At 46.3% G+C, this 461373-nt stretch carries 402 protein-coding genes, 27 tRNA genes, 5 rRNA genes, 7 pseudogenes, 1 riboswitch and 3 other annotated features (1 of these 445 only partly in view); of the genes and pseudogenes, 83 read left to right on the forward strand and 358 right to left on the reverse strand.

All coding sequences use genetic code 11. The features are described 5' to 3' along the window. The 13 genes from MHI55_RS24330 to MHI55_RS24390 form a co-directional block, all read right to left on the reverse strand. Nucleotides 1-335, reverse strand: the 5' end (the start) of a protein-coding gene (locus tag MHI55_RS24330; protein WP_164783407.1) for a DUF4097 family beta strand repeat-containing protein. It extends 457 nt beyond the left edge of the window; only the first 335 of its 792 coding nucleotides appear in the window; its start codon is at nt 333-335; its stop codon lies off the left edge, out of view. Between the two features lie 36 nt (nt 336-371). Further along, the gene (locus tag MHI55_RS24335; protein WP_076252955.1) at nt 372-1037 is read right to left on the reverse strand and encodes a TetR/AcrR family transcriptional regulator; all 666 of its coding nucleotides are present in this window, start codon (nt 1035-1037) and stop codon (nt 372-374) included. 146 nt (nt 1038-1183) lie between these two features. Further along, nucleotides 1184-2983: an ABC transporter ATP-binding protein gene (locus MHI55_RS24340; protein ID WP_076252956.1), complete on the reverse strand. Its 1800-nt coding sequence runs from the start codon at nt 2981-2983 to the stop codon at nt 1184-1186. Nucleotides 2984-3056: 73 nt separating this feature from the next. Continuing rightward, nucleotides 3057-4355, reverse strand: a complete 1299-nt coding sequence (locus MHI55_RS24345) for an NCS2 family permease (RefSeq protein WP_036616916.1) — start codon at nt 4353-4355, stop codon at nt 3057-3059. A 244-nt stretch (nt 4356-4599) separates the two neighbouring features. Next, the gene (locus tag MHI55_RS24350) at nt 4600-5358 is read right to left on the reverse strand and encodes a tRNA threonylcarbamoyladenosine dehydratase (protein ID WP_076252957.1); all 759 of its coding nucleotides are present in this window, start codon (nt 5356-5358) and stop codon (nt 4600-4602) included. Nucleotides 5359-5376: 18 nt separating this feature from the next. Further along, the gene (gene aspS / locus MHI55_RS24355; RefSeq protein ID WP_036616911.1) at nt 5377-7155 is read right to left on the reverse strand and encodes an aspartate--tRNA ligase; all 1779 of its coding nucleotides are present in this window, start codon (nt 7153-7155) and stop codon (nt 5377-5379) included. 213 nt (nt 7156-7368) lie between these two features. After that, the gene (gene hisS / locus MHI55_RS24360) at nt 7369-8622 is read right to left on the reverse strand and encodes a histidine--tRNA ligase (RefSeq protein WP_076252958.1); all 1254 of its coding nucleotides are present in this window, start codon (nt 8620-8622) and stop codon (nt 7369-7371) included. Nucleotides 8623-9443: 821 nt separating this feature from the next. Beyond that, complete coding sequence (locus MHI55_RS24365; RefSeq protein ID WP_340387334.1) at nt 9444-10712, reverse strand: SEC-C metal-binding domain-containing protein; 1269 nt, start codon at nt 10710-10712, stop codon at nt 9444-9446. 632 nt (nt 10713-11344) lie between these two features. Next, nucleotides 11345-11791, reverse strand: a complete 447-nt coding sequence (locus MHI55_RS24370; RefSeq protein WP_340387336.1) for a hypothetical protein — start codon at nt 11789-11791, stop codon at nt 11345-11347. A gap of 104 nt (nt 11792-11895) precedes the next feature. Further along, the gene (locus MHI55_RS24375; RefSeq protein ID WP_036616900.1) at nt 11896-12402 is read right to left on the reverse strand and encodes a type 1 glutamine amidotransferase domain-containing protein; all 507 of its coding nucleotides are present in this window, start codon (nt 12400-12402) and stop codon (nt 11896-11898) included. Between the two features lie 266 nt (nt 12403-12668). Continuing rightward, nucleotides 12669-12836 carry a hypothetical protein gene (locus MHI55_RS24380; RefSeq protein ID WP_340387338.1) on the reverse strand — a complete coding sequence of 56 codons (168 nt, stop codon included), beginning with the start codon at nt 12834-12836 and terminating at the stop codon, nt 12669-12671. A 76-nt stretch (nt 12837-12912) separates the two neighbouring features. Next, nucleotides 12913-13374, reverse strand: a complete 462-nt coding sequence (dtd, locus tag MHI55_RS24385; protein WP_339185966.1) for a D-aminoacyl-tRNA deacylase — start codon at nt 13372-13374, stop codon at nt 12913-12915. A 12-nt stretch (nt 13375-13386) separates the two neighbouring features. Next, nucleotides 13387-15564 carry a bifunctional (p)ppGpp synthetase/guanosine-3',5'-bis(diphosphate) 3'-pyrophosphohydrolase gene (locus MHI55_RS24390; RefSeq protein WP_036616894.1) on the reverse strand — a complete coding sequence of 726 codons (2178 nt, stop codon included), beginning with the start codon at nt 15562-15564 and terminating at the stop codon, nt 13387-13389. A gap of 373 nt (nt 15565-15937) precedes the next feature. On the opposite strand from MHI55_RS24390, the gene uraA reads away from it, so the two are divergent. Beyond that, on the forward strand, nt 15938-17254 hold the full coding sequence (gene uraA / locus MHI55_RS24395) for a uracil permease (RefSeq protein WP_340387339.1): 1317 nt from the start codon (nt 15938-15940) through the stop codon (nt 17252-17254). A gap of 153 nt (nt 17255-17407) precedes the next feature. On the opposite strand, the gene MHI55_RS24400 is transcribed toward uraA, so the two are convergent. From MHI55_RS24400 to MHI55_RS24425, 6 genes are all read right to left on the reverse strand, one after another. Next, nucleotides 17408-17920, reverse strand: coding sequence for an adenine phosphoribosyltransferase (locus MHI55_RS24400; RefSeq protein WP_017686780.1), 513 nt, complete (start codon nt 17918-17920; stop codon nt 17408-17410). A gap of 37 nt (nt 17921-17957) precedes the next feature. Beyond that, the gene (recJ, locus tag MHI55_RS24405) at nt 17958-20366 is read right to left on the reverse strand and encodes a single-stranded-DNA-specific exonuclease RecJ (protein ID WP_036616889.1); all 2409 of its coding nucleotides are present in this window, start codon (nt 20364-20366) and stop codon (nt 17958-17960) included. A 40-nt stretch (nt 20367-20406) separates the two neighbouring features. Beyond that, nucleotides 20407-21366 carry a cation diffusion facilitator family transporter gene (locus tag MHI55_RS24410; protein ID WP_036674553.1) on the reverse strand — a complete coding sequence of 320 codons (960 nt, stop codon included), beginning with the start codon at nt 21364-21366 and terminating at the stop codon, nt 20407-20409. Between the two features lie 73 nt (nt 21367-21439). After that, nucleotides 21440-22348, reverse strand: a complete 909-nt coding sequence (secF, locus tag MHI55_RS24415; protein ID WP_340028536.1) for a protein translocase subunit SecF — start codon at nt 22346-22348, stop codon at nt 21440-21442. Next, nucleotides 22338-23588 (reverse strand): protein translocase subunit SecD, encoded by a 1251-nt coding sequence (gene secD / locus MHI55_RS24420; protein WP_051447453.1) that lies wholly within the window; start codon nt 23586-23588, stop codon nt 22338-22340. Before secD ends, secF begins: the two co-directional genes overlap by 11 nt. A gap of 91 nt (nt 23589-23679) precedes the next feature. After that, nucleotides 23680-23919, reverse strand: a complete 240-nt coding sequence (locus MHI55_RS24425; protein ID WP_036617497.1) for a post-transcriptional regulator — start codon at nt 23917-23919, stop codon at nt 23680-23682. Between the two features lie 227 nt (nt 23920-24146). Here MHI55_RS24425 and spoVB point away from each other — a divergent pair, with 227 nt between their 5' ends. Then, the gene (gene spoVB, locus MHI55_RS24430; RefSeq protein ID WP_340387340.1) at nt 24147-25781 is read left to right on the forward strand and encodes a stage V sporulation protein B; all 1635 of its coding nucleotides are present in this window, start codon (nt 24147-24149) and stop codon (nt 25779-25781) included. A 3-nt stretch (nt 25782-25784) separates the two neighbouring features. Here spoVB and MHI55_RS24435 read toward each other — a convergent pair whose 3' ends face one another. Continuing rightward, entirely contained in the window at nt 25785-26543 is a 759-nt protein-coding gene (locus MHI55_RS24435) for a DUF421 domain-containing protein (protein ID WP_340387342.1), read from the reverse strand. Between the two features lie 183 nt (nt 26544-26726). On the opposite strand from MHI55_RS24435, the gene MHI55_RS24440 reads away from it, so the two are divergent. Then, the gene (locus MHI55_RS24440) at nt 26727-27119 is read left to right on the forward strand and encodes a TIGR04086 family membrane protein (protein WP_036616878.1); all 393 of its coding nucleotides are present in this window, start codon (nt 26727-26729) and stop codon (nt 27117-27119) included. 125 nt (nt 27120-27244) lie between these two features. On the opposite strand, the gene yajC is transcribed toward MHI55_RS24440, so the two are convergent. The 66 genes from yajC to MHI55_RS24770 form a co-directional block, all read right to left on the reverse strand. Then, nucleotides 27245-27556, reverse strand: a complete 312-nt coding sequence (yajC, locus tag MHI55_RS24445; protein WP_036616875.1) for a preprotein translocase subunit YajC — start codon at nt 27554-27556, stop codon at nt 27245-27247. A 67-nt stretch (nt 27557-27623) separates the two neighbouring features. Further along, on the reverse strand, nt 27624-28760 hold the full coding sequence (gene tgt, locus MHI55_RS24450) for a tRNA guanosine(34) transglycosylase Tgt (protein WP_036616872.1): 1137 nt from the start codon (nt 28758-28760) through the stop codon (nt 27624-27626). 35 nt (nt 28761-28795) lie between these two features. Further along, nucleotides 28796-29824 (reverse strand): tRNA preQ1(34) S-adenosylmethionine ribosyltransferase-isomerase QueA, encoded by a 1029-nt coding sequence (queA, locus tag MHI55_RS24455; protein ID WP_036616870.1) that lies wholly within the window; start codon nt 29822-29824, stop codon nt 28796-28798. Nucleotides 29825-29830: 6 nt separating this feature from the next. After that, entirely contained in the window at nt 29831-31918 is a 2088-nt protein-coding gene (locus tag MHI55_RS24460) for a SpoIID/LytB domain-containing protein (RefSeq protein ID WP_340387344.1), read from the reverse strand. Between the two features lie 99 nt (nt 31919-32017). Continuing rightward, the gene (gene ruvB, locus MHI55_RS24465) at nt 32018-33028 is read right to left on the reverse strand and encodes a Holliday junction branch migration DNA helicase RuvB (RefSeq protein WP_036616868.1); all 1011 of its coding nucleotides are present in this window, start codon (nt 33026-33028) and stop codon (nt 32018-32020) included. Between the two features lie 55 nt (nt 33029-33083). Then, the gene (ruvA, locus tag MHI55_RS24470; RefSeq protein WP_340387345.1) at nt 33084-33698 is read right to left on the reverse strand and encodes a Holliday junction branch migration protein RuvA; all 615 of its coding nucleotides are present in this window, start codon (nt 33696-33698) and stop codon (nt 33084-33086) included. Then, nucleotides 33695-34198, reverse strand: coding sequence for a crossover junction endodeoxyribonuclease RuvC (gene ruvC / locus MHI55_RS24475; protein WP_076252971.1), 504 nt, complete (start codon nt 34196-34198; stop codon nt 33695-33697). Before ruvC ends, ruvA begins: the two co-directional genes overlap by 4 nt. Before the next feature lie 305 nt (nt 34199-34503). Continuing rightward, nucleotides 34504-35196 carry a BofC C-terminal domain-containing protein gene (locus MHI55_RS24480; RefSeq protein WP_340387347.1) on the reverse strand — a complete coding sequence of 231 codons (693 nt, stop codon included), beginning with the start codon at nt 35194-35196 and terminating at the stop codon, nt 34504-34506. A gap of 202 nt (nt 35197-35398) precedes the next feature. Further along, a tRNA-Pro gene (locus tag MHI55_RS24485) sits at nt 35399-35472 on the reverse strand. A gap of 7 nt (nt 35473-35479) precedes the next feature. Then, nucleotides 35480-35558: transfer RNA gene (locus MHI55_RS24490), tRNA-Leu, on the reverse strand. A 16-nt stretch (nt 35559-35574) separates the two neighbouring features. Next, nucleotides 35575-35651, reverse strand: a tRNA-Arg gene (locus tag MHI55_RS24495). A gap of 6 nt (nt 35652-35657) precedes the next feature. Then, nucleotides 35658-35732 (reverse strand) — tRNA-Gly (locus MHI55_RS24500). A gap of 23 nt (nt 35733-35755) precedes the next feature. Next, nucleotides 35756-35833 (reverse strand) — tRNA-Asp (locus MHI55_RS24505). Nucleotides 35834-35860: 27 nt separating this feature from the next. Continuing rightward, nucleotides 35861-35934 (reverse strand) — tRNA-Met (locus tag MHI55_RS24510). Nucleotides 35935-35952: 18 nt separating this feature from the next. After that, nucleotides 35953-36028 (reverse strand) — tRNA-Val (locus MHI55_RS24515). Between the two features lie 7 nt (nt 36029-36035). Continuing rightward, nucleotides 36036-36107: transfer RNA gene (locus MHI55_RS24520), tRNA-Glu, on the reverse strand. A gap of 4 nt (nt 36108-36111) precedes the next feature. Beyond that, nucleotides 36112-36187 (reverse strand) — tRNA-Asn (locus tag MHI55_RS24525). A gap of 83 nt (nt 36188-36270) precedes the next feature. Beyond that, a 5S ribosomal RNA gene (gene rrf / locus MHI55_RS24530) occupies nt 36271-36387 on the reverse strand. A gap of 79 nt (nt 36388-36466) precedes the next feature. Then, nucleotides 36467-39392 (reverse strand): 23S ribosomal RNA (locus MHI55_RS24535). A gap of 311 nt (nt 39393-39703) precedes the next feature. Then, nucleotides 39704-41256, reverse strand: a 16S ribosomal RNA gene (locus MHI55_RS24540). The 16S, 23S and 5S rRNA genes sit together here with 9 tRNA genes alongside, the layout of an rRNA operon. 546 nt (nt 41257-41802) lie before the next feature. Further along, on the reverse strand, nt 41803-43425 hold the full coding sequence (locus tag MHI55_RS24545; protein ID WP_101314287.1) for a LysM domain-containing protein: 1623 nt from the start codon (nt 43423-43425) through the stop codon (nt 41803-41805). Nucleotides 43426-43620: 195 nt separating this feature from the next. Next, the gene (ilvE, locus tag MHI55_RS24550; protein ID WP_017692630.1) at nt 43621-44505 is read right to left on the reverse strand and encodes a branched-chain-amino-acid transaminase; all 885 of its coding nucleotides are present in this window, start codon (nt 44503-44505) and stop codon (nt 43621-43623) included. 148 nt (nt 44506-44653) lie between these two features. Continuing rightward, nucleotides 44654-45526: a prephenate dehydratase gene (gene pheA, locus MHI55_RS24555; protein WP_074096239.1), complete on the reverse strand. Its 873-nt coding sequence runs from the start codon at nt 45524-45526 to the stop codon at nt 44654-44656. Beyond that, entirely contained in the window at nt 45523-46491 is a 969-nt protein-coding gene (thrB, locus tag MHI55_RS24560) for a homoserine kinase (RefSeq protein ID WP_074096240.1), read from the reverse strand. The genes pheA and thrB overlap by 4 nt, the downstream gene beginning before the upstream one ends. Beyond that, nucleotides 46488-47558 (reverse strand): threonine synthase, encoded by a 1071-nt coding sequence (thrC, locus tag MHI55_RS24565; RefSeq protein WP_036605915.1) that lies wholly within the window; start codon nt 47556-47558, stop codon nt 46488-46490. Before thrC ends, thrB begins: the two co-directional genes overlap by 4 nt. 116 nt (nt 47559-47674) lie before the next feature. After that, complete coding sequence (locus tag MHI55_RS24570; protein WP_036605914.1) at nt 47675-48961, reverse strand: homoserine dehydrogenase; 1287 nt, start codon at nt 48959-48961, stop codon at nt 47675-47677. Nucleotides 48962-49019: 58 nt separating this feature from the next. After that, complete coding sequence (locus MHI55_RS24575; protein WP_017692625.1) at nt 49020-49457, reverse strand: ACT domain-containing protein; 438 nt, start codon at nt 49455-49457, stop codon at nt 49020-49022. Nucleotides 49458-49686: 229 nt separating this feature from the next. Further along, a complete protein-coding gene (gene obgE, locus MHI55_RS24580) occupies nt 49687-50997 on the reverse strand; it encodes a GTPase ObgE (RefSeq protein WP_036673545.1) in 1311 nt (436 codons plus the stop codon). A 17-nt stretch (nt 50998-51014) separates the two neighbouring features. Further along, nucleotides 51015-51812, reverse strand: coding sequence for a Spo0B domain-containing protein (locus tag MHI55_RS24585; RefSeq protein WP_235193928.1), 798 nt, complete (start codon nt 51810-51812; stop codon nt 51015-51017). Between the two features lie 90 nt (nt 51813-51902). After that, a complete protein-coding gene (gene rpmA / locus MHI55_RS24590) occupies nt 51903-52214 on the reverse strand; it encodes a 50S ribosomal protein L27 (protein ID WP_017692622.1) in 312 nt (103 codons plus the stop codon). Nucleotides 52215-52237: 23 nt separating this feature from the next. Continuing rightward, nucleotides 52238-52567 (reverse strand): ribosomal-processing cysteine protease Prp, encoded by a 330-nt coding sequence (locus tag MHI55_RS24595; protein ID WP_036605912.1) that lies wholly within the window; start codon nt 52565-52567, stop codon nt 52238-52240. Between the two features lie 14 nt (nt 52568-52581). Further along, complete coding sequence (rplU, locus tag MHI55_RS24600; protein ID WP_017692620.1) at nt 52582-52893, reverse strand: 50S ribosomal protein L21; 312 nt, start codon at nt 52891-52893, stop codon at nt 52582-52584. A 14-nt stretch (nt 52894-52907) separates the two neighbouring features. Further along, nucleotides 52908-52992: a sequence feature (ribosomal protein L21 leader region), on the reverse strand. A 56-nt stretch (nt 52993-53048) separates the two neighbouring features. Further along, the gene (locus MHI55_RS24605) at nt 53049-54299 is read right to left on the reverse strand and encodes an Rne/Rng family ribonuclease (protein ID WP_127548270.1); all 1251 of its coding nucleotides are present in this window, start codon (nt 54297-54299) and stop codon (nt 53049-53051) included. A gap of 106 nt (nt 54300-54405) precedes the next feature. Then, the gene (locus MHI55_RS24610; RefSeq protein WP_340387348.1) at nt 54406-55266 is read right to left on the reverse strand and encodes a M50 family metallopeptidase; all 861 of its coding nucleotides are present in this window, start codon (nt 55264-55266) and stop codon (nt 54406-54408) included. Further along, nucleotides 55259-56107, reverse strand: coding sequence for a M23 family metallopeptidase (locus MHI55_RS24615; RefSeq protein ID WP_340387350.1), 849 nt, complete (start codon nt 56105-56107; stop codon nt 55259-55261). The genes MHI55_RS24610 and MHI55_RS24615 overlap by 8 nt, the downstream gene beginning before the upstream one ends. A gap of 149 nt (nt 56108-56256) precedes the next feature. After that, nucleotides 56257-57051, reverse strand: a complete 795-nt coding sequence (gene minD, locus MHI55_RS24620; RefSeq protein ID WP_036605908.1) for a septum site-determining protein MinD — start codon at nt 57049-57051, stop codon at nt 56257-56259. A 3-nt stretch (nt 57052-57054) separates the two neighbouring features. Next, on the reverse strand, nt 57055-57717 hold the full coding sequence (gene minC / locus MHI55_RS24625) for a septum site-determining protein MinC (RefSeq protein ID WP_017692615.1): 663 nt from the start codon (nt 57715-57717) through the stop codon (nt 57055-57057). A 74-nt stretch (nt 57718-57791) separates the two neighbouring features. Continuing rightward, complete coding sequence (gene mreD / locus MHI55_RS24630; RefSeq protein WP_036673543.1) at nt 57792-58325, reverse strand: rod shape-determining protein MreD; 534 nt, start codon at nt 58323-58325, stop codon at nt 57792-57794. Beyond that, nucleotides 58325-59197 carry a rod shape-determining protein MreC gene (mreC, locus tag MHI55_RS24635; RefSeq protein WP_047841182.1) on the reverse strand — a complete coding sequence of 291 codons (873 nt, stop codon included), beginning with the start codon at nt 59195-59197 and terminating at the stop codon, nt 58325-58327. The genes mreD and mreC overlap by 1 nt, the downstream gene beginning before the upstream one ends. A gap of 185 nt (nt 59198-59382) precedes the next feature. Further along, a complete protein-coding gene (locus MHI55_RS24640) occupies nt 59383-60417 on the reverse strand; it encodes a rod shape-determining protein (protein ID WP_017692612.1) in 1035 nt (344 codons plus the stop codon). A gap of 183 nt (nt 60418-60600) precedes the next feature. After that, nucleotides 60601-61290 (reverse strand): DNA repair protein RadC, encoded by a 690-nt coding sequence (gene radC / locus MHI55_RS24645; RefSeq protein WP_036673540.1) that lies wholly within the window; start codon nt 61288-61290, stop codon nt 60601-60603. 37 nt (nt 61291-61327) lie between these two features. Then, nucleotides 61328-61939, reverse strand: a complete 612-nt coding sequence (locus MHI55_RS24650; RefSeq protein WP_036673538.1) for a Maf family protein — start codon at nt 61937-61939, stop codon at nt 61328-61330. A 94-nt stretch (nt 61940-62033) separates the two neighbouring features. Further along, a complete protein-coding gene (locus tag MHI55_RS24655) occupies nt 62034-62276 on the reverse strand; it encodes a DUF4321 domain-containing protein (RefSeq protein ID WP_340387352.1) in 243 nt (80 codons plus the stop codon). Nucleotides 62277-62421: 145 nt separating this feature from the next. Further along, nucleotides 62422-63651 carry an SPOR domain-containing protein gene (locus MHI55_RS24660; protein WP_340387353.1) on the reverse strand — a complete coding sequence of 410 codons (1230 nt, stop codon included), beginning with the start codon at nt 63649-63651 and terminating at the stop codon, nt 62422-62424. Nucleotides 63652-63767: 116 nt separating this feature from the next. Beyond that, the gene (gene murC / locus MHI55_RS24665) at nt 63768-65087 is read right to left on the reverse strand and encodes a UDP-N-acetylmuramate--L-alanine ligase (RefSeq protein WP_047841184.1); all 1320 of its coding nucleotides are present in this window, start codon (nt 65085-65087) and stop codon (nt 63768-63770) included. Nucleotides 65088-65143: 56 nt separating this feature from the next. After that, a complete protein-coding gene (locus MHI55_RS24670; RefSeq protein ID WP_076253344.1) occupies nt 65144-66520 on the reverse strand; it encodes a folylpolyglutamate synthase/dihydrofolate synthase family protein in 1377 nt (458 codons plus the stop codon). Between the two features lie 78 nt (nt 66521-66598). Beyond that, nucleotides 66599-69265, reverse strand: a complete 2667-nt coding sequence (locus MHI55_RS24675; protein WP_340387355.1) for a valine--tRNA ligase — start codon at nt 69263-69265, stop codon at nt 66599-66601. Between the two features lie 61 nt (nt 69266-69326). Next, nucleotides 69327-69608 (reverse strand) — a binding site (T-box leader). Nucleotides 69609-69763: 155 nt separating this feature from the next. Beyond that, nucleotides 69764-71347, reverse strand: a complete 1584-nt coding sequence (locus MHI55_RS24680; RefSeq protein ID WP_340387357.1) for a LysM peptidoglycan-binding domain-containing protein — start codon at nt 71345-71347, stop codon at nt 69764-69766. Between the two features lie 366 nt (nt 71348-71713). Then, nucleotides 71714-72622 (reverse strand): RluA family pseudouridine synthase, encoded by a 909-nt coding sequence (locus MHI55_RS24685; protein WP_340387359.1) that lies wholly within the window; start codon nt 72620-72622, stop codon nt 71714-71716. Beyond that, the gene (gene hemL, locus MHI55_RS24690) at nt 72619-73923 is read right to left on the reverse strand and encodes a glutamate-1-semialdehyde 2,1-aminomutase (RefSeq protein ID WP_036605898.1); all 1305 of its coding nucleotides are present in this window, start codon (nt 73921-73923) and stop codon (nt 72619-72621) included. The genes MHI55_RS24685 and hemL overlap by 4 nt, the downstream gene beginning before the upstream one ends. Before the next feature lie 26 nt (nt 73924-73949). Continuing rightward, on the reverse strand, nt 73950-74951 hold the full coding sequence (hemB, locus tag MHI55_RS24695) for a porphobilinogen synthase (RefSeq protein WP_017692601.1): 1002 nt from the start codon (nt 74949-74951) through the stop codon (nt 73950-73952). 104 nt (nt 74952-75055) lie between these two features. After that, on the reverse strand, nt 75056-76618 hold the full coding sequence (cobA, locus tag MHI55_RS24700) for a uroporphyrinogen-III C-methyltransferase (RefSeq protein WP_047841188.1): 1563 nt from the start codon (nt 76616-76618) through the stop codon (nt 75056-75058). Between the two features lie 4 nt (nt 76619-76622). After that, nucleotides 76623-77579 (reverse strand): hydroxymethylbilane synthase, encoded by a 957-nt coding sequence (hemC, locus tag MHI55_RS24705; protein WP_036605896.1) that lies wholly within the window; start codon nt 77577-77579, stop codon nt 76623-76625. Between the two features lie 2 nt (nt 77580-77581). Continuing rightward, on the reverse strand, nt 77582-78232 hold the full coding sequence (locus MHI55_RS24710; RefSeq protein ID WP_340387361.1) for a bifunctional precorrin-2 dehydrogenase/sirohydrochlorin ferrochelatase: 651 nt from the start codon (nt 78230-78232) through the stop codon (nt 77582-77584). Nucleotides 78233-78237: 5 nt separating this feature from the next. Then, on the reverse strand, nt 78238-79026 hold the full coding sequence (ccsA, locus tag MHI55_RS24715) for a cytochrome c biogenesis protein CcsA (RefSeq protein ID WP_047841339.1): 789 nt from the start codon (nt 79024-79026) through the stop codon (nt 78238-78240). A 53-nt stretch (nt 79027-79079) separates the two neighbouring features. After that, a complete protein-coding gene (gene hemA, locus MHI55_RS24720) occupies nt 79080-80465 on the reverse strand; it encodes a glutamyl-tRNA reductase (protein ID WP_036605893.1) in 1386 nt (461 codons plus the stop codon). A gap of 342 nt (nt 80466-80807) precedes the next feature. Continuing rightward, nucleotides 80808-81209 carry an adenosylmethionine decarboxylase gene (gene speD / locus MHI55_RS24725; RefSeq protein ID WP_047841191.1) on the reverse strand — a complete coding sequence of 134 codons (402 nt, stop codon included), beginning with the start codon at nt 81207-81209 and terminating at the stop codon, nt 80808-80810. A gap of 325 nt (nt 81210-81534) precedes the next feature. After that, a complete protein-coding gene (locus tag MHI55_RS24730) occupies nt 81535-82122 on the reverse strand; it encodes a hypothetical protein (protein WP_036605891.1) in 588 nt (195 codons plus the stop codon). Between the two features lie 267 nt (nt 82123-82389). Beyond that, nucleotides 82390-83046, reverse strand: coding sequence for a ribosome biogenesis GTP-binding protein YihA/YsxC (gene yihA, locus MHI55_RS24735; RefSeq protein ID WP_036605890.1), 657 nt, complete (start codon nt 83044-83046; stop codon nt 82390-82392). Between the two features lie 156 nt (nt 83047-83202). Beyond that, entirely contained in the window at nt 83203-85542 is a 2340-nt protein-coding gene (gene lon, locus MHI55_RS24740) for an endopeptidase La (protein ID WP_036605889.1), read from the reverse strand. Between the two features lie 86 nt (nt 85543-85628). Then, nucleotides 85629-87383: an ATP-dependent protease LonB gene (gene lonB / locus MHI55_RS24745; RefSeq protein ID WP_036605888.1), complete on the reverse strand. Its 1755-nt coding sequence runs from the start codon at nt 87381-87383 to the stop codon at nt 85629-85631. A 167-nt stretch (nt 87384-87550) separates the two neighbouring features. After that, nucleotides 87551-88648 (reverse strand): flavodoxin-dependent (E)-4-hydroxy-3-methylbut-2-enyl-diphosphate synthase, encoded by a 1098-nt coding sequence (gene ispG / locus MHI55_RS24750; RefSeq protein ID WP_017692591.1) that lies wholly within the window; start codon nt 88646-88648, stop codon nt 87551-87553. A 120-nt stretch (nt 88649-88768) separates the two neighbouring features. Continuing rightward, entirely contained in the window at nt 88769-90022 is a 1254-nt protein-coding gene (gene clpX, locus MHI55_RS24755; RefSeq protein ID WP_036605887.1) for an ATP-dependent protease ATP-binding subunit ClpX, read from the reverse strand. 12 nt (nt 90023-90034) lie between these two features. Continuing rightward, nucleotides 90035-90625: an ATP-dependent Clp endopeptidase proteolytic subunit ClpP gene (gene clpP / locus MHI55_RS24760; RefSeq protein WP_036605886.1), complete on the reverse strand. Its 591-nt coding sequence runs from the start codon at nt 90623-90625 to the stop codon at nt 90035-90037. 379 nt (nt 90626-91004) lie between these two features. Continuing rightward, the gene (gene tig / locus MHI55_RS24765; RefSeq protein ID WP_076253317.1) at nt 91005-92345 is read right to left on the reverse strand and encodes a trigger factor; all 1341 of its coding nucleotides are present in this window, start codon (nt 92343-92345) and stop codon (nt 91005-91007) included. A 138-nt stretch (nt 92346-92483) separates the two neighbouring features. Next, the gene (locus tag MHI55_RS24770) at nt 92484-93326 is read right to left on the reverse strand and encodes a hypothetical protein (RefSeq protein ID WP_036605959.1); all 843 of its coding nucleotides are present in this window, start codon (nt 93324-93326) and stop codon (nt 92484-92486) included. Between the two features lie 327 nt (nt 93327-93653). Here MHI55_RS24770 and MHI55_RS24775 point away from each other — a divergent pair. Together MHI55_RS24775 and MHI55_RS24780 are read left to right on the forward strand one after the other, a co-directional pair. Beyond that, nucleotides 93654-93727, forward strand: a tRNA-Arg gene (locus tag MHI55_RS24775). 631 nt (nt 93728-94358) lie between these two features. Further along, nucleotides 94359-95588, forward strand: a complete 1230-nt coding sequence (locus MHI55_RS24780; RefSeq protein ID WP_036605884.1) for an MFS transporter — start codon at nt 94359-94361, stop codon at nt 95586-95588. Between the two features lie 127 nt (nt 95589-95715). Here the strand turns inward: MHI55_RS24780 and MHI55_RS24785 are convergent, their stop codons facing one another. From MHI55_RS24785 to MHI55_RS24795, 3 genes are all read right to left on the reverse strand, one after another. After that, the gene (locus tag MHI55_RS24785; protein ID WP_340387363.1) at nt 95716-99675 is read right to left on the reverse strand and encodes a S8 family serine peptidase; all 3960 of its coding nucleotides are present in this window, start codon (nt 99673-99675) and stop codon (nt 95716-95718) included. Between the two features lie 395 nt (nt 99676-100070). Beyond that, complete coding sequence (locus MHI55_RS24790) at nt 100071-100841, reverse strand: class I SAM-dependent methyltransferase (protein ID WP_076253315.1); 771 nt, start codon at nt 100839-100841, stop codon at nt 100071-100073. A 287-nt stretch (nt 100842-101128) separates the two neighbouring features. Continuing rightward, nucleotides 101129-101202: transfer RNA gene (locus MHI55_RS24795), tRNA-Arg, on the reverse strand. A 480-nt stretch (nt 101203-101682) separates the two neighbouring features. Here MHI55_RS24795 and MHI55_RS24800 point away from each other — a divergent pair. Beyond that, on the forward strand, nt 101683-101976 hold the full coding sequence (locus MHI55_RS24800) for a DUF4870 domain-containing protein (RefSeq protein ID WP_017692583.1): 294 nt from the start codon (nt 101683-101685) through the stop codon (nt 101974-101976). Nucleotides 101977-102154: 178 nt separating this feature from the next. Here MHI55_RS24800 and MHI55_RS24805 read toward each other — a convergent pair whose 3' ends face one another. Then, complete coding sequence (locus MHI55_RS24805) at nt 102155-102511, reverse strand: hypothetical protein (protein ID WP_036605881.1); 357 nt, start codon at nt 102509-102511, stop codon at nt 102155-102157. Between the two features lie 31 nt (nt 102512-102542). Further along, nucleotides 102543-102842 (reverse strand): hypothetical protein, encoded by a 300-nt coding sequence (locus tag MHI55_RS24810; RefSeq protein ID WP_017692581.1) that lies wholly within the window; start codon nt 102840-102842, stop codon nt 102543-102545. 192 nt (nt 102843-103034) lie between these two features. Here MHI55_RS24810 and asnB point away from each other — a divergent pair, with 192 nt between their 5' ends. Next, on the forward strand, nt 103035-104879 hold the full coding sequence (gene asnB / locus MHI55_RS24815; protein ID WP_036673522.1) for an asparagine synthase (glutamine-hydrolyzing): 1845 nt from the start codon (nt 103035-103037) through the stop codon (nt 104877-104879). A 146-nt stretch (nt 104880-105025) separates the two neighbouring features. Here the strand turns inward: asnB and MHI55_RS24820 are convergent, their stop codons facing one another. The 9 genes from MHI55_RS24820 to MHI55_RS24860 all read right to left on the reverse strand — a co-directional run bounded on the left by MHI55_RS24820 (nt 105026) and on the right by MHI55_RS24860 (nt 115410). Next, a complete protein-coding gene (locus MHI55_RS24820) occupies nt 105026-106723 on the reverse strand; it encodes a methyl-accepting chemotaxis protein (RefSeq protein ID WP_340387365.1) in 1698 nt (565 codons plus the stop codon). A 413-nt stretch (nt 106724-107136) separates the two neighbouring features. Further along, nucleotides 107137-107997 (reverse strand): STM4011 family radical SAM protein, encoded by an 861-nt coding sequence (locus tag MHI55_RS24825; RefSeq protein WP_076319732.1) that lies wholly within the window; start codon nt 107995-107997, stop codon nt 107137-107139. Next, on the reverse strand, nt 107994-109382 hold the full coding sequence (locus MHI55_RS24830; protein WP_036673517.1) for an STM4012 family radical SAM protein: 1389 nt from the start codon (nt 109380-109382) through the stop codon (nt 107994-107996). The genes MHI55_RS24825 and MHI55_RS24830 overlap by 4 nt, the downstream gene beginning before the upstream one ends. A 47-nt stretch (nt 109383-109429) precedes the next feature. Beyond that, the gene (locus MHI55_RS24835; protein ID WP_340387367.1) at nt 109430-110215 is read right to left on the reverse strand and encodes an STM4013/SEN3800 family hydrolase; all 786 of its coding nucleotides are present in this window, start codon (nt 110213-110215) and stop codon (nt 109430-109432) included. Then, nucleotides 110208-111458 (reverse strand): STM4014 family protein, encoded by a 1251-nt coding sequence (locus MHI55_RS24840; protein ID WP_340387369.1) that lies wholly within the window; start codon nt 111456-111458, stop codon nt 110208-110210. Before MHI55_RS24840 ends, MHI55_RS24835 begins: the two co-directional genes overlap by 8 nt. Before the next feature lie 21 nt (nt 111459-111479). Further along, entirely contained in the window at nt 111480-112322 is an 843-nt protein-coding gene (locus MHI55_RS24845) for an STM4015 family protein (protein WP_074096268.1), read from the reverse strand. Between the two features lie 350 nt (nt 112323-112672). Continuing rightward, nucleotides 112673-113296 (reverse strand): XTP/dITP diphosphatase, encoded by a 624-nt coding sequence (locus MHI55_RS24850; protein ID WP_340387371.1) that lies wholly within the window; start codon nt 113294-113296, stop codon nt 112673-112675. Nucleotide 113297: 1 nt separating this feature from the next. Continuing rightward, entirely contained in the window at nt 113298-114053 is a 756-nt protein-coding gene (gene rph, locus MHI55_RS24855) for a ribonuclease PH (RefSeq protein ID WP_340387373.1), read from the reverse strand. A 301-nt stretch (nt 114054-114354) separates the two neighbouring features. Beyond that, complete coding sequence (locus MHI55_RS24860; protein ID WP_282320375.1) at nt 114355-115410, reverse strand: GerMN domain-containing protein; 1056 nt, start codon at nt 115408-115410, stop codon at nt 114355-114357. Between the two features lie 272 nt (nt 115411-115682). Here MHI55_RS24860 and MHI55_RS24865 point away from each other — a divergent pair, with 272 nt between their 5' ends. Further along, nucleotides 115683-116249 (forward strand): phosphatidylglycerophosphatase A, encoded by a 567-nt coding sequence (locus tag MHI55_RS24865; protein ID WP_017692570.1) that lies wholly within the window; start codon nt 115683-115685, stop codon nt 116247-116249. Between the two features lie 160 nt (nt 116250-116409). Here MHI55_RS24865 and MHI55_RS24870 read toward each other — a convergent pair whose 3' ends face one another. The 5 genes from MHI55_RS24870 to MHI55_RS24890 form a co-directional block, all read right to left on the reverse strand. Beyond that, on the reverse strand, nt 116410-117063 hold the full coding sequence (locus MHI55_RS24870) for a ferric reductase-like transmembrane domain-containing protein (RefSeq protein WP_340387375.1): 654 nt from the start codon (nt 117061-117063) through the stop codon (nt 116410-116412). 36 nt (nt 117064-117099) lie between these two features. Next, nucleotides 117100-118143 carry an FAD:protein FMN transferase gene (locus MHI55_RS24875; RefSeq protein ID WP_340387378.1) on the reverse strand — a complete coding sequence of 348 codons (1044 nt, stop codon included), beginning with the start codon at nt 118141-118143 and terminating at the stop codon, nt 117100-117102. Further along, on the reverse strand, nt 118140-118556 hold the full coding sequence (locus MHI55_RS24880; RefSeq protein WP_340387380.1) for a hypothetical protein: 417 nt from the start codon (nt 118554-118556) through the stop codon (nt 118140-118142). The genes MHI55_RS24875 and MHI55_RS24880 overlap by 4 nt, the downstream gene beginning before the upstream one ends. A 197-nt stretch (nt 118557-118753) precedes the next feature. After that, on the reverse strand, nt 118754-119737 hold the full coding sequence (locus tag MHI55_RS24885) for an MBL fold metallo-hydrolase (protein ID WP_339185912.1): 984 nt from the start codon (nt 119735-119737) through the stop codon (nt 118754-118756). Nucleotides 119738-119764: 27 nt separating this feature from the next. After that, nucleotides 119765-120508 carry a class I SAM-dependent methyltransferase gene (locus MHI55_RS24890; RefSeq protein WP_253502930.1) on the reverse strand — a complete coding sequence of 248 codons (744 nt, stop codon included), beginning with the start codon at nt 120506-120508 and terminating at the stop codon, nt 119765-119767. Between the two features lie 735 nt (nt 120509-121243). On the opposite strand from MHI55_RS24890, the gene MHI55_RS24895 reads away from it, so the two are divergent. After that, a complete protein-coding gene (locus tag MHI55_RS24895) occupies nt 121244-122449 on the forward strand; it encodes an MFS transporter (RefSeq protein ID WP_315370739.1) in 1206 nt (401 codons plus the stop codon). On the opposite strand, the gene MHI55_RS24900 is transcribed toward MHI55_RS24895, so the two are convergent. Further along, nucleotides 122430-122897 carry an Lrp/AsnC family transcriptional regulator gene (locus tag MHI55_RS24900; protein WP_315370740.1) on the reverse strand — a complete coding sequence of 156 codons (468 nt, stop codon included), beginning with the start codon at nt 122895-122897 and terminating at the stop codon, nt 122430-122432. The genes MHI55_RS24895 and MHI55_RS24900 overlap by 20 nt on opposite strands. 215 nt (nt 122898-123112) lie before the next feature. Here MHI55_RS24900 and MHI55_RS24905 point away from each other — a divergent pair. Further along, nucleotides 123113-123989, forward strand: a pseudogene (locus MHI55_RS24905) (DUF72 domain-containing protein). 189 nt (nt 123990-124178) lie between these two features. Here the strand turns inward: MHI55_RS24905 and MHI55_RS24910 are convergent. From MHI55_RS24910 to MHI55_RS24940, 7 genes are all read right to left on the reverse strand, one after another. Next, nucleotides 124179-126323 (reverse strand): glycoside hydrolase family 88 protein, encoded by a 2145-nt coding sequence (locus MHI55_RS24910; protein WP_339185909.1) that lies wholly within the window; start codon nt 126321-126323, stop codon nt 124179-124181. A gap of 90 nt (nt 126324-126413) precedes the next feature. Continuing rightward, a complete protein-coding gene (locus MHI55_RS24915; protein ID WP_339185907.1) occupies nt 126414-127235 on the reverse strand; it encodes a polysaccharide deacetylase family protein in 822 nt (273 codons plus the stop codon). Nucleotides 127236-127252: 17 nt separating this feature from the next. Then, nucleotides 127253-130606 (reverse strand): glycosyl hydrolase, encoded by a 3354-nt coding sequence (locus tag MHI55_RS24920; RefSeq protein WP_339185906.1) that lies wholly within the window; start codon nt 130604-130606, stop codon nt 127253-127255. A 239-nt stretch (nt 130607-130845) separates the two neighbouring features. Then, the gene (locus MHI55_RS24925) at nt 130846-132351 is read right to left on the reverse strand and encodes an extracellular solute-binding protein (RefSeq protein WP_339185905.1); all 1506 of its coding nucleotides are present in this window, start codon (nt 132349-132351) and stop codon (nt 130846-130848) included. Nucleotides 132352-132369: 18 nt separating this feature from the next. Further along, the gene (locus MHI55_RS24930) at nt 132370-133257 is read right to left on the reverse strand and encodes a carbohydrate ABC transporter permease (protein WP_017692544.1); all 888 of its coding nucleotides are present in this window, start codon (nt 133255-133257) and stop codon (nt 132370-132372) included. A 12-nt stretch (nt 133258-133269) separates the two neighbouring features. Then, complete coding sequence (locus tag MHI55_RS24935) at nt 133270-134184, reverse strand: sugar ABC transporter permease (RefSeq protein WP_074097016.1); 915 nt, start codon at nt 134182-134184, stop codon at nt 133270-133272. 348 nt (nt 134185-134532) lie between these two features. Further along, nucleotides 134533-136938 (reverse strand): AraC family transcriptional regulator, encoded by a 2406-nt coding sequence (locus MHI55_RS24940; RefSeq protein ID WP_339185902.1) that lies wholly within the window; start codon nt 136936-136938, stop codon nt 134533-134535. Between the two features lie 215 nt (nt 136939-137153). On the opposite strand from MHI55_RS24940, the gene MHI55_RS24945 reads away from it, so the two are divergent. From MHI55_RS24945 to MHI55_RS24955, 3 genes are all read left to right on the forward strand, one after another. Continuing rightward, nucleotides 137154-138509 (forward strand): dipeptidase, encoded by a 1356-nt coding sequence (locus tag MHI55_RS24945; RefSeq protein WP_340387382.1) that lies wholly within the window; start codon nt 137154-137156, stop codon nt 138507-138509. A 989-nt stretch (nt 138510-139498) separates the two neighbouring features. After that, nucleotides 139499-140176, forward strand: coding sequence for a TetR-like C-terminal domain-containing protein (locus MHI55_RS24950; RefSeq protein WP_340387384.1), 678 nt, complete (start codon nt 139499-139501; stop codon nt 140174-140176). Between the two features lie 155 nt (nt 140177-140331). After that, the gene (locus MHI55_RS24955; protein ID WP_339185900.1) at nt 140332-141918 is read left to right on the forward strand and encodes an oleate hydratase; all 1587 of its coding nucleotides are present in this window, start codon (nt 140332-140334) and stop codon (nt 141916-141918) included. 826 nt (nt 141919-142744) lie between these two features. On the opposite strand, the gene MHI55_RS24960 is transcribed toward MHI55_RS24955, so the two are convergent. The 4 genes from MHI55_RS24960 to MHI55_RS24975 all read right to left on the reverse strand — a co-directional run bounded on the left by MHI55_RS24960 (nt 142745) and on the right by MHI55_RS24975 (nt 146099). Next, nucleotides 142745-143116 carry a hypothetical protein gene (locus tag MHI55_RS24960; RefSeq protein WP_339185899.1) on the reverse strand — a complete coding sequence of 124 codons (372 nt, stop codon included), beginning with the start codon at nt 143114-143116 and terminating at the stop codon, nt 142745-142747. A 164-nt stretch (nt 143117-143280) separates the two neighbouring features. Further along, nucleotides 143281-144501: an N-acetylglucosamine-6-phosphate deacetylase gene (nagA, locus tag MHI55_RS24965; protein ID WP_339185898.1), complete on the reverse strand. Its 1221-nt coding sequence runs from the start codon at nt 144499-144501 to the stop codon at nt 143281-143283. Continuing rightward, a complete protein-coding gene (gene nagB / locus MHI55_RS24970) occupies nt 144498-145226 on the reverse strand; it encodes a glucosamine-6-phosphate deaminase (RefSeq protein ID WP_076319846.1) in 729 nt (242 codons plus the stop codon). Before nagB ends, nagA begins: the two co-directional genes overlap by 4 nt. 9 nt (nt 145227-145235) lie before the next feature. After that, nucleotides 145236-146099: a MurR/RpiR family transcriptional regulator gene (locus MHI55_RS24975; protein WP_340387387.1), complete on the reverse strand. Its 864-nt coding sequence runs from the start codon at nt 146097-146099 to the stop codon at nt 145236-145238. 146 nt (nt 146100-146245) lie between these two features. Here MHI55_RS24975 and MHI55_RS24980 point away from each other — a divergent pair, with 146 nt between their 5' ends. Then, nucleotides 146246-146593 (forward strand): hypothetical protein, encoded by a 348-nt coding sequence (locus MHI55_RS24980; RefSeq protein WP_340387389.1) that lies wholly within the window; start codon nt 146246-146248, stop codon nt 146591-146593. A gap of 136 nt (nt 146594-146729) precedes the next feature. Here the strand turns inward: MHI55_RS24980 and MHI55_RS24985 are convergent, their stop codons facing one another. Beyond that, nucleotides 146730-147269, reverse strand: a complete 540-nt coding sequence (locus tag MHI55_RS24985) for a DUF4303 domain-containing protein (RefSeq protein ID WP_340387391.1) — start codon at nt 147267-147269, stop codon at nt 146730-146732. A gap of 169 nt (nt 147270-147438) precedes the next feature. On the opposite strand from MHI55_RS24985, the gene MHI55_RS24990 reads away from it, so the two are divergent. Beyond that, nucleotides 147439-147699, forward strand: a complete 261-nt coding sequence (locus tag MHI55_RS24990) for a hypothetical protein (RefSeq protein WP_340387393.1) — start codon at nt 147439-147441, stop codon at nt 147697-147699. Then, nucleotides 147696-147941 carry a hypothetical protein gene (locus MHI55_RS24995; RefSeq protein ID WP_340387395.1) on the forward strand — a complete coding sequence of 82 codons (246 nt, stop codon included), beginning with the start codon at nt 147696-147698 and terminating at the stop codon, nt 147939-147941. Before MHI55_RS24990 ends, MHI55_RS24995 begins: the two co-directional genes overlap by 4 nt. Nucleotides 147942-148145: 204 nt before the next feature. On the opposite strand, the pseudogene MHI55_RS25000 reads toward MHI55_RS24995, so the two are convergent. The 3 genes and pseudogenes from MHI55_RS25000 to MHI55_RS25010 all read right to left on the reverse strand — a co-directional run. Next, nucleotides 148146-148237, reverse strand: a pseudogene (locus tag MHI55_RS25000) (LuxR C-terminal-related transcriptional regulator); the annotation flags it as partial. 30 nt (nt 148238-148267) lie between these two features. Then, nucleotides 148268-148513 carry a hypothetical protein gene (locus MHI55_RS25005; RefSeq protein WP_340387397.1) on the reverse strand — a complete coding sequence of 82 codons (246 nt, stop codon included), beginning with the start codon at nt 148511-148513 and terminating at the stop codon, nt 148268-148270. 197 nt (nt 148514-148710) lie between these two features. Continuing rightward, nucleotides 148711-149085, reverse strand: coding sequence for a hypothetical protein (locus MHI55_RS25010; RefSeq protein ID WP_340387398.1), 375 nt, complete (start codon nt 149083-149085; stop codon nt 148711-148713). Nucleotides 149086-149814: 729 nt separating this feature from the next. Between MHI55_RS25010 and MHI55_RS25015 the strand changes: the two genes are divergently transcribed. Then, complete coding sequence (locus MHI55_RS25015) at nt 149815-150771, forward strand: hypothetical protein (RefSeq protein WP_340387399.1); 957 nt, start codon at nt 149815-149817, stop codon at nt 150769-150771. A 218-nt stretch (nt 150772-150989) separates the two neighbouring features. Here the strand turns inward: MHI55_RS25015 and MHI55_RS25020 are convergent, their stop codons facing one another. From MHI55_RS25020 to MHI55_RS25070, 11 genes and pseudogenes are all read right to left on the reverse strand, one after another. Beyond that, nucleotides 150990-151643: a hypothetical protein gene (locus MHI55_RS25020; protein ID WP_340387401.1), complete on the reverse strand. Its 654-nt coding sequence runs from the start codon at nt 151641-151643 to the stop codon at nt 150990-150992. Further along, nucleotides 151640-152062 carry a hypothetical protein gene (locus MHI55_RS25025; RefSeq protein ID WP_340387403.1) on the reverse strand — a complete coding sequence of 141 codons (423 nt, stop codon included), beginning with the start codon at nt 152060-152062 and terminating at the stop codon, nt 151640-151642. Before MHI55_RS25025 ends, MHI55_RS25020 begins: the two co-directional genes overlap by 4 nt. Nucleotides 152063-152293: 231 nt before the next feature. Next, a complete protein-coding gene (locus MHI55_RS25030; protein ID WP_340387405.1) occupies nt 152294-152719 on the reverse strand; it encodes a hypothetical protein in 426 nt (141 codons plus the stop codon). 177 nt (nt 152720-152896) lie between these two features. Then, nucleotides 152897-153277 carry an integrase core domain-containing protein gene (locus MHI55_RS25035; protein ID WP_340387407.1) on the reverse strand — a complete coding sequence of 127 codons (381 nt, stop codon included), beginning with the start codon at nt 153275-153277 and terminating at the stop codon, nt 152897-152899. Continuing rightward, nucleotides 153259-153753 (reverse strand): annotated as a pseudogene (locus tag MHI55_RS25040) (IS3 family transposase); the annotation flags it as partial. The pseudogene MHI55_RS25040 and the gene MHI55_RS25035, both read right to left, overlap by 19 nt. Before the next feature lie 20 nt (nt 153754-153773). Further along, a complete protein-coding gene (locus tag MHI55_RS25045; RefSeq protein ID WP_036673079.1) occupies nt 153774-154091 on the reverse strand; it encodes a transposase in 318 nt (105 codons plus the stop codon). A gap of 55 nt (nt 154092-154146) precedes the next feature. After that, on the reverse strand, nt 154147-154305 hold the full coding sequence (locus MHI55_RS25050; RefSeq protein WP_340387409.1) for a hypothetical protein: 159 nt from the start codon (nt 154303-154305) through the stop codon (nt 154147-154149). Between the two features lie 52 nt (nt 154306-154357). After that, nucleotides 154358-154855, reverse strand: a complete 498-nt coding sequence (locus MHI55_RS25055; protein ID WP_340387411.1) for a hypothetical protein — start codon at nt 154853-154855, stop codon at nt 154358-154360. 574 nt (nt 154856-155429) lie between these two features. Continuing rightward, on the reverse strand, nt 155430-158114 hold the full coding sequence (locus tag MHI55_RS25060) for a DEAD/DEAH box helicase family protein (RefSeq protein WP_340387413.1): 2685 nt from the start codon (nt 158112-158114) through the stop codon (nt 155430-155432). Then, a complete protein-coding gene (locus MHI55_RS25065; RefSeq protein WP_340387416.1) occupies nt 158111-159766 on the reverse strand; it encodes a site-specific DNA-methyltransferase in 1656 nt (551 codons plus the stop codon). Before MHI55_RS25065 ends, MHI55_RS25060 begins: the two co-directional genes overlap by 4 nt. 16 nt (nt 159767-159782) lie before the next feature. Next, entirely contained in the window at nt 159783-162659 is a 2877-nt protein-coding gene (locus tag MHI55_RS25070) for an SNF2-related protein (RefSeq protein ID WP_340387418.1), read from the reverse strand. 170 nt (nt 162660-162829) lie between these two features. Between MHI55_RS25070 and MHI55_RS25075 the strand changes: the two genes are divergently transcribed. From MHI55_RS25075 to MHI55_RS25085, 3 genes are all read left to right on the forward strand, one after another. Continuing rightward, nucleotides 162830-163675: a hypothetical protein gene (locus tag MHI55_RS25075; protein WP_340387420.1), complete on the forward strand. Its 846-nt coding sequence runs from the start codon at nt 162830-162832 to the stop codon at nt 163673-163675. Nucleotides 163676-163913: 238 nt separating this feature from the next. Next, nucleotides 163914-165704: a hypothetical protein gene (locus tag MHI55_RS25080; RefSeq protein WP_340387423.1), complete on the forward strand. Its 1791-nt coding sequence runs from the start codon at nt 163914-163916 to the stop codon at nt 165702-165704. A gap of 18 nt (nt 165705-165722) precedes the next feature. Beyond that, nucleotides 165723-166469, forward strand: coding sequence for a helix-turn-helix domain-containing protein (locus MHI55_RS25085; RefSeq protein ID WP_340387425.1), 747 nt, complete (start codon nt 165723-165725; stop codon nt 166467-166469). 60 nt (nt 166470-166529) lie between these two features. Here MHI55_RS25085 and rhuM (MHI55_RS25090) read toward each other — a convergent pair whose 3' ends face one another. From rhuM (MHI55_RS25090) to MHI55_RS25125, 8 genes and pseudogenes are all read right to left on the reverse strand, one after another. Next, the gene (gene rhuM, locus MHI55_RS25090) at nt 166530-166859 is read right to left on the reverse strand and encodes a RhuM family protein (protein ID WP_340387427.1); all 330 of its coding nucleotides are present in this window, start codon (nt 166857-166859) and stop codon (nt 166530-166532) included. Nucleotides 166860-166887: 28 nt separating this feature from the next. Next, nucleotides 166888-167133, reverse strand: a pseudogene (gene rhuM, locus MHI55_RS25095) (RhuM family protein); the annotation flags it as partial. A 546-nt stretch (nt 167134-167679) separates the two neighbouring features. Further along, nucleotides 167680-167904, reverse strand: coding sequence for a helix-turn-helix transcriptional regulator (locus tag MHI55_RS25100; protein WP_017692532.1), 225 nt, complete (start codon nt 167902-167904; stop codon nt 167680-167682). A 243-nt stretch (nt 167905-168147) separates the two neighbouring features. Continuing rightward, nucleotides 168148-169137 carry a YhcN/YlaJ family sporulation lipoprotein gene (locus MHI55_RS25105; RefSeq protein WP_051449926.1) on the reverse strand — a complete coding sequence of 330 codons (990 nt, stop codon included), beginning with the start codon at nt 169135-169137 and terminating at the stop codon, nt 168148-168150. Nucleotides 169138-169411: 274 nt separating this feature from the next. After that, the gene (locus tag MHI55_RS25110) at nt 169412-170428 is read right to left on the reverse strand and encodes a DUF4340 domain-containing protein (RefSeq protein ID WP_180361796.1); all 1017 of its coding nucleotides are present in this window, start codon (nt 170426-170428) and stop codon (nt 169412-169414) included. After that, a complete protein-coding gene (locus MHI55_RS25115) occupies nt 170425-171819 on the reverse strand; it encodes a GldG family protein (protein WP_101314267.1) in 1395 nt (464 codons plus the stop codon). The genes MHI55_RS25110 and MHI55_RS25115 overlap by 4 nt, the downstream gene beginning before the upstream one ends. A gap of 4 nt (nt 171820-171823) precedes the next feature. Beyond that, nucleotides 171824-172540 (reverse strand): ABC transporter permease subunit, encoded by a 717-nt coding sequence (locus tag MHI55_RS25120; protein ID WP_047841224.1) that lies wholly within the window; start codon nt 172538-172540, stop codon nt 171824-171826. Beyond that, complete coding sequence (locus tag MHI55_RS25125; RefSeq protein WP_340390643.1) at nt 172537-173670, reverse strand: ATP-binding cassette domain-containing protein; 1134 nt, start codon at nt 173668-173670, stop codon at nt 172537-172539. The genes MHI55_RS25120 and MHI55_RS25125 overlap by 4 nt, the downstream gene beginning before the upstream one ends. Before the next feature lie 436 nt (nt 173671-174106). Here MHI55_RS25125 and MHI55_RS25130 point away from each other — a divergent pair, with 436 nt between their 5' ends. Then, entirely contained in the window at nt 174107-175180 is a 1074-nt protein-coding gene (locus MHI55_RS25130) for a glycosyltransferase family 4 protein (RefSeq protein ID WP_235193923.1), read from the forward strand. Between the two features lie 65 nt (nt 175181-175245). On the opposite strand, the gene MHI55_RS25135 is transcribed toward MHI55_RS25130, so the two are convergent. Next, on the reverse strand, nt 175246-176775 hold the full coding sequence (locus tag MHI55_RS25135) for a DHA2 family efflux MFS transporter permease subunit (protein ID WP_235193922.1): 1530 nt from the start codon (nt 176773-176775) through the stop codon (nt 175246-175248). Between the two features lie 213 nt (nt 176776-176988). Beyond that, entirely contained in the window at nt 176989-177348 is a 360-nt protein-coding gene (locus tag MHI55_RS25140; RefSeq protein ID WP_339185886.1) for a hypothetical protein, read from the reverse strand. A gap of 186 nt (nt 177349-177534) precedes the next feature. Here MHI55_RS25140 and MHI55_RS25145 point away from each other — a divergent pair, with 186 nt between their 5' ends. Both MHI55_RS25145 and MHI55_RS25150 read left to right on the forward strand, forming a co-directional pair. Next, the gene (locus tag MHI55_RS25145; RefSeq protein ID WP_340387430.1) at nt 177535-178773 is read left to right on the forward strand and encodes a glycosyltransferase family 4 protein; all 1239 of its coding nucleotides are present in this window, start codon (nt 177535-177537) and stop codon (nt 178771-178773) included. Continuing rightward, nucleotides 178770-178940 (forward strand): hypothetical protein, encoded by a 171-nt coding sequence (locus MHI55_RS25150; protein WP_165980402.1) that lies wholly within the window; start codon nt 178770-178772, stop codon nt 178938-178940. Before MHI55_RS25145 ends, MHI55_RS25150 begins: the two co-directional genes overlap by 4 nt. Before the next feature lie 143 nt (nt 178941-179083). Here the strand turns inward: MHI55_RS25150 and MHI55_RS25155 are convergent, their stop codons facing one another. The 21 genes from MHI55_RS25155 to modA all read right to left on the reverse strand — a co-directional run bounded on the left by MHI55_RS25155 (nt 179084) and on the right by modA (nt 196495). Next, nucleotides 179084-179614 (reverse strand): GNAT family protein, encoded by a 531-nt coding sequence (locus tag MHI55_RS25155; protein ID WP_340031159.1) that lies wholly within the window; start codon nt 179612-179614, stop codon nt 179084-179086. Between the two features lie 249 nt (nt 179615-179863). Continuing rightward, complete coding sequence (locus tag MHI55_RS25160; RefSeq protein ID WP_340387432.1) at nt 179864-180580, reverse strand: glycosyltransferase; 717 nt, start codon at nt 180578-180580, stop codon at nt 179864-179866. Nucleotides 180581-180676: 96 nt separating this feature from the next. After that, entirely contained in the window at nt 180677-181393 is a 717-nt protein-coding gene (locus tag MHI55_RS25165) for a glycosyltransferase (protein ID WP_340387435.1), read from the reverse strand. Continuing rightward, nucleotides 181390-182331 (reverse strand): NAD-dependent epimerase/dehydratase family protein, encoded by a 942-nt coding sequence (locus MHI55_RS25170; protein ID WP_340387437.1) that lies wholly within the window; start codon nt 182329-182331, stop codon nt 181390-181392. The genes MHI55_RS25165 and MHI55_RS25170 overlap by 4 nt, the downstream gene beginning before the upstream one ends. Further along, a complete protein-coding gene (locus MHI55_RS25175) occupies nt 182313-183140 on the reverse strand; it encodes an SDR family oxidoreductase (protein WP_340387439.1) in 828 nt (275 codons plus the stop codon). The genes MHI55_RS25170 and MHI55_RS25175 overlap by 19 nt, the downstream gene beginning before the upstream one ends. Then, the gene (locus tag MHI55_RS25180) at nt 183137-184123 is read right to left on the reverse strand and encodes a polysaccharide biosynthesis protein (protein ID WP_017692517.1); all 987 of its coding nucleotides are present in this window, start codon (nt 184121-184123) and stop codon (nt 183137-183139) included. The genes MHI55_RS25175 and MHI55_RS25180 overlap by 4 nt, the downstream gene beginning before the upstream one ends. Further along, nucleotides 184116-185207 (reverse strand): UDP-N-acetylglucosamine 2-epimerase (non-hydrolyzing), encoded by a 1092-nt coding sequence (gene wecB / locus MHI55_RS25185; RefSeq protein WP_340387441.1) that lies wholly within the window; start codon nt 185205-185207, stop codon nt 184116-184118. Before wecB ends, MHI55_RS25180 begins: the two co-directional genes overlap by 8 nt. A gap of 14 nt (nt 185208-185221) precedes the next feature. Then, complete coding sequence (locus MHI55_RS25190) at nt 185222-186868, reverse strand: glycosyltransferase (RefSeq protein ID WP_340387443.1); 1647 nt, start codon at nt 186866-186868, stop codon at nt 185222-185224. A 45-nt stretch (nt 186869-186913) separates the two neighbouring features. Beyond that, complete coding sequence (locus MHI55_RS25195; RefSeq protein ID WP_036673455.1) at nt 186914-188053, reverse strand: glycosyltransferase; 1140 nt, start codon at nt 188051-188053, stop codon at nt 186914-186916. A gap of 60 nt (nt 188054-188113) precedes the next feature. Continuing rightward, nucleotides 188114-189208: a glycosyltransferase gene (locus MHI55_RS25200; protein WP_340387445.1), complete on the reverse strand. Its 1095-nt coding sequence runs from the start codon at nt 189206-189208 to the stop codon at nt 188114-188116. Nucleotides 189209-189459: 251 nt separating this feature from the next. Beyond that, nucleotides 189460-189801, reverse strand: a complete 342-nt coding sequence (locus MHI55_RS25205; RefSeq protein ID WP_051446920.1) for a hypothetical protein — start codon at nt 189799-189801, stop codon at nt 189460-189462. 1 nt (nt 189802) lies between these two features. Further along, nucleotides 189803-190102 carry a hypothetical protein gene (locus MHI55_RS25210; RefSeq protein WP_017692511.1) on the reverse strand — a complete coding sequence of 100 codons (300 nt, stop codon included), beginning with the start codon at nt 190100-190102 and terminating at the stop codon, nt 189803-189805. Then, the gene (locus MHI55_RS25215; protein ID WP_017692510.1) at nt 190099-190440 is read right to left on the reverse strand and encodes a hypothetical protein; all 342 of its coding nucleotides are present in this window, start codon (nt 190438-190440) and stop codon (nt 190099-190101) included. Before MHI55_RS25215 ends, MHI55_RS25210 begins: the two co-directional genes overlap by 4 nt. 23 nt (nt 190441-190463) lie before the next feature. Continuing rightward, a complete protein-coding gene (locus MHI55_RS25220; RefSeq protein WP_017692509.1) occupies nt 190464-190751 on the reverse strand; it encodes a hypothetical protein in 288 nt (95 codons plus the stop codon). A 121-nt stretch (nt 190752-190872) separates the two neighbouring features. Next, the gene (locus tag MHI55_RS25225) at nt 190873-191625 is read right to left on the reverse strand and encodes an amino acid ABC transporter ATP-binding protein (RefSeq protein ID WP_076319760.1); all 753 of its coding nucleotides are present in this window, start codon (nt 191623-191625) and stop codon (nt 190873-190875) included. Continuing rightward, on the reverse strand, nt 191622-192332 hold the full coding sequence (locus tag MHI55_RS25230; protein ID WP_036673453.1) for an amino acid ABC transporter permease: 711 nt from the start codon (nt 192330-192332) through the stop codon (nt 191622-191624). Before MHI55_RS25230 ends, MHI55_RS25225 begins: the two co-directional genes overlap by 4 nt. Before the next feature lie 85 nt (nt 192333-192417). After that, nucleotides 192418-193173 (reverse strand): amino acid ABC transporter permease, encoded by a 756-nt coding sequence (locus tag MHI55_RS25235; RefSeq protein ID WP_036605839.1) that lies wholly within the window; start codon nt 193171-193173, stop codon nt 192418-192420. A 23-nt stretch (nt 193174-193196) separates the two neighbouring features. Then, nucleotides 193197-194036 carry a transporter substrate-binding domain-containing protein gene (locus MHI55_RS25240; RefSeq protein ID WP_083677492.1) on the reverse strand — a complete coding sequence of 280 codons (840 nt, stop codon included), beginning with the start codon at nt 194034-194036 and terminating at the stop codon, nt 193197-193199. Between the two features lie 297 nt (nt 194037-194333). Next, complete coding sequence (locus tag MHI55_RS25245; RefSeq protein ID WP_017692504.1) at nt 194334-194666, reverse strand: hypothetical protein; 333 nt, start codon at nt 194664-194666, stop codon at nt 194334-194336. A gap of 273 nt (nt 194667-194939) precedes the next feature. After that, complete coding sequence (gene modB / locus MHI55_RS25250) at nt 194940-195626, reverse strand: molybdate ABC transporter permease subunit (RefSeq protein ID WP_083669918.1); 687 nt, start codon at nt 195624-195626, stop codon at nt 194940-194942. Then, the gene (gene modA / locus MHI55_RS25255; protein WP_340387447.1) at nt 195623-196495 is read right to left on the reverse strand and encodes a molybdate ABC transporter substrate-binding protein; all 873 of its coding nucleotides are present in this window, start codon (nt 196493-196495) and stop codon (nt 195623-195625) included. Before modA ends, modB begins: the two co-directional genes overlap by 4 nt. Before the next feature lie 237 nt (nt 196496-196732). On the opposite strand from modA, the gene MHI55_RS25260 reads away from it, so the two are divergent. Beyond that, nucleotides 196733-197776: a helix-turn-helix transcriptional regulator gene (locus tag MHI55_RS25260; protein WP_036605837.1), complete on the forward strand. Its 1044-nt coding sequence runs from the start codon at nt 196733-196735 to the stop codon at nt 197774-197776. A 149-nt stretch (nt 197777-197925) separates the two neighbouring features. Here MHI55_RS25260 and MHI55_RS25265 read toward each other — a convergent pair whose 3' ends face one another. Beyond that, nucleotides 197926-199998, reverse strand: coding sequence for a beta-galactosidase (locus MHI55_RS25265; protein ID WP_340387449.1), 2073 nt, complete (start codon nt 199996-199998; stop codon nt 197926-197928). 175 nt (nt 199999-200173) lie between these two features. Here MHI55_RS25265 and MHI55_RS25270 point away from each other — a divergent pair, with 175 nt between their 5' ends. Continuing rightward, complete coding sequence (locus tag MHI55_RS25270) at nt 200174-201031, forward strand: helix-turn-helix domain-containing protein (RefSeq protein WP_036673445.1); 858 nt, start codon at nt 200174-200176, stop codon at nt 201029-201031. An 80-nt stretch (nt 201032-201111) separates the two neighbouring features. Here MHI55_RS25270 and MHI55_RS25275 read toward each other — a convergent pair whose 3' ends face one another. From MHI55_RS25275 to MHI55_RS25435, 33 genes and pseudogenes are all read right to left on the reverse strand, one after another. Beyond that, nucleotides 201112-201345: a helix-turn-helix transcriptional regulator gene (locus MHI55_RS25275; protein ID WP_036605834.1), complete on the reverse strand. Its 234-nt coding sequence runs from the start codon at nt 201343-201345 to the stop codon at nt 201112-201114. A 9-nt stretch (nt 201346-201354) separates the two neighbouring features. Further along, a pseudogene (locus MHI55_RS25280) lies at nt 201355-201675 on the reverse strand (DUF2975 domain-containing protein); the annotation flags it as partial. 27 nt (nt 201676-201702) lie between these two features. Next, on the reverse strand, nt 201703-202566 hold the full coding sequence (locus MHI55_RS25285) for an IS3 family transposase (protein ID WP_339189383.1): 864 nt from the start codon (nt 202564-202566) through the stop codon (nt 201703-201705). Nucleotides 202567-202577: 11 nt separating this feature from the next. Further along, nucleotides 202578-202895, reverse strand: coding sequence for a transposase (locus MHI55_RS25290; protein ID WP_074094933.1), 318 nt, complete (start codon nt 202893-202895; stop codon nt 202578-202580). A 67-nt stretch (nt 202896-202962) separates the two neighbouring features. After that, nucleotides 202963-203121, reverse strand: a pseudogene (locus MHI55_RS25295) (DUF2975 domain-containing protein); the annotation flags it as partial. A gap of 278 nt (nt 203122-203399) precedes the next feature. Next, nucleotides 203400-203630: a DUF3024 domain-containing protein gene (locus MHI55_RS25300; RefSeq protein ID WP_340387451.1), complete on the reverse strand. Its 231-nt coding sequence runs from the start codon at nt 203628-203630 to the stop codon at nt 203400-203402. Nucleotides 203631-203848: 218 nt separating this feature from the next. Beyond that, nucleotides 203849-204118 (reverse strand): 30S ribosomal protein S14, encoded by a 270-nt coding sequence (gene rpsN, locus MHI55_RS25305; protein ID WP_036605831.1) that lies wholly within the window; start codon nt 204116-204118, stop codon nt 203849-203851. A 52-nt stretch (nt 204119-204170) separates the two neighbouring features. Beyond that, nucleotides 204171-205367, reverse strand: coding sequence for a GTP-binding protein (locus tag MHI55_RS25310; protein WP_340387453.1), 1197 nt, complete (start codon nt 205365-205367; stop codon nt 204171-204173). Nucleotides 205368-205808: 441 nt separating this feature from the next. Further along, the gene (locus tag MHI55_RS25315) at nt 205809-207074 is read right to left on the reverse strand and encodes an MFS transporter (protein WP_339185859.1); all 1266 of its coding nucleotides are present in this window, start codon (nt 207072-207074) and stop codon (nt 205809-205811) included. After that, nucleotides 207071-208264: an MFS transporter gene (locus MHI55_RS25320; protein ID WP_339185858.1), complete on the reverse strand. Its 1194-nt coding sequence runs from the start codon at nt 208262-208264 to the stop codon at nt 207071-207073. Before MHI55_RS25320 ends, MHI55_RS25315 begins: the two co-directional genes overlap by 4 nt. A gap of 14 nt (nt 208265-208278) precedes the next feature. Continuing rightward, nucleotides 208279-209031 (reverse strand): ABC transporter ATP-binding protein, encoded by a 753-nt coding sequence (locus MHI55_RS25325; RefSeq protein WP_339185856.1) that lies wholly within the window; start codon nt 209029-209031, stop codon nt 208279-208281. Continuing rightward, entirely contained in the window at nt 209032-209841 is an 810-nt protein-coding gene (locus MHI55_RS25330; protein ID WP_076329030.1) for an ABC transporter ATP-binding protein, read from the reverse strand. After that, nucleotides 209822-210718, reverse strand: a complete 897-nt coding sequence (gene opp1C, locus MHI55_RS25335) for a nickel/cobalt ABC transporter permease (protein WP_076329029.1) — start codon at nt 210716-210718, stop codon at nt 209822-209824. Before opp1C ends, MHI55_RS25330 begins: the two co-directional genes overlap by 20 nt. Then, nucleotides 210718-211650, reverse strand: a complete 933-nt coding sequence (gene opp1B, locus MHI55_RS25340; RefSeq protein WP_340387455.1) for a nickel/cobalt ABC transporter permease — start codon at nt 211648-211650, stop codon at nt 210718-210720. Before opp1B ends, opp1C begins: the two co-directional genes overlap by 1 nt. A 268-nt stretch (nt 211651-211918) precedes the next feature. Continuing rightward, nucleotides 211919-213433, reverse strand: a complete 1515-nt coding sequence (gene nikA, locus MHI55_RS25345; protein ID WP_340390645.1) for a nickel ABC transporter substrate-binding protein — start codon at nt 213431-213433, stop codon at nt 211919-211921. A gap of 362 nt (nt 213434-213795) precedes the next feature. Then, entirely contained in the window at nt 213796-215082 is a 1287-nt protein-coding gene (locus MHI55_RS25350; protein WP_340387457.1) for an opine metallophore biosynthesis dehydrogenase, read from the reverse strand. Nucleotides 215083-215148: 66 nt separating this feature from the next. Further along, nucleotides 215149-215943 carry a class I SAM-dependent methyltransferase gene (locus tag MHI55_RS25355; protein WP_076319773.1) on the reverse strand — a complete coding sequence of 265 codons (795 nt, stop codon included), beginning with the start codon at nt 215941-215943 and terminating at the stop codon, nt 215149-215151. 43 nt (nt 215944-215986) lie between these two features. Continuing rightward, nucleotides 215987-216847, reverse strand: a complete 861-nt coding sequence (locus MHI55_RS25360) for a diaminopimelate epimerase (RefSeq protein ID WP_076319774.1) — start codon at nt 216845-216847, stop codon at nt 215987-215989. Between the two features lie 333 nt (nt 216848-217180). Then, a complete protein-coding gene (locus MHI55_RS25365) occupies nt 217181-218407 on the reverse strand; it encodes an amidohydrolase (protein WP_256721340.1) in 1227 nt (408 codons plus the stop codon). 50 nt (nt 218408-218457) lie between these two features. Beyond that, nucleotides 218458-219516, reverse strand: coding sequence for an LLM class flavin-dependent oxidoreductase (locus MHI55_RS25370; RefSeq protein WP_076319775.1), 1059 nt, complete (start codon nt 219514-219516; stop codon nt 218458-218460). 54 nt (nt 219517-219570) lie between these two features. Beyond that, complete coding sequence (locus MHI55_RS25375) at nt 219571-220443, reverse strand: LysR family transcriptional regulator (RefSeq protein ID WP_340387459.1); 873 nt, start codon at nt 220441-220443, stop codon at nt 219571-219573. Between the two features lie 69 nt (nt 220444-220512). Further along, entirely contained in the window at nt 220513-221061 is a 549-nt protein-coding gene (gene ssuE / locus MHI55_RS25380) for an NADPH-dependent FMN reductase (protein WP_036605818.1), read from the reverse strand. A gap of 123 nt (nt 221062-221184) precedes the next feature. Next, complete coding sequence (locus MHI55_RS25385; RefSeq protein WP_082218907.1) at nt 221185-222102, reverse strand: ABC transporter permease; 918 nt, start codon at nt 222100-222102, stop codon at nt 221185-221187. Between the two features lie 60 nt (nt 222103-222162). Continuing rightward, complete coding sequence (locus MHI55_RS25390) at nt 222163-223095, reverse strand: ABC transporter permease (RefSeq protein ID WP_036605816.1); 933 nt, start codon at nt 223093-223095, stop codon at nt 222163-222165. Between the two features lie 261 nt (nt 223096-223356). Continuing rightward, nucleotides 223357-225000, reverse strand: a complete 1644-nt coding sequence (locus MHI55_RS25395; protein ID WP_076319776.1) for an ABC transporter substrate-binding protein — start codon at nt 224998-225000, stop codon at nt 223357-223359. 170 nt (nt 225001-225170) lie between these two features. Beyond that, nucleotides 225171-226514 carry an LLM class flavin-dependent oxidoreductase gene (locus tag MHI55_RS25400; RefSeq protein WP_047841256.1) on the reverse strand — a complete coding sequence of 448 codons (1344 nt, stop codon included), beginning with the start codon at nt 226512-226514 and terminating at the stop codon, nt 225171-225173. A 323-nt stretch (nt 226515-226837) separates the two neighbouring features. Next, a complete protein-coding gene (locus tag MHI55_RS25405; RefSeq protein ID WP_036605813.1) occupies nt 226838-227116 on the reverse strand; it encodes a glutaredoxin family protein in 279 nt (92 codons plus the stop codon). Nucleotides 227117-227468: 352 nt separating this feature from the next. Beyond that, nucleotides 227469-229196 (reverse strand): glycosyltransferase family 2 protein, encoded by a 1728-nt coding sequence (locus MHI55_RS25410; RefSeq protein WP_340387461.1) that lies wholly within the window; start codon nt 229194-229196, stop codon nt 227469-227471. Nucleotides 229197-229261: 65 nt separating this feature from the next. Then, nucleotides 229262-229909 carry a GT-D fold domain-containing glycosyltransferase gene (locus tag MHI55_RS25415; protein ID WP_340387463.1) on the reverse strand — a complete coding sequence of 216 codons (648 nt, stop codon included), beginning with the start codon at nt 229907-229909 and terminating at the stop codon, nt 229262-229264. An 899-nt stretch (nt 229910-230808) separates the two neighbouring features. Further along, the gene (locus tag MHI55_RS25420) at nt 230809-231540 is read right to left on the reverse strand and encodes a sugar phosphate nucleotidyltransferase (protein WP_076329021.1); all 732 of its coding nucleotides are present in this window, start codon (nt 231538-231540) and stop codon (nt 230809-230811) included. Then, nucleotides 231537-232310: a glycosyltransferase family 2 protein gene (locus tag MHI55_RS25425; RefSeq protein WP_340387465.1), complete on the reverse strand. Its 774-nt coding sequence runs from the start codon at nt 232308-232310 to the stop codon at nt 231537-231539. The genes MHI55_RS25420 and MHI55_RS25425 overlap by 4 nt, the downstream gene beginning before the upstream one ends. After that, on the reverse strand, nt 232310-233422 hold the full coding sequence (locus tag MHI55_RS25430; protein WP_340387468.1) for a glycosyltransferase family A protein: 1113 nt from the start codon (nt 233420-233422) through the stop codon (nt 232310-232312). The genes MHI55_RS25425 and MHI55_RS25430 overlap by 1 nt, the downstream gene beginning before the upstream one ends. Before the next feature lie 41 nt (nt 233423-233463). Next, a complete protein-coding gene (locus tag MHI55_RS25435) occupies nt 233464-234420 on the reverse strand; it encodes a glycosyltransferase (protein ID WP_340387470.1) in 957 nt (318 codons plus the stop codon). Nucleotides 234421-234826: 406 nt separating this feature from the next. Between MHI55_RS25435 and MHI55_RS25440 the strand changes: the two genes are divergently transcribed. Together MHI55_RS25440 and MHI55_RS25445 are read left to right on the forward strand one after the other, a co-directional pair. Further along, nucleotides 234827-235144: a hypothetical protein gene (locus tag MHI55_RS25440; protein WP_144029806.1), complete on the forward strand. Its 318-nt coding sequence runs from the start codon at nt 234827-234829 to the stop codon at nt 235142-235144. A 44-nt stretch (nt 235145-235188) separates the two neighbouring features. Continuing rightward, a complete protein-coding gene (locus tag MHI55_RS25445) occupies nt 235189-236754 on the forward strand; it encodes a M4 family metallopeptidase (RefSeq protein WP_340387472.1) in 1566 nt (521 codons plus the stop codon). 170 nt (nt 236755-236924) lie between these two features. Here MHI55_RS25445 and MHI55_RS25450 read toward each other — a convergent pair whose 3' ends face one another. Further along, nucleotides 236925-242129 (reverse strand): WIAG-tail domain, encoded by a 5205-nt coding sequence (locus MHI55_RS25450; RefSeq protein WP_340387474.1) that lies wholly within the window; start codon nt 242127-242129, stop codon nt 236925-236927. A 434-nt stretch (nt 242130-242563) separates the two neighbouring features. Between MHI55_RS25450 and MHI55_RS25455 the strand changes: the two genes are divergently transcribed. Together MHI55_RS25455 and asd are read left to right on the forward strand one after the other, a co-directional pair. Next, nucleotides 242564-243775, forward strand: coding sequence for a YheC/YheD family protein (locus MHI55_RS25455; protein WP_235193919.1), 1212 nt, complete (start codon nt 242564-242566; stop codon nt 243773-243775). Between the two features lie 85 nt (nt 243776-243860). Beyond that, on the forward strand, nt 243861-244652 hold the full coding sequence (gene asd / locus MHI55_RS25460) for an archaetidylserine decarboxylase (RefSeq protein WP_036605808.1): 792 nt from the start codon (nt 243861-243863) through the stop codon (nt 244650-244652). A gap of 347 nt (nt 244653-244999) precedes the next feature. On the opposite strand, the gene MHI55_RS25465 is transcribed toward asd, so the two are convergent. Together MHI55_RS25465 and MHI55_RS25470 are read right to left on the reverse strand one after the other, a co-directional pair. After that, a complete protein-coding gene (locus MHI55_RS25465) occupies nt 245000-245785 on the reverse strand; it encodes an AraC family transcriptional regulator (protein ID WP_036605807.1) in 786 nt (261 codons plus the stop codon). Nucleotides 245786-245963: 178 nt separating this feature from the next. Further along, nucleotides 245964-247421 carry a PLP-dependent aminotransferase family protein gene (locus MHI55_RS25470; protein WP_340390646.1) on the reverse strand — a complete coding sequence of 486 codons (1458 nt, stop codon included), beginning with the start codon at nt 247419-247421 and terminating at the stop codon, nt 245964-245966. Between the two features lie 155 nt (nt 247422-247576). Here MHI55_RS25470 and MHI55_RS25475 point away from each other — a divergent pair, with 155 nt between their 5' ends. The 3 genes from MHI55_RS25475 (at nt 247577) to MHI55_RS25485 (ending at nt 250017) form a co-directional block, all read left to right on the forward strand. Continuing rightward, a complete protein-coding gene (locus MHI55_RS25475; RefSeq protein ID WP_221820993.1) occupies nt 247577-248194 on the forward strand; it encodes a pyridoxamine 5'-phosphate oxidase family protein in 618 nt (205 codons plus the stop codon). A gap of 178 nt (nt 248195-248372) precedes the next feature. Continuing rightward, a complete protein-coding gene (locus MHI55_RS25480) occupies nt 248373-249671 on the forward strand; it encodes an aminotransferase class I/II-fold pyridoxal phosphate-dependent enzyme (RefSeq protein WP_340390647.1) in 1299 nt (432 codons plus the stop codon). Nucleotides 249672-249888: 217 nt separating this feature from the next. Next, nucleotides 249889-250017, forward strand: coding sequence for a hypothetical protein (locus tag MHI55_RS25485; RefSeq protein WP_017692471.1), 129 nt, complete (start codon nt 249889-249891; stop codon nt 250015-250017). 166 nt (nt 250018-250183) lie between these two features. Here MHI55_RS25485 and MHI55_RS25490 read toward each other — a convergent pair whose 3' ends face one another. The 5 genes from MHI55_RS25490 to MHI55_RS25510 form a co-directional block, all read right to left on the reverse strand. Continuing rightward, a complete protein-coding gene (locus tag MHI55_RS25490; RefSeq protein WP_047841267.1) occupies nt 250184-251401 on the reverse strand; it encodes an ABC transporter permease in 1218 nt (405 codons plus the stop codon). Between the two features lie 2 nt (nt 251402-251403). After that, nucleotides 251404-252156 (reverse strand): ABC transporter ATP-binding protein, encoded by a 753-nt coding sequence (locus tag MHI55_RS25495; protein WP_036605802.1) that lies wholly within the window; start codon nt 252154-252156, stop codon nt 251404-251406. A 27-nt stretch (nt 252157-252183) separates the two neighbouring features. Then, nucleotides 252184-253557 carry a DEAD/DEAH box helicase gene (locus tag MHI55_RS25500; protein ID WP_047841268.1) on the reverse strand — a complete coding sequence of 458 codons (1374 nt, stop codon included), beginning with the start codon at nt 253555-253557 and terminating at the stop codon, nt 252184-252186. A 395-nt stretch (nt 253558-253952) separates the two neighbouring features. Next, nucleotides 253953-254726 carry an SDR family oxidoreductase gene (locus MHI55_RS25505; RefSeq protein ID WP_036605800.1) on the reverse strand — a complete coding sequence of 258 codons (774 nt, stop codon included), beginning with the start codon at nt 254724-254726 and terminating at the stop codon, nt 253953-253955. 56 nt (nt 254727-254782) lie between these two features. Continuing rightward, on the reverse strand, nt 254783-255241 hold the full coding sequence (locus tag MHI55_RS25510) for a chemotaxis protein CheX (protein WP_036605799.1): 459 nt from the start codon (nt 255239-255241) through the stop codon (nt 254783-254785). A gap of 457 nt (nt 255242-255698) precedes the next feature. Here MHI55_RS25510 and MHI55_RS25515 point away from each other — a divergent pair, with 457 nt between their 5' ends. Continuing rightward, nucleotides 255699-256601: a LysR family transcriptional regulator gene (locus tag MHI55_RS25515; protein WP_036605798.1), complete on the forward strand. Its 903-nt coding sequence runs from the start codon at nt 255699-255701 to the stop codon at nt 256599-256601. A gap of 30 nt (nt 256602-256631) precedes the next feature. Beyond that, entirely contained in the window at nt 256632-257441 is an 810-nt protein-coding gene (locus MHI55_RS25520) for a histidinol-phosphatase (protein ID WP_101314228.1), read from the forward strand. Nucleotides 257442-257913: 472 nt separating this feature from the next. Here the strand turns inward: MHI55_RS25520 and MHI55_RS25525 are convergent, their stop codons facing one another. The 7 genes from MHI55_RS25525 to MHI55_RS25555 all read right to left on the reverse strand — a co-directional run bounded on the left by MHI55_RS25525 (nt 257914) and on the right by MHI55_RS25555 (nt 264549). Continuing rightward, entirely contained in the window at nt 257914-258546 is a 633-nt protein-coding gene (locus MHI55_RS25525; RefSeq protein ID WP_101314227.1) for a GNAT family N-acetyltransferase, read from the reverse strand. A 168-nt stretch (nt 258547-258714) separates the two neighbouring features. After that, nucleotides 258715-259446, reverse strand: coding sequence for a metallophosphoesterase family protein (locus MHI55_RS25530; protein WP_036605796.1), 732 nt, complete (start codon nt 259444-259446; stop codon nt 258715-258717). Between the two features lie 57 nt (nt 259447-259503). Then, nucleotides 259504-260478, reverse strand: coding sequence for a metallophosphoesterase (locus MHI55_RS25535; RefSeq protein WP_101314226.1), 975 nt, complete (start codon nt 260476-260478; stop codon nt 259504-259506). A gap of 175 nt (nt 260479-260653) precedes the next feature. Continuing rightward, entirely contained in the window at nt 260654-261418 is a 765-nt protein-coding gene (sdhB, locus tag MHI55_RS25540; protein ID WP_036605794.1) for a succinate dehydrogenase iron-sulfur subunit, read from the reverse strand. Between the two features lie 154 nt (nt 261419-261572). Further along, nucleotides 261573-261707 carry a hypothetical protein gene (locus MHI55_RS25545; RefSeq protein ID WP_340387476.1) on the reverse strand — a complete coding sequence of 45 codons (135 nt, stop codon included), beginning with the start codon at nt 261705-261707 and terminating at the stop codon, nt 261573-261575. A 387-nt stretch (nt 261708-262094) separates the two neighbouring features. Then, nucleotides 262095-263837: a succinate dehydrogenase flavoprotein subunit gene (sdhA, locus tag MHI55_RS25550; protein ID WP_036605793.1), complete on the reverse strand. Its 1743-nt coding sequence runs from the start codon at nt 263835-263837 to the stop codon at nt 262095-262097. A gap of 43 nt (nt 263838-263880) precedes the next feature. Continuing rightward, nucleotides 263881-264549, reverse strand: coding sequence for a succinate dehydrogenase cytochrome b558 subunit (locus MHI55_RS25555; RefSeq protein WP_036605792.1), 669 nt, complete (start codon nt 264547-264549; stop codon nt 263881-263883). A 295-nt stretch (nt 264550-264844) separates the two neighbouring features. On the opposite strand from MHI55_RS25555, the gene MHI55_RS25560 reads away from it, so the two are divergent. Then, on the forward strand, nt 264845-265774 hold the full coding sequence (locus tag MHI55_RS25560) for a LysR family transcriptional regulator (protein ID WP_036673385.1): 930 nt from the start codon (nt 264845-264847) through the stop codon (nt 265772-265774). A 54-nt stretch (nt 265775-265828) separates the two neighbouring features. Here the strand turns inward: MHI55_RS25560 and MHI55_RS25565 are convergent, their stop codons facing one another. After that, nucleotides 265829-266500, reverse strand: a complete 672-nt coding sequence (locus tag MHI55_RS25565; protein WP_017692455.1) for a TrkA family potassium uptake protein — start codon at nt 266498-266500, stop codon at nt 265829-265831. A 54-nt stretch (nt 266501-266554) separates the two neighbouring features. After that, nucleotides 266555-267895 carry a TrkH family potassium uptake protein gene (locus MHI55_RS25570; RefSeq protein ID WP_100529755.1) on the reverse strand — a complete coding sequence of 447 codons (1341 nt, stop codon included), beginning with the start codon at nt 267893-267895 and terminating at the stop codon, nt 266555-266557. Between the two features lie 608 nt (nt 267896-268503). Between MHI55_RS25570 and MHI55_RS25575 the strand changes: the two genes are divergently transcribed. Further along, entirely contained in the window at nt 268504-270201 is a 1698-nt protein-coding gene (locus MHI55_RS25575) for a type II CAAX endopeptidase family protein (protein ID WP_340387478.1), read from the forward strand. Here the strand turns inward: MHI55_RS25575 and uvrC are convergent. Continuing rightward, nucleotides 270170-272257: an excinuclease ABC subunit UvrC gene (uvrC, locus tag MHI55_RS25580; protein WP_340387480.1), complete on the reverse strand. Its 2088-nt coding sequence runs from the start codon at nt 272255-272257 to the stop codon at nt 270170-270172. The two genes, MHI55_RS25575 and uvrC, sit on opposite strands and share 32 nt — an antisense overlap. Before the next feature lie 444 nt (nt 272258-272701). Then, nucleotides 272702-273019, reverse strand: coding sequence for a thioredoxin (gene trxA / locus MHI55_RS25585; protein ID WP_036605788.1), 318 nt, complete (start codon nt 273017-273019; stop codon nt 272702-272704). A gap of 262 nt (nt 273020-273281) precedes the next feature. Here trxA and MHI55_RS25590 point away from each other — a divergent pair, with 262 nt between their 5' ends. Then, nucleotides 273282-273437 (forward strand): hypothetical protein, encoded by a 156-nt coding sequence (locus tag MHI55_RS25590; RefSeq protein WP_017692450.1) that lies wholly within the window; start codon nt 273282-273284, stop codon nt 273435-273437. A gap of 179 nt (nt 273438-273616) precedes the next feature. Here the strand turns inward: MHI55_RS25590 and dnaI are convergent, their stop codons facing one another. The 11 genes from dnaI to MHI55_RS25645 all read right to left on the reverse strand — a co-directional run bounded on the left by dnaI (nt 273617) and on the right by MHI55_RS25645 (nt 295008). Then, nucleotides 273617-274567: a primosomal protein DnaI gene (gene dnaI, locus MHI55_RS25595; RefSeq protein ID WP_017692448.1), complete on the reverse strand. Its 951-nt coding sequence runs from the start codon at nt 274565-274567 to the stop codon at nt 273617-273619. Between the two features lie 262 nt (nt 274568-274829). Next, the gene (locus MHI55_RS25600) at nt 274830-277613 is read right to left on the reverse strand and encodes an alpha-mannosidase (RefSeq protein ID WP_340387482.1); all 2784 of its coding nucleotides are present in this window, start codon (nt 277611-277613) and stop codon (nt 274830-274832) included. Then, a complete protein-coding gene (locus MHI55_RS25605; protein WP_340387484.1) occupies nt 277610-280789 on the reverse strand; it encodes a beta-galactosidase in 3180 nt (1059 codons plus the stop codon). The genes MHI55_RS25600 and MHI55_RS25605 overlap by 4 nt, the downstream gene beginning before the upstream one ends. Continuing rightward, nucleotides 280786-282105, reverse strand: a complete 1320-nt coding sequence (locus MHI55_RS25610) for a glycoside hydrolase family 125 protein (RefSeq protein WP_076253245.1) — start codon at nt 282103-282105, stop codon at nt 280786-280788. The genes MHI55_RS25605 and MHI55_RS25610 overlap by 4 nt, the downstream gene beginning before the upstream one ends. A gap of 292 nt (nt 282106-282397) precedes the next feature. Further along, nucleotides 282398-285604 (reverse strand): alpha-mannosidase, encoded by a 3207-nt coding sequence (locus MHI55_RS25615; RefSeq protein ID WP_076253244.1) that lies wholly within the window; start codon nt 285602-285604, stop codon nt 282398-282400. A gap of 4 nt (nt 285605-285608) precedes the next feature. Beyond that, the gene (locus MHI55_RS25620) at nt 285609-287963 is read right to left on the reverse strand and encodes a glycoside hydrolase family 3 N-terminal domain-containing protein (protein ID WP_076253243.1); all 2355 of its coding nucleotides are present in this window, start codon (nt 287961-287963) and stop codon (nt 285609-285611) included. A 36-nt stretch (nt 287964-287999) separates the two neighbouring features. Further along, complete coding sequence (locus MHI55_RS25625) at nt 288000-288920, reverse strand: carbohydrate ABC transporter permease (protein WP_036605781.1); 921 nt, start codon at nt 288918-288920, stop codon at nt 288000-288002. Nucleotides 288921-288943: 23 nt separating this feature from the next. Further along, a complete protein-coding gene (locus tag MHI55_RS25630; protein ID WP_036605780.1) occupies nt 288944-289873 on the reverse strand; it encodes an ABC transporter permease subunit in 930 nt (309 codons plus the stop codon). A 77-nt stretch (nt 289874-289950) separates the two neighbouring features. After that, entirely contained in the window at nt 289951-291423 is a 1473-nt protein-coding gene (locus tag MHI55_RS25635) for an ABC transporter substrate-binding protein (protein ID WP_036605779.1), read from the reverse strand. A gap of 281 nt (nt 291424-291704) precedes the next feature. Next, nucleotides 291705-293219: a response regulator transcription factor gene (locus tag MHI55_RS25640; RefSeq protein ID WP_047841280.1), complete on the reverse strand. Its 1515-nt coding sequence runs from the start codon at nt 293217-293219 to the stop codon at nt 291705-291707. Between the two features lies 1 nt (nt 293220). Next, nucleotides 293221-295008, reverse strand: coding sequence for a sensor histidine kinase (locus MHI55_RS25645; RefSeq protein ID WP_340390648.1), 1788 nt, complete (start codon nt 295006-295008; stop codon nt 293221-293223). 254 nt (nt 295009-295262) lie between these two features. On the opposite strand from MHI55_RS25645, the gene MHI55_RS25650 reads away from it, so the two are divergent. Beyond that, nucleotides 295263-298079, forward strand: a complete 2817-nt coding sequence (locus tag MHI55_RS25650; protein WP_340387486.1) for an endo-beta-N-acetylglucosaminidase — start codon at nt 295263-295265, stop codon at nt 298077-298079. Between the two features lie 139 nt (nt 298080-298218). Here MHI55_RS25650 and MHI55_RS25655 read toward each other — a convergent pair whose 3' ends face one another. Next, on the reverse strand, nt 298219-299796 hold the full coding sequence (locus tag MHI55_RS25655) for a class I adenylate-forming enzyme family protein (RefSeq protein WP_340387488.1): 1578 nt from the start codon (nt 299794-299796) through the stop codon (nt 298219-298221). A gap of 292 nt (nt 299797-300088) precedes the next feature. On the opposite strand from MHI55_RS25655, the gene MHI55_RS25660 reads away from it, so the two are divergent. Then, a complete protein-coding gene (locus MHI55_RS25660; protein WP_340387490.1) occupies nt 300089-300574 on the forward strand; it encodes a hypothetical protein in 486 nt (161 codons plus the stop codon). A gap of 619 nt (nt 300575-301193) precedes the next feature. Beyond that, nucleotides 301194-302840, forward strand: coding sequence for an RNA polymerase sigma factor (locus MHI55_RS25665; RefSeq protein ID WP_340387492.1), 1647 nt, complete (start codon nt 301194-301196; stop codon nt 302838-302840). A gap of 402 nt (nt 302841-303242) precedes the next feature. Here the strand turns inward: MHI55_RS25665 and MHI55_RS25670 are convergent, their stop codons facing one another. From MHI55_RS25670 to MHI55_RS25680, 3 genes are all read right to left on the reverse strand, one after another. Further along, complete coding sequence (locus tag MHI55_RS25670) at nt 303243-303782, reverse strand: nucleoside deaminase (protein WP_340387494.1); 540 nt, start codon at nt 303780-303782, stop codon at nt 303243-303245. Nucleotides 303783-304186: 404 nt separating this feature from the next. Next, complete coding sequence (locus tag MHI55_RS25675; protein WP_340387496.1) at nt 304187-304852, reverse strand: Type 1 glutamine amidotransferase-like domain-containing protein; 666 nt, start codon at nt 304850-304852, stop codon at nt 304187-304189. Nucleotides 304853-305025: 173 nt separating this feature from the next. Beyond that, the gene (locus MHI55_RS25680; protein ID WP_340387498.1) at nt 305026-306123 is read right to left on the reverse strand and encodes a sigma-70 family RNA polymerase sigma factor; all 1098 of its coding nucleotides are present in this window, start codon (nt 306121-306123) and stop codon (nt 305026-305028) included. Between the two features lie 373 nt (nt 306124-306496). On the opposite strand from MHI55_RS25680, the gene MHI55_RS25685 reads away from it, so the two are divergent. After that, complete coding sequence (locus MHI55_RS25685) at nt 306497-307315, forward strand: hypothetical protein (RefSeq protein WP_340387500.1); 819 nt, start codon at nt 306497-306499, stop codon at nt 307313-307315. A 108-nt stretch (nt 307316-307423) separates the two neighbouring features. On the opposite strand, the gene MHI55_RS25690 is transcribed toward MHI55_RS25685, so the two are convergent. Beyond that, on the reverse strand, nt 307424-308959 hold the full coding sequence (locus tag MHI55_RS25690; RefSeq protein WP_340387502.1) for a helicase DnaB: 1536 nt from the start codon (nt 308957-308959) through the stop codon (nt 307424-307426). 385 nt (nt 308960-309344) lie between these two features. Continuing rightward, complete coding sequence (locus MHI55_RS25695) at nt 309345-309638, reverse strand: YuiB family protein (protein WP_036673352.1); 294 nt, start codon at nt 309636-309638, stop codon at nt 309345-309347. A gap of 451 nt (nt 309639-310089) precedes the next feature. Between MHI55_RS25695 and hemQ the strand changes: the two genes are divergently transcribed. Next, entirely contained in the window at nt 310090-310836 is a 747-nt protein-coding gene (gene hemQ, locus MHI55_RS25700) for a hydrogen peroxide-dependent heme synthase (RefSeq protein ID WP_036605768.1), read from the forward strand. Between the two features lie 303 nt (nt 310837-311139). Here the strand turns inward: hemQ and MHI55_RS25705 are convergent, their stop codons facing one another. Further along, on the reverse strand, nt 311140-311394 hold the full coding sequence (locus MHI55_RS25705; RefSeq protein ID WP_036605767.1) for a hypothetical protein: 255 nt from the start codon (nt 311392-311394) through the stop codon (nt 311140-311142). Continuing rightward, nucleotides 311391-312584, reverse strand: coding sequence for an NAD(P)/FAD-dependent oxidoreductase (locus MHI55_RS25710; RefSeq protein WP_036605766.1), 1194 nt, complete (start codon nt 312582-312584; stop codon nt 311391-311393). Before MHI55_RS25710 ends, MHI55_RS25705 begins: the two co-directional genes overlap by 4 nt. Nucleotides 312585-313211: 627 nt before the next feature. Between MHI55_RS25710 and MHI55_RS25715 the strand changes: the two genes are divergently transcribed. Together MHI55_RS25715 and MHI55_RS25720 are read left to right on the forward strand one after the other, a co-directional pair. After that, entirely contained in the window at nt 313212-314213 is a 1002-nt protein-coding gene (locus tag MHI55_RS25715) for an NAD(P)/FAD-dependent oxidoreductase (RefSeq protein WP_017692431.1), read from the forward strand. A gap of 76 nt (nt 314214-314289) precedes the next feature. Then, nucleotides 314290-314541 (forward strand): hypothetical protein, encoded by a 252-nt coding sequence (locus MHI55_RS25720; protein ID WP_340387504.1) that lies wholly within the window; start codon nt 314290-314292, stop codon nt 314539-314541. A 21-nt stretch (nt 314542-314562) separates the two neighbouring features. On the opposite strand, the gene MHI55_RS25725 is transcribed toward MHI55_RS25720, so the two are convergent. Together MHI55_RS25725 and MHI55_RS25730 are read right to left on the reverse strand one after the other, a co-directional pair. After that, the gene (locus tag MHI55_RS25725; RefSeq protein ID WP_017692430.1) at nt 314563-314706 is read right to left on the reverse strand and encodes a sporulation histidine kinase inhibitor Sda; all 144 of its coding nucleotides are present in this window, start codon (nt 314704-314706) and stop codon (nt 314563-314565) included. 355 nt (nt 314707-315061) lie between these two features. Next, nucleotides 315062-315721, reverse strand: coding sequence for a YheC/YheD family protein (locus tag MHI55_RS25730; protein ID WP_340387506.1), 660 nt, complete (start codon nt 315719-315721; stop codon nt 315062-315064). 238 nt (nt 315722-315959) lie between these two features. Between MHI55_RS25730 and MHI55_RS25735 the strand changes: the two genes are divergently transcribed. Then, complete coding sequence (locus MHI55_RS25735) at nt 315960-316214, forward strand: hypothetical protein (RefSeq protein ID WP_017692428.1); 255 nt, start codon at nt 315960-315962, stop codon at nt 316212-316214. A 26-nt stretch (nt 316215-316240) separates the two neighbouring features. Continuing rightward, complete coding sequence (locus MHI55_RS25740; protein ID WP_340387507.1) at nt 316241-317770, forward strand: Ppx/GppA phosphatase family protein; 1530 nt, start codon at nt 316241-316243, stop codon at nt 317768-317770. Here the strand turns inward: MHI55_RS25740 and ppk1 are convergent. After that, a complete protein-coding gene (gene ppk1 / locus MHI55_RS25745) occupies nt 317730-319811 on the reverse strand; it encodes a polyphosphate kinase 1 (protein ID WP_340387509.1) in 2082 nt (693 codons plus the stop codon). The two genes, MHI55_RS25740 and ppk1, sit on opposite strands and share 41 nt — an antisense overlap. 248 nt (nt 319812-320059) lie before the next feature. On the opposite strand from ppk1, the gene MHI55_RS25750 reads away from it, so the two are divergent. The 3 genes from MHI55_RS25750 (at nt 320060) to MHI55_RS25760 (ending at nt 323160) form a co-directional block, all read left to right on the forward strand. Beyond that, nucleotides 320060-320287, forward strand: a complete 228-nt coding sequence (locus MHI55_RS25750) for a hypothetical protein (protein ID WP_017692425.1) — start codon at nt 320060-320062, stop codon at nt 320285-320287. Nucleotides 320288-320670: 383 nt separating this feature from the next. Continuing rightward, nucleotides 320671-321684: a glycosyl hydrolase 53 family protein gene (locus MHI55_RS25755; RefSeq protein ID WP_051446931.1), complete on the forward strand. Its 1014-nt coding sequence runs from the start codon at nt 320671-320673 to the stop codon at nt 321682-321684. Between the two features lie 1020 nt (nt 321685-322704). Further along, nucleotides 322705-323160 carry a hypothetical protein gene (locus MHI55_RS25760; protein ID WP_339195404.1) on the forward strand — a complete coding sequence of 152 codons (456 nt, stop codon included), beginning with the start codon at nt 322705-322707 and terminating at the stop codon, nt 323158-323160. A gap of 9 nt (nt 323161-323169) precedes the next feature. Here the strand turns inward: MHI55_RS25760 and MHI55_RS25765 are convergent, their stop codons facing one another. The 6 genes from MHI55_RS25765 to MHI55_RS25790 form a co-directional block, all read right to left on the reverse strand. After that, complete coding sequence (locus tag MHI55_RS25765) at nt 323170-323511, reverse strand: hypothetical protein (protein ID WP_340387511.1); 342 nt, start codon at nt 323509-323511, stop codon at nt 323170-323172. 194 nt (nt 323512-323705) lie between these two features. Further along, the gene (gene rarD, locus MHI55_RS25770; protein WP_036673338.1) at nt 323706-324584 is read right to left on the reverse strand and encodes an EamA family transporter RarD; all 879 of its coding nucleotides are present in this window, start codon (nt 324582-324584) and stop codon (nt 323706-323708) included. 151 nt (nt 324585-324735) lie between these two features. Continuing rightward, on the reverse strand, nt 324736-325314 hold the full coding sequence (locus MHI55_RS25775; RefSeq protein WP_036605756.1) for a hypothetical protein: 579 nt from the start codon (nt 325312-325314) through the stop codon (nt 324736-324738). 345 nt (nt 325315-325659) lie between these two features. Then, nucleotides 325660-325950, reverse strand: a complete 291-nt coding sequence (locus tag MHI55_RS25780; RefSeq protein WP_076253228.1) for a hypothetical protein — start codon at nt 325948-325950, stop codon at nt 325660-325662. A 360-nt stretch (nt 325951-326310) separates the two neighbouring features. Continuing rightward, nucleotides 326311-326952 (reverse strand): NAD(P)-dependent oxidoreductase, encoded by a 642-nt coding sequence (locus MHI55_RS25785; RefSeq protein ID WP_340390649.1) that lies wholly within the window; start codon nt 326950-326952, stop codon nt 326311-326313. A 224-nt stretch (nt 326953-327176) separates the two neighbouring features. Continuing rightward, a complete protein-coding gene (locus MHI55_RS25790; protein ID WP_036605753.1) occupies nt 327177-327533 on the reverse strand; it encodes an iron-sulfur cluster assembly accessory protein in 357 nt (118 codons plus the stop codon). A 630-nt stretch (nt 327534-328163) separates the two neighbouring features. Here MHI55_RS25790 and mqnE point away from each other — a divergent pair. Both mqnE and MHI55_RS25800 read left to right on the forward strand, forming a co-directional pair. Beyond that, on the forward strand, nt 328164-329270 hold the full coding sequence (gene mqnE, locus MHI55_RS25795) for an aminofutalosine synthase MqnE (protein ID WP_047841294.1): 1107 nt from the start codon (nt 328164-328166) through the stop codon (nt 329268-329270). Between the two features lie 236 nt (nt 329271-329506). Beyond that, complete coding sequence (locus MHI55_RS25800; protein ID WP_036605751.1) at nt 329507-330568, forward strand: NAD(P)/FAD-dependent oxidoreductase; 1062 nt, start codon at nt 329507-329509, stop codon at nt 330566-330568. Here MHI55_RS25800 and MHI55_RS25805 read toward each other — a convergent pair. Next, nucleotides 330565-330819 (reverse strand): YuzB family protein, encoded by a 255-nt coding sequence (locus tag MHI55_RS25805; RefSeq protein ID WP_036605750.1) that lies wholly within the window; start codon nt 330817-330819, stop codon nt 330565-330567. The genes MHI55_RS25800 and MHI55_RS25805 overlap by 4 nt on opposite strands. Nucleotides 330820-330897: 78 nt before the next feature. On the opposite strand from MHI55_RS25805, the gene MHI55_RS25810 reads away from it, so the two are divergent. Then, nucleotides 330898-331143: a NifU family protein gene (locus MHI55_RS25810; RefSeq protein ID WP_017692412.1), complete on the forward strand. Its 246-nt coding sequence runs from the start codon at nt 330898-330900 to the stop codon at nt 331141-331143. 138 nt (nt 331144-331281) lie between these two features. On the opposite strand, the gene MHI55_RS25815 is transcribed toward MHI55_RS25810, so the two are convergent. Further along, nucleotides 331282-332061, reverse strand: a complete 780-nt coding sequence (locus MHI55_RS25815; protein ID WP_036605749.1) for an SDR family oxidoreductase — start codon at nt 332059-332061, stop codon at nt 331282-331284. 212 nt (nt 332062-332273) lie between these two features. Between MHI55_RS25815 and MHI55_RS25820 the strand changes: the two genes are divergently transcribed. Beyond that, nucleotides 332274-333236, forward strand: a complete 963-nt coding sequence (locus MHI55_RS25820; protein ID WP_340387513.1) for a DUF2167 domain-containing protein — start codon at nt 332274-332276, stop codon at nt 333234-333236. Nucleotides 333237-333354: 118 nt separating this feature from the next. Here MHI55_RS25820 and MHI55_RS25825 read toward each other — a convergent pair whose 3' ends face one another. The 6 genes from MHI55_RS25825 to MHI55_RS25850 all read right to left on the reverse strand — a co-directional run bounded on the left by MHI55_RS25825 (nt 333355) and on the right by MHI55_RS25850 (nt 339072). After that, nucleotides 333355-334194 carry a MetQ/NlpA family ABC transporter substrate-binding protein gene (locus tag MHI55_RS25825; RefSeq protein WP_036673328.1) on the reverse strand — a complete coding sequence of 280 codons (840 nt, stop codon included), beginning with the start codon at nt 334192-334194 and terminating at the stop codon, nt 333355-333357. A 75-nt stretch (nt 334195-334269) separates the two neighbouring features. Further along, nucleotides 334270-334929 (reverse strand): methionine ABC transporter permease, encoded by a 660-nt coding sequence (locus MHI55_RS25830; RefSeq protein WP_047841298.1) that lies wholly within the window; start codon nt 334927-334929, stop codon nt 334270-334272. Next, nucleotides 334930-335964, reverse strand: coding sequence for a methionine ABC transporter ATP-binding protein (locus MHI55_RS25835; protein ID WP_036673323.1), 1035 nt, complete (start codon nt 335962-335964; stop codon nt 334930-334932). A 126-nt stretch (nt 335965-336090) separates the two neighbouring features. Next, nucleotides 336091-336232: riboswitch (SAM riboswitch) on the reverse strand. Nucleotides 336233-336361: 129 nt separating this feature from the next. Beyond that, entirely contained in the window at nt 336362-337078 is a 717-nt protein-coding gene (locus MHI55_RS25840) for a Cthe_2314 family HEPN domain-containing protein (RefSeq protein WP_340387515.1), read from the reverse strand. A 163-nt stretch (nt 337079-337241) separates the two neighbouring features. Next, nucleotides 337242-338180: a heme A synthase gene (locus tag MHI55_RS25845; RefSeq protein WP_036605745.1), complete on the reverse strand. Its 939-nt coding sequence runs from the start codon at nt 338178-338180 to the stop codon at nt 337242-337244. A gap of 547 nt (nt 338181-338727) precedes the next feature. Further along, the gene (locus MHI55_RS25850) at nt 338728-339072 is read right to left on the reverse strand and encodes a thioredoxin family protein (RefSeq protein WP_017692403.1); all 345 of its coding nucleotides are present in this window, start codon (nt 339070-339072) and stop codon (nt 338728-338730) included. 141 nt (nt 339073-339213) lie between these two features. Between MHI55_RS25850 and MHI55_RS25855 the strand changes: the two genes are divergently transcribed. Next, the gene (locus tag MHI55_RS25855; protein ID WP_340387517.1) at nt 339214-340500 is read left to right on the forward strand and encodes a DUF2515 family protein; all 1287 of its coding nucleotides are present in this window, start codon (nt 339214-339216) and stop codon (nt 340498-340500) included. Between the two features lie 197 nt (nt 340501-340697). Here MHI55_RS25855 and MHI55_RS25860 read toward each other — a convergent pair whose 3' ends face one another. The 11 genes from MHI55_RS25860 to MHI55_RS25910 form a co-directional block, all read right to left on the reverse strand. Further along, on the reverse strand, nt 340698-342326 hold the full coding sequence (locus MHI55_RS25860) for a polysaccharide biosynthesis protein (protein WP_074096383.1): 1629 nt from the start codon (nt 342324-342326) through the stop codon (nt 340698-340700). 61 nt (nt 342327-342387) lie between these two features. Then, on the reverse strand, nt 342388-342828 hold the full coding sequence (locus tag MHI55_RS25865) for a DUF456 domain-containing protein (RefSeq protein WP_047841365.1): 441 nt from the start codon (nt 342826-342828) through the stop codon (nt 342388-342390). Between the two features lie 54 nt (nt 342829-342882). Beyond that, nucleotides 342883-343632 (reverse strand): Cof-type HAD-IIB family hydrolase, encoded by a 750-nt coding sequence (locus MHI55_RS25870; RefSeq protein WP_047841303.1) that lies wholly within the window; start codon nt 343630-343632, stop codon nt 342883-342885. Nucleotides 343633-344323: 691 nt separating this feature from the next. Next, nucleotides 344324-345196, reverse strand: a complete 873-nt coding sequence (locus tag MHI55_RS25875; protein ID WP_076328977.1) for a metal ABC transporter permease — start codon at nt 345194-345196, stop codon at nt 344324-344326. Beyond that, complete coding sequence (locus tag MHI55_RS25880) at nt 345196-346155, reverse strand: metal ABC transporter permease (RefSeq protein WP_017692397.1); 960 nt, start codon at nt 346153-346155, stop codon at nt 345196-345198. Before MHI55_RS25880 ends, MHI55_RS25875 begins: the two co-directional genes overlap by 1 nt. Before the next feature lie 3 nt (nt 346156-346158). Continuing rightward, nucleotides 346159-346980, reverse strand: a complete 822-nt coding sequence (locus MHI55_RS25885) for a metal ABC transporter ATP-binding protein (protein ID WP_340387520.1) — start codon at nt 346978-346980, stop codon at nt 346159-346161. A gap of 30 nt (nt 346981-347010) precedes the next feature. Next, the gene (locus MHI55_RS25890) at nt 347011-347955 is read right to left on the reverse strand and encodes a zinc ABC transporter substrate-binding protein (RefSeq protein WP_127548191.1); all 945 of its coding nucleotides are present in this window, start codon (nt 347953-347955) and stop codon (nt 347011-347013) included. 238 nt (nt 347956-348193) lie between these two features. Further along, a complete protein-coding gene (locus tag MHI55_RS25895) occupies nt 348194-350143 on the reverse strand; it encodes a penicillin-binding protein 2 (RefSeq protein ID WP_340387522.1) in 1950 nt (649 codons plus the stop codon). A 396-nt stretch (nt 350144-350539) separates the two neighbouring features. After that, entirely contained in the window at nt 350540-352576 is a 2037-nt protein-coding gene (locus tag MHI55_RS25900; protein WP_101314214.1) for a penicillin-binding transpeptidase domain-containing protein, read from the reverse strand. A gap of 105 nt (nt 352577-352681) precedes the next feature. Then, a complete protein-coding gene (locus MHI55_RS25905) occupies nt 352682-353827 on the reverse strand; it encodes a transglutaminase domain-containing protein (protein ID WP_101314213.1) in 1146 nt (381 codons plus the stop codon). An 18-nt stretch (nt 353828-353845) separates the two neighbouring features. Then, nucleotides 353846-354328: an ATPase gene (locus MHI55_RS25910; protein ID WP_174806458.1), complete on the reverse strand. Its 483-nt coding sequence runs from the start codon at nt 354326-354328 to the stop codon at nt 353846-353848. Between the two features lie 190 nt (nt 354329-354518). Here MHI55_RS25910 and MHI55_RS25915 point away from each other — a divergent pair, with 190 nt between their 5' ends. Together MHI55_RS25915 and MHI55_RS25920 are read left to right on the forward strand one after the other, a co-directional pair. Beyond that, complete coding sequence (locus MHI55_RS25915) at nt 354519-355694, forward strand: MFS transporter (protein WP_340387524.1); 1176 nt, start codon at nt 354519-354521, stop codon at nt 355692-355694. A 531-nt stretch (nt 355695-356225) separates the two neighbouring features. Next, on the forward strand, nt 356226-356573 hold the full coding sequence (locus MHI55_RS25920; RefSeq protein WP_036605733.1) for a toprim domain-containing protein: 348 nt from the start codon (nt 356226-356228) through the stop codon (nt 356571-356573). Between the two features lie 75 nt (nt 356574-356648). Here the strand turns inward: MHI55_RS25920 and MHI55_RS25925 are convergent, their stop codons facing one another. Then, nucleotides 356649-357260 (reverse strand): SCO family protein, encoded by a 612-nt coding sequence (locus MHI55_RS25925; protein ID WP_036605732.1) that lies wholly within the window; start codon nt 357258-357260, stop codon nt 356649-356651. A 435-nt stretch (nt 357261-357695) separates the two neighbouring features. Here MHI55_RS25925 and MHI55_RS25930 point away from each other — a divergent pair, with 435 nt between their 5' ends. Then, nucleotides 357696-358676, forward strand: a complete 981-nt coding sequence (locus MHI55_RS25930) for a metal-dependent hydrolase (protein WP_036605731.1) — start codon at nt 357696-357698, stop codon at nt 358674-358676. Between the two features lie 116 nt (nt 358677-358792). Here MHI55_RS25930 and MHI55_RS25935 read toward each other — a convergent pair whose 3' ends face one another. Continuing rightward, nucleotides 358793-359011 carry an alpha/beta-type small acid-soluble spore protein gene (locus MHI55_RS25935; RefSeq protein WP_017692386.1) on the reverse strand — a complete coding sequence of 73 codons (219 nt, stop codon included), beginning with the start codon at nt 359009-359011 and terminating at the stop codon, nt 358793-358795. A gap of 120 nt (nt 359012-359131) precedes the next feature. Between MHI55_RS25935 and MHI55_RS25940 the strand changes: the two genes are divergently transcribed. Continuing rightward, nucleotides 359132-359332: a hypothetical protein gene (locus MHI55_RS25940; protein ID WP_017692385.1), complete on the forward strand. Its 201-nt coding sequence runs from the start codon at nt 359132-359134 to the stop codon at nt 359330-359332. A gap of 115 nt (nt 359333-359447) precedes the next feature. On the opposite strand, the gene trpS is transcribed toward MHI55_RS25940, so the two are convergent. After that, nucleotides 359448-360440 carry a tryptophan--tRNA ligase gene (trpS, locus tag MHI55_RS25945; RefSeq protein ID WP_340387526.1) on the reverse strand — a complete coding sequence of 331 codons (993 nt, stop codon included), beginning with the start codon at nt 360438-360440 and terminating at the stop codon, nt 359448-359450. Nucleotides 360441-360516: 76 nt separating this feature from the next. Beyond that, nucleotides 360517-360784: a binding site (T-box leader), on the reverse strand. A 245-nt stretch (nt 360785-361029) separates the two neighbouring features. Here trpS and MHI55_RS25950 point away from each other — a divergent pair. Both MHI55_RS25950 and MHI55_RS25955 read left to right on the forward strand, forming a co-directional pair. Then, entirely contained in the window at nt 361030-362004 is a 975-nt protein-coding gene (locus MHI55_RS25950; RefSeq protein ID WP_036605728.1) for an aldose 1-epimerase, read from the forward strand. A gap of 205 nt (nt 362005-362209) precedes the next feature. Further along, on the forward strand, nt 362210-362443 hold the full coding sequence (locus tag MHI55_RS25955) for an alpha/beta-type small acid-soluble spore protein (protein ID WP_047841310.1): 234 nt from the start codon (nt 362210-362212) through the stop codon (nt 362441-362443). Between the two features lie 85 nt (nt 362444-362528). On the opposite strand, the gene MHI55_RS25960 is transcribed toward MHI55_RS25955, so the two are convergent. Then, the gene (locus tag MHI55_RS25960; protein ID WP_076319832.1) at nt 362529-362939 is read right to left on the reverse strand and encodes an O-methyltransferase; all 411 of its coding nucleotides are present in this window, start codon (nt 362937-362939) and stop codon (nt 362529-362531) included. Between the two features lie 277 nt (nt 362940-363216). Then, nucleotides 363217-365013: a M3 family oligoendopeptidase gene (locus MHI55_RS25965; protein WP_340387528.1), complete on the reverse strand. Its 1797-nt coding sequence runs from the start codon at nt 365011-365013 to the stop codon at nt 363217-363219. A gap of 301 nt (nt 365014-365314) precedes the next feature. Here MHI55_RS25965 and MHI55_RS25970 point away from each other — a divergent pair, with 301 nt between their 5' ends. Together MHI55_RS25970 and MHI55_RS25975 are read left to right on the forward strand one after the other, a co-directional pair. Next, nucleotides 365315-365485, forward strand: coding sequence for a YycC family protein (locus MHI55_RS25970; RefSeq protein ID WP_017692379.1), 171 nt, complete (start codon nt 365315-365317; stop codon nt 365483-365485). Beyond that, nucleotides 365482-365715, forward strand: a complete 234-nt coding sequence (locus tag MHI55_RS25975) for a hypothetical protein (protein ID WP_017692378.1) — start codon at nt 365482-365484, stop codon at nt 365713-365715. Before MHI55_RS25970 ends, MHI55_RS25975 begins: the two co-directional genes overlap by 4 nt. A 12-nt stretch (nt 365716-365727) precedes the next feature. On the opposite strand, the gene MHI55_RS25980 is transcribed toward MHI55_RS25975, so the two are convergent. The 3 genes from MHI55_RS25980 to MHI55_RS25990 form a co-directional block, all read right to left on the reverse strand. Next, a complete protein-coding gene (locus tag MHI55_RS25980; protein WP_076254604.1) occupies nt 365728-366459 on the reverse strand; it encodes a DUF2225 domain-containing protein in 732 nt (243 codons plus the stop codon). Nucleotides 366460-366502: 43 nt separating this feature from the next. Continuing rightward, nucleotides 366503-366880 (reverse strand): globin, encoded by a 378-nt coding sequence (locus MHI55_RS25985; protein ID WP_076254602.1) that lies wholly within the window; start codon nt 366878-366880, stop codon nt 366503-366505. Nucleotides 366881-367123: 243 nt separating this feature from the next. After that, the gene (locus MHI55_RS25990) at nt 367124-367288 is read right to left on the reverse strand and encodes a hypothetical protein (protein ID WP_155984997.1); all 165 of its coding nucleotides are present in this window, start codon (nt 367286-367288) and stop codon (nt 367124-367126) included. Nucleotides 367289-367440: 152 nt separating this feature from the next. On the opposite strand from MHI55_RS25990, the gene ylbJ reads away from it, so the two are divergent. Together ylbJ and MHI55_RS26000 are read left to right on the forward strand one after the other, a co-directional pair. Further along, nucleotides 367441-368694: a sporulation integral membrane protein YlbJ gene (gene ylbJ / locus MHI55_RS25995; RefSeq protein WP_047841314.1), complete on the forward strand. Its 1254-nt coding sequence runs from the start codon at nt 367441-367443 to the stop codon at nt 368692-368694. 104 nt (nt 368695-368798) lie between these two features. After that, on the forward strand, nt 368799-369602 hold the full coding sequence (locus MHI55_RS26000) for an NAD kinase (protein ID WP_036673293.1): 804 nt from the start codon (nt 368799-368801) through the stop codon (nt 369600-369602). A gap of 28 nt (nt 369603-369630) precedes the next feature. On the opposite strand, the gene MHI55_RS26005 is transcribed toward MHI55_RS26000, so the two are convergent. Together MHI55_RS26005 and lipA are read right to left on the reverse strand one after the other, a co-directional pair. Further along, entirely contained in the window at nt 369631-370050 is a 420-nt protein-coding gene (locus MHI55_RS26005; RefSeq protein ID WP_235200693.1) for a YutD-like domain-containing protein, read from the reverse strand. A gap of 14 nt (nt 370051-370064) precedes the next feature. Then, nucleotides 370065-370964 (reverse strand): lipoyl synthase, encoded by a 900-nt coding sequence (gene lipA / locus MHI55_RS26010; protein ID WP_017692371.1) that lies wholly within the window; start codon nt 370962-370964, stop codon nt 370065-370067. A gap of 240 nt (nt 370965-371204) precedes the next feature. Between lipA and MHI55_RS26015 the strand changes: the two genes are divergently transcribed. Beyond that, complete coding sequence (locus MHI55_RS26015) at nt 371205-372275, forward strand: M23 family metallopeptidase (RefSeq protein WP_076254601.1); 1071 nt, start codon at nt 371205-371207, stop codon at nt 372273-372275. Between the two features lie 88 nt (nt 372276-372363). Here the strand turns inward: MHI55_RS26015 and yunB are convergent, their stop codons facing one another. The 4 genes from yunB to zwf (MHI55_RS26035) all read right to left on the reverse strand — a co-directional run bounded on the left by yunB (nt 372364) and on the right by zwf (MHI55_RS26035) (nt 377129). Next, nucleotides 372364-373242 (reverse strand): sporulation protein YunB, encoded by an 879-nt coding sequence (gene yunB / locus MHI55_RS26020; protein WP_076254599.1) that lies wholly within the window; start codon nt 373240-373242, stop codon nt 372364-372366. Nucleotides 373243-373505: 263 nt separating this feature from the next. Further along, entirely contained in the window at nt 373506-374150 is a 645-nt protein-coding gene (gene fsa / locus MHI55_RS26025; protein WP_036605718.1) for a fructose-6-phosphate aldolase, read from the reverse strand. A gap of 86 nt (nt 374151-374236) precedes the next feature. Then, on the reverse strand, nt 374237-375130 hold the full coding sequence (gene gnd, locus MHI55_RS26030) for a phosphogluconate dehydrogenase (NAD(+)-dependent, decarboxylating) (RefSeq protein ID WP_017692367.1): 894 nt from the start codon (nt 375128-375130) through the stop codon (nt 374237-374239). Between the two features lie 544 nt (nt 375131-375674). After that, nucleotides 375675-377129: a glucose-6-phosphate dehydrogenase gene (zwf, locus tag MHI55_RS26035; protein WP_076254597.1), complete on the reverse strand. Its 1455-nt coding sequence runs from the start codon at nt 377127-377129 to the stop codon at nt 375675-375677. A 415-nt stretch (nt 377130-377544) separates the two neighbouring features. Between zwf (MHI55_RS26035) and MHI55_RS26040 the strand changes: the two genes are divergently transcribed. Then, nucleotides 377545-377865: a helix-turn-helix domain-containing protein gene (locus MHI55_RS26040; protein WP_036605715.1), complete on the forward strand. Its 321-nt coding sequence runs from the start codon at nt 377545-377547 to the stop codon at nt 377863-377865. 117 nt (nt 377866-377982) lie between these two features. Here MHI55_RS26040 and MHI55_RS26045 read toward each other — a convergent pair whose 3' ends face one another. Further along, the gene (locus tag MHI55_RS26045; protein WP_179087971.1) at nt 377983-378447 is read right to left on the reverse strand and encodes an AraC family transcriptional regulator; all 465 of its coding nucleotides are present in this window, start codon (nt 378445-378447) and stop codon (nt 377983-377985) included. 240 nt (nt 378448-378687) lie between these two features. Next, on the reverse strand, nt 378688-379845 hold the full coding sequence (locus MHI55_RS26050; protein WP_101314211.1) for a Gfo/Idh/MocA family oxidoreductase: 1158 nt from the start codon (nt 379843-379845) through the stop codon (nt 378688-378690). Nucleotides 379846-379953: 108 nt separating this feature from the next. On the opposite strand from MHI55_RS26050, the gene MHI55_RS26055 reads away from it, so the two are divergent. Further along, nucleotides 379954-380829, forward strand: a complete 876-nt coding sequence (locus tag MHI55_RS26055; protein WP_076254591.1) for an AraC family transcriptional regulator — start codon at nt 379954-379956, stop codon at nt 380827-380829. Between the two features lie 50 nt (nt 380830-380879). On the opposite strand, the gene MHI55_RS26060 is transcribed toward MHI55_RS26055, so the two are convergent. The 3 genes from MHI55_RS26060 to MHI55_RS26070 form a co-directional block, all read right to left on the reverse strand. Further along, a complete protein-coding gene (locus MHI55_RS26060) occupies nt 380880-383348 on the reverse strand; it encodes an S-layer homology domain-containing protein (RefSeq protein WP_143781326.1) in 2469 nt (822 codons plus the stop codon). A gap of 269 nt (nt 383349-383617) precedes the next feature. After that, complete coding sequence (locus MHI55_RS26065) at nt 383618-384367, reverse strand: DUF3600 domain-containing protein (protein WP_076254587.1); 750 nt, start codon at nt 384365-384367, stop codon at nt 383618-383620. Beyond that, nucleotides 384354-384941, reverse strand: a complete 588-nt coding sequence (locus tag MHI55_RS26070; RefSeq protein ID WP_076254585.1) for a sigma-70 family RNA polymerase sigma factor — start codon at nt 384939-384941, stop codon at nt 384354-384356. The genes MHI55_RS26065 and MHI55_RS26070 overlap by 14 nt, the downstream gene beginning before the upstream one ends. A gap of 942 nt (nt 384942-385883) precedes the next feature. Here MHI55_RS26070 and MHI55_RS26075 point away from each other — a divergent pair. The 5 genes from MHI55_RS26075 to MHI55_RS26095 are packed head-to-tail and all read left to right on the forward strand — an operon-like array spanning nt 385884 to nt 389093. Further along, nucleotides 385884-386285: a VTT domain-containing protein gene (locus MHI55_RS26075; protein ID WP_256720215.1), complete on the forward strand. Its 402-nt coding sequence runs from the start codon at nt 385884-385886 to the stop codon at nt 386283-386285. A gap of 40 nt (nt 386286-386325) precedes the next feature. Next, nucleotides 386326-386892 (forward strand): methyltransferase domain-containing protein, encoded by a 567-nt coding sequence (locus MHI55_RS26080; protein WP_340387530.1) that lies wholly within the window; start codon nt 386326-386328, stop codon nt 386890-386892. 57 nt (nt 386893-386949) lie between these two features. Beyond that, entirely contained in the window at nt 386950-387630 is a 681-nt protein-coding gene (locus MHI55_RS26085) for a response regulator transcription factor (RefSeq protein ID WP_340387532.1), read from the forward strand. Nucleotides 387631-387679: 49 nt separating this feature from the next. Further along, on the forward strand, nt 387680-388723 hold the full coding sequence (locus tag MHI55_RS26090) for a HAMP domain-containing sensor histidine kinase (RefSeq protein ID WP_340390650.1): 1044 nt from the start codon (nt 387680-387682) through the stop codon (nt 388721-388723). A 34-nt stretch (nt 388724-388757) separates the two neighbouring features. Beyond that, nucleotides 388758-389093 carry a hypothetical protein gene (locus MHI55_RS26095; RefSeq protein WP_340387534.1) on the forward strand — a complete coding sequence of 112 codons (336 nt, stop codon included), beginning with the start codon at nt 388758-388760 and terminating at the stop codon, nt 389091-389093. A 280-nt stretch (nt 389094-389373) separates the two neighbouring features. On the opposite strand, the gene MHI55_RS26100 is transcribed toward MHI55_RS26095, so the two are convergent. From MHI55_RS26100 to MHI55_RS26135, 8 genes and pseudogenes are all read right to left on the reverse strand, one after another. Continuing rightward, entirely contained in the window at nt 389374-390156 is a 783-nt protein-coding gene (locus MHI55_RS26100; protein ID WP_340387536.1) for an SDR family oxidoreductase, read from the reverse strand. Between the two features lie 84 nt (nt 390157-390240). After that, on the reverse strand, nt 390241-390819 hold the full coding sequence (locus MHI55_RS26105; protein WP_047841326.1) for a TetR/AcrR family transcriptional regulator: 579 nt from the start codon (nt 390817-390819) through the stop codon (nt 390241-390243). A gap of 61 nt (nt 390820-390880) precedes the next feature. Next, nucleotides 390881-391879 (reverse strand): annotated as a pseudogene (locus MHI55_RS26110) (NADP-dependent oxidoreductase). Nucleotides 391880-392054: 175 nt separating this feature from the next. Beyond that, entirely contained in the window at nt 392055-393140 is a 1086-nt protein-coding gene (locus MHI55_RS26115) for an alkene reductase (protein ID WP_101314206.1), read from the reverse strand. 60 nt (nt 393141-393200) lie between these two features. Next, a complete protein-coding gene (locus MHI55_RS26120; RefSeq protein ID WP_101314205.1) occupies nt 393201-393959 on the reverse strand; it encodes an SDR family NAD(P)-dependent oxidoreductase in 759 nt (252 codons plus the stop codon). A gap of 332 nt (nt 393960-394291) precedes the next feature. Continuing rightward, entirely contained in the window at nt 394292-394795 is a 504-nt protein-coding gene (locus MHI55_RS26125) for an SMI1/KNR4 family protein (RefSeq protein ID WP_101314204.1), read from the reverse strand. A 217-nt stretch (nt 394796-395012) separates the two neighbouring features. Then, on the reverse strand, nt 395013-395807 hold the full coding sequence (locus tag MHI55_RS26130) for an RNA methyltransferase (protein ID WP_101314288.1): 795 nt from the start codon (nt 395805-395807) through the stop codon (nt 395013-395015). 26 nt (nt 395808-395833) lie between these two features. Then, on the reverse strand, nt 395834-396535 hold the full coding sequence (locus MHI55_RS26135; RefSeq protein ID WP_076254620.1) for a TrkA family potassium uptake protein: 702 nt from the start codon (nt 396533-396535) through the stop codon (nt 395834-395836). Between the two features lie 128 nt (nt 396536-396663). Here MHI55_RS26135 and sspI point away from each other — a divergent pair, with 128 nt between their 5' ends. Beyond that, the gene (sspI, locus tag MHI55_RS26140) at nt 396664-396897 is read left to right on the forward strand and encodes a small acid-soluble spore protein SspI (protein WP_017692323.1); all 234 of its coding nucleotides are present in this window, start codon (nt 396664-396666) and stop codon (nt 396895-396897) included. A 230-nt stretch (nt 396898-397127) separates the two neighbouring features. Here sspI and MHI55_RS26145 read toward each other — a convergent pair whose 3' ends face one another. The 12 genes from MHI55_RS26145 to MHI55_RS26200 form a co-directional block, all read right to left on the reverse strand. Next, on the reverse strand, nt 397128-398711 hold the full coding sequence (locus tag MHI55_RS26145) for a peptide chain release factor 3 (RefSeq protein WP_036605691.1): 1584 nt from the start codon (nt 398709-398711) through the stop codon (nt 397128-397130). Nucleotides 398712-399063: 352 nt separating this feature from the next. Then, entirely contained in the window at nt 399064-399462 is a 399-nt protein-coding gene (locus tag MHI55_RS26150) for a DoxX family protein (protein ID WP_024634146.1), read from the reverse strand. Between the two features lie 376 nt (nt 399463-399838). Further along, the gene (gene zwf, locus MHI55_RS26155; RefSeq protein WP_340387538.1) at nt 399839-401389 is read right to left on the reverse strand and encodes a glucose-6-phosphate dehydrogenase; all 1551 of its coding nucleotides are present in this window, start codon (nt 401387-401389) and stop codon (nt 399839-399841) included. A 215-nt stretch (nt 401390-401604) separates the two neighbouring features. Then, nucleotides 401605-402354 (reverse strand): YwmB family TATA-box binding protein, encoded by a 750-nt coding sequence (locus MHI55_RS26160; protein WP_340387540.1) that lies wholly within the window; start codon nt 402352-402354, stop codon nt 401605-401607. A 452-nt stretch (nt 402355-402806) separates the two neighbouring features. Then, nucleotides 402807-403475 (reverse strand): response regulator transcription factor, encoded by a 669-nt coding sequence (locus tag MHI55_RS26165; protein WP_091020933.1) that lies wholly within the window; start codon nt 403473-403475, stop codon nt 402807-402809. After that, nucleotides 403417-404532: a sensor histidine kinase gene (locus MHI55_RS26170; RefSeq protein WP_076254542.1), complete on the reverse strand. Its 1116-nt coding sequence runs from the start codon at nt 404530-404532 to the stop codon at nt 403417-403419. Before MHI55_RS26170 ends, MHI55_RS26165 begins: the two co-directional genes overlap by 59 nt. A 31-nt stretch (nt 404533-404563) precedes the next feature. Beyond that, nucleotides 404564-405211, reverse strand: a complete 648-nt coding sequence (gene liaF, locus MHI55_RS26175) for a cell wall-active antibiotics response protein LiaF (protein WP_036605686.1) — start codon at nt 405209-405211, stop codon at nt 404564-404566. A gap of 150 nt (nt 405212-405361) precedes the next feature. Continuing rightward, nucleotides 405362-406069, reverse strand: a complete 708-nt coding sequence (locus MHI55_RS26180; protein ID WP_017692315.1) for a PspA/IM30 family protein — start codon at nt 406067-406069, stop codon at nt 405362-405364. A 1-nt stretch (nt 406070) separates the two neighbouring features. Further along, on the reverse strand, nt 406071-406580 hold the full coding sequence (locus MHI55_RS26185; RefSeq protein ID WP_017692314.1) for a PspC domain-containing protein: 510 nt from the start codon (nt 406578-406580) through the stop codon (nt 406071-406073). A gap of 17 nt (nt 406581-406597) precedes the next feature. Continuing rightward, nucleotides 406598-406831, reverse strand: coding sequence for a PspC domain-containing protein (locus MHI55_RS26190; RefSeq protein ID WP_036673255.1), 234 nt, complete (start codon nt 406829-406831; stop codon nt 406598-406600). Nucleotides 406832-406836: 5 nt separating this feature from the next. Continuing rightward, complete coding sequence (locus tag MHI55_RS26195; protein WP_017692312.1) at nt 406837-407508, reverse strand: PspA/IM30 family protein; 672 nt, start codon at nt 407506-407508, stop codon at nt 406837-406839. Between the two features lie 35 nt (nt 407509-407543). Then, nucleotides 407544-407852, reverse strand: a complete 309-nt coding sequence (locus tag MHI55_RS26200; protein ID WP_017692311.1) for a hypothetical protein — start codon at nt 407850-407852, stop codon at nt 407544-407546. Nucleotides 407853-408409: 557 nt separating this feature from the next. On the opposite strand from MHI55_RS26200, the gene MHI55_RS26205 reads away from it, so the two are divergent. Continuing rightward, on the forward strand, nt 408410-410800 hold the full coding sequence (locus MHI55_RS26205) for a helix-turn-helix domain-containing protein (protein ID WP_340387542.1): 2391 nt from the start codon (nt 408410-408412) through the stop codon (nt 410798-410800). A gap of 56 nt (nt 410801-410856) precedes the next feature. Here MHI55_RS26205 and MHI55_RS26210 read toward each other — a convergent pair. The 20 genes from MHI55_RS26210 to MHI55_RS26305 all read right to left on the reverse strand — a co-directional run bounded on the left by MHI55_RS26210 (nt 410857) and on the right by MHI55_RS26305 (nt 420060). Next, a tRNA-Asn gene (locus MHI55_RS26210) sits at nt 410857-410929 on the reverse strand. Between the two features lie 358 nt (nt 410930-411287). Next, nucleotides 411288-412214: a methyltransferase domain-containing protein gene (locus MHI55_RS26215; RefSeq protein ID WP_340387544.1), complete on the reverse strand. Its 927-nt coding sequence runs from the start codon at nt 412212-412214 to the stop codon at nt 411288-411290. Between the two features lie 183 nt (nt 412215-412397). Further along, a tRNA-Leu gene (locus tag MHI55_RS26220) sits at nt 412398-412476 on the reverse strand. A 6-nt stretch (nt 412477-412482) separates the two neighbouring features. Beyond that, a tRNA-Cys gene (locus tag MHI55_RS26225) sits at nt 412483-412556 on the reverse strand. Nucleotides 412557-412562: 6 nt separating this feature from the next. Beyond that, nucleotides 412563-412637: transfer RNA gene (locus tag MHI55_RS26230), tRNA-Gly, on the reverse strand. A gap of 4 nt (nt 412638-412641) precedes the next feature. Next, nucleotides 412642-412716: transfer RNA gene (locus MHI55_RS26235), tRNA-Gln, on the reverse strand. A 22-nt stretch (nt 412717-412738) separates the two neighbouring features. After that, nucleotides 412739-412811, reverse strand: a tRNA-His gene (locus tag MHI55_RS26240). 29 nt (nt 412812-412840) lie between these two features. Further along, nucleotides 412841-412914, reverse strand: a tRNA-Trp gene (locus MHI55_RS26245). Between the two features lie 6 nt (nt 412915-412920). Next, a tRNA-Tyr gene (locus MHI55_RS26250) sits at nt 412921-413006 on the reverse strand. Nucleotides 413007-413015: 9 nt separating this feature from the next. Then, nucleotides 413016-413091: transfer RNA gene (locus MHI55_RS26255), tRNA-Thr, on the reverse strand. A gap of 20 nt (nt 413092-413111) precedes the next feature. Continuing rightward, nucleotides 413112-413187: transfer RNA gene (locus MHI55_RS26260), tRNA-Phe, on the reverse strand. Nucleotides 413188-413282: 95 nt separating this feature from the next. Beyond that, nucleotides 413283-413360: transfer RNA gene (locus tag MHI55_RS26265), tRNA-Asp, on the reverse strand. A 27-nt stretch (nt 413361-413387) separates the two neighbouring features. Continuing rightward, nucleotides 413388-413461: transfer RNA gene (locus MHI55_RS26270), tRNA-Met, on the reverse strand. Nucleotides 413462-413478: 17 nt separating this feature from the next. Next, nucleotides 413479-413554 (reverse strand) — tRNA-Val (locus tag MHI55_RS26275). Between the two features lie 67 nt (nt 413555-413621). Further along, nucleotides 413622-413693: transfer RNA gene (locus MHI55_RS26280), tRNA-Glu, on the reverse strand. A 9-nt stretch (nt 413694-413702) separates the two neighbouring features. Further along, nucleotides 413703-413794, reverse strand: a tRNA-Ser gene (locus MHI55_RS26285). Between the two features lie 3 nt (nt 413795-413797). Further along, nucleotides 413798-413873: transfer RNA gene (locus MHI55_RS26290), tRNA-Asn, on the reverse strand. Nucleotides 413874-413939: 66 nt separating this feature from the next. Beyond that, nucleotides 413940-416865: ribosomal RNA gene (locus MHI55_RS26295) — 23S ribosomal RNA — on the reverse strand. 306 nt (nt 416866-417171) lie between these two features. Further along, nucleotides 417172-418724: ribosomal RNA gene (locus MHI55_RS26300) — 16S ribosomal RNA — on the reverse strand. A 457-nt stretch (nt 418725-419181) separates the two neighbouring features. Then, on the reverse strand, nt 419182-420060 hold the full coding sequence (locus MHI55_RS26305; protein WP_315372280.1) for a nucleotidyltransferase-like protein: 879 nt from the start codon (nt 420058-420060) through the stop codon (nt 419182-419184). 122 nt (nt 420061-420182) lie between these two features. Here MHI55_RS26305 and MHI55_RS26310 point away from each other — a divergent pair, with 122 nt between their 5' ends. Continuing rightward, entirely contained in the window at nt 420183-420563 is a 381-nt protein-coding gene (locus MHI55_RS26310) for a DUF2614 family zinc ribbon-containing protein (RefSeq protein ID WP_076319627.1), read from the forward strand. Nucleotides 420564-420826: 263 nt separating this feature from the next. On the opposite strand, the gene MHI55_RS26315 is transcribed toward MHI55_RS26310, so the two are convergent. From MHI55_RS26315 to MHI55_RS26395, 17 genes are all read right to left on the reverse strand, one after another. After that, nucleotides 420827-422557 (reverse strand): glycosyl hydrolase family 18 protein, encoded by a 1731-nt coding sequence (locus MHI55_RS26315; protein WP_253503234.1) that lies wholly within the window; start codon nt 422555-422557, stop codon nt 420827-420829. A 139-nt stretch (nt 422558-422696) separates the two neighbouring features. Beyond that, nucleotides 422697-423119: a peroxide-responsive transcriptional repressor PerR gene (gene perR, locus MHI55_RS26320; protein WP_026081471.1), complete on the reverse strand. Its 423-nt coding sequence runs from the start codon at nt 423117-423119 to the stop codon at nt 422697-422699. A 188-nt stretch (nt 423120-423307) separates the two neighbouring features. After that, complete coding sequence (locus MHI55_RS26325) at nt 423308-424696, reverse strand: DUF4097 family beta strand repeat-containing protein (RefSeq protein ID WP_036607044.1); 1389 nt, start codon at nt 424694-424696, stop codon at nt 423308-423310. Nucleotides 424697-424722: 26 nt separating this feature from the next. Then, nucleotides 424723-425316 carry a hypothetical protein gene (locus tag MHI55_RS26330; RefSeq protein ID WP_083684937.1) on the reverse strand — a complete coding sequence of 198 codons (594 nt, stop codon included), beginning with the start codon at nt 425314-425316 and terminating at the stop codon, nt 424723-424725. A gap of 146 nt (nt 425317-425462) precedes the next feature. After that, on the reverse strand, nt 425463-426173 hold the full coding sequence (locus MHI55_RS26335; protein ID WP_017692302.1) for an MgtC/SapB family protein: 711 nt from the start codon (nt 426171-426173) through the stop codon (nt 425463-425465). A gap of 32 nt (nt 426174-426205) precedes the next feature. Continuing rightward, nucleotides 426206-426670, reverse strand: a complete 465-nt coding sequence (locus tag MHI55_RS26340) for a GNAT family N-acetyltransferase (RefSeq protein WP_340387546.1) — start codon at nt 426668-426670, stop codon at nt 426206-426208. A gap of 96 nt (nt 426671-426766) precedes the next feature. Next, the gene (gene gatB, locus MHI55_RS26345; RefSeq protein WP_036667996.1) at nt 426767-428206 is read right to left on the reverse strand and encodes an Asp-tRNA(Asn)/Glu-tRNA(Gln) amidotransferase subunit GatB; all 1440 of its coding nucleotides are present in this window, start codon (nt 428204-428206) and stop codon (nt 426767-426769) included. A gap of 26 nt (nt 428207-428232) precedes the next feature. Further along, complete coding sequence (gatA, locus tag MHI55_RS26350; RefSeq protein ID WP_340387548.1) at nt 428233-429690, reverse strand: Asp-tRNA(Asn)/Glu-tRNA(Gln) amidotransferase subunit GatA; 1458 nt, start codon at nt 429688-429690, stop codon at nt 428233-428235. 27 nt (nt 429691-429717) lie between these two features. Continuing rightward, entirely contained in the window at nt 429718-430005 is a 288-nt protein-coding gene (gatC, locus tag MHI55_RS26355) for an Asp-tRNA(Asn)/Glu-tRNA(Gln) amidotransferase subunit GatC (protein ID WP_036607033.1), read from the reverse strand. A gap of 205 nt (nt 430006-430210) precedes the next feature. Further along, nucleotides 430211-430594 (reverse strand): hypothetical protein, encoded by a 384-nt coding sequence (locus tag MHI55_RS26360; protein ID WP_024631336.1) that lies wholly within the window; start codon nt 430592-430594, stop codon nt 430211-430213. 132 nt (nt 430595-430726) lie between these two features. Then, on the reverse strand, nt 430727-430957 hold the full coding sequence (locus tag MHI55_RS26365) for a sigmaY antisigma factor component (protein ID WP_340387550.1): 231 nt from the start codon (nt 430955-430957) through the stop codon (nt 430727-430729). Continuing rightward, nucleotides 430950-431285: a YxlC family protein gene (locus MHI55_RS26370; RefSeq protein ID WP_340028373.1), complete on the reverse strand. Its 336-nt coding sequence runs from the start codon at nt 431283-431285 to the stop codon at nt 430950-430952. Before MHI55_RS26370 ends, MHI55_RS26365 begins: the two co-directional genes overlap by 8 nt. 2 nt (nt 431286-431287) lie before the next feature. Further along, the gene (gene sigY, locus MHI55_RS26375; RefSeq protein ID WP_340028372.1) at nt 431288-431818 is read right to left on the reverse strand and encodes an RNA polymerase sigma factor SigY; all 531 of its coding nucleotides are present in this window, start codon (nt 431816-431818) and stop codon (nt 431288-431290) included. 102 nt (nt 431819-431920) lie between these two features. Further along, nucleotides 431921-432187 carry a hypothetical protein gene (locus tag MHI55_RS26380; RefSeq protein ID WP_076253602.1) on the reverse strand — a complete coding sequence of 89 codons (267 nt, stop codon included), beginning with the start codon at nt 432185-432187 and terminating at the stop codon, nt 431921-431923. A gap of 319 nt (nt 432188-432506) precedes the next feature. After that, nucleotides 432507-433139: an MBL fold metallo-hydrolase gene (locus MHI55_RS26385; protein ID WP_036607016.1), complete on the reverse strand. Its 633-nt coding sequence runs from the start codon at nt 433137-433139 to the stop codon at nt 432507-432509. A gap of 6 nt (nt 433140-433145) precedes the next feature. After that, the gene (locus MHI55_RS26390; protein WP_017692292.1) at nt 433146-433715 is read right to left on the reverse strand and encodes a thioredoxin family protein; all 570 of its coding nucleotides are present in this window, start codon (nt 433713-433715) and stop codon (nt 433146-433148) included. Between the two features lie 2 nt (nt 433716-433717). Then, a complete protein-coding gene (locus MHI55_RS26395; RefSeq protein WP_036607012.1) occupies nt 433718-434332 on the reverse strand; it encodes a DedA family protein in 615 nt (204 codons plus the stop codon). Nucleotides 434333-434492: 160 nt separating this feature from the next. Between MHI55_RS26395 and MHI55_RS26400 the strand changes: the two genes are divergently transcribed. Next, nucleotides 434493-434840 carry a hypothetical protein gene (locus tag MHI55_RS26400; protein ID WP_036607010.1) on the forward strand — a complete coding sequence of 116 codons (348 nt, stop codon included), beginning with the start codon at nt 434493-434495 and terminating at the stop codon, nt 434838-434840. Nucleotides 434841-435493: 653 nt separating this feature from the next. Here MHI55_RS26400 and MHI55_RS26405 read toward each other — a convergent pair. The 5 genes from MHI55_RS26405 to yyaC form a co-directional block, all read right to left on the reverse strand. Beyond that, the gene (locus MHI55_RS26405; RefSeq protein WP_340387552.1) at nt 435494-438109 is read right to left on the reverse strand and encodes an O-antigen ligase family protein; all 2616 of its coding nucleotides are present in this window, start codon (nt 438107-438109) and stop codon (nt 435494-435496) included. 206 nt (nt 438110-438315) lie between these two features. Continuing rightward, nucleotides 438316-439563, reverse strand: a complete 1248-nt coding sequence (locus tag MHI55_RS26410; RefSeq protein ID WP_340387554.1) for an SAM-dependent methyltransferase — start codon at nt 439561-439563, stop codon at nt 438316-438318. 111 nt (nt 439564-439674) lie between these two features. Continuing rightward, nucleotides 439675-440364 (reverse strand): DUF6483 family protein, encoded by a 690-nt coding sequence (locus MHI55_RS26415; RefSeq protein ID WP_340387558.1) that lies wholly within the window; start codon nt 440362-440364, stop codon nt 439675-439677. A 433-nt stretch (nt 440365-440797) separates the two neighbouring features. Next, entirely contained in the window at nt 440798-441589 is a 792-nt protein-coding gene (locus tag MHI55_RS26420) for an alpha/beta hydrolase (protein WP_340387561.1), read from the reverse strand. Nucleotides 441590-441649: 60 nt separating this feature from the next. Further along, the gene (gene yyaC, locus MHI55_RS26425; protein WP_340387563.1) at nt 441650-442207 is read right to left on the reverse strand and encodes a spore protease YyaC; all 558 of its coding nucleotides are present in this window, start codon (nt 442205-442207) and stop codon (nt 441650-441652) included. 158 nt (nt 442208-442365) lie between these two features. On the opposite strand from yyaC, the gene MHI55_RS26430 reads away from it, so the two are divergent. Then, the gene (locus MHI55_RS26430) at nt 442366-442590 is read left to right on the forward strand and encodes a DUF1128 domain-containing protein (protein ID WP_036607002.1); all 225 of its coding nucleotides are present in this window, start codon (nt 442366-442368) and stop codon (nt 442588-442590) included. 64 nt (nt 442591-442654) lie between these two features. Here the strand turns inward: MHI55_RS26430 and MHI55_RS26435 are convergent, their stop codons facing one another. Together MHI55_RS26435 and MHI55_RS26440 are read right to left on the reverse strand one after the other, a co-directional pair. Next, nucleotides 442655-443380, reverse strand: a complete 726-nt coding sequence (locus MHI55_RS26435) for a pirin family protein (RefSeq protein ID WP_340387566.1) — start codon at nt 443378-443380, stop codon at nt 442655-442657. Nucleotides 443381-443519: 139 nt separating this feature from the next. Beyond that, the gene (locus tag MHI55_RS26440) at nt 443520-444539 is read right to left on the reverse strand and encodes an asparaginase (protein WP_340387568.1); all 1020 of its coding nucleotides are present in this window, start codon (nt 444537-444539) and stop codon (nt 443520-443522) included. Nucleotides 444540-444716: 177 nt separating this feature from the next. On the opposite strand from MHI55_RS26440, the gene MHI55_RS26445 reads away from it, so the two are divergent. The 4 genes from MHI55_RS26445 to MHI55_RS26460 all read left to right on the forward strand — a co-directional run bounded on the left by MHI55_RS26445 (nt 444717) and on the right by MHI55_RS26460 (nt 446733). Then, a complete protein-coding gene (locus MHI55_RS26445) occupies nt 444717-445418 on the forward strand; it encodes a phosphatase PAP2 family protein (RefSeq protein WP_340387570.1) in 702 nt (233 codons plus the stop codon). 135 nt (nt 445419-445553) lie between these two features. Then, nucleotides 445554-445811, forward strand: a complete 258-nt coding sequence (locus MHI55_RS26450) for a GlsB/YeaQ/YmgE family stress response membrane protein (RefSeq protein ID WP_017692278.1) — start codon at nt 445554-445556, stop codon at nt 445809-445811. 64 nt (nt 445812-445875) lie between these two features. Then, nucleotides 445876-446283 (forward strand): YtxH domain-containing protein, encoded by a 408-nt coding sequence (locus MHI55_RS26455; RefSeq protein ID WP_036606997.1) that lies wholly within the window; start codon nt 445876-445878, stop codon nt 446281-446283. Between the two features lie 84 nt (nt 446284-446367). Then, nucleotides 446368-446733, forward strand: a complete 366-nt coding sequence (locus tag MHI55_RS26460) for a DUF5665 domain-containing protein (RefSeq protein ID WP_017692276.1) — start codon at nt 446368-446370, stop codon at nt 446731-446733. 20 nt (nt 446734-446753) lie between these two features. Here MHI55_RS26460 and MHI55_RS26465 read toward each other — a convergent pair whose 3' ends face one another. From MHI55_RS26465 to MHI55_RS26515, 11 genes are all read right to left on the reverse strand, one after another. Next, nucleotides 446754-447842, reverse strand: coding sequence for a magnesium transporter CorA family protein (locus tag MHI55_RS26465; RefSeq protein WP_340387573.1), 1089 nt, complete (start codon nt 447840-447842; stop codon nt 446754-446756). A 76-nt stretch (nt 447843-447918) separates the two neighbouring features. Beyond that, nucleotides 447919-448692, reverse strand: a complete 774-nt coding sequence (locus MHI55_RS26470; protein ID WP_036606995.1) for a sigma-70 family RNA polymerase sigma factor — start codon at nt 448690-448692, stop codon at nt 447919-447921. Next, nucleotides 448689-449141 (reverse strand): anti-sigma B factor RsbW, encoded by a 453-nt coding sequence (rsbW, locus tag MHI55_RS26475; protein WP_036606993.1) that lies wholly within the window; start codon nt 449139-449141, stop codon nt 448689-448691. Before rsbW ends, MHI55_RS26470 begins: the two co-directional genes overlap by 4 nt. An 18-nt stretch (nt 449142-449159) precedes the next feature. Further along, on the reverse strand, nt 449160-449498 hold the full coding sequence (locus MHI55_RS26480; RefSeq protein WP_036606989.1) for an STAS domain-containing protein: 339 nt from the start codon (nt 449496-449498) through the stop codon (nt 449160-449162). Nucleotides 449499-449584: 86 nt separating this feature from the next. Beyond that, nucleotides 449585-451261: a response regulator gene (locus MHI55_RS26485; RefSeq protein WP_076253595.1), complete on the reverse strand. Its 1677-nt coding sequence runs from the start codon at nt 451259-451261 to the stop codon at nt 449585-449587. A 16-nt stretch (nt 451262-451277) separates the two neighbouring features. Then, nucleotides 451278-452150 carry a protein-glutamate O-methyltransferase CheR gene (locus MHI55_RS26490; RefSeq protein ID WP_036606984.1) on the reverse strand — a complete coding sequence of 291 codons (873 nt, stop codon included), beginning with the start codon at nt 452148-452150 and terminating at the stop codon, nt 451278-451280. A gap of 86 nt (nt 452151-452236) precedes the next feature. Continuing rightward, on the reverse strand, nt 452237-455962 hold the full coding sequence (locus tag MHI55_RS26495) for a response regulator (RefSeq protein WP_076253594.1): 3726 nt from the start codon (nt 455960-455962) through the stop codon (nt 452237-452239). Further along, complete coding sequence (locus MHI55_RS26500; RefSeq protein ID WP_339185727.1) at nt 455959-457128, reverse strand: fused response regulator/phosphatase; 1170 nt, start codon at nt 457126-457128, stop codon at nt 455959-455961. The genes MHI55_RS26495 and MHI55_RS26500 overlap by 4 nt, the downstream gene beginning before the upstream one ends. A 341-nt stretch (nt 457129-457469) precedes the next feature. Then, nucleotides 457470-457814, reverse strand: a complete 345-nt coding sequence (locus tag MHI55_RS26505; protein WP_017692267.1) for a general stress protein — start codon at nt 457812-457814, stop codon at nt 457470-457472. A 94-nt stretch (nt 457815-457908) separates the two neighbouring features. Continuing rightward, nucleotides 457909-458442, reverse strand: a complete 534-nt coding sequence (locus MHI55_RS26510) for a hypothetical protein (RefSeq protein WP_036606978.1) — start codon at nt 458440-458442, stop codon at nt 457909-457911. A 67-nt stretch (nt 458443-458509) separates the two neighbouring features. After that, the gene (locus MHI55_RS26515; RefSeq protein ID WP_036606976.1) at nt 458510-459019 is read right to left on the reverse strand and encodes a DUF948 domain-containing protein; all 510 of its coding nucleotides are present in this window, start codon (nt 459017-459019) and stop codon (nt 458510-458512) included. 220 nt (nt 459020-459239) lie between these two features. Here MHI55_RS26515 and MHI55_RS26520 point away from each other — a divergent pair, with 220 nt between their 5' ends. Next, nucleotides 459240-459404, forward strand: coding sequence for a DUF1328 domain-containing protein (locus MHI55_RS26520; protein WP_017692264.1), 165 nt, complete (start codon nt 459240-459242; stop codon nt 459402-459404). A gap of 373 nt (nt 459405-459777) precedes the next feature. Next, the gene (locus tag MHI55_RS26525; RefSeq protein WP_339185723.1) at nt 459778-460245 is read left to right on the forward strand and encodes a hypothetical protein; all 468 of its coding nucleotides are present in this window, start codon (nt 459778-459780) and stop codon (nt 460243-460245) included. Nucleotides 460246-460336: 91 nt separating this feature from the next. Here the strand turns inward: MHI55_RS26525 and MHI55_RS26530 are convergent, their stop codons facing one another. Continuing rightward, the gene (locus tag MHI55_RS26530; RefSeq protein WP_036606974.1) at nt 460337-461224 is read right to left on the reverse strand and encodes a cation diffusion facilitator family transporter; all 888 of its coding nucleotides are present in this window, start codon (nt 461222-461224) and stop codon (nt 460337-460339) included. Nucleotides 461225-461373: the final 149 nt, after the last annotated feature.

Below are 461373 nucleotides of genomic sequence, written 5' to 3' on the forward strand. Positions count from 1 at the left end.
CGATTCAACCGGAGTTGTCCTCCTGTGGAGTTTAGTAAAATACGATCAAAAACCCGATCAGGAAGCTGAATCTCCAATGCTGTTCTAGCAATATTTATTCCAACGAGGCCTCTCCTTTTTCTCCCGTCTACAATGCTTAAGGTATCCCCTCGTATGTTAACTTGCATCAGCCTTCGCTTGGAAAAGCACGCATCCGCATATTGCATAACGTGAATCAGTTCATCCACACTCGGAAGAACTCTGATATCTCCTGACAACCAATTTAACTGTATATCATGAATGGGTTGATCAATGTCTATGCTCTTGCATATGGCAAGCTCACTACTTTTCAACATCTTTTCCCTCTCCATTTCAAACAATCAGGTATATGTTTATTCCGCCTCCGCATAGCCTCCTGTGCTGGCATGGCGATTCGTAATTCGCTGAATGAGCTGTTCGCTAACGATATCTGCTCCCAAGAGCTTCATCATGTGTTGCAAAAACTTAAGCCTTTCCAATGTCTGCTCCTGATCTCTGCCAAATAGAAAAGGGTTGATCCAAATGTTAACAAGCAGCATGAAGATTTCAGCACACTCCAGCGGATATTCGACTGAAATGGACCCATCTTCCTTGCCTTGTTCCATAATATTGGCAATAATTCGTGCATCCTTCAGAACACCTTTTCTGATCCCTCCAAGAACAAACTGCGGATTCTTGATCTGAGTGCTAAGAACCTGATCAATTGAGTTGGACTGAATTCCAGGATCAACGATAATATTTTCCAAAATACTGATGAGCTTCTGTCTGGCATTCGGAGCATGCGTGTTCTGGATGAGTTCCATAAACATGTCTTCTGCCCGCCCGAGCTCCTTCTCCATCACTGCACTAAGGATATCCTCCTTGGATTTGAAATGATGATATATCGCACCTTTAGACATACCTAATTCATCTATAATGTCTTGAATACTGGTTTTTTCATATCCCTTTTCGGTAAACATTTGAGTTGAGACAGTCAGAATCAGGTCCAGTGTCTGCTCAGGATATTTATTTCTGGCCATAAGTTCCTCCTTATACATACCAACGGTCGGTATCTATAATATAGAGTATGTTGGTCTTACTGTCAATATGAGGAATTTTAGAAAAAGAAAAAGGATCTCCGTTGAAATACCTCATGGGTATTACGGAGACCCTGTATTAATGAGAATTACTCTTCGTTTTGTACTGTAGTTGCATTGCCTTCCTGTGCCACAAACTGTTTTTGAGCTAACTCACGGTATACCGGATGATTGCTAATTAATTCCGTATGCGTTCCTGTTCCGGTAACATGCCCATGCTCCAATACAACAATCTGATCGGAATCCACCACTGTGGACAATCGGTGCGCGATCACGATCGTAGTTCTTCCTTCCATCAGATTGGACAATGCTTGCTGTACTTCATACTCCGAGGTGCTGTCCAGACTGGATGTCGCTTCATCCAACATAAGAATATCCGGACTGCGCAGTAAGGCACGAGCAATAGCAATCCGCTGACGTTGGCCCCCGGATAACTTGATTCCCCTCTCGCCCACTTCCGTGTCATAGCCCTGTGGCAGCTTGTCGATAAAGTCGGCAGAATAGGCCATCTCAGCAGCTCGTCGGATCTCATCCATCGTGGCCTCACGACCTAATCCGTACGTGATGTTGTCTTTGATCGTACCCGCCATAAGTGGACTTTCCTGAGATACATACCCAATCTTGCTGCGCCAGGAGGCCAAAGAATAATCTGTTATGGCTTGTCCCCCATATGAAATATGGCCTGAATCGGGCATATAAAACTGCTCCATCAAAGAGAACAGTGTTGATTTGCCGCTACCGCTTGGACCGACAATGGCTGTCACTTTTTGTGTAGGTACCGTCAAATTGATTCCGTGCAACACTTCCTCACCTGTAACATAGGAAAAATGTACATCATGGAATGCAATCGTCTCATTTCCTTTTGGCGCTACCTTAGTGCTGTCATGTGGCTCTTCCTCATCGGCAAGAATAGCTTGTATGCGCTCCGTTGCACCTACGACTTTTTGCAAACGGGAGTATAACGTCGTGAATTGTCCCATTGGCATAATGACCTGGAACAACAGTAAAATGAACGCAACCAGTTCACCAGGCGACAACAGTCCAGACGCTACGCGCATTCCCCCCACACCCAGAATAACGACTAGAACGGCAGTCATGACAAATGTAAACAAAGGACCGATCAGAGCAAGAATGCGCGCTTCCTGCAAGCCAAAAGCAAACATTTTACGAATCCGGGAATCTCCTGCTTCCACTTCCTGTTTCTCCGTTCCGTAAGCTTTCACCAAGCGGATCTCGCCAATAACCTGACTGAGCACGGACGTAAGACCAGCCATCTCATCCTGCTGCTTCTTGGAGATCTTGTACATTTTCTTACCCACCGGCAACAGAATCAACAGCGTAAGCGGCACCAGACTCAGAATAATGAGCGACATCACCCAATCCAAGTAAAATAGTAATGCCACGCCACCCACAACAGCAACGATGTTGGATACAAAGGAAACCAGATAATCCGCGATCAACGTCATGATCTGGCTTGTATCATTCGTAATCCGGCTCATCGTATCGCCTGTACGATTGCGGTCGAAATACGGCATTCGTAGCGACAATACCTTGTTCCACAGCTTGGTGCGAAGTGTTGCGACGACGCGTTGTCCGGCGTAATTTAACATATAAATGCTAATACCCGAGGCAATCGCCTGAATCACAAATGCCCCAAGCAATAACAAAATAACAGATTTGTTCAATGCCGAAGTGGTTAATCCATCAATCAGACCTTTGGTCATCAATGGCACGATCAGTCCGGCTGTAGTTTGAATCAGGGTTAAGATGAGGGCCAGAATCAAGATCAGTTTTGGCGGGTTCGTGGAAGCGATAAGCTTGACGAAATCCTTAAATCCCTTTTTTCCTACCTTCGGTTCATTCTGCCCTGTTTGTTGCTGCTCTTCCATTCCCGTTCCTCCCGTTCTCCATCTGCTCACCAGAGATCATACGTATGAACTTACATGACGTTGCCTTTTGTTATTACAAAACTCCATGCAACACAAAGTTGGCTAAAAAGAGGATGGAAATGCCATACATGACCACAGGCACCTGTTTACCTTGACCTGCTGCCAGCTTCGCTAATGGATAGGCAATAAATCCAAACGCCATACCGTCCACGATGCTATATGTAAATGGAATCATGACCATGATCAGAAATGCCGGGAATGCCTCTGTGAAGTCACCAAAATCCATATCTTTCACACCTTGTACCATCAGGCCACCAATAATGATCAAAATGGGTGCAATTGCACTGTCCGGAATGTAACCGAGCAGTGGGATGAAGAAAAAAGTAGCCCCGAATAACACGGCTGTAACGAGCGGAGTCAAACCTGTGCGACCGCCTGCTGCAATTCCGGCTGTAGTCTCGGCTGCAGCAACTGGAGGGCTGCTTCCGAATACGCCTGCCAATACGGTACTAATGGATAGTGCGCGTAGACTTCCTTTGAACCGCTCTGGACGACCAATCATCTGTGTCTGAGCGGTAATTAATCCGATATTTTCGAACACCACAATTAGCAGTAGCAAAAATACCGCGATCCAGAATGCGACATCAGCCAGTTTCATCAAAGATAATTCGCCAAACAAGCCGCCGTATTGACGCAGCGCATCCATAGCTGATACGGACTCACCCGGGTTCACTGCACCAAGTACATAGGCAAGGCCTGTCCCGACCAGAATACTGATCAGAAGTCCACCCTGTACGTTACGTATAAATAAAATCAAGGCAAGCACCAGCGTAACGCAGGCTGTAATGACATTGGGATCATTGAAATGCCCAATCGCAACAAACGTGGTCTGATGTGCGATAACGATTCCACTTTTTTGCAAACCGATAAATGTCAGAAACAAACCAATCCCGACCGTAATGCCATGCTGCAGATTTTTCGGGATTGCTTCGCTGATCATTTTGTATAGTGACGTAAACGCAACAATGGCAAACAGTATACCTGTAACGGTTACAACAGCCAGCGCTTCTTGCCAGCTTAATTTCATGGAATGTACAAGTGTATACGTGAAAAATGCATTAATCCCCATTCCGGGTACCACGATAATCGGTGATTTTCCGCCAAATGCCATGAGCAAACATCCTGCAATGGACGTCAGCAGTGTTCCAACCATAGCTGCCTGCAAAGGCATCCCGGCATCGGAAAGAATTGTAGCATTGACCATAACGATATAGACCACGGCAAAATAGGAAATGGCTCCCGCCACAACTTCCTTCTTCCACTGGTCTCCTGGCTCCATGCCAAGACGTCTGGTCATCCATCCGTGTTTCATTTCGTTCTATTCCCCTCTCTGTAGCCGCAAATTCTTTATGTATGTATCATCATTTCGCGCAGCAGTGAATATCATACACGGTTTTGACTTTGAAGTACATGACGTAACTCTGACATTTATCTAGGAATACAGTTCGGCTATCATAGACGATTGACGTCCCATCCGCTCCTCTCTTGCGAAGTATGATCACACAAAAAAGCGCAGATGCCTTATCAGCATCCACGCTTCTTCAGTTGGAAACAAGTTACAGCTGCTTGTTCTCTGCAATTTCTAACAAATCCTTAATCGCAACACTGACCATAATCAGTCCGGCTACCGGAGGCACAAATGAGTTACTCGCAGGTGGCTGTTTAGCCTTGCGAATTTCCGGAGCATTCTCGGGAACGATTTTTTGTGTTACATCCTCACGCGGTTTCATCGGCTTTTCAGTCGAGAAGACCACTTTCACACCTTTTTTGATGCCGTCTTTACGAAGTGTCGTACGCACAACACGGGCAATCGGGTCCATGGTCGTTTTCGAAATATCTGCAACCTGGAATTTCGTCGGGTCCATTTTATTCGCCGCACCCATACTCGAAATCATCGGAATTTTACGTTTCAGGCACTCTTTAATGAGATGGATTTTGTAGATAATCGTGTCGGATGCATCCAGCACATAATCCAGATCATATTTGAACAATTCCTCATATGTTTCTTCCGTGTAAAACATATTCAGGGCAATTGCATCACATTCCGGATTGATCAGTTTCACACGTTCCACCATCAGATCCGCTTTTTTCTGCCCCACTGTCGTAGTCAGAGCATGAATCTGGCGGTTAATATTGGTGATGTCCACGACGTCCTTATCAATCAGGATGATACGCCCAACGCCGCTACGGGCAAGAGCTTCTACAGCAATTCCACCTACGCCGCCAATACCGAGCACAGCGACTGTACTATTCTTCAATGTGTTCAGACCTTCAGGTCCGATCGCAAGTTCTGTTCTTGAAAATTGATGGAGCATTGAGAATCGATGCCTCCTTTATTTCTTTTCCGCTACCGGTTTACGGGCTACGCGGATATGCAGTTGTTCCAATTGTGAGTCATCCACTTCGGATGGTGCATTCATGAGCAGATCCGTTGCACTTGCCGTTTTCGGGAAGGCAATCGTTTCACGCAGATTCGTGCGGCCCGCCAGCAACATCACGAGGCGGTCCAGACCAAAGGCAATACCACCATGCGGTGGAGTTCCATATTCGAAAGCTTCCAACAGATAGCCGAATTTCTCATTCGCTACTTCTGTAGAGAGTCCAAGGGCAGCAAACATTTTCTCCTGAACATCACGTTTGTAGATACGCATTGAACCGCCACCTACTTCATAACCATTGAGAACAAGGTCATAGGCTTGAGCACGGATTGCACCCGGATCAGTGTCGAACAGATGTACATCTTCGTCTTTTGGACGTGTGAAGGGATGGTGTTCTGCCACATAACGTTTCGCATCTTCATCATATCCGAGGAGTGGGAAGTCCACAACCCAAGCAAATTTGAATTTGCTGTCATCGATCAGTCCAAGTTGACGGCCGATTTTCAGACGCAATGCGCCCAGAACGTCAGCAACCACTTTTTTAGTGTCTGCGGAGAAGAGCAACAAGTCGCCATCTTCAGCACCAGTACGTTCTTTGACAGCTTCGATTTCTTCAGGCGTGAAGAACTTCACGATTGGCCCTTTGAACTCGCCGTCTTTCACTTGAATCCAAGCCAGACCTTTCGCACCGTAACGTGCAGCAAATGGTCCGAGATCATCGATCTCTTTACGACTCCATGTGCCACAGCCTTTAGCGTTCAGCACTTTCACTTCTCCACCTTTTTCGATGACAGAAGCAAATACTTTCACACCACTGTTTGCTACGATATCGTTCATTTCAACCAGTTCCATACCAAAGCGCAGATCTGGTTTGTCTGAACCGTATTTACCCATTGCATCTGCATACGTAATCCGTTGGAAAGGCAGTTCCAGCTCAATTCCTTTGGTTTCACGTAGCAATTTGGCCATCAGTTCTTCCATCATTGGCAGCAGGTCATCCTGTTGCAAGAAAGAAGTCTCGATGTCGACTTGAGTGAATTCTGGTTGACGGTCTGCACGCAGATCCTCATCCCGGAAACAACGAGCGATCTGATAATAACGCTCAACGCCACCAACCATCAGCAATTGTTTGTAGATTTGTGGGGATTGTGGCAAGGCGAAGAATTCACCTTCATGCACACGGCTCGGTACGAGATAATCACGCGCACCTTCCGGGGAGCTCTTGGTCAGGATTGGTGTTTCCACTTCAACGAACTCTTCTCCATCCAGGTAGTCACGGAACACTTTGGATGCTTTGGAACGCAGTTTCAATGTTTCAAACATTTCCGGACGACGCAGGTCCAGGTAACGATATTTCAAACGAAGGGATTCATCAACTTCGACACCATCTTCAATGAAGAATGGAGGTGTTTTAGCTGCGTTCAGCACTTCGATTTCTGTAATTTGAACTTCAATTTCGCCTGTAGGCAGGTTTTTATTAACAGTTTCTGCATCACGTTTAACAACTTTACCCGTTACAGCGATAACATACTCGCTACGTACGCGATCTGCGATTTGCAGAGCTTCACCGGAATAAGCCGGGTTAAAGACAACTTGTACAATCCCGCTGCGATCACGCAGGTCGATGAAGAGTACGCCCCCCAAGTCACGGCGGGTCTGAACCCAACCGTTCAATGTTACTGTTTCACCGATGTGTGCGGGTGTTAATGCGCCGCAATGATGACTTCTTTTCATAACCAAACTCCTCATTATGTGAATTTCCGTTCTGTGTGGGCAGTTAGTACCTGCTCTTCAACAGTCCGGTTACGTGTAGACCATGTATTCGAAAAGGCATGTTACCTCTGGCTCGCCAACTTCCGCTTAATTGGAATCGTCGGTGAACCTCAGTACTTTTGCCGGATCAATTGTTTTACTCGAAAGTTTTGATCTTAATGTAACACTTCGTGCTTATTTACCTTCGCGAATTGTCGCTACCAGGTCATCAAGTTTCACGGTTTGTTGCTCACCCGTATCCATTGATTTGAGGGCGATCTCACCACGCTCCAGCTCGTCATCACCAAGGATGGCAGTGTAGCGGGATTTGAAACGGTCAGCTGATTTCATCTGTGCTTTCATCTTGCGACCCAGATAATCACGTTCCCCAGACAGTCCAGACTGACGAAGTTTGAACAACAGACGGTTCACTTCACGATCAGCAGCCTCTCCCAGAGCAACAAAGTACACATCCAGTGGAGCCAGCGTACTAACCTCAATATTTTGGTGCTCCAGAATCAGTTGAATACGCTCCAGACCAATACCGAAGCCGATGCCCGGCTGATCAGGTCCGCCGATATCTCCAACCAGACCATTGTACCGACCACCGCCGCCAACCGTATCTATTGCTCCAATACCTTGGGCTTTTAATTCAAAAGCAGTTAGCGTGTAATAATCCAAGCCCCGTACCAGACGATTGTTCACAGCATAATCCACTCCGAAATCATCCAGGTATGCCTGCAGCTTGGCAAAGTGATTCAAAGACTCTTCATCCAGACTATCCAGTATCGACGGTGCCCCAACGAATTTGTCTTGATCGACTTTGCAGTCGAGCACACGCAGCGGATTACGCTCCATGCGGGACTGGCAGTCCTTGCACAGGCTGTCTTTCATCGGTCTGAGGAACCCAAGTAACGTCTCGCGGTATTCTGCACGGCTGGTTGAGTTACCAACGGAGTTGATCTCCACTTTTACATCCTTCAAGCCGAGCTCGACGCACAACTGGTAACCTAGTGCGATTACTTCGGCATCAATTGCCGGGTCCAGCGCACCGATGGCTTCTACACCAAACTGGTGGAACTGACGCTGACGGCCTGCCTGCGGACGCTCATACCGGAACATCGGACCGATGTAATAGAGCTTGCTCACATCCGGTTCACCGTAGATTTTATTCTCTACATACGCACGGACAACACCTGCTGTTCCCTCTGGACGAAGAGTCATGCTGCGATTGCCTTTGTCATCAAAGGTATACATTTCTTTCTCAACGATATCGGTAGTCTCTCCTACACCGCGTACAAATAAAGAAGTCTGTTCGAAGATCGGTGTGCGAATCTCACGGTAATTAAACCGTCGACACAGATCTCGTGCTTTTTCTTCTACGTACTGCCATTTCTCGACAACTCCAGGCAGTAAGTCCTGCGTTCCAGTCGGTTTTTGAAAAGCCATCTTGATCCCTCCAGCATTGATTTTTTTCTCTAAAAGTTAAAAAATTCTACACGTGATCACTGCGCGGGCAGAACAACCTTACAATCGCTGTTATCCCCAGATTTTTCGAATTAATTTTATAATGTGGAAATCCGGGGATAGCATATGCTTCCGATGCAGCTTTCTTTCAGAAAGCTTTTAGGCGAACGCTTCGCTTCTACAGCTTGGTTCTACAATCTCCGTTTTCGTGTATTTCTTTTAAATCAACTTATATAACAAAAAAATCCCTCGCCCTGTCGCTGTGTATACAGCAAACAAGGGACGAGAGATTGTGTAATATACATTCACCCGTGGTACCACCCACATTCCGGAAACCTGACACTTTAGCCGTTCAGGTGATCTCTGATGATTCAACATTGCATAAGGCACTGTGATCAGCAGATATTCCGCTCTACGTGTAACGCACGTCCTGCGCAGGCCAGCTACTGGTCAACAGATCATATCTGCTGTGTTCGCCGTCTGTTCTCGGGGAAGTCATTCGTCCGCTCATCAAGAGAATCCTTACAGCCTGGGGATTCCTCTCTGGTCATGTGGGCACGGAGTACTTGGTCCCGTCATCAAATCAGTAATATAGTTCAAAAATCGACTTGTATTGACTATAGTCAACGTATTATTTTCTGATTGTAATGAACCGCAGTGCTAAAGTCAAGGGTTAACACGAAAAGATAGCTCTAAAAAAATTTTGCTAACACGCTGCACCGGATGGGGGAGTGACAGAAATCACGGATAATAGAAGCTGGATTCATCATATGAATTCCAACTTCTATTCGCTTCTTATTTCTCTATTGTTGCAGCATCCACTTCAACAGATCCGGCGCGCTCGCCCATAAACGGGAATGCATAATGACATATTCAATCGCTTCGTCGGAGTCGCCCATGCCGACAAAGTCAGGGAGGTTATGCGGCAGCCGTTTCAAACCCAACAGGTAATCAGGCACATGTTTGTTCACACCCCGGGCCACACGGTACAGCATTTTGAGCTGGGAGGTGATTCCGTTTTTCTTATACTCCAGAATGATCTTGTCATAGGCAAAGGCCGTTGCGGCGTCACCTCTTCCATACTCCTCCAGCAATTGCTCTGCCTGTTCCAATTGGTTGCTGTACAAATACACAGCAGCGAGCAGGTAACGTGCTCCGGTATTGTCTTCCGTATTAAGCTCCAGCATATGCTCCAGAATCTGTGCTGCTTCATTCGTATCTCCGCCAAACCAGCAGGATTCGGCATAACTTTTGCATATCCGGATATAGGGACGAGTCTCATGAAGCCCCCAGAAGTCCCCTTTGTTCTCCTCAAAGAACAGTTCGCCCAGTTCACGTTTGCCAGCAGCGATTCCTTCCTTGAGGTAAGATCGTGCATCATTCTCATTGTCCGATTCCTCAGCTAGAATAAGATACGCATCAGAGCTGTCAGGAAACATCTCCAGCGCTGTTTCCGCCAGATGTACTCTCCGTTTGGAAGAGCTCGCTTCCCTCGCCTTAGACAGCAGAGCCTGTGCTTTGTCTTTCGATGTGCCTGGACCGTTCAGCATCAATAGCTCGTCCGTTTCACCGCCCATGCCGTATTCTTCGATGTAACTATTCATCTCCTTAACCTTCCGGGAGATCGTGCCTGTCGTTACCTCATATTTATCAGCCAGCTCAGCCTTTGTGACATTGAAGCCGTATTCCTCGGACAGCAAAAACTCAATTGCAGCAGAGAACGAGCCTGTCTTCTTCACAGTAGGGCGGGTCTGACGGGAGTAGCCGTTCCATAACACCAGAGCTTCCAAAATTACCTCTGGCTCATATTGGTTCCTCATGTTCTCAATAGTCTGCAGGGCCAGCTGTTCGTGAGCCGGGTGCTCCCATCTCAAATCGCTTGCCACCATCTTTTTCAGCTTGGTCAAGGTCAGTTTGCTCTCAGGCTGAATGGAGGCTTCCCGGACCGGCTGCTCCGTTGATATTATCCCCAGTATGGATTCTACTGCAGAGGACTCCTTGTTCAGACAACATTTCTTATATTTTTTCCCACTACCGCATGGGCATACATCATTTCTTCCAATCTTACTCAAAACTAATTCCCCCTTAAATCTGTCTCTAGCCATTCGCATGAGAACTCTGTTGCTTTAGCATTGTAGGTGTCATTTCTCAAACGAGGCATTCTATATTACTTTCAAATTCCATCGATCAAGCAGAAACCGCTGCCCCGTACTTATATAAAAAAGGCGGGGCCGTTTCAGCGAGTATATGTTCATCTGGAATATGACGGATCACTCTGGCGATGAATTCCTCATACTCTCTGTCATAGGATTGGATTCGCCTGAACCCAATCGCTGGAGCTAGATTTACCGTCCAATGTAGCCCAACTATGAAAACAATTCGCTGTAGAATATATAAACCCATCTCTCTATTCTAGCAAAAATTGAATAAAGGGGTAAGCTCTACCCAAAACATACACATTCTCAGCTCAAAAAAAATAGCCTGCACACGGTGTGCAGGCTCAAAGGATATATAAAAAAAGGGGGTCATGTGTGTTATTATAAGCCCACTATGTTAAAGGCTTATGTATGTAATATTACAGTAATATTACAAAAATGATAGCGCTTTATAAATTAGTTTTTTTAATATCCTCATGATCAAAAAGCCCTTGCACATCACTCGACTGTGTAGTCGAGCAGTGCAAGGGCCAAGAAGTATCTACACGTTAATTCAAATCTTCCACATAGGCATGGTTGGAACGAAGCTTATGAACAATCTCGTCATAATCCTCATCCCTTACTTTGGCAGACAGAACATAATGCAGATCATTATAATCCGCCGAAGACACATCTGCAGCATTCAGCAGGTCTCCATCCTCATTCACTCTGTCACGAGTATCCCGTTCTGCATCACGGTCCACATTGGCTACCACAGGGATCACATTTTCGCTGGCCGGAACACCAGGGGCTGCACCTACACCCATTGTTCCGTTGGTGCCTACGCCACCTGCTGTATTATAAGGCACCAGTGGCACCATAACACGCGTGTCTCTACCTATCGCACTATCCAGTTGACCTACTTCCAAATGCTCTGTACGGAACGTCTGAAGTGAAGTTCTTGCTCCCTCTGCCTCGTCCTCGGTTCGAAAATACGCCTGAATATGTTTTGTCATGTCAAACCCTCCTTTTTCGGAATGAAATGCAACGTGAAGTTTCGTAACCCCACGATGTAACGTAGTTAAGATACATCAATATATGTCAGTTGCACTAGCTGAAGTTATATAACTTTTAGCAGTTCACGTACAAACGCTGGCTCATCTTCAGGTGTTCGGGATGTAATATAGTTTCCATCCACAACGGCCTCATGATCCTTGAACTCTGCTCCTGCGTTTACCATATCATCCTTAAGTGGTGGATAGGATGTAATGGTACGGCCTTTCAACAGACCGGCACTAGCCAAAATTTGCGGACCATGACAGATCGCAGCAATTGGTTTCTTCGCACTGTTGATCTCGGTGACAAACTTCAAGATATGCGCATCACTTCGCAAATTCTCAGGGGATGATCCACCAGGAATCACGACTGCATCATAATCTGAAGCGGAAGCATCACCAATCGCCTTATCTGTGGTATAGGAGGCCTTTCCTCCTTTACCTTTAAGGGTCTCACCGGCTTTTAATCCGATAATCTCCACTTCATGTCCAGCTTTTTTTACTTCGTCATACGGGACCTGCATCTCCGAATCTTCAAAGTCATTCGCCAATAAAAAAGCAACTTTACTCATAACGTATGTTCTCCTTTCCGTGTTCGAACTTTCTTTATAAAATCGGGTCTTTCAGTACATTGGCACTTCGTTGTGCCTCGTTTTGTTATTACCCTCACCAGAGCAATTTATAACAATTCAATGTAATTTCATTTTGTAACGAAGTCTTCAAACGAATAGTTAAAAAGATCAACTCACGACAAAAAGTCCTGATTCGGGAAGGAATCAGGACTTTTTCAAAATCTGTATAATCCAAATATCGGATGTTTATATCCCTGTGTAGACATTCAAGATCGCGGAAGATGACTCTGCTTCCCTTTGTCCGAATCCTGAAGTGCCCAGATCGTTGCAACATACTCAGCAGCCGAACGGGCAAGTTGCAATGATTCATACAGGTTGCCAGGGAGTAACAAAGGTTCTGTACGGGCACGTGTTTCTTTCGCAGATTGGCGCATAATTGGATGGATACTCCTTTGATCATGAAATAGTCATCAACGAATTATCCCTTATTATGGCCTGAACTCCATGGAATTATGCACTTGGTTCCTGACGAACCGGACTTTCAAGCATCAAAGTCACGGGTCCCCAGTTGGTAAATGTTACATCCATCATCGCTCCGAAACGCCCGGTTTCAACCTGAATACCTTTATCACGTAGCAGTTGATTAAACGTTTCATATAACAGTTCTGCCGCTTCAGGTCGGGCCGCAGCCGCAAAGCTCGGGCGCTTTCCTTTGCGACAATCTCCGTACAGGGTGAATTGGGAAACAGACAATACAGCACCGCCAACATCAAGCAGACTGAGATTCATCTTCTCCTGATCATCCTCAAATATCCGCAACCCACTAACTTTGTCAGCCAGATACTGGGCATCCTTCGCGGTATCCTCATGGGTAATGCCCACGAGTAGCATTAATCCGGATTCGATCTTACCTGTCAGCTCGTCTCCCACAGTCACCTGAGCCTCTTTACAGCGTTGTACAAGCACCCTCATCTTACAGGCTCCTTACTGCATAATCCGATGCACCGAATAGACATCTTTCACACGTTTGATCCGTTCTACAACGGATTGCAGATGATCCGTATTACGAATCAGAATTGTGACGTGCACCAATGCTAATTTATTTTTATCTGTCCGTCCTGTAACGGCAGATATGTTGGTTTTACTTTCAGATACAGCCTGAAGTACCTCGTTGAGCAAGCCATTCCGATCATGGCCTGTAATCTCAATATCCACACTGTAACTTGCTTCGATATTCTCTTCCCACTCGACCTCAATAACACGTGCTGCTTCTTCACCGTCTGCACTTGTCGGGATATTCGGACAGTCACTACGGTGTACGGAAACGCCGCGTCCGCGTGTAACGTATCCGATAATGTCATCCCCAGGTACAGGATTACAGCATCGTGCGAATCGAACAAGCAGATTATCGATGCCTTTAACACGAATACCGTTGGTTGGACGATTTCTGCGCTCAGGCGCAGGTTTCAGCTCGCGCATCTCGGAATTTAATTCCAGCAAACTGGACTCTTCCTGCTCTTTACGCAGTTTTTCGGTTGCTTTGGTTACAATCTGTGCAGCAGTAATCCCACCGAATCCAACAGCCGCAAGCATGTCATCAATATCGTTAAACGCATATTTTTTGGCAGCTTCCATCAACTTGTCATCCGTCATCCACGCAGAAGGGTCAAGCCCCATACGCTTCAGTTCGCGCTCACAGCTCTCCCGACCTTTTTCAACGTTTTCTTCACGGCGTTCCTTCTTGAACCATTGCTTGATCTTCGCTCGTGCATGAGAAGATTTCGCAATTTTCATCCAGTCCTGGCTCGGTCCGTAAGAATGTTTGGACGTCAAAATTTCGATTATATCACCTGTCTTCAGATGATAATCGAGCGGAACAATCCGACCGTTTACTTTGGCACCAATGGTCCGATTACCAACCTCCGTATGGATTCGATAAGCAAAATCCAAAGGAACAGAGCCGATTGGCAATTCGATGACTTCTCCTTTTGGCGTAAATACAAATACCAGATCCGAGAAGAAATCCATTTTGAGTGACTCTACGAATTCTGATGCATCCTGTGCTTCGTTTTGAAGTTCAAGAATTTCACGGAAGAACGTAATCTTGTCTTCAAAATGATTTCCGTTCGCAGCGCCTTCTTTGTAGGCCCAGTGGGCAGCAATACCAAATTCAGCAGTCCGGTGCATATCCCATGTCCGGATCTGTACTTCTGTTGGTTCGCCATTGGGACCAACTACCGTTGTATGCAGCGATTGATACATGTTCGCCTTTGGCATCGCAATGTAGTCTTTGAAGCGTCCAGGCATCGGTTTCCATAGCGTGTGTATAATTCCCAGGGTAGCATAACAATCCTTGATATTATCCACAATAATACGAATGGCAAGCAGATCATAAATTTCGTTAAACTGCTTGTTCTTGGTGGTCATTTTCTTGAACACGCTGTAGATATGTTTCGGGCGGCCCGAAAGGTCTGCCTGAATTCCCATCTCATCGAGTTTGTTCGTAATTCCATCCATAACCGTATCAATATATTGCTCCCGTTCCGCACGTTTTTTGTGCATGAGGTTAGCAATTCGGTAATACTGCTGCGGATTCAAATAACGGAGGGCGATGTCCTCCATTTCCCATTTGATTGCAGAGATACCCAAACGGTTTGCAATCGGACAGAAAATTTCCAGCGTCTCATATGAAATCCGGCGCTGGCTTTCTTCCGACTGAAACTTGAGTGTCCGCATATTATGCAGACGGTCAGCCAATTTAATCACGATGACACGGATGTCCTGCGCCATGGCGATGAACATTTTGCGGTAGTTCTCGTTCTGCTGTTCTTCCTTGGAGCGAAACTGAATACGTTCCAGCTTCGTCAAGCCGTCAACAAGCATGGCACACGTATTGCCGAAATGATTGCGGATCTCTTCAAGTGAGACCGTAGTATCCTCTACTACATCATGAAGAAGCGCTGCTATTATGGAGATGGTGTCCATCTGCATGTTCACAACAATGTCGGCAACCGCAAGCGGATGCAGAATATACGGTTCTCCCGATTTTCGCGTCTGTCCATGGTGGGCCTGATCAGCAAATTCGTAAGCTTCTCGTATGCGCACCAGATCGGGTTCTTTGATATATGCCCCGGCCTTCTCGAGTAATTGCTCTATGCCCATTCTGATCTGTTCCGTGTCCTTTCTATACCAAATGGAACCCGTGACAGTGCTGCAACACAGGTTCCCCGTAAAAGTAATTTCCTATAATTATGACGCTTCGCCCGTTTCCCGTCAACTGCTGACGAATAAGAGCGCTTATCCAATTTTTATATTGATGATCTGAATTACTTCTATCTCGTTTCCCTATGACTCACAGGGGATTGGATGTATTTCTTATTTCTTATGTATTATTGCCGTTATTTGCTGAAATAGAAGGAAAATTCATGAAAATATTAATTCTATCGCTCTGTTACGTCAAAAATGTTATTGATTAATTAAGAGAAACTCTGTAATCTATTGAAAGTTTGTGTTTCGGAAAAGGAGATGAAATTCATTGCAACGCGAAATCCAGGTTAATCAAAAGATGCCACTTGGCTCAGGTTCACTGCTTAGCCTTCAGCATTTGTTCGCCATGTTTGGTAGCACAGTACTTGTACCAAACCTGTTCGGTGTTGATCCAAGTATGATCCTGCTGATGAACGGAATTGGAACATTGTTGTACATACTGATGTGTAAAGGAAAGATCCCTGCATATCTCGGGTCCAGTTTTGCCTTTATTGCTCCTGTCACTTCAGTATTGAAAACACATCCAGAGAACGGCTACTCCATGGCACTTGGAGCTTTTATCATAACAGGACTTGTGTTCTGCCTCGTGGCTCTTATCATTAAATATGCTGGAACAGGATGGATCAACGTTGTATTCCCACCAGCGGTTATGGGCGCCATCGTTGCTCTGATCGGTCTGGAGCTTGTACCTGTTGCAGCTGGTATGGCAGGATTGATTAACTCTGATCCTATTGCTAACCCGAACTGGGTGCCGCAGGCCAAACCCATTATTTTATCCATGGTCACATTGGGAATCACAGTAATTGGTGCCGTAACGTTCCGTGGATTCCCCAAAATTATTCATATTCTAATCGGAATTGTATCCGGATATGTATTAGGCTATTTTATGGGTCTGGTTGAAAAAAAAGCTATTGCAAACGCTGATTTCATCTCATTGCCAACCGTAACAACGCCTACATTTGACTGGTCCGTTATTTTCACCATTTTACCTGTAGCGCTTGTGGTTATCGTTGAACATATTGGACATTTGCTTGTAACGAGCAGCATTGTAGGCAAAGATCTTTCGAAAGACCCTGGGCTTCATCGTTCCCTGCTTGGTAATGGGGTCTCCACCATTCTGTCCGGGTTTGTAGGATCTACTCCCAATACAACCTATGGTGAGAACATCGGTGTAATGGCCCTGACTCGCGTATACTCCACATATGTCATTGGTGGCGCAGCAGTCATTGCAATCGTACTCTCCTTCTCAGGAACATTCTCGGCGCTTGTAGCCAATATTCCTGTGCCTGTTATGGGTGGCGTATCCCTGCTTCTGTTCGGGGTTATTGCAGCATCAGGTCTGCGTATTCTGGTTGAGCAGAAAGTCGATTTTGCCAAACCGACCAATCTGCTGCTTACTACACTTGTACTGGTCATTGGGCTAAGTGGTACAGAAGTTACCTTCTACGGTATTCATCTGAAAGGGATGGCACTGGCAACCATCGTCGGAATTCTGATGAGCTTGTTGTTCAAACTGTTTGAAGTGCTAGGTTGGTTGAATGACGATTCACGTAAACAGCCTATCACTGAAAAAACGCCCGATTAACTTCCATCGTATACACATCAAAAAGCCTGTTCTCCCTAACCTTATGGTTGGAAGAACAGGCTTTTTGATAATCATTAATGCTGTATATTATTTCCCGGGAAACGGAAAAAACAATTCATGTTTCATCACAGCGGTACATGTGGAGATTTCAGCTTAATAATTCATCAATGTGAATACATCGATTTCTGGCAATTTGGCACGACCATTCAGATCAGACAGCTCAATCAGGAAGGCAGCTCCGACAACTTTCCCACCCAATTGTTCAATCAAGTTGATGGAAGTTGCAATCGTTCCACCCGTTGCGAGCAAATCATCTGCGATCAGGACATTTTGACCTTTTTCAATCGCATCTGTGTGCATCGCGAGTGTATCCTTGCCATACTCGAGATCATAACCAACTTCAATCGTCTCTCCAGGCAGTTTTCCACTTTTGCGAATCGGAGCAAAACCGACACCAAGAGCGTATGCCAGAGGGGCGCCCACAACGAAACCACGTGCTTCAGGTCCAGCAATAACGTCAATTTTGAGATCAGAAACCATCACTTTCAGTTCATTGATCGCATTGCGGTACATTTCTCCATCCTTCAACAATGTTGTAATGTCCTTAAAGCTGATTCCCGGTTGTGGAAAGTCAGGGATGACACGAATATAATCTTTAAAATCCAAAATAATCTCCTCCTAAAATAAATACACAAACTTCCATCTAAGATACGCCCTTCATCCGGGATATCATCCATTGTGTCAGTTGCGGTGTGGCTGCATCCAGCATCACCTGTTCTATCTCGGCCATATTTTCGAGCGCCTGATAGTGACGTGAAGCGGTTAGTTCACGCTTAGGCGGGTTATCCACAAACGCAATTTTGCCGTTATCACGGGTAATGAAGGATAACTCTTCGAATACATCCAACATCATCGTAATCATGCGCGGCGAACAACCACACTGACGACTGAGCACAGGAGTAATCTCTTGTTCCTCCACGGGTTCAGCTTTCCATTTCAACACCTGCATATAAATACGCTTAAAGAGTTCTCTGGAAGGCATCTGAAGGCGATCTCGGCGGTTGCCTGATCCGTGCAGAAGGATGATATTCTCAGCTCCACTGAACAAAGCCAGCATGGCATTAAGTTGTTCCGGGGTTTCCGGCGTATCAAACACAAATAACGTCCGGACTTGTTCCTGTCCATAATGCTGTGCAGCAGCATTACACGGAAATAACCCGACCTTTCTATCATATACCCAAAGGCAAGGTTCATACAATGAATTTCCCTCGGAAACATCTGTTTCTTTCCTAACAATAGCACCAACAGAACCAGATTTATATCGCAGATGCACCTCAAGTGAGCTCAAGAAATGTTTCATCGCATTTAATGGCTCGGCATTACCGCGCAAATCAAACACTTGGACCTGAGGAACATGAATGTCCTGAAGCATCAATTGAGGTTTTCTCATCCCATTCCATTCATTGATGGACAGTTCTCCCATCACATCAATAACGGAACCTGGGAGAAGGAACTCTGCTAACGCTCCCTTGCCAAAAGCAACGGTTTCCAGTTGCTGACCATCCTGTTCCAGAACCAGTTTCAGATGGCGTTTCTCTCGTCCCATTGTTCTGGTTTCCTTCACAGTCACACTTCTCAATACAAACCGTGGCGAAGGATTGCTCATCCCAAAAGGCTGCAATCTGTCGATCTCCTGGATCACTTTCAGCGGAACATCACTGATTCTGCATTCATCATCCGCAAGACGTTGAGGTACAAAGTCCTCTTCAGTTAATACAGATGCAGCAAACTCATTCAAACCAGCCTCAAGTTCTTCCAGCTGTTCCCGATGCAAGGTCATACCTGCTGCTGCAGGGTGTCCCCCGTAATGGTCCATAGTGTGTTTATTGACTGTGAGTGCCTGATAGATATCCAAGCCCTCAATGGAGCGCGCAGAGCCCTTGCAGACACCGCTCTCTGGATCGATCCCAAGGATAAGTGTAGGTCGGTAATAACGTTCCAGTAATTTGGAAGCCACAATACCAACCACTCCGACGTTCCAGCCCTCACCAGCCAATACGATTACATCTGGAACGGATCCTGAACGAAGCTGTATCTTTTGTTCCAACTGTGCCGTTGCTTCTTGTAATATGCCCTCTACGACTTGCTGCCGCTCCCGATTCAATAGATCAAGCTGACCGGCTAGCGTATGAGCTTCATCCAGATTCTCAGTTGTGAGCAGCGACACCGCTCGTCCTGCATGATCCAAACGTCCACTGGCATTAATACGAGGTGCCATGGCAAAGGCAATATTAATCGAAGTCACCTGACTCTGATCCACACCACTGATTTCCAGCAATGCACTTACACCGGGAAGACGTGAACCACGCATCGATTCTATTCCATAACTGACGATAACCCGGTTCTCCCCTTCCAAAGGCATCAGATCGGCAACGGTGCCGATGGCGGCAATCTCCATCCATTCACCGGGCACTTCCCCGATTAATGCCTGAGCGAGCTTCAAGGCTACTCCCGCTCCTGCCAAACCTTTAAAAGGATACGGGCATCCTGGAAGTTTCGGATTAATAAGTGTAAAGGCTTCGGGCAAAATTTCAGGCGGCTCGTGGTGATCTGTCACAATGACTTCGATGCCCAGCGTGGCCGCATAGGCAATCTGTTCAACAGCACTGATTCCGGTGTCCACGGTAATAATCAATGAAACGCCTTGTTGATGGGCCCAATCCAATGCATGGTTGTGCAATCCATACCCTTCATTCGAGCGATGAGGGATATATATATCGTACGAAGCTCCAAGATGACGCATCAAATGGATCATGAGCGATGTGCTGGATACGCCATCAGCGTCATAATCCCCGTAGATCAAAATATGTTCTTCCCGCTCCAATGCCAGCTTGATACGTGGCACAGCTTCATTCATGCCAAGGAGCAGATAGGGATCATGCATCTGATTCAGGTCAGGATGCAAAAAACGTTCGGCCTCCTTCTCATTGTGCACTCCTCGACTCACAAGCAAACGTCCAACAAGGGGTGAAACGGAAAGCGCCTGCGAGAGTCCCGCAGCCGCCTCCAAATCGATATTCGGTGTATTCCACCGGTATTGCGAATAAAGCAATGATAACGCTCCTTTCCTGATCTACTGGACCCGCGCTTCACTACTGAATTAATGTCGCTTCGTGATCGGGCAGTTCATGATTGGATTTATAGGGATAACCTGGATCATAAGGTATCGCTTGAATCTGTACTTCTTTCACATGACTGAAACGGGTGAGCAGTAATGTCTTGGCACGATTTGCAATCTCCTGTGCTTCCAGTATCGAGATCCTCGGATTCACACTAATGACCAGCTCAATCGTAACGTCATGTTCCTGTTCACGTGCAACCAAATGCTCAATGGTAATGATGCCATATACCCGCTGTACGGTCTCTTTAAAATCTGAGGCTTCTTCCTGCTCCAGCTCCTGAACGAGTGAACCATAGACTGTGTCCACAATCATTCGGTAACCCTTGTGAAGCACAAAACAGGAAGCAATCAACGCAGCCGTGGGGTCTAGGTAGAGCAGCATGCTCAATCCCGTCTCTTCACCAGCCATCGATCCTATAATGCCGATTAACACGGTGAGCGAACAATAGAGTGCACGGCGATGTTGCTGTGCATAGGCCAGCGCCTGAGACTGGTTCCGTTTACGGAAATATCTGTACTGAAATTGAAAAATCGCTTCTTTCACAGCCAAAGCTGCAACAGCCACCAAAAGTACCGACTTGCCGGGTGCTTCCGGTTCACTTCCGGAGAGACTACCCAATGCGGAGATGGCAAGCTGTAATCCACCCATGAGAATCAGCACAGATAACAATACTGAGATTCCGGGTCTAGCAACACTTGAATGTTCTTTAAACCGTCCCCTGCGAGCCTTCCTCTTATCGCGTACAGACTTGGAGGGAAAGAGACCAGCCAGGGCAGAACCAGCTTCAGAAGCAGAATACAAGCCGTCAGCGAGCAATGATTTGCTGTTTGCCATATAACCGACTCCCGCTTTGATCACCGCAAGTCCCATATTACCGGCAATACCGCTCCATGTGGCAGCCTGAGCAGATGGGATATGTTCTCTGGTCATGAATATTCCCCCTTAATTCTGTACATAAAGTTGCAAAACCGCGCCTGGCAGACGCGGCTTCACAATAAGATGTTTAGTTAGATTCTTTAGCTACTGTTTTTGGCTTATCCACTTGTTTACCTTTGAGCATCAGCCATAGTGGGGCAGCGATATAGATTGAAGAATATGCGCCGAACAGTGTTCCGATAACCATCGCAAGCGAGAACATGCGAATGGATTCTCCACCAAATATGAACAAACAGATTGAAGCTGCAAACACGGTGAATGTTGTATTAAGGGAACGTGTCATCGTTTGAGCCAAACTGCGATTGACTACCTCGCGTAGGTCGGCTTTGGTTGTCTTTTTGGCAAAACGCAGATTCTCACGAATCCGGTCAAAGATAACGATCGTATCGTTAATCGAGAACCCGACAATGGTCAATACTGCGGTAATAAAGGTCAGATCGACTTCCAAACGGAAGATAGAGAACACACTTATTACAACAAATGCATCATGGAAGAGTGCGATAACCGCAGCCAAACCAAAGCGCCACTCAAACCGGATCGCAACATAGATCATGATCCCGATACTTGCAATGAGTACTGCGTAGATCGCGTTGCGCTCCAATTCTTTGGCCATCTCCGGATCAACGGTATTTACTTCATACGAAGCTGATGCATCCAGTTTGGCAAATTCTTCTTTGAACTTACTTTCTTGATTTTCATCCAATACGTTCGAGAAACGAACATTTACACGGTCAGCCCCCGATGTAATGGTAACATCACCCTCATCAACACCGATGCCCTTAACGATAGGTTTAATCTGCTCCGCTGTGATTGCTTTGGATACCGAGATATCCACATTCGATCCAGCACGGAAATCAACTGCATAATTCAAACCCAAAGCCAGAATGCTGATGATCCCCGTAATCGTCAGAATAATCGAGAAGATATAGGCAATCTTACTACCTTTAACATAATCAAAATTCCAATTAAAGCGCACGAATTTCACTCTCCTTCACTCCGAAGTACTTAGGCTTCTTCAACACGTTACCCCGTACAAGCAGGGTCAACAGGAAGCGGGAGAAGAAAATATTCGTGATAATACTGGTGACAATATCAAAAATCAGCACGAGTGCAAAACCTTTTACCGCACCTGTTCCCAAGAAGAACATAACAGCCGCAGCAATAATGGTTGTGATGTTGGAGTCAATGATTGTTCGGAAGGAATGCTTACCACCCGCTTTAACCGAAGACAAGATCGACTTACCACTGCGCATCTCTTCTTTAATCCGTTCGTACGTGATGATATTGGCATCCACCGCCATCCCTATACCCAGGATAAACGCCGCAATACCTGGAAGGGTAAGCACGAATTCTCCTAAATAGAAGATTGCAAGTACCAGCCACGTATGTGTGATCAAGGCAAAACTCGCGATTATACCAGGAATGCGATAAAGCCCAATCATGAACACTAGAATAATAACGGAACCAATCAATCCTGCTTTAATGGTCTGATCCAGAGAAAGCTTACCAAGTGTTGCACCAACACTTTGTGAATACTTCTCTGTAAGTTTCAGTGGCAATGCACCCAAGTTAATGGTGTCACGAAGCTGGTTTGCTTCGTCACGTGTGTAAGCACCCGAAATCTGAGCGGAACCATCTGTCAACTGTTGTCTAACGGTTGGAGCAGATAGAAGCTCATCGTCCAAATAAATCGCGAGAGGTTGTCCGATCAAACGTTTGGTAATCTCGGAAAATTTGGCTTTATCTTTCACTTGAATGTCAATCATCGGCTCATTCAATTGAGTGAACACAACTTTGGCTGCATTCTCAACAAATTCATTTCCGCGAAGCTCAATTTTGGTGTATTCGCCTTCCTTGTCGTTCTCAGCTTTACTACGGAAGGTCAAAACAGCCGGCTCTTTCATTTTGGCTCTAACTTCAGCCTCATCCGTAACCCCTGCCAACTTCAATCGAATCCGGTTGCTTCCTTCAGTGGTTACCTCCGGTTCGCTTGTTCCGAGCGCATTGGCGCGGCTTTCAAGACTTTTGGCCGTTTGCACCAAAGATGCTTTGGTGACTTGTTGACCTGCTTCGAGCGGCTCTGCTTCATATAAGATCTCGTAGCCTCCCTTTAAATCAAGGCCCAAGCGTATATTTTTGAGCAGTTCCGGGCTTGTTCCCACCATTACCCCTGTGGTGACAAGCACGACCAGAATGAAACTGATAATTCTTTTCATGCCGTTCCTAGATCCCCTTTCGTTCTCAATATTCCTATTATAGCGATGCCGTAAAAAGCAGTCAATTTTCAACAAAAAAGATCCCTTTCGTCTAGAAAGAGGACCCCCGGTATGCAGACACGGTCATAAAGTTCATAAAGCTTGTTGCTTTCAGTGACAAAATGTCGTTCACCAGCTGGTGAAGCGGTGGAATGCCCTGTTTTTCATATTTATGACTGACGCAATTCCAGACATCTTTGCTGGTGACATATTCGTAACCGACAAGCCTTAATTCCTCCGCTTTGCTACGGCAGAGCATCTCTATTGACTGTTCCAACTCCACATCATTCATTTCTTCCAACGGGGAGCCTCCCTTCGTACATCCAAGCCTTTATGCGGCATCAATATTACATGATTCGACTTCGCCTGATCATATTCCTTCTTGCTGAATATGGTTCTTTTTGTTAATCGTGTCCAAGTTGTCATGAGAAGATAAAGGACTGGCATAGGATGAAGAACAACGGCTTTGTCCCGTTTATGTTGATAGCCTGTACTTTCAACCGGGAAAGAGGGGTAGTCTTGAAGAAACAGACATTTATCCAGGGGGCCATGATCCTGCTCGCGGCAGGCATAATTAATCGAATACTTGGTTTCATTCCGCGCATTGCGCTGCCACGAGTCATCGGTGCAGAAGGTGTTGGCATCTACCAATTGAGCTATCCCTTTTTTATCGTACTGGTGACATTAATTACGGGTGGTATTCCGCTCGCCGTAGCCAAGCTCGTAGCCGAAGCTGATACCGGTGCCAATCGTTATTCCCCCCAGCGAATCCTGCAAGTAAGCTTAAGCTTTACGTTGACCCTGGGTGTTGTATTCATGTTTTTGTGCATCCTGTTTGCACCCTGGGTTACCAAGTACGTGCTCACAGATGAGCGGGTATACCATACGTTCGTTAGTATGAGCCCCATGATTGCCATTATCGCCGTATCTGCTGTCTACAGAGGGTATTTCCAAGGTAAGCAAAACATGATGCCTACTGCCATTTCATCCATTGTTGAAACCATCATTCGTATCGTCTGTGTCATTTGGTTTGCCTGGCTTCTCCTCCCCCACGGTATTGCCCAAGCTGCTGCTGGTGCCATGCTGGGAGCGCTCGTTGGAGAATTCGGCGGTATGCTTGTACTCTTGTGGAAGTATAACAGGCAGAAGAAAGAGTTACCGCTCGCTATGCAACAGAACATGTCCAATCTCACAACCAAACCTACAGCCAAACCTTTAAACCCAATACCTTCAGTTCTGAAAGAGGCGGGTACTCCACAGCCCGGATTAATCCGGCGTTTGCTTGCAATCTCTATTCCTGTTACAGCAGGCCGATTGGTTGGCTCCTTATCCTATTTGGCCGAAACCATCGTTACTGCCCAAAGTCTGGCTCTGGCAGGCATATCCAAAGGGCTCGCTACAGCACAATATGGTGCATTACAAGGTATGATTATTCCTCTGTTGCTGCTGCCGGGGGCACTAACCTCATCGCTCGCGACATCACTTGTGCCTTCACTGTCCGAAGCTTCTGCTCAGGGAGATCGCGCACTGATTCACAAAAGAATGCATCAGGCATTACGCTTGGCACTTGTGACAGGTGCTCCGTTTTCCGTGTTTATGTATGTGCTTGCCGAACCGATGTGTCTTGTTCTGTATAATGATGCATCGATCGGAAGCATGCTGAAGCTAATGGCTCCTTTTGCTTTGTTCATTTATATTCAAGCTCCTCTTCAAGCTGCATTACAAGCTCTTGACCGTCCGGGTAAAGCATTGCTAAATACGTTTATCGGTGCTGTTATCAAAATTACGTTGATTCTGACGCTTGCTTCCCGGCCTGAATATGGCATCTTCGGTGCAGTCATCGCCATCTGTGTGAATTCTACGGTAGTTACCCTGTTACATGCCCAAAGCGTACGCAGTCTGCTACAGTTCCGCTTCAAAATGATGGATTGGGTCAAGACGGGTGCAGGAATGTTTATTATGGGAGCAGCAACCCTACTCGTATACGAAGAGACTGCCATGATATTGCCTTTTTGGGTGAGGATGCTTCTCGCTCCTTTTGTCGGGCTTATCGTGTATTTCATCGTCATGGGCTGGACCAAAATGATTGACTTTCATGATCTGTCCCGTGCTCCTTTGATTGGTTCATGGTTCAAGCGCCGCTCAGGCAAATGATTTTCATTTTTTATCATCTTTTGGACTGACATATATCTTCCCATTGTGGTCAATGGAGCATATAAATACATCTTTGAAATCCATAATTCCGTTCTGTTGAATTTGATTTTTCAGCCAAAATCTCGTTTTCTGGATGATCTCCAGATTCTGATCCTGGACCTTTCCGTCCATAATTAAGGGGAGTGGCAGACCTTCATATTTGATATTTGGAAATCCGTCAATCTGATTTTTCTCTGTTTTGGATTTACCGGAAGAAACCCCTTCTGAATCAGAGCCGGAAGAACTGCTGCCGTTAGAAGTATTCTCATCCTTGGGAAAAACGGTCAGCTTGCCTGTGGTCTCCAAAATAGCGAAATCAACCTCACCGATACTGTCTACATTCTGTTCACGGAGTTGTTGTAATAGATCATCCAGATTATATCGTTGCTTCCGCATCTCATCCCGGTGAAGAACGCCTTTGGAGATCAAAACAGTAGGTTTCCCATCAATTATCAGGCGAAGACGCCGACTTTTAAGGCCTATAAAGGCCATTCCGATCTGTACAATGATCAAGGTAAGCATGGGGGCAATCCCGTGAGAGAGCGGTTTATCAATATCTTCAATGACAAAAGCAGCCATTTCAGCAAGCATAATGGAGACAACAAGATCAAACATGGATAGCTTACCAATCTCACGTTTACCCATAACCCTCATTGCACAGTACACCAGAAAGTACATGAGAATGGTTCGAAAGATATGTGATCCGACATCTGGGAAGTTCACAACAGGGGTCCTCCTTCGAAACTGAGTTTTTAACAGTTAGCTGGGTAGTGCAATCCCTATTTTGACCTGAACCTTACATGCTCATGCAGAAATAATCCGTTCATTTAATGGAAAACAGTTCATAAGTCCGAAGGCTTGACCATACACTGTATTAACTTATAACTTGTACAAGGGGGTTGCTTCATGCAATTGATCCGCCGCTTGGTTTCGTTTCGAGTGTCCAATCCGATTCTGTCAGGCCTCTGTCAGGCTTTTGTATGGATGTTTATCGGGGCATTTATTCTCTCCTTGTTTCTCTGGATGAGCGGAATGCGGGAACAGGACCTCTCATTGTATACCTATGTTGTTCATGGCTTGTCATTATTGGTTGGTGGTTTTGTCGCAGGCAAACGTTCTGGTGAAAAAGGATGGTACTACGGAGGGATTACCGGAATCGTATATGGACTGCTTGTGCTGTTGATCGGATTTCTCGCGCTGGATGCTTCGTTTAATTGGAAGGATAGTTTACAACTGCTTAGCGCGTTCTTCATTTCAGCTCTCGGTGGCATGTTCGGTGTTAATACGCATCGCTCCTAACTGACTGGTAAAGAACATCGACCTTCCCTCATAAATCAAAAAAGAGAACCGGGTCTCCAAGGAGATCCGGTTCTCTACTAGGGAATACGCCACAAACGCACCCTCGTTATTCTATGTTACAGTAACTATTCAACAGCCGTATCACGAGCTACAGCCGTGCTGATTGCATTACGGTCAAATGTAAGCTTAGTTACATCGTTTACACGCAATACAACCACATCGTCCGTAATCTCAGCGATCGTACCGTGAAGGCCACCAATCGTTACAATTTTATCGCCTTTTTTCAATTGGCTCAGCATGGAATTCCGTTGCTTTTGCTTTTTGTTCTGTGGACGAATCATTAAGAAGTAGAAAATCGCAACCATGAGTACTAAAGGTACAATCAAAGATACGATCCCACCGCCTTGCGCTCCTGCTAGAGGCATTCCTTGAAACATTCAAACTCCCCCTTATCGACTATACATACAGATATTGCTTGTTACGACGGTTTCCTCAAAAACTCAATCAGAAACCTTTGTCATTGTCATGAAGACCATATTGATCGAAAAATTCATCCCGGAAATCAAGCAAACGATCTTCCATAATGGCTTTACGTACATTACGCATCAGATTCTGCAAGAAATGAAGATTATGGATCGTTGTCAAACGCAGGCCAAATGTTTCATCTGCTTTGATCAAATGACGCAGATAAGCTCTGGAATAGTTGCGACAAGTGTAGCAATCACATTCAGGGTCAAGTGGCCCAAAATCAGTTGCAAACTTGGCATTGCGAACTACCAGACGTCCTTGGCTGGTCATCGTTGTTCCGTTACGGGCAATCCGAGTTGGCAGAACACAGTCGAACATGTCCACTCCACGAATTGATCCCTCAATCAACGCATCGGGCGAACCTACCCCCATCAAATAACGTGGTTTATTGGATGGCAACAAAGGTAACGTATAATCCAATACACCATACATCAAATGTTTCGGTTCTCCAACACTCAGTCCACCAATAGCATACCCCGGGAAATCCATGGAAGTCAAATCTGCGGCGCTCTGACGGCGAAGATCTTCATGCATGCCTCCCTGTACGATGGCAAACAGACCTTGGTCATGCGGACGAGCGTGACTTTCGAGACAACGTTCTGCCCAGCGGCTTGTTCTTTCGAGTGATTTTTTTACATATTCATATTCAGCCGGATACGGTGGGCATTCGTCAAACGCCATCATAATATCGGAGCCAAGTGCATTCTGGATTTCCATCGCCACTTCAGGAGAAAGGAACTTCTTGTCTCCATTCAGATGAGAACGGAAGTTAACGCCTTCTTCCGTAATCTTGCGCATCTCGCTGAGAGAAAACACTTGGAATCCGCCGCTGTCCGTCAGAATTGGACGATCCCAGTTCATGAATTTGTGCAACCCGCCAGCTTCACGGATGATTTCATGTCCTGGTCTCAGAAACAGGTGATAGGTATTACTCAAAATAATCTGAGCATCCATTTCTTTCAACTCTTCAGGGCTCATTGTTTTGACAGTCGCCTGTGTACCTACAGGCATAAAGGTTGGTGTCTCAATAATACCGTGAGGTGTATGTACACGTCCCAGACGTGCACCGGATTGTTTGCAAGTTTTGATATGTTCATACGTAATTGCTGCCATTGGTTTTAATCATCCTCTAAAAGTTAATCGTTATACTAATATATCAACATGGCATCGCCGAAGCTGAAGAACCGGTATTTCTCTTGGATGGCTTCCTCATATGCCTGCATAATATGTTCCCTGCCTGCTAGTGCACTAACCAACATAACCAACGTGGATTTCGGGAGATGAAAATTCGTAAGCATCCCATCGATCACTTTGAAGGAATAGCCCGGATAGATGAAAATGCTGGTCCATCCGCTGCTCGCTTGCAGTATTCCATTTTCAAATTTGCTGCCTACCGTTTCCAAAGTCCGACAGCTCGTTGTCCCAACCGCAAAAACACGGTGTCCATTCGTTTTAGTCTGGTTAATCAGATCTGCCGTTTCTTGTGACAAGGAGTAATACTCCTCATGCATAACATGATCTTCAACAACGTCAACCGACATTGGTCTGAATGTTCCCAGTCCTACATGAAGCGTGATGAAGGCCACATTAACACCTTTGGCACGAATCTGATCCAACAATTCATCCGTAAAGTGCAGTCCCGCTGTAGGTGCAGCCGCCGACCCTTCATGCTTGGCGTACACGGTCTGATACCGTTCGCGGTCATCCAATGTCTCCTTGATATAAGGTGGCAACGGCATCTCACCCAGACGGTCCAAAATCTCTTGGAAGATTCCATCATACGTAAAAGTAAGTGTACGTGCCCCCATCTCGCCCTCTTCTTCAATGATTGCCTTCAATTCCTCACCAAATACGATGACCGAACCGGCTTTCAGCTTTTTACCCGGCTTAACCAGTGCTTCCCACTTGTCGCCTTCCACATTTTTGAGCAATAACACTTCCGCTTTTGCTCCGGTATCTTCTTTTGTACCGAACAGACGGGCTGGTAGAACACGTGTATCATTCAGAATTAATGTATCACCGGGATTCAGAAAATCGATAATATCGGGAAACGTTTGATGATTAATCTCACCACTATCTTTGTTCAAGGTAAGCAAACGGGATGCCGTGCGATCAAGCAACGGCGTCTGTGCTATCAATTGCTCTGGTAATTCAAAATCATATAAGTTCACATTCATTTAGTTTCATTCCTTAACAATAGTCGCATTTTGATAATAGTGTTTCAATATTGCCTGGTAATCATACCCTTCATCTGCCATGCCTTTGGCTCCCCATTGGGACAAGCCCAATCCGTGGCCATTGCCCTGACCGATGAACATGAAGGTCTGACCCTGCGTCACCGCTCTCGCTTGACCATCACCACTCATAACCACAAGTGCATTACCGGATGATGTTCCTGCGCCAGAAGAAGACAATACAGAGGCACCATTTGAGCCGGTTTTACTGGCTGTTTTGCCGTCAGCGCCTAATACAGTATAACTTCCGGTCCCTGCAATATCAAATAAAGTGCTCGGTAATCCACCGAGCGCAGAGCGGTATGTATCGGCATATTTCACCGTCATAGCCTGTCCGTTGGCAGTGACTTCAAGTGCTCTTCCGGAAGGTCCACGCTTGGTCACTTCCAAGGTTGAGATTGAAGCAGGAACAGACGCTGTTGTTTTACCCTGAAGGGATTTAACCAACTGGGCAGACGTGAAAGGTCCTCTCACCCAAGCATAATCGTTGGATTGAGCTACTTTTGCCAGTACAACAGCTTCGTTGCCTGGATTCATTTTGGCTACAGGTTCAACGGTGGATTGAATTAACGGAACGGCACGCACATTGGTATTCTGAGCCGTTACCGTCACTTTTGCCAGTCCCGCATTGGTCTTGGTCGTTAATTCTTTGATGTTGTCCTCACGAATGTACCCGCTAACGCCTGTATCCAGCAGCACATGGTACCACGTATGTAATCCTGCCTGAGCTGATGTATCTCCTGAGCTAACCACATTGGTGAACACACCTGCTCCGCCGTTCCATACTTCAGAAGGATGAGCCGTCTGGCCGCCAGCATTAGAGGAGAATACAGCTTCGATGATTTTCCCACCGCTCTTGACCACTTCTCCAGCAGTTGCATCCACTGCACTGGTTACTTTATCGTTCTCCGAACCAATCCCGTTGTAGGCTTGGCTGAGCGTTGTATCCACGACATTCGCAATTTTGAAACGTTCACCCTGTTGAAGCGCGTAAGATCGAGCAGCTACGGCTTGAACTTTCAGAGCTTCAGCAGGCCAGGAGGAATACACCTCTGCCCCTACGACAGAGTACAGGTATTGCTCCAGTGGAACGACGTTGACCAACGCCAGATCACCACTTACGATGCTGATTTCCATATCTCCACGATACGTTCGCTGGGAACGTTCCACTACTTTGATACCATTGCCATTCCCTTGTACCAATGCTTTGGATTCAGTACCTGCAATGGTGTAATGCGGAGCTGTTTTGAGTGCATCCGTACTTAATCCTGCATCCTGGCGGATGATGAGCCCTGCATTAGTGTTGACAGGTGAAAGGCTTACCCCCGGAGCTTTGGCTTCCACACCGTTCTTCAATGCGGTTAATTCCGCATCCGTTGAAGCTTCACCCACCCATACCGCGTATGCTTGGCTTCCACCACTCAGTTGAAGGACTGGATAGACACTACTAACTCCTGTTGATAAAAGGATGGCTTGTGCTGCCTCTGCTTCCTGAATCGAACCATAGGTTCCAGCAGACAGGCGTTTACTTCCCGTTACAGCTGGCTTTTGACCAGCCAATTGAGCTGCTACTACCTTTTGTACTCGTGTAACAGCTTGTCCTGCCAGTGCCTCCGTTGCATAGTTGCCTGTGTAGAGCTGGTAAATGGCATTTCCATTCACAGACGTTGTGAACAGCAACGGTTTATCTGCGGTTGCCTGCAACAATTTTGTTGCTGCAGATGCTGCCTTAAAGTCCGCTGTTTCCAACACCTTTACTCGGAATCCATCTGCACTGAAACGGACTTGTCCTGCCGGAAGGTTTACATTTGCGCCGCTCTCCGATTGGATGCTCCATTGTCCTGTCGATTCAAGCGTGATGAGTGGTGTAGTTGATTTATACGTACTGCCCAGATTCGCAAACATGGCTACCCGGATCGTCTGTCCATCATTTGCTGCTGCATACGCAGGCACTTGCAAACAACCCACTGTCAAAAGAGCTGCCGCCAGTACCTTCAATCGACGACTCCACTTCTTCGTTCGTATTGCTTTTCCCACAATCAGACTCCTCTCCATGCATTTCTTTCATTTTATATCGGGTTAACACGTGATTATTTCAAGGTTTATGGTGAACGTTCACATGTTCAACAGATTCGATTATTTCCCATCTCTTGGTGGAACAGGAAGACCCAAATGATGATAGGCGAGATCTGTTACGATCCTGCCCCTTGGTGTACGCTGAATCATACCAATCTGAAGCAGATACGGTTCATAGACATCCTCGATCGTCTGACTTTCTTCACCGATTGTAGCAGCAATTGTATCCAATCCTACGGGACCTCCCCGGAAGCTGTTGATCATAGATTTGAGCATCTTATGATCAATGTCATCCAGGCCACGCGGATCAATCTGGAGACGTTGCAGCGCTTCTTCCGCCAGTGTCTGCGTTATAATCCCATCACCACGCACCTGTGCAAAGTCGCGTACTCGTTTTAACAAACGGTTCGCGATCCTCGGTGTCCCACGTGAGCGCAATGCAATCTCTTGCGCAGCATCTCCCACAATCTCCACACCCAAAATTTCGGTAGAGCGTGAGACGATATAAGCCAGCTCATCAACCGTATAGAATTCCAATCGACTGATAACACCAAATCGATCTCGAAGTGGAGCAGACAGCAAGCCAGCACGCGTTGTAGCCCCAATCAGAGTGAATGGTGGCAGATCCAGCCGAACGGAACGTGCACTTGGACCTTTACCAATCATAATATCCAATGCAGAATCTTCCATAGCAGGGTACATGACTTCTTCAACTGTACGATGCAAACGATGAATCTCATCAATAAACAGGACATCGCCTTCCTGCAGATTGGTTAACAATGCTGCAAGATCACCCGGGCGTTCAATGGCCGGGCCTGACGTAGTTCGTAAATTAACGCCCAATTCATTGGCAATAATGTTGGCAAGTGTTGTTTTACCAAGTCCAGGTGGTCCATATAACAAAACGTGATCCAATGCCTCATTACGAAATTTAGCAGCTTCAATATATATCTTTAAATTTTCCTTCACCTGATTCTGCCCGATATATTCATTCAGATACCGGGGACGAAGACTCAACTCAACATTTTGGTCCTCCATCATCAGGTTCGCAGAAATAATCCGGTCATCCATGTTCATCCCTACCTTTTTTTGCAGGCTACAGCTATATTATAATATGCAATTTGTATTATCCCGTAAACAGCATTTGCAGCGCCTTTTTCATCAACACATCAACGGAATCTGCTGTAGTAACATCCTTTTTCAATTTGAGCCATACTTTATCAAGCTCACTGTCAGTATACCCAAGTGCCTTGAGACCTTCACTTGCCTCATCCCAGGCTGAACCACTTCCCGACTCTTCCGATGGAGGAGCGAACAACCCTGTTGCATACGCTGCCGCCCCAAAACTATCCAGCTTATCCTTGAGATCCAGAATCATGCGTTGTGCAGTCTTCTTGCCGATGCCTGGCAATTTGGTCAAGAACGTAAGATTCTCCTGATAAATCGCCGTAACCACATGTTCTGGTGTACCTCCAGCGAGTATGCCCAGAGCTACTTTTGGACCAATACCGGATACTTCAATCAGTTTACGGAACAAACGCTGCTCATCCCGTGTAACAAATCCAAACAGCAACATCGCATCCTCACGCACATGATGGTGAGTGTACACGGTAATTTCGCCTTCTTGCTTCGCAAACACAAATGGATTTGGACAGAATACGCGATAACCTACACCATGAACATCCAGCACAATATAATCATTCTCTACATGAATGAACTGTCCTCTTAGAAAATCAATCATTTTCGCAATACCTCATTCAACTTGGAATTTAATGTATAAGAGTGTGCGTGGCACACGGCTACAGCCAATGCATCCGCTACGTCATCTGGTTTAGGAATGACCTGAAGACGCAAAAACATTTTGACCATCTCCTGTACTTGCTTCTTCTCTGCTTTACCGTACCCCACAACAGCCTGCTTGATCTGCATTGGCGTATACTCTGCAATAGGCAAACCCTTCTGTGCGGCAGCGAGTACCATAACGCCTCTCGCCTGACTGACAGACATTGCTGTTGTAACGTTCCGATTGAAAAAAAGTTTCTCCAGCGCTACTGCGTCCGGTTTGTATTTATCAATCAATTGCACCATACCTTCATATACATGAAGCAACCGTTCCTCTTCAGGGGTATGAGCTTCCGTCTGAATACATCCATATTGTACGGGTACCACCTTACTGCCGATTTTATCCACAAAACCAAAACCAACAATCGCAATCCCCGGGTCAATTCCCAAAAAACGCAAAACCATCTCTCCCTCACAAAAGCGAACATATGTATCGTTCATTTCATTATAACAAAAGATAGACCCTGCGGCAGGAAAAACTTTGTCTAACTGATTACTCGTCTTTATTCGTGAATTTTTTACATGTTTATACGTATTTTCATGTATTTCAGTTCAAACGACAAAAAGGACATCTCTTCGATGTCCTTCATCACATTCCACGTATTTTAGATTCAATCGCTTGGGTACGTAAACCACCAATGTTATTGCTGCCACCATCGTTTCAGTACTTCACAATTTTAATACCGTAGGTGAGGACGTTTGGATTACCCGCCATTACGGATTAAATGATGGTCTTCATCCACGGCATAGTCACTGAACGTAGAGATCACGCTATCATACTCATCCTTGTCTTGAATCCGAATACCCTGTTGCAATTGCTCCAGTACGCCTTCAGGCAAAGAACTTTCCAACGTTCCAACATCCAATTGAAAGAACGTACGAATAACCTTCTCTTCTGCAGGCTTACCCTCGTACAAATTAAGGTTCCCTACAGCATCTATACTGATATAAGCCTGTTGTTTACAAAGCGGTGAAAGGTCATCTACACGTTGCTTCAAATGCAACTCATCTGATGTTCCAACGGTAGCATCCCATTCCGGATGTTGAGCCAGCAGCATCTTCAACTGTGGTCTAGCCATCTTGCCTAACTGCTCTGTTTCCACTCCGCAGATGTACTGTGTCTCCAAAACCACACTTGTTAAATGATCCGGATCAGAATCAAGTTGCTCTACTAACGCCTGAATCTCCTGTTCAGATCTTGCTTCCTGCGTAACAGGGCCCATCACACTCGTTGCCTCACTAAAATTAGTTGTCAGCAAACGCTCTATCGCCGATGAGATAGACAACCCGCTGTAAGCCAATATCGTAACTGCAAGCAGAGCCGCCGTCATCCATACTGTTCGTTTCCACCGTCTCCAGCGTCTCTTGAATTGTTTTCTGAAGTTAAACGTGTTCACATGAACCCCTTCTATCACTTTTTAAACCTATTGTGACCTAAAGATTGAGGCTTTATGCACAATTAACTTGTTGTCTGAAGAAGGAACACGCATGTGTTAGCTTAGAGAATTTGTCATAGTTAATATCGAACCTGCATTTATAAAATCTTATATAGATAAATATAAAAAAACACTATCTAATTATAGATAGTGTTTTTAGAGATCGGGATGACACGATTTGAACATGCGACCCCCTGGTCCCAAACCAGGTGCTCTACCAAGCTGAGCTACATCCCGTTATATATACCGGCGAGAGGACTCGAACCTCCACGGTTTCCCACTCGATTTTGAGTCGAGCGCGTCTGCCATTCCGCCACGCCGGCAAATTTGAAGTTATAATGGCGCGCCCTGAGAGATTCGAACTCCCGGCCTTTTGATTCGTAGTCAAACGCTCTATCCAGCTGAGCTAAGGGCGCAAATATTGGAGCGGAAGACGGGAATCGAACCCGCGACCCTCGCCTTGGCAAGGCGATGCTCTACCGCTGAGCCACTTCCGCACACGGTATTATTAATATAAAAATGGCGGAACCGACGGGATTCGAACCCGCGATCTCCTGCGTGACAGGCAGGCATGTTAGGCCAACTACACCACGGTTCCAGATCACTTTCTCAAAGGAAAGTATAATTGCGGGGGCAGGATTTGAACCTGCGGCCTTCGGGTTATGAGCCCGACGAGCTACCGGGCTGCTCCACCCCGCGTCGTTATAAAAGTTTATATGGTGGAGGCTGAGGGGATCGAACCCCCGACCCTCTGCTTGTAAGGCAGATGCTCTCCCAGCTGAGCTAAGCCTCCATCTATATGACCCGTAGGGGATTCGAACCCCTGTTACCTCCGTGAAAGGGAGGTGTCTTAACCCCTTGACCAACGGGCCTTAATGGCTCCCCGAACAGGGCTCGAACCTGTGACAACTCGATTAACAGTCGAGTGCTCTACCAACTGAGCTATCAGGGAATATATGCATTTGCAGTGCAAATGCAATTCATCGTACAACATCAACATGCAGAGCCTGTTTTCTATGTATGATGAAAGAGTTCGCTTGGCGGCGTCCTACTCTCCCAGGACCCTGCGGTCCAAGTACCATCGGCGCTAGAGGGCTTAACGGTCGTGTTCGGGATGGGTACGTGTGGAACCCCTCCGCCATCGCCACCAAACGCATAGCTTAGCTTACATTTCAGAGATCGTTCTCTGAAAACTAGATTCGAAACGAAACATGCGAATTACAACTTGCTATTGGATAAGCCCTCGACCGATTAGTACTGGTCAGCTCCATGCATTGCTGCACTTCCACCCCCAGCCTATCTACCTCGTCGTCTTCAAGGGGTCTTACATACTGGGAAATCTCATCTTGAGGGGGGCTTCACGCTTAGATGCTTTCAGCGTTTATCCCGTCCGTACATAGCTACCCAGCGGTGCTCCTGGCGGAACAACTGGTACACCAGCGGTACGTCCATCCCGGTCCTCTCGTACTAAGGACAGCTCCTCTCAAATTTCCTACGCCCACGACAGATAGGGACCGAACTGTCTCACGACGTTCTGAACCCAGCTCGCGTACCGCTTTAATGGGCGAACAGCCCAACCCTTGGGACCTACTTCAGCCCCAGGATGCGATGAGCCGACATCGAGGTGCCAAACCTCCCCGTCGATGTGGACTCTTGGGGGAGATAAGCCTGTTATCCCCAGGGTAGCTTTTATCCGTTGAGCGATGGCCCTTCCATGCGGTACCACCGGATCACTAAGCCCGACTTTCGTCCCTGCTCGACTTGTAGGTCTCGCAGTCAAGCTCCCTTATGCCTTTGCACTCTTCGAATGATTTCCAACCATTCTGAGGGAACCTTTGGGCGCCTCCGTTACTCTTTAGGAGGCGACCGCCCCAGTCAAACTGCCCACCTGACACTGTCCCCGCACCGGATTACGGTACCAGGTTAGAACCTAGATACGATCAGGGTGGTATCCCAACGTTGCCTCCACGCAAGCTGGCGCTCACGTTTCAAAGGCTCCCACCTATCCTGTACAGATCGTACCCAAATTCAATATCAAGCTGCAGTAAAGCTCCATGGGGTCTTTCCGTCTTGTCGCGGGTAACCTGCATCTTCACAGGTATTAAAATTTCACCGGATCTCTCGTTGAGACAGCGCCCAAGTCGTTACGCCATTCGTGCGGGTCAGAATTTACCTGACAAGGAATTTCGCTACCTTAGGACCGTTATAGTTACGGCCGCCGTTTACTGGGGCTTCGGTTCACAGCTTCGGATTGCTCCTAACCACTCCCCTTAACCTTCCAGCACCGGGCAGGCGTCAGCCCGTATACTTCGCCTTACGGCTTCGCACAGACCTGTGTTTTTGCTAAACAGTCGCTTGGGCCTTTTCACTGCGGCCCCCTCGTGCTATTCACACTACCGGGGCACCCCTTCTCCCGAAGTTACGGGGTCATTTTGCCGAGTTCCTTAACGAGAGTTCTTCCGCGCGCCTTAGAATACTCTTCTCGCCTACCTGTGTCGGTTTGCGGTACGGGCACCATCACCTGGCTAGAGGCTTTTCTTGGCAGTGTGAGATCATGACCTTCGCTACTACAATTTTCGCTCCCCATCACAGCTCAGCCTTACAATGTGCGGATTTGCCTACACATCAGCCTCACTGCTTAGACGGACATCCATCAGTCCGCGTCACTACCCTACTGCGTCCCCCCATTGCTCATAACGGCTTACGGTGGTACAGGAATTTCGACCTGTTGTCCTTCGACTACGCCTTTCGGCCTCGCCTTAGGTCCCGACTTACCCTGAGCGGACGAGCCTTCCTCAGGAACCCTTAGGCTTTCGGCGGATCAGATTCTCACTGATCTTTTCGTTACTCATACCGGCATTCTCACTTGTATAATGTCCAGCGCTCCTTACGGTACACCTTCAACCCTTATACAACGCTCCCCTACCCCTGATGCAAAGCATCAAGCCATAGCTTCGGTGGTGTGTTTAGCCCCGTTACATTTTCGGCGCAGAGTCACTCGACCAGTGAGCTATTACGCACTCTTTCAATGATGGCTGCTTCTAAGCCAACATCCTGGTTGTCTGTGCAACTCCACATCCTTTCCCACTTAACACACACTTGGGGACCTTAGCTGATGGTCTGGGCTGTTTCCCTTTTGACAATGGATCTTAGCACTCACTGTCTGACTCCCGGAAGTAAGTCTATGGCATTCGGAGTTTGACTGAGCTTGGTAACCCTTGCGGGCCCCGCACCCAATCAGTGCTCTACCTCCACGACTCTGTTTTCCGAGGCTAGCCCTAAAGCTATTTCGGGGAGAACCAGCTATCTCCGAGTTCGATTGGAATTTCTCCGCTACCCCCACCTCATCCCCGCATTTTTCAACATGCGTGGGTTCGGGCCTCCAGTGCGTGTTACCGCACCTTCACCCTGGACAGGGGTAGATCACCCGGTTTCGGGTCTACGTCCACGTACTACATCGCCCTATTCAGACTCGCTTTCGCTGCGGCTCCGGCTCTTCACCTTAACCTTGCACGGGAACGTAACTCGCCGGTTCATTCTACAAAAGGCACGCCATCACCCCTAAAACGGGCTCTGACTTTTTGTAAGCACACGGTTTCAGGTTCTATTTCACTCCCCTTCCGGGGTGCTTTTCACCTTTCCCTCACGGTACTGCTTCACTATCGGTCGCTAGGAAGTATTTAGCCTTGGCAGATGGTCCTGCCGGATTCATACGGGGTTTCACGTGCCCCGCACTACTCGGGATCCGTCTCGGAGGGAACCAACTTTCAACTACAGGGCTTTTACCTTCTTTGGCGGGCCTTTCCAGACCTCTTCGCTTAACCGGTTCCTTTGTAACTCCATGTGAGACGTCCCACAACCCCAAAGAGCAAGCTCTTTGGTTTGGGCTTCTCCGCGTTCGCTCGCCGCTACTGACGGAATCACTATTGTTTTCTCTTCCTCAGGGTACTTAGATGTTTCAGTTCCCCTGGTATGCCTCACACTAACCTATGTATTCAGTTAGGTGTAACTGGAAATTACCCCAGCTGGGTTTCCCCATTCGGACACCCCCGGATCAAAGCTTGCTTACAGCTCCCCGAGGCAGTTTCGTTGTTCGCCACGTCCTTCATCGGCTCCTAGCGCCTAGGCATCCTCCGTGTGCTCTTAGTAGCTTAACCATTTTGTTCCGGTTTCGGTCGCTCGCTTCCCTTGTTTTGCTTGCGCAAAGCCAAAAGTCGCTCTCACCCGATACCATCACAAAAGCAATTTGACTACCGTTTTTATTGAAACTTGTTTAACACAAGTTCAGCTAAAAAGGAATGTTCTAATTCGCGTTTGTTTCGTTTCGATATCTAGTTTTCAAAGAACAAGCTCCATGCAAAAGCAAGCTGTTTGAGAGTTTGAGCTCTCAAAACTGAGCAACGAGTGAGTGTTTTGCAGCTAAGCTGCATATTTGAATGTTTCCGTTGCAGGAAACGATTCTCCATAGAAAGGAGGTGATCCAGCCGCACCTTCCGATACGGCTACCTTGTTACGACTTCACCCCAATCATCTATCCCACCTTCGGCGGCTGGCTCCTTGCGGTTACCCCACCGACTTCGGGTGTTATAAACTCTCGTGGTGTGACGGGCGGTGTGTACAAGACCCGGGAACGTATTCACCGCGGCATGCTGATCCGCGATTACTAGCAATTCCGACTTCATGCAGGCGAGTTGCAGCCTGCAATCCGAACTGAGACCGGCTTTGTTGGGATTGGCTCCATCTCGCGATTTCGCAGCCCGTTGTACCGGCCATTGTAGTACGTGTGTAGCCCAGGTCATAAGGGGCATGATGATTTGACGTCATCCCCACCTTCCTCCGGTTTGTCACCGGCAGTCTATCTAGAGTGCCCACCCGAAGTGCTGGCAACTAAATATAAGGGTTGCGCTCGTTGCGGGACTTAACCCAACATCTCACGACACGAGCTGACGACAACCATGCACCACCTGTCTCCTCTGTCCCGAAGGAAAGATACATCTCTGCATCGATCAGAGGGATGTCAAGACCTGGTAAGGTTCTTCGCGTTGCTTCGAATTAAACCACATACTCCACTGCTTGTGCGGGTCCCCGTCAATTCCTTTGAGTTTCAGTCTTGCGACCGTACTCCCCAGGCGGAGTGCTTAATGTGTTAACTTCGGCACCAAGGGTATCGAAACCCCTAACACCTAGCACTCATCGTTTACGGCGTGGACTACCAGGGTATCTAATCCTGTTTGCTCCCCACGCTTTCGCGCCTCAGCGTCAGTTACAGCCCAGAGAGTCGCCTTCGCCACTGGTGTTCCTCCACATATCTACGCATTTCACCGCTACACGTGGAATTCCACTCTCCTCTTCTGCACTCAAGTCACCCAGTTTCCAGTGCGATCCGGGGTTGAGCCCCGGGATTAAACACCAGACTTAAATGACCGCCTGCGCGCGCTTTACGCCCAATAATTCCGGACAACGCTTGCCCCCTACGTATTACCGCGGCTGCTGGCACGTAGTTAGCCGGGGCTTTCTTCTCAGGTACCGTCACCTTGAGAGCAGTTACTCTCCCAAGCGTTCTTCCCTGGCAACAGAGCTTTACGATCCGAAAACCTTCATCACTCACGCGGCATTGCTCCGTCAGGCTTTCGCCCATTGCGGAAGATTCCCTACTGCTGCCTCCCGTAGGAGTCTGGGCCGTGTCTCAGTCCCAGTGTGGCCGATCACCCTCTCAGGTCGGCTACGCATCGTCGCCTTGGTGAGCCGTTACCTCACCAACTAGCTAATGCGCCGCAGGCCCATCCCCAAGTGACAGATTGCTCCGTCTTTCCAGTTTCCTTCAGGCGAAGAAAACAATTATTCGGTATTAGCTACCGTTTCCGGTAGTTGTCCCAAACTTGAGGGCAGGTTGCCTACGTGTTACTCACCCGTCCGCCGCTAAGTATCAAGGAAGCAAGCTTCCTATCAACTCCGCTCGACTTGCATGTATTAGGCATGCCGCCAGCGTTCGTCCTGAGCCAGGATCAAACTCTCCAATAAAGTATTGAAAAGAGCGATAAGCTCATTTTGAATCTGACGAGATTAAAAATCTCATTTGTGCTCCAGTCGATCCAGGCCAAGGCTTGTCTCAAACTTTCGCGTTCATTCTGCAAGCAGAATGTTAACTCACTCGTTGTTCAGTTTTCAAAGATCAAACTTGTTTTGTTATCTTTTGTGTTTCCCGTGTCAGCACTGCGTTTCAGCGGCGACTTAAATAATATATCATACGGCTGAATGTAATGCAACAGTTTTTTTCATTTCTTTTCTTTAGTAGTTTTACATTAGCTAAAGCTATCATATCTGTACCCTATCTTGTCCTATCATATTAGGTCATGCTCATAGGGTACAAATATTTTAACACATTTATGAAAGGGTTTACAATAACTTCTTAATAAAATGCTTTCTATTATTTCCTGAGCAACTATATCTCCGTTATGTGCAACTCAATGTTTACTCAGGTAAGCGGGAAGCCAGCTCTCTATTACAGAGCTGGCTTCCCGCTTATATAACAGGCACCTCACTTATTCATCAATCGCAATCTCCAGGTTAGTTCTGTATCCATGGATTACGACGCTTTTTATCGGATTTCCGTTGGCTGGAAGTAGCTGCACCCTCTCTGGACGGTTTCCCGGACACGGACACCTTGGATTTATTCTTCAGAGGAGCCTTGCTTGTTCTGCGCTTTGCAGCGGCCGGCTTATTCCCCGCTTGCTTAGACTTCCCTTCCGAATCTGATCCAACCTCTTCAATTGCTACCTGACTTAAGTTAGCGTCTTCACGCCCCCCTTTTTTTCCACCCTTCCCTTGCCCCTGAGGAGGATACATTTCACCAAATGCTCCAAGCGGGGACGGGGGAACCATGTTCTGAGTAGGGTACGGATTCTGATAAGCATACTCAATAGGCTGGTTTGGCATCGTTGATGTGGACATTTCAGGCGGCATACCGTACGAAGGACCATACATATTCCAAGCCGGATCCTGATAACCAGGAGAAGGATAAGTATACTGAGGCATATGTGTATGTGAGCCACATCCGCATGGAGGGTACGGAAGCATTGAGTATGGAGATATGAAAGGCGGCTGATGATTCATATGACTAGGTGCTACATACGTTGGGAATGGACTATTCACTTCGCCAGCTGGCGCAATCGGAAATGAGTTGTTTTGCATTTCTGCGGACAGATTCGGCATAACGTTATTGTGGTTATAACCCTGCTCCGCGCCAGTCCACGGACTGTTAGGCAGATCACTGCCACCATAAGGACTAACTTCCGGAATCCCTGGAAACGACGCATTGTTACTCGCTCCAGCCGTGTACATGTCTTGCTGAGCACCATACACCTCTTGTACAGGAACCGGGATTTGAACATAAGGGTGCTCGGCTGGCGCATGATGCAACTTATTACCACAACCACAAGGCTTTTTCGTTGCTGGTGCAACCTCAGTTGGAGACTTTGTGTTAGGCATTACAGGCAAAGGCATAATTTCAGGCGAAAGATTAGGCATTGTGTATTTCTTGGATTCTGCTACCGGTTTTACATAAACTTCGGGTTTAACCTCTTCTTTTTTATGCGTTTCCTTTTCGGGTTTCACTTCAGGAAGCTCCGGTAACTGCGGCAGTACCTCCAGTTCAGGCTTCACATTCGGCTTCTCCGTATTGGCTGGTGGTGGAGCAGGGACCGGAACAGGAACCTCTGCTACCGGAGCAGGGGGAGTTGGCGCTACTGGAGTCGGTTGTTCCGGTTCTTTGACTCCCGTGTATTCCTTACCTTCAGGTGACAACTTTTCATGAGCAGCAATGTTGCCGGCACCCGAATTAGATGTGCTGTTTCCTTGTGCGTGCATAGATGGAATATAAACTGTCTCCCCCACCAGCAGAGCGTTCGGATTTTTCAACTGTGGATTGGCATTGACCATATCTTTTAAAGGAACTCCCCAGGCTTGTGCCAACTTCCATAACGAATCTCCTTGCTGTACCTTGTGACTGTGGAGCACACCCTCCGGTTTCGGTGTTACTGGCTCTGCAGGGATTTTAACCTTCATGCCAATATCCAACTTGTCGGGATTTGTGATTTGCGGATTAGCCGCGATCAATTTGTCCAGCGCTACATTGTATTTTTGGGACAGCAGATATAATGTGTCGCCTTTTTTCACCATGTGTATTTTCACAGGGAACTAACCTCCTAGACGTCATACTTGGGCAGTACATTCGCCCATACCGTTACTACATCCTATGCAGAAACCGGGCTAATGACATCAACTAAACAAAAAAAATCCTCCTGTCTCTAAAATCCCCATATACCAGGTATGCAGAATTTTATCGGACAAGGAGGATTCCTGTTCCCTATGTTATGCAATTCTAACTTAAGATTCCCACACTTTATATCCATCTTTGTCAACAATCTGACGGAATGCTTCCAGCAGTCTCAGCGTTACCGGACCTGCTACTCCCGTGCCAATTGTTCTTCCATCGACTTCATATGCAGCGATAACTTCTGCAGCTGTCCCGGTGAAAAAGACTTCGTCTGCGATATACACATCATGCAGGGTGAATGGCACTTCTTTTAATTCAAGCTCCAGTTCGCCACATAGATCGATAATCGCTTGACGTGTAATCCCTTCAAGTGCTCCGAGATAACAAGGCGGCGTGTACACTACACCATTTTTGATGATGAAGATGTTATCACTTGAACCCTCAGTTACGTAACCTTGGGAATTCAGCATAATTGCTTCACCAGCACCTGAATAGTTAGACTGGATTTTAACCAGGATGTTATTCAGATAGTTTAACGATTTAATTTTTGGATTCAACGCGTCTGGGATGTTCCGGCGTTGGGATACCGACACGGCTTTCAATCCAGTAAGATACGCTTCCTCCGGATAGATCGCCAATTGCTCCACGATGATGATTACGGATGCCTTAGGGCAACGTAACGGGTCCAACCCCAGATTACCAGGGCCACGCGATACAATAAGACGAATATAACCATTACGCATATCATTGCGGCGCACCGTTTCAGCCATGACTTCCAGCATCTCATCAATGGACAGCGGAATGTTCAAACTAATGGATTTTGCCGAATCATACAAACGATCCAAGTGGGCCTTACATCTGAAAATATTTCCGTTATAGATCCGAATACCTTCGAAAATCCCGTCTCCATACAAAAATCCATGATCATACACTGAAACGGTTGCGTTCTCCTTGGTCACATACTGACCATCCAAATAGATCCATTGTTCTGCCACTGATGACTGCACCTCCATAAAATATCCATTCCCTGTACTCCGAAACGTTATTAACCCGTCCATTGTACACCAAATGACAAGCCATTACTCGCTCATTCTACCCCGACTTATGACAACCTTCTAACATTCCCAAACACCATCAGGTCAATTATCTCGAAGGATATGTATAACAAGGATAGCTACCCAGAACGCGCACCTGACAATTCAATGCTTCAATCTCTGCCATGGCTGCGGTAAGCAATACCGAATCGACCGTTTCCACAACATCAATGTAAAAATAGTAACTGCCCAATCGTTTCTTCGTTGGACGAGATTCGAGACGGGTCAAGTTCAGCTTCCGCCATGCAAAAGCCGACAATACCTGATGCAATGCACCCGGTGCATCTTCTGGCAACGTCACCAGCAAGCTGGTTTTTACATGATCGGGTTCACGTGGAATGTTCACAGGTTCATGGCCAATGAGCACAAAACGGGTGTAGTTGTTGTCATGATCTGTAACCCGTTCAGCCATAATGTCCAAGCCATGCTTCTGAGCAGCAAGCTTTGTACCGATCGCCACCCAGCCCTTACCTGGATTTTTTTTCACAATTTCTACAGCTTCGGCTGTACTGTTCACACCTTCAAGATCCGCCCCGGGTGAATGCAGCCGAATAAAATTCTGACACTGCGGAATAGCCACAGGGTGAGACATAATCTTGGTAATTCTACCAAAGTCATACTCGCCACTCTCTGTCTTAAATTCCGAGCCATGTCCAATCACATTCTGGATGGATGGGTATACCCACTCCGCTTGCATTGGAATATCCACTTCATTTACAAGCCAGTCCATATGAAGACTAACGGAACCCTCAATGGTATTTTCAATCGGAATGACACTGTATTGTGCATTCCCGCTATCCGTTGCTCTAAACACATCCGAAATCAGCTTGGAATGAAGCAAATCTAATGGTTCCCCGTTGAAAAGGAAATCAATTGCCTCATGAGAGACTGAGCCTTCAGGTAATACTGCAATTCGTTTCATGCATTAACTTCCCCTTTGATTCTGTCCAGAAAAGGACGTTCGTCTTGATCAGGCAGCACGGTTACACCGTCCAAATCCGGATCGAGCCACAGTGCAGAAGCAGATATGCCCTCCCGCTCCATAGTGTCCAGCAAATATTGTTCCAATCCCGCTTTCCGGGTGTCATGACGATCTACCAAAGTCAATACGGTCGGGCCAGCTCCGCTCAGGGCAGCTCCCAACGCTCCATGATCAACAGCATGTTCTAATATCTCAGCCATGCCTGGCACCAATGATGCCCGATATGGTTGGTGAATTCGATCTGACATCGCCTTCTGAATCATATCCAGTCGTCCACTCGCCAAAGCGGCAACGAGCAGTGAGGATCTGCTAATGTTATGCACCACATCAGACATGCCAAATTGCTCTGGAATTACATTCCTTGCTTTTGAAGTAGACAGCTGGAATTCAGGTACAATAACCAAAGCCTGCAGATCCTGGTGTGGTTCAATACGTATATGATCTACCTGTTGACCATTCCATGCAGCCGTAATAATACCGCCATACAGAGATGCTCCCACATTATCAGGATGCTTCTCGAGGGATGTGGCCATATCCAGAAGCTTCGCATCGGATAAAGGAGCACCAATTAATGCATTCGCTGCTGCCAATGCACCAACGATGGCTGATGCACTGCTCCCGAGTCCCCGCGTAAGCGGAATATCGGAATACATGGAAATCTCCAATTCAGGGATGGATACCCCAGCTTCATTGAATACCATCTGTGCCACTTCGTAAATCAAATTCGATTTATCTGTTGGCAGACCTGTCAAATGATTGCCGTGAAGATGAAATGACGTCTGCTCGGCAGGTTTCATTTCCAACCAGGCATACAAAGACAATGCCATGCCCAGGGTATCAAACCCCGGACCGAGATTGGCTGTGCTTGCAGGTATTTTTACGGTTACCTTTTCACGCAAACTCATACAGATTGCTGCTCCAGTTGTGCAATAGCCGCCATTACTGCTTCTTCCGTATCTTCAACAACAAGTGGCTCAGTCGCTACTGTTTTGATCGCAATATTAGGATCTTTCAGGCCATTACCTGTCAGTACACAAACTACAGTCTCTCCGCCTTTAAAGTACCCTTCACTCTTCAGTTTGTATACACCGGCAAGGGAAGCCGCAGAAGCAGGTTCAGCAAAAATCCCTTCCCGAGAAGCAAGTGTACGATACGCTGTCAGGATTTGTTCATCCGTTACATAGTTGATCTGTCCACCAGATTCCTCAGCTGCAGCTACTGCCGTTTTCCAGCTCGCCGGATTACCGATTCGAATTGCTGTTGCTACCGTTTCAGGTTCAAGGATCGGCTCACCTTTGACAATGGCCATCGCACCTTCTGCTTCGAAACCAACCATACGTGGAAGCGTGTTGGACTTGCCTGCCTCTTTATATTCTTTGAAGCCTTTCCAATAAGCCGAGATATTACCCGCATTACCGACTGGAATAGCCAGAACGTCAGGCGCTTCGCCAAGTTGTTCAATTACTTCAAACGCTGCTGTCTTCTGTCCTTCAATCCGGAACGGATTCACAGAGTTTACAAGCGTGATCGGATGTTTGGCTGTGATCTCACGCACAATCTCCAGTGCACGGTCAAAGTTACCATTAATCGCGATCACCTTAGCTCCATAGATCATGGCTTGGGCCAGTTTACCCAGTGCAATGTTATTATTCGGGATCAGTACGATACAATTAAGGCCACCACGTGCGGCGTAGGCCGCTGCAGCTGCTGACGTATTACCTGTGGATGCACACATGATCGTACGGCTGCCCTCTTCCATAGCTTTGGCAACAGCCATAACCATACCGCGGTCTTTGAAAGATCCCGTAGGGTTCAAACCTTCATACTTAAAATAAACATTCAAACCGAGTTCCTCAGACAGATTCTCTGCATGAATCAACGGTGTATTTCCTTCCTGAAGCGTAAGCAGGGGTGTATTTTCATTAACTGGAAGGTGCTCTCTGTACGTTTGCAAAAGTCCTTGATATCTCATTTTGGGTAAACTCCTTTATGTTTTAATAATCTGAAATGATGACCTGTTGAAACCGGATATGATTAACTTGTACGTTATAACTGAAATAATTGAGATGCCATATGGGATAAGGACAATTATCCTTCGACCCGGTAAACACTCTTAATGCGGCGAATGACGCTGAGTGATTCAAAATGTTTTAACACTTTATCCATGCTTGCCTTACTTGCATTATGTGTAACGATAATGATCTCGGCATCCGGGTTGTGCTCATTCGGCTGTTGAACAACCGACGCCAGACTGACATCATATTCTGCGAAAATTTGTGTGATTTGTGCCAATACACCGGCTTTGTCGTCTACGTGTAGTAAAATAAAGTTTTTCGACACGATCTGCTCGTCGCTTTGCAGTCGCTTAATCTTATAAGGCACAATTGCTTTGAGACCGTTCACGCCAAGTTTAAGGTTTTTGGTAACCGCCACAATGTCAGCTACAACCGAAGTTGCCGTTGGGAGTTCTCCCGCACCCGCACCGTAGAACATCGTCTCCCCTACAGCTTCACCGTGTACATATACTGCGTTGAACACACCGTTGACTGAAGCAATTGGGTGATTCTGTCTAACCATTGTCGGCTGAACGCTGATCGTGATCTCATCGCCAATACGGTCCGCAATACCAAGTAACTTCATCTCATAGCCCAATCTTTTGGCATACATAATGTCTTCACGAGTTACGGAGGATATCCCTTTAACGGTTACATCCTTCAACTCCACATTGGTGCGGAAACCGAGTGTACTCAAGATCGCCATTTTGCGAGCTGCGTCAAGTCCCTCCACATCGGAAGTTGGATCCGATTCGGCATATCCCAGAGCCTGTGCTTCAGCCAGTACTTCTTCATAGGATGCACCTTCCTGACTCATTTTGGTCAGAATAAAGTTCGTTGTTCCGTTCACAATCCCCATAATGCGGGTAATCCGATCAGAAGAGAAACCTTCAATCAGCGTACGAATGATCGGAATCCCTCCAGCAACACTCGCCTCATAGAACACGTCACATTGTTTTTCCTGTGCCTTCGCCAAAATCTCTGTACCATGCAGTGCCATGAGATCTTTGTTTGCTGTTACGATATGTTTCCCACGTTCCAACGCTTCAAGAATATACTCCTTCGTCTGATCAATGCCGCCCATGACTTCAACGATGACATCAATATCCGGATGACGAATGACTTCCCAAGGATCTTCCGTAAGCTTGGCACGGTCTACAGCAATAACACGTTCTTTCTCTGTATTTTTCACTGCGATTTTCTCGATGATAATCGGCGACCCAACCTGACTGCTCAGATCCTCCTGATTCCCTTCCACAATGCGAACGACTCCCGTTCCGACAGTTCCCAGACCCAACAATCCGACTTTTACCGGTTTCACTAACGATCTACCCCCTAATGTCTATTCTTGTCCGTCAGTCCTGTATGTTAAAGCCTAATTACCCTTGACCTACAATACGTGTACGTCTTACTCCAGGCATATCTTGCATTCGATCCAGCATTTCACCAATTTCGCCATGAAGATGTGTCGTTTCCACCGAAATGACAACATTGGCTCTTCCTTGAAGCGGGATACTCTGATTAATCGTGAGTACGTTAGCTCCATAACCAGCTACATGTCCAAGCACACGAGACAAGATCCCCGACTGATGCTCCAGATCAATGGAGATCGTTACAATTCTCTCGCGCTCAAGCTGGTTGATCAGATGAATTCCATCTTTGTACTTGTAAAAGGCACTCCGGCTTAATCCGACCTGTTCAACCGCCTCATGCACTGTTTTAACATCACCAGAAGCCAGTAGTTCTTTTACCTGCATGGTCTTCACCACAGCCTCTGGTAAAATATCTTCCCGTACTAAGTAATAGCGTTCGTTCACAGAACGTCCTCTCCTCAAAGACTCATGTATTCATATAGTGGACATTATATAGGATCTATGACAAAAGGGCAATACATGACACGCCTATTTTTTGAAATACGTTCCTCACAGTATACAAGTTTATCCCTCTCCCATGTCAGGAAAAAACAAAAAAAACGCAGAGTTGCGGGTCAACTTCCCACTTCTCTGCGTTGCTATATCAATCTGTCTCTCCACGGAAGACGGCTACTTAGTAGTAACTGCTGCCTTCCACGAATTCGAATTCAAAGTCTCCAATACGAACGATGGTGCCTTCTACAGCTCCGCGCTTACGCAACTCAGCATCCACACCCATATAACGCAGTGTACGTGCGAGTTTCAGTATAGCCTCGTGCGAGTTCAGTTGCATCCGTTTCATCATGCGGTCAATCTTGGCACTTTCGACAACGAACATTTCATTCTCACGCACAATTTTGAAACCATCGTCTTCTTTTTTGTCCAGACTGTATACTTTACGTTCAGATACATCTGCTACCTCTTCAACCACTCGCTCGTCTGGAGCCTGATCCAGCAGATCAGCTGCACGATACAGAAGTTCTTGAATCCCTTTACGAGTCAAGGATGAAATTGGCATCACTTCAATATCAGGTTGCACTTCACGAACTTGCTGTAAAAATTGCTCCAGGTTCGCTTCAGAGTCTGGCATATCCATCTTGTTAGCTGCTACAACTTGCGTTCTCTCGGCGAGAAGCGGATTGTACAACTTCAATTCGTCATTGATTTTCTGCCAGTCTTCAAAAGGATCGCGTCCTTCCGAACCCGACATATCTACGACATGAACAATAATACGAGTACGCTCGACATGACGCAGGAACTCATGTCCCAGTCCGACTCCTTCATGCGCACCTTCAATCAGTCCAGGCAGATCAGCCATGACAAAGCTTCGGCCTTCTCCTACACCGACTACACCCAGATTCGGTGTAATGGTTGTGAAATGGTATGCCCCGATCTTTGGCTTGGCTGACGAAACGACAGAAAGCAATGTGGATTTCCCAACACTCGGGAAACCAACCAGACCAACATCTGCCATCACTTTCAGTTCGAGTACGATGTAACGCTCTTGTCCTTCTTCACCGTTCTCAGCAAGTTCAGGTGCAGGATTGTTCGGTGTAGCAAATCGGATGTTACCTCGTCCGCCCCGACCACCACGAGCAATAACAACCTGTTGACCGTGACGTGTCATATCCGCCAGTACTTCTCCACTGTCTTCATCCAAGATGATAGTTCCTGGTGGAATGCGCACAATCATGTTCTCCGCGTTTGCACCGTGCTGACTTTTGTTACGTCCCTTCTCACCACGTGGGGCCTTAAAGTGACGCTGGTAACGAAAATCCATCAACGTACGCAAACCTTCATCCACGCGGAAAATGATGTCAGCTCCTCTGCCTCCATCGCCCCCGGCAGGTCCGCCGTTTGGTACATACTTCTCACGACGGAACGAAATAATTCCGTCCCCTCCATCTCCGGCTTTTACATAAATCTTCGCTTTATCTACAAACATTGGTTAACCCCTTCTTCCTATATTCCACACGGCATTCTGAATTGTATAAACGTATCCTCAGACGGAAACTGCTCCGTTCTGACTTTTTTTCCTTTGAGTACGGCAGTAAGCTGCCGCAGTGTTTCCGGATCGGGTGTTTGATCCCCATCCAGTCGGACAACCACATCTCCATGGTCCTGTCCGAAGTTTAAGGTCAGTTTGCGAACCTCTCCCCAAGAAGACCGGCCGCCGCCATATTGATAGGCCCTGATTGCATCAGCAATCGCCCCGGTAAGTGACTCGCCATCCTCGGGAGAGACCAGAGCACTAAGCTGCAACTCATCTTCTATTTCCACATGCAAGTCCAGCGCAATTCCACTGGCACGAAAAGACTGAAGATAAAATACGAGGGAAGGAATACCTAATCTGGAGATTCGGCTTTCTTCTGTAACCCGCTCTTTTATTCTTTCCACACATTGCAAGGATTTATCAAGTTTGCCCAGTCGAAGATATCCATATAACACCTGAAGGTCGTTCATCCAGTCGTGTCGATGATGATTTAATGAAGCAATTGCTGTTTTTTCCATGGATTGTATGATGGCTCTGCGTTCCGCCTCCGCCTGTTTCTTCATCGCATTCACAGAAATGAGCAATACTGCGACGGACCACAATGCGCACACGACGCTTGAGATCATCGCCGGATACAACATAACGAAAACCAAAGGAATCAGAAGTGAACATGCCGCAATCCACGGCACTCTTTTCCAAGATTTCATGGCTTCTCCCCGTTCTACAAAACTCGGTTGGTCTACACCCACCGTAACCAAGTATAACATGTCTCTTCTGCCAGTTCATTATCGAATAACCGTTGAATACAAAAAACCTTCGGCAAAAATGCCGAAGGCTCCTTAGGCGGAATGCCGATATTACGCTTCTACTGCTGCTGCTACAGGAGCAACATTAACAGGATAGATGCTTACTTTTTTGCGATCGCGTCCCCAACGTTCGAATTTTACAACGCCGTCGATTTTCGCGAACAAAGTGTCATCTTTACCGATGCCAACGTTAGTTCCTGGGTGAATTTTCGTTCCGCGTTGGCGAACGAGAATGCTACCACCAGTTACAGTTTGACCATCAGCACGTTTAACACCCAGACGTTGAGCATTACTGTCACGTCCGTTCTTCGTGGAACCTACACCTTTTTTCGATGCGAATAACTGAAGATTTAATTTCAACATGATTGGTTGTCCTCCTTCTTTGCTTATTTGAATTGCTGTATTTTAATATACTTCCCGTATGACTCTGCAATATTAGAGAGCATAACCACCATGGATTCGAGTAACAATTGTACCTGGGACCAGGTTTCCCCTCTCTCTAACAAAGGTAAAGAACCGCTTAAAAAGCCATTCTTCATCTTGGCATCCATTTCGACACCGGTCAATGTTTCAATCGAGTTCACCGTACCCACTGTAACAGCGGATACCCCGGCACATACGATGTCTTCTCCCCGCTTGGCAAAATTAGCATGCCCTTCAATGGAAAAACGTTCGATGTTCCCGTCCTCATCACGAAAGATTTGAACGATAATCACTTATCGCACCTTCTTTACGCTTTGATTGTTTCGATAGTTACTTTAGTGTACGGTTGACGGTGACCTTGCTTCACATGGTAGTTCTTTTTAGGTTTGTATTTGTATACGATAACCTTTTGTCCTTTGCCATGTTTCTCCACTTTAGCCGTTACAGTAGCTCCGGAAATCAATGGTGTACCTGCTGTCAAACCTTGATCGTTAGATACAGCCAGGACACGGTCGAACGTTACGCTTTCGCCATCGTTCGCAGTCAATTTCTCGATGAACAGAACATCGCCCTCTTGGACTTTGTACTGTTTGCCGCCTGTTTCAATAATTGCGTACATTTGCCTTGCACCTCCTCATGTCTCAGACTCGCCCGTTCTCAGGTGACAGTGTCCTTGCGGAACTGTTCTTATACCCGGCCAGTGCGGTTACAGCATGTGCAAGACCATTAGGCTAAACACATACTTGAAGATTATATCACGCAATATATCAAAAATCAATGCAAAGGTGAAATATATCTTTTTCCCGTTCCATGGCAGGAAGAACACGGCTCCACATAGGGCAACGTACTTTCTTCCCGCACTTTCTTACGGGTAAGTTCGAGCAAACCCAGCTTGGTCCAACCCATTACAAATGCTTTGGTCCGATCCTTCTTGAGCTCACCCTCCAAGGTTGCTGCGACTTCATGCCGATTCGAAGCTTCCTCCATATCAATGAAGTCGACAATAATCATGCCACCGATATCCCGCAGGCGCATTAGACGGGCAATCTCCACTGCTGCCTGTATGTTGGTCTCTGTCACGGTCTCTTCCAGACTGTCACCGCCTGCTCCCGTATATTTACCCGTGTTCACATCCACTACAGTCAGAGCTTCGGTATGATCAATAACAATGTATCCGCCTCCGGGCAACCACACTTTCCGAGCAAAATCCTTATTCAACTGTTCCTGCACACCATAGGCAGCAAAGATGGATTCTGTTCCCCGATACACCTGTACTTTGGGTTGATGACCAGGACTAATCTCTTCGAGCAATGCTTTTACCTCACGGGCTTGTCCTTCACTATCAGTGATGACTTCGTCACTCCCTGGCGTATACACATCTCTGATGATTCGCTGTACCATGCTATGATCCCTATGCAAGAGGCTTGGTGAAGGCAAACTGTCCGCTTTTTCACGAATCAGATACCACTGCGAACGTAATGTTTCCAAGTCCGACTTAATGGCTTCATGCTGCTCTTCTCCAGATACGGTCCGAATAATAAGTCCTTCTTCATCCCGCCTCAGTTGCTCCCCAAGTGCCTTAAGACGGGAACGATCCCCTTCACGGGCAATTTTCTTGGATACCGCTACATAGTCAGCAACAGGCATGTAGACAAGCCAACGGCCCGGGAGTGAATAATGAGTCGTCACCCGGGCTCCCTTGCCTCCTACCGGTTCTTTCAGAACCTGAACAATGACTTCCTGACCCGGACGAAGCAACTCCGAGATGGAAGGCTTCACCTTGGGCTGTTTCTCCAGATGGGGATGCAACACATCATCCACATAGAGAAACGCATTCTTTTTCTGACCAATATCCACAAAAGCAGCTTGCATACCTGGTAACACATTCACGACCCGTCCCTTGAAAAAGGAACCCAGCAGTCCACGATCACGTGTACGCTCTGCCGTAAATTCCACAGCTTTGCCTTCTTCCAGAAGCGCCATTTGCATGAGGTTATGTTCATTATGTACTATCATTTGTTTCATGGCTTCACCTCTAGAAGACAATTCAAATCATCCACATCCATTTCAGTATCTTTTCAATTCTCATTGTACATATATTAACCCATTTCAGAACAGGTCCACCAGAACACTACAATTTATTACCATTTTGTTGAAAATAGGAACCGATAATCCGTTGCTCAGGCAATACGGCCATAATTCGACCCTGTCTGTTCATCACGTATACCATATGGTATCTTTCTCTCTTTAATAGACGCAAAATAGTGTCCAAAGGTTTCGCCGGGAATGAGATTATTGGCTGCGCCAAACTGCCAGTAGCCGCGTGACGAGCAAACGCACCCTCTCGATTCATCAGAAAACGAATAAAGCGATAGGGCACATTTCGGTAATCCGTTACGTTGGAATAGAACAAAAAAAGGCCGATTAACAGAATGTTGAGCGGTAGGCCGTAGTCTCCAGTAAACCATCGGCTGATAGCATATAAAATTACCCCTACGCTACACAGAATGCTAATTCTGTAAGTCCACATTAATGTTGTATAGTAAGGTGCCCACAGACTGACAAGTGCCTGAACAACTTTACCTCCGTCCAGAGGAAGTACAGGCAGCAGATTAAATAGGGCAATGAGCAGGTTCCCCTGAATGATATAGTTGAGAAATACCGGATCGCCCAGATTGCCATACTGCAACAGCATAACCACGCCAACCATCAGCATGTTTTGTAATGGACCAGCCAGAGCAATGATGATTTCCCGGTAGGCAGTGATCGTACCTCCATCTTCGATAACCGCTACTCCTCCAAAAGGGAGCATCTGGATCGACAAGACACGATAGCCCAGAAGTGCCGCCGCCGCAGCATGTCCACATTCATGAATGAATACAATGGCAAACAACGTAATAAGCTCAATAAAATGTCCAGTCAGAAGGGAGGCCATCATGATAATTACAAAAAACGGATGAAACGTAATACGGACTCCCCACACCCTAATCAAGGGCAACAACTTCCGCCGGGTCTACGTACTCCTCCCCCTCTTTCACTGCAAAATAGAGCGTGGCCGGTTGTTCACCACCCGTAGCCTTGAGACTCCCCACTGGATTCCCCGCTTCCACCCAATCATTCACGCTCACTTCACTTTCGTTCAGCCGACCGTATATTGCCGTGACATTGCCTGTATGTTGGATGACAACTGTGAACCCACTTGCTACATCGCCGATAACCTCCATGACACGCCCAGCATCCGAACTTGCGACCTGTATAAGTTCTGCACCTGCGGCATCCGGAACGATCTCAATTCCCTTCATGCTCAGCGCAAATGGCTGAACCACTGTGCCTGAGATCGGTTTGCCCAGTAACTGCCTTACTTTTAATCCGTTCACGGCATCCGTCGTATGTCCGAGGACCGGAAGAAACGAAGGCGTTCCTCCAAAATGCCGTTCATACCAAGCCGCTGCTGAGGCAAAATCCATATCCCGATGGAGTGCATCCGCAATTACTGTTTTGGGTGATGTCGTCCACGATGTATCCAACTGAAATAAACCCCATACTCCGCCAAATATCAAAGCGCTAATAACCGTCCGCTTGAGAAGCGACTTGAACAGGTTAAATCTCGAATGCCCCCCTGGAACGAAATGACCATTCTCTTTTTTCCACAACCATTCCGGATCTCTTTCCTGTGCCCCCTCACTAGGCGTAAATGGTTTTGGGTGTATGATCTCATTCTTGTCCAACAGTGAACCTAATTTCTGCTCCTGTAAGACCTCCACAGCGGCACCATCCATCAGTCGCCGGATGCGTTCTTCTCGTCTCTGCTTGATTCTGAGTTTCGTGTTCATGGAATGTCCTCCCGCCGAGGCTTGTTTACTACATCCTATGAAGAGGTGGTTGATAATATGAACAAGCCTGCCCGCAGGTAACAAAAAAAGCCGGGCTATAAGCCACGGCTGTCATGTAATCAGATAATGAATAAGTCCATTTAAATGAGTTAACCCATTCCCAAGAACTTTTTAAAACGTGTAAAAGCGCCCTTTTTCTGCTCCAGCTGCATCAATGGGACCGTATCTCCCAGAATGCGTCGTGCGATATTCCGATACGCAATTGCCGCAAGTGAATCCGGATTCATGACCGTAGGTTCTCCTGAATTGGCCGCTTTGATGACCAGTTCATCATCAGGTACGATGCCAATCAGGTCAATATTAAGTACTTGTAAAATACCATCGATATCTAACATGTCACCCGATTTAACCATATTATTGCGAATTCGATTCACCACCAGCTTTGGTGATTGAATGTGCGAACTCTCCAGCAGGCCGATGACACGATCCGCATCACGCACTGCAGCATTTTCCGGTGTAGTGACCACGATGGCCTGATCTGCTCCTGCTACCGCATTTTTGAAACCCTGCTCTATGCCGGCTGGGCAATCAATAATGACGTATTCAAAATCTTTTTTCAATTCAAGGATAATATCCCTGACCTGTTCTGGCGACACTGAGTTTTTGTCTCTCGTCTGCGCCGCAGGCAACATGTATAATTCTTCGAAACGCTTGTCTTTGACCAAAGCCTGATTCAGACGGCAGCGGCCGTCCGCAACGTCGCACAGATCGTAAATAATACGGTTTTCGAGTCCCATCACGACATCCAAATTACGAAGGCCGATATCGGTATCTACCAGACAAACCTTTTTGCCGAGCAGCGCCAGCGCTGTCCCGATGTTTGCCGAGGTGGTTGTTTTACCCACGCCGCCTTTACCCGAAGTGATCACGATCGCCTCTCCCATGAGCTACACTCCTTTAAACACATTAAAATCTCGGCGTAACCGAACGATATTGCTCATTTTGTCTATCTGCATCTGATTGTCCTGTAAGTAAGCAAATTCCATTCCGGTCTCTCGGCTCTCCCATTCATCGGGAGGACGACTGATGATATCCGCAATCCGTAGCTGCGTCGGTGCAAATACCGAAGCGGCAATGATTGCTTCCTCGTCCCCGCCAATTCCGGCATGAGCCATACCTCGGAGTGAACCCAACACATATATATCTCCGGTACACGTCACTGTGCCCCCCGGATTGATATCCCCAAGAAACAGGAGATTTCCTTCATGATGAAGCACCTGACCTGAACGCACCATACCACACATGGTTACAATCGGCGGTGGTCCTTTAACCTCCGGTTGGAGTGCAGGTGAGTCGATGGATCGAATAAGCAGATTCCCTTTTTGCTTCAATATATCGAGGATTGCTTCTTTCTGGTCCTCTGTCACTTCGCGGGCACCCAACTTGATATCCACATGAACAATCGGTCCGGTCAAAATATTTTGATGGCTGTGTTCCAGCTTATAGCGGAGCTCATAGAGCAATTCCTCGAATTCACATTGATCGTCCAACAGGAAAACCAGGCCGTCTCGGATGCCTTTAATCGTTACGTGATTCGATTTTACCGTCATAAGCCTGTCCCTCCCATCTCATTACATTTCGTGCCCGGGGCCCCAAGTTCCTGCTTTGCGCTCCATAAATGTATTTAGGAAGCTTCTTCTGTCTTGCTCCGTCTCTTGCCGATCCGCTCCAGTTGTTTCCGAAGCGGGACATAAATGATCAAGGCAAACACAAAATGAATGAACAAATTAGGAATCATGTATTCAATCAACGCCCAGTCAAACGTCACGTGGTTAAGTTGGAAGAGCTTGTACAGGAAAAATAGCATGGTGTCATTAAGCAGACTTCCCAAAATGACAACCGATACCATAACCGGCAGTGGTGCACGTGGTGCTTGAAAAATGAGTCCCATCATATATGCCGATAATCCCATCGAGAATCCATAAGGTCCAATCATCTCGCCGTAGAATACAACGTCATGCAATAGTCCAAAAAATATACCGAGTACTAGTGCCGTGTGTCGATGATGATATACAGCGATAAACAAAATTACGATATAGACCAGATTGGCAGAAATACGCATCTGCCAGCCAGAAGGGATGAGCAGTGGCAAAATTGTGCCTTCCGCAATGAACAAAAGGAATAGTAACAGGAACAAAACTTGCTTACGTGTTACCATTATTCTTTTACCTCAGGCGGGATAATGACAATCAGCTCTTTCCAATCAAGGAAACTTGCATATGGTTTGATAATCGCAGTTCGCGTTAAACCGTACTCCCCAACTTCAACCTTTTCCACTTCACCAATCCGCATATACTTGGGAAAGTTATTGATGATCCCCGAAGAGATGATCTCATCACCCTTTTTGATGTTTGAATCCTCCGAGATTTTGGTCATCTTGAGCATGCCCGTCTTCGGATCGTAGCTCTCAATCATACCAAACACTTTCTCTTTACCTACCGCCGTTGCTGCAATGGCATTGGATGTTGGATCATTGGCGTCCATGGACGTTAACAGATTAACCGTTGATGTATATGAGCTGACATGACTGATCACGCCGACCAGCCCTTCCTGGGAGGTAACGGCCATCCCCGGCTTGATTCCCGCATTTTCACCGATATCAATGTTAATGGTTCTGCTATTGGGATCCGAATTGGCACTGATAACCTGAGCAATTCGTGAACCGTAATTATAGCGATTCTTCTGTTCTTCTGTGAAATTGAGCGCTTTCTGAAGCTGCTCATTCACTTGCTCCATATCATTGTACTTCAGCCGATCCCGGGTATAGTGACCCATCGCGATGCGGAGCTCTTCATTCTCTTCATATACCGTACGCATGTTCGCTACATCTTTGAAAAAGCCCGCTACATAGGAAGCGGGCTTGTAAAATACGTATTGTACAAATCCAACTGAATCCTTCAGGAATTTCTCCGGCCAGGATAGAGTGGTTCGCGGACTGAGCGTAAAGCCCATTAACGCGATAAATGTAACAAGGCCCACCAGCAAAACAAAAAGTCTTTTGTTGCCTAGCAGTTTAAACAGTTCGAACACCCTCTAACATCCATATTCTCTTCCGAGCCATGCCCGGCGGGGAGACTGTCAGACCTGTAGTCCCTGCGAGAATATCAGCCGATCCTCCCCTGTTAAGCGGGTAATAGCTCATCCCCGGGGTTAACCGGGTCCTCTATAAAGATATCTTGCCACTTGGTCGCTATGCCAAGTTAGGCAAATACCAATTAACGTTTGGAACGAACTGCCGAACTGCTTCTGCTTTTGAACAAATGAATATTCTCTAGCGCTTTACCTGTTCCGATGGCTACACAATCCAGCGGGTTCTCAGCCACAATGACAGGCATTCCTGTCTCACCAGCGAGAAGCTTGTCCAGGTTGCGAAGCAACGCCCCACCACCTGTAAGAACGATACCCCGATCCATGATATCGGCAGCAAGTTCAGGCGGGCATTTTTCCAGTGTTACTTTTACCGCTTCAACAATCGCATTCACAGTATCAGCCAGCGCTTCACTGATCTCGTCCGAAGTAATCGTAATTGTCTTCGGCAAACCTGTTACAAGGTCACGTCCACGAATTTCCATCGTTTCTACTTGTTCCAATGGCATAGCTGATCCGATGTCCATCTTCAATTGCTCCGATGTACGCTCACCGATCATCAGATTGTATTGGCGTTTGATGTACTGGATAACGGATTCATCCATCTCGTCACCTGCTACACGAACCGAACGGCTCGTTACAATACCACCAAGAGAGATAACAGCCACTTCCGTTGTACCGCCACCGATATCGACAACCATACTACCCGTTGGTTCCCATACAGGCAGATCTGCACCGATTGCAGCAGCAAAAGGCTCTTCAATCGTATAGGCTTCACGGGCTCCAGCCTGTTTGGTTGCATCTTCAACCGCACGTTGTTCTACTGCCGTGATCCCGGATGGTACACATACCATCACGTTTGGATGACGCTGGAACATGGAGCGTTGTTTTTGCGCCTCACGGATGAAATATTTGATCATCGTTGCCGTTGTATCGAAATCGGCAATAACGCCATCTTTCATTGGACGAATGGCACGAATGTTACCTGGTGTACGTCCAATCATTTTTTTGGCGGCTTCACCTACTGCCTCGATGCTATTTGTATCTGTCCGTATAGCGACAACCGAAGGTTCTCGCACCACAATTCCTTTTCCTCGTACATAAACCAACGTATTTGCTGTCCCCAAGTCAATACCCAAATCTTTCGTAAAACCACCAAACATAACATAATCTCCTTTTCTGCCTCATATAGCCGCTCCATTCTGATCCAGAGCGTAATAATTTTATTCCCACGCAATACGTGGAGCTAATATTCGCATTTGTTTTTTTGCATTTGTAAAGTGAACCTATCTTTTACGGACAACGCCGTTAACATTCATAGGAAAACATCAACGCCAACCATTATATTATACTAAGCCCTTCTCCTTCAAACTTACGTACGTTCCATCTCCGATAATAATATGATCAAGCACGTCAATGCCAACAATAGCGCCTGCTTCAATCAGTCTCTTGGTTATTTGGATATCCTCCGGACTGGGCGTAGGATCACCACTCGGATGGTTGTGTGCGCACACAATCGATGCGCTGCTGCATTTGATGGCAGCCCGGAACACTTCACGTGGATGTACAATCGAAGCGTTAAGGCTGCCCATGGAGAGTGTTTCCTGGGCAATAATATGATTTTTGCTATTCAGAAAGAGACACACAAAATGTTCTTTTTGCAAATAACGCAATTGTTCCATCAGGATATCAGCTGCATCACGCGGTGTACGAATTGAAGTCGACTGTGTGAGTCTGCTCTTGGCAATCCGATGACCCAGCTCAATGCCAGCTTTCAATTGCACAGCCTTGGCATTGCCGATCCCTTTCATCGCGGTCAGTTCTTCCAGACTCAAATCCATCAACGAGCGAATGCCACCCGCTTCGGCCAGAATCCGCTGTGCCATATGCACCGCGGACTCCTGTCTTGTACCTGTTCGAAGTAAAATTGCCAGCAATTCAGCATGGCTTAAGGCGCCCGCCCCGTATTCCATCATGCGTTCTCTCGGGCGTTCTTCCTGGGGGATGTCGCGCATCATGTATTGAGGCGACTCCATATGTTCCCTCTTTTCATTTCACAACATTTGGCTTCATTCATGTTCGTGGCAACACATGTACGCCGAACCCGTCCAACATATCACTTAGCAAGGATAGCGGCAAGCCAACCACATTAAAATAACATCCTTCAATGCGGTCGATCAGTGAAGCACCAATGCCCTGAATGGCATATGATCCTGCCTTATCTGAAGGCTCACCTGTCTGCACATAAGCACGGATGGTCGCATCCGACAGCTCTTTCATCGTTACATCGGTCTGGCGGTAATGAACTAACGACTGTCCATTGCCCGCATCAATACAAGCGACGCCCGTAAACACCCGATGTACGCGGCCCTGCAGCCTTGATAACATACGTTCAGCATCCGCTTCGTCTAAGGGTTTGCCTAGAATCTCACCATCCAGAACAACAACGGTGTCACTACCAACAATAATGGCTTCCTGCTCGCGGCCTTCAAGCCCGCGATACACGGCAAGCGCCTTGCGCAAAGCAAGTTCCTGTACCGTCTGTTCAGGTGTCCACTCTGGTGGTGTATCTTCATTGGCATGACTTGGTATTACATCAAACGCTAGGTGGAGTGATGCGATCAGTTCTTTGCGCCGAGGCGATGTGGAGGCCAGAATAATAGGGCGCTGTTGTGTGTTATCCAAAATGAACGGCTCCTTATGCCACGGCAACATCCTGTCCGGATCACGATAATAGATGTCACTGGTTTAATTTTTTTCGTCATAACTCGTCATTCTCCTACAGTCTGCGATACAGCCACACAGCGGCAATCATACCGATCAGACTCAGAAGGCTCATTTGAAATTGAAGTGAAATATTATAACTGATAATATCCAGATCAGCCTGTGGCGACCAACGTATGGTCGTGGCTTTCGTAAGAAAGGATACTGCCTTTACAGGCTGCAGTGCCTTGGCGATCCACGCTCCGGCCATCCAGCCGAGTAGCAGAAACAGCAATAACATGCCGAAGTTTTTTTTCATCGGTAATCTTCCCTCGCCATTTTTTGACACCCACATTATTATACGGGGTTTTGTACGTCAATACAAACACAAATCCGGCAAGGGGAACTATTTCCAGTTCCTTGCCGGATGGGTATTTCCAAGCGTTGTTATGGGAAAGAGCATGTTACTGCTTTATCGCTTCGAGCCATTTTTTCTGCTGCAGTACATATTCCATCAGATCGGACTGCACGGACCACATGTGTACATCATCCGGGTTTTTGTTGTACTCCGCGATAGCCGTAATTGCACTGTTCATTGATTTCTCCATTCCACCAATAATAGGTTGTACATCTGCGGTCAGGCCAGGTGTAAGACTATTCAATCCCGTCAGCCATGACTCGTGCTTATTTTGAATCGCGGTCATCGTTTCTGTAGAAACTGCTGCCGGAGCAGACTGTCCCAGCTGCTGAATGGACAAGGTAGATAATTGTTCCACCAGTGCAGAACTGTTTGTGAAGAAAAGCTGCACATCCTCTTGTTTGCCACCGAATATAGCCGGATTGATCTCAGGGTTCACAATCTCCTTGACATACAGTTCAACTCCCTGGGCTTTTAGCCGGGAGCTAAGTAGCTTGGCCTCTTCACGATCAGCCGAAATGCCTGCATATACTCGATTGCCATCTTCAGGATCAGAACCTGCGGCTATACCTGCCTGAGCCAGTTCAAGCTTAGCCTGCTCAGCTCGTTCAGGAGAACTGAACACGCCGTATTGAAGTGCATAATACGTACTGCCAGTCGCCGCTGTCTGAAGCTGCTGCTCTGTACCTGCAGTCCCCTCCTGACCCGTCACAGTGGAAACTGCCTGATTGACGGGCAGAAGATCGCCTGGCTTCGCGGCTCCTTCTTTATTAAAAAATGAAAGAATAACCATACCAAAAAGTGCTCCGGTAACAAGTGCACCAGTGACAGAACCAATCATTTTCCAGCCTCTTGGAGGGCGATTGCGTTTATAGGAATAGTTCTCCGAATCTGCAAGCCAGTCGTGGCCCTGATCATCATGGGCATTGGACAGATCACGACGCTCTTCCTCCGGATTATCAGTGTGATTAACATAATCGTAACCGGAACGGTTCCCAAAATAATGGGCCTCATCCAAGTTCAAGTTCGAATCATGACTCACCCGCTCGTCAGGTTCAGGTACAGTAGAGCTTGTCAGCACCGTCTCTCCCCAGTCTCCGGGGATATCCTCAGGCGTCCATGATGGGGTTGTATCCATCTGCTTAGGCGTTAGAGGTTGATTATGCGGTAATTCTTCACTTAACGTCACCAATGGACTGGACGCGGATATCCTCTTGTTTTCAGGCTTGTCCGACTCATGATCCCCGAAGCGAAACGTCATTCTAGCATTGCTCACCCGTACCCTCTCCTTTGTCCCATTTATATAAGCTATATGCAGAGACTGGAGAATACATTCCATATAACGCAAAAAACGCCTGCTTCGTATCGAAGACAGGCGATTTCTCAATTGATCTATTTCAAACCTTTGGCAAGTGTATCGCCGACTTTCCAGATATCACCTGCGCCCATCGTAATCACAAGATCTCCTGGCTGCAGACGATGTTGCAGATCAGCTACCACTTCTTCTTTTGTAGGAAGGTAACGTGCAGAAGCATTACTGTTTTGAACGATCAGTTCAACCAGTCGGGCTGAGGTTACCCCTTCGATCTGTTTTTCGCCCGCAGGAGAATAGATGTCCGTAATAAGCACCTCATCCGCTTCCGCAAAAGCACGACTGAACGCATCCAGCAGGAAGAACGTCCGCGTATAACGCTGTGGCTGGAATACCGCAATAATGCGTTTGCCCGTTGCTTTGGCGGCACTAATGGTAGCTTCAATCTCAGTCGGGTGATGAGCATAATCATCGATGATCAGCATATCGCGCGCCTCGCCCAATACCTGGAATCTACGTTTTGCTCCATGGAACTGGATGATAGCTGCCACAATCTTCTCAAATGGAATGCCTGCTTCCAGACAGGTAATCACAGTAGCCATCGCATTATAAACGTTATGCTTACCCGGCACTGATAATTCCACCGTGCCCATAGCAGCACCCTGATGATTCATCGTAAAGGAGATACGGCGATCGCCCAATACAATATCCGTTGCCGTATAATCTGCAGCACGATCAATACCATAGGTTGTAATCCGCGACTTGAGTTCTGGCAAAATCGCTTGAACATTCTCGTCGTCAGAACACACAATCGCTGTTCCTTCCGGACGAATCTGGCTCAGGAACTGCACATAAGCCCTTTTGAGCTCCTCAAAATCACTGTTGTAATTCTCCAGATGATCTGCCTCAATATTGGTTACAATACCGAGCCATGGATGGTACTGCAAAAACGAACCATCGCTCTCGTCCGCTTCAGCGACTACCCAGTCGCCTTGACCGGCCTTCGCGTTGGTACCCACATTCATGATTTCTCCGCCAATAATGTATGTCGGATCTGTATCACATTTATCCATAACAAGTGCAATCATGGATGAAGTGGTTGTTTTACCATGAGCCCCAGCTACAGCCACACCTTTACGTTCGTTCAACAAACGTGCAAGCATCTGGGAACGATGCAGAATCGGAATGTTCAGCTCTGCAGCTGCTACCCGTTCCACATTATCAGCAGGCGCTGCTGTAGAGTAGACAACAAGATCTGCTCCAGTGACGTGCTCTGCCGTATGTCCGATATATATTTTCGCTCCCTTGGCTGCCAACTTCTCGGTCAACTCCTGTGAAGCGACATCCGATCCGGTAACGGTGTATCCCATTTCCAACATAACTCTTGCGATGGCACTCATGCCATATCCGCCAATCCCTATAAAATGAACGTGTTCCGATGTATTTAACAAAACTTTCACCAACCTTTTTCAGAATCGGTTTGATGCAAAAGGGCTGCCCGCACATCCGCAATCAGGTACAGTGTGCCGGAGACCACCCCCAGATCTTCCGCTTCCGTCCGTGACTTCAATAGATCAAGTGCCTTTGCCCATTCGGGCTCGACGATGATTTCCAGTTCCTGCTTCGCAATGGCGGGACGTACCCGTTCGACAATCTGCAGCAATTCGGCTGCATCCATTTTGCGTCGGAAATCTGGCTCGGTCAGGATCAGCGTATCCACTAGTGGCAGTATATGCTGCAAATACGCTTCGTGATGCTTATTTGCCAACATACCCATCATCAAAATTAACTTGTTGTGCGGATAGACATCCATAATGCTCTTGGCCAGTGACTCTGCCCCTTCCGGATTATGTGCTCCATCTAGCACAATTCGGGGTTCATCGACGACTTTTTCGAATCTTCCTGCCCAGAAAGCATTCTCCAGTCCAAGTACAATATCGTTGTCATCCAGCATAAATGCCATGTATTGTCTAAGCAATTCAAGCACCATAAGTGCGGCCGCTGCATTGTCACATTGATGTGAGCCCTGCATGCGTATGCGAACGTCCAGATCACGGAACGGGCCTGTAAAATGAAAAGATTGTCCGTTCTCATTGCTGTCCAGTCTATGATAAGAGAATTGATCTCCAGCCAAATACACGCTTGATTGAAGCTGCTGTGCTTTCTCCTGAATCACCTTCACAGCTTCGGGTTGAGTCGCGCAAGTCACAACGGGTACTCCCGGCTTGATAATACCTGCCTTTTCTCCAGCAATCTGCTCAATCGTATCTCCAAGTACATCCGTATGATCCATACCAATGTTGGTGATGACGGACACAACAGGTGCGACAATATTCGTTACGTCCATCCTTCCCCCTAGCCCCGTCTCCCATACCACAACGTCAGGGTAACACTCCTCTGCATAGTACAGAAGCGCCAGAGCCGTGGACACCTCAAACATCGTGGGTGATCCAAGCGGAGTGGAGGCCATTTCCATGACTAGTGGATGTAATCGGTTCGAGAGCTTAAGCAGGATTTCTTCAGGAATATCCTCACCGTTGTATTGAAAACGGTTTGTAAACTTGGTGATATAAGGCGACGTAAAGGTACCCACATCATATCCAGCCTGAAGAAGCACTGACGTCAAAAAAGCGCAAGTCGAACCTTTGCCGTTCGTTCCCGCGACATGAATAAATTTGAGACGTTGGTGTGGATTGCCTAACATGGACATCAGACTCTCGATTCGTTCCAATCCAGGTCGGATGCCAAAAGGAATAAGGCCATTGATCCAGTCCACGGCCTCGTTGTACGTAAGTAAAGGAGCTGCTGCATCTGTCCCGTCTAATTCCGTCATCTGATTCACCTTCGGTCCCGAGTTTGAGTGAAAAAAGCGGCCGGATGGCATAATGGCTCTCCATCCGACCCACATATATTAACCTTTAAGTTCCTTGATTCGTGCAATCACTTTATCCCGTTTATCGGAATAATCTGCTTGCTTGGCGCGCTCTTCCTCAATAACTTTGGCAGGAGCTTTGGCAACAAAGCCTTCGTTCGCCAGCTTTTTCTCTACACGGAGAACTTCGCCCTCAAGGTTCTCCAACTCTTTCTCCAAACGAGCCACTTCCTGCTCGATATCAATAAGACCTGCGAGCGGCAAGTATAGTTCTGCCCCCGTAATGATCGCAGTCATTGCCTTATCCGGTGAGTTTAAATCCAGCCCACTATCGAACTCGGACGTATTACAGAACCGTTTGATGTAATGGCTGTTACGCTCAATGATGCTGGACGTCTCAGCACTGTTTGCTTTGACCATCAATTCGATCTTTTTACTCATCGGCACGTTCACTTCTGCACGAATGTTCCGAACCGCACGAATGGTATCCATGAGCAGGTTCATCTCGGCAACAGCCTCTGGGTTCTCAAGAGCAGGATCGTATACCGGCCAAGATGCCAACGTAATCGTCTCACCTTCATGTGGCAGATGCTGCCAGATCTCTTCAGAGATGTATGGCATGAACGGATGAATCAGGCGCATCGTCTGATCCAGTACATAAGCCAGCACGGATTGTGTTTTCTTCTTGGCAATCGGATCTTCTCCGTAGAAGGACAGTTTCGCAAACTCAATGTACCAGTCACACAGGTCATCCCAGATAAAGTTATACAGCACACGGCCCGTTTCCCCAAATTCATACGCTTCGATTAGACGCGTAATATCGCGGGAAGTTTCGTTAAGACGGTGCAAAATCCAATAATCCGCTGTACCAAGCTCTCCGCTAATGTCACGTTCCTCATAGGTGAATCCTTCCAGATTCATCAATGCAAAGCGCGAAGCATTCCAGATCTTGTTGGCAAAGTTACGAGCCTGCTCCACCCGTTCCCAACGGAAACGCAGATCCTGACCTGGCGTGCTGCTGGTTGAGATCATGTAACGCATCGCATCTGCGCCGTATTTCTCAATCACATCTAACGGATCTACACCGTTGCCTAATGATTTGGACATTTTGCGTCCATCTGCGTCACGAACAAGACCATGCATCAGCACATCCTTGAACGGAATCTCATCGGTGAATTCCAATGCAGTGAAGATCATACGTGCAACCCAGAAATATATGATGTCATACCCTGTCACAAGTACACTTGTCGGATAATAACGTTGCAGATCTTCCGTATCTTCCGGCCAGCCCAATGTGGAGAACGGCCATAAGCCGGAGCTAAACCAAGTATCGAGTACGTCTTCGTCCTGTCTGAGCTTGCGTCCAGCATTCTCTGGCAGTGTCGTCGGATCTTCAGCAGATACGATGATTTCACCCGTTTCTTCATCATACCAGGCAGGAATACGATGTCCCCACCACAGTTGACGGGAAATACACCAGTCACGAACGTTCTCGATCCAGTTCAGATAGGTTTTCTCAAAACGATCTGGAACAAAATTAACCCCTTCGCCGCTCTGTTGTTTCTTGATCGCTCTCTCTGCAAGTGGCTTCATCTCAACGAACCACTGTGTAGACAGATACGGCTCAACAACAGCTCCGGTACGCTCACTGTGTCCAACCTGATGCGTGTGATCCTCAATGTTGATCAATACGCCCTGCTCTTTCAAGTCAGCAACAATCTGCTTGCGGCAGTCACTGCGGTCCAGTCCCTGATACTTGCCTGCCTCAGCATTCATTGTGCCGCTCTCATCCATTACCGTAATCTGAGGCAGATCATGACGAAGACCTACTTCAAAGTCATTTGGATCATGCGCAGGCGTGATTTTAACTGCACCACTTCCAAACTCTTTATCCACATAATCATCAGCGATAATTGGAATTTCGCGTCCAATGATAGGCAGTACAAGTACTTTACCAATCATATCTGCATAACGCTCATCTTTCGGATGAACAGCAACCGCTGTATCACCCAGCATCGTTTCAGGACGCGTTGTTGCCACTGTAACGTAGCCACTTCCGTCTTTGAGTGGGTACCGCAGATGGTACAGGTGACCCTGAACCTCTTTATATTCAACCTCAATGTCGGACAGAGCTGTCCGGTTCACCGGGTCCCAGTTAATGATGCGTTTGCCTCGGTAAATAAGGCCTTTTTCATACAGTTGAACAAATACTTTGCGAACCGCTTGGGACAGACCTTCATCCAGCGTAAAACGTTCACGTGAGTAATCAAGCGACAATCCCATTTTGCCCCATTGTTGACGAATGGTAGTGGCATATTGATCTTTCCAGTCCCATACTTTCTCCAGAAACTTGTCACGTCCCAGATCATAACGAGTCAGACCTTCTTCACGCAGCTTCTGCTCCACTTTGGTTTGAGTAGCAATACCTGCATGGTCGGAACCCGGAAGCCACAGTGCGTCATAACCTTGCATCCGTTTGGTGCGGATCAGAATATCCTGCAGTGTAAAATCGAGCGCATGCCCAATGTGCAGCATCCCGGTCACATTTGGGGGTGGAATTACAATTGTATACGGCTCGGCATCTTTACGTTGACCGGCTTTGAAATATCCACGCTCCATCCAGGTGGAGTACCATTTATCCTCTGCCGCCTTAGGATCGTAAGTGGTCGGCATTTCTGTTGCAGCTGATTTTTTTTCCTCAGACATGTGTCATTCCTCCGTTACTTCATCATCTTCGCCAAAAAAAACAAAAAAAACCTTTCATCCATCAAAGGACGAAAGGTTAGCTTTCGCGGTACCACCTTTGTTTCACGCCTACAGCAAGATAGACTTCACCCTCTGTACATGACGTGACACTTCAAGCAGATAACGGCTGCTACCGGCCCATCCTACCTCAGAAATAAATGACGATAGATCTCATTCATCCCTTGTATTCAAACAGGCAACTCCCGGGCGACTTCGATCAGTTGGTTCCTGCGGAATCTCACAGCGCTGCAATTCCACTCTCTGAAAGGTCATACTGTCTACTACTCCCGTTCCACGTTGTTCTTCAAAAAACCTACACACATCATACCTTGCTCGTGCGCGATAGTCAACCTGACAACAGCGGATAAAGAGCGCTGGAATGCAGGTTTAGGACGAATCATGCAAAAACCCGCAATCCTCAAGGGGATCACGGGTCGTAACGAAGGCTTTAACTACGGATTAAGGGATGTACAATATCTGACCTTCTTCCACAACCTGCTCAGATAATCGGTTATACAACTGAAGTTCCCTCGTGCTCAATTGATATCGATCTGCAATAGCATCCAGTGTATCTTCTCGCTGAACGATGCAAAGTTTCACCTTGCGGAACGGGGTCTGGTCCACGATCGTTCCCAGGAACAGGTTCTTCCATTCCACATCATCAGCTGGATACGTTTCTTCCTGTACCACACCCGCAGGAACCTCATCGCCTCGCTCCACTTCAGCATCGCGTGCCGCTCTACCGGAGGATAACAAAGAAGAGATACCTACGCCCTCTTCTTGCCGTGGTGCGGATTCTTTTTTGCTGCCAAAAGCAACCTTCAGCTCCGGCTTGTCTTCCGTCTCAGCCACAGGTTCAGGAACAAATGCTTCGTTCTGTACGAACTCGTCTACCCCAGTCGCTTCAAAAGACGGCCGGTCTTCCTCAGCGTTGCCTGGTTCGGACGAAGCAAATACACCTTGCCAGTTCTCCGCCTGTGATTCGCCCGGGACATCGGCAACTGCCTGATTCTCCTGCTGAGGTACAGATCTCGCGGATTCGAAGTGCCATACCTCTGGTGCGTCCGGTACATCCGGTGATGCCAACTCATTAGATGATTGAGCAGTAGGCTCTGAGACTGCTTGATCTGCACTTCTCGAGTTCGCAGGCAATGCATCCACGGAAGGCTCGGACCAACCCGAAGACTCATCTTCCAGAGGCAACAATGGTTCCGACTCAGGGTAAGAAGCTAATCGATCTGCGGTCTCAGCCATAAATGACGAGATCGGAGAAGGTTCGCTGTATTGCTCATGAGATGCCAATTCATCTCCATTCGCTGTCAGAGATGCGGGATCTTCATTTGCATCAGGTTGTCTGTTTTCGTTAGCGTACTCCGCACTTAGCTCCTCAGATTGAAGTGGCTCTGCGGATGACGCATTCGCATAATCCTGCTGCCATTCTTCGCTATTCCTTAATGTCTCTTCCCTTGTGGACAGGTCAGCGAATTCCGGAGCACCATATGCAAGTTCTGCTGCATTCGCAAGTCTCTCTTCCTCACTCCGCTGGAGCAGGTACTCTTGTGCAAATGTGTTGGGATCGCTACCTGCCTGTGCTGCTTCATCGGAACGGTTGGGTTGCTGAACATCAGGTGAATGAACAACTGTAAACTCATCTGCTGACCACACTTGTGGCTCTTCAACAGGAAAACCTTCGATACCTCGTAGCGACAACACGCCTGTAATGTTCAGACTGCGATTGGATAACAGATCCACGTCAAAATTTTCGATCTCGATGGAAATATCTTCAATCGATCTGACCCGGTTCAGCGGCACTGTGATCTCCACGGGAATGAAATGTTTGAGCTCCTCTGAAGCCTCATTTTCTCCTCTGTACGCACCTGTAAGTAAAAGATGCCCTCTTAATGTGGCATGATCATCCTGCCCTATGACTTGAATGCGTGGGTATAGTTCAATCTCCTCCAATTCCTCAATCGCAGGAACTCCCTCAGACAAATGAACGCGCTCATAAATATCGAACCGCAAACCATAAGGTTGATTCAACAAAGGTGGCGTCCTCCTTTCGGCATATGTTCACCATGATCCTTCTCATGGGACTGATCCATGGTCCAAATCCTTCGTTACCCCATCTATATGCCTTGAATGAGAGGAGCATGCCACCTTTTGAAAAACCTTGCTATATATGTTCAACTCATGGTTATTTACACTGTCACTCCAATGACAGAACAACCTTCTGATCGCTGTTATCCCCAGATTTTTTTCATTCCTTTTTATAAAGGGAAAACCCGGGGATAGCTTAGGCTTCCGAAGTAGCTTTCTTTCAGAAAGCTTTTAGGCGAACGCTTTACTTCTTCTGGTTGTTTCTGTCCTTTCCGTTTTCGTGTAAATAGTTAGTCGAACTTATATAGTGTATTAATAATTTTGACGCTCACGCTCTGCCAATTGTGTGAAATCGGACGGCCATGGGTCGTTCACTTCAATCATCGCTCCGGTTAAAGGATGACTAAACTTAAGCAACTCTCCATGAAGTGCTTGTCGCCCAATGGCATCCGCTCTACCTCCATACAACGCATCACCAATGAGCGGGTGTCCCGCGTAACTCAGGTGTACACGAATTTGGTGTGTTCGTCCTGTATCCAGCTTTAATCGTACAAGGGTTGCTCTTTCCCACACTTCGACGGTCTCCACATGAGTAACAGCTTCCTGTCCACCTTCCGAGACACGTCTGCGCTGCTTGTGATGTCTATCCTTGCCAATCGGAGCATCAATTTTGTGGAGTTCAAGGGGGATATGTCCACCTGCAATGGCTACATAATGGCGGCCAATCTCTTTGCGACGCATCGCTTCATCCAGTTTGGCGAGGGCAAAAGCATTTTTGGCATACAGGACAGGTCCGGTTGTATCCTCATCCAGTCGATGAACATGGCGAACGCTCGCCTGGATTCCGTTCATTTCGTAATAAGAGGCAACCACATGATCCAGCGTGATGGCCTGATCGGTACGGCTTCCATCTGGATGCAGTTTCATGCCTGCCGGTTTGTGCATAACCAGACAAAAATCATCCTCATACAATACATCCACATCAGCCCAGCGTGGCTCAACATCGATTGGCTGGGACGCAAAAAGGGCCAGCCGAAGCCGGTCCCCTGCAAGTTGTATTCCTTGGTTTGCTTTTAACTGACGGAGCAGTTTCTCCGGAAACTGAAGTTCAGACAATAACCATTGCTCTGCAGCCATCGGTTTGTCCGAGCTGCCTGTTACGGCTTTCCCTGGCATCAGCTCAAGCCATTCCCCGCGGCGTTTCCAACTTTTGATGGTCATAGCGATTGAAGAGCTTTACGATTCGCCTCAATCGTATCGTCAATATCCTGCTCCGTGTGCACACCAGAGACAAACATACCTTCGTATTGCGAAGGCGCAACACTCACACCTTGATCAATCATGGCCGCAAAATAACGACGGAATTGATCCAGATTGCTTTCTTTGGCAATATCATAATTGGTTACTGGAACGGCACTGAAGAATGGACAAACCATGGAACCCACACGGTTAATGGTTATCGCAATACCCGTCTCAGCTGCATTTTTCTCGAATCCGGCTTGCAGACGTGCAGACAATGTCTCCAGACGGTCATAGACCTCTGGTGTTAACAATTTGAGCGTTGTATACCCTGCTGCCATAGCCAGCGGATTCCCGCTCAATGTACCTGCCTGATAGATTGGTCCTGTTGGAGCAATCTGTTCCATCAGATCCCGACGACCACCATAAGCGCCAACCGGGAGGCCGCCACCGATAACTTTACCCAGACAAGTCAGGTCAGGTGTAACCCCATACCGTCCCTGAGCACAGTTCAACCCTACGCGGAAACCGGTCATGACTTCGTCAAAAATAAGCAGGCTGCCATATTGGGTCGTCAAACTGCGCAGCCCTTCAAGGAAACCGGAAGCCGGAGGAACAACCCCCATGTTACCTGCCACAGGCTCCACAATAACAGCGGCCAGTTCTTCACCATAACGTTCAAAAGCAAGTCTCACGGACTCCAGATCGTTATAAGGCACCGTAATGGTATTCACAGCTACGCCTTCAGGCACGCCTGGACTATCTGGAAGACCCAGCGTTGCAACACCTGAGCCAGCCTTGATCAGCAAGCTGTCTGCATGTCCATGATATGATCCTTCAAACTTCAGAATTTTACTGCGTCCGGTTACCCCGCGTGCCAGTCGAATGGCACTCATCGTTGCTTCCGTACCGGAATTAACCATCCGCACGATATCGATAGAAGGTACACGCTCACAGACCAGTTTTGCCATCTCGGTCTCCAGCAAGGTAGGCGCACCAAAGCTTGTTCCTTTGAGGGCTGTCTCACGCAAAGCTTCTACAACGTCAGGGTGTGCATGTCCCATAATGAGTGGGCCCCACGATCCCACATAGTCAATAAAAACATTGCCATCAATATCGTAGATTTTGGACCCTTCACCGCGCTCTGCATAGATCGGAGTAAGTCCCACCGATTTGAATGCGCGTACAGGGCTGTTCACACCCCCGGGTATGTACTGCTTCGCTTCCTCAAACGCGCTGCGTGAGCGCTCATCATTGCGACGATTACCTTGTTGTGCAGTCATGAATATCCTCCTCAATGTAATTTATTTTATTTCTCAGCCAACCAGCGTGAAGCGTCTTTTCCGTAGTAGGTAATGATCATATCTGCACCTGCGCGTTTCATGCTGAGCAGGATTTCCATGGCAACTTTTTTCTCATCGATCCAGCCTTGAATCGCCGCCGCCTTCACCATGGCATACTCGCCACTTACATTATAGGCAACAAGCGGAAGATCAAATTGATCCTTAATCGTACGCATGACATCAAGATAGGACAGCGAAGGTTTAACCATTAGCATATCCGCTCCTTCGAGCACATCCGTCTCTGCTTCACGCAAGGCTTCACGCGCGTTCGCCGGGTCCATCTGATATGACTTGCGGTCTCCGAATTGTGGTGTGGAATCCGCAGCTTCACGGAATGGACCATAGAATGCGGATGCATATTTAACAGAGTAAGACATGATCGGAATGTGACTGAATCCATTCTCATCCAGCCCCGCGCGGATCGCTTGTACAAATCCATCCATCATGTTGGATGGTGCAATAATGTCCGCTCCTGCTTTGGCTTGAGACACTGCCGTTTGCACGAGTAGATCCAGTGATTCGTCATTTAACACATCTCCGCAGATGTGACCGTCAATCTCCACGGTGTGTACCATACCGCAGTGACCGTGATCCGTGAATTCACACAGACAAGTATCCGCAACAACCAGCAGTTCCGGGTACCAGGATTTGATCAATCTCGTCGCTTCCTGCACAATGCCATCTTCAGCAAAGCCAGATGAACCCACACTGTCCTTCGTCTCGGGAATACCAAACAATAACACGGCTGGAATTCCCAGCTCGGCAATTTCCGTTACTTCCTCCTGAAGACGATCCAGCGAGAAGCGGAATACGCCAGGCATGGATTTAATTTCAGATTTTACATTTTCTCCATACGTAACATAGATTGGTTGAATAAAATCATCCACGGTTAGATGGGTCTCTCTGACCATATTGCGAATACCTGTGGATTGACGTAAACGGCGATGCCGTACAATTGGAAAACTCATACGAGTAAAACCTCCTTGAAAAAGTTAAATAGAGCAAAAAGGGAAGCGCGCTGGTATCCTATCGAATTCAGCACGCTTCATATGTTGACATGATTACATGTGTATTAATTTCGAAGAGCGCCTTCTTTGGTACCTGTCCGTTTCCAGTCGCATAGCACTGTGATCAAGCTATCCATCGTTGCTTCCTCTGCCATCAGTGTAACCTTTAGTCCAGCGGCTTCTGCCGTTTTCGCTGTAACAGGCCCGATACACGCAACCTCCACATCTTTCAATAAAGGCAGTGGATCTTGCAACCCCATACGTTTCAACATACTCATGAAGTTGGTAACCGTCGATGAACTTGTAAAGGTCACCGCATGAATACCACCTTCTTCAAGTAGCTTGAGTAGTTCGTCATCATCCTCACCAGCGAGGATCGTATCGTAGGTGATGGCTTCGGTGACCTGAAGCCCTCTTTCTCTCAACTGGTCACGTAACCATGTACGTGCAAGATCACCATGCGGAAGCAGTACTCTCTGGCCTTCCTTCAGCTCGCTTTCAAAAGCCTCAAGCATGCCTTCGGCCTGGAAAGGACCTTTGACAACTTCAGCTACGATGCCATGTTTGCGCAAAGCATCTGCTGTGGAAGGTCCTACGGCAGTAATTCTCGCTTGATGAATCGAGCGAATATCCTTGCCTTCCTGTTCCAGATGGCGGAAGAAAAACTCCACGCCGTTCACACTTGTGAAAAACACCCAGTCATAGGTATTTAAAGCACTGAAGGCGTCTTTGACACTTTGCTTGGCAGATTCACTGGATGGCATGACCGTCTCAATAACCGGAAACTCATACGGTTCGCCGCCGAGTTCCTCAATGCGATTCACCAGTTCACTCGCCTGACTGCGAGCACGGGTTACCAGAATTCGTTTGCCAAATAGCGGCAGCGCTTCTGCCCATTTCAATTGTTCCCGCTGATTGACAACATCTCCCACCACAATAACAGCTGGTGGTTGGAAATTGGCTGCGATCACTTTCGCTTCTATATCTTCAAGGGTACCTGTAAGGGTATCCTGTTCCGCTCGTGTTCCCCAACGAATCAGAGCTACCGGTGTTTGCGCTGGACGACCATGACGAATCAATTGTTCGCTGATATATCCAATTTTGGCAACCCCCATCATAAATACAAGTGTGCCCGTTGCATTCGTCACTTTATCCCAATGGATACTGCGATCAAGCTTGTCCGGACTCTCGTGCCCCGTAATAATAGAGATGGAAGATGCATAGTCACGGTGAGTCACAGGAATTCCGGCATACGCAGGCACACTTATTGCAGCGGTAACCCCAGGTACAATCTCAAACGGAATTCCGTTTTTGTGCAGCAAACCCGCCTCTTCGCCCACACGTCCAAAGATAGTTGGATCGCCGCCTTTAAGCCGAACCACAACCTTGCCTTCAAGAGCCAGATCAACCAACAGTTGATTGATCTCTTCCTGTTTCATCGTATGCCGATCCGGGCGCTTGCCCACGTAAATCTTGACTGCGCCGGGTTTCATTTGTTTCAACAATCTCGGACTTGCCAAACGATCATAGACTACAGCATCGGCTTTCCCGATGGATTCCCACCCTTTTACCGTAATCAGCTTTGCATCCCCAGGACCTGCCCCTACCAAAAAGACCTTTCCCACCATGTCTTCATCCCCTAACTTCTGCCAGTATCTGCTCTGCTCCCCGTTCGATCAATCTCCAAGCCACTTCTTCTCCCAGACGAACCGGGTCCTTGCCGATCATGGCTTCCTTAAGAATCAGCCCACCATCCGGCGTGCCGACCATACCTGTTAATTGTAACGTGTTTTCACCATTCAGGGAATCTGCATCTTGCTGAGGCACCCACACCGCATGAGCACCGATCGGAACCTGACAGCCCCCATTTAATACACTGAGAAAACGGCGTTCCGCCTGTACAGGAAAAGCTGTCTCGGGATCGTTATACAGCTGCAGCAAGTGCAATAGTTCCTCATCGTCTTCACGACATTCGATACCAAGCGCGCCTTGACCCACTGCCGGAAGGCAGGCTGTTTCCGTCAGGTACTCTGTGATTCGGTCTTCCCAGCCCATACGGTACAATCCTGCAGCTGCCAGAATAATCGCATCGAATCCTTCGGTCTCCAGCTTCCGCAGACGGGAATCAATATTGCCGCGAATCGATTCCAATTGCAAATCTGGACGATAGGCCTTTAATTGACTCGACCGGCGCAGACTGCTTGTTCCGACTCTAGCTCCTTCTGGCAGTTGATCCAGAGTTAGTCCACCATTAGAGATCAGCGCATCCCGTGGATCTGCACGACGGGGAATAGCACCATTGATTAATCCTTCGGGTAACTCGGAAGGCATATCCTTCATGCTATGCACAGCCATATCAATCGTACGATCAAGCATCGCCTGTTCAATCTCTTTGACAAACAAACCTTTGCCGCCCACTTTTGACAACGTTACATCCAGAATGAGATCTCCCTTGGTAACAATCTTATGTACTTCAAAGTCAAAAGCTAATCCTTCCCGCTCACAAATATCGCGTAAATCCTGAATGACATGGCCTGTCTGGGTTAGCGCAAGCGCGCTCTGTCTACTTCCAACTTTAATTGTACGCATATCTACACTTCCTCCTCATTACGGGATATCCAGTCCCCGATTTCTTCTTCGGTCCACCACTGAAAATGGCCTGTACGAATATCTTCTAATATGTGCATTTCAGTTAATTGCCGAAGCAACGTACTTCTGAGACTTGAAGAAGATACGCGTGACTTCACCTCAGTCCTCATCTGGTGCAAAAACTCAAGGTACGTCTCATACTCATCACCGAACTGTCGTTCGAGTGTGGCACGTATCTCCGCAGCTGCTGCCGGTCCCGCTCCTGCTGTGGATATGGCTATACTTAATCTCCCACGCCTTACCACGCTTGGCGTAATAAAGCTGCTGTGCTCCGAAGACATTGCGTCATTCACCAATATGCCCGCAGCCTCCGCATCCCGAACCACAGTTGAATTGACCTCTGAACGGTCAGTCGCTGCATATACGAGAAAGGCCCCCCGCAAATCTCCATTGCGGTAGGACCGGTCTATCCATTGAATTCGGGATTCATGATGCAGTTGTTTTAATACGGGAGTAAGCTCCGGACTAATGACCGTAATCTGTGCCTCAGCATGCAGCAATCCCTTAATTTTACGTTCGGCAACACGTCCACCACCAACCACGCAGCACTTTTTGCCTGAAGTATTCACAAATATCGGCGTGTAACGGTCCATCCCCTTCACTCTCCCGTCCAACGATGAAACGCTGAATACGCATTGGATAAAAAACTTATAATGACAAATCCGTACCCGATCAGTGTCCATCTTGCCATGATAATTGTAGAGAACTGTTTCCTTCTCTTGGATACGAAGTACCCCACATAGATGGCTATAGCAAGACCTGTCGCAATAACTTTGAGATCCAAGAGTAGAATCCAGCGTCTTTCAGCCACAATGGATAATACGGCAAGCATCACAGAAACGCCAAGGAGCGGTGTACCTATGAAATTAGCACCATCCATGTATTTGCCGATCACTTCCAGGCTTGGCATCCGTCGCATCGTATCATTCCACTTTTTTTTCTTCAACTTACGGTGCAGGAACAGATATAACATGGCAAATACCGTAGCAACGGTTAACGCCGCAAAACCAAGATTCGCCAAGGTAATATGCATAATGAGTAATCCATGTACCGTTTGCCAGTTATGTAGTGATATCTCTCCGGCCGTAAACCACAGTCGGTTTAATACCGTAACGGAAAAACCTACAACATTCAGCAACAAAATCACAAATTCGGAACGCTGGATGCGAGTCATGACGAGAGACATCAGCACAATACTGAATGAAAATATAAACAAAAAATCAAAGGTGGTATAGATGGGGAAATGGCCTTCAGTCCACATCCGCAATATGACATGCGTTACCTGCAGTCCCCAAACAACGACAAGAAACCCTGTGCCTGTCCGCTTCGCCCCCGCATTGCGTCGAATGCAGTCCGAGAAATAGAACAGTAGGCTCAGGGCATACATATAGATTAGAGCTTCATAAACTTGTTCAGCAAGGGTCAAGCTGCCCACCCGCCTTATACGCCTGCCGGAGCATAAGCCGGCACGGGGTCTTGCCGGTTTTCGTTAAGGTGAGCGGCTGGTTTCGCCAGAGCTGTAGCATCACTCTGACTCACTTTTTCAGCGGCCATCTCTACTGCATCTTCCAGAGCGAAAATCTGAGTAAACATGCGCAGAGCTTCATCACCTTGCTTCGTGCCTGCCATTTCCTTAATCCGATTAATCGGATCTGTCGTCATTTGGTTCACAATACTCTTGGTCAAACGACGAATGACTTTACGTTGATGTTCATCGAGCTCAGGCAGTTTATTAAACAGGCTATCCATCGTTTCTTCATGAATGGAGACACCTTTTTCCTGCAAAGCGCGAATAACGGGACGAACACCCAACGTTTTGAGCCAATGGTAATAATCCTCCATCTCAAGCTCAATCATTCTCTCAATCTTGGCAGCTTCAACCTTACGCATCTCCAGGTTGCTCTCCACGATTCCTTCCAAATCATCAATGTCATAGAGAAATACGTTGGATAATTCACCAATCGCCGGATCAATATCGCGTGGAACCGCAATATCAATCAGGAACAATGGACGAGATTGACGACGCTTCATGCTCTCACGCACCACTGCTGCATCCATGACATAACGTTCAGCTCCAGTCGAACTAATCACAATATCAACTTCATTCAGTCGATCTAATGCCTGTTCCATCGTACAAGGTGTACCCCGGAACTTGGCTGCCAATTCTTCAGCTCTTGCGAGCGTACGATTCGCCACGATGACCTCGGATGCCCCGTTGGCATAGAGATGTTTCACGGTTAGTTCACTCATCTTGCCCGCACCCAAAATGAGCACCTTCTTGTCTGTGAACATGCCAAAGATCCTCTTACCGAGTTCAACAGCAGCATAACTGACAGATACGGCGCTCTCCCCGATGGAAGTCTCCGAATGTGCCCGTTTGCCCAGCGTAACTGCCTGTTTGAACAGCATATTAAACCAGGTACCTGTTGATTTCTCTTCTTGCGCTTTAAGAAAAGCCTGTTTCACCTGTCCAAGAATCTGAGTCTCACCAATGACCATGGAATCTAGTCCGCAGATGACGCGGAACAAATGGCGCATGGCTTGATCATCTTCATATATATATAAGTGTTGCGTAAATTCTTCCCGTGGTACGTTAAACCATTGTTCCATGAATGTTCGAATAAAATAACCACACATGTGAAGACGGTCCACCACAACATACAACTCGGTACGGTTACATGTGGCTACGATTACACCTTCCAATACACTCTTGGTCAGCTTGAGCTGCTGCAGCGCTTCAGACAAATCCTTTTCTGCAAATGTGAATCGTTCCCTAACCTCTACAGGCGCCGTGCGATAATTCAAACCAACGACAACGATGTGCATTGCAAGTTCACCTGCCTAATAAATTTCCAATCAAAGTGCTTACTGCATATGTCTATCCATTTATGATTGACAAGGTTAATTATATCACACATCATAGCCGTGACCGGGTCATTTTTATGAAATGTTTATGAAATCACCATGTTCATCATCATATGCACTGTCATTTATTGTAGTGTCTCACCAAAGTTCACCGTTATGCGTTAAAAAGTGTCGATTATGAATATTCATAACGATACGCATATTAAAACAAATAGCCATGGAATTATTCCATGACTATTAGAGTTTGGGAGGTTATGTGTCCATCCCGATATGTGAACATTGTGTATGCAATATACTTTTTATTTAAACCCGTTCAATCTGGTTGTTCATGTCTGGTGTTTCAACTTGCAATTCGCCCAAACCACGTACCAACTTCTTTGCATACGTTTTTTCAGGCTTTAATACGGATACCAGGTAGTCAATAGCAAGCTGTGGATCTACAGTCTCCCCACAAGTGTAACAATCAATCGCTGCAAAACCTCTCTCAGGATACGTATGAATGGAGAGATGGCTCTCAGACAATAGTACAAGTACGGTCGCTCCCTGTGGATCAAACTGCTTGGACTGTACGGACATCACTGTCGCGCCACATGCCTCCGCTGCTTCAACCATTTGGGCTTCCAGATACTCTGCATTGTTCAGTAGATTAAAGTCGACACCCCAAGTATCAACAGCAACGTGTCTTCCGAAAGTTGAATATTCCATCCTTCGGTTCCCCCTTCCTAGGAATAAAATGTTTGAAAAATTTCATCCGCTAGGACCTACGTCATTCACTTCCCGAGGGAAAAATCTCTCGCAACATATAATGTCCTGAGTGAATCCTGGTTCCTATATTGTTTTCAACGAGATTAAAAATAACATTGAATCAGAGTGAAATCAACCCTTTTCCAGAAGATTGTAAAATAAATATTTCCAATTCGGAATATTCGATCTCACATCAAAAAATTCCCCTGAAACCTCCACATTGGCGAGTGCCACTGCCCGGAAGATACAAGGGAATTCATTACGTTTATAAACATACAATTTTAAGTTAATAAGCTTCAAGCTCAAACAACCGTTTTTGATGACGAGCAAGGGTCTCATCAATCTGATGGAGCTGATCAGCAGTCGCATCTTTTCTAGTATCCAGCAGTGAATCAATCTCGGCATACACACGGTTGATTTCGCGTTCTACATCTCTGGCCTGGAACAGATGTTGCAATTCAAGCAACGTGTTTTTGTATTCATAGATCACTCGGGTGTTCTCCCCGGTCTTCTCCACAATTTTGCGGACAGTGCCTTGAGCATAAACATACGTCATGGTGAACCCTTTATAGATCCGATGAACGACCCCGTCACCCTTAAAAGTCACAAAGAGCTTCCGGACAACGTTGGTCAGATGCAGATTCACCAGGCGGCAAGATAATTCACAGATATAAAACCCTTCTATGCGGTCAAAAGGGAAATGCACTTCTTCTCCACTTACATCCCCCAGCACAACCTCCTGACAACCATTGTCCAACACCTTAACCCGGTGATGAAGCCTGCCGTCTTCTGTCATGCGCAAAAACTGATGCATCTGGGGTTCTGACAATTTCATAGTGGCCTTAACGTACTCTGTGGCTAACCGCTGAGCCATACAAATCCCTCAATTCTTTCCCGATTGTTTTGTCTTCCTGCACATGTAGCAGTCATCTCAAAATTCTTCAGGCCGGCATGGCCGGTAATTTTGGTACTGTTGGCAATATGCACCTATGCTCATTATACACTACCCTAACGTTATTTTTCTCCAGACCCAGATAATGAATTCTCACGAAATCCCTTAAAAAACCGGATTAATCTGGATCTCATCAAAGATTCATTTAGCATGCTCGCTTTCCTGCACTAAAACGGTATACTATCTCGGTTATCCGTTAATTCCGTTGGTTTCTTCCTCATCAGAAGCACCCTCTGCATCCAGCACTGGTGCATACTTATCTATGCGGGCATGGCGGGTAATGATGTCCCATAACTCTTCTTTCCCCAATCCCTCTTCGGATGAAAACGGCACAAACAAATCTCCTGAACGAAGACCCAGTGATTCCTTAATGACTTTGATATATTTGGCTCTACGTGTTTTTGGAATCTTGTCCATCTTGGTTGCTACGACAACCAAAGGCAGTCCATTATGACGAAGCCATTCGTTCATCATCTTGTCCTCTTTGGACGGTTCATGTCTCATATCAACCATCTGCATGACCAGTTTCAATTCCTCGCGTCCCAACAAGTATTTCTCCATCATTTTACCCCAGGCAAAGCGTTGCTCTTTGGAAACTTTAGCGTAGCCATATCCCGGGAAATCGACGAAGTAGAGATCCTGATTAATTTTATAATAGTTGAGTTGCTGTGTCTTACCCGGTGTTGAGCTCGTCCGAGCCAAGTTTTTACGATTGATCAATCGGTTGATCAGGGAAGATTTCCCCACATTGGAGCGTCCCGCCAAAGCAATCTCTGGCAGACCGTCCTCGGGGTATTGTTCAGGCCGAACGGCACTGATAATAAATTCAGATTGATTTACTTTCATATTGTATCTTTCCTCTCTTGAACGCCTGTGCTATGCATCACCTGTTGAAGGTATTATGCCATGGATTGTTCTATCATACCAAAAAAACCGTTCCAGCGGACGCCGAAGCCTCCGCAGAACGGTCTAATCTTCATACGAACCTTTCGGATACGTGGATTACAGGTGAATTCCTGTCTGCTCAACAAGTGCATGCTGCAATACCTGATCCATATGGGCTACAGGGACAAACTCCACATCTTCCTTGATGCTGTCTGGAATGTCACGCAGGTCCCGTTCGTTATCCTTAGGCAATAATATTTTTTTATAGCCGGCACGATGGGCTGCCAGTGATTTCTCTTTCAGACCACCAATCGGCAGCACACGTCCACGCAGTGTTATTTCACCAGTCATCGCGATATCCTTGGACACATGTTTGTTCGTCAAGGCTGAGATTAACGCTGTTGCCATCGTAATCCCGGCAGATGGACCATCCTTCGGAATCGCTCCTTCCGGAACGTGGATATGGATATCGTTCTTCTCATGGAAGTCAGGCGAAATTCCAAGCTGTGTAGCTTTGGAACGGGTGTAACTGAATGCGGCTTGTGCCGATTCCTTCATGACATCCCCCAGTTTACCTGTGAGAGTCAATTTACCTGTTCCAGGCACAACAGTCACTTCAATGATAAGGGTATCTCCACCCACTTCAGTCCACGCCAGACCCGTTACGGTACCAATCTGATCTTCCAGTTCGGCCATACCATAACGGAACTTGCCAGGTCCAAGGTAGTCTTTGATCTCATCGGATGAGATGTTAATCTGACCTTCCACACCCGATACGATGTTCTTGGCAGCTTTCCGGCACAACGAAGCCATCTGCTGTTCCAGATTACGCACACCTGACTCCCGTGTATATTCACGAATTACACGCAACAACGCGTCATCCGGGATTTCCAATTGCTCTTCTTCCAAACCATGGTCCTGCTTCTGTTTGGGCAACAAATAGTTTTTCGCAATTTGTTGCTTCTCCAGCTCCGTATAACCAGGGATGTTGAGCATTTCCATCCGATCCAGCAATGGACGCGGAATATTGTGTACCGTGTTGGCAGTTGTTATAAACATAACGTTGGATAAGTCAAACGGCAATTCTACAAAATGATCACTAAACGTATTATTTTGTTCCGGATCAAGTACCTCAAGTAACGCTGCGGAAGGATCTCCGCGGAAGTCTGAAGCCATCTTATCAATCTCGTCCAGCAGGAATACCGGATTAAGTGACCCTGCCGTTTTCATCCCCTGGATGATACGCCCAGGCATAGCCCCTACATAGGTGCGCCGGTGACCACGAATCTCGGCTTCATCCCGCACGCCGCCAAGAGATATTCTTACAAATTCCCGACCCAGCGATCTCGCGATCGAACGAGCAAGTGATGTTTTACCGACCCCTGGAGGTCCAACCAGACAGAGAATTGGCCCTTTGAGCTTCTTGACGAGCTTCTGGACAGCCAGATATTCAAGCACACGCTCTTTGGGTTTTTCCAGTCCGTAATGATCTGCATTGAGCACATCTTCCGCTTTTTGGATATCCAGATCATCCGCTGTCATCTGACTCCAAGGAAGGCCAAGCAGCCAATCCACGTAGTTGCGAATGACTCCGCCCTCGGCTGAACTTGCAGGCATTTTCTCCAGTCGATCAATTTCTTTCTCGACCTTTTCTTTCACCTTGTCCGGCAAGCCGAGTTCTTCCATCTGAGTGCGAAGTTCCTCGACCTCACCCGCACGGCCTTCTTTTTCACCCAGTTCTTTCTGGATCGCTTTCATCTGCTCCCGCAAATAATATTCCTTCTGCGTTTTCTCCATCTGTTTCTTCACACGTTGGCTAATCTTGCGTTCAAGCTCCAGCACTTCGCGCTCATTGTTCAGGATATCCAGCAATTTCTCCAGACGTTCCCGAACGTCGATGGTCTCCAGAATTTCCTGTTTATCCTTGATCTTCAAGGACAGGTGACTCGTGATGACATCAGCCAGACGCCCTGGTTCTTCGATGTCAGACACCGCTGCGAGTGTCTCTGGTGTCACTTTTTTGGACAGATTAATATAATTCTCGAACTGGTTCAGAACGGTACGCATCAAGGCATCCGTCTCCGGATGGGTATTCTCCTCTTCAGGCAGCTCTTTAGCCAGTACTTCATAATATTCCTCGTTGTCCGTATATTCAATAATTTCAGCCCGTTCCAAGCCTTCAACGAGTACACGAATCGTACCGTTTGGAAGCTTCAGCATCTGTCTGACCTTGGCCACGGTTCCGATTCTGAAAATGTCCTCTTGTGTTGGTTCTTCAATATTTACTTCGGCTTGGGAACATAGGAGAATCAGATGTTCTTCTACCATCGCTTTTTCTAAAGCCTTGACCGATTTCTCCCGGCCCACATCGAGATGCAGTACCATACTCGGGTAGACGAGAAGTCCTCTTAAAGGCAGTAAAGGAAAACGACGACCTTTCGCTTTGCTCGGTCCCATCGCTTTCGCACCTCCAATGGCTCTCAGGTTGTAGTCATTCATTATTCTATCAAATGTTCACATAAAAAACCAATGAAGGGAAGCGCTTAGCAGCTTCCCGAATCTGTAACCTGTCCTGGACGAGGCACGTCCGCACGCAAATAGGAAGCGGATGCCGGTGGAAAAATCTCCGGTGCAGGTGCAACTGTCTCCTCTGCAAGCTTCGTTTGTTCCATCTGTTGTGATTCCGGAACCCAGGCGAACACTTCACGGAATACATCCTGTACCGTATCTACCGGGATAACGCGCAAGCCATCCAGATTCTCAAAAATGGACTGCCAGTTCTCCGCGGGAATAATAACGGTCTTCGCTCCAGCCTGAAAGGCAGCCTCCACCTTGGCCAGCACGCCACCGATAGGCTTAACCCGACCATGAATACTGATCTCGCCAGTCATCGCTGTCTCATGATCCACAGGACGCCTCTGAATGGCTGATGTAATGGCAGTCGCCATGGCGATCCCGGCGGATGGACCATCAATAGGTGTCCCACCTGGGAAATTCACGTGTAAATCGTAATCATTCGGACGAATACCCATGGCTTTTAATACGGTTAACACATTTTCAACCGAGCCTTTGGCCATACTTTTTCGCCGGAGTGTACGCGAACCGCCTCCAATCTCTTCTTCATCCACAACTCCTGTAATGTTGATTCGGCCTTGATCTTTAAGAGCCGGAACAGCAGACACTTCGATCTCCAAAATGGTTCCCATATTCGGTCCGTATACCGCCAAGCCGTTAACAAAACCCACCTGCGGCTGTGTAGGGACCTTCCGATCAGGTCGTGGCTGAATCTGGCTGCTACCCGCCACCCACTCCACATCAGACGCCTGAAGCGTCTCACGCTTCTCTGTCAGCGCAAGTCCAGCAGCCAGCTGGATGATATTGACCGCTTCACGTCCATTGGTTGCATATCGCTTGACCACATCAACGGCATCCGGACATGGACTGAACCCTATTTTCTGAACAGCATCCTCTGCAATTCGCCCAATCTCCTCAGGCAACAGAGGACGGAAATAAACTTCCATGCAGCGGGAACGCAGAGCTGGTGGCAGTTCATGAGGCGAACGTGTCGTTGCTCCAACAAGGCGGAAATCGGCCGGCAGGCCATTTTGAAAAATATCGTGGATATAAGCAGGAGTATGCGTGTCTTCCGAGTTATAGTACGCACTCTCCAAAAACACCTTGCGATCCTCCAACACTTTCAACAGCTTATTCATCTGAATCGAATGTAATTCACCAATCTCATCAATAAAAAGCATTCCCCCATGCGCTTTCGTGACAGCGCCCGGTTTAGGTTGGGGAATACCTGCAACACCCATGGCTCCTGCTCCCTGATATATCGGATCATGAACCGAACCAATTAAGGGGTCCGCAATACCACGTTCATCAAAACGGGCTGTTGTTGCATCCAGCTCCGTGAATTTGGCGTCTGGCTTGAAAGGCGATGTTGGATTCTTCTTAGCTTCTTCCAAAACGACCCTTGCGGCAGCTGTCTTCCCGACTCCGGGTGGGCCATAAATGATAACATGTTGCGGATTCGCACTGCACAAAGCAGCTTTAAGGGCACGCAGCCCGTCTTTTTGCCCAACAATATCGTTAATGGTAGCTGGACGCGTCTTCTCCGACAGCGGCTTGGTGAGTGAGATCGAACGCAGCTTGCGCAGCTTCTCCAGTTCCTTGCGAGATTCACGCTCAACGGCACTGCGGTTTGTTTTCTGGCCACGCAGCAGGTTCCAGAAATACAAACCAATCACCACTCCAAAAAATAACTGAATCAACATGATGACCATACCAAATTCCATGTCTTCACATCCTCCTATTTTGTCGCTATTCTCATATGAGATCATGCTAATACTTGGTAGTATAGCCTTTTCAACGCGACGTAAACGGGCGATACGGAATTTGTATGCGAGAAAATAAAAAGCCCGCCATCGCTGGCGAGCTTTTGTTGTAACAAGATATGAATCAATCAGTGCGAACGACCAGGAATAACACCTGTCTCTTCGTAGGCTTCGACGATTTTGTCGATCTCTTTTTTTAATTCCTCAACCATGATTTCTTCAGGCACTTTACGAATCATCTTACCATGACGGAACAAAAGACCTTCTCCACGAGCACCGGCTATGCCGATATCCGCTTCTTTGGCCTCACCTGGACCATTAACCGCACAACCCAACACCGATACTTTAATCGGCACCTTCAGTTTGGAGATATACTCTTCCACTTCGTTGGCAATGGAGAACAGGTCGATATCCAAACGTCCACACGTTGGGCAGGAGATCAATGTAGCTGCATTTGTAATCAGTCCAAATGTTTTGAGCAGATCACGAGCGACCTTGATTTCTTCTACCGGGTCCGCACTCAGTGAGATCCGCATCGTAGAACCAATACCCATGGACAATAAGGCTCCCATACCTGCGGAGCTTTTGATCGTACCGGAGAACAATGTACCCGCTTCGGTAATCCCGAGATGCAACGGATACGGAATGATTTGAGCTGCTTTGGTATACGCCTCAATTGCCATCGGCACATCCGATGCTTTGAGAGACACGATGATATCATGGAAATCAAGCTCTTCCAAAATACCAATGTGATACAATGCACTTTCTACCATAGCATCTGCCGTAGGATACCCATACTTCTCAAGGAGATGGTTTTCCAAAGACCCCGCATTTACTCCAATCCGAATCGGAATACCGCGGTCTTTACAAGCCTTAACCACTTCTTCCACTTTAGCACGTTTACCGATGTTACCTGGATTAATCCGAACTTTATCAATGCCGTTCTCAATCGCAAGTAAAGCCAGCTTATAGTTGAAATGAATGTCCGCTACGAGCGGTATATTAATGCGTTTTTTGATTTCCTTGATGGCTGCGGCAGCTTCCTCATTATTCACCGTTACACGTACCACTTGACAACCCGCTTCTTCCAGCCGCAGAATCTCTGCAACCGTTGCTTCAACGTCTGCTGTTTTGGTTGTACACATACTTTGGATAATGACTTCGTTACTGCCACCGATCGTTACGTTTCCCACTTTCACGGGACGTGTATCCTGTCTTAAATACATGAGTGATTTCTCTCCCCACAACGTCAAAGCTCCACCCTGACAGAGACATGAATTCGCCTTCTGCCAAAGTGGAGAACTGACAAGTCTATATTTCAGAGTTCAACGGGATTGAGGCCTATATCAGGCGCTCTCTTCCTGCTTATCGTCCTTCGATTGGCTTAGTTCAGGCACGACTCTTTTCTCAACAACTTCCTCGGTAATGACACAGTTCGTAACATCTTCACGTGAAGGCACTTCATACATGATTTCCAGCATGATACCTTCAATGATGGCACGCAATCCACGTGCACCTGTGTTACGTTTAATTGCTTCTTTTGCAATCGCAAGCAATGCAGCTGGTTCAAAGACCAGATTCACATTATCCAGTTCAAGCAGTTTTTGGTACTGTTTGGTAAGCGCGTTTTTTGGTTCGGAAAGAATCCGTACCAGCGTATCTTCATCCAACGGCTCCAAAGTGGAGATGACTGGCAGACGGCCTACAAATTCCGGAATCAGACCAAATTTCAGCAAATCTTCCGGCAATACCATACCCAGGTATTCACCTGGTTTCAGATCTTTTTGCTCAGAAACGGTATTAAAGCCAATGACTTTTTTACCGATCCGGCGTTTGATCATTTGCTCCAGACCATCAAAGGCACCGCCGCAAATGAACAGGATGTTTGTTGTATCGATCTGAATGAATTCTTGATGAGGGTGTTTACGGCCACCTTGTGGTGGTACAGAAGCCACAGTTCCTTCAAGAATTTTCAAGAGAGCCTGTTGCACACCTTCGCCCGATACATCACGAGTAATGGATGGGTTTTCGGATTTACGCGCTACTTTATCAATCTCATCGATATAAATAATGCCACGCTCTGCTTTTTCCACATCATAATCAGCAGCTTGAATAAGTTTGAGCAGGATGTTCTCTACATCCTCACCTACATAACCCGCTTCTGTTAATGACGTAGCATCCGCAATAGCAAAAGGAACATTCAAAATTTTTGCCATCGTTTGCGCAAGCAACGTTTTACCAGAACCTGTTGGTCCTAACAGCAAAATGTTACTCTTTGACAATTCAACGTCTTCGATCTTGCTTTGCGTGTTGATCCGTTTGTAGTGATTATACACCGCAACAGACAATGATTTTTTCGCTTGTTCCTGTCCAATAACATATTGATCCAGAATATTACGAATTTCTTTTGGTTTCGGAATATCTTTCAGGTCTACTTCTTCATCATGACCAAGTTCTTCCTCAACGATTTCGGTGCAAAGTTCGATACATTCATCACAGATGTACACGCCTGGTCCAGCGACCAACTTGCGTACCTGCTCCTGAGATTTACCGCAAAAAGAGCATTTCAACTGCCCTTTCTCATCGTTAAATTTAAACATGAAACCACCCCTTTAGGAATTGATCGGTCTACTGAGCACCTGGTCAATAATGCCGTACGTCTTAGCTTCTTCAGCGCTCATGAAGAAGTCACGGTCGGTATCCCGCTCAATTTTCTCAAGAGGCTGACCCGTACGATCGACGTATATTTGATTCAGTTTCTGACGTGTTTTAATAATCCATTCTGCGTGTATCTTAATATCCGCAGCCTGTCCTTGAATGCCGCCAAGCGGCTGATGAATCATTACTTCGCTATTTGTCAGCGCATATCTCTTGCCAGGTGCACCGGCTGTCAGCAATAACGAGCCCATGCTTGCTGCCATCCCTACGCAAATGGTAGATACATCCGGCTTGATAAATTGCATCGTATCGTATATACCCATCCCTGCGGTGACAGAACCACCAGGTGAGTTAATGTACAAGCTGATATCCTTCTCAGGATCGTCGGCTGCCAAAAACAAAAGCTGTGCTATGACAAGATTGGCTACATCGTCATCAATCGCACTGGTTAGAAAGATGATGCGATCTTTCAGCAAACGTGAATATATATCGTAAGACCGCTCGCCTCGATTGGTTTGTTCTATAACCATTGGCACCAGACTCATGAGACCAACCTCTTTTCTACATGTAATTAGACATAGGCCACCTGTAAAGCAAACCCAAATTCATTCTAACACTTTCCTGTGACAATGTCATTTTTCACAAGAGGGGTGAGACATCAATTTGTTTACTTTTTTAGCCTGATCATATTTAACCATGTTTTCTATGTATGTGCAAATTGAAGCCATCCTATGCCGTCTTGCCGTTTTTTATTTGCATGAAGTACATAGGTATGTAAAAAGTGTACGCGGATCAATAAAATTAGTGTTCATCCATATAATTACTTCATTTTCTATAAAATGGATGTCATAATTTAAAAATAAGGCACGCAATAATTCACGTGCCTTATCGTTTATTCAACTGACAAGTTGATAACAGCTTGTCTTATTTTTCGTCAGCTTCTGCAACAACTTCTTCAGCTGGAGCTTCAACCGGTTCAACAACTGTGCTGTTCTCAAGGAGAACGTCAATCGTTTTACGCAGTTTAACTTCATCGCGAAGGCTGTCCAAGGAACCATTACCTTCGAGGATGCCACGGATCTCATCAGCAGGACGCTTGTAAGATTCAGCCATTTTCTCGAGTTCTTGATTCACTTCTTCATCAGATACTTCAATGTTTTCCGCTTTACCTACAGCTTCAAGCACCAGGTTGTTGCGAACACGTTTGGAAGCATCTTCTTGCATTTGCCCTCTCAGGTCAGCTTGAGTCTGGCCAGAGAAGCTCAGGAACATTTCAAGGTTCATACCTTGGTTACGCAGACGGTTGTCGAAATCACGCATCATGTTTTGTACTTCGCTCTCTACCATTGCAGAAGGAATGTCCACTTCAGCGTTCTCAGCCACTTTTTCTACAACTGCATTTTCTTGAGCAGCTTTGGCTTCGTCAGCTTTACGGGATTCCAATTGTGTTTTCAGATCAGCTTTGTACTCTTCAAGTGTGTCGAATTCGCTAACATCTTTAGCAAACTCATCATCCAATGCAGGAAGTTGTTTGCGTTTGATTTCGTGAATTTTCACTTTGAATATCGCTTGTTTGCCAGCAAGTTCTGCTGCATGGTAGCTCTCCGGGAAAGTCACTTCTACGTCTTTGAAGTCACCTGTGGACAGACCCACAACTTGTTCTTCAAATCCAGGAATGAATGTGTTGGAACCCAGTTCCAGGGAATAACGCTCAGCTTGTCCACCTTCGAAAGGTACACCATCAACGGAACCGTCGAAGTCGATTACTGCAACGTCGCCGTTAGCAGCGGAACCTTCGTCAATTACAACGAGTTCAGCGTGACGTTGTTGAAGACGCTCAAGTTCTTCAGTCACTTCTGCGTCAGTTACTTCGCCTTTTGCTACAGCAACTTCGATTCCTTTGTACTCACCAAGAGTAACTTCTGGTTTCACAGTTACTTTTGCTTTGAACTTGAATGTTTGTCCTTTAGCAAATTGTTCAACATCTACGTCAGGACGATCAACCGGGAAGATATCCGTTTGGTCGATTGCTTCTGTATAAGCTTCAGGAAGCAAAATATCGATTGCTTCTTGATAAAGGCTCTCTACACCAAAACGTGCTTCGAAAATGGAACGTGGTACTTTACCTTTACGGAATCCAGGTACGTTTGCTTGTTTAACCACTTTATTAAAAGCTTTGTCGAGTGCTGCAGTTACACGATCTGCATCCACTTCAACCTCAAGAACCCCAAGGTTCTTCTCTATCTTTTCCCAAGTTGCTTTCATTGTATACTTTCCCCTCCAAAATTCACATGTTCACGTAGGCAATCACGTACAAAATAACCATTTTAGTATAAACAAGATTAGATTCTTTTTCAAGGGGAATCCCTTGATACAGTTTAAGGAAAACGTTTCCGGCCTCGATTAACCATCCAAACCGGCAGATACAAACTGTTTCATGGAACGATAAGCCTGCTCCAGTCGAAAGCGCATCGCGCCTGTCACAGCATACATTGAGCGGGTATTTTCCTCATCATGCGAACCACCCAGACTGTCTGCAACGGTCATATGTAGAGCTGCTGCCCATATATCTGTCATGGAATCATTTTCTTCCAGCATCGATACATAATCACGGGTTCCATACACCGCCATGACATATTGTATCCACAGTTCCTGGGCAAAATAAAAGAGCGTAGGTTCATGAACCTCCGTCTGATCTGCCACTCGTTCCAGAATCTGAACGATTTGGAGCGGGAATTCCTCTGGTCTAAGAGGCACGGTGTCGATCTCGACTTCAACCTGCTCTTCGCCTCTCGTAAACAGGATCATACCTTGAACACCTCGTCGGCGCAAGGTTTGCAACACCCGAAATTGAAGCAGAGGGTGAAGCGACTTATCTTTTAACCAACTCGTAAGTGCCTCGTCAATCTTCGGTAGATCAAGATAGGCCAGCTGCTCCAAAGCCAGCATCGTCTGTTCAGACAGCGGCTCCTCCATTACTGTGCGAAGCATCTTATCTGCATAACCATCATCCTGTTCAAGCTTCATTCGGGCATGTTGCCGTGCCATGTCTTCCTCACTAATCTCTTCTTCCTCTTCTCGTTCTTCAAGAACGGCAGGCGAGGTTTCTTCATATTGAGGAAACGCAGCCTGAAGCCATTCGAGCAGAGCCCGCCATTCATCATAATGGCGCTCTTCCTGTCCCTGACATTGCAGCAAAAAGTGAAGCAATTTCATCGCTTCACCATACCGTTCATTTTCAAGCATAACTGTCAATTGAATCTGGTAATAGTCCAGCGTCTTAGGAAACAGCACAATATTGTTGTTATGCTCGGTTTCCGGGGTCGTGGATTCCTTAATGGGAGCACCTCCTCTATATCCTGAATCTCCAGTCGGAATCAACATAAATAGATGTATATATTAAAACGATTGTTGATCTATTTTCTGAGTTCTCCTGATATTCTAACATAACCTTAAATATAATGAAAAAAACGTTACTGCCGCTAAATATCATATACGAAAAATAATTCAAAATAAAACGCTTGATATTCCTGTATGCATATGATAAAATCAATTTTGCTTGAAAAAATTCATGTCTCAGTAGCTCAGCTGGATAGAGCAACGCCCTTCTAAGGCGTCGGTCGGGGGTTCGAATCCCTCCTGGGACGTATTAAAAGAAGCTTCCTTCGGGAAGCTTTTTTTGCGTCTAGGGATGAGAAACCCAATGGTTCGTCGGAGCATTCGCTTCGTTAGCACCACTTCGCAGTCTCGACTGCAAGGAGAGTATCCCTCCTGGGACGTATAAAAAGAAGCTTCCTTCGGGAAGCTTTTTTTGCGTTCTAGGGATGAGAACCCCAACAGTTCGTCGGAGCATTCGCTTCGTTACATGCTCTATGTCGCTGCATTGGAGCGTCCGCGTTTGCTCACTCTATAAGCAACGCGTTGAAAGTACCGACGTTCTAACGAACATAGGACACTTTATTTGCTCCCAATTCAGCATTGTGGAATTCTAACGAATCTTAGAGAGCTTATTTCACCATTCCGGGGTATTAACTCACTTATTTGCGCTTCATAGCCTGATTAACGTCGCTGAGGTTCGTTAGAATCTGAAAATAGCGATTTTACCCATTATAAGACCTCGTGGATTCGTTAGAGTTCACAGGCTAGTCAAGGCACCCATTGTCCATTAGGTGTTTTTTCATTTCATTGCTCAATATTGACATAGAATGTTATGCTTACGGAGTGGATTATGTAACAATCCATACATATTAACTTCTTAGAAAACAGGAGATTTTATCAATGTCATCTTCAATACAGCAACACTCATCGATCCATACCGAGGAAGAACATTCTTCGACATCCAAAAGATTCGGCCTGTTATTAGCAGGCATTATCGTCATCGCCGCTACCATGAGGTCACCGATTACAGCAACCGGACCTGTAGTGGAGATGATCCGCTCAGATACAGGTATCGGCCATACGATGGTCGGGCTTCTGACCTCACTTCCTTTGCTCGCCTTTGCAGCAGTCTCTCCTTTTGCACCACGTCTTGCCAAACGTTTAGGACTCGAATCTGCTCTGCTATTGGCTGTTATGATCGTAACCATTGGGGTGGCCTTACGCTTGTTGCCTTCCGTTCTCTCCTTATATGCAGGAACCGCAATTTTGGGGTGCGGCATTGCATTAAGCAACGTGCTTTTGCCAAGTTTGATCAAACGTGATTTTCCATTACGGGTAGGTATCGTCACCGGATTATACTCTGTATCCATGAACATATTTGGCGCCATCGCCTCAGGTGTGAGTGTGCCCGTAGCAGGAGCCACATCTATGGGTTGGCGTGCTTCGTTAGGCATGTGGGCCTTGTTGTCCATATTGGCGCTTCTCTTGTGGCTCCCCCAGATCGCCGCAGGACGTCAGCGAATGTTATTCATAGCCACACAGAGTGAAGGGACACCTGTACGTCTACGGACCTCTTCCCTGGCCTGGTTCATTACTTTATTTATGGGTCTGCAATCTCTAATATTCTATACAACGATTACCTGGCTTCCCGAAATTCTTGCTGAGCAAGGATTCAGCCCCACCTCAGCAGGGTGGATGCTCTCCCTGATGCAGATGGTTAGTGTACCAGCTACCTTTATCGTTCCAATCCTCGCCGGCCGAACGCGAGATCAGCGTGTTCTAACCGCGATAACGTGCTCTTCTTTAATTGTCGGGTATGCTTTATTGTTAAGTGGCATCGCTTCGCTCGTTACCATTGGTGTCACGTTGGCAGGAATAGGTGCTGGAGCTTCATTTGGCATGGTAACAATGTTCTTCGTCCTTCGCACAAAAGATGCCAGACAAGCTGCCAGCCTGTCCGGTATGGCCCAGTCCTTCGGATATATGCTAGCGGCAGTTGGACCTTTACTGTTCGGTATGCTTCATGACTGGACAAAAGGATGGACCCTGCCGTTGCTAATACAGGTCATTCTGGCCATCGCTTTGTTAATCGCAGGGATTCAGGCCAGCAAAAATAGAATGATCGGTTAGTCATACAATTCATTTATAAAAAAACAAAACGGCCTCCATCCTGCAAATCAGGATGGAGGCCGTTTATGCATAGAACAATTCCTTCATTAATTGAATCCATTTTAATCAATTTCAATGAGGAATGAACTTACTTCACTTTTACCTTAATCGTGTCTGTGCTGGTAACACCGCCTGCGTTAATTAACTCTGCCCGATACGTATACGTGCCCGATGTTTTCCCGGACAGTGTAGTCACAGCACTTTGTGCATAAGGTGTAGCCGAACGGAGTTCTTGCGTATCGATCAACTTATCATTTTCATAGAGACGATACTCTGTAGCGTTGGTCCCCCACCATAGGTTCATGGTCACCTTATAATGGCCGTCGCCATCCCAGTTATCGTGAGAAATAACCGCTTTGCCTGGCGTTGCGTTGGTAACCCGAACAGTCAACGTCTGACTACGCGTTGTTCCCTTGTCGTTGGTCAGCTCAGCCACGTACGTATACGTGCCATTGGCTTTGCCCGTGATCTTCGTCTGAGCAAACTGCGCCCAAGGCGCGTTGTAAGTCAACTTCTGCGTATCTACCAAAACCCCGTCCTCATATAACTTGTAGCTAGTTGCGTTCTCGCCCCACCACAGGTTCATTGTAACGATATACGCGCCCTCTGGTAAGCCGTTGCCTACCCAGTTATTGTGAGACAATACAGGCGTACCTGGGGCCTTGGTTGCCGGAGTTTCAGGTTCGGTCTCCACTGCTTCCAATTTCAGTGCCGTATTGGCTGTACCCGAAAGCCCCTGTTGGTCTTTTACTGTAAGTTCAACAGCATACTCGCCTGCTTCAATTCCCTCCAAAGGAAGGTTGAAGGTACCATCAGCTTGTACTTCAAAGACTCCTTCTTTATAAACCGATCCATCCTCTTTTTTCACAACATACGTTGCTTCCAGAGAAGCGGCCGGATCAAACGTGATGTCCCATCCGCTGGCAAGCGCAGGAGCTACACGGAAGTACAAGTCTTCCACGCTACCGTTAAGGACAGCAGACTCATCCTCTTTGAACTCCAACGCTTCTGGTGCAGTTACAGCCGGAGCTGTCTTTTTCACCAAAAATGGCGAAGTGTCTTCCTTATAGGTTTTGCCGTCCGTACCAATAGTAGTGATGTCTACGGTATATAAACCATCCGGAATCTCAGTCACTTCATCGGTTGTGTAATCTGCATATGAGCCGTCCCAAGCAAGGTTGTATCTTGCATTGGCATTGAAGTTGAAATAGTTACCAAAGATGGAGCCGATATAACCATCTTGATAATATCCACCTTCCGGATTAAGACCATCATAGATCTCAATCAGGGCAAATGTCATCGGATTATAGAATTCCATCGCAACATTCAGCGTATCCAACGTACCATCAGCCTTCAATGGATAGTGGAATGGATTTTTCTCAGTGCCTTTTACGGTTTCGATATACTTAACTCCACTCAACGTAACGTTGAAATGAGCAACATATGGCACAGTAAAAGTATTGGTTCCGTTTGAGAACTCAATGTATCCTTGTGCTTCTGTAGTTGCAGTAACCCCTCGTGGAACGGTGATTGTTACTGCAAGTTCTTCCTCACCATTCAATGTGAAGGAACTCTTGTCCACGGCAACGGATACACCAGCGACATTACGAGTTGGATTCACATTTACGGTGTAATCCCCGCCACTCCCATTCAGCGCTTCAACTTTAATTGTTTTGGTAATCGTCTTTTCATCTGTGCTCAGGAAATTACCGTAGTTGATACTTCCGGTGATATTCTCCTTTTCAACAACAGAGCCACTTTCTGTGTATTGAGTTACATCAAGCACTTTGACAAAAGCAGCAGGATCAATGGTATTTACAGCCTGAATACGGCCAGCGCCTTGATCAAATACATCAAACTTGGTTGTATCCAGCACCTTACTATTGTTCATCAGTGCAACTTTGATATCAAATGGAGTCCATTCGGGATGCTTCTCGATCAGCAACGCAATCAAACCAGCTACATGAGGTGTAGCCATACTTGTACCTGATTTACGATCATAAGCTTGTGCGTAATCTGCGTCTGGCTCATCCTTGCCGTAGGCAGGAATCGTAGACAAAATGCTTGTACCTGGTGCAACAATATCCGGTTTGATGTCCAGTGTTACCTTTGCAGGTCCACGTGAACTGGATGAACTCATTTCATCGCCCGGAGTTTGGGAACGTTCAAAATCACTAAAGCTCACTTCAACGGCTTGGCCTGCGTCCAGCTCAGCCTTGATCACATCTCCATCTTCCTTGGACATGCTCAGTGTTGGAATGAGTTCAAAGTTATCGCCCAGACTTACACCAATTGGGCCAGGAATGTTGTTATATACAATAACAGCCACGGCTCCGGCCGCTTTAGCATTGGCGATTTTCTCTACAAATGCGATTTCACCACGCTGTATTAATGCCACTTTACCTGTAAAATCTTTACCTTCAAAATCAGTTGGCTTACCCAGTGCTGCAAATTCCAGCTCATATTTCCCTGTCAAAACAGTTTCAGGGTCTGCCGACAGGCTCCATCCCATCAGATCCAGACGGTAAACCGACTCTGTAATAGCCAGTGGAGCTTCAGTCGGAGCAATTACAGACTCTTCTTCCACAGGAGCAGCTTCAGGAGAAGCTTCAACGGGTGCAGAAGGTGATGCAGATGGAGTATTTTCTTCCGTTGTAGCTTCTTCTACATTCAGATCTTCAGCTTTGTTAGAAACTGTGTCCTCCACAGCTGCTGCACTTTCCTCATCAGCAATTGCGGGTACAACTTGCTCTGAAACTTCTGGTGCTTCTGTTCCAGGTGCCGTCCCCAGTTCAGGAGATTGTTCAACCTCTGGCACCGGTTGTTGTTCAGGTTGTGCCTCTTCGCCTTCCTCACCAATCCAGAAGTGAGTATCGGCTGTAATCAGCTGGCTAGGTCCTGTAGAGTTACCTACCGTAATGGCCATTGCAGACGCACCCGGAGAACCGAGTGTATAACGGTTAGGTCCACTGTTACCACTTGCTACAACCGCTGTCACACCAGACAACATCGCATTGTTCAGGGCAACCGAAGTGATATAACTCGGGTCGTTGGCGGCGTTACCTAACGAGAGATTAATTACGTCCATGCCATCTTGAACAGAACGATCAATTCCGCCGAGTACCCATGAGGTTTGACCACTACCATACGGTCCAAGTACACGGTAAGCATAGATATCTGCTTCAGGAGCAACACCAACAATACCGTAGTCCCCCGCTTCGCGAGCAGCAACGGTACCCGCTACGTGTGTACCGTGAGATGTGTAATAGGGGCTTCCAAGCTCGTTAAGCTCAGGCTCGCCCGATCCTTTCCATTCTTGATATGTTGTTTCATACGGATCATTGTCGTTTCCAACAAAATCCCATCCACCTTTGTAGGCTTCTTGCAAATTAGGATGTTCATAGTCAATCCCTGTATCAATGACGCCGACTTTAATGCCATTTCCTTTGTAACCCAGATCCCATACTTCAGGTGCACCAATAAAAGGCGCTGTGTCTTTCATGTACGGGTTCACTTCATCTGTCTCGGGCGCTATTGTAACTTCAAGGTCTGGATATACGCTGACCACGCCAGGTATTTGAAGCAATTGTCCCACCTGGTTTCCTTTAAGCTCAATCGCTACACCATTCAGGGCATATGCATATTCTTCCAATACTTCATGTTTGATTTTCTTCTGAGTGAGGCTATGTACAAATGACTGTTGTTGTTGCTCAACTTGAGTCACAGCCTTTGTTTCCATAGAGGAGGTAAAAGATTTTCCGGAGAGGGTTGATTCACCTTGCGCTACTGCAACAGGTTTATTGGAAAGCTCAACGATCACTCGGGTGTTCTCGCCACCCAGACCTTCCAAGCTTTTATCCAAAAATGGATCTGCGGCAAGTTTTGCTTCCCGTCCTGCAAGAATCTCTCTCCATTGTTTGGCTTCGGCTGTACTGGGTAAGTTGTCAAGCTGAATAACTGAATCTGCGGGAGCGGCTCCAGCCGCGGGGAGAATAATGGAAAAGACCATCAGAACACTTAATAACGTGGATATCAATCGTTTACTCAAGGCTTTGCCCCTCCTTTTAAATGTGAATACGTCACCAAATGATGGGTTCCTGCTGTGTTTGTGCGTACTGCAATACGCACTCCAATTTCACCGCCTATCTGCAAGAAGATTGACCCTTGGTAAATTATTCTATCAAAATACCACATTTTCCTTCTAAATACTTACAAATATGATATAGAAATTACTTATATGGGTCTTGAGTATGATAAAAATATCCATTTGTAATTATTTGTCGTTTGAATATTTCATTTTTGAAATAATGCATCAAAAAAAGACCAAGAGCCTCTTTATCCGAAAGAGATTCCTGGTATATAGGGGAAGCGTGATTAGTATACAAAGGATCGTGATAGTTCGTCTAACATCGATAAAATTGCTAATTATCGCGAAATTTCACTTTATTCTGGCTTCACGGCTTCAATACGCAGGCGCTTGTAATCGGCATACATCGCATCATCTTTCCAAAGGTGAGACATCACGATCTGACTGGTTTCATGGCATATTTGTTGTATCTCTTCATGACTGAGACCTGCAAAATAGTCGCCTCCAAAATGAGCCAACCAGCCTACTATACCCTGCTCACCATCTGCCAGTCTGGTAGGACGGTCGTAGTGATAGACATGACGCACCATAAATCCACTTTGCTCTAAAATATGGCTATATTCTCCGATCGAAGGAAAGTACCAAGGATTGCGTTCCGATGCACGAATGCCCGTGTTTCGCTCCATAACCTGCTCTAATGCATTCACAATGGTCTGCACGTTCCCTTTACCACCAAATTCTGCGACAAAACGTCCTCCAGGCTTCAAAGATTTCCATATACTATCCACCACTAATCGCGGGCTTCGCATCCAGTGCAGGGCTGCATTGGAGAAGATGGCATCATATAGTCTATTCGTCTCAAACTGATGACCGTCTCCTTCCACGAACTCAAGTTCAGGGAATTTCTCCCTCGCACGGCGAATCATGTCCGTCGATGCATCCATGCCAATAACTTCAGCTCCGGCCAGAGAAATTTCATGCGTCAAATCCCCCGTCCCGCAACCCAGATCAAGGATGTATTCCCCTTTTTGGGGTTGAAGCCACGAAATCAAGTTTTTGCCGTATCCGGACACAAAAGCCAGTTTGTTGTCATACTCATCTGCTTGCCATTGATTTAATGATTTCATAGATACCACCGTCGCTTTCGTTATTGATGTCCTCATTGTGGCATAGAATTGTTTATTCTTTAAATATATAAATTCTATATTATTTATAGGTATAACCAATAGAACACTTCCTCTGAACGCAAAAAACTTCCCGAAGGAAGTTTCTTTTTAATACGTCCCAGGAGGGATGCTCTCCTTCCAGTCGAGACTGCGAAGTAGCGCTAACGAAGCGAATGCTCCGACGAACCATTGGGGTTCTCTTCCCCTGAACGCAAAAAAAACTTCCCGAAGGAAGTTTTCTTTTAATACGTCCCAGGAGGGATTCGAACCCCCGACCGACGCCTTAGAAGGGCGTTGCTCTATCCAGCTGAGCTACTGAGACAAATATGTATAATAAATTTTCGGCGCGGTTCTTATTATACTCTGATTTCTATATTTTTCAATAGTTTTATAAAAAAATTAATAATTATACTTAAATGCGGGTTCAAAAACTCCGGTTTTCAGTACCGAGAAGATGGAATAAAGCTAGAAATGGAGTAGCGGAGCGTAGGCAAACTACGTGAGCAACTACATTGTTTCCAAAGGAAACAACCTTCGTAAGCATCCTCTTATTTCGGCTGAATTCCATATTCGATGTTGATGATGCCACTAGGCATCATTCGTAATCAAAGGCGATAAATGTACTTTTCGGTGTTATTCTCATACTCCAGCCCCTTTGAGAATATGATAGCTTGAACCAGGTTATATTGAGGAGATTGGGACATTTAGAGTAAGATTAACATCAGACATTTTCAATGTCAGAATTGCTGGGTAATCTTTTGCATACATACATTTCAATGATCCATTGAAGGAGAGAATCGTCATGAGACAGCTTTTATCAGCCCTATCCTATTTCAGTATTTTCTTTGCCCCGTTCCTGTTTCCGATCATTATATGGATTGTTGCCAAGGATGATTACATTGAGGGACATGCAAAACGCGCCTTATTCTCACATGTATTCCCCTTTCTCGCTGCCATTCCGTTATTTTATTTCTTCGTGACTGCGCATAGTCTGGGTTCCGCCGTTGGGTTTGTCATTCTATTCTTTGTGATTTACGGATTAAGCTTTGTGTACAATGTGGTTAAAGGGATTCAAGTGCTGCGCGAGTATGCTTGATCACATCTCCACCTGATCTGACCATCGCATAACAAAACCCGCCGTTCAACAACGGCGGGTTTTTCCAGTTACAGATACAGTCAGAGCAACCAGCAACAGCAACAGGTCACATCTACATGTAGCTCAACATCGAACTCTATCCCACTATCCGCCACATGTGTTGCTGGAGCGTTACCTGTTAAGCCTGCCCGATCAGATAACGCTGAAGTGTTGGACCAAGCAAACCAAAGGAAAACAACTCACTTTGAAACCGAGCTTTATCTTCTTCTACTGTCATACCTTCGCTGTTCTCAAATGCGGTATCTGTCGCCTCTTCAAACGCAGTATGCATATTATTGTTATACCAGTCGATCGCCGAATCGGAGTGATTGCGTACAATTCGAACAACTTCCAGCGAATTTCCGGGCTGTGTTGAAGCCACGTATACAAGTAACGACGGATCTCCGGCATTTCCAGGCTGCACTTCAACCTCTGCACAAGACAATCCATCCACCTCGGTTAATCTGCGTATTTTGGCATCTTGAATGGCATACATTCGTCATCGCGCTCCTTTTCCTTTGTGCTTATCATGTACTTTGTTCAATCTGGTATCGTGTCTCTGGTGTGCCTAATCGGTAAATCTCTCGATACACCTGTTGTAATACCGTTTCATAAGCTCGGTTTACGGACTCCTCCGGTGTATCTGGCCATGGGAATACCATGCCAGGAAAGGCCTCTTCCTCCTTTTCCTGCATGAGGCTCAGCAGTCCCAGTAATTGCTCCGCTTCCTGCGGCGTTGCCTGAATGATCCATTCATATGATGTTACCGACGGATCCGGAATAACGGAGCGGCCCATGACAGACACATAATACTTCATACTGTCCATTGCATGTTCTCTCCTTCACAGGCATGTTGAGGCCGTTGTCCCTAGAACTAGTTTCCGAAGAGGACAGACATTTTATGCCTGCTTTCGGCATATATTTGTTACGACCTCTGACGAAAAGACAACATTTGCTGGTTGCCAGTAACTAAGCAGCCATACGGATGAATGACTCGACCAAGAAAGGATGAACAAACCATGTGCGGTATTACCGGCTTCATACAGTGGAATCGGGATTTGACCCAGGAATCAGAGCTGCTGGTCCGTATGACGGATAGCTTGTCGAACCGGGGGCCCGACGCTTCAGGTACATGGATCTCCAATCCTTGTGCCTTTGGACATCGGCGTCTTAGTGTAATGGACCCCGAGAACGGCGCACAGCCCATGCATGCGTTACAGGGAGATACCTCCTATACCGTCGTGTATAACGGAGAACTATACAATGCACCCGAGTTGAAAAAGGAATTGCTCCAGCGGGGGCATCAGTTCCGCACGCAATGTGATACGGAAGTGTTGCTCGCCTCTTATATTGAGTGGGGACCGGCATGTGTTGACCGGTTTAACGGTATTTTTGCTTTTGCCATATGGGATGGGGGACGCGAACAGGTTTTTATCGCAAGAGATCGCCTTGGCGTGAAACCTCTGTTCTACAGTAATAACAAAGACACTCTCGTATTTGGTTCAGAGCCCAAAGCTCTGCTTATTCACCCTGATGTGGAAGCCGCTGTTGGCCCGGAAGGATTGGCCGAAGTGTTTATCGTAGGGCCTGCACGGACACCAGGACACGGCGTATACTCTTCACTAAGCGAACTCAAGCCTGCGCACGCGCTGATCTATAACCGAAACGGTATCCGAACCTATGCCTACTGGAAACTGGAAAGCCAGAACCACGAACATAACCTGGAAGAGACGGCAGCAGAGGTACGCTCTCTCTTGCAAGATACACTGGAGCGCCAGTTGGCTTCGGATGTTCCAGTATGCTCTCTTTTATCAGGAGGACTGGACTCCAGCGCCTTGTCTGCATTAGCCGTTGATTATTACAAGCGAACCGGGCAAGGCCAAATCAGTACGTATTCTGTCGATTATGTGGATAACGCCAAGCATTTCCAGGCGCATTCCTTTCAGCCGGGTGCAGATGGACCCTGGATTAAGCGAATGGTGGATGAACTCAAGACCGACCATCACTGGATTGAGATTGAGAACGGAGAACTGATTCATGCACTGACACAGGCCATGTTAGTCAGGGATCTGCCAGGTATGGCAGATGTAGACTCCTCGCTCTATTTGTTCTGTAAAGAAATCAAAAAAGGGGCCACCGTTGCCATTTCAGGCGAAGCAGCGGATGAAGTGTTTGGCGGTTACCCCTGGTTCCATCGCGAAGATATGCTGAACTCCGGTACGTTTCCGTGGTCTGTAGCACCTGATATGCGAGCAGCGTTGTTATCCCCGGATATTCGGGAATGGATTCGGCCACTCGATTATTTGGCAGACCGCTATTCGGATGCAGTGGCTGAAGTGCCTCTGTTGGATGGGGAAACAGGTAAAGCTGCACAAATGCGGGTGATGTCCTACCTGAATATTACACGTTTCATGCCTACACTTCTGGATCGCAAAGACCGGATGAGCATGGGGGCAGGACTGGAAGTGCGGGTACCTTACTGTGACCATCGTCTGATCCAGTATGTGTTTAACATCCCTTGGGAAATGAAAATAACGGGCGGACGGGAAAAAGGTATTCTGCGTAAAGCACTCGAAGGTGTCCTGCCTGACGATGTGTTATATCGCAAAAAGAGTCCGTATCCGAAAACACATAATCCGCAATATCTGGCCGCGGTCAAACAGCAGGTACTTGATATCCTGGATGATCCCACTTCGCCGATTTTGCCTTTGATCGACAAAACTCAGATCCGCAATCTTGCGTCTTCACCAGATGCAGCTTCCAATCTTCCCTGGTTCGGACAGTTAATGTCTGGGCCACAGTTATTTGCATATCTGACTCAGATCAATACCTGGTTGCGGACATATAAAGTCGCTATTCGTTAAGATCAAGTTATGCATTGATTCAGCATGATGAATTATTTAAGGGTGCCCAAACAGTAACTACTGTGTTTGGACACCCTTTTATTACTTTTTTATAAGAATCTCTGTCGTATGCGCTCGTTCTTCATCCACATTCCACTCAGTTCGATTTATTGCACTTTGAAACGACTGACGGTCTGTTGCAACTGTTCTGCCATCAAGGAGAGATCATTGGCTGCGGAAGCAATCTCCTGCATCGCAGACAACTGCTCCTCTGAAGATGCACTCACTTCTTCTGTTCCAGCGGCCCCCGTTTCGGTCACTTCCATGATTGTTTTCATAGACCTATTAATCTGTTCTACCCCTGTTGACATTTGCTCAATTGAAGCAGAGACTTCCTGTGTTTGCCCCGCTACGCCCCCAACCGCCTCACGAATTTCATCAAATGTGGCTCCCGCCTGGTGAACAAGTGTAATCCCCTCTTGAACCTCTGCGGATACAACCACCATAGATTCAGCAGCATTTCGCATTCCCTTCTCAATCGATGCCACCAATGGAACAATTTGATTAGCAGAAAGCGCAGACTGCTCAGACAGCTTCCGAACCTCTGTAGCAACAACCTGAAACCCTCTTCCCTGTTCGCCAGCTCGTGCAGCCTCAATAGCAGCATTAAGGGATAGGAGATTCGTCTGTGCTGATATTTCCGAGATGCTGTCCACCATTTTCACAATATCCTGAGAGTGTCTGCTCAGTTCCTGGATCACGACCGACAGATTCGACACCGTCCCTTGTATAGAATTCATTTGACCTATCGCAGACTGAACTGACTCGCTACCCGATATTGTTTTTACGGAGACTTTGGTAGCTTCTTCAGACATATGGAGTGTGTTCTCCGTAACTTGTTGAAAGCCTGTCGTTAACTCATTCATCGTTTGGAATCCATCACTCGCCATTCGAACCTGTGTATCCATACCTGTTGCAATCTCACCCATTGTGATGGCCACTTGCTCTGTGGCGGTTGCTGTCTGTTCGGTGCTTGCCGTCAACTCCTCTGAAGAGGCAGCTACCCGTTCTGCACTGTCTCCTACCTGATGAATGAGTGTACGCAAATTTGCAGACATGATGTTAAAGGCTTGGGCGAGATCACCAATCTCATCCTTGTTACGGACCACAATAGGCTCACCAGTCAGATCTCCGTCTGCAATCCGGCTCGCGGATTGGGCAATAGCAGCAACAGGCAAGGATATCATTCTGCCAATGACATACGCCACAAGTGCCCCGATTAGAAGAGAAGCCACTCCAATAATTGCAATCCACCTAAGGACCTGCACAATCTGAAGATTAGCCTCCACAACGCCTGAGTTCATGGCATCTTGTTGATGCGTTTCCATACCTTCCACAATTGCTTCAAATTCAGAGATCAGACTTGGGGCTGTGTCCTTCAGTAATCTTGAGATTTCACTGTTATTCCCCTGTCTTGTCAATGTCATAATCTGCTGCGCAAGTTCATAATATTGGCTCATCGCTTCATCCGATCGTGAAAGGTAATCTTTCATCTTTGAACTTGTAACTGTTGATTTTAATTCTTCATTTAACGCTATGTAATCTTCATAAGCTTTATTAAATGCCTGTTCGTTCTCTGCACTGTCTTCCAGAATATAATTTCTCAAAGCAATCTGCTGTGATTTAAGATCAATCGACATATTTTTAATGAGTAATAGTTTGCTTGTTCTATCATTAATTAATTCTGTATACGTTTTCTCAACGGCTATAAACTGCGTATATGTTATAACCGTTATAGCCACCAATAATAACAGCACAGATGAGAAACCCATAAGTAATTTACGGCTAATTGAAATTTTTTTCATGTGTACTCCCCCGAAAGTTCAGATAACGTGCATGATACTTCCTACATCCACCCTCCTTTCAATTAAATTGAGACTTTAGACCCAATTAAAAATATAATTCGCGATTATATGTACAAATACTATTCATAACAGGGTCTTTTTTCCTATTCATACTAACCCATAAAATATAAAATTTGAATCATAAACTTAAAAATATTATTTTTCAAAATTGTCAAGGCCCTTTTAATAAAGAACACAAACACTAACTCTTAGTCCGGTAAAACAAAAAAAACACCTTCCAGAAGGCAAGTCCAAACCAAAGGTCTGATCCTGCCTATACTAAAAGATGCGTTTGAAGTTACGCTGATATGTGGTTTAGAAACGGATAAACATATTCCAGCTCCCCAGTGGAATAGCTAAATATGAAATGCCGGTCAACGAATCAATACCGGATTACGTTCAAGCAGCCCGCTGCCAAACGTTTCCCTGAACGGGGAATCCTCCATATGGATATAACCGATGTAACAGCCACATTTTTTCATGCGACAGGGCCGATCCTCAGACAAAGCCTGCAAACCATCGCGATATAGATGTCCAATGATTCGTCGATCCTTGTAACATCTCTTCACATGCCCGGACCCCTGTATATAAAATACTTCCGAACCGGCAGCACATCGTTTGCCCAAGCTCTCATAATCCTGCAGATTACCTTCAAAAAGCGGATCAAGCCCACGTAAAAACTGAATCTCTTCCGGCGTGTAATACTTGGGCCGATCTTTGAAGGCATTAACCCACATATACACATCATCCGGCAAAGCCTGTCTCATGGACTCAATTGCGGGGAAAGCACTACGGAGTCCGACAGTACCGACACTAAAAGCAAGTCCCATCTGACGCAAGGTCAGACATTGTTTAACAAAAGAAGCCTCTTTTGTCTCACGAGGATGATACGTCGCCCAAAAGGCCGCTTTATTCGCATCCAACTCCCTCGCCCAATCCAGTTTGACGGACAGGTTGGTTTGAATTGCAACCTTATCCACATGTGGCATATGTGACAGCTCAACCATCGCTTCCCGGTACCACCGACGCACCAAAGCTTCACCATAGGGATTGAAGAAAATCGAAAATTGATGCCCAGCACTCTCTTGCTCCCTGACCCAATTCACAAATTGACGCAATTGTTGTTCATCCACTTCCAACGTCTCTTTGGAATCCACGGTTTTGCTAAAAGGGCAGTATGGACAGTCGTAATTACAGGAAGACAACTTCCCCCGATAATACAAAGTCGCTCTCATGAGAAAACAAACCCTTCCATCTGTTCACGAATTTCGGCAGATATAAGCCAATCTCCAATCGCATCGGAGTAACCCAGTCCTTCTTCTGTCAGACGCAGCACCTGCTTGTCCTCATCACTCTCCAACTCCGCCATGCCCTCTGTCAACAGTTCAGCCAACCAGACATAGTCGGACATCACATCGGTACCAAAGCGTTGTTGGTAGTCAGACAACGTCAATCCCTCCCGATGCAGCAAGGCTTTCAGAATAAAGCGACGTCTCTGTTCCTCACGGCTTAACACGATGCCATAATCCGCCACATCGTAGCGCTCGGTTGCCACATAATCGGCAATGATGCTCTGTGTGGCCTTGTAACTCACGCCATACTTGGAAGCATAATGTACTTCACTCGTATAAGAGCGTGCGCCACACCCCAGACCAACCATGCCTTCCTCCTGACAGCTGTATGGCAGAAGTGCTTTCGAGGACGACTGTTCTTTGGCAAATCTGCGCATGGAATATTGCACATAACCTTTACTTTTTAAAGTCTCACGTGCAGCTTTATACAGTTCCATCCGAATATCAGGTCCCTGACGTCGAATATCATCAGGTTTCACGATTGTATTTTCCCGTGTATACAAGGGATAGATGAAGATTTCGCCCGGTTCGTAGGCCAGAACTCTTTCCAGTGAATATATCCACGATTCCACCGTTTGACCCGGCAAACCATAGATCAGATCCAGATTTAACAATGGGAAATCATACCGAGTAAGCTTCTCAAGCGCTCGTTCAACTTCCTGCGGTTTTTGTGGACGATAGATGGCAGATGCTTCAGCTTCAATAAAACTCTGGATGCCCATACTGACACGATCCACACTTCGTTCCTTCATGATGGCCAGCTTGGCTTCCGTAACGGTATCCGGCGACGTTTCCACCGAAATCGATGCTTGCGCAGGGTCCAGCCCCATCACATGTTCAGCAATATCAAACAGACGATTCAACTGAACCTCATTTAATAATGTAGGCGTTCCCCCACCAATCGCGAACCGCGAATACGGTCTTCGAGATGTAATGGGTGCCCACTGCTTCGCCTGACGTTCCAGCGCATCTACATAGCGTTCATGCGTATCATCCCGTCGATCCGGCAGTGTGAACAGATTACAGAATCCGCAACGAGCAGCACAAAAGGGAATATGCATATATAAAAAATACGTATCGGTATTCTCTCGTTCCCACAGTGGCCCTAGTGGCAGTGGTGGATCAAGCTCCCGATAGGCGGTCTTGTGTGGGTACGAGTATAAGTAAGAACGATAAGGGAATGCCAGTACTTCACTGAGACTTGTAGCTATATTGGATCCGGACTGTGTGGAATGGCCTGTTGTTGTATGTTGTATATGTTTCTCCATCGGTTTCCTCCTGTCTCCGGTTGTTGTCCTCATAAGATCAATACATTCTATACTAAAAATTCACGGTAAGGCACCGTCCAGACGACATCATGTGCAAGCCGGTGTCCTTGATACCCGTCTTCACCGTAAGCTGTACCATGATCGGAAAAAGCCAGGCAATACGCAGGCCGGGCGCGTTTCCTCATCGCCTCAAACAATGGTCCAAGAGCCTCATCTACATATCGAAGTGCAGCACGTTGAGTCTCCACCGAGTCCTCCTTCGCTCCTTCTACAAAGTAACGATTGGGTCCATGAATGGCAGACACGTTCAAAAACATAAATATCTTTTCATCCGACGCTGTCTGTTCAAGCAACTTTAATGCATGCTGTACCTGATGCTCTGTTGATTTGGGGTTGGTTACCCCAAAGTTCATTCTCCAGTAGCTCTGTTGGAAATAACCGGGCAATACTTTTGCAAGCGGATTTTTTTTCGTAAAAAAGATGACGCCGCCAATACAGATGGTACGGTAACCTTCAGCTGCGAACCCGGATACGATATCCGGTGTATCAAACAGCCAGGTGTGCGGATGTGTTTTGAGTCCGGTATTCCGGGAATGAAATAGCCTTACATGAGATGCCTTATCTGTATTGGCAGGAGTCGGCATAAAACCACCAAAAAAAGCATGGTGTGCCGCATATGTAAAACTGCCTGGGGTATGACGCTTCTCCCACGGACCCGAACCACACAGATTAGGACAATTCTCCTCTTCCAGCTTGGCTACGTCATAGCGTAACGTATCCAGCGTAATCATTAACAGATCATGGGAGCCCACAATGGTGTTCATATCAGGCATGTTGAATAGGCTCCTCCTTTCGTAAAAGTTCCATTTCCCACTCATAGGTTCCGAGGCCATGATGCTCAACCCTGTATAACAGATCTCCAAATGGATTCACATCCAGCACATAGGCACGCGGATTCGAACCACTAGTAAGCATCACATCAATCCCGGCTGACCACGAGTTGGGAAATGCAGACATGGCTGCTTGCGCTGCCAACCGTACCAGCGACATCCGCTGTTCATCCAGGCCTGCTTCAGCAGGCAGCATACGCTCATTGCGCAGATGCAGATTGGTAATCGGGGTACGGCTCAGCCGCATAATCGCGTGACCTGCCTGTCCACCTGCAACCAGTTGGCGAATATCATAGGCCCGCTGATCAAGCGTGGCTTTTGGCATCCATCGTTCAATCTGTGCACCTTCTGCACATAACCAGTTCATCAGCGTAGCAATCTCTTCACTGCGGGTATACTTGCGTAGACGTCCTTCATTGAAGAAAATCGTCTTGCCCTGTCTCTGTTCCATCCCCATCGTTGTTACAGCGATTTCATCACCCGTTCGAGGATTGACTTGATAGGCAACAACTCCTGAAGCCCCGGAGCCGCACGCAAGCTTCACAAACACACGATGCATCTCGGCAGCCTTCATTGAGCTACGCAAGTCCATATAATTACGGATTGGCTGCGAAAATTGCAGCGCCGGAGGTACATCAACTCCATGTGAAGATAGATGCTGCTGACATGTTCTCTTGTCAAACATCAATTGGATATCGGCGGGATCATTCAAGAATCGGACTTCAGGCCATATTTCCCGAGACTCACGGCCGATTCGATCCAAACATGCTTTCCAGCCACGAAACCACTGGGCGGGAGCGTATATTCTTCCCCACTCCTGTTCCAGCGCAAGTGCCTGTTCTGCGGGAAATGCTTCTGTACCCATTCCACCCGTTAATGTTGACGTATCGTCCATATCCCCAAGGAACAGTAAGTCACGTTCCACTTCCCAATCCTCTCCAGGAGCATCTATTCGAATCAGGGGTACAGGCAGATTGAAATCTACTGTATCAGCGATGGTTCGTCCGTGTCTCCAATTCTGCAGCAATTGAGCATATGGCAGTACAACCGCAGGTTTCAAACCCAATCTATGCCTAGCCTCTTGCAGCCCTTGTGTTCGTCGGTTATCAGGGTTTCCGATCAATAAAAAAGGCTGATCTTGCGTTAGATCAGGTACATCTATTGGTTGATGCAAACTCTCATTCATTTCCTTTACACCTGACATCGACTATTCCGTTAACGATGGATAGCGCCAGTCATCCTCATCACTCTGTTGCTGGTCGCTAACATCTACAGATATACCCGATCGGTTCCAGCGACTGATCATTTCATTGGTCATGTAATGGTAACTCAGATCAAGATGTTTCAGTTTCTTGATCTTGTCACTGGCAAGCAACGCCTCAGCCCCTTCATCGGACAACGTTCCTTGCGATAGATCCAGTACTTCAAGTTGATCCAGAATAGGTGCTTCAGCTGCTGCTTTGGCAATCTCATCCTGAATTTCACTGTCTTTCAGACCCAAGTAAACCAGCTTTGGAAATAATCCTTTTTCTAACAAAGGGAGTACATCTTCAAGTGATCCATTGAAACCATAATTATCCACACCCAGGTACAGTTCCAGTTTACGCAATTCAGGCAACTTGGCATGGGTGATTGAAGATAACACTTCTCTCGGGAGACCACCACAAATAATAATTAATTCTTCAAGCTTGGCATGCTGGAGTGGTTCCAGACTGAGGCCGCTACTGCCCATTACAGAGAATGATTTTAATTCTGGAAAAGCACCTAACAGTGGTGTGAGATTTGTCTGGATAATCCACGATACTTCACATTCTTCGAATCCCATATCTCCGATGAACAGTTTCTTCAATGACGGAAAGCTTGGAGCAGACTCGACGAGCGTACCTATGAACTCATCAGGCGAATTTTCATAAGCCTGTCCCCAATCTCCGATGACCAGACTTTCCAATGAGCTAGCCTCCGGTTTAGCTGCCAGTTCCTTAATTAACTTTTCCATACGAATGCCGTCCTCATAATCATCGTAAGATACAACAAGCTTCACTTCTTGCATGAGTAGATCCCTCCGTTTAAGGTTCATATGTGATTCGTTAGTTTGAATGTTAACCCATACCACACAAGGCTTGCAACTTCTTCCAACTCCAGTCCCAATGAGATTCCCAATCGTGCAATGTAAACCATTTCTCATGTAGGTACAAGAACATATGTTCTGATGTATAGTCGCAGAAATAGCTATCTTCAATTAGGTATATGGATGGACCCTCACCAAACCCGATCAAACACTTCAATTCATAGAAAAAGCGTTAATGGCGGATGAAGCATCCCATCGGAATGCTTCTGTCCTTCCATTAACGCTTTGATGTTCACATATCATGAAGTTAAATCAAGATGTTTCATTTAGTCTTAGCCTTCAAGTCTGGATACAAGCGCTCTCAGCGCATGACCACGGTGACTAATCGCTTGCTTTTGCTCAAGCGTCAGCTCTGCCATCGTCATCTCGTATTCAGGTACATAGAAGAGTGGGTCATATCCAAAACCGCCAGCACCTGCAGCTTGAGCCGTAATCCAGCCTTCCGCAGTGCCTTCTGATTCATACTTATCACCTGTTGTTGGATCGTACAGGACCAGCGCACAAACGAAACGAGCCGGACTTAGTAGCGGCTGCTCGGTGTCCTCACCGGATTTCAACGATTCCAGCGTCTCCAGCAACTTCGCATTATTCTGTGCATCCGTTGCTCCTTCACCTGCATATCTCGCTGAATATACCCCTGGCTCACCATCCAACAGGTCTACACATAAACCTGAATCATCTGCCAGAACGGGCAAACCAAGCGCATCACCAACCGCTTTGGCTTTCTTCCAGGCATTCTCCGCAAACGTTACGCCATCTTCTACCACATCCGGTAGCTCCGGATAGTCAAACATGCTCTTAACCTCTTTGTCAAGCGGTGCGAAAGCATGAGCGAATTCACGGACTTTACCCGCATTGCGGGTTGCAACAATGAGGATTGGGCTGTCCAAACTCATCTTAGGCTTCCCCTAATCCACGCGCGCCGATCTTGAGCGCAATCGGTCCAAGCACTTCTTTTTGACGCTCGATCATTTCCAGAATTCCCTGTTCGCCCAGTTCCAACATGGCGTTCAGCTCACGGCGATCAAATGGTGCTTCCTCACCTGTTCCCTGAAGCTCGACGTATTTACCGCCACCTGTCATCACCAGGTTCATGTCTACCTTGGCTTTGGAATCTTCATCATAGTTCAGATCCAGTACAGGCTGTTCACCCACAACACCCACACTTACTGCGGCAATGAAATCCGTAATCGGGAACACTTGCAGTTTGTGCTGTTGGGAGATCTTGTTCACGGCAAGCGCCAGCGCTACAAACGCACCGGTAATGGACGTTGTGCGTGTGCCTCCGTCAGCTTGAATAACATCACAGTCCAAGGTAATCGTACGCTCACCAAGAGCCTGCAGATTAACTACCGAGCGCAGTGCCCGACCAATCAGACGCTGGATTTCCATGGTGCGTCCAGTTAATTTGCCACGATTGGCTTCACGTTGGTTCCGGGTATGTGTTGCACGTGGCAACATGGAATATTCAGCTGTTACCCAGCCTTTACCCTGCCCTTTCATAAAGGGTGGTACACGTTCCTCTACTGTAGCTGTACAGATCACCTTTGTATCTCCAACTTCAATCAGTACAGAGCCCTCGGCGTATTTATTCGTGTTCACTGTTAAATTCAGCGCGCGCAGCTGTTCGCTGGTTCGTCCGTTTGATCTCATATTTTCTGCCTCCTACGACTTAAGCATCCTGTAATGTTGAACTTATTCACACTTTTAGAGATTGTTCAAAAAGCTCGCTTTTGATTACGAAAAATGCCTTAAGGCATCATCAGCATCGAATATGGAATTCAGCCGAAATGTCCGTTGCTCACGTAGTTTGCCTACGCTCCGCTACTCCATTTCTAGCTTCATCCCATCTTCTCGGTACTGAAAACCGATCTTTTTGAACACGTATTTTTACTAATCCCTTATATTTTACCAAAGAGTTCGGTTAAAAGCATCCTTAAGCATTCCTTGGTCATTAAATCGGAATTTCGTTGATATATTCAGGCTTGGAAACCGGCGCACTGTAATCCCTGTTGTCGTCACCCATGACCGTTTTTTGGCCGTTCCACTCGATCTGTACTTTGGCATCCTTGCTGGCTGTATTCTCCGCAGTGGTTAATACGACAGACTGTAACAGCTCGCTTGGCACGATATCCCCTTCGGCAAACATATCATCTTTCAAGGCAACCGTTACCGTGCCATCCTCTGCCGTTTTGACCGATTGCAGCTCCGTTCCGCCTGTCATGACCTCTTCCAGTTCTCCACCTTTGTCAGGTCCTTTGATGAGTTCGTTCAATGCTGCCTGCACCCGATCTTCACCAGGTGTAACCAGACGTGTCACCGGAACATAATATTGGATGCCTGCTGGTGAAGCAGCGGAGAAATAGACCGTGACCGGGCTGCTATTCGTCACAAACGTATCACCCAGATCCAGATTGATTCCCACAGCCCGATTCAGCGGTTCAGGCAACGGCGTGCTGTTCACCGGCATTTGCGTTAACTTTTTGCCATCCACCCAGATCTGCACATTCTCCACATCAGGCGTTCCCGTCAATGTCCACGTGACAGCTTCTAGCATTTTCCGTTCTTCCTTTGCATCATACTTGGCAAAATTACCCGAGAACTCAACAACCGCCAGCTTGTCATCCGTGTGAATCGTTACATTCTGCACAACCGTTCCCTGCGGGAGAACGCCCTGGAATCCTTCAGGCAGCATACCCGCATAGGCCCCGCCTGTGACAAGTGTATCCAGAGCTGTCTTTGGACTGCTTGCGTCTGTTCCAGAAGGAAGTGTCAGGGATACCGGAGCGAGCAGCCCCTGCTGGTCTTGCAGATATACCGTCGTTAACGGGAGCATTGCGAGTGCTCCATTCCCTTCGGCCGCTTGAATCATAGCTGCTTCCTGGATGGGCGGTGGTGGATCAACAGCTTCGGAAGACTGTGCTCCAAACATGCCGCAGCCTGACAATACCATAGGAATACTCAGCAGCGCTGCTGCCGATACCGTACGCAAAGAATGGATCTTTCTCATGATCACGTTCCCCCTCATCATTTTTACAGTTTGTACTACCATGTATACGAGCCTTTGTCCAAAAAATAACTAAAAGATAATAAGAAAAATGTCTATCAACGCACTTTCACGGAAGACAGACCGTGTTTAACTGAAATTTTCCATGTGGTAATCGAATTGTTCCACTTCACTGAAACTTATAATTTTATTATCTTAAAGAAACGTAAACCAGGTTAATAACGTATTAGGAAGCAAGAGTAGGGACATTGCTAACTTCAGAGGAGGAATCGCCCATGGAACATCCTGAGCAAGAAAAAATCCCTTACAGCCTGAATAGCCGCAAGGTGGCGGAGGCCACAAGGGAATGGCTGCATAAGCGGGGCGTCACGATCCCTGAGATCGCAGAGCTGGTCATGTTATTGCAGCAAAAATATTATCCAGGTCTTACGATGGAAGAATGTATCGAAAATGTGGAGATGGTTCTCCGTAAACGTGAGGTACAGAATGCTGTTCTGACCGGAATTCAGCTTGATATTCTGGCAGAACAGGGGCAACTCATATCTCCTTTGCAGGAGATGATTGAGAACGATGAAGGATTGTATGGCGTGGATGAGATTTTGGCATTCTCCATCGTCAATGTATATGGCAGTATTGGATTTACGAATTATGGTTATGTGGACAAGCTGAAACCAGGGGTGCTTGAACGACTGAATGACAAGAGCCTGGGCCCTGTCCACACGTTCTTCGATGATATTGTCGGTGCGATTGCATCAGCAGCGAGCAGTCGGATCGCCCATCGCAAACAATCCGAGCTTGAAGAAGCACTGGGAGAAAAACCTGTTAGTGATGACGCTGTATAATGCGTAACTCGTTTTATATCTGAAGCCATGTGGAACATTGGACATGTGTATGGATGCTTCGTGAAATGACTGTTCAATAAAATAACTGTTCATGGAAAAAGCGGCCTGATGGCCGCTTTTTTGCATGTGTAACGATACATATTGGATAATCCACATTTTATTATTTCAGATGTTTAGGTCGTACCGTTCCCACCAAACCAAAACCTTCAACCCAATTCTGCTCGGAAGGTGAACCAGATGTTGCACGTTTCGGTCCAATCGTGATTTCCGGGCCTTTACGCTCTCGTAACATGCCACGTAGCACGGTTATACCGAGAATGCTGAGTCCGGTAAATACATATATCATCCGCATGATGATGTTGCCAGAATCCGTTCCGGTAACCATGCCGTGAACCAGCAGACCAATGAACACTGGATAGGACAACATGTGGAACATGAACCACCATTTACGGCCCAGCTTGTTCCGCAGATCACTGGATAACAGGACAATCACTAATCCGTAGAAGGCTAACGTTCCCAGACCACTGCCGATCGGATGCACGGAGGCGGTAAAAGGAATCAGAAGTTCTCCCCAGCTAAATGGGCTGTAATGATCAATATATAACGTTAATGCGTGCACGAGTCCAAGTCCGAAGGCGAGCCAGGTCGTTCGGGTATGCCATTTGAACATGTCTGCTTTTGGTTTGCCTTTGGCCAGAGGCATCCCTTGCGCAATGCCCAGAAATACTCCGGCAAAGAGCAGCACATAAGCAGCAATTCCACTAATTCGAATGATATTCCACGTTGGCAGGTAATCTACAATCCATTGTGCCATAACCGGCTCCCCCATATCTGTTAGACTTGTCCTCGTTTATAATAGACTGAAGCGATGATCCGGATCAAAACCGGGCCAGTGCTCAGCGAGCGTATCCGTATTCCCTCTAAAATAATTACTCCCATCCCGTGTCATCCACAGGACGTCATGCCGATCGTAATGTCGGTTTAACCAGCCCACCGCCTCGGCACTCCCCAGAATGCATACCGTCTTGGCAATGATCTCGCATTGCGAAGCATGCTGTCCCAGAACGGTACACTGCAATACGTCCGTATCTGCCGGCTCCATCGTCCGGGGGTCAATGAGGTGGTGTGCAAAGCTTCCATCCGTATTCTTCCATTGTCTGCGGGAAATACCCGAAGTGGCAACAGCTCCTCGCTGTAAACGGATCGCTCCCGACATAGCACCCTGATTCTGCAAAGGATCTGCTACTTGCAAGGTCCATTGGGAATGGTCTGGTGAACCCCATACTTGAATATCTCCACCCGCGTTAATCAAACCCGCTGGAATATGCAATGTTCGCTGCAACCAGTCTGCGATACGCTCTACTGCCCAGCCCTTAACAATGCCTCCTAAGTCCAACTCAGCTCCGGGGTCCAGATGAACCATCCGGCTACCTTCCCGCTGAATCCAGCTCGGACGGCTGTGGTCATATCGATCTTCCATCCAGCCTGATGATTCAGGTGTTCTCGTTCGCAATACACGTTCAATTAATGGACGTTTCAATTGTCGTTGCTGCACCTTCTCGAAGCTTAGATCATATCCCGAAGCCTGAAGAGCCTGCGAGATACCCGGTTGAAAAATCCCTTCGGTCAGGCCAATATATCCATAGGCCAAACTCAAAACTTCATCCATCGCAGCGGAGATGGGCATCCATCCGGTTGAAGCATTCAAACGATTCAGTTCACTGTCTGCAACAAATCGGCTGAAGCGCTGCTCCTGCGTCTCAAACCAATTCTTCACCACGGTTGCTGCATGTTCAGCTTCTTCCCGCCCAGCTGACAGTTGCACTTCAACATCCGTGTTCATCGCACGGAATTGAAATCGGAGCGGACGAGCAACTTGCTCCGTGCGGCTCATGATGCACCTGTACGTGACTGATAGTTGCCACTGCTGTATCCGGAGTCTGTACCCTGGTTATTTTGCCCGATACGCTGAGAATCTGAATAATTCCCCTCGTTACTCGAGCTCTGATCTGGCCGAGCTGCTTGTGTGCTATCGGATGTTCCATTATATTGACTATCATTATTGTCATTGTCCTGCGTGTTCCAGTTGTTGCTGTCCGTTGTAGTGTTGATCCATTCATCCATCACATCATCATGCGTATCCACTTGGCTTGAAGCAGTAACGCTTGTATCTGTGCCATTTGCTGCTGTATAGGCCACATCAAAGGCATCCGAAGTTCTTACATATTGAAAAAGTGCAGCCACAGTCAACGTTGCTGCCGCTGAAGCTTGCCATTTTCTCCATTGATTCCGTTTTCTTCTGGTCATCGCTCTTCCCTGCTTTCTTTAGGGTGTGTCTTAAGACACGCCCTAGCGAAGTTCATAGATGTATCATAGGCGCGCTGGCTTAAAAATAGATGAATGAACCGTTAAGAGAGGCTAAAAAGGCCCAGAACAGGTGAATTTCCTGTCCCGAGCCTCTATATAGAATCGTATTATCATTTCACATCGATATCATCATTCCGTTAAAATCGAAAATAGAACGTGCCATCCGGTTGCTGCTCTTGCTTCACTAGTTCGCGTCGAATTAACTCCTGCAAATGGGCTAACGTCTCACTCATGGCAAACCGCAGTTGATGGGTACCTAGCCGATTGCCAAACATGTGCACACAGATGTCATACGCATTCGCCGATGACTCCTGAATTCGCTCCGTCATCTTCTGAAGGCGTTCCTCGTGATGAGCCAGCAATTGAACTGTCCGTTCGTTGAACTGGGCAAAAGGATTCCGATGCCCTGGATACGCCTGTTTGACATTTAGCCCCCCGAGACGTTGCAATCCTTCCATATAAGACAATAATGGCTGAGGGTCACTGCCGGGTTGCAGACTAATATTCGGTGAAATCTGTGGCAAAACTGCATCTCCGCACAGAATCTCCATGGACTCCGGCGCATAAAAGGATAAATGGCCTGGGGCATGTCCCCCCGTCTCCACAGCAACCCAACGTTTCCCGCCCATATTAAGCCACTCGCCATCTTCAATGGGTGTCACCTTCGGAAGTGGTGTGATCTGCGAAGTAAATGCCTTCATATGTTCATGTATCTGCTCAGTCTTGTCATCCGGCATTCCGTGGCTTCCATAATAATCAGGTAATAATGTATTAATACGTGAATCAGGTCCCCACATATAGTCGGCCTCTTGGCGGGAGCGTGTGGACATTCGAACGGGTGCCCCCGTCATCTTTTGCATCCAACCCGACAACCCAAGATGATCGGGGTGATGGTGGGTGAGTACAATTTGACGAATATCGCTAAAGGTCAGGCCGAGATCTGATAGCGCTTCACTCCACTCCTGTTCTGTTTCCGAATTACGCGGTCCCGGATCTATAATAGTTATCTTCCCATCCGGTTCTGAAAACACATAACTGTTCACCCATCGTAAGGGAAACGACATGCTGATCTTGACCCGGTGCATGCCCTCTGTCATGGGCATCTCTTCTGTGCGCTTCATGTTATCCCCCTTCCAGACTGTCTCTGTTCACTCCACAGGACGACGACCAACAAAAATCATGCGCGGAGAAGTCTGCTCGTCATATTTCTCTTCGTCATAGCCGCCATGTACCTGATCTACCCGGAGTCCGGCGGCACTTAACATCTGACTCAGTTGTTCCCGTGTGTACAACTTCACACGTTCCTGATATACCCGCGGTTCATGTCCGGATGTGGTATCCGTAATGCGAATTTCCTTTTGCACAAACCCTTCCTCAATCTTGCGATACTCCTCAATACGCTGTCCTTCATCCTCTCGAACGGAGTGTTGCACCAGATGACGAGTTACATAAGCCGTATTCATAAAATCAATAATATAGCTGCCACCCGGGCGAAGCATGCGATGAATGGCACGTAATACTTTCAGTTGTTCTCCGTCCTCCAGGAAGTAACCAAACGATGTGAACAGATTAACTACAGCGTCAAAACCACCTTTCAGCGGGAGTTCACGCATGTCCGCATGACACCAAGATACTCGGTGTTCAGTGTCCATTAGGCGCGCTTCACGTAGAAGCACATCGGACAGATCAACTCCGGTCACTCGCAATCCTGCGTCAGCAAGTGCCATGGAGTGCCGTCCCATACCGCAGCATAGATCCAATACTTCAGAATTGGGCTCAAGCTTCAACCAATTAATCATTTTATGTACTTCCTGATGGGCACCCTGCACATCCCGGTGCTTGTATACGAGCAGATAATCTTCTCCAAAACTCTTTTCATACCATTCCGTCATCCATTCTCGCCCTCCACTTGGTCACTGGCTCTCTATCTATAGTCACTGTTGTACAAGCCTGATCATTTCCCCTAGCTTTAATGTATTGTAACGTCTTTATTCTGCAAACTCAAAAAATCCCAGTAAGTTTCCAACATTGAAGAGCCAAAATGCACACGAGGGAATACTCTGTTTATTGAATGTACAACATTATTAAAATGTACATAATTAACCTTGAGCACTTAAAACATGTACATAAATGAATAATATTTACACAAATCAACGTTAATAAAAACCCAGATTTAATAGAAAGAACCGTTTGAATAAAGAAGGTAGCCAGAATTTTATTCTGGACTACCTTCTTTTCCTATCTTTATTTCAATTAACTTATAGCTTATTTCGAATCGTATTCTGTTCATTAATTTTAAATACATAATCAAAAAAATTCGAGGAATAGAAGTTTTCCCTTCTTAGAGAGGTTGTTTAACATAATCTGTAGAGGTATCTATTTATAAGTCTCAAATATTGTCTGTAACAGTTAATCTGTTATGGATCTGATTCATGAATTTTTAAGTGGCAACAACGCTTACATTAAAATCAAAGGAAATATCCTCATTATAAATATAATATATAGGTTTAAAAATACATTTACTTTAATTCGATTATGTAAGGTTGCTATTTGATTTGATAAGCTTATATATGCCAATTGAGCAATATTTTTGTAAGTACAAGATTTTCAAAAGGAGAGGGCATAAATTGAAAAAACTTAAAACCACACATAGTAACACTGCGGATGCTGCATCTTCTGTCCGCCTCCCATGGGTAGGGCTAATTCCGCTTGCCTTAGCTGGATTTATAAGTCTCTTAACTGAAATTATTCCGGCTGGTTTATTGCCACAGATAAGCGAAGGACTTGGAATCTCAGAGGCATTAGCTGGGCAATTCATAACGTTGTATGCCCTTGGCTCTGTCTTGGCAGCAATTCCACTAACTACAGCTACACGCGGTTGGCGGAGGCGGCCACTGTTGTTGCTAAGCTTGATTTGTTTTTTCTTGTTTAACAGTGTTACAGCTCTATCTTCCAGTTACACAATAACTCTTGTTGCCCGATTCTTGGCAGGTGCAGCCGGAGGTGTTTTGTGGGGAATGTTAGCAGGTTATGCTAGCCGCATGGTGCCTGATTCGCTCAAAGGTCGAGCTATGGCGGTAGCAGGAATAGGTACACCTTTGGCTATGGCGCTTGGTGTTCCCGCGGGAACAATACTCGGCACTCTTGTAGGCTGGCGTACAGTTTTTGGAATCATGTCAGTGTTTACTGTCTTGTTAATCGTTTGGATACTCTTAAAAGTTCCAGACTTTGCTGGTCAATCAACGAATAAGAGACTTCCCCTTCATAAAGTTTTCGTTAAACCGGGGATTCGCCCTATCTTGTTTGTCGTACTAATATGGGTACTAGCTCACAATATTCTATACACATATATTACGCCTTACCTCGCTCAAGTTGGGCTTGTTCAACGTGTTGACATTATACTATTTGTTTTTGGTATTGCATCGGTTGTGGGGCTCTGGATTACAGGAATATGGATTGACCGCATGCTTCGTCCATTGATTCTATGCAGCCTTGCGGGTTTCGCTCTAGCATCTATGATGTTTGGGATAAGTAGCAGTCAGCCAGTAGGGATCTTTTTGGCTGCTGCATTGTGGGGGCTGACTTTTGGCGGAGCCGCTTCACTGCTTCAAACGGCTGTAGCTGAAGCTTCTGGTGATAATGTGGACGTGGCTCAGTCTATGCTGGTAACAGCATGGAATTTGGCTGTAAGCGCTGGCGGGTTAATTGGTGCGGCCCTTCTTGTAACAGTTGATGTCCTCTCATTTCCATGGGTTATGCTTATTCTCGTACTCATTGCGCTACTCGTAGTATGGAAAGCGAAAGAACATGGATTCACAACAAAGAGTGGATAGATTCATTTTTCAACTCTTCGAGAGATGGAATGATGGGTTTATAATCAATGGGTGAAGACATAACAATTAGAATCGTATACGTTCCATACTTATCACAGTCATTGCCGAACTCTTCAAGTGCGTATGTAGAGTCGGCAATGACTTTCATTAAAAAATTGTGTTCTCCGCTCATACGATGACACTCGACAACAAAGGGTGACGACCGAACAAAATCGAGAAAAACATTACAGTTTCTAGTACTAAACAGGAAATAGGCGGCAACATTTTTTCCGGTTTTTTGCGGAGATATGATTGTGCGATATTCCTGAATAATTCCCTTTTCCTCCATCCGTTTGACTCTTTCCGTTACAGCAGGTTGGGATAGCCCCACCAATCTACCGAGTTCAGTCATGGAAATCCTAGCTTGATTTTGAAGGTGTAAAAGGATTTGGTTATCAACATGATCCACTCTAAGTATCCTCCTTATAATTGAAAGGTATTATTATATTATCGTTTATACAAATTAATTTATCAATTCATGGACATCAATGCCGTATTCATAAAATCAATTATAAAGCTGCTCCAACATTGAAGAGCCAAAATGCACACGATATAATGTTAGACATATGCCTGCAAATCGGTTAATTATAAGAGGTTGTTCAAAAAGCAACAGGAGGTGTTCTGATGATTCGCATCGGACTTACCGGATGGAGGGAATCAGGAAGATCTCTATCCAAACCGTACCAAAGCCAAAGACAAGCTCAGTCTATACGGACAGTACTTCTCCACCGTGGAGGTGGATAGTTCTTTCTACGCCGTTCAGCCGCGGGATCGAATGGCACGGTGGGCTGCAGAGACGCCCGAATCCTTTGCTTTTATCATCAAAGCCTATCAGGGAATGACCGGACATCTGCGAGGCAAACCATACTTCACCAGCACGTCGGAGATGTATAAGGCTTTTCGGGAATCACTGGAACCGGTCATTGAAGCCGGCAAGATGCAGGCAGCCTTGTTTCAATATCCGCCTTGGTTTGAGTGCAATAAAGACAACGTGAAAGAGCTTCGTGAAGTGAAACTGAGAATGGAGGGTATTACGTGTGCCCTGGAATTCCGTCATCGTAGCTGGTATGAAGGTGACATGCGCGAGCGGACGCTTTCGTTCCTGAAAGAGCAAGGCTGGATTCACAGCGTCTGTGACGAACCTCAGGCAGGTCTAGGTTCTATCCCCATCGTGCCACAGGCGACGGATTCCGAGATGACACTGGTTCGCATGCACGGACGTAATGTGTCCGGGTGGCATCAGAATGGTGCGCCTAATTGGCGCGAGACCCGTTATTTATACCGTTACAACAAGGAAGAATTGTTGGAATGGAAAGGGTATCTGGAGCAATTGCAGGAGCAGAGCAAGGATGTCTATGTTATTTTTAATAACAACTCCGGTGGCGATGCAGCGGCGAATGCCCAGATGATGATGGACCTGCTGGATCTGCCAGTGAAGCCTTTTCCTGACCGTACTGAACCGGAGAAGGAAGAAGGACCGGAACAGCTGGAATTATTTTGATCCGAACTAATGATGGAGTTATTCATATTATTGGGTGAAGGTAAGTGTATTTATCATTGCTATTATGCAGATCAGTTTCGAAATTGGAAACAAACTAAAAGCGACAAGCCCGGGGGCTTTGCCGCTTTCTTTAACTGCTTATCAACCTATAGAAGCTATCCACATACATTCGTTTCGTTGTGTCAAACATCAGCGCTGCAAGGCTGTAACCGAAGAATCGATAGACGCCTTACGGAGCTGCTGGTTCATTTTATACACTTCAATGCCTGCCAAGAGCACAATGCCGATCCCATGGGTATCGTTCAGATTCCATCCCAGATCATCGCGATAATACAAGGCGGTAAACGAGTATCCGGAACCTCGGCATACCCCGTATATATTACCTTTATAGTCAATCGACAAACGTGTCATGCCTTCCCATCCTTTGCACACTGCCTCCAGATAGGGCTCTGGCTGTTCCAGCCAGCCTTCCCGAATACCACGGGCATAAGCGTAGATGAACATCGATGTGCAGGAGGTTTCTTCATATGAATCCGGGCGGTTCAGCACCTGATGCCAAAGCCCATTTTCCCCTTGCAACGCCAAATAACCTTCACTTAAATCACGATAGAAAGTTAGCAGTTCCGACCGTTTCACATGATCATGCGGCAGGATGGATAACAATTCGGTTAAGGAGAAGAGCACCCAGCCGTTACCCCTTCCCCACGGAATACCTGTCGCCCGACCACGTACAAAATCATACACATGGGACATGATCTGTTGATCGGGAAGGTAGAGGTATTTACGGAACATCAGGAACTGATTGACCGCATCATCCCAGTACGTCGCATCTCCTGTCAATTGACCATAACGCATCAGAAAAGGTGTACTCATGTACAAGTCATCACACCACATCGTCTCCTGACGCATCTCCCCACTGCCGCGAACCCGGTAAAAGGCACCATCCTCCAAACGTTCCTGCTCATCCGTAATGTAACCCGCAATCCGATCCGCAGTATCTCTTCCCCCACGAATATCGCCCAACTCCATCGCAACGAGCAGTGTAGATCCAAACGAACCGCAATCATCCAAACTGTCGATGGCAGACAGCTGATTATTAATCCCTGCCGCACCGTACCCTTCCCGATCCCACAGACCATAGCGATCAAATGAAGTACTCAGTTCAATATGTTGCCGCACATACTGAATGTAATCATCCCGTCCCAATTCCTGTCCCGTCTGTAGCAGTCCAAGCAGGGTAACGCCAAGCGGATAATTCCACTTTCCGTAATGTGTATTTTCCAGGTAAGGACGAACATGGGTGTCGGGAAGATCTACCCGCCAATACACACCTTGTGCGCCATCATCAAATACGGTATCTGTTCGCACGATGTCGGCATGCGATGGTTCAGCACCGGGAGCAAACACACCCGTGTACAGCCAGGGGTCAGAGCATCCCGCAACCGGATGAGGCGATTTCAGTCTCCAGCCTTTGGAATCCGAACGCTCGACATATTCCAACGTGAATCCCCATGAACCGCCGACTGCCTGAATTTCACCTTTCGCCACCAGATCGGATGTACCGTAACGGCGAGGAAGTTCAACGCGGAAATTACCGCTGCTTCCAGCAGAGTATACTTCCGTGCCATCCACATACAGAGTCAAGGCTCCATCATGACATCCTTGTAAAATAACTGGCTTTGGTTCTGGCAAGGTTACATCCAATCTGGACCATGCGTAGGCAACAGCGGGCTTTTCTGTACCAAAGATGCGGGCAAAAGAACCTGCGCTCTGCTCCTCATCTGTCCAGCCCCTGCGCGGATACCAGGTAAGACCCGTTTCTTCTTCCGTCATGCCGTCACGAGGAAGAGATACTACAGGTTCATCGACGGGTTCCGAATATAACCAGCCCTCCTGACCCTGACGATCTGCCCCAGGAGTGAGGAAGTGCAGCGGGAAATTTTTAAACGAGGCTGTTCCGTAGATACCGCCGAATCCCACTTCTGTTTTGACAAAACACAGCAATACATCATTCCAGCCATAGTTCACGGAAATCGGAATCTGGGTTCTTCGCTCGGGAAATAACTCCTGTAACAACTCAGACTTGAATACCTCTTCACCGTTCACGTAAATCGTCACCGGACTATAACAGTTCAGGCCCGTATTTAACGTTGCATTCTGCTCGCTCCATAACTTGCCCCATACATACACGTATTGCCCTGCATGCGCCTCTACGCATTTCTCATTCAGATTCAGGTCGTAGCGGTAGTCCCCACGTCTACGAAAACCTCCCTGATGATAGGCTCTGAACAAAAATGAATGTTTCGGATGATCGCCAATATAACGCTGAGCCACCGTTGTCAATATATCCGGAATTGAATCGTACACCTTGCCTGCAATTGCCTCGTTCTCATGAAAATAACGAATGATCGTCAGCTCCCTTCCTTATACCTTGATTCGTTCGCTTAGCCGCAATGTCTCTCCGCCCTGCACTTCAACAACCTGTTGATCTGCGGTGAACCAAACCGGGATGGCAGACGGATTATGGATGATGGAGCGATCTGCTGAACACTCCAATCGTTGTACCGCTTTCCAATAGGCAATCACTTCGATGTTCGTGGCATACCAGATATCGTCCCTGCCGCCAATCTGCTCACCAAACTGTTCGATGATCTCCCAGTTGTCGTTGTCATTGAACTCATAACTATGACCCCAGACGTAGAGTAATAGTGGCGTACCTGTTTTGGAATGTTGGATAAAACGTTTGGCATGCCCCGCCAGATCATGGTTATGATGACAGGTCGGGTGCCATTCAAGGGGACGGTCTGGCAACGTGTATCTGCCATGTGATTCAACGGTACGAGCATAATCGATGCCAAGCCACTCCAGCTTGGTACTTAACGCACGGTCATACCCTCCGTTGGGATAAGCCATGCCTCGTACCGGATAACCGACGAGCTGCTCCAATGCTTTTCGGTCTTCGATAATCTCTTCGGTCAATAGTTCATTCGGAACATAAGGCAGCGTAGGGTGAGTAACCGTGTGAACAGCTACTTCATGCCCCGTATAAAGTTCAGCGACTTCCCCAGCCTCAATGCGGCCTGGGTTACCCAGGGTACCGGAGTTCAGATTAAAGGTTCCCCGTAGACCATACCGATTACAGATTTCCACCAGTCTGCGATCATGCACCACTCCATCGTCATAACTGAGTGTTAACGCTCTCATCACACCACCTGGATAGCGGTCAAACTGAATACGATGTCCCATTCCTTACTTCCACTCCTTTATCCCAATTCTTCAACAGGTACATGACCTGCATCCTGTAATCGATGATGTTCCGAATCAAAATACGTACCTTCCAGCAGGCCGATCAATGTGTTGGTAATCCGCACTTCAATGTCGTTGTCTCCCGGACGCAACCAGGAGGTCTCTCCCTTCCAACGATACGGAGACCAGCATCTTACACCCGGGCTATGTCCGTTTACCCGCACTTCCACCACATCCTGCACACGCCAATCGCTAAATTCCAGTTCAAACGAGGTAATATCTTCACCTGGCTCATCCAGCCAGAACGTGCGTTTATAACTCATTTCCCCGGCAAAATGGGGATACAGCGGCTGCGGTTCAGGTCCGATGCAAAGGGCCGTGTCCGGTTCCCGCACAAGCGAAACCATGCCTTCATGATGGAACTCCACGCCGAATCTTCCCTGTAGATACAAGGGATCCACGATGCCATCCTCATCTTTCGTTACCTGCACAATCACCGCCATTTCGTTGAGACCGCTGTGCAACAACTCCGTGATATCACAAGCGATATTATTGTGATCGGTGATTTCAATTGGATCGAACTGTTCTTTTCCAAGTGGTTGCCCATTAATCTCCATGGACCAAGTGCCCGAGATCGCCGCTCTGTCCATGAATAAAAGGCATGCAGGCAATGCCGTTCTTAGCTCAAATGTAGTCGTATATCGACATTCGATGGGATAGGCTAAGGATGCTTTTTTCGGTGTGCCAAATACCTGATTAAACTGGACTGGCAGATGCTGCTGCTCCGATAATTCTGCCGCCTGATCAATAAACGGTTTTACAGCTACATGCTGGCTTTCCAGAATCACACCATTAACATTGGAAGCCTGAAGATGGAATTGTCCCATTCGCAAAATGTTAGGTTGCACCGTTTCCAGTCGCCATGGCCCTTCCGAAGGGACCATGATCTTACAGGCTTGATTAGCTCCTGCCAATACATCCGTTACGAACGCCGAACCCGTTTTGTCTGTTACATCCACCTTCGTTGTTAATGCCTCTTCCTTCGCAGGTTGTAAAGTAAGACGAACAGCATGCGCTTCATAAGGTGCCAGTGTTAGTGAAATGCACCATTCCCCACCACTGCTCGTATACGGCAATATCTGAAGCCGCCCTGTCTCCAGATCAAGTCGTTCTGCCACAATACAAGCACCCTCTGTCAACTCCGTTCCATCCCACAGCTGTCTGGCGACCAGCTTCAATTGACCAATCAGGTCCTGACCCTCCTGATTGGTCAAAAAAACCATATGCTCCCCAGACGACAATTGACGGGTATGCATCAGCAGGGAGGCGCTTTCCTCCTCCATGATCCAACAGATGGGTTCCGGCAATACCTGATCGAGCAGGAGAGAGATTAGCTCCAGCGAAAAGTCATCTCCCTGCCCCGTTCCTGCGGGTAGAAAATAGGCATTCCCCTCACCCTGATGCCACATGGTTTCACGGTTATCGTGATCTGTTGTCACGTTACGGCCCCAGTACACCTCTTCCGGCTGCTCGCCCGCATCAAAGAACTGGGCAGCTTCATCTCCCTCTGGACTTCCCTGCTGAATCGCAATATGTGGAGGCATCCCAACAGAGATGACAGTTCCTCCCTGTTGAACAAATCGCTTCACCTGTTCCCAGGCCACGACCTCCAGATTCAGCATCGGTGGCAGAATTAATACGTCATAACGGGCAACGCCGAGCTGAATGATGCCATCCGTTAAGTCAGCTTCAGCCAACAATTCGGGATCAAGGTGATCATAGTCACGTCTGTTTTCGAGCAGATGTGTCGTGATCCTCATCCAGTCCTTCGTCAGGCGCTCCAGTTGCACCCGTTCTGCTTCGTCCTCGCCGCTATACTCAAATCCATGCAGCGGATTACCCATCAGACTCCAGAATGTCGTCGTTGGGTCAAGTACAGCAATTCGAATGTCTGCTGCTCCAGTGCTCATGAGATAGCTCAAACGTCCGGTGTAATCCCCTAACTGCCGGAAATGCTTCCAGTAGGGATTCTGTAAAAATTGAGATGGCGGTGCGTCATGCTTCACAAGCCCACCAATCGTATAGAAAAAGGCGTGAAAGTTATAAAAATTGGTGCCCATGGCGGCCATTCGATCAATCATCCACTTGGCATCCTGTAGCGTCATGGACCAGCCTACACTGTGAAAACATTCAATCAGATTGCGGCTTCGGCCCAATTGCCGGGCAAGCGAACTGACCATCTTGGGATTGTCACGCATCTTTTTACCATATCGTTCCAGAATCCACGATAAGGATCGTCCAATTTTCTCATGTGCTGAATCACCACCTGGCATATGGCTAAACAACTGGGTCGTCATCCGTACACCAGGCACTTCAGCCGCATACTGGATTCCTGCTTCCTCACACCAATCATGCACCTGTTTGTGATAGGACTCCCTGAGAAGCAGGTGCAGTGACTGGTAATAGTCATACCGAATACGATGCGCGTCCGGAACATCACCATATAACAGCGCCGGTAGCGAATCGATCAGACTATAACCACAACGCACGCTGAAATAACGGGGAAGCTGTTGCGACCAGGGGATACGACCCAGCGGTGCAATCTCATCCGAGAACATGCCTTTGATTACGCTTTCAAATTGATCTCCAACCGCTGACTTATAACGCTCATGTGTCAGTTCAATAAAACGACTCATCGCTTCCTTGTGGCAAGGATCAACAAAGTTGCCGTAATATTTGAAATCATCGATCTCCATTTCTTGAAATATAATCAACTCCCAATCACCCGGGGGAACATCCCACAACAAGCGGAACGCTGTTCGGTAGGTGAAGAACCGCTTGCGGTTATACGTTGTGAGTCCTGTCTCCTGATAGACCTGATCGGTCTGGATATTGCCGATTTTGCTGCGCAGATCGATGGACCCATGCCACAGACGCTTGCCCTGTTCATCCTTGGGAATCGCCTTGGCAACCAAGACTCGTCCCCATGGCAACTCCATATCCACAGCTTCTCCGCCCTGAACCACCAGTTGGTGATGCACGAGCTGTCGTTGCTTCGCTTCAGGGAAATCAAGGGTCACTTCCCCACCAGCCATCCCGCTTGGATATGGATATTCGTCATATAACCATACCTGCATGCCGTGAGCAGCCGCCGCTTCCACTGCAATCCGCACCTTATCAAACCACGCTTCCGACAGATAGGGAATTTGCAGTCCCTGACGTGGACAGATGAAGAATCCACCTACACCTTGCGCCGCCATCTCAGCCACTTGCCGCTTTATCTGTTCTTCTTCCATATCCCCGTTCCAGAACCAAAAGGGATGGACCCTGTACTGCGCCTCGGGATTTTCAAAAGCATCCCCGTTCCACATGTTGCCTTCCTCCCTGCGTGTCCAAGAGTGTGTGGTGTCCAGCTTTACCAATAACGTTCATTTCAGTTCAAATAGGTTTTTTTCGATTTGATTATACATCAAAAACCATATTCAGGAAGTCATAATTCCCAGAAAGTTGGATGAAACTTTGTTCACGGATCAAGCCATCACAGCGATAAGCAAAGCCCGGCTGTTTCCGCTACACTGAAAGTACGGCTACCGGGCTTTGGCTTATAAGACTACTTCAGTGCAGCGTACAATTCATTGACTTCTTTGACATAATCGTCTCCGCCGTTATTCTTCCACAGGGCAACAGCATCTTCGAATCCTTTCTCATCAATCTGACCTACGATATATTTGATTCGTGCATCGTTAATGATATTGTCCAGCTGTGGTCCTTTCTGAGCGTAAACATCAGAGATCAGCGGTTCGCCAGGATTGGCGATGACAATCTCTTCGTTGGCTTTCTGCACCTGTGCAACCTTTTCACGGACAGGTGTCTGTTGTACACGAAGCGTTCTGTCTTCCGGCACAAACATCAAAATCTGATTTAATCCTTGCAGGTCGCGGAGCGCAAGCTTGTCAGTGCTCGGTATGATGTAGTCTTCTTTTTTCTCATACTGCTTGCCTTCCAGTCCGTTGTACAACAATGCCTGCAATTCCGGTTCATTCAGCTGATCCAGAAAACTCAGTACCTTCTTCAGGTCTTCTTCCGTTTTGACACTGCTTTTGGAGATCGCAATCAGGCCGGAGTAGCCAGACGTTGGCATATCACGCAATCCCTTTGGACCTTCCATCGCTTGCAGCACATCCACGCGTCCTGTCGCATTGGGGTCTTTATCGAGTATTTTCTGATCCATGCGCTGTGCATTATCTGCTACATCCACCATGACACCTGCTTGACCATTCACAAATGGATCAGGCAGTTTCGTTGCATCCATCACGGCAAAATCCTTGTTGACCAGACCTTCGCTATAGATTTGCCGGAAAAATTTCAGGGCTTCCATGTATTCTGGTGTCTCATGCGCCGGAATCAGACCTCCGCTGCCATCATCTCCCCATTTGTTGGGTGCACCGAACCATACCTGCATGTTATCCCACGGGCCCGTGAATTTGCTGGCAACCAGACCGTACGTATCATCCTTGCCGTTACCGTCCGGATCATCCTTCGTGAACGCTTTCAATACATTGTAAAATTCGTCAATCGTCTTTGGCTCTTCCAGCCCCAACTTCTCAAGCCAATCCTTTCGGATTGTGACCCCATTACGTCCGAGGGCCCTTGCCCGGTAGATCCCATAGGTTTTGCCATCAATTGACGCATTGTTGGTAATGATTTCATTCATTTTACTCAGATTCGGATAATCTTTCAGATAAGGACCCAGCTCCCAGAAAGCCCCGGTTCGGGCCGCATTGATAAAACTTGGGGACTTCCCTAAGACCACCATAATCTGAGGCAGCTTTCCCGAGGCCAGTGTAATGTTAAATTTGTCTTCGTACGAGCTGCTTGGCACCCACTGCAGGTTCACATCCACCTTGGTCAGTTCTTCAAGCTTCTGGATGACCGGGCTGTTCTCCGGCGGATTCTCCGCTTCAAAGTTCGGCAGCATAATGGTAATTTCGTCTGTGCCACCGGCAGCGCTCCCTGAACCTGTTTTATCCGTGGAGCATGCTCCCAGAATTGTACTCAATACCAGTGACGCCGAGAGTAACAGTGCACCTTTTTTGAATCCCGTTTTTTGTCCCATACGTTCTCCCCCTTGGCTTTAACCTTTGATTGAACCTAACATGACACCTTTGGCAAAATGCTTCTGCAAAAACGGATACACCAGCAAAATCGGAATGGTACCTACAACGATCACCGCCATTTTGATTGACTGCTCTGGTGGCTGTACAAAATTGGGGTCCATGTTCGCCATATCGCCGACACTGGCTTGCGAAAGTAACACGATCTGTCTCAGCATGACTTGTAGCGGCCATTTGTCACTGTCGGAAATGTACAGCAGTGCCGAGAAAAAATTGTTCCAGTGCCCTACGGCGTAGAACAAGGCAAACGTGGCAATGACCGGTTTGGATAAAGGCAGAACAATTCGCCACAGCACCCCAAGATCCGAACAGCCGTCGATGCGGGCCGCTTCCTCCAGCCCGGGCGGCATTTGCTGAAAAAAGTTTTTGACAACTATTAAGTTAAAAGCGCTGATCGCGCCAGGAAGCATAAGGGCCCAGTAAGAATCGAGCAGTCCCAGTCCACGAATGACGAGATACGTTGGAATCATGCCACCGCCAAATAACATCGAGAAAATCACCATGTTCATCATGACGTTACGGCCCCAGAAGTCACTTCTGGATAGTGGATAGGCCATCGTTAGTGTGAAGAACAGATTAACCAATGTACCTGCCACCGTGATGAAAATGGAAACACCAATGCTGCGAAAGATCGTGGACGAGGAGAAAATATACTCATACGCGCTGAAGGAAAACACCTTCGGAATGAGGAAAAAACTGCGTTCGGTGATCTCGGCTTCCGTTGCGAAAGAATTCCCTATAATATACAGGAACGGAAGGACGGTTAATATGCCCAGAATCCCCAGCATGACGTAATTGAAGATATCAAATACCTTGCCGGCAGGGCTGTTGTATAGACGGCTGTTCATGGGCGCTCCTCCTTAATAAATTCCGGGATGGCCGAATTTTTTCGCAAGTTTATTGCTGCCAAGCACCAGAATAATCCCCACCACAGACTTGAATAGTCCCACAGCGGTACTGTAACTGAATGCACCTTGCGTAATCCCCACCGTGTACACATACGTATCAAATACGTCCGCCACATCCCGGTTGAGGGAGTTGGTCATCAGATAGATCTGCTCAAATCCGGTATCGAGGAAGTTCCCCAGTCTGAGAATAAGCAAAATGACTATGGTCGTACGAATGGCTGGAAGTGTGATATGCCACATCCGCCGTAATCGTCCTGCGCCATCCACAATGGAAGCTTCATATTGTTCCGTATCTACACCTGCGAGGGCTGCAAGGAAAATGATCGTGCCCCATCCCATCTCCTTCCACATCATCTGAACAATAATGAGCGGGCGGAAAGAACCCGGGCTGGAGAGTACATCAATGGGCTTGCCTGTAATCCAGGCGATCAGGTCGTATAACACCCCGCCCTGTGGGGTCAGGAACACGTACGTGATACTCGCGATAATAACCATCGATACAAAATGGGGTACATAGACCAGCGTTTGAATCGTTCTTTTGAAGAAAGCGACCCGAATTTCATTTAATAACAAAGCGATAATGATTGGTGCCGGGAAAAAGAAGATGAGATCATACAGGGCAAGGACCAGCGTATTACGTAATAGTCGGAAGAAGTCCGGATTGGAGAAAAAGTTCGTAAAGTTCTCTAGCCCCACCCAGTTACTCTCCCGGATGCCCAGGAAAGGCTGGTAGTCCTGAAAGGCAATGATGATCCCCCACATGGGCAAGTATTTAAAGATGACAAAGTACAAAAAGCCGGGAAGCACAAGCACATATAACCATTTGTTTCGTTTGATCTGCCTCTTCCAGTTAGACTCTCGTCTCATGGGCCTTGTGGCCCTATCCGCTTGGGTGGTTGCAGTGCCGTTGGTATTCCAGTCCGTCTTCCCGTTCATCATGTCTCCCCTCTCTCAACGATGTAAGCGTTATCAATTCATCTGTTATTCAGACTATACAGACGCCTAGTTTCCGGCAACCTTCATTTTTTGCATTGCTGCGACATGATGGCCGAAAAGCCCGCTATAACGCCATTTTCACAAGAAATTGCACATAACGTAGCAGGTAGAATTGCACATTTTTGCGGGTTTATCCTTCTTTGTATCACGGTAAAAAAAAGAAAAAACCGGCATCCGCTAAAGCCGAATGCCGGTTTGAAATGACAAATATATAAACGGTTATTGTCCGAACCATTGATCTCGATACTGACTCGGGGTAACTCCCTCCTGTTTCTTGAAAATCCGATTAAAATAACTATGCTGATATCCCACAGCCGCCGCAACATCATTAATTTTCATCGTTGTCTCACGTAACAATTGCTTCGCCGCATCCATTCTCACACGTGTCAGATAATCAATAAAATTGATGCCCGATACCTGTTTGAATGCCTTGCTCAGTGCATAAGGTGTCATCTGCTCCTCGTCAGCACAGTTTTCCAGCGAGATGTCGTTGCGGTAATGTGTATCGATGTACAACATCGTTCGTTCCACCACCAGTTTCAGCGGTTCCTGCGATCGTACCTCAACCTCTTGTATATAAGGTATGAGTACCTCATTCATCATCCATTGCTTCATCTGTACAGGTTCACGAATACCGGATAGTTGCTCATACATGTTGTAACCACCAAACAGCTTATAAGGTGTGACACCCGTTTGCAGCATCATGTGCTGAATACTGCCGAGCAATTGAAGCATCATTTGCTGAACTTGGAATTCGGTACTGCCCGTCCGCGTAATTTCACTCATGAATTGTTCCAGCACACGTTCCGCTTCGGTTTGTTTGCCCAGCCTGACCGCCTGTAACAACTCCCGTTCCAGCCCAAGCGGATAGGAAGCTGCTTCATTTTTGTGGAAACACGCCTCATCCTCCAAATCGAGAATCTGACTTCCTTCCTCCACACTGCGATAAGCCACGGCCTGTTCCATCTCGACGAATCGTCCGGGCAGTTCCTGAAGTGAAGCTGCTGGGCGACTGACCATCAAGGTCACCTTCATTTTGAGCGTACGTCCAATGACCTCCACCAGTTCCTGTCCCCATAACAGCGCTTGTGATTTCACAGGTTCGTCCTGGGGAGCAATCACAAGCATGGCGGAAGACAAGTCATGAAAGTTCATGACACTGATCTGCCTGAAATAATTTTTCGCAACTTCCTGTGTAATATTCACTGCTGCAAAGGTGACTAATCCCGTGTCCTGGCTTCCAAATCTGCCTTGCAGCTGCTCGTACCCCGTAAAATACATCTGCACCAGCAAAAACTGCTGGCCCTCCAGTTCAAAGCCGAGATTACGCATGCGCTGCTGGAGATCCTTCTCGTTATAAGCATATAGATGCCCCTGTACAAGTTGTAAGACAAAACTGTCGCGCAGATGGGGAAGCTGCTCCTGCAATTGGCGATGTGCCGTGACATTGCGGGAGGTCAGTTCGTTCCACTGTTGCTCCAGCAGCTTAAACTCGTCCAGCTTGGCATCCGTTGGTGTTGTTTCGTTTCTGCCAGGCGTAAGCAGATGCAGCATCCGTGCTACAGGCGAATAGATGCGGCGGGAAGCAAACCAAGATAACAATAATCCCAGGATGAGGCTGCCTGCACTCGCAATGACGATGATTTTGGATACCAGTTTGACTGGCGAAGTGACTGAGGTCAAAGGTGCTGCGGAGACATAAGTCCAGTCTGAATCGATCCGACTCAATGAACCGTATGAGACAGAATAGGTCTGATCCTCATATCGGAACAGGAATGAGCGGCTGCCCGCATGCAGGGCTACTTCTTCTTTTAGCTGCTGCTCAAAAGCAGAAGTCTCTCCCGCCGTTCCCGGATCCCCGGTAACCAGTGTGTTTCCTTCCTGATCCATGAGGAACGTCAAACCTTCGTCATAGGGAGTAAGCGTTTTCAATAAGCTAGCTACTTTCTCGTTATCCAGCGTGATGATCAGTGCACCAAACGGATTAATGCTCTCCCCCGGTATCTTATGTACTAGAACAAGTGCATTGCCTGCATCCGTATGCAGTGGACTATCGTTGGTCGAAGGTTCGGTATCTCTGTTGATGCTGGAAACCCAGTCTGTCCAGTACACGTGGTTACCCATGGAAAGGTATCGATCATATGCTTGTACTTTGGCTTCATCGTTCAATTCGGTATAATCCCGATTAAACAAGATTGGCTTCGGTTCCTGCAAATACAGCTGTGCTGACTTGATCAGTGGATGAGAACCTTGTAATACGTATAAGGTAGTCACAATCTCCTGCGTTTCATTAAAATAATATACAAAATCCAGTGTACGCAATGCATTGCCAAACCTCGGTTCAAAAGCCCAATGGGATAAGTTCATCTCCAGATAAGCCAGCTGGTCATCCACATTGCGTGCCCGGTTCTCTATCTGGTTCTGATGCATCTGATTGAACTCGGTTTCCATCCGGCCAACAACCTGTTGATACATGACGATACCTGTGATTAGTCCGGGAATGCTGGCAATGAGTAAAATAAGCATCAGGCTGTTACGATAAAATCGTCCTTTATGCCTTCCAGCCTTCAAATCGGATAACCGCTTGAATCTGCCAAATATTCGATCGCTCCTAGTCGGTTCCATCGCTGCTCACCTGCCTGCTTGCATCGGGTCTGACTGTCATGGAAACTTCCTCAACTCCCCTGAGAATATATGGATGAAATCCTTTTCTTGTATTATACGCACAATCTTCAGGTGAATGAAACGATCTGTAACCGATCATTTTTTTAACCAATGTTTTATTAACATGACAAAATGGATTACAATGAGATATAGCAAACATGAAGGAGGCCTTTTTAATGAAAGAACAGACTTATTTTGAACAAAATAGAGAAAAACACCTGGCAGAACTGAATGAATGGTTGTCCATTCCAAGTATCTCTGCCATTTCAGAGCATAAAGAGGATATTAATCGTGCAGCACAATGGGCAGCAGATGCGCTCACACGTGCAGGTATGGAAAACGTAGAGGTCATTCAAACGGCTGGACATCCGATTGTCTATGCAGATCACCTGCATGCACCCGGCAAACCGACGGCTCTGATCTATGGACACTATGATGTACAACCTGTTGATCCGCTTAACCTGTGGGAGACACCTCCTTTTGAACCTACCGTTCGTGATGGCAAGCTGTATGCCCGTGGTGCAACGGATGACAAAGGACAGATTTTCCTACATATCAAGGCAGTTGAAGCCATTCTCGCCGAAAACAAAGAACTGCCAGTTAATATCAAGTTCTGTATCGAAGGCGAAGAGGAAATCTCCAGCCCGAACTTGCCCATCTATCTGAATGAACATACAGACAAGCTGCGTGCAGACATGGTACTGATCTCGGATACATCTCTGCTTGAAAAAGGTAAACCGGCGATCTCCACTGGCCTGCGCGGCCTTTGCTCGCTTCACGTAGATCTGAACACAGCCAATACCGACTTGCACTCCGGTTCATTTGGTGGTGGTGTACCTAACGCACTGCACGCACTCGTATCCCTGCTCGCTTCGTTGCATGATGAGCAAGGTCGTGTGAGTGTAGACGGTTTCTACGACGGCGTTCTGCCACTGTCTCCTGAGATGAGAGAAGAATTTGTAAAACAAGGCTTCAATGAAGAACAGCTTCGTCAAGACCTTGGGCTGGAGCAATTGTACGGCGAAGAAGGTTACTCGTTCGTGGAACGTGTAGGCGCTCGTCCAACATTGGAACTCAACGGCGTATGGGGTGGTTTCCAGGGCGAAGGCAGCAAAACGGTTATTCCGAAGGAAGCTCATGCCAAAATTACGTGCCGTCTCGTGGCGGATCAAGATCCACAACATGTATTGGATCGTATCGAAGCACATCTGCGTGCTCACGTTCAACCAGGTGCAACGCTGCATGTGAAACAGATCGAGAAAGCTTTTGCTTTCAATACCGATCCTTCGAATCCAATTCTGCAAAAAGCAGCAGACGCGTATGAGCACGTGTATGGCGTTCGTGCCCTCTTTACCAAAGATGGCGGCTCCATTCCGATTGTTGAGAAGCTCTCACGTGTACTCGAAATCCCTGCTGTTATGATGGGCTTTGGTTTGCCGGATGAGAACCTTCATGCACCGAACGAGCACTTCAACCTGGAGAACTTTGATAAAGGGTTGTTGACGATTGTTCAATTTCTGAAGAGTTTGTAATCATCGTGTTTAAAACCAGATCATGAGAGCGTGCTGAGTGGACGTTCCGGGGCCGAATCGTTCTTTAGATCGCTGTTATCGTCGGATTTTTTGGATTCCCCTTCTCAAAGGGTAAAATCCGACGATAAAGGCGAACGCTCCGCTTCTTCAGAATCGATTTCGTCCCCTCCACTACGTTGTAGCTTCTCGCATGACTGATTTTAAGATTGAGCTAACTATTGAATGGTTAGTGTAATTAGGAGAACAAAAGGACGGCCTTCGGGTCGTTTTTTTGATTTATTTTGTTTTTTTGTTTTTTTGTTTTTTTGTTTTTTTGTTTTTTTGTTTTTTTGTTTTTTTGTTTTTTTGTTTTTTTGATTTTGTTTCTTGTTTCTTGTTTCTTGTTTCTTTGGTGAAATTGTAGTTTTTTTGATGGTTGCTTTTTATGATGGAGACGATGGAGGCTTACTTTTAAAAAGGTTAGTGTATTAGTGATAACAACATGGTAGCCCTATAGGCCGTTTCTTTGATTTTGTCTCGATCGTTACGTTGTAGCTTTATCATGGTGCTTTAGAGGGTTGGGTCTCACTTTGATGGGTTAGTGTGATAGATTACCTTAACGATGGGCTACTGAACACTTTTTCGATTTTTTTCTCGATAACTTCGTTATTGTTCTTCCTATGACTGATTTTATAGACGAGGTCTCGGTTTTAATGGTTTAGTGTATGGGAGATAACACACGCGACCTTATAGTCTTTTTTGATTCGGTCTCCTTCACTAGGTTTCAGCTTTTACAGCGGTTGCTTTATTGTGACTGGTTTTAGACGACGGCTAACTTTTAAGGGTTTTGATAGAGATAAGACAAGAGGTGGCCTTTGGAGGTTTGGTTGAATCGATTGATATTCAGTATTTAAAATGAACCTTATGGAGTATGATGTGGATCGGGTAACGAAGATGTTGATAGCTAAAGGGGTTTTGTGGATGGGTGGGTCTTTCGGGATTCCTGCGTTTTGACTTGCTTATGTTCAGCGACTTCGGCGCGGGACTTTGCCATGAGTGTTTACCTGCTGTTGCGCCCCGGCAAGCTAATCCAAAATGATGAGGTGAATGTTGTGTCTGCTTCTCACCTGACCAAAAATGCGCTGGCTCACTCGCTTAAATCACTGATGGAGCATACTCCATTGAACAAGATTACGGTCAAACATCTGGTGGAGAATTGCGGAGTGAACAGGCAAACCTTTTATTATCATTTTCAGGATATTTACGCGCTGCTTGGGTGGATCTATCAGACTGAAGCGGTGGAAAGTCTTACGGAGTACCGAAGCTACAGCACATGGACGGACGGATTCTATAAAATCTTTTGTTACATCGAGAACAACAAACCGTTTTGCTGCAACACACTCGACTCGCTCGGGCGTACCCATCTGGATGTATATCTCTATGAAGTAACCCATGATCTGATCATGGGTGTTATTGATGAGCTGGCCTGTGGGATTAAGGTCTGCGGTGAAGACAAAGAGTTTGTCGCCAACTTTTATACCCTGGCTTTCACCGGGCTGATCATTCAATGGATGAGGGGCAACATGCAAGAACCGCCAAAACAGATTATTGAGAAGCTCAGTGAGCTAATCGAAGGCAATTTCCTGAGAGCACTGCACAGGTATGAGAATAAGCTGCCATCCACTTAAGGATGCGCGGCTTTTTTCACATGTGATCTATGCCTAGGTTTTAGACACTTTACTACAAGTGACCAAAAATTGGACACTCCCTTTCTTTTGATCATACCTTACGGAACCTGCAAGGTTTACATTAGGGATGTGATTACAGTAACTTTTGGAGGCGAATGATCGTGAAGAAAGAACATGGTAATAAACAGGTCTATTTTGTAGGCGGCGGCATTGCATCTTTGGCGGGTGCAGCTTATCTGGTTAGAGATTGTGGCTTTCCTGGAGAACACATTCACATTATCGAAGAAATGCCAATTCTCGGCGGCAGCAATGACGGAGCTGGTAATCCCGATCAAGGTTATATCATCCGCGGCGGGCGAATGCTCAATGATGAAGCCTATGAGAATTTGTGGGAGTTGCTGGCCTCCATCCCTTCCATCGACCGTCCGGGCATATCTGTCCGACAGGAAATCACCGAATTTGACGATGCCAATCCCACACATTCCAATGCGCGGCTCATCAACCGTGACGGCAAGGTCGAAGATGTGCTCTCCATGGGTTTTGATATGGCGGACCGGTTGGCGATGGGCAAACTGATTATTACTCCTGAAGACACGCTGGGTAAATTGCGAATCAACGACTGGTTTGGCCCTCATTTTTTCAAAACAAACTTCTGGTATATGTGGGCGACCACCTTCGCTTTCCAGCCTTGGCATAGCGCCGTGGAATTCAAAAGATACATGCTTCGCTTTTTTCACGAATTCCCAAGAATTCAAACGCTGGAAGGTGTCACCCGCACACCGTTCAACCAATATGACTCGATTATCCTGCCATTGCATAACTACCTGGAACCGTTTGGCGTTGATTTCACGCTGAAATGTACGGTTACCGATCTGGATTTCAAAGACGGAGACGGCATTACGGTAAGTCGGATGCATGTGCTCAGGGGAGGTGAAGAGGAAGTCATTGACATCCTCGAAGGTGATCTCGTCATTGTCACAAACGGTTCGATGACCGAAGGGGCCGATATCGGCTCCATGACTTCCGCACCGAAACTGAACGGCAAGGGCAGCTCATGGAAGCTGTGGGAGAACATTGCCGCCAAGAAACCGCTGCTGGGCAATCCTTCTTCATTTAATGATCATGTGGATGAGTCCAAATGGGAATCGTTTACGGTCACCTTCCAGGATTCCGTCTTCTTTGATCTGATGGAGAAATTCACACGCAACCGGGCAGGTACCGGTGCTCTGGTTACTTTCAAGGATTCCAGCTGGTTCATGTCTGTCGTTCTCGCCTTCCAGCCGCACTTCCGCGGTCAGCCGGAGCATGTCAACGTATTCTGGGGATACGGATTATTCCCGGATAACGTGGGCGATTACGTGAAGAAAAGAATGTGCGACTGTACAGGGGAAGAGATTATGCAGGAGTTGATCGGCCATCTTCATTTTCAGGAACATCAAGAGGACATCATGGCTACCGCCAACTGCATTCCTTGCATGATGCCATACATTACAGCGCAATTCATGCCTAGACTAAACAGCGACAGACCGAAGGTTGTACCTGAAGGCTCCACCAACCTGGCCTTCATCAGCCAATTCTGCGAGATTCCCGATGACGTGGTATTCACGGAAGAATATTCGGTCCGGGCAGCACGGATCGCTGTCTACACTCTTCTCGGAGAGAACCGGCCAATTGAGCCGATCAATAAGTATCAGTATGATGTTCGGACGCTGTTCAGTAGTTTTGTGACTTCGTTTAGATGACCACTTCAAAGAGGATTCAGACATTAGATGAATGAAGGAATGTTGGATGGATCTGTGGATGGGGATAGATCTTTGGAGATATCTATAGAATTCGGTGAGTAACTTTGTGATCTTTAGGAAGCTTTGTTATCTTAATTCTATGGATTGTGCCAAGTTAGTAAGATATAAGTTACTACATGAGTTAGCTTCAGAAGCTTGCATCCCCGTTGAACGAGTTAATGAGTGAATATGGTTGTTGCTGAACTGATTAGTCGTTGTATAAAGAAAATAAAGAGAGTTCCGTCAGCTATGACAGGACTCTCTCTTTCGTTTACTCGTGTACTATCTAAGTCCAACCCATAGCTTTCATCGAGATTGCCAACTGTCGTCTAAAGAACCTCACAAACCTTATTACTTGAAATTTCGCAGGTTTGAAAATCTAACGAATCGTAGACATCTTATTTGCGCTTTAGACATGTTTAAGTAACAAAATATCGTTAAATTGCATTAAATAGCGTGTCTGAGATTCGTTACATTTTCTATGACTGCCAAATCATTGGAATAAGGCTTCACAGATTCGTTAGCGCTACGCGGCCTACGGAGAAAACTACTTATGAGAATGGAATGGCAGTGATATGTTATTGTCGATATCCTAGTCCATTCTTTCTTGAGACTTAACTTATAACTCTTCCTAGTTACTCATGTATACTCTTGTGGTTGTTCTTATTGTTCTTATTATTCTTGGTGTTTATTTTAATTTTTTCGTTGATACTCATCGCTTATGAGAGCCACATATTATACTCTTCCTACTCACGCCGCTTATTACAGCCTACATATCACACTTCGCTTATGTGCGGAATGTTGTGAACTTCAGCATGTGCACTAGCTTGGATAAATGTGCGATCTCCTGCTGGACTCCAGCGGTGTCCATACCTGCCATTGCCTGGTTTGCTCGCAGCGTTCTGCGCGTGTTCAGCATACCTTCGATCAGTTTCATGACCGTGTTGCGTCCACGATGATCGACAATCATATACTTTTTGCGTGCATCCAGCTCTACCCATACGATGTTGCTAAATGATGTGAACAGATGCCTGCGGTACAGCTCCATATCGGTCTCATTGTAATGCTCACCATAAAAGGCATAATATCCGTGTATGTGCAACTTCTCCGCCAACACTGTGATGAACGGATCATGTTCGAGCATAGCGTTACGTTCCATGTTTCACGCCTCCGTTATGCGTGATCCGCAGATCCCGTCTTTTTGAGATCTATTTTAACATATTGTGCAAGGTGTTGCCTCTACACAGATAAAAGCCAAGTTTTAACTCCGAAGACTAATTCATCACAAATGAGAGTTATTAGCACGATACTAATTTTCTAAATCTAATATGACTCGCCGATCTGTCTGCCCTTCACCCACACACCCTCAATATCCAACTCCGCATTCAGCAAAACGATATCTGCCTGCTTGCCTTGAGCCAGGGAACCTGTCCGGTGATCAATGCCCAGCAGGCGTGCCGGGGTCAGACTTGCTGCACGTGATGCATCGTTCAGACTCAAGCCCACTTCCTGTATCAGGTAACGGAAACCGCGAATCATTGTCAACGTACTTCCCGCCAGTGCGCCGCCGTCCTTCAGTCTGGCCTCGCCATGCTTCACAATTACGGGCAGGTCGCCGATTTTGTACTCCCCATCATCCAATCCCGTAGCAGACATGGCATCTGTAATCAACACGAGTTGATCATCATGTTGCTTCAGCTGAGCCAAGATTGAGATCGCCGCAGGATGCACGTGAATTCCGTCGGCAATCACCTCGGCACTGATACGTGGATCACTCAGCACGGCTCCGGCAGCCCCGGGTAGCCGGTGATGCAGCGGTGTCATGGCATTGAACGTATGTACTGCATGATGTAGTCCTGCCTCAACTGCCCGCTCCACCTCTTCATAGGTCGCATCCGTGTGACCAAGTGCCGCTGTAATCCGTTCTTCTCGCAGCCATGAAATGACTTCCAACGCGCCTTCACGTTCCGGTGCCAACGTAACTTGCCGGATCAGGCCAGGATATTGCTTCTCCCATGCTTCGAGCCAAGATACATCAGGCAGAATGATGTGTTCCGGATTTTGCGCTCCAGGCCATTTCGGACTAAAAAACGGACCTTCCAAGTGTATACCCTCAAGCTGTGCATAGGGCATTTCACTCGAACGATAGCGGTCGACTTCGGCAAGTACGCTGTCCAGGCGCTCTTTCGGAGCCGTCATGGAAGTCGCAAGCATCGCTGTTGTGCCCTGTGTACTATGGAAAGAAGTGATCTTGTCCAACACCTCCGGGCTTGCGTCCATAAAGTCTTCTCCATTCCCACCATGCACATGGATATCAATGAATCCAGGCACAATGAGGCCGCGTTCCGGTACAGACAGCGGCAGAGCCTCGCTCCGAATCCGTTCAGGAAGACCTTCCGGTATCCCAGCATAAAGGATTTCCCCATCCTTCCAGGCTATTACACCGTCTTCCAATAATTCATCTTCAAGGAGCAGCTTGCCCCGAAGAAGAGAAATATTTTCATCACGCTGGCCCCAGCTAACATGGCTATTCTCCTCGGTCATCTCACCAGCCTCCCAGCTGCACGGTCCAGCAATACCACCACATTTGGATGACATTGCAAAAGCGATGCAGGACAGGCAGTTGTGATTGGCCCCATGAAAGCTTCGCGAATAATCTCGGCTTTTTCCTCGCCACGGGCAATGAGCAGAATCTGTTTGGCTTTCAAAATGGTACCGACACCCATTGTAATCGCCTGAGCCGGAACTTCATCAATGCTGTCAAAGAAGCGTGCGTTTGCCTTTCTCGTCTCTTCTTTCAAATCCACGACATGCGTTCGTCCTGTAAGTTCAGTTCCCGGTTCATTGAAGCCAATATGACCATTATGTCCAATACCCAACAGTTGAAGGTCTACCGGTCCACGATCGTCCAGCCGTTGTTCATAGGAATTACATTCCTGTTCCAGATCTGCAGCCTGACCATCAGGCACTTGCGTTCTAGCAATATCTACATCGATATGATTGAATAATTGTTCATTCATAAAACTGCGGTAACTTTCACGATGTTCTGTTGGAAGTCCGACATACTCATCGAGATTAAAAGAAGAAGCCTGTGAGAAGCTGACAAGCCCCTTTTGATATAACGTGATAAGCTGTTTATATATGCCTACAGGAGAACTTCCTGTCGCAAGCCCCAATACAGCCCGTGGTTTGGTCTGCAACAAGCTGGCAATGAGGCCAGCACCTGTGGCGTTCAAATCTTCTTCATTTTCAAAAATGCGTATATTCATCTTCATCTGTCAGGCACCTCCGTTGTGTTGGACTCGATAAGATTGCACATTGTGATAGGATTGTTCCAGTCTGGGGATAAAACGGTCGAAGTCGGCACTTACCATGCCTGTGAACAAAATATCGACCACATGCAGGAGTGCAATACGGGAAGCCATATCTCCACGCCTCATGCCTTCTTCCAGAGAAGAGGTGAACAGCGGGATATCGGATACAGTTGCGAGCGCGTTACTGCCATAGGAAGTCAGTGAAATCGTAGAAGCTCCGGCCTGTTTGGCACAATGCAGGGCATCGATGGTCTCTGGTGTTTCGCCTGAATAGGATACGGCCATCGCCACATCTCCCTCGGCGAGCGAAGATGCGGATGTAATCTGCATGTGTGAGTCGGAGAAAGCCGTACAGCTCTTGCCGATCCGCACCAGTTTCTGATAGAAATCCTGTGTAACAATCGAAGAGGTGGCCACACCGTACAGGTCGATGCGGCGAGCCTGGCACAACAATTGAACGGCTTGCTCCAATCTGCCCAAATCCAGCAAACGGGTGGTATCTGCAATAGACGCGAGGTGGTTGGCTTCGATAGCTTCAACAATTTTGGATAGGGGATTGCCCGCTACAATATCCTGATACGCCGTTTCATCAGATGCGTGGGACAATTCTGCGGCGAGTTTCATTTTGAAATCGGGAAAACCTTTGAAATGAAACGACTTGCAAAAGCGGGTTACCGTCGCCGCACTTGTGCCACTCTGCTCTGCCAGATGACTAATCGTCCAGCCTGGAATGTCCGATGGAGATTGCATAATGACTTCGGCAATACGTCGCTCCTGAGACGGAAGGTTATTCAGTTCTTGCTGCAACGCACGTAATATGGCTGCCATGAGGACCTCGCTTTATGAAAATTATTTTTATTTATTTTTAATAAATTAAGAAAATTATTTTTATAACTTTATTCTAATCAAGACGATCCTGCAAATCAAGAGGAATTTCCCATGGCTTTTGCAATATCAAAAAAAGGAGCAATTCAATGAATCGAAGACAACGGAGAAAGTTCATTCCTTCCACCTGGATTATTGCCACCAAACAAACAGAAGGACGCGCCTATTATACCCTCTATGCTATTGACTGGAAACGCGGAGGTCGGCTGAGTTGGGAAGGCTGGAATCAACTTGAAGACTTGCTGCAATTTCATATTCCGATCAAACGAAAAGCCGGAGGCCGGAAATCTTCTTCCCAGCCTGCCGCCAAAATTGCGAAAAGAGCGCTCCATCTTCATCTGAACGAAGCGCAATTTGAGGAATTGGAGCAGCTCTTTTATCAGCCATTTTCGAAGAAAAGATGGAGGAAGTTCATTCAAATGAATAGGAATCTATAGGTGATAAATTATTATGGAGCGGTTGTTTCATTTTTTCACGTAAAACAAAAAAGCCTCTTCCCTTCTTTGAATGAAAGAATAGGAAAGACTTTCGGGGTACAACGATTCAATTCATTTTGATTCAAGTTAGCTCGTTCTAATTGATGCCATCATATCGTTTTAAGAACTTGCTAGCTAAGCTGGGGACAGTCATGTGATAAACCGATTGATTCTCAATCTCCTCTGCCAGATCGTCATCTGTTAGAGAAACAAAGAACGTAATGTCTGCTTTGGTTTGTCCATATCGGGCAAAAACGTCATCTGCTGTCTCATTCACAACTTTCGCAATGATTCGAATGATCTCATCCTTATACTTCTGGACATCTTCTGTTGCATACAACAATCGGCTGATATGGTTAAAGTGCGTCTCCTCGCCATATTGATATTCGGAGCAGCCCCATCTGTAATAGATCTCGTCCTCCTCACTATCACATAGCCCTTGCTCTTTCATACTCACAATATGCCCAGCAAGGGATTCCTCTGTATTTACCGCCATGAACAGCGTTACCCAATCACTGTCCGTTCCAAATGCACAAGCATATACTTTTTCATGCTGCACTTTAGCCAGCGTTTGTTCCAGATCAGGGAGAAACCCCGCTCTAAATTGTTTTTTTAATTCACTTAAGAAACGATCCATTCAGCTCATCCTTTCATTATTAATGCAAGTTAAGATTTATCTCATTGTTACTATAAAGTCTCTCAATAACTACAAGGTACCACATAATTACAATTAACGCGCTTACTTCCTATATCCTTAAACAACTATGCTATAATAAAAATACGACTATCCAAGCGAGGTGACGCAGATGAAATGGGGAGAGATTACTGAATTACACCCAGATCGATTCGTACTTGTGGAAGCAATCAAGGCAAGCTCCAGCAACCGTGTACGTCAACTAGAAGATATAGCTGTGATTCAAAACTATGATAATCCTCAAGAAGCCTGGAGCGGTTATAAAGAACTGCACAAGCTCCATCCGACACGCGAGTTATACGTATTTCATACGAGCAGAAACGATGTTGAATATGTAGAAGAATTTTTCTCAGGAGTGCGGCAACAAACATGAAACTACAACTACACCAAGGCTTACCTATCGTATCCTTGACCGTAGGTGGAACGAGCGAAATTTGCTATGAACAGTACATTCCCAATCTTCATATTGAGCATATTGGTTTGACTGATTTTCCAATTCAACTTGGTTCAATTCAGGAGCCTTACGGCTTTGACGGAATTATTGGCATTGATTTTATGATGAGAGCCTCATGCAAAGTCGACTTTGAATTAATGAATGTTCAATTCTTAAAATAGCCATGTAATGATAACCTTTCGGATGATTATCATTACATGGCTTATTTTTCGTATAAGATGATTGGGTACTTCATGCCGTAACTACGAATGATCTGATATTAATAAACTGTAAGATCGGCAGCAAAAAAGCCTTGCCCCATTCTTCATCACAAAGAATAGAGAAAGGCTTTCATGCTGCTACTTAATCCTAACTGTAATCCGCAACTAAATCTTCAGCTCTCCAAGCTTAATCACTCGACAACTGCCTGCGAACGACCCTTAACATTGAGTTTCTGCATCACATTCGAGATGTGGTTTGAAGTACACTTCAATTAGCAAATGGACTGTTATTCCTTTATTGTCTGTAGCTCCTCTTCAAGCGACTTCATATCAGTTTGTTCTTTAAGAGCCTTTTTTTCTTCTTTACTAAGGGATTTCTTCCATTTGTCGAACAAGCGGTCATACGCAGTATACAGAGCAAAGCTATATAATATGCTGGATCTTACTTGGGCTATAGGTACATCAGGAAATATTAATTCAAGCTTTATAAAATAAATAGCCGCTGACCCCAAAGCGATTATTGCGAAATTCATGACATAAATGACTCCCATGAATTCCTTTTTTAGTTGATTATGTCGATTTTCCCAATCGTCGAAAGTTTCCGCTGTTATAACACCATGCTTAAGTTTCCGTTTACTCCTTAAAAATACCCTAGACAAATATAAATAACAAGAACCAGATAATTTCAGCAATATATAATTCATAATAAATGAAAATGTTAAACAAACAGTCATTGAATCAATATAGTTTCCATATTTAATTTATTCAAAATAAATAATGTTATAGCGATAGGAAGAAAAGCAATCATTAATAAAAGTAGTGCTACTAAAAAGTAGATTTTTCGTATAGATTTATATTTACTTGATCCTTCTTTTTTTTCAAAGAAATAATAAGATGACATTAAGACTGCCGTAGCAAAAATAACAATAGATATGTAACCAAAAGCCCATTTCCCCAGATAGCTGTTCATATCAATTGATTCTACATTAATTGAAAAAAGAAAGGTGCAGAGGGAAATAATAAGCATTATAATAAAGATCCACAGTTTCGAAATATCGGGGTTGTCATTTTTACCGTAAAAATCAGAAATATTTAAACTGCTCACTGTCCATCATCCCTCTCTTTTTCTACAATCCTTATGGTTAATTGTATCATGCGGCTATAAGTGTTACATTCACTTCTTTGCTAGTCTAGACTTTTGAGATGAAAATCATTCAAAGACAAGCAAAACGAAGCCATATGAAATTGAGAGGAATTGAAGAACTATATTCAAGTAGTCTGGCACTCGTAAAATCAATCATTAAGCTCCAACATCTGAACATTTCGAGCATGGTGGTTATTGCCAGTTGCATAAACTTTGTCGAACTCGTAAATTGCTTTTCATAAGAGCAGATTTAATGTTGTGTTTGTGTGAATATTTATTATTCAAACTGTGGTTTATGCCTGAGAAGAGAAACATATTCACACCTTAAAAATCCCTCTATTTCAAGACTCGCCTAAGCCATATTACCTATGTAGAGTTAACTATCACCACAATACATGCGATGGAGTTCATTTGAATTCATACTGATTGTTATTTAAAACCATCTTAAATAATTACGCAGAAAGCAAGCAATTTTCGACAGTTGTTATTCCTTTATAGTATAATTGTAACAAATATTCATTTGAAAGGAATAGTCACTTGTTCACAGCAATTGAATGGACACGAAGCAAGTACTCCAAACTAATCACGTTTATAGACAAGTACAGTAATATCATTCCGTTTAGTCGGTACATATTGTTCTACCTCAGGATTCCTTTTTTTGCAAGAATCTTTTTGGCTGCGATTATGTTCATGTTAGCACACGGAATTTCATATATAATAGGATTTATTATTCTGCAAAGCAAAGCAAAGAATGAGGTACTTTCGCTTATTACAGCATTTCAGAACCCCATTAATTTTTCTGACAGGTTGGTACACTATTATGCTTTTGTTTATTTCTGTGTTTTAATCCCGACTCTTATTTTATTTGCTGCTTACCTTTTCGGCGGAATGATTCTGATCCGAAAATTCAAATCTGTGGGACTGAAGCCAAAAATCGCACATTATATAATTGCCCCTATTTTTTATGTATTTAGCGGGATCGCATTATGGTTCTTAGTGAAAGTAGTGCCATTTATCCCTTACTATCTGTTCTATGCTTCGAAAAACCCATCGTTCTGGGAGCTGCTTATCAAGTACATCTTTATGGCTCAGGAATTACCATGGTCTAACCCAATTCTCGACTACGATGCTTTCCAGAGAGAAGTATTTATTTCCTTGCAGTCGGGAAATATGTTGATTATTGCTCTCATTTTCTTCTTTTTAGTGTACAGACAATATTTTCAACGCAAAGAGGACGAATTCAAAAGTCTACAGATGATTATTGAACGTGATATGAGCCTAGCCATATATAGTAATTTCATTCCTATCCTAGTTTCTGTTCGTTCATCATTAATTCACCAGAAGATAATAAAAGGACTGTCAACTTTATTATATGGAGGATTAGGCAGTTTCCTAGTTATTGTATTATCACTGTTATTTGTAATGCACACAGCATATCAATTAGGCAGTTTTGGTAAAAACCTTGCCCAGTTTGATACTGATTATGTCATCGTTAATTATCTGTTTAATGATCAAGTTGAGCAAGTGAAGGGTATTCGTGTTTATCAGGATAAAAATTATATTATTATACGAGATAGTCTAAATAGTATTCACAGCATCTTTGCAGATCAAATTCACATTCAGACCCAACAAGAAAATGCAGACTAATGAATATACTATTGGCTGGAGGATTTACCGAAAAATTGATGGACACTGATTTATAGCTTCACAATTGTCAAATTACAGCCATCAGATGGTTTTTACCCTAAAAAAGCAAACCATCTGACGGTTATAAAGCATTTACTATTGTTTCAATTAACATTCTCTTAATTGATTTATAATGCTAAAACTACTTGCCCTTATATATATTGTTCGTTCAAATATGATTACTTTAACAACGGTATGAGCCAAACCAGATTTAAATTAGGAGAAGTTGTATCCGTCGTTTTATTTTCACTAGTTTGCAATTCAATATTCTGAAGTGTTTTTTCTATATAAGCATTTCGCTTCTCCATTTGTTTTACTTCATTTTTATCTGCAATTTTATCCAAAATCCCTAAATATGAAATTAGTATCTGCACCATTTGTTTTTTATTCTCAACTAACGAAATTGGAAGGAAGTTATTCAACTTATGTGCGAACTGATTACGTTCATTTTTAAATGGATCTAGTTTTCGATATAGCTTCTTTATTTCATCAATATGCAGATTTTTAACACGTCTTCTGTTATGCTTCAGTTCATCCAGATCTACTAGCACATTGTTTATATATTTTTCACCTTTAGCATAACTATGGTTGTTCAGATAAACGTAATCATTACATTTCTTGAATGTCTCAACAATATCAATATAGTGTCCAGTCATTGTATACGAGAGTTTACGTATTCTCCTTCTAACCTCTTTTTTCTTCCAAGAATTTCTTTTTTGAATAATTTTTCTCATCTGTTTCAGGTAATCCTCGCAATTATCATCCATTTCATCAATTAAGTCTTGAACGTGTATTCGAATGTCATCCAGTAAATAAATTGTTTCTTCACTCATTCATCATCTCTCCCATCATTTGTACTTTTTATATAAGAAAAAATATCGAAATCAAAATCATCATCGTCGTCATCTTCGATTTTTTTAAATTTACATTTTCCGCGTTTTTTTCTTTCTACGACTTCGATTTGAAGTTCATCATCATCAGCTTCATCCTCAATAGATGTAACTAGATACTCCCTGTCGGATTTGGAGAGATACCTCCAATGGACAGGCAATATTTTTTTCAAAGTGAACTCTTTCCCAGGTTGAAGTTGATCAATTCTATCTTTTATTAGCTGAAAGTACATGTCTTTCAGATCGTCCCCTAGTAGACGTTTTCTTGCCAAAGAACTTAGAGATAATCCTAAATCTCTCGCAATCAAAGCAAGGTCTTCTTTCTCTTCTACAGGGATTCTAATAACAAGTCTGTCTTCCACAGTTCATCTCGCCTCCACAAAATTATACACTTTATCTTGTTTATGTTGCAACAAAAAACAAGATAAATTAACACAAATAAGTTATATTGTTAACAACATCTTAATATCAAATAGGTACTAATGTCAATTTCAGATTTCTATTTTTTTCTAAAGAAAGCTTACTGAAAAACAAGCGATGCCCGGTTTAAGCATCACTTGTTTTTCACTAAATATTAAAGACACAGATTTAACTCACAATTCAAGATCCTGCAACGACAACCCAAAGGTCGTCACCACCTGAATCTCCCCATCACGACTAACTTTAATTTCGGACAACAGCTTTTTTAAGATAAGCTGGATTTCGTCAAAGGAATCAAAATCCAGATCTAGCAGCTCATCCAGCATATCCATGACCTGTTCATACAGCTTGGTTAAATCCGACTTCTTGCGTTTTTCCTCATTAATCTCTGTCAGCCGCTTCTCCAGTTGTACAATTTCCTGCTCATAAATCGTTTTCTCCATATTGTACTGCTGTTCATCGTGGAACCCACCTGATAGCTTCTCTCTGCGCAATTCAAACAGGCATTTAAGGTTATCTGCAATTCGTTTGTGAAGCTTCTTTAACTCGCCTTCAAGGTCAGCTTGATTAATCTGAATGAGTCCTTTATGTTTCTCCAATAACTCCTCAGCTGAGGTAATGTTTCTAAGTGTGTGAGACAATGAATGAATCAGGTCATCTCGAAAGGGATAGTAGGGGAGTCAAAAATCATTATTGCAACCCACATTACCTTGTCGTCGTCGTTTGGAGCAGATTAGATAACGGTATCCTCTGGACCTATGTCAAAAAAGTAGACACTACGCTGCAGATTTGTCCGTAAATTTCATCGTAAAACGAGCAGGGGAAAGATACCCTAGCGCGCCATGCATTCGCTTGCGGTTGTAATAGAACTCAATGTACTGGTAGATGGCAGTATAAGCCTCTTCCGGCGTCTTAAAACGAGGGTTGCAGTAAATGAGTTCCTTCTTTAAAATACTGTGCCATGACTCAATACAGGCGTTATCATAACAGTTTCCTCGGCGGCTCATGCTTGATTCCATTCCGTATGATTTTAGTTGCTCCACGTATTCTTTTGACGTGTATTGAGAGCCGCGATCCGAGTGATGGAGTAATCCCGGAGCGGGGCGTTTGGCCTTGTAAGCTTCCTCCAGTGCACCCATCACCAAACTGGTTTCCATATGGTTATATATAGACGCCAGCCTACAATTTCACGTGTGCACAAATCCAGAACGCTGGCGAGATATAGACGACCTCCTCGGCAAGGAATGTAGGTGATGTCGGTAACCCATACCTTATTCGGTTTGGACGTTTTAAATTGCTGATTCAGCGTATTTGGCGCAAGGGGATGGTCGTGTTTGGAATCCGTCGTCTGAACGCGATATTTGGGCATGACCACAGAACGTAGATTCATTTGACGCATGTATATACTGACGGTACGTGAAGAGATTCGCAGCCCTTCTAAATGGAGCAGATACGTAATTTTAGGGCTTCCACACCGCATCTGGTGGTCGTAAAAATGATAGCGAATACGCTTCATGACCTCGGCTTTTCGGTTCTGCCGCTTGCTGGTTTGGTCCATTCGCCATTTGTAATATCCGCTCCGTGATACTTGAAAGGTTCTGCACATCTTCTCCAAAGAAAACTCGGAGCGATGATCTTCTACAAACTGAAATCTTAGCTCTTTGGTTTGCTGAAGATGTGCACTGCTTTTTTTACAATCGCCAGTTCTTCTTGTGTATCCGCAAGCGTGTGCTCTTTCTCTTGAAGCAACCGGCGCATCTCTTGAAGCTCTGCTTCCAGTTCCTTCACTCGATCTACGCTGGCAACAGGCTCATGTTTTAGTTCGCGGTACTTACTCATCCATTGGTGCAACGTACTTTTTGGAATGTTGAGTTCTTCTGCCAAATCTCCAAGTGTCTTCGTCTGCTCTTGAATGAATTTGACCGTTTGTTTCTTGAATTCTTCGTTATATCGTTGCCGCTGTTCTCCCATGTGGACACCTCCGTTAGTCTTATTATCCTTCCGTCCGTTAACGGGTGTCCACTTTTCATTCTAGCTCCACTCTGCCTTCACGGTCTGTCTTCTTACTTTTGGATTTCATACTGTCGATGGAGGAACCACAATGCGCACATTTGATAATACCAGCAAAGATGTTGATCTTTTGCTTTATACCACCACGTTCACCGCCACCGCGCTCCAGCCTCAAGGACTGTGCTAACTGAAAAATATCCTCTTCAATTATACCTTGATGAGTTTGCTCATCGAGCGGTTAACGATTTGCTATTGAACCCAAAGGAAGCAAATAATTTAACCGTTATCCGAATAGACTGTTCAATATTATCCCATTCCTCTTCAATTTTCTTCATATTTGCATTGTTGAAGTTATCCACTTTGAAAGAGATATCAGAAAGATCACATAGAACAAGACAAGATTTCAATACAATACCCTTATCGAAATTGAATCCATCGCCATACTCATTAATCTCATCAACAAGCTCAGCGATTCTGTCACGGGCATCCTCATTTTCCCATTGAGCAGTTGCAATAGAAAGGAGTAAGTCCGAATTAGTCAATTGAGTACCGCTACTGTTAACTCGAATAAAGATATTGAGAACTTTATCCAATTCATCGCCTTTCTCCATAAAGAAATGAATCACAGGAGACATAATGACTTGTTGGAACAACATCATTAGGAATTCTGATGCAAAAATCTCAGTGATGTTATTAGCAGTAATAAATTTGAAAATATCTGGCATCCCATTACAGTTCAATATATCCCTACACGATACCAAAAGTACTCGTCTGATGGATATGCTGTAACTTCCTTCTCGGACAAAAACTTGAAGTCGTATCGAAAATCGATTCTATCCGAAGGGGCTAAGAGATTCAAATACAGCTGCTTCTTATCGTACGCGTAAGGATCGTTCACTCATTTATAGCGAAGTCTTTCTGTATAAGAACCTTTAAGTCCTATGTATAAAGAAGTAAGTCGCTGCTGCCCGTCCAAAATCGCAGTTAATGAATGCATCCCCGATGTATTAGCCTTTGGATTTCTCTTATTATCTTTCTCATGAAAATCACGAATAAATTCATAGAACTGATAGTTATGAACATTCTCGCCTTGAACAGACCAGAATAGAAAGGAGCCTAGGTGATATTCCTTCATTAAATGAGTCAAATAATTTCTCCATTTGCTCTGGCTTCCATACGAATTCCCTTTGGATAGAAGGAAGAAGAAATTGCCATACAGCCATGTTTTCCACAGCTTCTTTGATCGTTATCGGCTTTTCAAATGCCATTTTGATTAGATTCCTCCGGTACTCCAGTGATTTATTTGAACAAGTGTCGTGACTTCAAGCCTTCCAGCGTCATATTCTCTTGAACGTCTGTATGAGGGATTAGAAGATAGCTCCATTCCTTGCCGTCATGCTCCAGTTCATGTTTTGAAGCATGTGTACACCATTCTAAAACAGCTCTCGCTTTGGCTTGTACAATGGAATCTTCCATTTCTTTTTCTTTCTTGATTTCGCAGATGTACTTTCCTGTTTGAGTTTCAACAACAAAGTCAGGCTCGTAGATTCTGCTATGATTATAGTAAATCTTGAAATGTTCAGATGATGGTTTCAACCATTTCTCTACGTTAGGGTCATTCTCGCAAATAACTGCAAACTTGCGTTCACTATCTGAATCGAATTTCTGCTCAGGGTAAAGGCACTTAAAGAACCCACCAAACACCATGCTACGAATACGAGATTTGTCTTCAACAGGCTGACGGAAGGGCTTCACGCCTTCTGCTAGCAGTGTTGTATAGCTTACTGGCTTAAATGTTGTAAAACCTTTGCTTACTTGCACTTCATAAGCAGTTGCGGTTTCGTAGTAATTGTTCTTCATTTGCGAATGAATAAGTTCAGCCAACCGTCCTCGATTATACTGTAAAACATTTCGAACCGCATTTTCATCAGATAAATAACTTTGCAGATGTTGTACCACTTGATTACTTAAGTGATATAGTAGTGAAGAATGATCATCATATGATATATCTGAATAATCAATAAGTGTAGCGACAAGGTAATCTTCCAATTGTTCTTCGACAGCTAGATTATTATTACGTTGTAGGATTTCACGATCGTGAGTCCTCAGATGCTGAATTAATATGTGTTCATCTACTGGTTGTAAACGAACACTTGATACATCTAAACTAAAATCATGGTATCCCCAAGTCAGTTCACCAACAGGTTGAACGATAATTCTTGGAATATCAATACTATGCTGTATTGTTTGTTCAACTAACACTTCTACAACTTGTTCCACTAAAGCAGTTGTCTGTTCTGGGAATAAGTCTAATTGATTGACGAGATATTCCGACCGCACTTCTTCAATCAATTGTCGCTTGATTTCACCTGTTGCCAAATGTTTTGAACTCGGTAGATGCTCGTAATTTTGAATCTTCCTTTGAGCAAGTTCGAATACACTCATGACATCATCTGTTTGTACAGGTTTGGATTCATTGTTAGTCGCTTGTACAGCGCTGACCTTTGCTTGGACTTGTTGAACAACAGCTTGCCCGATCTTTGGAGTTGAAGTTATCGGTTTTTTCTGTTCTCGTGCTACATCTTTACCGATATAGACACCTTTACGAATGATAGAATTAGGATTATTTGCCTCATCAATAATGTTTTGAAATTTATCATGCGCAATAATTGTTAGTCTGTCTACAGCTTTAACGCCAGTTCTGTTTCCATAAGGAAGTCTCAGTCCTCTACCAATTGATTGTTCGACCAAGGTTTTAGAGTTGGCAGCACGCAAAGGAATGATCGTATAGAGATTAGTAACATCCCAACCCTCTTTAAGCATGTTGACGTGAATAACTATTTCTGTTTGCGAAACCGGATTTTCCAGCCTCATCAATTCCTGAATTGTCTCGTCCTTCTCCTGACCGCTTTGATTGGAATGTACCGTTATAACCTTATTTTTATAACGTCCTTCGAAGAATTCATCTGATTGGATGATATCCATCAGTTTGCTCGCATGAGTAGTGTCCTGCGCAACAATTAGAATAAATGGTTTTACAATCGGCTTGTGATTTTGCCGCGCATATACTTCCAATTCAACTTTGGTTTCCTCGTGTACCAAAATACCATCATGCAGCTTTAATCGCTCCAACTGTTCTTCTGAATATTGTGATGCATTAAAATTCTCACGAGTAGCAACGGCTGGCTCCTTAACAAATCCATCTTCCATTGCTTTATGTAACGGATAACTGTATATCACATTTTTAAATGGATTAGCTCGATTGCCTGACTCCACTTGCGGGGTTGCCGTTAATTCTATTCCAAGTATTGGCTTCAATTCGTTCAATACTTTGACTCCAGCAGAAGCCCGATAACGATGAGATTCATCCATCAATAGCACCAAATCAGGTAAGGAAGCAAGATAGTTAAAATAACTGTCGCCAATGTATTCTTTGAGTCTCTTTATACGCGGTGCCTTACCACCGCGTACTTCTGAGTTAATTTTTGAAATGTTGAAAATATTAATGTGAACTTCATCATTGAACATGCTGTATTGATTGCGGTTACCCAGTCCATCTTCGTAATTGTCACCTGTGATAATTACAGGCAGCACAGTAATAAATTCAGCTATTCCTTTAAACACATACTTTGGTGTATTTGGAGTAAAGTCTTGTATCAGTTTGTTATAAATCGTGAGATTCGGAGCGAGGACAAAGAAATTTCGAATTCCTTTGCTTAGATATAAATAAGAGATGAACGCTCCCATTAATCGCGTTTTTCCGACACCAGTCGCTAAAGCGAAACATAATGAAGGAAACTCCCGCTCAAAATCAGATACAGATGGATACAAAGATTTCACCTTATCCAATTCCCTTAGTAAGCTTTGACTATCGTTATTGCCAAGCTCAATAGTATCAACAATATCTGAAAGTATTTCTAATGATTCTTTCTGTGGATTTCGCAAGCTAAGTCTGGCGGATATAGCGTTTATATGTTTGCTCATAATTCTTCCCCTTCACTGAACAGCTCCAGTTGTTCCAACTTTTCTGGTTGTGGAAGCTGTGCAACATTCAAGCTGTAGTCATCTCTACCGAATTCACATCTATTGAGAATGGAAGCAGGAATTTTTTTGAATGTTATATTTGGAAAATCTACTTCATTCAAATTAAATGCTTTACAACAAATTAACAACGTCTCACCTTCACCTAATGAATCGTGAATCTGTGTAGCAAGTTCTCTTGTCATTAACTGAGTTGTTGTATAGATATAATCTGTTTCAGTCGACCATCCCTGTTTCCAATAAACTGCTTCGTCTGGTTCATAAGTGAATCCGTGATGCTTACACATCGCTTCAGCCAGCATAGGAGCATTATATTCTTTGTTAATGATCCAATTTCCAAACTTATCTTTTTCCAATAAACTCGGTGCAAGACGATAATACCTAAAACCACCACCGCCTTGCCAATTCACTTCTTTGGTTATGCCACCTTGATCTGTACCGTCAATTACTCGCTTCATTCGGGGAATGATATGAGTATGACAATGCTCGCCCAATTCAACCATGATCCATCGTCGTCCCATCTTATGAGCTACCGCACCAGTCGTACCTGAACCAGCAAAAGAATCAAGAACTAAATCTTTGGAATCAGTAGATATGTTTAGAATTCTTGCTATTAAATCTTCTGGCTTAGGAGTATCAAATACTAAATTTTCTCCAAACAATAATTTATGGTGCGCTTTTGTTTGTCTGGTTGTATTAAGATCATTCCAAATTGATGGATAAGGTCTTGTTGGATTGACTGGTGCAAACTCCCGAGTATAGGGTACCCATTGTTTAATGCCATTGACTATCCTTTCTTTCCAAATCAATTTATTTTCAACGACTAGCTCATCCACTGTCTGTTTTCCCATTGCCCATCGAGCTTCTCGTCCATCATCATGTATCGGATAAACTTCGTTCCCATCTGGAGAAATTATTGAAAAAAACATCGATGGTCGGTCTGTCCTCAAGCTATTCTTACCATTTTTCTTCAAGAGCCTATCTCTGTAGGGTCGATCGGACTCAAAATCTGGAGTACGATAAGCCTCCAAAATTGAGTCATCTTTCATTGGCTTAAACCATTTTGCCCCCGGCGTTTTAGAGTAACACAGTACATATTCATGATCAGGAGTTACTGCCACTTTATTATCGTTTGGACTATCTACCTTTTTCCATATAAAAGAGGCTACAAACCTATCCCTGCCAAATAACTCATCACAAAGGACTTTCAAGTAATGAGCTTCATTATCATCAATAGTAATCCATAACGAACCTTCCGCGCATAATAAATTCCACAAAAGTACTAATCTATCACGCATCATAGATAGCCAAATCGAATGCTCAATTCCATCGTCATAATGTACAAATGCACTGCCTGTATTGTATGGGGGGTCAATGAATATACATTTAATCTTTCCAATGAAGTCACTTTGTAGCGCTTTTAAAGCAAGTAAATTATCTCCGTATATTAGCATGTTTTCATACTCATCGTTTTGTGCAACCTTCAATCTAGAGTGGTATGACAAATCGGGATTATTCATTAAAATTCTTGGCTCTAATCTCAAATTTTCATCCTTACCAATCCAAGTCAATTCCAACTTTGTCTTTTTACTCATCTCCACACCCCAATTGTTAAACTAACTGCCATTTAATCATGAATAATTGCTTCTTACTGATCTTTTGCTCAAGCTTCTGCTCAACATCTTGAAACAGTAGTTCCTTTTGACGGTCAATCTCATCCTGCGCATCAAATAAATTACGGCGTAACTCACTTCGATGCTTTTCACGCTCTCGAATCGTTTTGTTAATTTCTAGTTTTTCAGTAATTTGGCGTAGCAATCTTGCATCCCTTTGAAGCTGTGCGATTTCAGCATCAAGTTCTCTTAATTCAAATTCGAGCTTTTTCTTTAAATCTTGTGACCATTTATCTAATCTTTCCAGTTCGCGATCAAGAAATTCATTTGTTCTTTCTTGTATATCCCAAAGAATTGCTGATTCCTGATTATTATTAATGATTTTGAGTTGCTCAGCAAAATAAGTATTTACATTTTGCTCTTGCTCATTCAAATTAACCTCATCTGCAGGAAGATCAAATAATTTTTCGCATAGTTCTTCGTCAAGTTGATTCCCATTAGAATCTATCGCTGAAAAAATAGTATGTTCTTCAATCTCGGAGGTACTCACATGTAGAAAACTAAGAGTTAAGTATCCGCTACTTCCAATTCTGCTTTGAAGTAAACTCACTTTCCCCTCATAGTCAGAGTATCGAAAAACAAGCTTCTTCATTGGCAACTGGCGGCTCTTGGCTTGTTCAATCCAGGTTTCAGCCAACGGATGACCTAATCGATAATGATGTACATGTTCACTTGATGCATTTTTCTTGACTTGTGATATTAGTTGATATTTGTCCTTGTTATCGGTGAGTTGGAAGCTTAAATGGTCTTCATTAAAATGTGCTTGTGAACTCCCTTCAAATACCGATAACTCCCATAAATAACGCTCCATCTTGTTAAGTTGAAAAGTTGTTTGCTCATAGTGAGTTCTAAGCTTCTCACGGACTTCATCATCAAAATTTTCGAGCAGATTCTTTCTTGTTTCTTTCATTTTGCACTGAATCTCTTCGTCAAGTTCGAGTTGTAGTAGATTAAATGCTTCTTGAATTTCTTCGGAAGAACGACAAGTTTGGTAAATCTGCTGAATCCTCTTTTCGAAGTCTACACCTGACTCCAGAGACCCCAAAACTTCATCTGAAGACCCGAATACACCGTCAAACAAACTGAACTTTTGTGACAATAGTTCAAACACTCTTTTATCAGCCGCATTTTTACGGTTTATAAAGTTGATTACCACAACATCATACTTCTGACCATAGCGATGACATCTACCGATTCGCTGCTCAATTCGCTGTGGATTCCAAGGCAAATCATAATTGACCACTAGACTACAAAATTGAAGATTGATACCTTCGGCTGCTGATTCTGTAGCAATCATAATTGATGCTTCGTTTTGGAAGTATTCAACCAATGCAGCTCTTGTATCCGCTGATTTGGATCCAGTAATCTGGTCATCAGCTTGATGTCGAGAAAGCCAGTCATTATAAATTTCTTTAATCTCAGGAGAATTATTTGTACCGTTGAACATCACAATCTTACCATTATAACCGTTCGCTTCTAGCATTTCTTTCAAATAGGCTTGGGTTCTTCTAGATTCAGTAAATATAACTGCTTTATCATTGGCACCAAGCTCACTAAGTTTCTCCAATCCATTTGATAGAGCGACAAGCAATGCTTTACCTTTTTCGTTTTCTGTGATGGAGTTCGCTAATTCATAATAGGAAAGTAGCTCTTCACGCTCACGTAATAGTAAAGCTTTTTCCAAATTATCATTCTTGGTTGCCTCAGACTGCTCATCTTCTTCAGTCCATTCTTCTACAGTTGAATCCATTTCATCAATATCATTATAAATATATTCTAGTGCTTGTTCACTGCTACTCTCCTCTAATGAGGTTTCAAGCCTTCTAATCAACGAAAGCAACGTATCAGAAATCGCAAACGATGAGGATGCAAGAATTTTGCGAACAACCAATGTCATTAGATTACGTTGACTACTAGGCAAAGCAAGTATATCCTCACGTTGAAGATAAGCAGATACCTTTTCATACAATTCCCACTCCAATGTACTAGAAGTGAACTCCTGAACAAGAGGAATTCTCTTAGTATAAGGCACATATTCCGTCACTTGTCTCCGCAAGGTTCTATAACAGACGGGTTTTAACCTATCTTTTAAGTCGAGAAAATTAAGCCTTGTCATTTCTTTGGTGCCATGCCCGAATTGCTTACGAAAAGTTGCTTCATCACCAAAGAGGCGAGGATCAATGAAACTCACCAATCCGTAAAGCTCCATAAGCGAGTTCTGCAAGGGAGTAGCCGTCAAAAGCACTTTCGGAGAACCCTCCGTTGCCTCCCTTAATATCCTTGAAATCTTGTTTGATTTTTTATAGACATTGCGAAGACGATGAGCTTCATCTACGATGATCAAATCCCACTGTGTTCGTTTAAGGTCTGCCGCCTTATTGCGAGCAAACTGATAGGACGTAATGACAATGTTATCTTTTTGCTCGAACGGAAAGGTTTTACCCTTACGAACATAATCATTGTAGATTTTACTTTCCATAATTTCTGAAGGAATGTAGAACTTTTCGATGAGTTCACGGTTCCACTGTTTTCGTAGTGAGGGAGGAACTATGATCAGAATCTTACGTTTACGTTCTGCCCATAACTGGCTAATTATCAATCCTGCTTCAATTGTTTTACCAAGTCCAACCTCATCAGCAAGAATTGCCCCACGTTCAAGCGGAGCGCGAAATGCAAATAACGCCGCCTCCACCTGATGGGGGTTAAGATCTACTGTCGCATTTATTAAAGACTGGCTCAACCGACCGACCGTATTGGAGGCATTCTGCTTAGTCAGTTCATATGCAAAATATTGACTATGATACGCTGTACTCATTAAAACGCCACCCTGTAAGTTACTATTCTGTAATTATACAAGAATAGTAACGGTTTCGACAGAGTAGACCTTAATTTCCTGTTTCCCACCAGAATAACCAGCAAACTTGAAGGTTTTTCCATGTCTCGTGTCGAATTTAACATCATCAAAATGATCATGGAGGAATTTTCATGTCTTACAAAGGAATGAGATGGTATAAATGTGATTTTCAAATGCAAACACCTGGTGACCCTAATAACTGGCTGCAAAATGATCCTGCATACTTGAGAAGGGAGTATTCACAAGAAGAGCTAATTTCGTCCGTTGATTTATATTTAACTCGATGCCACGAAGTTGGATTGGAATTAGTATGTATTACGGATCACAATTTTATTGGACTAGAATATATTCGCATATTAAAGGGACGAAACGAATATATAGCAGATCATTTGCAAAAGAAGCCTTTAATTATATTCCCCGGATTTGAGGTAGAGTTTTCTCAAGGGTTAGGTGTTCATTTACTTTGTGTTTTTGAAGAAAATAAATCACTTAATGATATAAATGATATTGTTACACAATTAGGTCTTCCCCGCTCTGAACGTGTGATAAATGGGAATACTGCTCCATTACCGCAGGCTACTTTTGACAGTATCCAGAAAATCGTTCAGGAGGACCATAACGGTGTTATCATTGCTGCACATCCTCTATCAGAAAGCGGACTCTTAAATGATAAATTCCTTACTGATTATTTTCAAAGGGATATGTTCCTCAACCCGAAACTGTTAGCTATTGAAGTTCCAAAGCCGCTTGCTGAGTTTTCTGCCAATATGCAAATGCTGATTACAGCAGATGTTGCTTGTCACACCGAGTGGAGAAGAGAACGTAGAGTAGCTGCTGTCATGTCTTCAGATGCATACAGCTTAAATGAAGGATCTAAAGGCTACATAGGAAAAAGACATACTTGGGTTAAGATGTCTAACCCGTCTTTAGAATCTGTCATTCAAGCTTTTTTAGATTGTGAACGAATTGAATCTTAATAGTCCTGATGAAGATGTCAGACACGATAAAATCGTATCTCTTTCCATTGAGAATGTTGCCTTTCTTGATAATCAAACAATCCATTTATCTCCTAATTTAAATTGAATTATTGGAGGTAGAGGTTCAGGGAAATCATCAATCCTTGAATACATCAGGCTCGCAACATCTCATAAGCAAGATTTAAAAGAAACAGAACAAGTTCAAAGAGTACGGAGAACATTACCTCCATCCTCTTTAGTGAGGCTCACTTGGGAAGGCTCAAATGGACTGACGGACACCTTTGAATATGATACTGCCTCTCAAACTACAAGAGTAACCAGCAGAGAAGTGCAAGACCTTTCTACTATCTTGAGAAATTTGAAAGTTCAAGTATTTAGTCAGCGGGAAATATCTGAAATTGCCCAAAAACAGGAAAGTTTATCGTCACTGATTGACACTATTTCTGGTGCTGAGCTGGATAGGTTGAAAGCATCAGAAATTGAGTTGAAATCAACTATTCAAAGTTTATTCCAAACAAGAAAGACAATTGAGCGTCTCAAGAATGAGCGAAACACTCTTCTTCAAGAAATTAAGGAGATTAAAAGGCAGTGGGATGCATTCGTATCTGTACAAGCAGAAAATGAACGTAGAAATAAGGCAATCGTGGCAGAAAACTATATCCGTGAAGTCGTAGATGAAACTAATACACTCGTTACATCATGGAAGGAACTGATTAAATCATCAACAAGAGAACACGCTGATCTTGTTAAACAAGACTCGTTAGATGATTCTTATTTTGATGATTTAACTGTAGGTTTAACAGCTGCAAAACAAGAATTAGAAAAGAACATTGAGGCAGCATTAGTAAAATACTCAGAAGAGATTGGTAGTCTTACGGTTAAAAATGACAAATGGGAGACAATAGCAAACGCTATTCACAAAACAAAAACAGATTTCATTGCTGCCTGCTACGAAAAAGGAGTTCAACCCGATCAACTTGAAGTTATGAAAGGGCTAGAGCAAAGTATTCAATTAAAGGAACAAGATTTAGATGAAAGAGAAAGGAAATTAACTAATTCTTCACAGGAAATCGAGAAATTATTCGCAAGCATTGGAACTCTTCATGACACTTGGCTCGCTCAAACAAATTTAAAGATTGAGAAAATCAATTCAATTTTGGCTTCTGGATCTATTCCTTACACAAGGCAGGGTTCTCCGTTTATATCAGTCGAAATTTATAAATGTAGAGACCAGGAACATTTCAAGCAAATTTGGAGTGAAAATCATAATATTCGCGGAAATACTCGTTTGGGAAGGAATTGGGAAGCAATCGGTGAGAGGCTGTTCCAAACATTTGAAGCAAGCGAGGAATTGACTCCGTGGGCTATACTTGCACAGTGGCTTGAGAATGAAGAGCTAATGCCAGCTGAGTTAAGAGGACATTATTGCGATTTTAATGAATATCTCACGGGGGATGGCATTGGATTTTTGGAGACAATGCAAATTACCCGTATCAATGACAGAATTAATATCACATTATATCAGGATGACGGAACTCGCGCTGGATCTCTAGATGATGGTGGGCTGTCTGATGGACAAAAGAACACTGCGATTTTAGCCTTGCTGTTTGCTCATGGCACAAATCCAATCCTTATTGACCAGCCAGAGGATGAGCTGGACTCAGATTTCATATACAATCAACTGGTTCCACTACTGAGAAGAGTTAAATACAAGCGACAAATTATCCTTGCTACACACAATGCTAATATTCCAGTCAACGGTGATTGCGAATTGCTTTATGCATTAAATACCGAAATGGGCAAAGGTATTTTAAAGGCTGAAGGTGGACTGGAAAAACCGAACGTCAAAGAAGCAGTATTGAACATTATGGAAGGCTCCAGAGAACTTTTAGGCGAAGACAAGAGAAATATAACTTCTAAGCAATCTACGTGCAAACAACCTCCGAATATCACACGCCCTCGGAGGTTGTTTTGTATCGATCTTCTACTTTATAAAAATGATTTTTACAGAAAAGGAATACCGGATTGAAAAGGAGTGCAACCATTTATGAGTAACACCAAAATCGTTTTTGAAGATCTGTTGAAAACGGTGTTACACTCTGAAATTGCTGAAACGATTGGATCAGTGTCTGTTTCTCAAAATGCTGTAAACAAAAAATATCTGACTATGGGTGAAGTTTCTAAACTATCTGGGATCGGAACATATACCTTAAGACAACTTACTTTTTCCAGAGCTATGCCGCATCGAAAAGTAAGGTCACGAATCATTTTTGAACAATCCGAGATAACGGAATCAATAACTAATTACAAAAAAATAGGATGGGATGATCCTGAAAATAAGTGGAATGTTAAAGCAGTCCAATCTCAAATTGCAAATTTATATCAAGATAAGGGGAAACCACCCATGATTGAGGATATTTTTCGACAATTAGTCAAAGAAGAGCTTGAAAATTTTTCGAAAGAAATTTTGAATATTACAAAAAAAGAAAAACAAAGCTACTATGGCAGAACTGTTTTAACCATAAAGGAAGCAGCCGAACACTTTAGAATCAGTCCTGCAACAATTTATGGTCTAATAAAGGAAGACGGCATGCCACACTTGAAAATACAAAGCAGATTCTACATTGTACTTGAAGAAGCAGAAGCTTATTTATGGAGAGAAACTGCAAAGTCCTACGCAGATAAAGGAAATATATATTGGAAACGAATTTTACAAAAACTTGACTGGGAAGAGACAGAAAGAGAGTTAGCTTATAAAAAGGCACTAAAGAGGCTGGAGGAAAGGGATTTTTGATGTCCTTTCCTCTTTTTATACTCCTCCAAAATAACTATTTTTTATGCAATCGATTCTGTATCACAAAGTCATCAAAATCATCACTTTAATAGTCAGCCTCTGATGATTGAACTTTTCATACTCAGCCGCAGCCAGTTTCTCTGCAACTTCTTGCGAAATTTTTCCTGCATTGGTCAAGCTCGCGCTCTTTAATTTAAGGAACGAATGTAGCTTTTCAACCCAGTCTTTCATGTACATGGGGGACTGACGTTCAGCTTGATCCTCTGCATAGTCCAAATACATTGTTACAATACGATTCAACGCCTGCAGTTCCTTATCGGTCAGATAATTTTTAGCGACTCTTATATCACTTTTTCTTACCTTATCGCCCTTCCAACTAGTCAGCCCCATATTATCTTTATCTGCGCTCGCTCCGCAATCAGTTCTGCCGCCATATGTGCATAAATAGCAAAATGAAGCTTATTCTGTTCTTCAGCAAAAAATCTTTGGATAAGCTGTCATTAGGATCATAGTCCATTGAGGTGGCATAGATATCTGTAATCTTCCTGTAAAATCTTTTCTCTGATGCACGAATGCGCTGGAGCAAGTCACTAAAATAATCTTTTCCAAAATTACGCATGTCCTTCAATCGTTCGTCGTCCATCGTAAAACCTTTAACCAAATATTCGTTTAGTCGCTCCGTTGCCCAACGTCTAAACTGTGTACCTCTGTGCGAAGGAACATGAAGCCTACAGCAACAATTAGCTTCAGGTTGTAGTGCTTGACTTTACGTTTAATTTCTCTTGAACCTTCAGTTTGAACTTGTAAGTATTCCTGACAAGTTGATTCTGATGCTAGCTCACTTTCCTGATAAATGTTTTTGATATGAAGAGTGATGTTTTGAGGGTTGTCTGATACAACTCGGCAATAGCTTTCTGACTCATCCAGACCGTTCCATTTTCCAGCTTAACGTCAATTTTGGTATTCCCATCTTCAGTTTGGTACATTAAGATTCCTCTAAGATTGTCCATTTTTCAACCTCTCTCATTTCTTTCTCTGCAAACATTGGAATGTATGTTCCCATTTCATCATATCTCAAGCCATCTCCGTTATTCCCTCTGTGCTAATAAATGCCATGAAATCAGACACAAAAAAGCCTTGCCCCATTCTTCATGACAAAGAATAGAGAAAGGCTTTCATGCTGCTACTTAATCCTAACTGTAATTCGCAACTAAATCTTCAGTTCTCCAAGCTTAATCAGCTCGACAACTGCCTGCGAACGACCCTTAACATTGAGTTTCTGCATCACATTCGAAATATGGTTACGCACCGTTTTCTCGCTGATGAATAACTGCCCTGCGATGTCACGCGTTGTTTTGTCTTGAACCAGTAATTCGAATACTTCGCGTTCACGGTGGGTCAACAAAAATTTGCTTTTATGATCGATACCCTTCAATGTTCACCCCTCCTTGCTCGGGTTGTGTTGGTGTAACAAGGTTAAGGGGATACAGTCAACTCATCTTATGTCAGGTCAAGGGCGTTGGTTCAGTTTTATAAGAAAAATGGGCAGTAAACATGTGATTCATTGTCCAAAGAGAACGTGAGCAGTTGTCTATATATTTGAGATTATGTAAGACAAACATGCCCCTGCAGCAGATGTTACCATCTGCGCAAAGGCACACTTGTTCATGTCAAAAAACTACCGATTCATTCGATTCATGACACCACCGTTGTGATTACGGTTCATCAGGCCATCGTCAAGGATGCCATCACGGTTATTCGTATCTGTTCCGTTCGTTGGGAAAATGCGCTCCACCATCGATTGGAACGTATCAATCATGCCACTAACGGGCTTACCGTTACGAATATCTGTGGCATAGTTCTCGACATGCTCCACAAAATCCGGATTGGCTGATACATATACATTCTCGATGTTCGGTGCAAACTGTTTGATTTTGGCTGAAATCTTACCCTTAATCTCAGCTGATGTGTTATCGTCCGTGCTATCTACACGTTGTCCTTCACTTTTCATACCATAATGCCCATCGTCCGTCCCACGTGCTTTGCCGCTGTTTGTCAGACCACGCATCATACCAACGGCGCCTGTGCCCATGGTTCCATAGATGCTGCGGTCATTCCCCATATGGCTGCGATCCGTTGCCGAATTTGTGTTCAGTCCTGGAGCAATTCCACTAGTGCTGTACGGAGACATTGTGCCCGTACCACCATTCACACGCATACCACCCATATCGTGATTCATGTTGCCTCCACGCATGGTATCACTGGCATGATTACGCATCGTTCCATTCAGCATGCTCGTACGACCATTGGACTTGCTTTCCAACTTGCCTGCATGACCATCTGCCAAACGAACAGCCACATAAGCATTACGATCCGTTAACATGACACGGGCGGATTTTACTTCCTTCATCTCCGTGATGCGTTTTGCCAGCTCTTCACTGGATTTCAGGTCAGTGACATTATGCATGCGATAACTTTTCGCACGGATGCCATCCATTCCATTTGTTTCCACACCATAACGGTTAATGCCGTTGGCTTGCTGACGAACACTTTGCGTATGCATATTGTTGGTATCCCGATTCGTGCCACAACCTGTCAAACCGGCCATTACAAAGATTGCAGTAGATAATGATAACGTAATAGCTGTTGCCTTTTTGACTGCTGGCATGTACTCATCCTCCAATGTTTGTTGGTTTTGGTCACAAAGATAGGATGCGCTTCTGTACGTGCCGATATGCTGAAAGGATATGGTACCTTACCCTGTAGATTCAGGTATTCTGGTTTTGGTCTTTATTTATTGATCTTTGGGTTTTGATCTCTGGACAGTGAGGGCTTCAAGGGCTTCACCAATAAAAAAAAAAAACAGTGCTGCTAGTTCGCAGCACTGCCTGGAAATAATATTTGCATCTCAACGCAATAATATCACTTATCCTCCGCCCCGCTCATTTCCCGTCTGTTGATGAGGAAGTCGTTTCGTCCTTTGGAGAACTCGATGACTCTTCTGAAGAAGTTGTGGATGCTTTAATTGTATCCGGGAATTTCTCGGCTTCCGTTAGACTTGTCGCATCCATGCCATATGCCCATTGACCATCCGGTGTAATGACCCAGATCTGATCAGGTTCGGATGGCACCGTAAGTCCCCGATACACATCTCGAACTTGTTGCCCATTGACCGTCTGTTCAACAGACAGGGTGAATCGGGGAACCGAATTCTTCAGCTCAGACGCTTTGCGCACATCATCTGCTGTCGAAAGGTTTTTGATTTTGCCGATAAGAGATACGGCATCTGTGGCTTCAATCGTTTTTCCATTCAGTGTCCAGGTCTGTTCTGCCGCATCGTTCTCCAATGTCGTTTTTAACATCCAGGTAGCTGCCTCACCCTCCCACTCCAGAGACCCAACATTTGTCTCATCCATATTGAAAGGTGTAGTGTCCAACAAATCACGACGAGACAAAGCTATGCTGGTAATCGCCTCTGTCTGCACTGCAACCACAGGGCCCGAATCAACACGCACATAACGTGCATCATCTGCTGGAAGCTGGCCACCAATAGCCAGTTTGATCTCCCGATTATCTTTGAGTTTGATATCCATACGTCTAGCATCTGTTCCTAATCCGTACTTATTCAGATCCTTCGGCGCTTCTTCCACCACCAGTTCCTGATTTGCATCACTCAGAGCATCCAGCCAGCTGCTTACACTGTAACCGTTCAGAGGATAGGCTTTTGGCTCAACCATCTGCCATACGCCATTTTCAAGCGTTAAAGTCGAAGTTGCTGCTACATCGGATGTCTCCTCCGTTGTGTCATGTATTGTAATAGATTGAACATCCCCGGATTGAATACCAAGCAACTTGGCTTGAACCGCTTCTTCTTCCCGAAAATAATTTTGACTGGCCGCGTACACCCAGCCCACAATTAGTACGATGACCACCAGAATCGTTGGGACCCATTTTCTCATACTCGTCTGCGCCTCCACCATAAGAGTACACCAATGATAACAAAGATGAGTGGGAATGCTACAATAGCCACGAAGAAAATCGTTCTGGCTTGTTCGCCATTCAGGTATGCCATCTCATACCCGGCTTGCACCCGTGGACGAATCGTCAATCCATTTTCTTTCTCACTCAAATAGTTTACCGTATTCAAAATAAAGTCCCGATTGCCACCATTCGCAATTTCCGAATCCTGCATGAAAATGGACGAACCCAGAATAACTGCCTTCGGTTTACCATCCGTCGTATCGGCTGCATATCCTAATTCAACGGGTCCCTGAATGTCCTCTTCGGCATCATTGGTTGTTTCATTCTGCAATAAGCCGCCGATATTCGTCTCCCCATAACTGTCATTCGAAGAATGAATTAACGGTGAAAGGGTATATTTATCCTGTTCTTTGCTGGTCAACGCAATCGACAGCGACAACATCGGATACAATTGGCTCGCAGCGAGTTTGTCCGTAATTGCATGTGTACCATACTCCGGCACCACCCAGAGTGGCCCCATCGTACTGGCTTGCTGATTATCCACCATGACCGCATGCTCATCAACGACACCATAGTCAGCCATGAGGGCATCGATGTTTTTCCAACTGGATTTCATATCTTCTACAAATCCGAGGGATAATAACAGCTTGCCTCCATTACTCAGATATGTGCGAATGGCTTTCATTTCCGTATCACTGAGATCACGTTGTGGACCAATAATGGCGAGCACATCTGCATCTTCTGGAACCTTACCAGCTTGATTCAGCTGCAACTCTTCCGTCTGCAGATTATTTTGTTCCAAGGAGGACTGCAGCGTAGTCATCTGAGCGAGACTCAGCTCTTCATGCCCAGTCAAAAAGACCATTTTGTTCATCTCCGTGGATGACATATTCATGAGCGCCTGCGTAAGTTTTTCCTCACCTGTGAATTGATATGATCCGTCACTTCCGTCCCCTGTCGCGGTGAACAGACTGGCGATATCAATCACTTTGTGTTGATCTCCCTGCTCCAGCACAATGGAGCTGCCTGTTATGCCGTATTTGGATGCAAGCGCAGGTTCCTGCGTCAGATTATACTGTTTTAGCTTCAACTTGCTATTGCGTTTCGTGTATTCCTCAACCATATCCGTGACCTCACGGTTCAAGACGGTGTTGTTGGCATTTTCGACCGTTAACACCAGAATGTTGACGTCATCCTTCACATTTTTGATCGCAGTAAGAGACTGGTCAGATAACGTGTATTGTTTGTTCGAGGTCAGATCCAGCTGGAAGCCGCCAAGTGAATTCAGGAACAGTGTTAGCAAAATAAAGATGCCAATCACCGCTACGGACAGCACGGTACTGTTGGTATGACTTAACCATTTTTTCATCTTCTCACCTCCACCGCTTCCGTTCCACAATTTGAATGCTTAACAGCAGAAACACACCCGAAAGGGTGACATAATACAAGATATCCGGCCCACTAAGCACACCTTTCATGAAGCTGTCGAACCGGTTGGTCAGAGCAAACGGGTCCAGCCACTGCTGTAAAACAGAACCTGTATTGCCTGCGAATGAATCAAGCATCCACAAAACGAGCAAAATAATAAAACCCGCCACTGCAGACACCATCTGATGCTGGGATAATGTAGAAGCGAACAGTCCAATCGCCATCATGCTTCCGCCCAGGAAAAATAACCCCAGCGCAGACATCCATACCGTCGTCATATCCAATGTCCCATAGAACGACATGATGAAAGGGTACACGAGACTGCACAGGATGAGCACGACCAGAATGGCCAGAGAAGCAAGATATTTGCCAAAAATAATTTCTGTTACTCGTGCCGGAGAAGTCAGCAACAATTCATCCGTTCCTTGTCTAAATTCCTCTGCAACCAGTCGCATCGTTAACAATGGCACGACAAATAGCAGCATGGACAACGTATCGCCCAACACGAGACGATAATCAACAATACTCGGCTGGTAATATACAAAGCTTGAATAGAACAGCAGACTGGTCATCAGTACATATACGGCAAAAGCAAAATAGGACGTTGGTGACAGAAAATAAGCTTGCAGCTCTTTATTACATACCGCCATCATTCGTCTCATTTGGAGTCCTCCCCTTTGCGAGCTTGGGGCGAAGCATCGGCTGCTGTACTAACTGATGTTCCCGATATACTCGAAGAGTCGATGTCCGAAGTTACGTCCTGATCCATCTCTGCCCCAACAACCTTATCCACATCTGCCGAATTTGCGTCTGTGTCTGTTGCCTCGGTTGTGGTCAGCTTCAGGAAGATTTGCTCCAAACTCAGGTTCTCCTTTTTCATCTCCAGTATCGGTAATCCTGCACCTGACAAAAGGTAGAACAGCTCCTCCCGGAAATCTTCCGAGTTTTCTCCAGTAAGCAGCATTTTAACCGTATCCGCTGAATTTGAAGTAAGTGAAGTATCTTTGCTGGTACTCACATCCGACGCTTGAATGACTTCACTCCGCACCTTCTCCCATGGTGTCAGCACATTATGTAATTGCTCCGCAGTGGCCTTCACTTCAATCGACACCTTGAACTGATCCCCCATTGCTGATCCGAAATGCTGAGGTGAACCATCCAGCACGAGCTGTCCCTGATTGATGATCAACATTCGATTACAGAGCGTGCTCACTTCAGGCAAAATATGCGTACTGAGCAGGACCGTATGGTTCTCCCCCAGTTCTCGAATCAGATCTCTGATCTCGATAATCTGATTTGGATCAAGGCCCGATGTTGGCTCATCCAGAACCAGCAGATCCGGCTTGTGAATAATGGCTCCTGCTAGCCCGAGGCGTTGTTTGTATCCTTTGGATAACCCACGTACCATTTGCCTTTCCCGACCCTGAAGTCCAAGTCTGCTAACCATCTCACTGACCCGTAGCTTAACCTCACGTGCCGGGACATCTCGCAAATTGGCTACGAATTTAAGATAGGACTGCACGGTCATATCCGGATAGAGTGGCGGCGTTTCAGGCAGATACCCAATCTTGGAACGAACACGCTGACCCTGCTCATGCACCGATACCCCATCCACCATAATGGAACCCGCGGTTGGATGCACATAACCCGTAATCATACGCATCGTTGTTGTTTTTCCGGCACCATTGGGCCCGAGAAAGCCAACAATCTCACCACGTTCCATGGTGAAATCCAGTTGATGTACGCCGCGTTGTCCTTCGTAGACTTTGCTGACCTGTTTCACTTCGAGCACATCATTCATCCTTTCCCGTTAAAATACCCGTGCACCATCGTTCGTTATATAAATTCAACTGAAAATATTACACTTGCACTCCGATGACAGAATAACCTTCCGATCACTGTTATCCCCAGATTTTTTTGATTCCTTCATTTCAGAAGGAAAAATCCGCTGATAAAGGTGAACGCTTCGCTTCTTCAAGTTATTTCTGCCCTCTCCGTTATCGTGTAAATGTTATGTTGAACTTATGTAATAGATGATAGACACGGGAAGTTCCTTGTATATTAAGGGAGCTATCCTAGCCTCAGCTTAATGACACTTAAAAGACAGCTTAAAAATATTTGTCCAAAATGTGAACATTCTGACCAACACCCACACCCTGCGCTTAAAGCCAACGTAACATAGAGTACAGGAGAATGTGCTCCTGACCAAAAGTCAGAGGGTGAATCGTGTGAAAGTATTATTCACGTTTTATGTTCCGAGCGGTGGCGTGGATACGTTAAATCGACTGCGCACCGCTGTTCTGAAACGCCATGGCATTGAAGCGCACCTATTGTATCTCAGCACAGGCTCGGGATTGCAGAACAACAGTGATACACCCATTTTCACCGCGTCCAGTGACGAGGATATCCATCATATCATCCATACTCATCATTATGATGCCATCATTGCCACTTCAGACATCGCTATGCCCGGCCGTTTGAGAGGACTTGGTTATACCGGACGAATTATTTTTGAAGCGCAGGGACTCGGAGCACGCGATCAAGCTCTGGAAACGATACAGATGGGTGTCCCATACCTCCAAGCTCATTGTGATGCTGCCGTTATACCTCCCACAGACCACCTGCTGGATATGTTCATTCATATCTGTCCCTGGCTTCATCGGTTTGTTATTCCCAATATGCTGGATACAGACACCTTCGCACCAATCTTGGTGGATACCCCACCCTATCCGGTGCTGGCTTGGGTAGGACGACTTGAACACAACAAAAACTGGCGTGAATATCTAATCATATCGAGTGAAATCGTCAAAAAAAATCCGGAAGCCAGACTATGGTTATTCCACGATCCAACTTTGGCTAATCCAGAAGATGAAGTCATGTTCCGGCACATGCTGGCAGAATACGGGCTTGAGGATCGGATTGGCATCTTTATCAATGTTCCTCATTCTCAGATGCCTGCATATTATTCCATGATTGCCGCTTCAGGGGGCATCATGTTATCCACTTCCCTGCTTGAAGGATTCGGTTATGCCGTCGCTGAAGCCATCTCTTGTGGCTGCCCGGTGCTCAGCACGGATTCGGATGGTGTGCGTTCATTTATCACACATAATAAGACTGGTAAGTTTTATCCAATTGGAAATGTAGAGGCAGCTGTAGCCGAAGCAAGGGACCTTATGAATAACAAGAAACTGCGTGAGTATATTCGCATTCAGGGCAGACAGCATATGAGCTTGTCTTTTTCACCAGATCGATATGCCATTTCTTTCCGTGAAATGATGACAGCACTACGAATTTTCCATTGAGCATAGCAAAAAAGGCAGTTCAGCAAAATTTCTCTGAACTGCCTTAGTATGGTTTTTATAGAGTCTTAGTGTCCCATCATCATCGCGGGATCAGGCTTATCGCCATTTTGAAGTTCTTCTTCCGGCATCGGCTTAGGTTTGCGCAGAATCAGACTGAGCAAACATCCGAACAATGCAATACAAGCGGCAAGGAAAAACGTATCATTGAAACCAGCTACCAAACCATGAACGATAGCGGTCGGCTCTGTACTCGTTGTATTGTCTGCGATTCTTGAAGTCAGGAAGCCTGTAAGCCCTGCAACCGCAAAGGACACGACCACTTGCTGTGCAGCGGCCGTGAGCGGTGTCACCCGTCCAACCAACTTGCGCGGAGCAGCATTTAATACATGCGTATTGAGTGGCATCATGGACAAGCCCATACCCAGACCCATCATGACCAGAGCCGTTATAATCAGGCCAAGACCTGTCTCTGCCGTAATGGAGGACAGAATAAACAATGCTCCCGAGATAATACCCAGACCCACAAAGGCCAGAGGTCTAGCACCGATTTTATCAAACAATCGACCACCAAGCGGCATACCCACTCCGGAAGCCAATGCCTGTGGCAGCAGAATCAATCCTGTTTCCAGTGCAGTGTAACCTTTGATCTGCTGCAGATAAAGCGGGATCAGGATCATCGCACCGAACAGCGCCACTTGTGACACCCATGCGAGAATAATTCCCCGTGAGAAATCAGAAGATTTGAATACCCGGAGTTCAAGCAAAGGATTTTGATGACGAAGCTCCACAATAATGAACAAAATGAGCGCTACACCACCCACAATGACACCCGTCAAAGTTGTTGCAGACGTCCAGCTCGTTCCCCCCTCACTCACACCGTAAGCCAGCATCGAGAACGCAATTGGCGCCAGAATCATGCCGAGCAGATCCAGGGCAGGTGTGCGTCCACGATCTGTATCCGGCAAAAACTTGATACATAGAATGAAAGCTGCAATACCAATGGGCAAGTTAATCAGGAAGATCCAGTGCCAGCTCAGTGATTCAATAAACCACCCAGACAACACCGGACCTAACGCAGGGGCAAGTAGCATGGGAATTCCCAGCATCCCCATGATGGAACCTCTTCGCTCAGGCGGAGCCAGACGAAAGACCATCGCCATACCAATAGGAGCAACCATGCCTCCACCGAGACCCTGAATGATACGGTAAATGATTAATTGCTCAGGTGATTGGGCGATCGAGCATAATACAGAACCCAAGGTAAACATGGCAATCGTGAACAAAAATACTCTTTTGGCACCAAAACGGTCCGTTAACCAGCCTGCCAGTGGAATAACTGCAGACAAAGCCAAGGTGTAACCCGTAACCGTCCATTGGATCGTTTTAAGATCCGTTTCGAAATATTGAACGAGATTCGGAATGGCCACGTTCACCACCGTGCTGTCCAGTATAACCATGATCATACCGACGATAATAGCCAGGAGTGGCAGTATAATGGCTTTAAGCGAAAACTCTGCCGGCTCCTGGGGTACTGCTGTTTGTTCTTTCACGTTCTCCACACTCTTTTCCAGCCAGTAGATCGCAGGCTTATCCATGCGTCTCACTCAGCCTATATTGACGACTAATTTCAAACTATCGTTTTAAATCATCGTTTTAAACTTTCATTTAATACTGATCTAATTCTAATGAAAATACCTTTGCTGTCAAGCTATTTTTTCAGACATTTCTATTAGCATCACAAAAAAATGGAACAGGCACCTTCCCTGCTCCACACGTTGGTTAATCATGATTATGCAATGATGTCCATATCAATCTGCAAGCTTCATCATCTGATATTCTGACAGTATGCCCAATGTCTGACCGTGAATACTTCTGCAATATATTCGAATAACCAGATGCTTCGGTGAAGAACTGTTGCTGATGATCCTCAGTTCATAAGGCTCGGATGACACATCCAGATTATGAATGACCTGATTACCGCTCGCTCCCCCCGAATTTGACATTAGATGAAACAGGTGTCGGTACAGTTCTCCGTGAATGCTGGCTCCACCAACAAATACATCCGTCCCTTCCTCGCCGCCCACATAGGCCAACTCCACATCCATGTACTTGACGGGAACAAATGTCTGTAACAGATTCTCATGAATCTCAAGTAAATATACCGCCACTGTAGATCCCTCCTTCGGAGCACATGAACCTTCCTGTACATAGGATATGCTTCCTCTCGTCCATTGCCATTTGCATTCACCCATTTTCGACCAATTACACGGAAATGCCCGACCTTTCGGTCCTCTTTTTTCATAGAATAAAAGGATAGAAGCTCGGCCGGTGCAGGCCGTGACAAGGAGGTAGCTATGAAAGTTCTGCTCGTTACGTATTGGGAGCTTACACATATGGGAGGCATATGGACATATGTTAAACAACTGGCCGACAGGTTAATCGCACTTGGTGTAGAGGTTGATATCATGGGCACAAATGGTGCCAATAACGAAGTATATGTTCGTAATCTGAACCGCGCTTTCTCCAAGGATAAAGTGTGGCCCATGCTACAAGCCAAACTCAATCCGACTGATCTGCCACAATTCACTGCTGATCCTCTTCTCGCTTATTATGAACTGAATAGATATGCCTTCGAGATGGCGGCCGCTTATTTGGGGGTGGACCACTATGATGTTATTCATGCGCAAGATCCAGTAGCTGCCGTAGCCATAAAACGCATCTTGAACCGCAATATCCCACTGGTTACAAGCTATCATGGCGCTCTTGCACGCGAAGCCTTTTACGATGCTCAAAATTCCAACCCACAGCTTACTCTCCCTTCATATTTGCAATCCAAGCGTGGGCGTTATTTTCTCTCATTAGAAGAGCGAAGTGCAGCACAGTCCGAGCTCATTCTCGTGTCAAGCCACTGGATCAAGAGTACGCTTACAGAGCTTGCCGTTCCTGAATCAAAGTTCAGACAGATTCCCTATGCTGTAGATCTGCCAGCCTACCGTGCCTCAGCAGCTGTGAAGTTCCGCCAGCGACCACCTGCGGGCAAGAAAGTCATTGCCTTTACCGGACGACTTGAATACATCAAGGGCGTTCATGTGTTAATCAAGGCCTTAGCCAGTCTGAAAAATAAACGTTCCGATTGGGTCTGCTGGATCGCAGGAGAGGGCAATCTAACCGATGAATTGCGAGCACAGGCCGCGTCAACGGGTATTGGAGCGGATGTTGTGTTCTGGGGCAAGTTGGACAATATTCCTTCCTTCCTGCGCCATGCAGACATCTATGTCCAACCCAGTCTGCAGGACACCCAGCCGTTCTCCGTTACCGAAGCGCAACTGGCGGGTGTACCTGTTATCGTCAGTGGTACAGCCGGCATGCCCGAGATGGTTGAACCTGGACGTACGGGATGGGTTGTTCCTCCGCAGGATGTCGACTCGCTCCGTGAACTGTTGAATGCACTACTTGAGGATGATGTTACCCGAAGAACAGTGGGTGCGGCGGCGAAAGCTTGGGCTGAACAACACCGTTCACTGGAAGTGATGGGATTGCGTTCATTTCAAGTCTACCAAGAAGCCATCTACAGAGGAGGACATACGATATGACGTTACTTGTACCGAGTGATCTATACAACCGCTGGTTTTCGACTCCAGTTTCCACACCTCACATCGACGTGGACTACGCTGTAATGAATGAATTGATGAAGAAGCTGCCTAAAGGATATGTATTTCCCGATCCTGCATCCATGGTGATCATGAATTCAAAAGATTGAGTTGTCCAATGATATGCCGTCTTTATATAACATGCCGAAATATCAAACAAGGGGTGTCCCATCTGTCATATGAATGACTGAGGACACCCCTTGCTTGCTTTAATGTGTTCTAACGGACCGAGAACACGCTATTACAGATCGTTTTAATCTGTCGCCAACTTGGAATACATATTCAGATCACTGAACGTTTCGCCTACCCTCTCGTATGCTCTGAGGGTGCCTTCGTATGTGAAATTAAGCTTTTGCAATAGCTTGATAGAATTCACATTATCGGGGTCAACCTTTGCCTCAATACGATTCAGTTTCAAAGTCGAGAATGCATGAGCTAACAAAGAAGAGATCGCTTCCGTAGCATATCCTTTCCCCCAGTGTGATCTGGCAATGTCATACCCAATTTCTGCTTTGATATTGTCAAAATCCAGTGAATTATAACCACATGAACCTATGATTTCGTTGGACTCTTGCACAAGGATAGAGAACCGAATGGCCTTGTTTTCCTGAGCAAGATCATTCAGAAGATTAATCATGGCTATAGCTTGATTTTCATCCGTAAAATGAGTGATATTCATAAATCTAGTCACATCCGGATCAGACCAAATTTTAAACAAGCTGGCCGCATCCGATACGTTCATTTTTCGCAAATATAACCGTTCTGTGTATAACTCTGTAATCAATACTCTTACCTCCATTAGTTTATTAATAGTTGGGTTTAAGATATTGATATCTGCGCATAGTCCAGTCCCTTCCGTGTATGAATCATTTCATTATACAGAGACTTCAGCAATCGATCACCCTTTGTGTCCACGTATCTGTCCATAAAGTAAAAAAAGAGCTTCCACTTATAACACTTAAAAAGTGTTTCATAAGGGTGCTCTCCTGTCCATTTAACACCTATTCCATTCAGCCATCGTTGCCAAATCCATCTACTTCCAGTACCCGCCAACCTGAAGTAAGTTAAACAGAATAGGCCGATGCTTCTCTTGAACTTTTTCCATCTCGGCAACAAGTGCCTTGAAGTGACGTTTGGTTCCCATCGACTCATGCAATCGGTAACACATCAGAGGTTCATTGTAGTAGAACAGCTCATACATTGGAAACAGCCTCATCCACATCTCATAGTCATGGGTGTAGCGAAAATCAGTGTCGAACAGTCCGAACCGCTCAAATGCTGCCATCTCTAACATGACAGTACAGCCGTTGATCGGACAACCTTCCAGCAGTACCTGCAACATCTCCAGACGACTGCCCACTTCCGGATGCACCGTATCCAACCATTCACTCTTCTCGTTCACATAATGGTAGGCACCATGGCAGAATGAAGCCTTAACCTCGCGCATAAACTTCAGTTGCTTCTCCACCCGGTCCAGCAGCATCACATCATCTGAGCTGAGCCAAACAAAGTAATCCCCTGTTGCCTGCTTGATGCCCTCATTTAATGCTGTCGCGGTTCCACCGTTTTCTTTGCGAATATAGCGGATGGAATCCATGAATGGCTGTAGCCGCTCCACGTGCTCGGTTGACCCATCATCCACCACGATGACCTCGATATGCGGATACGTCTGGTGAATGGCACTGTGAACAGCCTGCTCGATATAAGCACAATTGTAAAAAGGAATGACGATCGATACTTTTGGCTCCATTCGGGCCTTCCCCTCCTCTTACTGTCTTAGGTAAAATGCTGCGCAAAGAGGGCGTTAATCAGCCATCTTTTGGCTTTCTTAACTGCCCTCCCTACGCTACCCGCCAAGCGTCGCTATTCGCTGCAACAGCGGTTCCCGATATCTGGACCATACCATGGATGCCTCTCTGCCGATGACATCCGCATGACGTACCGATCCCATTCCCCCATGCCACCGATAGGCAGTAAGCGGTTCATTCAGGTATGGGAACCGATGACCGTTCAGTACAATACGCATCCAGAGATCCAGATCATGGGTGTAGGGAAGAAGTTCATCGAACAGCCCCACTCCGCTAAAGAGATCCTTGCGAATCATGACCGTGCAACCATTCACTGGATTGCCGTTAACAAACCGTCGTAGTAAATCCATATCCGACATCGGTTCAGGCCCACCATGCATTCTGGTAACTGCCGAATGCTCGTTGATATAGTGAAAGTTTGTATGTGAGACGAGCACATTCTCGCGTTGCATAAACTCCAGCTGATAACGAATTTTATCCGGGTACAGATAATCATCCGAACTGAGCCAGGCTACATAATCACCAGAGGCATGGCGGATGCCATGATTAAGTGCCGAAGCCGTCCCGCCATTGCTTTTGCCAAGCACATTAATATAAGGAAGATAGGGTTGAAGCAACTCTGCATGCCGGGTTGAACCGTCATTCACAACAACGATCTCCACATGGGGATACGTCTGGTTCAGCGCACTCTGAATCGCCTGAGGCACATAAGGGCAGTTATAGAATGGAATGACAATGGATACTCTCGGATTCAACTTGTCGTCCTCCCTTGCTGGACACGAACATCACTCAGGATATCCTGAAGCGATGTGGCAAATGGAATCATCGGCTGCCAGCCAAGCTTGCGCAGCAGTGATAATTCCTCTTGTTTCCCCGAACCATCCGGACCAGAAGATGCCCCATCCCAGCGAACAGGAACTTCCGCTTCTGTCATGGACAACAGCAGTTCTGCAATTTCACCAAGACTGCGCTCGACTCCAGACACCACCGGGTATACTGTACCACTAGACCCTTGTATCAGGAGGGTTGCATACGCTCTGACGGCATCCCGCACATCCAGAAAGTCACGGGTATTGTCCCGTCCGGACAGACGGAATGCCTCGGTTTTGCCCGCCTGCTCACAGGCAACAACATGGCGTGCAAGCAGTGAACAGATGCCTGTGGAAGGACCCGCACCAATCAGATTGCCTGGCTCCGCCAGCATGATCTGTTGTCCGAAGAGCGACATCCACGACAAGGACACCATCTCTTCCAGCGCTTTACTGAGGCTGTATGGATGCGGAGGCTGGGGAATCCGGCCAGGTTCCGGCGTATATTTTAACCGCGATCCTACAATAACGGTACGTGCTGTTGGACAACTGCGAAGCGCATCCAGCAGATACAGCACGGCCATCACATTCGTCTCCAGGACCAGTAGCGGATCAGACCACGAATCAGGCACTGAATTTTTGCCAGCGAGATGCAGCACATAGTCGGGCTGCACCTCGCCGATCAGATGACGTACTTGCTGTTTATCGTTCAGATCACAGACATGGACTTGTGCACCTTTTCCGAATGAATACACATCCGGCCTCCGGACTACCGCCGCAACCACTGCACCAACTTCCCGAAAATAAGATACGGCATGTCGCCCGGTAAAACCGGAGGCGCCTGTAATCAGCACTTTCTTGCCTCTCAGCTCTGCTCCATCCATAATGCCAACTCCTTCAGCATTGTAGAATAATCCGGCAGGTCTGTCTTCACATCCTCGCGAGTGGACACCAGCGTACGGTCCTGCACTACACTGTTATCACGCACAATCGTCACATCCTGCTTATCCCAGGTCTGCTTGAACAATACAAGCAGGTCATGCTTGCTGACAGGTGCTGGATGAGCTAAGTGGATCAGACCACTAACCGATGAGGCCAGGTAATGGTCTACCCATTTGGCCAGCTCAAGTGTGGTCACACCGTTCCAGAATACGCGGGTATACCCCCCGACTTCACCTGTGCTGGACATAAACCATTGCATCAGACCAATGCCGCCCTGGCGAATCTCGGGTCCAATGATGGACGTACGGATCGTCAGATGACCTTCATCCTGAACTTCGCCAAGTGCTTTGGTGATGGCGTAAGCTGAAGTCCCATCTGTAACATCATCTTCCCGGTATGCTCCCCTGTCCCCGCTGAACACACAGTCCGTGCTGATATGAATCAGGCGTGCACCAATCGTATCTGCAACCCGCCGCAGACGATGTGGCAGGAAACCGTTAATATGATATGCAGTTATTTTGTCCTCATCTGCGAAGTTGTTCAACACACCTACAGCATTAATAATCACATCCGGGTGCACAGCTTCTACCAATCGATCAACCATGAAGCTGTCGTTCACATCCAGGAGCAGACCATTGGGGTCCGTTACATCCCGAGATGTGTAGAAGACGCTGTGTACACCTTGACGGCGGAAATAGTCGACCAAAATATGGCCGGCCATTCCGTTTCCACCAAGTATCAGCAGTTTCATGACAAGAATCCTCCGCGTTTCAGAATTTCACGAATCTCCTCTTTGGTCATGAGTTGGTGTTCAGAACTGAAACTGTTAAAGGAGACCGGAGGACAATTGGTATAATGTTCACGCAGGCCCGGTATGCCCAGTGTAGGAAGAATTACCAGGTACTGCTCATCGTAAACAACGGTGGTCATGCTCTCGAATTCACTCATCAATATTTCATGGATTTTCTCCCCTGGACGAATGCCCCGTTCCACAATGCTCACATTCTCCACACCGGAATCCTCAATCAGTACTTCCGCGAGATCAACGATTTTGCAGGTAGGCATTGTCATGACAAAGATCTCTCCACCGACACTTTCCACCGAAGCTTTGAACAGCAAGGTAATTGCGTCCTTCAGCGTAAGAAAGAATCGAGTCATACTCATATCCGTGATGGAGACCTGCCCTTTCTGGCGGATCTGATTCTTGAACAGATGTACCACACTTCCGTTTGTTCCCAGTACATTCCCGCCCCGTACCGTAACAAACTTGGTATCGCTGTGTAACAAGTTTGCATATACAATTAATTTCTCGCCGATCGCCTTTGTCATGCCATAGAAGTTGGATGGATTGGCAGCTTTGTCAGTCGAGATATAGATTACTTTTTCCACCTTGTTCTCAATAGCGGCCTCAATTACGTTCTGTGTACCAATCACATTGGTTTTGAGTGCTTCGTACGGTTGGTCTTCACACACCGGAACATGCTTGAGCGCAGCCAGATGAAATACATAGTCCACATGTTGGCAAGCCGCCGTTAATGCGTCCTTGTCACGAATATCTCCAATCCGGAAATGAAGACGTGGGTCTTCAAATTCACGACTCATAGCCACTTGGCTGGACTCGTTCCGGGAATATACAATAATTTCTTTGGGCTGCTGGGGCAGTAGTTGAGCCACAAGTTCATAACCCCATGATCCCGTACCGCCAGTCACGAGTATACGCTTATTTTCAAACATGCATTTTCCCTCCAAGCAGAAATTTAACCACTTTACTGGATACATCTGTGGCTTTGTAACCTTGCGGGCAATCCCAGTCGCTAGACATCTTTGTCATGACTTTCACGCAATCAGCGATGCGCGCGGCATCCAGACCGGAGACTACATTGCTGCCGCAATCGACCGTTTCCGGCCGCTCGGTAGTTCGACGCATCGTTACGGTCGGCACACCCATAATGCAACACTCCTCCTGCACGGTACCGCTATCCGTAAGTGCACAGCGTGCATGACGTTCAAGCATTACAAAGTCGAAGAATCCAAACGGCTCGTGAAACTCCACCAGCGGGTTCATCTCCAGATGCAGATGCTCCGCAATCCGGATTGCTGTACGCGGATGAATACTGCAGATCACACGCAACCCGTGTTCCTCTGCGACCTGGTTCAGTCCTTTCATAATCTCCAGCAAATGAGGGGCATGATCCACATTCTCAGCTCGATGGGCAGTAACCAGGAAGTATTGCCCAGACTTCAGCTTGAGCTTCTTCAGTATTTTGCTGGAACTTACTTGCGCTTCGTAGTGCTGCATGACTTCATAGATGGGATTGCCCGTTAGCACGATGCGCCTGCTTGGTACCCCTTCGCTGACCAAATGTTTCTTGCTCTGTTCCGTGTAAGGCATATTAACGGTGGAGATGGCATCAATAACCTTACGATTTTTCTCCTCAGGCACATCCAGGTCAAAGCAACGATTGCCTGCTTCCATATGAATAACAGGAACACCCATGCGCTCAGCCAATATTGCACATAATGCGCTATTGGTATCGCCGAGCAGCAGCAATTTATCGGGCTTCTCCTGCAATATCAGATCTTCCATCTGCGTAAACATCGAGGATAGCTGTCGTCCCAGAGTGGCCGCTTCATCCTGAAGAACGTAATCCGGTGCGCGCAGGCCCATTTCCTTGAAAAAGAGACCGCTGAGACTTTCCGTGAAGTTCTGTCCCGTATGCACCAGAATATGTTTGGACGCGTAATGGTCCAGCTTGGAGATGATCAGGCTGAGCCGTATGATCTCAGGTCTCGTACCCAGCACCGTCATGATCTTCATCGTAATCCCTGCCTTCATCTTGTATTGGAACCCTTGCGCCCTGCTCGGCTACGTCCCGCTTTGGCAGATTTGCGTCTGCGACTAGCCGATTTCCCCATATGTGGACGCGGTCCCTTGGTTGTACGGGTTCTCCCCTTACGTCTGCCAGTTCCGGAAGTACGTTTCAGCCCCTCACGGTCTCGGCGAGAATGAGGTGCAAGTGGCTTGCGACGACGTTTCCGCGTTTTGCCCCTCTGTTGAATCGGCTTTGCAGCCGGGACAGTACCTGAGGCAACAGGAGCATCGTGACCCAATGCGATTGGAGGTAATGACGAATGTGGCAACGCCTGTATGACGGTCAGTGGGAATAATAGTGCCCGAACCGTGGTCGGCTCCAGAACCAGTACAGTACGCAGTCCTCCCTCCCCATGGGTATACACAGGTCCATTCGGAGGTTGGATATAAGCAAACCATCCGGGAAAACGCAATAACCACTGTGTCACCATCGTATGCAGTTTCGTTCGGTAGGTTTCAACGCCGTAGAGCCTTTCCGCTTCTGTCCGATTACGCCACCCCGTATTCGAGGCCAGCTCTGCATCATTCAGCAAGGTTGTTGCCAAGGTGACAAGCGCTTCGGTATCACCCGGCGGGGCCAGAAATGCATCACTGCCTACGGATTCCATTAATTCCTTCAGTCCACCCTGAGCAAAAGCGATGACCGGTTTGGCAAAATAGAGACCCTCCAGTGCGGTCATGCCAAACCCTTCTTTGACCATGCTTGGGATGACCAGGATATCCATCGCGGTATACGCCAGAGATACGTTCTCTTCAAATGTGGTGAAGGTAAACCGGCGTGAATACCCGGATTTTCTCACCCGTGATACACACTCGTCGTAATACTTTTTATCCGATGCTGCCCCGATGATCCAGAAGCGACAGCGCGAATGTGTTTCACAGATTCTCAAGGCCATATCTACAAAAGGTTTCAACCCTTTGGCATCATATATAAATGAAGAAATATAACCGATACAGGTCTGTGATGATTTGAAACCAAGCTCCTTACGCTTGCGTTCGCGCAGATGAACCCAGCGGTCCGGTGCTGGTAGCGCGGGTTCCCAAGTTGGGGAGATAATGGTCACTTTGTCACCTATGCCGGCTTCGTGGAATGGGGCTACCGCTGTCTCGGATATACCGATAATCCAATCCGCGTAACGCCCAATCATCTGGATTGCCTCGTTTGTATGTTCATTTGTATGAATGATCTCGGTAATTTTCCAGATGACCGGAATCTGAAGGGACTTTGCCGCTACAGCCGGCATCACATTAACGCAGGTGTTCGTTAACACCATATCGGGAGCAGTCTCCCGTATGAGGGAGACTGCTTCCTGATACGCTGGTGTATGGCGAAGATGCTCCGCATCATCTGCAATGCCCAGGTAAGGTGTGTACACACCGTGAAGCATCGGCAGAGTGCATATTTTGACCTGAATGCCGAATCTTCGCGCAAGCCCCGCAAGCTTCCCCTCCTGAGGGGCTACGAGCACACATTCAAAGATCGTACCGATCTCTCTCATAAAATGAAGCAGCAGCTTCTCGGCGCCTGTAATGCTGCGAGTATTACACACATGTGAAAATAACATCATCTTTGGTTTCGTTGCCATGGCCGCACGGACCCTGTACACGATTATCCGATACAGGGTACTGTGCACACCTCCTCCCGGCCAGAATTAAGGGAATATGATGGTTAACATTTCATTAATTCTTTTGCCATACGTGTGGTCTTTCAGTGTACGTTCAAGTCCACGAAGTGCAATCTCACGACGTTCCTTTTCATGAGTAAGATAATATTCCACTTTGTCGAGTAACTCCTGCGGCGAGGAATAAGTCTCAATCTCCACACCCGGTTTGTAGAAACGCGCAATGTCATCCCGGGCGTCGGTCAGCTGTAGCGTCGTGGACGCGGCAATTTCAAACGTTCTCGGGTTCGGTGAAGCTGGCGCGATTTTGAGGTGATTATTATTGACGGAATCATCTTCGTGGGATCGATGCAGGTTGATGACAATTTTGGTGCCATTGTACACATCATTGGTCTCCGGCGGACTCATCCAGCGACCGAGTTCAATCTTCTCGCCATAGGCAGTATAGTCAGGCAGACGGTCCCACCAGATTCCGTTAAATACCGTATTGTGTGACATCAACTGAGGCATGATCGGATTGAAGAAGTATACCCGGTTCCAGTAGGCCGAGCCGATAAAGCTGACATCCCGTTTTAACGGGGAAGGAGTTGTAATCGGAAAGTAATGATTAGTAAATGCGGCAAAAGGGAGGTAGTGAACGGACGCGCAGCCGATTTGTCGATATAGATCGATACAGTTCAGTTCCAACGTGAAGACATGGTCAAAATGTGTCACAATATCCAGCGTCATATCTGTATAGTACGGGTCATCCGTGAGCCAGATCGCCGTCTGAATGCCCGCTTGGCGAATCGCATCGATATGCTCGATGGGGATATCCATTCCATCCAGCACAAGCACAAGATCAGGACGCGTCTGCAGCGCAATTTCAGAAATCGGTTGACGCGGATCAGAGAGGGTTACTTGAGCTACCATACCCTGTAGCGTGGCCATAATGGCCTCATCCAACGGGGAGTAAGGGAAGCCTTTACCCGAGGATACATACAGCACGTGAAGCTGTCGGAAAGGCAACGGTTCCTGTGCACAATTCACAATATAGTTGGCGCGACCGCGCAGATATCCTTCTTCCTTACCTGCGTCATATCCGGCATGTTGCCCATTTTTGCGTGCTTGATCAGCCAGGCTCAGTACGGGTGCATGAACCTTTTTGGTTTTACGGTGTTTGAGAGACATACCGCCACTCCTTTATTTTTTGGGATAGGATTCTTGTTGATGTTGCACTTCAGACGGGGATTACAAATGTTCCAGCAACTGACCGATCCGGCGAGTGAATGTATGCTGGTTCATCGTGGTGAGAAGTCCACGCCACGCCATCGCCTGTCGTTCTTCTTCATGCTTCAGATAATAGTGGATCTTGCGCTGAAGTTCTGCTGCGTTGGTGAACGTCTCGATGTCATATCCCGGCTTATAATAACGGGGTAAATCTGCACGTGCATCCGTAATCTGCATTGTGCCGCATGCACTGATCTCATACGTGCGTGGATTAATCGAGTGACCTTTAAGATGATGTGTATTGCGATTGTCTTCCCCATTCTCGCAAGTCCGGTGAATGTTAATGACAATCTTGGCGCCATTGTAATAATCTACTGTCTCTCCAGGAGCAATCCATCCTTCGTGGATGAAACGGCCTAGTACATCATAGCGTGCTAACCGATTCCACTGACTACCCGCAATGAATACCTTTTTGTCCGCTAGAAAAGGGGCCAGCTCATCAAACAAGGCAATCCGGTTCCAGAATCCGGTACCGATAAAACAAATGTCGTGCTGATGCTGCGGTGCCGCGCGCCGTGGTTGAAACATGCCTGGATTCACCGCGAGTGGCATATAGATGACCTGGTTCGCTCCATGTCCCAGATAGAAGGGTACGGCGGCCTCTTCATGCGTGAACACGACATCATAATGCTGACAAAGGGACGTTGTATCTTCGGTGAAATACGGATCATCCACAAACCACACGGCAGTTCGGATACCGAGTGCACGTATGCCATTCACCTGCTCTACATGATCTGCGGGAAATACATGCAGACCATTCATGACGAGCACAACATCGGGCCGATGCTGACTGGCTTCCTGCAACATCGCTGCTGGCGATCCAACAACGCATTCACGTACAGATTGCTGCAGAGCCAAGGTGACACCTTCATCGATGGCATCGAATCCTTGCGGGATATATAACACCTTCATGTCCCGCAGGGTCGGTTCAAACATCTGCACCCGCTCCATCATGGCTTGACAGCCGCCAAATCTGCGGCCTTCTGCATATCCGCCGCGGTAAGCCGTTTCCGCTTCGGTCAGCGGACGGTGCCTTCGTTTTGCCACATTATTCACCCTGTCTTCCTTCAGGAGATCTCACTTCCAGACTCTCCCCGAGATTGGTCTTCCCTCTAAAGGATATGCCTCGGGGTCAGATGCATCATGGACGGGTGTCCTGCAAGGCGCAAAATTGGCGCATGCCCTCCACATCCGCCTGTACGGGCATGTCCGCTTTTGCGGCGATGCAAATAGCCCGGAGGGATCTGTCCCCCGGGCTAACTGTTATACAGGTATCATTCCATGCAGGAATAATCCTGTCTACTCGGTTACTGTGCTTTGTAAGCCAGCTGATGTCCGTCCTCGAATCCCTTGGCGAAACCCGCGTTGAATCCCTCGTTGTACGCCTCGTTGTATCCCTGACTGTACGCACCGTCCGGGTTCGGATCGGTAGGGGTAGCCGGGACGACTGGTTGTACGGGCTTTGGACTCCGGTGCCGCCGTACCGCACGTTTCTTTTTTTTGAGCCACGCACTGCGTCCTTTAAGTGGGCGTTTGTGAAGAACACGTTTGGCTCTGAGCGCACGCAGTTTGCGAATTTTGCGCAGACGGGCTCCACGGATTAACAAAGCTCTTTTGGTTCTCAGTCGTATTTTCTTCTTCTTTAACATGTCAACATTCCTCCTGTATGTCCCGAACGATACGAATTGCACACCCGGGGTCTTTGAGCCACGGCAAGCCAGGCTCCCCATGCTGGATTCGGGCCAGCCTGATTCCCGTAACCATACGAGACATTTCTGCCTGATAGCGACTCAGCAAACGAATGTTTTCGGCCAGACTGCGGGCGGATACTTCCGAATGAGCGGTTACACTGGCTACACTGTCCAGAATGCGTGCCAGCGCCTGCTGACTGTGTGCAATGGATTCAATGAGCGCCAGTTTGGCTTCCTGCTCACGCCGCATCAGACTCATTTTCCCATGTCTCCCAGATCCATGCCGCCAAACATGCCACCGTCCATACCGCCGCCATCTTCGCTGTCGTTCTGTACCATCACCGCTTTGAGATTGTTGCACAGTCCGGTCTCCATCCGGGTTAATCCTTCCAGCAATTCCACCAGCTGATCATGCATCTTGAGCGGCTCGCCTACCTGATCCCCATGCGTCAGAAAGGTATCCCCATTCAAATGATTCAGCGTCCAGTTCCGTACCTTCTCGGCCTCAATCGCTTTTGCCTCCAAGATCAGGGCAATATTCCACTGCATTTTGGCTGCTGCGTCCAGCATCAGAATGAGGCTCTGTTCTCTACTCATGTTCCTTCACCCGCCTTCCGGGCTTATTCTTCTTCTTGAACCGCGATCTCCCGCATGACTTGGGTCAGCGTTTCGGCTACAGCCTCTTCCAGATCTGCAAGGCCCCCCAAGTAAGAGATAATGCTTTTATTGATTTGCCCAGAGCTATCCAGCAGACCGTCAACGCCATCCAACTCCGGTTCGATATCTGGCAAATGATTGATGATTTCAGACATGCGTACAGCGACTTGGCGTTTGGCATCCAGCACACGTGCGATCTGCTGGTGAGAGTGTGCAATATGTGTGATGATTTCATCGATTTTACTCTGCATGGTCCTCCTCCTTACCGTCACGGCCTGCTTCACCCATAGAAAAACCCGGCCTATCAGCATTTGCCTGTTACAGCATATGCCGGGCCGGGATCGTCAGTTACTACAGCTTGCGCCTATATCGTCAGATAACATAACTCCAGTCGGAAGAATATCGACTGAGGAATTGGCGAGTACGTTCCTGCTTGGGACGTACAAACACCTCTTCCGGGGTTCCTTCCTCCACAACGGAACCTCCATCCATGAAAACGACCCGATTTGCCACCTCACGGGCAAACCCCATTTCATGGGTGACTACAATCATGGTGATCCCCTCTTGAGCAATGGAGCGGATGACAGACAACACTTCTCCCACAAGCTCGGGGTCCAGCGCCGAGGTCGGTTCATCAAACAAAATCACTTCGGGATTCAGTGCCAATGCTCTGGCGATGCCCACCCTTTGCTGTTGTCCACCTGACAACATACTTGGATACTCATTGATTTTGGCAGACAGTCCGACTTGTTCAAGCACACGCAAGGCACGCGTGCGGGCATCGGATTTGGACATTTTCTGGGCAATAATTAATCCCTCGGTAACGTTGTCCAGCACCGTCTTGTGTTTGAACAGATTATAATGCTGGAACACCATCGCCGTTTTTCGTCTCAACTGCACAATGTCATGTTTGCGTGCATGCTTGCAATCAACGGTTAATCCACTGATCTGAACCTCGCCCTCATCGGCACGTTCCAGAAAATTGACGCAGCGCAGCAGCGTTGTTTTACCTGATCCGCTCGGTCCAAGGATCGCTACGACATCGCCCTGTTCCACGGTCAGATCAATTCCCTTCAATACTTCCTGCTTGCCAAAAGTTTTGTGTATGTTTGTTAGTGTAATCATGACACGCCTCCTTTGCTGTACACGGCAACCCGACGCTCAAGCAGAGCAGTGATCCGCTCGGCAATGATGGTCAGCCCCCAATAGATAAACGCTGCGGCGATAAAGGCCTCCAGAAACTTCAGACTGACGGATGCCACCACATCCGCTTTACCGAGGATGTCCATCTGAGACACGGTAAAAGCGAGTGTTGATCCATGCAGGAACCCAACAAACATACTGCACAAGTTAGGCAATACCGCCCCGATCGCTTGAGGGATAATGATACGCCTTAAAGCCTGGAATGTGCTCATGCCTACAGCGTGAGCCGCCTCCATCTGGCCGATATCCACAGCAAGAATGCCTGAACGGATAATCTCGGACATATAGGCGCCCGCAGTGAGCGAGAAAGCAATTAGTACAAATACGAGAATTGGAATCGACGAGGATTGGAAAGCCCAACCGTAACGTTCCGCCAGCTTATCGATAATCATCGGAATACCGTAATAGATGAGGAATAGATGCATCAGCATCGGTGTTCCACGCAGGAATGAAACGTAGAAGTCAGCAATGCGGTGAATCCACCGCACGCGATAGATACGGATCAGAGCCGTAGCCAGACCGATTCCGAACCCTGCAATCAACGGAACAATCGTAATGACAAGTGTCAGTGGCAATGCCTTCAGGATTTGAAAAAAAGATGTATAGATAAACTGGAGATCAATCGACATATGCTCACCCCGCTATTCGTTTCAGTGAGAGTTCAAAAAGTCTGGTTTTCAGTACCGAGAAGATGCCGCCAGGCATGATTCGTAATCAAAAGCGGACTTTTTGAACAACCTCTTTCAGGCGTTTGGCTCGAATTGCCGGTTTGTGTACAACTCTCTTGCGTTCATGACGCTGGAGTCTGCGTTCTGCAAAGGCAAATCCTTTTTCAAGAACAATAACAATGACATAATAGACCACAGACAGACTGATATACACTTCAAGTGCATGCGATGTAGCCGAAATTAACGTCTGCCCTCTGCCCACCATATCCATGACACCAATGGAGAAGGCCAGAGACGTATCCTTTAATGAACCGATTAACGTATTGGCCATGTTCGGAAAAGCAACAATCAGTGCCTGCGGAACAACAATCCGCCGAAAAGACTGGAATGTGGTCATACCCGCAGCATAGGCTGCTTCCGTCTGACCTTTATCCACACTGCGCACCGCTCCGCGAAAGATCTCGGCAAAGGATGCCGCGTCACTAAGCGCATAGGTCACAATGACAAATAACAACGGGTCGGTTCTCGACAGGTCGATGCCAATGGGTTTGAGCAACTCGGGAAGTCCGTAATACACCAGGAACAATTTGATCAGGATCGGTGTGCCCCGCATGAATGAGACGTACAGGGTAGCCAACTGGCTTAGTACCGGAATTCGATACAGCCGGGGAACGGCCAGAAGCACGCCGCCCACCAGTCCGAGCACGATGGAACCACCCAGTACAATCAGTGTTATATGCAAATATCGTAGCAGTTCCGGGATGAAATCCAGAACCAATGACAGATCAAATGATTTTCCCATTACCGCTGCACACCTTTCTCAGACTACTCTTCAACCGTATAGTCAGCTCCAAGCCACTCAGTGCTCAGTTTGCCTAATGTTCCATCTTCTTTGATCGCTTTGAGCGCTTCGTCCACTTTGGTTTTGAGTTCCTGCTCATCTTTGTTCAGAATGAAGTACACTTTGGAGTTGGAAAGGGCATCTCCTACCGTTTTCAACTGAGCATCAACCGCCTTATTCTGATAATCAATGGCAAACTGCGTGCTGATGGTGGCATCCACCCGGCCTGTTTTGATCTGGGTAATGGTATCCTCACCCGCTCCGGAATAAACGATATCAATCCCGTTGCCGTTCGCTGCATTCCATTTCTCAGCAAGTACAGCCGCATTACTTGTAGCACCAACAATCAGTTTTTTCCCTTTGAGATCCTCAATCGATTTTACTTCCTCATTTTTCTGACTTACGACAATTTTATTTGGAAAAATATTATAGGCTTCATCATTAAACAGGAACTTGGCCTGTCTCTCATCATTCACTTCCATCTGGTGAGCGATCAGGTCAATTTTTTTTGTTTCCAGACTCAGCAGCAGGTTTTTGAAATCCATGGTGCTGAATTCGAATTCATATTCAGGCAAACGTTTGTCGATCTCCCGGATCAGTTCCACATCATAACCTGTTAACTTGCCATTCTCATCAATGAAGCAGACATTTGGAAACTGTGTACCTGTTCCTACAATGATCTTTTTCACTTTGGTGTCGCCTGCTGCCGAAGCAGATTCTGAATCATTACTTGCAGTTCCTGTGCTACATCCAGCCAGTACCGCCAGCATTGTAATGAACAGCAGTGCTGTCCGGAATTTTTGAATCCCCCGTTTTTTAACCATTCCCAATCTCCTCCACAGGCTGTTATCACAGCAAATATGATGTGTACTCCCATTCCTCTTCCTATTAACAAACCATTCTTACTTGTATAGTCGGAATTAGGTTGAACAAAGAATATCATTACAAGTCATCTTAGGGCAATAACTAAACTAATAGGACATCCTGATATGGTTATAGGACTTCTCTATAGTATAAGAAAAAGCCATCCCCCATATTGATTGGCGGATGGCTTCTTCTTGTATGACTCTCATTGATTATACCATTTTGGCGGTGCATCACTTGGTGTGTACACTACTCATCTATCTGCGACTCGCCCATTTAATTTTACGTGCAACTTCCACTCGCTGTAATTGTAAGAGACCGATCCGTTCCTCGAACTTCTTGCGTTCGTCCATGGAATGAGCGGCATGAATCTGGTGGCAAAGACCTGTCAGTTTGCTGTTGATGTAATCAAACCGTGTCCATAGTTCCTCTTCAGGTGTGCGTTGCTGCTCCGTCGCCGTCTGAAATATTTTGAGTTGGCGGATAAGGGATTGTTGCCATTCCTGATCCTGAATTTGGATGGCAAAATGCAAAAGATCCAGATAGTCATCAATTTGCAACGAAACGCCGCAATCAGATTTAGTGTTCATCGTCGTCTCTCCTTATTTCAGTACTTGGCTGGAATCCATTACTTCTATCTTACAGGAACAAGCCCACTGAAAGCGAGTACTGAACGATTAAATTTCGGGAAAATTTTTATTTTTTTATGTTAAAACAGCTTTACATTTCCATTAAGACCAATTTGGCAGGATATTGATATTGGTACATATGAAATTGGTAATAAAAACCCGCGTTAAGGAAAAAAGTTCTTTCCTCAAAACGGATTTTTCATCATTTTATATATAATATCAACACATATCAAATCAGTCATTTTTTCCATCTCGCTGCTGTCTGGTCATCAGTAACATGAGAAATGAGATGATAATAATGGAAACAGTCCATGCCCAAGCCATGGTCTGATTGCCCGAATCTACAGCGACATAGATTGCCGTGGGTACCGTTTGCGTTTTGCCCGGAATATTGCCTGCAATCATCAGTGTCGCTCCGAATTCGCCGAGTGCCCGGGCAAAGCCCAGGATGAAGGCGGTCATCAATGCTCTGCCTGCGAGCGGCAAGGAAATGTAACGAAAGACCTGCCACTCATTCGCCCCAATCGAACGACCCGCATCCTCCAGATCACGATCCACACCACTGAATCCCGATTTCATCGTCTGATACACCAGTGGAAAAGCAACCACCACCGAAGCAATCACCGCAGCCCACCAGGTGAAAATAACCGGTGCGGAGAATATGGCTTCAATCCATTGTCCAAACAGACTTTTACGCCCCAATATGACAAGTAACAGAAATCCAACCACCGTCGGAGGAAGGACTAGCGGCAGCATAAATGCCGTTTCCAGCAGAATCTTTCCCCGAAATGAAGAACGTGACATCTTCCAGGCTATCGCAATTCCGAGCACAGTGGCCACTACGCTGGATAATAACGCTACCTGAAGAGATAGGCGCACCGGTGACCAGAATACGGACCAGTCTATGGCGTTCACATTCATTCCGGAATTGTGAATCCGTATCTAGCGAAGATATCGAGCACTTCAGGGGTTTGTAAATACGCATAAAATTGTTCGGCCTCTGTACGGTGTTTGGTTCCTTCAATAATGCCTATTGGATAGTTGGCTGGTGTGTAGCTGTTCTTGTCCACCTCAAACGCAATTTTCACCTGATCCGAAGTAAGAGCATCCGTTTTATATACAAATCCTGCATCTGCATTGCCTGTCTCTACATATTGAAGAACCTGTCTAACGTCTTTCCCCTGCACAAGTTTACTTTCCAGTTCATCCCACAGCTTGGCATTGGTCAGAGCTTCCTTGGCATAGGTTCCCGCAGGAACACTTTCCGGAATCCCAATGGCTACCGTCTTGATGGAGTCGCTGGTAAGATCCGTTTCACTGGTTACTGTGTGGGTCCCATCTGCTGGCACTATGGCCACCAGTGAATTCTGTAGCAGATTCTTCTGATCGCCCGATGCAATCAGGTTCTCGTCCACCAGTGCATTCATATTTTTCGTTGCCGCCGATACAAAGATATCAGCCGGGGCACCCTGTTCAATCTGCTGTTGCAAGGCACCCGAGGCGCCAAAGTTAAAATTAAGTTCTATATAAGGATTAGCTAGCTCATAATTGGTTTCAATCTCTTTCATTGCATCGGTCAGACTGGCCGCCGCAGAGATTGTCAGATCTACCGTTTCCTGAGGATCGTTATTTCCTGCTGATGAACTTTCACCTGATGCCGCTGGCGTTGAGGTCGTTTGTTCTGCACCTGTGGATGTATCCGTAGTGCCCGTGTTTGCGCCGCAACCAGCCAATACAAGAGCCAGTCCCAGTGACATACTTCCCAACACATATCCGATTCTCTTTCTCATTCATTTCTCCCCCAACGTTATCTTTAGATATAACTAGTTATAATTGATTATATCTAATTATACACAAGACAAAAAAAATGGGAAGGTGATTAAGATCACATTTGATTTTTGTTATCTGTCCTATGCGTGTATTGCGTGCTCTCAGGTTTATGGCATCCCTCAATTAATGATATAGTACAAGAAACATTCATAATAAAACCATCATTGCTCTATACCTTTGAAGGAGGATCTTCACTTATGACGGAGGAGCAATCCTACACAACCGAAGAAATATCCAAGCTACTCAAAATATCGAAACTGACGGTCTATGACCTGATCAAAAAAGGAGACCTCGTCGCATACCGTGTGGGTAAACAAATGCGAATTGATGCAACCGATCTGGAGGCATATAAACGTCGCTCCAAACAACTTCAGTCCTCAGCGCAGCGTATCCCGACTCCTCATCAGACCTCGGCATCAGGGACCCAGCCAGGTCAGGGTGATTTTCAGGGAACTTCCTTACAATGGACTACACCCGTTGGGTCTACGCATGCGATTACTCCAGCGAGTTCTGCTCATGCAATGACTGCTGTACCACGGCATCTGGTCATAACAGGTCAGGATGTCAGTCTGGATATTCTAATGCGCCATATGGAAAAACAAACTCGGGACATTCGTCCGCTACGTTCGTTCATGGGTAGTTTGGATGGGCTTATCTCGATGTATCGCGGTGAGTCCGATCTGGTCAGCACCCATCTGCTCGACGGAGATACCGGTGAGTATAATCTGCCGTATATTCGCAAAATTCTGACGGGGCGGTCCTATGTTGTGGTAAACCTGCTGTCACGTCCTGCCGGACTATATGTACAGCGTGGTAATCCGCAGAACTTACAGAATTGGACCGATCTGAGCAAGCCTGAACTGAGACTAGCTAATCGGGAAAAAGGTTCTGGCGCGAGAGTATTGCTGGATGAGCAACTTCGGCTGCATGGAATTCCTGCCGCAGGTCTGATCGGATATGAAACCGAGGAAACCAGTCATATGGGCGTGGCTGCCAAAGTCAGTTCAGGTGAAGCTGATGTCGGAGTTGGCATTGAAAAAGCTGCACGACTTGTGGGTCAGGTTGATTTTGTCCCGCTCACTCAGGAGCGCTATGATCTGGTCATGCTGAGGAAGCAAGGTAATGAAGCCTGGACCGAATTGGTCCTGCGGATTCTCCAATCGCCGGAGTTCAGGCAGGAACTGCAATCATTCGAGGGATATGATGTATCGCGAACAGGTGAAATTTTGTACGAAGCATAGTTATACGAGATATAGCCAAAAACACCCATGCTTAATGGATGTTGCGCATCACAATTACATCATGTATATACAAAGCACCTTGCAATGGCTGCAAGGCGCTTTTGGTGTTTCATTCTATAAATAATGCATGATATGGATGATTGAATTTTTTAATGTGGCAAATCGATCTCCAGGATGAATACACCATACGCGGGCATGTTGATCTCATTCTGAAGTGTTGTACCTGACAGTAACTCTTTTGCTTGCTTCTTAAGCTTAATGGGTACTTGTTGATCCGAGTAGTTGAGTAAAAATACATAAGCTTTATCCTTACCGGAACGGATACCAAGCTCAACTTCGGACGGTACCTCTATCAGGTCATTCACAGGTGAAGATAGCCCTATTTCATCTAGTAGAGCATCTACCACCGGCTCGTTGTAAGCTGCCCCATAATACCATACCTGCCCCTGACCTACCTCACGTTTGGTCAAAACAGGGCTACCTGCATAGTATTCGGATGTATACTCGGCTACGACTTGTACGTCGGGATGCTCCACATGAAGAACTTCGTTAAACCCGGCCGTTGGCGTTCCCTCCTGAAGCCGCTCACTCGTCCCATTCCATTGCAGCTCGGCTGCGGGAACGGTTCCTTTGATTAAGGTAAAGTCCTCTACGGTTACACCACACAACTCAGCGACAGCCCCAGGGAACGGTCTCATATAACAATGCCCCCTGAGATCCTTATATCCAGTGCGCGCACCGAAAAACAGAGTGCCTCCTTGACTGACATAGGCTTGCAGAAGTTCTGCTGTCTCGTCTGTCATGATGGCCGGGTGAGCATAGATAATCACCTTATATTCGGATAACTCTTCCAGTGTTGTCGTTGGTTGCAGTGTAACCATGTCCGTCGGAATATGACGATACTGGAGCTGTTTATACCAGGAGCGAACACTCTGTTGCTGAAGCGGACCGTGCCATTCGTCCAACTCTCCGTCCCACAGGTTATCGTAATCCTGTAGGATCGCAACATCGGCTTGATATGTAGTGCCCGCAATAACACGCCCGATCTTGGCAAACTCTTCCCCTACTTGTGCAACCTCGCGTACTCTTCTGTTAGGTTGATTATGGTAATCATTGATGCCATGCCAGTACATCTCGGTGCCAAATGTTGCTGTCCGCCAGCGGAAGTAGACGAGCAGATCTGTTCCGTGAAGAACAGATTGATATGACCATAATCGGATCTGTCCCGGTCTTGGCGTACCCATGCCTATACTGTCGACCCAGCCTCCTGGCCCAGACTGTTGTTCCATGACGCAAAAGTTCGGTGACATGTTACGTACGTTCGACAGTTTCATGCTCCAGGCCCGATCTTGTAATGAGTTATCGTCTGTCCCTGGGAAGATCGTGGCAAACTGCGGATACGAATCATAGGAGAAGAAATCCAATAGCTCCTCTGTCATTTCATGATTATCCAAGTGTCCAAACGTACCGTTTGTTGTGATCCAATGTTCCGGGTCCAGTTCCCGAATGATGTCCACCTGAAGCTTGGCAAATGAAATGGTATTGGCGGAGATGAATCTCTTTTCATCTAGTGCCAGGTGAGGATTGGGCGATGAACTGACCATATTTCGGGTAAGGTGAACTTGCTCCCAGTCAGTATAGGTCTGACTCCAGAAAACGGTTCCCCATGCTTGGTTCAGATTCTCTAACGATTCATAACGATCCTTTAACCATTCACGGAAGGCGACATGGTCCGCCTCAGCATAGAAAACATCCATATGACAATTGAATTCATTATCGATCTGCCATCCAATGAGAGCCGGATGATCTTTATAGGCAATCACCATATTGCGCACGATTTTTTCACATTGCTGTCTGAAGATTGGGCTGCTGTAGTTGGTATGACGCCGCATGCCGTGTTGATACAATACCCCGTCCTTATTTGCGTTTAATACTTCAGGATATTTGGATGTTAACCACGCTGGTGGAGTTGCAGTAGGTGTTCCCAAAATAACACTTAAACCGTATTGATGCGCCAGATCCAATGCCTTCTGGAAAAAACTAAAATCGAACTGACCTTCTTCCGGTTCAAAGATGGACCATGCAAATTCAGCCATCCGAATAACTGTGATATTCATCTCTTTCATTCTACGGAAATCGTCCTCCCACAACGCTTCCGACCAGTGCTCAGGGTAATAACAGACCCCCATTTTTAATTCATCCATTTGGATTGATTTTGCCACCTTTAATTGCCCCCTTAACCTGCCATATTGCCTCCATTCTATTGGAACCTTCACATATAATAAATGACAAGATTATGCGACTTATAATAAAATATTGTCATTGTCTAAGATTCAAATAACAGTAGGCTGAATCTATTTCAGTTCACTACATAAAAATATTGCGTTCAAATGGAGGATGCACGTGAAAGAACACATCTTTCTCCCCAAGCCGGTTTTCCCCAGACATGTATGCTTTCCCGATTTTATTGGAGGGTACAGTGACTTTCCGAAACATTATGTGAATCGGGAATATCGAACGAAAGATATCAACTTGGATCATTGCTATAATTTGCACCTTGTACTTGAAGGTAAAGGATTCCTGGACACGGGAACCACTCGTTATGAGCTAACACGAGGGCAGGGATTCCTCTACGGTCCCGGTCTCAGACAAACCTACTATTCAGATTTGGATGACCCTTGGAGTATTCGTTGGATTCACTTCTACGGTATTCGTCTCGAAGAACTGTTAAATGGAAAAGGCGTTGACGAGCCCTGGCTGTTTCAATGTTCCAACTTTCCGGTGGTTACCGCGCTCATGGATCGATTGCTGGAGCTAGGCAGAGGCTATCAGGTGGAGGACGAGCACAGTGTGGCAGCAACATTATATGAACTTCTGACCCGATTGCAATCCGCAGCGAGTCAAATCAATGTTTCTTTAAATCACACTTCAGAGCGAATTCGTGAAGCAGGGAATTATATTCGCTCTCATAGTAATGAGCACATCACACTTGACCATGCTGCCGGGATTGCCGGATACAGTACAACATACTTTAGCCGCAAGTTCAGTCAGACGTTTGGAATCTCCTTCCCTGAATTCCTGATGGAATCCAGGCTACTACATGCGAAACAGCTGCTCGCAACAACCAATCTTTCCATTAAACAAATTACACTGGAAACGGGATTTTCACAGTCAAGCTACTTCATCCGCTGTTTTAAAACCCAGGAAAACGTAACACCTATGCAATTCCGTATGATGCACAATCATTCGTTATAGGGCACGGGACGTATTCCTTGAACAAGCTGATGTAAAAAAAGACTCTGCATATAACATGCAGAGTCTTTTTCGTTCATTTTTTATATAAGTTCATTTGTATCTTCGTCCTCATCAGCCTTATATTCCAATATATCTCCAGGCTGACAATCCAGTGCTTTACAGATCGCATCCAGAGTGGATAAACGGATCGCTTTTGCTTTTCCTGTTTTTAATATGGAAATATTGGCGATTGTGATCTCAACTCTCTCTGCAAGCTCGGTAACCGTCATTTTCCGCTTTGCCAACATCACATCAATATTGATTATAATGGCCATATATTCACCTCAGACCACTAGGTCATTTTCTGATTTGATATCAATCGCTTCCTGTAACAATCTTTGGAGCACCGCTGAAAACACTGCAATGACTAATGAAGCAAAAATAGGAACCATTCCCATAAGAATGAGGCCTGGGGCATCATCTTTCTCTGCTACAACATAAACAAATGGCAACATCACAAAATAGAGACTACTGATTACAATAGCACAATATTTTATTGTTTTTAAGGATTTCACTGACATTAGAGAGAACGCTTCATTTTTGTCGATGTAGCTCAGCAGACGGAATGCCTGGTACAGTGCAACAATAAACGGAATAACGGACACATTGGACCTATGTCAAAAAAGTAGACACTACGCTGCGGATTTGTCCGTAAAATTCATCGCAAAACGAGCAGGGGAAAGATACCCTAGTGCGCCATGCATTCGCTTGCGGTTGTAATAGAACTCAATGTACTGGTAGATGGCAGTATAAGCCTCTTCCGGCGTCTTAAAACGAGGGTTGCAGTAAATGAGTTCCTTCTTTAAAATACTGTGCCATGACTCAATACAGGCGTTATCATAACAGTTTCCTCGGCGGCTCATGCTTGATTCCATTCCGTATGATTTTAGTTGCTCCACGTATTCTTTTGACGTGTATTGAGAGCCGCGATCTGAGTGATGGAGTAATCCCCGAGCGGGGCGTTTGGCCTTATAAGCTTCCTCCAGTGCACCCATCACCAAACTGGTTTCCATATGGTTATATAGACGCCAGCCTACAATTTCACGTGTGCACAAATCCAGAACGCTGGCGAGATATAGACGACCTCCTCGGCAAGGAATGTAGGTGATGTCGGTAACCCATACCTTATTCGGTTTGGACGTTTTAAATTGCTGATTCAGCGTATTTGGCGCAAGGGGATGGTCGTGTTTGGAATCCGTCGTCTGAACGCGATATTTGGGCATGACCACAGAACGTAGATTCATTTGACGCATGTATATACTGACGGTACGTGAAGAGATTCGCAGCCCTTCTAAATGGAGCAGATACGTAATTTTAGGGCTTCCACACCGCATCTGGTGGTCGTAAAAATGATAGCGAATACGCTTCATGACCTCGTCTTTACGGTTCTGCCGCATGCTGGTTCGGTCCATTCGCCATTTGTAATATCCGCTCCGTGATACTTGAAAGGTTCTGCACATCTTCTCCAAAGAAAACTCGGAGCGATGATCTTCCACAAACTGAAATCTTAGCTCTTTGGTTTGCTGAAGATGTGCACTGCTTTTTTTACAATCGCCAGTTCTTCTTGTGTATCCGCAAGCGTGTGATCTTTCTCTTGAAGCAACCGGCGCATCTCTTGAAGCTCTGCTTCCAGTTCCTTCACTCGATCTACGCTGGCAACAGGCTCATGTTTTAGTTCGCGGTACTTACTCATCCATTGGTGCAACGTACTTTTTGGAATGTTGAGTTCTTCTGCCAAATCTCCAAGTGTCTTCGTCTGCTCTTGAATGAATTTGACCGTTTGTTTTTTGAATTCTTCGTTATATCGTTGCCGCTGTTCTCCCATGTGGACACCTCCGTTAGTCTTATTATCCTTCCGTCCGTTAACGGGTGTCCACTTTTTATTCTAGCTCCACATACATAATAATCACTATGGGGTATAGTGCACCTGCATAATTCGGATTCACCGGATTGTTTGCTAACCAGGGTATGCCGAATATACATAAGGCAAGAATGGGAACACCAATAAGCAACACAGCCAATTTTAAAAAGATGGTTGTACCTCGCTTCACAAAAGCACCTCACTTGTTTTAAGTGATATGAATTTATCATAATATTTATCGTTTTACAATAAATTTTTATTGTAAAACAGATTTTATTTATTCTTTTGCCCATTAAGGAAGGCAGACCAAAAGATCGCCCCCCTCTTTGCTTCAATGATTCTTTGACACAAAAAAAAGCCCGATGCTAGCCACTGTTTCGCTAGCTTCGAACTCGGTTGCATATACGCCATATTTGTCTGAGTTAACATTAATTTTCACGAATGAAATATACTCTTAACCGATCTCGCTCACGTACGCCAGAACAGTCCCGCCTCATCCCGTTCCACCTGCTCGAGCACATTCTCAAAATCGGAACAAGGTGTAATAACATCTACCGGATTCCAGCTGCTCTGTTCATCTCTGGCATACACTTTCCACTGATTTTCTTCCCAGTAAAATCGGGCAATATGCATCTTATCCCATTGATACCGTTCCTCGGCGGGTCTTTCTTCAGTCAGGATCAATTCATTATCATTCATCACATACGTCAACTTCACCATCGTACGCAGTGGCGCAGGTACCTTCTCGTGAATTTATCCGTTCATTACGGACTGAATTCTTCGTAACGTAAACAAGTCCAACATGAGATGCACATCCTTTCAGCAAAATACCACCTCTGTTCTACGCACCACATGCAGCTCCAAGCACACAACAACCTGCTCCATGCAAAGGTGGTCAGCCACATCCCTTGATCATTTTACCAGCTTGATTTTGTTACGCCAGGAATCTGTCCTTGATGAGCCAGTTCTCTGAACTTAATCCGAGATACCTTGAACTTGCGTAGATAACCCCGCGGGCGGCCTGTCACTTCGCAACGGTTCTTTAGTCTGGTCGGAGATGCATTACGCGGCAATTTCTGCAATGCTTCGTAATCCCCTTTCTCCTTTAATTCCCGGCGCAGGTCCGCATATTTTGCCACGATCGCCTGACGTTGCTTCTCACGTACCACTTTAGATTTTTTAGCCACGAATTACAGCTCCTTTATCATTAAATTTATGTTTAGAACATCAACTTCCGAGTTATACGGCTTCCACAGGCCATGGCAGTGGATTGTCGAAATGGCCCCAGTCGCCCAGCATTTCTTCATCACTGAGCAGGCACTGGTCCAGCTCATCTTCAATGCTGGCACGCTCCATTTCGATCCCAATCATGACAAGCTCCGTCTGACGATCTCCCCACTGGGCATCCCATTTCTCCAGAACATCCGGCTCGTTACGCAAAATCTCTTCTTTGTCCGCTTCGGGCAACGCCGCGACCCAATGTCCCGCAGGACCGAACTGAATGGATGGCCCTGCCTGACTGAGGCTTGCCGCAACATCCCCTTCAGCCGCAAGCCATACTAAACCTTTGGCACGTACCACTTCTTCCGGCCAGTAACTCATGAATTCAGCCAGACGGGAAGGATGGAATGGCTTTCTCCGGCGATAAACAAAGGAACCAATACCATATTCCTCGGTTTCCGGTGTATGCGACTCCTTCTCCAGCTCCTGAATCCACCCAGCGGACATGCTCACTTTCTCAAAATCAAAGCGGCCTGTATTTAGAATCTCAGACGGAATCACCTGTCCATTCTCGGTCCGAATGATCTTGGCGTTAGGCTGTAACTTGCGGATGATACCTTCGAGCTTGTTCAGCTCGGTGTCATCGACCAGATCACATTTGTTCAGCAGCAGCACATCACAGGTTTCGATCTGATCAATCAACAAGTCTACAACGTCACGGGTGTCCTCATCTCCGGTCGCCTGATTACGATCCAGAAGACTCTGTCCTGATCCAAAATCATGCCAGAATCGATTGGCATCTACTACCGTTACCAAACAATCCAATCGGGCCAGACTAGTCAGGTCAATACCCGACTCTGCATCGGCGTATGTAAAGGTCTGTGCAACTGGAACAGGTTCACTGATGCCGGTGGATTCGATCAAAATATAGTCATACTTGCCTTCGTTCACCAGCTTCTCAATCTCCTGCATCAGATCATCCCGCAAGGTGCAGCAGATGCAGCCGTTCGACAACTCCACCAGCTTCTCTTCGGTTCGAGACAAGGTTGCCTCCCCCTTAACCAGCGCTGCATCAATATTGACCTCACTCATGTCGTTAACGATTACGGCAACCTTAAGCCCTTGTCTGTTGTTCAACACGTGATTCAAAACCGTCGTTTTCCCTGAACCGAGGTAACCACTTAGTACGGTTACCGGAACTTGCTTTTGTGTCATAGAAATCTACTCCTTATATGTGCAGTCTGTGTAATTCGGACTTTAATAGTAATTATTACGATTAACAACAATGACTATAATCCTGTTGCACGGTCGTTGTCAAACTATTTTTACGAAATAGTCCAGAAAATTGGATAAGAAAAACATCTATCGACGTATTTTCACAGAAGGCAGACCGCATGTAGTTGAAAGTTTTTCTTGCGATATTCGAGTTGTTCAGCTCCTCTGAAAACGTATAAATTCTATTATCTAAAAAAAAGACTTATGATCTGTCTCCTGCAGTTTCGTATCTTGACGATACGTCCCTGAAACTTCAGTCCATAAGCCTTTTACTTTACGCTCCCATATCGGTGCTCCAATCGCATGCACCAAAATAACTGATACCTGGCAGTAATATCCGACTGTCTATCACTGCCCAGGATCATTCCACTCCAATGCCGTTCAGCTTACTACCCCAGATCTGGCCTTATTGCCCGCTTCCATCCGTTGCCTGAACACCAACACCAGTACCATCGCTGCAACAGAGAGCAAAGTGCAGATCATAAACATGGTCGAATACGAACTCGCTTGCACAATAAGCCCCATCGCCAATCCGCCCATAGAGAATCCAAGGTCATACGAGGACATGAAAATCCCCATGAGTACATATCTGGAATCCGCAGGCAGCACAAAGGACAGATATGTGGTTAATGTCGGGTACAACAGTGCCAGGGCAAAACCGCTGAACACCGCGGAGAGATACACCAATGGCCCGATGATCTCCATCAGGCTGAGTAACTGGGTTCCCAGTGCTGCGCACAGCATTAACCCTGCCATCAGCCAGGTATTCCAGCTACCATCGGACGGAATTTTTTTGCGCAAAATAAACCTGCACAGGATTACAACTAATCCCTGAATCGTCAGAAATACGCCTGCACTCGCCAGTCCGGTGGATACCATATACAGGGGAAGAAAGGTCGCTGTCGCCCCAAAAACGCAGGACGCAAACAACATCACCACACTGCTAATCAGCAGTGGAGTACTACGCCAGATGCCGCCGAATGAACGAAACATGTCACCCAAGGTGTACGATTTGTTCTGTACGGTACTCCGTGGCAGATCCACATTATACCCAATCAGAAGTGGCAAAGCCGCCAGTACGATCATAAGCAACGTAAACGCCAGATCACTGGCATTTTCCCAGATTTGTATAGCAAGGATCGGAATGACCAGAGAAGGAACCATCGTAAAAAGGGTGTACATGGACAGCCCTTGTGCCCGGTCTTTGTCCTCCAGCTTTTCCACAATGCCTGCCTGCATCGTCATGGAGAAAAAGGCCGTAGCCACCCCTTGCAGGGCTCGCAACCATAGATACGTCTCCACACCAAAAACAACAAACAGCAGTAGCGTTCCGGCATGTAAAAGCAATAGCCATTGCATCACTCGAAGCGGCCCATGCTTGCCCAGCAGCTGTGCTGCAAAAGGTCTCAAGAGCATACAAGTGAACATGTATGCCCCCATCATCAGACCAATCTCAGCCTGGTTCAATCCGGCAGCCTCGCTTCTCAGGGGCAGAATAATCGTCAAAGCTGAATTTGCCGCAAAAAATAAAAAGGCCAGCATATAAAACCGGATAAACGAAAAGGATACCGGATTTAATTTTCCATTGGATGTTGCCGTCATTGAAGCCTTCAAACGTTCGTCACCACTTTCTCTTCTGGCAGTCAATTCATAGATGTACCTGTCACGGGTCTCCGCCGTTCATAGGCAAAAACGATCATTACCGCTCCTAGGATAGCACAGATCATGTACATAAATGAATAGGAAGAGAAGTCAGCGACGGGTCCCATAATCACACCACCCAGAGAAATACCCAGATCCGCCATCGCGATAAATAACCCGATCAGGACGTTTCGATTCAGCTTAGGCAAGACAAAAGATAAATAGGTCGTGAGTGTCGGATACAGGATCGCCTGACCGATTCCCATGAATACAGCGCCCACATAGAAAAAGACTACCCCACCTGTCACGGCAAAACTGACACATTGCGCAGCTACGGCGAGCAGACACATCGTACCCATGATGAAAGGAGAATGCCAACTGCCATCGGACGGAATCCTTTTTCGAAGCATAATTCGAGCCAACACCACTGTTCCTGCCTGAATCATCAGATATACACCCGCATTCCCGTCTGGTACTTGACTCGCATACAGCGGAATAAAGGTGGTAATCGCGCCAAATACAACCGAAGCGGCGAGCATTAACACACTGCAACGAAATAAATGTGGATTCTTCACCAACTGACCAAAGGATTCCCACATGCTCACGTTCTGCTCCGAAAGATTCTCAGCAGGTTGCTCCTTGTTTGGTTCCATTTTGGCGGTATATCCGAAGACGCCCGTACAGACGGCAATGCCGATCAGAACCACTGTAAAATAATCCATACCACCCGTCTGCCAGATTCCTAACGCGATAACAGGCCCCACGATCCCCGGTATATAACTGAATAGCGAATAATACGAAATCCCCTGTGACCGATCTTTCTCCGGAAGTGCATCAATAATGCCAATCTGCAAGGCCATGGAGAAAAACGCTGTCGATACACCTTGTAAAATACGAGCAACCAAATAACCTCCGAGTCCCGTAAAGGTATATAAAATCAGCGCAAATCCATTGATGATCAGAATCAAACGCAATATTTTGATCGGACCGTGCTTTTGAATAATCCGACCTGCCCAGGGTCTGAAAAACATCGTTGTGAACATATAAGCGCCCATGATCAGTCCGATTGTTGTACCGCTCGCACCCAAGGACTCCCCTTGCAATGGGATGATCACGTTAAGAATGGCATTGGCACTGAAATATAGAAGAACCAGTATGTACAAGCGCAGAAAAGGCCAAGACATCGCTCCACTCACAATGGGTATTCCCCCTAAAATGGTATTAAATGCTTCAATAATTTCTTCGCATAGTCTGACTGAACATCCTTTAGCTGCTCAATAGGAACAATCTCTTCAATCTGACCCTCTCTGAAAATGATAACCCTGTCACAGATATAAGCTGCCGCTTGTATATCATGTGTGATAAAGACATAGCTCAGCTTGTAAATTTCCTTCAGCTCTTTCAACAATTGCAGTACCTGGATCTGAACAGACACGTCCAGTGAACTGATCGCTTCATCAAACACAATGCATTTAGGGGCGGTGGAGATGGCCCTGGCTATGCACACTCTCTGAGCCTCCCCGCCGGATAGTTCATGCGGATATTTGGATCTATAAGAAGGGTCCAGACCAACTTGGTTCAGCAACAGATCTACCTTCTCTGAGTTTCCCTGATGCTTTCGCAGTTTTTGCTGTGCTTGCATCGGTTCCGTAATGGCAGCTTCCACGGTAAGAAATGGATTGATGGATGACGTATAATTTTGAAAAACGGCGCTGAGGTTACCCATCCGTACACGTCGATCCTGTACGTCTTTACCATCCAGCGAGATCGTTCCACGATCCGGCCGTTCAATGCCCAGAATCAGACGGCCCAACGTCGATTTACCGCTTCCGCTTTCACCGATGATACCGAGACACTCGCCCTGCTGGCATTCAAAGGTAACTTGTTTCAAAACTTGATGTCTATGCTTGGAGAACAGTCCGCCTTGGTTATATGATTTTTCGATACCTTCGACCTTTAGCATCTATAAGTCCCCCTGCATCAACGCCTTAAAATGATTGCTCAACTCCAATCGGGTAGAGACCAGATACTGCGTGTAGGCATGCTCCGGTTCCGTCAAAACAGAATGCATGTTGCCACGCTCTACGATGTTTCCGTCTTTCATGACCATCACGTCATCTGCAATCTTCTGAACAACGCCGAGATCATGGGAGATGAACATCATGGAACAGCCCATGCGTTCGCGTAAATGAATCAATTGCTCCACCACTTCATATTGAGAGATCGTATCCAGCGCCGTTGTCGGCTCATCCGCAATAATCAGATCAGGCTCAAGCACTAATGCCAGTGCAATCATGATTCGTTGCAGCATTCCACCGGACAGCTGATGTGGATATTGATTCATAATCTCACGCGGATGTCTAAGCATGACGCTTTCCATGGCATTGATGATTTTCCGTTCAATCTCGCGGGTGTTCCAGCCAAAATGCTGCTGAAGCGTCTCCCGAATATGAACACCAATGACACAGGAAGGATCAAATGCACTCATGCCATTCTGCAAAATCATACATAGATGCTTGCCCCGCTTACGCCTCATCTCCGGTTCCGAAAGCTGGTTCAGGTCTTCGCCCTGAAATAACATCGTGCCCGATTGACGAATCCATGGCTTGTTCAGTCGCATGATGGCTCTGCACGTGACGGACTTGCCGCTACCGCTTTCCCCCACAATGGCCATACAGCTTCCCTGCTTAACTTCAAATGAACTGTTATGAATGATCACTTTGCCTGTATTGGTGTCCCATACTTTCAAATGTTTAACCTCGACTATATTCATAAGCCGTCTTTCTCACCTCACTTTCGTAAGACTTGTCAGACTTACCTTGAGAGGTCATCAATTTGGGGTCCAGAGCCACTTGAAGGGCATCCGATAGAAAATTAAAAGCAGACACCACCACCACAATAGCCAGGCCTGGTGCCAACATCAATTCAGGTCTGGAGAACATAACTTCCCTCGCCTCATTGAGCATCATGCCCCACTCCGCATGCGGAGCCTGAATGCCAAGCCCCAGAAAGGAAAGGCCAGAGATCTGCAACATCATTGAACACATGGAGCCACTGGCAATGACGGCAATATCGGCAAAGGTAACCGGAACAATATGTTTGGTTATAATTCTCAGATTAGGCGTGCCGGAGGCTTTAGCGAATTTCACATAATCCATATCGGAGAATTGCATCACAGATGTGCGAATAACGCGGGCAAACCAGGCCCATTTCATCCACACAAAGGCAATTAAAATATTCTCCAGTCCTGCACCCAAAATGCCAACCACCGCCAGTGTCATCACGTACCCGGGAAAAGACAGCATAATGTCACAGACTCTCATAATCCATGCATCCACTTTCCCCTTGAAGTAACCCGCAATGAATCCAACAATGGCCCCAATCAGAACAGAAAGGCTCAGCGCAACCAGAACCCATAACACACTTGGACGGATACCATAGATAAGCCGGGATAACACACATCTGCCCAGATGATCATTGCCTAATAGATACTCCCAGGACGAGGAGGCATAACGAAGCTTCATATTCACTTGTCCTGGATCATGCGGCGCAATAAGCGGAGCCAGTACGCCCGCCATAATCGTGACCATAATCACTAGCAAAGAGGTCAACGCAAGCTTGTCTTTGCACAGATTTTTCAATATTCGCATCAGAATTCCTTTCTCAACCGGGGATTCATCGCCGCATTAATGATGTCGGATAACGTGTTAAACAACACAAAGGTGACAGCCAACATCAGAACATACGCCTGAATAATCGGAAAATCCCTGCTTAAAATGGATTTCACGCTGAGTCTCCCTAGCCCCGGCCAGGCAAACACATTTTCGATGACTACCGTACTGCCCAGCACGATCGGGATCGCCATACAAAAGATGGAAACGGCCACCTGTAATGAATTTCTCAGAATATGCAGGGTGACTTTCTTCTCGCTCAGACCACTTGCCCTTGCATATAACACATAGTCCTCATTCATATTGCTCAACATGGAACTTCGAACCGTTCGGAAATAAATGCCTGTATAACTCACCGTGATTACGATCACCGGTAGAATGTAGCTTCGATACGAGTCCATGCCACTGGTAGGTAACAGGTCCAGCTTGACGGAAAAATACCAGATCATCATGGCTGCAAGCCAGTAGGATGGCATGGCTGTAAGGAAAAAGGAAATACCTCTGACCGATCGATCCAGCAGCTTGCCTTCTCTCATGGCACAGACCACACCCAGCAGGATGGACAGTCCAATAATAAATACCGATGAGACAAGCGTTAACTTCAATGTGCTCATAAAAGCCGGCCCCATCAATGACCATACGGGTTCACCCGATACATAAGAGTTGCCAAAGTCCAACTGCACAACAGCCATGATCCAGTTCACATACTGGATCATGAACGGCTGATCGAATCCTAGCTCTTCATTCGTTTGCGCGATCAGTTCATCCGTAATCTGCGGAACTTCCTGTGCCTGTAACACAACAACCGCCGGGTCCAAGGGAGATAGATTAATCAGGACAAACGTTATAAATGAAATGATAATCAGTAAAGGGATGGTTAACAGACTCCTTTTGACGATATAACTTCCCATATCCATCTCCGCTCTATTTAAATTGAACTAAACAATATTTACACTACACTCCGATGACAGAACAACCTTCCGATCGCTGTTATCCCCAGATTTTTTTGATTCCTTTTATATAGGGAAAATCCGGGGATAGCGTATGCTTCCGATGTAGCTTTCTTACAGAAAGCTTGTAGACGAAGTGTATGCTTTCGAAGTAGCTTTCCTGCAGAAAGCTTGTAGCTCCGCTTCTTCAGGTTCTTTCTGTCCTCTCCGTTTTGTGTAAATGTTTAGTTCAATTTATATATTTAAAATTCATTTTTTCAAATGGTAGTTCATATTGAGTCTGCTTGAATGAGATTCCATCGAGATTCTCAGGAGCGACTACGGTGACACGTCCGTTGGTAATCGGGATGAAGACTGCTTCATCATGGACGATATTCATAATGTCGGCATACAGGGATTGGCGGGAAGCCTCATCCGTGGAGACCATGACCGCATCGATTTTCTGATATAGTTCATCTGCTTCGGCAATTCCGCTTGTCGTATGCTTGTATGCCGAATCAGACGTAAATGCTGCAATGGTACTCTGTGGATCATAGGCCAGTCCCCAGGTTTGATTAAAGAGCAGATCATATTCCCCGGTGGCTCTCCGATTCGCAATGGAAGTGGATTCTTCGCCCACGATTTCAAGCTGAACACCCAGTTCTTTCATCGAATATTGAATCAATTCGGCCTGTATTTTCTGTGAAGACGAGTTGCTGTCATAGTATAGTTTCATGGCTAAAGGCTGACCATTTTTCGTTCTCACCACTTTACCATCTGCCAATGTCCAGCCAGCTTGCTCCAGAAGATTTTTAGCCATTTCCGGATCATACTCCCGTTTTTTAAGGTCCACTTTGGCGTAATTGACATTGGCTGAAAATAGCGTGTCCGCTACAGTCTGTGTTCCGTTGAAAATATCTTTACTGATCGTTTCCCGATCAATGCCCACCCATAGCGCTTCCCGCACTGCCGTTTCCTGAACCGGACTATTCTCGCGACTGCTATTGGCTACGATCATATTGGTGTTCATCGCTTCACTTCGAACCACTTGATAATCACCGGATTCAGCCAATTGGTCCATGGCTTCGACATCGATACTATCTGCTCCCCGGTCATCGGTGAACACAAAGTTGATCTCTCCTTTTTGCAATGCCAGGAATGTTGTTTCTCCAGCCGGAAGAACCTTGGATGTGATCTTCTTGATTGCAGGTGCACCACCCCAATAGTCTTCATTGGCTTCAAACGTGGCATTCTCTTCGACTTTATGAGCAGTAAGCTTGTAAGGTCCTGTGCCCTGGAAACCGCTTACTCCGTCTTTGGTTCCGCCATCTTTGAAATCCTTGGGTGATATGAAGACGTAAGGTCTTGTCATGGACAATTCCACCATTGCTGGATAATAGGCTTCCGATAGCGTCAGCTCCACCGTATGCTCATCGATTACCTTTACACTTGTGATTTTGGTAGATAGCTTGATCCAAGCATGTTTTTCGGCATTCGCCTGTACTGCATCGATATTTTGTTTAACCGCCTCTGCGTTGAACGGCTCTCCATCATGGAATTTCACATCTTGTCGCAGATGAAAAGTATACGTCTTGCCATCCTCGGAGATATCCCATGATTCAGCCAGCAATGGCTTGATCCCGTCAGGCGTGTTTTCCACCAGAGACTCGTATACCATCCCTTGTGCAGGCATGGAGCCTGTGTACAAATGGGGGTTCATATCATTAATATCTTTGGCAGAAGCATAGATGAGTTCCGTTTGCACCTGACTATTTACAGACTCCGTTTGGGTGCCCTCTTTCTCTTTTGTGTTCTGAGCGCATCCGGCGAGCAGCGCAATGGCTGACACCAGCAATAGTATAGATGTAAAAGTAAGACCCTTTTTCACAACATTTCCTCCTGATGATTAAGTTACAAGCAGACCTTGTAGGTTACATCGGACCACTCCGATTGCAGTACCATCTTCCGATCGCTGTTATCCCCAGATTTTTTTGATTCTCTTTTCCAAAGAGAAAATCCGGTGATAAATGCGAACGCTTCGCTTCTTCAGATTGGTTCTGCACTCTCCGTTATGATGTAAACATCAGGTTCAACTTGATAAATTTGAGATGTAATTAACCCTATTACTCAAAGTCCGGTGCAGATCATGCGGATATCCTCTTCAAAGGATTGGATTGAAAAGGCGCTGGACAAGCGTTGATCCGGGTGTGCGTCAGCCACTTCCTGAAGCTTCGCTTCATATCTGGCGATAAATTGATCAATGGTTGGACAGCTCACATCGAGATGTCTGGCTATGCCCTGAATGATTTTGATGCGATAGTAATCTTCCTTGGGCATACGGGGGATGTCCAGCTCCCCTTCGCGGTTCATGAACGTTTTACGGAATGGGACTGCTGAAAAGTCGAAATATTTGCCTTCCGAATCGGGTTCCGAGAATGGATCAATCAATAAGGAGGTGTACCGTATGTATAATAAATACTCCTGATGAATGACCTGCAGCTGATTGAAATTCTCGATATCCTGGCGTGATATACTCTCTAATCGAACCGGATAGTTGTCATCCGTCATGAATTGAAGCAGGTTCACTCCCTGGATATGGAGTCGGTCCGTAATATTCATAATCTCCTGCCACTGTGCCCGCATTTCTCGTATTAAAACTTGTGTAATCGGACCTTCAGGATACATCTTGTATATGTATTTCTGAATATCCGATGCTCCAAAGATGGCTTCTAATGAGAAGTCATTCATGAACAAAGGTGGATGCACGTACAACGAAATATTTCTCGTTTCCGCCTCCAGTGGGGATCGCATCACTTCCAGCGCAACACCCAAACGCTCATACACTTGGCATAGCTTACTGACCTGTTCAGACGGGTAAAGAGTGGAACCGATATAAACCTTTTTCTTGACCCCTGTAGTAATCACATGATTCGACGGATGCTCGTGCATCCAACGAGTATCTCCGAGGTAGGTAGAGAAACTGATCAATTCCGGCGCCGCATTCCGCTCTCTCATATAATGGGTCACGAGTCGATTCGACCCAAACGTTGGAGAAATCAAAATGATACATTTCAGTTGTTTGATGAAATCATTTTTCATTTGTTCCAGTACATCGATATACGCATCGGTGGTAACCGCCAAAATGAGTGTATCCCATTTACCATCAATGGTGTCATATCCCTTGAACACATGATCAACGTAACACTCACCTGCGAGCGATTGATGTTTCTCATTTTGAATGCTGACCTGAATACGTTGATTGCTCTCTTCGAGGGCTGAGAATACGGACGCTGAACGAACCGATTGTCTCCCCGTAATGCCTATACAGCAGTTGAGATGATCTTTGAGCGTTACCGCAAGCTGAATGGATGCAGGTCCGGTTCCGAGTATCAGAATTCGCTGAAGATTGCTCATATAAGCCTCCTTAATTCAATGTTCAATCTGTAATCCATTTGGACGCACTTGGATGCACTTGCATACCTATGCTTTTTGATACAACGCAATATCAAACACATCATCCGGGCGCAGGATCGTATCCACCAGCTTCCATTTGCTGCTGTCCGTCTCTCTCATAGGATAATTGAACAAGGACTTCAACTGATCACCGTATCTCATGGCTACAACCACCTGTGCATTCGTCAGAGCATGCAGTTGATCAAGCAGCTCATATTTAGGGGCCACGGTAGAGCTGAAAATGATATGGGTTGCTTCCTTGGTATACTCCAGATTCTCCAGCAATGTTGACTGCAAACGAATCTTCAAACCCGTGCCCAGTGTCTCCACCACTTTTCGCCCGAGTGTAATGGACTCTTCATCAATATCGATCCCGACAACCTGTGCACCTGTTCGCTTGGCGATGAGTAATGGTGTCATTGGGAATGAACCGGAGCCTACCAACAATACGTTGGAATCGGAGGTGACATGGAAGCTGCCGAATTCTTTATCGATACACTCTTCTATGTTTTTGAAATAATCGGCAATCTGCACATCCCCGTTCTCTAACTTTAATGCACGATATTTCTCCATGATCGCCACACACTGGGCGGATTTATTTCTTAACGCCCACACAAGCGAATCAAGCTCTTCCAGCTCGGAATGCTCCAACTGTTCCCATGCTGCCTTATTCTCCTGATCGGTCACAAAGCGGGAGTAGTCATTGATCACAGCTTCCAGCTCTGCACTATGCTGAATCGTATGATCATACTTGCTCGCGAGCTTATCGAATTTCTCTGCAAATTCACTCAAACATGTCTGAAAATGGACCAATGTGATCATTTCTTTTCCCCCTATACGTTGTCTCGATCATGTATCATGTACCTCATGCGTTTACAACGCTCCATTCTGCTGGAGCATCTATGAAGGCTTTGCCCTGAGCCACGATGCCAACAGATCCCTCAATCGTAATACTCCCAAGTTCTGCGCCATTCCACTGGGCTACCACTTTGATCGCACCACCAGGCTGCTTGATGTACTGCGTAATCTGCCTCTGCTGGCTCCATGCGAGATACGCTCCGACGGAGGCCGTACCCGAACCACACCCTCTCTCCCAGATCAGACTATCCAGCTCCGGAACATAGATGAGTGGGGCCATTTCTTCCAAGTGTGATTGATATAACAAGATACCGATCAGCTTATCTCCCAGGGTTAATCCCAGTAATCTTGCAAGGGTCTGTGCCCTCTTCTTCATCGTATCGTCAAAGTCATCAACTTCGATCACGATATGGATGAACTCAGCGTACCGGATGATCACCATATCGAGCTCGATGCCTTCGTATCGGATTGTTCGTTGTTCGATCTGCTTTGGTATCGGCATGGTTACCTGACAGTCATATTCGTTCTGCTGCTTCTTCACATGGCACATGATCAATTGATCGGTTCCGGAAACCTCCAGCATGATGTCCATAGACTCCTGATGTGCCAGTCCTGCTTCAGATGCGTGGTGTGCTGCAAGTGCCATACAGGCATTGCCACAGAACTCTCCTCCGGCCATTTCCAGACGGGCAGCAGCTTCCGGTCTCCTCGTTGGTTCAATGAATCCCACTTGTTCAGCGTAAACGTTATCATACGACATTAGACGAGTTGCAATATGATTGTATTTCTCGGCTGCATGATCCGTTTTAACCAGAATCGTCATGTTTTGGGTGGGACTGAACTTGATAAAATCGATCTCCTGTTTCATCGCAGCGACTACTCCTGTTCTTCTTTTTATCTAATAGTAATTATTACGATTAAAAGGTCGAGAAAAATATAGCACATCTTTTTGGGGAGCGTCAACAAATATTTCCATTTAAAAAAATAAAATTTCATAAAATCTTTAGCTTCCCTTCCTGTAAGAAAACCCAAACAGAGCTGACGCTTCTGCGCCAGCCCTAGCCATACCTACACCATCTGATAAGATTCAACGACTCGTCGTTCCTACCCCGTTCTCACTTAAAAAAGGGAATACGAAAAACGGTTGCCGTCGAACGGAACCGTTTCGATCTGGATATGATCCAGTGATTCACTGTACTCATCACTCTTGATGTGCTTGCACATTGTGCAGTGCTCTCTCAGCCAGTGCAGCCAGAAGATGTGCTCCCAGCGACAGAGCCCGTTCATCCACATCAAAGCCAGGGTGATGCCACTCATGCGGGCCAGAGGTGCCCAGGAAGAGGAACAGGCCGGGAACTTCTTTTTGATAAAAAGAGAAGTCCTCTCCTGCCGGAGAAGGCAGCGGTCTGATGCTATTCAGCCCAATCTGACTTGCAACTTGCTCCGCCGCAGATGCCAGAGCTTCATCGTTGACCACGGCAGGTGGTCCCTGAATCCAGCGAACCGTAGCCCGTGTGCCATAGGCTGCCGCCACACCGGCGACTACCTGATTGAAACGCTCGCGAATCCGTGCACGCACTTTCTCATCAAAGGTACGCACTGTGCCATCGAGAATCGCTTCATCCGGAATAACGTTCCAGGCTGTGCCGCTGTGGAGCTTGGTGACACTGATTACAGCACTCTCCTGTGCTCCCACATTGCGACTCACAATGGCCTGTAATGCCGTAACAATATGTGCGGCAACCACAATTGGATCAATGCCGGCTTCAGGCACAGCTGCATGGGTGCCTACACCTTCCACTTTGACAACAAAACCGTCTGCTGCTGCCATCAATGCGCCTTCCCGAATGCCCACCGTACCTACCTGAAGATCAGGCTTGTTATGTAAACCAAATACGGCCCGAACATCGGTTAATGCGCCGCTCTGGATCACTTGCCGAGCACCCGTTGCTTTTTCCTCCGATGGCTGGAATATCAACCGTACTTTTCCCGGTAGAATGGACTCGCGCTGTTTCAGTAATCGTGCAGCACCGATCAGAATTGCCGTGTGTGCGTCATGTCCGCATGCGTGCATCTTTCCATCTACCTGGGAGGCAAATTCCAGCTTTGTCTCTTCCTGAATGGGCAGCGCATCAATATCTGCTCTTAGGGCGACAACAGGACCGTCCCCTTGACCCACTTCAGCGACAAGCCCTGTCCGTAGCGCATATTCGTCTGCAATATGGACGCCTTCCTCTTCCAGCCAACTGCGAATGGCTGCCGTCGTCTCCTTTTCCTCGCCGGACAATTCCGGGTTACGATGCAGATGTCGCCGAATGGTGATTAATCTTTCCACGAATTCTTCCGCCCGTTCACCGTGAAGTTCATGCTCGGGGCCCTGTACTTGTTGGTCAGAATGCTGCTTGGGCTGTTCCAGATCACTTTTCATCACATGGCCTCCCATTCGTATATATTCACTGTTATATTAACTGCCTACTTCTATCCGATTGCTGCTTCTTCCTTGGATTCCAGTGCAAATTCACTGAGTCCCTGCTCTGCCAGAATCTCACGCAACAATTCGAATGAACGAATTCGCTTGGTAAAGTCCCGTGTAGCTGTAGTCACAATGAACTCTTCCACAGCAAACTCCTGCTGGAACTTCAGCAGTGCCTGACCTACGCTTTCCTTCGTACCCCGGGTCACACTTGGCTCCAAAATCTCGATCCGATAGGTTTCGTTTGATTGACGGCCGAATTCTTCCGCCTGTTCCACAGAACCGACAGTGAGTACTTTCCCACTCTCCAGATGGATCTTCACCAGCATATGCTCGCTCGCAAGTCCTTCCGCTTCCTCCTCACTCTCGGCCACAATTAACGATATGGCTAGTGCAGCGTAGGGCTCCCGTCCTTGGGAACGATCAAATTGTTCACGATATACACGGATCGCTTGAAGCGCTACCTCTATATTACTGTTAATGAACAGTGAAAAGACATATGGGAGTCCCAGTTCCGCAGCCATGCCCGCACTATCTACACTTGCTCCAAGTACGTACAGCTCCGCTGGAATGTCCGACACTGGCGAAGCGCTGAGACCTGCAAGTGGATGCGACTGATCTTCAAGCGGCTCATTGTGGATGTATCGTTTCACCTGAACAATTTTCTCTTGAAGAGATGCGGCTTCCTGAATACCTTCCTGCAACGCCTGTGTCGAACGTGGTAACCCGCCTGGTGCACGACCGATTCCCAGGTCAACTCTTCCTGGTCCGAGCGCGGCGAGGATATTGAAATTCTCGGCGACTTTGTATGGACTGTAATGCTGAAGCATTACTCCGCCAGACCCCAGCCGAATCCGCTTTGTATGCGCAAGCAAGTGGGAGATGAGTACTTCCGGGGAGGAACCTGCAACATGCCCTGAATCATGGTGCTCCGACACCCAGAACCGATGGAATCCAAGCTGCTCTGCCCGCTGTGCCAGCTCAATCGTATGCCGAAAAGCATCCACCGCCGTTTCCCCTTCATAGATGGGAGTCTGATCCAAAATGCCAACACGAATACTCATATCCTTCTCCTCCTTGATTGTGCTGAACCTCTGTTCTTGAATCTTACAAACAATCTATAACTTCCGCAGCAGTTCCCCGAAGGGCTCTGCCAATGGCGAATATTCTTCTTTTAAAGTAACGACGCTGATCTGCAACGATACACCTGCTACCTCATGTACCTGAATGGGGAACAGCTCCCGATTTTGCACTTCCTTCTTCACCGTGAGTCCCGGGAGAAAGGCAATGCCTGCCCCTTGCATAACCAGTTTCTTCGCCGTCTCCGAATTATCGACATGGTATGTAATATTCGGCGGATGTTCCAGCGAGTCGAAAGCCCGGTGAATGCGAAGCCAGTCCAGTGAACCACATTCAAAAAAGACCAGTTGCTCATTCCGGATAGCTTCCATGCTGACATGCCCGCTCTCAATGAATGGATGCCCTTTGTACACATAGAGCTGAATCGGATCTTCATAAAAAGCAACCGTACGGATCGCAGGATGCATGACCTTGCGCACAAAAGCAAGATCGATCTCCTGACCAAGCAGTTTGGCAATCAGCTGATCCGTCGTTGCGGTCGTCAATTTGATATTAATTTCGGGGTAAGCTTCCTTGATCTTGGGTAAAAAATCGGGAATGACATAGTTGGATACCGATACTGTACTACCAAGTCGAAGAGCATCCGGTGTTGATCGCCGTTGCTGAATCTTCTGCTTGCCCTTCTGAATCACTTGCAGCACTTGCTGCGCATATGGCAGGAATTTCCGACCTTCATCTGTCAGCACAATTTGTTTGCCAAGCCGATCAAACAACTTGCAGCCCAGCTCCCTTTCCAGTGACTGAATGCGAGCTGTGACCGAAGGTTGGGACAAGAAGAGTACTTCGGCAGCCTTATTGAAGCTTCCATAATGATTGATATATACAAATGCTTCAATATTCTCGATATTCATGAGCGCCTCCGTATCCACGTCCGCAGACGTTTGATCTTATATTGATTTATCCAATACACTTACTTGGTTTTATGATATCGTAATCCCATCCTTTTCCAGTGTCAATATCAATTCATCCAGCGAGCGATCCAAACGTGTAGTCACATCTGCCGAGAGTACAAATTTTCCATCATCCAATCGCTCAATTCCCTGATCCACAGCATACACGCCACCCAAGATATGTCTTCCACCAAGGGCTGCCAGAACAGGCTTCAATGCATAATCAATGGCGAGCAGATGAGCTATAGAGCCACCGATAACGAGCGGAAGTGTCAACTTGCCCCGCAACCCTTCTTGCGGAATCAGATCCAGGAACAGCTTGAGCACTCCCGAGTACGATGCCTTGTATACCGGTGTAGCCACAATAACTGCATCCGCCGCTTCCACGACAGCGAGTGCATCACGAATGAATGAGCTGTCAAACCGGGCTTGCACCAGATCCTCAGCGGGCAGGTCCACAACATGAATGACTTCAACAGTGATGCCTGCCTCCGTTAATTTTTGGCTGCTGTAATCCGTCAGACCTGTCAAACGCGAACGTTTGGAAGGTGATCCTGCAATAATGACAACATGTGACATGAATATCTCCTCCTCAAGCGTAAACGGCTGTCGCCGTCCTCTGGTGGCACAGCTACCGTTTCGCAGTGAAATATAAAAATGGATAGGGTGAAACTTATAAATTCTTATATTTTGGAATAGCGGTCAAGCCGCTCCTTTTACTTTGGGGTCCAGCCGATCGCGAATATCGTCTCCAATCAGATTAACCGCCAGTACAAACAACGTGATCGCCAGACCCGGGAACGTACATATCCACCAGGCAACCGTCAGATAACCTCTACCTTGCGAGAGCAATGCGCCCCAATCCGGTATTTCCTTCAACACCCCAAGTCCCAGAAAACTGAGTCCGGAACCCGTAAGAATTGATGTCCCTACACCAAGCGTAGCCATGACCAGCAAGGGTGACAACGAATGTGGCAGTACATGTTTCCAGAAAATACGTGCATTGGAACCGCCCAGTGAACGTGTCGCTGTAATGAAAGGCAGACCTTTAACTGATATGACCTGCCCACGCATCACCCGTGCGTAGCCCGGAATGGAGGAAACCGCAACAGCTAGTGCAATGTTCATCAGTCCTGGCCCGAGAGCAGCTGCAACAGACAATGCAAGGAGCACGCCGGGTACAGCCATCAGAATATCGACTGCCCGCATCGTGATGGTATCAACAATTCCTCCGGCATAACCCGAGATAATACCAAGAGCACTACCGACAATACCGCCCACAAGAACGGAAGCAAAACCAATGAGCAGCGAATCCCTGCTTCCATGCACAACTACACTGAAGATATCCCTGCCAAAATAGTCCGTCCCGAACAGATGCGCAGCAGAAGGAGCCTGCAGAATGGCATCCGTCATCATCTGAGTTGGATCATAGGGCGCAATCCAGCCCGGTACAATCGCACATGCCACGGTAAACACCACCACCAGCAATGCTGCATAAAAGAATAATCGGGATACCGCGAATGAGACGCGATAACGCCAAGGGCGGCGATTCCACAGACGGATACGTCCTACACTGCCCGCCCATGCTTTTTTGTCACCAACCAAAGGTTTCATGCTCATGAGCAACAACTCCTCCTTCCATACTCCGCGTCAGGACACTTCTGACTGTTCCGGCTGTCATCATGTTCGGACTGCACGCCGAACCCGGGGATCAATGTACGAATACGAGATGTCCACCAGCAAATTCAAGACCACATAGATAATGGATGTAAAGAAAACAACCCCTTGCACCACTGGCAGATCCTTGGCCATTAGCGCATCCGCAATAATTCGGCCGATCCCCTGTCTGGAGAAGACGGTCTCCACCACAACGGTTCCCGCAAGCAGATCACCGATCAGCATGCCGATTACCGTTACGGCAGGGATCAGGGCATTACGCAGCGCATGGCCATACATGATGGCACGCTCCGAAAGTCCTTTAGCCCGTAATGCCACGATAAACGGTTCATTGATGACTTCCAGCATGCTGTTCCTCACCATCCGTACGATAAATCCTGCACCCACGAGCCCCAGCGTAGCTGCCGGAAGAACCAGTGAGCTGAATCCGTCGGAACCCATCGCCGGGAACCAGCCAAGCTGTACCGAAAATAACAGGATGAGAAGAATCCCCGTCCAAAAGGTTGGCATGGAGATACCAAACAGTCCAACGAGCCGGGCAACGAAATCAATCACGCCATTGCGATGAATTGCAGACAATACACCGAGTGTAATTCCAATCGTGATGGCAATGATTGAGCTGAGTGCGGTCAAAGCCAGTGTGGCTGGAAAATGTTCCAGTATTTTTGGCAGAACTGGATCGGAATTGATCATTGATTTACCGAAATCCCCACGCAGCATATCACCGAAATAGTTCGCAAACTGGATGTAAAACGGCTGATCCAGTCCAAGCTGAACCCGCAGATTCTCGATCATCTCCGGGGTAGCCGAGGACGGGTCCAGCATGAGCAGAACCGGATCACCCGGCAGAAGATACATGATGCAGTACACCAGCACCGAAGCTCCGAAAATAACCAGAAGCGATGTTGCGAGTCGTGACAGTATCGTTTGAACCATACCGGGATATCTCCTTCCTGAATCTGGATTGGTCGTTCCTATAGTACGTGTTCAAAAAGACCAGTTTTCAGTACCGAGAAGATGGAATGAAGCTAGAAATGGAGTAGCGGAGCGTAGGAAACTACGTGAGCAACTGAAATGTTTCCGAAGGAAACATCCTTCGTAAGCCCCCCGCTTATTTCGGCTGAATTTCATATTCGATGCTGATCATGCCATTAGGCATGACTCGTAATCAAAAGTGGACTTTTTGAACAACCTCTGTTAGGGCTGAATGCGGACGTCGTTAAAGAGTGGATACCCCAGTGAATCAAACTTGATGCCTTCGACCTTTTTGGATGCAGCGACGGTATACGGGAATACATAGATCGGCAGAATTACCGCTTGCTCAATCAGGTATTGCTGGATTTGATTGTAGATCTGAACACGTTTATCAGGATCCGTCTCGACCGCTCCCTGCTCCAGCAATTCATCGATCTTTGGATCAGACAAACCGGACAATGTCGGGCGCTCGCCCTCTGCACTCGTATGATAGAAAGCGTACAAGGCATTAGGATCAGAATTGACCTGACTGTTGCCATAGAGATCATAATCCCAGTTCTGATAGATGACCGTTGCTACGTCTTTTGTAATCTCGACTTCAACAGCAATGCCAACCTGTTTCAACTGTTGCTGGATAATGGCGGCAATGTCATTGCGTTTCTCCCGATTGGGCGAACCATCGACATAACGCAGGATCAGTTTCTGGCCGTCTTTGGCACGAATACCGTCAGCGCCTTTCACCCAGCCTTGTTCATCGAGCAGCTGATTGGCTTTGTTGATGTCCGGGTTAATGCTACCTTCCAGCGATGCATCATAACCCAGGATTCCAGGAGACAGTGCGGACCATGCACGTTCGTAGTTGCCCAGATACAATGTTTTGACAATCGATTCCACATCTACAGCGGATTGTACCGCCTGCCTTACTTTCACATCATCCCAAGGCGCTTTGCGCAGATTGAAAAAGAGTGTGTATGGCAACCCAACCGTATTGGCCTGCAACAATTGCTGGTTCGGATCGTTTTTTAATGCAGCGATATTCTGCGGTGGAACCGTCTCGGCAGCGAGTACCTGACTACTCTGTACACTTCCGATACGCGTCGCTTCTTCCGGTACAATCTTGAATGTGATCGTATCCACATGGGGCGCGGCTTTATTTTCAACCGTCTCAGGTCCCCAGTTGTAATCCTTGTTTTTGGCAACGACGATATCCGCATTTTCATCCCATTTCACAAAGGTATACGGACCTGTGCCCACCGGATTTTTACCTAGCTGGTCACCATATTTTTGGGCAGCTGTAGGGGATACGATCCCCAGAAGTGCCTGGCTCAAGTTGCCAAGAAAGGCTTGTGATGGTGCTTCCAGATTTACCTTGATGGTAGATTCATCAATGACTTCGGAGGAGCTATACGGTCTAATCAGGGCCAGAGAATTGGCAGCTTTGGTGGCCGGATCAATCACCCGGTCCAGATTGTATTTCACGGCTTCCGCATTAAACGGTGTACCATCATGGAACTTCACACCTTCACGCAGCTTGAACGTATAACTCTTGCCGTCCTCGGATACGCTCCATTCCGTGGCAAGCCACGGTTTGATGGAACCATCAGGCAGCTGCACAACCAGATTGTCGTAGATCGTCCGGATGGCACGCACCGTTACGGCAAGCCCACTGCGATGAGGGTCCAGCGTATCGGGTGAAGTTGCAAGTGCAAAAGTCAGGTTGCCTCCTTCGGCTTGCCCGGCCTGCCCCCCGCCTGATGCCTGTGCCGTACTGTTCGTGCTGCCTCCCGCCGCTCCGCAACCGGATAATACCATCACCAATACTGCTGCCAATGCCATATATTTCATCCATGAGATAGACCTGTTCATATCGCTTCCCCCTCTGTGTATACAGGTGTCATTAAATTGATGTTTATACCAATACTCTATATATCCTATGAGTTAAGTCGGTTTTAAGATAGTACGAAACGTAGTGATTACTTTAATACCGTTTGGAGAACACAACAGACAAAATCAAATGCTCGTTCGCTCCCTATCCGTTATGCCAAATCAGATACAACTTGCTTCTTCGCAGCCGTATAACGGTTAACCGGAATCTGTACCCCAAGGTTACCTCGCAATGTATCGTGTTCATAGTCCGTACGATACAGACCGCGTTCTTGCAGAATCGGAACAACCAGTTCCACAAAATCAGACAATCCACTCGGCAGTTCCGAAGCAATAATGAAGCCATCCGCTGCTTCCGTCTCGAACCATTCCTGAATCTTGTCAGCAACCTGCTCCGGTGTGCCCAGGAATTTGCTACGCGGTGTTGCTGCCCGCAGAGCCACTTCACGCAAGGTCAATCCCTGCTCTTTGGCATCCTTCTTGATCTTGTCGGTTCCACTGCGGAAACTGTTGCTTCCAATGCCATTCAGCTCCGGGAACGGTTCATCCAGCGGATATTGGGAGAAATCATGGTGTTCGAAGAAACGTCCAAGGTAATCCAGCGCTTTATCAATGGTAACCAGACTTGCGATCTCCTGATATTTCTGTTCAGCTTCCTCTTCCGTCCGTCCAACAATAGGATTGATGCCTGGCAGAATAACAATATCCTGTGAAGAACGTCCATAGGAAGCCGCCCGTGTTTTCACATCCTTATAAAATGCCTGTGCATCTTCAATCGTATCGTGTCCGGTAAAGACAGCATCCGCTTCTTGCGCCGCCAGCGTTTTGCCATCTTCCGATGAACCTGCCTGGAAAATCACCGGCTGTCCTTGCCGTGAACGGGCAATATTGAGCGGACCTTGTACGGAGAAAAACTCTCCTTCATGATTAAGCGTGTGCAGCTTGGATGGATCAAAGAAGACACCGCTCTCTTTGTCTCTCACAAAGGCATCATCTTCCCAAGAGTCCCACAACCCTTTGGTTACCTGTAAATATTCCGCGGCAATGCGATAACGTTCTGGATGCGAAGGGTGACTGCTCTTGCTATAGTTCTTCGCTGTACCTTCCAGCGGAGAAGTCACGACGTTCCAGCCTGCACGGCCATCACTGATCTGATCGAGGGAACCGAACTGTCTGGCTACGGTGAACGGATCACTATAGGATGTCGAGAGGGTGCCTACCAGTCCAATATGTGAAGTAACGGCAGCCAAAGCGGAGAGGATACTGATTGGTTCGAAGCGATTGAGGAAATGCGGAATGGATTTCTCGGTAATATACAGACCGTCTGCGATAAAGACCAGATCGAACTTGCCTTCCTCCGCTTTCAGTGCCTGACGTTTGTAGAATCCAAAGTTAACGCTGGCATCCGACAGAACCTCCGGGTGTCTCCATGTGGTGTTGCTTCCTCCAACCCCATGAATAATGGCTCCAAATTTCAAACTGCGTTTCGCTGTCATATGCACTCCGCCTTCCTTGGATTAGAATCTTCAAAAGAATGATCAAGGGCCAACTGAACTGATTACGTATGCGAAATAACTTAAAATTTAACTATTCCTATGAGTTTGGTTTGTTTTAATTTCAAAAATCTTATCACTGCCCCGTAAAAGGGTCAACAGCGTGACTAATAGATTTTTTCTATATGAACATTGAAGATGTAAATAAGACCATTTACATCCCAAGAGAGCTATAACTTATTGAACGTTCCGGCTGCTGTACAAATGCGATCTTGCATCATGCAGCAACCGGAACGGCTTGCTCCAAAGGTATATATCCACTCCCGTTAGACTGCTGCCGCTTCGTCCGCTCGTGCCAGAAGTTCCGCCAGCTTCTCCAGATCAGGTTCCAGCAAGGCTTCAAACTTGCCGTCCCCTCCCACTTCAATAACGGGTACATGCCGAATGCCATATTTTGCTTCAAGCACATCACGCAGCACGTCATTACCCTGCACTTCAATGTTCTCAAAAGGCTGGTTTCGCTCTGTCAGAAATGCTTTTACTTCCCCGCAGAAATGACAGCCTGTTTTGCTCCACAGCACGACTTTTTTGGTTGATGATGACATCGACATACCTCCTGATTAGTTTTAAGATCAAGATCTGGGCGATTGAATATGAACGCCCTAGACCTTCAATTCCCATCTGTTAAATAAGAATTATGGCTATAAATGTACTCCTGCACCCTTCAGGCGTCAATGGATCTGCTAATAGAATAAACCTATAACCAAATAGAAAGATTAAATTATAAATTTGAAAGATGGCTTATTTTACAGGAATGAATCGCACTGCTTCAGTAGTCTAGCTACCAACTCATATGTAATATTCGGATGCGGAATGAATCAGAGCGATTACACAGGGTACCGCTACATTTTCCATTCCGCATCATGCTGCTGATTCGCATAAACAGATCGCCTGACATTACAGATCGGGGTTCAAGAGCTGAGGTGGGGCGATAATGGGCCAGCCTTCTTCCATCGCATTCAGTTGGTCCGCAGACACGCTGATAATATGCCCAGAATGTACACCCCAACGTTCTGCCGCATAGACCGATACAAATCGTCTCCGCTTATCTCCGCTGATCTGATATCGAATCTCGGGTGCATCCACTGCGGCAACAATACTTCCTTCTGCCCAGCCATTGTCAGAACCATGAACCGCTGTTGTATGCACCTGTTGTGATTCCCTCGGCCATCCTTGTACGTCCCCCGCTGATATCAGTGCTTCTCCGGCAGGAATGGCGAGCAGATCCGGTTTGGCAACCTGAACAGGAGATATTCCACGCGGTACAGGGATGTTCAATTTACGCCGCCGACCACCAGTTAAAGTATAGACATCTCCTTTGGCATCGGACAGAAACGAACCTTCCGGGTAGAAGTCATAACTGTGTCTGAACTGTAATGCTGGATCTTGGCTGCCCTGCGTTGAGATTCGCTGACGCGGATCCATTGGGTTTGTATCACCCTCCTCTTGTTGACCGGATGGGGTACCAGAGGTTTGTTGTCTAGCCAAGCGGGAAGTTTCGGCAACCAGCGCATGGGGATCTCCCCACTTTTGGCTATAAAACTGCTCGTTATCCTTATTCACTACAGCAAAGTCTTGCTCACCCAAGGCTTTCATACTGACACTTCCGAAGTGGTGGATAAAAGCATCCCCGGCTACCGCAAGTTGGTATCCTGCCAGCTTCACTCGGATGATCCAGTCATCATCTTCGAAATTGCCCACCGCGTACCCTTCGTCAAGATAACCTACCCGTTCCAGCAGCTCCCGTGAGAACAACCAGCAGAATCCGACCAAGCGATCGGTTATTCGATGTTTGTCTGCATCCGGACGATTATGTGTGGCGGCAAAAGACCACATCTCTTCTACCTCATGGTAAGGAACCTGAATCTGCTGATCCCCGCCAATATAGTTGGTCACCGGGCCCACCACACCAATCTTCGGATCACTGGCAAGACAAGTCATCATGTTATCCAGCCAGCCCGGAGTAACGAGCGTATCGTTGTTCAGCACGATGATATGTCGTCCTCTCGCCATCATCAGCCCATAATTGACACCTCCGGCAAACCCCCGGTTCTTATCCAGGGCAGCCACCCTCACCATGCCGCCTTTGCGGAGCATCGCCTCGGCAGTTCCATCCTTTGAGGCATTATCCACGACAATGATTTCGTAGGGAGCAGGGGTATGCTTCTCGATACTGGACACACATTTCAGCACATACTCCCGCTGATTGTACGTGGGGATAATGATGCTAACTCCTTCAAAAACAAGACCAAACGAGTTCTGTCCCTGGCGGACACCTTCGTTGTATCCTCTGGTATACCCCTGTTTGTAGAGCCTGGCGCCTTTGGGTGTGCGCCTGCTTTTGCCTTTACGTCTGGATTTCCGTATTGAGCGACGACCTGCTGCATGCAGGACTGCCATGTCAGATCGCGAGACATCGTGTTGTGTGGCACGGCGGGCCGCTTTTTTTTCGTTGCTTATGCTGCCATTCCTGTTGTTTTCACTGCGGCTGTTGTCACTGCGAGTGCTGATATTTGGAATGATGTTCAGATGACTGTGACCCTTTCGACGGACTACGTTTCGAGCCTTAACCTTGTTGCTACGGCTATGACGTTCTTCCCCGCGCTGTTGATCGGGTGTGCTCATGTTGCTCCCTCCATTTCCACTTGTCCGTGAGGCTAACACGCACATAACCAGCCCCCGGACGTCCACTAGAGTTGAAGCTCTCCTGTTACCAGTTTGTCAGCCAAATGTCCAAAGTCCAGAGCAACCTTGCCGAGTTCACCTGCAATTCGCCGACACAGAATGACCGCCGGAATTCCCGCCGCCACCAACGCGATATCAAAAGCATGTTCTGCGGTTTGCTGCATCACCCTCGGAATATCCATGACTCCTGCCACAGAACCAATGATGCCTGTGACATGAATCCCTCTGCTATGCAGCAGTGCCGCAAGCTCTGGTGCCTGGCTGCCTATGAGCAGAACCCGCCGTCCTTGCAGCAAGGGCAACACCAGACCGGACTGATGCAGACTGTAATTGATCGTGGAACTGGTCAATTTCAGCCGGGACCAGTCGATCCCGAAGTGGCGCAACACCGGGAATAACAGTCCCTGGAATGTCGGTGCCCGCGAGATCGGCACGCCAACCCAGTCGGCGGCCTGTATGGCTTCCGCAAGCATCGCGCGGATGTCGGGGGTTGAGCATGGCACCCCTGCATAGGGCAGAAACGGTGCCAGCTCCTGCACTTCCTGACCTGGCAGCACCGTATCGGCTGCCAGTGTGAGCAGTTCGCCATCTCCGAGGCGAACGACAGACAAGGGGCGCTGCGCATCCAGCGCCGCCGTGATGTGTCCAGCCATCTCATGAGGGCTGGACAGCCGGGCCAGGCTGGGCGCGTATTGGCGGAATCCCGCCGCGATCAGATCTGCCGCCGCCACGGCAGGCAGAATGTGATCCGGCGGGATGTGCTGCGCCACCAGCGCCTCCCCGCCGGCGAATACGCCGTCGCGGTAGCCCTCGGCGTAGCCGCCGGGCACGGCCTCCGCCTGCACTGCGTGCTCCGCGGGCGGAGGCGGCAAGCCCTTCGCGCTGCCCGCATTCGCGCCGGCAGCGCTTCCCCGCCCCGCGGGGGCGACACCCTTCGGCTGTGTCGCCTGGCGCGGGGCGGGGCCAGCACCGCTGGCAGGCATCGCCTGTGGCGTGCTGGCTTGCGGTGCTGGCAAGGGCGCACGGCGCATCGCCGTGCGCTGCTTGGCGCGGGCAGCGGCACGCCGGCCCCGCGCTGGTGCCGGCCTGCGCCCAGCAGTGGCCCGGCGCAGGCCGGCTTTGCCTTTGCCGGTGCGGCTGGCTCTTGCCGCTCTGCTCGCGCCCGCAGAGCCAGCTTTGCCTGCTCTGCCAACAACACTGCCTGTGCTGCTCGCTTTCCTTGCAGCAGCTTTATGCGCTGCGCCTGCAGATGTACCCGCTTTGGTCAGGGTACTCCGTTTCCCTGACTTCACACCTCTGACTCCAGCAGACCCTGTAACTGCTGCTGTCGGAGTGCCACTGCCCATAAATACGGCCGGGTGGATGCCCCGGGGTTTACCCGACACGGAGGCCTTAGCAGCTCCGGTGCGTGTCACTACTCTCACGCCATTCCCTCCTTTGGCATGCACGAGGATTGTCGCTGCGCAAAGCGCCGGAGCATCCTTCCAGCTCCGGCGCAGAGTGTTCTGCTCCCATGGGGCACCGCACAGCGGCAGCATCAGTCGCATATATTTTAGGGCAATTGTCCTTTCATACGGACAGCTGCTTCCTGGAGCGATTCAAATGTACCTGCATCACTCCAGTATTTCTGCAAAATGTCGTATTCCAGTCCGCCAGCAGATGCGTAGTGATTATTCACATCCGTAATTTCAAGTTCTCCGCGCGCAGACGGCGCAATATTGCGAATCAGGTTAAATACATGATCGTCATACATGTATATGCCCGTCACACAATAAGAGGTTTTCGGGTGGCTTGGCTTCTCCTCAATGTACGAGATTCGCTCTGGATGCTTTGAATCAAAAACAGGCACCCCGTAACGTCGTGCATCATCCACCTCTTTGAGCAGAACTCGTGCTGTACCAGCAGGTTGCTGCATATAACGGTCCACATAAGGCTTCAGATCATCGCTGAAGAGATTATCACCGAGAAGCACAACGAATTTTTCGCCAGGAAGAATAAAAGTAGTTGCCAGATCCAACGCTTCCGCAATCCCGCCTGCCTTTTCCTGAATGCGATAAGTCAACTTGACCCCATGATCTGCTCCGCCACCAAGATACTCTGTATATAACCCGGCGGAATGTTTGTTGATCACAATCAATAGTTCATCAATGCCTGCCTGGCGGAGCCTGTCGATGCCATACATAATCATCGGATGTTTACCGACTGGAAGCAGATGTTTGTTAATGAGCCGGGTCAGCGGATACAGTCTAGTTCCTGTTCCGCCGGCAAGAATTACACCTTTCATTCCACGTTCCCTCCTTCATCGGATATGTCCATATATTCAAGCGGATCGACATGCCATTTGTTCATAAAAATCGAACGATTACGCTCAAGCAGCTGTTTCCACGCTACCGGATCTGTCTTCTGGAAGCTGGCACTTCCCTGATGGTGCACGAGAACATCTCCACATACCAGCAAGCGATATCCCTGCAATCTTGCTCTATAACAATAATCGTCATCCTCATAGTGTCCCGGAGAATATGCCTCGTCAAGCAGTCCAACCGATTCCACGACATCTCGTTTCATCAGCATGCACAGACCGACGATCCGTCGTACTTCCCTCCACCTTGAAGAATCCGCAATATTATTGGAATTGGCCAACTCCTGAAAATGTTCCATATCCCGAAACTGTAGTTTAATCTGCTGGATGCCGCTTGCATAATTCGTAACAGGACCCGTGATCCCAATACTTGCGTCACTGTACAGAGCCGTTCGCAGGTTCTCCAGCCAACGGGGCGTGACCGTAACATCATTGTTCAACAGCAACAACTCATCCCCGCAAGCTGCACGAAGTCCAGCGTTACACGCTGCCGGAAACCCCCGATTGTCCGGGAACCTTACAAATCGAATTCGCTCCAGCGCACAATATTCAGCCGTTCCATCCGTCGAACCGTTATCTACCACGATAACTTCATATGACGCAGGATCGCCCGAGTATTGACGTATGGCATCGATGCAGGGCCTGATCAGATCCAGCCCATTGTAAGTTGGGATAATCATACTCGTCAGTGTCATTAGGCGTTCCTCCTGTAAGCGACTTCTACACGGGAGAGTGTATGTGCCTGGGCTGGATTCCAACCTGTACCCAGCAATGTAGCCAGTGCCTCCAGATGATCTCCGATGATCAATTTGGCGACATCATTCCCACTTCCCGTGTTACCAGGACGCAACCGATTGGAACGAATAACATCCACCTGACTTGGTGCCGAGACGTTCATTCCATGCTGAATAGCTAGACTTTGTGCCTTAGGTGGAACGGCCAGTGATGCTGGCTTCACGGTCTGAATCATACGACGAGACAATGCATGAGGCACGGCTGTCATGGAATTGGAACCAAGATCTGCCCTGCCTAATGTACGGTTCAGATATGCTTTGATCCGGCTTACCTCATCCTGGCCTGCAAACGCAGGCAGCAAAGACGTCAGATTATTCAACGCCACATCCTGTCCCCGATCAACCGCGAACAGAAAGGGTGCAAGCTGTTCAGCCGAGACGACCATATCTCCATCCACAAAAAGTACCGTCTCCGCATCCGTCATCTTGGCTCCAAGTGCCCGGCCCACATCATGTCCTGCCCGATCCGGTTCATAGATTACTGTAAGTCCCGGCTGCCTTAGTACCTGCTTCAAACTGTCATCTGTCGTTCCATTCAGTACCACAATAATATCCGTCAGAGGCAACCGCTTTAGTTGCAATAACACCTGCCCCAGTGTGTGTTCTTCATTACAGGCACAGACAATGGCAGCAGCCGAATGACGAAGAGGTAGTGGCACGATCTGGAATGAATGTCCCGAGGCCTGAGCATAACCTTGCATAAATGCCTTACCTGCCTTCAGAGCTAGCTCGAAATTGCTTAGCTCCGCAACGTTTGCCGCGTGTGCATTCCATACGAGACGTGCATGTTCTTCTGATACTGTGTTGTTTGCCTTTGCCTCGCTTCCTGCAACTTGCCCCGCTTTCCACATCAAGTGCAGATTTACTGGGCCAGACTTTGCTCGGCTTCTTCTTTTTTTTTGAATATCTACATGTTTCTTGTTCCTATGACGCTTGTTCATTACTGTTCTTCCTGCTGTCGTTGGTCTACTTGTTGTCCGCCTGCGGCGGACAACCCCTGAACGTCCCTTCATTTCCTCACCTCCAGCATGCTGCATCATCCGATGCGACATGCTTACCTCGCCAGGTTGCGAACACGTTGCAGATCGGTATAACCTCCGCGGGGACCGAGCGTATCCGTAATCCACTTAATCGCTGCCATATGATCATTCAGTACCACTTGACTTAGCAGATCAGGTCCGCTTCGCTTCTTGATTCGTACTGCATTCATTCTACCCACAGGTACGTGATGAACAGCGCGTACCCGAAGTCCTCCGATCACTGCCTTCGCTTGTGCGAGTGGCGGAACTTCCAGTGAGGATATCCCCATGACCTCAAGCCCTTTTCGGCTTATTGCATGTGGAATTGCTGTCATGGATGCCCCCCGGAGATCGGATCTTGCGAGTATGCTGTTCAACATGTGTTTGGCCTCCACTACCGGATGAACGGGATGATGAGTGACCGGCCCATGGTAGTCGTTAAGCGCCACATCCGTTCCCTTCAGCACAGCCTTCACGTAAGGTGCAAGGTGCTCTGCGGGAATTGCGATATCTGCATCAGTAAATAACAATACCTGACCGCGCGCCTCCGCTGCGCCTACTTTTCGTCCTCCATCATGCCCCAGTGCTTCGGCATACGTGAGCACTCGTGCTCCAGCCCGTTTGGCTGCGTTTGCCGTACCGTCTGTTGAACCATTCACAACGACAAGCACTTCAGCATCACGGCATATCCGCAGCGCTTCACGGACAACTGCACCAATCCTTTTCTCCTCATTCATAGCAGGGATAATGACCGAGAGCATCGGTCCCTGAGAAACATCTCTGTGTGAAGGAGCATCACTCATGCCATTTTCCGCTCCATTCTCTACTCCATCCTTAGCCTGTAACATCAGCTGTTTGGATGGAATAACGAACGTATAGGCCTTTGTACCCTTTTTGTGTCCAGACTTCCATCTTCGTTTCTTCAGCACTGTTTTTCTTCGTGTCACATTGGTTTGGGTTGCATAACGTGCTGTGGTACGGGTTTTGCGCAACAGTTTCACCTCCCGCATTCGATCATCGGCATGCCAAGGGAGTACACGTTATTCTATGTATTCGTGGAGCAGTGGAAACGGCGTTTGTCCTTGCACTAAGCAGGTTCTCCCTGTGAACACGAGGGTACAGGCCTTGGTTTTAGACAAAATACGTCAAAATATGTGAAAAACGCTACCTCTCCCCTACTTCAGACACAAATTTAACAAAAATCTAAAATTGTATCTTTTCCAAAGTTTTACATTGTGATAATATACGTTCCAAGCAGTTTTATTTACAAAAATAACCTTGTGGTGAACATAAGTTCCCCTTTATTTTTTAAATCAATTTATTGACCTTAGGTTGATTAGATTATGACCTCATTCACAGAACCTGTTAAACAGATACATTCTACTCTTGAGAGGAGTGATGCCGTTCAGAACACACTGCCTTTGTCATTTACGCAAACCCGGATTGAACACCCCAGTTTTCCGTGAACGTATCTTCTACCTGCGCAATTGGACAACCCCCGGCTTTCTGAAAGAGGAACACAATAGACGATTAAACCTTCGGGTTGAACTGAATAAACGGTTATCCTTTTTGTTTGGTGTCGTGCTTAACACTTCCCGAGCTAAGGCCAAGCCGATTTTGTTCCAATCGTTTCTTGTCTCATTCCACGCTTCAGGTCTAGCCCCACGCTCCGCGCTGCCCAAGTTGCAGACGGAATTCCAACCGAGACTGGCATGAACATTTTCCAACCAAAAATAAGTTTAAGAATGGGAGAGTTTACTATGAAATTTGCCAAAGTTATGCCAACAATTCTTGGAGGAGCTCTTTTGCTCGCTTCCGTGTCCTCTGCTACTGCAGCTCCAGTGTCTGATCAATCCATTCCACTTCAGGCCCCTTATGCCTCTGAGGAGGGTATTCCATTGAACAGTGGAACAGATGACACTATCTTTAATTATCTTGGACAGCAGGAACAATTTCTGAATACCGATGTGAAATCCCAGCTCAAAATTGTCAAAAGAAACACAGATACATCTGGCGTAAGACACTTCCGCCTGAAACAGTATATTAAAGGTATCCCGGTTTATGGTGCAGAACAGACGGTTCACCTGGACAAAACCGGAGCCGTGAGCTCCGCACTTGGCGATCTTCCACCGATTGAAGAGCAGGCCATTCCGAATGATGGTGTAGCCGAGATCAGCGGAGAAGACGCGATCCGTATTGCAACCGAAGAAGCAACCTCCCGGATTGGAGAGCTTGGTGCCGCGGAAATCACGCCTCAAGCTGAATTGAACATCTATCATCATGAAGAAGATGGTCAGACATATCTGGTTTACATTACGGAAGTAAACGTACTGGAACCCGCCCCTCTACGGACCAAATATTTCATTAACGCAGTGGATGGCAGTATCGTATCCCAGTTTGACCTCATTAACTTTGCCACTGGAACAGGTACAGGTGTGCTTGGAGATACCAAAACCCTGACAACCACCCAATCCGGCAGCACCTTCCAACTGAAAGACACCACTCGCGGCAATGGCATCCAAACGTACACGGCGAACAATGGCTCATCACTGCCTGGTAGCTTGCTCACAGATTCGGATAATGTATGGACTGATCGTGCAGGTGTAGATGCTCACGCTCATGCCGCTGCTACGTATGATTTCTACAAAAACAAATTCAACCGTAACGGTATTAATGGTAACGGATTGTTGATCAGATCAACCGTGCACTACGGCTCCAATTACAATAACGCCTTCTGGAACGGGGCACAGATTGTCTTTGGTGACGGAGATGGAACGATGTTCCGATCCCTGTCTGGTGATCTGGATGTTGTGGGTCATGAATTGACGCATGGTGTTATTGAATATACAGCCAATCTGGAATATCGCAATGAACCAGGTGCACTCAATGAAGCCTTTGCCGATATTTTCGGTAATACGATCCAAAGCAAAAACTGGCTGCTCGGTGATGATATCTACACACCTAACACTCCAGGAGATGCGCTGCGCTCCCTCTCCAACCCTACATTGTATGGTCAACCTGACAAATACAGCGATCGCTACACAGGCTCACAGGACAACGGCGGTGTCCATATCAACAGTGGTATCATCAATAAAGCCTATTTCCTTGCTGCTCAAGGCGGAACACATAATGGTGTGACTGTTACCGGAATCGGTCGGGATAAAGCGATCCAGATTTTCTACAGCACACTGGTGAACTACCTGACACCAACGTCCAAATTTGCCGCTGCCAAAACAGCTACCATTCAAGCAGCCAAAGATCTGTACGGAGCAACTTCCGCTGAAGCTACTGCTATTACCAAAGCATATCAAGCTGTAGGCCTGTAAAATCTTATTTTATTGTAATTGAACTTATAATGTACTCTTCATAATGGTAACAAAACGTTCAGACACCCCTCACCGTCCGAACGGATTAAGCTGATATCAATCAAAAGCGGTGTCCCGGACAACTCTGGACACCGCTTTTGTCATTTGTTTATTACGGATACAATCCTGCACTATCCTTGCGAAGGTCCCGCAGCAATCCATGACAACAATCCGTACGTATGCTTGCAATCTGCCGTACGTGACACTTCAAGAACCGCTTCATCCTCACTCTGCGAGAGCAGGGAAATCTGGAATCCCCGATCATTACTCATGCCCACAATCACATAATGTTCTGAAGCAAATGATTCTTCAAAAACAACAGTTACCTCTGTGCATACTTCACTCTCTGGCAGTACAAAAGCTTCCATCCCGAATTGTTGTACAACCGGTTGTTTGCTTACGCTGCGAACGGGCTGAAAGGCCAGATGTTTGACCTGAACTGCCCCCGATTGCAACTGGCTGCTGCCCACGGCATCATCACACAGATGCTCTTGTGTAATCGATTGTTCACTTAACATAAACTCCGTAGTTCCAGCGATCTCCTGTGACTGTTCAAGCTGTGGTTGCTGAGCCTGATCTGCCTGCACTGCCTGCTCAGTTGTGAACAAAGCTGCCGGTAGTTCGCCAAGCTGATCTGTTTGGGATATCAGCTCTTGTTGTTGCTCCAGACCAGCACTCGGTAATACCTCGACGATTACCTGCTGTGATTGCTGTACACCTTCATTTTGTGGTTGAAGCAATCCCTCTTGTCTTTTGATAGCTGCCAGTTGCTCCAGCGTTTCTCCACTGAACTGACGGATCGCATTCCATATCTCTTCGCTCAGATGCGCTGGACCTACAATCCCCGCATTCAAATGATTAGAGGTAATACTCTGCTCACTCAGTTTGCTGCCGTTCACGCTGCCATCGGCCAATTTGGCACTGGTGACAGACCCATTTTGCAGATGAATCCCGCTTACTGCTTCCTCTTCCAGATGAGTTGTGCGAATACTGCGTTCCTGAATATGATCAGCAAGAATGGTTCCATCCTGGATATGACGAGTTTGCACACTTTTGTCGGCTATGTGGATAGCCGATACCGCACCTTCAAGCAATTTATTACCGTTTACACTGCCGTCAGCCATTTTGGCACTTGTTATGGAACCATTGTGCAGATGAATCGAACTTACCGATTCGGCTTTGAGGTGGGAGATTCCAATGCTTCGCTCTTGAATATGGTCAGCATGTATGGCTTTCTCTTGGATATGACGCGATTGCACACTTCCATTGGCAATATGGACATCCGACACCGCATCTTCAAGCAGTTTGTTGCTGCTCACACTGCCATCCGCCAGTTTGGCACTCGTTACAGATTCATTTTGCAGATGAACCGCACTTATTGCTTCCTCCTCCAGATGGGACGTACCAATGCTATGCTCCTGAATATGATCAGCAAGGATCGCTCCTGCCTGGATATGGCGAGTTTGCACACTTTCCGACGCGATATGGCTCCCCAATACAGTATCTTCGAGCAATTTGCTGCCACTAATGCTACTGTCAGCCAATTTGGCACTTGTTACGGACCCATTTTGCAGATGAACCGCACTTACGGCTTCCTCTTCCAGATGGGCTGTGCCTATGCTTCGCTCCTGAATATGACCAGCATGAATAGCTCCTGCCTGAATATGCCCGGATTGCACACTTTCCGATGCGATATGAACCCCGGATACCGTACCTTCGAGTAACTTGCTGCCAGTTATACTGCCATCCGCCAGTTTGGCACTCGTTACAGATCCATTTTGCAAATGAATGGCACTTACAGACTCCTCTTCCAAATGTGCTGTGCCGATGCTCCGCTCTTGAATATGATCAGCATGAATGGCTCCTGCCTGAATCTTACTGGATTGCACACTATCGTCTGCAATGTGGATATCTGATACTGCTCCTTCAAGCAACTTGCTGCCGGTTACACTGCCGTCGGCCAACTTGGTACTTGTTACAGATCCATTTTGCAGATGAATGGCACTTACTGCTTCCTGTTCCAAGTGAAGCATGCCAATGCTGTGCTCCTGAATATGGTCAGAAAGGATTACTCCTGCCTGGATATGGCGGGATTGCACACTTTCAGAAGCGATATGGATTCCCGACACCGCATCTTCGATCAACTTGCTGCCGGTTACACTGCCGTCGGACAGTTTTGCACTGATGACAGACCCATTTTGCAGGTGAATCGCACTTACTGCTTCCTCCTCCAGATGGATTGTGCCGATGCTCCGCTCCTGAATATGGTCAGCATGAATGGCCCCTGCCTGAATATGCCCGGTTTGCACACTTTCGGACGCAATATGAATCCCCGATACGGTTCCTTCAAGCAATTTGCTGCCGTTTATACTGCCATCCGCCAGTTTGGCACTTGTTACAGATCCATTTTGCAAATGAACTGCACTTACAGACTGCTCATCCAGATGAACTGAGCCAATACTGCACTCTTGAATATGATCAGCAAGGATTGCTCCTTCTTGGATATGATGGGTTTGCACACTTTCATTGGCAAGGTGAGTAGCCGATACGGTTCCTGCAGCTAATTTGCTGCCATCCACACTACCCGTTGCTAGTTTGGAGCGTGTTACAGATTCATCCTGCAAAATAATCGTACTTACCGCTTCTTCTTCCAGATGAGATGTTCCGATGCTGCGTTCATGGATATGATGAGGAAGAATTTCACCATCTTGAATATGACGGGAATGCACAGCTCCTTGCTGCAGGTGAACAGCACTTGTCGACTCTGCCTGAAGATGCAAACCACTGATCAAACCTGGCTGAAGGTGAGCCGCTGTAATGGATAAAGGTGCCAGATGGTCTGTTTCGACAGATCCAGGTGCCAAGTGATGCGATGTGACCACCTGTTCAGCAATATGCTCCTCATGAATGATGTCTGGCTTCAGATGCTGTGAGCTCACTACTTGAGTCCCCAAATGGTCAGATTTCACGCTGCCTTCAGCCAGATGGACGGATTGTACAACGGATGGCTGCAAGTGCTCGCTACCTACAGCAGCCTGTTGCAGTTCTGTCCCGGATACCGAGTCTGCTGTCAAATGGTCCGCACTTATGGAGCCATGTTGAAGTTTGTTGCCGGTAATACTGCCATCAGCAAATAATTCCGGCGAGCGTATTTCTTCCGACAAATGTTCCAGTGAAACGGCATGCTGCTTCAGGTGATATCCGCGGATGGTTCCTGCTGGAATATGTTTGGCGTTAATGCTCTCTGCCATAATTTTGGAAGAAGTCACGCTGCCGTCTGCCAGTTTAGCTGACGTGACAGCAAAATCCGCCAGTTTATCTGTGGCAACACTTTCTGGTGAGAGCTTGGGGGAGGTAACCGCATGATCTGTTAGATGAGGCGGAAAAATGGACCCGCCAGCCAGCTGGGCTGAAGTTACACTATCAATAGCCAATTTGTCTGTTGTGACCGCGGCCCGTGCAATCGCATCCGTTTCAACACTGCCCGGCTGAAGATGAGGTACACCTACGGCATGTTCTGTCAAGTGTTCCGATTTCACTGCATAAGGTCTCAGGGCCTCGGAACCCACGCTGCCTGGAGCCAGATGTGTCCCTGTGACTCCACCACTCGCAAGATGCGAGGATATAACACTTCCCGGGGCAAGCGCTCTGCTACTCACCGATGCCGTTCCAAGCTTTTCTGTTGTCACACTTCCATCCGCAAGTTTAACGTCTGTAACGGCAGCATCCTGCAATTCATACGTACCCACGGCCGACTCTGCAAGATGCCGCTCACACACCACGTCGTCTGCAAGAGCGTCTCCGGACACACTTCCGGCAGATAGATGAGCTGCCTCGATGCTTCCACTTGCAATGTGAATAGAGTGAATTGCGGAATTGTCCACATGTACCGGCGTAATTCCCCGATTTGCAATGTGTTCCGCACGAATGGACCCTTTGGCAAGATGTTTACCCTGTACGGCTTCATCCGCAATTTTGGAAGAAATGACGCTCTGATCAGAGATCTTGGATGCCGTAATGGACTGTTCCAGCAATTTTGCTGTTCCAACAGACTGGTCTGCCAGTTTGCTACTGGTTACTGCACCTTCTGTCAAATGCTCACTGCCCACTTCTCCATTGCCAATCTGCTCCTTGCCAACGGAATGAGCTCGAATCTGGCTTGAACCGATTGAACCGTCCAGTAGATGTCTTCCACTTAATGAACCCTCAGCTAAATGTCTTGTTTGTATGGATCCATCCTCTATCTGGTCACTTCCAATACTGCCATTTAATAATTGTGAACGACCGACAGACCCTTCTGCCAGATGTGTCTGTTTAACAGCCCCTGCCTGAATATGGTGAGACTCGATGGAGTGTTCTTCGATTTTGCTGCCTGTGACAGCAGCTTCCCGAATTTTGGTTGTAGTCACTGCATCGTCAGCCAGTTTGGAGGTATTCACAGCTCCTCCCGTGAGATGCCTTGTATCCACCCCGCTAATCGCGATCTTGTCTCCAGTTACGGCATGATTCTTGATTAATTCTTCCGTTACCAGCATGCGGCTGAGATGTCTTGTGCTGATGGAGCCGTCGGCAATTTTGGCCGAATCGATGGCCTGGTTGCCAAGCTTCTGAGAAGTAATACTGCCATCTCTGATTTTCTCGCCTGCAATAGAAGCATTTCGTATTTTGTGACCAGACACAGAACCGTCAATCAGGTGCTCCTCAGATACAGACGCTTCCGCAAGTTTTGCTGAAACAATGGCCCCGTCTGCAATGTGAATGCTGGTCACCGCATAATCCTGCAATGCTTCACTGCCGACCGCATCCGGTTTCAGCTTGGAGGCATCTACAGAGAAAGGAGCCAACTTGCTCTCCGTAACAGCAAATTCACTCAAGTCGTCCGTGTAGATGTAATGTCCGGTATGACCCGGCATCTGGTTCTGGTTCAGGATCTGCAGCCGGTCCTTGTTTGTTGTTTCTTGTTTGATGATACCCACCTCTTCTTCCAGAACAAGCGGAGCCACACTGCTAACCTGAATCTGCTTATCCGAGCTGTCTTCTGTCTCGATTTCCTTGCTATCAGACTCTACGGGTTCCGGCTTGATTTCGGCTTCGATCTCCAACTCTTCCAGCTCATTTGTTGAAGAAGGTAGCTCCATTGAGTCGAATAGGAATTCTTCCGACTCCTGAACAGCTCTCGAATCCCTTTTATTCGTATTCAAGCGTTCTTCCCTATTCACAGTGAAACCTGAGTTCATCTTGTCTGCCCGGCGATCAGTCAGTTCCAATTCCTTGTATTTCGGGCTCACATGCCGCAGTTTCGGCGTCGGAACCTTCTTTTTGCCATTTTTACTCATGCAGCTTGCTCCTTCCTCTAACGTTCGTCTCCGGCATCATATGCTTCCATATGGGCATCTGCCACTTCATTTATGACTTTTGCGGATTCCAGAGCACGAATGTACAGGCGTCAAGACAGGAAGGTTCGATGATCTTCGTGGAAATAGGCGTGTCAGGGCTGCAGAGGAAAGGCGGCTGTCCACGCCCCCGTTCCAGTCATGTCATAGGATATTATATCTAGGTCGTGTCTGAAAACTCGCTGAAGTGCATCTTTCACCGTCTTTTCGCCCCCTGCTGTGTCACTTTCCCTAGCCGTGCCCCGGCACGCCTGCGGAAAACTTCCTTGCTTGGAACGAAGATTCGGCAAAACCTGCTTCCTTCAGAGTTTTAGACACGCCCTGAGCAAGCACTAGTGCTTGGCGATGCATCTTACACACCGGTCTGCGTTATCGCGATGTCTGAGCCATGCGGTGACAGGCCGGCATTCCATGAATGGACGATCCATGGTCGCGATAACATCGAAGGAGGAACGGTCATGCTCCAAGAAACGATCGGCATTATGTTCGATTCACGCATGTACCGGGGGATACCGGCCGGAAGGACCGGTCAGGAATCACTCGCGAATTATGAACAGGCAGCGGCCAGTTATGGATTAACTCCCTGCTTTTTGAGGCTGGAAGATATCGATTCGGATCAAAAAACATGTCTTGCCTATGTAAAAAAAGAAGGCAGATATGTTCGCGAGCGCATGCCACTGCCCTCCGTCATTCATAACCGATCACTCCAGCTTCGCCGGACGGAACAGCATCAGATCACCAAGCTGATGTTGCAGGGTATCCAGGTATTCAACGTTCGCAACCGGTACCGTAAAGATCACATTCATGACATGCTTCATCAGGACCTCGCCTTGCGAGAACACCTGCCCCGTGCAGTCAAAGCTACGCCAGAGTCTCTGGCCTATATGATGGAACAATATGATGACCTCGTCATCAAACCATGCAGCGGTAGCATCGGTCATGGTATTATGCGAGTCTTTGAGCGAGATGGACAGTGGAAACTAACCTGTGAGACGAAGGCGGCACGCAAAGGGTGGGCTACCTTCCGATTGAGCAAAGGACAGCTTCCTTCCGCCACCCTAAGGCGGATCTTTCGCCATGCCTACCTCATTGAAGAGCGTATCCCACTGGTACGTTATGAGGGCAGGCCGGTAGATTTGCGGGTATCTGTACAACGTGGTGGCGATGGTCTTTGGGGAATAACAGGCATGTTTGCCAAAGCGGCTCCTGCCCATACGTTTGTCAGCAATATCGCCCAGGGCGGTAAAGTCATGAAGCTCGCAGAGGCCCTTGGATTAGGGGAATCTGGCTTCGACCTGGCTCGACTGGAATACAGAATCGGACTCGTTGCACTTCGAATTGCCCAGAACCTGGCGGCCAGTCTGCCACATCTGGCTGATCTGGGTCTTGATCTCGGGATAACGCGCAGCGGCCAGATCTATTTTATTGAATGCAATGGACGGGATCAGCGTTACGGTTTTCGCAAGGCGGGAATGTCGGAACACTGGAAGGCAACGTACAGCAAACCGATGGCTTATGGGCGTCTGCTGCTGGAACAGAATTCGAGAATTCCGAGACAACCGCAGACATACGATAGGAGACTATATTGATTTCGTGTGCATTCTGTGTCAATATTATGCAGAACGGCCGGTCTTGCCGGCCTTGAAGTTCGCATTAACCCTAAGGGGGATATTCATGGCAAAAACGCTGTTGCGATTAATGACCGAGCTTTCTTCGCGCAAATGGATCTCCCGGACCGTGGGAGCCTTCTCCAAAAGCCGGGGAAGTAAGGCATTTATCCCTTATTTTGTCCGGACCTACGACATCCCTGTTCAGGAGGCCGAGAAAGACTGGAAGGAATACCGTTCACTGAACGATTTCTTTACCCGCAAATTAAAGCCGGGCATGCGCCCGTTGGAACTTTCAGAGCATGCACTGATCAGCCCGGTAGATGCCAAGATTACGGCAGCCGGTCCAATATCTGCAGGGACACTCCTGAATGTTAAGGGACAAAATTATACACTTGCTGAATTATTAAACCATTCTCCCCATCTGGAGAAGTACAAGCACGGGTACGGGTTCGTCCTCTATCTCAGCCCTCGCGACTATCACCGCATTCATGCACCTGTCAGCGGCCGCAAAATAGAGAGCGAACACATCAAAGGCAAAGTTTATCCCGTGAATGACTTTGGCCTGACCCATATGAGATCCGTGCTTAGTCGAAACGAACGACTCATTACGTATATCGCACATGATTACGGTGAAGTGGCGGTTGTCAAAGTAGGTGCGATGAACGTGAGTAGCATACAATATGCTGATACGGACATAAGTACCTGGGCACAAGGCGATGATCTGGCCTATTTTGAATTCGGTTCCACCGTTGTTCTGCTGACGCAGAGTGGCACATTCGAACCAAACCCGGGCTTACAGCCAGGCGATTCGGTCAAAATGGGTGCATTGCTTGGTCGTTTAAAACCGAAGAACTAATGAGTCCATACGCAAATAAAGAGGATGGCGCAACACCTGTAACCAGGTATTGCGCCATCCTCTTTATGAATTCATATTCATCCATATATACATGCAATACGAAGCTTCGCTCCGTCGTTATTGGTCTGCTGAGTTCTCCTCAAAACCACACATCTTGCAAGTCCTCTGCCGGTTTGAAGCGACGCAGACGGTTCCGGAAAATATTGCATCCCTTCGTAGAGCATCCCCGGTTGCGGACCCGACGTTTTCCGTTCATCACAAGTTCCCCCTTTTGGTCATCTGGAATGCTAGATAATTACCCTTGCATTCCAGACTTGAAACGGTTTCCTGTTTTTCTCATCAGAATTTTAACGAATCTCGGACGGGCTTTTGCCGGTATACTGCTTGAACTGACGACTGAAGAAGAAAATATCCCGGTAACCCAGAGCATCCGCCACTTCGGTCACATTCATGCCGGTATGCACCAGCAGATGTTCCGCCCGTTCAATACGCATGCGGATAATATAAGATTGCACCGATGAGCCCACCAGTTCCTTGAACTTGATCGAGAAGTATCGGGGCGATAAGCCAGCCCGCGCAGCCAGATCTTCCACCCGATGCGTAATCCCGGGATGCTGACGCACATAATTGGCGACCTCCTGGATCACATCGGACAACTGGTTGCTCACCTTTTTCTCCACAGGTTCTTCCGTATCGGCGCGCAGCAAATGAATCATCAATTGTTTCAGAATCAATCGACTCTCTTCATCACGTCCGTACACATCTGATAAGAACAGTCTTACATAACGTGCCAGCAAATGCTCAAACTCCACCGTTTCCTGTACCTCGCGATAGGACTGGGGAACGTCAGCAACAGGCACGTCCACATCAAAGTGAATATACGTAAGTACCAACGGTTTTTGCTTATTATGTGTTGCAGTAGGATGATCTCCTGGCCTGAACAAAAAACAACTACCCTTGCCAACTTCATACGACTGGTCATTCAGTACAAGCGTTCCTTCACCACTCCATACATAAAATAAATCATAGTTTTGCATCGGTTTTTCCCGTTTCTGCCACTTCCAGCCCGGTTCACAGACAATTTTGGCGACAGCGGGCAAAATAACAAATGATGACGGCGATGCCTGCAGCATGTCGCCACTCCCCCTTGATAGTTAATCTCTCTGCATATGGCATCCTTCTGATCTGAATCTCACTTCTTCAATCCAGGCCATATGTATTTCAGTATCTTGCATGATTAAATACAACTTGCTCATATATAATCTCTGCTCCTATAGGAGCGAAATGTCTTATCCCATTATACAGCGGAATTCACCGAAACGAAAATGTGCACTTCTCCCAGGCTAGCCGCATTCGCTGGATTCCCTCTGTTATCTCTTCTTTCTCCAGATGTGCAAAAGCAAAGCAGGCCGCCGGATGACCTGAAGTCAACCGATATCGCTCTGCATCACGGAACAATATGCCATCCTCCTCAGCAAGCTTTTTAAATCGCTGATAACTGTCCACATCGCCATTCCAGGTAGCGTAGATATGCAGTCCTGCATCACCAAGTTGCATCTTAAATGCCTCCGGCAACTGTAGTTCCATCTCTCGGACAAAAAAATCATGCCGTTCCCCATATAACCGGGTTAACCGTCGTAAGTGCCTCAGGTAACCTCCTCTGGTCATAAACTTTGCCAGTGCGCGCTGCTCCAGCAGTGCCGGAGGTACCGGTTCATACAACGCCTTGGCGGCAAGCAGAGGTTCTACCAGACCAGGTGGCAGGACGGCGTAGCCAAGTCGAAACGAAGCCACCATCGTTTGTGAGAATGAACCAACGTAGATGACGCGCTGTTCACGATCAAGCACTTTGAGGGGTTCAATTGGTCTTCCACCCCATCGGAATTCACTGTCATAATCATCTTCAATGATGACCGCATTCCGCTTTGAGGCCCACGCAAGCAAGGCACGTCTTCTGTCCAATCCCAGCACGGCCCCTGTTGGAAACTGCCGGGTAGGGGTGACAAATAACGTCTGTGCCTCCCAAGGCTGAGGAATAATGCCTGCGGCATCCAGCTCTGCCGGGATGATATGCCCACCACAGGACTTGACGGCATGAGCGATGCCCGGATACCCCGGATTCTCTAATACAACTGCTGCCCCCTCTGTGATCAACAGCTGGGATAGCAAGGTGATGCCTTGCATTGAACCACTGAACAATACAATCTGAGAGGGTTCAGCCTGAATACCACGTGTCCATCTGAGATGGGAGGCGATGGCCTCACGCAGCTCCGGATCACCTGCTACACCGCTCGATTCTCGCCAACCACTGCGATGAACCGCAGCGAGTGCACTCTTCCACTCCCCTAACGGGAAATGTTCTGCAGGCATGCGCTGCATTTGAAAATTAATGACGGACGCCTTCGGTGAAGACATCTGAGTCCGCAGGATTTCATGTTGCGTATTCAACCTCTGTACTCGTTCGCCCCAGGGAGACAACTTGAGAACGGCTTCCTGTTTTTCATTTTCCTGAGTGGATAATGTTTCGGTGACAAATGTACCTCTTCCCCGATGTGCATGGACATAACCATCCGCAAGCAACATGTCATATACCTGAGCTACCGAACCACGTGACATCTCATATTGCCTTGCCAACTCACGGGTGGAAGGAAGCCGCGTGCCTCCCACCAATGTGCCTGCATGAATGGCATCACGTAACGCATGGTACAAGGCCTCATACTTGTATCGATGCTGAAGTTCATAGGTATCCATCGGCAGCCACAATTCCATCATGCACCTCTCTTCATTTGTATTCATCTGTGATCCCCGACTAATTGGCCTACTAAAGTGAATGTAAATTGGATCTATTTCATTGTCAATGTATGAACTATGGTTATCCATAAGATATGGCGTTCTATTATACATTCAATGATGGGGGAATACACATGAGACGGAAAGAATTCACAGTAGATGAAGAACAGGAAATTACCGCATTTCTGGATCAGTGCTCCTTCGGGTTTCTGGGAACGGTCAGTCCGGACGGACAACCACGGGTTACACCGCTGAATTTCGTATATATGGACGGTTGCTTTTATTTTCACGGCAGTCTGGCTGGCGAGAAGATGAAACAGATCAAACAGGATTCGTCGGTCAGTTTCACAGTAGCTGAAGAGTTCTCCCTGATTCCATCTTATTTCAGTGATCCTGAGCTTGCTTGTCCAGCGACTTCTTTCTTCAAAAGTGTTATGGCCTTTGGTCAGGCTGAACCGGTTAAAGATCTGGACATCAAAGGTAAGGTACTGCAACGATTCATGGAGAAACTCCAGCCGCAAGGCGGATATGTACCCATTGACGCTACTGACTCGCGTTACACAGGAAACCTCAAAGCTGTAGCCGTAGTCCGAATTAGTCCTGAACGGATCAGCGCCAAGTTTAAATTTGGACAAAACCTCTCGAGTGAACGATTCGATCATATCAGTGGTGAACTGGAACAGCGCAATGAAGGAAGAGATGCCGAAACTGCTGAAATGATGCGGAAATACTGTCCATTTCATCAGCAATAAGTTTCATTTCTTGAGGATTACTCCAAGGTCGAATACAACGATAACCCACCCGAAAACCCTCTGCAACAACGCGGTAAAGTGATATAACTGTCATATTGCGTAATTTCCGTGACGGGGGCATGTCAAGGTGATATAATGTTAGGCAGTTGAATCACAAAGACTTGGAAGGATGAAAAGAATGAATCCACTGGCTGAACAGTTGAACGAAAGTATTCAGACAGGCAGCAGTCACGTCTACTCCATGCTGTCACAGCTTGGCAAAGAAATTTATTTTCCTAAAGAGGGGATTTTGAGTCAATCTGCTGAAGCAGCAAGCTTGGCCAAGACCCATAATGCCACGATTGGTATCGCCCTGGAGGGTGGTGTGCCGATGCATCTTCAGGTTATTCAGGAGAAGCTGTCTGCATTCCAACCAAAGGATCTGTATCCTTACGCTCCACCTGCAGGCAAACCTGAATTGCGGACCGTTTGGAGAGACAAGATGCTGAAGGAAACACCTTCTCTGGAAGGCAAAACGTTTGGCAATCCAATTGTAACCAATGCATTAACCCATGGACTAAGTATCGTAGCCGACCTGTTCGCCGATGAAGGGGACGCTGTCATATATCCGGATAAAAACTGGGAAAATTACGAGCTGACCTTCGGAATTCGTCGTCATGGCCAGTTGGTTCATTATCCCCTGTTCGATGATCAGTTGAACTTCAACAGTGAGGGTCTGCTTCAGGCTTTGCTTGATCAAAAGGACAAAGGTAAAGCGATCGTACTGCTCAACTTCCCGAATAACCCAACAGGTTATACGCCTGGAGCCGAAGAAGCAGATGCCATTGTGAACACGATTCTTCAGGCAGCTGAAGCCGGTGTTAACGTGGTTGCTGTAACAGATGATGCCTACTTCGGACTGTTCTTCGAAGATTCCATTCATGAATCCCTGTTTGGCAAACTTGCCAACATTCATCCACGTGTGTTGACTGTAAAAGTGGATGGTGCAACCAAGGAGGAGTTTGTATGGGGCTTCCGCGTTGGATTCATTACGTATGCCCATGAAGATGCAGCCATTCTGCATGCATTGGAGCAAAAAACACTCGGTATTATCCGGGCAACGATCTCCAGTGGCCCGCATCCTTCCCAGACTTTTGTACTGGATGCGCTCAAAGCACCGGAGTTTGAAGCACAGAAACAGGAGAAGTTCGAGATTATGAAAGGCCGTGCCAATAAGGTAAAAGCCATTCTCGATAGCGGCAAGTATGGAGATGCATGGGACTATTATCCGTTCAACTCCGGTTACTTCATGTGCCTGAAGCTGAAAGAAGTTGGCGCTGAAGAACTTCGAAGCCATTTGCTGCACAAATATGGTGTGGGTACAATCGCGCTGGGTGAATCGGATCTTCGAATCGCCTTCTCCTGTATTGAAGAATCCGGGTTGGAAGATCTGTATGAAACCATCTATCGTGGAGTTCAGGATCTGCGGACGACTTAGTTAACACAGACCTGTACCCTGAATGTTATAAGAACCCTTTGTATAACGGCGACGCTTCATGTCACTGAATATACGAAGGGTTCTTTTGTGTTTTATCAGCCCAAAAGCTTTAATTTCTAGCTTTACCGGGCATCGGCCCAATCAGCCTACCCCCACAGCACATAATATACGATGTACGCAAGGGCGTGCCAAACAACCACTTGAAAGGGGAATGACCATGTCTGGAGTTGAAGATACAAGAGGCGGTTATGGATGCGGCGGTTACGGCGGAGGATTTACAAACACAGGTGCTATTCTCGTTCTGTTCATCTTGCTCGTGATCATCACTAAATCGTTCCTCTGTTAGTACCAATACACACTTACGCGAGAACCAAGTGATCTGATTGCATGATTCCATTACAGCACAAAGAAGGGTATTCCGGGACACAGCCCGGCATACCCTTCTTTTGTTATCTTTTGTTCTCACTGATGAACCCAATGTAATAATCCGAGTTGGTCAGGTGTCCGATCGTTTACTCGTCCTCTTCTTCCTTCAACCACTTGTTACCTTGCGAACGCCGCATGATCACAATCACCAGTATACCCAAAATAAGCGCTACTCCGGTGACAGTCAGTCCGCTTGCTCCGGCAGCCAGCATAGGCAACCACATGAGCAATGCAGCCAGTGCATGTAGATGGAATATGAATCCCAACACCTGAGAACGACGACTCTCACCCGAGATTGGATAGATCATAATCCAGAACGATTCACTATGACTGCGACGCAGCGCACCTAACTGAACACCTGCAAGCAACAGGAAGAACAGATACACCCCGACACCAAAGTAGCTGCCTGCTGTCCACCAGGATAGTAACATGCCCAGTACAACTAGGCGTAACACGATTGAGAACACTTCGGTTCGAACAAACGTTTTGGTTATCAAGTAACGGTAAGCTTTCCCTGCATTCCAGGGAAGACCACTCCCCAATTTGCTAAGCCAGCGACGCGAACTTACTTTCTGTCCGGATGAAGGTACATCCACAAACCAGCCAAGCGTCCGCATAACCCTGCCAGCCTGACCCTGCTCTACCTGAATCAGTCGTTCCCACGCTACACGATGTTTCACCGGTATACGCAAGGCGACGATGTAGACAACAGCCAGCAACAGCAGGAACCAGACGCTGCGCTGCGGTGGCTGCCACAGCCAAGCGCCAACCGCCAGCACTGCCAGAGCCCATCGCAAGAGACGATATCCTCTTGCCGCACCGACCTGAACCATTCTTAGCTCTTGCCATGCTCCATAACTGGACAACCCTTTCCACAGCAGCAGGAACACAATGAACCAGCCAAATGGCCGTGCATCCAGATCTGCTCTGACATAGAGCGGCCACAGTGTAACAAATACAAGCAGCAAGCCCAGAGTTTTATAGATGATGCCCCGGGCAAAGCTGTTCTTCAAATACTCCTGCATCCGGTATTCCTGTGGTCGCAGGAACACGATATCTGCCGGAAGCAGATATGTACGATAACTGCTAAACAGCACTAGTGGTGCCAGCAGCAGCAATGCAACCCAGCGAATCGGAAATTCCGCCGGAATGTTCTGGACAAACGATGTATACCAGGCGGAGAACGCAATGACGAGAAATAAAAAGACCATAGCTACACCGCTCTGGATCACATAACCCAGATAAGGAAGAATTCCGTTCCAGAATCCTGTGCGTCTTTGCTTCCATAGCAGCTTGAGATCCATGCTCAATCCCTGCCTTGTACGAGGGAATAGAACATGTGCTCCAGCGTGGCATCCGATTCCCCGAATTGGGAGCGCAGTTCATTCAGCGTCCCTTGAGCAATAACCTGCCCACGGTGCAGAACGATAAAACGGTCACAGTAATTTTCAATCGTGGACAGAATGTGTGAACTGAGCAGGATGGATGATCCCGAAGCTTTCATCTCCAGCATAAAATCAAGCAAAGAGCGAATACCCAGCGGGTCCAGTCCCAGGAAAGGCTCATCAATGATGTACAGTGGTGGTCCTGCCACAAAAGCACACATGATCATGACCTTTTGTCTCATCCCCTTGGACAGGTGAGTCGACAGACTTGTACTTTTCTCATTCATACGGAACAGTTCCAGCAGTTTCTCCGTACGTTGTTTGAAATCAGCCTCCGACACATTGTACGCTCTTGCCGTAAACTCCAGGTGCTCCATCACTGTCATCTCATCATACAGTTCGGGTGATTCCGGTACAAATGCCATAGCCGATTGGTAGATCTGCGCATCCTCGTCCCGCTTCTTGCCCATCACTCGTACTTCGCCCTGTTGAGGTGTCATCAAGCCGAGGATGTGTTTCATGGTTGTGCTTTTGCCAGCACCGTTTAAGCCGATTAGTCCGACCATCTCTCCACGTCCAACTTCCAGATCGATGCCGTGAAGGACCGGCCGTTTGGCACTATAACCTCCGCTTAACCCGCTGATTTGCAGAACAGGCGATTGAACGTTTTCCATCTATCCCTGCACCCCTTTCGTCAGATTCTATTCTTCGGAGCGTGGCGTTTTATCTTTACTCCACTTGGGTGCTCCTTTGTTTTTACGATCCTGGTCGCGCTCCGTGCGGCCAGTATTACCCGTTGGTTTGCTACCTGCTGGACGCGAATTGGAGATTGTAGCTCTGGTTCCCCCATTACGATTGCCCTGACCTGGTTTGCGATCTCTGGATTGTCCTGGTTTTCTGGAGAACGAATGTCCCTCAGGCCGCGTGTCCGGACGCGGGTCAGCCTCCAGTACTTTACCGCCAAAGAGTACACGTTCTGACAGTTCGATTCCGAGTTCGCGTGCGAATTTACGCATAATAAAGATCTGTGTTTCATCCACAATGGACAAAACGATACCCGAGCGTCCCATCCGGCCTGTACGACCTGCACGGTGAACATAGTGCTCCGAGTCAAAGGCAGGGTCATAGTTAATGACCATTGGCAAACCTTCGATATCCAGTCCTCTGGCAGCCACTTCGCTGGCAATCAGCAACTGAAGTTTGCCATTACGGAAGGCAGACAATACGTTACTGCGGGTCACTTTGTCAGCATCTCCATACAGCGCAGCAGCGGACAAGCCCAGATGATTCATTTTTGCTTCAACTTCACCAATATCTTCGGTTGCATTCACAAATACGATTGCCCGATCCGGATTGTACTGTCTAACCAGACGACGCAGCATGTCAATTTTGTTACGGTTTTCTTCTACAAAATAATAATGCTCAAGGCCCGCAGCCGTAGCTCGATCCGGTTCAATTCCGATCTGCACAGGCTCTTTCATCTCACGCTTTGCAAGTCCAGCTGTATGCTCATCAATGGTTGCTGACAGGAAGATCAGCTGGCGGTCCCGCAATGCACTCTTGAGTACAAAGTTCACGTCACTTACGCCGCCAAGTTGGAACACTTGGTCCGCTTCATCAATGACAATGGTGGAAACGTTGTGCATTTTCAGTTTTTTGAGTGTAATCAATTCCTTCAGTCGTCCCGGTGTACCCACAACCAATTGGGGATGCTCACGCAGCTTCTCGATCTGACGTTTAGCCGCTGCGCCACCAATTAGACCCAATACGCCAATCTTACGTTCTTCCGCATAACGCTGCGCTTCACGTACAATTTGCATCGCCAGCTCTTGTGTAGGTGCAATAATGAGTTTCTGCGTACCTTTGATATCCATTTTGATGGATTGTAACAGTGGCAGCAGATATGCCAGCGTTTTTCCTGTTCCCGTCTGGGATTTGGATACGACATCTCGGCCTTCCAAAATAACCGGGATTGTCTGAGCCTGTACAGGTGAAGGTTCGTTAATGCCATGTTTCGCCAAAACGGCCTCCAGATCCTGTTCCACGCCAATTGAAGCAAATGTTTGATTCGTCATGTATGTCCATCCTTTTAATTTATTCATTTTGATGTTATATAAGTTCAACTAATGAATATTTACACTGACACTACGAGGACAGAACAACCTTCCGATCACTGTTATCCCCAGATTTTTTTGATTCCTTTTTTTCAAAAGGAAAAATCCGGGGATAAAGGTGCACGCTTCGCTTCTTCAGGTTATTTCTGTCCTCTCCGTTATTGTGTAAAAGTTTAGTTGAACATATAAGTTGCTTGTATATTACCGAAGCCTGTCATCACATTACCTTTCATTATATGCGAAAAAAGCCCGTGTACCAAATCTTATTCCAGAATTGTATGTATACACGCCAAAAAAAAGAAAAGCCCCTCGGCGGAGCCTTTCTTTCATTCCGTATATGATGCCTCGTATCACATTTACTTCTGATTCATTACACCGTGCGACAATCGATCTGCAAGACGAGGAAATAGCTGGTACAGCCATATGCCAGCAGAAGCAAGTCTTGGCAGATTCACTTCTTCCTTGCGCTTTTTCATCGCCCGAATCATATGACCCGCAACGTCTTCCGGTTTCAACATCATCCAGCGTACATTATTCACATAATTGCCAGAAGGGTCAGCCCGATGGAAAAATGGTGTATCAATCGGACCCGGATTAATCGTTGTCACCAGGACGCCAGTCTTGCGAAGCTCTTGACGCAGCGCATTACTAAATCCGAGGACAGCATGTTTCGTAGCTGTATAGGAAGCGGATTTGGCTGTACCGATTTTGCCAGCCATGGAGGCCACGTTCACAATCTGACCTTTGCCACGTTCCAGCATTTGTGGAAGCACTGCTTTGGTGCAGCGGACAATGCCCATGTAATTAACGTCCATCATCTCATCGAATTCCTGTACAGACATCTCTGTCATCGCTGCGAATTTCCCGTAACCTGCATTGTTCAGCAAAATGTCGATTCGTCCGTATTTATGCAATATCGCATCCACAGCTGCCTGAACCTGCTCACTATCCGTAACATCAAGTGTGAGTAATTCATGCGGCCCTTTCAGCGAGGCACCAATCTCTTCCAGCTTGTCCCGTGAACGGGCAGCCAGAATTGGGATGGCTCCTTCTTCTATCAGCATCTGCGCACACAGCGCACCGATACCACTCGATGCACCTGTGATAAACACTACCTGATCTTTCAGCATCCGTGATGTCCTCCCGTATTGAACACATATTGCCTTTTTAGGCGTATGGTTCTATTCTACGAGATCATGACCTGAATATCCATCTCACCAATGCCGTCCATCAGCAAAGGAATACTCAGTGCTTTCGTTGCACTAAATGTAGTCAGATGTTCGGACTTCATCACTTGTGGAGGTGTAATATCGACCACAACACCCTGGTTTGACAGGATCGTGCTGGCGTTACCACTGATCATATTCCCCAGTTCAGAAATCGCACTTTTGCTCATTTCATCCATTTCTGTAATGACAAAACCACCCATCATCGCAGATACAATTTTCAATGCAACTTGTTCATTAATTCCAAATACAATGTTTCCGCTAAGTTGTCCGGTCATTCCGATCACGATCCAGACATGGTCTGCAATATACTCTACATTTTTCACGCCAAGACTCCCGGTGGAAGGCGAAACCTGGATGAGCTGTTCGAATACGTTCCGTGCCGATTCCAGGAAAGGATTAATCACTTCCGCTTTCACTGTCTATGTCCCCCTCGCACTGGGTTATTGGTCACACACCAAAAGTCCCATATTCATTAAATTTATTATACTTTATCACGTACAAGAATTCATTAAGAATTCGTTAAACCATGTGTACTATAATTTATCGTCATCCGTGGGGCAAATGTTTATAGCTGATTCTAGCGAATAAACAGCGCTTTTCACTTCTTTTGAAGAAAGCATTTCGATCATCGTGCGTGGCAAAGGGCATTTAGGACTTTATTACTGCTTTCTCGCAACTGTAAAAAAAATCAAATTCTTGTATTCGCGTTTTTTTCACAGTCTCTTGAACTACTTTTGATCCTGATAATTACCTTCATTGCTCTGCTGTCCTGAATCACCTATAATTTAAGATAACGGAACAATGACCAGTTACGGGATTACATCGCACCAAACACTACATAATCAAGAAATTTTGCCTGCAAGGAGGTCACCTATGAACATAAGCCAACTGGAGACACTGATTACCATTTCCAAAACGATGAGCTTCCGCAAAGCGGGAGAACTTCTGAACCTGACCCAGCCTGCCGTCTCGGCCCAGATCAAAAGTCTGGAGGACGAATTCAGCACCGTTCTTGTGGATCGTAACCAACCCGTTACCCTGACAGACCGTGGACAGGTATTCCTGGAGCACGCTGAACGGATGCTCGACATCGTTGATGAGTTGAAACAAAAATTGTCTGATCTTGATGAAACGCCTCAGGGACGTATCGTATTAGGCACAACAACTTCCATTGCTATTCAGATCTTGCCAAGGGTGTTATCCTATTTCCAAGATCAATTCCCGCTGATCAAAACCAGTATCCAGTCCCTTCCTTCATCACAGATCTATACCCAGGTCGAAAATGGTCTGGTTGATATTGGTATCGGTTATCTCACGGAGCGTAATCCCAACCTGAATACATCTGTGCTCTACTATGACACATTTGAACTCGTGGTATCTCCTTCCCATCCGCTGGCAAAGAAAAAACATGCTGCAGTGGATGTGCTCCGGAGTACACCATTGATTCTGCTGTCCCCTGATACCGTAGGACGAAGGTTTACGGAAACTATCTTCAAGAAACATAATATTGAACCTAATATTGTAATGGAGTTGTCGAGCAGCGAAGAAGTGAAACGGATGGTCGAGATTGATCTCGGGGCAGCTGTCATCTCCAAACAATCTGTTGCGCATGAGTTGCGTCAAGGTACATTGCGAATGATACCCTTAAGTGAGTTGGAGGTCAGTCACCCTGTTGGTGTCATCTATAAGTCCAGTCGATACCTTAACTCAGCGATGCAGCAGTTCATAAGTGACCTCAAAGGTATGCCGGAAACCCAATTCATCAGTTCAGAATGACAATGAGCCATGAGAAAGGAAGGATTCCATATGAAATTTGATCTTCATACACATCATTTTCGTTGTGGTCACGCAGACGGCAACATCCGCGATTATATAGAGGCAGGTATTAAGGCAGGACTTCAGGCGATCGGTATCTCGGATCATACGCCGTACTTTGGCAGTGAGCTTGAGCAGGCATTTCCCCGGATCGCAATGGGCAAGTCTGAATTGCAGCATTATGTGGAAGAAGTCCTTGCTTTGAAAGAAGAGTACGCTGGTAAAATCGATGTGCTGCTCGGCATTGAATCCGACTACTTCCCTGTTCATGCAGAATTGTACCGTACCACACTGGGACAGTATCCTTTTGACTATATTATTGGTTCAGTTCATCATACCGAGGATGTGAGTATCTTCAACAAAACCCGGTGGAATGGCCTAAGCAATGCTCGCAAAGTTGAAGTGAAAGAGAGCTATTATTCATTAATCCGGGAATCGGCTCGCAGCGGTATGTTCCAGATTCTTGGACATATTGATGCGATGAAAGGAAACTATCCACCTTTCTCCGAAATTATCGCTGATCAGGCCATTGATGAAACGTTGCAGGTCATTGCAGAATCCAACGTAGCGATCGAAATTAACACATCTGGCAAAACCAAACTCAGCGGTGGCTGGTATCCCTCGGATGCCATTCTGGAACGCGCCCATCACTATGGAGTGAAGGTGACATTTGGATCGGACGCTCATAAACCACAGCGGGTTGCAGACGAGCTGGATGACGTTCGTACACGTCTCAAGGAGATCGGATTCACCGACTGGGTATACTTCAAGCAGAAACAGATGCAGGTTGTATCACTGTAAAATATAGCAAACACAAAGGCCCCCACAGCGCGCTTGTTCACGCCGTGGGGGCCTTTTATTGCCCTATATAAGGAAATATAATTATATTTCACACGATAACGGAGAGGACAGAAATAACGTGAAGAAGCGAAGCGGTCGCCTAAAAGCTTCTGAAAGAAAGCTGCATCGGAAGCATACGCTATCCCCGGATTTCCCCTTCTAAAATATAGGAATCAAAAAAATCCGGGTATAACAGCGATCGGAAAGTTATTCTGTCATCGGAGTGGCCAGTGTAAATATTCCACAGTTAACTTATATGGACAAAAAAAATGAACCCGCTCGCGCGGGTCCCAACAGCATTATCTATTATCAAAAAGGGGGTCATGAGATAAGTTTACCCCCTGTCTGTTAGAGTTCAATTGCAGCTATATTTCAATTGTGTAACAAATGATTGAAGTTCGATTCATTCACGTTTGACTACTCTTACTCTATGTCATTTCGGCTTGTCAGATACCAGAGTTTGCAGGTCTTTTTCCTGAAGCGGTCTGACGTATTGTTCCCGGTACATACTGTAAACTTTAACATCCATCAGGGATTCTGATTCCTCGTCATCCTCATCATTCAGTCCGAACGAGGGAAGACTCCGCTCATAGGACATCCCTATTTTGCTTAGCACCCGTTGTGAAGATACATTGGCCTCATAACAACGTGCTTCCACCCTCCCCAGATGAAGATCGTCAAATCCAAACTGCAACAGCCGCTGTACCGCCTCGGTAGCCACACCCCTGCCCCAACAGGACCTGTTCAGGATGTAACCAATCTGTGCGGTACCATTCTGATCATTCCAGTGTTGGAATGAGGTGATCCCAATCACCTGTTCCTTGCCTCTCCAGCAGATCCCATAATGTAACGAATCCAGCTTGGCGCTGCTGCTCCGTATCTGGTTCAATAAGCGTCTCGCCCTGATTGGCGTGGGCTGGCTTCCCCTATTCACATATCTTATGACTTGAGGATCGGAAAAGAGTTCCGATAATGTGCTGTAATCACTTTGACGTAATGATCGCAGGACAAGACGCTCTGTCCACAAAGCCGGCAGACCTTGAACCAGCATTTTTCGGGTAAGCATGACAATCGCTCCTTTTGCCTAAACGGGCTCTAGTCCGGTAAGACAAGCATGCTCTGATGATGATCCGGCGTAATACCATTTGAACTGATCCACGAACTTTAGTATTCGCATTTTAGTATTAATATATTGCATCATTCAATTCATCACGCTAAAAGGTCCAGATGCTGACTACTCCTGCAGCCCGCGATAGATACCCGTACGGATCTCACGAATATAGAAATCCAATGCAGGAACATTCGCCGACTGTGCAACCTGTACTTCTCGCTCAATATCATAAGGCACCCGCACGAATTGAACATTGAACGGGGTATTGTTATCGTTGCTGTCTTCACCCTCCAGAATACAGTAGGAAGCTTGGGGAAGATCGAGTGGATTACCAACACTCCCTGCATTAAACAGTAACTTGCCGTTCATATACTGCAAGTATGCGTTATGCACATCCCCATAACCTACAACATCTGCAACACCTTGCTCAGGCTCATCAGCCGGAGGATCAAACATTGCCAACCTCTTTTCCATCGCGTCCCACGGCTGTACACGATGGTATACACTTTGAGGTGAAGCATGGACCAGACGGATGGTGCGACCGCTCAGTTGAAATTGATGACTGAAGGGTAGGCCTGCCAAGTACGCCAATCGTTCCTCACCCAGCCGCTCTGCTTGCCACGTAAAGTTCTCGTTGTCTTGGTTAACCGCAACCAGTTCATCCCAATTGCCACGGATAACAAGTTCGCACGTCGCTCTCACCTGATCCACAACCTGTACCGGTTCTGGCCCCTTGCCCACGAGGTCACCAAGACAAAAGATTCGCTCCACGCCACGACTTCGGATATCTTTTAACACTGCTTCCCAGGCAGTCATGTTGCCATGAATGTCGGATACAATCGCAATTCTTTCCATCTGGATAACCTCCATTCATGTTCAATCCTTTATGTTTTAAATTCATCTTATATTCTTTTATGTGGTTGATCCTTTAAGCTCAAAAACCGTTAATTCTGGTCTGCACAGAAAACGAATGGGCAGTTGAGTCATGCCAAAACCACGATTCACATACACCGGCATCTGTGTCTGGGTGGTGTAATATACCCCCTGGACATCCGTGTAATACAACCCTTGAACATACTTGTGTGAACCTCGCGGAGTTGTCAGTGCCCCGATCCAGGGAAAACGTACCTGTCCACCATGGCTATGACCGGAAAGTTGTAATCCGAAACCATAGGGAGTGGCAATGTCCGCATAATCCGGTTCATGCATAAGTAACAATTTCCACACATCATGATCCAAACCCTTGATGGCTTGGACAGGATCAGGCCTGCCTGTAAGTGCGTCATCCAGACCAGCTATGGCCAGACGTTCGCCCCCTTGTTCAATCACCACATGTTCGTTCCGTAACAAAGTGAATCCCGCTTCACGGAACATGGTTGTCACTTCATTCTGCTGTCCGCCCCGATAATCATGATTCCCCAAAACAGCAAATTTGCCATACTTCGCTTGCATGGAGGCGAGTACCGGAATACATTCACGCATCGGCTCTGCTTCCCTCTCGACTATGTCTCCGGTAAAACAAATCAAGTCCGGTTGCTGCTCCTCAATCGTTGCTGCCAGCTTCTTCAGCTCTTTCACCCCGGTATGAAAACCAAGATGGGCATCGCTGAACTGAACGACACGCAAACCGTCAAATGCCTTTGGAAACTTCGGAAGTTTCAGCGCCACTTGCTTGATCTCCAGACGACGCGGTTCCCATAGCCAGGCATAACCTCCTGTAAGCAAACTGGCACCCGCTGTCATCAAAACCATGCGCAATAAGAAACTTCGGCGAGAGGGATCATGATCCTTTTCTTCCCCAGGAAACACAGACTCTTCTGCACCTGATGCTTTGTGCGAGCGCTGGGACGGCGAGTTGTTGCTGCCCTGACGCGGTGTCTCTGCCATATCTCCCCCTCCTTCTACGCTCTTAATCCATCCCCTTAGTATATCATATTCTGCATGGGTAGCCCGGTTCCTCTGCTTCATTACAAAAAGAAGCCGGGATCTCCGGCATGTTTCTGCACGGGATCACGACTTCTTCTAAGTTGCAGATTACACTTCTGCACATGTTATGACGAGATTATACACCCAACCAGCGTTTGAACATATGCTTGGTCGTTTGTTTGTTCATTTCGGCAATGGAGGTTGTCAGTGGAATACCTTTTGGACAGGATTGCACACAGTTCTGTGAGTTACCACAGCCCTCAATGCCTCCGTCTTCCATCAACGCTTCCAGACGATCGTCGGCGTTCATCTCCCCTGTTGGGTGAGCGTTGAACAGGCGCACTTGGGACAGTGCTGCTGGACCGATAAAGTCTGTTTTCTCATTGACGTTCGGACATGCTTCCAGACATACACCACATGTCATGCATTTGGACAGCTCATATGCCCACTGACGCTTCTTCTCAGGCATCCGTGGACCTGGACCGAGGTCATAGGTACCATCGATCGGAATCCATGCTTTTACGCGTTTCAGGGCGCTAAACATCCGGCTACGGTCGATGACCAAGTCACGAACCACTGGGAATGTCTTCATCGGTTCGATACGAACGGGCTGTTCGAGCTTGTCGATCAGGGCTGCACATGCTTGACGTGGCTTGCCGTTGATGACCATGGAGCAGGCACCGCAGACTTCTTCGAGACAGTTGGAATCCCAGCAAACGGGTGCAATGGATTTGCCATCTGTATTGACGGGGTTCCGCTGAATCTCCATCAGGGCGCTGATCACATTCATGTTGGGACGGTACGGAAGCTCAAATTCTTCGTTGTACGAAGATGACTCCGGGCTATCCTGACGGGTGATGATAAACTTGACGGTTTTGTTGGCTGTAGCTTGTTCCGCCATATCGTAGTCCCCTCCTCTGGTGACGATGATTGTATTGCTGATGCACAAAGTTACTCTTTTGGTGCACGGGTGGCGCTTCGTCAGTGGAATGACCTTCCGACCGCTGTTGCTCCCCCATTTTACTGAATGGATCTCTATTGAATAAAATGGGGTATCAAAGGCGGACGCTTCGCTTCTTCAGGTCAATTCCACTTCCTCCGCTACGTTGTGCACGCAGAGTCACTTTGCTGGAAAACTGCACTCCATTCATGCTGGATGGCAGTATGGCAGTATTGAAGTGCTGAAGCATCGCTAGGCGCTTTGCTTCTTCTGGGCATTTCCGCTTCCTCCGCTACGTCGTGCACACAGGGTCACTTTGCTGGAAACTGCACTCCATTCATGCTGGATGGGCAGTATTGAAGTTCTGAAGCATCGCTAAGGCGCTTTGCTTCTTCTGGGTATTGCTGTTTCCTTCGCTATGTTGTGCACGTTGGTCACTTTGCTGGAAACTGCTCTCCAATTCATTGTGGATGGCAGTATTACAGTTTTGAAGCAATGCTAGGCGCTTTGCTTCTTCTGGGCATTTCCATCACGTTGATGGCAGTAACTTTGAAGAAGCTTTGCTTCTCCAAAGTTCTCCTGCCTTCTTCGTTCAGGTGCTTAATATTTAACCTTATAAATAAATCCGTGATACTTCTTAATCCTTGGAGTAATCCCGGATACGTGGTGGGATCAAGGATACGTCTACTGGCTCGTACGAGATTTTCGGGCCTTCCTTCGACCAGCTTGCGATGGTCGTTTTCAGGAACTCTTCATCATTACGTTCCGTGAAATCCGGTTTGTAATGCGCGCCGCGGCTTTCGTTACGGAGTAGAGCACCGAGAGTCATTGCTTCTGCCAGTTCAATCATGTTCCACAGTTGGCGAGTGAATGCTGCGCTCGGGTTATTCCAACCAGAGCTGTCATACATATTGATTTTGCCATAACGCTCTTTCAATTCCTTGATCTTGCCAATCGTGGCTTCAAGCTTGTCGTTGTAGCGCACAACCGTCATGTTGGCTGTCATCCACTCGCCAAGCTCTTTATGAATGACATAGGCATTTTCCGTGCCCTGCATTTTCAAGATGCCTTCGTATTTGTCGCTTTGTTGTTTGGTGTGTTTCTCAAATACGGAAGATGGGATATCAGCGGACGATTTTTTGAGTCCTTTGATATATTCAGCCGCTTTTGGTCCAGCCACCATACCACCATAGATCGCAGATACCAATGAGTTTGCACCCAGACGGTTCGCACCATGGTATTGATATTCACATTCACCAGCTGCGAACAGTCCCGGAATGTTAGTCATTTGGTTGTAATCTACCCACATGCCGCCCATGGAATAATGGACTGCCGGGAAGATTTTCATTGGGATTTTACGCGGGTCATCACCCATGAACTTCTCATAGATCTCAATGATTCCGCCCAGTTTAACATCCAGTTCCTTCGGATCTTTGTGCGACAGATCGAGATAAACCATGTTCTCGCCGTTCACACCCAGACCCATATCAACGCAGACGCTGAAGATTTCACGAGTCGCGATATCACGTGGAACCAGGTTACCGTAGGATGGATATTTTTCTTCAAGGAAGTACCAAGGTTTTCCGTCTTTGTACGTCCAGATCCGTCCACCTTCACCACGCGCGGATTCAGACATGAGACGCAGCTTGTCATCCCCTGGAATGGCTGTTGGGTGAATCTGAATGAACTCCCCGTTGGCGTAATTTACACCTTGCTGATACACCGCACTTGCTGCTGTACCTGTGTTAATTACAGAGTTGGTCGTTTTACCGAAGATGATCCCCGGACCACCACTCGCCAGAATAACCGCTTCAGCTGGGAAGGTCTGTACCTTCATCGTTTTCAGATCCTGAGCCACGATCCCGCGACATACGCCTTCATCATCCAAAACCGCCTGCAGGAACTCCCAGTTCTCATATTTCGTAACAAGACCCGCTGCTTCCCAGCGACGTACCTGCTCGTCTAATGCATAGAGCAATTGTTGTCCTGTTGTCGCTCCGGCAAATGCCGTACGGTGATGCTTCGTTCCCCCGAAACGACGGAAATCAAGCAAACCTTCCGGTGTCCGGTTGAACATTACGCCCATACGGTCCATCAAGTGAATGATGCCAGGTGCTGCTTCGCACATCGCTTTAACAGGAGGTTGGTTCGCAAGGAAGTCACCGCCGTATACCGTATCATCAAAGTGTACCCATGGGGAGTCACCCTCACCCTTGGTATTTACCGCTCCGTTAATGCCGCCTTGTGCGCATACAGAGTGGGATCGTTTAACAGGAACCAGTGAAAATAAATGAACATGGACTCCGGCTTCAGCCGATTTGATCGCCGCCATCAATCCCGCGAGACCGCCGCCCACAATAATTACATTCGTTGATGCCATTGCTGTTCACTCCCTTATAAGTCAGCATTTATACGCTAAATGCTTAAATTAGAACTGTTTTTACTGCGTCAATCATCGAAGTAGCTGTTTGGAAATCAATGCTCCGGAAAGCAAATAGTGAAGCAATAAACATGATGGAAACAATAGCGAACAAGCTCATACATACGTAAGAGGATACACGCTGCGCACGCGGACCAACTGTAATTCCCCAGCTAACGAGGAACGACCACAGACCATTGGCAAAGTGATATGACGCCGCAACCACACTGATCATATATATCGCAAAGGTTATCGGATTCGTCACCGCATCATGTATAACGCCGCCAATCTCTTCATGGGATACATTACCCAGCGCAATCTGTACTCGCGTCTCCCATACGTGCCAGATGACGAATACAAACGTAATAATACCGCTTACCCTCTGTAACGTGTAGCGCCAGTTGCGCTCATTACCGTAACGCCCAACGTTAGGCTTGGCCTGATAGGCAATGTAAAGACCATAAACACCGTGATAGAACAACGGCAACCAGATAAGTAATGCCTCAATTACAATAACAAGAGGCAAACCGTTCAGAAATGCAACGGCACCGTAAAAAGCTTCTTTGCCGCCTTCAACTGCCGTGAAGTTCGTCACCAAATGCTCAACAAAAAACAAACTGAGCGGAATGACGCCAAGCAAGGAGTGCAGCTTTCTGGAGTAAAACCCTTTCATAAAATGTCGATCCCCTTTCGCTAAATACAACGTTTTCATAAATGATTTCACTTATCATGACACGAATCCTTTTCCATGAAAAGGTTCGACAAATTGTTCCGTTTTCCCCAGGTGTGAACAACTTGTGTCACGGTTCATGTTACTCCTTTTTTTCTTATAAGGGAATTGCAATATAATTATTAAATGTTATAACCTATAGGTATAAGCAGTGAAACATTGGGTTTACAGGCTATACAACATGGAAAACGATTGAGCAAGGGCAAGAATCACATTCATGGAAAAGAGGTTATTGTTCATGTTTGAGGAGTTAAATGCATTTGCAGCGGTCGTGGAGCAGTCCAGCCTCAACCGTGCATCCAAGTTACTGAACTTGTCCCAACCCGCACTCTCACGCAAAATTGCCAAATTGGAGGATGAACTCGGGGTTGCCCTGTTCCACCGCCGTGGCAAACGGCTGGAGTTAACCAGTGTGGGCCAGTTCACCTATACCTATGCTGTAGAACAGAAGCAGCAACAACAGAAGTTCCTCACTATGCTGGCCCAGTATAAAGACGAAGAACAGAGCACCATTACACTCGGAGCCAGTCTGACGACGCTTCAAACTACGTTACCACCTCTCGTCAATGCCTTTATGGAGAAACATCCAAATGCCGAACTGAAACTGTTGACGGGTAAAACACATGAGATTGTGTCGTTTGTGCGTGACAAAAAAGCCGATGTGGGCATTGTCGCCTCCTCCATCAGCGAAGTGGGGCTTAACTGTGTGCCGCTCTTTGACGATCACCTGGAACTGGTTGTGCCGCTTACACACCCCTTGTCCGGTAAGGAAGCCGGGATGGAACATTTGCAAGATCTGCCGATGATCACGTTCTCCAAAGGCACCTGGTACCGCAAATTAACGGACGATCTCTTCCAGCGCTGTGCCGTGATGCCGGATATTCGCATGGAGATTGATTCCTTCGAAGCGATCATCCGACTTCTGCCTTCCGCCAAAGCTGCTGCTCTATTGCCCAAGTCATATCTTCGTCCACAATTGCTCGCAGACAATGATCTTGTTTCTGTTCATTTGCCTCAATTACAGCAGACCCGCAGAACAACCTGCATGATCTATGGGGAAAAAGAGGACCTCAGCGAGACCTCCAGACAATGGGTCAAGGAGACGGCTGCACTCTTTACAGCAAAGGCGCCATTGCCCTCACGGAGGGCTACGACGCCTTTGCCTTGATCTGAAACAGCCAGGCTCTAACGTCTGGCTTCCATATTTAACTCATGATAATTATCAGCTCTCTTGGCTGATAACCTCTTCTTCAAATCGGTCGATATCTGCATTATTACCAATAATGACCATGATATCCCCCATTTGAAGCGAATCCAGTGCCGTCGGAGCGATAATGACCCCAGCTTCCTTCTGTAACGCCACAATGCTGCAACCAAAACGTACACGTGCATTCAGGGTCGAAAGGGTTTTGTTGTGCAGACAGGCGGGAACCTTCATCTCGACAATACTGTAATCATTGGATAATTCAATGTAATCCAGCAAGTTCGGGGTAACCAGCTGGTGGGCAACCCGAATGCCCATATCCCGCTCAGGATAAACGACACGATCAATCCCCAGTTTATCCAATGCGCGTCCGTGAAGGACGGATATGGCCTTGGCCACGACCGTCTTGACGCCCAGCTCTTTTAACAGAATCGCGGTGAGAATGCTCGTCTGAATATCATCCCCGATAGCAACGATACAGCAGTCAAAATTTCGAATACCCAGGGAGCGTAACACTTCCTCATCTGTGGCATCGGCTACAACGGCATGGGTGACCAATTCACTAATGTCTTCGACGACTTCTTCATTTTTATCGATCCCGAGCACCTCGTAGCCGAGTTCCATTAATTCCTGTGCCAGACTGGAGCCAAATCGCCCAAGCCCAATCACCGCAAACTGCTGTGTTTTCATTGTTCTTCACGAACCCCTTATCCAAATCAATTTCAAAACTCACTAAAAATAGATTTATCCAATAATCATTTTGCCTTCCGGATACCTGTATAACTCTTTACCCTTTTTCTGCCCAAGTGCATACGCTAATGTGATCGGTCCAAGCCTTCCTGCAAACATCGTAAAACAGATCAGGAGTTTGCCCAATGTAGTCAGTTTCAGCGTCAGTCCGAGCGATAATCCAACGGTACCAAAGGCCGATGTCGTTTCAAATAAGATCATCATAAAACTGGCGTCTTCTGTGGTACTTAATGCCATCGTTACAGCTATGATGAACAAGAGTGCCAGCAATGTAATGGTAAGCGCCTTGAAAATCCGTTCCTGTACGAGCCGGTAGCGGAAAAACACGATATCTTCACGTCCACGCATCATGGCGATGACCGCTCCCGCCATAATCATAAATGTCGTTGTTTTGATCCCGCCTCCGGTAGAACCTGGCGAAGCACCAATGAACATCAGAATGATCATAAAGAACTGTGTTGCCTGCCTGAGTCCGGCAATATCTACCGTATTGGCTCCTGCTGTTCGCGGCGTAACGGACTGGAAGAATGAACCGAGAATTTTGCCACCCCAGTTCAGGCCACCCAGTGTCCGTGGATTGCTAAATTCAAATACGAAAATGACAAGTGCACCAAACACAATTAACAATCCAGTCATTAACAGTACAACTTTGGAGTGCAGAGACAGCTTCCGCGTTTTGCGGTAATCCACCAGGTCTGACAACACCACAAAACCGATACCGCCAGAGACAATCAGGAACATTGCTGTAAAATTAACCAACGGGTCATACACATAACCGGTCAGACTGCGGAAATCCCCAAACATATCAAAGCCCGCATTGTTGAACATGGAGATCGCATGCCAATAGCCATAATAGATCGCCTGTCCAATCGGCATGTCGAACGACCAGCGAATGGCAAACAGTGTGCCACATATGCCTTCGATAATGAGTGAGTAGATCACAACTTTACGGATCAGCCGGACGATGCCCTCCATCGTGCTCTGATTCATCGCTTCCTGTAGAATCAACCGTTCTCTAAGCGAAATCCGCCGTTTGAACGCAATGGCAACCAATGTGGACATTGTCATGAAGCCCAGTCCGCCAATCTGAATCAGAATCGCGATTACAACCTGACCCAGCACCGAGAAATGAGTCCCTGTATCCACCACAACCAAACCAGTGACACAAACAGCCGAAGTTGCTGTAAAGAGCGCATCAATAAATGCAAGACTGTCTCCGTTACGGTTGGATGCCGGAAGCATTAACAACATTGTGCCTACCAATATGATGCCAGCAAACCCTAACACAAGAATACGGGGTGGCGATAATCGCATCCATTGCACATTCAGTTTCACTTGAGTATCTTCCACCTCTTCTAAAATGAAAATAACTCCACACCCGTGGAGCGTTCTTCATTTGAAATGCTGTTGCCAAACGTTAAACAAGTATGATTCAGATTAAAACGACATATATAATGAAGTTGGAATATATCCTATTCGTTCCCTTGTTGGGCGAAAGACATGCGAATCATTGCACATTTGTTTCAAAATTATAAGCGCTGCGACGTTTGTAGACAAAACGTTTTTTGTGTAAATCGGATCGAATTCAGCCAAAAAGGGAAGAACTCAGATATCGCGACGGATGGATCAGATTCTTTCGGTCCTTTTCATTCATTTTCAAGGATTTACACCTGTTTTCGTTACATCATTGGCATTCGGTGCTTGGCCTGTGCTATGTTAACTTTAATATCCATATTAGTGCGTGTTCAAAAAGGGCGGTTTTCAGTACCAAGAAGATGGGATGAAGATAGATATGGAGTAGCGGAGCGTAGATCGAGCTACGTGAGCAACGGACATTTCGGCTGAATTCCATATTCGATGCTGATGATGAATTTTAGGCAACCTTCGTAATCAAAAGCGGACTTTTTGAACTACCTCTATCAATAAAGGAGGAACACCATTACATGAATCCCTTAGGGCAGCCTTTGCAACTCAAGGCTAACTTCAAGCGGCTGGGGTTGCTTGCGGCGATTGGCCTGATTCTATTTTTTGTATTTCAGATCTTTCCTGCTACCTCATCACAAACGACAGAAATTTCGTCTACGTCCTTCATAACCAAGGAGCAGGCGAAGCAATCCGCACGATCATTCGCAGCTTCTGTGAATGACTATACACTGCCAAATGATGATGCAAAAACCCTGGTCACCTACCAGACACATTCGGATATCTACGGGTATATGGCCAAAACCAAACAACTTGATACCTATAACCAGAAATGGGAAACAAGCTATCCTTACGATGTATTCCGCGTTCGTTTGCCTGATCAAGACAAGGGCGGTTATCTTAATGTTGACGTACATATGAAAACAGGAAAAGTCGTCGGCTTCAAACGGGAACTGCCTTCTTCTCTCTATACCGCCATTGAGGCGGAGCAGGTTAGTGGACGAGTGACCACATCGCAAGTACTTGCTGAAGGCAATATATCTCTGGACGAGAAACAACAGCTCGCGGCTGGCGTTCTGACCGAATTCGGTTATGAAGTGCCGGCACTTCAACTGGAGACTCGCGATGGTGAAGCGGGACTGAAGTATGTGGATTCTGAAAAAGCCATTGGAGACTCTAAGCTTGAATTGAAATTTTCGTTTGAAGAGGGTGCGGTACGATCCTTCGATCCTGGATTCTCTGTCCCTGAATCCCATACCGATTATGTGAAAGATCAAACGCGCCAAGCTAATTGGATGACTTATGGCGGTTATGCATTCCTGACCTTTGTTCTGGGCGTGCTGGCAATCATCTATAGCATTCTGACCCGAGCACATACGTCTTTCAAACGCGGGATCATTCTCTCGCTGGTGTATTTCGCAGCTTCGGTAATTGGTACGCTGAACATGATTCCACTCTTTCAGGCACAAGGGATCTCCAGCTTCATGTTAGCGTTCCTGATGTTAATGCAGGCGGGAATTACACTGGTCATGAGTGCAACCATCTATCTGTCCCTTGTTGCTGGTGACGGCATGTGGCGTAAAATAGGTCTGAACCCATGGCCTCGTGCCAAAGAACCCGGATATGGAAAATATGTACTTCACAGCATGGTTGCTGGTTACCTGTGGGCATTCATTCTACTGGGTGTGCAATCCATCCTGTTCTTCATTCTGGAGCGAAGCATCGGCACATGGTCAACGACGTCAGCAGATCAATCTACTTTTAATATGACCTATGCCTGGCTCTTCCCGATCATGGCCTGGATGGCCGGTATTGGTGAAGAAACTGTTTATCGACTGTTCGGCATTCGCATGATGCAAAAGATTGTGCGTAACACGTTTATTGCCTGTCTGATTCCAACCATCATTTGGGCACTTGGACACACATTGTATCCGATCTATCCAGTAATCACCCGTCCCATTGAGCTGATGGTGATTGGATTGCTGTTCAGTCTGATCATGCTGCGTCACGGCTTCATTGCCGTTGTATTTGCCCATGTGATCTTCGACAGCTTGCTGATGGGACTCAGCTTGGTCTTTATGGGCGATGCCCTGAATATGACAGCTGGACTCTTCTGGATTGTACTCCCGGCCATTGTTGGATATGTGGTCTACAAATTCAATCCAAAACAAAAAGAGAAGCCGTATGTTACGACTCCTCATCCCGAAGTGCTGCAATAATCTGATTTGCCAGTTTGTCACCAATAGATAGAGGCCGGAAGTCTTCGACGCTGGCCTCTTTTATTTTGCGCAAAGAGCCAAAATGCTTCAACAACAACTTACGCCGCTTCTCTCCAATACCCGGAATGGCATCCAAACGTGATGTCACCATCGATTTGCCACGCTGTTCCCGGTGGAACGAGATCGCAAAACGGTGGACCTCTTCCTGTATCCGCTGCAACAGGTAGAATTCCTGACTATCCCGTGGCAGGGAGATGACTTCCGGTGGATTACCGATCATCAACTGCGAAGTCTTATGCTTCGCATCCTTCACCAGACCACATACCGGAATAAACAGCCCCAGCTCATTTTCCAAAATATCGACCGCAGCCGAAATCTGTCCTTTACCACCATCGACCACAATCAGGTCAGGCTGGGTCAGGTTTTCTTTTAATACCCGTTCGTAACGGCGACGGATGACCTCTCTCATCGTTTCATAATCATCCGGTCCTTCAACCGAACGGACCTTGTACTTCCGATATTCCTTCTTATCCGGTTTACCATCGGTAAATACGATCATGGCAGATACCGGGTTTGTACCCTGAATGTTCGAGTTATCAAACGCTTCAATACGGTGAAGCTGATCCAATCCAATAAAACGTCCCAGTCCTTCGGCAGCTTTTGATGTACGTTCTTCATTTCGCTCAATCAAACGGAACTTCTCTTCCAATGCCACACGTGCGTTATCCACAGCCATCGTAATCATCTGGCGTTTCAATCCACGTTGCGGAATGAGCACTTTGATCTCCAACCACTCCTGTAAAGCAGCGGCAACCTGAGTTGGGTCTTCCAATCCTGATGGAAGCTTTTCAGTTGAAGCAGTTGTATCCGTTATTAGAGCATCCTCTTGCATACTGTCAGGTTGTTCACCTTCTGCCTCAGCGGAAGCTCCGTAAGTTGCACGAGTCTCAGCAACCAGTGGCTGGGAAGCGTTACTATGCTCCACTTGTCCCGCCTGATCGAACTCTACCGTAACTGCGGCAGGTACCGATCCATCAGTATCAGAACCCGTATCAACACTATCATTATCTGTTGCAAGATCCTTGGGCATTTCCGGTAACAAAATTTCTTGTGGTAATGCCGGATTATCGCTGTAATACTGTGTTACATAGGACATGAAATCACTGTACGCCTCACCGTAAAACGGGAAGGTGGAGACATGGCGTTCGATCATTTTACCCTGACGCATATATAGAATCTGGACACACATCCAGCCTTTATCAATGGCAAAACCAAATACATCACGGTCTCTGGCATCGGCCATCGTAATTTTCTGTTTTTCCATCATCGCATCGATGGCGATTACCTGGTCGCGCAGTTCCTTGGCACGTTCAAAATAAAGATCCTCCGCAGCCTCTTGCATCTTTCGCTGCAAATCCTTCTTGATCTCTTCGTGACCACCACTCAGAAATGAACCAATCTCTTGGGAAATCTGGTCGTACTGCTCCTTCTCCACTTCCTTCACACAAGGGGCAAGACACTGTCCCATGTGATAGTACAGACAGACTTCTTTGGGCATTACACCACATTTGCGCAGTGGATACATCCGGTCTAGCAATTTTTTCGTTTGGTGTGCCGCATACGAGTTCGGATAAGGTCCGAAGTATTTGGCTTTATCTTTCAGCACACGCCGGGTTACTTCCAGCCGGGGGTGCTTTTCATTTGTAATTTTAAGATACGGGAATGTCTTGTCATCCTTGAGCAACACGTTGTACCGCGGCATATGTTTCTTGATCAGGTTACACTCCAGAATGAGTGCTTCCATGTTACTGCCCGTCACGATATATTCAAAATCACGAATTTCGGAGACCAGACGCTGGGTCTTTCCGTTATGACTGCCGATAAAATAAGAGCGTACGCGGTTCTTCAACACTTTAGCCTTACCTACATAGATAATGGTGCCTTCACTGTTTTTCATCAGGTAACATCCAGACATGTCTGGCAACAAAGCGAGCTTGTGACGAATCTGCTCCAATGCTTTCTCCTGATCCTGCAAATCATTCATGAATTGATCCATAATTCGGTGAATCCTCCTTCCCGAAAAAGCTGAAATCCTCACGTTACATGAAATACTCCGACGACAGAATGATCTTTCGATCGCTGTAATTCACACGAACACTACGATAACAGAACAACCTTCCAATCGCTGTTATCCCCAGATTTTTTGATTCCCTTTTACAAGGGGAAAATCCGGTGATAAAGGCGAACGCTTCGCTTTTTCAGGTTTCTTCTGTTCTCTCCGCTATTGTGTGAGTAATTAGTGCAATACATATTAAAAGTGAAACTCGGATAAAAATTGCAACGGCTATGCTTCTAAGGCTCATTTCTGTCCTCTCCGTTAACATGTAAATTTCCAGTTTCATTTTATATAAATAGTATACTTTATATTGTCCTATATAAAGGTATTCGACGCAAAACGCCCCCGGCATGTAAACCGGAGGCGTATGTGTAAGCCTGTAAATTATTGGTGTTTTTCGATAATTCCTTTGAGCGCATCTTTCGAGTTCAGACCAACCACTTTATCTACCGGTTGACCGTCTTTGAAGAAGATCAAAGTTGGAATGCTCATTACGCCAAAGCGGGAAGCTGATTCCGGATTTTCATCCACGTTAACTTTAGCAATTTTCACTGCATCGCCAACTTCTGTGGACAGCTCTTCCAGGATTGGAGCGAGCATTTTACAAGGACCACACCAAGGCGCCCAGAAATCAACAAGAACCGTTCCTTCGCCTTCTACTTCAGCGTTGAAGGATTGATCGGATACGTTAACAATAGCCATGAAATTGTCCTCCTTATATATACTTACGGTTTATTTTAACCTGTAACGTCGTGAACGACACTTCCAGTATAACACAGGTACGTCAAACTTGTGAATTGAACGCTGCAATGTTCATCTTCCCAACATCAAATCTTCACAATTACAGGATGTGGCATACTAACTGCAAAATCTTTACAAACGCTTTCTTTTCCAAGTATACTAAAATTACTACGGTATCAGCCCCCATACGGGCAAGCTGTATTCCCCATAAGGAGGCAATAACATGGATGCAAATGTGCGGATCAGCGACCCGCGTGAACATGTGAACGAGGAACCCCGCAACGATCTATTTGATCTGATCGCGGGTGTTGCCGGCATGGCCGGCCTGATGACAGTGATCTTTTTCGGTATGGTTATCTTCAAATTCCTCACCGAATAGGATGCTTCCAGGCTTACGCAGGACCAGAAAAGCCCGGTTTTCGCAACAATGCGAAAGCCAGGCTTTTTTTGGGACTACTTTAGCTTTTGATTGCAATCAGCTCAGCTTCTAAATCAAAAGCTCCACCAATGATTTGAAGATTAACCTTGTCCAGAACCATTTCGTTCAATTAGATCGGTTCAACGTTTACCGCGCTGATTCTCACCCCGAACGGAGATGACATCCACGAATGGACGAATCCGGTCCATGAGACGCTGGCCTTTATTCATTTCCTCGCCGTCCCGGTTGGTAAAGCTAAGATGTTTCTCCAGCCCATCCAGACTATAATTGGAAGTATAGAACGTTGGTTTGCGATTCATCCGATAGTTCAGAATGGACCCCATCACATGATCTCGTACCCAAGGATTCAGATTCTCTGCCCCGATATCATCAAAGATGAGCAGATCACAACTTTTCAAAATATCCGTCATTTCCTTCAGCTTGTTTCCTTCACTGATCATGGATTTCAGATCCTCCACAAAGTCAGGCATATAGATAATGACACCCGTGTGGCCTGCAACCGCCAGTTCATGCAGCAGATAACACATCAGAAACGTCTTACCCGTCCCGAATGTCCCTTCCAGGAACAGTCCTTGTGGAGACAGTCCGTTCTCCTTGGTCTCGCTAATATACCGAAGCACCTGATTCACAGCCGGAGCACGCATCCGATCCTTGCCCATAATCTCTACATCGTTGTATCCGGCACTGAGCGCACGCTCGTCCACATAGAAACTGCGAATTCGTTGCTTAATGATATGTTCATTTTGCCGGGCGATATGTTTGGAACAAGGTGCTTTTATATCTATGATTTCGGGTTTACCGTTAAAATGTTCTACTTCCAGTTTGCAAAAGTGGCCCTGAAAATCGTTAGGGCAGTTGTCGAGTCCCGGACAATTCGCACAGTTCTTGGAGTCTTTAGCGTACTGAAATAGCTTGCTCAGATCGGTCATGAGCTGTGCATCTTGCAGTTCAGGATGACCTGCGCGGAATTCGCGTACGTACGGATTTTCCATCAATTCCGCCGCAATCCGCCGCGATTGCTCACGAAAGGCAGGGTTCAGCTGCTGAAGCAGTCCTCCCAAGGATTCCATGGCTTCAAGCCCCCTTAATGTTTCAATATAGAATGAACAATGAAGTGTACCCCTGACCATCTTGATGGCATAGGAACTTTCGATCATTTGCAATTCTACTGTTCATTCTATAGAAAAACAACCAATAACTCAACTCATAGATCTGGTAAATAGCGTAACCCTTCCACCACCGTACGTAATGCCTAGTTTAGAGCACACTGCAGTCCTGTACCTTTTATTACGTGGTCAAAAGTCTGTTTTTCGACCTTTTGAACAACCTTTATTAGCGCCGCAAGCCGACAGTAACGATCTCGCATGAGCCTGTCTGTATGGTCCATTCTTTATTGGCAAATGATAATGTCGACGCCTCTTCTATGCTGCGGGCAATAAGCCTTTCGCCCTCTTCCTCCAGGATGTTGCTTTTGTATGCCGTTTCGAATGGCTGTGGATTCGCTTGCGATGCAGCAAACTTCAACGTAGCAGATTCGGTGGTCATATTGAACCAGCGGAGCATCACATCACCGGAATCTTCATTTACCTTGAGTGAAGAAAATGCTAAACCGTCTCCTTGCCATGCAAACGGTGTGTTGCTAGGTGTCAGATAACCCGGGTGTACTTCGGTTTGTGCCAGCGTCCAAGGAACCTGGAACTGATACGCCTCGATATATGCACCTGATGCTGCACCATTGCCATCATGCGGAGTGATCTCGATCTGAAATGTATGTTCACCAAGACATTGTGCTTCCGGTGTCGGGAACAAACCCCAGTCTCCGAGTTCGCCTACCGCACGAAGCAGCGTCACGGCGATGGTGTTGCGTCCATCCTGAAGGACTTCATATTCATTCAGACCCAGATTGGCTACGACCAATCCTGCGTCTTGTTCACTTACATCTACAAAACTCTGTTGATGCTGTGTATTGCTTGGATTTTGCCACTCCGGTGCAGGCTTGTTATCACGTGTTGCAATTTCGAACATGGAATCCACATGATGAACAGCAGATACCAGATCGGTTGGGAAAAGAGAACGCACCCGATGATCCTTCGCCTGATTGTTGAAGGTTGTTTCCATTTGCACTCCTTTTCCACTACGACTGAGGGATACAACCGTGCGAATCTGGAGCGGAATCATCTTCGTTGAACGCTGGGCTTTGCGATGTGGATAATAAATCAGTTCTCGCTGTTCCTGATCCAGCATCTCATCCGCTGACTCCGGTATTTCCCAATGATGAATAACTTCAAACGAGGCCAAGTATGATGTATCCTCAAGAACCCGAATCTCGGCCTGAAGCTCGTGTGTTGTCGATGCAACTTCATTCTCTGGTTGTTTGAACATGTATTCATTGCCGATATCACCCACATTTTCGTATACGCCAAGGTCCTTGTAAGTCCGGCCTGTTCGTTTGTCTGTGATTGTGAATGAACCGTTGTCTGCAATCGTGACGATCATATATTGATTTTCCATACCACGTTCACCACGCAACAGCGAAGTCGTTTTCGAAGGAGTACCACTCTTAGCATCATCCGCAACGTTGATCAATGCATAGGTTTTCAGGCCAAATGCAGCCACATTCTCTGTTTCAAAACGAATACGAACGCGCCGACAGCTATACGGCTGACGGAAGCGATCATCCGGCAGATCATAGCCGAATTGCAGACCCAGATCCTCCACCGTACATGGAATGTGATTACCATCTTCATCTACCAGTATGCGATCTGACAGGTCAACGGCTTTCATCTGTGCCGCCATTTCCTCCAATGTATGTCCATCCCGGAAATACAACCGAGTCGCGTCCAGTTCCATCTGAACTACACCGCTGCGTTCCCACCCCGTTGTATTAAACACTACAACAGGCCGGGCATTTTCGCCGTAACGCTCAAAGATGGAGGTATCGACAGCTGTAGCAATCTGGCTGGTGATCTCTTCAATTAAAGCCTCTGCTACATGACGGCTCTTATCAAACCGTGTCACCATCTCGCGATGCACCTCATCCACACTGCATCCACAGATGCTGTCATGCGGATGATTTTGCATCAGCGTTTTCCAGGCATACGTCAGTTGATCATGTGGATAGGCATGTCCAAGCAGATAGGCGTAGGATGCCAGGGGTTCAGCCACCTTTTCCAGCATGGTCTGGCCCAGTTGGTTCATCTGTTTCAGATACACACGAGCCGAGGCGGTGTTCACCAAGGTTCCCCAGCCATCGGTACGCTGGCTGCGCAGTTCTCCTTTGACCGTGGACAACTCATGTTCAGAAGATGCTCTCAGAGCCTCCAGATAATCTGGAAAATTCGAGTGAATGAACTCGATATCGGGATGTAATTGTTCAGCCATGCGAATCGCTTCTGGCAGATCTCGCTGAATCGGCTGGTGATCACATCCGTTCATGTACAACAACTCATTGGTCGATGCATATTTCTCGGCATCTGCAAGCTTGGTTTCCCAGAACTTGCGGGCCGATTCCTCGTCTACAGGAACTTCATTTCCGTTGGAGTACCAGTTGGCAAACAATACGCCGAGCACTTTTGATCCGTCTGGTCCTTCCCACATCAGCTCCGAGAAGCTTGATTCATATCCGGCATCCGATACCGTATTGTTAAATCCCGTCGGCTTCACACCACGTCCAAAAAACACATTATCAATGCCTGATTGCTGCATCAGCTGTGGAGTCTGCCCGACCAATCCAAATGTATCGGGAAAGTAACCAATTTTCGAAGGGGTGCCGTAACGTTTGGCGTCCTTATGTCCAACCTGCATGTTGCGCACATTGGCTTCTCCGCTCGTCAGAAACGCATCCTGCAAAATGTACCATGGTCCAATCACAATCCGCCCATTGCGGATATGCTTCTCCAGTCGTTCTTTCTGCTCCGGTCGAACCTGAAGATAATCTTCGATGATAATCGTTTGTCCATCCAAATAAAAGCTTTTATAGTCCGATCCCTCATCCAGCTGATCCAACAGTGAATCGACGAGCTGAATGAGTCGCATATGATGCTTCTCATACGGCAAGTACCATTCCCGATCCCAGTGGGTATGCGAAATAATATGTGCTCTCTTTTTCTTGGTCATCGTGTTATCCCACCTCTTTCATCTTGTTGTACAATCTCAACCTCATCAGGGCGATACACGCCATTCAGCTTACCGGAAGCATCTGTCGCAAACAGCACCGAACGATTTTTCTCCAATTGGAACGAATACGATACACCTGTACGTTGATCTCTCACGTGAACTTCATGGTTCAAGGAAAATTCCGATACAAATACATACAGATTTCCTTTTGGAAAACTCAGCTTCCGGCCATAGATCCCTGCGATATCTCCGCCAGATATCCATTCCAACTCCTGTTCGATGCCCGAAATCTCGGTTGCATAACGATACAATTCAGCAAGTGGCTCGTCCCGTCCATTTAACTCGAGCGGCAGTGGAGTCCAGATTAATTTCCCTTTACCCAAAGGCAAAACGGTTACTTCATCTGCTGTACCTTTATCCCCATGAAGCAACGTCTCCTTTGCCACCTCGGCGATACGACGCCGTCCATAGGTCACACGGTGATTCACGCCATTAATATTCAGCAGTTCTTCCCGCTGCACGTTACCCAGACTGCGTTTGCCGACAATATGATCTGCCCGGTCAGTTGCCTTCCAGTATGCATCCAGTCCCAGTGGTCCAGTGATGAGCAGACTTGTACCTGTCTTCTCCGCAAACGTGAGCAATTGTTGAAGTGCATCGCTGTCCATATTATGCGGACTCGGTACGATGATCAGTTTCGGTGGCTGCTGCTCCAACGCTTCCAGATGATATTCGGATAACGCACGGAATGGCAATTTCAGATCATAGGACATTACACGAGTCAGCTTTGTTGTAGCATCATAGGCCAGGGCACGGTTGGAGAAGTCATTGGAATACGGGAACACGACTGCAATATCCTCCAGCTCGCGGTCTTCAAAGAGATCACGAATGCCATGCATGAATCGGCCAAAATCATAAGACACATCTGCCTCTGGTTTCTCCGTACCATCTGCACGCAAGGCTCCGATATGAGACTCATTGGCATTATCCATATAAAAGTTGGTGTTCCAGATCCATTGCACCGCTCCTGCGCCGCCTGTCGAGAACGCATAGGCGTACTTGCATTCGAGAATGCCACGAAGCTCTTCTTCCGTACGTTTGGCTCGTCCATCCGGGGTTTCCACATACATGATGCCCGTCTCCTGAATGAGATTTGGTTTATGTGGCGTTTTAGCGAAAATGCCATCCCAGATCAGATCATCGTTTAACCACCAGGAATGCACCGTTGTATAATCCACTTCACGTTCATAGAAGAAGGGCGAAGGACGCTGTGCACCAAGGGCTTCGTCTTGTCCTACTGTGACCAGATGATCGGGAACTATATCCTTGATTGTACTTACAAGCTCTCTAGCCCAAACATTGTGCATCTCCATAGAGAAGAGACAGTAATCGAGCCAGCGTGTTCCCTTTTTGGCCTTGTGCATGTCCTGTACATCAAAGTTAATCTCTTCCGCCTCCGGAATCACCGCGGCTGCAAAATTCGGAAGCTGCTTCGGTGACATGTTCCATGCCTCCTGCAACGCCTCAATCGTCTCATGACGCTGTTGGAGCCAAGCGATATAAGCCTGCTGTTCATAGGAATCCCTCGCCGAGCGTGGGCCAGCGGAGAAGATGCGCACCGGATCAAACATCGATGGCTCATTAATCAGATCCCAGTCCACATGGGTTGTATGCGTGTGACGACTGACGATGCTACGGATGAAACGTTTCTGAGCCTCGACACTCTGCGGGTCCAAATACGGATTCGTGCCTTCCCATGTCTCCGGTGTAAAGGAGAAGAAGGTGAATGTGACCTGTAAGCCGTGGCGTTTTGCCGTTAAAATAAATGCATCAATGGCACGAAGCACATCCTCTGCCATATGTCCGTCCACCTGCATCATGTTGCGATAGGCGGTCCAGATTCCGGTCCGAATCCAGTTGATTCCTGCTTTCGCCATCTGAGCCATATCTCGATCCCAAACATCTACGTTCGGCAAAAACAGAAATTTCCGTGCCACGTCGGAGGTCATGTAGGTCATGCCCACAACTGGGAGAGGACGTCCGTCTTTTACAAAATAGTCCCTGCTGCGGGTAATCACTTCCCCTTCTGCCAGCAGTGCAGCATCCTGTCCCCAGAAGCCTTGACGCAAGGTCCGAACTTCACCGTCAGGAGCCTGCGCCTGGCATACGATCCGATACAGCCCACTTTCAATGGATACCGGGAGAAGTATACGTTCGAAACGCTGCTCACCGGAAAGTTCCATCTCCAGTCGATGGCTCCATACCTTCTCCGTCGTGCCACTTGTGCGATCTTCATGCTCGACTGTTATGTCGAATGCCCACAGCTCGGACTCGGTAAGTCTGTTCCCTGCTCGCTGTAAAATCTGGCCTTGAAGTGTGAGTATAGCCCGCTCATCTGGCTCATACGAAGCATAATTCGTTTTGAGGGATAACTCAGTTACACCTTGCGCACAGAATTGCGCCCATTTCACAATCTCGGCAGCGCCATCCTGCGTCCAGAATGAGGTGGTCAGCGGCAGATGTACAAACATCCAGCGTGAACCTACGAAAGTCCCGCGCGAGTTTTCCCACAGAACGACCGGAGCGGCGACACTGCGCCCGTCTTTACTCATGCCACGAAGCAATGGATAAATCTGCGTACTCATCGGTCCTGATGACCCCATCTGGTGGGGCAGATCACTTGTTTTGGTTGTATGTGGAACCAGATTCCATGTATCTGCCTTCTCAAACAGCCCCTCTTTCCCAGTGAGAAGCGGGATCTGTTCGGATGAAGTGTACGATTGCACATTGGCAGAAGATACGTTCAGTGCCTCATGAATATAGAGTTCCTGATGATACGCGGTCTGCTCGGACTCTACAACCCATGCCCCATTTTCATATCGAACCGGACGTTTGAAGGGCGCACCACCAACACTAATCAGGCTCCCGCCCTGATGCAGGTAAGCTGCAATTTCCGTCCAGGCGAACTTAGGGAAATAGGGTGCATGCAGATTCACCAGACATCCTTCACCTGCTGTGGTCTTCAAAGCCTCTGCAAGTTCTTCAGCGTTTACAACGGTGATCTCTTCTACTGCTTTCCATGCATTCAGAGCCTGCTCAGTTGGAAAAGTACCATCCAAAGGAAACGTAGAGTCAGCGAAGATAATCAGCTTTTTATCATTAGGTTGGATACTCATAACAGGCCATCCTTCATGGATTTATAGACCAACTGGGAGAACAGGCTGTTGGACCATGCAAACCATTTTCGTGTAAAAATCGTTGGATCATCGGCGTGGAAGCCTTCATGCATATAACCCGTATCTGCATCTGTCGCTTCGAGCATGCGAATAATCTCCAGTTTCTCCTCGGCAGACTGCGCAGTCAGTCCTTGCATGGACAATCCCATATGCCAGATGTAATCTGGTGGGGTGTGAGGGCTACCAATCCCTTTGGCAACCTTGCCTTCATAATAGAACGGGTTCTCTTTGCTCAGGGCAAAACGGCGCGTATTCTGGTAGATCGGATCATCCGCTGTGACGTAACCCAGATATGGAATGGACATAAGTCCCGGTGTACCCGCATCGTCCATGAGACAGTGGTTGCCATAACCGTCCGTCTCGTACGCATAAATCGGTCCAAATTCCGGATGACGATAAATCCCGTACAACTGAATGCCGTGATCCACATCCTGCTCCAGATCCTTCAATTCCTGCAAAAGTTCCATATCCCGGAACACCCACTCGGCAAACTCCTGCATTTGACGCAGAGCGACAACCGCGAACATGTTGCCAGGGATATTGTAGTGGAAATCACACGCATCATCACTGGAACGGAAACCGGACCAGATCATACCCGTGTAGTTGACTGGCATACCTTTTCCGTGATTGCGCAGGGAATCTGTTGGGATGCCGTTATTACGAGTAAAGCGATATGGAGATTGTTCCATGTGATGCTGTTCGACTTTGAACAGGTCCACAATTTTACGCATCGCTGCCTTGAAGCTTGAATCGAAAATGTCGGTCAGCTCGGTTTCCTTCCAATATAAATACGCCAAACGTACAACAAAACATAATGAGTCAATCTCAAATTTGCGTTCCCACACCCAAGGCGACATCTTGGTTTCGTCCGTGGTGTTCCAATGCCAGTCGTTAGCAGTCTCATTGAAGGCATTGGCATATGGATCGATGTGAACATACTGGATATGACGTTTGATCAGCCCGCCAATAATGCGTTGCAGGTCCTCGTCTTCTTTTGCAAACGGAATGTAATGTACCACCTGCTCCACGGAATCACGCAGCCATGAAGCCGGAATATCCCCTGTGATAACAAAAGTCGTACCGTCCTCCATCAACTTGGTTGTTGTTTCGATGGTGTTGGGGAAGCAGTTTTTGAATAATTGAAGCAGTTTTGGTCGGTGAGCCAGTTTCTGTTCTGCTTCTTCGAGCACAGCCTGAATGGATTGTGGCAAAGCAACCGGTGGCATGGGTATTTTGGGTAATCTGAACTGTTCCATGGATGAGTGCAACTCCTTAAACAAATTGAATGGTGTAGCTATACAGGATAAAACAAAAAATTTACACGGGACCACTGCGCGGTCAGAAATATCCTCCGATCGCTGTTATCCCCAGATTTTTTTGATTCCCTTTTCTAAAGGGTAAAATCTGGGGATAGCGTATGCTTCCGATGTAGCTTTCTTTCAGAAAGCTTTTAGGCGAACGCTTCGCTTCTTCTGGTTATTTCTGTCCTCTCCGTTAACGTGTGAATAAAGAGCTGGACATATATAGCTCAAAAATTTTCAAAAAGGTTTACCGCAGTAACACGGTTTGTATTTGGTAAGGTTTAAAAGATAATGTAATCTGGCCATTGGTATGGGCCAGTGGTTGGACCGGTTCTTCCAGTGCGTTGGAGTGATACGCCTGTTCAAAGGCATGTGGCCATTGCAATGTGATGTTTTCGCGTTTGCCTGATGATTCATAGAAACGAAGGACTGTTCCGTGCCCATCCTCTGCCAATTTGACGGTATCTAGAATCACGTGGCTACTGTTGAAGTTAATCCAGGAGCCTGTTGCTGGACGTACAGGTGCCGCAATTGCAGTTGCATCTGCAATTGGATCGACTCCAGTCCCTGTGCTTGGCTGCACCTGCTCTATCTGCTGCTCTTGTTGTATCTGGCCCTTTTGTTGCACTTGTTTCACTTGCTGTACTGTCACCTCATGATTCAGCTCGGCAGCCTGACGTACGGTGTGTGCAGTTCGCCAGTCTCCGTCGTGAGGGTAGAGGGAATAGGTGAATTCATGTTCTCCCAGATCGGCTGTGCGATCAGGCCATTTCGGTGCACGCAGCAAGGACAAACGAATGGTGCTGCCCTGCACGTCATACCCGTACTTGCAGTCGTTGAGCATGCTCACGCCGTATCCATATTCGGAGACATCCGCGAAGCGGTGTCCACAGACTTCATACTGGGCTTGTTCCCAGCTTGTGTTGCGATGTGTTGGGCGTTCCAGTGAGCCAAATGGAATTTCAAATGTGGCCTTGGAGGTCACCACATCAATCGGGAAACCAACTTTTAGAAGTTTGTGATTCTCGTTCCAGTTCACCTGTGTCTGGAAATCAATTCGCCGTGAGTCATGATAAAAGACGATATCTTGTGTAATCACCGATTGATGTAGCTTCCAGCGGAAGCGCAGGACATCTTTCGTTGAACCCGCCAGCACCAGCTTTTTCTCCAAAAGTTCCACTTCGCCAGCAATCTGTTCTTCATAACGACTGTCGATATCCCATGCATCCCAAAGCGTTGGACGATCGTGGAAGAAGTGAAGTTGATTTCCTCGTTCACCCGGCTTCAGCATCTCACGCTCTGCGGTTTTATCCCACAGACGGGTGATCTCCCCACGTTCGTTGAACTGCACATGATAAAAGGCAGTATCCCATGTATCATTAAAGGTTGTTTGTGCGGCAAGGTTCTTCATTTCCCGTACATTCGTTTCCCTTGTATTTTCCGGTACCAGCCAAATCGTCTTATATCCAAACGCCGGAATGTCTGTCACGAGAATAGACATGTTGCCATCCTCCCGATCCATCCGCAAGCGCTGGTCTTCTTCATCGATGCCGTAGCGATCCAAGCCCTCCTGCACAGGAAGTTGAACGACTGCACTCCGTTTCCAGCCCAGGCTGTTGAATACAACATAGGCTACTGAACCTTCTGGTCCCTCTGTATTGATACCCGTTGTCAATGCTGCAATGCCTTGATCCAGTCCGGTTCTGCCTAATTCAAATACCTGTACATATTCCTCATTCGAAGTGACGTAGGACTCCGTAATCGCCGATCCCGGTATAATATCGTGGAATTGATTCAGCAAAATTAATTTCCAGCCTTCATGCAGATTCGAACGCACTTCAGCTTCTGCATCTGCCTCCATATCTGGCAGAGCGAGTGTATTCCACAGCTCAGCTTCTCGATACAGAACCTCCGCTTTCCGGTTGTTACGCTTATTGCGCGCATGGGTCGTATAGGTTCCCCGATGTAACTCCAGATACAGATCGCCATGCCACTTCGGAAGTACAGGTTGCTCCTTTTCAATTCCGGCAAAGAAAGCTCCAGCTGTGCTATATCGGCTCGCAGGCTGACCTACCATCAGGTCTGCGCGATCCACATACTCCAGCATCTCGCGTGTTACGCCACCGCCGCCATCTCCGTGTCCGTATAGAAGCATATGCTCCGGATGAGCCGCTTTCTCACGGTAGGACTGCCAGTGATCATGAATGTCCTTCGGCAACGTATGCTCGTTAACACCATGATTGAGGTAGGACAGGATCGGTGTGCCGTCAATGCCCACCCAGTGGAAGAGATCGTATGGAAACACATTTGTGTCGTTCCATCCGAGCTTTGTTGTCATGAAATATTCCACATTGCCATGCTTCAAAATCTGTGGCAGGGAGGCACAATACCCAAACGTATCCGGCAACCATTCAATCTGTGATGTCTTGCCAAACTCCTCCATATAGAAACGCTGACCATATAACATCTGGCGAATCAGGGACTCCCCGCTTGGGATGTTCAGATCCGGCTCAACCCACATGCCGCCAACCAGTTCCCAGCGGCCTTCTACAATCCGCTGCTTCACCCGTGCGTACAGCTCGGGATCATGCTCCTTCAGAAACGCATATAGTAAGGGTTGGCTCTGGGAATAAACATAGTCCGGATATTCATTCATGAGTGTATCCACGGTGGAGAAAGTACGGCTCGTTTTGCGTACCGTCTCACGTACAGGCCACAGCCAGGCAATATCAATATGGGACTGTCCCACCATATGCTCCAGACCTTCCGCGTTTCCGCCAATCTCACGCACATGATGCTTCAGATTATTCTCAATCTGACGAATACCCTCTCCCTGCTCAATCTCTTCTGCTGACATGCCTACAAATTGATCCATCGCACGATACACCAGTTCTAACAGGCGAACCCGCCGAAAGTCACTTTCCGGTAGCAACACAGCCGAATCACGGACAATAATGACGGTATACATCAGACTACGAACCGCTTCATTGGGTCTCACCAGCAAGCTCGTAATTGATGTGATTGGCGGCTGAATAACCGCCTGTTGATTCAACGGGTCTACAGGTTCAGGTACCGGATCAAACATCTCGATCTCCAGTTCTGGAGCGTTTCCGACTTTGGATGGATCAAGCGTGACGTAGGTATGATTGCGGTCCAGACCCTGATAAGAGTGCCCATTTACCCGAAGCAAGCCTTCTCCGCCTGTCTCAAATACAAGCCCATAAGGTGTTTGCTGCCATGTAGCAGGAATCTCCAAACGTGTTCTAAAGAAATAAGTCGTACCCTGTTTACTCGGAAAACGATCAAAATCTTGGCCTTCCGGGTACTCACCCTGATCCTCATACTGTCCTGGCACATTATAATAAGCGCGGGTAATGCCCCAGCTGCGCAGCTGTATTTGCTCCAGCCACTGATGTTCGGACAACTCGCGAATAAATCGTCTGATACGTTCCATCGTCTTACGCCTCCCTTACGGTCAGTTCGGCTATTTGCGTATCGTTTACGCTGCTGCCGATATGAATATGGAATTGTCCAGGTTCAACGACAGGCTTCAAATCACGACCAATATACTGCAGCTGCTCGGCTCCGATTCGGAATTCCACGGTCTGTGTCTCTCCTGGCTCCAGGTTCACTTTTGCAAACCCCTTCAGTTCCTTGGCCGGACGAGTTAGTGAGCTGACCATGTCAGAGATGTACATCTGTACAACTTCTGCACCTGCATAACGGCCAGTGTTGGTCACATTCACCGATACCGAAACCATATCACCAGCTGTCATGGATGCAGCACTCAACTGCGGTTCACTGTACTCATATGTGGTATAACTCAGTCCGTATCCAAATGCATAACGTGGCTCCAAATCCTCTTCCAAATACCTTTTGCCTCGGGACCGTTTGCCGTTATAGTAGATCGGTAACTGACCGACATGCTTCGGAATGGAGATCGTCAATTTACCCGATGGATTCACATCACCGAATAAAATATCTGCAATGGCACGACCGCCCTCTTGACCCGGATACCACGCCTCCAGAATTGCATCGGCATGTTCATCCACCCAAGGTTCAGTGATGGGACGACCATTAATGTAAACAACGACAAGTTTTTTGCCGAGCTTGTGAATCTCCTGAATAAGTTCCAACTGTACTCCGGCAAGATCCAACGTCATCCGGTCGATCCCTTCGCCACACTCCATATCATTCCAGGAGTTATCCGACACATTGGAAGCCCCCGTCTTCAGATCAATTGTTCCTTCTCCAAAGTCACGTGCACTTGAGCCGCCAACCACCATAATGACCGTATCCGCTTGACTGGCAACTTCGATCGCACGCTCGAATCCTTCTTTCGAATCACCTTTGATCCGGCAGCCTGGTGCATAAAGAACCTGATCTGTACTGCTGTCACCAGTCAAAGCACCAACAGAACTCTTCTCCGTTTGCCCATCCACATGATTAGCCAGCTTAATGCGAATCCCATCTAGTACCGTCGCCACTTTCGACTTCGGTTGCGGAGATGTGTAATCGCCCAGTTGATTGTAGGCCTGATCCGCATTTGGGCCGATCACGGCAATCCGGCCCACATTTGCTAACGAGAGAGGTAACGTGTCAGCCTCATTTTTGAGAAGTACAACCCCTTCCGCAGCCAACTGGCGTGCCAGTTGAATATGCGCTTCACTTCCAATTACTTCTGCTGCCCGATCGGCATCCACATAAGGATGTTCGAATAAGCCCAGTCTGAACTTCAAGGCCAGCACGCGAGAGGTAGCCTGATCCAGAACCTGCATATCAAGTTTGCCTTCTGCCACCGCCTGCACCAGATATTGCCCAAACATCTCACCGGACATTTCCATATCGATGCCTGCCTCAATCGCCTGTACGGAAGCTTCCATTCCATCTGCCGCGACATCATGCCCACTTGCTAGCATGTTGATCGCACCACAATCCGTAATGACCAGACCGTCAAAGCCCCAATCCTTACGCAAAACATCTTCCAGCAATTCCGTATTCACGGTGCAAGGCGTGCCATCAATTTCGTTATATGCTGGCATGATCGACGCAGCGCCCGCTTCCACCGCTTTGCGGAATGGATAGAGATCCACTTCCAGCAGCTCGCGCCAGCCCATATGTACAGGCCCTGCATTACGTCCGCCTTCTGAGCTGCCATAACCAACAAAATGTTTCAGCGTTGCCGCTACTGTATCTCCACGGTCAAGACTTTCACCCTGAAGCCCTTCTACGGAAGCAACTGCCAGCTCTCCAATGAGAAACGGATCTTCACCGAAACATTCCTCCGTACGTCCCCAGCGCGGATCACGCACAACATCCAGTACCGGAGAATAGGTGACCGCACCACCTTGAGCACGTGTCTCCCGTGCTACTGCCCGGCACATCTCCCGATACAGATCCACATTCCAGGTGCTCCCCAGTAAAAGAGGGACAGGATAGACCGTTCCGTCAATAGCCATATGACCATGCGAGCACTCTTCCCCGATCAGAATGGGAATCCCCAGTCTGGAATGTTCTATTGCATAACGTTGAATCAGATTGACCGCCTCAGCGCCTTCTCTGGCGGATAGTCCATTTTCCAGCGTAACGCCCGTCCACGGATCTGCGCGAAGTGCACCATAGAGGGAGCCGATGCCCCCATTTTCCACTTGCTGTTTAAAGGATTCGTTTAACGTGATGTTCCCTTGATCATTCGTATAGGTCTGCCAGCCAAATGGCTGCGTAAGTTGACCTACCTTTTCTTCCGTAGTCATCAGGCTAAGCAGGTGTTGTACCCGTTCCTCTACGGATTTGCTTTGGTCCTTATAAGTCATCAATCTGCATCTCTCCAATCCTATAACGTGATCCGGTTATTCTTTGACCGCGCCCACCGTCAGACCCTGTACAAAATAACGCTGGAAGAACGGATAAGCGAATATAATCGGCAACGTAGCAAGCACAACCATCGCCATTCGGGACGTATCCTGCGGAATGGACTGCATGGCTGCCAGACTCATCGAACTGTTAGCAGAGTTCTGCTGGATAAATTGGATACTCGACTCAATCCGCATTAACATAGATTGCAGTGGTACCAGATTCGGATTATCGATGTATAACAGCGCATTGAACCAATCATTCCAGTAACCGAGTGTACTGAACAACCCGATGGTTGCCAGTCCCGGCAAGGAGAGTGGAACCACGATTTTCATAAAGGTATAGAACTCACCGGCGCCATCAATCTTCGCCGATTCAATGACTGCATCCGGTACACTGGTGGAGTAGAATGTACGCAGGATCATAATATAGAAGGCGTTCATCGCCAGCGGCAGAATCAGTGCCCATAACGTATCTTTCAACCCAAGCAGCTGGGATACGACCATATAGGTTGGAATCATCCCGCCGTTGAACAGCATGGTAAGAATTGCAAAGATGGAGAAAAATCTCCGATATCTGAAGCTCTTGCGGGAAACCGCATACGCATACAGTGACATGAGAATCAAACTGATAATGGTACCGAGTACCGTCACCAGAATGGTAACTCCATACGCCCGCAGCAGCGTGTCCCCACTCTGCCAGACAAACTGATATGCCGCGAGACTCCATTCTGCCGGAATCAGACGATACCCATCACGGGCCAGTGCTTTCTCGTCTGTAAACGAGATGATAACTACAAATATGAAAGGAAATACACAGATTAGAGCGAATAGACCGGCGATAATGTTCATGATCACGTTCCATCCGTTGGATACGTGGTGGAAGTCGCGTTTTTTAACAAGCCCTGCTTGAGCCATAGTGGTTCACTCCTTTCACTGTCCTAGAATAGGCTGCTGTCTTTATCTACTTTGCGAACAACATAGTTGGAGATAATAACAAGCACAAAGCCCACCACGGATTGATACAATCCCGCTGCTGTACTCATGCCGATCTCACCACTAGTTTTCAAACCTCGATATACATACGTATCAATAACATTGGTCACGGAATAAAGCGTACCCGAATCCCTTGGCACCTGATAAAAGAGTCCAAAGTCGGCATAGAAAATGCGGCCTACGGCCAGCAAGGTCATAATCGTGATGATGGGCGACAGCAACGGAATCGTAATATTGCGAATCTGCTGCCATTTGCTTGCTCCATCAATCATGGCTGCTTCATACAGTGATTTATCAATCCCCAGTATGGAAGCCAGATAGACAACACTGCTATAACCTATGGTTTTCCATAACGCTACGAATACCAGAATATACGGCCAATATTTCGCCTCGGAGTACCACTGAATTGGTTCCATCCCAAACCAGCCGATAATCTGATTCAACATCCCGCGGTCCATGCTCAAGAAGCTGAATGCGAAGTAACCAACGATAACCCAGGAGAGAAAATACGGCAGAAACATGCCGGTTTGATACAGTTTGGCGAGTCGTTTATTCACTAGTTCCGAGAGCAGGATTGCCAATGCTACAGCAAATACCAGTCCCAGGAAGATAATGGCGATGTTATAAAAGAGGGTGTTGCGTGTAATGAGCCATGCGTCACTTGTGCTGAACAGGAATTTGAAATTGTCCCAGCCAACCCATTCACTCTTCATCAGACTTGCCCAGAACCCTTCACGGCTGAACCGATATTCTTTGAAAGCAGCCACTGTACCCACGAGTGGCAAGTAGGAGAAGAAGAAGAACCAGATGGCGCCTGGCAGCACCATGAGCAGCATGACTCGGTTTCTAATCAGGTTTTTCAAAAATGTAGTCATTGTGGAGATCCTCCTTCAGGCTTGAATGAAAAAGGACCGGACGCGATAAGCAGCCGCCCGATCCTTACGATGTACTGTTACTTGTTTTCCGCTCTCCAGGCATCCAGCTGGCTTTGGGCTTCAGCCATTACTTTCTCCAGTCCGGCTTGATTGAACTTCTCAATCACTTGATCCAGATTGGCTGCCGGGTCCAGTGTACCTGTCATCAGTGCTGCCCAATATTGCTCTTTCACGTTCTGTACCGCCGTCAGTTCGGACGATACATTGCTTGCATCAAAGTTAAAGCTGAGGATCGGGGAATTGACACCTTCAGCGTTAAACTTCTTGAACTCATCCCATTTGTTATCCGGGTCATTGCTGTTCAGATAGAGCAGCATGTTGTTCCCAAGGGAGTATGAAGGCATATCGTAGTTTTTCGATTCAGGCAGATTTTCCATATGCGTGTCATCCACTTTTTTGTAGTGTGTGCCCTCAATACCGGAGTCCACCATATTACGCAGCACAGGATCTGTATTCAGCAGGTTCAGGAATTCCATCGCTTTCTCCGGATATTCCGAGTTCGCCGAGATGGCCATAATGGAGCCTTGTACAGATGTATTTGTTATAATTGCTTCACTTGCAGGTGTTGAAACGACTTGATAACCGTAACTTGCAGACCATTGATTGTCCGCGAGCGGCTGAGTCTGTGCACGATCCAGGAACCAGTTGCCCGATGTTGTCAGGTCGTTCGTGGAACCTGTTGTTGCCGCTTCTGCCGATACATAACCAGCCTTGTAGTATTTATGCATCGTAGTAAGTGCTTCTTTCATTTCAGGTGTTTCCAGTATGTTTACAAGCTTATAGTCTGTTGTATCCAGCTTGATTGCCATTGGCAGATTCTGAATGACATAGTCATAAGGCACGTAAGGAACATAGTTTTTATCCATGGCAAATGGTGTTACACTCGCCTCGTTTTCCTTAATTGTTTTGAGCAGAGGCTCCAGACTGTCTAACGTACGAACGCCAGAGATGTCCAACTTGTATTTATCAACCAGCATTTGGTTAAAGCGCCATACCTCTTGTTGTGGCAACTCTTTGTTGGCTGGAATTCCGTAATTGTGTCCATCTACCTTGGAACCGCTGAGGAATGCAGGATCAATGGTCTTGGTAAGATCCTGACCGTATTCAGCAAGCAGGTCATCCAGTTCAAGGAATGCACCTTTTCTGGCATTTTGTACATAATCGAATCCACCAGAAGAAGTGAACAGAATGTCCATTGGCTCACCGGATGCTACGTTAACCTGCATTTTCTGCGGGTAGTCACCCCAGTCAACCATCTTCATCGTTACCGTGGCATTAATTTTCTCTTTGGTATACTTGCTCACTTCTTCCATCACTTTGTTGACGTCTTTCTGAGGGGTACCAATGGTATACCAGATCAACTCTACCGCGTCATCTCCAGCTCCCCCGGATTCTGAAGCATCTTTGCTTCCTCCACAGGCACTAAGAACAAGTGTAACGGCCATTAACAATGCAAGAACGAGTGAGAAGCGTTTTCTTTGTTTACTCATTTCTTTGATCCTCCCTTTTCGTGTTCCCTTAGGCTCTACTTACTAACTGCTTTAACCTTATCGAATGAAAGCATTTACAAAAAGAAGATAAACTTAAGTTTTCGAGGTACAAATTAAAGAGAAATCGTCCTTGGGCAACTTTTTTGTACCTATTTAAATAAATCGCTTACATGAAAGAGACATGCCGGGTAACGTATGCCATGATTTTCTACCATGCCATTCCTGTTCCCGATATGTCTCTTGGCTCTCTGTCCGCATGGTTGGATCTACCCGTCACCGAATTAACCAAACACCTTGAAATCAGTCGGTGAAATCCCCACATATTTGCGGAACTGTTTATAGAAATACCCCGTCTCCCAATACCCCACATTTCGGGCGATCTCATGTACCTTCAGATTGGAATTGCGTAGTTGCTCCTTCGCACGTTCAATCCGGTATTTGTTGATATATTCGGCAAACGTCTCCCCTGTCTCCTTATGGAACAATTGTCCCAAATAGACCGGATGCAGATGATAGTGGGCACCCAGCAGCTTCAAGGAGAGCTCTTCTGCGTAGTGTTTGTCGATATGCTGAAGCACCTGGTTCACAATTGGATTTTTCAGATCCTGCAATAGGGATTGGATCGTCTGCGACCCAACCTGCTGAAGCGCCCGCACGAGTTCATCAAAAGTACCACTGTCCAGTACAAGTTGAAGCCCTTGTTGGTATATGGCAGACTCATCCGAGTGTTTGATGCTCTCCAGTTCCATTTTGAAGCGAATCACAACTTCCAATGCGGTATTCTGTAACTCCCCAGGTGTAAGCCCATCGCGATGCTGTTCAAAATCCATGCGAATCCGGTCGGCAAGTTGTTCTGTATTGCGGGACAGAATGAGTTTGGCATACTCCCTCCATTCAATGAAAAAGGTCGCCGTTGAATTTCCGCACCTTTCCAACATGGCATGGTCGATGACTTTAAGGTCGGGATAAATCATCACATACTGGAGTGCTTTTTTGGCCTCCGCATAACTGGTCGGCGCATGGTATAACCCTTTCATCAATCTGCCTGCTCCAATGCGTGCCGCCGGATGGGTTACGGTTATCTCATCAGATAATGCCTGCAATCCATCCATCAACTTCTGTTCCTCGTCACTCGTACCCTGAATATTGGCAATAATGACGATGTCTCCATCGATATCATGAAATACGTTCAGATGGCGTCTGTCTCTCAGCATCTCTTCTACACGTTCAAACATGCCGGGTACTTGCCCTTTGTCACGCAGAATGGCCACAGCAACGTCCGGTGCATCCAGCGAAAGGTTCATGAACTGGGCACGTTCTTCAAATTCAGTAGCTGCAATCTGTCCCGTAAGCCATCGATGAAGAATGTTATCTTTCAGAATCTGGATGCCATACGCATCATCGGCTTGAGGTGATACCGTATGATCCAGCTTGGACGCCGTGTTGCTCAGCGTGGATTCCAGTTCCTCTACATTAATCGGTTTGAGCAGATAGTTTTCGATCCCCAATTGCATGCCTTCCTTCAGATATTCGAACTCATTGAAACCACTGAGGATAATGACCTTAAGCTCAGGTTGCACTCGCCTTGCTTCCCGAATCAGATCGAGACCATTCATGAGTGGCATGGATATATCCGTAATCAGAATGTCCACAGGCTGAGAAGAGAGCGCCTGTAACGCTGCTTGCCCATTACCTGCATGGCTCACAATTTCCATACCAAATGAAGACCAATCCACAATATCGTATAAACCTTCAATGATGAATGGCTCATCGTCCACAATAAACACCTTGTACATATTACACACCTGTCCCTTCTGTATGTGGATAACGCACCCTGATTCGTGTTCCTTCTCCGAGGGTGCTCTCTATGGTGATACCGAACTCTGGCCCATACAGGAAGCGCAATCGACTATGGACACTGCGCAGCCCGAACATCTGACCAGACTCTTCAGGACGTTCCAGTTCTTCAAGGATTTCCGTCAGGCGTGCCGGATCAATGCCTTTGCCATTATCTTTGACTTCCACTTGCACCACATCATCTGTCTCTTCCACAACAATGGATAATCGGTTATCCGAACGTTCTGTCTGAATGCCGTGTACAACATAATTCTCAATGATAGGTTGCAGCGAAAGTTTGACCACAGGGTGTTGATAATATGCAGCATCGATCTGGATCGTATATATGAAAATATCCTTGTAGCGGATTCGGAATAATTCCAGATACAAGCGGCAAGCTTCCATCTCATCCTTCAGCGTATAATTTTTCTTTTGCTGTACCAGGCTCTTGAACAATACGGATAAACTATAGATCATCTCGCCAACATCTCTCGCCCCTTGGGATATCGCCCTCATCCGAATCACTTCAAGCGTATTGTAGAGAAAATGAGGGTTGATGCGCGCCTGTAATGCGACCAGCTCGGTCTCCTTCTGTTTGATCTCGGCTTTGTAGACCCGTTCAATATACAGATTCAGCTCATCCAGCATGTCGTTGAAGCTATGTGAGATCTGCCCCAGTTCATCATCTCGCGGATCGTCGATGCGAGCCGTCAAATTTCCATATTTCACTTTTTGGGTGAAGCGGATAATTCGACGGGTTCGTTTGGCAAAGTTAATAATGAAAAATGCCGGAACCAGCACGGCAAACAAAATACATACGATACTGATCGAGATAATGGTATTGCGAATGCCCGCATAGGTTTCAGCCATCTCTTCTACCGGAACGGTGCCAATGACCACATACCCCTGATCGGCGGAGACAAACTTGTTGACGTACATGTTCTGCTCCTTTTTCATTGAATCCATATCCGTCTGATCAAACAGGGAATCGGCCACATTCACGTAGGGATACTTCTTCCCGTAATAATGATTGTTGGAGTCAAATAACACTGTCCCTTTCGCCGATAACACCACGATGTCTCCCTTGAGATTACTCTCGTAGTTATCCAGCGCATTACCGATTCCTTCTGAGTCAAAGAAGACAAGAAATTGGCCCAGATTCCGAAGAGTCTGTGTATTGTTAATCGGTACGCGGATGGAGTAGAGCGCAGGGTCCCATTGATTAATCTCTTTGCGAATCCAGTAGTTGGGTGCACTGATATTGGGCGTTTCCATCGCCATCACGTCCGGAATATAGGAATGAGCTACATTGGCGTCCAGCTTGCGGAACTGCTTGTGTTGATTAAAGGTAGACAGATCCTGCTGCTCAGCGCTATACAACATGAGTTGGTTAATCTGCGAATTACGATCCATAATGTTCTGAAAATGTTTCAATACATCGGCCGAATAGTCATCCTGATTAGCATAATATCCATTGGTCATGTGCTGAACATATTCAGCGTACGAATGATTCATCAGATAAGTAATGTTAGCGGACAGCGCCTCATTCTGATGCATATCCCTCACCATGTTTTGTACCGATTCATACTGCTGATGAATGTACCGGTCCACATGTTCCATCGCCGCTTTCTGGATCGCCAGTTCCCGGCGAATCGTGGAGTCGGACACCGACAGGAAGATGATATAAGACAATGTAATGATCGTGACAATCGATATCATCGAGAAGATCAGGAGCATTTTCATAAACATATTATTTTTGAAGAAATTATTGTAAACGCTAACAATTTTCAATTCGCATGTTCCCTCCGATGCTGGTTTCCTGACTTGAATTATATCATCAGGCTTCTGACATTAACTTGTCACCTGCAACTTTTCTTTAGTTTATATCTGTGTTTCTTTAATTTCACCCTATTTAAAAACGCTTTCATCCACTATCGTTAACCATAAGTTTAGCTTTGTGTAAAAGAATACCTTACATTCATTCCACTTGAAGGAGGAACAGCATGACACGCAAACTCAAAGCAAAAGGCATCATTCCCAAGGTCACTGCCATGGTCCTGACTACGGCTCTGCTTGGACAAGTTGTTGCATCATCCATTTATGCCGGAGACACGCTCCCCTACACCGGTGAAAGTGCCAAAGGGGTGAATCAGCCCTATCAACACGGATACACCTCAGCCCAGATTCTGAACTGGACACCGGAAAGTGATATTCATGGTGACCTGCTTCGTGCCCATGTTCCCTTGCAGCCCCGTAATGAAGCGTTCGCTGCTACACAGGCTTATCCTGAGCTTAGCCCGGACACCCAGCTATTCACAATGAGTGGTGATTACGGCAATGCATTCTTCGATAGCACACCTTATACCAATGAATTCAGCCAGTACCTCTTCAATTATTGGCAATATACAGACTACTACAGCTATTGGCACGGCATGGCCTCTGCGGGAGTACCTGAGGAGCTATACGATCCGAGTAAAGAGTGGACGGAGAAATACTTCGAGTTTGGCATTTTGAACATTCCGAATCCGGCCTACACCAATGCAGCCCACAAAAATGGCGTTAAGTCCATTGCTAACATCTTTTTCTCGGACAATGACCGCGGGCCACAAACCTATAAACAAATGCTGATCCAGGATGAAAACGGTAATTTCCCTGTGGCCGAGAAACTAGCCGAGATGGCAGAATACTACAACTACGATGGATATTTCTTCAATCAGGAAGAAGTTGCCCGGGGTGTAGCCCCGGAAGATATCGCTTCCTACAAGAAATTCATGAAATATCTAAGAGATAAAGGCCTGTACGTTCAGTGGTATGATTCTACCATCAATACAACAGGTAAAATTCAATACCAGAACCAATTTAATGGGCTTAATAGCCCGTTTGTACAGGATTCCGTTCTCGGCAGAGTCTCGGATTCCATCTTCCTGAACTATGTGTGGAACCACAAGATGCTCCGCGATTCCCGTGATCATGCCCTTAGCTTGGGACTGGATCCACTGGAAACCGTATTTGCTGGTGTCGAAGGTGGACATGACAAATTCGGCCGCTGGAAGCAATCCTATGACCTGCGCCATAACCTGGATGAGAACGGTCAACCGATGAATAGCATTGCGACACTGGGTGCCGACTTCACCCACAACGCCCTGGATGAAGAGATGGGCGATGGCAGCACCAATCATCGTGCGGAAGATGAGTACCAGTGGATGACCTTTGTACGTGATCGTGCCTGGTGGTCTGGTCCAAATCAAGACCCGACAGATGCACGTCGTAATGCGTCTGCCGATCTGTCGGATGTGTATGCTTCCGGTGCAAATTGGGATGGAATTGCCGCTTATCTTACCGAGCGATCCGTCATCAACGGCTCCAATTTTGCAACCAGTTTCAATACGGGGCACGGTCTGAAATATTATGAAGACGGTGCTGTCTCGAACGATAAAGAATGGTCCAATATCAACATTCAGGATATCCCTGTCACTTGGCAATGGTGGATGGATAGCGAAGGCGACAAGCTCAGTGTTGATTTTGACTACGGTCCCTCTTACGAGAAAGGCGCACGGTACAACTATGACTCCATTGGCGCGTTTAATGGCGGCAGCTCTCTCGTGGTGAACGGTACACTGAACGCGGAGAACTTCCTTCGCCTCTACAAAACCGACCTGTCCGTCAACGGACAATCGAAACTGGAGCTGACGTATAACAAACCGTCTACCAGCGATGCTTCTTCCCTACATGTTGGGCTGATCTTCGAAGATGATCCATCCAACGTGGTCAATGTGGAAGTGCCTCAGTCAGGCCAGCAAACGGAAGGCTGGAAGACAACTTCGCTGGATTTGAGCGCCTATCATGGAAAAACCATTGCCGCTATGGGGTTATCTTTTGACCCGAATGGCAAAGCGATTGAGAATTACCAGATGAATATTGGCGAGATCCGCATGTTCGACGGTTCAGCGGCTGTACCGGATGCACCGACAGGATTCCATATTGCCAAGGCACTGACCAACACCGACGAACTGGTTGTTGCATGGGACATGAAGGACTATTCAGAGGTCAAACAATACAATTTATATGAAAATGGCGCCTATGTAGGCGGCGTGTATGATTCCACTTTTTATATCAAATCGCTAAAACAGCCATCTGGTGAACTGTCTATCCGTGCGGTTGGTGCAGATGGTACCGAAAGTGAAGCAACCGTCCTGCCTTACGATCTGAATGCAGCCGTTCAGGATATTGATGTGAAATTCAAAAAGAATGGCGATGCTATTGTAAGCTGGAAAAACCCGAAGAAAGCGAAAGATACGGGCACAGATAAAGATAAGAATACCGGTAAAGACAAGAATAAAAATAAAGACAAAGGTAACGAGTCAATTCAGCTCACACTAGAAACAGAATACACAAAAGAACCCTTCACCAAGTCGATTCAGGTCAAAAAAGGAAAACAATCTGCCGTCCTGACCGGACTTCCGACCAATGGTGAACATTACGTGCTGAACATCGCCATTGGCGGGCAGAATCCGGTTACCCATACCGGACAGCTCGCAGATCTTCAGATTACACCATACGTCAAGGAAAAGGTCACGGTAAAAGATGGAAAGTACACATTGGCCCTCCCGGATCTGGAGGACTGGTACAAGATCTATGTATATGAAAATGGGGTGGCACGCGAGTTCGGAGTCACTTACGTATCGCAAAAATTCCCGTATATCATTCGGGGAAGAACAAAGCTGAGTGAACTGACCTTCACGCCAGCGTCCAGCAACAGCTCTTTGAAGCTGGTCATTGAGGATTATGCGGGTAATCAGGCCACTACGATTTTGAGGTAACACTACGAGGTATTTTCGTGCCCGCCTGCATACCAGTTGAGATAAAAACAGCCCTTCACTTCCAAAAGGAAGTTGAAGGGCTGTTTTTGTTGATCTAACAATAATTATTCTGCCCAACAGCTATTAAACAGCATTCCCGTTAGCATAGTCCTTCGGATGAAATTGAGGATAGATGCTTGCGCAACTGCTTTTTGTCTATTTTATCCACGGCTGTTCTGGGCAAAGTATCCACAATGAACAGTCGAGTCGGCCATTTGTACGGAGCAAGGTGTGGCTCACAAAACGTCCGCACCCGCGTCAGATCCATATTTTCATCGTCCCGTAACACGATGAAAGCGACAAGTTCCTCGCCTTCATCGGGATGAGGATATCCGATTACGGCCGCCTCGCTTACCGACTCATGGCTCACAATAACATGCTCCACTTCGGCACAGAACACATTGGAACCGCCCACAATAACCATATCCTTCAAGCGATCAAACACATAAAGGTAACCTTCGGCATCCAGACAACCGACATCCCCAGTTCGAATCCAGCCATCGGACATGGTCTCGGCAGTAACCTCCAACTGGCGCCAATACCCCAGCATGGTCTGTTGACCTCGAACAACGATTTCTCCAGCCTCGCCCGTAACTGTCTCACTTCCGTCCGTATCTAATATCCGAACTTCAAAGGCCTGCTCACCCTGGGCAGCCAAGTCAGCAGGACGACCTACGGATCGAAGGCGATGAGGATCGCCCATATGCTGAACAGGAAAAAGGCGGCTTATGGACATTCCACATTCCGCTTGTGAGTAGTTGTTCACAATGATAACTTCAGGAAATTGCGATACGACCTCCTGTAGTGTATCCGGGGAAATAATGGACCCTCCGCAGCCAATAAGCGATAGACTCTTCAAGTTTCTACCTCCTACGGATGCCTCGCGGGTAAGATCACGAAGCAGTTGGCCTACTGTGCTGAGTTGTGTAATCTGATCACGTTCAATAGCTTCCATAATGCGGTGTACATCCGCTGGGTATTCATCTAGAAATACAAGACAGCCTCCAGCAGCCATGGTCGCCCACAACTGGAACTGACCCACCAGATGGGATAAGTTGAGCACTAACACACGACGCTTGAGATCATGACCGAAGCCTGCAGAAGGCGTAAGTTGATTCCAAGCAGCCATACCACGATGCGAATGCATGACCCCTTTTGGTCGACCAGTTGTCCCACCCGTATAAATCAGGACTGCCGTATCGTCTACACTTCGTTTGGAATGGTCTTTTGGAGAGAACGCAGGTTCCTGCTGTAAAAGAGCAGCGAGCGAACTGTTATTCGTCCCTTCTTCGTCTATCGTGAACAGTTTTGGACAATACCCAAGAAGCTTTACCGTGGCAATAGCTACTTTAGCATGTTGGTCATCATGAATAACCATATGTGGTTCTGCATCCTGAAATATGGCAGCGAGTTCAGGTACTGTTAGCATAGGAGAAGGAACGAGTGGTATAGCGCCGATCCCAACTGCTGCATAAAACGCAACAACGAGCTGGGGATCTGGATCACCTAAAAGGGCAATACGATCACCGGCCCGGAGTCCTTCAACATACAGGGTATGACTGAATCTTTCAACCAGACCGTAAAGCTCCCCATAACTCATCGTTTGCCCATGTCTCATTAACGCAGGTTCCTCAGGGTACAGACTTGCTGCAATTGGCAATCGTTCGGATAGAAGCAAGCAATTACCCCCAACATTTAAATTTCCATTTCTCCGTTAAGAAAACTATGGAATAAAAAGAGAGTAGCATATAAATGGAATAATAAGTAATCATTATCCCCTATTAAACTCATAAATTCTGCTGATATTACAGTTCTGCCCACAGACGATCCTTGCCGTTAACCTACTCGCTAGCTTAATTAGGCAGATCAAATTGGACTGCTTTTTAAACTGAAATCCAACATTTCTCGTTATCATTACGTTTATTTAGGAAACGAGTACCAAGGAGGGTATTGTCATAAAGTTAAAGAAAATGCATTTTATTCTCAGTGTTGTAGCGTTATTTTTACTATCAGCTTGCGCAGGTGGTGTTACTGGCTCTAGTCAGCAGAATGAACCAGGTGAACCTTATCGTATGGCGTTGGAGGAGTTAATTTCAACAGATACGGCTCTTAATGAAAACATGGAGTATATCTCATTAGATTTTGATAAAGGAATTCCATTAAAGGATTCTGATAAGAAAAGCATTGAGGATTACCTTCACAGCAAATATAACGTAAAAATTTATAACCTAACCTATGAAGAATTGATTGAAGAAGGACAGTCTGAACGGTCTGATAATACGCTAAAAGGGATTTTACTGAAAATTGAAAAGCAGGAGAATGAATCAGATAATAACATTGCCATAGAGGTCAGTAAGTATCGTGCCAATGAGGGGTCGCTCTCTGCAAAAATAACTTTAACCTATGAGGAAGGTAAATGGAAAGTTGCTACTCATACTCCTACAAGGGAAAGTTAAAGGAAATAATTTCTTTTACCAACGAGAGTGCTAGGAAAAGTTTATTATGACAATTATGGAAGTAGCCCTTTTGGGCTTTTTTTTGTCCGTATTTTCTGGAGTACATCCCCCTAAAGGTATACCCATAAGGATCCTTAGCATTTTGCAACGATCCCTATTGTCATCCGTTAGTTGTAAACCGCAGTTGATTACGTTGATTCTTTGAGCATTAAGCTAACGTTTCCCGTTAGTTTAATGAACCTCAATTATGCATTTGAATAATTAATCGAGACCACTCCTGGTTCACTACGGAACGAAGGAGTACCCCAAGTACCCGAAGAAGAACTTCGGCTCGTGCTCCTAGTTTGTATCCTCCCATAGTTGAACGGAAAAGAAGTATCTTTATATACTAAAAGTGAGACCTTTACATCTAAAGTAATCTTCATCTCGTTTAACAAAAAGTTCATAACGTCTCTTTAACCATTTAAATAACCTACTCATGATGTTGATGTTTGTAATTATACATGTATGAGCGATCCGTTAGGACGTCCAAATTTTTTAAAAAATAATCCCAACCTTTATTTCGCCTGGCACACTATATAATTGTCAGGAATTACAGATGCAACTATGGAGGCAAAAGATGGATTCAATTGGTAAAAACGGAAAAGAAGCAGCGGAAGCAATTCGGAGCTATGTCAAACCGATTTTCGGTTTTGCGTTAAACCGGGTCAAGCAGCGGGCCGAGGCGGAGGATCTGGCTCAGGAGATTATGTTGCAGTTGTTAAAATCCTTCTCTGGGGTGCGGGACATTAGAAGCCTTGACGCTTACGTCTGGACGGTTGCCCGATACACTTGGGTGAATTGGTTGAAAAAGCGTGCGCACGCTCCCCAAGCGATCGAAATCAACGGTATGTCCGAACTGTCGGCCGCCCCTTCTCGGGAGCCGCTTGACCGGCTGCTGGTAACCGAAGCTTACCGCGAGCTCCGTCGAGAAGTCGCGTTTCTGTCCGACATCCATCGCCGGATCGTGGTCATGCATTACTACGACGAGCTTAAAATCGGCGATATCGCGATTGCTCTGAACATTCCTGTCAACACGGTGAAGTGGCATTTGAGCGAGGCCAAAAAGAAGTTACGGAAAGGGATGAAACGTATGCGTGCAACAGGAACTTTAAGTGTCAATCCGGTCAGCATGGGGGAAATGGGCCATTCCGGTTCGGCCGGCAGCCTGGGCGAAACCAACGATTTTCTTGGACGCGCCTTGGCGCAAAATATCGTTTACGCGGCTTATCACAAGGCGCGTACCGTACATCAAATCGCGGAGGAGCTAGGAATGCCGCCGTCTTTACTGGAAGGTGAAGTCCGGCACCTGGCCGATTACAATTTTCTCACCCAAACCTCTCCCGGCAAATATCAAAGCAATACCATCGTCTGGGACCTCTTCGAGTTGGCCGTAGCCGGTCATCAATTTTGGCAAGATTGCGCCGCCGAAGTGGCCGATGTTCATTTCGACGCGTTAATGGAAGTTCGCCAGCAAGTCGAGGATAGCGGAGTGTACGTTCCGGACGGCGACTATAACTTCCTGCTCTGGACCTTGCTGCCCAAGAACGTCGAGGAGCAATCTTGGCGGAGCATGCCGGCGGGCGACAACTTCGATGCGGTCGCACCAATGCGAAAGGACGGAGGTCAATATATTGCCTATGCGGCGTTGAACACGAGCAGCAATGCCGATCCGGGTTTTGATTTGAGTAGTTACATCACCTTCGGTCCGTCGCTCCGCTACGTCGAAGACAGCCCCTTATACTTGTGGCAATTCAATACGTACTGGAGCGACCGCCAGGTGGATTGGCGTTCCTTGGAATACCGGAATGTCGAGGTTTGTCATGCGTTCCAACAAGGAGAACTGCCCGACAACGAAGAGAACAGCGAGCAATATTCGTTCCTGCTGGAGAAGGGGTACATCCGCAAGACGGAGGAGGGGTACAAGTTCAATGCGGTTTGGATCGACTCTCCGCAAACGTTGGATCGGTTGAACAAGGCAATGTCGGATTTGTCCGCTCTGTATGCACCTGCTGTCGGCAAGCTCTACGATAAAATGCTCAAGCTGTTCCTGCAAAATCAGCCGAAGCATTTGGAGCCGCAGCTTGCTTACATGGTGAGAGGCAACACCGGCGGAGGCCGGCTTGTCGCTTATATTTTGAAGCATTTGATCGATAACGGGAAGTTGAAACCGCCGTTGCCGCACCAGCAGAAGACGATTTCAACCTGGATGGGGCCGGTCAAGTAAGTCAGTTCGGAAATGTATACGAAGAATAGCCGTTCCCGGATGGTGGCCGTTTTTACACAAAACTCTGTCTGTCCAACGAAGTGATTAGGACATCGCTATTTCACACGGCCCCCTCCTGAACGTATGGAAATGATTAAAAACTACCCATGACGCATATGCGTCATGGGTAGTTTTTAATCGCAATCATATCTGCCAGACTTCTCCTTTACCTTACGATTTTTAACTTTCTTGTCCGCAACCAACCGTGAGAGGCCAGATGCTCCACATACTCAGCAGATCTATTCAGCAAAACTTCCCGTTAGTTGAGTAAAAGCAGCCAATCACAATGATCAGCTGCTTTCTTGTTGTTATTGAGCTAACGTTTCCCGTTAGCTTAATACATCAGGCGCAAAGTTTCATTTATTATTGAACAATTTCATTTACTAATTCATCATTCCAATGATTATCGGTATACCCACGGCTGTTGTTCCATTCTGCTAACATTTTTCTTTGTCTCAATTCTAAATCTCTGTAAGGGGCTGCAACAAACTCGATGTCGTGGAACAGATCATTATAAATAGGTAATTCGCTATTTAATTCCTTGAATTTTTTAAATGCACCTATATCCTTATCATTTGCAGCCCAAACCACTTTTTTAATCAAAGACAATACGATTGTACCTGTGCACATGGGACAAGGCTCACAGGTAGTATATAAGGTAAGTTCGTTCTTAGGAATAAATTTCTTGCTCTCAAGATGAAGTATCACATTTCCGGCTCTTCTTATAGCGTCCACTTCGGCGTGAGCTGTAGAATCACAGCTTGAAAAAACTCTGTTCCTACCTCGGCTTACAACTGAACCATCTGCATCAACAATAATTGCACCGATAGGAAAAGTACCCTCATCTCTAGCCTTTTCTGCTTCTTCAAAAGCTAACAGAAGGTTTTGGTAATGCTTGTCCATCTTATACACATCCCATCTCAGTAATTCCCAATAATAATATATTCCAGAAATATACTGCTACTCCTTCTCCCATAATGCTAATTTTTTCTTGTATGGCTAAACTATCCTGCACGATAGCTTAATAAGGAGCTCATCATCCTAATATAATTTTTCGTGTTCTCTACTTTCTGTAAAGGTATACCAAAAAGGATCGTTAGCATTTTTGCAACGATCCTATTGTCAGTCCGCTAGTTTAAATAAGTAACTGATCACTCTGATACCCTGCCGACTTTAGGTCCTAGGAATATTAAGATTGCATCTATTTACAAACTCATAGAAAGGAGACCTGAGATAATTCGCCTATTAGCCATGATTTTATACATCAAAAGGAATTACTTATGTAAGGTCACAGCCACTCACCCTAATTAGAGCGTCTCAACCAACTTCTGAATCTTTGAGTGGGAAATTAAATATACAGGTCCCATTATTTCTATTTTGCCGTCCTTTACACGTATAGCGCTCTCCTGTTCTGCCGCATAAATATCAATCTCTTCAGACAAGGGGAACAGGTAGCCTTGAACAAACATTGCGTAATCGCGTTGAGAATGAGATTCGTAGGCAAAATGATCAAAGCCAATACCATCATAAATAGTACTTGTTTCAACTTCATCAGTGTTATTCAAGCTTAACCATTTTGCAGCCATGTTTAACGCACCGGCGCTGGCACCCATTATAATGGCATTGCTATTCTTAATAACATCCGATAATTCATATTCCGTCAAAAATTCGTTCTGCAGAACAGGATATCCACCGCATAAAAAAATGACAGAAGCGTTCTGAATGAATCGCTGGGCATCTTCTTTCTGCATACGGTAATCAATGAAATGATATTCATCAAAAATAATATTAGCCTGATTCAACCATGTCCATTCAGAAACATCATCAAAGTTAACTTGCTCATCTTTATAACCAGACGGATTAGCACTAATCATAACAAGCGATTTTCTGTCTTGTATATCCTCCTGCAAACAATGGACCAGCTTCTCAGGAAAAAAATGATTAAACCAACTGAAATAGTAGTGAGTTTTCAAACTTAATTACCTCCATATGTATTATTTACATTCATCCATAGGATTCATAGACAACCTCTTTTTATATGCATTATACAAAATAATCCAATTAATTGATAGTACCTTTAACATAACTATAACCCCGTTAAAAAAAGCCCGGTTCTTCCCCCGGGCAACATACATTTTTGTATGGGTTACTTACTTATAAACTCTACCATCTTCTGATGCAATTCCTTCTCGGAACATTGAAAGATACCATTAAAATCCTGAGGGTCACGGATCAATTTGTTTAAATGGTCTATTCCATATCGTTGAATAACAAACTCCACAAATAGGAACGAAAACTGAAAACCCTTCATCGTTTCGAAATCCCAGGTATCATTATCTAATTGTTCGAACGTTGGGATCTCTAAATTGTGAATAGCCTCTTCTGTTGTACCTTCAATATAGTCCTGAGTCATCAGCTTGGCTTCATATCCACCAATTCCTTGCCTTATCCCTTTCGGAGCCTTCGGATTGATTTCACTTATTAGCCACATGGTGAACAAGTGAACCGTACCTTTAAGAATCGATTGATAGGTATGCTCCGGTCCTGGATTTAATGGAGATACAATTTTAAGAATACTCCCTTCATAGGTACCCATGAACCAATTCGGAGCATCTGCTTCTCCGACCGCTTGGTGAAACGATGGCATATCAGGATATACTTCAATCGTTACTTTTCGCGATGGGTGATAATTGTACTTTAACGAGATTCGTTCAATATGATCACTTAGTTCATTGAACAAATCATGGTGTACTTTATTAGGCGTATTGTTCAATCCCTCGTTTTCACCCTTATTAACAATTGAAATCAAATCTTGAATAGACATGATCGTAACGCCTCCCCATTCTTTCAGTTCCTTTTTAAGTTTTTCCAAAGCTCTATAGAGTCTGTTCTTTACTGCACTCTCACGCATCCCTACAATCTTAGAAATTTCAAGCAATGTGCAGTCCACAAAAAAGCGTAATGCAATGATTTCCTGGTCGGTTTCATTTAACTTTTTCAGCGCAACTCCGATATCAATTCGAAAATCAACATACTTCGTAAATTCAAGGGAGATCGACTGTGATTCATATCCCGTAAAATCAAACGGCGTTTCTTTTTTTCGCGATAATCTTCGATATTCGTTTTTCACTGTATTCTGAGCAATCTTGAATATCCATGTAAATAAATTTGATTTCCCTTGGAATCGGTGAAGATTCTCGACTGCTTTTAAAAACACCTGTTGAGTCAAATCATCTGCAACCATCGGGTTAAATTTCAGGGAAAAGTAGTTGCAAATCTTTGACGATACAGCTCATAAGTGTTTTCAAAGTTAGTGATACTTTCCTGTTTATCCGGATAAACAGGTTTTGTGTCATGAGCTCCTGACATGGTAAGAACCTCCTCTTGATTTACAATGAATTAGACACCAGAGAGAGTCAGAAGGCCACATAAATATAAAATAAATATGTATTCAATCTTTGTTACTTACAGGACTAATCACCCTTTTTGAAATCTCACTTCATATCATCTCTATGATTTCATATCTTTACAAATTTATAATGATAAGCAAAGATTGGAATAGTTCTGGAGGGAATCACATCATGTAACCGCCTTCCCAAAATGAAGGAGAGATAATAATGAAATACACCAATGTTTTATTATCAAGCGTCATTGTTTTAGGTAGCTTAGGCACGTTATCAACTGCATCATCTTCACTTCATACTTCAGATAAAATAGCACATATTGTTGCTAACTCAACATCTGTGAACTCTTCGACATACCAGAGTATATCTAAGTTTGAAAAAACAAAAGGCTCAAACAAAATTGTCTGGAGAGGCGACGACATCACGATAACCGCGAACACCTTAAAGCTAGATGTTGCTGCTGATTTTGAGCAAAACATCATTGACACCATTGTAGTTACTCATGGTAAAGAAAAGCACACCCTACAAACGGGAGATTTTGAAGTTAAATTATTGGATATAACTAGTGTTGCTGAATCTCCATCGAATGAATGGATTACTATCCAAGTAGAAAAAAGTGCTGGTAGCAACCTCATTCTCATGAACCTTAAAACAGGAAAGTACACGATTATAAACGAACGTCTTGAAAAATTAGGTAAACAAAATGTAGAAACCATTTCATCATATAATTGGTCACCAAAAGAAGACATCATTGCATTTTCTTATGGCAGTACGGATAAAAGCACTTTGGCAATGTACGATACTAAGAAAGACCGTTTTATTTATCTCCCTCGGGCAACCAACTATATTAGCACCGGTCTAATTTTATGGCATAAGAACGGAAAAAATATTGATTATATTAGTGAGTATCCTTCAGATCAATGGATTCTTTTCAGATACGATACAGGAAGCAAAAAAGTTAAGCCTGTAAAAAAAATCACACAAAAAGAATTTCAGCAGTGGTTTAGATTAGATAAATATTCTAAAAAATAATAAAAAAAATGATTAAACCTAAAATACGTTGCTTCAGTTCAACTTATATAGCAAAAAGGCGAGTCTCCCGATTAATGGAGACTCGCCTTTTTGCTATATAATAAATATTTAAGAAGTTCCTTTTTGCTTACTCGCTTGCATCTGCTGGGCAAATCTCATCATCTCTTCGAACTCTTCCTCGGATACGGCGTCCCCATCGGTGCTTATGTCTTGTACAATCGGAATTTCGGGCTTGGCTTTGGTTCCTTTGCCGTATGTACGGGTACGGGTTCCAGCTGCACCAGCAGCCTGTTTGACTTTGACCTTGGCCTGATCACGAATATATTGCACAGCTTTCTCATATGAGTTCACCTGCTTGAGCAGCATGTTGGAGGCAATTGCCTCAACAAAGTTACGGTTAATCCGCTGCTCTCCGCCGGATACAAGTAATGCCATCAAATAATGAATCAATACATTGATGACTTCACCCGGCAACTTGTAACTCAGATCAATTTTCTCAAATATATCGATCAGATTGTCCGGTACTGCGCCCGGGAAAAATGTCTGCAACAGACGTGTGTATGGCTCATTACGCAACATCATATTATATTGATGAATATCACACTTGGTCATAAATTGCGGAGGTACTTCGACGTAGTATTCCATCTGTACTCCATGCTCAACAGGTGGTTCACCGGAGTCTTCTTTCCGCTCAGGCTCCTCCATATGCTGTCTCAGTGCCACTACCTTGGCCGCCTGTACGGTCTGTTGCTCATGACGCTTCTTCGTCTGCCTGAACTGCATGCTCGCCTTATGCTGGAGATCATCCAAAATCAGCTGGCCCTGCGGACTGAAGATATCATCTTCGTCCAGCAGTCGGCATACATCCTGCACACTGAGATTAAACTTGTTCACTACATAATTTACAATGCCCAGTTGTTCATGATCGAACCGTAGCTGTTCTACATGACGGCGATTGACGGACTCCCGCGGAAAACGCAAAATAATGTCGGCATAGTTCAAACTATTTTCTTCCGCTACATCATTCGTGCCTGTCCGTTGGGCCGTAGTTGATACTTCCGACAATGCTTGCTCCAACTCGTAATCAATCACATGGGTATTCAATTCAAATATATCGTAAAAGGGAACGGAAATATTCTCTTTATTGGCTGCCGGATAAGGCGCGTCCCCATTTTCCACTGCCGAGAAACCGGAACGCAGGGAAAGTACGGCGAATTTGCCTATCTTGTCACGAAGCAACAGTGTCAAATGCTGTGTCCGGAAAAACTCTGCCGGAGAGAGCGGCGGTTGCAACTCATATTCGTAGATGTAATCATCATTTTCCGGTATATATAGCCGTGAAGTCTGAAGTAGTCCCACTGCCTCAAGCTTGGATGTCTGCTCTAACAAATATTTGCGCCCTTTCTCACTTGGCTCCAAGCCAAGCGTCATGAACAGCCTCCGTTGCTGTTCAAGCGGCGAATAACCGACCTGTTCACCGGGAAGATGCTGAAACAACAGCCGATACAAGCCAACCGCAAAAGCACCTACCATGGGCTGATATGCTCCTGTAAGCATACGGTCATCCAGGGCGCTAAGTCCAAACTCCCTGTATACGCAGTAGCGATGATGTTCAGTATAATGGTGCAGATTCTTCATGCGCATAGCCTGATCTCCTTCTCCCCAAAAGTATGTTTATCTATTCTATCATAAATGTCTGATCCTCAAATGCTCAAAAACAGTTAAAAAGATGGCCTGTTCTCGTTCCGTTTCGTCCTAGGTCGACATCATTCACGTTTTCGCCGAATTCAGCAAATTTCTAAAATAAAATGTCGAGAGCCGCTAGAATACTATAAAAGCTGTAGCCGCAGAATACAAGGGAATATCTAAAGAGAATGTTCTCCAGATGTATATGAAGTACAAGTGTACAATAATCCTTATAATATAAATGAATAGCAAAAAAGCCTTCCCTTTGTACTCGTAAGCGTTTACGACAAAGACAAGACTTTCACGCGATTACAGTGGCATGTGTTACCTCTTTCCCAACAATCTAAAACATTCTGTACCCACCCAAACGCAACTTCTGGATCGTCCAGCCACTGATTATCGCACCAGCCAGTCCAGCGATGCCCGTCATATAGTCTACAAGCTGGAAAGAACCCAGATGTGACATCAGAGATGACGACTGATCCCATAGAGAGTACACAACAATAGGCAGAATTACAATAATGAACAGATAGGAAGGAAACCAGGTTGTCTTCATCAGCATGTTCAGAATGAAACCGATACCAAACATCATAACGAAAAATAATACCATCAATACCAACACAGGTATAAATTGCATCGGGCGACATTCACCTCTTCTTTCACACATTCAGGTTTCACTTCTAGATAGTAGTTAGTGTACCGCAAAAAATGTGGCGAAGCAACGAACTTTCTGGACAAATTTCCCTATATTTATACTCTGTTCATTTGCCCTTCTGCTTCATGTTGGGATACAATGTAAACGATAAAGCAATCACCCGTCCCTTATAGTGCGTGTTCAAAAAGACTGGTTTTCAGTACCGAGAAGATGGAATGAAGTTAGAAATGGAGCAGCGGAGCGTAGATAGAGCTACGTGAGCAGCTACAATGTTTCCTAAGGAAACATACTTCGTAAGCCTCCCACTTATTTCGGCTGAATGCCATATTCGACGCTGAAGATGCCACCAGGCATGATTCGTAATCAAAAGCGGACTTTTTGAACAACCTCTTATAGGGATTTGGAAATATACCTTGCAGGAGGAACACAACCAATGAACGAAGCCGCATCAACACTGGAGGGCTGGTATGCCCTGCATGATTTTCGCTCGATTAACTGGGCCGCCTGGAAAGCAGCAGATGATGAAGAACGCGCTGTAGCACTGGACGAGCTTCAGGAATTCTGGAAAGAATGGAAAGAAGTCGAGGATTCATCCAAAGGAAGTACTGTTGTATATACGGTTGTAGGTCAAAAAGCAGACCTCGTCATGATGCACCTGCGTGAAACGCTGGAGGATCTGAAGGCTGTTGAGAACGCGTTTAACAAAACGATGTTTGCCCAATACACAACCAAATCGTATTCATACGTCAGTGTAGTGGAACTGAGCAACTATCTTGGCAAAGAAGGCGAAGACCCGATGCAGAATCCGGATATTATCGCCCGTCTGAAACCTGTTCTGCCACAACGACAATACATCTGCTTCTATCCAATGAACAAAAAACGTGAGCTGAATGACAACTGGTACATGCTGTCCATGGACGAGCGTCGCACCATGATGCGCAGTCACGGCATGATTGGCCGCAGCTATGCGGGTAAAGTAAAACAGATCATTACCGGCTCTGTCGGTTTCGACGATTGGGAATGGGGCGTTACGCTATTTGCGGATGACGCACTTCAGTTTAAGAAACTCGTCTATGAGATGCGTTTCGATGAAGTTAGCGCCCGTTATGGCGAATTCGGTTCGTTCTATGTGGGAAGTCTGTTGAACGAAGGAACACTGGAAGACATGCTTAAGCTGTAAAAATAGTACAAAGCACAATAAAGCACCGCGACATCTCCTGTAAAGGATACTGTCTGCGGTGCTTTATTATCTATCTATATTCTACTACCTCAAGCTTGATTTAGATCTATATTGTTTGAACTATTTATTTACACAAAAACGGAAAGGACAGAAAAAACCTGAAAAAGCGAAGCGTTCGCCTTTATCACCGGATTTTCCCTTTAACAAAAGGGAATCAAAAAAATCTGGGGATAACAGCGATTGGAAGGTTATTCTGTCATTGAAGTGTATGTGTAAACATCTTTAGTTCAACTTATATCGTCTCTAATCCTCGTCCTCATCATCTACCGCTTTCAGCGATTCGAGGAATTCGGCTGTGGCCCGGTCACGGTCACGCCCCTTCTCTTTAAGCCGCTCAATCGCAGGCATAATGAGAATATCCACTTCTTTCTGCACGATGTAGGCCAGATCATATTGATCCTGTTCCTCCAGATAACCACCGACCTGCATCAGGGCGTTGTAACGATCCAGCTCTTCACGTGTTAATAGTCCCCGGACCTGAACACTGCAATGTCTCATCCAAAAAACCGCCCTTTCTTCAGGACTAACGGAATACCACCAATTATGAACAGATAACGCAGATCTACCAGCTTCTTCAACTGAGCCGCTTTCCAGCCCTTGTATTTCTTGCCGCCCACAACGGCAATAGCTTCACCTTTACCCAGTGATGCAACCGTGCCTTTGCTCGTAAATACAAAAGGTTGTGGCTGTTTCTTGCGAATGGATGCCACAACGTTCTTGGCGCAGTTCACACCCTGCTGCATCGCAATCTGGGCTGTTGGCGGATAAGGCCGTCCTTCCGCGTTGAAGACAAGTGAATTATCACCAATGACATAGACATGCTCATGCCCTGGAGCACGCAAGTAGTCGTCTACTTTCACACGTCCTCGCATCACTTCAAGACCTGCCTGTTCAAGCAGTGAGTTACCGCGAATACCGCCGGTCCATACGACTGTAGCTGCATCGAGCTTTTCACCTTCACCCACAATAACCCCGTCCGGGAGACATTGCTTGATTGGAACACCAATTTTGAAAGTAACACCCTTTTTCTTGAGCACATTCATTGCATGTTCTACCAATTCCGGGTCAAATCCAGGCAAGGCCGAAGGCGCTGCCTCTACATTATAGATGTGCACATGTTTCGGATTCACGTCGAACTCCTTGCACAGCTGTGGAATACGATCTGCAAGTTCAGCTACGAATTCAACACCACTGAAACCCGCTCCACCTACGACAAACCGAATACGATTTCGTTTGTTATCGTTTTTGTACATCGCAAATTGATATTCGATGTGTTCTCGAATCAGTCTGACCGAGTTAATGCTGCGGATTGTCATGGCGTGATCGAGCATCCCCGGAATACCGAAGGTCTCAGGCTCACCGCCTAGTCCAATAATCAGATAATCATAGGATAACGTGCCGTCCTCCAGAATAATCTTCCGATCCTGCAGACGAATCTCCTTCACGGAAGACTTGACCAGATCAATCTTGAACTCATCAATCAGCTTGGAAATGGGCACTCTTGCATGCTCAATGGTATCCGTGCCGGCTGCCGGCATATGTAGATGTGTAGTAATATAATGATAATCATGCCGATTCACCAATGTGACGTCGGCCTCGTTATAGTTCAATTCCTTCTGCAGCCGCTGGGCTGTCAGAATCCCGCCATAGCCCGCGCCGAGGATGACGATTTTGGGAATACTGCTCATGTCTATACCCCTTCCGGTTTCACTTGCATCAGCCCGATCTTGGGTGAGATGCAAAATGCACATACTTACAAATATTGATGAGGTCTTGCCCATTATGACGACAAATGTTAACTTCGCGAATTTATTTAAACGTTTGCATCAATTTCATAACTCACTAAAAATGGATTTTATGAAACTAGATATCGACGTATCGAACCGTTTTGATCTATATCTAGACTTGATTGAAGCAACTAAAGGGTTTATGAAATTGATACGTTTGCACGCAAGTTATCGTTTCAAGTTGTGAAATTAACCACAAGATTCTACAAAACACGGGATCTGTCTTCATATTACATATTGACTCTAAATTAGACAAAAAAACACATAGTACAGGTCAAGGATATCTGTATTTCTAGTAAAGATCAAGGTTTTTTTTGTTATTTTTCATAACCTTTCATTTCCAATTTCATCCTATTCTCATCTGATCTTCATCAATTGTTCCCAGTTTCGTGACGCCGCTAACTTTGCAACCCTGAATACACCGTTTATAATAGGAAAGACAGTTCAGCACCCATGCCGGTTATGATACGTAGCCTGCACATTCTTTCTGTTAACTACCTATTAAAATATGAAAGGTGTTGTTGATTCTTGACTGCACAAAATTCCAGTCATGATATGACTGATTTACTTATTATCGGTGGAGGCCCTGCGGGTCTGTTCGCCGCGTTTTATGGTGGGATGCGTCAGGCATCCGTTACACTGGTTGAAAGTATGCCACAGCTTGGTGGACAGCTTGCCGCTCTTTACCCGGAGAAATACATCTATGATGTAGCCGGATTCCCGAAAGTAACAGCTCAGGAACTGGTGAATAACCTGGTTGAGCAAATGAGTCATTTTAACCCGAACATTCGCCTTGAAGAAAAGGTTGTATCGGTGGAGAAAAAGGATGAGCAACATTTCGTCGTGAAGACGGATGAGAATGAATATCATGCCAAAGCCGTCATTATTACAGCTGGTGTAGGTGCATTCGAACCACGTCGCCTGGAGCTTGAAGGTGCTGCCAAGTTCGAGAAGAGCAACCTGCACTACTTCATCAGTGATCTGAATGCCTTCGCTGGCAAAAAAGTACTGATCAGTGGCGGCGGTGACTCCGCGGTAGACTGGGCACTCATGCTGGAGCCTATCGCTGAGCAAGTGACACTGATCCATCGCCGGGACAAGTTCCGTGCACATGAGCACAGTGTCGAAAACCTGATGAATTCCAAGGTGAATGTCGTTACACCGACCGAAATCACGGAACTTCATGGGGATGACACGATTACCAAGGTAACCCTTTCTCATGTGAAAACCAAAGAAACTCAGGAAATCGAAGTAGATGACGTGATCGTTAACTTCGGATTTGTCTCTTCTCTCGGACCGATTGCCGAGTGGGGTATCGAAATTGACAGTAACTCCATCGTTGTTGATTCCCGCATGGAAACATCTATTCCAGGAATCTTCGCTGCCGGAGATATCACAACATATCCGGGTAAACTGAAGCTGATCGCTGTCGGATTCGGCGAAGCTCCAACAGCCGTCAACAATGCGAAGGTGTACTTCGATCCGGATGCCAAGTTGTCCCCAGGACACAGCAGTAACATGAAACGCTAGTTTTGCTGAAATAACATATATTGATACAAAAAAGGGTATCTTACTCCTGAGTGAATCCATATCAGGAGGGATACCCTTGTCTTATATATGCCCGCTGTGTAACGGTCTGGTTGTACCGGAGCAGGCTTGCCCCCACTGCCTTCAGGGACTGTTAGAATGCGGCAAATTGGATGATTACACCGGACCATACAGCCCCTACGTATTCCAACCTTCCTCTGACACGGCAGACGAAGTCGAAATCGTTTGCAATCATGTGATGTACTGTCACCATTGTCAGACGAGCACGCCATGGCCAGTCTCACTATGGGACTTGTCCGGAAACCTGTAACATTGCCTGCAATGAGGATCTCTAGTGAAGAATGGCAGATACGTCGGTACCCAGTTTGCGCTTATGGATTTCTGCCAACAGCAGTGCGATGAAATCTCGTTCGAGATTCAACTCAATCGCTTTATGGTAGGAATCCAACAACATCTCATCGGATAACATAGCCATTTCCCGCCACAACCTTTCCTTTTTTTTCCTCAAAACTATCATATCAGAGATTCATATAGAGAACAAGCGTTCTTGTTATCCACAACGATATGTGGAAATCCTGTGCATAGTTTGTTGATAAATGGAAAAAATATAGAGTAATCAACGTGTATAGTGTGGACAATATTTATGCACAGGGAGTTTGTACTACTGTCAGAACGTTTATCAGCGTATTTTTTTTGGAATAAATTCATAGTTTCAAGACTTGTTGCGAGTAAATTACCCGGTAATGTAAAATTTCAAACGGTTTTCATACCGTTTTCTTTTATATATTATCGGTTTTTCTTGAATTTTCTTGAGTTTTCCCATTCATTTTCTATTGGGGTCTGGTATTCACTTCCAGAATCCAGATCTTGCCTGAATAATCCAGTCCATAATCAAATCCAAGCTGACCTACACCAGGAAACTGACTTTCCATAATGTACGTACATGTCAGTGTAAGTGAACGCATCTCCCGGCGTTTTTGCCGACCGGATATATGTGGCAGGGATAAACCAAGAGCTCGCCTTCCTGATAACATGGTGCCACCCTTGCTCAGATTCGTCACACAGAGTCCGGGACGAGCGAGTCGTCCTACTAAGGAACGGAATACCCAGCCTCGTTGGGTTTTGACAACTTTGACTCTGTAATCAACAGGTCTCCCTTGAATTGTTGCCAGATGAATGCCTTGCTGGATCAAGTACTTGCGTCTAGCCTTTACACGCACCAGAGAGCGATACATCTGGCTGAAACTGGCGAAAGAACGGGTCGTCTTCATATGGGTGTATCGATAAGCCCCACCGCTGGCCGATACCCGAATAACACCGTAACCTCCGCCTCCTACAATAGGTTTGACATACACCATTCCATAACGACTGAGCATTTGCAGCAGATTACCCGAGTTGAATGCCTTGGTCTGTGGGATATGGACAGCAGCTACCGGGTATTTCATCAGAGCCGCTGTCTTCCGCCATTTGCTTGCAAGTTGTCTCGACATGGGTTGATCTCCTTCCTTGAAACAATAGTCCTTCCTTATACATACTCAACAGAAGCCTTGCTTTCTTGGATGTCTGTCCACGGCAAAGGCCCCTTTTCCATGTAACCTGTCCCAGGGGTGATGGCGGAACCGGGAACAAGCGCCCGGTTTACTTTTCAAACAAGTCAATCTGTCGTATGCTACTAAGGAATGGCTTGGAAGGGCTTAAATATGAGGATCTAAGGAGCGTTAAGAACAAATGGAAGCATTTTTCAAATCACTTTATGGCGTAGCCTATTTTGCAATGTCGATCGTTCTGGTAGCTGTTACGGTACTTCTCTTTGTCACAGGTATTCGACTGTTTATGCAAAAGCGTAATCGCGGCTTTGCCGTGAGTTGTCTTATATTTGCCTGTTTCATCGTCTTTATCATTGTTGTTATGTTAACTACGCCCTTCTCTGCCACACCGCCGGGTTCACCGGAAGCCATGGCTGCCCTTCTTCACTTCGGGTAGTTGAACCTCTGTAGAAGGAGATGCTTATGACACGTACTAATGAAACCTTAGGAATTATTGATATCGGCTCGAACTCCATTCGTCTAGTTATCTATGAACTGGATCAGGACGAAGCCTATCGCATCATTCATGAAGACAAATATGCCGCTCGTCTGAGCAGCGTTGTTGAGTCCGATGGAACCATTCTGCGCCATTCTCTGGATAAAGCCATCACCATCTTGAGTCAATTCAAAGCGACCTGTGAAGCGTACCAGACCAAACTGATTCGCGCAGCAGCTACCGCAGCTATTCGTAATGCAAGCAATGTCCTGGAGATTATCGAATGGCTGGAGACCGAGACGGGGCTTACCATTGAATGTGTATCGGGAGATCGGGAGGCCTATTATGGGTTCCTTGGTGTCACTCAATCCATTGATCTGGCAGACGGTTACGTCGTGGATATTGGAGGCGGCAGCACAGAGATTACGGTCTTTCGGGATCGGAAAAGGTTACATAGCATCTCCCTCCCTATTGGTGCAGTGAATTCACATGCCCGTTATGGGGGCGAAGATCAGTGGACCGAGGAAAATGCAAATGCATTATGCAACGAAGTCATTGAGGCTCTCCGTGGACAGGATTGGATTCGTGAGCATCCCGGTCTGCCACTCATCGGACTTGGTGGCACAATGCGTACACTCGCCAAAGTGGAACAGAAGCGTACCCAGTATTCTTTGCCTGTCAGCCATCATTATGAGATCAGTGAGGAAGCGATGGAGAACATCGCTCGCTCCTTACCACATCTCACCTCGGCACAGCGCAAAAAGGTACCTGGGCTCGCCAAAGATCGCGCAGACATCATTGTGCCCGGCGTACTGATCCTACGAACTGTCTTCCAGATAATACAGGGAGATCGTTATGTGGTTAGTGGCGCGGGTCTACGAGACGGGTTGTTGCGTGATTACATGGCTGGAGGTCAGCCGGTCGTTCCAGACGCGCTGAAGGACAGTATCCGCAACTTTATCCATTTTGGTCCACCTATTCCAGAGAAACTTCTGCAACGGATTCATCAGGATATGGTTACCCTGTATACGGCATTACAAGGTACCCCTCCTGATCAAGCAGATGCCCGAATCCTGTATGCATCCTCCATGCTGCACATGGCAGGTAAACAGATTAACTATTTCCGTTATACACAGCACTCGGCCTATTGGATTATGAATTCGAGCATTTATGGACTTTCTCATCGAGAGACCATTCTAAGTGCCAGTGCAGCTGATTATCATCCCAAAAAAAGAACGCCCCAGCTGCTGAATAAGCACCGGGACATTCTGAAAAACTCGGATGAGCGGCATGCTCATCGTTTAGGCTCTCTGCTGCGCGTAGCCGAAGCCATCAATCGATCCGAAAGCATCGCTGCGATCAAAGCAACAAAAGAAAACGACTCGCTGCAGGTGCAATTCACCTGTACAGCTGAGCCGTTACTGGAACTAGATGGCCTGGAAGAGGCCGTCAAGGATCTGAAGGAAGCCTGGGGAGTTACGTTAACGCACTCCATTCAGCAGGCTTCCAAGGAATAATACCCATGGCCTCCGTCTGACTTCTCAGCGGGGGCTTTTCATTTTCTACAAATACATAATTGCCACCAGGCATAAGTTGTCTCGCTTTGACATTATCCATAAGGGACAGATTAAGGATATCCACTAGCATCTTTTTCAGCTCGGGATCAAATACGGGACACATCAGTTCAATTCTTCGATTCAGGTTACGTGTCATCCAGTCTGCACTGGAGATGAATACATCCGGGTTGCCGCTATTTTCAAAATAAAACAACCGTGAATGCTCCAGAAAACGATCCACAATGCTAATGACCCGAATATTCTCACTGAGCCCCTCTACCCCCGGACGCAGACAACATACCCCACGCACAATCAGATCGATCTGCACGCCGGCTTGAGAAGCCTCGTACAATTCATCAATCATTTCCTGATGGGATAAGGAGTTGATCTTGGCAATGATTCTGGCAGGTTTGCCTTTCAACGCATGCTCCGTTTCTCTACGAATCAGCGCAAACAGCTCATCCTTCATACCATCTGGAGCTACGCGGAACGCCTGCAATGCCTTCGGACCGGAGTATCCGGTAATCTCATTGAACAATTCGGATGCATCTTCCCCAATAATCGGATTAGAGGTGAACAGTCCTACGTCCGTATACACTTTGGCTGTACTCTCATTATAGTTACCGGTTCCTACATGGACATAACGTCTCAGCCCCTGCTGTTCCCTGCGTACGACAAGAATGATTTTGGCATGGGTCTTCAGTCCAACCAGTCCATATACCACGTGACATCCGGCCTTCTCCAGCTTACGGGCCCAAGCAATGTTGCGCTCTTCATCAAACCGGGCTTTCAGTTCCACCACCACCGTGACCTGCTTACCACTCTCAGCGGCAAGTGCAAGTGCCGGAATAAGGCGTGAATCGCCATTGACCCGATATAATGTCATCTTGATGGCCAGAACTCTTGGATCTTCCGAAGCCTCCAATATAAAATCAGTGACTGGTTCAAACGATTCGTACGGATGATGCACCAGTACATCGCGTTTGCGTAGCAGCTCAAAATGACTTTCTCTTGGCAGAAACTCCAGTGGGTAGACTGGCTTCACCGGACTGTATTTCAGATGTGAGAAACTTTCCAGGCTATCCACGAATCCCGCTAGAAAACTCAGATCGAGTGGTCCATCAATTTCATATACCGGGTCGTGAATATCAAATTCATCCTGCAATTCCAATAAGGCATCCGGACGAAAATCCTTGCACACTTCCAATCGTACAGGAGCCCCGCGGCGTCTTCGGCGCAATTCTTTTTCAATAGCCTCAAGCAGATCTTCCGCTTCTTCTTCATTAATGAACAGATCCGCATTGCGGGTCACTCGGAATTCCTGTGCAGCAAGCGAGATATATCCGCTGAAGAGCGTATGGATATGATGTTTGATAAGGTCTTCAATCAGTATGAATGTTTTCTTTTTGCTATTTGCCCGAATGGGAGCCTGAACTACCCGCGGCAGATTGGAAGGTACCTGAACAATAGCCATAAACGGCTCGCCCTCTTGCTCCCCTTCCTTCTGTAACATCACGGACAGATAGACAGACTTGTTGTGTACCAGTGGGAACGGACGACTCTGGTCAATCGCCATCGGTGTGAGTACCGGAAAAATAATTTCATGAAAGTACTGGTCCATTGCGCGCTGCTGTGTCACATTAAGATCTGTATATTCCTGAATGTTCACTCCTTTTTTGGCGAGTAGACGGATGAGTTCACGATACGTTTTATACTGTTCGGCGACCATAGTCCCGGTTCGTTTGATCAATCTGCGGTACAATCCCGAAGGCGTGTATCCTGTAAAATCTTTTTGCGTGAATCCGGCCTTGATCTTCTCTTTTGTCTCTGCCACCCTTACACTGACGAACTCGTCCAGATTACTAGCGACAATGCCGAGAAATCTCATGCGTTCCAGCAGAGGCGTTGTTGGATCCTGGGCCTCCTGAAGTACGCGCCGATTAAATTCAACCCAACTCAAATCACGATTAACGTAGTTGCCTGTTTTGACGTCTCTATGCATGTATGGCCTCCGAATGTGTTGCATATCTATTCTTGGTTAGAAGTTCTCATATAATTGTACTATTCGTAATCAACATCAAGCGTCAGCGCAGTGTAAACGCTACGTAAAATTTATGTAAATGATACCTCATGGCCGCAACTTTTTCCATCCCTTTACAAAGGTCAATAGACAGAGTAAAGTGAAGTACAGTGTGATTTGGTCCGGTTGCTTGTTCTCATTCCAAATATAGTTGATTAAAGGAGTATATAATGAAATCCAACAAACCTAGAACGTTACAAAAAAATATAGAGTTTTTCACGGCTGCACTATCCCAATGTATGGTAAGCGCATGGCAGGAAGACCCGGCTGGCGTCTATTGCGAGGTCGGTTGTGGCATTGTGGAGCGGATCAGTGAAGACAGTGTGCGCATCCGAAACAATGACGGAACCAAGAGCCATTATGCACGAGATATCACGATGTTCCAGACTGAAAAATAATTTTTCGTAAATACGTAAAAAAGACTAGCTTTCCCAAACAAGGTGTTGTATACTCTTGCCACAAGGAAAGGAGGTGCGTCAACATTTCTAATGTCATGTTGAACGTGTCCCTTACCCGATCCACTAGCTCAAATTAAAAGAGTCTGGTGGAGGCGCGGGATACGGATCAATGTTTCAAAAAGCGCCACGGGTAGAAAAGCCGTCTTCGGACGGCTTTTTGTTTTCTCTTTTTCTGTAGAGAGGTTGAGAAAACACCCAAAATATTGGAAATGGACCCTTTAGTAGAGTAAACCAGGATGGATATAATTAGGATGCAACTCAACCTAAATCCGAGGAGGCATCTTGTAATGTTCAAAAATGTAAGGGCTTTCAAGACATCCATCATGTTGGCTTTTGTTTTGTTATTCACCTCTATCATGTTGCCCGCAGGTCAGCATGCCAGCGCAGCACCAAGTTTCGCCAAAGGAGCCGACATCAGTTGGGTTCCCGGAATGGAAGCACAGGGTTACAAATGGAAAGATAAAAACGGCGTACAGCGCGACATCATTGATATTTTGAAAAAAGACTATCAAATCAATTCCGTTCGCATTCGGGTATTCGTTAATCCTTCGAATGATTATGGGAACGGTTACATGAATAAGGATCGTGCGGCTGCACTCGCACAACGTGCCAAGAATGCTGGCATGAGTGTAATGCTTACCCTGCACTACAGCGATTCCTGGGCAGACCCTGGTCAGCAAACTAAACCTGCTGCCTGGAAAAACTATACGTTCCAACAGCTCATGGATGCGGTATGGAACCACACTCGTGAAGTTATGACGGCGATGCAAAGCAAAGGCGTTACCCCGGACTGGGTACAGATCGGTAATGAAACAAGCAACGGCATGTTATGGGAAGATGGCAAAGCATCCACCAACATGAAAAACTATGCGTGGCTGGTGAACACAGGCCATAACGCAGTGAAGTCCCTGAGCAGCGGCACCAAAACCATTGTGCATCTGGCAGGTGGAGATGATAACGCCCTCTATGTATGGAATATTGGTGGTCTGATTAATAACGGAGCTAACTTTGACATGATCGCCATGTCCCTCTATCCTTCAGCTTCCGGCTGGAACACTGCTGTGACAAATACGGTAAACAACGCCAAGGATATGATCAACCGTTATGGCAAAGAGATCATCATCTCCGAAATTGGCATGGACAATAACCAGGCTGCAGCTGGAAAAAGTTTTGTTGCCGCGATGAAAAACCAAATCCGCAATCTGCCAAATGGTAAAGGTAAAGGTGTATTCTACTGGGAGCCTCAGGCTACACCAGGTTATAACAGTGGATATGGTAAGGGCGCTTGGCAGTCGAATATGATGCCAACTGTTGTCATGGAAGGATTTATTGACTAGAACACGGAGAGGTTAGAAGTTTGGATGGGAGCAGTGGTGGGCGTTCCGGGGGCGGATCGTTCTTATGATCGCTGTTATCCCCAGATTTTATGAATTCCCCTTATTGGGGGAAAATCCGGGGATAAAGGCGAACGCTCCGCTTCTTCAGAATCGATTCCGCCCCCTCCACTACGTTGCTGCTCTATGAGGCACTTCTAAAACCGTGTGTAGTCAAATGGTAAGTAGTAAAGTAAAACAAGAGCTTGAGGCGCTGTTCCCGGGAGGATTAGCGCCTTTTGGCGATGAAGTGTGTTGAGGGCGCAGCGTGGTGGGTGTTCCGGTGGCGGATCGTTCTTATGATCGCTGTTATACCCAGATTTTTATGAATTCCCCTGATAAGAGGAAAATGCGGGGATAACGGCGCACGCTCCGCTTCTTCAGAATCGATTCCGCCCCCTCCACTACGTTGCTGCTCCTTGAGGCACTTCTAAAACCGTGTGTAGTCAAATGGTAAGTAGTAAGGTAAAACAAGAGCTTGAGGCGCTGTTCCCGGGGGGATTAGCGCCTTTTGGCGATGAAGTGCATTGAGGGGGCAGCGTGGTGGGCGTTCCGGTGGCGGATCGTTCTTATGATCGCTGTTATCCCCAGATTTTTATGAATTCCCCTGATAGGGGGAAAATCCGGGGATAAAGGCGACCGCTCCGCTTCTTCAGAATCGATTCCGCCCCCTCCACTACGTTGCTGCTCCTTGAGACACTTCTAAAACCGTGGGTAGTCAAATGGTAAGTAGTAAAGTAAAACAAGAGCTTGAGGCGCTGTTCCCGGGGGGATTAGCGCCTTTTGGTGATGAAGTGCATTGAGGGGGCAGCGTGGTCGGCGTTCCGGGGGCGGATCGGGCACTCCTAAAGCGTGTCGCGATCAATCGAGGAGGGGTACACCACTCGGGCTGGAGACTGATGTTCTTTTAGCTTACATATGAATATAATAAGTTTATTGAGATAACACATAGGATCAACTTCTAATAGGAGAGGAGGCATAAGGATGAGTTTTTTAAAAGGGTTCGGTCAGTTAGCTGGGGAAGTTACCGGGAGAGTCTTGGGCGGCAGCGTGAGGGTTGTTGGTGAAATTGCGGGAAGCCCCTTTATCAAAGAAATCGGGAACGGCGTAGAGAAAGCCACAATTAATACAGGCAAAACCGTTGGACAACTGGCTAGCGGGACATATGATCTTGCCAGTGGTGCAATTCGAAAAGATGATACCGCCATAGACGCGGGGCTTGCCGATATTGGAGGTGCTGTAACCAATACTGCAAAAGGTGTAGCGATATCAGCAAAGTACGTATATAACAGCGGTAAAGATGTTGTTGTGGGCATGAAAGAGGAAGATAAGGACAGAGTGAAGCTTGGTGCCAAGAATCTTTTAGCTGCTGCTGCGGTAACAACACTCGCTGTCGGTGTCATCGATGCAGTTGATGGGGCTGAAGGTGTGGATACGTAGGGATTTGGATTAGATCACCAATAACATAACAACTGAAGAAATACAGCCTAGCAGGGCAACAAAAATATGGAGAAAACTAAATGAGATTTTTTCAAGAAAAATCCGTTGTTTCTTCTGAATAAAACACGAGTAGATGAACACCGTAACCACAACGGGCAGATATAAATGAAGATCCGGACCATCCGTGCTCGGTAATAGTTTATTAATATATCCACCTATCGTCTCGTTGACCATCATGAACCCATATATAATACCGATTATCGCTGAAACTGCAAACTGAAATAGTATCTGAACTACAGCCTTCTTTATAAAGAATGGATCACGTTTGCGGTAAGGGTTATTAACCATCATATATCTGTCGCCTCCTCGTTTTTCTATTACTCTTTTTGGTTACTATTTTTGATTACTACTCCTGTATTTTACCATAACGTTGATCAGCCTTCCTTTTTAGTTTTTATCGACCTATCGCTCCCCCACAAACAAAGAATTGCCCTCTCCACCTCATTGGCAGAAAGGGCAATTATGTCGATACCAGATACCTCTGTTCAGCTTACCTTAGCGAGTCTCGTAGCACGTATCGATGCGGCTGCGTATACGATAAGCGCTGTCCAGATGAGTGCGAAACCAACAAGCAGAACTGGCGAGACCGTTTCCTTGAACACAAACACACTCAGGATCAGCATGATTGTCGGCCCAATATACTGTACAAAGCCGAGTGTGGACAATGACATTCGAGCAGCCGCCCGTGCAAAGAACAGCAGCGGCAACGCCGTCACCACACCGGAAAGCAGCAGTTCGAAGAACATCGGTGCAGGCAACGTCCATGCCGTTGCTTTTCCTACAACGGCCAAGTAGATCCAGTAGCCGAGTGCGACGGGCAGAACTACAGCTGTCTCGGAAAATAAGCCCACTGAAGCGTCTTGCTTGATCTTCTTCTTCGCTAGACCGTACAAGCCAAATGACACGGCCAATGAGATCGCAACCCATGGGAAACGTCCGTAGTCGATAGCGATGATAAGCACCGCGACACCAGCGATGGCAATCGCGAGCCACTGTCCACGGTTTGGCTTTTCATGAAGGAAGACAACTGCCAGTAACACGTTCAGCAACGGGTTCAAATAATAGCCCAGACTTGTCTCAACGACATGACCGTTATTAACCGCCCAAATGAAGATAAGCCAGTTAATAGCAATTAGCAGCCCACTCGCGGTAAGGGAGAGCAGGGTCGAACGACTGGTCAGAATGCGCTTCATGTCACTCCAACGACGTTGGACGGCAACGAAAATCCCCATAAAAACAAATGACCAGACAACCCGGTGCGATAAAATCTCGCCTGCCGGTACATTTTCAAACAACTTCCAATACAGCGGGAGAACTCCCCACATGATATACGCAATGATCGCGTTGATTAATCCACTATTCATAACTGTATCCCCTCTTATTGCTCTGATATCTCAACGGATTATACGCCTCGATCCTCATTTAAGTAAAGGGGGTAATAGGTCATACAGGAATCCATGCCTAGTCCAAATGACTTTTTGTTTGAGCAAAAGCTTCACGTTTAGCACTACCAAATTATGCTTTGCGCTTTTTCTTTCTTACTCTCATGAAGAAGATAAAGATCGCCGCAAATACGACTACACCTACGATAAACAAATCAATATCTTGCTCAAACATAAACCACATTTTGTGTTCTACGTTCACTTGTTGTTTTGGTGGATATCCTTCCCCAAATAGCTCAGTTGCTTGGTTCAAATCATTCATTTCGATGGTCAAACTGCACGGACTACTACTTAATTCGCCATCCACTTCGCTAAAGTATATTAAGTATTTGTTACCTTCCTTGAAATCAAATCCCCATGTGAAGTTAGTTGCAATAATTAGTTGAGAGTCAACTTCAGTATTCCAACTCCTCTCAACTTCCACTAAAATATATCTAATTTTCTCTTTGGTCCCCGTAAATCCCTCTTGCTTCAAGTCGACCTTTACTTGCTTTACTTCACCATAAACAGCTCCATCATATATTTCTAACTGTTCTTGGGGGCTTCCCGATTCAACACATGACAAAGCGTTAACATCTTGTGCATTTGAGATAAAGAACACGCTAGATATAAAAAAAATTAACGTGATTATACGAAGCTTCAGTTTTTCCACCTTCTTCTCATAATGTTAATTGGTACATCTATATTGACCTGTTTAACAGGAAAAATGTTGCATTTTCCCTGGCCGGTAGGTGAATGAACAAAGGAGCAACCAATCGGACACAATTGTTTGCTCCATTTGTCTTTATTAAGTTATTATTCAAGACTAATCTAAAAGAAATAAAACTAAGATATTTTTCTTACAGCAAACCATAACTCAACAAAATTCAGTCCATCTTTAACTCCAGTAATTTCAAATTCCATTCCGTCGACCTGTTCATATCCTGTAGTAGGAAGCCATTCAGAAAAGAATCGTCTATGTATGGTAGCGTCACATTTGATCCTATTTTGGTTCCTTTCACTTTCCTCCAACATGAAACACACCAATTACGGTTTCACCATCTTTGTCATACAGGGGAATATCACGACCTTCTGGTGATCTGCTGTTCTGCATTGCAATAGCTTCTTCAGGTGTCTTTGGTAGCTCACCTTCCATGTCTTTTTTCAGCAGATATCCTTCTTTACCATCCACACCAAAAGCCAAGATTAAATCAGGTTCCGTTTCCGGAGAAGTCGCATATACGGCAGAACCATATGTCTGTCCATTCTTATTTTTCGGATAAAGAGAAGTGATGTGAAATTGATTCATCTTATTTTTAACGTTTGTATATTAGGATAACCCTGAACCACTCGATACACTAATCATAAAAACCGCAAAGATCAATAGTATAACTCCTTTGGAATACATCTTCACAACTGTTCACTCCCTTATACTTTTGAACTCGCAGCAATTCCAATGAAGAGATGATGGTTCTCACATAATCACATTTCCTTCCCATCTTTAGAATAATATAACATAGATTCAAAGGAGTAGTTGGAAGTTGAACGATAATCATCTAACCTGTCTAACGTTATTACAGAACATCCCTCTTCGATAACATAAAAAAACGGACACCGATCTGTGGAGATCAGCGTCCGTTTGTATGTTCCATATTATCATTTAAAAGTGTTACTTCACTTCGCCAACAACGGTAAAGCGCTCGTTTTTGTGTTGTGGATTCTCGATCTCATCAACCAAAGCAATCGCATAGTCTGCATAGCTGATGTAGCTGTTGCCTTCGCTATTCACGAGAATAACGTCGTTGCCTGCTTGATATTTGCCGGTGCGTACACCTTCTGGATTAAAGAATCCGGCCGGGCTCAGGAATGTCCATTGAATACCTGAAGATGCTTGCAGATCCTGCAAGTTTTGGCCTTGGTTCGTTGCAGTTGCTTTGTAAGCATCCGGGAATCCTGGGGATTCAAAGACACGCAATGTTTTGGACTCATCTGTGAACAGGCTTCCTGCTCCACCCACCACGATCAGACGAGTGTTTGGTGCATCTTTCAGGATGTTGATCAACGCTTGTCCTACTTCCACATGCAGGTTTTCTTTACCAGCTGGAGCACCAAATGCATTTACAACCACATCGAATGCTTTAAGTTCTTCAGCTGTAAGATCAAATACATCTTTCTCCAGCGTATTCAGGCTTTTATCTTCCAATTTGGATGCATTACGAACGATTGCCGTTACTTTATGCCCTCTGTCTGCTGCTTCTTTCAAAATTACACTTCCTGCTTTGCCTGTTGCACCAATGATTGCAATGTTCATCATGATCTCTCCTTTAAATTATCGATATTGTTTATGTTTGAACTTTATATTGTAACTATAGTTGTTACAATTAAGTTTGTCAACCATGCACAATCAGTACACGCAAAAAAGCCCCTGATATCATGCCCGTGCAAAACGGATACAATTCAGAGGCTATCTATTAAAGGGATTGCAAACTGCTTATTTCAAAACAGAATCGGGAAACCGCTGTACAACTCAGTTTCTTAACAATCCTTATCAGGCACACCCGCGTCTTCCTTCGTACGGAAAGAAGATCCACAGCCACAAGTGGCTACCGCGTTCGGATTATGGATGGTGAACCCACCCGTCATACCGGACTCTTCAAAATCAATTTCGAGACCATCCAGATACTTCAGGTTTTCCTTCTCGACTACAACCTTCATGCTCTGAATATCCATATACAGGTCCTCATCGGACTCTTTATCGTCAAAGCCCATGGCGTACGAAAATCCGGTGCAACCGCCCGGTGCTACGCCAAGACGCAGGAACATACCAGGTGTCTCTTGCTGTGCAAGCATCTCTTTCAATCTGTCAGCAGCCGTTTCGCTGATGTTAATCATGCCAGGTCACTCTCCTTTTTCATATAAAATCATGTTCAAAAAGGCGCTTTTCAGTACCAAGAAGATGGGATGAAGATAGAAATGGAGTAGCGGAGCGTAGGCAAAACTACGTGAGCAACGGACATTTCGGCTGAATCCCATATTCGACGCTGAGATGCCGCTAGGCATCCTTCGTAATCAAAAGCGGACTTTTTGAACTACCTTTCATTAACTCTTCTTTAAATTATACTCCACCCCGTCAAGGGTCTCAAGTCATGTTTGCCTCTTTCCGCGTTCCCCCTGAACTCCTTTTTCTTCCCAGTGTATTGAACCCCCGCGACACGAGGTTTATAATGAATAGGTGGTCGCACTGAAATGTCGATATTTTGCCATGACTTATTCAGGTGACGATCATATATAGAGTTGTAATTTTTTTCACATTTCGAGACTGTCCGCAGTCCCCAATGCATATAGAGTCACAAGACTCACTTTAATGAAAAAATTAGCTTTACGTACGCAGCACACGCTGCACCGGGTAAATAAGAGTTAGTCCATATAAGAAGGCGGCAGTTGACCGCATCTTTGCTATGTAGTTCTGTATGCAGATCCTACACACAAACTCAAATCCGGTTAAGAACAGGAGGAAACAGTATGTCTACATTGGTAACACCGTTCACAGACAAAAGAATGGCTGAAATCGTTGAGAAAGTGCAGAACGGCGTAAGGCTGAACGTAGAAGACGGCGTATATCTGTATGAAACAGATGATCTGCTAACTTTGGGCCAGCTGGCCAATGAGGCCAACTTGCGGAAAAATGGCAAGAAAGTATATTTCATCGAAAACATGAGTCTTTATTTTACAAACGTATGTGAAGCTCACTGCGCTTTTTGTAATTTCCGTAAAGACCAGGGTGAAGAAGGCTCCTATACATTATCCGGTCAGGAAATGATCGATTATGTGGAACAGCATATTCATCCAGGCGTACGTGAGTTCCATATCGTAGGCGGACATAACAACCATGTTCCTTTTCAGTATTATGTCGATTCCCTGCGTGCTTTAAACGAGAAATATCCGGATGTTACGCTGAAAGCCTACACGGCAGCCGAGATTGATTTCTTCACCCGGATTAGCGGACTCAGTATCAAGGAAGTCCTGCAAGAGCTGCAAAAAGCAGGTTTGAAAACATTGACTGGTGGCGGCGCTGAGATTCTGTCGGATGAATATCGCAAAAAAATGCGTGTAGACAAAGCGAACGTGGATCGTTATCTTGAGGTGCACCGTACTGCTCATAACCTGGGCATGCGTACCCATACAACGATGCTGTATGGATCAATTGAATCCTATGAGGACCGCGTCAACCATATGGTGCAGATCCGTGAATTGCAAGACGAGACCAACGGATTCATGGTCTTTATCCCGCTTTCCATGCAGCCAAAAAGTAAAAACGCGAGCATTATGCGTCGTAACTCGGCTTATGAGGATCTCAAAACAATTGCGATCAGCCGTCTGATGCTGGATAACATCGATCATATCAAAGCATACTTCATTAACATCGGTCCACAGCTAGCTCAAGTTGCCCTTGGATTCGGTGCTTCGGATGCACACGGTACGATCGTTCGCGAACGGATTAGTCATGCGGCAGGTGCACTCACACCTGAAGGCCTTACACGTAAAGAGCTCATATGGCTCATTAAAGGTGCAGGACGTATTCCAGTAGAACGTGATACGTTCTACAATGAAATTCAAGTGTACGAATAGGATATAACTCCATTCACAACCAATATTGCACCAGCACCACTCCAGAACGCAGCTTTCATTAATAGGGAGACGTTTGAATTCGAGTGGTGCAAAACTGCTGAATAATATCTTCAATTTTCAATATCTACTTTTCAATTATTCAAATCATAACAAAAGGAGCAGCTATGTTATTGCATAGCTGCTCCACAGTTTACAGCCCCATTTCAGTGGGACTGATGCAGAAAGGAAGCCGAGTCATGAAAAATTTCGTCATTCTTGGAGGCGGCTATGGCGGCCTCACCATCATCAAGGAACTTCTGGAGGGTAAAATTCCATCCGATACACAAATTATTTTGGTGGACCGCAGCCCCTTTCAGGGATTAAAGACAGAATATTACGCACTCGCAGCAGGAACCGTATCTGATTATGACCTGCGTATCCAATTTCCAGTGAGCGATAAAGTCACTTACCGTTATGGAGAAGTTACTTCGATTGACCTGGAACAGCGTCAGATTGAATTTGAAGGCCAAGACCCGCTCGTGTACGACAAACTTGTCATTGGACTTGGTTGTACAGACCGTTTCCACAACACACCAGGCGCCGAAGACTACAGCTGTACCATTCAGAGCTTTAGCAAAACACGCGAGACCTACCTGCGCCTTAATGAAGTCAAAGCCTATGGCAATGTGCATATCGTAGGTGGCGGATTAAGTGGTGTCGAGATAGCAGCCGAACTTCGTGAGAGCAGACCGGATCTGAACATCAGCATTTTGGATCGTGGTGAACGTGTATTATCCGCTTTCCCGCAACGTCTATCCGTGTATGTGCATGAATGGTTCAACGAACATCAGGTAGAGACACGCGGGCATATCGCCATTTCACGTGTTGAACCTAACGCCATCTATAACCGGGATGAACAGATTCTAACGGATGCTGTCGTGTGGACTGCAGGCATTCAGCCCGTAAAAGTGGTACAGGATCTGGACGTAACCAAAGACCCTCAAGGACGTGTCGTCCTGAATGAATACTACCAAATCCCGGAATATACCGATGTGTATGTCGTTGGTGACTGTGCCAGTGTACCTTATGCACCTAGTGGTCAAGCTGCGGAAGTACAGGGTGAGCAGATCGCCCATATTCAGCATGCCCTCTGGAAAGGCGAAAAGCCCAATCCACATCCACTCAAGCTTCGTGGCACACTGGGTGCACTCGGCAAGAAGTCTGGGTTTGGGCTGATGGGCAAAACGTCCATGATGGGACGTGTACCTCGTATTTTGAAAAGTGGTGTGCTCTGGATGTCCAAGCGCCATCTCGGTTAGTCGAGATCGAGCTCGTCCCAGACATCGGCTTCGGCAATTTTGGCCAGAATGGCGTTATATAGATCTTCCACTTTGTCCGTGATGACAACTTCACCATTCACCAGTGCAAAAGGAGTCATAGAACATTGGCCGCAGTTGGTGAGGCAGCCGTATTCAATCACGTCATAGTCTGGATTTTCTTCCAGTTGATCCATGACTTCATCTGTGCCAAAATGCATATTATTGGCACAAAATTCAATAATCGGTCTCATATAGGTTCACCTGCTTTGTTTGACCATTTTAATTTGTGGCCATTTGTAATATAATATAGGGGAAAGGAGTTGAAAAAAATGAGCGAAAACGCACAAAGCACCATGTATGATGAAGTAATTGATGTGCTTGACAAACTTCGTCCGTTTCTGCAACGCGATGGCGGTGACGTGGAACTGGTCGACGTGGAAGACGGCATTATTAAGCTGAAACTGGTCGGTGCCTGCGGCAGTTGCCCAAGCTCCACCATTACCTTAAAAGCCGGGATTGAACGTGCCCTTCTCGAAGAAGTTGAGGGTGTACAAGAAGTCGTACAAGTATTCTAATCAATCCTTCACGAAATAAACCTCAAGAGCCTTTCGCTTCGCATGAAGCGGAGGGCTCTTTTTTTGTGTGCATATGCAGAGAGTCCATGTTCACAGTCACCTTGACCCGTTTCCACGTACAATCCTTCAATTCACCTTTTAAGTATCCTCACGCTGTATGGTCGGACGAATCGGATCAAGTCCTCCAGATACATCCATAATGTTGCCTGTTATAAAATCGGAATGATCAAGGCACAGATACGTAATCACTCGTGCAATATCTTCACCGCTGCCTGGACGCCCTCTTGGCGTTTCCTCGTCGATGATGCCTGCCATTTCATCAATCGTTTTCTCTTTGTTCGCACCACGAATGTCACCTGGACATACCATGTTAACCGTAATTCCATACGGGGCTTCTTCAACCGCGAGTGTCTTTGTGAACGAAACCAGACCCACCTTGGCAGCCGCATATACGGCGCGATGAGGCCAAGATCTCGCTTCTCCAGCATGACTGAAGCCAAAATGGATAATGCGTCCCCATTGCTTGCGTCTCATCTCTGGCAATACACGCTGATCCAGTAACATCGGTCCCAACAAATTTCCCTGCACAAGCATCTGGACCTCAGCTTCAGAATAATCCGCAAATAATCGGCGTTCACGGACAAATGGACCTGCGTTATTCACCAAAATATCAATGTTGCCCAGCTTACCTTCCACCTGCTCAACCAATGAAGAGATATCTTCCACCTTGGATATATCAGCCTGGATGGCAATGCACCGCACACCCTTGGCTATAATCTGAGCCTTTAAAGCCTCAGCTTCTGTTCTGCTGTGTACATAGTTGAGGGCAATATGACACCCTTGATCTGCCAGACTGAGGGCCGTCATTTTACCAAGACCTTTGGCACTTCCCGTTATGAGGGCAATCTTTCCCTTCACGTTCATCCCCCTCTTCAAAGAGCAGTCACTATCCAGTATAAAAGATTTATCGTCCTCCTACAACTCGCTTATCCACAAGGGATTATTCACCTTTAATTCCAAATATATCTTGATTGAAAACAAACACCTATGGTACTGTCGATGATATAACCCGAAAGGACCTCTACATGAATATGAAGAACAAAAGATGGATAGCATTTCTTACACTTTTAATGTTGAGTTTATTCACAGTCTTTAGTGCCTTACAGGTATCAGCGGCGGCAAGTGAGAATGAGCAAGCACCTGATGAGTACGATTGGATTATTGGACCAGCATCTGTCTCTCTGGATGGTAAGGCCACGCTGGAAGTCCCTGAAAGCCATTCCTATCTGGATAAGCCCAATACCCAACGCTCGATACTTAACAGTGATGGAAAGCCTAACGGGAATGAAATCGGAAGCCTAACCAGCAATAGCGAATTCGGCTCGTGGTATGTAGTGTTCGAGTACGTGAAGACAGGTCACATCCACGATGACGATCAAAATTTGAATGCCGAAGAACTGTTAAGCAGTTATATCCGAGGCACAGAAGAAGATAACAGAGAACTTGATCCTGAATATAGAACGTACATAACGGGGTGGGAAATCGAACCGGCATATGACAGTACCAAACACCAGTTGGTTTACTCCCTTGGTTTCAAGAATGCTGATCAGCAAGCCATGGTCAATTACAATGTAAAACTCCTGACACGCGAAGGATACATCACAGCCATTCTGGTTACAGATACGGCCAACTTTCAACAGAGCCGTCAGGCATTCGAGGAAACCGTACTTCATAAGCTTAGCATCAATGCAGGATACACCTATGAGGAGTACAATGCTTCGACTGACAAAACATCCACTATAGGGCTCAACAGTCTTCTGATGGGCGGGATCGGGTACACAGCTTCCCAGAAATTCAGTGCTCTTCTTTTGCTCAAAAAAGGATGGGCTTTGATCCTCGTTGTCGTCCTTGGGTTAATTGGTTGGATCAGATACAAGATCAAAAGCTCACACGGAGAAGAAGAAACACTCTCTCCCTCCGAGAGAACGTACCTGCAAGAAGCAGATGAGCAGCAGTATGCTGATCAGAATGAATTATCCTACTACCGCCAATCTGGGCATCCATCCAACGCGGAGAAACCGGAAAAACTCTGACTTGTGTTGATCCCCACGTCAGCACAGATTAGGAAACATAAAATAAGCCGTATATCTCTTCAGAAGAGATATACGGCTTATTCTTAATAGCTTCACATCATATCATACATATCGTGAATTATTCAGTTGCAGGTTCAACTGCACCTTTATAACGTTCTTTGATGAATGTTTTCACTTCTTCGGAGTGCAAAGCAGCAGCCAGTTTTTGGATTGCATCTGCATCCTTGTTGTCCTCACGGGAAACGAGGATGTTTGCGTATGGGTTACCTTGCAGATCTTCGATCAGCAAAGCATCATTCGCCGGATTCAGGTTCGCTTCGAGCGCATAGTTAGCGTTGATGAATACCAGATCCGCTTCATCCAATTGACGAGGCATCATGGCTGCATCCAGCTCAATGATATCCAGGTTCTTCGGATTGGCTGTGATGTCTTGAATCGTAGATGAGATATTTGTGTTGTCTTTCAGCGTAATAATACCTTCCTTCGCGAGCAACAACAGTGCACGTCCACCATTGGATGGGTCATTTGGAATTGCTACTTTTGCGCCGTCTGCCAATTCATCCAAAGACTTAATCTTTTTGGAGTATCCACCAAAAGGTTCAACATGAACAGGTGTTACAGAAACGAGGTTGAATCCACGTTCTTTATTCTCTGTGTCCAGATAAGGCTGGTGCTGGAAAAAGTTCGCATCCAATTTTTTATCAGCAAGCTGCTGATTGGGTTGTACATAGTCGTTGAATGTAACGACTTGCAGACGGATACCTTGTGCTTCCAGTTCAGGCTTGATGCTTTCCAGAATCTCTGCATGTGGTGTAGGTGAAGCTCCAACTTTCAATTCAACTGTACGAGGTGCACCTGCTGAATTGTCTGCGCCGCTATCGGCGTCCTTGTTGTTTCCGCAAGCTGCGAGAACCGCAATCAACATAAGACTAAGTAGAGCAAAAGACCATTTTTTCATGTGTAAAACCCCTTCTCTAATCATTTTTGTCATGTGGCATCTGCATTATTGCATAACCATCATGTTATCTATGTGTTATTTCCTGGTGAAAAATGTAACCAAGCGATCTCCAGCCATCTGGAGAATTTGCACAAGAATGATCATCGATACTACGGATATAATCATGATTTCATTTTGATAACGATAATACCCATAGTTGATTGCCAGCGTTCCTAGACCTCCACCACCAACCATGCCCGCCATCGCCGTGTAAGAGACAAGCGTAACGATGGTAATGGTAATACCAGCAACCAAACCAGGTAACGCTTCAGGCAGTAATACCCGTCTTACAATTTGTCCGGTCGATGCACCCATTGACTGTGCCGCTTCAATGACACCCCGATCAACTTCTCGCAACGTCGTCTCCACCAATCGAGCAAAGTAAGGAGCTGCTGAAATAACTAAAGGTGGTATAACACCTAACACACCTGTAGCAGTACCGACGAGTGAACGAGTGAACGGTATAAGAGCAACAATCAATATGATAAATGGGACTGAGCGCAAAATATTCACAATCAAGGACAATATAATGTACACCGTCCGTGACTTGATCGAAGCAGATCGGGCTGTCATGAACAGCAGCACTCCGAGCGGTAAACCAAAAATTACGGTGAACAAGCCTGATACACCCAAAATTTGCAGTGTCTCAATGGAGGCTTTACCAACCTCTTCCCAGCGAACTGTTGAAAAATCCATCTAACGAAGCACCTCCACATCAAGTCCCTCTGCGGTCAATTCTGATATCGTCCGATCAATCGCATTTGAATCACCCTCGAACCGAACGGTCAGCTGCCCATAAGGAACTTGTTTGATCGTAGAGATTGTACCTTGCAGGATGGCAAAATCCACTCCTGTCTTACGTACCGTTCTAGACAAAATCGCTTCATACGTTTTGTTACCCAGAAAGGATATCTTCACAAGTTTGGAAGCAGCACCTGCCTGCAATTCAACGCCTGCATTTGCCAGAGCGGTCTCTTCCAGAGCAAGTCCAGCTTCATGGTCACGCATCATGAAGTCCCGCGTAATCGCATGCTGCGGCTTCAGGAACACGTCTGTTACAGGTCCTTGTTCCACAATGCCGCCCTGATGAATGACAGCCACCTTGTCACAGATGTTCTGAATGACATGCATCTCATGTGTGATCAGCACAATCGTAAGGTTGTACTTTTCATTAATGTCGAGCAATAACTTCAGGATTGAATTTGTCGTCTGCGGATCAAGTGCCGAAGTAGCCTCATCACAGAGAAGAACATTTGGGTCACTTGCAAGTGCTCTCGCAATCCCTACACGTTGTTTCTGGCCACCCGATAATTGAGCCGGATATTTGCTGCTGTGGTGCTCCAGACCAACCAGTGCAAGCATTTCCTTCACTTTGCGATCAATGGCTTCCTTGGGTGTATTCACAAGCTTTAGTGGAAAAGCTACATTGTCATATACCGTTGCCGAAGATAACAGATTAAAGTGTTGAAAAATCATCCCGATCTTGCGTCTCTGTTGCTGCAATTCAGTTTTGCTTAGTTCAGTAAGGTTGATTCCGTCGACCCATACCTCACCCTCCGTAGGCCGTTCCAGCAAATTAATGCAGCGAATCAATGTGCTTTTTCCAGCTCCGGAATGGCCAATCACACCGTAGATTTCACCCTTTTGGATGCTCAAATTCAGCTCGGATAACGCTGTTGTAGATTTTGCCCCTTTGCCGTACGTTTTCGTTAAACCTTTTAATTCAATCAATCGCACTTGCCCCTTTCCAACCACCTACATGTATCTTTACCCGATCTAAAGGAAAACTCCCCTTAAAGTACAAAAAAAGAGCCCTTTGCAGATACAAAGAGGGCTCTTCACGTGAAAGAATATACCTTCTCATCTGCCAAAATCGTGTCTTGCACCATTTTGTAGGAATTAGCACCTAACATCTATAACGAATGATACATGTATCATGTCATTACAAATCGGTTGCCGGGCTTCATCGGGCCTGTCCCTCCGCCGCTCTCGATAAGAAATATGTTGTTGTAGGATTTTATAAGTTCATGTAGTTTATGCTTTATAATGTGAACGTAACTTTTGAAATATCAATTATATCCGTGTAACATTCGATTGAAACTCAGTATATTCCAAGTATTCCGATTTGTCAAAGGGAATTATTCCTTTTCCATATTTTATTGATATAACTATAAGAGGCTGTTAACGTTTCACAGACCATATCGACGCCCTGACGCATTTCCTGCACATGCTGATTCAGATCCTCCAATTTCACTTTACCTTGCAAGGTCTGGTGTAACTGCCACAGGTCATCGTGCATTTCTGAGTTCATGTAGTGAATTTCCATATTACGTCGCTTGCGCAGCTTGCTCATCGGCTCACGATAAGAGTCCTTGATCTGTATTAATTGCAACGCAAGATCATGATGTTCCCTCGCATAGTCGAACTGCCTTAACACAGTAAAATAAGAAAAATGCGCTTTGGTATTGGAAGTATTCAGCTGGAATATTTCATTTAATACTGTGCCGACTTTATCCAGAATGGCAAAGCAGCGGATAAAGCCATCTTTGTAGAAATACACATAACGTGCATACTCGGCTTTTTCAGTCGCCGTCATATCATCCGTTGAGCCTGCAACGACCTTTCTGCGAAAATGAGCAGCAGCGAAACAACTTTGCTCCAGTTCATCCAGTGAGGAGATGAGTCCCTGAGTCCACACATACAGTTTCCGATAGTCATGCGTGGGATCATGGTCCACATGCATTTGTCGTTGAAATAGCTCAAGCGTATGCGCCATTGCGTCCATCGCTGCCTTCAATTTACCTTCGTTTATACGTGGCTTTTCCCCCAACAACGTTCGCAGCATATCTAACCTCCTCTTTTCCAAATCAACAAGAATTCATCACCGTAAACGTAACATCATTCATTCCGTGTAATTGCTGCTTGCCATAGGTTGCCCTGATCCCTCTGACATCAAACAAAGTCCACCTGTCCAATGATGTACATCACTGGATGGTGGACTTTCATATTTAAAAACGATTAGCCGGGCGATGCAGCTTGTACACCAGGAAACTCATATACGTTAAGACTCCGAACAATATGGCGATATCCAGCATATGAGCAAGAGCTACGAACATGTATACTTCCGGACGGTTCATTGTCACCATCATGAAAATACCAATGACTACTTGCATCAGAATAAGAACAACGGATACCACACCCAGAGTACGCATTTCCTTGTTGTCCGGATGATTACGGTAAGCGAAGTGACCCAGGATTGCGATAACAATCACGAGCGACGCAGCTGCTGCACGGTGAGCAAAAGCAACCGCTACCCCACCCGAAAGCTCAGGAATAATCTGACCGTTACAAAGCGGAAATCCAGAACATCCGCCGGCAGAATCCGTGTGACTCACAAATGCACCTGTGTATACCACGAGATATGTGTAAATGGTGGAGAACCAGACCAGATTTCTGAATTTTTTACTAACCCGAGGGTATTTATTCAGGCGCTCTAATCCGCCATCTTTGGCCTCCTGCCTTATGCCCAGCGCCATCATTAGAGAACTGGCAAAAGCAATCAATGCAAAGCCAAAATGCAGTGCCATGACTGCTGAAGATTGGGAGAAGACAACGGCAAAAGCCCCCATGATTCCCTGGACGATAACAAATACCAGAGTTAAGAAAGAAAACAATTGCAGGTCACGGCGTGACTTGCCAAACCGCAGAAAAGCAACAAACGAGGCAATGGACAACAGTCCAGCCAGTGCACTTACAGCGCGATGGGAATATTCAATGAGTGAAGCCACAGTATGTGCGGGAACGAGTTTTCCGTTACATAAAGGCCATTCTGTTCCGCAGCCAAGGCCTGATTCCGTTTTGGTTACGATGCCTCCACCAAAAGTGGCCAGAAACATGACAAGACAGGTTAATACGGTTAACCATTTAAACAAAGTTAAGTGTTTCAATTTTTTCTCACCCGCTGTTGGTTTAAGATGGCGAAGAATATTCTCCGCTTGTTTCGGTACTTTGACACTTATTTCACAACTAAATTCATTATACCGGATAAAATGTTCATTGACGTCGCGCTTTGTGACAAAATGTTAACGTCTGGTGAAATAATGACCCGCAGGTCATTGGAGTTATGTAATTGAGGGATATGCCAGTTCAATTGTGTCTTAAACAGAATCCTGAACACACAAACGCCATTTCCCTATTTCAAGAGAAATGGCGTTTCATCTAGTATACCCTTTTACAACATGAACCTGTCATACTTTTATATAAGTTCAATGAAACATTTACACAATAACGGAGAGGACAGAAATAGCCTGAAGCGGAGCTAAAAGCTTTCTGAAAGAAAGCTGCATCGGAAGCATATGCTTCGCCTTTATCCCCGGATTTCCCCTTTTTAAAAGGGATCAAAGAAATCTGGGGATAACAGCGATCAAAAGGCTATTCTGTCATCGGAGTGTCTGTGTGTCTGTGTAAATATTCATAAGTTGAACTTATATAACATCATTTATGGATTGTGTTGTACACCTCAACTGCGCGATCCAGGAACTGCTCAATCTCTTCTCTCGACTTGCGCAGCTTGTTCACATACCGTACGAGTTCGCGGCCATCCGTGTACGCCACAAAGCTCGGAATGCCAAGAATATTCTGCTCTTCACTAACGGTTCCAACCTGATCCACGTCGACCTCAATTAAGGTCAGTTCACGTGCATATTTCTCTTCAACCTCAGGCATAAACGGATCGATGTATTTGCAGTCACCACACCAGTCTGCCTTGAATACGGCAATCGTCAAACGTGGGGATTGGATGGCTACATCAAAAGCCGGTTTGGAAGTGATTTGTTCCATTCGGTTCATCTCCCTTTCTGTACCTTGTCTTACCCTAAGTGAAGCAAATTGGCGAGTGGAAGTCAAATAATCAGCGCATACTTAGAATAACCACATGGTCTGTGAAAATAAACCCAGAACATCATGAAAGGATGTCACATCATGACTTCCACCAGAACCGATTCTTCCAGCGAACAACATCACGGGTCCCTCCTGCAGATGGTCCGTTCCATTCCGGGTGCTGCCCGGGAAATCTGGCGTGGCAAACAGGCTGCATGGCAAGCTTCTGCACAGCTTCGTCACCCTTTGCGTGACATCGAGTGGGATACAGATACGGCAGCTGCCTTACAGTCTGAGGTGGAGCGTTTGTTACCTGCCAGCAACAAATCTTTTGCACGCACGGACCAGGTTCAAAGCGCACTCGTCTGCGAAGAAGATTGCATCATTCTGGAAGAGATTAAGACACTGACTCAAGAGCACAATCGGAGTAATATCACTCGCACGGCAGCTTATCTGGAATGTTATGAGCAATATCCCGAACTGCATTGGGCACTGCTCGCCCATATGGTCTCTCGCAACGGCGGATATCACATGACAGATCTTCAGAGTGACTTAATGCATAATCTACAGAATCAAAGTGATCGCGAGCATATGTATCGGCTGCTGGAGCGGTGCAATGCACTCATTTTCCAGGATGCATATCCCCAGCTTCTGCTGTATATGAACAGTCGCCGGATCGGACGTAGCTGTTTCCATCTCTTGTCGCACTTTCACGTATCGGCGTTTATGACGCCGTTTTGGGAACGCTTTTGGCTAGAACGATGCAGTTCACTGCTAAGTGTGGCATTAATTATTAATGAGCAGAACTATATCGAGAGCCGGGTGGTGCAGCATCCTTATTTTCAAAAAGAAGTACTTTCCAAACCCGCATTCCATCTGCATAATCTGGCCGGTCTGAATCATATCGTCTTTCCTCTTGGACGGGGAGCAGGACTCGCAGGACGCGTCATTGAACATTTTGGCAAACTGGATGAGCGAATCATGTTTGGCAAAGGGCTATATGCTCTGTTGTTTGGCGTGGAGCAAGTACACACACAAGTGTTGGAGTTCGCACGCTTGGTTCCCCATCGTGGCTCGCGCGCTGAATATTGGCCTGGGCTGTTTACCAATCGTGAAGACGAGGCAGGGGAACATACACTTTATGCTCAGGAGCTAATGGATGAAGAATGGCTTCCAGAAGGGCAACGATTATATAGTCCGGAACTGCTCTCCGTATGGGGGGACACGCCTTATGAACCGATTACCAGACATGACTGGCTTCAGACTCGGGATTGTCTCGGTTATCTGACGGCACCGCGTCGGCCATGGCTGTTTGAGATGAGTCACGAACACCGGTATGGCATGCTGAAAACAGCACTGGCTCATGATGCTAAAGCCATCACACACTAATGCTGAAGACTATATAGAGCAGGCAAAGACGGATGATGTGATATCCGATGTACCGCTAATCCTCGCTTGCTGGGCTAATGTCGAGTTCAGTCGCTCAGCTCCTTAGCTAAACAAAAAGCCCTGTCCGCTTAACAGCAGACAGAGCTTGTATCCTATTTTCACAAAATATTGGAGCATGGATGATGCTCCTTGCATGTTTAACCTCTTTGCCCAGCTCCACGTTGAAGACGCATAAGTGGACGAAGAATTTTTTGCAGAATGCGAGGGTAACTGCCCAGCTCGTCCTTGCGCAGTACACGCAGCACAACCATGAGAACCAGATACACCACCACAACAAGCACACCAACCACAAGGCAGGTAAGCAAGAAGGATACACGCGCTGGCAGGAACAGTCCAAAGATCGTATTGCCAATCCAGTTCGTTGCAAATCCTACACCTGCTGCAAGCAAGACCGTAATGATAAACCCTTTCCAACGATCTCCCATGATGGAGAAATCAACGATTTTGCGAAGGACCCTCAGATTCAGGTATGTGATAACTAGGAAACAAAGGGCCGTTGCTATAATGATGCCGTAAATGCCAAAGATCGGCGCCAGAATAAGACTTGCGATCAATTTGATCACAACACCTGCTGCGACACTGATCATCGTAATCCGCGGTTTCCCTACCCCTAGTAAAATAGAGTTGGTGGTCATCATCGTAATCTGGAAAATGGTACCGAATGTTAACAAGGCAATGATCGGCGTTCCATCCAGATTGGTAAACAGCAATCCGTTGACCGAATACGCTGCCGCACAAAGTGCAATGACAATCGGCATACCAGTCAGAATCGAAATGCGCAAGGCAAGTGTAACCTGACTTTTCAGATGCGCTTCATCCTTGCGGGCAAATGCTGCCGATATGACAGGCACCAACGATTGACTCAAAGCGATAGCCAGAATCGGAGGAATACCCGCAATACTTTGGGCTTTCGCACCCAGGATCGCAAGTACACCTGTCGCTTCTTCGAGTCCGATCTGGCCACTAAGCAGTGGCACCACAAGGGATGAATCGATGAAGTTAATGGCTGGAACCGCAAGTGAAGACAGCACAATTGGAATAGACAGCTTGAAGATATCACTGTAGATACCTCGCATTGGCAACTGCTCTGCACGCTCGTAATTCAATTGGGCCGCACGGTCGCTACGACGTAGCTTCAAGGTGAAGTACAGCATGACACCGAAGGCACCCACACTTCCTAATACCCCACCAAATGAAGCACCCGCAGCAATCGTCTGGTCATCATAATTCCATTGCAGCATGACATAAGCCACGATAATGGCTGTACCTACACGGGCGAACTGTTCCACGATCTGTGAAATACCGCCTGCTGTCATGTTGCCACGTCCCTGGAAATATCCACGCATCATCGCAATAGCCGGGAAAAGTAGTAACGCTGGAGCCAAGGCGCGAATGGCGCTGACTGACTCCGGTACTTTGGACACATACGTAGCATAATAAGGTGCCGCGAACCACAACAAAGCAGACATGACTACCCCAGCCACAGCGGCAAAGATCAGGGCTGCACGGTAGATCTGTTGGGCTTCACTCGCGCGTCCGAGCGCATAACGTTCCGATACCATCTTACTAAGTGTACTCGGTATGCCCGCCGTTGCTACAGTTAACAGCATTAAATATACCGTATTGGAGATGGTAAACGATGCGTTACCGATATCGCCGAGGATATGCTCCAGCGGCACCCGTTGAACCAATCCGAGTACTCTTGCGATAAGCGCAGCGGCCGCCAAAATGAGCGTACCCCTAATGAATGTTTCTTTCTTAGACAAACGAATTCCCCTTCTTTCCTCCACACCGGACGTGCATCCCGTTGAAGCTAATCCTGAACGTTTAGGCGAATCTTACCACCCAGATAATAAAGAGAACAATCATGACGATCTGCAAAATAATTTTCATCACAGTACTCGTAAATAGCCCCACGACGGAACCAAATCCAACTTTCGACGCTTTGGAAGGTGAAGACCCTCCGATCAGTTCCCCGATAAATGCACCGATAAATGGTCCCAGCACCAGTCCGAATGCCGGAATGACAAATGGACCAATGATAACACCAATGGTACTCAGCGTGGTCGATAACTTGGAGCCACCGAACTTCTTCACACCCCATGCGCTGACGACATAATCAGCCACAAACAACACAACAACAATCAGAATCTGAATGATCCAGAACCACACACCAAACGGATCAAAGCTGAAGAACCAGCCGTAGACCAGAAACGCGAAGAAAATCGCTACAGCACCAGGCAGTATAGGATATACCGTTCCAGCCATCCCCACTGCAAACAGCAGTACAATTAAAATCCAGGCAACGGTTGCGAGCAAAGGTTACTCCCCCTTCAAAATATGTTCACGGATCACTTCGACGATGCCGTCTTCATTGTTACTCGCTACGATCAGATCAGCTGCTTCCTTCACCTGCTCTTGCGCATTGCCCATAGCCACACCAAGACCCACGGCCTCAATGACAGCCAGATCATTCAAACTGTCTCCGACAGCAACAACTTCGGACATCTCGATGCCCAGCAACTTGCAGACTTCGGCTACACCACTGGCTTTGGATACGCCGGCAGGGTTGATCTCAATATTAACGGGTGAGGAGTTGGTCATTTGCAGACCGCCCATTTGTTGCAGTTCCATCATGATCTGGTGACGCACTTCATCCACTTCCGTATTGAAGCCGAATTTCAACCATTCCAGACCTTCAATATTGTCCGTCCAGCGGTCACGATTGAATAGTTCTTCCACGGAGTATGCCCAGTACCAGCTGTTATATTTCTCACCAATCTCCTGCATTTTGCGAATCAATGCCGGGTCCATCAGATGACGCATATGCAGATCATGCGGTGCTTTCCAGACTTCACTACCGTTAACAGTAACCATCGGTGTCTCCAGTCCAAGTTGGACCGCATAAGGCATCGCGTGGAATACGGCTCTTCCTGTGGAAAGGCACACATGTACACCCCGACGAATGGCAATTTGAATCCACTTGGCCGTCTCCTGTGTAATTTCATGATTATCGTTAAGTAATGTTCCATCCATATCCAATGCAAGCAATTTGTATTTCAGTTCACTCATACAGTAGTTCCTCCTAGGTTGTCTCTCTCCAAGTTGAACTCATGGATATCCATTCAGGCACTACGCGGGCAGAAAACCTTTCGAGTCGTAGTATCTTTGTTTTAGAATTACCTTTTTCTTTAGTGTGTTGAGATTATACGAGGTAACCGTTACGTGTACGGATCGTCTTCCGATCGCTGTTGTCTCCAAATTTTCTAGATTCTCTCTTCTTAAAGGTTAGAAATTCGGAGACAAAGGCGAACGCTATCGCTTCTTCAGATCGATTCCGCCCCCTTCACTACATCACCTGTGTATTTAGACCTCATAACACCTATCTTCAAGTAAGAAAATTCATAAACAAATTTCCCTTCTCTAGATCCTTTCTGCCCTCTCCGTTCCACAATGGTTCTCCAGTTCAACTTAAAGGTTCTCTTTATCTAATTTTAAAAATTCTTTCACAACAAGATCGCCCGGCACCCGTAACAACGGACGCTCCGGACGTCACAGCTAACGACATTTTACCACAGATCATCTGTATGCAACAAAATAACCCGTAATCGGCAGGATGACGCCAGATTATCAATTTATATTGCATATGTTATGTCCGGTTGCCCTTGTAAAAGTAATACGACCAGATACGCAAAAAACCGCCTGCGATGCAGACGGCTTAATATAATTTTGTTTATTCACCTGTTATCTACTTGAAATCCAATTAACGTGCCGCGAATTTGCGACGAGCGTAACGGAATACGATGCCATGTTTCGGTGACAGCAACAGTGCGAGAACAAACAAAATTCCAGCAACAGCTACCATACAGCCCGCAATGGAAGCATCCAGGGCGTATGCCATGATGTAACCTCCAACCGAGGATGCTGCTCCGATTAGGACGGCATACAGAATCATTTTGCCCAGACGATCAGTGAGAAGGTAAGCCGCCGCCGCAGGTACAATCAGCATGCCCACAACGAGAATCGAACCAACACTTTCAAATGAAGCTACGGACGTCATCGAAACGAGTCCCATGAGCAGATAGTGGAACAGCACTACTGGAATGCCGCAGGCCGCAGCCAGCGCCGGATCGAAGGCACATAGCTTGAACTGTTTGTAGAACAGCCCAATGACGACGAGGATGACTAGCAAAGTGATACCCAGCATCCAAACTGCCCTCGGACCGACATCCGTACCCCCAAGGGTTAGCGTATCCCACTGTACATAAGCGATCTCACCAAACAAGACACAATCCAGATCCAGATCAATATGCTGGGCGTTCAGACTAATCAGAATGACACCTACTGCGAAGAGTGCTGTAAACACAATTCCGATCGAGGCATCAGACGAGAGTCCACCCGCCTGCAAACTCTGTATGAAGAACACCGTCAGTAGTCCAAACACCGTTGCGCCGAGCAGCATCCATAACGAATCTCTGGAACCGCTCCACAGGAAAGCAATCGCAATACCAGGGAGGACCGCATGGCTGATCGCATCACCGACCAGAGCCATTCGCCGCAGAATCAGAAAACAACCGAGGATGGCGCAGGCGGAAGAAACCAATACGGCCGTTAAGATAATCCAAAACGTTGCCATTACATCTCCCCCCGTTCCTGCTGATTTCGTTGTGTGGCGAGAGTCTGGAGTGTAGCCCGCTCTTCACGCATATACGCCGATTTTGCCTGAATACTACGCAAACGTCGAGCTAATAATCCACGACGCGGAGCCAGTAAGGCTGACCCGGCAAACAACACCGTAGCCGCAAGAACGGTTACAGGTCCTGTCGGCAGATTAGGTACAAGCGTACTGAAGATAGTCCCTGTTGCACCACTCAATGCACCAAATATGCCAGCCAATACCACCATCAGTGCGAGTGAGTCGGTCCAGCAACGTGCCGCTGCTGCTGGGGTTACCAGCAATGCCGCAACAAGCACCACACCAACGGCTTGAATCCCGGCCACCACTGCGATTACCGTCAAGAGCAGGATGAGCTGCTCCAACATCGCAACTGGCAGTCCCATACCTCTTGCAAAGCCTGGGTCAAAACTCACCAGTTTGAATTCCTTGAACCAGGCAAGACAGGCAATCAGTAATACGAGACATACGCCACCCATGACATACACATCCGTCATGACCATGGATGCCGCCTGCCCAAACAAATATTTATCGAGTCCGCTTTGACTTCCGCTCGCCCCATGCTGGATGCGCGTCAGCATCACTACACCAACCCCGAAAAAGACGGTCAGCACAATTCCCATCGCCGCATCCTGCTTGATCCGGGAGTAGCGTGTAATCCACGAGATTCCGAAGGTAGCGACAATGCCAGCCACCAGAGCACCGAACAGAAACAAGCCTACGGACTTCGTTTCCGTCAACATAAATGCAATACAGATCCCAGGCAGAGCAGCATGAGCAAGAGTGTCCCCCATCAGGCTCTGTTTACGAAGAAAGGTGAAGGAGCCAATAATTCCGCTACTGAATCCTAACAACAGACAGCCAAGCAATATCCAACGTGTATTGGGGTCAGATAAGATGGCAACGATCCAGTTCCACATGCACTACACCTGGCCTTTCTCCGTCCGGCTTCCGATCATCGCAATCCGGCCTCCGTACGTCTCTTGCAGTGTATCCGGTACAAATACTTCACTTGTCGGCCCACCTGCCACTAGTCGTCCATTGAGTAGCAACACATGGTCGAAGTATTCCTCGACTGTCGCCAGATCATGGTGAACGACCAGTACGGTCTTGCCTTGTTTCTTCAACTGTTCCAAAAGCGAAATGATCGCTTTCTCTGTGGTGGCATCCACACCTGCAAATGGCTCATCCATGAAATACAGATCTGCGTCTTGCACGAGTGCCCGCGCCAGAAAGACACGTTGCTGCTGTCCACCGGACAGCTGACTGATCTGGCGGTACATGTAATCACCCATGCCGACTTGCTCCAGGCAGTGTGCCGCCAGGTCCCGCTCCTTTTTCCCCGGACGACGGAACCAGCCTAGATGACCATACCGTCCCATCATCACCACATCAAGCGCATGCGTAGGGAAATCCCAGTCCACCGATTCCCGTTGTGGCACATAACCGATGCGGCGACGTTGTTCCCTGTACGATTGTCCGAAGATCCGTACCTCACCATGCATCTTCGGTACGAGTCCCAGAACAGCTTTGATCAGGGTCGATTTCCCCGCACCATTCGGTCCGAGGATTCCGATGAGTTGTCCTTCTGGGATATCGAAGGATACGCTGCTAAGCACCGGCTTTTTGTGATACGCAACAGCCAGATCCCTCACACTAAGAGGAGCCGATGTTGGCTGCGTTCCCTGCAAGTGGCTATTGTTCAGATTTGTAGGAGTTTGTTTCAATAAAGTTGTATCTTCCATAATCCTGTACTCCTCTCTTCATGTGATTCATTATTTTAGGGCTTCTACAATCGTCTCAACATTGTGGCGAATCATACCGATGTATGTGCCTTCTTCCGTCCCCTCAGCCCCCATGGCATCCGAGAACAGTTCTCCACCAATGTTGACCGTATGTCCTTTTTGAGCTGCTCCGGCAATGATGGCTTCCATCGCTTTTGCAGGCACACTCGATTCAACAAATACTGCTTTGATATGGTTATCTACGAGATAATCCCGCAGTTCGCTAACATCTTTTGCACCGTATTCGGCTGCTGTACTGATGCCCTGAAGCCCCATCACTTTCATGCCATAAGCCTGACCGAAATATCCAAATGCATCATGCGCCGTAACCAATACCCGGCTTGCTTCCGGAATCTCCAGAATCTTCTCACGCACCTCGGCATCCAGTACTTCGAGCTTCGCCAGATACGCCTCTGCCTGAGCCTTGTACTCTTCCGCATGGTCCGGGTCCGCCTCCACGAGCGTATCGCGTACGGCTTCTGCCGCATGCATCCAGTGGCTGACGTTAAACCAGACGTGTGGATCATATTCGGTGCCGCCTGTATCTTTGCCTGAGTGTAACTCCTCAACTGGAATAGTCTCTGTAACAGCAGTAACCAGCTTGCTTGAGGACATTTTCTCCAAAATGTCTGTCATTTTGCCTTCAAGGTGCAGTCCATTATAGAAAATGACTTTTGCTTGTTCCAGCTTGCGAATATCACCTTGGGATGCCTTGTACAAGTGGGGATCAACTCCCGGGCCCATTAGCCCGGTAACATCAACATATGCCCCGCCTACCTCACGTGCTACGTCAGCGATCATTCCCGTTGTAGCGGTTACTTGTAGCTTGCCACCACTGCTCGTCTCTGCATCACTGGAACATGCCGTAAGTACAACAATCAGAACCAGAGCGGCTAGCGTAATGAACCCCCTCTGAATACTCCTCATTTTCACCATTAACAATTCAACCGTCCCCTTTCCCTCTCCTAAAATACTTGTCTACATCTAATTTTGTTGTACAAGGCATTAAGTTTTAATCAATACTAATAATGTTTCCCTTGTGCAAATTTTATCCGAAGCCAAAAAAAAAGGCAAGGGATTATTTCCCCTGCCTGTCCAAATTCATATGTTGTTCACTTCATTAACCTGTTAGATGTGATGTTAAAAGAGCTAACTTCCGCGAGGTTCTTTTGCATTACTCTTTGTCTTTCCCTTCGCCTTTCTTACCTTTCGGCGTTCCATCGAGACCATACACTTCATCATATGCATCGAAAATTTTCCGTGCTATTGGTGAAGCACTGACTGATCCGAATCCACCTTCCGGTACAACAACGGCGACAGCAAGCTTTGGATTATCTCGTGGTGCAAAGGCAATAAATACACCATTCTCTTTTTTGTTCGGTCCGGTCCCCTGCTCTGATGTTCCTGTTTTCCGTGCATAATCGTATGGGAAACCGTCAAATGAACTTACTTTGGTAACCATTCCTTTGTGCACTTCATTCCAGTGCGCCTCGGCAAAATCAACTTCATTAAGCACCTTAGGTTTGATCTCTTTCACCACATTGCCGTCCGCGTCACGGATTTCCTTCACCAGATGTGGTTCCATCCGTTTGCCCTTATTGGCAAGCATCGTCGTGTATTGTGCGAGTTGCATTGTAGTGTACTTGGCTTGCTGTCCAAAGGAGGCAAATGCCAAACGTGTTAGAGCTGATTCGTCATCATTATTATATTCTAGCCTACCCAAAAATTCATTAGGCAGATCTACACCAGTGGACACACCCAATCCGAATTCCTGCATGTGTTTGTGCCAGACATCGATGCCTTTCTCTGAGCCATAATTACGTAACAAACGTTTACCCACCATATCAATCATGAAGGCATTGGAGGATTTCTCAATCGCTCTTCTCGCCGTAATAGAACCATTATATGCAGAATGCGAGTTCTTCACTTGTCGTCCGTCTTTTCCCAAAACCGCATATCCCTGATCATGATAGGTCTCTCCTGCTGTAAATAATCCCTCTTTCAATCCAATCAACACACTTAGCGGCTTGATTACTGATCCAAGAAGTACAACGGATTCCGCCCGACTAGGCTTGGCATCATTCGGTGGGAACGACTCGGTGGTTCCATTCCGGAACACATATTTGATTTTGTCATAATCCCAATCGTTCGGATCATAGTCCGGCATACTTGCCATAGCCACCACATTACCTGTATCCACTTCCATGGCTACTGCGTATCCGGTAATTGCCTTCGGAAGTCTGCGCAATTCGTCCGTTATCGCCTCTTGTGCGGCCATCTGAATTTCCTTGTTAATGGTGGAGACCAGACTGTAGCCTTTCTCAGGTGGAGTTTGTAACATCGTTCCATCTGGCAGATTACGTGCGTCAATATCAATGGATTGGTAACCGCTTCGTCCACGGAGTTCTTCCTGGTATTGAAGCTCCAGCCCATCGAAGCCAACCTTTTCTTCTTCATGGTACACAAGACCAGGATCACGCTGGGTACTTGCCCCCTCACGGATGGCCTTATATTTGGCAATGGAATCTGGTGCTCGCTTGAACTCTCTTGTGTAACCCACAACCTGAACGGCTACACCATCCGGGTCATATTTTCTTATGTTTTCTTCCAGTACCATAACGCCCGGATAATCCGCTTTTTTCTCCATGAAAAAGGCAATTTCTTTGGTCGATAGATCCGACTTCACAAGCCTCGGCACATACCCAAACGTTTTCTGGTAATCCAGATCCAATCGTTTGATGATCTCTTCCCCGTCCGGCTGCTCCTTGTCCCCTGGATTAAACTGCTTAAACACAGCCGCCAGATCATGAGCCAGTTCCTCTGCTTCCTGTCTACGTTCATCATTCCGATAATCCTCATATAACAGCACATACAGGGACTGTACAGGTTCGGAATAAGCGAGCGCGACTTCCCCTGTCGCATCATAGATGGGACCACGAACAGGTGCGAGTGGAATGTCTTTGGTATTACGACTCGTTTCCATATACGTCAGTTCAGGACCCTCCACAAACTGCACAAAGGCTAATCTGAAAATAAGGATACTGAATATGACAAATGCCGCGAAAAAAAACAGATTCAGCCTTGCGGTGGAAGGCTTGTTGACGGGTGTATCTTCCTCAGTCATGGGTTTCTTCCTCAATCGGTTAAACATGTTTTAAGCCTCTCCCGTTCCTCTATAAAAATAAAATATTTAATCCGTCTTGTGAACGTGTTCAATCCAATATTTAATCCTTTCTCATACAAGTCTACCAAAGGTTAGCTGTCACGTCTTTCAATATTTGGTTACATTTTCGTAAACAGAACCGTTACACTACCCAATCTACCGATCCCAATGTAAACACTGACATATCAACGTTATCCCGTTCCCCAGATCGCGTTTACCCTTCCTTTATATAAACGTGGTACAGCTCATATGGTTACATATTAATGCAACTAATTAATTCACTCTTACGATCCATTCTCCACGTAAAAACAAAAAAGAGGACCCATGAAGGGTCCCCTCTGTAACCAATGCCTCACATCACTGTGTGCCTGATCCCGATTCTGAATCTTTATTTTTGTCTTTTTTCGGTACACCGTCGAGACCGAATTCCTCGTCATAGGCATCGAAGATCGCACGTGCAACCGGAGCCGCACTGCTCGATCCAAAGCCCCCTTCGGGGATAACCACAGCGACAGCAAGCTTTGGATTATTACGTGGTGCATAGGCGATAAATACACCGTTATCCACCAGTTTACCGCCTACTACCTGTGTCGATGTTCCTGTTTTTCTGGCAAAGTCATAAGGGAATCCGCTAAATGCAGATACCTCGGTTGCCATGCCTCGTTGTACTTCATTCCAGTAGGCATCGTTAAACTCCACCGTGCTGAGTACCTTAGGTTTTACTTTCTCGACCACGTTGCCTTCCGAATCCCGGAACTCTCTAACCAGTTGTGGCTCCATCCGCTTTCCTTTGTTCGCCAGCATTGTCGTGTACTGTGCTAACTGCATGGTTGTGTATTTTCCCTGCTGTCCAAAGGAACCATACACGAGACGAGTCAGCGAGCTTTCCGTGTCGTTCATGTAATCCCGTATCCCCAGGAATTCATTCGGCAGATCAACCCCTGTAGATACCCCAAGGCCGAACTGCTTCATGTATTCATCCCATTTGTCAATTCCGGTCGCACCGTATTTTGAGTACATCTTCTTCCCAATCTCATCAATCATGAATACGTTCGAGGAATGACGAATCGCATCACGAGGATACATTGCACCATACACATGCCCTGATGAGTTCTGCACTCTGCGATTGTCCCCACCAAAGGTCGTTGAACCTCTATCCGAATAAACCGTATTGGTAGTGAAGAAACCTTCTTTCAAACCGATCAAGACACTAAGCGGTTTGATGGTGGAACCGAGTAACACGATCGATTCAGCTCGCTTTTTAGAGTCATCCGGAGGGAATGAACGAATCGTACCATTTTGATACACATATTTGATATCATCATACTGATCATTTGTGATACTGCCTGTTCTCCAGATGTTGGTATCATAATCTGGCATACTGGCAGCAGATACGATTTTCCCGGTATCCACTTCCATCGCAACTGCAAATCCGGTCTTGGCATTCGGATGTAATCGACCGGAAACTTGATTCCGATGAAGCCAACTCAACTGATCCAGAATGGCCTGTTCTGTTTTCACCTGAACGTTTTTGTTAATGCTGGAAATCAGGTCGTAACCTTTCTGCGGCGGGGTAGAGCCTGCTACACCTTCAGGCAAGTTACGCAAATCAACATCAACCGATGTATATCCACTTTTGCCGCGGAGGGCATCCTGATATTGCAGCTCCAGTCCATCAAAACCAACGAATTCGTTCTCTGTATACACCAGGCCCGGATCCGTTTGCGTTTTATTGGCCTCGTCCACCTCTTTGTATTTGTTCAAGGACTTCGAGCTTCTGAACTTCTTCAGATAACCGATGGTCTGAACCGCTACCGTATCCGGATCGTAGAATCGTACACTCTCCTCGACGATCTGAATACCTTTGAACTCGTCCTTGTGCTGTAGGAAATAAGCAACTTCTTCCTCGGACAGATCACTCTTGATCAGACGTGGCATAAAACCGTTCGCTTTGCGGGAGTTCAAGTCCATCTCTTCAATAATTTTTTCCACCGTAAGTGACTCTGAATCCTTCAGCTTGTACTGTTCAAACACATCATGCAACCGGGTTGCAATATCCTGCACTTCCCCTATGTTAGGACTCGGTTTCCCATCAACATCCCCATAGTTTTTATAAAGCGTCAGGTAGAGAGACTGAATGGGCTTGGAGTACGCCAACTTCACCTCACCTGTGGAATCATAGATCGTGCCTCTCACAGGAGGAAGTGGTACATCCTTGGTAATGTTACTTGCTTCTTCCTGGCTAAGTTCAGGCCCTTCCACGAATTGCAAAAAGGCCAAGCGTACAATAATAACGCTAAAAATAACAAAGGAAGCGAAGAAAAATACGTTCATTCGGTAACTGAAGCGCCGTTTGTCCGTAAGTTCATCCTTCTCATTGGAATGTTTTTTCATCCATCCTACCTCTTTCATGACTTGATGCATACCGCTCAAACTGATTCTTCGCGGCATGATAACCTGGCAACGTCGTCATATTCCGGACCCATGTCCGTTGTATTGCTAAGCTGATTGATCCTTTAGATGGGTGTCGGCAAAATTCGGAGGATTAAACCAGTCTCCACTGATCGCCCATGTCGGGTCAAGCGGAACCCAGCTCTCGGAACCACTCAAATACACCTCATTCCACGCATGCGGACCGTACCCTCCCTGGCCGTTATAACCAAGTCCTGTAACAACTTTGACTTCAAGTCCTTGTGAACGGGCCATCACGGCATAAAGACGGGCATAATCAATACATACGCCTTTGCGTGTATCAAATGTATTCTGTGGATTTTGTTCATGCCATATGCCCTTTTGCTCATAGTCATCCACTTTACCATAGTCATACTGAATACGTGAACCTACCCAGTCGTAAAGCGCTCTTGCTTTGGCTTCATCTGTCGATTGGCCTTTGACAATCTCACTCGCTGCAGATTCAATATCCGTCGGAATATTGTGGTCGATGACTTCATATTTGCGTTGCAGGATGCCGCCCAGTTCCTTCTGCACAGCCTGCGTAAAGACGGGTAGCTTGTCCTTGATAAACGTGCCAGACAACGGTTCGATAACCGATTTGGCCCCTTGCATATAGATCGGGGATGCTTCCACATATCGGCTGAACATGCTTCCAGGGTAAAGACTGACAATCATGAACAAAACTGCGATGACAATCATTCCGCGGACGGAGCCTATGATCGTGCCAATGAATGCACCCGTCAAGCGACTAAACATACCTTTAGGCGCACTTTCCTCGGATGACCTCTGCCTGCTACTAAAAATAAATGAAGAGAGAAACCCGAGAATCAGTCGGATGAGTCCATAGCTAAGTACAAACAATACAGCGAACCGCATCAGCGGAAAATCTGCAATCGCCGTAACCAACGTATAATACATCTGTTCCCACCGGTTCAACTCACGGTTAGGCATGGCTGAAGCATACTCAGACAGCCACTGCTGTACATATGGCGCAAGCCACAACGTTAAACCGATCGACAACAGAATACCGATGACCGCCATAATGCCATCCATCAGGAACCCAAAGAGTCTGCCTGCTGAACGCGAAGCCCCTCTGGACCAACCCTGCAATAATGAAGCAGCCACAATCAGCAACAGCATAATCGTGATGCCATTCAATTCCTTCAGGCTGTCCAGCCAATTCTGCAGCACGTACCGATTCCCCCTTTACTACGATGCTGGTGCTGTTTTGTTCTCCTGTGCCTGTTCGACAAACGTACGTATAGTTTCATTGTCGAGTTTCCATTCGCCAAGTGAAATTCCGCGGAAGGTCACATCAACTTTATCCGATTGAGTTCTGCCCTTAATCTCCACATTGGGACTTGTGATGGTGAACGCTCCATCCTGTCCTTTGACGTATTTCGCTTTGGAAGCCTCCTTCAGCATCATGCTGGTTGCTTCCTTCTTCAATGTGTCCATCGTGCTGGATTGTACGTCTGTCACTGTCTGTTTGATCTGATCAATGGAGATGCCGCTGTATATCAGTAGAGCCGCAATAATGATGATGGCAATCGCCCATTTCAATACGGTTTTGACCACATTCAGAACAAAGAACAATATGATCAATGCAACCACGATCACCAGCCAGTTCTGCATCACAAACTCTTTGATTACTTCTATGTTCATGACTACACCTTCCGTATTAGAATTCATTCGTAACACTCCCGAATATTATACATGATTTCCGAAGCTGCTGTCAGCTAAGCCCTCTCCCTTAAAAATAAACGGTCTAAGTTCGTCCCGCCGGGCGTACAAGTAGTACCATGAGGTTCTGCCGGGCGAACGGGGAACACGTTCAAGACCTGTAGTTTGAACATGCATCGCTTAACAAGGAGGGGCTTATGTGAAAACGGCCATCTGGCTATACCTGTTTTTGTTCCTTGCTGTATTTGATTTGCACGCCCAGTATCCCATTCTGACCCCTTTTGCCATCTCGCTGGGAGCCGCCCCTACTTTCATTGGCTGGATGATGGGCATCTATTCCTTAACACATCTTCCTGGCAATCTGATTGCTGGAACACAAATCGATAAACATGGGAGTCGCCGCTACATTGTATTCAGTCTGCTCGGAGCAGGATTCATCCTGCTCTTACAAGCCTATGTCCAGACACCATGGCAACTGCTGGCGTTGCGTTCCATCAGCGGGTTTGTACTGGCCTTCCTGTCTCCTGCATGTCTCGCCCTGCTTGCACAGTTATCCAGCGATCCGGTGAAACAGGGGAAGTATATGTCGGGTCACGGGGTAGTACATACCCTCGCTTCTGTTGTATCGCCAGCAGCCGGTGCGATCATTGTGGGTTCCATGGGATTCTCTGCTACATTCTCAGGCTTGGGTTATCTGCTTATTCTCACAGGTGTCATTGCTTTCATGACGATGCCCCGTGGTATCGTCAAACAGCAGGAGAGAGTAACGGTACCTACTAAACCTGACGCTTCACCAGCAGATGCCACAAGTGCATTCCTGCCGGTGTCCTGGCGATACTTTGCTTTGCCTCTGGTGATTGCCTGTGCCCAAGGGATTCTCTTCTTCGAATTACCCCTGCGGGGCGGAGGACAATCGTCCATCATGTCTACCGGACTGCTGTTCTCTATAATCAGTATTGGGGCACTCTTCACCCTCAGCATGTTATTTCTCAACCGGTATTCCCCCAAGCTGCGTCTGGTTGCGGGCGTGCTGTTAATGTCCTTGTGTTTTTTTGTGATGGCAGCCATTCCGCAAGTTCCGTTGTCTACTGTATTATTTGTACTTGGGATGTCCAAAGGCATCATCTTTCCAGCTATGGCAACCCTATTTATCCGTCTGAGCGGAGGAAGCAAGTTGGGCCGCATTTTCTCGCTGCAATCCATAGCCACCTCCATCGGCTCTTTCATCGGCCCCATCACAGCCGGGCAACTTCGTGTCGGGTTATCACCCTATTTCATCGCGTTTCTTTTGTTAATGATTGGTATGCTACTGCTTCCATACTATACATCCAGACGCGAAGCTCCCCTGTCCGATCCGAAAAGTATATTGAATTAGGTCTGTATCAAGCTCTTCTTCCCTACTGTTATGACAGCAATTAGGTCTGTATTTTCATTAGCTTTGCATCATTCCCCCATTTACAGCTAAACTATATAAAATGGACTAACGTTTTACACGTTAATAAAAGCTAACTGGGAAATCTATCTTATACAATCACCGAAGGTTTTATCTTATTGAAGATCATTAAGGTTGAACAATTAGCCAAAAGTAGTGAAGGGGACGGAATCGATTTTGAAGAAGCGGTAGCGTTCGCCTTTGTCTCCAAATATTAACTTTATAAAAGCAAATCAGAAATATATGGAGACAACAGCGATCGGAAGAACGATCCGTAACCGGAACGGCCACTTCAAGCTATTACTGACCTAATGATGCACATAAAATAAGATTTCAGAGAATTGTCTTGATGGGTTGTTCTATCCAGTTAGCAGTCGTGTAAAGAAAGGAGTCCATTTTATATAATCAGTCGATTTTCGCTGCAACATTTCCCGGGGAATGTCGACATAAGCTCTTGAACAAGAGGTGAATATCATGCCTATTCATGTCATTGTGGAAGGTAAGAATGACCGAAGCAAACTGAAACGTCTGGTTGGACCCGAAATCAACATTCTATGTACGTTTGGAACACTTAATTCCCTCAAGTTGGAGACCCTGCGCAAGCAAGTCGGTTACGACGAAGTCTTTTTATTTATGGATAATGACAGTTCCGGCAAAAAAATTAGAGGTGTACTTCGGGATGCTTTCCCGGATGCAGTACAGATGTATACACGACGAGGATATGCGGGTGTAGAAGGAACACCTGATGAGTATATCATTGCCCAGCTGGAAAAGGCCGGGTTAGAGACATACATCCAATACCCTGAACATCCTTCCTATTAAAATGAAATACCAAAAGGCTGCCTTTGGATTGATATCCAACTTGAAGGCAGCCTTTACAGTATGATGATCAGATGATTATTCCTTAATCAGATTGCGAATATCCTCGGCAATGACAGCAGGCACAACGTCCTCTGTATTAAATGCATTATATACCTTGCGCAGCTGGTTGTTCTCATCCACCAGACCAATCATATTCATATGGGCAAAATCGTCCTTACTCTCCCCATCGATCAGGATCTGGAATGATTCCCTGGCAAACTGTTTGGTTTTGTCCATATCGCCTCGCAAGAAGTACCATCCGGAATAATCCGCGTGGAAGCGGTCCGCAAACGTCTTAATCTTCTCTCTTGTATCGACTTTCGGGTCGAATGAAATAGATACAAATGAGACATCTTTACCAAAGGTGTCGTCCTCTTTCAACAGATCCTGCACCTGGGATAACGTAAAGGTCGTAATAGGGCAGACATCCGGACAACTGGTGAAATAAAAGTAGAACAAGCGGACTTTCCCTTGCGTATCCTCCAGCGATACTGTACTGCCATCTACATTTTCCATAGAAAAGGATTGGATTTCACGAATCTCGGGTAATTTTTCCTTACTGGCAAATACGGTGCCCCACATCAGATACACAGCCATAATAAGTGCGAGCCCGAGCAGCATCCATGTCCATTTGTACTTTTTCAGCATCTTCCTCGTCCCTTCTGTATCTTTTCTTATGAATACGCATACATATGTGAATCCAAAATCACGTTCGTTTCGCTTTATCCATCTACTGTGACATATGTATTCAAAGAAACCTACTTTTTATGAGATTCTATATTATTGTAACGGTTTAAAGGAACAATGCCCATAAATTATTTTAGCATTGTATATCATTCGAATAGTATCGTACGTTCTCTGGCGATTTTCTCACTGTATCCGATATAAAGTTTATCATAGGAAATGCCAAAATAGTTTGACAAACTACGTACATTTATTGGGTATGGCACAGGAAATTGTCATAACTTTGAAATTAGGGATGTTTTGCATCCTGACAAACGGATATTATACACTATATATGGGTATCACCTAGATAGAGAAGTAATATGCCTTAGAACGATATACCACACAAAGGAGACGTTTATGGATACCTCTACACATTTTGTCATGGGGATTGGTCTAGCCGGTCTGGCTTATGTCGATCCTGTCGTCGCGGCGAGTCCCATGCTTGCAGCTGCGGTAATGGTTGGCACGATCGCCGGTTCCCAGGCCCCTGACATTGATACTGCGTTACGTCTCAAAAGCAATTCGCTTTACATTCGGAATCATCGGGGCTTGTCACACTCTCTGCCATTTCTCCTGTTATGGGTTTTGCTCATCACCGGCGTCATTGCACTGATATTCCCTGGTGTCCCTATTGGACACGTTGCCACCTGGACCGCTGTGGCCGTAGGCTTTCACGTATTCACCGATCTGTTCAACACCTACGGAACCCAAGCCGCCCGGCCTTTTACGGAACGCTGGATCGCCTGGAACATCATTCATATTTTTGATCCGTTTCTATTCACTACACATGTCATAGCTATCCTGTTATGGGCCTTTGATCTGATCGCCCCTGCACCACTCTTCGTTACGTTGTATAGTTTGACCGGTTTATATTATATATGGCGAACGATTGCTCGTGCACAAGCAGTCAGAAAAGTTAGACGTCTCGACAACAGCCCAGAGCAGGCAAGATACATCGTCATTCCAACGATATCCTGGAACCGCTGGCATGTGGTCAAACGAGTTGAGGACGGCAGTTATGTGATCGGTAAAATGGATGGTTCTAATCTGGTATGGAGTCTGCACGCCTCGTCTTCTACTCACGCGGCCGTTGCTGCTTCACGCAAATCGCCGGAAGTCAGTGCCTTCCTCTATTTCACCTCCTATGCGGTGGCAGAGGTTGAAGAACTGCCTGCCGGTTACAAGGTCCGCTGGGCAGATGTACGTTATCGACACCGGAAACAATATCCATTTGTCGCTGTGATTGTGATGGATCGGAATTTTGAGACGATTGATACGTATGTAGGCTGGTTAAGCGATGAGAAAATGGATAAAAAACTTTTATCTGCACGCCCTTGACGAAGTGAGCATGGCAAGGCACAATCAGACATAGGAACTGATACGCGAGAAAGCCCGGAGCGTTTCCGCTCCGGGCTTTCCGTTTATCCTGTTTTGTTGCTGTTGGTTAAAATAAATTATTTGCCAGACCCAGCCAGAGACTGCTCAGCGATTTGTACCAGACGTTTGGTGATATATCCACCCAAAGATCCTGTTTCACGGGAAGTGTAGTTACCATAGTAACCGTCTTGTGGGATAGTTACACCCAGTTCCTGTGCAGCCTCGATTTTCAATTGTTGCAGTGCTGAATTTGCCTGAGGTACCACCAAGTTGTTAGAACGAGATCCTTGAGCCATATTTATAATCTCCCTTCAATCTGTGTCTGTAATGTAATTGCAAGCTTGCAAGATTATTATGGCTCGTAGGCTACAGGTTATACGGAGTTTTACTAAATTTGTAGATGGAGGTTTTTCCCAATGAGTAAAGGCTTGTCTTTATGGTTCGCATTCTCTTCGATTATCTTGTTAACGGTTTCAGCAATTATGATCTCCTACTCCGGTTGGTTTGCTGCACTACTGTTTGTCCTGTCCATTGCCAACATTGGCTGGGGATTTGTGATTCGCGCCAAAAAAGAACGTCAGGAAGTTCGCTCGGCTGCTTCAGAGCCCACTTCTTGAGCAGGTCATTTGATAGTTCAATAATGAACGCATGAATAAAGAGGAGTCCTTCAATAGGGCTCCTCTTTATTTATGTTAACTATTCATTGCATGAAATGAAGATCTTTGTTCACGACTACTGTTTACGTCTCGGAACAAATCCCATACGCTCTTTCACTGCATCCAACGTTTGAGCAGCAACTTCTTCTGCACGACGGGCTGACGTATCCAGAACATCCGCCAATTCGCCAGACTCACGAATCTCATTATATCGTTGTTGCAGCGGTTCAATCACAGATACAACCACTTCAGCCAGTTCCTTTTTGAATGGACCGTACATCTTGCCTTCATAACGCTCAGCTACTTCCTTAAGCGTCATACCTGCACATTCAGCATAGATACTCATCAGATTGCTGACTTCCGGTTTGTTTGCCGGATCATATACGACTTCACGTCCCGAATCTGTAGTGGCACGGCTGATTTTTTTGCGAATCACATCCGGCGGATCCAGCAGGGCAATATAGCTGCCAGCGTTAGGGTTACTTTTGCTCATTTTCGAAGAGGCATCATCAAGTGACATTACCCGTGCACCCACCTGCGGAATATACGGATCTGGAATGGTGAAGTACTCCCCATAACGGTGGTTAAAACGTCCTGCCAGATCACGTGTCAGTTCCAGATGCTGCTTCTGGTCCTCACCTACTGGTACAAGGTCAGCATTGTATAACAAAATATCAGCCGCCATTAATGATGGATACACAAACAGTCCGGCACCAACCGAATCTTTACCGGATGATTTATCCTTAAACTGAGTCATGCGTTCAAGCTCACCCATGGAGGTCAGCGTTGTCATCAACCATCCCAATTCCGCGTGCTGCGGTACATGGGATTGCAGAAATACGTTAGATTTCGAAGGATCAATACCTGCTGCAATAAACAGTGCAGCTACCGCTTCCGACTGTTCACGCAATGCTGCTGGCTCCTGAGCCACGGTGATGGCATGAAGATCAACCACCATGAAATAACATTGATAGTCATGCTGGAGTTTTACAAAATTTTTGATTGCACCAATATAGTTGCCCAATGTGAGCTTACCGCTTGGCTGAATACCTGAAAGTACTGTTTTCATTACACATAACGCCTCCCTGATTGTATATAAAAAAAACTCCTGCCATTCTCTGCGAACGCAAAAAGGCCCCACATCCGCAAGGGACGTGAGACCGTGGTGCCACCCTTATTCGCTTTTCTTCGATTGCTCCTGACCCTGAATCAAGTCAAGCCGAAGAAATGCCTTCATTGTTCCGTAACGTGGATTATACGGCAGACTCTAGTGGGGCAAGCCCATCTCTGGCTTAACCTGTTCAAACCTACACTCAAGGGTCCATTCGGTAAAGAGCTCACACCGGTTCACATCAACCACCGGCTTTCTGGAGAGGATTCTCTTGGCCTACTTATCCCTGTCATCGATTTCATGTCATTTAATTCTAATAAATGCTTTTAGAGTTCCATCTTAATGCGCACAGGCGTGAATGTCAAAATGAGTTGAACTTTTTTACCCGAGACATCAAAATCTGTTATGATGGAATTGCTTATCCTGTTGCCTGCTTCACACGAAATAGCGCAGGAAATCGCTGGCATGTACACAACGACACGCCTGCAGCAGTAGCTTCATCACAACTGCTTGCAGACAGATTTCAAGTGGGAAAAGGAGCATCGATATGAAACAAGTGACCAAAGGCCAATGGAATGGTTACGACACGTATATCCTACATAGCCGTGAATTGGAAATCACCCTGCTGCCGCGTCTTGGAAATAATATTATTTCTATTCGCGATTTAGTGCAGGACAGAGATGTCGTCCGCCGTCCGGATGAAGACGATCTTGCCTTTTATCTGCAGAAGCCGTACCATTTTGGCGTTCCTCTCCTGATTCCACCAGGGCGCATTCATCGTGGACAATTCGAATATGAAGGCGTTCGTTACCAGTTCGATCAGAACACGGCGAATGACAACCATATTCACGGTCTCCACCGTACCCAATCCTGGTGTGTCAGTGACATTGAGGAAGATGAAGAAGGCTGTGCAATTACGACTGAATTACTAACCGAAAATGAAGAGCATTGGATGGCCCAATTCCCGATTCCCCTAAAACTTGAGATGACGTTCAGTCTGCAAAACGCTGTATTTAGCCAGCGTCTGAGAGTCACCAATCTGAGCTCAACACCTGCTCCTTTTGGGATGGGATATCATACATGGTTTTTGTTAGACGGCAAACCTGCCGACTGGACACTGCAACTGCCTGTTTCCGGAATATACGGACAGAATGAAGAACAACTACCGACAGGTGAACTGGAATCCCTGGGTGAATGGTCTGCTCTGAACGAAGGTATCAATTTGCAGGGACGTAACTGGGATACCCTGTTGAAAGCTACCGAAGGTGAACCGGCTACGGCTTACTTACGCAGGCAAGATGGGTATACATTGAAATATTCAGCAGATGAAACATTTTTCAAACATTGGGTTCTCTTTACCAAAGGTGAATCCGATCAGTTCTTGTGCATTGAACCGTACACTTGGCTCCCGGATGCACCTAATTTGGCTTTATCAGATGAACAAACCGGGTTGATTCGCTTGGAACCGGAACAGCCTGTTGAGTTATTTACACGTATTGAGGTTATACCTCCTACAGACTAAGCGAGCTGATCATGCTCTATTTTGCTTTTACGCATATCACCCTATATTTTGATATCCAAATACAACTTGCCGACCCGCATTGGGTCGGCTTTTTTATGTGTCCTGTGCACTGATAGTTATCCATATTTTCCCTTACGCCATATCATGTATATTTCCGTATTCTCTAACCATACTAACATCACCAACCCATAAGGAGGTGACACATATGTACGGAAGTCAAAACCAAGGTAGCGGTAGCCGCTCCAACAACCTGGTCGTTCCCCAAGCAACAGCAGCATTGCAACAATTGAAAATTGAAGCTGCTCAAGAGCTGGGTGTAACTATTCCACAAGATGGTTACTACGGTAACTATACTTCCCGTGAGACAGGTTCTCTGGGTGGATACATCACTAAACGTCTGGTGCAAATCGCTGAGCAGCAATTATCGGGTCGTTCGTAAGCTCGTAATTATTGCTTGAGCCTAAGCAGAATCCAAAAGTAAAAGCGGCCTTCTTCGGAAGTGCCGCTTTCTCTTGTGCAACGAATTATGAGCTCGACTCCATATCTGAATCCTTGTATGTATTGGTTCTAGGGTAACGAATCATCAGGCTCGCCATATTGTAATTAGACTCCATTGTTGCATCTACCAAAATCATACCTTGTCTTACTGTGAAGTCGTACGATATTTCGCCATGTGTCCAATTACGTTTGAATTTCAACGTCTCCAGTGCCATTGCCCGGAAAGAAGTTCTCTGGGTTTCGTTTAGCCCCCCTTCCTCCATATCCATCTGCCCATCTCGTCCAGCTATCGGATTATGTCGAATACCGAATTTCCCAATTACGTTGTTTCGTATTTGCACAAAAACTACCCCTGAATCTAACCCTGACAACTCATGATCAAGTTCTTTGAATACCAGATCCAACTGTCTCGCTAATGAAAGCTCATCAATTTTCATATTAACACTCTCCTTATATGCTTATAGTCCTATACAGCAAGGACTTACGACTCATTATATGACATCATATGTGCTCATTCAACAAAGAACGGCAAAGTTGGGTATTTCTAACTATGATTTGCACAATTAATTGCCATTCCGCTCCCTTAAACTGAGCTTTTTCAATTAATTACGACAAAATCTTCGATAATCAAAAATGAGGATTCTGTACAAAAAAAGGCTGCAATCCTGTGTCTGTTAACACGGATTTGCAGCCTTTTCATATATATTCAACCTATTATTCGGTTGCTGTCATCTGCAGAAACTGCTCAATATCGGCAATAACCAAGTCCGCAGCATTTTGCCAGAATTCCGGTTGTGTCAGGTCCGTACCCAGATGTTTCTGAGCAAGTTCTTCGACCGTCATACGCCCTGTATCCCGCAACAAATCATCATATTTATCTGCAAATGCTGTACCTTCCTGCTGCGCTCTTGCATAGATTCCCGCACTGAACATATAACCGAACGTGTATGGGAAATTATAGAATGGCACACCTGTCAGATAGAAATGCAGTTTGGATGCCCAGAAATGAGGATGATCTGATGCAAGCACACCGCAGAACGCTTCCTGCTGCGCCTCCACCATTAATTTGGATAATTCATCCGCGTTGACCAAGCCTTTTTTGCGTTGTTCGTAGAAACGATTCTCAAACAGGAACCGGGCATGGATGTTCATAAAGAAAGCCACACTTCGCTGTATCTTGTCTTCCAGCAAAGCCAGCTTCTCTTGCTCATCTGTTGCCGCCTGCACCAGGGCATCTGCTACAATCAGTTCAGCAAACGTGGACGCTGTCTCAGCCACATTCATCGCATAACGTTGATTCAATGCAGGCAACTCTTCCATAATGTGTTGATGATATCCATGCCCAAGTTCATGCGCAAGAGTCGACACATTAGATGGTGTCCCGGAGAAGGTCATGAAAATTCGGGTTGCTTTGCTAAGTGGCAAAGACGTACAGAATCCGCCTGGACGCTTGCCAGGACGGTCTTCTGCTTCGATCCAGCGTTTCTCAAAAGCCATCTCTGCAAACGAGGAAAGTTTAGGACTGAACTTGGCAAACTGTTCAACAATATTGATGGCTGCCTCATCGTAAGTGATTTTGCCACTTGATTTACCTACAGGTGCATCTACGTCGCTCCAGCTGAGCTTGTCTACCCCCAGCAGTTCTGCCTTGCGCTCCAGATATTGAACAAGCGCAGGTTTGGCACCGTTAATCACATCCCACATCGTATCCAGTGTCTGACGTGACATCCGGTTGATGGCCAGGGGTTCTTTGAGGATATCATGCCAGCCACGTTTCTCATATAACTTCAGACGGAATCCCGCGAGGTGATTCAGCGTGTCAGCGCAGAAATCTTCGACATCGGTCCAAGCTTGCTCCCAGTTTGCGAATACCGTCTCGCGTACATTCCGATCACTATCGCTCAGCTTGTTGGCAGCCTGTCCTGCGGAGAGCATCACCGTTTCCCCATCTTGCTCAAATGGAATGTTCACCTTGCTGACAATCGTGTTATAGAATTTGCCCCAACCATGGTAACCATCCACACCCAGATCCAGTGCAAGGCCTTCCAGTTCAGGCGACAGCTTCTCACGAGCCAGCGTGCGACTCTCGTTCAGTACAAATGCCAGCGGCTGAATATCTTCCCGAGCAATCCAAGCGTCCCACACCGAATCCGATGTCTGACTGAGTGTATTATCAAACTTCGATTTGCTGCCGTTCAGCATCGCTGAAATAGAACTGATGGCGCCTTGAAGCTGCGTTGCCTTTTTGTCCTTCTGGTTTTGCGATGAGAGGCAGGATACAAACGCAGATCCTTCCGATATGCGGATATAACAGCTTTGCAGTAGTTCCAAAATCGGATCAAATGCAGCCGTCTCTTTTAATGAAGTCGGTGCATCTGTTTCGTTCAACAGATGTTGCAGTTTACGTACATCCTCTTCCAGTTCAATCAGATACGCAGCAAATGTCTCGGAGGAAGAACCTCCACTAAAAATGGACTCCAGGTCCCATACGGGGTGTAATGGCGTTTTCATTTAATAAGGCACCTCTCTCTATAAATTGGATGGTTAGGATTGAATTAAAAACTGGTTTTCTGTGAGCCATATCTCTATACTAGAGAAATAGCTACAGAGGTTGTTCAAAAAGCCCACTTTTGATTACGAATCATGCCTAACGGCATCATCAGCATCGAATATGAAATTCAGCCGAAATGTCCGTTGCTCACGTAGTTTGCCTACGCTCCGCTACTCCATTTCTAGCTTCATTCCATCTTCTCGGTACTGAAAACCAGACTTTTTGAACATGTATTCATAGTAACTTTCAGGAGGTAAACGTATGAAACCTTTACAAGTATCGGCTGATACAGCCGTCAAATTAGCAGAATCCCTGGGCGTACCTTTGGAGCACCTGATGCACATGCCCCAACATATCCTGATGCAGAAGATTGCGGAACTCGCCAAACAAGAAGCCTCCAAACCTTCCGCACCAGAAGGCGAACAAGAATGATTCCGTTTGAGAACAGCTGGCCTTACGATATTGTGATGGGAGACATCTATGTACAGCAATGTCCCTACTGTCATGCAAGCAACGTGCTGCTCCCCCTCAAACCCAAAGAGCTTGTGCTCATTCGCGAAGGCAAAAAGAAATTACTGGTCTTTCCCTGCTGTAATACAAGCATGACCGTGATCGACAACGACAGTGACTATTTGTTATCCAGCCGTCCTGTCCGTAACTAATGTAAGATCAACCTAGAGGGGGCTGCGCTTTGCAGCCTCTTTGTCTGTTTCCAGCATCTCTTCAGGGAGTTCCAACTTACTTGAAATCATCTGCTCACGCAGCACGGCCCACTGTTCCCTTGAAGCACGAATCATGGCCGCATCTGTGATCCGCTTGTCATGAATGACCTTGCTGAACCATTGCACTGCTTCATTAAACCGGCCTACCCTGCGGTTCAATTCCCCGAGCAAATACAACAGTTTGGCTTCATTGCCACCCGTTCCTTCACGTTCGAACACCTTCACATAGGCTTCCAGGCTAAATTCAAGAAAACGATGTTCCTGTGCATGGTCCTCCATATAACGATACAACCAAGCTATATGATGCAACAGACCAGCAACGACACGATCTTTCTCCTGGATAACCTGTGCGCACAGCAAGGCAAGCTTGTACGTTGCCAACGCCTGTTCCAGTGTTCGTGCTCCGCTATAATCACGTTTAACCCAGCGGTTACCGATCTGTTCCTTAAAAGCCTTGCGCTGAGCATCATTTAAATGCTCCGTTGCGTTCTCCGTCGTGGCAAACCCGCACTGCGGACAGATGCGAACCACATAAAAATCTGGATTCTCCAGCTTGTAGTAAGCACAAAAATCCGAATCCGTCCGGTAGGGCCTTTTCAAACTCGGTCTTACCCGTGAGGTTTCATACTCGGTTTCGCAATAATGGCAGGTCACCTTCACCTTATACAGCGGCTCTAATTCCAATTTCTTCCATCCCTCTCCCGTACGCTTGTAATCATATTCGGATCTACGGTGTATTCACAAAATGATGTGCAGGCCCGGATAAACGCTGCAGGATAAACGCATGCAAGGGCTCCTCCACACCAATCTGTGTTAAGGCTTGATCCATACATGCAAGCCACGCCTCAGCCCGTTCAACAGTCACTTCAAAATGCATATGACGGGCACGCATCATCGGATGTCCAAACGCCTCGGAAAACAGCCCTGGTCCTCCAAAAAACTGAGACAAAAACATATACTGCTTGTCGATGACCGGCTGAATATCTTCCGGGAAAAGCGGAGCCAGCTGCTCATTCTGCTGAACGATCGGATAGAAAGCCTCGACCAGTGCGCGAACACCTTTCTCACCGCCAAGATTGTCATAAATGCTTAAACTGGGATTCATTCGTCTGATTCCCCTTTCTGATGTCGAATTTTGCCATATATTACACGTTCCGTGAACATTGTGAAAACAGTAACAATATCCAGGCCACAAAAGCCTTTATCTCCATTCTATCAAAAAAAACCAAAAAGTCCTATATAACATGAAATCATCAGGACATGTAACCTGCCATCTGTATATAGGACCTTATTCGAAACATAACACAAAAAAAGCGCCAACCGCTTGGGTTGGCGCACTAGTATTTCATTAATAACTCCGCCAGTCCTCTTCCTCAGAGCGTACCAGCGAGGCACGTATCACATATACAAAAGCACAGACCAGGATTCCGGTGACAAGACTCATGATCATCACTCCATCCGAATTGAATTCCACCTTGGAGACAATTAGGTGACGTTCAGGCGTTTTTCTCATTTTAGCACACATCACTCAAAAACACAGCCACTTTTGCAAGCGCTTTCTAAGTATAATTTTGTACTGTTTGTCCACTTTTTTTCATATATTGATGGCAATAACATCACAGACTTCCGCACACCGACCATTCCAAATATAAAGGAGAAGAATTCATGGCTGCTTCACAACGACTCACCCATGTCCTGGTCACAATCGCTCTCCTGATCCTTTGTGTGTTAATGGTCTTGTATCCAGCGGAAACCTGGCATGCAGGTGTACGTGGACTGTCCATCTGGTGGGACGTATTGTTTCCCTCCCTTTTTCCTTTTTTGGTGCTGTCCGAGCTGCTGCTCGGCTTTGGCATTGTTCATTTTCTAGGTACCTTGCTGAATCCACTGATGCGTCCATTGTTTCGTGTTCCCGGAAGCGGTGGTTTTGTATTTGCCGTGAGCTGTGCATCCGGTTATCCTACAGGGGCGAAACTGACCGCTCAGTTATGGGAACAAAAGCTGGTTACCCGGGAAGAAGGAGAACGGCTCGTTGCCTTCACTACATCATCCGATCCGATCTTCATGATTGGAGCGGTATCGGTTGGATTCTTCCATAATGTCGCCATTGCTCCAGTATTGGTTGCGAGCCATTACGCTGCAGCTTTTCTGGTGGGTATGCTCATGCGTTTTCACGGGGGTACAGCAAAAGGCTCACACCCAGACAGTTCTTTTGGATCTCCATCGGAGGGGATACCTAGAAACAGACTGGTCCGGGCCATCTATGCGATGCATGAAGCAAGAAAAGCTGACGGACGGGCATTTGGTGAACTGCTGCGCCAGGCAGTCTCCTCATCCCTTCGCCTTATTATTATCGTAGGAGGGCTGGTTGTATTCTTCTCGGTCATGATGGAGCTACTTGTCCAGACCGGTTGGCTTGGCGGATTATACGGGATAACCGAGCAATTGTTACGACATAGCGGACTGCCTCCATCCTTATCTCCTAGCTTGGTCGGTGGGCTGTTTGAAGTAACGCTGGGGAACAAAGAGGCTGGGAGTGCCGGGGCATCCATCCCACTCGTCTATAAAGTAGCAGCAGCAGCCTTTGTTCTCTCTTGGGGTGGATTATCCGTCCATGCACAGATTATGAGTGTTCTTAGCAACACACCCATGAGATACGGTCCATTTCTATTTGCCAGAGCAATCCATGCGCTAATCGCACCTATGCTGGTCCTGCTGTTGTGGACACCCCTGATGGGGCGTTCCTCTTCACCCGTTCTCATGGAGCCCGGTTTCATCCCATCGTTATCAACGTATACACCGGACTGGGGACTGATTTTCTTATCCGGAATGATTGTTTTTGTAAGCCTCATCGTGTTGTTGTTATTCCTTGCGATATTAAGTTCCATTCTCAAGCCTAGACGACATACCAAAAAATAAGTGAACGATTCATCTATATTTAACTGAATATGCGCCCAAACGTTGTGTTCTTCCGCGGAATTGATTATCATCGGTAGTATAATGACCACAAAGGAGCTTTCATCTTGAGATACTATGTTCAAGACCGCGGAGACCAGTTATCGATTGATCTCAGTCAGCAGTTTCACGCGCTGGCGAAGGAAGAAGGGTTCAAGCTGGATGCAGAATCGCCGGAGATTGTTATCTCCATCGGGGGCGATGGTACGATGCTACAGGCATTTCACAATTTCATCGACCGTATTCCGGATATTGCTTTTGTTGGGGTTCATACAGGCCATCTCGGCTTTTACGCCGATTGGAAGAAGGAAGAATTACGGGAGTTAGTCAGGCTGATGAGTGGCAAGGGAGATCCGGAGCGTCTCAAACCACGTATTGTACAATACCCACTCTTGGAGCTTGAGATTCGTAAAAAGTCGGGGAATTCCTCTTACATCGCCCTTAATGAATTTACGTTAAAAGGTGTAGACGGTACCGTCGTAGCCCAGGTCGATATTAACGATGTGACATTTGAGATGTTCCGTGGGGATGGCATCTGTGTATCCACGCCATCAGGCAGCACGGCATACAACAAGGCCCTTGGCGGTGCCATGGTTCATCCAACCATCGAGGCGATTCAGATTGCGGAGATTGCATCGATTAATAACCGGGTCTATCGTACACTTGGTTCACCGGTTATTTTGCCCAAGCATCATCATTGTGATATTTTCTCCCGCAAGGATCAGCGGTTATTGATGACGATTGATCATGTGAATGTGATGGTGGAGGATCTGATCTCCGTCCGTTGTCAGGTATCCAGTCACAAGGTCAGTTTCGCACGTTTCCGCCCTTATCCATTCTGGAACCGGGTTCGCACGGCATTTCTTGACTAAAATAAACACACCAAAAAAGCGGTCCTTCTCAGGAACCGCTTTTTGCTTTGGCTTGAGGTTGATCCTTGCTCTTCTGAAGCACAAAGTACGCACAGCCAAAGTTACAATATTCATTGATATAATCCACCATACTGGCAATCGTGGAATCCTTCGTTGCTTTTGGATGGTTATCACGGTAAAAACCTTTTAACCTCAACTGGCTATAACCCCAGTCTCCGATAATATAATCATAACGCTCCAGCACTTCACTGTAACGATCACGGAAGACCTCTGGATTCCAGCCTTCTTTGTGGTTCTGGACGATTTCATAATTTTTGCCGCCGATCTGTACAATGACCGGTTCTTTGGGCTTTTCCTCAACTGATTCAACAACTGATTCCTGAACCGGCTCCTGGATCTGCTCCTGAAGTTGGTCCTGAATCTGTTCTGTGATTTTTTCTTCTTCCAATCCGGTATCCTCCATCACGCGTGTGTTGCCGCCTGTTCAGCATGTTTGGTAGCCGATTTCACCTGTTCATGCGCATGGTAGGAGCTGCGTACCATCGGGCCGGATTCGACGTGGCTGAACCCACGTTTTAATCCTTCCTGTTTCAATGCAGCAAACTCCTCTGGCGGATAATACTTTTCAACATACAGATGTTTCTCCGATGGCTGCAAATATTGACCAATCGTCATAATATCACAGTTCACCGCACGAAGATCATCCATTGTTGATAAAATTTCATTATATTCCTCACCTACACCAAGCATAATGCTTGATTTCGTAGGGATGTTAGGTTGCATTTCTTTGGCACGAGCAAGCAATTCCAGTGAACGTTTATATTTCGCCTTGGCACGCACTTTGTCTGACAACCGCTCAACCGTCTCAATATTGTGATTCAGAATGTCCGGTTTGGCATCCATTACAATCTGCAAAGATTCCCGATCGCCCAGAAAGTCTGGAATGAGTACTTCAACGCTACACAATGGCAACCGTCGTCTTACGGCCTTCACGGTCTCTGCAAAAATCGTAGCTCCCCCATCCTTCAGGTCATCACGGGCTACACTTGTAATTACGCAGTGTTGCAGATTCATCTGCTCTGCTGCTTCCGCCACACGTTCTGGTTCCTGCAAATCAAGCTCCGTTGGCAAGCCTGTATTCACCGCGCAAAAACGGCATGCCCTTGTGCAAATGTCGCCCAAAATCATAAAAGTGGCCGTTCGATTGGCCCAGCATTCATAAATATTCGGACACCGTGCTTCCTCACATACCGTATGCAACGTTTTGGAACGCATCATCGTTTTCATTTCCTGATAGTTATCGCCGGTTGTCAATTTGATCCGAATCCAATCCGGCTTCGGTTCTTTAACACGTTTAGCCAATGCATAAACCTTCTTTCTACTGAAGTTAGGCTGTTGCTCGGAACATATTATACCATGAAAGCGCTGGAAAAACCCCCATTTGTCACATCTTGTGCATTCATGCCCGATATGGACAATTTGTATAATTGGATTCCCCCCAAGAGCTTACATGGATAAAATGAGAACTTTTGAAGAACGCTAACCTTTAGCTTGGTTCATCGGGTACCTTGTATCATTCTAATGGAAAGGGGTTGCTTCCCAGTGCAACAACGCTTGACCTTCAGGCAGACGTACCGCTTTTGGATCAAAACATTACTTGCAGGTACTCTGCTTCTCCCATTCTTGCCTGTTGAAGTTTACGGTGAACCCGCCCAGGCCGCTCCCAAACCACAGGTTGCCGAGTTAAAACCCGCAGAAATTTTCGCTGCACGTCGCCATTTATATGAAACCATCGGTCAGATGACCCAGATTCCCTGGTACAGGCTTGCTGCCATTGATCAGTATGAACGAACGATTACTCGTGCACATCCAAAGGATCGCAAGCATCCGGAGCGGCTTACGGGTATCTTCATGACCCCTCCGGCCTGGAGAGGATGGCTAAATCCCGATGAGACGGATCAACATCCGGAATCCATTCTTTTTTTCAAAGGATATGGACGTGATGGTTCAGGAGACGGTATAGCGGATGCCAACAATGATCAGGATGTGCTGTACAGCATGGCTTCTGTTATTCAAGGTTACGGAAACAAACAAGAGGACTTCAACATTGCCTTGTGGGAATATTATCACAACTCCCGTGCTGTGCAACGGATACAGCAATTCGCGAAGTTATATGAGCATTTTGACAATCTGGATCTATTCGGACATGCCTTTCCGGTCCCGCTCGGAACCAACTACTCCTATCGCAGTACCTGGGGGACAAAAAGAAGCTGGGGCGGTTATCGCATTCATGAGGGAACAGATATTTTCGCCCCGCATGGCCTGCCTGTGCGCAGTACCTGTTACGGGGTCGTGGAAATCAAAGGCTGGAATCCGTTTGGTGGCTGGCGCATCGGAATTCGGGATTTGAACAATCATTATCACTATTACGCCCACCTTTCGGGTTTTGACAAAAGTGCACGCATCGGTGAAGTTGTGATCCCCGGTCAGGTCGTAGGTTGGGTTGGCAGTTCGGGTTACGGGAAACCTGGGACACAGGGCAAATTCCCTCCACATCTGCACTATGGGATCTATCGCGACAGCGGACTGCACGAATGGTCGTTCGACCCTTATCCACAGCTGAAACATTGGGAACAGGATGAACGCAAACAAAAGAGCAAGAAAAACAAGTGAGACGAGGATATGCACGATCAGCAAAGCGAAAAAGGGACCTCTTTAATAGAGGCCCCTTTCTTTGCTTTGCAATTCAAATTTGTGTGTATCATGGGTGCGCGTCCTTATTGAGCTGCAATCCCCCATTCACATCAGGCAGATCATCCGGCTCAATTTCAAGTTCATTCCTTTGCAAATGGTCTGACGGCGTCTGTTGCTGATTCTGGCCAGGGGGATTCGTAGTTACTCCATTACCGCTTGATACACCCGTATGACCTGATGGCAGCGCAATAGCTGGGGCATTACTGCCGTTACTGCCCACTGGCTTGCCCTGATTATCGTAATAATACATTGGCACATCCCCGACAACCAAAAGGTAGGAAATCGGGATTTCCGTATCGACCGTTTCGGGTTCCATGTCGAAGGGCACCACGACCGCGACCTCAGCAATGATGTGAATGTACACTTCCACCAAAATCATGTTAATACCCGCATTCTGTTGACGGGTGTTCAGATCCACTTTGACAGCACCTTGGGGCTCAATACGAACCGGTATACTCGGGCCAAATGAAGCCAACACCGGACTGCCCAGCGCCTGCCCCAGTGGGATTTTTTCTTTTAACATGTGTACATTCTGCAACGTAGATTGCACAATATTCATCGTACTTGCAGTGATTCGCATATGCTCATTGTAGTTCAGCATGAAACCGGACACTTTCCCGGCGGTATCCGTCTTCCAGTCAATCAGTCCTTCGTTGGTTTTGCCATCGGCAACCTGTGCTGTAATCGCCTTGTTGATCGCTTCGGTCGCAATCTGCTTCACTCTGATCTTGGCCAAGTGCATGATGGGGGGCTTCATCTTTTTATCCACATAAGCAAAGCCCTGCATCAAACAAAACGCGGTGACCAATAAAATGATCAACCACATTTTGCGTTTGCCGCTTGGCGGCTTACGGCGTCTCCGGCTTCGCCATTTTCTTCTCATCATCGAAGTGTCCCTCCCCTACGGGATGAGCTATAGGCTATATGTTAACCTTATGCACCGTTGTCCCGAAAAAGAAGGACAGCACATGGACACTGGATAAAAAGTAACAACAACATGAAAGGGACAAGCACTCCTCATTGGTTAAACTAACCTCGAATCGGAAACTACATAAACAGAGATAAAAAAACCTTTCACCCGCAGATTACTCTGCAAGGCAAAAGGTTTTATGTTCAGACCACCCAAAGATTCAGGCCATGTCTATCCTTTTATTTCGGAACAGATTCCCAGTCTTTCAGGAAACGTTCAATCCCGCTGTCCGTCAGTGGGTGTTTCCAAAGTGTCGGCAGAAGCGAACCCGGAATGGTGGCAATATGCGCACCGGAAAGGGCTGCATCCTCTACATGTTTGATATTGCGAATGCTTGCTGCGATAATCTCGGAAGGCAGATCATACATGTCCAGAATAAGACGCAGATCACGAATCAATTTCATACCATCCACCGCAATATCATCCAAGCGACCAACGAATGGACTGATGTAGGTTGCACCGGCTTTCGCCGCCATCAGGCCCTGTGCTGCGGAGAAAATCAGCGTGACATTGGTTTTGATCCCTTTTTGCGTCAACTCATGACAAGCGTACAGCCCATCTTCGGTCATCGGCAATTTAATGACTACATTCGGTGCCCATTCTGCAATTTCATAAGCTTCCTTCAACATATCCTCGGCTTTGAGACCGATGACTTCAGCACTGACCGGGCCTTTAACAACGCCACAGATCTCCTGAATGACTTCTTTAAATACGCGACCTTCTTTGGCAATCAAAGACGGGTTAGTCGTGACTCCATCCACCAGACCCAGACGTTCGATCCGTTTGATTTCTTCCACATTCCCTGTATCCAAGAAAAATTTCATGATATGTTCCCTCCACTTGATGAATTCGTAAACACGATATAAGTTATTACCCGATGTTCATCATATGTTAACAGTTATATATAAAATTAATTTTTCTCTACAGCGTGACCGCCAAATTCATTACGCAATGCTGCTACCACTTTACCTGTGAATGTGTCTGTTTCCAGGGAACGGTAACGCATTAACAAGGACAAAGCGATAACCGGTGTAGCGGTTTGAAGGTCAAATGCCGTTTCTACCGTCCAGCGTCCTTCACCGGAAGAGTGCATAACGCCTTTAATTTCATCGAGGTTTGCATCTTTGGAGAAGGCACGTTCTGTCAGCTCCATCAACCAAGAGCGGATAACGGAACCGTTGTTCCATACGCGAGCCACTTGTTCGAAGTCGAAATCAAATCCACTTTTCTCCAATACGTCAAAACCTTCACCGATGGATGCCATCATACCGTACTCGATACCATTGTGAACCATTTTGAGGAAGTGACCGCTGCCCGCTTTACCTGCATACAGGTAGCCGTTCTCTACGGAAGTATCTTTAAATGCCGGTTCAACGATTGCCCAAGCTTCCGGGTCTCCACCGATCATATAACATGCTCCATTACGTGCGCCTTCCATACCGCCAGATGTACCTGCATCCATGTAGTGAATGCCTTTAGGTTTCATCTCTTCGTAACGACGAATGGATTCTTTGTAGTGGGAGTTACCCGCTTCAATAATGATGTCACCTTTGGACAACAATGGGCTAACTTCAGCCAATACAGCGTCTACTACATTGTGGGGAACCATGATCCACAATACACGTGGGGATTCGAGTGAAGCCACCATCTCTGCGTAAGAAGATACGCCTTCAGCGCCATATTCTTTCATTTCATTTACTGCTTCAGCGTTCAGGTCAAAAGCAACCACTTCGTGTTTGTGATCAATCAGGTTTCTACCCAGGTTCAATCCCATTTTTCCTAATCCGACAAGTCCAAGTTTCATTTCAAAATCCTCCTGTTATGAACAATGTTTAATTTTTATTTGCGTTCAAAATTAAAAATAAGTGCTTAACGTTTGGCGAAGTAACCGTTCCGGTCACGAATCGTTCTTTTGATCGCTGTTATCCCCAGATTTTTTGAATCTCCTATATAGGAGAAAATCCGGGGATAAAGGCGAACGCTATGCTTCTACAGAATCGATTTCGTCCCCTACACTACATTCTCAGCGTTCAAGCCAACCATTTTCAAAACTGAACAGCTAATCTATATTCAAAAATTTTCACGGCCTTCCGGCAAATATAACCGGAAGGGCTTATGCAAAATTGGAACGGTATAATTCACAATAGATACTGTATATATCAGCATTTTGCACATTCGATCCAACTTGCTCCTGAGTACAAGCTCTAGGGGAATAAAACATTTCGTTCTATATCCTGTTAACTTGGAAAGGTTTGTTTGGATTTGTGCAAATGATTATTTGTGAGCAGAACGGATTGTAAAGTTGTTTTTACTATTTGTGTTCTCTTATGCTCACTCTTTTGTTTCACTTACCACCAACGGTAACCGTCTGCTGCGGTCAGACGATTTGCTGACTCTGGTCCATGCGAACCTGCACTATACGTATCCAGTGGCACGTTGCCCGCTTCGAATGCTTCCTGAATCGGTTGCACCCATTGCCATGCCAGCTCCACTTCGTTCCAGTGTGCAAAGAAGGTGGAATCTCCACGCATCGCATCAAAGATCAGATTCTCGTAAGCTTCAGGGATGTTACGTTTACCCGAGTTGAAGGTCATATGCATTGGTTCCACTTCACCATGGTTCAATGGATTCTTCGCATTTAATTGAAGCGAGATGCTTTCTCCCGGACCAATTTCAATCGTCAGCAGGTTAGGTTCCGTTGTATTTTCGGATTCATGACCGGTCTTCAGTGGAGCCTTGAACTCAACAACGATTCGGGTGGATTTCTCAGCCAGGCGTTTACCTGTACGGATATAAAATGGAACCTCGCTCCAGAACGGATCATCGATCCAAAGTCTTGCGGCAACATAGGTCTCGTTCTGAGATCCGACTGGAATGCCAGGCTCGTCCAAATATCCAACAACCGAGGAACCTTGCAGCTCACCTGCTGCATATTGCGCACGAACAACTTCAGAAGCGATATTTTCTTTTGTCAACGGACGAAGTGCTTCAGCAATTTTTTGCTTTTTGAATTGAATTTCTTCCGGTGTGCAACGTTTTGGCAAATGCAAACCAATCATCATCAGCAACTGAAGCATATGGTTTTGGAACATGTCACGAAGAGCACCACTTTGGTCGTAATACGCGGCACGTTCTTCAACACCCACCGTCTCACTTGCCGTAATCTGTACATTGGCAATATAACGGTTAGACCACAACGCTTGAATCACCGGATTTGCATAGGTGAGCGTCTCAATATTTTGAACCATCGGTTTACCGAGGAAATGGTCAATGCGATAGATTTCTTCTTCCGCAAAGGTATTGCTCAGTTTTTCGTTCAAATCACGAGCTGATTGCAGATCGTGTCCGAATGGTTTTTCGATAATCAGTTTCTTCCAGCCTTTGGTGTTACCCAGGCCACTTTCTTGAATGTTCAGTGCGATTGGCTCAAAGAATTCCGGTGCCACCGACATGTAGAACATGCGGTTTTCGGGAATGTTAAGCTCTTGTTCACGCTGTTGAACCCGTTCCAACAGTTTGGTGTAATCTTCAAGCTTCGTATTATTTAAAGAACAATAACGGAAAGCTCCAATGAAATCACGAACTTGTGATTCTTCTTCCGGCGTCTGACGTGAGAATTCATGCAGTGACTTTTCAACATTCGCCTGGAAGTCCGTATCCGACAATTCACGTCGTCCCAATCCGATAACGGAGAAGGATTTCGGCATTTTCTGATCCATGTACAAGTTATATAATGCAGGGTAAATCTTGCGTTTGGCTAAATCGCCTGTTGCCCCGAACAGGACAAATGTCATTGCATCCATTGGAGTGCCTCCTGTGATCTGTGCAGTATAGTATATGATGTTGCAAAATGTTCAAATCCAAGCATGACAAAAGACGGAATAAGTGGGTGTGTTCCCCGCCTTGCCTCCGTTTATATATCGTACCCGAATTCAACCATGGAACATTCCTTCTCTCCACAACCTGTGTTTAGGTTATAAATTGTAACCATTTGAATTAACGTTACCCATATTACACCTGTCGTCACAATTCGTCAATAATCGTGTCGAACCTGTGAACTCCAGTGTTTATAGGGTTTTTATTTGATGATAACGCTTTATGTGGTAACATTAAGAACAATTGGTATGTGACATTTTACACATATGGCCTGTGGACAAGTAGGTTACAATAAGTATACTAATGATATTACAAGCAATACTAAATCAAAGGAGTACAATCATGAGCGATGATGAGAATGCCAAGCAAATATGCACAAAAGTGGAACAATCTTATCAGATCATTGGCCGAAAATGGGTAGCCCTCATTATCCATGCATTGATGGAGGAACCCAAACGCTTCAGTGAGATTCACGCTTATATCCCTGACTTGAGCAAACGTGTGTTAAATGAGCGAATGAAGGAATTGGAGGAAGAAGGACTTGTGGTTCGCCATGTGGTCACGGAACGTCCAGTTCGAACTGAATATATGTTGTCACGAAAAGGAACGGAACTGGGGAGAGCGCTAAGCGCCGTGGAACGTTGGGCTGATAAGTGGCTGTAACAGCTTGAGGAATCCTTAATGTTTATTTAGCTTGAAGATTACCGATGTGTAATCCCGGAGGTGGAGTATCGCATTTAGCAACTGGCCAGTGCAATCCGCATCCGGGATTTTTTTAATTCAAACGGTAAATACTAATTGTGTATATAGAGACGTAATAACGCTATTATTTTGCAAACTTAAAATAATGCTTACTGCACCGTTCAAATTGTTGCCGATAATACAACGGGCTCGTCCCGGCAGATTTGCGAAATAACTGGATGAAATACATCCGTTCGGAAATCTGACACGTCTGCCAATCTCCTCCACCGAAAATGTTGTTATATCAAGGCGTAAGTAGTCCTGCTTCAACCTTCGAGCTGTGACGTAATCCGTAATGCTGCTACATGTTTCTTGATGAAAAATGCGGGAGGCATACGATTTGGACAGGTGAACATCTGCCGCCATCTTGCCCAATCTGATCTCATAATCCAAATGCTTTTTAATCCACCACATCATCTTCTCCAAGTGTCTAAAATGACGTGAATCCGCTAACTGTGAAAGCGCTACATTTGCACCCTCTTTCTGTTGAACCAAAACGCTCAAAAGCTGAAGCTAAACAGCACTGATTCTTCCTATTCTCCCTCACACGACTACGAGACTGATTGTAGCTCTCATTGATCCAATCCCTGACTATGGAGATTATGATCTTGAAGCGAATACGAGTTACATGGATGGAAAAACCAAGTGTATTGATTTTTTATGGTGATGTAGGTGTAATCGACCTAGTACAAAAAAAGATGCCCATCCTCACTTATGTGAGGGGCATCCTTTTCACGGAAAACACTACGAATCCAACTTGCTCCCGAGTGTAATACTCGTATCCTCGAAGTTGTCCACCGTCGTCTTTTTTTCATAAAAGTGTACGGCATGTTGCATAATTCCTTCTCTTGTGTAAAACGCGTCTTCGGCCTCTAGTGGAAAAACAACCTTTTCTCCCGTACTTGCCGACTTATAGATACCCACAATCAGTTCAAGTGTATTCCGACCACTTTCGCCATCCACCATAAGGGGAGATCCTGTCTCAATAGCATTTAACACATTCTCAACTTGCCCAGCGTGACCGACATGAGTAACATCCGGTAATTCGTCAGCGAGCTTCTGAATCTGGTGTTCCAACTCTCGATTTGGTTCCGGAAATCCGTTATTCCGTGCGGTAGAAGCAACCACTTTCCAAGGTGCAGATACCCGGGCTTCTTTGCCCTGAAAAATTAACTGTTGCTCCTCTCCGTGATGTACGACGGAACTGGTAATCATGCCAAGCGCCCCTTCCTGGAAGCGAAGCATCGCCATGGATATATCCTCAACTTCGGCATTATCATGTGCCGTATTTGCCATCATCGCCTGTAGTTCCACTGGAGGTCCCATCATCCAGAGCATGGCATCAATATGATGCACCGCATGATTAAGGGTACAGCCTCCGCCTTCTTTTTCCCATGTCCCGCGCCACCACAGATCATAATAATTGTGGCCCCGCCACCAGAACGAATCAACCTGCACATGTACAATCGGTCCCATCCGTTTACTGTCCAGCACACCTTTTAGCTTCATCATTGGTGTCGTAAAACGATTCTGTGCTACTACGGATAACAACTTGCCACTTGCTTGCGCTGCTCTCAACATCAGATCCGCTTCCTCCAGGGAAGAAGCCATCGGTTTTTCAACCAGCACATGTGCACCTGCTTGCATGAAATCACACACAATGGGAGCATGCGTATACGGTGGTGTACAGACTGATACCAGATCAATGTTTTGGGCAAGTAACTCTGTGTAATCCGTGACAGCTTGTGCACCTTCCAGACCATATTCATTAATTCGCTTCTGTGCTTTTTCCACGTAGATATCGACCACAGCAACAATCTGACATCGCTCAGGGAACGACATATATGCTGAGATATGTGCTCCACTAATTGCACCTGCTCCGATAATCGCCACTTTTAACATCGTTGCATACCTCCCTTATTCCCTTCACAATACACAATAATAAAGCGCTTTTATGCGTTCATCTTGTGCTAAAATAAAACTATCTTGCGCATGATAAGGGAGGCATTCATGAAGTCCATCTTTCTGGGAGAACAATTTAATCTGGTCTGTCGTCGTACATCCAATACTACGTCTCGCGAAGTGTTCCATGCTCATTCGCAGCTGGAGATAACCTATATTCACGAAGGATATGGGCAGTTGATAACCGAAGGTCAGGTTTTCTCCCTTGAACCCGGTATGCTCATGATTTTTCGACCTTTTCAATTGCACCACATCCAGATTCAAGTATCCAGACTGCAGCCTTTCATTCGAAATGTACTCATGGTTGAACTTGATCTACTGAAGGCACATTGGCCCCAATTTATCGTTACTCACGACTTCATACAGGATCTGCTGGAAGAGCAATCCCCCATTCAGCCCATCCGACTTGCTGCCACATCCCCACTCGTTCAACGAATGGAACAATATGCAGATACGTATCCAGGTCTGCTTCCTCACGAAATAGAGGAGGATACACGCCTCTTTTTATTGGATCTGCTCGCACAACTTCGCTATCTGTGGCAGGACGGGCAGCAAAGCTGCTCCCAAGATGTACTTTCGTCCAGTGCTAACGTTCTTCACCCTCATGCCGAAGCCATCATGCAATGGATTGAGCAGCATTACCAAGAGCCTTTTCGTTTGGAGCATATCGCAGATACACTTCATCTATCCCCCTATCATCTATCTCATGTATTCAAAAAAGCGACTGGCACCACCATCGTTGCTTATGCTCAAGCCACCCGCATCCGTCATGCCTGTGTACTGCTCACTCGATCCTCGCTCACCGTTCCCGAAATCGGTCACCGTGTCGGTATGACGAGCCCCTCCTACTTTTGCAAAGTATTCCGTACTACCACAGGCTCTACACCACATCAATATCGGCTGAAGGTGCAGGGGAGGAAGTAACAAAAGAGCGAGAGGAATTGGAGCTCCTCTCGCTGCTATAAACAAAAATACTATTTTAAATCTACATATATTGTATATCCACTTGTAAGGCTTAATTTAAATTGTCCAGGTTGTAAATCACTGGTATCGAATTCGAAAATTTCTCCTTCAAAACGTTGTGGAATAACTAATTTCATACCATGGCCATCAGTGACTTCCTTATCAAAATTTGCATATGAACCATAAGTATCCCTATAAACTAAATATGCTGTATCCCCACCATAATTAACTGTGAATTTAATTACAGTTCCTACTGGGACTTGAATAGTTGATTTAGTCGGATAATCTACAAAAACTGGACGAGTGAATGAAACAAATTTAGATGACGTGAATACTTCGTTTCTGTACACGCTGTCTGTTGTTGAAACTGCACCTTCTAATATTCTAAAATAAGTACTTTTCCCTAAGCTCATCTGTTTAGGGTGTATTTTGATTTCATTGTATCTTATTGAAACCACATCTTCTGGATCCAGAGAAACGAATACAGGTGTTTGAGAGTTTGTAGATACCTGAATATGATCTCTTAGACTGCCAAGTTCGGATTCCATAATCATACGATTAAAAAAAATTGAGTACGTTTCTATGCTATCACTCCAGCTTCCCCTCATACTTGATCCGTTTTGAACTAAACGTTGATTTGGGCCATCCAATACTGTCACATATTGAGTTTGAGAACTCTTATCTTGTGAATCAAGAACGAAAATTCTAAGTTGTCCATATTTTGTGATTAGCGTTTCGGTTTGGATTTCAGCTCTCTCGTTTGCAACAATAGGAAGCTTCATAGCTGCGCCAGCATTAACTGCTTCTTCAAGGAGGATAAGATTACTTCCATCAATATTTTGAGTAGTCACATATGCATAACCACTTCGAGGACTGTATAAATATACTGATTCCGTTACTGTTATTGTGTTTGACTCTACACCGAGCAAGAAGAATGAACCACCCTCATAACTACCATATTCATTTCCCGGTAAAGGAGTAGTTGGTGTAGTTCCTCCGCCATTGCCCGTACCCGGATTTACAGGAGTTGTACTACCACCACTTCCTTCTGATGAACCTGAGGATGATCCTCCACTAGCTGATGGAGCAGGCGTAACTGGAGGTGTAACTGAAGTCACGGGTTTACTTGTCCCACCAATTTGTACTGTTGTATCGGCAGGTACACTCTCTCCCAAGTTAACCTTATTTGGTGCTGTCTCCATGGTCACGCCTACAGCGTTAACTGTAGCCTGCTCAATGGTTCCTGTCCCTAACATTCTTACAGCTGCATTAAGAATAGCTGATATAATTTTGGCTTCCTGATTAGTCTGAACCGTAGTTCCTGACGCAGAATCGTCAACGTTCAGTTGATTAATCGTACCCGATGGAATTTGAATGTTAATGCTTTTGGCAACCACATTAACCGTTTCAAAATTACCTTTAAGGTATACTCTTGATTTTTCCGGCAGTGCCTCGGACAATGTCAGTTTGTCGATCTTTGCCCCCATGTCAGACTCGATGTTGGCCGCCGTTTGAACAGTGATTTCCTGAACCTTTGTTTTTCCTGTTGCAACCAAACGCACAGTACCATCCTGTTTATTCACAATAACCGTCAACAGGACCGAATCTTCCAGATGTACGCTATTTTCACCGCCACCATATACATATGTTTTCCCCTGCACAGTTACGTTTTTGAGGAACACATCGCCATCACCGACCGCTTTACTAATGATCAAATCACCTGTAATATTCATATTCTGAAGTGTAACGCCTGATGTACCGATCACTACACTGCCAGATATCTCTTCCCTTTTTTCTGTAGATCCATAGGTTCCTTCTTGCCCATACCAACTGCCATATGTACTAAAAGCTCGATCCAAAATCTGTACTGCTTCAGCTCTAGTAATTGCCTTGTTCGGCATAAAATTGCCGTTACTGTAACCAACGATAATCTTTTTGTCAGCTGCTCCACTTACTGCTTCTTTACTCCAACTTTGGATATCCTTATCATCGGCAAAATTAGACTCCCCACTTCCCTGCAATTGCAGTATCCGCGAGATCGTAGCTGCTGCTTCTTGCCTTGTCACTGAACCAGTCGGCCGAAATGAGTGATCTGCATATCCTCGGATATATCCGGCTTGTACTCCTTTAGCAATATCTTGAGCATACCAACCCGATGATGTTACATCTGAAAAAGTAGTATTGCTTACCTCTTCATACTGGAAAATTCGGTTAATCATCGCGACCCACTCAGCACGCGTAACTTCTCCTTTGGGCAAAAACGTATTTCGTTCATTTCCTTGGACGATTCCACGGTCAGCCCACTTTTCAATTACTTCCTGAGCCCAGTTGCCCTCCACATCTTTGAAAGATTGTTGAGCTGTTTTTAAGGATGATTCATTCCCAATCCATCCGTCTTTGGTTACTTCAGCCTGTACTGATGTAGCCATACCACTAAATAACAATACTCCTGATAAAAATAGACTTCCCCACTTTTTCACGTTTCAATTTCGCCTCCATTGGTTTTAATTCTATAGACCTACTACTTTAGTATCATAAGCCTCTTAAAAAGGTATCACAGAAATTTAAAACTAACAATATTTTCATTCATTTGTATACTTTATTTTTAATCTAATAAAAAAGATCTTCACTTAACTAAAAACATTTAAAGTACTTATTGTGTCTTTGTCATCAACCTCCTTTTTTTTCCATTTCTGCACATCGCAATAAAGAATAATCATAAACTCATGATTATCCTTTATTGCCTAACTCAACGCACATTGAGCTCCAACCGTTTCAAGTAGGGAATTAGGAGTCTCTCTAGATACCTTAAATCATCCTTCTGCTCCGCTGACAAGCGTTTCTCATGGATACTTCCATCCTTGTCCATCACCATAACTTTGTATTTTTTCATTTGTTCATAGACAGACTTGAACTCCCGATATTGTTCCTTGGTAAATGTCTTTTCTGCCTGTTCCAACTGTTCCGTCCAAAATTGCTGCTCGTCCATCAGTTTTTTGGAGGACCCTACACTCACAGCTTCCAGCTTCTCAAAAAACGGTTCCAACTCAGATACAAGAATGTTATATCGTTCCTGCTCCACTGTACTCCACTGCTCTGGATGCATATTGCCCCGAGAATCGGCAAACTTCACGGCCATTTGCCCTAATTGCTTCAGCAAGTCCATATATTGAACAAATTCTTCTTCGCTGAAATAGGCCTTGGCCATCTGCAACTTTGCTTCCAACCTCATATAATCCTCAGCTGTTCCCCCCATAGCTTTGATATTCTCCTGTGAACCATATATTCCGTCTGCGAGATAGGTGTATCCTGCGTAGGCTCCGGTGGGAATAACGAGCACAACTGCTAATAGCCCAGTGACCAGCCATTTTTTTCGATTTCTTCTGATGTGTGAATCATTTCGAATACTATCCATCATTTTATGTTTAATTCTCGCAGGAACGGACCAATCATTGGTCTCTTCCTGGTAGGCTCTTCGCAACTGTTCATCGAGTTTCATGCAGATCCTCCACCTTTCCCCGCAATCTTGGATTCATCTTCTCTTTCTGTCTTAACTTCGCCAGCGCCGCATGTATGCGCGATTTTACGGTTCCAAGCGGAATCTCCAATATGCCAGCAATCTCCTCTTGCGTGTATTCATTCAAATAATGAAGTGTAACCACCTGCTGCAGCTTGTACGGCAAACGGTGCACCTCTTCCAGCAGAGGACGATTTGCCAGTTTGTTGACCAGATCAGTGGAAAAATCATATTCTAGTCCAACGTCAGATTTCTCGATCCGCTTACCAAACCGAAACTGCATCAATCTTTTGCGTCGATAACTCTGAACCTGTCGCATCGTCACCCCCATCAACCAGGGACGAAAAGCACGCTCCGCATCATATCGCGCCAATGATCGATACGCCTGAATGTAAATCTCCTGTACCACATCCTCCGCGTCAGACTTGTCCTTGATGAGAAATCGCACAGTTTGATATATCCTCGTCACTGTTTTCTCATATAATTCTCCATATGCTTCTTCATGCCCCGCCCGTATTAACGTTACAAGTTCTATGTACTCATCTTGTTCACTCATTATCCATTCCCCTCCTCCTTACACTATATATTGGCATGCCAGCATCATATCGTTCGATTTATTTATTGAATGAGTAGGTATGGCTGAATCTGATACAAAAAGGTCCTCTGGTGTTTATCATGATATAATATACCTAATTTTGATATAATTGGAGGTTCTGCATCTGAGTTATAAGATCCCCTTTGGTCTTTTGCTATTATCTTATTTCGATCATCGGATTGGTAATCGCCAGAAGCTACTTCGAGGCCTACGCCACGGTATACAGACTTATTGGGATATTGGTTATCTTATCGTCTCTTTTTCTTTCGAAAGCGGAAATAAGGGAGCAACTTAGCAGGGGTGGTCACTACTGTAATGAAACTTTTCAGCAAATTGTACTCAGAATATCTCCTGATTCCACGACCTCTACGTTTGTTGTTTTTATGGGGATGGATTGTTTTGTTTATTGTTGCTGGTACCAAATTCAGATGGTTCTACTTCCTACAATAAGCTGATTCAAAGAAGTCTGATCCCCTGGGACATCAAAAAAGAGCTGAGTCGTCATTATGACGTCTCGGCTCTTCTTTGATGCTCATCCTCTTCCTTACAGATAAAGATATAGGTAATCAACTCGAGCTAGCTTATACGTTCCTTTTTGAGGCAAACTTTATTTGATATTCAGAAATTCATATCACTTGATCACCGCTTCTGAATAGTTCTACCTGTTTAAGTCTTGCCAGTACGTTGGCAAGGCTTTTTTCTCTTAAACATAAGTTGTTTGGCTTTGCTTATGTATTCTTTAGATTTTCTTCAGAAATATGCTCATTAATTCCTTAGTTTTTTTCATTATGATGTCAATATCAACAAGAGAGGAAGATCTTAGAGCTACTTCATCAGTATGGTTATCTGATTTTTTATTTTGCCTTCTCATTAGGGCCTTTCGGTATTCCAATTCCAAATGAGATCACGATTATCAGCGGTGCCATTTTGAGTCACACAGGAGTTATCAATTCATGGATCACATACTTCTGTATTTTATCAGGACTATTAACGGCCATTACCTTTGCTTATTTTGCAGGGAAGTTATTTGGAACCAAGATAAAACACAGATTTCAACATCATAAACACTTCGTTAAGGCTGAACTGATTCTGAATAAAAGTGGCAATTGGGCGATGTGCATCGGTTTGTTCATTCCAATCGTGCGGTATGTTCTCCCTTTGGTGATGGGACTCAGTGGCGTGCAGTATAGAAAATTTGCTCTTATCTCCTATTCCAGTGCTTTGTTATGGACCATAACGTATTTTACAGCGGGAATTTACTTCGGTGACCCCATTCTATCTACGCTTCATTTATTACATTTCTAACTGGTTTGGATAACATACCATCACATTATGGAGGAACCCTATGAATTCCAATGAACCTGTTTTATTTTTGAAAAGCTTTCTGCAAAGCCCTAAACATGTCGGCAGTATCATACCCAGTTCCCGGTTTCTCGCCAGCAAAATGGTGAAGCAAGCCTCTTGGCTAGAGGCAAAAGCAGTCGCCGAGCTAGGATCGGGTACAGGTCCGATCACTCGTTATATTCATCAACAAGTACAGGATTCCACCAAAGTCCTATTGTTTGAGATGAACGAAACGATGAGGAATACTCTTAAGACGACATACCCGGAGTTCTCCTGTTATCCAGACGCCGCTCGATTGGTAGAATCTATGAATCAAGAGGGCGTTCAGCAAATGGATTACATTTTTAGCGGATTGCCCTTCTTCAACTTTGAGCCTGAATTAAGAAATACGTTGGTAGACCAGATCCATAAGGCACTCAAACCTGGAGGGTTATTCATCGCCTTTCAATATTCACTCCAAATGAAAAAAACATTATCCGAACACTTTTTCATCGAAAAAATAGAATTAGTGCCTTTGAATATCCCACCTGCGTTCGTTTATGTCTGTCGCAAAAAGGAAACAATTTAAACATTCCGGACGATCGTTTACACTGATGTTATCCTAATTTTTAAGGAGTGTTGAATTATGCATACCGTTCTCGTTGTTGATGATGAACCCGATATCCGGGATGTCATTCATGTCTATTTACGTAACGAAGGATATCATGTCATTGAAGCAGCCAATGGTGAGGAAGCGCTAAATATTATCAAAACAACATCGGTTCAACTCGTTATTCTGGATGTGATGATGCCCATTATGGATGGAATCAAAGCCTGCTTCAAAATAAGAGAAGTATCACCCACTCCCATTATTATGTTATCCGCCAAGGAAGAAGACATTGATAAAATCACGGGCCTGACTACCGGGGCTGATGATTATATGGTCAAACCGTTTAATCCATTAGAGTTACTGGCTCGCGTTAAAGCTCAGTTACGACGTCAAACCCTGATTGGCAAAGCCGAATTCAATTCACTTATCCTGATCAAGGACCTTGTCATTGATACAAGTAAACATTCTGTGAAGCTCAAAGATAATGACATTTCGCTTACACCACTGGAGTTCTCCATTCTGGTGTTGCTTGCCAACCATCCTGGACAAGTATTTAGCTCCGAGAAAATTTACGAAACCGTATGGAAAGAACCTTACGGGTATTCGGATAATACGGTGATGGTTCATATTCGTAACCTGCGAGAGAAATTGGAAGTAAATCCGCGGGAACCTCATTACATTAAAACGGTATGGGGAGTGGGATATAAAATTGATTAAACGATTACCACAGTTTAAAAAAAAGATACAGATTAACATCCTATATCAAATGTTGATCAGTTTATTGATTTCGTTTGTTGGCTCTGTGGGTGTAAATAATATGTTGATCATAGCTGCCGCAAAAATTAGTGAAAGATTTAATTGGCCTTCGCTCCTCTACATTTTTCCTTATGTTCTAACACCAATCTTCATCGTAATTTTCACGTTAATTTTTTTGTTTTCCACACGAAAAATTGTGAGAGATCTCATTACATTAGAGCAAGGGCTTCAAATCATATCTGAAGGAAATTTGAATTATAGGGTGCCCGTTAATCGACAAGATGAACTTGGACGCGTTGCTTCCAACATCAATCACATGACAGAACAGTTAAAGCAACAGATTGCTAAAGAACGTGAATTAGAGCAATCCAAGATGGACATGATCACTGGCATCTCACATGATCTGCGTACACCGCTTACCAGCATAATTGGCTATATTGAGCTTCTCAAATCAGAATCATTTCAAGACAAAGCAGAGTATGATCGTTTCATCCAAAATACCTATAACAAAGCAACGCATTTGAAGAAGTTACTCGATGATTTATTTGAATATACGCGTCTTAACGAAGTGAACACCCAATTGGATTTGAAAAATGTTGACCTCTGTCAGCTATTGGACCAATTGTTGTTTGAATTCGAACCTTTAGCTCAGGAGCATGGGATTCGTATTGAAAAAACACTCGGTAATGCTCCAATCATGGTTTCCCTAGATAGTGATAAGATCGCTCGAGCCATCGACAATCTCCTCATGAATGCACTCAAGTATTCCTTTAAACCGGGCACGATTCATGTTCGAATGAGTATGCAGCATAATCACGTTACCATTGAAGTAGAGAATAAAGGCATACCACTAACGATAGAACAAAAAAACAGACTGTTTGATCGCTTTTATAAGGTGGATTATTCGAGGAATAGCGAAGGTATTCAATCAGGATCTGGTCTGGGTCTTTCTATTGCGAGGAACATTGCGGATTTACATCAGGGGACTTTAACACTAAAACATACGCGTAACGTATTTATATTCCAACTAAGCTTGCCTTCTAACATCCAGTGAAACATCAATAGCATTGATAATGGAGGATACCGCGATGAAAACATTCGAACCACTTCTTTTCCTGCAAGGATTTCTGAGGAACCCCAAACGAGTAGGCAGTGTCCTCCCCAGCTCCAAATATTTGGCAAAGAAAATTGTCCAGTCTGTACGATGGGATGAGGTAAGAACCATTGCTGAGCTGGGGCCAGGAACAGGGGCCATCACACGTCTCATAAGATCACATTTACCGAAATCTGCAACCGTGTTTTTATTTGAAAGAGACCCCAAAATGAGAAGTAATCTGAAGAAAACATATCCTGAATTCATGTTCCATTCCAATGCTCTATCTATTAAAAAGGATCAATCAAGAATATATCCATCAGTTGGATAGCATCATTTGCGGACTGCCATTTTTTAATTTTTCCAGAGAAATGAGACAAAACATCCTGTCACAGATCGATACAGCGCTCCGACCTGGAGGCACATTAGTGTTATACCAGTACTCCCTTCATATGAAGAAACAATTAGCTGAGTTATTTGAGATGGAGAAAATTCAATTTGTGCCCTTCAGCTTCCCTCCTGTTTTTGTATATGTTTGTCGTAAAAGACAAGATGAAGGACAGCGTGAACCGATCGACTTGAGGAAGACTTGATTTATCCTCTTTATATGTTTAATGTCCTGTCTTGTCCTGTGAGGATCTAATTATGCGAGTCATCATCTTACGCGGCAACAACCGCGGCATAAACGCGATGAATCGGTTCCGAGCACCAGGCATAATTAATGTCTTGCCACGCAAGAAGCCTTGATACCCTTCTTGCGCCACCTGTCCAGCTTCCATGATTGGGCCTTGCAGCATCTTCGAGACACCCATACCCGAACGATCAACAAATCCGGTAGATGTCAGGCCTGGACACAGTGCCGTTACCGTAACACCCGTTCCGCTTACTTCATTCTCCAAAGCCTCGGTGAATGATAGCACGTATGCCTTTGTTGCATAATATACCGACATCATCGGTCCAGGGAAAAAACCTACCAACGAAGCCACATTCATCACACCGCCGTGTCCACGTTGTATCATATCCGGCAAGAATAGCTTTGTCATGACGGTTAAAGCCTTGATATTCACGTCAATCATATTGACTTCTTGTTCCATATCCGTTTCCATAAACGTCCCGAACAGACCGAAACCTGCATTGTTGACAAGATAGTCAACAACAATGCCCTTTTCCTTCAGCTCATGATAAATCTCCTGTGGTACCCCAGGTGCCGCTACATCTTTGGCAATAACCGTCGCCTGAATGCCATACTTTTTCTGATACTCCTGAGCTAGATCCTGTATTTTACCCTCACTTCGTGCTACCAGCACAATATGATGTCCACCTTTGGCAAACCGATCTGCTAACTCTTTACCAATCCCACCCGATACCCCTGTGATTAGAACTGTCTTTCTCATATCGTTAGCCTCTCTTTTCTATAAATATATTTCATCTGGAACACCCATATTAGAACGAACATTCTTTTAATGTGAAAAAATAGACTACCTTCGTATGAGATCCATGGATAGCATCGCTATACGAAGCAGTTTTTCCTTGGTCATCGAAGTCTTGGCCATCCCCCTTAAACCAATGCTTACGTTATGCAGATATTCCGCCAATACCTCGGCGTTGTACTCCGTTGTGAATTCACCTTCTTGCTGTCCCCACACCATAATGTCCTTGATTAGTTTCTCCGTATTTGCAAACATCTCCGTTGATCGGTTGTTCATGTCTTCATCTCGTGCCGCCAATTCTACCGTCGAATTAACAATGAAGCAGCCTGATGCTGGAGATTCCTCTCCATGAATTAAAGAAAGAAATATAAACTGAAGTGCTTCCGTTGCCGTTTTAGAACGCTTTACGCCTGCTGCAAGAGCGGAGCTGATTTTGTGATCATACAGATCTACTGACTTTAGAAACAAGGTATGTTTATCACCAAATGTGTCATACAAGCTTTTACGATGAATTCCCATATGATTAACCAGATCCGTCATAGACGTCTTCTCGTAACCTTGTTCCCAAAAAAGTCTCATCGCTTTATCCAGTACAACAGACTCTTCAAACTCTTTGCTTCTCGCCATTGGCTTCCCTCCTGTTCAGAAAACGAACATTAAATAGCATGAGCATGATCTTAACGAGCCTTTAAAAGGTAACAATGACTTTGCCCTGGGAGTGACCCGTTGATACTTTAATCAATGCCTTTTCAATGTCCTCAAACGTATACGTAGAATCGATCGAAGGTTTAATGTCTTCTTTTTCTACAAGAGCTGTGATTTCTTGCAATTGAATCCCACTGGAATGCACAAATAAAAAACGATATTCATTTTGATTCTTACGCGCTAAAGAATCCAGGCGTGCACCTACGAGACCGAACAATGCTCTTTTCCACAACGGGAATTGACTGTCCACTGCAAAGCGATAATTGGGTCCTGCCTTCAAAGAAACTAATTTGCCATGTGGTTTCAAAATGCTCAGTTCAGCTTTGATCTCATCCGCACCCAAGGTGTCGATCACATAATCGATATCGGACAGAATGTCAGCATACTGCTCAGTCTTATAATCAATGAATTGATCTGCTCCAATGGATAGAGTACGTGCTCTGCCCCTCTCACTGCCACTTGTAATAACCGTTAATCCCATGGACTTGGCAATTGGGATAGCCATCGCACCGAATCCCCCGGTTCCGCCAGGAATAAACAACTTTTTATTCGGTTCCGCTCGGAGCACATCATGCAATGCTTGATACGCGGTCAAGGCAGTAAGGGGTACTGCAGCAGCTTCGATAAAAGACAGATTTTCAGGCATCATGGATAAAGCATCCTCATGTACAGCCGCATATTCAGCAAAAGCACCAATTTTATTTAGTGGCTACCTCGTATAAACCGAATCCCCCACTTTAAAATTCAAAACATCATCACCGACAGCTTCAATGACACCCGATAATTCATTCCCTAAAGTTAAAGGTAACGTATAGTCGGCAATCATCCGAACACTGCCATTCATATTCAAGATATCCAGTGGATTTACACCCGCAGCTTTTACTTTGACGAGGACCTCACGGCTATGAATCTGAGGTATCTCAATATCATTGATTTCCACTTGGATTTTTTTGGAGTATTTCTGTATTTGAGCTGCTCTCATCATTTATCCTCTTCCTTTGCTTATAGACTATATAAGTTGAACTAAAGATTATTTACACTGACACTACGATGACAGAACACCCCTCCAATCGCTGTTATCGTGTAAATAAGTAGTTCAACTTATGTAGGAACATGGCGCGCAATGTTCAGTTGTACGCCATGCTCCATACTTTGTGCTAGTGTAGCCCCTCTTGCGACTTTAATTCTTCCAACGTAGGATAATCCGTGTAGCCCTTACTTCCCAATCCAAAGAATGTTGTCGGATCTGCTTCATTCAGTGGCGCACCTTGTTGAAGTCGTTCCACCAAATCTGGATTAGCCAAGGACCATACACCTACAGGTACCACATCAGCGAGACCACGATCTAAATCGACACTGAGATCATCCAAAGTTCTTCCGGCCCGGTTAACCAACAGTGGATTTTGCCAGATCGAACGAATGTCTTGGAGTAAGTTCTCATCTCCAAGATGCATAACATGAAGGTAAGCCAAATCCAATTGAGCCAATTCTTTTACAAGATAGCGGTAGAGTTCAGGACCTTGTTCGCCATCTTGAATTCCACCCAGCGGTGTCCCTGGTGAGATACGGAAGCCTGTTCGTTCTGCCCCTATTTCCTTCACGATGGCTTTGGTTACTTCAATCGCAAAGCGAGTACGATTTTCAAAAGATCCGCCGTACTCATCTGTGCGTGTATTCGAATTTTCTCCTAAAAATTGATTGATCAAGTATCCGTTGGCCCCATGAATCTCAACGCCATCCGCCCCTGCTTCGATCGCTGCGGCTGCTGCTTTTCGGAAATCGGCAATGGTCGTTTGAATATCCTCCTGACTCAATTCCCGGGGAACGGGGATATCCTGCATCCCTGTAGCCGTAAACATTTCTACACCAGGTGCGATTGCTGACGGAGCAACCGGTTGACGATGATGCGGGGTATTGTCCGGATGTGACATGCGACCCGCATGCATTAATTGGATATATACATATCCGCCAGCTTCATGCACCGCATCCGTTACCTTTTTCCATCCTTCAATATGCTTATCGGTGTAGATGCCCGGTGACCATAAGTAGCCCTGTCCATCATCAGAAGGTTGTGTTCCTTCCGTAATAAGGAGTCCCATCGTTGCGCGTTGAGCATAATAAAGTGCCGCCAACTCTCCAGGTGTACCATCTTCTTGTGCTCGACTGCGTGTCATAGGTGCCATCGCTAGTCGATGAGGCAATTCCATGTTGCCAATCTTTGTTTTACTCCATATCTTTTCCAATTGAATGTACTCCTCTTCTAATTTGAGATTTTGTAAATGTATCCTCTGGATTCTGCTGTATTAATTCAATTCTGAAATCACCGGGTAGATTGCACCTGTCAGCTGAAAATCATAGTTCTGATCTACAATCCCTACGACCACTTCATTGTGATCATACAGATCGATCATGAAGCCTGCCATTTCTTTAGCTGTGTGATATTTGGGCATATTCGCTTTGTAATCAAATCCTTCAGCATCTATTGATTTTTGCACAAATTCTGTTTCCGTGATCGCTGGTGCCAGGATCTTCGCTTTTAGTTTTGCACCTTTCAGTTCCAGTTCTTTGGCTAGACCTTCTGTGAAGGCACTAACGTAGTATTTCGATGCAGAATAAGCAACACTGCCTACAGCAATGGCATATCCGAGTGCAGATGAGACGTTAATCAATTGAGTGCCTTCCACATTTGCATAATCTCGCACATACAGTGTAGATAGAATGGTCAAAGATTCGATGTTAACACGCAGCATGGTCTCCACTTTATCCAAATTCTGTTCAGCAATGAACGAGCCTTCTCCAAGCCCTGCATTATTGATCCAAGTCTCAATTTGATATTCTTTCAAATCGTTATACAGTTCGTACGCCTCTGCGGTAACAGACAGGTCGCTTGTTTGAACGATAACATTTACTTTAGGGTCGATACCCTGAATAGTTGATTTAAGTTCTTCAAGCTTATCCAATCTTCTAGCTACCAAAATCAAGTTTTTGCCCCGTGTTGCAAATGCCAATGCTGTTTCATATCCAATTCCTGAACTTGCTCCTGTAATCACTGTGTATTTCATCATATTCTCTCCCTTATATTCTTTAGATTAGTGTAATCTCAGTTTTGAGAACGATCGTTCTTTATTGTGCAAAAAAAAGTAGTTAGATCTAACTTGCTGTTAGCATATCATTTCTAGAACGAACAGTAAAGAATTATTTTATATGTAAAAACCATGCTTGGAACTTACTTAAATGAGAAGAGAAACGCTATATAAACCATTTTATATCATAAATTAAGAATTCCTATATCGTTTCACTCCTTCAATTTAAGCAGAACTAACTTTTCTTTCATTGGTTAATCTAATGTCAGGCCAATGGCCACAAGTATAACCATCAACCTTTCCTAGCTACGCTAATCTGAATTCGACATCATCCATGCCAGAAATTCTCCAAACGAATCGGATACCTTTTCAACCTCTTCAAATTCAGGCTCACATCCACGGACAATACCTCCACTGTCGGTTGTTAAGTCAATGGCATAGAAGTAATATCCATCCTCCACAGACATTACGATCGGCAAGTGATGATCCCACCAGGCCGTTATCTCTGACTGCCAAATAGAATCACCCTCTGCTGCCTCCAAACTAAGCATTTCAAATTCATTCCATTGGAATGCGGTCTCCGTGCTATTGTTGAACTCAGCCTCACAAATAAACCAGGTTTTCTCATCCGGTGCAACGCATTTTTCAACTACATTTAGAAATTCTAAATATTCATCTGGAAGTCCTTTATATCTTGAAGTAACGCTGCTGTTTAAATGTGACTGCGAACCGGATTTACTCATTATGTCCCAGCCCTTTTCCCCGGCCCAAGTAATAAATTCCCTAAGGTGAGTTTTTTCTTTTCCATTATTCATTTCCAATTTATACACCTGCCTATCAGCTTAAGAAATAGAAACTATATCACCTATTCGGGATTTGAATGGAAAATCCCTGCTGTCGTGCTTCAAAGAGAAAGACAAAAAGACTGGAAACATGGCCCGAGAAAAGCGGCAACCAGGTTCCAGTCTTTGGTGGTTTGGGGACAGTTAATTTTAGTTAGGGACGGTAAATTTGAAATTGGACAGGAATCATTTATTTGTTAAAAATCCGCTGTCTCATCGCCTCAAACAACAAAATCGTCGCCGCCATTGCCGCGTTAAGCGACTCTGCCTGTCCCTGCATCGGGATCGTAATCGCATCATCTACCAAACGTGCCGTAGCATCCGAAATGCCTTTGCCTTCGTTACCGATCACAAGCCATACCGACTGCGTAAAATCATAACTATAACATGAATGCTCTGCCTGCAAAGAAGTACTAACCAGCTTCACGCCCGCAGCCTTCGCTTCGGGAAGCAAAGATTCCAACTGGCCCTCCACAATGGGCAAATGAAACAATGACCCCATCGTCGAACGAATCGTCTTCGGGTTATACACATCAGCACAGCCCACGCCAAGTACAACCCCCGCTGCTCCAGCTGCGTCCGCACTACGGATGATCGTCCCCACATTACCCGGGTCTTGCACTCCGTCCAGCACCACAACAAGCCCGCGCGCTCCGGTAATCAGGCTTTCCAGTGGCTCACTGCCTTTACGCACAATCGCGAATACAGGCTGTGGAGTCATTGTATCCGTACATTTGGCGATAACCGCAGGAGATACACTGACCCACTCCACACGCTGAAGCGGGTTTTCAAGCCCGGCAAGCTCATTCGGTACGCCTTGCTCTCCATCGTACACGATACACTCCAGATTTGCTCCGGCACGTAGTGCTTCCTGTACAAGATGAATGCCCTCAATGATATATTTATGTTGACGGGTACGATGCTTTTTCTCCAGCAACTGCGCCCATTCTTTTACACGTGTATTTTGCGGTGATACAATATCCATCTTTCCATCCTTCCCATCTGCATCCATCACTTCGGATACGCAAGCTCCATTTTCGTCAAATGATCCTTGTGACCTACAATGATCAGCACATCTCCAGCTTCGATCCGGTCCTCCGCGTACGGCGAGATGTTCATCGAATTTCCACTGCGAATCGCCATCACGTTACAACCAAAACGTGCACGGATGTTTAATTCCATCAGGTTTTTACCGATCATTTGCTCGGAGGCTCTCATCTCCAGAATGCTGTAATCCTCAGATAACTCGATGTAATCCAGTATATTAGGCGAGGTCAGATGATGGGCTACGCGTAGTCCCATATCCCGCTCAGGATAGATGACTTTATCTGCCCCAATCTTCTGTAATACCTTACCATGAAGCTCATTTTGGGCTTTTACGATCAAAACCGGTACACCCATATCTTTCAATATCAGGGTTGTCAGAATGCTCGCCTGAATATCTTCACCAATCGCCACAACGACAACGTCGAAATTCCGTATGCCCAGCGCACGCAGCGCTTCTTCATCTGTTGAATCTGCCGATACCGCATGGGTCACCACATTGGACATTTCCTGAGTCCTCTGCTCGTCCGCATCAATTGCCAGCACGTCGAATCCCATGCCACTCAGTGCATTGGCAACACTTGATCCGAACCGTCCCATACCAATTACGGCATACTGTTTCTTGGCCATTAGGGTCTTAACCTCCCGCTGCTCTTCAGCATGACGCATCATTACGGATACCCATGCTAACGTAAATAATCCTTCGTAGTATACCACAAAGCCTGATAAACTTGAATGCGCTAGCGCTTCCCAGGGAACAGTATTAGAGCAGCCGAATATACGAGGAGGGAATTGCGATGCCCATTACATTAAGCCTGCGTGAAGCGATTGTTCATAAAGTTCATGACAAGAGTGATGATCAGCTCCGGGAGATGATTGAAGGTTCAGTAGATGGACCGGAAGCTGCATTACCTGGACTTGGCGCCATTTTCGAGATGATCTGGAAGAACACAGAACCTGCCAAGCAGGAAGAACTCATTCAAATCGCGCAAGAGCATCTGCACACCATTCCCGTCCAACCGCTTAGCTAATCGAAGCAGTGGAGGGTAAGGTAACCATCATTACGTTTGTTCTGTCTGCAAAAGAAAGCTTTCCCTTATTCGGCTGGATCATACCCGCCTCCAGGTAAGGTGTATAGCAATAGATCCCTCCGCCACAATTGGCGGAGGGATCTTATTTTTAACAAGTTCTATCTCATCACATGAGCTTGTCACGTTTAGCAAATCTTTTAACAATTCCCACGAAAGACTTCCGTCTTCACTTAAGGCGCAGTCTCCAGGAATTGAGCTGTAGGATTTTTATCCATAGCCGTTCTCATTGCATACTCATTTTCGAAGAGCACCACATAATTCCCTTTTTTATCTTTTACAAGTGCAGAGTTAATCCGGAATTTGCTTGGGTCCAGATTCTCGTCCACGATCCAGCGAGCGAACTGATAAGGCATGCGTTGTAATAGTACGTCTACCCCATACTCGCCTTTCATCCGGTATTCAAATACCTCGAACTGTAGTTGACCAATTACGCCGAGGATTGTCTCGTCGAAACTTGCCGTCTGGAACACCTGAATGGTTCCTTCCTCCGTCAACTGATCAATTCCTTTTTGGTACTGTTTATGTTTCAATGCATTTTTCACAGTAACTTTGGCGAAAATCTCTGGTGAGAACGTTGGCAATTCCTCAAAAATAACTTCGCTGCCTTGGCTCAGTGAATCGCCAATCCGGAAAATACCCGGATCGAACAAACCGATAATATCGCCAGCATATGCCTCTTCGACAATATCCCGGTCTTGTGCCAGGAATTGCTGTGGCTGTGACAGCTTGATCTCTTTGCCCACACGAGTATGCTTCACACTCATTCCACGTTGGAACTTGCCTGACACAATACGCAGGAACGCAATACGATCCCGGTGTGCCGGGTTCATATTTGCCTGAATCTTGAACACATAACCGCTGAATTTCTCATTTGTTGGCTGAATCTCTCCTGCCGTACTGCGACGTGGTTCAGGCTTCGGTGCCAGTTCCAGGAAGTTCTCCAGGAAAGTCTGTACGCCGAAATTGTTAATCGCACTACCGAAGAAAATAGGTGTCAATTCGCCGCGTTGAACTTTCTCCATGTCGAATTGGTCGCCCGCGATATCCAGCAACTCCAGATCCTGACACAATTGATCATGCAGATATTCCCCTGCCATCTCACGGATAATCGGATCTTTGTAGCCATCTACCTTTTGTACTTTGATCGTTGAGTGATCGTCCCCTTGGAACAATTCCACCTGATTTTTCATCCGGTCGTAGACACCGCACAGCTCACGACCTGTACCAATAGGCCAGTTCATCGGAACCGAACGAATACCCAGTACATTTTCAAGTTCTTCCATCAGGTCAAATGGGCTTTTACCCTCACGGTCGAGTTTGTTGATAAACGTAAAGATTGGAATGCCACGCTTCGCACATACCTGGAACAACTTGATCGTTTGTGCCTCGACACCTTTTGCCACGTCAATCAACATCACCGCGCTATCGGCAGCCGTCAGTGTACGATACGTATCTTCACTGAAATCCTGGTGACCCGGTGTATCCAAAATGTTGACGCGATGATCCAGATAATCAAATTGCATTACGGAAGAGGTAACCGAGATCCCCCGTTGTTTCTCAATTTCCATCCAGTCACTTGTTGCGTGTTTGCTGGCTTTCCGAGCTTTTACCGTTCCCGCAAGGCGAATCGCGCCCCCGAACAGCAACAGTTTCTCGGTTAATGTAGTTTTACCCGCATCCGGGTGAGAGATAATGGCAAACGTCCGGCGTTTGTCCACTTCCTGTTGAAGAATATCATTTGCAGCTTTGCTCATAGGTTTAATCCCTTTCGTCCGTTCATTCACGTTAATCCGGCATAGCCGGTCCATCATTCAATCTTTATGCAATCCGGCGAGGCCGGTTGGTTGTACATCAGTTTTTACGTACTAGGTATTTACACACTAGATTAATTTTACACATTTACAATGGAGTTCATCCTCCTCAAATCTGTGCTTTCATGTATACCGTGAACTGCTTCTTAACCCAACTCTCCTATTGTACCATAATCTGTACCGAAAATAACCGATTACTACCGTAGATTCTTCTCTTTTCCCTTGCAAAAAAAAAGCACCCTTCAGCCATTTCCATGGCATCCAGGCACTCCTCATTCATTTTTATTTATCGGTTTTAGAAAATCAATGCATCCAGCGCGTATTGTCCGCCACCTGTCAATGCCAGCGCTACACCAATCACCAGAATCGCGAGATTATATTCGAATCCGTTCTGTGTGGACCAGTATCCGTTCGCTCCATGGACTTTCACAATCGCAATGACCATCGTCAATGCAATCAGAATGCCACCTACCGGTGTAAGCAGACCCAGGGCCAGCAGCAATCCGCCCCCGAATTCCGCGAGTCCAGCCAGTAACGCCACCAATGCACCGGGCTTCATGCCCATCGACTCAAACCAGCCACCTGTACCCTTGATCCCGTAACCTCCGAACCAACCAAACAGCTTTTGAGCCCCGTGCGCCATGAACGACAATCCAATCACCAAACGAATCAACAACAACCCTACATCCAACATCATTTTCTTTTTCCTCCATTCGATATATACAAAATAGTATTCTTAGATTAAAGATATTATGCACATTTTTTCTTCATGATTCTCTGTGACGCAAACCCCTTCAACTGGTTTACATTTTATCTCATGAATGATAACTTATCCGAAACGTTTGCCCGAATGAAGTTTGTCATTTGCGTAACTCTTTAACTCATGTGTTGAGTATAAGTTACATACTTACTTTTTGTCAACAACTTAATTTAAATTACTTATTTCCTGATGATGGATACCTACCTTTTCCCCGCTAGAAAGCCTGGGTACACCGCAAAATTTGCGATTTCCCCAGGCTCAGTCATGTTGTGTATGTTGTTAATACTGTTGTTAATGCCTTTACCCTACCCTAACCATTCACTTGCCAGATCACGCTATCCTCGTCCTGACCATTCACCGGCCACCAGTGGAATCCGTCCTGCTCCAGCAGCTTATCTGTCGCTTCTGGTCCCCAAGTTCCAGCAGGGTACGTATGAAGCTCTCCTTGATTCAGCCCCCAGGCTGCTGCGATACGATCCACAAAAGACCAGGCTGTTGCCACTTCATCCCAACGGGTGAAGTACGTAGAATCCCCCTCTGCGGCATCGTGCAGCAGACGTTCATACGCTTCAGGCGAGTTAATTCCAATCATGCAGCTCTGACAGAAATCCATTGCAAGTGGCTGAATCTCGGAATCCGAGCCTGGCTTCTTAGCATTAATTTTGATATATATGCCTTCCATCGGATTCACCCGAATGACTAGCAGATTCGGTTCCAATTTATACTTTTTCCCAAGGTACACGTTGTTTGGCATCGACTTGAACTCAACTACGATCTCGGTGGTTTTCACCGGGAGACGCTTGCCTGTCCGAATGTAGAATGGTACACCCGCCCAACGGAAATTATCCACGAATACACGTGCTGCAAAATAAGTTTCCGTATTCGACTGCGGATCAACCTTGTCTTCCTGGCGATACCCCGGAAGCTGCTTGCCACGGTACTCCCCTTCGGCATATTGCCCCCGCACAACGTTGTTGCTCACTTCCTCATCCGAGGTGAACGCCCGTAGAGAGCGTAATACCTTCACCTTCTCATCCCGAATGTCTTCCGGAAATAGGCGACTTGGCGGTTCCATCGCAATCATTGTCAGCATCTGAAGCATATGGTTTTGCCCCATATCACGGAGTGCTCCGGAGTGATCATAATAACCGCCACGTTCTTCCACGCCTACCGTCTCACCCAGCGTAATCTGAACGTTGGCAATATGTTTGTTATTCCAGAGCGGTTCAAAAAAAGCATTTCCGAAGCGGATCACTTCGATATTTTGCACCATTTCCTTGCCCAGATAATGATCAATCCGATAGATTTCCTCTTCACGGAATACCTCACGAATCTGCTCATTCAAATGTTCGGCCGATTGCAGATCATAACCAAATGGTTTTTCGATCACCAAACGGTTCCATCCCTGACTTTCCAACATACCACCGTCCCGCAAACTGTACGAGACACTGCCAAACAGCTCAGGTGCCAGTGCCAGATAGAACAGCCTATTCCCCGGCGTGTTAAACTTTGATTCCAGATGCTCCGTCTGCGCACGTAGCTCTTTGAATCCTTCCACATTATTGATATCCAGTGCTTTGTATTCAAAATGATCGACAAAAGCGTTCCACTCATCAGGTTCCCCCGCTGGATAACGGCAGAACTCTTTAATGGATTCATAGATGTCTTCCCGGAATTCTTCTGGGGACCTCGGACGACGTGCTACGCCAATAACCGCAAAGTCTTCGGCAAGCTTGCCTTCACGGTAAAGACTGTAGATAGCCGGAAACAGCTTCCGGCGGGCCAAATCACCCGTTGCTCCAAAAATGAAAAATACTGCGCCTGGTGTCTGTACTTCATCTTGCAATTGTTTTTCAACCATGGGCTCCTCTTTCTTCCGGGAAGATAACCTTCACGCTCTCCCCGAGCTATGTAATGGTGTTATATATGCACGACATACAACTGTCAATTACCAGCAAGTTCCTTCTTGGATGTGATGCCATTTTAGCATATCAACTGAACGGATGCACTATTTCAAACTCATTTTTCTGATAAAGATTCTCAATATTGGGTCCTAATTCATGAAAAATCCATCCATTAGTATTCAATCGTAATCACCGGAAACCCCACTGTAATTCGATTATCGACCTCGTCTCCAACCTGGTGAACTGCGAGTTGCATATTCAACATGTGCGAGCCACTCTTGATCGATAGGGGCAGCTCAGCCGCCTTATAAGAGACACTTGCAGTGCCTGCATCTGTATAACGTTCGACGGAGGCGATATCCACCTTTGTGGACAGCTGTTCTTCGATCAGTTCCAGTTGCTGACTCGCATCATGTTCAGTAGCAGTAACTGCTGTACCTTGCACAGACATATTCCAGGTTGCCTTCATCCCTGAGTCTACAAGCAGTTGACCGATCTGTTCATGTACTGTCATTAATGCCTTCCGATCCGTGTGTGCATCCCCTGAGAGTTGTACGATGGCGTAGTAACCATTGTCACCTGTATCGACGACATTGACCAACAAGCCTACACCTCCATTAGCCGTATCGACAATCTCTTCACTGCGGTAAACATCATGACCCGTCTGGCTTACCCGCACAGGTGGTTCAAGTCCCAAGTGACTTGCCAGTAACACGGCCTGCGCTTGTGCATCTCCCTTGCCTTCTCCTTGCCATTTAATAACTAGAAGATCCACATTATCAATCACACTGTCAGCAGTATAGATTAACTGTTCCAGTTGGGCAGCTTTGGATTCGTTCTTCTCTGCGTATACCTGTGTCACACCAATAAGAATTATGATAGCTATTGCCAAGATACCTGTTGTCATCCATCGATTTAACATTTGAATCCCCCGCTTCTTTCTTGCATTCTATGAATCTATCAACAGCATGCCCCTTTCGCATATTTGCTATACTTCTTCTGCACACAACAAAAAAGCCCCACCCGCCACTTGCATGGCAGATCAGAGCTTTCCATTCATCTTTTCTATATAAATTGAACTACACAATATTTACACTCGCCACTCCGCTGACAGAACAACCTTCCGATCGCTGTTATCCCCAGATTTTTTGATTCTTTTTATAAAGGGTAAATCCGGGGATAAAGGCGAAGTTTATGCTTCCGAAGTAGCTTTCTTTCAGAAAGCTTTTAGCTTCGCTTCTTCAGGTTCCTTCTGTCCTCTCCGTTTTGTGTAAATCTTTAGTTCAATTTATATAAATCATCTCTTATCTATACTTCCGCACATTAATGCACGGTTCTTTGGCTTAATTATGTTATTGCATTTAGTTCTTGTTTTTACTCTGCAAGTCCATTTTTATAAGCATAGATCGCGGCCTGTGTACGGTCGTCTACGCCCAATTTTGCCAGTAGGTTTGTAACATGGAATTTGACCGTCTTGATACCAATGATCAGATCATCAGCGATGTCCTGATTCGATTTACCTTTGGCGAGCAACCGGAGCACATCCATTTCACGGTCTGTTAATTCATCATGCAAAGGAGCTGCTGCCTGTGGCTGCCGGAAGCGATTCATCATTTTCGAAGCCACCTGTGACTCCAGAACGGATTGCCCGCGAGCGGCTGCGCGAATCGCATCTGCCACTTCATTGGCTCTTGATGTTTTCAACAGATAACTGAATGCACCTGCTTCAATGACAGGATACATTTTTTCATCATCCAAGTAACTGGTCAATACAATGACTTTGCACTCTGGATACATTTTAAGTACCTGACGAGTAGCCTCAATGCCGTCCATTCCTTCCATAACCAGGTCCATCAGAACAACATCAGGCTTATATTCCTGTGCAAGCCGAATGCCTTCCTCTCCACTACCTGCTTCACCAACAACTTCAATTCCATCTTCGGTATCCAGTACCGCTGCAAGACCAATACGTACCATCTCATGATCATCCACGAGCAACACTTTGATCGACGTTTCCGTCTCCGTTTCGACTTCCGGTTCCATTGACATGTTCTTCCTCGCTTTCATCGTTCATCAAAGGTATCGTAATCTCAATCCGCGTTCCCTTACCAGGCGCTGTTACAAAATGTATGGCCCCGCCAATCTCCGTAACACGTTCACGCATGTTAGCCAGACCGTAAGAAGCTTGTTTATTCTCATCCAGATCAAAGCCTTGCCCATCATCACGAATCAATACCCGGATCGCATCAGTACGACGCTGGATCCGTATCTCCATTTTTTCCGCTTTTGCATGCCGTAACGTATTGGACATAGCCTCCTGAACGATCCGGAACAGATGATTCTCGATGCCTTTGATCAGATCAATGTCTTCGTCCATTTCGAGCACAATGTCCATGGGTACTTTTGTTTTCAGTTCCATCACCAGATCACGCAGACCTTGTTCGAGATGTTTACCCTCCAGATAGACTGGACGCAGATGTAACAGTAACGCACGCATCTCGGACTGGGCTACCGAAGCCATCTCCTCAATCAAAGCCACCTGCCGCTGAGCACGTTCAAAATCCTTCTCCATCTTCCGTCCAACGGCCGTTGCTGTCATGGATATCGCGAACAATTGTTGCGATACCGCATCATGCAGTTCCCGTGCCAAACGTTGCCGCTCTTCCACAATAGCCGTAATTCTGGCTTGTTCAGCAAGCTGTGCATTATGAGTAGACAATCGCTGGAGCGTAGATATCTGATCTTCCCACTTTTTGCCGATTCGTCCGAGTTGCTCACTTAAACGGCCCACATCATCATCGCCCAGATCAGGTACAGTGCGTGATAGAGAGCCCTTCTCCCACAGTAGAAGTGTTTCCCGCAGCAGTTCGAGCCGGCGTTTAACCCGGTAACTCTGATAGAACCCAAAGACCGCACCGATTCCAATCAGAAGCAGCAATAAGGCCAGACCCGATTGAATCAGATGACGCCAACCTGTAAACGGAGCAAGATAACCATATGTATACAATACATACAAAATAACAGCGAGCACAATGAAAACCAGGAGGATCCCTTCACCCATACTTCGGGTTACCATGTCGGTATGTCGTTTTGTCTTCATCGGGGTCTCCTCCTTCTCTTCATCTATTTTACTACGGATTACTGATGTTTAGGTCGCCAACAATATAAGAAATGACAAATTTTGCTTTATGTTCACTGGATTCATATCCAGGCGTTCTCCATACTAATTTGTTCATCATACCGCTATCTTGTTCTCCAAGAAGATTAATCCGGCCGAAAAGAACCGATGCTTCAATCTCCACACCATAATCTTCTGGTAGTGTAAGGCGAACATTACCCATAACTCCTTGCAGCAGCACAATTGTTTGTTTCTCCTCCGGAATTGAAAGAGATAGATCCGCGTTAACCTCACCTATGGCATGCCACAGACTCATACTACGTAACGTCCAGGATGATTGATCCCAGTAGTACCGAGCCATGAAATTCTGTTTCTTCATAACGCCTTCGTCCAGATGAATCTTTTTGTTTTTCGAATAAAAGTAAGCTAAAGAAGCCAGTACAATCAAAAATACAATCATTAAATTATCCAGCAATAACAGTGCCGCACCAATGCCAAGATACCGATGACCTTTGCGGGTATCCCCATTGCGGACTTGAAGCATTCCAACCGTTAACAGAATCAGTGCGGCAGCGGTCAGGAAGTTAATATTGTCATTCAATAACATCATTGTGCCAATAATCATAATGACAACTGCAAGCCATTTACTCTTTTGATTCATCCCCGCCGCACCTCCTCTGTAAGTTAATCTCTCTTTATTCAACGGAAAAGCCATACCAGGCAATGAAGTCCTGTATGGCTTAACTTTTGTTCTACCAACCGTACATTATACACGATTTATAGAATATCATATTGTCCACTAAGCGAACAGTTATTCTTTTGAAGTTCCGTTCGCTTCATTCTTGGAACCATTGCCCATTTTATTTTTGAGGGCTTGTAATTGCTGATCCACTTTGAATTGTTTTTCCACATCTACAGGATTCGTATACGTGGATGATGTGTTGCGATAAGGTGCACGAGCTACGTCAGCTTCAGCTTCCAGCTGCATGATTTTCTCTTCCATGCGGTGGAATCCAAGTGATGCGCCGCCACTTTCGATCGAATGCAAGCTGTTGATGGAAGACATTTGTTTTTTAGCTTTTGCCATTTGTGCACGGGATACAAGTTCATTACGTTTGTTACGCATTTTGTAGAACTCATCTTTCATATCATGCAACTGTTGCAACAGATCTTTTGCTTGTGCTTCGGACTGTGCATGCAGTTCGCTGTACTCCGTAATTTTTTGATCAAAGTAGATTTTCTCTTCCAACAATTTGCGTGCCACTTCTTCCTGACCGTTAGACAGAGCAGCTTCTGCTTGGGACTCACGTTGTACCGAAGTACGCTCCGCTTCATCCAAACGTTGTTTCATGCGGCGCTCATTTGCCATTTGTTTAGCAACAGTTACCTCTGCCTCATGAATCTCAGCCTCCATATCACGCAAGTACTGGTTCAACATTACAATCGGGTCCTCTACTTTATCCAACATATCATTTACCGATGCTTTCGTCATATCCTTAATCCGTTTAAATACTCCCATTTTACTTTTCTCCCTTCTCGTAACGAGATAATTTTTGGCGAAGCTCTTCAACTTCTTTTTTCAGTGCTTTTTTCTCGATATCTTTCATCATGGAATCAAGTTCACTTTCTTGCGGTGCTCCTGCTCCGTAGGCGTTGTTGTCATAAGAACGGGGACCAGATTGAGGTCTGCCGTTGAATCCAGGGCCGGGACCGAAGTTACCAGGACCTTGTTGGTTGTGATTATTTTGAAAAGGACCTCTTGGTGGCTGATGATCATAGTTGTCGTATCCTCTGCCAGGACCAGGGCCTTGGCCCGGACCGTAGCCATATGGATCATAAGGCGGATACGGTTCTTTTGGTACCACCAGTGCTGCAATAAAGTATATTAACAACGACGTGCCGCCAGTTACGAAGATACTGATAACAAAGATGATACGCAGCAGGGTGGAATCCATTCCGATGGTTTCGGAAATTCCGCCGCACAAGCCGGTTAACATCCGGTCACGCGTTGAGCGGTATAATTTGCTCATGTGCTTGCTCCTTTCGTTTACTTGTATCCTCTTACGTTGGAATCATAAGCATATGGATCAACGTGATTGGATTCCTTTGGTACCACCAATGCAGCGATGAAGTAGATCAACAATGATGTACCTCCCGTAGCGAAAATACTGATGAAGAAAATGATACGTAGCAGCGTGGTACTCAATCCGAGATTTTCAGAAATGCCACCGATCAAACCTGTTAGCCTTCGATTACGCGCCGAGCGGTATAATTTATTCATTGTGACTACTCCTTTCTGTCATTGTTCAATTTCTGTCTTAAGCGTTCCAGTTCCTTATCCAGCGTAGAGGATGACATGCTGCCAGTCACTCCTGAACCATCTTGATTCATCCGCCGGATATCGCGGAGACTTTGTGCTTCATATTCGAGATCAGAGACTTGGTCATCCAGTCGGTTAAACATACGGGGTACATTCTGACCGTTGTGATTGCCTCTCTGGTTCATACGTTGCTGTAACTGAATCGTCTGCATACGAGCGTAGTAATATTGGCGTTTGCTGTATACATTCTGATATTCAACCTTCAGCTGGTCGATCTGTTCATCCAACTCCTGTAATGCCGCATAACTTTGTGCATACAATTCATTGTATTGTTCCATTTTTTCCTCGTGGAGGATTTTCTCCTGCAAGGCCAGCTTAGCGAGATGTTCTTCCCCTGCTTTCAGAGCCATGGAAGCCTGTTCTTCCCGTTTGTTCACCATACCTGCTGCCTGATCGGCTTGTTGTTTCATTTGTCTGGTATGGCTTGCATATTGATGACGAAGCTTCTCGGCTTCACCGATGTCTTGGCGGGTCGAGACCAGGAACTGATCAATCAGTTTGACTGGGTCCTGACTTTGCTCCAAATGTTCGTTCAGATTGGCTACGGTAATATCCCGCATTCGACGAAATACACTCATTATGTTCTGTCCCTCCTTTTCATAATCGTGAAAGCTTAGTACCGACCACGACGACTGCGGTTATTGCTTAGCATTGAGATACCAAAGATGATTAACCCGATCGCGATGATCGGTCCGATCAACCATGCCAGTTTACCCATCAGTGAGATGATACCGATGATGAGAACAATCCAGCCAAGCATCACATTCCCTCGTTTAACTCCGTAGTATCCCAGTGCAATCATCAGGACCGGAATCAGATAACCCATTAAGTGTCCAAGAAGTGGAGTTAACTTTCCGAAGAGGAGTAGTGCACCCAGCGCAATCAATACAATCGCCCAGCCATTTCCCTTATTCAATCTCATAATTGTTGTTCACCGCCCTTTCCATTCGTTCCTTTTAATGTGTTGAGTCATTTGTTCGTTTGTTTCTTGTTTTTTGTTTCCGTGTTTCTTGTTTAACCTTATGTCCTTATTCTAGGGGATTCCGCGACTTTTCAAAACAGACCGTGGACGGTTTTTCATCCTAGACTCAGGTCGGGGATCTAGTTGGACCTTTGACTGTCCCTATACAAGACCAACGTATCCACCTAAGCTGAATAGCACTCAAAGATACCTTCTATTACCCGTATACAGGCCCTACTTCACCCGATATCGCCAGGTATACAGAATGATGTCCATGTCTCTATTTACGTTCACACTGCAATTTCGTTTCTCATGATTCCGTATTGGATAGTCAGTCCAAGCCATTTCTCTAGCCTTTTCTGCAAAATCATCTATCAGCAATCCCTTATACCTGCTCCTATACCTCTCACGAAATTACTTATTTATCCAAATAAACAAAATTTAGATTGTTCTATATGTAAGCGTTTACTAAAATAGAAAGTGTTACTATTTCTAATGTCAGGGGTGGAACTGAAACTGTGCGACCAATCAGCTATCTCCATAAAATGATCATCTTCGGAATCCTGTTAAGCACCCTGCCCATTTTGTTAACGGGAATTGCCGCATTTATCTATTCATCAAACCAAACAGAGCTGCATCGTACGCTGGCCAACAGACAGTTGCTGGAACAAATGCAATCCAACGTTGAGCACAAACTCGCTACAGTTAGTTATATGCTTGATCAGGCCGTTCGCTCTCCAGTAACCCTTCGTTCCCTGTCTGCTTCTTCTTCACTAGAAGGGAAAGGACCTTTGCTTGCCGACAAACTACAGAGCGAATTTCAGAATATGAGGTCATGGGAACCTTTGCTGGATATTACTCTGGTGAATCAATCTCAGAATTGGCTTATTGATCATGCCGGATTGTACCGTAATACGGATTTCCCACTGGCTCTTCCCATGAAGGAATTGATATCGGATACGTTAACTTCTGGATGGCAGCTCTCCCCTTCATCGGTGTTCAGCAATGATGAGCGTTCACCCGGTACAGGCTGTATTTATCATATTGCCCTTGCGAGATCTATTCCTAATCTGAATACGTCTTCCGATGCTGCCCTGATTGCCGGAATCCCTGCCTGTTCTTTGCAAAACACACTAGGAGAAGCCTCCATAGGCAATGCTGCCTCAGGACTGATCATTTTGAATCGGGAACAACGTATCTTGGTCCATCCCGATCCTGTATACATTGGACAACCGTTGTCTGCCATTGGATTACAGGATCGGGATACGGAAGCCAACATAACCAAACTATCACCCATCACATTTTCAACAGGCTTTGAAAAACGGGAAGTTAAGATCGCCGATACACATTATTCCCTGACGTATAGCCCTTCTACCTTAAAGGGATGGACTTATGTGCTAATCTCACCTACCAATATTCTGACACAAGAATATATCGATATCGGATTGCACACCTTGTATATCAGTATCTTCTTACTTTTACTTTCATTATTACTCGCCTGGCTCGGCTCCAAGCGAATGCATGTCCCGATTCGTAAACTTTTAACCCAACTTGGTGACAACCACCTGTCCAAAGAAGGAAACACGGTAGCTCAGCAATCACCACCATTTTCTGATGAGTTCGAACAGATCAGAGCAGGGGTCTCACAATTATCTGCTTCTCGCTCCCAATTAGAGAACACACTTAATGTGCATCTATTGCAGATTCGCAATCATTTTATGATGAATCTGTTCCAGGGTAAGATCCCTGTTCATACTCTTCCTGACACCCTGAATGAATATGGCTACACACATCAGGTTCGGGAATGGCAACAAATTGCTGTTATTACACTACAGGCCGATCTTGTTAATCATACAAAATATAGAGCTAGTGATCGTGACCTCTTATTATTTGCTATTCAAAATATATTGGAGGAAACCGTTGTGCATAACCAACAATTGCTTCCCATTGTGCTGGAACATACAGTAGTCACGGTGATTGGCACCGTGGAACAGGATCAGTTTATTTTTTCACAGCAGCTATATGTATTAACAGACCAGTTACAACAACAGATGGATAAGATTCTAACTCTTCAAGTCAGTATAGGATTCAGCCAGCCACACAGCTCTCTATATCACATCCCTCAAGCTTATACAGAAGCCATGGAAGCATTGAGGCATCGGATGAAGCTGGGAACAGGCATTATTTTTCAATATGAGAACATAGATCATTACGCTCCCACTTGGTCCATGACCTACCCGGAATCATTGGAATATTCGTTGATCCAAGCCATTCAAAGTGCAGACGAAGTCCAGGCCTCTGCTCTTCTGCAACAACTGCTTGAAGTGATCTTTGGTATGGAGGTTACACCCGAGGAGTATGAGGTGGTTCTTACGAGGCTGCTCACGCATATTTTGCAAATGACTCAGGAATCCGGCATACGACTCGGACAGATCTCCCAAGGTCGTGGTTCGATGTTTCATGAACTTCATGGTTTGCAGTACGCTGCTGAAGTTGAGGATTGGTTTAACCATCAAGTCATCTTGCCCGTCATCCAGGTTTTTAAAGCAAGACAGTACGCCCAGTATCAGCATATATCTGAGAAAATGATTGCCATGATTCATCAAGATTATGATAAGGATCTGACGCTTGAGGAATGTGCTATGAAGCTTCACTACAATGCCAACTACTTAAGTAGTGTTTTCCGCAAAGAGACAGGCTGTGCATTTAGTGAATATCTGACCAAGTACCGATTTAATATCGCTAAAAAATGGCTGGACGAAAGTGATCTAACCGTTAAAGATATCGCAGCACGACTTCGGTACAATAATCCGCAAAACTTTATCCGATCATTCCGTAAATGGGAAGGAGTCACCCCCGGCCAGTATCGGGAACGTAAGCAGAAAGCAGAAGTGTCGAACAGAAATTAGACAAGGAGTACGATTGTAGGTCGTACTCCTTCGGCCAGCTCGGATACCTCTCCATATGGCTCTTCGAACAGGCTCGGACCTGTGACTACTCGATTAACCGTCAAGGGCTCTACCAACTGAAATATCAGGGAATATGCTTCAGAGATCATTCTCTGAAAACTAGGTATGTGTTTTGTTTTTCGTTGTCTCGATTTTTGAATTAAGGTTGGCTTTAGCCCATGTGCAGTCTCATGAAGCAGCTTAACATCTTCAAGTAACCGAGGATTTTGTTTAGTATAGTCAATTAATTATTCGCTTCAAAAAAAGAGGGAGCACATATCTGCTCCCTTCACTTACAATTTCACTTCTACAATCTTAACTTCATATGTTTCAACCGTTCATCTTTTGGCACAGCGTTGTGATGCTTCCTAGTGTCATCTTAGACGTTAGACTACATTGTCTCCGTCTCAATTCCTGATTATCATTACACGTGCCACGCTTATGTGATTTATCGCTTATCCTTAGTGCGAACTGTTTTCATATTGGGCTGTTCAAGTTGAATTAGAATCTTACCAAATCTTCCTCCACGTGAGAAGGTCACCGTACTATTCTTGTACGTATCCCTAATGTAATCCTCAGCCAATCTGAGGGAATCTTCATCCGATGGTAACTCATACGTATTAAGCCATTCTGGCAGCTGCTCGATAATCTCTTCCACCGGTACTTCAAATGAGTTAACTTCTCTCGTAATAATCATCGTATAAGAATAACCCCTCAAATACAGCAACTGTTGGATATACCCCATATCACCGGCCTTGTATGAAGAAGTTACCCCCAGTACATCCTTAAGTTCATCCATTAGTGTGTGTTCCTTCTGTCCCGCCATAGTACTTATATACACATACTTCCGGGCACAGTTGATCGCCTGCTCAATCGTTTCCCAATCCGACATCGCTGGACACATGGATGCAAATGCAAAGTCATATTTCTTCTCCCAGCCTTTATCCTGAATAGAGATTTCCTCATATCGTTCGTTTACGATTTCGATTTTGGATTCCAGAGCTGAAGGTATCGTCTCTTTCATAAGGGAGACAAGCAACTCAGAAGGCTCAACTGCCGTCACACTTGCCCCCTTTTCCGCAAAAGGAATGGTAAATATGCCTGAGGCTGCTCCAATGTCCAAAATGGATAACCCTGAGAATTCCACACCCTGGTTTTCAATCCAGCCAATAATGCGTTCAGAACGCTGCTTTCCTTCTTCAGTGAACGACTGTACATGATAATCCCTGGCCCATCGCTCAAAAGCTTCTTCTATATTAAAGGGGGCGCTTTTCTTCTTATATTTTGAACTTCTCGGACGATTCTTCCATGCCTCTTCCCATACAGAAAGATCAAATAACAGATCGGTATCCGATACATTTTTTCCATTAGTCACTCTACTTCACTCCTCCATATTAAAGACTTTACTTATCTACAATATACTCAATATAATCATACGTCAATCTTTATTAACGTCCATCTTCTCTTACTCTAGATTTTCTTACTGCACATAAATCGTTTCATATAAAATAAAAATAGCCCTACACATTGCATAAGCAACATGTAGGGCTATTCAATATACCGGCGAGAGGACTCGAACCTCCACGGTTTCCCACTCGATTTTGAGTCGAGCGCGTCTGCCATTCCGCCACGCCGGCATATGCTGGAGGCGCCACCCAGATTCGAACTGGGGATAAAGCTTTTGCAGAGCTGTGCCTTACCACTTGGCTATGGCGCCATATTTTGGAGCGGACGACGGGAATCGAACCCGCGACCCTCGCCTTGGCAAGGCGATGCTCTACCGCTGAGCCACGTCCGCATAATGGCTGGGGATATAGGATTTGAACCTATGCATGACGGAGTCAAAGTCCGTTGCCTTACCGCTTGGCTAATCCCCAATAAAAAATGAAAAAACAAAGGGGCGATCGAGGGGAATTGAACCCCCGAATGCCGGATCCACAAACCGGTGCGTTAACCACTTCGCCACGACCGCCATAAAAGGTTAATTTCTAAAAAGTTAATTGGCAGGGGCAGCAGGAATTGAACCCACACCAACGGTTTTGGAGACCGTTGTTCTACCTTTAAACTATGCCCCTAAAAACTGGTGGAGGATGATGGATTCGAACCACCGAACCCGTACGGGAGCAGATTTACAGTCTGATGCGTTTGGCCACTTCGCTAATCCTCCAGGATTACATGGTGCCGGCGAGAGGACTTGAACCCCCAACCTACTGATTACAAGTCAGTTGCTCTACCAGTTGAGCTACACCGGCTTATTAAATTATTTTAAAAATGGTGGCTCGGGACGGAATCGAACCGCCGACACGAGGATTTTCAGTCCTCTGCTCTACCGACTGAGCTACCGAGCCATAATAAAGTCTAATCTTAATTCCTTACACTTTATATAGGGCATCAGTGCCATACAGCAGATGTAGTGAACAGTTTGCCTCATGTAAAGATTAAATGGCGGAACCGACGGGATTCGAACCCGCGATCTCCTGCGTGACAGGCAGGCATGTTAGGCCAACTACACCACGGTTCCAGATCACTTTCTCAAAGGAAAGTATAATTGCGGGGGCAGGATTTGAACCTGCGGCCTTCGGGTTATGAGCCCGACGAGCTACCGGGCTGCTCCACCCCGCGTCGTTATAAAGTTTATATGGTGGAGGCTGAGGGGATCGAACCCCCGACCCTCTGCTTGTAAGGCAGATGCTCTCCCAGCTGAGCTAAGCCTCCGAACAACACATTTATGATCATACCATAATCTTGTTGTAAAAATCAACTTCTTTTTTTGAAGTTATTATGACCCGTAGGGGATTCGAACCCCTGTTACCTCCGTGAAAGGGAGGTGTCTTAACCCCTTGACCAACGGGCCTTAATATTATGGCGGAGAGAGAGGGATTCGAACCCTCGAGACGCTTGTGACGCCTACACGATTTCCAATCGTGCTCCTTCGGCCAGCTCGGACACCTCTCCATATGGCTCCCCGAACAGGGCTCGAACCTGTGACAACTCGATTAACAGTCGAGTGCTCTACCAACTGAGCTATCAGGGAATATGCTTCAGAGATCGTTCTCTGAAAACTAGATTCGAAACGAAACACGCGAATTACAACTTGCTATTGGATAAGCCCTCGACCGATTAGTACTGGTCAGCTCCATGCATTGCTGCACTTCCACCCCCAGCCTATCTACCTCGTCGTCTTCAAGGGGTCTTACATACTGGGAAATCTCATCTTGAGGGGGGCTTCACGCTTAGATGCTTTCAGCGTTTATCCCGTCCGTACATAGCTACCCAGCGGTGCTCCTGGCGGAACAACTGGTACACCAGCGGTACGTCCATCCCGGTCCTCTCGTACTAAGGACAGCTCCTCTCAAATTTCCTACGCCCACGACAGATAGGGACCGAACTGTCTCACGACGTTCTGAACCCAGCTCGCGTACCGCTTTAATGGGCGAACAGCCCAACCCTTGGGACCTACTTCAGCCCCAGGATGCGATGAGCCGACATCGAGGTGCCAAACCTCCCCGTCGATGTGGACTCTTGGGGGAGATAAGCCTGTTATCCCCAGGGTAGCTTTTATCCGTTGAGCGATGGCCCTTCCATGCGGTACCACCGGATCACTAAGCCCGACTTTCGTCCCTGCTCGACTTGTAGGTCTCGCAGTCAAGCTCCCTTATGCCTTTGCACTCTTCGAATGATTTCCAACCATTCTGAGGGAACCTTTGGGCGCCTCCGTTACTCTTTAGGAGGCGACCGCCCCAGTCAAACTGCCCACCTGACACTGTCCCCGCACCGGATTACGGTACCAGGTTAGAACCTAGATACGATCAGGGTGGTATCCCAACGTTGCCTCCACGCAAGCTGGCGCTCACGTTTCAAAGGCTCCCACCTATCCTGTACAGATCGTACCCAAATTCAATATCAAGCTGCAGTAAAGCTCCATGGGGTCTTTCCGTCTTGTCGCGGGTAACCTGCATCTTCACAGGTATTAAAATTTCACCGGATCTCTCGTTGAGACAGCGCCCAAGTCGTTACGCCATTCGTGCGGGTCAGAATTTACCTGACAAGGAATTTCGCTACCTTAGGACCGTTATAGTTACGGCCGCCGTTTACTGGGGCTTCGGTTCACAGCTTCGGATTGCTCCTAACCACTCCCCTTAACCTTCCAGCACCGGGCAGGCGTCAGCCCGTATACTTCGCCTTACGGCTTCGCACAGACCTGTGTTTTTGCTAAACAGTCGCTTGGGCCTTTTCACTGCGGCCCCCTCGTGCTATTCACACTACCGGGGCACCCCTTCTCCCGAAGTTACGGGGTCATTTTGCCGAGTTCCTTAACGAGAGTTCTTCCGCGCGCCTTAGAATACTCTTCTCGCCTACCTGTGTCGGTTTGCGGTACGGGCACCATCACCTGGCTAGAGGCTTTTCTTGGCAGTGTGAGATCATGACCTTCGCTACTACAATTTTCGCTCCCCATCACAGCTCAGCCTTACAATGTGCGGATTTGCCTACACATCAGCCTTACTGCTTAGACGGACATCCATCAGTCCGCGTCACTACCCTACTGCGTCCCCCCATTGCTCATAACGGCTTACGGTGGTACAGGAATTTCGACCTGTTGTCCTTCGACTACGCCTTTCGGCCTCGCCTTAGGTCCCGACTTACCCTGAGCGGACGAGCCTTCCTCAGGAACCCTTAGGCTTTCGGCGGATCAGATTCTCACTGATCTTTTCGTTACTCATACCGGCATTCTCACTTGTATAATGTCCAGCGCTCCTTACGGTACACCTTCAACCCTTATACAACGCTCCCCTACCCCTGATGCAAAGCATCAAGCCATAGCTTCGGTGGTGTGTTTAGCCCCGTTACATTTTCGGCGCAGAGTCACTCGACCAGTGAGCTATTACGCACTCTTTCAATGATGGCTGCTTCTAAGCCAACATCCTGGTTGTCTGTGCAACTCCACATCCTTTCCCACTTAACACACACTTGGGGACCTTAGCTGATGGTCTGGGCTGTTTCCCTTTTGACAATGGATCTTAGCACTCACTGTCTGACTCCCGGAAGTAAGTCTATGGCATTCGGAGTTTGACTGAGCTTGGTAACCCTTGCGGGCCCCGCACCCAATCAGTGCTCTACCTCCACGACTCTGTTTTCCGAGGCTAGCCCTAAAGCTATTTCGGGGAGAACCAGCTATCTCCGAGTTCGATTGGAATTTCTCCGCTACCCCCACCTCATCCCCGCATTTTTCAACATGCGTGGGTTCGGGCCTCCAGTGCGTGTTACCGCACCTTCACCCTGGACAGGGGTAGATCACCCGGTTTCGGGTCTACGTCCACGTACTCAGTCGCCCTATTCAGACTCGCTTTCGCTGCGGCTCCGGCTCTTCACCTTAACCTTGCACGGGAACGTAACTCGCCGGTTCATTCTACAAAAGGCACGCCATCACCCCTAAAACGGGCTCTGACTTTTTGTAAGCACACGGTTTCAGGTTCTATTTCACTCCCCTTCCGGGGTGCTTTTCACCTTTCCCTCACGGTACTGCTTCACTATCGGTCGCTAGGAAGTATTTAGCCTTGGCAGATGGTCCTGCCGGATTCATACGGGGTTTCACGTGCCCCGCACTACTCGGGATCCGTCTCGGAGGGAACAGACTTTCAACTACAGGGCTTTTACCTTCTTTGGCGGGCCTTTCCAGACCTCTTCGCTTAACCGGTTCCTTTGTAACTCCATGTGAGACGTCCCACAACCCCAAAGAGCAAGCTCTTTGGTTTGGGCTTCTCCGCGTTCGCTCGCCGCTACTGACGGAATCACTATTGTTTTCTCTTCCTCAGGGTACTTAGATGTTTCAGTTCCCCTGGTATGCCTCTACACAACCTATGTATTCAGTTGTGAGTAACTGGAAATTACCCCAGCTGGGTTTCCCCATTCGGACACCCCCGGATCAAAGCTTGCTTACAGCTCCCCGAGGCAGTTTCGTTGTTCGCCACGTCCTTCATCGGCTCCTAGCGCCTAGGCATCCTCCGTGTGCTCTTAGTAGCTTAACCTCGTGCTCCGGTTTCGACTGCTCGCTTCCCTTGTTTTGCTTGCGCAAAGCCAAAAGTCGCTCCCATTCGATACCATCGTACGTGCAATCTACCGTTTTTATTGAAACTTGTTTAACACAAGTTCAGCTAAAAAGGAATGTTCTAATTCGCGTTTGTTTCGTTTCGATATCTAGTTTTCAAAGAACAAGCTCCATGCAAAAGCAAGCTGTTTGAGAGTTTGAGCTCTCAAAACCGAACAACGAGTGAGTGTTTTGCAGCTAAGCTGCATATTTGAATGTTTCCGTTGCAGGAAACGATTCTCCATAGAAAGGAGGTGATCCAGCCGCACCTTCCGATACGGCTACCTTGTTACGACTTCACCCCAATCATCTATCCCACCTTCGGCGGCTGGCTCCTTGCGGTTACCCCACCGACTTCGGGTGTTATAAACTCTCGTGGTGTGACGGGCGGTGTGTACAAGACCCGGGAACGTATTCACCGCGGCATGCTGATCCGCGATTACTAGCAATTCCGACTTCATGCAGGCGAGTTGCAGCCTGCAATCCGAACTGAGACCGGCTTTGTTGGGATTGGCTCCATCTCGCGATTTCGCAGCCCGTTGTACCGGCCATTGTAGTACGTGTGTAGCCCAGGTCATAAGGGGCATGATGATTTGACGTCATCCCCACCTTCCTCCGGTTTGTCACCGGCAGTCTATCTAGAGTGCCCACCCGAAGTGCTGGCAACTAAATATAAGGGTTGCGCTCGTTGCGGGACTTAACCCAACATCTCACGACACGAGCTGACGACAACCATGCACCACCTGTCTTGAATGTTCCGAAGAAAAGGTACATCTCTGCACCGGTCATTCAGATGTCAAGACCTGGTAAGGTTCTTCGCGTTGCTTCGAATTAAACCACATACTCCACTGCTTGTGCGGGTCCCCGTCAATTCCTTTGAGTTTCAGTCTTGCGACCGTACTCCCCAGGCGGAGTGCTTAATGTGTTAACTTCGGCACCAAGGGTATCGAAACCCCTAACACCTAGCACTCATCGTTTACGGCGTGGACTACCAGGGTATCTAATCCTGTTTGCTCCCCACGCTTTCGCGCCTCAGCGTCAGTTACAGCCCAGAGAGTCGCCTTCGCCACTGGTGTTCCTCCACATATCTACGCATTTCACCGCTACACGTGGAATTCCACTCTCCTCTTCTGCACTCAAGTCACCCAGTTTCCAGTGCGATCCGGGGTTGAGCCCCGGGATTAAACACCAGACTTAAATGACCGCCTGCGCGCGCTTTACGCCCAATAATTCCGGACAACGCTTGCCCCCTACGTATTACCGCGGCTGCTGGCACGTAGTTAGCCGGGGCTTTCTTCTCAGGTACCGTCACCTTGAGAGCAGTTACTCTCCCAAGCGTTCTTCCCTGGCAACAGAGCTTTACGATCCGAAAACCTTCATCACTCACGCGGCATTGCTCCGTCAGGCTTTCGCCCATTGCGGAAGATTCCCTACTGCTGCCTCCCGTAGGAGTCTGGGCCGTGTCTCAGTCCCAGTGTGGCCGATCACCCTCTCAGGTCGGCTACGCATCGTCGCCTTGGTGAGCCGTTACCTCACCAACTAGCTAATGCGCCGCAGGCCCATCCCCAAGTGACAGATTGCTCCGTCTTTCCAGTTTCCTTCAGGCGAAGAAAACAATTATTCGGTATTAGCTACCGTTTCCGGTAGTTGTCCCAAACTTGAGGGCAGGTTGCCTACGTGTTACTCACCCGTCCGCCGCTAACCATCCGAGAAGCAAGCTTCTCTTCAAGTCCGCTCGACTTGCATGTATTAGGCATGCCGCCAGCGTTCGTCCTGAGCCAGGATCAAACTCTCCAATAAAGTATTGAAAAGAGCGATAAGCTCATTTTGAATCTGACGAGATTAAAAATCTCAATTGTGCTCCAGTCGATTCAAGCCAAGGCTTGTCTCAAACTTTTGCGTTCATTCTGCAAGCAGAATGTTTACTCACTCGTTGTTCAGTTTTCAAAGATCAAACACGATTTGTTTTACTTTTTTTTCGTCTCAACCAAGTTTCGGCGGCGACTTAAATAATGTAACACATTTCGTTTGTTTTCGTCAAGAACTTTTTTTAATTTCTTTTTTGAAGCTTTAGTTCTTCACTTTTCCTCTGAAGAATTTATCGTTTGTTGGCGATAATCTCGTTTGAGGAACGAAATATAATGTATCATATATCGTGAATGAGAGTCAACATCTTTTTATAAATTATTAAACAAACAAAAAAGGAAGGTTTCCCCTCCCTTATGTGATCAATATAATGTCAGGCCTCTGGAGAAGGTTATGCCTCAATCCAATACCGAATTTCCCGGCCCTCTCCTCCGATCGACGGCCATCCTGCCGATTCTTTTACAATAGAACGAAAGACCAGCTTACGTATTACCAAAGGCAGATCTTCTCGAACAAATCTTAACTGTGGATGATGAACAAGTTCATTCATGCTCCACGGCTCCTTGCGACTTCTTAACACACGCAGCAGCAGTTCTGAGCACTCACTCATTTTGGACATTACGGAAAACTCACAGGCAAGCAGGACAAGCTCTACTCGCTGCTCCAGCGTCTCCGAGCTTACGGTAAGCTCTTGATAAAGTTTCCATAAAGCGCGATCCAGATTCTGCACATGTGTCCAGACGGCATGATCCGGGTATATCCCCTGTTCAATCAATACAATTCTTGCCCAGTTCCCCAGAGCCTCTAATACATTGTAGTAGGCGTCTACAACATGACCTTCCTGAATATGACGTTTGGCCTCCACATACATTCTCAAGAAACTGGTGAATTCATGAAGCAGCTTCTGCTCACGCAATTCTGCCCCAAAGGTAGACAGTTCTTCTCGCAAATCACTTAAGGCGCTGTCCGCTTCCCAGATAATCTCACCTTCAATCAGACACTGGGTGAGATTATTATGATTCCCGGTTACTACACTCCTCTTTAATTCATGACGGCTCGCATAGATCATCTGATAACGAAGATCACCATATCTGTAATGTCCGACCGTCGACTTCAATTGATCATCATTATGAACAACAAGTACTAATAATTCGAAATCTTGAATTAGGGAGCCGTGGAATCGCTCTCCCGGGTGGGAATAAGCGATAGCCCCAACTGCCCCTGTCTCTTCCGACTGTTCGGACAAAAAAGCAAGGTTCTTTAATTCCACGATTCCCTCCATACATTTCATGGCAGATAAGCGCCAAGTCAGTTATAATGTAATTCTACATCCAGACTGAAGTTTCCTTCTTTTCCAGGTCCAATACTACTCATACGATAGGAGCATTTTTCATGATTTTTAAATCAGCAAAAATTAATGCTTTTCGCACTTGGGGATTACTACTGACCATGCTAGGTATGGGCCTAATGATACTGGGAACAGCCGGGATTGTTTTCTGGGGACATGCAGGCAAGGTATTCGCAGCTGTAGGACTCGTCATCGGACTGATTGCCATGATGGCCAGTCTAGCCATTTATTTCTGGGCGGGTATGCTCTCCACCAGTGCAGTACAAGTCGACTGTCCGGAATGCGGGAAGTTAACCAAAATGCTCGGCAAAACGGATCGGTGTATGTTCTGTCATACCATCCTCACCCTGGACCCTAATAAGGCCAACATGACCAGTCAACAACTGAAAGCGCCTTCTACAACAGTTCCCCCCACCGATGGTTAGCACGATATGATCTCCAACCGCTAAATGTCTTTTGCCTTAATTTCATTGAAGAACAAAAAAAGGCCCGGTATGTTTACCGGACCTTTTTGGACTTGGCTTATAAGTGAGCTCTTGTTGCTGTTATCAATAGCTAAGATATAAAGTTAAGTTATAAGTTCTACGACCAATAAAACGGTAGACTGCACGTATGATGGTACCTAAGGAGAAACTTTGAACTTAGTGAAAATAAATTGGAGCACGCAGACACTCTGAGTTCGAGTAAATTATTTCTTGTAACCAGCCTGCTTTAATACCTCCCATGCAGAAGCATTAGCAAAACTCCGATTCCACGCAGCTACTCCGCCCAGCTTCAGCGAAGCAATCAAATCCACACGCGCCTGAAGGGACACGGCATCTTCGATCCATATTTTCTTGGTAGCTCCGTCTTCCTTATATTCCACATAGTTTTGTCCACTTGCCTGATCCAGTTCAGGTTTGAGTTTCTTCTCTTGGATCAGCTCCACAATGGCATTCATGCCCACCGCTTTGGAAGACACTTTAACCTCACCCTGATCATTCGTCTCTTCCGTCCATATCCGGGTATAGAGCGGAACCGCCATGATCAACTTGTTAGAAGGGACTTCATCCTCCTCAAGTATGCGTCTCATGGAAGCCTCGGTCCAAGGCAGAGATGCTACCGAACCTGCCTTGGGACTGGCCGCCCAATGTTCATCATAAGCCATCACAATAACATAGTCTGCAAAAGAACCTAATGCACGGCGATCCAGAAAGGCAGACCACATCTCACTGTTTGATTTCGGTGTTACATCGATTGATAACATCAATCCATGTATACGTGCCATCGCCTTGATCTCGCGCACAAACTGCGTAATATTCGGCCCGTCATCGGTATACACGTTCTCAAAGTCAATGTTGATACCATCCAGTTGATACGTCTGTGCATACTCTAACATCTGCTCAATAATATGCGTGCGCGTCTCGTAAGAAGCTACAGCTTCTTTTGTAACGTCCGGGTCAAAACTGTTATCCATGAGTCCCCATACTTCCATACCCGAACGGTGAGCCCAGTTCACATAAGCTTGGTTTCCCTTGCTTTTCACAGTGCCCTGTCCATCCGTAATATGAAACCATGTGGGGCTGACCACATTCACACCTGGCATTTTACCGATAGAGCCCACATCAGGCTGACGATTGTACACGGCTTCCCAAACCAGATTTACCGGTTTATTCTGCCACTTCTTCTCTGCTGCAGTCAGCGTATACTTGGGCAAGTCCACCTTCTTTTTCTCGGTGAGGACAATATAATCATTATCTACATATCCGGCATATCCATTATCGAGTTGAACAAAACTCTGTTTATCACCCGTCTGCCATACACGTACCCTTGCATCCTTTTCCATGTCGGCAATGATTGGTGAGGATTCTCCCCCACGTTTATATAACGGCACGGTCTTGTCCGCTTTGGATGATAACGTATCAATCTCTGCATACTGTATCATGTCTCCACCACGCATCAGCAGCACAGCACCTGTTACTGAATCTTCCTGTACGGTTATGCCATATACTTCTTTCAAAGGTTTGAGCGGAATATAGGCTTCTCCGTCCTTAACCTCAGGCTTAACTGTCATAGGATAATCTTTGTGATTAAGTTCTGCTTGTGTGCTTCCATCTTTCATATGAAGGACTCGCTGAGGAGAGGCAATAATGATATCTCCCGATTCTGATTCATAACGTATGCCTGCATCAATCGCTTCTTGCAGCACATCTACAGGCAACTTGAGTTGATCTCCTGTACCCAGAGCGTCTCCATCCATCAGTTGCCCATCTACAAAAATAGGCTGGCTTCTTCCTACCCAGTCGGGGTCTTCATGGGTCTGGTTCAACCATACATTTGTTATAAGCCAGTAAGCCCCCCCGGCGATCAGACAAGCCCCGAGAAAACCGGGCCAAAATGAACGTCGCTTTTGACGTGTATATCTGCTTTTTCTACCCAAACGTCTACCTCCGTTAATTATGCTGATCATAAGGATGTGCGCATAAGTTGTTATAAAGATGAGCATTTTGCATAAATGCTAAAAAAAACGTGAAGAATCCATACTGAATTCTTCACGTTAATATTGTAATTCAACTCTCTTAATCCCTGCAACTTTTGCAAACGCCATATACTTCCAATCGGTGACCGTGTACTTCGAATCCTGTACTAGACTCCGCCTGAAGCTCTACACTTTTGAGTGAAGGATAGCTGAAGTCTTCAATCTTGCCGCATTGATCACAGATAACATGATAATGATCCGTCACATTGGCATCGAAGCGACTTGAATTATCTCCGTATGTCAATTCCCGGACCATGCCAGCTTCCAGAAACATCTTCAAATTATTATATACCGTTGCCACGCTCATACTGGGAAATTGGGGTTCAAGGGCTCGGTAAATTTCATCGGCTGTCGGATGCCCCATGGATTCCATCAGATAGTTCAATATGGCATGACGCTGGGGTGTAATACGGACACCGGTCGTTTTCAGATGCTCCAACGCATGTTGGACACGTGTTGCCATAAAACCCACCGCCTTACCTTTCATTCTCTGGTGAAGAGTAAGTTACTGTCTCCTCGCTCAGAGTTGATTCCCGGCCATTAAGAACGACAATCCATCTTTCATGCCGTGTAATCTTGCCAGTGTACATTTATTGTACGGCGATTACAAGTTTATTGTCAACGCGGCAGTCAAGGAACCTCTGTAGAATCCTACTGGGAATTTGGTCCGTCCTCGGTAGTCTGTTCCAGATTCTCAGCCGTATCTTCAGAATCAGGTGTAACTGTTTCAGGTGTAGACACAGCCGGGTTGCTCTGAATGGTGAGATCACTGTTGCCTTCAATTTTCACCCTGTACTCGCCCTCACCGAGCTGGCCTTCTATGGTTTTATTCTGTACTTTGAACGGCAGATCCGTACTTAGATCTCCATAACTGCTGGAACCCGCAAGACTGTAGTCTCCACGATCAGGAAGTAATACGTTAATGGCTCCCACCGCACTGTACACATCCCAGTCCCCTCCGACTTTGGTAGATACGATGTTAATACTGCCATTAAGTGATTGGGCTTTGATTCCCAGATTGGCTCCATCCAGCGTAATATTGCCGTTGCGTGTCTCTGCGATGAATTCACCAACGGAGTCCGCAATACTGATACTTCCCACTTGTGTAGCAAGATCTACATCGCCGGAAATACCGCGAGCCTTCATATCTCCACGGTTACTGTCCAGATCGACATTACCAATGGCATTGGCCACAATGACATCCCCGTTCAACGTTTTCCCGGAGATATCTCCAACAGCATTGGTAATCCGAATACGTCCGTTACCCGTTTCGGCCAGTATGGTACTTATGGCTTCCGGACGGTTTAATAATATGGCTCCATTGGAAGTTCGAATATCCAGATTAAAACGACGATCATCCGGGATCGTAATGGTAAGATTCATCCGTGGCTGTGTTTTTTCATTGTCTCCATACGTCTTGCCTGTAGCTTTGATATAAATTACTTTTGTACCATCGGCCTCTACAAAAGAGGCTGCTGCAACGGCCTTTGCCTGTACTTCCGTCGTCTGATCTACCCAGATCACTGTCCGTACTTCAATCTCATCCGTATCTCCGCGTTGTACCGAGATATCTCCGTTGACACCTTCAACCACCAGATCTGACGTATCCATGCGAACAGGTACACGAATCGTGCCCTTATCCTCCATATACCCTGCCGCTTGACTGTAGTCCATGGATGCCGCTCCGAGATTTAGACTCACTCTATTCCATAAGTGCATGTAGTGATCCTGCTCGGTGACGATAAATACGGAAGCTGCCAAAATCAGTGAGGTTAGAATGCCTTTGGCATCGGGTCTGAAACGTACTTTGATTTGCTCATCAGGATTGCTCGGGTTATCCGATTGCACCTTGTTTCTTCTGCGTGTCCACAGGAACAGCACAATATATTCAACACCTAAAACAACGAGCAAAAATGGCCACCAGTCCACCATCTCATATACGTAGTCCGTTCCCCACCGTTTATCCAAAATCAACAGCACACCGACCGCTATGATTAAGGCGGCAGCCGTATAGCGGCCAACCCGGACTTTACGGTTCATCACGTTCCCTCCTTGTATCGTTTCCACTACATTTTTTTCTTGTTCAACATCACCCAGAACTCACGACCAAACAGAAGCAAACCGCCTACGATCATGAGAACCGCAAATGAATATCCGCCGTACATGGCGAGAAGCTCTTGAAACCAACGTGGTTTGCGGAAAAACAGTACCATCAAAGACCCTCCCACAATCAGAAGTAATCCAAACGATATGCCTCTCTCCCAGACCATCATTGCATCTCGTGTAGAACGTTCATTGGATATCGGCTTGTCCGAAGTTGCCTGGGTTACGGCTCTACGTCTGCGCATCATGACCCAATCCGCAGATTGCAACACATCATATACATTGTAAAAGTAAATAACCGGAATACACAAAGCCAGTAAGATGAGCAATGGCACATTAATCTGTATACCAATAGATGAGAAGTACAACACTGCTGACAGATCAAGCAAAACAAGCAGCATAAAGGTCAAACCCCTCATGTACAATCTCAGATAAATATGACCCAGGCCAGGAATAATGGCACTCAGTAATCCCGCAATAAACTTGTGAGTCCGATTTCTGACCGGTTTGGTCTGAACTGTACGAGTATTTTGGTTCAATTGACGTCTCCGTTTCATAACATACTCCTCTCTTCTGATCTGACCTTCCGCTCTTCATGCATTTGGTTAGATAGTACCCTAAAGAGCAAGGAGAGTAACTGGAAGAAATATGGATATGACCAAAAACCCTCCGGCACTACTGGCCTGGGGAGGGTTGTAATTCATTATTCGATCGACACCTTGGTAACGTGTTCCCATTGTCTTAACTTGGATACCAAGCCTACCGTTTGGAAATCATGCGGTACCTGAACATGTAACACAATCTCAATTTTACGTTCAACCGACACCATCTCTGCATAAGCCAAGTCTTGTTCATTCACGGTAATTTTACGAATTTTGATCTTCTCCTGCTCCATACATGAAGACAGTTGTTCGAGAAAACCGGGTTCTGACAAGGTATGAAGTGTAACAACATGCAGTTTGTTCCCTCGTAGATACCTTAGCTCTAATTTGTTAAATACCCAGAGATTAAGCAATACCAGAACGGTGGATACGATAGAGGCAAAAAAGAATCCCGCACCTGCTGCGAGCCCAATGGCTGCAACAACCCAGATTGAAGCAGCTGTAGTCAGTCCGGTAATGGATTTTCCCGTGAAGAGAATTGTCCCTGCTCCCAGGAATCCGACACCAGTAATTACAGCAGTAGCCAGACGCGCTGGATCGATCCTTACATTTAATTCATTAGCAAAATCTTTAAAGCCATAAACAGACAACATCATAATCAGTGCAGAGCCAAGACATACCAGGATATGGGTACGCAAACCGGCAGCATGATTGGACCGTTCCCGCTCCAGGCCTACGAGCCCTCCAAGCAGCATAGCCAGCAATAATCGTAATAAAATGTGCCACTCATCAATGAACCAGGGATCGCCCAAAGTCGGTATTCCTCCTCAAGTTGTTAATATTATTAAAGTTTATTCTTGTGAAAAGTCGTTAATTCCACTCCAGGTGCAATCTGTGTGACCTCCACGGGATTAAAACCAAATTTGGTGTACAGATTCACTGCGGGCTGATTCAGCGTTCCTGTGGAGACGATATAACGCGGAAGATCCGCATGCTGTTCCAACACATACGTCATCAAAGATGCCGCAATTCCCTTGCGAAAGTGATCCGGGTGCACCATCATTCGTGTAATGGTCAGTGTATTCTCCTCTTCCTCCGCCACAGCGACAGCCCCGATAAGCTCTCCGTCATCATGGATACAACCATAAAAATTCTCTCCACAATCCCGAAGTGTCTCCATCGTATCCATCAAAGGAGGAATCTCCTGAAACCCGATGATTTCGGCTTCCAATCGATAGGCCACATGTTGTAGTCTCCATAACTGTCCCAACGTCTCCAGATCACTCAGTGACAATGGTTGAATGTTCATATCCGTTCCCCCGTCCGAAATACATTTGTATCTATCAATACCAAAAAGAGGCTGTCACAGGGACGAGCCTCTTTCTGTCCGGCCTCACCGGAAGGATTAGCGGTTCAGTACATCTGCAAGCAGTTGGTTGGCTAGAGCGGGATTCGCCTTGCCTTTACTTTCTTTCATAACCTGACCAACAAGGAAGCCAATGGCTTTTTGTTTACCAGCTTTATAGTCTTCCACGGATTGAGGATTATTCGCTACAACTTGCTCAACGATGGCAAGAATGGCGCCTTCATCACTAATCTGCACAAGACCCTTCTCTTCAACGATCTGCTGTGGAAGCTTGCCGCTCTCCAGCATTTCCTTGAATACCGTTTTGGCGATTTTGCTGTTAATGGTGCCCTTCTCCAGCAGTCCGATCATTTCACCCAAACCTTGACCTGTCAGTGGAACTTGAGTCACTTCAAGGTTGCTCGTATTCAGGTAACCCAGCAAGTCGCCCATGATCCAGTTGGATACGGACTTCGCATCCTGAGTGTATTTCAAACTATCTTCAAAAAGATCTGCCACAGCTTTGGAGGAGGTAATAACCTCTGCATCATAACTAGGCAATCCATAATCAGCCGTGTAACGCGCCTTGCGCTCGTCTGGAAGCTCAGGTATGGTAGCTCTGATCCGCTCTTTCCAGGCTTCGTCGATATGCAAATTCACCAGATCCGGGTCCGGGAAATAACGATAGTCATGCGCCTGTTCCTTACCACGCATCGACAGTGTTTTCCCTTGAGCTTCGTCCCAGCGACGTGTCTCCTGAACCACTTCACCGCCATCATCCAGAATCTCAGCCTGACGGTATTGTTCATATTCCAGACCACGCTGAACACCACGGAAGGAGTTCATGTTCTTCAGCTCGGCTCTTGTTCCCAGCTTCTCCTGTCCATGTGGACGCAAACTGATGTTGGCGTCACAACGCAGTGATCCTTCTTCCATCTTCACGTCCGACACATCACAGTACTGCATGATTGCACGCATTTTTTCAAGATACGCACGTGCCTCTTCCGGAGAAGAAATCTCAGGTTCGGATACAATCTCCACAAGTGGAGTACCGACACGGTTAAAGTCCACCAAAGACGCGTATCCGCCATCGATATGTGTAAGCTTCCCTGCATCTTCTTCCAAGTGAAGACGTGTAATGCCGATTCGTTTCGTTTCACCATTCACTTCGATATCAATCCAGCCATTCTCACCGATCGGTTGATCGAATTGCGAGATCTGATAGGCTTTGGGTGAATCGGGGTAAAAGTAGTTTTTACGGTCAAACTTGCTGACATCAGCAATCGTACAATTCAGGGCCATCGCTGCCTTCATGGCATAGTCTACCGCCTGACGATTCAGTACAGGCAGTACGCCCGGATGTCCGAGACAGACCGGGCAGGTATGCGTGTTGGGCGGAGCTCCAAAAGCTGTGGAGCAGCCACAGAAAATTTTGGAGTTGGTATGCAACTCCACGTGGACTTCAAGTCCAACGACCGTTTCATATTTAGATGCGGACATTTCTATATTCCTCCGTTCCGGGCAATCTACAGCTGCGGACGCTGCTTGTGGAATTCTGTATTTTGTTCAAACGCATGCGCTACACGCAATACGGTTGTTTCATCAAAGGCTTTACCGATAATCTGCAGACCAACAGGCAATCCATCCGAGAATCCACATGGAATGCTAACAGCAGGTACACCAGCAAGGTTAACCGGAATAGTCAAAATATCGTTCAGATACATCGTAAGTGGATCATCCACCTGTGAACCCAGTTTGAACGCCGTAGTTGGCGCAGTTGGTCCGATAATCACATCATATTTGGCAAATACATTGTCGAAATCCTGTTTGATCAATGTACGTACCTTCTGTGCTTTCAGATAATAGGCATCATAGTAACCCGAGCTGAGTGCATACGTTCCGAGCATGATACGTCGTTTCACTTCCGGACCAAAGCCTTGACTGCGGGACTGATGGTACAGATCCAGCAAGTTATCCGGATTGTCTGCACGCACGCCATAACGTACACCATCAAATCGAGCCAAGTTGGAAGAAGCCTCTGAAGATGCCAGCAGGTAATACGTAGCCACCGCATATTCGGTATGCGGAAGGGATACTTCTTCCCATGTTGCCCCGAGCCCTTCAAGAACTTTCAATGCAGACAAAACTGTCTCTTTCACTTGTGGATCTACGCCTTCACCGATGTATTCTTTCGGAACGGCAATGCGAAGCCCTTTAACATCACCTGTCAGTCCACTCAAATAATCCGGGATCTCTACTTTTGCAGATGTCGAATCTTTGGCGTCATAACCAGCAATGGCCTGCAATACATAAGCAGAATCTTCAACATTTTTCGTCAAAGGACCAATCTGATCCAGGGATGATGCAAATGCAACCAATCCAAAGCGGGAAACAAGTCCGTACGTCGGCTTCAATCCAACAACACCGCAATACGAAGCAGGCTGTCTGATGGAGCCACCTGTATCTGATCCAAGCGTGAAGTATGCTTCTCCCGCAGCTACAGCTGCTGCAGAACCACCGCTGGAACCTCCTGGAACACGATCAAGTGCCCATGGATTACGTACAGGGGAGAAACTTGAATTCTCATTGGAGCCGCCCATGGCGAATTCGTCCATGTTGAGTTTACCAATAGTTACGGTGTCCGCAGCTTTCAATTTCTCGACAACTGTCGCGTCATACACCGGGTCGAAATTACGAAGGAATTGGCTACCACACGTCGTGCGCAGTCCGTTCGTAACGATGTTATCCTTAATACCTACTGGCAGACCAAAAAGCAAACCTTTCTCCTCGCCACTAACCAGACGGTCATCCAGTTGACGTGCACGAGCGCGTGCTTGTTCTTCATCCAGTGCCAAATATGCCTTAACTTTATCGTCATGCGCGCCAATGTTCTGATACGCCTGATCCACCAAATCCCTGACCGACAGCTCTTTGGCATGCAGCTTGTTATGTAACTCAGGCAACGATTGTTCAAATAAACTCACAGTTTTTGTCCTCCTTCCGGTTATCCGTTATTCCATTACTGCAGGCACTTTAAACTGCCCGTCTTCTTCTTCTGGTGCATTGCGCATCACCTGTTCAATCGACAGGCTTTCTTTGGTCTCATCTTCACGCATAACATTGCTTACGTGCAGAACGTGAGTGGTGGGCTCGATGTCTTCTGTATCCAGCTCATTCAGCTTTTCTGCATATTTTAAAATCGCGTTCAGCTGACCTGTCAGGGTCTGTTCTTCTTCAGCAGTCAAGTTGAGCCGGGCCAGCTTGGCCACATGCTGAACGTCATTATTCGAAATACTCATTAGCGGATGCCTCCTTCATTCGTTCTGATTCCCGAAACGACCTGAAACGAATCGCTCGTTTAACGGGCTAAAGTCTCAAGATAACTTTTTTCATTATAGGTGAGATAGTTCGACAATTCAATGCAAATGACCTGACAGGCTTCCGGGAAGCTAAAATCAAACTTATAAAATAAAAAAGAGCCGGCATCAGCCGACTCTTAAAATTCTAAATCCATGCACGCAGATTAACCTGCTTTATAAAATCCGCCTGTGACATAACATCGTTCGCGGTTTCCTCTTCCTCTTCCACAGCTTGAAAATCTCCGTTCATCAGATGATGAAACAGCTTCTCATTGTGTGTCGCAAGGGCGTAATCTATCAACGCTTCTCGCTCGACCCGCTCAGCTTCCTGCTTCAGCAGAACCTCTTCCAGATCGACGTCGCCGGATGGAACAAAAAAGTTCCGGTTTACCTGCGGCACTCGAAGCACGTAATCGAACGCATTGTCCGGATTCCGGTCATAAGCGATGATGAAACCATATTCCCCCACAGGAAGATTCTGCTCAAACGCATCCGCGACGATGACAACCTTCTCTCCTAATCGCAGCATCGTCTAACCTCCTGGTAGTCTATCATTAATATTTATTTGTATAGTCTACTAGAAAAGAATAACGATGTCTAGGAATACTAGAATTAAACAACATATTTGTGCAAAATCTTTTTTTCCATTTTTAAAATGATGTTATTTCCGATTACGTGCACCTGGCTTGCGCTGTGATCGAATCACGACAAACCAATATATTATGAGCGGCGTGGGGAATCCGGTGATGCCCCATAATCCCCATAACCAAGGGAAACGTCCACGTCTGCGTGCGTCCTGAAAGATCCATGTGCCCTGAACCAGAAGAAAAATGCCAAGCAATGTAAGCCACAGTGGAGAAATCTCATCCAATGAATAATGTATTTTATTCATGATGGACCTCCTTCCGGTGCCGTCCGGCCCAGATCACAACCAAAATCACCGCAACAGCTGTACCAAGCGCCTGGATTCCCAGATATAGAGCTGGAGCAGATACGAAAAATAATGCCCCGAAGGTAATGGCAAGCAATCCAACCAACCAGAAACATATCATCTCAATCCAATTGGCTCGACGTCTAATCTGTCTCCGTTCCCTGACTTGGGCTTCAAGTGCACCCAAAGAAGGAATACTTGTCGGATCAAATGCATCATCCAGCACTTTCATGTGTTGCTGCAATCGTTCCACAACTTCTTGTTCTTGTGCATCGTCTGATCTGCTCATCCTTATTCCAGCTCCTTTCTTAACTGACGGAGACCATAAGCTGTGCGTGACTTCACCGTTCCCGCAGGAATATCCAGCATTTCCCCGATCTCGTCATACCCGTATCCATAATAATGCTTCAGTAACACTGCAACACGATGTTCGGGTGTCAGTCTTGTCATCGCATCCATGACATCTGTCCATTCTTCATTCCGAATCTCAAGCTGCCAGCGGAATCGACGTACAGCCTGATCCCGAATGAGAGCAAGCCAGTTCTGTTCTCTCTTCTTACGTCTTGTCTTATCGATATAGATGCGGGTCGCAATGGTGATCATCCATGATGAAAAGGCAGACGTGCCATCATATCGATGGATATTTTCCATACAACGAATCATCGTATCCTGCACCGTCTCTTCTGCGAGGTTAGCGTCCATCGTCACTTTGACAAGATACTTATACACAAACGTGTAGTGACGTTGTAACAACGCTGCGAGTGCGCTATCGTCTCCCGATACTGCTCTGCGTACCTCTTCCAGCTCAGCTGCCTTTATCATGAAATCACCTGCTTCCCGTTCAATCTGGAGTTAATACGACAGGCTCTGCAAAAACGTTCAATGAAATCAAAAAAAAATTAAACCCGACAATTTCCCGGGCAATCAGACTTGATTCCGGTAATCTTGCAGCTTGTCGAACCACGGTTGGTTGCGGGCTCCGTTTCTTAAAACACGGCTTGTCCATATATTCTGCTGAGACTTCACCACTTCATTGGTCACGCTAGGGTTATGTATTAAAGCTCGCTCAGTACCTGTTTCTCTTTTCCCACTTTCCAATATGCGACGGTTTTCTTCAATGATCGGATACTCGACACGCTGATTCAACGGAATAACTCTTGTTTTCTCCACTTTGATATTCCCCACTCTCATGATCTACTATTTCTTAAATTTATTATTTCTAAATCAACCTGTACTTGCTGCTAACTTGCTATTGGTCTAAAACTGGCTTGTGATGAAGCGCATCTTGCATCTCTATGTAGCGTAAAAAAGGCTAATTCTGTGATAAAAAGGGGCTGAAAACAAAAAAAGAACGCAAACCGGGTATAGACCACAGTCTGCGTGCTTCGCGAGGTTGGGTGTTTCTTGGTAATGCTTCAGTTAGATGATGCCTTAACGCTTGTAACAACTAATTGCTATTCTAATGAAAAAGTTGTCACTTGTCCAGACTTTCTTCACATATCATGTCGGATTATCTTGCGGACACGTAAGGATTGTTCTGTTTCTCATAACCAATGGTCGTTTTGGGACCATGACCTGGATATACTTTCACTTCATCAGCAAAGGTGTAAAGCTTGTTCTGGATTGAATCAATCAGATCCCGTTCACGCCCTCCTGTCAGGTCCGTTCTGCCCACACCCATGCGGAACAGCACATCACCGGCAAACAGGTCGTTATCACAAAGCAAACTTACACTGCCTGGTGAATGTCCAGGTGTATGGAACACTTTAAACGTATGACCAATCAGATTCAGCTTCTGCCCTTCGTCCATGGCATATTCAGCAGGATCTGTCGAAAGCGGTGGTGTCGCCTGTGGCCAATTCAAAGATCCATTTAATTTCGGGGTGGTGAGCCAGTCACTCTCCAAGTCATGAAGATAAACGGGACATCCCTTCAATTTACGGATCTCATCTACCCCGCCCATATGATCAAAGTGAGCATGAGTGAGGAGAATGGCTTCGATCTCCAAGTCTTGGATCGCCTTAAGCAGCGGCCCTGGATTCATGCCTGGATCGATAATGACGGCTTTGCCCGGATCATCTCCTTGTAAAAGATACGCGTTGGTCTGAAGCGGGCCTAGTGTAAACGTACGAATGTTAAGCATATCGGCTTAGTAACCCGAAATCAGTTCACGCAGCTCACGGATAATGGCCGCATGTGACTCCGTTCCTTCCCCATAACGTTTACCAATCTCTTGACGCGCTACAGCCAAATTTTCTTGATAATCTGCTGCTTCACGATCCGGATTAAGGCGTTTGAATTCAATCATGACTTCCTGTACATGCTGCGGACGAGGTCCCCACTGACCTAACACATGACCACCTGTATCTGCAAAAATAACGACTGGCACGGAACGGCCACCCATCGTCAGGAACTCATCCATCACTTCCGGATGGTTCTCCATAATCAGAACTTCTGTTGGAATTCCTGAGATTTCAAGCGCCTGGAACACAACCGGAATATTACGGACAACATCCCCGCACCAGTCAGCAGCCAGAATTAACACACGCAGATCATCGCGATGGTTCAGACTCTCAAAGAACTCACGATCCTCTTCGTTCGACCAAGTAAAGCTATCATAGTTGGCCTGGAATTCACTTTGGTTCTTGGTCATACTCTCGATAAAATCTTTCGGTGGAAGACCTTTACCGAATTTGTGAGACAAGTTGGGTTTACCCATGACTAGACACTTCCTTTCTTTTTACGAACATTCATCCATTTAATAAGTACATAAACGATCATAAGGGCGAGAGCGACAAGCAAAATAGGCATAACATATGGTGCCGCTTTCTCATCAATATGCTTCCATTGATCTCCAAGAATCATCCCTAAATATATAAACAATGCAGTCCAAGGTATAACAGCGAGTGTAGTAAGCAAGATGAATTTGCCTGTGTGCATTTTCGTGATGCCAGCCGGGATGGAGATTGCATGTCTTACCACCGGAACAAAACGCGCTGTGAAAATGACACCTGTACCATACTTGCGGAACCACTCCTCGGAATGGTCGATGTGTTTTTTCTGGATGAGTATGTATTTACCGTAGCGTTCAAGTACAGGTCTGCCGCCATAACGGCCAATCCAGTAAATAAATAACTGGGCAATCACACCGCCCACCGTACCAAAAATCATAGCACCGAAGAAGTTGATATTACCTTGTGAAACGAGAAAACCTCCATACGCCAGCACAATTTCGCTTGGGATAACTTCCAACATTAATCCAAGCATGATTCCAAAGTACCCAAGACTTTGAATCCAATCGAACAATTGGCCAACAAGGTTATGAATAAAGTCCATCTCAACCCTCTTTCTCCATCCTGATTGGCGGTGCCCCTCCGCACCATGGATGTTCGTCCCTATTTTATCACAGGGCTGTGGACGTTGCTACTTCACGAGGTTGGGATAGTGTCCCGTTCGTAGCAGTCCGCATATGGTATGGGGAGAGGAGCGTGAGAAGATGTCACACAAGTCAATACCCGGTTCTCCACCGGTCAAACATACGCAATCCGGTCAAAACCTTCCTTCCGCCAGAGGAATTCGCCGGGCATGCAGCAAGGAATTATACCGGACAGCCAAAAGGCTAAAAGTATATGTCTCTCCCGAACGGATGAAACAGGCGGAAGAATATTATTACGGTAAGGTGATCACAAATCTGCTCTGGATTGGGGAGAATCGCGACAACCGCAAGAAATTATGTGAGTGGTGGAACAAGGATGTCAGTGCAGAGATCGCCGCGATGTGGGAAGTAGATGTTGAACCATTAAAAGATGCGTTTCAGCACGCATTTGGCGGTTATCGTCTGTAAGTATGGAGGAATGAGGCAGGTAGCTGTGTCTTCAAACCTACTGAAAGACGCAGCAAAGCTGAAGCGAATCTTAAGCGAATCTGAACATGTTAGGAACGGGTGAGGGCACGGGCACTGTGTCCTTAACGTGTGATGTTAATGCCCCCTTCACGTACGAGCAAGCGATAGAGACAACATAAATGCGAATTGCTCACTTATGATGTAAAGCTTCGCTCTGGGCGGAGTTCAGGGTCGTCCTCTGGCTTGCGGATCGAGCAGAGCATGGAGCCGACCACCATGGGGAGCATGAACATAAGCTGGGATTATATTTTCATGCTCATTCTCATACTCAAGCCCAAGCCCATGAGCAGTAACGAATCTGAGGCGTCTTATTCAACGATTTGAAGCGTCTGCAGAAATCTAAGGAACCTGAGACACGTTATATCGGAATTTTTGGACTTTTATAGGGTTTTTGTTAGGGAATTTCCGGAAATAACGTGTCTGATGTTCCTTACAATTTAAAAGGAGGAGCTAGAGGCCAAATAAGACGTCCTGTGTTCCTTAGAAAATCGCATACCCATCCGCGAGGAGCAGCCAGCTTGGACTCCCAGAATTTTTAGACGCTGACATCCATCATCATATAGCTTGGGTAAACGTCAAGATCCAGCAGTGATTCAAGGTCTCCGCTTGTTCAACTCTGGAGTAAACGGAGGAGAAGAACCCGAATCAAGCCTGCGCAGGTTCTCTCCATAGCCTGGAGCATGTTCTTCCAGTACAAAACGACGATCATTACGAACGTTTCCTGCTTCCACTTCCTCCGTCAGCAGTTGATACCGTTCATACATCTGGACACCAGCGGCGGCAGTCTGTCGGGCTCGATCCGTGAATCCTGCCTTCCATTCCCGCCGCGTTGCCTGCTCCATCCAATACAAAGCCGTGGATTGGCCAATGCCATCATACCGATTCAATGCGATCGCTTGTTCAAAATATTCTCCAGCTTGCTGTCCTTCGCCGAATTGGGCTGCCAATCGTCCCAGTTCGATGTAAATGTGAGGGTGCATCGGGGAATGGGACAAGCTGTTTAAAAGGAGTGTTTCTGCTTCTCGTACCGGGAGCGTTCGCGCAAAGGATATCACGATATCCGCTCGATTCGGGTTAGACTGAAGAGCAGCCATAAGATGCACCTTCTGTGCTGGAGTGCCATCCGGTTCAGACATCGCCTGACGGTACTGCACTTCTGCTACGGCATATCGAGAGGTCAGCCAGACTGTTCCACCAATCCAGAAAAGGATGATCATCACTGTGGATACCCTTATTAGCCGAGCAGTTACTCGCTGAAAAATATGAAAGAAGGAACGCATCGGGACAGCTGATGGGTGGGATTGGGTTGATAAATATCGCAAGAAAAGAGATCTGGATTTAGATCTCAATTTAGATCCCGATTTGGATCTGATAGGAGTGTATTTCACAGTTACGCCGGATCGCTGGACCCCCTCTGTTTCCGTCTTCAATGCGACTGCCCAAGCACCGAGCCAGATGAAAAGCATCCAAAATAATGTGAAGCTCCAGTCAAAGTCCATCACCCCATGCAGGCCAAAAACAAGCACGGATGGAAAGAGCTGCGGTGCAAAATAAAAGATGCTTCGCAGGGTGAGGAGAAACCACCCTGCGACAAGCACGATGCCGATCATGCCCGTGTCCAGGGCGAGATCGAGCAGGCCGTTGTGAACCTCGCCTCCAACATAAGGCGAGGATTGAATGGCGCGAAACATGTTGCGCCATGTATCTCCCCCTTGGCCGAGCCATGCGGCCTCGGTCCACAGCTGGAGGGCATCCCGCCACATCTGTAGGCGGGACACCCCAGTGCCGACACCCGCCGCGAGGCGATCGGCGGTGGAGGCCACGGCCATTAGTGCGGCGGCGGCTCCCGCCAGCACGATGGCCGTCAGAGCAGCGGCGCGCGGAGCCTTGGCGGCGCCGCTGTGCCATAGGCGGCACAGCAGCAGCGTGCCGAGCAGCGCAGCTGCCCATGCCCCGGCCAGTGCCAGCAGGCCGGGCACGGGTGCAGGCGCCAGCTGGGCAGCAGCCAGCTGGCGGTACAGCCAGGCCGCGCACGCCAGTGGCGCGGCCATGGCCAGCAGCAGCGGCAGGCGGGCACCGCGCCGCTGCAAAGCAAAGGCGGCGACCGCGGCGCAGCCGGTCGCCAGCCAAGCGCCGCGCGACTCGCTCAGCAGGAGCGCGGCTTGCGCAGGCATGAGCGGCAGCACTGCCGCGATGAGTCGCCCGGCCGGCACAGGCCGGGCTATGACTCGCGCGGCGGCTGTCAGCCGCTCCAATGCGTACATGCCAACAATGGCACCGTACGCATTCGGGTACTGCAATAATCCGCCGAGCCTTGCTCCGGCGGAGCTGATCTCGGGGTCAGCAGTCCGCATCACCCCGAAGGGCAGCGGCAATATCCCGCACACGGCAAAGATGCCGCTTAGCACAAGCAAGCCGCCTGCCATCTGCCAACCGCAGGCTAACCAACGCGCACCATTCGTGCGCGCAGCCAGTATTGCGGTGAGCAGAGTAAACATCCCAAGCAGGCTCCACCGCAGCATCTCATCCATGCTGCCCTGTTTACTCACCGAGCCTGCCCACGCATGTACCCCAAAACATGTCATCATCCCCAGCGGCCACAACACCCGCAATATTCCCGGGATTCGAATCATTCGCCAAACCATTCGTTCATTGTTCCCTAGCCAATGTACCGGTGACAGAGGTACTTGTTTTCTTCCTTGCTCCTGCTCTTGCTCTTGCTCTTTCTCTAGTCGAATACCTACAAGGAAAAGCAAAAACATAATCAATATGCTTCCTGCTTCGATCAGAATGACAGGATACAGATCCGCCGAATAATATAGTCCCCGACTCAGACACCCTGCAAGTAGCAAGATAATTGAGAGTATGCCCAGCCCAACAGTCCCTCCCGACCCTGAATAATGTTCACTTCTCAAGATCCAAGGAAAACGACCTGACCCATCAATTTGGATAACTCCATTTGATTGATATGTATCATCTTTTTCATACATATCATCTTTCATATCATCTTTGTTGTATGTATTTTCCCTATGATATGCACTGTCTCTACTGCCTTTACTGTCTCTACCGTCCCTCTTGCCCCCATTACATAAGTCCCTGTTATCTACATATTCTGTACCATTTGCGTGGTGAGACCGTTCAAACGCCTGTTCCATCATTTCCTCATTCGCCGCATACCCTCGTCTATACCTTACAACTCCCTTATGCATTGTCCTATTCTTCATCCTTATACCCCCTCTTTCCTACCACCGCTCCATATGCATAACAAAAAGACAGAAGATCCCGATAACGGGTCCTTCTGCCTGATATACATCTGACAGTTATGATGTTGCTTGCTACGCAGTATGTGCATTGAATATCATTTTACATTCAGGGACCCTAATTGCAGTATGTCCCTGGATTGGCGTTGGCACACTCAGCAAAGGTCGCAATTTGCGGAATCTTGAACGGTTTCTTTGCTCGAATTTGATTTCCCATCGGCCTGCTTGCCATCGCCAGGAAGCAAATCGGCACAAGCCCGCTCCAAATATGGATCAGCATGAATGAAATCACGGAAAGCCGTATATTCATTCCACATCTCCGTCACTTCGCCAGCCTGACCGCGAACAGCACGAATCAATATGTTTTTAGGCGTATTCTCCATATCGATGAATTCAAGCAATTGTGTCTTGTATCCCATCAGATCAAGCAACTTGGCACGAATCCCATCCGTAGCCAGTGCGGAAAAACGTTCCTTGAGGATGCCATGGGACAACAACGGATTCATCACGGAAGCCTCTACTTGGTCAAACAGTTCATGCTGACAGCAAGGAACAGACAGAATAACAGAAGCCCCCCAACGAACTGCCTTCTCCAAAGCAGCATCGGTAGCTGTATCACAGGCATGCAGCGTGACAACCATATCCACTTCATTTAATTCATCGTAGTCCGCGATGTCTCCAACCAGAAACTTCAGATCGCCATAATGCAATCGATTAGCCAGACCATTACAGTGTTCAATTACATCTGCCTTCAAGTCCAGCCCAATAATCTTGAGTGAACGCCGTTGTTGTACAGACAGATAATGATATAACGCAAATGTCAGATAAGACTTGCCACAACCAAAATCAACGATGGTCAGTGGACGCCCCTCCGGCAGATGCGGAATAACATCCTGCACCATTTCGAGGAAACGGTTGATCTGTCTGAACTTGTCATACTTACGGGCCAGCACACGACCTTCTTCGTTCATAATACCAAGTTCAACGAGGAACGATACAGGTACGCCTTCTTCCAATACATATTGCTTCTTGCGATTATGCGACAGGTCCACCGCAGTTTTGGAAGCAGATTTGGTCAGAATGGATACTTTATATTTTTTGCTGATCAAAATTTGATAGTCTGCCTCGGTCGTACAGAGCAGGCCTTGACGAAACGTCTCTTCGCATAACAAAGTCATGCGCTCAGCCGCTTCAGCCGGAGTCAAATTCTCGTGCAGCACTTTGTTGTTATAATGAAATGCAAATTGATAATGCAGCTGATTCTTCAGTGTCACCGGCTTGACTTGCACTTTGGTATACGAGACATTGTCCCGTCTGCGCAGCTGGCTCCAGGTCGCTGTAATCAGCGAATTCTGTTCAAAGATGTCTTGTATAAGCTTTCGCAATGAATCCACGGGGTACATCTCACTTTCGGTTTGGTTTGGTCATCCGTTACCATACCACAATTCCGTTCCCTCTCCAAGTAAAGGCATGTAACAGGCCTTGATCCAATCCATATTTTATGAGTTCATCTCTTAACGACTTAGTTCAGCTAGTCCCTCTTCAACTTCGTTCCGTGGAAGACCGCCCTGCTCCAGTTGTTCATCCGTGAGTGGGTTCAACCTTTCATAGAATGCCTGTACATCATCTCGGTAGCTCACCGGGAATTCAGCACCAAGCTGTAACAGCCTGTACCAACTGTTCTCTGCCTGGTCGTAACGTCCTTGTTGTTCACGATACAGGGCAAGCTGTCTTTCAGTTCGAGCAGGAAGTTCATATTCTTTCGTAAGCCCCAACACACCCTCCACCCGTTCCGGTGCGTCCAACAACTTGGGATTAGCGCCATGATTTAATGCATACAGGTAAAAATGAAGTGATCTCATCAATCGAATGACAGCCTCATCCTCTGCGTCCATTCTCTCCTGATCATCGATGCCTTCCACTTTGGCCTTCTCTTGATAAATATATGCTTCTTCTTCAATCAGCCTGGCGGCTTGCTGCAGATTGTCCACTTCAATCATTCCGCGAAAACGGAACATTTCAATAACATCCTCTGCTGGCAATGAGTTCAGTAGAGATAAGTTCAACCCAAACTGCCTGCGCATCAACTCATCCAGTTCAGATAATGCCTCGGTGTGCTTACGCTGCTGTTTGAGCGTGAACACTTTTCCTATTGCTTCAGTCATTTCCTCCATCATGCGGAGCAGATAATCTTTTCTGAACATGCTGTATGCCCCCTCATCATTCGACCCTATACATTCAATCGTTCTCATATCGTTCCTTTATATTTATTTTAATTCATGCCATGACAAAAAGCCAAAAACAAGAAACACGTGTCTTTGCTCTAGCCATGAACACACTAAACCCCTGCCTATCCCAAAGGGACGTGGCAGGGGCTCGGTTGAAATGGAACTGGTTACTCCTCCTCCACAAGAGGTTGAATCATCCAGAAACCAAACTATATTCTAGGACGTGTCTCAAAACTCGCTGAAGTGCATCTTTTACCGCCTTTTCGCCCCATGCTGCGTCACTTCCCCTTGACGTGCCCCGGCACGCCTGCGGAAAACTTCCTTGCTTGGAACGAAAATTCAGTAAAATCTACTTCCTTCGGAGTTTTCAGACACGCCCTAATGATATCAACATAAATCACTTCATCAATTACTTCGATAATCCAGCCATAAATTGTTTAATGACCTGAATTAACTCTTCAGGAGCTTCATACATGCTCATATGACCTGCACCCGCAATCACGGCTTGCACGATATGTGGCTTGTCACTTGTAAATGTACGTTCTGGCGGGATAACAGCATCCTTCTCTCCTGCAACCAGCAATACAGGTAAAGGTGTAGCCGATAACACATCGCGGCGATCCGGGCGTTCTCGCATAGCAAGTGCAGCACCAACAGCACCTTGAGGAGCAGTCTGGTATCCAATTTCCTTCACACGTGTGACATGCTTAGATAACGATTCCACATGTTCCGGTGCAAACAGTCCGGGAACCAGTCCATCTACAAAATTTACGATACCTTCGGTCTGAATGGTGGATACAGCACGAAGGCGTTTTTCCTTGGCTTCTTCACTGTCTGGATAGGCTGTCGAATGAATCATACCAAATGCATTCAAACGCTCCGGGTGACGTTGTGCAATCGAGAGCGCAATATATCCCCCCATGGAGTGTCCCAGAAGGACCGCCTTTTCCACGTTCAGCTCATCCATCAACTGTAATACATCGTTGCCCATCTGTTCGATGGTATAACTTCCTACAGGTGCATCTGTTTTTCCGTGTCCACGCAGATCAGGTACGATACAGCGATAGCTGCGTGCCAGTTCAGGTACGACCTCATCCCAATACGATGAACTGCCACAGTATCCGTGGAGCAAAATGAGTGCTTCTCCCTTACCTTGTTCGGCATAACAAATCGTCGTTCCATCACACATCACTTTTTCCATATGAATCCCTCTCTCTGCGCGAATTAAATAATTCAGGTTGTATATTATTAAGCCTACATATCATGAATGAAACGTTTGTCTCCATTTCCATGCTTCAATTGCGGCATCTGCAATCGTTCGGGACATCCCCATAACCAAGTGAAGCGAGGTCATCTGCAAAATGGAATAGGGCCTTGGTCCATTCGCATTAACCACAGCTGCTACACTGTATTGTCCAACAGGAGGTAGCTTGCCTCCGACCGATTGGGCCGGAATGAGTGGGTTATTCGAGAGATAGTATGTACCTACCGCATGCTTTGGACCCAGACATGCATCAATCGCTATGATGGCATGGTGTGCAGGAATAAGTGCCAATTTCTTTTCCAGCGTATCTGCATCACAAGGGGAAGACAGCGTGCCAATCACGTTCTCCATTCCGCTCTCTTGCAGTAAACTTCCTGTCATTGGACCCAGAGCATCCCCGGTGGAACGATCAGTACCGATGCAGACAAACGTGATTTCAGCTGGAGAATGAAGTTGAACGATGTTTTTGAAAAATAAGACCAGATTCTCTGCAGGCACGCCTTTGCGGACTTCCCTTCCTTGATGGCGAACCATTTCTCGCTTATACGCTGCCAAACTGTATTCCCTCCAGTACACTCAGGTTTCCGTTAAATCCTGTTGTTGTATCCATCATTGTAACCGATGCTTGGTTTCCTCGCAAAAGCATTAGCCTGAGCGCTTCCAATCATGATACAATAACAAGAGTTTCCGATATGGAAGGGATGAACTTAACGATGGATTTATCACAAGCAACAGCAGCCAATATGGAATATATGATTGAAGCGATCAAAACCAAACTTCGTATGGCAAGCGGTGCCGCCATGCAAGCTTCTTCATTCCCACTTGAGAAATATGAAGATCTGTTTGACCTGTATGAAATGATTTTGAGCAAGGAACATCTCAGTATCTCTGAAGTGGAAGCTGTCGCTTCGGAACTGGGTAATCTTCGTAAATCTTAAGCCAAAAAAGGACCTGTTTTCCACATCACCGTGGGAACAGGTCCTTTTTCGCATGTTTATATCCTTAAGGCAGGTCAACCAAAACAAATTCGGCAGGTTCACTGTCTGTACTCGTGATTTGCAGATCACAGCTTTTGCGAATTCGTGCGGCATCCCCCGGCTTGAGGTTGAAGTTACCATCCGAACAATGAATCTCTACATGTCCACTGATCAGGAAAAGATGTGTCCGTCGGTCTTCATGTTGCGGGTACATCAACTTCTTCCCGGACTCCAAATGGGACAGGTAACAGGTTACATCCTGGGAAATAGGCAATGCGCCTTCACTTCCCTCGCCCCCTTGCCCGGATACAATCGGACATAGACGATTCAAATACTCCTGCGGCTCTATTCTCCGATTCGTATAGGAAGGTTTCAGCATACGCTCCGATGGCAAAAACCACATCTGAAGGAAACGTACCGGTTCATCCGCTGACGGATTGGTCTCGGAGTGTTCCACTCCCGTACCCGCACTCATCACCTGGACCGTACCCGGTTCAAGCAATTGTTCTGTTCCCATACTATCCGTATGTTTGAGTGTACCCGATATGACATAACTGACAAGTTCAAGATCATGATGTGGATGTTTCTTAAAGCCTTCTTGCGGCATCAGCGTGTTTTCATTATGAGCCAACAGACAGCCAAAATGGGCGTTGCTTGGATCATCATAATCCGCAAAGGAAAAGCTGAATTCACTGTGTATCCAACCTCGATCCGACGTGTGCCTTTCTTCCGATGTCACCACTTTAATCATGTTCATCCACCTCCAAGGGTTTAGAGCTGCCACATTACCGCGGCAGTCCATGCGTGTATATGAATTGTATAGATGAATACCAGTTGGTATGTCATCTTTACCCGGGGTCCGGCAACTCTAATCACGCCCCTTCTTAAGGTTATACGCTATCTTCAAGTGAGTGAAGAATGAACTCACTATCTGCATGACCTACAAGGGTACCCGCATCATTTCGGATGTCCGAAGGGAACACTTCAGCCAATCGTGCAATGGTTCTTTCATTGGAATAACCAATCTGTCTCAGGATGGATTGGGTAATGAAAGCCCACTCTTCCTCGGAACCATCAAGCACCTTGAAGGTGATTCCCAGTCTTTCTTTTTTCAGACCAAAACCGAATACCCCCTTGAATCCACCCTTCGCTACAATGTTATCGTCTTCCAGCAGCACTGAATCTACACGCTCCGTGCCACCAACCATCAACGGATGTTCATTCATAGCTGATGTTATGGTCTCTACAGCTGTTCTTGTGGAAGGATCAGCGATAAGATCTGGACAAGCGAGCTTCAGATAGGCGTTCGACAATGCCGACAACGGCAAAGAAAATACCGGAAAGCCGCAGCCATCCGTCCCAAGCTTAATCTCTTTTTCCTCAATACCTGCCAGGTCGGCAAAGGTTTCAAGAATTTCTCGTTGTACCGGATGATCCGGTTCAGCGTAACTGCCCAGATCAACCTGCTTCATCTGACTGTACCCCAGAATTCCCAGATGTTTTCCGGAGCAGTTGTGCAAGATGCGCCGTTTCTCTCCTTGTCCACGTAACCATTGATTACGGCTTTCTTCATTAAGCGGATAACTTGGTGCACAGATCAGGCATTCTTCTCCCAATCCGATCTTACCGGATAACTGCTCCAGCACCCGAATGTGTTCCGGTTCCGAACGATGCGAAGAGGACATAATGGCAATCTCCTGTGCCGATAGGCCATAGTGACTGGCAATTCCTGCTCGAATACCCGGAATGGCTTGAAAAGGTTTGGCAGATGAGCGAGTGAACGCTCTAAAATGAGGGTCACCAGCCGAGTATACGATTCGGCCATACTCATCCGTAATACTTATGTGTCCGTAATGGGCGCATTCCATAACGCCTGCACGGTATTCTTTAATTAACAAGGCACTCTCCATGCGAGTTCTCTCCTTTGTGCTCCCGATTTCATCTCTGCTTTGCGTCATGACGCCGCATGGGATATCTTAAATAGTATAGTACAAAAGCGACGTTTTTACAGTTTTTTCGACAGGCGTTTCGGGTATAGCTTTATCATCTATGTTCATCTACTACAATAACTGAAGGAGAAACTCATTATGCCGCGCAAAACGTATTCACCAGCCTCATTCAGTTCAAATTCCGGTACGTTATTACGTCCACTCCTCAACTGGGGTTTGGCTGGTCTGGCCCTCAGCGCATCGGTCATATTTATCCTGGCAGGTCTGGGTGCCTGGTTGGGTGCTGATGTTATTATTCGTCTGGATGATCAAATTCAGCAATTATTTTATCTGAATTCAGATTCACGTCTTCATCTATTCCCTTACACTGCATTCATAACCGCACTGGGCTCATTCAAAATCTCTGCTGTGGCTGCAGGAGGTTTTGCTCTTCTTTTCTTCATTCAACGCAGTCCAAGGTTTGTTGTATATGGATATGCGCTCACGGGAAGTTTTGCCATGATGTGGATTCTGAACACGTTATTGAAGGAATTTTTCAGACGAAGCAGACCTGAACTGGATCATTTACTGGTCGTTCACGGGTACAGCTTTCCCAGCGGACATGCCATGATCTCCATGGGCTTCTACGGCATGCTCTTTGTAATCTGGGCCATTGAAAGACAGCGACATAACTCTTCCGGTGTGTGGCTTCCTGTTCTAGGTGGTATTAGTTTTATTTTCTTGATTGGCCTCAGCCGGATCATGTTGGGCGTTCATTATCCTACGGATGTATTTACTGGATTTACTGCTGGATTGGCATGGATCTTCTGCATGGTTAAAGGCATTAAACAAAGCCTCTAAAGAATGAATTCCTCTAATTTCCAGTTCATTCATCCTCATCTTTATTGTTTCACAGGGTTGCACAGGGTTTATATACGAAGTAAGCAAACGCGAACAGACAACATCCTACATCAAGTTTAAAAGGAGGCGGTTGTTATGTGGGGCATCATTATCAGCATTGTGATGGCTGTCATCATCGGTTTGATCGGAGATGCACTTGCCGGTCACAACATGCCTGGAGGCATAATCGGTGCAATGATTGCCGGATTTGCCGGAGCCTGGCTAGGAGCACTTTTGCTTGGTAACTGGGGACCAGTTATCGGTAACTTTGCCATTATCCCTGCCATCATTGGTACAGCGCTCTTTGTTTTCTTGCTGGGGCTTGTGTCCAGACTGCTAAGACAGGCTGCCTGATTCGGGCAACAAGGTGTTCGTTGTTTCGTATTTGTTTCTTAAATTGAAGAAGGAGTGATTAGACATGAATAAAGCAGAAGAGCAATATCCTGTACAGACGGGTTCCACTTTCGCAAAAGGTATTTTCATCGGGGGTTTGCTGGGAGCTGCAGCAGCACTACTCTTTGCGCCTAAACCGGGACGTGAATTGCGTGGTGACCTTTCCGAGAAAGTGGGCATCGTTACTGACCGCACCAAAGAAGTGGCAACTGTTGTAGGTGACAAAGCCTCTGAACTGGCTAAAACGGTCTCTTCCAAAACTTCCGACATTGCAAAAACGGTAAATCAAGGCCGCAATGATGTAATGGACTCTGTGAGAAAAGCGTCCGCTGATGTGGCTAACGAAGCATCCCGTGCATCTGATGAAGTGGCTGCCGCTTCCGTTGAAGCGAAGGAAGATGCACGTAAAGAACTTAACTCGACTAGCCTGTAAGGCGATACAGATCGAGTGACTAATAGCCAGCTGCACTCCAGCTGGCTATTTTTTATCCAATGAGAGTTGAGGAGGACAAATAATATGAGTAAAGTTACAATCAACGGTAATACTCCAATTACGGGAGGAACACCGGCACAGCAGTATGATACAAGCGAGCATCCTTTTGAATTGCGGCACGAGGTAAAACGATTGAACACACGTCTGGACCAGATTGCGGACAGTCTGGAGAGAGCACAGATCAAGGATATTATTGAGAATTACAGCAGTCCCAAAAAGCGGATTATTACCAATTTTACAGCGGGCATGGCACGAGGTCTCGGTCTGACTGTGGGTACCTTTGTTGTTCTCGGTTTGCTGGCATTCATTCTCAGCCAATTCGTGAATATGCCAATTGTGGGCCAATATATCGCTGACTTGCTTGGTTATATTGAAGATTACAAAAACTAAGAGGACTAACCAACAGTAGGCTATCCCTTACGTTTTTCCGTTGCTCCTTTTTTCTCTGTCTCTTCAGCTGAAGGCTGTGAGGATTTCACTTTGAGCAGATCTCCTGTCCAGCCTTTCATCATCAGCCATACATACATGCTGATCATGCTTAAGATAATGACAACAAGGACCAGTACAACTCCCCATGATTTGTCGATAAAGGGCAGGTTCTCAAAGTTCATCCCCCATATCGCGCCAGCTGCCGTGGCAGGTATGAACACAGCAGTAACAATGGTCAGCGTCTTCATGATCTCATTGCCACGTACACCTGAGATCGCATTATCAATGGAGATTAACGTATCGATCTCTTTCTCGTAGTGACTAAACAAACGTTCCATTCGCTCTACTCGATGTTGGAGCTGCTGGAAATATCGATTTTCGTTGATTTCACTGAGATAAGCCTCATGGGCAGCAGCCATCAGTTCCGAATAGGGGATAAACAGATTGCTCCAGTATAACAGTTCAAATCGGGCGGCCAGAATCTGGTCCATTAAAGTTCGGGCATTGCGGGATTCCATCTTCCGTTCCAGATCACGCAGGTTCATCTCAAAATGATCCATCCCCACATGGTAGTAATGCAGTATAGCTCGAAAAAGTACAAACATCCCGTCCCTGGCTTCACTACATTGCTGTAACATATGGGCACGTTCATCCGTCTTCATAATACCTCGTGTATTGTCATCCATATTCAAGGTAACCAGGTTATTGCGATCGACATAGAAAAACATCTGATTATCTTGACGTTTGTCATCTCTCTCATTCTTGACCGCATACAACAATGAACCAAATATGACTGGTTCTGTACCATTCACGAAACGGACGGACAAATAATTCGATTCCACTTCCGGAATCTTATGAAGCCAATACCGCATATCCGGAAACGCCTCTGTCAGCTCCCCCAACGCATCGTTCATGCTATCGGTGTCAGGTGCAACCCAATCCCACCATTGCCAATGGTCCGAGCAAGATAACTTGTCACGGCGAGCTTCCAACTTGATTTGGTTCACAATCACTTTATCCACTCCTGCACTCATGTTCTTCATTGCATCCCCAGATCTTTTTGATCCCAAAAAGGACACGTATGCATTTCAGCGCATTGACGTGTCCTTCTTTATGCCGTGCTCAACAACATTAGGGTTCCATTTGTCATAACATTGAAGCATTAGACATGATCTGTTTCAGTTTCTCTGTAGCTCGCTTCTGAATCCGAGAAACACTCATCTGTGAAACACCAAGCTTTTGGGCAATTGCCCGCTGAGATTGGCCATCCTGGAATGCTAGAATAAGTACCTGCTGTTCTTGTTCCTTCAATTGTCCCAATGCCTGTTGCAAGTCCATCCGTTTTTCGACCGAATCATAGTCATTCACATCTGCACTGATCAGTTCTCCCAATGTTGCTGCACTGTCATCCTGAGATAAAGGAGAATCCAGTGATACATAGTGGTAACATTCCCGACCAGCCAGAACTTCAATTGTCTCTTCTGCAGTCAGATCAAGGTATTCAGCAATTTCGTTCACACCGGGTGAGCGCTCCAGCTTAACGGTTAACTCATCGATGGCATGTTGCACAAGGGCTCCCTTTTCCTTAATCCTCCGGGGCACCTGAATATACCAGGATTTATCACGCAAGTAGTTCTTCATATGACCGATCATGCTCTTCATGGCATAAGGTTCAAACGGAATACCTAGGTTGATATCGTATTGCTTAAGCAAACGAATCAAAGCCATCTGCCCGGTCTGATACAAGTCTTCGTATAGATCGGGGCGATTCCGAGCGATTTTGCCTGCTGCCATCTTGACCATTGGTTCATATTTACGGATGAGAACTGTTGCAATTTCATTATCTAGGGTCTGCTGGTATTCCCAGATCAAACCTATAGCTTCAGACATGGACTCTGGGGGAGTCACTTTTTCATTCATACTTTCTCCTCACTTCTTGCAAGACGTTTTACGAGTACTACTTTCGTACCTTTGCCCGTCTCACTTTCCACACTGACATCATCCATCAAGGCTTGCATCAGGTAGAACCCAAGTCCACCAATCTGTGCTTCCGTCAGTTCTTTGTCGTGTAGACCGGCACGTGACACAGCAGGGTTCATGTTCTCGAAGCTGGCACCTTCGTCCTTGACAATAATGGACAATGTTTCGCCATCCACTTCGAATACAACTTCAACCATGCCGCCTTCGTGTGAGTAGGCATACAATACAGAGTTGTTACAGGCCTCGGATACAGCAACTTTCATATCCTCAATGTCTTCGTAGGAAAATCCCATTTTGGATGCTACTCCATAGAGATTGAGTCTTACAATATCAACGTAATCAGCTGTCGCAGGTAAATTAAGGGTGACTCTTTGAACTTCTGCATTCATTCCTTTTTCGATCCTTTCCTATTGGGAATTCTTCTGTGTGACAAAGAATTTGGCGATGCCCGTCATGTCAAAAAGTTTCTGAATCTGCGCAGGAACTTCCTGTACTTCAAAGCGAGCTTCCATTCCATGTCTGGCCTTCAGAACAGATAACAGGATACCAATCCCTGTACTATCGATATACTTCAATTCTTTCATGTTAATCACAAGATCCTGTTCCTTGTTATCCACGAGCGGCTCCATCACCAAGCGGAAGTCAGGAGCAACCGACAAATCCAGTTCGCCAGTCAGATACACCGTGCACACGCCGTCCTGAGTTTCAGTTCTTGCATTGAATTTTTCATTTTTATTTGTATTCATTAGACATCTCTCTCCTGATCAATGGTTTCCTTACCTAATAACCCAACTTCAGCACGAGTGAATCAGAAAGAAGTTTGGAAAATGTTTCAATTGGCCTGATTCATGGCTGAAGGGCCTGGGTCTAACATTTGTCGTTGTTTCTGAAACTGGGCTATTTTCTGTTTTACATTGCCCATTTTCACCGGTTTACTAATATAATCATCCATGCCGGCAGCAATACAGCGCTGCTGAATACCTTCCATCACGTTAGCAGTCATGGCTATAATGATTGGCTGATTAGACTGGGTCAGACTCTCTCGAATCCGCCGTGTACATTCCAAACCGTCCATCACAGGCATCTGCAGATCCATAAACACATAGTCATAGGGATAACGGCTACTGTTTACCATATCGAGTGCGCTCTGCCCATCTTCAGCAATGTCTGAGAGCAACCCCAGCTTACCGAGCATAATCGCCATCAACTTCTGGTTGATCGGATGATCATCCACAATTAATACCGTAGGATATTTATTCTCATTTTTCACATCCGTTGGTTTCTCTTCCCCGTTCCTCTGGACCAGTTCAGTTTCTACATAACGTTTCGCCTGAATTGTAAATACAAACGTCGCTCCCCGTTGCTCTGTTGTATCCAGATAGATCTGTCCACCCATCATTTCCACCAGAGTCTTGCATATTGCCAGTCCTAAGCCAGTTCCACCGTATTTACGTGTCATGGATGTATCCAACTGGGAAAAAGGCTGGAACAGGCGATCCACTTTGTCTGAAGCGATACCTATCCCGGTGTCTTTAACAGCAAACTCCAATGCCATTTGTCCGTCTTTTTCTTCATTCACTGACACAATCAAATATACGCCACCCTGGTCTGTAAATTTGATTGCATTGGCAATAAGATTCAAGAGAACCTGACGTAGCCTTGCCATATCTCCATAGATTAATTCAGGGACAGAATCTTCCAGGAAATAATCCAGTTCCAGATTCTTTTTGCCTGCTTCTGCAGCAAACAATCCCAACACTTCCCGAATACAGGAGACAAGTTCAAAAGGATGCTCTTCCAGTTCCATTTTGCCGGATTCCATCTTGGTAAAATCAAGAATGTCGTTGATGACCGTAACGAGTGCATCTGCACTGCGACGAACGATGTCTGCATATTCCTTCTGATCTTCCCTCAGTTCCGTTTCCATCAGCAGATCAACCATACCGATAACTCCGTTCATCGGTGTACGAATCTCATGACTCATCATTGCCAGGAACTCAGTCTTTGCATTGGCTGCAATTTCTGCTTCTTCCTTGGCCTGAATGAGTTGTTGGTTCATCTTCTCCAGTTCCTGTGTCTTCTGGTGAAGAAGCATGGTCTGTGTCTTCAAACGTTTATTGGTGATAAACATCTCCACAAAGCCCTCGATTTTGGATTTCAAAATCTGAGGAATAAATGGTTTAACCATGTAATCAATGGCCCCGGCTGAATATCCGGCAAACAAGTGCTCCGCTTCTCTGCTATTCGCAGAGATGAATATAATCGGCACATCCTTGGACTTGTCCCGTGCCTTAATTAACTTTGCTGTCTCAATTCCGTCCATTCCAGGCATCTGCACATCGAGAACGATAACCGCAAATTCGTCTTTTAGCAGACAGCGGAGTGCCTCTTCTCCGGAAGTTGCCTTAACGAGTTTATATTGTTCCGATTCCAGAACTGCTTCAAGAGCAAGCAAGTTCTCAGGGCGGTCATCTACCAATAATATGTGGATTGGTTCATTGAGCCCCATGGCTAACCCTAACCCCCTATTTGATCTTCCGGTATATTTTTTCGGTCCGGTCTAACGGCTCATAGGTATCACTGAACTCTGTAAAATGTATCGATTCTTTCGACCCCAGAACCAGAATACCAAAGTGGCTCAAGCTCTCATGAAACAGCCCATGCACATGGTTCCGCAGTTCATCATTAAAATAAATCATGACATTACGGCAAAAGATAACATTAAACTCGTTAAATGACCGGTCTGTTGCCAGGTTGTGCTCGGCGAAAATGATGTTCTTCCTTAGAAAAGGATGAAATATCACCGAATTGTATTTCGCTGTATAGTACTCGGAGAAGGCTCTGGTACCCCCTGCCTCCAAATAATTTGTAGTAAATAGTTTCATTTTCTCAATACCATATACGCCTTCTTTGGCCTGTTGCAAAGAGCGATCATTCATATCCGTTGCGTAGATTCTTGCCTTGTCATACAGTCCTTCCTCATGCAACATGATGGCCATGGAATAAACTTCCTCTCCTGTAGAACATCCCGCATGCCATATTCGGATATACGGGTAGGTTCTCAGGATAGGAATAATCTGTTCCCGAAACATTCGGAAAAGCGAAGGATCTCGAAACATTTCCGTTACAGGGATGGATAAGTTCTGTACAAAACGTTCAAACGCGGAACGGTCATGAAGAACACGCTCCTGCAAGCCGGATATGCTCTTAACACCTTCAGCATGTGCATGATGCCAGATTCTTCGTTTGAGGGATGGCAGTGCATAGTTTCTAAAATCATATCCATATAAACGGTGCATGCCTTCCAACAGCAACTCAATCTCAATCAGCTCGCGTTCTTCATCTTGCGGCATACGGACCAAATCTGCCCCCGTCTCGGTAGGTTCCCACGGTGTCATAAGTTCTCTCCACTTCTTCATTTGTTACTTGCGTATTCGTCGTATTGTCTTTCATTACCCAAACAATGAACATACGAATAATGAACTTACGAATACAGCCATACGCGCATTAAGGATAACAATTGATCTGTCTGGATCGGTTTTTTCACATAATCAGATGCTCCGGCCTCAATACATTTGCCGCGATCCTCTTTCATGGCTTTGGCCGTAAGCGCAATAATCGGCAACTTTTCAAACTGCGGGATCTGTCTGATTCGTGTCATCGCTTCATAACCGTCCATCTCTGGCATCATCATATCCATCAGTACCAGATCAAATTCCGGATTTTTGTCCAAAATCTCCAAAGCCTCTCGGCCGTTCTCAGCAAACGTCACATCCATCCGATAGCCTTCAAGAACACTTGAAAGGGCAAATACGTTACGAATATCGTCATCTACAAGTAATATTTTCTTGCCTTCAAACAACGTTTCTTTGTTGTGTAGTTTCTGTAAGATTCGACGCTTGTCTTCCGGCAAATTGGCTTCTACCCGATGCAGGAACAAAGTGGTCTCATCCAGCAGACGTTCCGGTGACTTCACATCTTTGATAATGATGGATTCCGCATATTTGCGCAGCTTCATTTCTTCCTTGGAATCCAGTTCTTTGCCTGTATAAATTATAATCGGCAGATCGTTCAGATATTCATCATCACGAATCTGGTCGAGCAACTCAAAACCGGTCATATCCGTTAACATCAGATCCAGTACCATGCAGTCATAACGCTGGCTGTGTAATTCATTTAACGCCTCACTACCTGTCGACACAGCAGTGATTGCAACATCATCATGACCAATCAATTCAATAATGGCTTTACGCTGAATTTCGTCATCTTCGACGATCAACAGTCGTTTCAATTGATTCTCAGTATATGATTTGATATGCGAGAATGCTTTATCCAGTGAATCCTTGCTCGAAGGTTTTTTCAGATACGCAATGGCACCCATCATCAGACCTTGCTTCATATCATCAATGACTGAAATCACATGAACCGGAATGTGGCGTGTTGCCGAACTGCTCTTCAGCTCGCCCAGAATGGTCCAACCATCCATCACCGGCAATTGAATATCCAGGATAATGGCATCCGGCAAATATTGACGTGCCATTTCAAGTCCTTTATCACCTTGAAGGGCAACAAGAGCTTTGAATCCTCTTCCTCTCGCCATATCCATCAAAATATGTGCAAAGTTCACGTCATCCTCAATGATGAGGAGGATTTTGTCACCTTCCATCAGATTCTCCCGATCATCTTCGATCTGCGTGACATCTGGAGTATGGGAAGGAGAAAGATCTGTACCCACGCTACGCTCCGGATCAGGAGAGAGAATGGACTGATGACTTGAAAGCATGGTCCGTGCTTCGATGGACTTTTCATAAAGATCCTCTGAGGAAACAGCCGCTTCTCTTGAAGCACCTTCCTCCGCCAAGGCTTCCTCTTCATGATTATCCGGCAGGTATAAGGTAAAGCAGCTACCTTCTCCCTCGGATGATTCCACCTGTATTGCACCACCAAGCAAACGTGCCAGTTCCCTGCTAATGGACAATCCCAGACCAGTTCCACCGTATTTCCGACTTGTGGTCCCGTCTACTTGCTGGAACGCTTCAAAGATCAGATCCGTCTTGTCCGATGGAATACCAATGCCGGTGTCTTTTACACTGAATCCGAGATATTCCTGATTGGTGTTCATATAACCCGGCAGTTCTTCCGGTTTCATCCGTCGTCCAATTAGACTAACCGAACCTCGATTGGTGAACTTAAATGCGTTCGACAACAAATTCCGTAAAATCTGTTTGACGCGATGGCTGTCGGTGTACACCCATTCCGGTAGATCGCTGTCGAAATCAATATTCAAGTTCAGTTCCTTTTTGTTCGCCATCGGTCCAAAGTTCTGCTGAACAAAGCTGGTCAGCTCTTCCATTCGTACGGTCTCATAATTGATATCCATCTTACCTGCGTCCACCTTGGACAGATCCAGAATCTCATCAATCATCTTCAGCAGATCCGCGCCCGACATGTAGATGGTTTGCGCATATTCCTGCTGTTTGTCAGTCAGATTTCCACCTTTGTTCTCCGACAATAACTGGGACAATATGAGCAGACTGTTCAATGGTGTACGGAGTTCATGTGACATATTCGCTAAAAATTCGGACTTGTACTTGCTTGTCATCGACAGCTGTGTAGCTTGCTGTTCCAACTGTGTCTTCGTTTTCTCAATTTCGTCATTTTTCTCTTCAACTTCACGCACCTGCTCTTCAAGCGCCCGCGTCTTGGCAATGAGTTCCGTATTAAAATGTTCCAGTTCTTCCTGCTGACGCTGTAGCAACTCCTCAGATCGTTTAAGCGCCTCTGTCTGCTCCTCCAGATTCTCATTGGAACGACGAAGTTCTTCTTGCTGTGTCTGCAATTCTTCCGATTGAACCTGCAGTTCCTCAGTCAGTGCCTGGGATTCACGTAGCAGCTCCTCCACACGCAAACGACGTCGAACGTTGTTCAAAATTACGCCCAGGTTCATAATCAGTTGTGTGAATAACTGCTTGTGCAGTTCATTGAAACCTTCAAAGGAAGCCACTTCAACTACACCAATCAGTTCATCTTCAAACACGACAGGATAGATCATGATACCCGCAGCACGTGTTGAGCCTGAAGCTGAACCAATATGCACGTAATCTTCGGGCGTATTTTCCAGAATAATCGGTGTCATATCCAGCGCGGCTTGACCAATCAGGCCTTCCCCGATGCGATACATTTCCTTACCAACATCTTCGTTCTCTTCAAATGCGTATGCACCGTAACGTCTCAGTTCGTCGGGATGTTTCTCCTCATCGATCAGATAGACGACACCCAACTGAGCACCAAGCACAGGTGTGAACTCACTGATAAACATCTGTGAAATTTGGCGAATGGAGCCAATCCCCCGAAGCAGCTCCGGGACTCTTGCGATGTTCGAACTCATCCAGTTTTGATCCTGCTGAGCCTGCACATAAGCCCTCTCGATCTCCAGTTTTTCTTCCAGATCACTGGATACATCCTTGAACACACTGGCAATCTGACCAATCTCATCGGTTGATTTGACCTGTATGCGCCGAATGGTTCGGTAACGCCCTTTACCAAAGCTGGTAATCATCATAGATACAGTGTTCAGACCCCGTGTAATACTCGGCAGCACCCACAGAATGACACCCAATGCAAGCAACAACCCGGCAATCATGATACTTATCGTGATCTGTACTGCTCTCGTATACGCTTCGTTAGCGTTCTTGATCTCAGCATCAATCTCTTGGTCCTGATAACGTGAAAGAGCATTCAAACTATCCACAGTTTCTTTTTGCACCGCGAGTCCTGTTGAATTGCGGTAGTTATTCGCATCTTCTACCCGGTTTTGGGACATCAGGTTGATCTGTCTCGTTGCATAAGATGTATAAGCGGTCCACGCCGTATTCACACGATCCACCAGTTGATGTTCAGGTGCACTGTCTGCCCGGTTTCTCACTTCTGCGAGGTAACCATCCCCCCGATCCTTCATCTCCTTCAGGTCACCCTCAGCAGCATTAATCGAATTGTTCGGATTCAATAACAAGTTAGCCAGCACTTTGGCTATATCATTGACCTCTCCACGTGCAGCAGAAGTGAACCTTACTTTGAGATAACGTTCCTGATACATCTGATCAATCTGTTGATTACTGCTGTTTAACCGTTCATAACTCACAAACGTGAGCACGATCAAAATGGCCATCAGAGCGGTAAAACCAATCAGCAGTTTATTCCTGATCTTCATTCAGCCCCCGCCCCTTTATTCAAAGTAATCCAGACCAGACATTTATCATCATCCCGCTCCTGGGGAATTTCGTCGTCAAAAAACATGGCCTGCATAGCAGCTTCATTCCACTGATGTGAGCCGGTCAGTTTTTCGATCAGGAATTCATGTTGTTCTTCCTGCCCGCCCTGAACAGCTTCCAATAATCCATCCGTATAGAGTGCAATATGCCCGTCACCCTCATAATGGATCGTTTGTGGTTCAATATCCATCTTGTCAAATAAACCAACAGGACAGCAGACGCTGTCAAATGTGGTGACACTGCCGTCGTTTCGGAAAAATAAAGCAGGTGGATGCCCCGCATTAACATAATCAATACGTTTCATCCGTGTATCAACGACCAGATAAATTGCCGTGAAATAATACTGCACCAATTGTTTTTCCAGATGGAGCTGGTTAAAACGACGGTTCAACTCTTGAATGACCTTCTCTGGATCCACATAAGTGGTAACCGTATCTTTCAACACAGAAGCGATAAACATGGTAAACAGGGATGAAGATATCCCGTGTCCCATCATGTCGAGCAGCAGTACTCCGTAACGGCCTTCCCCAAGGGGGTACCAAGAATACAGATCACCCGCAAGCTCAAAGGATGGTTTATAGATGGCATGCACTTGGAACAACGGGTCCCTAATTGCCGGACTTAATACAGCATTTTGGACCATCGCTGCCAACTTGAGCTCATCCTGAATACGTTGATCACGCTCTTTATGCCAATCCTTCTCCTGTTTCAAACGAAGTGCGAGTCGAATTCTGGCCATCAGTTCGACTTTATTAATCGGTTTGGTCACATAGTCAGATGCACCTGCATCCAATGCTTCGGCAAGTTTCTTGGAGTCTCCGATGGCAGTCACCATAATAATCGGTATATCCTTCAGATTCTCAAATTTCTGCACAATACTGCAGGCTTCGATACCGTCCATCTCGGGCATCATCATATCTAGCAAAATCAGGTCAATATCCGACGGTCTTGGACGAAGTTCGTTGCTTTCCTCCCCAATTCCCAACACTTCAAACATTTCCATGGCGGAACTCGCCGTTACAATGTCACGATAGTTTTCTTTTTTCAGAATTTCTCGAATGATAATGACATTCGTCGGATTGTCGTCAACAATAAGTATTCTCATTGATATCTCCTTATCTGTGGCGTCCGGGTTTGTCGATTCTTATTAGGTTAAAACAAACGTTGATTATACAAATTTTGCATACAAAACGGCAGTAGACATAATAATTCCTAGTATAACTATAATCGTAAAAACAAAAAACTTCTATCAGTAAATGGCACCATCGTAGGGGAATATCCCCGCGACTCACCCTGTTTTTGCAGCGTCCTGATCCCGCTTCCAAACTTGCAAAAACATAGATAAGGAATGGGAAAAGCCCCATTCCTTATCTATGTTTTTGATTAAGCATTTTACATAAATGATTCAGAAGCTTGTCCATGTTCAGCAAACTTCAACTTATCGGGTTAATCTTTCTTTTTAGCAATAACGAGTACTTTACCTTTGTCGAGTTCACTCTCGTAGAAGTCCGCTTCGGCTTCGGTAAACCCCATCGAAACAATTTTGGCCCGGAGTTCATCACCACGTGAGCGGAACAGATTCGCCAAGGAATCAAATACGCCTTCTTCCTTTATGCCAATTTCTTTGGCATCTGCTGTATCGGCAATTCGATCTGTACGATCCTTCTCATGGGCGAGAACAAAGATTTGATCAGCAAGGTATCCGGTAATCTGCAATTCTTTCACCGCTTCTACCGCCTGGACTCCGTTTTCTACCACTTTTGCATAAGCTTGCTCATTGGTTGAATTCATCGTTTCCACTCTCCTCTGATTTAATCTTCTGTATCAAGCTACTTAGTATATAACCATACTATATGGGTTTGAAACGATTTGGTAATAACCAATCCTAGGAAACTGTGTCATCAAAAAGATCAATGCCTTCAATCTGATGAGATCCTGACTTCATATATACCTTCAGAGCCTGGTCTCCACGGAGAAACACTTCTCCGTCCTCTGCCACATAATAAGGTTTCCCGAGAGCATGATGGATCGCTTCAATATTCATCTCAATTCTCTTTCCGTTTAACATGATGTGATTCTCAGATGCATCGATATGCACATATTGAATGACATCCGTATCTTCACACAAGCCAACCTTCACATCATGAAAGTGATATTCAGGACATCCCAGATAAGGATCTTCCTGCTTATGCCCCGGCTGGCCCTTATTGGCCAACAAATCATCCATGGTGTCATCCAGAGAAATGCCATTCAGAGTCCGAAAATGCTGGAAAGTCTCGGATCGATCAACAGCCAGAGTTACCTCTGACGCCTTCTCTTCCATTGCCGTCCATTGCATATCGTGAGCAGCGGGTACCGCTGCCGGTTGAACGGAAAAGGGAGAAATTACGCTAAACATCACAAGCAGTAGTTTCATCATGATTCTCACCCTTTCATCAGGTTCATCACCGCTCTGAAGGCCTCTTCATGGTTATAAAGCGGTCATGTTACTTGCGCATCCGTTGCCATACATTCGCTGCAACATCAACATACTTCATCCAGTTTTTCCCGCCCTTAGCTTCACCATTATATGTAGCTTCATAGGATTGCAGGGTACGATCCGTTGATGTAGCAGGCGGTGCAGTTACATGAACCGCTTCAGCATGCTTGGTCTGTTCAGCGTTGTTACGTTTGGTCTGAAATTTCGCCATCAGCGTTGTGGAAACTTGTTTGGCTGCTGCCGTCACTTCATTCAACACTTCTCCCAGATTCTCAACAGATTCCATAACAGGATCAATTTTTTTCATTTTGTGTTGTACATCCACCGTAATATCATTGGCATGTCTTACCGTCTGCTTCACTTCATAACTAAGTTCGTCAATGGTTTTCTGTACCTCCTGCAATGTCTGTGAGACATTGTCCAAAGAACCCTGAGCGGATTTCAAGGTACGAATTAAAAAGAATACCAGTACTGCAAATGCCACTGCAATCAGGGCCACGCTAATTTGATAGATCATAGAAGAACCTCTCTTTCCATATGTGCATCAGTTTGTTATTGCTATAGTTACCCGGCGATTTCCCGGACGAAACAATATTATATATCCCTTCATATATGCCTTCGCTTGGAAAAAAAACCAATGTTTCAAGCGGTTAGCACTCGGTTAAAGTTAGACTACACAAGGCGGTGAGGTGAACACAACTCACTCCACAATCAATTATACGAAAGGATGAATACTTATGTTGAAATGGTCTGTATTATTTCTAATTATTGCACTGGTAGCAGGTATTTTTGGATTCTTCGGTATTGTTGAAGCAGCTGCTTCAATCGCGAAAGTACTCTTCTTCATCTTTGTTGTACTGTTCGTAATCTCCCTGATTACGGGACGTAGCCGAATGCGATAACCTCAGGCTCTGATATGTCTGAGTGTTTACTAAACGATTACATACAAAAGCCGATCGTGCTCCCAAGCCGATTGGCTTTTGTGCGTTCAGGCATAGGTCAACTTTTCTATATTATGTATTGCACTCCCTTCTGCTTTATTCCAATCCGCTCTCGTATGAATCCCAAAAAAAACAGGACCTTTTTGAGATAGCCAACCCGGTTTTATCCCACTGAAGTATGATATTTACAGGCTTTCTATATACCCACATATGAGCCAGTTGACACTGGAGAATGCAAGAAAATATTGTTATAATTTGTGATTCATAAGGGTGCTTGCTTGGTTACTTGTAATCAGGACAACATTTTACATACCTACCGAGGAGGAAAAACAAAATGAAAAAAATCGTAAGTTTTGCCGCTGCTTTAACGTTGATGGGTTCGATGGCTGCCGCTGCGGGTGCGGAGGAAGCGGTTACTGGAACGGTAAATCCGGAAACAGGAACTGAGGCTACAACAACGACAACGACCACAACAACTCCAGCTGTTGAAGTCAACAAACCTGCTGTAGAAACAGTAGAGGGTACTGCTGAGACGGTAACTGGGGCAACCTACGGCACAGATGACAAAATGTTTGAAGAGCCACTCGTAAAACCAGGTGATGAAGTACTGACACCAACGATGTTGCTGAACCTTCTGGAGCGCACTTGGTTCTATGATGCACCTAACGGTAAACCAATCGGTGCATTAGGTTCCCAAGTCATCGATACAACAGGTGAAGTGGTTGATGGATTCGATGGCGGCGAGTGGGTACAAGTATACACTTGGAAAGGCAAAGCGTGGATCCACGTTGCCATTCAATAACATCGTATAATCGTTCTAACGATAAGTAAAGAGGACAGCACGCACAATCGCGGCTGTCCTCTTTTCATTTTCCAAGATGTTCACTCCCTGTTCAAGGGTTCCTTGTGACTTCTTCCGTCTTTGGTTCCACATGTACATGTACATGCATGATGTTATGCGATCGCTTCAACCGCTCTTCAACACGGTCACAGATCTGATGGCCTTCAATCAAGCTTAGGCCTCCGTCCACTTCAATGACTACATCCACAAGTACATGACTGCCGTGCACACGTGCCTTCACGTCCTTGATCATCTCAACACCGGGAACGCGTGCTACGGAGGATCTGAGATCCGTCAGTTCCTTCTGGTCAAATCCGTCGGTAAGACGATGTGTAGAATCCCGAAAAATCTCCCAAGCCGTTTTGCAGATCAACAGACCTACAGCAATGGCAGCTACTTTATCCAGCCATGGAAGTCCAAACTGCGCACCTATAATTCCAATTGCAGCGCCTATGCTGACCCAGGCATCGGAACGATTATCTTTCGCCGCAGCCATCAGAGCCTGACTATTAATTTGTTTTGCCAGACGGTGATTGTAACGGTACACGCCTAACATCACCACAGCACAGACTACAGCCACCGCTGCCGCCCACAGGTTTGGAGCAACAAAGGCTCCTTCATACCAGGAGCGAACGGCTTCAACCAATACTTGCAGCCCAACCATAGCCATAATAAATGAAGCTACCAAAGCAGCAACCGTCTCCGCTCTAAAATGACCATAGGCATGATCCGAATCAGGTGGTTTCTGGGAGATCCGAAGCCCAATCAATACAGCAATGGATGCTACAATATCTGTAAGGTTATTAAAACCATCGGCCAGCAAGGCGCTGGAAGCAAATAAATATCCACAGATCAGCTTAAAAGCGGACAAGACGAGATAGGCTACGATACTAACCCAAGCCCCTCGCTCCCCTTTTCGAATTTCTTCATAAGCGTTCAAACCGGGCGACACCCCTTTAACGTTTCGTATTACGGTTTTTCCATGTTACCAAATGCGGAGCGTGTGGGTCTACAGAAACAGTGTTGCCAGGTTGCATTGCTGTAGGCAAGCCGAAACAAAGTTGCCAGACGGCAGGGCTGTAGTTATTG

Origin of the sequence: Paenibacillus sp. FSL E2-0151, from assembly GCF_037993015.1 — a bacterium.
GTDB lineage: Bacteria > Bacillota > Bacilli > Paenibacillales > Paenibacillaceae > Paenibacillus > Paenibacillus amylolyticus.

What these genes read in the sequence shown, in the direction of transcription:
- nagA (WP_339185898.1), bottom strand. Translation starts at nt 144,501, where the DNA reads ATGACCGAGGAGAATAGCCATGTTAGCTGGGGCCAGCGTGATGAAAAT.
- MHI55_RS26120 (WP_101314205.1), bottom strand. Translation starts at nt 393,959, where the DNA reads ATGAAATACACAGTGATTACAGGAGCAAGTTCAGGAATTGGATATGAA.
- MHI55_RS26070 (WP_076254585.1), bottom strand. Translation starts at nt 384,941, where the DNA reads ATGAGTGAACAAGATGAGTACATAGAACTTGTAACGTTAATACGGGCG.
- MHI55_RS25135 (WP_235193922.1), bottom strand. Translation starts at nt 176,775, where the DNA reads ATGGATAAGCCTGCGATCTACTGGCTGGAAAAGAGTGTGGAGAACGTG.
- MHI55_RS24940 (WP_339185902.1), bottom strand. Translation starts at nt 136,938, where the DNA reads ATGGAACCGACTAGGAGCGATCGAATATTTGGCAGATTCAAGCGGTTA.
- MHI55_RS25680 (WP_340387498.1), bottom strand. Translation starts at nt 306,123, where the DNA reads ATGGTTGCAGATGATTTGACTCAACAGGTGTTTTTAAAAGCAGTCGAG.
- MHI55_RS25740 (WP_340387507.1), top strand. Translation starts at nt 316,241, where the DNA reads ATGACACGTACTAATGAAACCTTAGGAATTATTGATATCGGCTCGAAC.
- MHI55_RS25605 (WP_340387484.1), bottom strand. Translation starts at nt 280,789, where the DNA reads ATGAGTATCCAACCTAATGATAAAAAGCTGATTATCTTCGCTGACTCT.
- MHI55_RS25425 (WP_340387465.1), bottom strand. Translation starts at nt 232,310, where the DNA reads ATGACACTGACGAGTATGATTATCCCAACTTACAATGGGCTGGATCTG.
- MHI55_RS25975 (WP_017692378.1), top strand. Translation starts at nt 365,482, where the DNA reads ATGATTCCGTTTGAGAACAGCTGGCCTTACGATATTGTGATGGGAGAC.
- zwf (WP_340387538.1), bottom strand. Translation starts at nt 401,389, where the DNA reads ATGGTTGAAAAACAATTGCAAGATGAAGTACAGACACCAGGCGCAGTA.
- MHI55_RS24935 (WP_074097016.1), bottom strand. Translation starts at nt 134,184, where the DNA reads ATGAGACGAGAGTCTAACTGGAAGAGGCAGATCAAACGAAACAAATGG.
- MHI55_RS26340 (WP_340387546.1), bottom strand. Translation starts at nt 426,670, where the DNA reads ATGAACATTCAACCATTGTCACTGAGTGATCTGGAGACGTTGGGACAG.
- MHI55_RS24770 (WP_036605959.1), bottom strand. Translation starts at nt 93,326, where the DNA reads ATGCTTGAAAATGAACGGTATGGTGAAGCGATGAAATTGCTTCACTTT.
- MHI55_RS26505 (WP_017692267.1), bottom strand. Translation starts at nt 457,814, where the DNA reads ATGAATTCAACCAATGAGCAAGCTTATGCAAAAGTGGTAGAAAACGGA.
- MHI55_RS25685 (WP_340387500.1), top strand. Translation starts at nt 306,497, where the DNA reads ATGAAATACACCAATGTTTTATTATCAAGCGTCATTGTTTTAGGTAGC.
- MHI55_RS26500 (WP_339185727.1), bottom strand. Translation starts at nt 457,128, where the DNA reads ATGAGAATACTTATTGTTGACGACAATCCGACGAATGTCATTATCATT.
- MHI55_RS24670 (WP_076253344.1), bottom strand. Translation starts at nt 66,520, where the DNA reads ATGACGGAATTAGACGGGACAGATGCAGCAGCTCCTTTACTTACGTAC.
- MHI55_RS24780 (WP_036605884.1), top strand. Translation starts at nt 94,359, where the DNA reads ATGTCATCTTCAATACAGCAACACTCATCGATCCATACCGAGGAAGAA.
- MHI55_RS25940 (WP_017692385.1), top strand. Translation starts at nt 359,132, where the DNA reads ATGAGTAAAGGCTTGTCTTTATGGTTCGCATTCTCTTCGATTATCTTG.
- MHI55_RS25725 (WP_017692430.1), bottom strand. Translation starts at nt 314,706, where the DNA reads ATGGCTATGTTATCCGATGAGATGTTGTTGGATTCCTACCATAAAGCG.
- MHI55_RS25455 (WP_235193919.1), top strand. Translation starts at nt 242,564, where the DNA reads ATGTCTGAGCCATGCGGTGACAGGCCGGCATTCCATGAATGGACGATC.
- MHI55_RS24845 (WP_074096268.1), bottom strand. Translation starts at nt 112,322, where the DNA reads ATGCAAGAAGTGAAGCTTGTTGTATCTTACGATGATTATGAGGACGGC.
- MHI55_RS25045 (WP_036673079.1), bottom strand. Translation starts at nt 154,091, where the DNA reads ATGGGAGAACAGCGGCAACGATATAACGAAGAATTCAAGAAACAAACG.
- MHI55_RS25535 (WP_101314226.1), bottom strand. Translation starts at nt 260,478, where the DNA reads ATGGCAGAGACACCGCGTCAGGGCAGCAACAACTCGCCGTCCCAGCGC.
- MHI55_RS26310 (WP_076319627.1), top strand. Translation starts at nt 420,183, where the DNA reads ATGATTTTTAAATCAGCAAAAATTAATGCTTTTCGCACTTGGGGATTA.
- trxA (WP_036605788.1), bottom strand. Translation starts at nt 273,019, where the DNA reads ATGGCTATTGTTAACGTATCCGATCAATCCTTCAACGCTGAAGTAGAA.
- MHI55_RS24930 (WP_017692544.1), bottom strand. Translation starts at nt 133,257, where the DNA reads ATGAACAGCCGTCTATACAACAGCCCTGCCGGCAAGGTATTTGATATC.
- MHI55_RS24870 (WP_340387375.1), bottom strand. Translation starts at nt 117,063, where the DNA reads ATGGCACAATGGATTGTAGATTACCTGCCAACGTGGAATATCATTCGA.
- MHI55_RS25445 (WP_340387472.1), top strand. Translation starts at nt 235,189, where the DNA reads ATGAAATTTGCCAAAGTTATGCCAACAATTCTTGGAGGAGCTCTTTTG.
- MHI55_RS25225 (WP_076319760.1), bottom strand. Translation starts at nt 191,625, where the DNA reads ATGATTACACTAACAAACATACACAAAACTTTTGGCAAGCAGGAAGTA.
- nagB (WP_076319846.1), bottom strand. Translation starts at nt 145,226, where the DNA reads ATGAATATACGCATTTTTGAAAATGAAGAAGATTTGAACGCCACAGGT.
- hemQ (WP_036605768.1), top strand. Translation starts at nt 310,090, where the DNA reads ATGAACGAAGCCGCATCAACACTGGAGGGCTGGTATGCCCTGCATGAT.
- radC (WP_036673540.1), bottom strand. Translation starts at nt 61,290, where the DNA reads ATGGAGTCGCCTCAATACATGATGCGCGACATCCCCCAGGAAGAACGC.
- MHI55_RS26490 (WP_036606984.1), bottom strand. Translation starts at nt 452,150, where the DNA reads ATGACACCGTGGGAACCTACCGAGACGGGGGCAGATTTGGTCCGTATG.
- wecB (WP_340387441.1), bottom strand. Translation starts at nt 185,207, where the DNA reads ATGAAGATCATGACGGTGCTGGGTACGAGACCTGAGATCATACGGCTC.
- MHI55_RS25240 (WP_083677492.1), bottom strand. Translation starts at nt 194,036, where the DNA reads ATGGTTAAAAAACGGGGGATTCAAAAATTCCGGACAGCACTGCTGTTC.
- MHI55_RS24995 (WP_340387395.1), top strand. Translation starts at nt 147,696, where the DNA reads ATGAAACTACAACTACACCAAGGCTTACCTATCGTATCCTTGACCGTA.
- MHI55_RS26470 (WP_036606995.1), bottom strand. Translation starts at nt 448,692, where the DNA reads ATGAATGAAAAAGTGACTCCCCCAGAGTCCATGTCTGAAGCTATAGGT.
- MHI55_RS24805 (WP_036605881.1), bottom strand. Translation starts at nt 102,511, where the DNA reads ATGTATGCCATTCAAGATGCCAAAATACGCAGATTAACCGAGGTGGAT.
- MHI55_RS25270 (WP_036673445.1), top strand. Translation starts at nt 200,174, where the DNA reads ATGCACGTGAAAGAACACATCTTTCTCCCCAAGCCGGTTTTCCCCAGA.
- MHI55_RS25310 (WP_340387453.1), bottom strand. Translation starts at nt 205,367, where the DNA reads ATGACACAAAAGCAAGTTCCGGTAACCGTACTAAGTGGTTACCTCGGT.
- MHI55_RS26510 (WP_036606978.1), bottom strand. Translation starts at nt 458,442, where the DNA reads ATGATGAAACTACTGCTTGTGATGTTTAGCGTAATTTCTCCCTTTTCC.
- MHI55_RS25985 (WP_076254602.1), bottom strand. Translation starts at nt 366,880, where the DNA reads ATGAATCCCAGTTTAAGCATTTATGACAATCTTGGCGGTGAGAAAGGT.
- MHI55_RS26185 (WP_017692314.1), bottom strand. Translation starts at nt 406,580, where the DNA reads ATGAGCAAATTATACCGCTCAACGCGTGACCGGATGTTAACCGGCTTG.
- speD (WP_047841191.1), bottom strand. Translation starts at nt 81,209, where the DNA reads ATGGAATATTCAACTTTCGGAAGACACGTTGCTGTTGATACTTGGGGT.
- MHI55_RS24790 (WP_076253315.1), bottom strand. Translation starts at nt 100,841, where the DNA reads ATGAAATCATTAAATCAATGGCAAGCAGATGAGTATGACAACAAACTG.
- MHI55_RS26130 (WP_101314288.1), bottom strand. Translation starts at nt 395,807, where the DNA reads ATGGATATTGTATCACCGCAAAATACACGTGTAAAAGAATGGGCGCAG.
- MHI55_RS26420 (WP_340387561.1), bottom strand. Translation starts at nt 441,589, where the DNA reads ATGGAAAAAGTGATGTGTGATGGAACGACGATTTGTTATGCCGAACAA.
- rpmA (WP_017692622.1), bottom strand. Translation starts at nt 52,214, where the DNA reads ATGTTGAAATTAAATCTTCAGTTATTCGCATCGAAAAAAGGTGTAGGT.
- hemA (WP_036605893.1), bottom strand. Translation starts at nt 80,465, where the DNA reads ATGCACATCGTTGTCGTTGGTTTGAATTATCGCACGGCGCCTGTAGAG.
- dnaI (WP_017692448.1), bottom strand. Translation starts at nt 274,567, where the DNA reads ATGGAATCCTTGGGAGGACTGCTTCAGCAGCTGAACCCTGCCTTTCGT.
- MHI55_RS25495 (WP_036605802.1), bottom strand. Translation starts at nt 252,156, where the DNA reads ATGGAAAACGTTCAATCGCCTGTTCTGCAAATCAGCGGGTTAAGCGGA.
- MHI55_RS25180 (WP_017692517.1), bottom strand. Translation starts at nt 184,123, where the DNA reads ATGTTTGAAAATAAGCGTATACTCGTGACTGGCGGTACGGGATCATGG.
- MHI55_RS25365 (WP_256721340.1), bottom strand. Translation starts at nt 218,407, where the DNA reads ATGAAAAGTGATCTGGAACAGCCCAAGCAGCATTCTGACCAACAAGTA.
- MHI55_RS25805 (WP_036605750.1), bottom strand. Translation starts at nt 330,819, where the DNA reads ATGAGACCGATTATTGAATTTTGTGCCAATAATATGCATTTTGGCACA.
- MHI55_RS25355 (WP_076319773.1), bottom strand. Translation starts at nt 215,943, where the DNA reads ATGATCACATTGGTCCATTTTCAGACATGTTTGAGTGAATTTGCAGAG.
- MHI55_RS24345 (WP_036616916.1), bottom strand. Translation starts at nt 4,355, where the DNA reads ATGAAACACGGATGGATGACCAGACGTCTTGGCATGGAGCCAGGAGAC.
- MHI55_RS25765 (WP_340387511.1), bottom strand. Translation starts at nt 323,511, where the DNA reads ATGATGGTTAATAACCCTTACCGCAAACGTGATCCATTCTTTATAAAG.
- MHI55_RS26160 (WP_340387540.1), bottom strand. Translation starts at nt 402,354, where the DNA reads ATGTTAAATCGATGGATGACAACAGGTATCTTGGCAATAGCTATCATA.
- MHI55_RS26200 (WP_017692311.1), bottom strand. Translation starts at nt 407,852, where the DNA reads ATGAGATTGAATAAGGGAAATGGCTGGGCGATTGTATTGATTGCGCTG.
- MHI55_RS25755 (WP_051446931.1), top strand. Translation starts at nt 320,671, where the DNA reads ATGTTGGCTTTTGTTTTGTTATTCACCTCTATCATGTTGCCCGCAGGT.
- MHI55_RS24825 (WP_076319732.1), bottom strand. Translation starts at nt 107,997, where the DNA reads ATGAGAGCGACTTTGTATTATCGGGGGAAGTTGTCTTCCTGTAATTAC.
- MHI55_RS24335 (WP_076252955.1), bottom strand. Translation starts at nt 1,037, where the DNA reads ATGGCCAGAAATAAATATCCTGAGCAGACACTGGACCTGATTCTGACT.
- MHI55_RS26410 (WP_340387554.1), bottom strand. Translation starts at nt 439,563, where the DNA reads ATGTACCCCGTGGATTCATTGCGAAAGCTTATACAAGACATCTTTGAA.
- MHI55_RS25005 (WP_340387397.1), bottom strand. Translation starts at nt 148,513, where the DNA reads ATGAATTTCGCAATAATCGCTTTGGGGTCAGCGGCTATTTATTTTATA.
- gatC (WP_036607033.1), bottom strand. Translation starts at nt 430,005, where the DNA reads ATGAGTATTTCGAATAATGACGTTCAGCATGTGGCCAAGCTGGCCCGG.
- MHI55_RS25545 (WP_340387476.1), bottom strand. Translation starts at nt 261,707, where the DNA reads ATGCTTCAGCACTTCAATACTGCCATACTGCCATCCAGCATGAATGGA.
- MHI55_RS26520 (WP_017692264.1), top strand. Translation starts at nt 459,240, where the DNA reads ATGTTGAAATGGTCTGTATTATTTCTAATTATTGCACTGGTAGCAGGT.
- minD (WP_036605908.1), bottom strand. Translation starts at nt 57,051, where the DNA reads ATGGGAGAGGCGATCGTGATCACTTCGGGTAAAGGCGGCGTGGGTAAA.
- MHI55_RS25210 (WP_017692511.1), bottom strand. Translation starts at nt 190,102, where the DNA reads ATGAGTCTGATGCGGCGTGAGCAGGAAGCCAAACTGGCGCTCATTGAA.
- MHI55_RS25615 (WP_076253244.1), bottom strand. Translation starts at nt 285,604, where the DNA reads ATGGAACGTATCAGACGATTTATTCGCGAGTTGTCCGAACATCAGTGG.
- MHI55_RS25220 (WP_017692509.1), bottom strand. Translation starts at nt 190,751, where the DNA reads ATGCAGAGTAAAATCGATGAAATCATCACACATATTGCACACTCTCAC.
- MHI55_RS26455 (WP_036606997.1), top strand. Translation starts at nt 445,876, where the DNA reads ATGAATAAAGCAGAAGAGCAATATCCTGTACAGACGGGTTCCACTTTC.
- MHI55_RS25195 (WP_036673455.1), bottom strand. Translation starts at nt 188,053, where the DNA reads ATGTCTCTCAAACACCGTAAAACCAAAAAGGTTCATGCACCCGTACTG.
- MHI55_RS25855 (WP_340387517.1), top strand. Translation starts at nt 339,214, where the DNA reads ATGACTTCCACCAGAACCGATTCTTCCAGCGAACAACATCACGGGTCC.
- MHI55_RS25565 (WP_017692455.1), bottom strand. Translation starts at nt 266,500, where the DNA reads ATGAAAACACAGCAGTTTGCGGTGATTGGGCTTGGGCGATTTGGCTCC.
- MHI55_RS25515 (WP_036605798.1), top strand. Translation starts at nt 255,699, where the DNA reads ATGAACATAAGCCAACTGGAGACACTGATTACCATTTCCAAAACGATG.
- MHI55_RS25960 (WP_076319832.1), bottom strand. Translation starts at nt 362,939, where the DNA reads ATGAAAATTGATGAGCTTTCATTAGCGAGACAGTTGGATCTGGTATTC.
- MHI55_RS25215 (WP_017692510.1), bottom strand. Translation starts at nt 190,440, where the DNA reads ATGAGTAGAGAACAGAGCCTCATTCTGATGCTGGACGCAGCAGCCAAA.
- MHI55_RS25800 (WP_036605751.1), top strand. Translation starts at nt 329,507, where the DNA reads ATGAAAAATTTCGTCATTCTTGGAGGCGGCTATGGCGGCCTCACCATC.
- MHI55_RS24880 (WP_340387380.1), bottom strand. Translation starts at nt 118,556, where the DNA reads ATGACCAGAAGAAAACGGAATCAATGGAGAAAATGGCAAGCTTCAGCG.
- MHI55_RS26125 (WP_101314204.1), bottom strand. Translation starts at nt 394,795, where the DNA reads ATGAATAATGGAAAAGAAAAAACTCACCTTAGGGAATTTATTACTTGG.
- hemC (WP_036605896.1), bottom strand. Translation starts at nt 77,579, where the DNA reads ATGCGTACAATTAAAGTTGGAAGTAGACAGAGCGCGCTTGCGCTAACC.
- ssuE (WP_036605818.1), bottom strand. Translation starts at nt 221,061, where the DNA reads ATGTCACATGTTGTCATTATTGCAGGATCACCTTCCAAACGTTCGCGT.
- trpS (WP_340387526.1), bottom strand. Translation starts at nt 360,440, where the DNA reads ATGAAAACAGTACTTTCAGGTATTCAGCCAAGCGGTAAGCTCACATTG.
- MHI55_RS24920 (WP_339185906.1), bottom strand. Translation starts at nt 130,606, where the DNA reads ATGTGGAACGGGGATGCTTTTGAAAATCCCGAGGCGCAGTACAGGGTC.
- sdhB (WP_036605794.1), bottom strand. Translation starts at nt 261,418, where the DNA reads ATGGCGGAACAAGCTACAGCCAACAAAACCGTCAAGTTTATCATCACC.
- MHI55_RS24860 (WP_282320375.1), bottom strand. Translation starts at nt 115,410, where the DNA reads ATGAGAAAGATCCATTCTTTGCGTACGGTATCGGCAGCAGCGCTGCTG.
- MHI55_RS26430 (WP_036607002.1), top strand. Translation starts at nt 442,366, where the DNA reads ATGGATTTATCACAAGCAACAGCAGCCAATATGGAATATATGATTGAA.
- MHI55_RS24840 (WP_340387369.1), bottom strand. Translation starts at nt 111,458, where the DNA reads ATGAATGAGAGTTTGCATCAACCAATAGATGTACCTGATCTAACGCAA.
- MHI55_RS25885 (WP_340387520.1), bottom strand. Translation starts at nt 346,980, where the DNA reads ATGGAAGATACAACTTTATTGAAACAAACTCCTACAAATCTGAACAAT.
- MHI55_RS25035 (WP_340387407.1), bottom strand. Translation starts at nt 153,277, where the DNA reads ATGGAAACCAGTTTGGTGATGGGTGCACTGGAGGAAGCTTACAAGGCC.
- MHI55_RS26370 (WP_340028373.1), bottom strand. Translation starts at nt 431,285, where the DNA reads ATGAGCAGATCAGACGATGCACAAGAACAAGAAGTTGTGGAACGATTG.
- MHI55_RS25410 (WP_340387461.1), bottom strand. Translation starts at nt 229,196, where the DNA reads ATGAGCACACCCGATCAACAGCGCGGGGAAGAACGTCATAGCCGTAGC.
- MHI55_RS25230 (WP_036673453.1), bottom strand. Translation starts at nt 192,332, where the DNA reads ATGTCGATTGATCTCCAGTTTATCTATACATCTTTTTTTCAAATCCTG.
- MHI55_RS25415 (WP_340387463.1), bottom strand. Translation starts at nt 229,909, where the DNA reads ATGGCTGGACACATCACGGCGGCGCTGGATGCGCAGCGCCCCTTGTCT.
- MHI55_RS25665 (WP_340387492.1), top strand. Translation starts at nt 301,194, where the DNA reads ATGGATTCAATTGGTAAAAACGGAAAAGAAGCAGCGGAAGCAATTCGG.
- MHI55_RS25430 (WP_340387468.1), bottom strand. Translation starts at nt 233,422, where the DNA reads ATGAAGGGACGTTCAGGGGTTGTCCGCCGCAGGCGGACAACAAGTAGA.
- MHI55_RS25075 (WP_340387420.1), top strand. Translation starts at nt 162,830, where the DNA reads ATGTCTTACAAAGGAATGAGATGGTATAAATGTGATTTTCAAATGCAA.
- MHI55_RS25325 (WP_339185856.1), bottom strand. Translation starts at nt 209,031, where the DNA reads ATGCTAAAGGTCGAAGGTATCGAAAAATCATATAACCAAGGCGGACTG.
- ccsA (WP_047841339.1), bottom strand. Translation starts at nt 79,026, where the DNA reads ATGTATGCCCTGAGCCTACTGTTCTATTTCTCGGACTGCATTCGACGC.
- MHI55_RS24990 (WP_340387393.1), top strand. Translation starts at nt 147,439, where the DNA reads ATGAAATGGGGAGAGATTACTGAATTACACCCAGATCGATTCGTACTT.
- MHI55_RS25600 (WP_340387482.1), bottom strand. Translation starts at nt 277,613, where the DNA reads ATGACCAAGAAAAAGAGAGCACATATTATTTCGCATACCCACTGGGAT.
- MHI55_RS24730 (WP_036605891.1), bottom strand. Translation starts at nt 82,122, where the DNA reads ATGGCTCAGCGGTTAGCCACAGAGTACGTTAAGGCCACTATGAAATTG.
- MHI55_RS25645 (WP_340390648.1), bottom strand. Translation starts at nt 295,008, where the DNA reads ATGTTTATGAAAATGCTCCTGATCTTCTCGATGATATCGATTGTCACG.
- MHI55_RS25070 (WP_340387418.1), bottom strand. Translation starts at nt 162,659, where the DNA reads ATGAGTACAGCGTATCATAGTCAATATTTTGCATATGAACTGACTAAG.
- MHI55_RS25955 (WP_047841310.1), top strand. Translation starts at nt 362,210, where the DNA reads ATGTACGGAAGTCAAAACCAAGGTAGCGGTAGCCGCTCCAACAACCTG.
- MHI55_RS25370 (WP_076319775.1), bottom strand. Translation starts at nt 219,516, where the DNA reads ATGAGTATTCGTGTTGGCATTTTGGATCAGACTCCCATCTATGAAGGG.
- MHI55_RS25710 (WP_036605766.1), bottom strand. Translation starts at nt 312,584, where the DNA reads ATGAGCAGTATTCCCAAAATCGTCATCCTCGGCGCGGGCTATGGCGGG.
- MHI55_RS24955 (WP_339185900.1), top strand. Translation starts at nt 140,332, where the DNA reads ATGATCGTGAAGAAAGAACATGGTAATAAACAGGTCTATTTTGTAGGC.
- MHI55_RS25930 (WP_036605731.1), top strand. Translation starts at nt 357,696, where the DNA reads ATGGATACCTCTACACATTTTGTCATGGGGATTGGTCTAGCCGGTCTG.
- MHI55_RS25120 (WP_047841224.1), bottom strand. Translation starts at nt 172,540, where the DNA reads ATGAGACGAATGATGGCGGTATGTAATAAAGAGCTGCAAGCTTATTTT.
- hisS (WP_076252958.1), bottom strand. Translation starts at nt 8,622, where the DNA reads ATGGCTTTTCAAAAACCGACTGGAACGCAGGACTTACTGCCTGGAGTT.
- MHI55_RS24925 (WP_339185905.1), bottom strand. Translation starts at nt 132,351, where the DNA reads ATGGGACAAAAAACGGGATTCAAAAAAGGTGCACTGTTACTCTCGGCG.
- MHI55_RS25610 (WP_076253245.1), bottom strand. Translation starts at nt 282,105, where the DNA reads ATGGAACAGTTCAGATTACCCAAAATACCCATGCCACCGGTTGCTTTG.
- MHI55_RS25085 (WP_340387425.1), top strand. Translation starts at nt 165,723, where the DNA reads ATGAGTAACACCAAAATCGTTTTTGAAGATCTGTTGAAAACGGTGTTA.
- MHI55_RS25485 (WP_017692471.1), top strand. Translation starts at nt 249,889, where the DNA reads ATGTCTGGAGTTGAAGATACAAGAGGCGGTTATGGATGCGGCGGTTAC.
- MHI55_RS24425 (WP_036617497.1), bottom strand. Translation starts at nt 23,919, where the DNA reads ATGAATGATGTGGAGTTGGAACAGTCAATAGAGATGCTCTGCCGTAGC.
- MHI55_RS25635 (WP_036605779.1), bottom strand. Translation starts at nt 291,423, where the DNA reads ATGAGTAAACAAAGAAAACGCTTCTCACTCGTTCTTGCATTGTTAATG.
- yunB (WP_076254599.1), bottom strand. Translation starts at nt 373,242, where the DNA reads ATGATGAGAAGAAAATGGCGAAGCCGGAGACGCCGTAAGCCGCCAAGC.
- MHI55_RS25935 (WP_017692386.1), bottom strand. Translation starts at nt 359,011, where the DNA reads ATGGCTCAAGGATCTCGTTCTAACAACTTGGTGGTACCTCAGGCAAAT.
- MHI55_RS25965 (WP_340387528.1), bottom strand. Translation starts at nt 365,013, where the DNA reads ATGAAAACGCCATTACACCCCGTATGGGACCTGGAGTCCATTTTTAGT.
- MHI55_RS26050 (WP_101314211.1), bottom strand. Translation starts at nt 379,845, where the DNA reads ATGTTAAAAGTGGCGATTATCGGAGCAGGTGCAATTAGTGGAGCACAT.
- MHI55_RS26170 (WP_076254542.1), bottom strand. Translation starts at nt 404,532, where the DNA reads ATGAAGACAAAACGACATACCGACATGGTAACCCGAAGTATGGGTGAA.
- MHI55_RS25105 (WP_051449926.1), bottom strand. Translation starts at nt 169,137, where the DNA reads ATGCCAGCAGTCAAAAAGGCAACAGCTATTACGTTATCATTATCTACT.
- MHI55_RS25925 (WP_036605732.1), bottom strand. Translation starts at nt 357,260, where the DNA reads ATGCTGAAAAAGTACAAATGGACATGGATGCTGCTCGGGCTCGCACTT.
- MHI55_RS24875 (WP_340387378.1), bottom strand. Translation starts at nt 118,143, where the DNA reads ATGAGCCGCACGGAGCAAGTTGCTCGTCCGCTCCGATTTCAATTCCGT.
- MHI55_RS25440 (WP_144029806.1), top strand. Translation starts at nt 234,827, where the DNA reads ATGCCGTTCAGAACACACTGCCTTTGTCATTTACGCAAACCCGGATTG.
- MHI55_RS24985 (WP_340387391.1), bottom strand. Translation starts at nt 147,269, where the DNA reads ATGGATCGTTTCTTAAGTGAATTAAAAAAACAATTTAGAGCGGGGTTT.
- MHI55_RS25245 (WP_017692504.1), bottom strand. Translation starts at nt 194,666, where the DNA reads ATGAACACTAAATCTGATTGCGGCGTTTCGTTGCAAATTGATGACTAT.
- MHI55_RS26515 (WP_036606976.1), bottom strand. Translation starts at nt 459,019, where the DNA reads ATGATCTATCAAATTAGCGTGGCCCTGATTGCAGTGGCATTTGCAGTA.
- MHI55_RS24850 (WP_340387371.1), bottom strand. Translation starts at nt 113,296, where the DNA reads ATGAGTTTGGACAGCCCAATCCTCATTGTTGCAACCCGCAATGCGGGT.
- MHI55_RS25450 (WP_340387474.1), bottom strand. Translation starts at nt 242,129, where the DNA reads ATGAGTAAAAATGGCAAAAAGAAGGTTCCGACGCCGAAACTGCGGCAT.
- MHI55_RS26135 (WP_076254620.1), bottom strand. Translation starts at nt 396,535, where the DNA reads ATGCGTCATGCTGAAGAGCAGCGGGAGGTTAAGACCCTAATGGCCAAG.
- MHI55_RS25870 (WP_047841303.1), bottom strand. Translation starts at nt 343,632, where the DNA reads ATGAGTGAACTGAAATACAAATTGCTTGCATTGGATATGGATGGAACA.
- MHI55_RS26365 (WP_340387550.1), bottom strand. Translation starts at nt 430,957, where the DNA reads ATGAATAAAATACATTATTCATTGGATGAGATTTCTCCACTGTGGCTT.
- MHI55_RS26085 (WP_340387532.1), top strand. Translation starts at nt 386,950, where the DNA reads ATGCATACCGTTCTCGTTGTTGATGATGAACCCGATATCCGGGATGTC.
- MHI55_RS25900 (WP_101314214.1), bottom strand. Translation starts at nt 352,576, where the DNA reads ATGAAAAAACATTCCAATGAGAAGGATGAACTTACGGACAAACGGCGC.
- MHI55_RS24945 (WP_340387382.1), top strand. Translation starts at nt 137,154, where the DNA reads ATGAAAGAACAGACTTATTTTGAACAAAATAGAGAAAAACACCTGGCA.
- MHI55_RS26385 (WP_036607016.1), bottom strand. Translation starts at nt 433,139, where the DNA reads ATGCTTAACATTCGTACGTTTACACTAGGCCCGCTTCAGACCAACGCG.
- MHI55_RS26165 (WP_091020933.1), bottom strand. Translation starts at nt 403,475, where the DNA reads ATGGAACCGGAAGTCGAAACGGAGACGGAAACGTCGATCAAAGTGTTG.
- MHI55_RS26380 (WP_076253602.1), bottom strand. Translation starts at nt 432,187, where the DNA reads ATGAGAGTGGGGAATATCAAAGTGGAGAAAACAAGAGTTATTCCGTTG.
- MHI55_RS25490 (WP_047841267.1), bottom strand. Translation starts at nt 251,401, where the DNA reads ATGGATCTCAAGCTGCTATGGAAGCAAAGACGCACAGGATTCTGGAAC.
- MHI55_RS25750 (WP_017692425.1), top strand. Translation starts at nt 320,060, where the DNA reads ATGAAATCCAACAAACCTAGAACGTTACAAAAAAATATAGAGTTTTTC.
- thrB (WP_074096240.1), bottom strand. Translation starts at nt 46,491, where the DNA reads ATGAGTTTGCGTGAAAAGGTAACCGTAAAAATACCTGCAAGCACAGCC.
- MHI55_RS25555 (WP_036605792.1), bottom strand. Translation starts at nt 264,549, where the DNA reads ATGAAAGGGTTTTACTCCAGAAAGCTGCACTCCTTGCTTGGCGTCATT.
- MHI55_RS24830 (WP_036673517.1), bottom strand. Translation starts at nt 109,382, where the DNA reads ATGGAGAAACATATACAACATACAACAACAGGCCATTCCACACAGTCC.
- MHI55_RS24340 (WP_076252956.1), bottom strand. Translation starts at nt 2,983, where the DNA reads ATGGAAGAGCAGCAACAAACAGGGCAGAATGAACCGAAGGTAGGAAAA.
- MHI55_RS26360 (WP_024631336.1), bottom strand. Translation starts at nt 430,594, where the DNA reads ATGCTGCGATTAGGAGAGAAGGTTGTCATCGTCGCGGATGCGTTTGAG.
- uvrC (WP_340387480.1), bottom strand. Translation starts at nt 272,257, where the DNA reads ATGGATCAATTCATGAATGATTTGCAGGATCAGGAGAAAGCATTGGAG.
- MHI55_RS25830 (WP_047841298.1), bottom strand. Translation starts at nt 334,929, where the DNA reads ATGGATTTTTCAACAGTTCGCTGGGAAGAGGTTGGTAAAGCCTCCATT.
- gnd (WP_017692367.1), bottom strand. Translation starts at nt 375,130, where the DNA reads ATGAAACTTGGACTTGTCGGATTAGGAAAAATGGGATTGAACCTGGGT.
- MHI55_RS25880 (WP_017692397.1), bottom strand. Translation starts at nt 346,155, where the DNA reads ATGTGGAACTGGATCGTTGCCATCTTATCTGACCCCAATACACGTTGG.
- MHI55_RS26390 (WP_017692292.1), bottom strand. Translation starts at nt 433,715, where the DNA reads ATGGGTAAACCCAACTTGTCTCACAAATTCGGTAAAGGTCTTCCACCG.
- MHI55_RS24810 (WP_017692581.1), bottom strand. Translation starts at nt 102,842, where the DNA reads ATGGACAGTATGAAGTATTATGTGTCTGTCATGGGCCGCTCCGTTATT.
- rsbW (WP_036606993.1), bottom strand. Translation starts at nt 449,141, where the DNA reads ATGAATGCAGAAGTTCAAAGAGTCACCCTTAATTTACCTGCGACAGCT.
- MHI55_RS25820 (WP_340387513.1), top strand. Translation starts at nt 332,274, where the DNA reads ATGTTGAGTTTATTCACAGTCTTTAGTGCCTTACAGGTATCAGCGGCG.
- opp1B (WP_340387455.1), bottom strand. Translation starts at nt 211,650, where the DNA reads ATGGGAAGTTATATCGTCAAAAGGAGTCTGTTAACCATCCCTTTACTG.
- MHI55_RS25205 (WP_051446920.1), bottom strand. Translation starts at nt 189,801, where the DNA reads ATGTTAAAGAAGAAGAAAATACGACTGAGAACCAAAAGAGCTTTGTTA.
- MHI55_RS26405 (WP_340387552.1), bottom strand. Translation starts at nt 438,109, where the DNA reads ATGCATAAGGGAGTTGTAAGGTATAGACGAGGGTATGCGGCGAATGAG.
- MHI55_RS26055 (WP_076254591.1), top strand. Translation starts at nt 379,954, where the DNA reads ATGAAGTCCATCTTTCTGGGAGAACAATTTAATCTGGTCTGTCGTCGT.
- ylbJ (WP_047841314.1), top strand. Translation starts at nt 367,441, where the DNA reads ATGGCTGCTTCACAACGACTCACCCATGTCCTGGTCACAATCGCTCTC.
- MHI55_RS26330 (WP_083684937.1), bottom strand. Translation starts at nt 425,316, where the DNA reads ATGAAACGGAGACGTCAATTGAACCAAAATACTCGTACAGTTCAGACC.
- MHI55_RS25465 (WP_036605807.1), bottom strand. Translation starts at nt 245,785, where the DNA reads ATGCTGCAGGCATCGCCGTCATCATTTGTTATTTTGCCCGCTGTCGCC.
- MHI55_RS24980 (WP_340387389.1), top strand. Translation starts at nt 146,246, where the DNA reads ATGAATCGAAGACAACGGAGAAAGTTCATTCCTTCCACCTGGATTATT.
- fsa (WP_036605718.1), bottom strand. Translation starts at nt 374,150, where the DNA reads ATGAAATTTTTCTTGGATACAGGGAATGTGGAAGAAATCAAACGGATC.
- rplU (WP_017692620.1), bottom strand. Translation starts at nt 52,893, where the DNA reads ATGTACGCAATTATTGAAACAGGCGGCAAACAGTACAAAGTCCAAGAG.
- modA (WP_340387447.1), bottom strand. Translation starts at nt 196,495, where the DNA reads ATGAGAAAGAGAATCGGATATGTGTTGGGAAGTATGTCACTGGGACTG.
- MHI55_RS25170 (WP_340387437.1), bottom strand. Translation starts at nt 182,331, where the DNA reads ATGGATGGAGCAGAGCTGAGAGGCAAGAAAGTGCTGATTACAGGCGCC.
- ruvA (WP_340387345.1), bottom strand. Translation starts at nt 33,698, where the DNA reads ATGATTGATTTTCTAAGAGGACAGTTCATTCATGTAGAGAATGATTAT.
- MHI55_RS25895 (WP_340387522.1), bottom strand. Translation starts at nt 350,143, where the DNA reads ATGACTGAGGAAGATACACCCGTCAACAAGCCTTCCACCGCAAGGCTG.
- MHI55_RS25350 (WP_340387457.1), bottom strand. Translation starts at nt 215,082, where the DNA reads ATGAGCAATCTTCAGCGAATTCTGATACTCGGAACCGGACCTGCATCC.
- MHI55_RS25825 (WP_036673328.1), bottom strand. Translation starts at nt 334,194, where the DNA reads ATGAAAAAATGGTCTTTTGCTCTACTTAGTCTTATGTTGATTGCGGTT.
- MHI55_RS26495 (WP_076253594.1), bottom strand. Translation starts at nt 455,962, where the DNA reads ATGAAGATCAGGAATAAACTGCTGATTGGTTTTACCGCTCTGATGGCC.
- ppk1 (WP_340387509.1), bottom strand. Translation starts at nt 319,811, where the DNA reads ATGCATAGAGACGTCAAAACAGGCAACTACGTTAATCGTGATTTGAGT.
- MHI55_RS25235 (WP_036605839.1), bottom strand. Translation starts at nt 193,173, where the DNA reads ATGGGAAAATCATTTGATCTGTCATTGGTTCTGGATTTCATCCCGGAA.
- MHI55_RS25840 (WP_340387515.1), bottom strand. Translation starts at nt 337,078, where the DNA reads ATGCTGCGAACGTTGTTGGGGGAAAAGCCACGTATAAACGAAGGTAAA.
- MHI55_RS25640 (WP_047841280.1), bottom strand. Translation starts at nt 293,219, where the DNA reads ATGTACAAGGTGTTTATTGTGGACGATGAGCCATTCATCATTGAAGGT.
- MHI55_RS25470 (WP_340390646.1), bottom strand. Translation starts at nt 247,421, where the DNA reads ATGGAATTGTGGCTGCCGATGGATACCTATGAACTTCAGCATCGATAC.
- MHI55_RS25115 (WP_101314267.1), bottom strand. Translation starts at nt 171,819, where the DNA reads ATGAAAAAATGGTTAAGTCATACCAACAGTACCGTGCTGTCCGTAGCG.
- MHI55_RS25145 (WP_340387430.1), top strand. Translation starts at nt 177,535, where the DNA reads ATGAAAGTTCTGCTCGTTACGTATTGGGAGCTTACACATATGGGAGGC.
- MHI55_RS25910 (WP_174806458.1), bottom strand. Translation starts at nt 354,328, where the DNA reads ATGAATTCTAATACGGAAGGTGTAGTCATGAACATAGAAGTAATCAAA.
- MHI55_RS25390 (WP_036605816.1), bottom strand. Translation starts at nt 223,095, where the DNA reads ATGGTTCAAACGATACTGTCACGACTCGCAACATCGCTTCTGGTTATT.
- MHI55_RS25850 (WP_017692403.1), bottom strand. Translation starts at nt 339,072, where the DNA reads ATGGAACAAATCACTTCCAAACCGGCTTTTGATGTAGCCATCCAATCC.
- MHI55_RS26150 (WP_024634146.1), bottom strand. Translation starts at nt 399,462, where the DNA reads ATGTTGGATGTAGGGTTGTTGTTGATTCGTTTGGTGATTGGATTGTCG.
- MHI55_RS25175 (WP_340387439.1), bottom strand. Translation starts at nt 183,140, where the DNA reads ATGAAACTGCTGATACTTGGTGGAAACGGAATGGCCGGCCATATTTTG.
- MHI55_RS26080 (WP_340387530.1), top strand. Translation starts at nt 386,326, where the DNA reads ATGAATTCCAATGAACCTGTTTTATTTTTGAAAAGCTTTCTGCAAAGC.
- MHI55_RS24915 (WP_339185907.1), bottom strand. Translation starts at nt 127,235, where the DNA reads ATGGGACATCGTATTCAGTTTGACCGCTATCCAGGTGGTGTGATGAGA.
- MHI55_RS25360 (WP_076319774.1), bottom strand. Translation starts at nt 216,847, where the DNA reads ATGAAACAGGAGATCGATTTTATCAAGTTCAGTCCCACCCAAAACATG.
- MHI55_RS25395 (WP_076319776.1), bottom strand. Translation starts at nt 225,000, where the DNA reads ATGAACAGGTCTATCTCATGGATGAAATATATGGCATTGGCAGCAGTA.
- opp1C (WP_076329029.1), bottom strand. Translation starts at nt 210,718, where the DNA reads ATGCGAATATTGAAAAATCTGTGCAAAGACAAGCTTGCGTTGACCTCT.
- tgt (WP_036616872.1), bottom strand. Translation starts at nt 28,760, where the DNA reads ATGGCAGCAATTACGTATGAACATATCAAAACTTGCAAACAATCCGGT.
- MHI55_RS26485 (WP_076253595.1), bottom strand. Translation starts at nt 451,261, where the DNA reads ATGGGGCTCAATGAACCAATCCACATATTATTGGTAGATGACCGCCCT.
- MHI55_RS24410 (WP_036674553.1), bottom strand. Translation starts at nt 21,366, where the DNA reads ATGACCAGAGAACATATCCCATCTGCTCAGGCTGCCACATGGAGCGGT.
- MHI55_RS25875 (WP_076328977.1), bottom strand. Translation starts at nt 345,196, where the DNA reads ATGGCAACGTTTTGGATTATCTTAACGGCCGTATTGGTTTCTTCCGCC.
- mreD (WP_036673543.1), bottom strand. Translation starts at nt 58,325, where the DNA reads ATGGTAACACGTAAGCAAGTTTTGTTCCTGTTACTATTCCTTTTGTTC.
- rhuM (WP_340387427.1), bottom strand. Translation starts at nt 166,859, where the DNA reads ATGGGGCTGACTAGTTGGAAGGGCGATAAGGTAAGAAAAAGTGATATA.
- MHI55_RS25630 (WP_036605780.1), bottom strand. Translation starts at nt 289,873, where the DNA reads ATGACTACATTTTTGAAAAACCTGATTAGAAACCGAGTCATGCTGCTC.
- MHI55_RS24350 (WP_076252957.1), bottom strand. Translation starts at nt 5,358, where the DNA reads ATGCTCCATCAATTTTCAAGAACAGAACTTGCGATCGGACCTGAAGGT.
- MHI55_RS24640 (WP_017692612.1), bottom strand. Translation starts at nt 60,417, where the DNA reads ATGTTTGGTGGTTTTACGAAAGATTTGGGTATTGACTTGGGGACAGCA.
- MHI55_RS25420 (WP_076329021.1), bottom strand. Translation starts at nt 231,540, where the DNA reads ATGAAAGGTGTAATTCTTGCCGGCGGAACAGGAACTAGACTGTATCCG.
- MHI55_RS26450 (WP_017692278.1), top strand. Translation starts at nt 445,554, where the DNA reads ATGTGGGGCATCATTATCAGCATTGTGATGGCTGTCATCATCGGTTTG.
- pheA (WP_074096239.1), bottom strand. Translation starts at nt 45,526, where the DNA reads ATGAAACGAATTGCAGTATTACCTGAAGGCTCAGTCTCTCATGAGGCA.
- MHI55_RS25620 (WP_076253243.1), bottom strand. Translation starts at nt 287,963, where the DNA reads ATGACTTATAAGGACCAAAGCAAATCCGTAGAGGAACGGGTACAACAC.
- MHI55_RS25480 (WP_340390647.1), top strand. Translation starts at nt 248,373, where the DNA reads ATGAATCCACTGGCTGAACAGTTGAACGAAAGTATTCAGACAGGCAGC.
- sdhA (WP_036605793.1), bottom strand. Translation starts at nt 263,837, where the DNA reads ATGGCATCAACGAATGTAATTATTGTGGGCGGCGGTCTCGCGGGATTG.
- MHI55_RS25275 (WP_036605834.1), bottom strand. Translation starts at nt 201,345, where the DNA reads ATGGCCATTATAATCAATATTGATGTGATGTTGGCAAAGCGGAAAATG.
- MHI55_RS26095 (WP_340387534.1), top strand. Translation starts at nt 388,758, where the DNA reads ATGAAAACATTCGAACCACTTCTTTTCCTGCAAGGATTTCTGAGGAAC.
- MHI55_RS25020 (WP_340387401.1), bottom strand. Translation starts at nt 151,643, where the DNA reads ATGAGTGAAGAAACAATTTATTTACTGGATGACATTCGAATACACGTT.
- MHI55_RS24890 (WP_253502930.1), bottom strand. Translation starts at nt 120,508, where the DNA reads ATGACGGAATGGTATGAAAAGAGTTTTGGAGAAGATTATCTGCTCGTA.
- thrC (WP_036605915.1), bottom strand. Translation starts at nt 47,558, where the DNA reads ATGAGATATCAAGGACTTTTGCAAACGTACAGAGAGCACCTTCCAGTT.
- MHI55_RS25015 (WP_340387399.1), top strand. Translation starts at nt 149,815, where the DNA reads ATGTTAGCACACGGAATTTCATATATAATAGGATTTATTATTCTGCAA.
- MHI55_RS25150 (WP_165980402.1), top strand. Translation starts at nt 178,770, where the DNA reads ATGACGTTACTTGTACCGAGTGATCTATACAACCGCTGGTTTTCGACT.
- hemL (WP_036605898.1), bottom strand. Translation starts at nt 73,923, where the DNA reads ATGACTGCACAACAAGGTAATCGTCGCAATGATGAGCGCTCACGCAGC.
- MHI55_RS24820 (WP_340387365.1), bottom strand. Translation starts at nt 106,723, where the DNA reads ATGAAAAAAATTTCAATTAGCCGTAAATTACTTATGGGTTTCTCATCT.
- MHI55_RS24615 (WP_340387350.1), bottom strand. Translation starts at nt 56,107, where the DNA reads ATGAACACGAAACTCAGAATCAAGCAGAGACGAGAAGAACGCATCCGG.
- MHI55_RS25505 (WP_036605800.1), bottom strand. Translation starts at nt 254,726, where the DNA reads ATGCTGAAAGATCAGGTAGTGTTTATCACAGGTGCATCGAGTGGTATC.
- MHI55_RS26400 (WP_036607010.1), top strand. Translation starts at nt 434,493, where the DNA reads ATGTCACACAAGTCAATACCCGGTTCTCCACCGGTCAAACATACGCAA.
- MHI55_RS25950 (WP_036605728.1), top strand. Translation starts at nt 361,030, where the DNA reads ATGAAACAAGTGACCAAAGGCCAATGGAATGGTTACGACACGTATATC.
- MHI55_RS25780 (WP_076253228.1), bottom strand. Translation starts at nt 325,950, where the DNA reads ATGAATCAATTTCACATCACTTCTCTTTATCCGAAAAATAAGAATGGA.
- MHI55_RS24380 (WP_340387338.1), bottom strand. Translation starts at nt 12,836, where the DNA reads ATGCGCCAATCTGCGAAAGAAACACGTGCCCGTACAGAACCTTTGTTA.
- MHI55_RS25990 (WP_155984997.1), bottom strand. Translation starts at nt 367,288, where the DNA reads ATGAGAAAAACGCCTGAACGTCACCTAATTGTCTCCAAGGTGGAATTC.
- MHI55_RS25730 (WP_340387506.1), bottom strand. Translation starts at nt 315,721, where the DNA reads ATGTCGAGACAACTTGCAAGCAAATGGCGGAAGACAGCGGCTCTGATG.
- MHI55_RS25625 (WP_036605781.1), bottom strand. Translation starts at nt 288,920, where the DNA reads ATGGCTCAAGCAGGGCTTGTTAAAAAACGCGACTTCCACCACGTATCC.
- MHI55_RS25530 (WP_036605796.1), bottom strand. Translation starts at nt 259,446, where the DNA reads ATGGAAAGAATTGCGATTGTATCCGACATTCATGGCAACATGACTGCC.
- MHI55_RS25695 (WP_036673352.1), bottom strand. Translation starts at nt 309,638, where the DNA reads ATGCAATTTATACCTGTGTTGGTATTGATGGTATTATTTTTCGTTATG.
- modB (WP_083669918.1), bottom strand. Translation starts at nt 195,626, where the DNA reads ATGAATGTGAACGCCATAGACTGGTCCGTATTCTGGTCACCGGTGCGC.
- MHI55_RS24675 (WP_340387355.1), bottom strand. Translation starts at nt 69,265, where the DNA reads ATGTCTGAGGAAAAAAAATCAGCTGCAACAGAAATGCCGACCACTTAC.
- MHI55_RS25790 (WP_036605753.1), bottom strand. Translation starts at nt 327,533, where the DNA reads ATGATTAACATCAGCGAAACGGCTGCTGACAGATTGAAAGAGATGCTT.
- MHI55_RS25065 (WP_340387416.1), bottom strand. Translation starts at nt 159,766, where the DNA reads ATGAGTAAAAAGACAAAGTTGGAATTGACTTGGATTGGTAAGGATGAA.
- MHI55_RS25475 (WP_221820993.1), top strand. Translation starts at nt 247,577, where the DNA reads ATGAGACGGAAAGAATTCACAGTAGATGAAGAACAGGAAATTACCGCA.
- MHI55_RS26445 (WP_340387570.1), top strand. Translation starts at nt 444,717, where the DNA reads ATGCCGCGCAAAACGTATTCACCAGCCTCATTCAGTTCAAATTCCGGT.
- MHI55_RS24605 (WP_127548270.1), bottom strand. Translation starts at nt 54,299, where the DNA reads ATGAAACAAATGATAGTACATAATGAACATAACCTCATGCAAATGGCG.
- ispG (WP_017692591.1), bottom strand. Translation starts at nt 88,648, where the DNA reads ATGTATTTAAGACAGGATACACGTCCCGTGAAAGTGGGAAACGTAACG.
- MHI55_RS25650 (WP_340387486.1), top strand. Translation starts at nt 295,263, where the DNA reads ATGACACGCAAACTCAAAGCAAAAGGCATCATTCCCAAGGTCACTGCC.
- MHI55_RS26435 (WP_340387566.1), bottom strand. Translation starts at nt 443,380, where the DNA reads ATGATTAAAGTGGTGACATCGGAAGAAAGGCACACGTCGGATCGAGGT.
- clpP (WP_036605886.1), bottom strand. Translation starts at nt 90,625, where the DNA reads ATGAGTCTGGTGCCAATGGTTATAGAACAAACCAATCGAGGCGAGCGG.
- MHI55_RS24975 (WP_340387387.1), bottom strand. Translation starts at nt 146,099, where the DNA reads ATGGCAGCCATATTACGTGCGTTGCAGCAAGAACTGAATAACCTTCCG.
- MHI55_RS25590 (WP_017692450.1), top strand. Translation starts at nt 273,282, where the DNA reads ATGGATGCAAATGTGCGGATCAGCGACCCGCGTGAACATGTGAACGAG.
- MHI55_RS24835 (WP_340387367.1), bottom strand. Translation starts at nt 110,215, where the DNA reads ATGCCTGATATGAACACCATTGTGGGCTCCCATGATCTGTTAATGATT.
- MHI55_RS24390 (WP_036616894.1), bottom strand. Translation starts at nt 15,564, where the DNA reads ATGGGCATAGAGCAATTACTCGAGAAGGCCGGGGCATATATCAAAGAA.
- clpX (WP_036605887.1), bottom strand. Translation starts at nt 90,022, where the DNA reads ATGTTTAAATTTAACGATGAGAAAGGGCAGTTGAAATGCTCTTTTTGC.
- MHI55_RS25260 (WP_036605837.1), top strand. Translation starts at nt 196,733, where the DNA reads ATGACGGAGGAGCAATCCTACACAACCGAAGAAATATCCAAGCTACTC.
- lon (WP_036605889.1), bottom strand. Translation starts at nt 85,542, where the DNA reads ATGGGACCGAGCAAAGCGAAAGGTCGTCGTTTTCCTTTACTGCCTTTA.
- rph (WP_340387373.1), bottom strand. Translation starts at nt 114,053, where the DNA reads ATGAGATCAAACGGACGAACCAGCGAACAGCTGCGCGCGCTGAATTTA.
- MHI55_RS25330 (WP_076329030.1), bottom strand. Translation starts at nt 209,841, where the DNA reads ATGAATATAGTCGAGGTTAAACATTTGAAAGTATGGGACACCAATACA.
- MHI55_RS25705 (WP_036605767.1), bottom strand. Translation starts at nt 311,394, where the DNA reads ATGAGACATTGCAGTGTTCAGGTCCGGGGACTATTAACACGTGAAGAG.
- MHI55_RS26325 (WP_036607044.1), bottom strand. Translation starts at nt 424,696, where the DNA reads ATGAACCGTAAAGTCCGGGTTGGCCGCTATACGGCTGCCGCCTTAATC.
- MHI55_RS24865 (WP_017692570.1), top strand. Translation starts at nt 115,683, where the DNA reads ATGGAACATCCTGAGCAAGAAAAAATCCCTTACAGCCTGAATAGCCGC.
- MHI55_RS24685 (WP_340387359.1), bottom strand. Translation starts at nt 72,622, where the DNA reads ATGACCATCAAAAGTTGGAAACGCCGCGGGGAATGGCTTGAGCTGATG.
- MHI55_RS26395 (WP_036607012.1), bottom strand. Translation starts at nt 434,332, where the DNA reads ATGGACTTTATTCATAACCTTGTTGGCCAATTGTTCGATTGGATTCAA.
- MHI55_RS26195 (WP_017692312.1), bottom strand. Translation starts at nt 407,508, where the DNA reads ATGAGTGTATTTCGTCGAATGCGGGATATTACCGTAGCCAATCTGAAC.
- MHI55_RS25735 (WP_017692428.1), top strand. Translation starts at nt 315,960, where the DNA reads ATGGAAGCATTTTTCAAATCACTTTATGGCGTAGCCTATTTTGCAATG.
- tig (WP_076253317.1), bottom strand. Translation starts at nt 92,345, where the DNA reads ATGAAAGCAACTTGGGAAAAGATAGAGAAGAACCTTGGGGTTCTTGAG.
- MHI55_RS25785 (WP_340390649.1), bottom strand. Translation starts at nt 326,952, where the DNA reads ATGAACATTGCAATCATTGGTGCAACAGGCAAAGCAGGAAGTGTAATT.
- MHI55_RS25405 (WP_036605813.1), bottom strand. Translation starts at nt 227,116, where the DNA reads ATGTCATCATCAACCAAAAAAGTCGTGCTGTGGAGCAAAACAGGCTGT.
- MHI55_RS25400 (WP_047841256.1), bottom strand. Translation starts at nt 226,514, where the DNA reads ATGACAGCGAAACGCAGTTTGAAATTTGGAGCCATTATTCATGGGGTT.
- obgE (WP_036673545.1), bottom strand. Translation starts at nt 50,997, where the DNA reads ATGTTTGTAGATAAAGCGAAGATTTATGTAAAAGCCGGAGATGGAGGG.
- hemB (WP_017692601.1), bottom strand. Translation starts at nt 74,951, where the DNA reads ATGAGTTTTCCAATTGTACGGCATCGCCGTTTACGTCAATCCACAGGT.
- MHI55_RS25810 (WP_017692412.1), top strand. Translation starts at nt 330,898, where the DNA reads ATGAGCGAAAACGCACAAAGCACCATGTATGATGAAGTAATTGATGTG.
- MHI55_RS25575 (WP_340387478.1), top strand. Translation starts at nt 268,504, where the DNA reads ATGAATCCCTTAGGGCAGCCTTTGCAACTCAAGGCTAACTTCAAGCGG.
- rarD (WP_036673338.1), bottom strand. Translation starts at nt 324,584, where the DNA reads ATGAATAGTGGATTAATCAACGCGATCATTGCGTATATCATGTGGGGA.
- MHI55_RS24960 (WP_339185899.1), bottom strand. Translation starts at nt 143,116, where the DNA reads ATGGAACGTAACGCTATGCTCGAACATGATCCGTTCATCACAGTGTTG.
- MHI55_RS26105 (WP_047841326.1), bottom strand. Translation starts at nt 390,819, where the DNA reads ATGGCGAGAAGCAAAGAGTTTGAAGAGTCTGTTGTACTGGATAAAGCG.
- MHI55_RS25375 (WP_340387459.1), bottom strand. Translation starts at nt 220,443, where the DNA reads ATGAATATCGAGAATATTGAAGCATTTGTATATATCAATCATTATGGA.
- asnB (WP_036673522.1), top strand. Translation starts at nt 103,035, where the DNA reads ATGTGCGGTATTACCGGCTTCATACAGTGGAATCGGGATTTGACCCAG.
- MHI55_RS25060 (WP_340387413.1), bottom strand. Translation starts at nt 158,114, where the DNA reads ATGAGCAAACATATAAACGCTATATCCGCCAGACTTAGCTTGCGAAAT.
- MHI55_RS26480 (WP_036606989.1), bottom strand. Translation starts at nt 449,498, where the DNA reads ATGAATACAAATAAAAATGAAAAATTCAATGCAAGAACTGAAACTCAG.
- mqnE (WP_047841294.1), top strand. Translation starts at nt 328,164, where the DNA reads ATGTCTACATTGGTAACACCGTTCACAGACAAAAGAATGGCTGAAATC.
- aspS (WP_036616911.1), bottom strand. Translation starts at nt 7,155, where the DNA reads ATGAAAAGAAGTCATCATTGCGGCGCATTAACACCCGCACACATCGGT.
- MHI55_RS24655 (WP_340387352.1), bottom strand. Translation starts at nt 62,276, where the DNA reads ATGAAAAAAAACTTCGGCATGTTATTGCTGTTTCTGCTACTCGGCTGG.
- MHI55_RS26460 (WP_017692276.1), top strand. Translation starts at nt 446,368, where the DNA reads ATGAGTAAAGTTACAATCAACGGTAATACTCCAATTACGGGAGGAACA.
- MHI55_RS25660 (WP_340387490.1), top strand. Translation starts at nt 300,089, where the DNA reads ATGCATTTTATTCTCAGTGTTGTAGCGTTATTTTTACTATCAGCTTGC.
- MHI55_RS25055 (WP_340387411.1), bottom strand. Translation starts at nt 154,855, where the DNA reads ATGCCAGATATTTTCAAATTTATTACTGCTAATAACATCACTGAGATT.
- MHI55_RS25690 (WP_340387502.1), bottom strand. Translation starts at nt 308,959, where the DNA reads ATGCGCATGAAGAATCTGCACCATTATACTGAACATCATCGCTACTGC.
- MHI55_RS26525 (WP_339185723.1), top strand. Translation starts at nt 459,778, where the DNA reads ATGAAAAAAATCGTAAGTTTTGCCGCTGCTTTAACGTTGATGGGTTCG.
- MHI55_RS25525 (WP_101314227.1), bottom strand. Translation starts at nt 258,546, where the DNA reads ATGCTTACCCGAAAAATGCTGGTTCAAGGTCTGCCGGCTTTGTGGACA.
- zwf (WP_076254597.1), bottom strand. Translation starts at nt 377,129, where the DNA reads ATGGATGCAATGACATTTGTCCTGTTCGGGGCAACAGGCGATTTAGCC.
- queA (WP_036616870.1), bottom strand. Translation starts at nt 29,824, where the DNA reads ATGAATGTGAACTTATATGATTTTGAATTACCAGAGCAATTGATAGCA.
- MHI55_RS25160 (WP_340387432.1), bottom strand. Translation starts at nt 180,580, where the DNA reads ATGGAGCCAAAAGTATCGATCGTCATTCCTTTTTACAATTGTGCTTAT.
- MHI55_RS26065 (WP_076254587.1), bottom strand. Translation starts at nt 384,367, where the DNA reads ATGAAACTCGATGAACAGTTGCGAAGAGCCTACCAGGAAGAGACCAAT.
- MHI55_RS26190 (WP_036673255.1), bottom strand. Translation starts at nt 406,831, where the DNA reads ATGAATAAATTATACCGCTCGGCGCGTAATCGAAGGCTAACAGGTTTG.
- MHI55_RS24800 (WP_017692583.1), top strand. Translation starts at nt 101,683, where the DNA reads ATGAGACAGCTTTTATCAGCCCTATCCTATTTCAGTATTTTCTTTGCC.
- MHI55_RS25865 (WP_047841365.1), bottom strand. Translation starts at nt 342,828, where the DNA reads ATGGCTGGAACGGTATATCCTATACTGCCTGGTGCTGTAGCGATTTTC.
- MHI55_RS25300 (WP_340387451.1), bottom strand. Translation starts at nt 203,630, where the DNA reads ATGAATGATAATGAATTGATCCTGACTGAAGAAAGACCCGCCGAGGAA.
- ruvB (WP_036616868.1), bottom strand. Translation starts at nt 33,028, where the DNA reads ATGGATGACCGGATTATTTCTGCGAACCTGATGATGGAGGACCAAAAT.
- MHI55_RS25520 (WP_101314228.1), top strand. Translation starts at nt 256,632, where the DNA reads ATGAAATTTGATCTTCATACACATCATTTTCGTTGTGGTCACGCAGAC.
- sspI (WP_017692323.1), top strand. Translation starts at nt 396,664, where the DNA reads ATGCCCATTACATTAAGCCTGCGTGAAGCGATTGTTCATAAAGTTCAT.
- MHI55_RS26100 (WP_340387536.1), bottom strand. Translation starts at nt 390,156, where the DNA reads ATGAGAAAGACAGTTCTAATCACAGGGGTATCGGGTGGGATTGGTAAA.
- MHI55_RS26415 (WP_340387558.1), bottom strand. Translation starts at nt 440,364, where the DNA reads ATGTTCAGAAAAGATTATCTGCTCCGCATGATGGAGGAAATGACTGAA.
- MHI55_RS25290 (WP_074094933.1), bottom strand. Translation starts at nt 202,895, where the DNA reads ATGGGAGAACAGCGGCAACGATATAACGAAGAATTCAAAAAACAAACG.
- gatB (WP_036667996.1), bottom strand. Translation starts at nt 428,206, where the DNA reads ATGTCCGCATCTAAATATGAAACGGTCGTTGGACTTGAAGTCCACGTG.
- MHI55_RS26440 (WP_340387568.1), bottom strand. Translation starts at nt 444,539, where the DNA reads ATGGAGAGTGCCTTGTTAATTAAAGAATACCGTGCAGGCGTTATGGAA.
- secD (WP_051447453.1), bottom strand. Translation starts at nt 23,588, where the DNA reads ATGAAAAGAATTATCAGTTTCATTCTGGTCGTGCTTGTCACCACAGGG.
- MHI55_RS24885 (WP_339185912.1), bottom strand. Translation starts at nt 119,737, where the DNA reads ATGAAGCGCACAGAAGAGATGCCCATGACAGAGGGCATGCACCGGGTC.
- MHI55_RS24375 (WP_036616900.1), bottom strand. Translation starts at nt 12,402, where the DNA reads ATGAGTAAAGTTGCTTTTTTATTGGCGAATGACTTTGAAGATTCGGAG.
- MHI55_RS26145 (WP_036605691.1), bottom strand. Translation starts at nt 398,711, where the DNA reads ATGAGCAAAGCTGCAAATGATATTCTTCAACAGGAAGTGGACAAACGC.
- sigY (WP_340028372.1), bottom strand. Translation starts at nt 431,818, where the DNA reads ATGATAAAGGCAGCTGAGCTGGAAGAGGTACGCAGAGCAGTATCGGGA.
- minC (WP_017692615.1), bottom strand. Translation starts at nt 57,717, where the DNA reads ATGACGGTAAAATCGAATCACGTAACGATTAAAGGCATCCGAGACGGC.
- liaF (WP_036605686.1), bottom strand. Translation starts at nt 405,211, where the DNA reads ATGAATCAAAAGAGTAAATGGCTTGCAGTTGTCATTATGATTATTGGC.
- dtd (WP_339185966.1), bottom strand. Translation starts at nt 13,374, where the DNA reads ATGAGGGTGCTTGTACAACGCTGTAAAGAGGCTCAGGTGACTGTGGGA.
- MHI55_RS25560 (WP_036673385.1), top strand. Translation starts at nt 264,845, where the DNA reads ATGTTTGAGGAGTTAAATGCATTTGCAGCGGTCGTGGAGCAGTCCAGC.
- MHI55_RS24370 (WP_340387336.1), bottom strand. Translation starts at nt 11,791, where the DNA reads ATGACAAAACATATTCAGGCGTATTTTCGAACCGAGGACGAGGCAGAG.
- MHI55_RS25500 (WP_047841268.1), bottom strand. Translation starts at nt 253,557, where the DNA reads ATGACGAATCAAACATTTGCTTCAATTGGCGTGGAACAGGATCTGGAG.
- lonB (WP_036605888.1), bottom strand. Translation starts at nt 87,383, where the DNA reads ATGGAATTTGGTATGGTCATCATGTTGATTCAGTTATTTTTTGGAGTG.
- MHI55_RS25110 (WP_180361796.1), bottom strand. Translation starts at nt 170,428, where the DNA reads ATGAGAAAATGGGTCCCAACGATTCTGGTGGTCATCGTACTAATTGTG.
- MHI55_RS25670 (WP_340387494.1), bottom strand. Translation starts at nt 303,782, where the DNA reads ATGGACAAGCATTACCAAAACCTTCTGTTAGCTTTTGAAGAAGCAGAA.
- perR (WP_026081471.1), bottom strand. Translation starts at nt 423,119, where the DNA reads ATGGCAACACGTGTCCAACATGCGTTGGAGCATCTGAAAACGACCGGT.
- murC (WP_047841184.1), bottom strand. Translation starts at nt 65,087, where the DNA reads ATGAGTGCCATCGCAAGAGTTATGTTGGAAATGGGATACACCGTTACC.
- MHI55_RS26180 (WP_017692315.1), bottom strand. Translation starts at nt 406,069, where the DNA reads ATGGGAGTATTTAAACGGATTAAGGATATGACGAAAGCATCGGTAAAT.
- MHI55_RS24440 (WP_036616878.1), top strand. Translation starts at nt 26,727, where the DNA reads ATGCAATTGATCCGCCGCTTGGTTTCGTTTCGAGTGTCCAATCCGATT.
- yihA (WP_036605890.1), bottom strand. Translation starts at nt 83,046, where the DNA reads ATGAAAGTAAATCAATCTGAATTTATTATCAGTGCCGTTCGGCCTGAA.
- MHI55_RS26040 (WP_036605715.1), top strand. Translation starts at nt 377,545, where the DNA reads ATGAGCGATGATGAGAATGCCAAGCAAATATGCACAAAAGTGGAACAA.
- asd (WP_036605808.1), top strand. Translation starts at nt 243,861, where the DNA reads ATGGCAAAAACGCTGTTGCGATTAATGACCGAGCTTTCTTCGCGCAAA.
- MHI55_RS25920 (WP_036605733.1), top strand. Translation starts at nt 356,226, where the DNA reads ATGCCTATTCATGTCATTGTGGAAGGTAAGAATGACCGAAGCAAACTG.
- MHI55_RS25385 (WP_082218907.1), bottom strand. Translation starts at nt 222,102, where the DNA reads ATGAGCATGAAACCTTTGGTTGGTGACAAAAAAGCATGGGCGGGCAGT.
- MHI55_RS24710 (WP_340387361.1), bottom strand. Translation starts at nt 78,232, where the DNA reads ATGGACCGTTACACGCCGATATTTGTGAATACTTCAGGCAAAAAGTGC.
- MHI55_RS25760 (WP_339195404.1), top strand. Translation starts at nt 322,705, where the DNA reads ATGAGTTTTTTAAAAGGGTTCGGTCAGTTAGCTGGGGAAGTTACCGGG.
- MHI55_RS26090 (WP_340390650.1), top strand. Translation starts at nt 387,680, where the DNA reads ATGTTGATCAGTTTATTGATTTCGTTTGTTGGCTCTGTGGGTGTAAAT.
- MHI55_RS24585 (WP_235193928.1), bottom strand. Translation starts at nt 51,812, where the DNA reads ATGTTATACTTGGTTACGGTGGGTGTAGACCAACCGAGTTTTGTAGAA.
- cobA (WP_047841188.1), bottom strand. Translation starts at nt 76,618, where the DNA reads ATGGTGGGAAAGGTCTTTTTGGTAGGGGCAGGTCCTGGGGATGCAAAG.
- yajC (WP_036616875.1), bottom strand. Translation starts at nt 27,556, where the DNA reads ATGTTTCAAGGAATGCCTCTAGCAGGAGCGCAAGGCGGTGGGATCGTA.
- MHI55_RS25890 (WP_127548191.1), bottom strand. Translation starts at nt 347,955, where the DNA reads ATGGTGAAAATGAGGAGTATTCAGAGGGGGTTCATTACGCTAGCCGCT.
- MHI55_RS25970 (WP_017692379.1), top strand. Translation starts at nt 365,315, where the DNA reads ATGAAACCTTTACAAGTATCGGCTGATACAGCCGTCAAATTAGCAGAA.